Source organism: Pseudomonas sp. FW306-02-D09B (genome assembly GCF_058782685.1).
In genome coordinates this window covers 222,413-683,785 of the sequence record NZ_JBYSXY010000001.1, presented here as the reverse complement: position 1 = coordinate 683,785, position 461,373 = coordinate 222,413, and the positions used below count along the sequence as shown (strand labels likewise).

Annotated in this window: 390 protein-coding genes, 1 tRNA gene, 9 pseudogenes and 2 riboswitches (2 of these 402 only partly in view); of the genes and pseudogenes, 233 read left to right on the top strand and 167 right to left on the bottom strand. The window is 59.0% G+C overall.

Features of this window, described 5'->3' with window-relative positions:
- The 5 genes from AC3WK5_RS03120 to AC3WK5_RS03100 all read right to left on the bottom strand — a co-directional run.
- Window positions 1–365, bottom strand: the start of a protein-coding gene (locus AC3WK5_RS03120; RefSeq protein WP_103314698.1) for a substrate-binding domain-containing protein. 655 nt of this gene lie to the left of the window's left edge; 365 of the gene's 1,020 nt are visible here — the first part of the coding sequence; it begins with the start codon at window positions 363–365; its stop codon lies beyond the left edge, outside the window.
- A 390-nt stretch (window positions 366–755) separates the two neighbouring features.
- A complete protein-coding gene (locus tag AC3WK5_RS03115) occupies window positions 756–1,079 on the bottom strand; it encodes an isochorismate lyase (RefSeq protein WP_054597213.1) in 324 nt (107 codons plus the stop codon).
- 36 nt (window positions 1,080–1,115) lie between these two features.
- The gene (locus AC3WK5_RS03110; protein WP_103314537.1) at window positions 1,116–2,342 is read right to left on the bottom strand and encodes a histidine decarboxylase; all 1,227 of its coding nucleotides are present in this window, start codon (window positions 2,340–2,342) and stop codon (window positions 1,116–1,118) included.
- A gap of 27 nt (window positions 2,343–2,369) precedes the next feature.
- On the bottom strand, window positions 2,370–4,205 hold the full coding sequence (locus tag AC3WK5_RS03105) for a (2,3-dihydroxybenzoyl)adenylate synthase (protein WP_103314538.1): 1,836 nt from the start codon (window positions 4,203–4,205) through the stop codon (window positions 2,370–2,372).
- A gap of 26 nt (window positions 4,206–4,231) precedes the next feature.
- A complete protein-coding gene (locus AC3WK5_RS03100) occupies window positions 4,232–5,407 on the bottom strand; it encodes an isochorismate synthase (protein WP_103314539.1) in 1,176 nt (391 codons plus the stop codon).
- A 130-nt stretch (window positions 5,408–5,537) separates the two neighbouring features.
- On the opposite strand from AC3WK5_RS03100, the gene AC3WK5_RS03095 reads away from it, so the two are divergent.
- On the top strand, window positions 5,538–9,872 hold the full coding sequence (locus AC3WK5_RS03095) for an amino acid adenylation domain-containing protein (protein WP_256585093.1): 4,335 nt from the start codon (window positions 5,538–5,540) through the stop codon (window positions 9,870–9,872).
- Between the two features lie 47 nt (window positions 9,873–9,919).
- Window positions 9,920–11,284 (top strand): putative histamine N-monooxygenase, encoded by a 1,365-nt coding sequence (gene basC, locus AC3WK5_RS03090; protein ID WP_285377802.1) that lies wholly within the window; start codon window positions 9,920–9,922, stop codon window positions 11,282–11,284.
- Between the two features lie 58 nt (window positions 11,285–11,342).
- Here the strand turns inward: basC and AC3WK5_RS03085 are convergent, their stop codons facing one another.
- Complete coding sequence (locus AC3WK5_RS03085; RefSeq protein ID WP_103314542.1) at window positions 11,343–13,511, bottom strand: condensation domain-containing protein; 2,169 nt, start codon at window positions 13,509–13,511, stop codon at window positions 11,343–11,345.
- A gap of 228 nt (window positions 13,512–13,739) precedes the next feature.
- Between AC3WK5_RS03085 and AC3WK5_RS03080 the strand changes: the two genes are divergently transcribed.
- The 10 genes from AC3WK5_RS03080 to AC3WK5_RS03035 all read left to right on the top strand — a co-directional run bounded on the left by AC3WK5_RS03080 (window position 13,740) and on the right by AC3WK5_RS03035 (window position 26,847).
- The gene (locus AC3WK5_RS03080) at window positions 13,740–14,258 is read left to right on the top strand and encodes a sigma-70 family RNA polymerase sigma factor (protein ID WP_103314543.1); all 519 of its coding nucleotides are present in this window, start codon (window positions 13,740–13,742) and stop codon (window positions 14,256–14,258) included.
- 160 nt (window positions 14,259–14,418) lie between these two features.
- Window positions 14,419–16,209, top strand: coding sequence for an ABC transporter ATP-binding protein (locus AC3WK5_RS03075; RefSeq protein WP_103314544.1), 1,791 nt, complete (start codon window positions 14,419–14,421; stop codon window positions 16,207–16,209).
- Entirely contained in the window at window positions 16,203–17,972 is a 1,770-nt protein-coding gene (locus AC3WK5_RS03070; protein WP_103314545.1) for an ABC transporter ATP-binding protein, read from the top strand. The genes AC3WK5_RS03075 and AC3WK5_RS03070 overlap by 7 nt, the downstream gene beginning before the upstream one ends.
- Complete coding sequence (locus AC3WK5_RS03065; protein ID WP_103314546.1) at window positions 17,969–18,913, top strand: ABC transporter permease; 945 nt, start codon at window positions 17,969–17,971, stop codon at window positions 18,911–18,913. The genes AC3WK5_RS03070 and AC3WK5_RS03065 overlap by 4 nt, the downstream gene beginning before the upstream one ends.
- Complete coding sequence (locus AC3WK5_RS03060; protein WP_103314547.1) at window positions 18,910–19,860, top strand: iron chelate uptake ABC transporter family permease subunit; 951 nt, start codon at window positions 18,910–18,912, stop codon at window positions 19,858–19,860. Before AC3WK5_RS03065 ends, AC3WK5_RS03060 begins: the two co-directional genes overlap by 4 nt.
- Entirely contained in the window at window positions 19,857–20,639 is a 783-nt protein-coding gene (locus AC3WK5_RS03055) for an iron ABC transporter ATP-binding protein (protein WP_054597225.1), read from the top strand. Before AC3WK5_RS03060 ends, AC3WK5_RS03055 begins: the two co-directional genes overlap by 4 nt.
- Entirely contained in the window at window positions 20,636–21,619 is a 984-nt protein-coding gene (locus AC3WK5_RS03050) for a siderophore ABC transporter substrate-binding protein (RefSeq protein ID WP_103314548.1), read from the top strand. The genes AC3WK5_RS03055 and AC3WK5_RS03050 overlap by 4 nt, the downstream gene beginning before the upstream one ends.
- Before the next feature lie 192 nt (window positions 21,620–21,811).
- Window positions 21,812–24,118: a TonB-dependent receptor gene (locus tag AC3WK5_RS03045; RefSeq protein ID WP_237142922.1), complete on the top strand. Its 2,307-nt coding sequence runs from the start codon at window positions 21,812–21,814 to the stop codon at window positions 24,116–24,118.
- 631 nt (window positions 24,119–24,749) lie between these two features.
- Entirely contained in the window at window positions 24,750–25,376 is a 627-nt protein-coding gene (locus AC3WK5_RS03040) for a TetR/AcrR family transcriptional regulator (RefSeq protein ID WP_103314549.1), read from the top strand.
- Window positions 25,377–25,575: 199 nt separating this feature from the next.
- Window positions 25,576–26,847 (top strand): OmpP1/FadL family transporter, encoded by a 1,272-nt coding sequence (locus AC3WK5_RS03035; RefSeq protein WP_103314550.1) that lies wholly within the window; start codon window positions 25,576–25,578, stop codon window positions 26,845–26,847.
- A 111-nt stretch (window positions 26,848–26,958) separates the two neighbouring features.
- On the opposite strand, the gene AC3WK5_RS03030 is transcribed toward AC3WK5_RS03035, so the two are convergent.
- Both AC3WK5_RS03030 and AC3WK5_RS03025 read right to left on the bottom strand, forming a co-directional pair.
- A complete protein-coding gene (locus tag AC3WK5_RS03030) occupies window positions 26,959–27,744 on the bottom strand; it encodes an SDR family NAD(P)-dependent oxidoreductase (RefSeq protein WP_103314551.1) in 786 nt (261 codons plus the stop codon).
- A 140-nt stretch (window positions 27,745–27,884) separates the two neighbouring features.
- Complete coding sequence (locus AC3WK5_RS03025; RefSeq protein WP_103314552.1) at window positions 27,885–29,345, bottom strand: efflux transporter outer membrane subunit; 1,461 nt, start codon at window positions 29,343–29,345, stop codon at window positions 27,885–27,887.
- Between the two features lie 219 nt (window positions 29,346–29,564).
- Here AC3WK5_RS03025 and AC3WK5_RS03020 point away from each other — a divergent pair, with 219 nt between their 5' ends.
- From AC3WK5_RS03020 to fabF, 3 genes are read left to right on the top strand one after another with little or no spacing between them, the layout of a single operon-like run.
- Entirely contained in the window at window positions 29,565–30,674 is a 1,110-nt protein-coding gene (locus AC3WK5_RS03020; protein WP_103314553.1) for an efflux RND transporter periplasmic adaptor subunit, read from the top strand.
- On the top strand, window positions 30,671–33,820 hold the full coding sequence (locus tag AC3WK5_RS03015) for an efflux RND transporter permease subunit (protein WP_103314554.1): 3,150 nt from the start codon (window positions 30,671–30,673) through the stop codon (window positions 33,818–33,820). The genes AC3WK5_RS03020 and AC3WK5_RS03015 overlap by 4 nt, the downstream gene beginning before the upstream one ends.
- Window positions 33,821–33,878: 58 nt before the next feature.
- Window positions 33,879–35,171, top strand: coding sequence for a beta-ketoacyl-ACP synthase II (fabF, locus tag AC3WK5_RS03010; protein WP_103314555.1), 1,293 nt, complete (start codon window positions 33,879–33,881; stop codon window positions 35,169–35,171).
- Between the two features lie 216 nt (window positions 35,172–35,387).
- Here fabF and AC3WK5_RS03005 read toward each other — a convergent pair whose 3' ends face one another.
- Entirely contained in the window at window positions 35,388–36,302 is a 915-nt protein-coding gene (locus AC3WK5_RS03005) for a LysR family transcriptional regulator (protein WP_019690206.1), read from the bottom strand.
- A 267-nt stretch (window positions 36,303–36,569) separates the two neighbouring features.
- Here AC3WK5_RS03005 and AC3WK5_RS03000 point away from each other — a divergent pair, with 267 nt between their 5' ends.
- From AC3WK5_RS03000 to pgm, 4 genes are all read left to right on the top strand, one after another.
- Window positions 36,570–37,592 (top strand): zinc-dependent alcohol dehydrogenase family protein, encoded by a 1,023-nt coding sequence (locus tag AC3WK5_RS03000; RefSeq protein WP_054597238.1) that lies wholly within the window; start codon window positions 36,570–36,572, stop codon window positions 37,590–37,592.
- 598 nt (window positions 37,593–38,190) lie between these two features.
- A complete protein-coding gene (locus tag AC3WK5_RS02995) occupies window positions 38,191–39,666 on the top strand; it encodes a hypothetical protein (protein WP_103314556.1) in 1,476 nt (491 codons plus the stop codon).
- A gap of 55 nt (window positions 39,667–39,721) precedes the next feature.
- The gene (locus AC3WK5_RS02990; protein WP_103314699.1) at window positions 39,722–41,122 is read left to right on the top strand and encodes an aminotransferase-like domain-containing protein; all 1,401 of its coding nucleotides are present in this window, start codon (window positions 39,722–39,724) and stop codon (window positions 41,120–41,122) included.
- 125 nt (window positions 41,123–41,247) lie between these two features.
- The gene (pgm, locus tag AC3WK5_RS02985; protein WP_054597307.1) at window positions 41,248–42,894 is read left to right on the top strand and encodes a phosphoglucomutase (alpha-D-glucose-1,6-bisphosphate-dependent); all 1,647 of its coding nucleotides are present in this window, start codon (window positions 41,248–41,250) and stop codon (window positions 42,892–42,894) included.
- Between the two features lie 357 nt (window positions 42,895–43,251).
- On the opposite strand, the gene AC3WK5_RS02980 is transcribed toward pgm, so the two are convergent.
- The gene (locus AC3WK5_RS02980; protein WP_054597308.1) at window positions 43,252–43,947 is read right to left on the bottom strand and encodes a pirin family protein; all 696 of its coding nucleotides are present in this window, start codon (window positions 43,945–43,947) and stop codon (window positions 43,252–43,254) included.
- Window positions 43,948–44,223: 276 nt separating this feature from the next.
- On the opposite strand from AC3WK5_RS02980, the gene AC3WK5_RS02975 reads away from it, so the two are divergent.
- A complete protein-coding gene (locus tag AC3WK5_RS02975; protein ID WP_103314557.1) occupies window positions 44,224–46,698 on the top strand; it encodes a UvrD-helicase domain-containing protein in 2,475 nt (824 codons plus the stop codon).
- Between the two features lie 82 nt (window positions 46,699–46,780).
- Here AC3WK5_RS02975 and AC3WK5_RS02970 read toward each other — a convergent pair whose 3' ends face one another.
- Entirely contained in the window at window positions 46,781–47,053 is a 273-nt protein-coding gene (locus tag AC3WK5_RS02970; protein WP_054597310.1) for a DUF1652 domain-containing protein, read from the bottom strand.
- A gap of 198 nt (window positions 47,054–47,251) precedes the next feature.
- Here AC3WK5_RS02970 and AC3WK5_RS02965 point away from each other — a divergent pair, with 198 nt between their 5' ends.
- The 11 genes from AC3WK5_RS02965 to AC3WK5_RS02915 all read left to right on the top strand — a co-directional run bounded on the left by AC3WK5_RS02965 (window position 47,252) and on the right by AC3WK5_RS02915 (window position 65,524).
- Window positions 47,252–47,443: a hypothetical protein gene (locus tag AC3WK5_RS02965; RefSeq protein ID WP_103314558.1), complete on the top strand. Its 192-nt coding sequence runs from the start codon at window positions 47,252–47,254 to the stop codon at window positions 47,441–47,443.
- A 55-nt stretch (window positions 47,444–47,498) separates the two neighbouring features.
- A complete protein-coding gene (locus AC3WK5_RS02960) occupies window positions 47,499–47,957 on the top strand; it encodes an REP-associated tyrosine transposase (RefSeq protein WP_103314559.1) in 459 nt (152 codons plus the stop codon).
- Between the two features lie 732 nt (window positions 47,958–48,689).
- Window positions 48,690–50,114 carry a serralysin family metalloprotease gene (locus AC3WK5_RS02955; protein ID WP_103314560.1) on the top strand — a complete coding sequence of 475 codons (1,425 nt, stop codon included), beginning with the start codon at window positions 48,690–48,692 and terminating at the stop codon, window positions 50,112–50,114.
- 103 nt (window positions 50,115–50,217) lie between these two features.
- A complete protein-coding gene (locus AC3WK5_RS02950) occupies window positions 50,218–50,604 on the top strand; it encodes an AprI/Inh family metalloprotease inhibitor (RefSeq protein WP_103314561.1) in 387 nt (128 codons plus the stop codon).
- Window positions 50,605–50,819: 215 nt separating this feature from the next.
- The gene (locus tag AC3WK5_RS02945) at window positions 50,820–52,613 is read left to right on the top strand and encodes a type I secretion system permease/ATPase (protein WP_103314562.1); all 1,794 of its coding nucleotides are present in this window, start codon (window positions 50,820–50,822) and stop codon (window positions 52,611–52,613) included.
- Window positions 52,614–52,627: 14 nt separating this feature from the next.
- A complete protein-coding gene (locus AC3WK5_RS02940) occupies window positions 52,628–53,944 on the top strand; it encodes an HlyD family type I secretion periplasmic adaptor subunit (protein WP_103314701.1) in 1,317 nt (438 codons plus the stop codon).
- 2 nt (window positions 53,945–53,946) lie between these two features.
- Entirely contained in the window at window positions 53,947–55,311 is a 1,365-nt protein-coding gene (locus AC3WK5_RS02935; RefSeq protein WP_103314563.1) for a TolC family outer membrane protein, read from the top strand.
- Window positions 55,312–55,380: 69 nt separating this feature from the next.
- Window positions 55,381–58,347: an autotransporter serine peptidase EprS gene (eprS, locus tag AC3WK5_RS02930; RefSeq protein WP_103314564.1), complete on the top strand. Its 2,967-nt coding sequence runs from the start codon at window positions 55,381–55,383 to the stop codon at window positions 58,345–58,347.
- A 483-nt stretch (window positions 58,348–58,830) separates the two neighbouring features.
- Complete coding sequence (locus AC3WK5_RS02925) at window positions 58,831–61,839, top strand: autotransporter outer membrane beta-barrel domain-containing protein (RefSeq protein WP_256585103.1); 3,009 nt, start codon at window positions 58,831–58,833, stop codon at window positions 61,837–61,839.
- A 43-nt stretch (window positions 61,840–61,882) separates the two neighbouring features.
- The gene (locus AC3WK5_RS02920) at window positions 61,883–63,577 is read left to right on the top strand and encodes a polyurethane esterase (RefSeq protein WP_103314566.1); all 1,695 of its coding nucleotides are present in this window, start codon (window positions 61,883–61,885) and stop codon (window positions 63,575–63,577) included.
- Window positions 63,578–63,670: 93 nt separating this feature from the next.
- Complete coding sequence (locus AC3WK5_RS02915) at window positions 63,671–65,524, top strand: polyurethane esterase (RefSeq protein WP_103314567.1); 1,854 nt, start codon at window positions 63,671–63,673, stop codon at window positions 65,522–65,524.
- Window positions 65,525–65,701: 177 nt separating this feature from the next.
- Here AC3WK5_RS02915 and AC3WK5_RS02910 read toward each other — a convergent pair whose 3' ends face one another.
- Window positions 65,702–66,145: a hypothetical protein gene (locus AC3WK5_RS02910; protein WP_256585097.1), complete on the bottom strand. Its 444-nt coding sequence runs from the start codon at window positions 66,143–66,145 to the stop codon at window positions 65,702–65,704.
- Window positions 66,146–66,428: 283 nt separating this feature from the next.
- Between AC3WK5_RS02910 and AC3WK5_RS02905 the strand changes: the two genes are divergently transcribed.
- Window positions 66,429–66,815 (top strand): hypothetical protein, encoded by a 387-nt coding sequence (locus AC3WK5_RS02905; protein WP_103314568.1) that lies wholly within the window; start codon window positions 66,429–66,431, stop codon window positions 66,813–66,815.
- Window positions 66,816–66,824: 9 nt separating this feature from the next.
- On the opposite strand, the gene AC3WK5_RS02900 is transcribed toward AC3WK5_RS02905, so the two are convergent.
- Window positions 66,825–67,049, bottom strand: a complete 225-nt coding sequence (locus AC3WK5_RS02900) for a YgdI/YgdR family lipoprotein (RefSeq protein ID WP_103314569.1) — start codon at window positions 67,047–67,049, stop codon at window positions 66,825–66,827.
- 280 nt (window positions 67,050–67,329) lie between these two features.
- On the opposite strand from AC3WK5_RS02900, the gene AC3WK5_RS02895 reads away from it, so the two are divergent.
- Complete coding sequence (locus AC3WK5_RS02895; RefSeq protein ID WP_103314570.1) at window positions 67,330–68,982, top strand: VRR-NUC domain-containing protein; 1,653 nt, start codon at window positions 67,330–67,332, stop codon at window positions 68,980–68,982.
- Window positions 68,979–71,243, top strand: coding sequence for an ATP-dependent DNA helicase (locus tag AC3WK5_RS02890; protein WP_103314571.1), 2,265 nt, complete (start codon window positions 68,979–68,981; stop codon window positions 71,241–71,243). Before AC3WK5_RS02895 ends, AC3WK5_RS02890 begins: the two co-directional genes overlap by 4 nt.
- Before the next feature lie 15 nt (window positions 71,244–71,258).
- Here AC3WK5_RS02890 and AC3WK5_RS02885 read toward each other — a convergent pair whose 3' ends face one another.
- The 5 genes from AC3WK5_RS02885 to AC3WK5_RS02865 all read right to left on the bottom strand — a co-directional run bounded on the left by AC3WK5_RS02885 (window position 71,259) and on the right by AC3WK5_RS02865 (window position 76,601).
- Entirely contained in the window at window positions 71,259–72,056 is a 798-nt protein-coding gene (locus tag AC3WK5_RS02885) for a DJ-1/PfpI family protein (RefSeq protein ID WP_103314572.1), read from the bottom strand.
- A gap of 108 nt (window positions 72,057–72,164) precedes the next feature.
- The gene (locus tag AC3WK5_RS02880) at window positions 72,165–72,662 is read right to left on the bottom strand and encodes a GNAT family N-acetyltransferase (RefSeq protein ID WP_103314573.1); all 498 of its coding nucleotides are present in this window, start codon (window positions 72,660–72,662) and stop codon (window positions 72,165–72,167) included.
- A gap of 36 nt (window positions 72,663–72,698) precedes the next feature.
- Entirely contained in the window at window positions 72,699–74,009 is a 1,311-nt protein-coding gene (locus AC3WK5_RS02875) for an NAD(P)/FAD-dependent oxidoreductase (protein WP_103314574.1), read from the bottom strand.
- Window positions 74,006–75,094 carry a polyamine ABC transporter substrate-binding protein gene (locus tag AC3WK5_RS02870; RefSeq protein ID WP_103314575.1) on the bottom strand — a complete coding sequence of 363 codons (1,089 nt, stop codon included), beginning with the start codon at window positions 75,092–75,094 and terminating at the stop codon, window positions 74,006–74,008. Before AC3WK5_RS02870 ends, AC3WK5_RS02875 begins: the two co-directional genes overlap by 4 nt.
- Window positions 75,095–75,242: 148 nt before the next feature.
- Window positions 75,243–76,601, bottom strand: a complete 1,359-nt coding sequence (locus AC3WK5_RS02865; protein WP_103314576.1) for a glutamine synthetase family protein — start codon at window positions 76,599–76,601, stop codon at window positions 75,243–75,245.
- Window positions 76,602–76,774: 173 nt separating this feature from the next.
- Here AC3WK5_RS02865 and AC3WK5_RS02860 point away from each other — a divergent pair, with 173 nt between their 5' ends.
- Window positions 76,775–77,707: a helix-turn-helix domain-containing protein gene (locus AC3WK5_RS02860; RefSeq protein ID WP_103314577.1), complete on the top strand. Its 933-nt coding sequence runs from the start codon at window positions 76,775–76,777 to the stop codon at window positions 77,705–77,707.
- Here AC3WK5_RS02860 and AC3WK5_RS02855 read toward each other — a convergent pair.
- Together AC3WK5_RS02855 and AC3WK5_RS02850 are read right to left on the bottom strand one after the other, a co-directional pair.
- Window positions 77,704–78,300: a cupin domain-containing protein gene (locus AC3WK5_RS02855; RefSeq protein ID WP_054597331.1), complete on the bottom strand. Its 597-nt coding sequence runs from the start codon at window positions 78,298–78,300 to the stop codon at window positions 77,704–77,706. The two genes, AC3WK5_RS02860 and AC3WK5_RS02855, sit on opposite strands and share 4 nt — an antisense overlap.
- Before the next feature lie 87 nt (window positions 78,301–78,387).
- Window positions 78,388–80,349 (bottom strand): oxidoreductase, encoded by a 1,962-nt coding sequence (locus AC3WK5_RS02850; protein WP_054597332.1) that lies wholly within the window; start codon window positions 80,347–80,349, stop codon window positions 78,388–78,390.
- 217 nt (window positions 80,350–80,566) lie between these two features.
- Here AC3WK5_RS02850 and AC3WK5_RS02845 point away from each other — a divergent pair, with 217 nt between their 5' ends.
- The 15 genes from AC3WK5_RS02845 (at window position 80,567) to AC3WK5_RS02775 (ending at window position 99,157) form a co-directional block, all read left to right on the top strand.
- Entirely contained in the window at window positions 80,567–81,616 is a 1,050-nt protein-coding gene (locus AC3WK5_RS02845) for an ABC transporter substrate-binding protein (RefSeq protein ID WP_103314579.1), read from the top strand.
- Between the two features lie 141 nt (window positions 81,617–81,757).
- Window positions 81,758–82,405, top strand: a complete 648-nt coding sequence (locus AC3WK5_RS02840) for a TetR family transcriptional regulator C-terminal domain-containing protein (RefSeq protein ID WP_103314581.1) — start codon at window positions 81,758–81,760, stop codon at window positions 82,403–82,405.
- 93 nt (window positions 82,406–82,498) lie between these two features.
- Complete coding sequence (locus AC3WK5_RS02835; protein WP_103314583.1) at window positions 82,499–83,215, top strand: response regulator; 717 nt, start codon at window positions 82,499–82,501, stop codon at window positions 83,213–83,215.
- A gap of 5 nt (window positions 83,216–83,220) precedes the next feature.
- Entirely contained in the window at window positions 83,221–83,994 is a 774-nt protein-coding gene (locus AC3WK5_RS02830) for a substrate-binding periplasmic protein (protein WP_103314585.1), read from the top strand.
- A complete protein-coding gene (locus tag AC3WK5_RS02825) occupies window positions 83,991–86,252 on the top strand; it encodes an ATP-binding protein (RefSeq protein WP_103314586.1) in 2,262 nt (753 codons plus the stop codon). Before AC3WK5_RS02830 ends, AC3WK5_RS02825 begins: the two co-directional genes overlap by 4 nt.
- Window positions 86,253–86,461: 209 nt before the next feature.
- Window positions 86,462–87,874, top strand: coding sequence for an amino acid permease (locus tag AC3WK5_RS02820; protein WP_103314588.1), 1,413 nt, complete (start codon window positions 86,462–86,464; stop codon window positions 87,872–87,874).
- Window positions 87,875–88,227: 353 nt separating this feature from the next.
- On the top strand, window positions 88,228–89,019 hold the full coding sequence (locus tag AC3WK5_RS02815) for an enoyl-CoA hydratase/isomerase family protein (protein ID WP_103314590.1): 792 nt from the start codon (window positions 88,228–88,230) through the stop codon (window positions 89,017–89,019).
- A 45-nt stretch (window positions 89,020–89,064) separates the two neighbouring features.
- Complete coding sequence (locus tag AC3WK5_RS02810) at window positions 89,065–90,225, top strand: acyl-CoA dehydrogenase family protein (protein ID WP_103314592.1); 1,161 nt, start codon at window positions 89,065–89,067, stop codon at window positions 90,223–90,225.
- An 18-nt stretch (window positions 90,226–90,243) separates the two neighbouring features.
- On the top strand, window positions 90,244–92,343 hold the full coding sequence (locus tag AC3WK5_RS02805; RefSeq protein WP_103314593.1) for an acetate--CoA ligase family protein: 2,100 nt from the start codon (window positions 90,244–90,246) through the stop codon (window positions 92,341–92,343).
- A gap of 10 nt (window positions 92,344–92,353) precedes the next feature.
- Window positions 92,354–93,961, top strand: a complete 1,608-nt coding sequence (locus AC3WK5_RS02800; RefSeq protein WP_103314595.1) for a 5-guanidino-2-oxopentanoate decarboxylase — start codon at window positions 92,354–92,356, stop codon at window positions 93,959–93,961.
- Window positions 93,962–94,021: 60 nt separating this feature from the next.
- A complete protein-coding gene (locus AC3WK5_RS02795; RefSeq protein ID WP_103314597.1) occupies window positions 94,022–95,212 on the top strand; it encodes a pyridoxal phosphate-dependent aminotransferase in 1,191 nt (396 codons plus the stop codon).
- Window positions 95,205–96,620, top strand: a complete 1,416-nt coding sequence (locus tag AC3WK5_RS02790; RefSeq protein ID WP_103314599.1) for an aldehyde dehydrogenase family protein — start codon at window positions 95,205–95,207, stop codon at window positions 96,618–96,620. The genes AC3WK5_RS02795 and AC3WK5_RS02790 overlap by 8 nt, the downstream gene beginning before the upstream one ends.
- Before the next feature lie 69 nt (window positions 96,621–96,689).
- Window positions 96,690–97,412, top strand: a complete 723-nt coding sequence (locus AC3WK5_RS02785) for an NAD(P)H-dependent oxidoreductase (RefSeq protein WP_103314601.1) — start codon at window positions 96,690–96,692, stop codon at window positions 97,410–97,412.
- Between the two features lie 475 nt (window positions 97,413–97,887).
- Window positions 97,888–98,448, top strand: a complete 561-nt coding sequence (locus AC3WK5_RS02780) for a lipid-binding SYLF domain-containing protein (protein ID WP_103314603.1) — start codon at window positions 97,888–97,890, stop codon at window positions 98,446–98,448.
- Between the two features lie 247 nt (window positions 98,449–98,695).
- Window positions 98,696–99,157 (top strand): carboxypeptidase regulatory-like domain-containing protein, encoded by a 462-nt coding sequence (locus AC3WK5_RS02775; RefSeq protein WP_256585098.1) that lies wholly within the window; start codon window positions 98,696–98,698, stop codon window positions 99,155–99,157.
- Here AC3WK5_RS02775 and AC3WK5_RS02770 read toward each other — a convergent pair whose 3' ends face one another.
- Window positions 99,158–99,895 (bottom strand): Crp/Fnr family transcriptional regulator, encoded by a 738-nt coding sequence (locus AC3WK5_RS02770; RefSeq protein WP_103314605.1) that lies wholly within the window; start codon window positions 99,893–99,895, stop codon window positions 99,158–99,160. It abuts the gene before it with no gap.
- Window positions 99,896–100,114: 219 nt separating this feature from the next.
- Between AC3WK5_RS02770 and cls the strand changes: the two genes are divergently transcribed.
- Complete coding sequence (cls, locus tag AC3WK5_RS02765) at window positions 100,115–101,509, top strand: cardiolipin synthase (protein WP_103314607.1); 1,395 nt, start codon at window positions 100,115–100,117, stop codon at window positions 101,507–101,509.
- Window positions 101,510–101,599: 90 nt separating this feature from the next.
- Here the strand turns inward: cls and AC3WK5_RS02760 are convergent, their stop codons facing one another.
- The 3 genes from AC3WK5_RS02760 to AC3WK5_RS02750 are packed head-to-tail and all read right to left on the bottom strand — an operon-like array spanning window position 101,600 to window position 105,551.
- Window positions 101,600–102,760 (bottom strand): iron-containing alcohol dehydrogenase, encoded by a 1,161-nt coding sequence (locus tag AC3WK5_RS02760; protein WP_103314609.1) that lies wholly within the window; start codon window positions 102,758–102,760, stop codon window positions 101,600–101,602.
- Between the two features lie 3 nt (window positions 102,761–102,763).
- Entirely contained in the window at window positions 102,764–104,155 is a 1,392-nt protein-coding gene (locus AC3WK5_RS02755) for an aldehyde dehydrogenase family protein (protein WP_103314611.1), read from the bottom strand.
- A gap of 22 nt (window positions 104,156–104,177) precedes the next feature.
- Window positions 104,178–105,551, bottom strand: a complete 1,374-nt coding sequence (locus AC3WK5_RS02750; protein WP_103314613.1) for a glutamine synthetase family protein — start codon at window positions 105,549–105,551, stop codon at window positions 104,178–104,180.
- A 213-nt stretch (window positions 105,552–105,764) separates the two neighbouring features.
- Here AC3WK5_RS02750 and AC3WK5_RS02745 point away from each other — a divergent pair, with 213 nt between their 5' ends.
- The 16 genes from AC3WK5_RS02745 (at window position 105,765) to AC3WK5_RS02670 (ending at window position 123,953) form a co-directional block, all read left to right on the top strand.
- The gene (locus AC3WK5_RS02745) at window positions 105,765–106,082 is read left to right on the top strand and encodes a Rieske (2Fe-2S) protein (protein ID WP_103314615.1); all 318 of its coding nucleotides are present in this window, start codon (window positions 105,765–105,767) and stop codon (window positions 106,080–106,082) included.
- 89 nt (window positions 106,083–106,171) lie between these two features.
- Window positions 106,172–107,620 (top strand): Fe-S cluster assembly protein SufB, encoded by a 1,449-nt coding sequence (sufB, locus tag AC3WK5_RS02740; RefSeq protein ID WP_103314617.1) that lies wholly within the window; start codon window positions 106,172–106,174, stop codon window positions 107,618–107,620.
- Between the two features lie 16 nt (window positions 107,621–107,636).
- The gene (gene sufC / locus AC3WK5_RS02735) at window positions 107,637–108,401 is read left to right on the top strand and encodes a Fe-S cluster assembly ATPase SufC (protein ID WP_103314618.1); all 765 of its coding nucleotides are present in this window, start codon (window positions 107,637–107,639) and stop codon (window positions 108,399–108,401) included.
- A complete protein-coding gene (gene sufD, locus AC3WK5_RS02730) occupies window positions 108,398–109,708 on the top strand; it encodes a Fe-S cluster assembly protein SufD (RefSeq protein ID WP_103314620.1) in 1,311 nt (436 codons plus the stop codon). The genes sufC and sufD overlap by 4 nt, the downstream gene beginning before the upstream one ends.
- Complete coding sequence (locus AC3WK5_RS02725; protein WP_103314622.1) at window positions 109,705–110,979, top strand: cysteine desulfurase; 1,275 nt, start codon at window positions 109,705–109,707, stop codon at window positions 110,977–110,979. Before sufD ends, AC3WK5_RS02725 begins: the two co-directional genes overlap by 4 nt.
- Window positions 110,976–111,434 (top strand): Fe-S cluster assembly sulfur transfer protein SufU, encoded by a 459-nt coding sequence (gene sufU, locus AC3WK5_RS02720; RefSeq protein ID WP_103314624.1) that lies wholly within the window; start codon window positions 110,976–110,978, stop codon window positions 111,432–111,434. The genes AC3WK5_RS02725 and sufU overlap by 4 nt, the downstream gene beginning before the upstream one ends.
- A 6-nt stretch (window positions 111,435–111,440) precedes the next feature.
- The gene (sufT, locus tag AC3WK5_RS02715; RefSeq protein WP_177474723.1) at window positions 111,441–112,274 is read left to right on the top strand and encodes a putative Fe-S cluster assembly protein SufT; all 834 of its coding nucleotides are present in this window, start codon (window positions 111,441–111,443) and stop codon (window positions 112,272–112,274) included.
- A 24-nt stretch (window positions 112,275–112,298) separates the two neighbouring features.
- On the top strand, window positions 112,299–114,287 hold the full coding sequence (locus AC3WK5_RS02710; protein WP_103314626.1) for a thioredoxin domain-containing protein: 1,989 nt from the start codon (window positions 112,299–112,301) through the stop codon (window positions 114,285–114,287).
- 42 nt (window positions 114,288–114,329) lie between these two features.
- A complete protein-coding gene (locus AC3WK5_RS02705; protein WP_054597361.1) occupies window positions 114,330–114,677 on the top strand; it encodes a carboxymuconolactone decarboxylase family protein in 348 nt (115 codons plus the stop codon).
- 144 nt (window positions 114,678–114,821) lie between these two features.
- Window positions 114,822–117,887 carry a formate dehydrogenase-N subunit alpha gene (fdnG, locus tag AC3WK5_RS02700; protein WP_146039789.1) on the top strand — a complete coding sequence of 1,022 codons (3,066 nt, stop codon included), beginning with the start codon at window positions 114,822–114,824 and terminating at the stop codon, window positions 117,885–117,887.
- Window positions 117,887–118,837, top strand: a complete 951-nt coding sequence (gene fdxH, locus AC3WK5_RS02695) for a formate dehydrogenase subunit beta (protein ID WP_054597364.1) — start codon at window positions 117,887–117,889, stop codon at window positions 118,835–118,837. The genes fdnG and fdxH overlap by 1 nt, the downstream gene beginning before the upstream one ends.
- On the top strand, window positions 118,834–119,487 hold the full coding sequence (locus tag AC3WK5_RS02690) for a formate dehydrogenase subunit gamma (protein ID WP_103314632.1): 654 nt from the start codon (window positions 118,834–118,836) through the stop codon (window positions 119,485–119,487). Before fdxH ends, AC3WK5_RS02690 begins: the two co-directional genes overlap by 4 nt.
- A 4-nt stretch (window positions 119,488–119,491) precedes the next feature.
- A complete protein-coding gene (gene fdhE / locus AC3WK5_RS02685; protein WP_103314634.1) occupies window positions 119,492–120,418 on the top strand; it encodes a formate dehydrogenase accessory protein FdhE in 927 nt (308 codons plus the stop codon).
- A gap of 86 nt (window positions 120,419–120,504) precedes the next feature.
- On the top strand, window positions 120,505–121,935 hold the full coding sequence (gene selA, locus AC3WK5_RS02680; protein WP_103314636.1) for an L-seryl-tRNA(Sec) selenium transferase: 1,431 nt from the start codon (window positions 120,505–120,507) through the stop codon (window positions 121,933–121,935).
- Entirely contained in the window at window positions 121,932–123,851 is a 1,920-nt protein-coding gene (gene selB, locus AC3WK5_RS02675; RefSeq protein ID WP_103314638.1) for a selenocysteine-specific translation elongation factor, read from the top strand. The genes selA and selB overlap by 4 nt, the downstream gene beginning before the upstream one ends.
- A gap of 6 nt (window positions 123,852–123,857) precedes the next feature.
- A tRNA-Sec gene (locus AC3WK5_RS02670) sits at window positions 123,858–123,953 on the top strand.
- Between the two features lie 60 nt (window positions 123,954–124,013).
- Here AC3WK5_RS02670 and AC3WK5_RS02665 read toward each other — a convergent pair.
- On the bottom strand, window positions 124,014–125,033 hold the full coding sequence (locus tag AC3WK5_RS02665) for a magnesium transporter (protein WP_103314640.1): 1,020 nt from the start codon (window positions 125,031–125,033) through the stop codon (window positions 124,014–124,016).
- Between the two features lie 76 nt (window positions 125,034–125,109).
- Window positions 125,110–125,284, bottom strand: a riboswitch (M-box (ykoK) riboswitch).
- 374 nt (window positions 125,285–125,658) lie between these two features.
- Window positions 125,659–125,819, top strand: a riboswitch (yybP-ykoY riboswitch).
- An 18-nt stretch (window positions 125,820–125,837) separates the two neighbouring features.
- Between AC3WK5_RS02665 and AC3WK5_RS02660 the strand changes: the two genes are divergently transcribed.
- A complete protein-coding gene (locus AC3WK5_RS02660) occupies window positions 125,838–126,845 on the top strand; it encodes a sodium:calcium antiporter (protein WP_256585100.1) in 1,008 nt (335 codons plus the stop codon).
- Window positions 126,846–126,848: 3 nt separating this feature from the next.
- On the opposite strand, the gene AC3WK5_RS02655 is transcribed toward AC3WK5_RS02660, so the two are convergent.
- Window positions 126,849–127,772 carry a LysR family transcriptional regulator gene (locus tag AC3WK5_RS02655; RefSeq protein WP_103314641.1) on the bottom strand — a complete coding sequence of 308 codons (924 nt, stop codon included), beginning with the start codon at window positions 127,770–127,772 and terminating at the stop codon, window positions 126,849–126,851.
- 103 nt (window positions 127,773–127,875) lie between these two features.
- Between AC3WK5_RS02655 and AC3WK5_RS02650 the strand changes: the two genes are divergently transcribed.
- On the top strand, window positions 127,876–128,433 hold the full coding sequence (locus tag AC3WK5_RS02650) for an ester cyclase (RefSeq protein WP_103314644.1): 558 nt from the start codon (window positions 127,876–127,878) through the stop codon (window positions 128,431–128,433).
- Window positions 128,434–128,639: 206 nt separating this feature from the next.
- Here the strand turns inward: AC3WK5_RS02650 and AC3WK5_RS02645 are convergent, their stop codons facing one another.
- Complete coding sequence (locus AC3WK5_RS02645) at window positions 128,640–129,122, bottom strand: LysE family translocator (protein WP_256585101.1); 483 nt, start codon at window positions 129,120–129,122, stop codon at window positions 128,640–128,642.
- Between the two features lie 154 nt (window positions 129,123–129,276).
- Between AC3WK5_RS02645 and AC3WK5_RS02640 the strand changes: the two genes are divergently transcribed.
- Window positions 129,277–129,621 (top strand): cupin domain-containing protein, encoded by a 345-nt coding sequence (locus tag AC3WK5_RS02640; protein ID WP_103314646.1) that lies wholly within the window; start codon window positions 129,277–129,279, stop codon window positions 129,619–129,621.
- Window positions 129,622–129,668: 47 nt separating this feature from the next.
- On the opposite strand, the gene AC3WK5_RS02635 is transcribed toward AC3WK5_RS02640, so the two are convergent.
- Window positions 129,669–130,649, bottom strand: coding sequence for a site-specific integrase (locus tag AC3WK5_RS02635; RefSeq protein ID WP_103314648.1), 981 nt, complete (start codon window positions 130,647–130,649; stop codon window positions 129,669–129,671).
- Window positions 130,650–130,831: 182 nt separating this feature from the next.
- On the opposite strand from AC3WK5_RS02635, the gene AC3WK5_RS02630 reads away from it, so the two are divergent.
- The gene (locus AC3WK5_RS02630) at window positions 130,832–131,800 is read left to right on the top strand and encodes a DNA-binding protein (RefSeq protein WP_103314651.1); all 969 of its coding nucleotides are present in this window, start codon (window positions 130,832–130,834) and stop codon (window positions 131,798–131,800) included.
- 99 nt (window positions 131,801–131,899) lie between these two features.
- Here AC3WK5_RS02630 and AC3WK5_RS02625 read toward each other — a convergent pair.
- Window positions 131,900–132,264: pseudogene (locus tag AC3WK5_RS02625) on the bottom strand (NAD(P)(+) transhydrogenase (Re/Si-specific) subunit beta); the annotation flags it as partial.
- Between the two features lie 431 nt (window positions 132,265–132,695).
- Here AC3WK5_RS02625 and gbdR (AC3WK5_RS02620) point away from each other — a divergent pair.
- The 4 genes and pseudogenes from gbdR (AC3WK5_RS02620) to AC3WK5_RS02605 all read left to right on the top strand — a co-directional run bounded on the left by gbdR (AC3WK5_RS02620) (window position 132,696) and on the right by AC3WK5_RS02605 (window position 136,022).
- Window positions 132,696–133,799 carry a choline metabolism transcriptional regulator GbdR gene (gene gbdR, locus AC3WK5_RS02620; protein ID WP_103314652.1) on the top strand — a complete coding sequence of 368 codons (1,104 nt, stop codon included), beginning with the start codon at window positions 132,696–132,698 and terminating at the stop codon, window positions 133,797–133,799.
- Window positions 133,800–134,216: 417 nt separating this feature from the next.
- Window positions 134,217–135,320, top strand: coding sequence for a choline metabolism transcriptional regulator GbdR (gene gbdR, locus AC3WK5_RS02615; RefSeq protein ID WP_103314654.1), 1,104 nt, complete (start codon window positions 134,217–134,219; stop codon window positions 135,318–135,320).
- 311 nt (window positions 135,321–135,631) lie between these two features.
- Window positions 135,632–135,853: pseudogene (locus tag AC3WK5_RS02610) on the top strand (type IV pilus secretin PilQ); the annotation flags it as partial.
- Window positions 135,834–136,022, top strand: a complete 189-nt coding sequence (locus AC3WK5_RS02605; RefSeq protein WP_081013821.1) for a secretin GspD/PilQ domain-containing protein — start codon at window positions 135,834–135,836, stop codon at window positions 136,020–136,022. The pseudogene AC3WK5_RS02610 and the gene AC3WK5_RS02605, both read left to right, overlap by 20 nt.
- Before the next feature lie 364 nt (window positions 136,023–136,386).
- Here AC3WK5_RS02605 and AC3WK5_RS02600 read toward each other — a convergent pair whose 3' ends face one another.
- Together AC3WK5_RS02600 and AC3WK5_RS02595 are read right to left on the bottom strand one after the other, a co-directional pair.
- Complete coding sequence (locus AC3WK5_RS02600; protein ID WP_103314655.1) at window positions 136,387–137,103, bottom strand: DNA-binding protein; 717 nt, start codon at window positions 137,101–137,103, stop codon at window positions 136,387–136,389.
- 571 nt (window positions 137,104–137,674) lie between these two features.
- Window positions 137,675–138,835 (bottom strand): ATP-binding protein, encoded by a 1,161-nt coding sequence (locus tag AC3WK5_RS02595; RefSeq protein WP_103314657.1) that lies wholly within the window; start codon window positions 138,833–138,835, stop codon window positions 137,675–137,677.
- A gap of 589 nt (window positions 138,836–139,424) precedes the next feature.
- Between AC3WK5_RS02595 and AC3WK5_RS02590 the strand changes: the two genes are divergently transcribed.
- From AC3WK5_RS02590 to AC3WK5_RS02570, 5 genes are all read left to right on the top strand, one after another.
- Entirely contained in the window at window positions 139,425–140,258 is an 834-nt protein-coding gene (locus AC3WK5_RS02590; RefSeq protein ID WP_103314659.1) for a phytanoyl-CoA dioxygenase family protein, read from the top strand.
- 13 nt (window positions 140,259–140,271) lie between these two features.
- Window positions 140,272–140,688 carry a RidA family protein gene (locus AC3WK5_RS02585; protein WP_103314660.1) on the top strand — a complete coding sequence of 139 codons (417 nt, stop codon included), beginning with the start codon at window positions 140,272–140,274 and terminating at the stop codon, window positions 140,686–140,688.
- A 181-nt stretch (window positions 140,689–140,869) separates the two neighbouring features.
- On the top strand, window positions 140,870–141,535 hold the full coding sequence (locus AC3WK5_RS02580) for a TetR/AcrR family transcriptional regulator (protein ID WP_103314662.1): 666 nt from the start codon (window positions 140,870–140,872) through the stop codon (window positions 141,533–141,535).
- 252 nt (window positions 141,536–141,787) lie between these two features.
- Window positions 141,788–143,275, top strand: coding sequence for a flavin monoamine oxidase family protein (locus tag AC3WK5_RS02575; RefSeq protein ID WP_103314664.1), 1,488 nt, complete (start codon window positions 141,788–141,790; stop codon window positions 143,273–143,275).
- Window positions 143,275–143,952, top strand: a complete 678-nt coding sequence (locus AC3WK5_RS02570; RefSeq protein ID WP_103314666.1) for a c-type cytochrome — start codon at window positions 143,275–143,277, stop codon at window positions 143,950–143,952. The genes AC3WK5_RS02575 and AC3WK5_RS02570 overlap by 1 nt, the downstream gene beginning before the upstream one ends.
- 127 nt (window positions 143,953–144,079) lie before the next feature.
- Here the strand turns inward: AC3WK5_RS02570 and AC3WK5_RS02565 are convergent, their stop codons facing one another.
- The 12 genes from AC3WK5_RS02565 to AC3WK5_RS02510 form a co-directional block, all read right to left on the bottom strand.
- Window positions 144,080–144,742 carry a hypothetical protein gene (locus tag AC3WK5_RS02565; RefSeq protein ID WP_103314668.1) on the bottom strand — a complete coding sequence of 221 codons (663 nt, stop codon included), beginning with the start codon at window positions 144,740–144,742 and terminating at the stop codon, window positions 144,080–144,082.
- A gap of 39 nt (window positions 144,743–144,781) precedes the next feature.
- Window positions 144,782–145,438, bottom strand: coding sequence for a c-type cytochrome (locus tag AC3WK5_RS02560; RefSeq protein WP_103314670.1), 657 nt, complete (start codon window positions 145,436–145,438; stop codon window positions 144,782–144,784).
- A 9-nt stretch (window positions 145,439–145,447) separates the two neighbouring features.
- Entirely contained in the window at window positions 145,448–146,932 is a 1,485-nt protein-coding gene (locus AC3WK5_RS02555; RefSeq protein ID WP_103314672.1) for a flavin monoamine oxidase family protein, read from the bottom strand.
- Between the two features lie 210 nt (window positions 146,933–147,142).
- Window positions 147,143–148,522: an NAD(P)/FAD-dependent oxidoreductase gene (locus tag AC3WK5_RS02550; protein ID WP_103322101.1), complete on the bottom strand. Its 1,380-nt coding sequence runs from the start codon at window positions 148,520–148,522 to the stop codon at window positions 147,143–147,145.
- 11 nt (window positions 148,523–148,533) lie between these two features.
- A complete protein-coding gene (locus AC3WK5_RS02545; RefSeq protein WP_103322100.1) occupies window positions 148,534–149,772 on the bottom strand; it encodes a thiolase family protein in 1,239 nt (412 codons plus the stop codon).
- A 13-nt stretch (window positions 149,773–149,785) separates the two neighbouring features.
- Entirely contained in the window at window positions 149,786–151,345 is a 1,560-nt protein-coding gene (locus AC3WK5_RS02540) for an AMP-binding protein (protein ID WP_103318949.1), read from the bottom strand.
- A 10-nt stretch (window positions 151,346–151,355) separates the two neighbouring features.
- Window positions 151,356–152,489, bottom strand: a complete 1,134-nt coding sequence (locus tag AC3WK5_RS02535; protein ID WP_103318869.1) for a saccharopine dehydrogenase family protein — start codon at window positions 152,487–152,489, stop codon at window positions 151,356–151,358.
- A 55-nt stretch (window positions 152,490–152,544) separates the two neighbouring features.
- Complete coding sequence (locus AC3WK5_RS02530; RefSeq protein WP_103318871.1) at window positions 152,545–153,828, bottom strand: acyl-CoA dehydrogenase family protein; 1,284 nt, start codon at window positions 153,826–153,828, stop codon at window positions 152,545–152,547.
- A gap of 245 nt (window positions 153,829–154,073) precedes the next feature.
- Window positions 154,074–155,033 carry a WD40/YVTN/BNR-like repeat-containing protein gene (locus tag AC3WK5_RS02525; RefSeq protein WP_103318951.1) on the bottom strand — a complete coding sequence of 320 codons (960 nt, stop codon included), beginning with the start codon at window positions 155,031–155,033 and terminating at the stop codon, window positions 154,074–154,076.
- 10 nt (window positions 155,034–155,043) lie between these two features.
- Window positions 155,044–157,446 (bottom strand): efflux RND transporter permease subunit, encoded by a 2,403-nt coding sequence (locus tag AC3WK5_RS02520; RefSeq protein ID WP_103318872.1) that lies wholly within the window; start codon window positions 157,444–157,446, stop codon window positions 155,044–155,046.
- An 8-nt stretch (window positions 157,447–157,454) separates the two neighbouring features.
- Entirely contained in the window at window positions 157,455–159,101 is a 1,647-nt protein-coding gene (locus AC3WK5_RS02515) for a DUF1302 domain-containing protein (protein WP_350318947.1), read from the bottom strand.
- Between the two features lie 21 nt (window positions 159,102–159,122).
- Window positions 159,123–160,547 (bottom strand): DUF1329 domain-containing protein, encoded by a 1,425-nt coding sequence (locus AC3WK5_RS02510; protein WP_103318874.1) that lies wholly within the window; start codon window positions 160,545–160,547, stop codon window positions 159,123–159,125.
- A gap of 404 nt (window positions 160,548–160,951) precedes the next feature.
- Here AC3WK5_RS02510 and AC3WK5_RS02505 point away from each other — a divergent pair, with 404 nt between their 5' ends.
- Window positions 160,952–161,533 carry a TetR/AcrR family transcriptional regulator gene (locus AC3WK5_RS02505; protein WP_177474721.1) on the top strand — a complete coding sequence of 194 codons (582 nt, stop codon included), beginning with the start codon at window positions 160,952–160,954 and terminating at the stop codon, window positions 161,531–161,533.
- A 20-nt stretch (window positions 161,534–161,553) separates the two neighbouring features.
- Here the strand turns inward: AC3WK5_RS02505 and AC3WK5_RS02500 are convergent, their stop codons facing one another.
- Together AC3WK5_RS02500 and AC3WK5_RS02495 are read right to left on the bottom strand one after the other, a co-directional pair.
- A complete protein-coding gene (locus AC3WK5_RS02500) occupies window positions 161,554–162,336 on the bottom strand; it encodes an SDR family NAD(P)-dependent oxidoreductase (protein ID WP_103318878.1) in 783 nt (260 codons plus the stop codon).
- A 156-nt stretch (window positions 162,337–162,492) separates the two neighbouring features.
- A complete protein-coding gene (locus AC3WK5_RS02495) occupies window positions 162,493–164,604 on the bottom strand; it encodes a 3-hydroxyacyl-CoA dehydrogenase NAD-binding domain-containing protein (RefSeq protein ID WP_103318879.1) in 2,112 nt (703 codons plus the stop codon).
- Window positions 164,605–165,194: 590 nt separating this feature from the next.
- Between AC3WK5_RS02495 and AC3WK5_RS02490 the strand changes: the two genes are divergently transcribed.
- Window positions 165,195–165,761 (top strand): TetR/AcrR family transcriptional regulator, encoded by a 567-nt coding sequence (locus AC3WK5_RS02490; protein ID WP_103318883.1) that lies wholly within the window; start codon window positions 165,195–165,197, stop codon window positions 165,759–165,761.
- Between the two features lie 101 nt (window positions 165,762–165,862).
- Here the strand turns inward: AC3WK5_RS02490 and AC3WK5_RS02485 are convergent, their stop codons facing one another.
- The 3 genes from AC3WK5_RS02485 to AC3WK5_RS02475 are packed head-to-tail and all read right to left on the bottom strand — an operon-like array spanning window position 165,863 to window position 171,592.
- The gene (locus AC3WK5_RS02485) at window positions 165,863–167,272 is read right to left on the bottom strand and encodes an efflux transporter outer membrane subunit (protein ID WP_103318885.1); all 1,410 of its coding nucleotides are present in this window, start codon (window positions 167,270–167,272) and stop codon (window positions 165,863–165,865) included.
- Window positions 167,273–167,275: 3 nt separating this feature from the next.
- Window positions 167,276–170,407: a multidrug efflux RND transporter permease subunit gene (locus AC3WK5_RS02480; RefSeq protein WP_103318887.1), complete on the bottom strand. Its 3,132-nt coding sequence runs from the start codon at window positions 170,405–170,407 to the stop codon at window positions 167,276–167,278.
- A 27-nt stretch (window positions 170,408–170,434) separates the two neighbouring features.
- The gene (locus AC3WK5_RS02475; protein WP_103318889.1) at window positions 170,435–171,592 is read right to left on the bottom strand and encodes a MexC family multidrug efflux RND transporter periplasmic adaptor subunit; all 1,158 of its coding nucleotides are present in this window, start codon (window positions 171,590–171,592) and stop codon (window positions 170,435–170,437) included.
- Window positions 171,593–171,711: 119 nt separating this feature from the next.
- On the opposite strand from AC3WK5_RS02475, the gene AC3WK5_RS02470 reads away from it, so the two are divergent.
- Window positions 171,712–172,308: a TetR/AcrR family transcriptional regulator gene (locus AC3WK5_RS02470; RefSeq protein WP_103318891.1), complete on the top strand. Its 597-nt coding sequence runs from the start codon at window positions 171,712–171,714 to the stop codon at window positions 172,306–172,308.
- Between the two features lie 3 nt (window positions 172,309–172,311).
- On the opposite strand, the gene AC3WK5_RS02465 is transcribed toward AC3WK5_RS02470, so the two are convergent.
- On the bottom strand, window positions 172,312–172,458 hold the full coding sequence (locus AC3WK5_RS02465; RefSeq protein WP_177474719.1) for a hypothetical protein: 147 nt from the start codon (window positions 172,456–172,458) through the stop codon (window positions 172,312–172,314).
- Between the two features lie 167 nt (window positions 172,459–172,625).
- Between AC3WK5_RS02465 and AC3WK5_RS02460 the strand changes: the two genes are divergently transcribed.
- The 4 genes and pseudogenes from AC3WK5_RS02460 to AC3WK5_RS02445 form a co-directional block, all read left to right on the top strand.
- Entirely contained in the window at window positions 172,626–173,627 is a 1,002-nt protein-coding gene (locus AC3WK5_RS02460) for an AraC family transcriptional regulator (protein WP_103318893.1), read from the top strand.
- A 5-nt stretch (window positions 173,628–173,632) separates the two neighbouring features.
- On the top strand, window positions 173,633–174,685 hold the full coding sequence (locus AC3WK5_RS02455; protein ID WP_103318895.1) for an AraC family transcriptional regulator: 1,053 nt from the start codon (window positions 173,633–173,635) through the stop codon (window positions 174,683–174,685).
- Between the two features lie 359 nt (window positions 174,686–175,044).
- Complete coding sequence (locus AC3WK5_RS02450) at window positions 175,045–176,271, top strand: hypothetical protein (protein ID WP_146039829.1); 1,227 nt, start codon at window positions 175,045–175,047, stop codon at window positions 176,269–176,271.
- A 27-nt stretch (window positions 176,272–176,298) separates the two neighbouring features.
- Window positions 176,299–176,577, top strand: a pseudogene (locus AC3WK5_RS02445) (diguanylate cyclase); the annotation flags it as partial.
- Between the two features lie 78 nt (window positions 176,578–176,655).
- On the opposite strand, the gene AC3WK5_RS02440 reads toward AC3WK5_RS02445, so the two are convergent.
- From AC3WK5_RS02440 to AC3WK5_RS02425, 4 genes are all read right to left on the bottom strand, one after another.
- Entirely contained in the window at window positions 176,656–177,666 is a 1,011-nt protein-coding gene (locus AC3WK5_RS02440) for a S1C family serine protease (protein WP_103318899.1), read from the bottom strand.
- Window positions 177,667–177,678: 12 nt separating this feature from the next.
- Entirely contained in the window at window positions 177,679–179,325 is a 1,647-nt protein-coding gene (locus AC3WK5_RS02435) for an NlpC/P60 family protein (protein ID WP_103318901.1), read from the bottom strand.
- A 599-nt stretch (window positions 179,326–179,924) separates the two neighbouring features.
- On the bottom strand, window positions 179,925–181,388 hold the full coding sequence (locus AC3WK5_RS02430) for an ApeA N-terminal domain 1-containing protein (protein WP_103318905.1): 1,464 nt from the start codon (window positions 181,386–181,388) through the stop codon (window positions 179,925–179,927).
- Window positions 181,389–181,630: 242 nt separating this feature from the next.
- The gene (locus AC3WK5_RS02425) at window positions 181,631–182,509 is read right to left on the bottom strand and encodes a DNA-binding protein (protein ID WP_103318907.1); all 879 of its coding nucleotides are present in this window, start codon (window positions 182,507–182,509) and stop codon (window positions 181,631–181,633) included.
- Between the two features lie 78 nt (window positions 182,510–182,587).
- Between AC3WK5_RS02425 and AC3WK5_RS02420 the strand changes: the two genes are divergently transcribed.
- A complete protein-coding gene (locus AC3WK5_RS02420; protein ID WP_103318909.1) occupies window positions 182,588–183,724 on the top strand; it encodes a site-specific integrase in 1,137 nt (378 codons plus the stop codon).
- 323 nt (window positions 183,725–184,047) lie between these two features.
- Window positions 184,048–184,518, top strand: a complete 471-nt coding sequence (locus AC3WK5_RS02415; RefSeq protein WP_158248923.1) for an MbcA/ParS/Xre antitoxin family protein — start codon at window positions 184,048–184,050, stop codon at window positions 184,516–184,518.
- 136 nt (window positions 184,519–184,654) lie between these two features.
- Here the strand turns inward: AC3WK5_RS02415 and AC3WK5_RS02410 are convergent, their stop codons facing one another.
- The 5 genes and pseudogenes from AC3WK5_RS02410 to AC3WK5_RS02390 all read right to left on the bottom strand — a co-directional run bounded on the left by AC3WK5_RS02410 (window position 184,655) and on the right by AC3WK5_RS02390 (window position 190,472).
- On the bottom strand, window positions 184,655–186,010 hold the full coding sequence (locus AC3WK5_RS02410; protein WP_146039830.1) for a hypothetical protein: 1,356 nt from the start codon (window positions 186,008–186,010) through the stop codon (window positions 184,655–184,657).
- Window positions 186,011–186,012: 2 nt separating this feature from the next.
- A complete protein-coding gene (locus AC3WK5_RS02405; protein ID WP_103318913.1) occupies window positions 186,013–186,954 on the bottom strand; it encodes an ATP-binding protein in 942 nt (313 codons plus the stop codon).
- A 9-nt stretch (window positions 186,955–186,963) separates the two neighbouring features.
- Window positions 186,964–188,871, bottom strand: a complete 1,908-nt coding sequence (locus AC3WK5_RS02400; protein ID WP_103318915.1) for a hypothetical protein — start codon at window positions 188,869–188,871, stop codon at window positions 186,964–186,966.
- Window positions 188,861–189,508, bottom strand: a complete 648-nt coding sequence (locus AC3WK5_RS02395) for a hypothetical protein (protein WP_103318917.1) — start codon at window positions 189,506–189,508, stop codon at window positions 188,861–188,863. The genes AC3WK5_RS02400 and AC3WK5_RS02395 overlap by 11 nt, the downstream gene beginning before the upstream one ends.
- Before the next feature lie 713 nt (window positions 189,509–190,221).
- Window positions 190,222–190,472, bottom strand: a pseudogene (locus AC3WK5_RS02390) (DUF3223 domain-containing protein).
- 126 nt (window positions 190,473–190,598) lie between these two features.
- Here AC3WK5_RS02390 and AC3WK5_RS02385 point away from each other — a divergent pair.
- Both AC3WK5_RS02385 and AC3WK5_RS02380 read left to right on the top strand, forming a co-directional pair.
- Window positions 190,599–191,801: a M48 family metalloprotease gene (locus AC3WK5_RS02385; protein WP_103318921.1), complete on the top strand. Its 1,203-nt coding sequence runs from the start codon at window positions 190,599–190,601 to the stop codon at window positions 191,799–191,801.
- Entirely contained in the window at window positions 191,789–197,242 is a 5,454-nt protein-coding gene (locus tag AC3WK5_RS02380) for an AAA domain-containing protein (RefSeq protein WP_103318922.1), read from the top strand. Before AC3WK5_RS02385 ends, AC3WK5_RS02380 begins: the two co-directional genes overlap by 13 nt.
- Before the next feature lie 349 nt (window positions 197,243–197,591).
- On the opposite strand, the gene AC3WK5_RS02375 is transcribed toward AC3WK5_RS02380, so the two are convergent.
- From AC3WK5_RS02375 to AC3WK5_RS02350, 6 genes are all read right to left on the bottom strand, one after another.
- Entirely contained in the window at window positions 197,592–198,260 is a 669-nt protein-coding gene (locus AC3WK5_RS02375) for a dTMP kinase (RefSeq protein WP_103318925.1), read from the bottom strand.
- Between the two features lie 187 nt (window positions 198,261–198,447).
- Window positions 198,448–199,512 (bottom strand): 2,3-butanediol dehydrogenase, encoded by a 1,065-nt coding sequence (locus AC3WK5_RS02370; RefSeq protein WP_256585284.1) that lies wholly within the window; start codon window positions 199,510–199,512, stop codon window positions 198,448–198,450.
- 90 nt (window positions 199,513–199,602) lie between these two features.
- Window positions 199,603–200,715 carry an acetoin dehydrogenase dihydrolipoyllysine-residue acetyltransferase subunit gene (locus tag AC3WK5_RS02365; protein ID WP_103318929.1) on the bottom strand — a complete coding sequence of 371 codons (1,113 nt, stop codon included), beginning with the start codon at window positions 200,713–200,715 and terminating at the stop codon, window positions 199,603–199,605.
- On the bottom strand, window positions 200,712–201,731 hold the full coding sequence (locus AC3WK5_RS02360; RefSeq protein WP_054597393.1) for an alpha-ketoacid dehydrogenase subunit beta: 1,020 nt from the start codon (window positions 201,729–201,731) through the stop codon (window positions 200,712–200,714). Before AC3WK5_RS02360 ends, AC3WK5_RS02365 begins: the two co-directional genes overlap by 4 nt.
- A gap of 33 nt (window positions 201,732–201,764) precedes the next feature.
- A complete protein-coding gene (locus AC3WK5_RS02355) occupies window positions 201,765–202,742 on the bottom strand; it encodes a thiamine pyrophosphate-dependent dehydrogenase E1 component subunit alpha (protein WP_054597394.1) in 978 nt (325 codons plus the stop codon).
- Entirely contained in the window at window positions 202,720–203,820 is a 1,101-nt protein-coding gene (locus AC3WK5_RS02350) for an ATP-NAD kinase family protein (RefSeq protein WP_103318930.1), read from the bottom strand. Before AC3WK5_RS02350 ends, AC3WK5_RS02355 begins: the two co-directional genes overlap by 23 nt.
- Before the next feature lie 342 nt (window positions 203,821–204,162).
- Between AC3WK5_RS02350 and AC3WK5_RS02345 the strand changes: the two genes are divergently transcribed.
- Entirely contained in the window at window positions 204,163–206,055 is a 1,893-nt protein-coding gene (locus AC3WK5_RS02345) for a sigma-54-dependent Fis family transcriptional regulator (protein ID WP_103318932.1), read from the top strand.
- 176 nt (window positions 206,056–206,231) lie between these two features.
- Here AC3WK5_RS02345 and AC3WK5_RS02340 read toward each other — a convergent pair whose 3' ends face one another.
- Complete coding sequence (locus AC3WK5_RS02340; protein ID WP_103318934.1) at window positions 206,232–206,732, bottom strand: Lrp/AsnC family transcriptional regulator; 501 nt, start codon at window positions 206,730–206,732, stop codon at window positions 206,232–206,234.
- A gap of 119 nt (window positions 206,733–206,851) precedes the next feature.
- On the opposite strand from AC3WK5_RS02340, the gene AC3WK5_RS02335 reads away from it, so the two are divergent.
- The 3 genes from AC3WK5_RS02335 to AC3WK5_RS02325 all read left to right on the top strand — a co-directional run bounded on the left by AC3WK5_RS02335 (window position 206,852) and on the right by AC3WK5_RS02325 (window position 210,566).
- A complete protein-coding gene (locus AC3WK5_RS02335; RefSeq protein WP_103318936.1) occupies window positions 206,852–207,886 on the top strand; it encodes a histone deacetylase family protein in 1,035 nt (344 codons plus the stop codon).
- Window positions 207,887–207,936: 50 nt separating this feature from the next.
- Window positions 207,937–208,989: an ornithine cyclodeaminase gene (gene ocd, locus AC3WK5_RS02330; RefSeq protein WP_103318938.1), complete on the top strand. Its 1,053-nt coding sequence runs from the start codon at window positions 207,937–207,939 to the stop codon at window positions 208,987–208,989.
- A gap of 158 nt (window positions 208,990–209,147) precedes the next feature.
- On the top strand, window positions 209,148–210,566 hold the full coding sequence (locus AC3WK5_RS02325; protein WP_103318940.1) for an amino acid permease: 1,419 nt from the start codon (window positions 209,148–209,150) through the stop codon (window positions 210,564–210,566).
- Between the two features lie 110 nt (window positions 210,567–210,676).
- Here the strand turns inward: AC3WK5_RS02325 and AC3WK5_RS02320 are convergent, their stop codons facing one another.
- From AC3WK5_RS02320 to AC3WK5_RS02310, 3 genes and pseudogenes are all read right to left on the bottom strand, one after another.
- Window positions 210,677–211,450: an L-iditol 2-dehydrogenase gene (locus AC3WK5_RS02320; RefSeq protein ID WP_103318942.1), complete on the bottom strand. Its 774-nt coding sequence runs from the start codon at window positions 211,448–211,450 to the stop codon at window positions 210,677–210,679.
- 64 nt (window positions 211,451–211,514) lie between these two features.
- Window positions 211,515–211,717 (bottom strand): annotated as a pseudogene (locus AC3WK5_RS02315) (TOBE domain-containing protein); the annotation flags it as partial.
- A 111-nt stretch (window positions 211,718–211,828) separates the two neighbouring features.
- Window positions 211,829–213,136, bottom strand: a complete 1,308-nt coding sequence (locus AC3WK5_RS02310) for an ABC transporter substrate-binding protein (RefSeq protein WP_103318944.1) — start codon at window positions 213,134–213,136, stop codon at window positions 211,829–211,831.
- A gap of 291 nt (window positions 213,137–213,427) precedes the next feature.
- Between AC3WK5_RS02310 and AC3WK5_RS02305 the strand changes: the two genes are divergently transcribed.
- On the top strand, window positions 213,428–214,393 hold the full coding sequence (locus AC3WK5_RS02305; RefSeq protein ID WP_103318947.1) for a helix-turn-helix domain-containing protein: 966 nt from the start codon (window positions 213,428–213,430) through the stop codon (window positions 214,391–214,393).
- A 152-nt stretch (window positions 214,394–214,545) separates the two neighbouring features.
- Here the strand turns inward: AC3WK5_RS02305 and AC3WK5_RS02300 are convergent, their stop codons facing one another.
- Both AC3WK5_RS02300 and AC3WK5_RS02295 read right to left on the bottom strand, forming a co-directional pair.
- Window positions 214,546–214,815: a hypothetical protein gene (locus tag AC3WK5_RS02300; protein ID WP_103320486.1), complete on the bottom strand. Its 270-nt coding sequence runs from the start codon at window positions 214,813–214,815 to the stop codon at window positions 214,546–214,548.
- A gap of 357 nt (window positions 214,816–215,172) precedes the next feature.
- Window positions 215,173–215,841: an ATPase gene (locus AC3WK5_RS02295; protein ID WP_103320488.1), complete on the bottom strand. Its 669-nt coding sequence runs from the start codon at window positions 215,839–215,841 to the stop codon at window positions 215,173–215,175.
- A gap of 363 nt (window positions 215,842–216,204) precedes the next feature.
- Between AC3WK5_RS02295 and sorA the strand changes: the two genes are divergently transcribed.
- Together sorA and sorB are read left to right on the top strand one after the other, a co-directional pair.
- A complete protein-coding gene (sorA, locus tag AC3WK5_RS02290; RefSeq protein WP_103320490.1) occupies window positions 216,205–217,446 on the top strand; it encodes a SorA family sulfite dehydrogenase catalytic subunit in 1,242 nt (413 codons plus the stop codon).
- Between the two features lie 11 nt (window positions 217,447–217,457).
- Window positions 217,458–218,096: a SorB family sulfite dehydrogenase c-type cytochrome subunit gene (sorB, locus tag AC3WK5_RS02285; protein ID WP_103320492.1), complete on the top strand. Its 639-nt coding sequence runs from the start codon at window positions 217,458–217,460 to the stop codon at window positions 218,094–218,096.
- 68 nt (window positions 218,097–218,164) lie between these two features.
- Here sorB and AC3WK5_RS02280 read toward each other — a convergent pair whose 3' ends face one another.
- Window positions 218,165–218,797 (bottom strand): response regulator, encoded by a 633-nt coding sequence (locus AC3WK5_RS02280; protein WP_054597410.1) that lies wholly within the window; start codon window positions 218,795–218,797, stop codon window positions 218,165–218,167.
- Between the two features lie 33 nt (window positions 218,798–218,830).
- On the bottom strand, window positions 218,831–220,192 hold the full coding sequence (locus AC3WK5_RS02275; RefSeq protein WP_103320494.1) for a cache domain-containing protein: 1,362 nt from the start codon (window positions 220,190–220,192) through the stop codon (window positions 218,831–218,833).
- A 368-nt stretch (window positions 220,193–220,560) separates the two neighbouring features.
- Between AC3WK5_RS02275 and AC3WK5_RS02270 the strand changes: the two genes are divergently transcribed.
- The 3 genes from AC3WK5_RS02270 to AC3WK5_RS02260 all read left to right on the top strand — a co-directional run bounded on the left by AC3WK5_RS02270 (window position 220,561) and on the right by AC3WK5_RS02260 (window position 223,839).
- Window positions 220,561–222,618 (top strand): carbon starvation CstA family protein, encoded by a 2,058-nt coding sequence (locus AC3WK5_RS02270; RefSeq protein WP_285377698.1) that lies wholly within the window; start codon window positions 220,561–220,563, stop codon window positions 222,616–222,618.
- A 15-nt stretch (window positions 222,619–222,633) separates the two neighbouring features.
- The gene (locus AC3WK5_RS02265) at window positions 222,634–222,831 is read left to right on the top strand and encodes a YbdD/YjiX family protein (RefSeq protein ID WP_216742984.1); all 198 of its coding nucleotides are present in this window, start codon (window positions 222,634–222,636) and stop codon (window positions 222,829–222,831) included.
- Between the two features lie 189 nt (window positions 222,832–223,020).
- The gene (locus AC3WK5_RS02260) at window positions 223,021–223,839 is read left to right on the top strand and encodes a DeoR/GlpR family DNA-binding transcription regulator (protein WP_103318480.1); all 819 of its coding nucleotides are present in this window, start codon (window positions 223,021–223,023) and stop codon (window positions 223,837–223,839) included.
- Window positions 223,840–223,843: 4 nt separating this feature from the next.
- On the opposite strand, the gene otnI is transcribed toward AC3WK5_RS02260, so the two are convergent.
- The 8 genes from otnI to AC3WK5_RS02220 form a co-directional block, all read right to left on the bottom strand.
- Window positions 223,844–224,626, bottom strand: a complete 783-nt coding sequence (gene otnI, locus AC3WK5_RS02255) for a 2-oxo-tetronate isomerase (protein ID WP_103318482.1) — start codon at window positions 224,624–224,626, stop codon at window positions 223,844–223,846.
- Window positions 224,627–224,732: 106 nt separating this feature from the next.
- Window positions 224,733–226,193, bottom strand: coding sequence for a GntT/GntP/DsdX family permease (locus AC3WK5_RS02250; RefSeq protein ID WP_103318483.1), 1,461 nt, complete (start codon window positions 226,191–226,193; stop codon window positions 224,733–224,735).
- A gap of 191 nt (window positions 226,194–226,384) precedes the next feature.
- The gene (gene otnC, locus AC3WK5_RS02245) at window positions 226,385–227,023 is read right to left on the bottom strand and encodes a 3-oxo-tetronate 4-phosphate decarboxylase (protein ID WP_103318485.1); all 639 of its coding nucleotides are present in this window, start codon (window positions 227,021–227,023) and stop codon (window positions 226,385–226,387) included.
- Complete coding sequence (otnK, locus tag AC3WK5_RS02240; protein ID WP_103318487.1) at window positions 227,020–228,309, bottom strand: 3-oxo-tetronate kinase; 1,290 nt, start codon at window positions 228,307–228,309, stop codon at window positions 227,020–227,022. Before otnK ends, otnC begins: the two co-directional genes overlap by 4 nt.
- Before the next feature lie 10 nt (window positions 228,310–228,319).
- Window positions 228,320–229,237: an L-threonate dehydrogenase gene (ltnD, locus tag AC3WK5_RS02235; RefSeq protein WP_256585271.1), complete on the bottom strand. Its 918-nt coding sequence runs from the start codon at window positions 229,235–229,237 to the stop codon at window positions 228,320–228,322.
- Between the two features lie 14 nt (window positions 229,238–229,251).
- Entirely contained in the window at window positions 229,252–229,956 is a 705-nt protein-coding gene (locus tag AC3WK5_RS02230) for a FadR/GntR family transcriptional regulator (RefSeq protein ID WP_103318491.1), read from the bottom strand.
- A 165-nt stretch (window positions 229,957–230,121) separates the two neighbouring features.
- Window positions 230,122–231,741 carry a methyl-accepting chemotaxis protein gene (locus tag AC3WK5_RS02225; RefSeq protein WP_103318492.1) on the bottom strand — a complete coding sequence of 540 codons (1,620 nt, stop codon included), beginning with the start codon at window positions 231,739–231,741 and terminating at the stop codon, window positions 230,122–230,124.
- Window positions 231,742–231,836: 95 nt separating this feature from the next.
- A complete protein-coding gene (locus tag AC3WK5_RS02220; RefSeq protein ID WP_103318494.1) occupies window positions 231,837–232,277 on the bottom strand; it encodes a CBS domain-containing protein in 441 nt (146 codons plus the stop codon).
- Between the two features lie 501 nt (window positions 232,278–232,778).
- Between AC3WK5_RS02220 and AC3WK5_RS02215 the strand changes: the two genes are divergently transcribed.
- Complete coding sequence (locus AC3WK5_RS02215) at window positions 232,779–233,438, top strand: MliC family protein (protein ID WP_103318496.1); 660 nt, start codon at window positions 232,779–232,781, stop codon at window positions 233,436–233,438.
- A gap of 81 nt (window positions 233,439–233,519) precedes the next feature.
- Here AC3WK5_RS02215 and AC3WK5_RS02210 read toward each other — a convergent pair whose 3' ends face one another.
- The 4 genes from AC3WK5_RS02210 to AC3WK5_RS02195 form a co-directional block, all read right to left on the bottom strand.
- Window positions 233,520–235,130: a gamma-glutamyltransferase family protein gene (locus tag AC3WK5_RS02210; RefSeq protein ID WP_103318498.1), complete on the bottom strand. Its 1,611-nt coding sequence runs from the start codon at window positions 235,128–235,130 to the stop codon at window positions 233,520–233,522.
- A 145-nt stretch (window positions 235,131–235,275) separates the two neighbouring features.
- Entirely contained in the window at window positions 235,276–236,073 is a 798-nt protein-coding gene (locus tag AC3WK5_RS02205; protein WP_103318499.1) for a transglutaminase family protein, read from the bottom strand.
- Window positions 236,070–237,020, bottom strand: a complete 951-nt coding sequence (locus AC3WK5_RS02200; protein ID WP_054597419.1) for an alpha-E domain-containing protein — start codon at window positions 237,018–237,020, stop codon at window positions 236,070–236,072. Before AC3WK5_RS02200 ends, AC3WK5_RS02205 begins: the two co-directional genes overlap by 4 nt.
- A 3-nt stretch (window positions 237,021–237,023) precedes the next feature.
- Window positions 237,024–238,433, bottom strand: a complete 1,410-nt coding sequence (locus tag AC3WK5_RS02195) for a circularly permuted type 2 ATP-grasp protein (protein ID WP_054597420.1) — start codon at window positions 238,431–238,433, stop codon at window positions 237,024–237,026.
- Between the two features lie 789 nt (window positions 238,434–239,222).
- Between AC3WK5_RS02195 and AC3WK5_RS02190 the strand changes: the two genes are divergently transcribed.
- Window positions 239,223–240,137 carry a LysR family transcriptional regulator gene (locus AC3WK5_RS02190; protein WP_103318501.1) on the top strand — a complete coding sequence of 305 codons (915 nt, stop codon included), beginning with the start codon at window positions 239,223–239,225 and terminating at the stop codon, window positions 240,135–240,137.
- A 137-nt stretch (window positions 240,138–240,274) separates the two neighbouring features.
- Here AC3WK5_RS02190 and madM read toward each other — a convergent pair whose 3' ends face one another.
- The 9 genes from madM to mdcA form a co-directional block, all read right to left on the bottom strand.
- The gene (madM, locus tag AC3WK5_RS02185) at window positions 240,275–241,039 is read right to left on the bottom strand and encodes a malonate transporter subunit MadM (RefSeq protein ID WP_019690474.1); all 765 of its coding nucleotides are present in this window, start codon (window positions 241,037–241,039) and stop codon (window positions 240,275–240,277) included.
- A gap of 1 nt (window position 241,040) precedes the next feature.
- Entirely contained in the window at window positions 241,041–241,457 is a 417-nt protein-coding gene (madL, locus tag AC3WK5_RS02180) for a malonate transporter subunit MadL (protein WP_054597422.1), read from the bottom strand.
- A 64-nt stretch (window positions 241,458–241,521) separates the two neighbouring features.
- Window positions 241,522–242,442: a malonate decarboxylase subunit epsilon gene (mdcH, locus tag AC3WK5_RS02175; RefSeq protein WP_103318502.1), complete on the bottom strand. Its 921-nt coding sequence runs from the start codon at window positions 242,440–242,442 to the stop codon at window positions 241,522–241,524.
- The gene (locus AC3WK5_RS02170) at window positions 242,439–243,059 is read right to left on the bottom strand and encodes a malonate decarboxylase holo-ACP synthase (RefSeq protein WP_103318504.1); all 621 of its coding nucleotides are present in this window, start codon (window positions 243,057–243,059) and stop codon (window positions 242,439–242,441) included. Before AC3WK5_RS02170 ends, mdcH begins: the two co-directional genes overlap by 4 nt.
- Complete coding sequence (mdcE, locus tag AC3WK5_RS02165) at window positions 243,053–243,856, bottom strand: biotin-independent malonate decarboxylase subunit gamma (RefSeq protein WP_103318506.1); 804 nt, start codon at window positions 243,854–243,856, stop codon at window positions 243,053–243,055. The genes AC3WK5_RS02170 and mdcE overlap by 7 nt, the downstream gene beginning before the upstream one ends.
- Complete coding sequence (locus tag AC3WK5_RS02160) at window positions 243,853–244,704, bottom strand: biotin-independent malonate decarboxylase subunit beta (protein ID WP_103318507.1); 852 nt, start codon at window positions 244,702–244,704, stop codon at window positions 243,853–243,855. The genes mdcE and AC3WK5_RS02160 overlap by 4 nt, the downstream gene beginning before the upstream one ends.
- Window positions 244,697–244,996 carry a malonate decarboxylase subunit delta gene (locus AC3WK5_RS02155; RefSeq protein ID WP_103318509.1) on the bottom strand — a complete coding sequence of 100 codons (300 nt, stop codon included), beginning with the start codon at window positions 244,994–244,996 and terminating at the stop codon, window positions 244,697–244,699. The genes AC3WK5_RS02160 and AC3WK5_RS02155 overlap by 8 nt, the downstream gene beginning before the upstream one ends.
- Entirely contained in the window at window positions 244,996–245,871 is an 876-nt protein-coding gene (locus AC3WK5_RS02150) for a triphosphoribosyl-dephospho-CoA synthase (RefSeq protein WP_103318511.1), read from the bottom strand. The genes AC3WK5_RS02155 and AC3WK5_RS02150 overlap by 1 nt, the downstream gene beginning before the upstream one ends.
- A complete protein-coding gene (gene mdcA / locus AC3WK5_RS02145) occupies window positions 245,871–247,541 on the bottom strand; it encodes a malonate decarboxylase subunit alpha (protein WP_103318512.1) in 1,671 nt (556 codons plus the stop codon). The genes AC3WK5_RS02150 and mdcA overlap by 1 nt, the downstream gene beginning before the upstream one ends.
- Window positions 247,542–247,781: 240 nt before the next feature.
- On the opposite strand from mdcA, the gene AC3WK5_RS02140 reads away from it, so the two are divergent.
- Window positions 247,782–248,729, top strand: coding sequence for a Dyp-type peroxidase (locus tag AC3WK5_RS02140; protein WP_371919139.1), 948 nt, complete (start codon window positions 247,782–247,784; stop codon window positions 248,727–248,729).
- 64 nt (window positions 248,730–248,793) lie between these two features.
- On the opposite strand, the gene AC3WK5_RS02135 is transcribed toward AC3WK5_RS02140, so the two are convergent.
- The 4 genes from AC3WK5_RS02135 to AC3WK5_RS02120 all read right to left on the bottom strand — a co-directional run bounded on the left by AC3WK5_RS02135 (window position 248,794) and on the right by AC3WK5_RS02120 (window position 253,875).
- A complete protein-coding gene (locus AC3WK5_RS02135) occupies window positions 248,794–248,979 on the bottom strand; it encodes a DUF2474 domain-containing protein (protein WP_103318514.1) in 186 nt (61 codons plus the stop codon).
- The gene (cydB, locus tag AC3WK5_RS02130; RefSeq protein ID WP_103318515.1) at window positions 248,966–249,982 is read right to left on the bottom strand and encodes a cytochrome d ubiquinol oxidase subunit II; all 1,017 of its coding nucleotides are present in this window, start codon (window positions 249,980–249,982) and stop codon (window positions 248,966–248,968) included. Before cydB ends, AC3WK5_RS02135 begins: the two co-directional genes overlap by 14 nt.
- Window positions 249,983–249,997: 15 nt before the next feature.
- Window positions 249,998–251,419 (bottom strand): cytochrome ubiquinol oxidase subunit I, encoded by a 1,422-nt coding sequence (locus tag AC3WK5_RS02125; RefSeq protein WP_103318517.1) that lies wholly within the window; start codon window positions 251,417–251,419, stop codon window positions 249,998–250,000.
- Window positions 251,420–251,550: 131 nt separating this feature from the next.
- Window positions 251,551–253,875: an FdhF/YdeP family oxidoreductase gene (locus AC3WK5_RS02120; protein WP_103318519.1), complete on the bottom strand. Its 2,325-nt coding sequence runs from the start codon at window positions 253,873–253,875 to the stop codon at window positions 251,551–251,553.
- 437 nt (window positions 253,876–254,312) lie between these two features.
- On the opposite strand from AC3WK5_RS02120, the gene moaA reads away from it, so the two are divergent.
- From moaA to moaE, 5 genes are read left to right on the top strand one after another with little or no spacing between them, the layout of a single operon-like run.
- Window positions 254,313–255,311 carry a GTP 3',8-cyclase MoaA gene (moaA, locus tag AC3WK5_RS02115; protein WP_103318563.1) on the top strand — a complete coding sequence of 333 codons (999 nt, stop codon included), beginning with the start codon at window positions 254,313–254,315 and terminating at the stop codon, window positions 255,309–255,311.
- Window positions 255,312–255,355: 44 nt separating this feature from the next.
- The gene (locus AC3WK5_RS02110; protein ID WP_054597435.1) at window positions 255,356–256,255 is read left to right on the top strand and encodes a bestrophin family protein; all 900 of its coding nucleotides are present in this window, start codon (window positions 255,356–255,358) and stop codon (window positions 256,253–256,255) included.
- Between the two features lie 46 nt (window positions 256,256–256,301).
- On the top strand, window positions 256,302–256,808 hold the full coding sequence (gene moaC / locus AC3WK5_RS02105) for a cyclic pyranopterin monophosphate synthase MoaC (protein WP_103318521.1): 507 nt from the start codon (window positions 256,302–256,304) through the stop codon (window positions 256,806–256,808).
- The gene (locus AC3WK5_RS02100) at window positions 256,805–257,056 is read left to right on the top strand and encodes a MoaD/ThiS family protein (RefSeq protein WP_054597437.1); all 252 of its coding nucleotides are present in this window, start codon (window positions 256,805–256,807) and stop codon (window positions 257,054–257,056) included. The genes moaC and AC3WK5_RS02100 overlap by 4 nt, the downstream gene beginning before the upstream one ends.
- Window positions 257,057–257,059: 3 nt before the next feature.
- Window positions 257,060–257,524: a molybdopterin synthase catalytic subunit MoaE gene (gene moaE / locus AC3WK5_RS02095; protein WP_103318522.1), complete on the top strand. Its 465-nt coding sequence runs from the start codon at window positions 257,060–257,062 to the stop codon at window positions 257,522–257,524.
- 44 nt (window positions 257,525–257,568) lie between these two features.
- Here the strand turns inward: moaE and AC3WK5_RS02090 are convergent, their stop codons facing one another.
- The gene (locus tag AC3WK5_RS02090) at window positions 257,569–258,774 is read right to left on the bottom strand and encodes a molybdopterin molybdotransferase MoeA (RefSeq protein WP_103318524.1); all 1,206 of its coding nucleotides are present in this window, start codon (window positions 258,772–258,774) and stop codon (window positions 257,569–257,571) included.
- Window positions 258,771–259,310, bottom strand: coding sequence for a molybdenum cofactor biosynthesis protein B (gene moaB, locus AC3WK5_RS02085; protein ID WP_054597440.1), 540 nt, complete (start codon window positions 259,308–259,310; stop codon window positions 258,771–258,773). Before moaB ends, AC3WK5_RS02090 begins: the two co-directional genes overlap by 4 nt.
- 304 nt (window positions 259,311–259,614) lie before the next feature.
- Between moaB and AC3WK5_RS02080 the strand changes: the two genes are divergently transcribed.
- The 4 genes from AC3WK5_RS02080 to AC3WK5_RS02065 all read left to right on the top strand — a co-directional run bounded on the left by AC3WK5_RS02080 (window position 259,615) and on the right by AC3WK5_RS02065 (window position 262,290).
- A complete protein-coding gene (locus AC3WK5_RS02080; protein ID WP_103318526.1) occupies window positions 259,615–260,505 on the top strand; it encodes a LysR family transcriptional regulator in 891 nt (296 codons plus the stop codon).
- Window positions 260,506–260,821: 316 nt separating this feature from the next.
- Entirely contained in the window at window positions 260,822–261,484 is a 663-nt protein-coding gene (locus AC3WK5_RS02075) for a carbonic anhydrase (RefSeq protein WP_103318528.1), read from the top strand.
- Window positions 261,485–261,518: 34 nt separating this feature from the next.
- On the top strand, window positions 261,519–261,989 hold the full coding sequence (gene cynS / locus AC3WK5_RS02070; RefSeq protein ID WP_054597449.1) for a cyanase: 471 nt from the start codon (window positions 261,519–261,521) through the stop codon (window positions 261,987–261,989).
- A 109-nt stretch (window positions 261,990–262,098) separates the two neighbouring features.
- Window positions 262,099–262,290, top strand: a complete 192-nt coding sequence (locus AC3WK5_RS02065; RefSeq protein ID WP_054597450.1) for a hypothetical protein — start codon at window positions 262,099–262,101, stop codon at window positions 262,288–262,290.
- Window positions 262,291–262,360: 70 nt separating this feature from the next.
- Here AC3WK5_RS02065 and AC3WK5_RS02060 read toward each other — a convergent pair whose 3' ends face one another.
- The 6 genes from AC3WK5_RS02060 to AC3WK5_RS02035 form a co-directional block, all read right to left on the bottom strand.
- Window positions 262,361–262,714, bottom strand: a complete 354-nt coding sequence (locus tag AC3WK5_RS02060; RefSeq protein WP_019690486.1) for a DUF1428 domain-containing protein — start codon at window positions 262,712–262,714, stop codon at window positions 262,361–262,363.
- Window positions 262,715–262,824: 110 nt separating this feature from the next.
- Window positions 262,825–264,117 carry a sensor histidine kinase gene (locus AC3WK5_RS02055; RefSeq protein ID WP_103318565.1) on the bottom strand — a complete coding sequence of 431 codons (1,293 nt, stop codon included), beginning with the start codon at window positions 264,115–264,117 and terminating at the stop codon, window positions 262,825–262,827.
- Between the two features lie 26 nt (window positions 264,118–264,143).
- Entirely contained in the window at window positions 264,144–267,221 is a 3,078-nt protein-coding gene (locus tag AC3WK5_RS02050; RefSeq protein WP_103318530.1) for an efflux RND transporter permease subunit, read from the bottom strand.
- Window positions 267,218–268,411 (bottom strand): efflux RND transporter periplasmic adaptor subunit, encoded by a 1,194-nt coding sequence (locus tag AC3WK5_RS02045; protein ID WP_103318532.1) that lies wholly within the window; start codon window positions 268,409–268,411, stop codon window positions 267,218–267,220. Before AC3WK5_RS02045 ends, AC3WK5_RS02050 begins: the two co-directional genes overlap by 4 nt.
- Window positions 268,408–269,808 (bottom strand): efflux transporter outer membrane subunit, encoded by a 1,401-nt coding sequence (locus AC3WK5_RS02040; protein ID WP_256585268.1) that lies wholly within the window; start codon window positions 269,806–269,808, stop codon window positions 268,408–268,410. The genes AC3WK5_RS02045 and AC3WK5_RS02040 overlap by 4 nt, the downstream gene beginning before the upstream one ends.
- 104 nt (window positions 269,809–269,912) lie before the next feature.
- Window positions 269,913–270,602: a response regulator transcription factor gene (locus AC3WK5_RS02035; RefSeq protein ID WP_103318535.1), complete on the bottom strand. Its 690-nt coding sequence runs from the start codon at window positions 270,600–270,602 to the stop codon at window positions 269,913–269,915.
- A 120-nt stretch (window positions 270,603–270,722) separates the two neighbouring features.
- Here AC3WK5_RS02035 and AC3WK5_RS02030 point away from each other — a divergent pair, with 120 nt between their 5' ends.
- From AC3WK5_RS02030 to AC3WK5_RS01945, 18 genes are all read left to right on the top strand, one after another.
- Complete coding sequence (locus tag AC3WK5_RS02030; RefSeq protein WP_103318537.1) at window positions 270,723–271,415, top strand: response regulator transcription factor; 693 nt, start codon at window positions 270,723–270,725, stop codon at window positions 271,413–271,415.
- Window positions 271,393–272,766 carry a sensor histidine kinase gene (locus AC3WK5_RS02025; RefSeq protein WP_103318539.1) on the top strand — a complete coding sequence of 458 codons (1,374 nt, stop codon included), beginning with the start codon at window positions 271,393–271,395 and terminating at the stop codon, window positions 272,764–272,766. The genes AC3WK5_RS02030 and AC3WK5_RS02025 overlap by 23 nt, the downstream gene beginning before the upstream one ends.
- A gap of 296 nt (window positions 272,767–273,062) precedes the next feature.
- Window positions 273,063–273,743 carry a lipopolysaccharide core heptose(II)-phosphate phosphatase PmrG gene (gene pmrG / locus AC3WK5_RS02020; RefSeq protein ID WP_371919138.1) on the top strand — a complete coding sequence of 227 codons (681 nt, stop codon included), beginning with the start codon at window positions 273,063–273,065 and terminating at the stop codon, window positions 273,741–273,743.
- 529 nt (window positions 273,744–274,272) lie between these two features.
- Window positions 274,273–275,922 carry a lipid IV(A) 4-amino-4-deoxy-L-arabinosyltransferase gene (arnT, locus tag AC3WK5_RS02015; RefSeq protein WP_103318542.1) on the top strand — a complete coding sequence of 550 codons (1,650 nt, stop codon included), beginning with the start codon at window positions 274,273–274,275 and terminating at the stop codon, window positions 275,920–275,922.
- A 155-nt stretch (window positions 275,923–276,077) separates the two neighbouring features.
- The gene (locus AC3WK5_RS02010; protein WP_103318544.1) at window positions 276,078–277,613 is read left to right on the top strand and encodes an ArnT family glycosyltransferase; all 1,536 of its coding nucleotides are present in this window, start codon (window positions 276,078–276,080) and stop codon (window positions 277,611–277,613) included.
- Window positions 277,614–277,931: 318 nt separating this feature from the next.
- Window positions 277,932–278,948, top strand: a complete 1,017-nt coding sequence (locus tag AC3WK5_RS02005) for an iron ABC transporter substrate-binding protein (protein ID WP_054597461.1) — start codon at window positions 277,932–277,934, stop codon at window positions 278,946–278,948.
- Window positions 278,949–278,952: 4 nt separating this feature from the next.
- The gene (locus AC3WK5_RS02000) at window positions 278,953–280,566 is read left to right on the top strand and encodes an ABC transporter permease (protein WP_256585269.1); all 1,614 of its coding nucleotides are present in this window, start codon (window positions 278,953–278,955) and stop codon (window positions 280,564–280,566) included.
- On the top strand, window positions 280,563–281,669 hold the full coding sequence (locus AC3WK5_RS01995) for an ABC transporter ATP-binding protein (protein ID WP_103318546.1): 1,107 nt from the start codon (window positions 280,563–280,565) through the stop codon (window positions 281,667–281,669). The genes AC3WK5_RS02000 and AC3WK5_RS01995 overlap by 4 nt, the downstream gene beginning before the upstream one ends.
- A 466-nt stretch (window positions 281,670–282,135) precedes the next feature.
- The gene (gene arnB / locus AC3WK5_RS01990; RefSeq protein WP_019690500.1) at window positions 282,136–283,275 is read left to right on the top strand and encodes a UDP-4-amino-4-deoxy-L-arabinose aminotransferase; all 1,140 of its coding nucleotides are present in this window, start codon (window positions 282,136–282,138) and stop codon (window positions 283,273–283,275) included.
- A gap of 5 nt (window positions 283,276–283,280) precedes the next feature.
- The gene (gene arnC / locus AC3WK5_RS01985) at window positions 283,281–284,300 is read left to right on the top strand and encodes an undecaprenyl-phosphate 4-deoxy-4-formamido-L-arabinose transferase (protein WP_054597464.1); all 1,020 of its coding nucleotides are present in this window, start codon (window positions 283,281–283,283) and stop codon (window positions 284,298–284,300) included.
- Window positions 284,297–286,288 carry a bifunctional UDP-4-amino-4-deoxy-L-arabinose formyltransferase/UDP-glucuronic acid oxidase ArnA gene (arnA, locus tag AC3WK5_RS01980; RefSeq protein WP_054597465.1) on the top strand — a complete coding sequence of 664 codons (1,992 nt, stop codon included), beginning with the start codon at window positions 284,297–284,299 and terminating at the stop codon, window positions 286,286–286,288. Before arnC ends, arnA begins: the two co-directional genes overlap by 4 nt.
- Window positions 286,288–287,172, top strand: a complete 885-nt coding sequence (arnD, locus tag AC3WK5_RS01975; protein WP_054597466.1) for a 4-deoxy-4-formamido-L-arabinose-phosphoundecaprenol deformylase — start codon at window positions 286,288–286,290, stop codon at window positions 287,170–287,172. The genes arnA and arnD overlap by 1 nt, the downstream gene beginning before the upstream one ends.
- The gene (gene arnT / locus AC3WK5_RS01970) at window positions 287,169–288,818 is read left to right on the top strand and encodes a lipid IV(A) 4-amino-4-deoxy-L-arabinosyltransferase (protein WP_103318547.1); all 1,650 of its coding nucleotides are present in this window, start codon (window positions 287,169–287,171) and stop codon (window positions 288,816–288,818) included. Before arnD ends, arnT (AC3WK5_RS01970) begins: the two co-directional genes overlap by 4 nt.
- Window positions 288,815–289,159 carry a 4-amino-4-deoxy-L-arabinose-phosphoundecaprenol flippase subunit ArnE gene (gene arnE / locus AC3WK5_RS01965; RefSeq protein ID WP_019690505.1) on the top strand — a complete coding sequence of 115 codons (345 nt, stop codon included), beginning with the start codon at window positions 288,815–288,817 and terminating at the stop codon, window positions 289,157–289,159. The genes arnT (AC3WK5_RS01970) and arnE overlap by 4 nt, the downstream gene beginning before the upstream one ends.
- Window positions 289,156–289,569, top strand: a complete 414-nt coding sequence (gene arnF / locus AC3WK5_RS01960) for a 4-amino-4-deoxy-L-arabinose-phosphoundecaprenol flippase subunit ArnF (RefSeq protein WP_103318549.1) — start codon at window positions 289,156–289,158, stop codon at window positions 289,567–289,569. The genes arnE and arnF overlap by 4 nt, the downstream gene beginning before the upstream one ends.
- Window positions 289,566–290,939, top strand: a complete 1,374-nt coding sequence (locus AC3WK5_RS01955) for a UDP-glucose dehydrogenase family protein (RefSeq protein ID WP_054597468.1) — start codon at window positions 289,566–289,568, stop codon at window positions 290,937–290,939. Before arnF ends, AC3WK5_RS01955 begins: the two co-directional genes overlap by 4 nt.
- Window positions 290,940–290,953: 14 nt before the next feature.
- Entirely contained in the window at window positions 290,954–292,558 is a 1,605-nt protein-coding gene (locus AC3WK5_RS01950) for an ArnT family glycosyltransferase (protein WP_103318550.1), read from the top strand.
- Between the two features lie 42 nt (window positions 292,559–292,600).
- Complete coding sequence (locus AC3WK5_RS01945) at window positions 292,601–293,122, top strand: GNAT family N-acetyltransferase (protein ID WP_103318552.1); 522 nt, start codon at window positions 292,601–292,603, stop codon at window positions 293,120–293,122.
- Window positions 293,123–293,158: 36 nt separating this feature from the next.
- Here the strand turns inward: AC3WK5_RS01945 and AC3WK5_RS01940 are convergent, their stop codons facing one another.
- Window positions 293,159–293,698 (bottom strand): P-loop NTPase family protein, encoded by a 540-nt coding sequence (locus tag AC3WK5_RS01940; RefSeq protein ID WP_256585270.1) that lies wholly within the window; start codon window positions 293,696–293,698, stop codon window positions 293,159–293,161.
- 248 nt (window positions 293,699–293,946) lie between these two features.
- On the bottom strand, window positions 293,947–294,912 hold the full coding sequence (locus AC3WK5_RS01935; protein WP_103318556.1) for a LysR family transcriptional regulator: 966 nt from the start codon (window positions 294,910–294,912) through the stop codon (window positions 293,947–293,949).
- A 294-nt stretch (window positions 294,913–295,206) separates the two neighbouring features.
- Here AC3WK5_RS01935 and argH point away from each other — a divergent pair, with 294 nt between their 5' ends.
- From argH to AC3WK5_RS01890, 9 genes are all read left to right on the top strand, one after another.
- Window positions 295,207–296,634, top strand: a complete 1,428-nt coding sequence (gene argH / locus AC3WK5_RS01930; RefSeq protein WP_103318558.1) for an argininosuccinate lyase — start codon at window positions 295,207–295,209, stop codon at window positions 296,632–296,634.
- A 150-nt stretch (window positions 296,635–296,784) separates the two neighbouring features.
- Entirely contained in the window at window positions 296,785–297,660 is an 876-nt protein-coding gene (locus tag AC3WK5_RS01925; protein WP_103318560.1) for an amino acid ABC transporter permease, read from the top strand.
- A 10-nt stretch (window positions 297,661–297,670) separates the two neighbouring features.
- Window positions 297,671–298,435 carry an amino acid ABC transporter ATP-binding protein gene (locus tag AC3WK5_RS01920; RefSeq protein ID WP_054597474.1) on the top strand — a complete coding sequence of 255 codons (765 nt, stop codon included), beginning with the start codon at window positions 297,671–297,673 and terminating at the stop codon, window positions 298,433–298,435.
- Window positions 298,436–298,459: 24 nt separating this feature from the next.
- Window positions 298,460–299,284, top strand: a complete 825-nt coding sequence (locus AC3WK5_RS01915; RefSeq protein WP_054597475.1) for an ABC transporter substrate-binding protein — start codon at window positions 298,460–298,462, stop codon at window positions 299,282–299,284.
- 172 nt (window positions 299,285–299,456) lie between these two features.
- Complete coding sequence (locus AC3WK5_RS01910; protein WP_103316462.1) at window positions 299,457–300,305, top strand: polysaccharide deacetylase family protein; 849 nt, start codon at window positions 299,457–299,459, stop codon at window positions 300,303–300,305.
- On the top strand, window positions 300,298–301,185 hold the full coding sequence (locus AC3WK5_RS01905; protein WP_103316463.1) for a polysaccharide deacetylase family protein: 888 nt from the start codon (window positions 300,298–300,300) through the stop codon (window positions 301,183–301,185). The genes AC3WK5_RS01910 and AC3WK5_RS01905 overlap by 8 nt, the downstream gene beginning before the upstream one ends.
- Entirely contained in the window at window positions 301,182–302,531 is a 1,350-nt protein-coding gene (locus tag AC3WK5_RS01900; RefSeq protein WP_103316464.1) for an MmgE/PrpD family protein, read from the top strand. The genes AC3WK5_RS01905 and AC3WK5_RS01900 overlap by 4 nt, the downstream gene beginning before the upstream one ends.
- A gap of 135 nt (window positions 302,532–302,666) precedes the next feature.
- Window positions 302,667–303,866, top strand: coding sequence for an MFS transporter (locus AC3WK5_RS01895; protein WP_103316671.1), 1,200 nt, complete (start codon window positions 302,667–302,669; stop codon window positions 303,864–303,866).
- 133 nt (window positions 303,867–303,999) lie between these two features.
- Window positions 304,000–304,707: an HPP family protein gene (locus AC3WK5_RS01890; RefSeq protein ID WP_103316465.1), complete on the top strand. Its 708-nt coding sequence runs from the start codon at window positions 304,000–304,002 to the stop codon at window positions 304,705–304,707.
- 11 nt (window positions 304,708–304,718) lie between these two features.
- On the opposite strand, the gene astA is transcribed toward AC3WK5_RS01890, so the two are convergent.
- The 7 genes from astA to AC3WK5_RS01855 all read right to left on the bottom strand — a co-directional run bounded on the left by astA (window position 304,719) and on the right by AC3WK5_RS01855 (window position 310,618).
- Window positions 304,719–305,753, bottom strand: coding sequence for an arginine N-succinyltransferase (gene astA, locus AC3WK5_RS01885; RefSeq protein WP_103316466.1), 1,035 nt, complete (start codon window positions 305,751–305,753; stop codon window positions 304,719–304,721).
- The gene (gene ctlX / locus AC3WK5_RS01880) at window positions 305,753–306,688 is read right to left on the bottom strand and encodes a citrulline utilization hydrolase CtlX (protein ID WP_103316467.1); all 936 of its coding nucleotides are present in this window, start codon (window positions 306,686–306,688) and stop codon (window positions 305,753–305,755) included. The genes astA and ctlX overlap by 1 nt, the downstream gene beginning before the upstream one ends.
- A gap of 314 nt (window positions 306,689–307,002) precedes the next feature.
- On the bottom strand, window positions 307,003–307,479 hold the full coding sequence (locus tag AC3WK5_RS01875) for an Lrp/AsnC family transcriptional regulator (RefSeq protein WP_054597482.1): 477 nt from the start codon (window positions 307,477–307,479) through the stop codon (window positions 307,003–307,005).
- Between the two features lie 12 nt (window positions 307,480–307,491).
- Window positions 307,492–308,253 (bottom strand): ABC transporter ATP-binding protein, encoded by a 762-nt coding sequence (locus tag AC3WK5_RS01870; RefSeq protein ID WP_103316468.1) that lies wholly within the window; start codon window positions 308,251–308,253, stop codon window positions 307,492–307,494.
- A 76-nt stretch (window positions 308,254–308,329) separates the two neighbouring features.
- Window positions 308,330–309,040 carry an ABC transporter permease gene (locus tag AC3WK5_RS01865; protein WP_103316471.1) on the bottom strand — a complete coding sequence of 237 codons (711 nt, stop codon included), beginning with the start codon at window positions 309,038–309,040 and terminating at the stop codon, window positions 308,330–308,332.
- A complete protein-coding gene (locus AC3WK5_RS01860; RefSeq protein ID WP_103316473.1) occupies window positions 309,037–309,762 on the bottom strand; it encodes an ABC transporter permease in 726 nt (241 codons plus the stop codon). The genes AC3WK5_RS01865 and AC3WK5_RS01860 overlap by 4 nt, the downstream gene beginning before the upstream one ends.
- Window positions 309,763–309,838: 76 nt before the next feature.
- A complete protein-coding gene (locus AC3WK5_RS01855) occupies window positions 309,839–310,618 on the bottom strand; it encodes a transporter substrate-binding domain-containing protein (protein WP_054597486.1) in 780 nt (259 codons plus the stop codon).
- A 458-nt stretch (window positions 310,619–311,076) separates the two neighbouring features.
- Between AC3WK5_RS01855 and AC3WK5_RS01850 the strand changes: the two genes are divergently transcribed.
- Together AC3WK5_RS01850 and AC3WK5_RS01845 are read left to right on the top strand one after the other, a co-directional pair.
- Complete coding sequence (locus AC3WK5_RS01850) at window positions 311,077–312,183, top strand: enoyl-CoA hydratase/isomerase family protein (protein ID WP_103316475.1); 1,107 nt, start codon at window positions 311,077–311,079, stop codon at window positions 312,181–312,183.
- Between the two features lie 3 nt (window positions 312,184–312,186).
- A complete protein-coding gene (locus tag AC3WK5_RS01845) occupies window positions 312,187–313,338 on the top strand; it encodes an acyl-CoA dehydrogenase family protein (protein ID WP_103316477.1) in 1,152 nt (383 codons plus the stop codon).
- Window positions 313,339–313,463: 125 nt separating this feature from the next.
- Here the strand turns inward: AC3WK5_RS01845 and AC3WK5_RS01840 are convergent, their stop codons facing one another.
- The 6 genes from AC3WK5_RS01840 to AC3WK5_RS01815 all read right to left on the bottom strand — a co-directional run bounded on the left by AC3WK5_RS01840 (window position 313,464) and on the right by AC3WK5_RS01815 (window position 320,302).
- On the bottom strand, window positions 313,464–314,237 hold the full coding sequence (locus tag AC3WK5_RS01840) for an enoyl-CoA hydratase (protein ID WP_103316480.1): 774 nt from the start codon (window positions 314,235–314,237) through the stop codon (window positions 313,464–313,466).
- Between the two features lie 13 nt (window positions 314,238–314,250).
- Window positions 314,251–315,378: an acyl-CoA dehydrogenase gene (locus AC3WK5_RS01835; protein ID WP_103316482.1), complete on the bottom strand. Its 1,128-nt coding sequence runs from the start codon at window positions 315,376–315,378 to the stop codon at window positions 314,251–314,253.
- A gap of 9 nt (window positions 315,379–315,387) precedes the next feature.
- On the bottom strand, window positions 315,388–316,581 hold the full coding sequence (locus AC3WK5_RS01830; RefSeq protein WP_103316484.1) for an acetyl-CoA C-acyltransferase: 1,194 nt from the start codon (window positions 316,579–316,581) through the stop codon (window positions 315,388–315,390).
- 12 nt (window positions 316,582–316,593) lie between these two features.
- Complete coding sequence (locus AC3WK5_RS01825; RefSeq protein ID WP_103316485.1) at window positions 316,594–317,355, bottom strand: SDR family NAD(P)-dependent oxidoreductase; 762 nt, start codon at window positions 317,353–317,355, stop codon at window positions 316,594–316,596.
- Between the two features lie 16 nt (window positions 317,356–317,371).
- Window positions 317,372–319,036 (bottom strand): AMP-binding protein, encoded by a 1,665-nt coding sequence (locus AC3WK5_RS01820; protein WP_103316487.1) that lies wholly within the window; start codon window positions 319,034–319,036, stop codon window positions 317,372–317,374.
- Between the two features lie 249 nt (window positions 319,037–319,285).
- Complete coding sequence (locus AC3WK5_RS01815) at window positions 319,286–320,302, bottom strand: AraC family transcriptional regulator (protein ID WP_103316490.1); 1,017 nt, start codon at window positions 320,300–320,302, stop codon at window positions 319,286–319,288.
- A gap of 249 nt (window positions 320,303–320,551) precedes the next feature.
- Between AC3WK5_RS01815 and efeU the strand changes: the two genes are divergently transcribed.
- From efeU to AC3WK5_RS01790, 5 genes are all read left to right on the top strand, one after another.
- On the top strand, window positions 320,552–321,403 hold the full coding sequence (gene efeU / locus AC3WK5_RS01810; RefSeq protein ID WP_103316492.1) for an iron uptake transporter permease EfeU: 852 nt from the start codon (window positions 320,552–320,554) through the stop codon (window positions 321,401–321,403).
- 8 nt (window positions 321,404–321,411) lie between these two features.
- The gene (gene efeO, locus AC3WK5_RS01805) at window positions 321,412–322,611 is read left to right on the top strand and encodes an iron uptake system protein EfeO (RefSeq protein WP_103316494.1); all 1,200 of its coding nucleotides are present in this window, start codon (window positions 321,412–321,414) and stop codon (window positions 322,609–322,611) included.
- Between the two features lie 17 nt (window positions 322,612–322,628).
- On the top strand, window positions 322,629–323,927 hold the full coding sequence (gene efeB / locus AC3WK5_RS01800) for an iron uptake transporter deferrochelatase/peroxidase subunit (RefSeq protein WP_103316496.1): 1,299 nt from the start codon (window positions 322,629–322,631) through the stop codon (window positions 323,925–323,927).
- Between the two features lie 34 nt (window positions 323,928–323,961).
- A complete protein-coding gene (gene efeO / locus AC3WK5_RS01795; protein WP_054597499.1) occupies window positions 323,962–324,786 on the top strand; it encodes an iron uptake system protein EfeO in 825 nt (274 codons plus the stop codon).
- 266 nt (window positions 324,787–325,052) lie between these two features.
- Complete coding sequence (locus AC3WK5_RS01790; protein WP_103316498.1) at window positions 325,053–326,249, top strand: MFS transporter; 1,197 nt, start codon at window positions 325,053–325,055, stop codon at window positions 326,247–326,249.
- A gap of 11 nt (window positions 326,250–326,260) precedes the next feature.
- Here the strand turns inward: AC3WK5_RS01790 and AC3WK5_RS01785 are convergent, their stop codons facing one another.
- Together AC3WK5_RS01785 and AC3WK5_RS01780 are read right to left on the bottom strand one after the other, a co-directional pair.
- Window positions 326,261–327,307, bottom strand: a complete 1,047-nt coding sequence (locus AC3WK5_RS01785; protein WP_103316500.1) for an alpha/beta hydrolase family protein — start codon at window positions 327,305–327,307, stop codon at window positions 326,261–326,263.
- 262 nt (window positions 327,308–327,569) lie between these two features.
- Window positions 327,570–328,181, bottom strand: coding sequence for an FMN-dependent NADH-azoreductase (locus AC3WK5_RS01780; RefSeq protein WP_054597502.1), 612 nt, complete (start codon window positions 328,179–328,181; stop codon window positions 327,570–327,572).
- Between the two features lie 128 nt (window positions 328,182–328,309).
- Between AC3WK5_RS01780 and AC3WK5_RS01775 the strand changes: the two genes are divergently transcribed.
- Both AC3WK5_RS01775 and AC3WK5_RS01770 read left to right on the top strand, forming a co-directional pair.
- A complete protein-coding gene (locus AC3WK5_RS01775) occupies window positions 328,310–329,218 on the top strand; it encodes a LysR substrate-binding domain-containing protein (protein ID WP_103316502.1) in 909 nt (302 codons plus the stop codon).
- Complete coding sequence (locus tag AC3WK5_RS01770) at window positions 329,215–329,574, top strand: MmcQ/YjbR family DNA-binding protein (protein ID WP_103316504.1); 360 nt, start codon at window positions 329,215–329,217, stop codon at window positions 329,572–329,574. Before AC3WK5_RS01775 ends, AC3WK5_RS01770 begins: the two co-directional genes overlap by 4 nt.
- Here AC3WK5_RS01770 and AC3WK5_RS01765 read toward each other — a convergent pair.
- Both AC3WK5_RS01765 and AC3WK5_RS01760 read right to left on the bottom strand, forming a co-directional pair.
- Entirely contained in the window at window positions 329,571–329,975 is a 405-nt protein-coding gene (locus AC3WK5_RS01765; RefSeq protein ID WP_103316673.1) for a DUF1294 domain-containing protein, read from the bottom strand. The two genes, AC3WK5_RS01770 and AC3WK5_RS01765, sit on opposite strands and share 4 nt — an antisense overlap.
- Window positions 329,972–330,802: an undecaprenyl-diphosphate phosphatase gene (locus AC3WK5_RS01760; RefSeq protein ID WP_103316506.1), complete on the bottom strand. Its 831-nt coding sequence runs from the start codon at window positions 330,800–330,802 to the stop codon at window positions 329,972–329,974. The genes AC3WK5_RS01765 and AC3WK5_RS01760 overlap by 4 nt, the downstream gene beginning before the upstream one ends.
- 298 nt (window positions 330,803–331,100) lie before the next feature.
- On the opposite strand from AC3WK5_RS01760, the gene AC3WK5_RS01755 reads away from it, so the two are divergent.
- The 9 genes from AC3WK5_RS01755 to fapF all read left to right on the top strand — a co-directional run bounded on the left by AC3WK5_RS01755 (window position 331,101) and on the right by fapF (window position 339,503).
- Window positions 331,101–332,735, top strand: a complete 1,635-nt coding sequence (locus AC3WK5_RS01755) for a methyl-accepting chemotaxis protein (RefSeq protein WP_103316509.1) — start codon at window positions 331,101–331,103, stop codon at window positions 332,733–332,735.
- A gap of 218 nt (window positions 332,736–332,953) precedes the next feature.
- Window positions 332,954–333,517 (top strand): nicotinamide riboside transporter PnuC, encoded by a 564-nt coding sequence (pnuC, locus tag AC3WK5_RS01750; RefSeq protein ID WP_103316511.1) that lies wholly within the window; start codon window positions 332,954–332,956, stop codon window positions 333,515–333,517.
- Window positions 333,514–334,038, top strand: coding sequence for an AAA family ATPase (locus AC3WK5_RS01745; protein ID WP_103316513.1), 525 nt, complete (start codon window positions 333,514–333,516; stop codon window positions 334,036–334,038). The genes pnuC and AC3WK5_RS01745 overlap by 4 nt, the downstream gene beginning before the upstream one ends.
- A gap of 332 nt (window positions 334,039–334,370) precedes the next feature.
- A complete protein-coding gene (gene fapA, locus AC3WK5_RS01740) occupies window positions 334,371–334,811 on the top strand; it encodes a functional amyloid chaperone FapA (RefSeq protein ID WP_103316515.1) in 441 nt (146 codons plus the stop codon).
- Window positions 334,808–335,380 carry a fibril amyloid subunit FapB gene (fapB, locus tag AC3WK5_RS01735; protein WP_103316517.1) on the top strand — a complete coding sequence of 191 codons (573 nt, stop codon included), beginning with the start codon at window positions 334,808–334,810 and terminating at the stop codon, window positions 335,378–335,380. Before fapA ends, fapB begins: the two co-directional genes overlap by 4 nt.
- A 53-nt stretch (window positions 335,381–335,433) precedes the next feature.
- A complete protein-coding gene (gene fapC, locus AC3WK5_RS01730; protein ID WP_103316518.1) occupies window positions 335,434–336,657 on the top strand; it encodes an amyloid-like fimbrin subunit FapC in 1,224 nt (407 codons plus the stop codon).
- A gap of 70 nt (window positions 336,658–336,727) precedes the next feature.
- Window positions 336,728–337,408 (top strand): fibril amyloid maturation endopeptidase FapD, encoded by a 681-nt coding sequence (fapD, locus tag AC3WK5_RS01725; RefSeq protein ID WP_103316520.1) that lies wholly within the window; start codon window positions 336,728–336,730, stop codon window positions 337,406–337,408.
- 33 nt (window positions 337,409–337,441) lie between these two features.
- A complete protein-coding gene (gene fapE, locus AC3WK5_RS01720; RefSeq protein WP_103316522.1) occupies window positions 337,442–338,182 on the top strand; it encodes a fibril amyloid subunit FapE in 741 nt (246 codons plus the stop codon).
- A gap of 46 nt (window positions 338,183–338,228) precedes the next feature.
- Window positions 338,229–339,503 carry a fibril amyloid transporter FapF gene (gene fapF / locus AC3WK5_RS01715; protein WP_103316524.1) on the top strand — a complete coding sequence of 425 codons (1,275 nt, stop codon included), beginning with the start codon at window positions 338,229–338,231 and terminating at the stop codon, window positions 339,501–339,503.
- 65 nt (window positions 339,504–339,568) lie between these two features.
- On the opposite strand, the gene AC3WK5_RS01710 is transcribed toward fapF, so the two are convergent.
- Window positions 339,569–340,894: a sigma-54 dependent transcriptional regulator gene (locus tag AC3WK5_RS01710; protein ID WP_103316526.1), complete on the bottom strand. Its 1,326-nt coding sequence runs from the start codon at window positions 340,892–340,894 to the stop codon at window positions 339,569–339,571.
- A 344-nt stretch (window positions 340,895–341,238) separates the two neighbouring features.
- Between AC3WK5_RS01710 and AC3WK5_RS01705 the strand changes: the two genes are divergently transcribed.
- The 3 genes from AC3WK5_RS01705 to nhaB all read left to right on the top strand — a co-directional run bounded on the left by AC3WK5_RS01705 (window position 341,239) and on the right by nhaB (window position 344,696).
- On the top strand, window positions 341,239–341,505 hold the full coding sequence (locus AC3WK5_RS01705) for a hypothetical protein (RefSeq protein WP_054597516.1): 267 nt from the start codon (window positions 341,239–341,241) through the stop codon (window positions 341,503–341,505).
- A 281-nt stretch (window positions 341,506–341,786) separates the two neighbouring features.
- Window positions 341,787–343,076 carry an NHL repeat-containing protein gene (locus AC3WK5_RS01700; RefSeq protein ID WP_103316528.1) on the top strand — a complete coding sequence of 430 codons (1,290 nt, stop codon included), beginning with the start codon at window positions 341,787–341,789 and terminating at the stop codon, window positions 343,074–343,076.
- 117 nt (window positions 343,077–343,193) lie between these two features.
- Window positions 343,194–344,696: a sodium/proton antiporter NhaB gene (nhaB, locus tag AC3WK5_RS01695; RefSeq protein ID WP_103316530.1), complete on the top strand. Its 1,503-nt coding sequence runs from the start codon at window positions 343,194–343,196 to the stop codon at window positions 344,694–344,696.
- Window positions 344,697–344,823: 127 nt separating this feature from the next.
- On the opposite strand, the gene zwf is transcribed toward nhaB, so the two are convergent.
- The gene (gene zwf / locus AC3WK5_RS01690; protein ID WP_103316534.1) at window positions 344,824–346,338 is read right to left on the bottom strand and encodes a glucose-6-phosphate dehydrogenase; all 1,515 of its coding nucleotides are present in this window, start codon (window positions 346,336–346,338) and stop codon (window positions 344,824–344,826) included.
- The gene (gnd, locus tag AC3WK5_RS01685) at window positions 346,335–347,339 is read right to left on the bottom strand and encodes a phosphogluconate dehydrogenase (NAD(+)-dependent, decarboxylating) (protein ID WP_256583829.1); all 1,005 of its coding nucleotides are present in this window, start codon (window positions 347,337–347,339) and stop codon (window positions 346,335–346,337) included. Before gnd ends, zwf begins: the two co-directional genes overlap by 4 nt.
- Before the next feature lie 251 nt (window positions 347,340–347,590).
- On the opposite strand from gnd, the gene AC3WK5_RS01680 reads away from it, so the two are divergent.
- Window positions 347,591–347,758, top strand: coding sequence for a DUF6026 family protein (locus AC3WK5_RS01680; RefSeq protein WP_177474896.1), 168 nt, complete (start codon window positions 347,591–347,593; stop codon window positions 347,756–347,758).
- Window positions 347,759–347,931: 173 nt separating this feature from the next.
- Window positions 347,932–349,677, top strand: coding sequence for a phosphoethanolamine transferase CptA (locus AC3WK5_RS01675; RefSeq protein WP_103316536.1), 1,746 nt, complete (start codon window positions 347,932–347,934; stop codon window positions 349,675–349,677).
- 76 nt (window positions 349,678–349,753) lie between these two features.
- Here the strand turns inward: AC3WK5_RS01675 and AC3WK5_RS01670 are convergent, their stop codons facing one another.
- Window positions 349,754–350,245: a GNAT family N-acetyltransferase gene (locus tag AC3WK5_RS01670; protein WP_103316538.1), complete on the bottom strand. Its 492-nt coding sequence runs from the start codon at window positions 350,243–350,245 to the stop codon at window positions 349,754–349,756.
- A gap of 418 nt (window positions 350,246–350,663) precedes the next feature.
- Here AC3WK5_RS01670 and AC3WK5_RS01665 point away from each other — a divergent pair, with 418 nt between their 5' ends.
- The 13 genes from AC3WK5_RS01665 (at window position 350,664) to AC3WK5_RS01605 (ending at window position 366,969) form a co-directional block, all read left to right on the top strand.
- Window positions 350,664–351,788: a C45 family autoproteolytic acyltransferase/hydrolase gene (locus AC3WK5_RS01665; RefSeq protein ID WP_081013824.1), complete on the top strand. Its 1,125-nt coding sequence runs from the start codon at window positions 350,664–350,666 to the stop codon at window positions 351,786–351,788.
- 117 nt (window positions 351,789–351,905) lie between these two features.
- Entirely contained in the window at window positions 351,906–353,465 is a 1,560-nt protein-coding gene (locus AC3WK5_RS01660; RefSeq protein ID WP_103316539.1) for an ABC transporter substrate-binding protein, read from the top strand.
- Window positions 353,466–353,475: 10 nt separating this feature from the next.
- Window positions 353,476–354,417 carry an ABC transporter permease gene (locus AC3WK5_RS01655; RefSeq protein WP_103316541.1) on the top strand — a complete coding sequence of 314 codons (942 nt, stop codon included), beginning with the start codon at window positions 353,476–353,478 and terminating at the stop codon, window positions 354,415–354,417.
- Window positions 354,414–355,274 (top strand): ABC transporter permease, encoded by an 861-nt coding sequence (locus AC3WK5_RS01650; RefSeq protein ID WP_103316543.1) that lies wholly within the window; start codon window positions 354,414–354,416, stop codon window positions 355,272–355,274. The genes AC3WK5_RS01655 and AC3WK5_RS01650 overlap by 4 nt, the downstream gene beginning before the upstream one ends.
- A 2-nt stretch (window positions 355,275–355,276) precedes the next feature.
- Window positions 355,277–356,926: an ABC transporter ATP-binding protein gene (locus tag AC3WK5_RS01645; protein WP_103316545.1), complete on the top strand. Its 1,650-nt coding sequence runs from the start codon at window positions 355,277–355,279 to the stop codon at window positions 356,924–356,926.
- Between the two features lie 102 nt (window positions 356,927–357,028).
- On the top strand, window positions 357,029–358,303 hold the full coding sequence (locus AC3WK5_RS01640; protein ID WP_103316546.1) for an OprD family porin: 1,275 nt from the start codon (window positions 357,029–357,031) through the stop codon (window positions 358,301–358,303).
- A gap of 222 nt (window positions 358,304–358,525) precedes the next feature.
- Window positions 358,526–359,836 carry an ABC transporter substrate-binding protein gene (locus AC3WK5_RS01635; RefSeq protein WP_103316548.1) on the top strand — a complete coding sequence of 437 codons (1,311 nt, stop codon included), beginning with the start codon at window positions 358,526–358,528 and terminating at the stop codon, window positions 359,834–359,836.
- Between the two features lie 129 nt (window positions 359,837–359,965).
- Complete coding sequence (locus tag AC3WK5_RS01630; protein ID WP_103316550.1) at window positions 359,966–360,892, top strand: carbohydrate ABC transporter permease; 927 nt, start codon at window positions 359,966–359,968, stop codon at window positions 360,890–360,892.
- Window positions 360,893–360,902: 10 nt separating this feature from the next.
- Window positions 360,903–361,733, top strand: a complete 831-nt coding sequence (locus AC3WK5_RS01625; protein ID WP_054597530.1) for a carbohydrate ABC transporter permease — start codon at window positions 360,903–360,905, stop codon at window positions 361,731–361,733.
- A gap of 35 nt (window positions 361,734–361,768) precedes the next feature.
- On the top strand, window positions 361,769–362,872 hold the full coding sequence (locus tag AC3WK5_RS01620) for an ABC transporter ATP-binding protein (RefSeq protein ID WP_103316551.1): 1,104 nt from the start codon (window positions 361,769–361,771) through the stop codon (window positions 362,870–362,872).
- 15 nt (window positions 362,873–362,887) lie between these two features.
- The gene (locus AC3WK5_RS01615; RefSeq protein WP_103316553.1) at window positions 362,888–364,360 is read left to right on the top strand and encodes a mannitol dehydrogenase family protein; all 1,473 of its coding nucleotides are present in this window, start codon (window positions 362,888–362,890) and stop codon (window positions 364,358–364,360) included.
- A 157-nt stretch (window positions 364,361–364,517) separates the two neighbouring features.
- Entirely contained in the window at window positions 364,518–366,011 is a 1,494-nt protein-coding gene (xylB, locus tag AC3WK5_RS01610) for a xylulokinase (RefSeq protein WP_103316555.1), read from the top strand.
- Between the two features lie 13 nt (window positions 366,012–366,024).
- The gene (locus AC3WK5_RS01605; RefSeq protein WP_103316557.1) at window positions 366,025–366,969 is read left to right on the top strand and encodes a carbohydrate kinase family protein; all 945 of its coding nucleotides are present in this window, start codon (window positions 366,025–366,027) and stop codon (window positions 366,967–366,969) included.
- 137 nt (window positions 366,970–367,106) lie between these two features.
- On the opposite strand, the gene AC3WK5_RS01600 is transcribed toward AC3WK5_RS01605, so the two are convergent.
- Window positions 367,107–368,408, bottom strand: coding sequence for an OprD family porin (locus tag AC3WK5_RS01600; RefSeq protein WP_103316559.1), 1,302 nt, complete (start codon window positions 368,406–368,408; stop codon window positions 367,107–367,109).
- 357 nt (window positions 368,409–368,765) lie between these two features.
- On the opposite strand from AC3WK5_RS01600, the gene AC3WK5_RS01595 reads away from it, so the two are divergent.
- The 5 genes from AC3WK5_RS01595 (at window position 368,766) to AC3WK5_RS01575 (ending at window position 371,644) form a co-directional block, all read left to right on the top strand.
- Entirely contained in the window at window positions 368,766–369,443 is a 678-nt protein-coding gene (locus tag AC3WK5_RS01595; RefSeq protein ID WP_103316561.1) for a hypothetical protein, read from the top strand.
- 81 nt (window positions 369,444–369,524) lie between these two features.
- On the top strand, window positions 369,525–370,058 hold the full coding sequence (locus tag AC3WK5_RS01590) for a hypothetical protein (protein WP_103316564.1): 534 nt from the start codon (window positions 369,525–369,527) through the stop codon (window positions 370,056–370,058).
- A gap of 97 nt (window positions 370,059–370,155) precedes the next feature.
- Window positions 370,156–370,722, top strand: a complete 567-nt coding sequence (locus tag AC3WK5_RS01585; protein ID WP_103322139.1) for a hypothetical protein — start codon at window positions 370,156–370,158, stop codon at window positions 370,720–370,722.
- A 171-nt stretch (window positions 370,723–370,893) separates the two neighbouring features.
- Window positions 370,894–371,157 carry a DUF2790 domain-containing protein gene (locus tag AC3WK5_RS01580; RefSeq protein WP_054597539.1) on the top strand — a complete coding sequence of 88 codons (264 nt, stop codon included), beginning with the start codon at window positions 370,894–370,896 and terminating at the stop codon, window positions 371,155–371,157.
- Window positions 371,158–371,245: 88 nt separating this feature from the next.
- Window positions 371,246–371,644 (top strand): hypothetical protein, encoded by a 399-nt coding sequence (locus AC3WK5_RS01575; protein WP_103316569.1) that lies wholly within the window; start codon window positions 371,246–371,248, stop codon window positions 371,642–371,644.
- Here AC3WK5_RS01575 and AC3WK5_RS01570 read toward each other — a convergent pair.
- The gene (locus tag AC3WK5_RS01570) at window positions 371,641–371,913 is read right to left on the bottom strand and encodes a DUF1652 domain-containing protein (RefSeq protein WP_103316572.1); all 273 of its coding nucleotides are present in this window, start codon (window positions 371,911–371,913) and stop codon (window positions 371,641–371,643) included. The two genes, AC3WK5_RS01575 and AC3WK5_RS01570, sit on opposite strands and share 4 nt — an antisense overlap.
- Before the next feature lie 318 nt (window positions 371,914–372,231).
- On the opposite strand from AC3WK5_RS01570, the gene eco reads away from it, so the two are divergent.
- Together eco and AC3WK5_RS01560 are read left to right on the top strand one after the other, a co-directional pair.
- Window positions 372,232–372,711: a serine protease inhibitor ecotin gene (eco, locus tag AC3WK5_RS01565; RefSeq protein ID WP_103316575.1), complete on the top strand. Its 480-nt coding sequence runs from the start codon at window positions 372,232–372,234 to the stop codon at window positions 372,709–372,711.
- A gap of 14 nt (window positions 372,712–372,725) precedes the next feature.
- Window positions 372,726–373,031: an NIPSNAP family protein gene (locus tag AC3WK5_RS01560; RefSeq protein ID WP_103316577.1), complete on the top strand. Its 306-nt coding sequence runs from the start codon at window positions 372,726–372,728 to the stop codon at window positions 373,029–373,031.
- 33 nt (window positions 373,032–373,064) lie between these two features.
- Here AC3WK5_RS01560 and ilvA read toward each other — a convergent pair.
- A pseudogene (gene ilvA, locus AC3WK5_RS01555) lies at window positions 373,065–374,072 on the bottom strand (threonine ammonia-lyase, biosynthetic); the annotation flags it as partial.
- Between the two features lie 246 nt (window positions 374,073–374,318).
- On the opposite strand from ilvA, the gene AC3WK5_RS01550 reads away from it, so the two are divergent.
- Window positions 374,319–374,654: a DUF2834 domain-containing protein gene (locus AC3WK5_RS01550; RefSeq protein WP_103316581.1), complete on the top strand. Its 336-nt coding sequence runs from the start codon at window positions 374,319–374,321 to the stop codon at window positions 374,652–374,654.
- Between the two features lie 11 nt (window positions 374,655–374,665).
- Here the strand turns inward: AC3WK5_RS01550 and AC3WK5_RS01545 are convergent, their stop codons facing one another.
- Window positions 374,666–375,706, bottom strand: coding sequence for an asparaginase (locus AC3WK5_RS01545; RefSeq protein WP_103316583.1), 1,041 nt, complete (start codon window positions 375,704–375,706; stop codon window positions 374,666–374,668).
- 102 nt (window positions 375,707–375,808) lie between these two features.
- Entirely contained in the window at window positions 375,809–377,395 is a 1,587-nt protein-coding gene (locus tag AC3WK5_RS01540; RefSeq protein WP_103316585.1) for a RimK family ATP-grasp domain-containing protein, read from the bottom strand.
- Between the two features lie 92 nt (window positions 377,396–377,487).
- On the opposite strand from AC3WK5_RS01540, the pseudogene AC3WK5_RS01535 reads away from it, so the two are divergent.
- Window positions 377,488–377,931, top strand: a pseudogene (locus tag AC3WK5_RS01535) (GNAT family N-acetyltransferase); the annotation flags it as partial.
- A 35-nt stretch (window positions 377,932–377,966) separates the two neighbouring features.
- Here the strand turns inward: AC3WK5_RS01535 and AC3WK5_RS01530 are convergent.
- On the bottom strand, window positions 377,967–378,344 hold the full coding sequence (locus AC3WK5_RS01530; protein WP_103316588.1) for a hypothetical protein: 378 nt from the start codon (window positions 378,342–378,344) through the stop codon (window positions 377,967–377,969).
- Window positions 378,345–378,516: 172 nt separating this feature from the next.
- A complete protein-coding gene (gene lpxO / locus AC3WK5_RS01525) occupies window positions 378,517–379,416 on the bottom strand; it encodes a lipid A hydroxylase LpxO (protein ID WP_103316590.1) in 900 nt (299 codons plus the stop codon).
- Between the two features lie 606 nt (window positions 379,417–380,022).
- Between lpxO and AC3WK5_RS01520 the strand changes: the two genes are divergently transcribed.
- From AC3WK5_RS01520 to AC3WK5_RS01495, 6 genes are all read left to right on the top strand, one after another.
- Complete coding sequence (locus AC3WK5_RS01520) at window positions 380,023–381,453, top strand: GGDEF domain-containing protein (RefSeq protein WP_103316592.1); 1,431 nt, start codon at window positions 380,023–380,025, stop codon at window positions 381,451–381,453.
- A 308-nt stretch (window positions 381,454–381,761) separates the two neighbouring features.
- Entirely contained in the window at window positions 381,762–382,397 is a 636-nt protein-coding gene (locus tag AC3WK5_RS01515; protein ID WP_103316595.1) for a LysE family translocator, read from the top strand.
- Between the two features lie 86 nt (window positions 382,398–382,483).
- The gene (locus tag AC3WK5_RS01510) at window positions 382,484–382,861 is read left to right on the top strand and encodes a hypothetical protein (RefSeq protein WP_103316597.1); all 378 of its coding nucleotides are present in this window, start codon (window positions 382,484–382,486) and stop codon (window positions 382,859–382,861) included.
- Between the two features lie 223 nt (window positions 382,862–383,084).
- On the top strand, window positions 383,085–383,288 hold the full coding sequence (locus tag AC3WK5_RS01505) for a hypothetical protein (RefSeq protein WP_103316599.1): 204 nt from the start codon (window positions 383,085–383,087) through the stop codon (window positions 383,286–383,288).
- A gap of 534 nt (window positions 383,289–383,822) precedes the next feature.
- Complete coding sequence (locus AC3WK5_RS01500; protein WP_492574133.1) at window positions 383,823–384,074, top strand: hypothetical protein; 252 nt, start codon at window positions 383,823–383,825, stop codon at window positions 384,072–384,074.
- Between the two features lie 34 nt (window positions 384,075–384,108).
- The gene (locus tag AC3WK5_RS01495) at window positions 384,109–384,450 is read left to right on the top strand and encodes a hypothetical protein (RefSeq protein WP_256585187.1); all 342 of its coding nucleotides are present in this window, start codon (window positions 384,109–384,111) and stop codon (window positions 384,448–384,450) included.
- Between the two features lie 89 nt (window positions 384,451–384,539).
- Here AC3WK5_RS01495 and AC3WK5_RS01490 read toward each other — a convergent pair whose 3' ends face one another.
- Both AC3WK5_RS01490 and AC3WK5_RS01485 read right to left on the bottom strand, forming a co-directional pair.
- A complete protein-coding gene (locus tag AC3WK5_RS01490; RefSeq protein ID WP_054597555.1) occupies window positions 384,540–384,755 on the bottom strand; it encodes a hypothetical protein in 216 nt (71 codons plus the stop codon).
- Between the two features lie 153 nt (window positions 384,756–384,908).
- Window positions 384,909–385,529, bottom strand: coding sequence for an NAD(P)H-dependent oxidoreductase (locus tag AC3WK5_RS01485; protein ID WP_054597556.1), 621 nt, complete (start codon window positions 385,527–385,529; stop codon window positions 384,909–384,911).
- 92 nt (window positions 385,530–385,621) lie between these two features.
- Between AC3WK5_RS01485 and AC3WK5_RS01480 the strand changes: the two genes are divergently transcribed.
- Complete coding sequence (locus tag AC3WK5_RS01480) at window positions 385,622–386,269, top strand: TetR/AcrR family transcriptional regulator (RefSeq protein WP_103316602.1); 648 nt, start codon at window positions 385,622–385,624, stop codon at window positions 386,267–386,269.
- 82 nt (window positions 386,270–386,351) lie between these two features.
- Here the strand turns inward: AC3WK5_RS01480 and AC3WK5_RS01475 are convergent, their stop codons facing one another.
- Together AC3WK5_RS01475 and AC3WK5_RS01470 are read right to left on the bottom strand one after the other, a co-directional pair.
- Complete coding sequence (locus AC3WK5_RS01475) at window positions 386,352–386,444, bottom strand: DUF1737 domain-containing protein (RefSeq protein WP_256585192.1); 93 nt, start codon at window positions 386,442–386,444, stop codon at window positions 386,352–386,354.
- A gap of 35 nt (window positions 386,445–386,479) precedes the next feature.
- Window positions 386,480–386,659 (bottom strand): annotated as a pseudogene (locus AC3WK5_RS01470) (putative holin); the annotation flags it as partial.
- Window positions 386,660–386,904: 245 nt separating this feature from the next.
- On the opposite strand from AC3WK5_RS01470, the gene AC3WK5_RS01465 reads away from it, so the two are divergent.
- Window positions 386,905–387,234, top strand: coding sequence for a hypothetical protein (locus AC3WK5_RS01465; RefSeq protein WP_054597558.1), 330 nt, complete (start codon window positions 386,905–386,907; stop codon window positions 387,232–387,234).
- A 180-nt stretch (window positions 387,235–387,414) separates the two neighbouring features.
- On the opposite strand, the gene AC3WK5_RS01460 is transcribed toward AC3WK5_RS01465, so the two are convergent.
- Both AC3WK5_RS01460 and AC3WK5_RS01455 read right to left on the bottom strand, forming a co-directional pair.
- Window positions 387,415–387,774 (bottom strand): hypothetical protein, encoded by a 360-nt coding sequence (locus tag AC3WK5_RS01460; protein ID WP_054597559.1) that lies wholly within the window; start codon window positions 387,772–387,774, stop codon window positions 387,415–387,417.
- Window positions 387,775–387,933: 159 nt separating this feature from the next.
- Window positions 387,934–388,017, bottom strand: a complete 84-nt coding sequence (locus tag AC3WK5_RS01455; protein ID WP_256585557.1) for a YceK/YidQ family lipoprotein — start codon at window positions 388,015–388,017, stop codon at window positions 387,934–387,936.
- A 231-nt stretch (window positions 388,018–388,248) separates the two neighbouring features.
- On the opposite strand from AC3WK5_RS01455, the pseudogene AC3WK5_RS01450 reads away from it, so the two are divergent.
- Together AC3WK5_RS01450 and AC3WK5_RS01445 are read left to right on the top strand one after the other, a co-directional pair.
- A pseudogene (locus AC3WK5_RS01450) lies at window positions 388,249–389,082 on the top strand (tyrosine-type recombinase/integrase); the annotation flags it as partial.
- A gap of 27 nt (window positions 389,083–389,109) precedes the next feature.
- Entirely contained in the window at window positions 389,110–390,699 is a 1,590-nt protein-coding gene (locus AC3WK5_RS01445; protein WP_081013829.1) for an ABC-F family ATPase, read from the top strand.
- Window positions 390,700–390,770: 71 nt separating this feature from the next.
- On the opposite strand, the gene pssA is transcribed toward AC3WK5_RS01445, so the two are convergent.
- Window positions 390,771–392,114, bottom strand: a complete 1,344-nt coding sequence (gene pssA, locus AC3WK5_RS01440) for a CDP-diacylglycerol--serine O-phosphatidyltransferase (RefSeq protein WP_103316606.1) — start codon at window positions 392,112–392,114, stop codon at window positions 390,771–390,773.
- Between the two features lie 236 nt (window positions 392,115–392,350).
- Between pssA and AC3WK5_RS01435 the strand changes: the two genes are divergently transcribed.
- The 3 genes from AC3WK5_RS01435 to AC3WK5_RS01425 all read left to right on the top strand — a co-directional run bounded on the left by AC3WK5_RS01435 (window position 392,351) and on the right by AC3WK5_RS01425 (window position 394,360).
- Complete coding sequence (locus tag AC3WK5_RS01435; RefSeq protein ID WP_103316609.1) at window positions 392,351–392,914, top strand: TetR/AcrR family transcriptional regulator; 564 nt, start codon at window positions 392,351–392,353, stop codon at window positions 392,912–392,914.
- A 56-nt stretch (window positions 392,915–392,970) separates the two neighbouring features.
- Window positions 392,971–393,450, top strand: a complete 480-nt coding sequence (locus tag AC3WK5_RS01430) for a nuclear transport factor 2 family protein (protein WP_054597643.1) — start codon at window positions 392,971–392,973, stop codon at window positions 393,448–393,450.
- A 130-nt stretch (window positions 393,451–393,580) separates the two neighbouring features.
- Window positions 393,581–394,360: a TSUP family transporter gene (locus AC3WK5_RS01425; protein ID WP_103316612.1), complete on the top strand. Its 780-nt coding sequence runs from the start codon at window positions 393,581–393,583 to the stop codon at window positions 394,358–394,360.
- On the opposite strand, the gene nudC is transcribed toward AC3WK5_RS01425, so the two are convergent.
- Together nudC and AC3WK5_RS01415 are read right to left on the bottom strand one after the other, a co-directional pair.
- Window positions 394,328–395,158: an NAD(+) diphosphatase gene (gene nudC, locus AC3WK5_RS01420; protein WP_054597645.1), complete on the bottom strand. Its 831-nt coding sequence runs from the start codon at window positions 395,156–395,158 to the stop codon at window positions 394,328–394,330. The genes AC3WK5_RS01425 and nudC overlap by 33 nt on opposite strands.
- Before the next feature lie 6 nt (window positions 395,159–395,164).
- Window positions 395,165–395,977, bottom strand: coding sequence for a crotonase/enoyl-CoA hydratase family protein (locus tag AC3WK5_RS01415; protein ID WP_103316615.1), 813 nt, complete (start codon window positions 395,975–395,977; stop codon window positions 395,165–395,167).
- A gap of 220 nt (window positions 395,978–396,197) precedes the next feature.
- Between AC3WK5_RS01415 and AC3WK5_RS01410 the strand changes: the two genes are divergently transcribed.
- A complete protein-coding gene (locus AC3WK5_RS01410; RefSeq protein WP_103316617.1) occupies window positions 396,198–396,632 on the top strand; it encodes a YeeE/YedE family protein in 435 nt (144 codons plus the stop codon).
- A gap of 2 nt (window positions 396,633–396,634) precedes the next feature.
- On the top strand, window positions 396,635–397,048 hold the full coding sequence (locus AC3WK5_RS01405) for a DUF6691 family protein (RefSeq protein ID WP_103316619.1): 414 nt from the start codon (window positions 396,635–396,637) through the stop codon (window positions 397,046–397,048).
- A gap of 82 nt (window positions 397,049–397,130) precedes the next feature.
- Here AC3WK5_RS01405 and AC3WK5_RS01400 read toward each other — a convergent pair whose 3' ends face one another.
- Window positions 397,131–398,414, bottom strand: a complete 1,284-nt coding sequence (locus AC3WK5_RS01400; protein WP_103316622.1) for a Zn-dependent hydrolase — start codon at window positions 398,412–398,414, stop codon at window positions 397,131–397,133.
- A gap of 152 nt (window positions 398,415–398,566) precedes the next feature.
- A complete protein-coding gene (locus AC3WK5_RS01395; RefSeq protein WP_103316624.1) occupies window positions 398,567–400,054 on the bottom strand; it encodes an NCS1 family nucleobase:cation symporter-1 in 1,488 nt (495 codons plus the stop codon).
- 622 nt (window positions 400,055–400,676) lie between these two features.
- Here AC3WK5_RS01395 and hydA point away from each other — a divergent pair.
- The 3 genes from hydA to preA all read left to right on the top strand — a co-directional run bounded on the left by hydA (window position 400,677) and on the right by preA (window position 404,914).
- Entirely contained in the window at window positions 400,677–402,116 is a 1,440-nt protein-coding gene (hydA, locus tag AC3WK5_RS01390; RefSeq protein ID WP_103316627.1) for a dihydropyrimidinase, read from the top strand.
- A gap of 155 nt (window positions 402,117–402,271) precedes the next feature.
- Window positions 402,272–403,639 carry an NAD(P)-dependent oxidoreductase gene (locus tag AC3WK5_RS01385; RefSeq protein WP_103316677.1) on the top strand — a complete coding sequence of 456 codons (1,368 nt, stop codon included), beginning with the start codon at window positions 402,272–402,274 and terminating at the stop codon, window positions 403,637–403,639.
- Entirely contained in the window at window positions 403,640–404,914 is a 1,275-nt protein-coding gene (preA, locus tag AC3WK5_RS01380; protein ID WP_103316629.1) for an NAD-dependent dihydropyrimidine dehydrogenase subunit PreA, read from the top strand.
- 142 nt (window positions 404,915–405,056) lie between these two features.
- Here the strand turns inward: preA and AC3WK5_RS01375 are convergent, their stop codons facing one another.
- Complete coding sequence (locus tag AC3WK5_RS01375; RefSeq protein WP_103316632.1) at window positions 405,057–405,677, bottom strand: TetR/AcrR family transcriptional regulator; 621 nt, start codon at window positions 405,675–405,677, stop codon at window positions 405,057–405,059.
- Window positions 405,678–405,802: 125 nt separating this feature from the next.
- Between AC3WK5_RS01375 and copC the strand changes: the two genes are divergently transcribed.
- On the top strand, window positions 405,803–406,168 hold the full coding sequence (copC, locus tag AC3WK5_RS01370; protein WP_103316634.1) for a copper homeostasis periplasmic binding protein CopC: 366 nt from the start codon (window positions 405,803–405,805) through the stop codon (window positions 406,166–406,168).
- A gap of 3 nt (window positions 406,169–406,171) precedes the next feature.
- On the top strand, window positions 406,172–407,050 hold the full coding sequence (gene copD / locus AC3WK5_RS01365; RefSeq protein WP_103316636.1) for a copper homeostasis membrane protein CopD: 879 nt from the start codon (window positions 406,172–406,174) through the stop codon (window positions 407,048–407,050).
- Between the two features lie 30 nt (window positions 407,051–407,080).
- Here the strand turns inward: copD and AC3WK5_RS01360 are convergent, their stop codons facing one another.
- The 5 genes from AC3WK5_RS01360 to AC3WK5_RS01340 all read right to left on the bottom strand — a co-directional run bounded on the left by AC3WK5_RS01360 (window position 407,081) and on the right by AC3WK5_RS01340 (window position 412,407).
- Entirely contained in the window at window positions 407,081–408,232 is a 1,152-nt protein-coding gene (locus AC3WK5_RS01360; RefSeq protein WP_103316638.1) for an HlyD family secretion protein, read from the bottom strand.
- On the bottom strand, window positions 408,229–409,896 hold the full coding sequence (locus AC3WK5_RS01355) for an MFS transporter (RefSeq protein WP_103316639.1): 1,668 nt from the start codon (window positions 409,894–409,896) through the stop codon (window positions 408,229–408,231). The genes AC3WK5_RS01360 and AC3WK5_RS01355 overlap by 4 nt, the downstream gene beginning before the upstream one ends.
- Window positions 409,897–409,979: 83 nt before the next feature.
- Window positions 409,980–410,780: a sulfite exporter TauE/SafE family protein gene (locus tag AC3WK5_RS01350; RefSeq protein ID WP_103316641.1), complete on the bottom strand. Its 801-nt coding sequence runs from the start codon at window positions 410,778–410,780 to the stop codon at window positions 409,980–409,982.
- Window positions 410,781–410,789: 9 nt separating this feature from the next.
- Window positions 410,790–412,034, bottom strand: coding sequence for an NAD(P)/FAD-dependent oxidoreductase (locus AC3WK5_RS01345; protein ID WP_103316643.1), 1,245 nt, complete (start codon window positions 412,032–412,034; stop codon window positions 410,790–410,792).
- A gap of 37 nt (window positions 412,035–412,071) precedes the next feature.
- Entirely contained in the window at window positions 412,072–412,407 is a 336-nt protein-coding gene (locus tag AC3WK5_RS01340; RefSeq protein ID WP_054598349.1) for an ArsR/SmtB family transcription factor, read from the bottom strand.
- Window positions 412,408–412,510: 103 nt separating this feature from the next.
- Here AC3WK5_RS01340 and AC3WK5_RS01335 point away from each other — a divergent pair, with 103 nt between their 5' ends.
- The gene (locus tag AC3WK5_RS01335; RefSeq protein ID WP_103316646.1) at window positions 412,511–413,374 is read left to right on the top strand and encodes an MBL fold metallo-hydrolase; all 864 of its coding nucleotides are present in this window, start codon (window positions 412,511–412,513) and stop codon (window positions 413,372–413,374) included.
- Between the two features lie 195 nt (window positions 413,375–413,569).
- On the opposite strand, the gene bkdR is transcribed toward AC3WK5_RS01335, so the two are convergent.
- Window positions 413,570–414,058: a Bkd operon transcriptional regulator BkdR gene (gene bkdR, locus AC3WK5_RS01330; RefSeq protein WP_019690099.1), complete on the bottom strand. Its 489-nt coding sequence runs from the start codon at window positions 414,056–414,058 to the stop codon at window positions 413,570–413,572.
- A 187-nt stretch (window positions 414,059–414,245) separates the two neighbouring features.
- On the opposite strand from bkdR, the gene AC3WK5_RS01325 reads away from it, so the two are divergent.
- The 5 genes from AC3WK5_RS01325 to AC3WK5_RS01305 all read left to right on the top strand — a co-directional run bounded on the left by AC3WK5_RS01325 (window position 414,246) and on the right by AC3WK5_RS01305 (window position 420,547).
- Window positions 414,246–415,481, top strand: a complete 1,236-nt coding sequence (locus tag AC3WK5_RS01325; RefSeq protein ID WP_054597662.1) for a 3-methyl-2-oxobutanoate dehydrogenase (2-methylpropanoyl-transferring) subunit alpha — start codon at window positions 414,246–414,248, stop codon at window positions 415,479–415,481.
- Between the two features lies 1 nt (window position 415,482).
- Entirely contained in the window at window positions 415,483–416,541 is a 1,059-nt protein-coding gene (locus tag AC3WK5_RS01320; RefSeq protein WP_054597663.1) for an alpha-ketoacid dehydrogenase subunit beta, read from the top strand.
- Complete coding sequence (locus tag AC3WK5_RS01315) at window positions 416,542–417,819, top strand: dihydrolipoamide acetyltransferase family protein (protein WP_103316648.1); 1,278 nt, start codon at window positions 416,542–416,544, stop codon at window positions 417,817–417,819.
- Between the two features lie 6 nt (window positions 417,820–417,825).
- The gene (gene lpdA / locus AC3WK5_RS01310; RefSeq protein WP_054597665.1) at window positions 417,826–419,211 is read left to right on the top strand and encodes a dihydrolipoyl dehydrogenase; all 1,386 of its coding nucleotides are present in this window, start codon (window positions 417,826–417,828) and stop codon (window positions 419,209–419,211) included.
- Window positions 419,212–419,527: 316 nt separating this feature from the next.
- Window positions 419,528–420,547, top strand: a complete 1,020-nt coding sequence (locus AC3WK5_RS01305; RefSeq protein WP_054597666.1) for a branched-chain amino acid aminotransferase — start codon at window positions 419,528–419,530, stop codon at window positions 420,545–420,547.
- 56 nt (window positions 420,548–420,603) lie between these two features.
- Here AC3WK5_RS01305 and AC3WK5_RS01300 read toward each other — a convergent pair whose 3' ends face one another.
- The gene (locus AC3WK5_RS01300; protein ID WP_103316650.1) at window positions 420,604–421,497 is read right to left on the bottom strand and encodes a LysR substrate-binding domain-containing protein; all 894 of its coding nucleotides are present in this window, start codon (window positions 421,495–421,497) and stop codon (window positions 420,604–420,606) included.
- A gap of 105 nt (window positions 421,498–421,602) precedes the next feature.
- Here AC3WK5_RS01300 and AC3WK5_RS01295 point away from each other — a divergent pair, with 105 nt between their 5' ends.
- Window positions 421,603–422,211 carry a LysE family translocator gene (locus AC3WK5_RS01295; RefSeq protein ID WP_103316652.1) on the top strand — a complete coding sequence of 203 codons (609 nt, stop codon included), beginning with the start codon at window positions 421,603–421,605 and terminating at the stop codon, window positions 422,209–422,211.
- 14 nt (window positions 422,212–422,225) lie between these two features.
- Here the strand turns inward: AC3WK5_RS01295 and AC3WK5_RS01290 are convergent, their stop codons facing one another.
- The gene (locus AC3WK5_RS01290) at window positions 422,226–422,996 is read right to left on the bottom strand and encodes an ArsR/SmtB family transcription factor (protein WP_103316654.1); all 771 of its coding nucleotides are present in this window, start codon (window positions 422,994–422,996) and stop codon (window positions 422,226–422,228) included.
- Between the two features lie 81 nt (window positions 422,997–423,077).
- Here AC3WK5_RS01290 and AC3WK5_RS01285 point away from each other — a divergent pair, with 81 nt between their 5' ends.
- Window positions 423,078–424,205, top strand: a complete 1,128-nt coding sequence (locus AC3WK5_RS01285) for a cytochrome P450 (protein ID WP_103316655.1) — start codon at window positions 423,078–423,080, stop codon at window positions 424,203–424,205.
- Window positions 424,206–424,225: 20 nt separating this feature from the next.
- Here the strand turns inward: AC3WK5_RS01285 and dmeF are convergent, their stop codons facing one another.
- Window positions 424,226–425,170, bottom strand: coding sequence for a CDF family Co(II)/Ni(II) efflux transporter DmeF (gene dmeF, locus AC3WK5_RS01280; RefSeq protein ID WP_103316679.1), 945 nt, complete (start codon window positions 425,168–425,170; stop codon window positions 424,226–424,228).
- A gap of 14 nt (window positions 425,171–425,184) precedes the next feature.
- A complete protein-coding gene (locus tag AC3WK5_RS01275; protein WP_054598351.1) occupies window positions 425,185–425,460 on the bottom strand; it encodes a metal/formaldehyde-sensitive transcriptional repressor in 276 nt (91 codons plus the stop codon).
- A 54-nt stretch (window positions 425,461–425,514) separates the two neighbouring features.
- On the opposite strand from AC3WK5_RS01275, the gene AC3WK5_RS01270 reads away from it, so the two are divergent.
- On the top strand, window positions 425,515–426,966 hold the full coding sequence (locus AC3WK5_RS01270; protein ID WP_256585188.1) for an MFS transporter: 1,452 nt from the start codon (window positions 425,515–425,517) through the stop codon (window positions 426,964–426,966).
- A 182-nt stretch (window positions 426,967–427,148) separates the two neighbouring features.
- Here the strand turns inward: AC3WK5_RS01270 and AC3WK5_RS01265 are convergent, their stop codons facing one another.
- Window positions 427,149–427,487 (bottom strand): FKBP-type peptidyl-prolyl cis-trans isomerase, encoded by a 339-nt coding sequence (locus tag AC3WK5_RS01265; protein WP_054597673.1) that lies wholly within the window; start codon window positions 427,485–427,487, stop codon window positions 427,149–427,151.
- A gap of 100 nt (window positions 427,488–427,587) precedes the next feature.
- The gene (locus AC3WK5_RS01260; RefSeq protein WP_256585189.1) at window positions 427,588–427,896 is read right to left on the bottom strand and encodes an RcnB family protein; all 309 of its coding nucleotides are present in this window, start codon (window positions 427,894–427,896) and stop codon (window positions 427,588–427,590) included.
- A 241-nt stretch (window positions 427,897–428,137) separates the two neighbouring features.
- Here AC3WK5_RS01260 and AC3WK5_RS01255 point away from each other — a divergent pair, with 241 nt between their 5' ends.
- Complete coding sequence (locus tag AC3WK5_RS01255; RefSeq protein ID WP_103316659.1) at window positions 428,138–429,442, top strand: MFS transporter; 1,305 nt, start codon at window positions 428,138–428,140, stop codon at window positions 429,440–429,442.
- 25 nt (window positions 429,443–429,467) lie between these two features.
- Window positions 429,468–430,244, top strand: a complete 777-nt coding sequence (locus AC3WK5_RS01250; protein WP_103316660.1) for a substrate-binding domain-containing protein — start codon at window positions 429,468–429,470, stop codon at window positions 430,242–430,244.
- Window positions 430,245–430,258: 14 nt separating this feature from the next.
- Here AC3WK5_RS01250 and AC3WK5_RS01245 read toward each other — a convergent pair whose 3' ends face one another.
- On the bottom strand, window positions 430,259–431,176 hold the full coding sequence (locus tag AC3WK5_RS01245; RefSeq protein WP_103316663.1) for a LysR family transcriptional regulator: 918 nt from the start codon (window positions 431,174–431,176) through the stop codon (window positions 430,259–430,261).
- A 195-nt stretch (window positions 431,177–431,371) separates the two neighbouring features.
- Here AC3WK5_RS01245 and AC3WK5_RS01240 point away from each other — a divergent pair, with 195 nt between their 5' ends.
- Both AC3WK5_RS01240 and AC3WK5_RS01235 read left to right on the top strand, forming a co-directional pair.
- Window positions 431,372–433,180: a monovalent cation:proton antiporter-2 (CPA2) family protein gene (locus AC3WK5_RS01240; RefSeq protein WP_103316666.1), complete on the top strand. Its 1,809-nt coding sequence runs from the start codon at window positions 431,372–431,374 to the stop codon at window positions 433,178–433,180.
- Between the two features lie 79 nt (window positions 433,181–433,259).
- Window positions 433,260–434,363, top strand: coding sequence for a DNA alkylation repair protein (locus tag AC3WK5_RS01235; RefSeq protein WP_103316669.1), 1,104 nt, complete (start codon window positions 433,260–433,262; stop codon window positions 434,361–434,363).
- A 656-nt stretch (window positions 434,364–435,019) separates the two neighbouring features.
- Here AC3WK5_RS01235 and AC3WK5_RS01230 read toward each other — a convergent pair.
- A complete protein-coding gene (locus AC3WK5_RS01230) occupies window positions 435,020–435,913 on the bottom strand; it encodes a LysR family transcriptional regulator (RefSeq protein WP_103316446.1) in 894 nt (297 codons plus the stop codon).
- A 134-nt stretch (window positions 435,914–436,047) separates the two neighbouring features.
- On the opposite strand from AC3WK5_RS01230, the gene AC3WK5_RS01225 reads away from it, so the two are divergent.
- Together AC3WK5_RS01225 and AC3WK5_RS01220 are read left to right on the top strand one after the other, a co-directional pair.
- The gene (locus tag AC3WK5_RS01225) at window positions 436,048–437,700 is read left to right on the top strand and encodes a GMC family oxidoreductase (protein WP_103316447.1); all 1,653 of its coding nucleotides are present in this window, start codon (window positions 436,048–436,050) and stop codon (window positions 437,698–437,700) included.
- Between the two features lie 187 nt (window positions 437,701–437,887).
- Window positions 437,888–439,510 carry an MFS transporter gene (locus tag AC3WK5_RS01220; RefSeq protein WP_103316448.1) on the top strand — a complete coding sequence of 541 codons (1,623 nt, stop codon included), beginning with the start codon at window positions 437,888–437,890 and terminating at the stop codon, window positions 439,508–439,510.
- 88 nt (window positions 439,511–439,598) lie between these two features.
- On the opposite strand, the gene AC3WK5_RS01215 is transcribed toward AC3WK5_RS01220, so the two are convergent.
- Complete coding sequence (locus AC3WK5_RS01215) at window positions 439,599–441,032, bottom strand: serralysin family metalloprotease (protein ID WP_103316449.1); 1,434 nt, start codon at window positions 441,030–441,032, stop codon at window positions 439,599–439,601.
- A 248-nt stretch (window positions 441,033–441,280) separates the two neighbouring features.
- On the opposite strand from AC3WK5_RS01215, the gene AC3WK5_RS01210 reads away from it, so the two are divergent.
- From AC3WK5_RS01210 to AC3WK5_RS01170, 9 genes are all read left to right on the top strand, one after another.
- On the top strand, window positions 441,281–442,213 hold the full coding sequence (locus tag AC3WK5_RS01210; protein ID WP_103316450.1) for a hypothetical protein: 933 nt from the start codon (window positions 441,281–441,283) through the stop codon (window positions 442,211–442,213).
- 134 nt (window positions 442,214–442,347) lie between these two features.
- A complete protein-coding gene (locus tag AC3WK5_RS01205) occupies window positions 442,348–442,701 on the top strand; it encodes a hypothetical protein (RefSeq protein WP_103316461.1) in 354 nt (117 codons plus the stop codon).
- Window positions 442,702–443,096: 395 nt separating this feature from the next.
- A complete protein-coding gene (locus AC3WK5_RS01200; protein ID WP_103316451.1) occupies window positions 443,097–443,387 on the top strand; it encodes a hypothetical protein in 291 nt (96 codons plus the stop codon).
- A gap of 287 nt (window positions 443,388–443,674) precedes the next feature.
- Window positions 443,675–446,389, top strand: a complete 2,715-nt coding sequence (mgtA, locus tag AC3WK5_RS01195) for a magnesium-translocating P-type ATPase (RefSeq protein ID WP_103316452.1) — start codon at window positions 443,675–443,677, stop codon at window positions 446,387–446,389.
- Between the two features lie 113 nt (window positions 446,390–446,502).
- Entirely contained in the window at window positions 446,503–446,715 is a 213-nt protein-coding gene (locus AC3WK5_RS01190) for a hypothetical protein (RefSeq protein WP_103316453.1), read from the top strand.
- Window positions 446,716–446,743: 28 nt separating this feature from the next.
- Window positions 446,744–448,438, top strand: coding sequence for a Na/Pi cotransporter family protein (locus AC3WK5_RS01185; protein ID WP_103316454.1), 1,695 nt, complete (start codon window positions 446,744–446,746; stop codon window positions 448,436–448,438).
- Window positions 448,426–448,779 (top strand): DUF2493 domain-containing protein, encoded by a 354-nt coding sequence (locus AC3WK5_RS01180; RefSeq protein ID WP_103316455.1) that lies wholly within the window; start codon window positions 448,426–448,428, stop codon window positions 448,777–448,779. Before AC3WK5_RS01185 ends, AC3WK5_RS01180 begins: the two co-directional genes overlap by 13 nt.
- Before the next feature lie 96 nt (window positions 448,780–448,875).
- Entirely contained in the window at window positions 448,876–450,819 is a 1,944-nt protein-coding gene (locus AC3WK5_RS01175; protein ID WP_103316456.1) for a DNA topoisomerase III, read from the top strand.
- A 535-nt stretch (window positions 450,820–451,354) separates the two neighbouring features.
- Window positions 451,355–451,729, top strand: a complete 375-nt coding sequence (locus AC3WK5_RS01170; RefSeq protein ID WP_103322120.1) for a DUF6124 family protein — start codon at window positions 451,355–451,357, stop codon at window positions 451,727–451,729.
- 233 nt (window positions 451,730–451,962) lie between these two features.
- Here the strand turns inward: AC3WK5_RS01170 and glsB are convergent, their stop codons facing one another.
- Window positions 451,963–452,871, bottom strand: a complete 909-nt coding sequence (glsB, locus tag AC3WK5_RS01165; protein ID WP_103316357.1) for a glutaminase B — start codon at window positions 452,869–452,871, stop codon at window positions 451,963–451,965.
- Window positions 452,872–453,037: 166 nt separating this feature from the next.
- On the opposite strand from glsB, the gene AC3WK5_RS01160 reads away from it, so the two are divergent.
- Complete coding sequence (locus tag AC3WK5_RS01160) at window positions 453,038–453,901, top strand: NAD-dependent protein deacetylase (RefSeq protein WP_103316358.1); 864 nt, start codon at window positions 453,038–453,040, stop codon at window positions 453,899–453,901.
- Here the strand turns inward: AC3WK5_RS01160 and hcnC are convergent.
- Genes hcnC through hcnA form a run of 3 tightly spaced genes read right to left on the bottom strand, consistent with a single transcriptional unit; the run spans window position 453,879 to window position 456,851 of the window.
- The gene (hcnC, locus tag AC3WK5_RS01155; RefSeq protein WP_103316359.1) at window positions 453,879–455,138 is read right to left on the bottom strand and encodes a cyanide-forming glycine dehydrogenase subunit HcnC; all 1,260 of its coding nucleotides are present in this window, start codon (window positions 455,136–455,138) and stop codon (window positions 453,879–453,881) included. The genes AC3WK5_RS01160 and hcnC overlap by 23 nt on opposite strands.
- Window positions 455,131–456,540: a cyanide-forming glycine dehydrogenase subunit HcnB gene (gene hcnB / locus AC3WK5_RS01150; RefSeq protein ID WP_103316360.1), complete on the bottom strand. Its 1,410-nt coding sequence runs from the start codon at window positions 456,538–456,540 to the stop codon at window positions 455,131–455,133. The genes hcnC and hcnB overlap by 8 nt, the downstream gene beginning before the upstream one ends.
- The gene (gene hcnA, locus AC3WK5_RS01145) at window positions 456,537–456,851 is read right to left on the bottom strand and encodes a cyanide-forming glycine dehydrogenase subunit HcnA (RefSeq protein ID WP_103316457.1); all 315 of its coding nucleotides are present in this window, start codon (window positions 456,849–456,851) and stop codon (window positions 456,537–456,539) included. The genes hcnB and hcnA overlap by 4 nt, the downstream gene beginning before the upstream one ends.
- A 316-nt stretch (window positions 456,852–457,167) precedes the next feature.
- Between hcnA and AC3WK5_RS01140 the strand changes: the two genes are divergently transcribed.
- From AC3WK5_RS01140 to pncA, 3 genes are all read left to right on the top strand, one after another.
- Window positions 457,168–457,851, top strand: coding sequence for a response regulator transcription factor (locus AC3WK5_RS01140; protein WP_103316361.1), 684 nt, complete (start codon window positions 457,168–457,170; stop codon window positions 457,849–457,851).
- Window positions 457,829–459,223: a sensor histidine kinase gene (locus AC3WK5_RS01135; protein ID WP_103316362.1), complete on the top strand. Its 1,395-nt coding sequence runs from the start codon at window positions 457,829–457,831 to the stop codon at window positions 459,221–459,223. The genes AC3WK5_RS01140 and AC3WK5_RS01135 overlap by 23 nt, the downstream gene beginning before the upstream one ends.
- 139 nt (window positions 459,224–459,362) lie before the next feature.
- Complete coding sequence (gene pncA, locus AC3WK5_RS01130; RefSeq protein WP_054597696.1) at window positions 459,363–460,001, top strand: bifunctional nicotinamidase/pyrazinamidase; 639 nt, start codon at window positions 459,363–459,365, stop codon at window positions 459,999–460,001.
- Window positions 460,002–460,194: 193 nt separating this feature from the next.
- Here the strand turns inward: pncA and AC3WK5_RS01125 are convergent, their stop codons facing one another.
- A protein-coding gene (locus AC3WK5_RS01125) for an ATP-binding protein (RefSeq protein WP_103316363.1) crosses the window boundary here: on the bottom strand, window positions 460,195–461,373 show its 3' portion. Its footprint extends 123 nt past the window's final position; 1,179 of the gene's 1,302 nt are visible here — the last part of the coding sequence; the start codon falls outside the window, past its right edge — the gene reads right to left on this strand; the stop codon is at window positions 460,195–460,197.

Here is a 461,373-nt window from a genome sequence, read left to right as displayed (position 1 = left end):
CGTGCCCCAGCGTGCCAGCCGACCACCGGCACATCCCTGTTGGCGAAGAGGATCAGCGCCGCATTGTTCTCAAGGGCATCGGAACCGCACAGAATGAGGCCGTCGGGTTTCGCTGCCAGGGCATCGGAAAAGGCCTTGGCGCGCCCGGCCGATGACCCAGCGCCATCGAATATTTTCAGCGTCCAGCCCATCGCCTTGGCTGCCTCGCGAGCGCCCTGCGCGACACCGACAATTCCACCGTTACGCAAATCTTCTGCGACAAGGGCGATGCTCTTGCCCCGCAGGGCTTGCGGGCCGGATTCAGGGCCGCTCCAGCGAACGGCTTCGAGGGTGGCCCTGGAAACGATTTCCTGCGCTTGAATCACCGTAACCGTGGCGTTTTCGACACCCGCTGCAGTTGGCAGGTTCTGGCCGTATCCGGGAGTTGCCGTGAAAAGACAGAAAACCGCAATTGAAGTCATCCAGGGTAACCAAGGCCTGATCAGGCAGGTTCGATCACCGCATGTGATGCCGGGTCTGGAGCCGATGGCGCGATCATAGTCTGGCATGGCGTCCCTTTTTGCCGAGAGTGCAGCGTTCACTATCCGCAAGGATAGTCGGTTCTGCTGTCATCAGGTCTTTTGTGGGTAAAGCCTGTGAACTTTAGTCCTGAACATTCAGGAAAAGGGGCAGGGCGCCTCTCTCTGGCGCCCTTTCAGAACCATAAACTCGGAAACGTCTACACAGTAGACCTGGTCATACGCTCATCTATGGGCTTATGCGGTATTTCGGTCGGAATAGGTTTCTTGCCAGTGCAGAATCTGCTGTTGGATATTCCAATGAATAATGTGCTTGTAGAGTTTCTCGACGAAGGCCACTTCGAACCCGGCGGCGACTGCCCACTCGCGACGGTCTTCGAGCATCGCCGCGACCCGCTCTGGAGCGGGGATAGCCCGCTCATTGGCTTTGAATTGCGCAGCGGCTTTTACATAACCCAGGCGTAGTTTCAAGGACTCGAGGATCTGGCGATCATAAAAATCGATGCCTGCCCGAATATCATTGAGGTTTTCGCAGGCTTCAGGTGTTTTAAGTGGCGACATGGTGCTTGTCTCAAGGTGTGTTGAAAATAGCCAGTTTCAGATGACGTCGAATCGGGGGCACGTTTCCCTGATGGAGTTTGAAGGCCGTCGCTCATTCCCCCCTTGTTTGACATGCGCGCCCCCGAATTGCCAGGCATCCGTCTCAAGCTCGGTAATGACCTCATCGATCAATGCGTCGATCATTACGTTGTCATGATGATGGGGTGTCGTTATCAAGTGCGCTGTATCGCCAGATACCGCCAGGCAATATTTCTTCGCAATCCTCTGCGACGGACAAGGGAACACTACGGTGATGGAGTTCTCGTTGCGCCAGGCATCAATCCCCGCAGCCTGGAATCGATCCACTGCATACTGGGCTTTTTCCAGGCTGTGGTGGACACGCTGGCGCCAGTCAGCGAACGAGTGGCTGCGTAGCGCCGCCCACATCATCAAGGGTGTATGACCATTGCGCGAGCCGCTGATGGTCTTGTCATGGGCCAGGATGTAGTCCACTTCCACCGAGATGCGCGCAACGTCCTTGCGTTTGGCCACGACGATTCCGCAAGGAATGGGCGAACCGATCATCTTGTGGCCGGAGACGCAGATCGAGTCGATGCCATCGGCGAACGAGAAGGGCTGTGGGTGATCGACGAAAGGCAGGATCATCCCGCTCAGCGCTGCGTCTGCGTGCAGGTAGTAGTCATGACGGGCAATGCCCGCCTGCTGCAGACGCTGTTGAATGGTGGCGATATTGTCGACGGCTCCGCGCAGGGTGGTGCCGATGTTGGCGAAGATGATGGGGTGGCGTTCCTGGTCGGCGGTTATTTTTGCCATCAGGTCGTCGTAGTCGATTTCGCCATTGGCCAATGACTCGACTGCACGACATTTGATCCGTAGCAACTTGACGATCTTCGCAACGGAGTAATGGGTGTCTTTCGAGTAGTACAGGGTGCCATTCGGGAACAGTTCGCGACCCAGGTAGCAGCCAAACATGTTGCCTTCGGTCCCCCCGTTCGTGACGTAGCCCCAGCTGTCTTCGAGCGCGATGTTGAACAGCTCGGAGAAGTACGTCATGACGTCCTTCTCAAAGTCGAATGAGTTCAACAGGTAGTTGCTGTATTCGTTCCAATCCCCGCAGTTGTTGATCGAGAAGCGCAGGAAGCGATGCAGCTGGGAGTAATCGAAGTCCGCTGATTCGGGGTACCCGATATTGAAGTACTGATTCGTTACGCAGTGCTGCCAGAAGCGCTCAAGCCTGCTTTGGTCGGCGGTGGATAAAGTCATACCTAACTCCTTTTAGAGGCCGCCCGGTCAGGCGGCTTTTTGCTTCGTGTCTACCAGCGACCACCAACTGGCGAGCGTGGGCGAGGCCGCCAGCTCTTCGAAGCTCACAGCGATGCCGCGCTCTTTGAGCTCTGCAGCGAGCTTCATCACCCGCAAGGAATCGAGGCCGTAGAAAATCAGGTTTTCCTCCGGGTCCAGGTCTTCACAGTCCTCGACAAGTTGCAGTACGCGGGTGTGTAGCCAGGCGCGGGTGGTTTCCGCCGCCAGGAGTTGGCGTAGTTGTTTTTTGTCGATCTTGCCGACGGCCGTCAGGGGCATGGTCTCGATGAGCCGGATGCGATCGGGGAGTTTGTATTCGGCGATGCCGAGTTCCATCAAGTGGCGTCTCAAGGCCGGTGGTTTAAGAAGGGGGTTACGGGTGACGACGAAGGCGCAGCTCTTTTCCCCCAGTCGGTCGTCAGGCATGGCCACCAGACCGGCGTGGGTCACGTCCGGGTGGAGGACAATGAGGTTTTCGATTTCCTCCGAGGCGACTTTTTCGCCACCGCGGTTGATCTGATCCTTGACCCTGCCGACGACCCGCAAATCGCCTGTCGGTGTGAGCTCAACGAGGTCGCCGGAATAGTAGTAACCCTCATGGTCAAACGCCTGGGCATTCTGCTCGGGGCTTCGGTAATAGCCGCAGAACGTGTAAGGACCGCGAGTGGCGAGCATGCCAGGCTCGCCGTGTGGGACGGGGATGCCTTGTTCGTCAACGATTTTGATTTCGTCATCCGGGCAGATCGGACGGCCTTGAGTGGTGAAGATCTGTTCGTCAGAGTCGTCCAGGCGGGTGTAGTTGATCAGGCCCTCGGCCATGCCGAACACCTGCTGCAACTTGCAGCCGAGCACTTCGGGAACCTGGCGTGCCAGCGAGTCGGCGAAACAGGCGCCGCCGACCTGGAGGAATTCCAGCGATTGCAGTTGCTCTTTGTGCTCCGGCGCGGCCTGCAACCACAAGGCGACTGCACTTGGAACCAGGGCCACGGTATTCACTTCATGGCGCTGAATGATCGAAAAGCACGTCGACGGCTCCGGGCTCGGAGCCATGACGACAGTGCCGCCGGCATACAGGACGCCCAAGGCGCCGGGCGAGCTGAGCAAGAAGTTGTGCGCCGCAGGCAGGGCGCAGAGAAAGCGCGTTTGTGCAGTGAGCTCGCATACTTGCGCACTCGCCCGAGCGTTATAGTGATAGTCGTTATGGGTGCGCGGGATGAGTTTGGGGGTGCCTGTGCTGCCGCCCGACAGTTGGAATAGCGCCACTTCGCCCGGTTCGCTGGGGGAGAAGTCCACGGGGTGCTCACTTGGGGTTTTGATCCAGGCGGTAAGGTTGTTTTCGTCACGCGGTTCGCCCAGCAGCAGGGTGATTTCAGGGCTGGAACCCACTTCCTTGAGGTCTGTGATGTAGCTGTCGTCGCGAAAGACTTCATGCTCGCGAGAGGCGATCAGCAACCTTGGCGTGATTTGCTGGGCGTAGCTTTTGAGTTCCAGTTTTCGATGGCTGTAGAGCGCGTTGAGGGGCGCAATCCCGGCCTTGAGCAGCGCGAACAAGACAATGTAAAACTCTGCAATATTGGGCAATTGCACCAAGGCGGTGTCGCCTTTGCCAAGTCCGCTGGCCGCCAGGCGCGAAGCCAGGTTGGACGACAGCTGCTCCAGCTCGGCATAGCTGAAACGACGATCACCGCAAATGATCGCCGATGCGTGAGGTTGCGACTGGCTGCGTGCCTGGAGAATGTGTGTGAGTGGTTGGTCGATCCAGTAGCCTTTTTCCCGATAGCGCTGTGCTCTGTCGAGGGGCCAGTGATTGAATTCTATAGTCATGATTGTCACTACTGAAAAAGTTCGTATTAGTGGGCCAAACCGCATGCGCGCAGCATGGTGCCGAGTTTGGTCTGGACTTCTGTCCATTCGGAGTCGGGGCTCGAGGCTTCGACGATGCCGGCGCCAGCAAACAGGCGAACCCTGTTGCGCTTGACGGTGCCGCAGCGAATGGTCACCACCCACTCGCCATTGCCTTGGGCGTCGCACCAGCCAACCATGCCGGTGAACAGGCCACGCTCGAAGGGTTCGACAAAGCGGATCAGGCGCCGGGCGCGCTCGGTGGGGAAGCCACAGACGGCCGGGGTTGGATGCAGGCGACAGGCAAGCTGCAAGGCCGAGACGGTCGGATCCGCCAAGGTGCCTTCGATACGGGTGGAGAGATGCCAAAGTGCGGGCGTGCTGATGAGGGAAGGGCGCTGGGGCACATTCAGCTGGGTGCACAGCTCCCCCAGTTGAGTGGCGATGTCCTCGGTCACGAGGCGGTGCTCGTAGTGATCCTTTTCCGAGGCTGACAGCCAATCTGCGTTACGCCGATCCGCTTGTGGATCGCTCATGCGTTTGGCCGAGCCAGCCAGCGGGTTGGAGACGAAGTTCAGACCGTCCTTGTGAACGAGCAGTTCGGGGCTGACGCCGATCAGCGTAGCGCCGTCCGGCATAGGTACACGGAAGTGATAGCCGCTTTGATTCTGGGCCCGCAGATTATTCTGCATGGCACCCACATCCACGTCCTGCGCAAACACCAACTCACGTTGCACCGAGAGCACGGCCTTGCGCACGTCACTGTGGCGGAAGTTGACGATCGCGTGCTCTACCGCACGTTTGAAACCTTGCTCGTCCGGTATGTTTTTTTGCTCGATCAGTTCAGGCAGTGCTGCGACGCCTGTCAGTACGGTGGCGCTTCGTGCTCGCCACTCGGCGTGTTCGGGAATATAGAGGCAAGAGGCTTCAGCAGGATCGAAGGGGATGGCGCCGACGATTATCGGGTTGCTCTGACCGGCCTTGCGCGCCCGGTCGAGGGCTTGCATCACGGTTTTCTGGAACAGGCTATTGGCGTTTTCGCCGCCAATGGCAGGTGTTTCGATTCGCTGAAGCATCCCGGCGACTGTTAGTTCTCGATCGCCGGAGGTAAATGAAAAACTCTCTTTTTCATCAATAGCTTGCACCTCATCCGTGTCATTCGCTCTTAGGGTGCCCGATCTCATTGGGGGAAAGCCTCCGTGGCCTATGGGGAAAAATTAAGTCTTGAAATATAATCATTATCGTTTCTATTATGGGACGCTAATCATTTAGATTTGTCAATCACATGAGTGAGCCATGAGAGAGTTAACTTCAATGCAAGCCGCCTGTTGGATCGGGCGCGCTGCTCATGCGTCTTTAGGGAGAGTTTCGGCTCATCTTTATGCCGAGTTCGATGGTCGTTCCATTGACCTGGAACGGCTGCGCACGGCACTTGAACGGGTATGCCGGCTGCATCCCATGCTGCGGGTCCGGCTGAATGCGGATGGCCTGCAATCCATTGCTTCGATGGACCAGTCACCGCAGCTGGAAGTCGAAGATCTACGCTCGATGATCGAGTCGGAAGTAGCGAGGCATCTGCTCTGCAAGCGCGAGGAATGGACTCATCAGCAGCTTGATCTTGGTCATTGCCCGGGCGTCCGTTTCTCGGTCAGCCTGCTGGCGGACAATGAGTTCCGCTTGCACGTCGATACGGACATGATCGCCATCGACCCATCGAGTTTTCGTACGTTAATCGAAGACCTCGCACGGTTTTATGACGACCCCGACGGACCGGTTCCACACACGCCTTCTTTCTTCGATTGGTACGACAAGGCGCGTACCGACACCTCGCTCAAAGTCGCCCGGGAACGAGACCGCATTTGGTGGCGTGAGCGCCTGGCTGAAATCGCTCCTGCGCCCACATTGCCGTTTCTCGAGGTTCAGCCTGATCAAGCCCGCAGCCATCGATTAAGCACATGGCTTGGCCCCGATGAGCGTCAGGCACTGCAGCGTCTGGCCCGTGAGCGAAGAATGACCCTGTCGACCTTGATGATGGGGCTTTTCGCGGCGGTACTCGGGGCGCAGACAGGGGACCGGAAATTCCGCCTCAACGTGCCCTCGTTCTGGCGTCCGCCACTGGTGGATGACGTCGAGCGGGTAGTCGGTGATTTTGCCAATGTGCTGATTCTCGATGTGGATATCGAGTCGGCCCGCAGCCCCGCTGCCCTTTGCACGCAGATGGCGAAAAGAATGCTCGACTTGCTCGAACATAGCGCCTATTCCGGGGTGAATCTGATGCGCGATTTATCTCGTCATCATGGTTCGCCGCAACTGGCACCGGTGGTGTTTACCGCAGCGCTGGACATGCCGGGCGGCGATCTTCTCTCGGAGCGCGTCCGGCGGGTCTTCGGGCCGATGAACTGGGTGATCTCCCAAGGGCCCCAGGTTGCACTTGACGCGCAGATCGCATGCGCCGACGGCGGCATATTGATCAATTGGGACATTCGCCTTGATGCTCTGCCGCAAGCCTGGGTGTCGGATCTGTTCGATCGTTTCGTGGCGATCGTGCGTGAGGCGTCTGTCTGCTCCGCTGTCCTGGATCAACCGTTTTCTCAGCGCACACTGCCGCTGACCGCTCTTCAGCAGGCCTATCTGCTTGGACGCAGCCCGCAGATGCCGCTGGGCGGCGTGGCCATGCAGGAGTTTCGCGAGTACCGCGGCTCTTTGGATCCTGCTCTGCTGCGAAGCCGTTTGGCCGGGATGGTCCGGCGCCACGAAAGCCTGAGAACACGGATCGATGCGCAAAAGCTCGTGCAGTTTATCAGTGACGAGGTGCAGATAAACCTGCAGGAAATCGACCTCACGGCTCTGTCGCCAGACGATGCCCTTGGCTATGTTGAGGAGCGTCGTGAGGCTTATGCACATGCGCTGTTCGAACTGGATCGCTCGCCCTGGAATGTTACGGTTTTCCTGCTCCCGGAGGGTCATCTGAGGGTTTTTGTGCGCCTTGATGCATTGATTCTCGATGGGCGATCGATCGCAACCCTCATGGTTGAACTGTTCGACGGTGTGGTCGGCGAGGAGCCGTTCACCGAGGTTACGCCCGAGCCAGAAGACCTCGCCCGCCAACGCAAGGCGGATGCCGTTTATTGGAAAGCCAAACTCGCCAGCGTGAGCGGCGCTCCACGTTTGCCGTGGATCACCCCGCTGGACCAGGTGGGCGCTTCTCGCTATGAGCGACAGAGCCTGTTGGTGCCCAAAGCGGCGTTCAGCGCGTTCTGCAAACTGGGAGCGCGGCAACGGCTGTTCAAGAATTCCGCTCTGATGGCGCTGGTGCTGGAAGTGCTTTCCCACTGGGTCGATGAGGGGGGCGTATGTGTTGCGGTGCCTGTTGCTCCGCAAACGAGTGGTGCCTTCGCCAATCGCTCAAGCTTTATCGCGGTCAATTGGAGCACCGATCCAGACGGTTTTGCGCAGCGGGCTACCCAGCTGCAAGTCGATGTGCTGGAAGGTTTGCAACATCTGGCCTTTTCAGGGGTTGACCTTGCCCGGTTGCTGTTCGAATCCCACGGTCCAGGCCCCGTCCTGCCCGTGGTGATCACCAACGGTTTTTCCTGGCCGGTCTCGCCGGCGGACAGTCCCATGAGTCTGTGTGGCGGACTGACCCAGACACCTCAAGTGGGGATGGATATCCGCTTCTCGGCGAATGCTGAGGGTGCCTTGGTGTTCGACATCGACTATGCGCGCGAAGTGCTGGATCCGGCGGTGGTCAGCGATATCTTGAGTGCCTTCGAAAGGGCGATCGGTCAGATCACGGCAAACGGTGTTTTTGCCATTGATACCCCGGCGATTATCGACAGGCGCCACTACCGGCTGAATAGCCCGGTGACCGAGGCGTGCCACGCAGCGTTTCTTGGGCAGATCGCGAGCAATATCTTTGATCGTAGCAACGCCAGAATCGCCCTCATCAGCGGCGACCGGCAAATCAGTTATGCCGAGCTTGGCGACGGCGTATGCCGGGTGATCGCTGCATTGAAAGCGCGCGGACTTTCTCGGCACGATGTGGTTGCCATATGCCTGCCCCGTAGCCCGGAGCACACGATGGTGACGTTAGCCTGTGCACTGACGGGCTTGATCTGGGTCCCCATCGATGCTTCGGCACCTGAGGAGCGACGGCTTTTCCTGCTGGAAAACTGTCGACCTGATCTGGTGGTGATCACCCTGGGCGAGTCTGTTGAGCGTCCTTGCGCGACACCCGATGAGCTGCTGGCAGCGCAAGCCGAGGTTCCACCGGTGATGGAGGACCTGTCGTCAAGCGAAGCGCCGGCCTATTACCTCTATACCTCGGGCACCACCGGAAAGCCCAAATGCGTGGTACTGAGCAACCGAGCCACCGCCAATGTCATTGGTAGCACCCTTGAGCGCTGGGCCGTGACCGAGCGCGATGTGTTCATGTCCGTAACCCCGCTTCACCATGACATGTCGGTTTTCGACGTGTTGGGCTGCCTGACAGCGGGGGCGACGCTGGTACTTCCTGGCTATGGCGAGGAAAAGGATGCGGTGCGCTGGAATCAGTTGATTGCCCGGCATCAGGTGACGTTGTGGTGTTCGGTGCCCGCCATCCTGGAGATGCTTCTTTCTTGCCGCGCTGCTCATGACTTGAAGAGCCTGCGCCTGATTGCGCAGGGGGGGGACTACATCAAGCCCGCCGTGATCGCCGAGCTGCGCGCGCTGCTGCCGGACTCCCGGTTGATCTCCCTTGGGGGGCCGACGGAGACAACCATCTGGAGTATCTGGCACGAGATCACTGCCGATGACCAAGCGCTGATCCCCTACGGCAGGCCCTTGCCCGGTAACCGTTATTTCACCCTTGATTCACAGGGTGAGCATTGCCCGGCGGGCGTTGTCGGCCGAATTCACACGGCCGGGGTCAATCTCGCACTGGGCTACCTGGAAAACGGCGAGCTGACACAGAGCGAGTTCGTGACTGTCAACGATGAACATGGCCAGGCCGTTCGTGCGTTCCGCACCGGTGACTGTGGTCGCTACCGTCGCGATGGCACCTTGATCTTCGACAGTCGGGTCAACGGCTATGTGAAAGTTCGCGGTGTACGGGTGTCGCTCCCGGATATCGAGATCGAGTTGATCAATCACCCATCGGTCAGGCACGTGCTGGTCGTGGATTATGGCGAGCAGCGTCGAGGTGAGGTCTGCATCGGTGCGCTGTATGTCGGCCAGCAGGGTGCCGCGGAGCTGACGGCAACCGAGTTACGCAACTATGCCCGCCAACATCTGCCGCACTCCCATGTCCCCACACGGTTCTTGAGCGTGGGTGAGTTGCCGCTGTCGCAAAACGGCAAGCCTGATCGCCAGCGTGCCCGCAGCCTGCTCACTGCGCCGGCGAATGAAGTGGTCGAGCCTGCCGCCAGAATCATCTCGACCAAGAGAAACAAGGTGCTGGACCTCTACTTGAGTGTATTGGGCCGCCCGTTGGAAGACGGGGTCAATGACGCGGTGGATTTCATCAGCCTGGGGTTGCGTCCCCAGCATTTGAAAGCCATTTCGGCGCGGTTCCAGGAAGACTTTTCGGTGGTGCTTTCACCCGGGCAATTGCTGCGCTGCCGCAATGCACACGACGTCGAACGGCTGCTCATGGCTGAAGGTTCGTGAGTGCCTCTGAATAATAGTGAAATGAATGGAGAGGGGCACCACAGAGCGTGCTCCCTTCTATCCAAAAAGCAGTCCCTTTGGAGATGGATCGGATGACGGATATACCCACTGTAGATATTGCCGGTGTTGGCATTGGGCCCTTTAATCTCGGGCTGGCTGCATTACTGTCCAGGCACACGGGCGTGACGGGTATTTTCCTTGATCGCAAAGCGGAATTTCGCTGGCATGAAGGACTTCTCTTGCCAGGCACGACGCTTCAGGTTCCCTTCCTGGCGGACCTGGTGACGATGGCTGACCCCACGCATCCACTGAGTTATCTGAACTACCTGCATCAGCACGATCGCCTGTATCAGTTCTATTACTACGAGAACTTTCAGGTGCCGCGGCGCGAGTACGACCATTACTGCCGATGGGCGTCGCAGCAGTTGCCCGCCTGCCACTTCGGCGAAGACATCTGTGATGTGAGCTATGACGCGAGCGTTGACCGATTCCTGATTGAGAGCCAGTCCGTGTCCGGCTTCAAACGCCGTTACTACAGCCGGGACCTGGCGATTGGCGTCGGCACCGTGCCGCTGTTGCCGAAATGGGCCCAGCTCAAGAGCACGGCGCCGGTCATGCATTCGGCAGAGTTCGGCAAAAGGCAGGAGCAGTTGGCGCAGTGCCGACGGGTCACGGTGATTGGCTCCGGGCAGAGTGCGGCGGAGTGCGTGCTGGCATTGTTCAACGAGTTGACCCCCGAACGGATTGCGGCCGGAGCTTCGATTCGCTGGATCACGCGTTCGCCGGGCTTCCATCCCATGGAGTATTCAAAACTTGGGCAGGAGTGTTTTACCCCATCCTACATGGAGTACTTCCACAGTATTCCACGGGAACGTCGCCGAGACATCGTTGCGGGGCAGGGGTTGCTGTACAAGGGCATCAGTTTTTCGACCATTGCCCAGATCTACGACCTGATCTACGAGCGCTCGATTGGCGGCGCTGATACAGGTCTGACGTTGCTTTCCAACTGCGAGGTCGAGACTGTGGAGGATGTCGACGGCACGCTGCGAATTGCATACCGGCACCGCGAACTGGACCAGACCAGCACCCTTGAGGCCGATGCGATTGTTGCGGCGACGGGATACGGGCATGCCTGGCCGCAGTGGTTTGAAAGGCTCAAAGGCGTTGTGCTTGAAACCGATGAATTCGGCGACTGTATCGTCCAGGAAGATTTTACGGCGCGCCGCTGCGACGAAGGCACGGGCCGTATTTTTGTGCAGAACGCGGAGATCTTCCAGCACGGTGTGGGTTCGCCGGATCTCGGGGTAGCGGCCATTCGCAATGCGACAATTGCCAACCGGCTACTCGGTCGAACGCACTACCGCTTGCCCGAGCGCTCATCGTTCCAGCGCTACGGCATGCATGAAGCGTAGAGCTTGATGCGCAGGGTCTTGTTAACACTTTTAGCGTTACCAAGACCCTGATTGAGGGTTATGCGCGGATATGATTCAGGGCGATACCGGCTGCATCTGGCGTTGTGAAGCGTGCAAACACGTGATCGATCATTGCGCTGAGGTGTGCCATCTGTTCGGCGCTGTAACGCTCCGAACGGTAGGTGATCACCAGGCGCAGTGAGCGTTTGCCGTCGATCAGGTTTTCCAGGATCTCGAACTGAATACCGAACATCGACTGGTTCTTGTCCGGGTCAATCTGTCGGTAGCGGATCGCTCCTGCGTCTGGCGTGTTCAGGGTGCCGTTCAATGCGTTGTTGGCATGAATCTGGATATAGACGTCGAACAGCAGGCCGTCCTCAGCGGTCATGCCCAAGGCTTGTTGAATCGTCTCCATCGGCACATCGGCATAGGCCATGGAGTCATTGATCAGGTGGGTGACGTTTTCGATCAGAGTGCCCACTGTCTGCTGAGGATCGAACTGCACCCGGTGCGCGACCATGGTGGTGAAGTAACCGACCGTTTCGTAAAACCCGGGGTCGGTGCGCCCGGAAGCCGATGTGCCGATCACCAGATCCTGCAAGTCACCGAGTTTGTGCAGGGACAGCGCGATGGCCGTATAGACCACGCCGAACAGCGACGAGTTGTTCTGTCTGGCGAAGGCATACAGGTTATCGGTGAGGTCCTGGTCGGGTTTGATTTCGAACCATTGAGCCTTCGTCGAAGCGGCTTCGGCAGGCGCGCTCGCCTGATGATCAGGGGAGGGCAGTGTCAAACCGCGGGTTGCATCACGCAACAGGCTCGTCCAATAGTCGAGATGCTGCTGATTGACGCCGGTACTTTGTTCTTGCACGGCGAACTCGTGGAATGAGCGGGCAGGCGCTTCCCAGGTCGGCGCTTTGTCGGCGGCACGGGCGAGGTAGGCTTGGGCCAGTTCTTCCATCATGACGTTGAGCGACCATTCATCAATGGCCATGTGATGGATCAGCAAAGACAGGGTTTGGCGCTTGCGCTGCGAGTCGTAAATGAAGCGAACCCTGAGGGGCAGTTCGCGGGCCAGGTCGAACTGATAAGCGGCTTCGCTTTCCAGTGTTGCCCCTCGGCTCTCATGGCTGGGCCAGAACCATTTGTAGTGGGACAGTTGCGCGATCGGCACGATTTGCTGATACGCCTCAGCGTCCTGGAAGTGGAAGGTCGTACGCAGGCTGGCATGGCGGATGAGCAGGTCGCGGAAGGCTTGCTCGAACAGCGCTTCATCCACGTTGTCGAGGAAATCCAAGGCAAAGGGCAGGTTGAAAATTGTCCCGAACCCATAGGCGACATAAGCCCGCCCGAGGGAGGCCTGGGCCAGCGCGAAAGGCGCGCGCTGCACGTCCTGTGGCAGGCCATGCGCAGACGCTGCCGGGTTGTCATGCGCAATGACGTGGGCCCGTGATGCCAGGGCCTCGGCGGTAGGGGCGCTGAAAAAATCATTGAACTGGACTTCGATGCCGTGGCTGCTCAATAGCTTGCCAATGATGCGGGTGGCCAGCAGGGAGTGGCCGCCGAAATCAAAGAAGTCATCCGTAAGTTGCATGTCGGGCTCAGCCAGGGCGCCACGGAATTCACCAAGGATAATCGTCGCCACTTCACTGCTGTTGGCCGCTGGCCGGGCGTTGGGTGCGCTGGCTGCTGGCGCTGCATCCTTGCCATCGGCCTGACGGCGCAACCACGGGGTGTCGCTGGTCGAGTGTCCGACATAGGCGTTCAGGACCCCGCGATACAGGTCGATCTCCTGGCAGGTCTGGTCGAGGATCTGATGGATCACGAACGCCAGGATAACGTTCTGCCTGGTTTGAATCATCAGCGCCTTGAATGGCGGCTGGCTTTGCGCATCCCACGATGCCGCTTGCCGCGAGAGCAATTGCTCGGTGGCTTCGGCGTCGGAGTGTGAGCGAATGAGTTCGACACAGGATTTCCAGTCACTGGCGTGGACCTTGTCCACTTCGCCGTCGTCGTTGAATTGATAGCGTGCATTCAAATCAGGCAGTGCTTCGATGACGGCCTTGATCGCCAACTCGAGCCTTGAAAGATCGACATCAGCGTCGAGCCGCCAGGCGCAGAGGTGTTTGAGGATGCGTTCGGGGTATTGCTGCTGCAAGAGCCAGATATGTTCCTCGTGACCGTTGACAGATAGCTTCGGTAACGAATCTGGACTGAGTTCCATCATGGAAATTTCCCGCCTTATCAAACTGAACAGTAAGAAGTAGAGGTGGCACCGAGTGCCGACAGACCGATCCTCGGTCTGGTGTAACGCCCAGGCTCCGGGCGTCAAAGGAGTTGCAATGAGGTCGCATTGCAGGGGCTCTATGAACACCGTATGATGTTAAATAATAATCATACCTATTCGCATTAGTCAAAATCTGATCGCGAAGACCATCGTCTCAGGAGAGGTGTTGTGGACAACGGAGCGTTCGCGTCCCAGGAGCAATTTGAAAAGCTGTATGTCGATCACCACCGCTGGTTGTGCAGTTTGTTGCGTCGCAAGCTGGGCAATTCGGTGGATGCCGCGGATCTGGCCCATGACGTCTATCTCAATCTCATCAGGAAGGGCCGGGTTCCCTCGACCGAGAACTCACGCCGTCATCTGACTCAAATCGCCAAAGGCATGGTGATAGATCTGTATCGCCGCCGGCATCTTGAGGCCAGCCATCTGGAAGGGCTGATGCAGCAAGCCGAGCCTCAGGTGCCATCAGAAGAGGTTCGTGCGCTGGCATCCGAGGCCCTGTCACAGATCGATGTTGCCTTGCATAACAAGCCACTCAAGGCCCGCGAAGCGTTGCTGATGTGCAAGTTGCATGGCATGGGCCACCGGGATATCGCGGCCGAGTTGAAGGTGTCGGTGTCCTCCGTCGAGAAATACATCGCTGCGGGCCTTCGGGCCTGTCACCCATTTGCATCGGGGGCTGGCCTGTGACCGGTCGTTCGGTTCACGACGGCGAACGGATTAATCCGCATTTCGATTGAGGATTTTGCGTCGCCGTTCGGAATAAAGGTACGCAACGCGCAAAACGCTCGAACACAAAGGAAGTCAGGCATGCCTTCAGGCTGTCACCAGTGGTAATTCAGGAGAGCTCATGAGTGATAAAGACCAACCCGCCGCCGGCTCGGTATCCCGTGTACTGAAACCCGTACGCGGCCGGCTGATTGTCGCCGCGGTACTGGCCGCCATCGGGACCATGCTGACGATGGTGCCACTGGCCGGCATCGCCCATATCGCACAGCTCTCGATGGGGCAGGCCGAGGTCGCTACCGGCTGGGTCCAGATGCAGAGTCAGGTCTGGCGGGTTATCAGCGTCAGCCTGGTGTGCCTGTTCCTCGGCATGACGTTGATTTCGGTGGGCGAGATGGTTGCGCACCTGGCCGACAATCACATCACCGGCCATTTGCGTCTGGCGATTACTCGTCGACTGGCCAAGGTGCCGCTGGGTTGGTTTACCAGTCGGGCTTCGGGTGAAGTCAAACAGGCAATGCAGGATGACATCGGTACGCTGCACAGCCTGACTGCGCATTTCTTTACCACGCTGGGCCGTACCGTTGGTGCGATCCTCATCGCCATCCTGTACCTGTTTGCCATGGACTGGCGCATGGCGATTGTCTCCCTGCTGCCATTTCCGCTGTTTTTCCTGTTCTTCTCCAGGGCAACCAAGGCCAGTGGGGCGAACATGCAATCGTTCGGTGCCGGTATGGCGCGTATCAACAACGCAGTGGTTGAGTTCGTCAACGGCATTCCCGTGGTCAAGGCCTTCGGTGTCGAGGGCAAGGCCCATGGCAGTTACCGTGAGGCGGTGGATGCCTTCGCCGAAGCGTTCACCGACTTCACGCGGCCGCTGGTCAGTGCAATGGCCAACGCCCATGCCATGGTTACCCCGGTTGCGGTACTCGGGGTGGTGCTGGCCTTTGGCACTTTGTTGGTGAGCCTGGGCTGGATCACGCCGGTCGAGGTGTTGCCCTTCGCCTTGGTGGCGCCGGGCATCTGTGCGCCACTGCTGCTGTTGAGCTACATCACTCACGACCTGAACAATGCGACCGCCGCTGCCCAGCGTGTGCATGGGCTACTGGAAACGCCGGTGCTGGAAACCCTGGCGGGCGAATCCCAGCAGTTACCTGAAAATGCCGAAATTCGCGTCGAGCAACTCAGCTATAGCTACGACGGCCAGAGCCCGGTGCTCAAGGACATTGGCTTCACCCTCAAGCCCGGCACCGTGACCGCGATTGTCGGTGCTTCCGGCTCCGGCAAGTCGACATTGGCACGCCTGCTGCTGCGCTTCTTCGATCCGACTGAAGGGCGCATTACGCTGGGCGGCGTCGACATCAGGCAGATCGAGAGCGCGCAGTTGTACCGGCGCATCGGTTTTGTGTTGCAGGAAGTACGTCTTATCCATGCCAGCCTGCGCGACAACATTGCCTTGGGCAGGCCGTCGGCCAGCCAGCAGGAAATCGAAGACGCCGCGCGCACCGCGAATATTCACGAGCGCATCCTCGCCTTGCCGCGCGGTTATGACTCGGTGATCGGTGAGGATGTGCAACTCTCCGGCGGCGAGTTACAGCGCGTGAGTATCGCCCGCGCCGTGTTGCTGGACCCGCCGGTGCTGGTGCTTGATGAAGCCACGGCGGCAGCCGATGCCGAGAACGAGGTGAAGCTCCAGCAAGCGCTATCGCGATTCGCCCGGGGCCGCACCTTGATGGTGATCGCTCACCGGCTCGATACGGTGATGCACGCAGACCGGATCATTCTGATCGACAACGGTACGATTTGTGAGCAGGGACGTCATCACGAACTGCTCGCCCGCAAAGGCCGCTACGCCCGACTGTGGGCACTGGGCGGCTACGAACAGGCCAAGGAACAGGCGGTGCCGTCATGCTGAGAACCTTTATTCAACTGTTGGGTGACGATGCCCCGGTGCTGCGGCGCTATCTCTATATGACGCTGGTCTACGGCCTGCTCTGCGGGCTGACGATTGTCACCCTGGTGCCGATACTCACCAGCTTGCTGGGCAGTGAGACTCGCGCAGCAGGGCAATGGTTGATCGCGCTGGTGATCGGCATGGTGATTTGCTGGGCGCTACGACGCACAGTGGAGAAAGCCGGTATCCGTGTCGGCATCGCCGTTCTCCAGCGGGGCCGCCATCGGCTCGGCGACCATGTGGCGCGTTTGCCGGTGGGTTGGTTCACCGCGCAAAACACCGCGCGGCTAAACCATGTCGCGTCCCAGGGCATGATGGAAATGGCGCAGCTTCCCGCCCACGTTTTCACGCCGCTGATTACCGGCGTGATCACGCCGGTAGTGATCCTGATTGCACTGTTCGCCTTGCACTGGCAGATGGGCCTGATCGCACTGGTGACGCTGCCGATCCTGCTGGGTGTCTTTGTATTGACCGCCCGCTTGGGGCAGCGTGCCGACCAGGACTTCCAGCACAACGCTGCCCACACCAGCCAGCGCATGGTCGAGTTCGCCCAAGCGCAATCGGTGCTGCGGGCGTTCAATGGCGAGGACGGTGGTACCCGGTTTCTTGAACAGGCCATCGGGCGCCAGCAGCGCTCTGCAAGACAGCTGATTCACGTCTCGGCGATGTCGGTGGTGTTCAATGCCTGGGCTGTACAAGTGAGCTTCGCCGCCTTGCTGGTGGCCGCCACGCTATGGCTGGGTGAGCTGTTGGGCGCAAGCCTGGAGGCGGGATCGGTCATCGCGGTCATTGTTTCACTGCTGCTGGTTAGCCGCTTTATCGATCCGTTGCTGGAAGTGGCCGGCTATAGCGAGGTGTTGCGTGGTGCGCGTGGCCAGTTGGGAGCCGTGCGTGAGATCTTTGCGGTCAAGCCGTTGCCTGAACCGCAAACGCCACAGGCACCCGTCGATGGGTCCGTCGAACTGCGCAACGTGAGCTTTCGTTATGCCGAAGATCAGGCTGATGTATTACATGAGGTCAGCCTGCGTATCGAGCCGGGCAGCATGACCGCTCTGGTCGGCGCTTCCGGCTCGGGCAAGACCACGCTGGTGAGGCTGATCGCGCGTTTCTTCGACGTGACTCAAGGCTCTGTGATCGTCGGTGGTGTGGATGTGCGCCAGATGTCCGGCGAGCAACTGGCCGGCCAGATCAGCCAGATCTTCCAGGATGCTTACCTGTTCCAGGGCAGCATCGCCGACAACATTCGCATTGGCAAGCCCGATGCCAGTGATGCCCAGGTGATGGAAGCGGCACGACAAGCCGGTGTCGTGGAGATCATCGAACGACTGCCTCAAGGCCTGGATACACCCGTGGGCGAGGGCGGCGCCCGCCTGTCCGGCGGCGAACGCCAGCGGATTTCCATCGCCCGTGCGCTGATCAAGGATGCACCGATTCTGTTGGTCGATGAGGCCACTGCTGCGCTCGATGCCGAAAACCAGGCCGCTATTGCCGAGGCACTGGCACGCTTGCGTGGTACGCGTACGCTGATCGTCATCGCGCACCAGCTCTCGACGGTGGCCATGGCCGACCAGATCCTGGTGCTCGATAATGGCCAGATCAGCGAGCGAGGTTCCCACGCGCAATTGAGTGCCAAGCCAGGGCTCTACGCGCACTTTCTCGCTCAGCGCCGGGCCGCAAAGGGCTGGCGCATTGCCGGGGTGCTTGGCAGTGAGGACGATTCTTGAGTCGTGCAGCCTTACTGAGCCTGTTTGTTGTGCTCTGTTGCCTTTCGCTGATGGTGGGAGTCAAGCAGGTCTCCTGGACAGCACTTTTCACATTTTCCGAAGATGCCTGGCTGACACTGACCGCCAGCCGCCTTCCGCGTCTCGCGGCCCTGATACTTACCGGGGTAGGGCTGGCCGTCTGCGGCGTGATCCTGCAGCAGATTGTGCGTAACCGGTTCGTCGAGCCCGCCACGTCCGGCGGGCTGGATGCGGCAAAGCTGGGCATTCTGATTTCACTGACGGTAGCCCCCGCCGCGGGGACTGTCGGCAGGATGCTGTTTGCCCTGGTGTTCTGTTTTGCCGCGAGCCTGATTTATGTCGCGATCATCCGCCGTATCAAGTTCAAGAACACGGTGATGATTCCGGTCATAGGGCTGATGTATGGCAGCGTACTGAGCGCCGTCGCCGAGTTCTACGCCTACCGTCACAACATCTTGCAGAGCATGCAGGGCTGGATGCTCGGTGACTTCTCGAAAATCGTGCAGGGCAATTACGAGATCATCTATCTGATCCTGCCGATTGTCGTGCTCACCTACCTGTATGCGCACCGGTTTACCGTCCTGGGGATGGGTGAGGGCATGGCCAGCAGTCTGGGCTTGAACTACGCGGCCAATGCGGCGCTAGGTCTGATGCTCGTGGCGGTCACCGTTTCCGCCACGGTCATCACGGTGGGGGCGATCCCCTTTGTCGGACTGGTGATTCCCAACCTGGTGGCGCTGCACTACGGCGAAAACCTGGAGCGAACATTGCCCATCGTCGCCTTGTGTGGCGCGTCGTTGTTATTGGCCTGCGATATCCTCGGCCGCCTGCTGATCTACCCCTTCGAAGTGCCCATAGGCCTCACCGCCGGCAGTGTGGGCGGGCTGATATTTCTGGTGCTGCTGATCAGGAAGTACACATGAGGCGCGTGGCTACCCGTTATGGTCTCTGGCTGCTGGTTCTGGTGCTGGCGATCGCGTTCCTGTTGTTGGGAGCCGGCCTGGACTTTGACTACGTCATTCCCAAGCGACTGACCCGTTTGGCGGCGATGTGCATTGCCGGGGTGTGCATTGCCTATTCGTCGGTGATTTTCCAGACCATCGCCGGCAACCGAATACTGACGCCGGCGATCATGGGGTATGAGGCGATCTACCTGCTGTTCCAGGCACTGCTTATTCTGCTGCTGGGCACCCAGAGCCTGGTGTTGCTGGGGCGTGACGGTAACGTCCTGTTGTCGGTCCTGCTGATGCTCGGCTATTCATGGCTTATTCATCGGTGGCTGTTCCGTGACGGGAGCAACAACGTGTACCTGCTGCTCCTGTTGGGACTGGTACTGAGCATGGTGATGGGGACGTTTACCCAATTCATCCAGCTGAAGATCAGCCCCGGAGAATTCTCGATTTTCCAAGGGTTCAACTACGCCTCCTTCAACAAGGCGCAACCTGGGCAAGTGATCTATTCGGGCGTGCTGGTCGCGGCGGTGTGCTGCATCGCCCAACGAACCCTGCCGGTGCTCGATGTGCTTTCCCTGGGACGTGACCAGGCTATTTCCCTGGGGGTCGATTACCCGCGCAGCGTGCGACTTCAACTGGCACTTATCGCCATTTTGGTGGCGATCTCGACGAGCCTCGTCGGGCCGACGGCATTCATGGGCGTGTTCGTTGCGAACATCTCCTATGCGCTTGCCCGAACCGCTCGGCACCGGGTCACGTTGCCCATGAGTTGCGCCATCGCCATTGGCATTTTCATTGTCGCCCAATACCTGGTCGAGCAGATATTCAACTACAACACCTCCGTCAGCATTCTCATCAACCTGGTGTGTGGTGTGTATTTCCTTGCGCTGATGATTCGAACCCGAGGCACCTCATGATCGCCCTCAATCACGTTTACAAGGCCTATGGCACCCGGCACGTCCTGAGTGACGTCAGCGTCCGGTTTCCACCGGGGCAGGTCACGTCGCTGATCGGCCCAAACGGGGCGGGCAAGACCACGCTGCTGATGTTGATTGCTCGCCTGCTGGCGCCGACCCGGGGTGACGTGCTGATTGGCGGGCGGAGCATTCTGGATGTGCCCGTTCGCGACTATGCCAAGCGCGTGGCCACCTTGCGCCAGTCCCCGGATTTCAACCTGCGCCTGACCGTCGAGGAACTGGTCGCCTTCGGGCGCTTCCCCTACAGCCGTGGAGCGCTTACCGCCCAGGATCGCGAGGCAATCGATGAAGCCATCGAGTTCTTGTCTTTGCAGTCCCTGCGCCTCTCCTACATTGACGAGCTCAGCGGCGGACAACGGCAAATGGCCTTCCTGGCGATGACCATTGCCCAGCAAACGGATTACCTGTTGCTGGACGAGCCGCTCAACAACCTCGACATGAAGCATGGCGTACAGATCATGCGTGCCCTGCGTCGTTTGTGTGATGAGCAAGGCCGCACCGTGATCCTGGTGGTCCATGACATCAACTTCGCGGCCAACTATTCCGATCATATCGTTGCCATGAAAGGCGGGGGAATTCACCGCCACGGCCCGGTCGCGGAGGTGGTGACCGAGGCGCACCTGCGGGAACTTTTTGATCTGGATTTCGAAATCCTGCAGAGCGAACAAGGGTTTGTCTGCAACTACTTCAACCCATCACCTTCAAGGGAACTGATATGAGCACGGATCACGCGAACAAATTCTGTGGAGTGCTACTGGCAATGGCCGTAGCGGCCGGGCTGCAGGGATGTGACAAGCCGGCGGCAGAGGCCACGCCGCCAGTGAGTGCACAGGCGCACTACGAGCCGATCAAGATCGAGCACCCTCTGGGCACAACCGTGGTGACCAAACTGCCCGAGCGTGTAGTGGCCTTCGATATGAGCGAACTCGATACACTCGATCAATTGAAGGCACCGGTGGTGGGCATCGCCAAGGACTACGTCACCAGCTTTCTCGCCAAATACCGTGACGACTCGAATGTCATGGATGTAGGGGCGACTATTCAGCCCAATCTCGAGCGGTTGCATGCGCTCAAGCCCGACCTGATTCTGATCTCTCCGCTCCAGGCACAAAGCTATAAGGAACTCAGCCAGATCGCCCCGACCGTCTATGACGACGTGGACCTGACCAACAAACACGGCAATCTCATCGGCACAGCCAAGGAGCATTTGACCCTCCTGGGACGCATCCTCGGCAAAGAGGAACTGGCCCGCCAGAAAGTCGCGGAAATGGACGCCAAGGTGGAACAGACCCGCCGTGTCACTGACGGGCGTCCAGAGAAAGCGTTGATCGTGCTGCATAACAACGGCGCCTTCACCTCCTACGGCGTGAAGTCGCGCTACGGCTTTGTCTTCGACACCCTGGGCGTGAAACCGGCCAGCACTGATATCGAAGCCGGCTTGCATGGACAGCCGATTTCCAATGAGTTTATCCAGCAGGCCGATCCCGACATTCTCTATGTAATCGACCGAACCGCGGTGATGGAACATCGTCCGGCACTGGACATCAAGAGCCTGGATAACCCACTGCTGCGCAAGACCAAGGCCTGGAACAACGGCCGTGTCATCTTTGTCGATGCTCAGACCTGGTATCTGTGTACCGCTAGCGTGACCTGTCTCAATCGAATGGCTGACGAGGTGGTTCAGGGCTACAAGGGCTGATTCACGACGTGTATCTGCAGCACAAAGGGCTGGTCCTGTTCAGGTACCGGCCCTTTTTTGTGGCTTTCGAATGTTGCTTCGGTCATCGGGGGATCACCACTGAGCCAGCCCCTGGAGTGTTCTTGGTGTGGTATATGCAAATTATTATCATTTGGATTGAGGAATTGGCGTTCTGGTACGGAAACCTAATGAATGAACTTCAATTCTTCGCATCGAAAGGAATCCAGCATGTCGGAACACGGCCGCCCACACAGCGCCAATCCTGACTCATCGCAGGCTACGCAACGCGCTTTTTCGTTTACCTTGAATCGCACTTTCTCTGCCGTACACATGGCGCTATTGCTTGGGCTGACCGGGGGCGCGATGGCTGTGTCCGCTGCGCCTGCCTCTGAGCCGCAGTCTCCGACGGGCACTGGCGAAGGTAGCCTCGTCCTGTCTGAAACAACGGTGGAGGGCACTATGGGTGCGTCCGCCGACCTGCCTCCCGCCTATGCGGGAGGCCAGGTTGCTACTGGCAGTCGAGTCGGGCTGCTGGGCACCAAGGACTTTATGGAGACTCCGTTCAGCGCCATCAGCTACACCGATGACTTCGTGCGCAACCACCAGGCGAAGGACATCGGTTCGGTAATCGGCGCAACCGATCCATCGGTGAACGTCCCCTCCAAACGGGCCATCCTCGAAACCTTCTTCATTCGTGGTTTCAATACCAGCGCCAACGACATCACCTACAACGGCCTGATCGGCATGGCGCCAAACCTGCGCGGCGCGACCGAGCTGGCCGAACGCATCGAAGTGCTCAAGGGCCCGTCTGCGCTGCTGAACGGCATGCCGCCGGATGGCAGCGTCGCAGGCAGCATCAACATGGTGCCCAAGCGCGCTGGCGACGAACCGCTGACACGCCTGACGACCTCTTTTGAATCCAATGGTTTATACGGTGCACATGCCGATGTGGGGCGGCGCTTTGGCGAGCAGAATCAGTTTGGTATCCGCTACAACGGGGCGTACCGCGACGGCGACACCGCTGTGGACGATCAGAAACAAAACATGCAACTCAACGCGCTGGGCCTGGACTGGCGCGCCGAACGCATTCGCCTGTCGTTGGACGCCTACAAGCACCGTGAACATCTGGAGGGCACCAACTACTTCGGTATTTCCTCGATCAACCCCACAGTCACCAACGTACCCCGCGCGAAGAAGGGTGATTACGCGCTGGCACCTGACTGGGCATACACCACCAACGACACCGAAACCTTCTTGCTCAGAGGCGAGGTCGATTTGAATGACTCGCTCACCGCCTTTGCGGCCTATGGGCAGAGGGAGGGTGGCCGCAACTCCCTGATGACCCGCGACACGCTGATCAACAACGCCGGTGATATCAGTGTTCTGGCTTATCGTTCGGATGGGCAGGGCATCCAGAAATCGGGCGAGGCTGGCCTGAAGGGCAGATTCGACACCGGTCCCGTAGGCCACCAATGGTCGCTGGCGGCTACACAGTACAAGTCGGAGATGAGCTTCAAGGATAAACAGATAGCCAACTACGTCACCACCAACTACTACAACCTCGACTTTGGCAAAACACCGCCCTTGGATAATTTCGGTGCGGTCACCTCTAGGACCGAAGCCAAGCTGGGCAGTGTTGCTTTTCTCGATACCCTTTCGTTCCTTGATGATCGCATCCAATGGACGCTGGGCGTACGACGTCAGTCGGTGGAAAGCTCCAACCTGACCCCGGCGCGGGTCAAGACTTCTCACTACGACGAGAGCCGCGTTTCGCCGGCTACCGCGTTGTTGGTCAAGGTCACCGATGATGTATCGGTCTACGCGAACTACATCGAAGGGCTGTCTCAGGGGGGGACGGCCCCGACGACGGCAGCCAACCCGGGTGAAATCCTGAGCCCGATTCAGACCAAGCAGTATGAAGTGGGCGCCAAGCTTGACCTGGGTACGTTCGCCACCACGTTGGCCGTGTTCCAGATCGAAAAACCCAGCACCTTTACCGACCCGGTCACCCGTATTTTTGGCGTCAATGGTGAGCAGCGTAACCGCGGCGTGGAATGGAGCTTCTTCGGTGAGGCCCAACCAGATCTGCGTTTGATGGGCGGTGTTTCCTACACGCAGGCGGTGTTGACGAAGGCGCAGGTAGCGGCGAACGAAGGCAATCAGGTGACCGGCGTTCCGAAAATCATCGGCAAACTTGGGGTCGAGTACGATCTGGAGAGGGTCCCTGGGCTAACCCTGACGGCAGGCACGAACTACGTAGGCAGCCGCTACGTTACGGACGACCATCGGATGGAGTTGCCGTCCTACACCGTTTTCGATGTGGGCGGTCGGTACACCACCAAGGTCATGTCCAAACCTGTGACCTTACGGGCTAACGTAGAGAACCTCGCCAACCGGGCATATTGGCTCGGCTCCTACAGTGGCGGCGACGGCAGTGGCCTGTCCGGCGGCCTGGGCGCTCCACGCACCCTTCAGCTTTCAGCATCGGTTGATTTCTGACAGTCGGCTAGCCAAGAGGCGGGGGGAGAGTTCTACGACTTTCTTAGGTCTTGGCTGAACGACACGGCGCACCGTGATTTTCGCTGGATTTAACGATAAAGCCCCGATTGATCGGCAATGCTGTTCACTTAAGGAAGTCTGGAGGTCTGAGAAGTATCTGTGGCGAGGGAGCTTGCTCCCGCTGGGGCGCGAAGCGGCCCTGAATTGGGCCTGCTACGCAGTCCAGCGGGAGCAAGCTGGGCCGCCAAAGTGGAAAAAGGCGACTACGCAGATCTGAAGGGCTTCAACCCGGCATCTTTAGCCGAATTGGTTTGAGCCTTATAGGGGAGTGGTGAGTGTGATGCCACAAGGTTTTAGTCTGAAGGAATCAGAGGTCTAGCCTCGGATGCTGCGAGGTGGAGATCGTAATCTGCTGTTGAGTGCGCCATGACTGTTTCAATTGAGCGAACATGTCAAGGCCACTCAACATCCGCACAAACAGGACTGCGTTGCAGTGTGGCCCGGGCATTTACACGCAGGCTACACAGTGTCGCTAGGTAATGTAGCGTTAGATTCTTCATGGTCGATTTGTGACTATATATCTTGTCGGTCACAAGTTGTCAGTCCTCGATAGGATGAGTAAGCTGTTACCATGAATCAGCCATCAATATCTTCAGCTTCCCCCAGCCCCCGTGGCCCAGCCGATCACGACATTCGAGACCAGATTGTCGCGGCGGCCAACGAACACTTCAGTCAATACGGCTACGGCAAAACCACGGTTTCCGACCTGGCTAGGGCCATCGGATTTTCCAAGGCCTACATCTACAAATTTTTTGATTCCAAGCAGGCGATCGGTGAAGCCATCTGCGCAAATTGTCTGGCAGAAATCGTCGCGGCTGTGGGGCAGGCGATCAATATAGAAGACCTGTCGCCGACGGAGCGCTTTCGACGATTGGTCAAAACTGTGATCGCCACAGGTGTGAATCTGTTCTTTAACGACCGAAAACTCTATGACATTGCAGCATTCGCGGCGTCGGAAAGCTGGCCCAGTACGCAGGCTTATGACGCACAGATCAAACGCTTCGTGTTGCAAATCGTGCGGGAGGGGCGAGAGATCGGTGAGTTTGAACGCAAGACTCCCTTGGACGAAACAGTAGAAGCCATACATCTGGCTTTGCGGCCTTTCGTCAATCCTTTACTCCTGCAGTACAACCTCGATTATGTCGAGGAGGCGCCCACGCTCACCTCCAACCTCATTTTGCGTAGCCTCATGCCTTGACCTTCGGCTAACGGTTTTACGTCATGCCTGTGTAAGCGACACATCACCAAAACGGCTTTTCACTTTGCCCTTCTTCCAGTCGTCGAAGGGCATTTCATTTATTCGCATTGTGACCGTTGACTGAATTGGTCACATGAATAAGTATGGTGAGCCATTGCTTCTACTGCTTCATCTCAGTGATCCCCATAGAGTTCAAACAATGAAAAAAATAGTGCTCAAGAGCCCATTTGGCCTCGCTGTCGTGCTCGCATCTTCAAATGTGTTTGCAAGCGGTTTCGCTCTCAATGAACAAAGCGTCAGCGGGATGGGGACCGGGTTTGCCGGGCGCTCCTCATCCGCTGAAGATGCGAGCACGGTCTTCGGTAATCCGGCGGGCATGTCTCGATTGAAAAGAGAGCAGGTCAGCGTGGGCGCGGCGACTCTATTCGCGAAGACCGACATAAGCCAAACCCGCAGTACATTCGGAGGCCAGGAAGACGGCGACATGGTGCCAACCACCACAGTGCCTATGGGTTACTACGTCAAACCCATCGATGAGCATTGGGCGTTCGGTGTAGGTTTTTATGTACCTTTCGGTCTGATGACTGACTATGGCAGCGGTTTTGCCGGGCGTTACTACGCCAACAAAAGTGAGGTCACGACGCTTACGTTCCAGCCCACCATCAGCTATGCCTTTAACGACAAAGTTTCGATCGGGTTCGGTCCGACTATCAACCGCATCACCGGTGAGCTGTCCGGAATGGTGCCCAATCCACTGAGCCCAGGTCGCAATGACGGAAAACTCAAAAGCACGGGCGACGACATGGCCCTCGGTTTCAACGCCGGTATCCTGGTGCAGGCTACAGACCGAACCCGCCTGGGAATGACCTACCATTCCAAGGTCAGTTACCACTTGGACGCCAAGACCAAGGTCTCTGACGGCATCTTTAGCGTGTTGGGGGTCAGCGGCCGGAGTTATGACGCTTCGCTGGATGTGGATACCCCAGAGTCTGTGGACTTCTCGGTGACTCATCAGCTCAATAATGACTGGACTCTATATTTAGGGAGTACCTGGACACGCTGGAGTCGCTTTAAAGAATTAACCATCGAGAACACGGGTTTACCCCCTTTGTTGAGCGGCTCGCTGGGCACTATTACCGAAGAACAGAACTGGCATGATACGTGGGCTCACGCTATCGGCACGGCGTACAAATTGAACAGCCAATGGGTACTTCGCGCAGGCTTCTCGGTCGACCAGTCGCCCACCAACAACACCAACCGAGGACCACGTATTCCCACGGGCGACCGGAAGGTTATCAGCTTCGGTGCTGGCTGGACTCCGGCGGACAATGTCACGATCGATGTTGCTTATTCCTACCTTTGGGAGGAGAGCGTGCAGATCAACGACACCTCTGCGAACAGAGGTGCATACAGTGCCAAATTCAAGAACAGTGCGAGCGGGCTCGGTACGTCCGTTAGTTACCGCTTCTAATTAAGTGCTGTTACACGATAAATGTCCTGTCGGGAGCATGCGTTGCCTCCCGACCTTTAAGAACATATCTCGGGCCTTTCCCCTGAGGTAAAAGGCCTCTTTGTCGCCCCCTCAGACTCCCATCACCTGCGCCATAAGGCTCTGATGAAACCGACGAGGCGTGGCCCAAGTCAAGACAGTAATGGCCTTGTTGCCAAAACCCGGCACCACACTCATGCGTCCGGCTTGCAGTGCACGGATTCCTGCACGCACGACGGGTTGAGGCTGCATCATCACCATTTTTAAGGCCGGTGTGATCCGTTGCTTGGCGCTTTCTGCAAATCCGGTATCCGACATTCCTGGGCAAAGTGCGGTAACGACGACGCCGTCTTTTTTCAGTTCGCGATGAAGCGCATCAGAGAAGCGAAGAACATAGGCTTTCGCGGCAGAGTAAACGGCGAAATTCTTCACGCCCTGGAAGGACAGCAAGCTGGCGACCATCAGGATGTGCCCACGTTTGCGGGCTCGCATGTCGGCCGCGAAAAGGCGTGTCAGGGCTGTCAGGCTGGCGATATCCAAATCAATCATGGTCAGAGACTCATCCAGAGGTTGATCCAGGAAAGGCCCCTGCAATCCATGACCCGCATTGTTGATGAGCACATCGATCACTATATTGCGTTCGTTGAGTCGCTCATGCAGTTCGATGATCGCCGGGATCGAGGACAGGTCTACTTGTTCGACGATCACATCAACGCCGAAGCGTTCGCGCAACTGCGCCGATAGTGCTTCGAGCTTACTCAGTCTTCTTGCTACCAGAACGAGCGATTTTCCCTGTGCTGCATATTGCCGGGCAAACTCCTCGCCAAATCCGCTTGATGCTCCGGTGATGAGCACCCAGGAATTCTCGTTCGACTTCATTTCGCTGTACTCCGGTTGGTTTCTATTGAGCAATTGGCTACTGACCGCGTCAGTCGGTGAACGAACCCGCTCTCGGATTGGGTAGTAGCTGAAAGAGGAGGGGGAGGTGCGTGCATCAAGTGCTACGTCACCTGGTTAAATCATCGTGTCGCAACAGGCTGGGCTTCAGGAGGCTGCCAGCCACCACCGAGCGCCTTGAATGCCGCGACCGCCGCCCGTGCCGATTCCGTTCGTGCTTGTGCCCGAGCATCGGAAGCCTGCAGCATCGTCTCGTCGGCGTGCAGGACGTCGATCAGGCTGGCAGTGCCTTTCTCATAGGCAATGAACGACGATTGGCGAGCCTGTGTCAGAGACGCCTCTCCCCCGGTGAGGGTGGTTGCTTGAGCTTCCCGGTTCACCAGTGAGAAGAGCGCGTTCTCCACATCCTCGGTGGCGCGCAGCACAGACTGACGGTAAGCGGCCAGGGTTTCGGCTTCCTGTCCCTTGGCTTGGTCGATTTGGGCGTTTATGCGACCAAAATCGAAGAGCCTCCAGCGCAATCCCAATACGCCCGCCGACTGGCTGGCGCCGCCAGTAAAAAGGTTGCCTGCGGATACAGTCGTGGCACTGCCCAGCAATGCGCTAAGGGAGAATTTCGGGTAGTACTCGGCAATCGCCTCCCCGATGCGTGCGTTTGAGGCCGCAAGACGGCGCTCAGCCACAATGAGGTCTGGCCTGCGGCGCAGCAAATCGGCCGGCGTTCCCATCGCCTTTAATTGCGGCGCTACAGGAATGCTCCCCGCACTTGCCAGTTGTGTGCGGTGAGTGCCTGGCGGCGTGCCGAGCATGACATCCAGCGCATTCATGGCAGCATCCAGACCGGTCTGCAGGACCGGCACTGTCGCTTGGACCTGCGATAGCGCTCCCTCGGCCTGGCGAACCTGATAGTTGGCGGCGAGCCCCTTGCTGTAGAGCAATTGGACTTTCTCTAGTAGCTCCTGCTGTGTTTTGACTTGTCGGTTAGCAATGTCCAGCCGGGTCTGCAGTCCGCGGACAGTGATGTAGATATCAGCGGTCTGCGCGGCGATGGCCAATCGTGTGGCAGCGACGCCCGCCTGGGACGCCTGGTACTCGGCCAGAGCAGCCTCGCGTCCGCGGCGCAATCCGCCAAAGACATCTACCTCCCAGCTGGCATCGAGGTTGGCCTCGTAGGAACTTCCGTACCGATCATAGCCAGGCGTTGAGTTCAACACCTGGCCGAGCGGCGTCTCGATTGACTGGTAGGAGCGCGCGGCCTGTCCGCTGATGTTCCCCGAGGGCAGTAAAGCGGCATTTGCGGCGCCCAGTCCGGCCCGTGCCTGCGTGACTCGCGCCGACGCCTGCGCCAGATCCAGGTTCTGCTCAAGTGCCTTGGAGACGAAGTCGGCTAACAGTGGATCACCAAAGCCTTCCCACCAGGCGACAAGACCGGCCGGCGTCGCCCCAGGCCTCTGTTCGACGGAAGACTGCCCCAGGTAATGGTCCGAAAGTGGGGCGTCCGGACGGTGATAGTCCGGACCGACCGCGCAACCTGTCATCAAGCTGGCACTCACCAAGAGAGCAACGGGACGGAGGGTAGGCATTGAGGTTCCTTCAATTGAGGATGTTTGTGACCATATTACGTTACGGTCACTTTCTGTCAATCGACACTCTTTGGGCTAAGCTCAAGGTTGGTCATCAGCGTGCGGCGATACTAGTGCTGAGGTTAATGGGCTCGGTATTTCATAATGTGTGACCATTGACAGATATGGTCACCAGACTGAGAATGTGGCGCCTGTCCTATTTTTTAAGTAAGGGAACCTATGCGCCGGCTTCGACCTATCCCCATTGCCGCTTGCTTGTTGCCTCTCGTCCTGACGGCGTGTGGCGACTCATCCACCGTTGAAGATCCACGCACGCAGGCCCCTTTGGTGAGGTCTTCTGCGGTTCAGGCTTCGTCCGACGTCTCACGTTCTTTCACGGGTGTCGTGGCTGCCCGCGTTCAGGGCGATCTGGGTTTTCGGGTATCAGGCAAGGTGCTTGAGCGTCTGGTTGACACCGGTCAGACCGTTAAACGTGGGCAGCCACTCATGCGCCTTGACCCAATCGACCTGGGGTTGCAGGCGCGAGCACAGCAAGAGTCAGTCATAGCCGCTCGGGCCCGAGCCAAGCAGACTGCAGATGACGAGGCGCGATATCGCGACCTGGTCGCCGCAGGTGCTGTTTCTGCATCGGCCTATGACCAGATCAAAGCCGCAGCGGATACCGCAAAAGCACAGCTCAGCGCTGCTGAAGCGCAGGCTGACGTTGCCCGCAATGCTTCTGGTTATGCGGTGCTGTTTGCGGATTCCGACGGCGTAGTGGTGGAGACGCTCGCCGAGCCCGGACAAGTTGTCAGCCCGGGACAGCCCGTGGTTCGACTGGCGCGGGCAGGGCAACGCGAAGCCATCGTGCATCTGCCCGAGACGCTACGCCCCACAGCAGGATCCACTGCGCAGGCGACGCTTTATGGCAATACCACGGGTGCAGTTACAGCGAAGCTGAGGCTGCTTTCTGACTCGGCCGACCGTATGACGCGCACCTTCGAGGCGCGGTATGTGCTTGAGGGCGCACTGGCCAATGCACCGCTAGGTTCGACCGTCACACTTCGGATCGCTGAAAGCACCACGCTAGGGCAGGGACTGCAAGTACCGATCGCTGCCGTTTATGACCCAGGCCAAGGCACTGGCGTGTGGGTCATCGCCGGTACACCGGCGAAAGTGACTTGGCGATCTGTTCAGGTCCTGGGCTTGAGCGACGACGCAGCGCGAGTCGCAGGCGATCTCAAGGTCGGCGAGCAGATTGTAGCGTTAGGCGCGCATCTGCTGCGCGATGGTGAGGAGGTGAGACTGGCTCAACCGGGTGACGTCAAGGTTGCCGGGAGTCATCCATGAGCGAGGGGCGCTTCAATCTTTCCGCGATCGCCGTTCGTGAGCGCTCCATCACGGTGTTTCTGATCTTCCTGATCGCCGTTGCGGGCATCCTGTCGTTCTTCCAACTGGGGCGTGCGGAAGATCCTCCGTTTACGGTCAAGCAATTGACGGTCATTACCGCGTGGCCGGGCGCCACGGCGCAGGAGATGCAGGATCAGGTAGCAGAGCCACTTGAAAAACGCCTGCAAGAACTGAAATGGTACGACCGCACGGAAACTTACACCCGTCCAGGCCTCGCTTTCACGATGGTGTCACTGCGCGATAGCACGCCGCCCTCGCAAGTGCAGGAGGAGTTCTATCAGGCGCGTAAAAAGCTCGACGATGAGGCCAGGAAGCTGCCGGCGGGTGTCATCGGGCCAATGGTCAACGACGAGTTTTCGGACGTGACATTTGCACTGTTCGCCCTGAAAGCCAAAGGCGAACCGCAGCGATTGTTGGTGCGTGATGCAGAGTCGTTGCGCCAACAACTGTTGCATGTGCCGGGCGTGAAGAAGGTCAACATCATTGGGGAGCAACCCGAGCGCATCTTTGTTTCCTTTTCCCATGATCGGCTGGCCACCTTGGGCGTATCGCCTCAGGACATCTTTGCCGCGCTGAACAATCAGAACGTGCTCACGCCTGCCGGTTCGATCGAAAGCGACGGGCCACAAGTCTTCCTCCGGCTGGATGGCGCCTTCGACAAGGTGCAAAAGATTCGTGACACACCCATTGCGGTTCAGGGGCGGACGCTGAAGCTCTCGGACGTGGCGACGATCGAACGTGGTTATGAAGATCCGGCAACCTTTCTCGTGCGTAATAACGGTGAAGAGGCCTTGTTGCTGGGGATCGTGATGCGTGAGGGCTGGAACGGTCTTGACCTCGGCAAGGCGTTGGACGCGGAGACGGTCAAGATAAATGAAGGCATGCCTTTGGGCATGACGCTCTCCAAGGTCACCGATCAATCTGTAAATATCAGTTCGGCCGTCGGCGAGTTCATGGTCAAGTTTTTCGTCGCGCTGCTTGTGGTGATGCTCGTCTGCTTTCTCAGCATGGGCTGGCGTGTAGGCGTTGTGGTCGCTGCGGCTGTACCGTTGACGTTGGCGGTGGTGTTTGTGGTGATGGCGGCCACTGGAAAGAACTTTGACCGTATCACCCTCGGCTCGTTGATTCTGGCGCTCGGACTGCTGGTGGACGACGCCATCATTGCTATCGAAATGATGGTGGTGAAAATGGAGGAGGGCTACGACCGCATCAAAGCTTCCGCGTATGCCTGGAGTCATACAGCCGCACCGATGCTTTCCGGTACGCTGGTGACGGCTATCGGCTTTATGCCCAACGGCTTCGCGCAGTCGACAGCCGGCGAGTACACCAGCAACATGTTCTGGATCGTGGGCATTGCCCTGATTGCCTCCTGGGTGGTTGCGGTGGCCTTTACCCCGTACCTGGGTGTGAAGATGTTGCCGAACATCAAGAAGGTGGAGGGTGGTCATGCGGCCATCTACAACACCCGAAATTACAACCACTTCCGCCAGGTGTTGACGCGTGTCATCGCTCGCAAATGGCTGGTAGCCGGTACTGTTATCGCAATGTTTGGCGTGGCGATTCTCGGCATGAGCCTGGTCAAGAAACAGTTCTTCCCTACCTCGGACCGTCCAGAGGTATTGATTGAAGTGCAAATGCCTTATGGAACCTCCATTGAACAGACCAGTGCCACTACCGCCAAGATAGAGGCCTGGCTGCAAAAGCAGGATGAGGCAAAAATCGTCACCGCTTATATCGGGCAAGGCGCGCCGCGTTTCTATCTGGCGATGGCGCCGGAACTCCCCGATCCGTCTTTCGCGAAGATTGTGGTGCTGACGGACAGCCAGGAGGAGCGCGAGGCCCTCAAGTTCCGTCTCCGCGAGGCCGCTGCCGAGGGACTTGCCCCAGAAGCGCGTGTCAGGGTGACTCAGCTTGTGTTTGGTCCGTATTCGCCGTTCCCTGTTGCCTATCGGGTGATGGGGTCTGATCCGTCGAAATTGCGCGAGATCGCGGGCCAGGTACAGGACGTGATGCAAAAGAGCTCGATGATGAGAACCGTCAACACTGACTGGGGGCCACTGACGCCGACGCTGCATTTGGCTCTGGATCAGGATCGCTTGGAGGCGGTGGGGTTGACGTCAAACTCAGTCGCGCAGCAACTGCAGTTCCTGTTGGCCGGAGTACCGATCACCGCAGTTCGTGAGGACATTCGTTCGGTGCAGGTGGTTGGTCGCGCAGCGGGTGATATCCGGCTCGATCCCGCCAAGATAGAAGGTTTTACTCTGGTAGGCACGGCAGGTCAGCGGATCCCGCTGTCTCAGGTGGGAGAGGTCGATGTTCGTATGGAGGATCCAATCCTCCGACGTCGTGATCGCACGCCGACCATTACCGTGCGCGGTGACATTGCCGAAGGCCTGCAGCCACCGGACGTCTCGAGCGTGATCATGAAAGAGCTGCAGCCGGTCATCGACAAGCTGCCTGACGGGTTCCGGATCGAGCAGGCGGGTGCAATCGAGGAGTCGGGCAAAGCCGGTAAAGCGATGTTGCCGTTGTTCCCGATCATGATTGCCATGACGCTACTGATCATTATTCTGCAGGTACGTTCGATCTCGGCGATGATCATGGTGTTCCTCACCTCGCCACTGGGGTTGATTGGTGTGGTGCCGACACTGCTTATCTTCCAGCAGCCGTTTGGTATCAACGCTCTGGTAGGTCTAATCGCCCTTTCGGGCATTTTGATGCGCAATACGCTGATTCTGATTGGCCAAATCCATCACAACGCGCAAGAAGGGCTGGATCCGTTTCACGCGGTGGTCGAAGCCACGGTCCAACGTGCCCGCCCGGTACTGCTGACAGCGCTGGCGGCAATCCTGGCGTTCATTCCCCTGACACACTCCGTCTTCTGGGGGACGCTGGCCTACACGTTGATCGGAGGCACGTTCATCGGAACCATCATGACGCTGGTGTTCCTGCCAGCGATGTACTCCATCTGGTTCAAGATCCGTCCTGACAATACGGATCAACCTGAACCAGCGAAAAGGCAAGCAAGCCTAGTGGACAGGACGCCACCCCGTCCTCTCGCCACTCACCTCACCACAAAGCTTTAGCCGTACGCCATAGCTTGCTGTTTTTATTGGGTGTCGACTGAAAAATGAAGAGGGTTCAATGATTAATCTCGAAAGTCAGAAGCGAATCGTAGTCACGGGCGCCGGAATTGTCGGACCTCTGGGATGCGGAGTAGAAGAAGTCTGGAAGAGATTGCTGGCCGGACGTTCTGGCATCCGTAGCCTGCCCTACGATATTACTGAGGGTACGGGCGTTGCAGTAGGCGGCCAGGTGCCGTCTTTAGAAGATGATGCCATCGCTGGTTACGACCCGGAGTGCATTATCTCGGCCAAGGATCGCAAGAAGATGGATCGCTTCATCGAGTTTGCGCTTGTGGCCGCGCACGAAGCTCTGGAGCAGGCCGGCTGGCATCCGACGGATGTCGCAGACCAGGAGCGTACCGCTACGATCATTGCATCGGGCGTAGGTGGTTTTGGCGCGATTGCCGACGCTGTACGTACCACCGACGCGCGCGGCCCTCGCAGATTGTCGCCGTTCACTGCACCGTCATTTCTCGCCAATATGGCGGCCGGGCACGTTTCCATTCGGCATGGTTTCAAAGGGCCGCTCGGGGCGCCCATAACGGCCTGTGCTGCAGGGGTGCAGGCTATCGGCGATGCGGCCAGGCTCATCAGAAGTGGCGAGGCGGACATCGCCATATGCGGCGGTACCGAAGCAGCGATAGACCGTGTGACTCTGGGGTGTTTTGCTGCCGCCCGCGCACTATCCACTGGTTTTGCCCAGCGTCCGCAGGAGGCATCACGTCCCTTTGATCGCGATCGTGACGGCTTCGTTATGTCTGAGGGGGCCGGGTTGCTTGTAATCGAGTCGCTGGAGCATGCCCTCTCACGTGGAGCCAAACCCTTGGCGGAACTGGTCGGCTATGGCACCAGCGCCGATGCCTATCACCTGACGGCAGGTCCGGAAGATGGCAACGGCGCACGGCGCGCCATCGAGCAAGCACTGCGGCAGGCCGCTGTCAGTCCTGCGGACGTGCAGCATATCAACGCGCACGCGACCTCCACTCCGGTTGGCGATAAAGGGGAACTGGCGGCAATTCGCTCGTTGTTCGGGAGTGACTCGGGCGTGGCGATCACTTCGACCAAGTCCGCCACCGGGCATCTTCTGGGAGCGGCCGGTGGTATTGAAGCCATCTTCACCGTGCTGGCGCTTCGTGACCAGGTCGTGCCCCCCACGTTGAATCTGGTTCATCCCGATGAGGCGGCCGTCGGGCTCGATCTGGTCGGCCTGAAGTCCCGGAAGACGTTGATAAGGCACGCGCTCTCAAATGGGTTCGGGTTTGGTGGTGTTAACGCCAGCGTCCTGTTCCGCCGCTGGGAGCCTGAATTTTGAGTGTGGCGTCAACAGTCGGTTGTGAATTAAGAGGTGAGTGAGAGGGAAGGCATCGACGTCGGGTTGATGGGGCGACCCGGATAGACCAGCGAGACTTGCCCCAGTTATGCCCCCATACGCTCCGGAATCCAGTGGGATTGGACGGACGGCCCTAGACTGAAAAAAACCTATAACTTTATGTTTATAAAAGGTTTTTTTGAGCCTGGCGGGGGTTTGTTACAAACTATCAGGGTCCCCAAAAAACATCTGAATCCGCGACCTTAGCCAGCGCTCACCCGGATCGTTGTCCTGCGAGCCGCGCCAGGCCATGTGCAACTCGAAGGTTCGCGTCGGCAGCGGCGGGTCTTCGGCGCGTACGCCACCGGCGGCGGTCAGTGCATCGGCGGTGTAGTCCGGCACGGTGGCGAGAATATCGGTGCCGGCCAACAGCGTCCCCAAACCATTGAACTGCGGAACCGCGAGCACCACATGACGCTTGCGCCCGAGTTTCTCCAGTTCTTCATCGATGAAGCCGCTGAGGTCGCCAGCGAAGGACACCAGCGCATGGGGGCGAGCGCAGAAGTCGTCCAGGCTCAAGGCGCCGGGGACCGAGTCGGCGCGCAGCAGTTTCGGCATGCTGCGTCGTAGGACTTTGCGCTTGGCGTTGGCCGGCAAGTCTGTGGTGTAGCTGACGCCAATCGAGATTTCGCCCGATGCCAACAGGCTCGGCATCAATAGATAGTTGACGCGTCGCACCACCAGCACGATGCCGGGCGCCTCCGCACGCAAGCGCTTCAACAGCATCGGCAGCAGGGCGAACTCGACATCATCCGAGAGGCCGATGCGAAACACCGCGGTGCTGGTGGCCGGGTCGAATTCAGCGGCGCGACTGACAGCGGTCGAAATCGAATCGAGCGCCGGAGAGAGCAGGGCGAAGATTTCCACCGCCCGGGCCGAAGGCTCCATGCTGCGACCGGTACGCACAAACAGCGGGTCGTCGAACAGGCTGCGCAGGCGCGATAACGCCGCACTGATGGCCGGCTGGCCGAGAAACAGCTTTTCCGCCGCACGGGTCACGCTGCGTTCATGCATGAGGGTTTCGAACACGATCAACAGGTTCAGGTCGACACGACGCAGGTCATTACGATTCATCTGGAGTCCTGGCAGAGTCAGCAAACTTGACGAGAGCGGCCATATGAGAACAATGGCCGGCATGAATCTTACGGGGAAAGGCTGTTACTCTGCACCGAGTAATTCATTTTTCCCACAATGCTGGTTCGGTTTTCTACGTTGATTGACGTATTGCCGGGGCTGCGGAATCAATGACAGGCATGTCGACTATTAATAGCCACTGATGGTCTTGGTCAGAAAGCCCAGATAGAGTTCAGGGCATTAGAGGTTACTTTGACGAGGTTTGCGATGTCCCGCACGATCCGTTTTCACAAGTTTGGTCCTGCCGAGGTGCTCAAATGCGAAGAGCATGCGGCAGCTCTGCCAGCGCCGGGCGAAGTGCAGGTGCGTGTCGAAGCGATCGGCATCAGTTGGTATGACATCCTCTGGCGCCAGAACCTGGCGTCTTCCCATGCCCGGTTGCCATCGGGCCTTGGCCATGAAATGGCCGGCGTGGTCACCGCCGTCGGCGAAGGTGTCGATGATCTGGCCGTGGGTGACAAGGTCGCCAGCTTCCCGGCAGAAAGTCCCAATGACTATCCCGTCTACGGCGAGCAGATCGTGCTGCCGCGTTCGGCGCTGACGCGCTATCCGGATGTGCTCAGCCCGATCGAAGCCGCTGTGCATTACACGCCGCTGCTGGTTGCCTACTTTGCCTACGCCGATCTGGCACGGGTCAAGCCTGGCCAGTTTGCCCTGGTCACCGATGCGAGCCATTGTGCCGGCCCGTCCTTCGTGCAACTGGGCAAGGCCTTGGGTGTACGGGTCATTGCCGCGACCAAAACGGCCAGCGAGCGCGAATACCTGTTATCTCTGGGTGCCGAGAAGGTGATCGTCACTGAAGAGCAGGATCTGCTCATGCAGATCAACAAACTCACCGACAACCGCGGTGTCGACGTGGTATTCGACGGCCTCGGTGGTCCGCAGATGTCGATGCTCGGTGACGTGCTGGCGCCTCGTGGCAGCCTGGTGCTGTATGGCCTGCAAGGCGGCAACCAGACTCCGTTCCCGGCCTGTGCAGCGTTCCAGAAAAACATTCAGTTCTTCGTGCATTGCATCGGTAACTTCACCGGCAAACCGGAACTGGGGATCATTCAGGACCAGGTTGCACTGCAACGGGCCTTGCGCGATATCAACCAGTTGACGGCTGACCGTGTACTGCTGCCACTCAAGACCCGGGTCTTCCCGTTTAGCGAGTTTGTCCAGGCGCACCGTTACATGGATGAGTGTCCGTGTCACGAACGAGTGGCGCTTCAAGTAGAACCTGCATGACGCTTGCGCAAGAGTCCGTGTTGACGGACTCTTGCATTTTTGTTGTACGGGTAAACCTCTCATCCCCCTTTGTCATCTGCCGGTTCAGCAACTGAACTGGTTTTTGCTCCTGATCTGTATCTTCTAATCATCATATAAGCCCTGATAATTGAATGATTAATTTCATCTCAAGGAATGAGTCATGGCTGGGCATGTTTTTTTAATGGGTACTGCTTTGGGTGCTATGTATTCTGACCATTGCTCGCCTGCGCTTCGCGTTGAAGCGCGGCAAGTAAGCGGTTCGCTTGTTAGTTATGGAAGTATTGCCTTGCTCTGGTTTCCTTATTTCTCGTGCTCATTGTCTGTGGGACGTTGTCGGAAAAATCCTAGGCCGCCCATCCGGCCCGTCGGAGCGCTTGGCCTCGGGGGTTGTGGGCGATTGACTCGGTCGTGAATGCTATTTCTATAACAATCGTTTCAAATAGTTACCACAACCAAAGTGTTAGCATTTGAAAGCAGATACTCACGATAAGCCGTAATCAGCCATCACCGATCGCAGATCGTGCAAGCAAATGATTGTTTGTGCGATGCCGACTTTTTGAATATCAGGTAAATGACAATGAGCGCAACTCATGATCAAGCGATGAACTATGTCTATCAGCAAGTTTTGCAGCGGTTGCTGAGTTTCTTTTCTCGCGCGGAACGTACGGCATTGCAGTTGTTGATCCAGCGTCTGGTGGTGGCTGCCGGGGGAATGGAGAGAATCGGTACTTACAAGGTGCTGATGATGCACTCGGGAACGCGCGACAGTTGCTACACATTGGCATTCCTGCGTGCCGCGCAGTTGAGTATCGCGGGCAGAGCGCCAGCGACCTTCCAGTTGCGTGTCGCCACGCTACGGCTGGGCGGGACGACGCCGATGATCATGGAGAATATTCATAGCAGCTACGGCGCCCTGTTTGTCTATGACGATCCTCGGGTAGAGGTGGTGATGGTCGATAACCGCGAGGTGTTGCCCTTCAGCCATCTGACGCCGATGTCTGAGGCAGGTCGCGATTTGAATCGCACCAACATGCTGATGCTCGGCCATCTGCGAGGGGCTCACGGGGTGTTTGAAGCGTGTGACGACGGCTATCTGGCGACAGGCGAGTTCTACTTGCAGATGGCCCGATGGGAGGGCGGTGTCGATACGCTGATAAGCGGTGAAGCCGTGCGTCAGCAAAAGCGGTTTTTGACCGGCCTGATGCGCGAGGCACAAAAGGCCGGCCTGCCGACAATCACACATCCGGCCTTCAGTTATGAAGGATTGTTCTCAACGCTCGAACAATTGGGCGGCGATTGTTATCGCGAGCTTTATGCGGGCCATGAAACGGTCGAGTGGCGGCCACGCGAGAGCTTTGAGACGCGACGCGGCGCAGACTACATCGATATCCAGGACCTGGTGACCGGCAACATGGAGGAGCGCTGGCCATTACTGACCGATTTTCTCGGGCTGCAACCGGATGAAATTGACGTTCACCTGCGCGAAAACGAATTCGCCAGTCCTTTGCTCTCGGCCCATCTGCGGGGCTTGCAGGCCTGCTTCGTGAGCGGTCTGGCCTACGAAAACGGATTCAGCGAGTACATACAACGGGCGTTGTTGAAGATGCGTAAACGACGTCTGCCCGAGCGGCTTTGCGAGCAGGTGCTGGAGGTCTACGGCAGTCCACGCGCGATGGCTGAGCTTCGGACCCTGGCGTCGGCCGAGGCTCAGCAAGCACTGGGCCTCAATGAAACACAGCAGCTGTGCCTGCTGTTCGCCCCCTTTGTCGATGCCGGTGCCGGGCTTGAGCACTTTTTGCGCCGCTGCCATCCCGGCATGTTGGTGGCGATGCCCGAACTGCACAAGGCGATGCAGGGCAATGCCGCTCCTGAGCAAGTCATGCAATGGATGAACGACGTCAGCGGTTTGTCGGTCAGCCTGATCTGCAAGCTCTACGGCATGCGCTCGGTGTCCGGGATCGGGCTCGAGGCGGGTGATTCGGGCTTGAGTGCCGAAGGCGCGGGAGAGTTTCAGGTGGACGATGCGCTGAGTGAACGGTCAGCGAGACGTTGAAGGAGTCTGGTTTGACCGATTCAAACACTACCTGCACAGCGATTGGCCAGCGTTCATGAAGGGGCAAAGGGAAACCGATTTTGCCTACCAGGCCGTGTACCGATACCTGACCAGCCTGATTAATGAAATGGCGACTGAAACACCGATCAAGCTGCCTTCGTTGAGGCAACTGGCAGACCGGTTGAACGTGTCGATTTCAACTATCCAGTACGCCTATTCGCTGCTGGAGAAAGAAGGGCGAGTGTATTCGGTGGCAAAGTCCGGCTACTACGCGTTGCCGGTTTCCTTGAATACGTCGTTCAGCAGCGGCAACGACCTGCTTGAAACGGTCTATGTCAGCGCAAGGCGCCCGGGAATGCTGGTCCTGAGTATCGACGAGCCCGCGCTTTTGCAGTCGCTGGACAGTCCGCTGTTACTGCTGGAGCGGGAACTGGTACGCCAATATCCGCGCCAGCCGCAGCTTCACTCACAGCCGTGTGGCGAGCTGGAATTACGTACTGCGCTGGCGGCACGCTACACCACTTCACCGGCACGCTGCTGGCATGCCGATGATGTTTACATCGGTGCCGACTGGCGAGGTGTGCTGGAAATACTGATCGCAGTGCTCGAACTCAAGGATGCGACCGTGCTGGTCGAATCGCCCTGCGACTGGGCCATTTTGCGCTTGTTCCAGACCGCTGGCGTGCAGGTGATCGAGTTGCCGATAGACAGCAACGGCTGCCTTGACCTTGAGTTACTCGAGCATTTGCTCCGGACCGAGGCGGTTCGCCTGGTGGTGCTGTCGTCGGGCGTGAGCATGCCGCGCGGCAGCCTGATGCCGTCGGACAACCGGCAATCCACCGCCGAGCTGTTGGAACAACACGGCAGTTGGGTACTGGAAAACGACGTGTACGGCGAACTCGCTCATGAGCCGCATGAACGTCGTTTTCGCGATGTGCTCGATCCTGATCGACTGATCGTGTTTTCCACCTTCGAAAAGCTCATGGGGCCTGAGGCGCCTTACGGTTATCTGCTTTCACGGCATTTGAGCGTGGAGTTGCAGCGGCATTTTTTGCTGCGCGCGTTTCGCCTGTCGCCGATTCGTCAGAAAGCCATCGCACGCTTGTACAGCAGCGGCCGTATCGACCAGCATTTGCTAGTACTGCGCCGGCTGTTGAAAGAGCGTAAAAGCCGAATGATCCAAATGCTGCAGGACCGTTTGAGCGACTCGCTGGAATTTGTCGAGCCGGCGGGCGGGGCGACCATCTGGGCGCGTTCGTTACGGCCGGTCGATGTGCGGCGGGTCTTCCAGCGCATGCTCAAGCAACAGGTGGTGATTGCCCCCGGCGAACTGTTCAGCCTGCATGGGTTGTATTCGCAGAACGTCAGGCTCAGCCACACATTCAGTGGGCAGCATGACCTGGAGGCTGCATTGACGATGCTGGCAGATGCGTTGAGGCTTGAACTCATGGATTGACCGGGCGTCAATATACCCAGCTGATGTCTGGATAGATTTTGTCTGGATAGATATCGTCGCTCTCTGGTCAAACTGCCAGTAAACTGCGTCCCCATTCCTGAACCACTCTTTTTCAGAGGTTTTGCATGACACTCAGTCCTTTTGCGGGCAAACCGGCACCCGTAGAGTTGTTGGTCGACATCCCGCGACTGGTAACGGCCTATTACACCGGCCAGCCCGATGCCTCTGTTTCAACCCAGCGCGTTGCGTTTGGTACTTCAGGCCATCGTGGCAGCTCGTTCGAGCTGAGTTTCAACGAATGGCACGTTCTGGCCATCAGCCAGGCCATCTGCCTGTATCGCGAAGCGCAGGGCATCGACGGTCCGCTGTTTGTCGGCATCGACACTCATGCGCTATCGACGCCGGCCGGCGCCAGTGCGCTGGAAGTCCTCGCCGCCAATGGCGTGACCGTGATGATTGCCGAAGGCGACGAGTACACGCCGACGCCGGCTATTTCCCACGCAATTCTTTGCTACAACCGCGGCCGTACGTCGGGGCTGGCGGACGGCATCGTTATCACGCCGTCCCACAACCCACCGCAAAGCGGTGGTTACAAGTACAACCCCACCAACGGTGGTCCGGCCGATACCCACATCACCAAGTGGATCGAGGCCAAGGCCAACGAGTTGCTGGCCAACAAGCTTGCAGGTGTCAAACGCATCAGCTACGAGCAGGCACTCAAGGCCAGCACCACCCATCGTCACGACTACCTCAATACCTACGTCGCCGATCTGGTCAACGTGATCGACTTCGACGCCATCCGTGGCGCCAACCTGCGCCTGGGCGTGGATCCGCTGGGCGGAGCAGGGGTGCGCTACTGGTCGGCGATTGCCGAGCATTACCGCCTGAACCTTGAGGTGGTGAACACCCAGGTCGACCCAACGTTCCGTTTCATGTCCGTCGATTGGGATGGCCAGATTCGCATGGACCCATCGTCCAGCTACGCCATGCAAGGCCTGATCGGTCTGAAAGAGCGTTTCGACGTGGCGTTCGCCTGCGACCCGGACCACGACCGTCATGGCATCGTCACCCCGTCCGGCGGCTTGCTGGCGCCGAACAACTACCTGGCCGTGTCCATCGACTATCTGTTCCAGAACCGCCCGCAATGGCGCGCCGATGCGGCGGTGGGTAAAACCGTGGTCAGCAGTGGCTTGATCGACCGCGTTGCCAAGCGCCTGAACCGTCGCCTGTACGAAGTGCCGGTCGGTTTCAAATGGTTTGCCGATGGCCTGTTCGACGGCTCGCTGGGTTTTGGTGGCGAAGAAAGTGCCGGTGCCTCGTTCTTGCGTAAGGATGGCGGCGTCTGGAGCACCGACAAGGACGGCCTGATTCCAGCCTTGCTGGCGGCTGAAATGACCGCTCGCACAGGACGCGATCCAAGCCAGGCTTATCGCGCACTGACCGATGAACTGGGTGAGCCGTTCTCGGTACGTGTCGATGCCAAGGCCAACCCCGAGCAAAAAGCCTTGCTCGGCAAGCTGTCACCAGATCAGGTCAAATCGACACAACTGGCTGGCGAAGCGATCCAGAGCATTCTCAGCAAGGCGCCGGGTAACGACCAGGCGATCGGCGGGCTGAAAGTCATGACCGAAAATGGCTGGTTCGCAGCCCGTCCTTCGGGCACCGAGGACATCTACAAGATCTACGCCGAAAGCTTCATTGGCGACGATCACCTCAAGCAATTGGTCAGCGAAGCCCAGACACTGGTGGACAGCGCAATCAGCACGAAATAATAGAGAGCCTGTGGCGAGGGAGCTTGCTCCCGCTCGGCCGCGAAGCGGTCGTAATCCGGTAATCGTATTCCATCTGAATACTCGCGGTGGCTAATTTTAGGGTCGCTTCGCAACCCAACGGGAGCAAGCTCCCTCGCCACATTTACAGTGTCTCGTCCTGAAACAGGTGTAAACCTTATTCAGGACGAGACAATTTAAAGGTCCGCGTGTAGTCACGCTGACTGCGCCTTTTTCCTGTATTCATTACTCCCTCCTGAGAATGGGTCAGAAGGTGTAAACCTTATTCAGGACGAGACACAGCCGAAAAAAAGGGGTGACCTCAATGGTCACCCCTTTTTGCATCTGGCTTTCAGCGCATCAAGCCAAGTCCACCAACACGATTTCACTGTCCTCGATGGCGGTCACCCGCAGCACCTGCTCCTGCGCAACCGCTACACCGTCTCGAGCTTGTGCACGCAAGCCATTGACTTCAATGACTCCAGTGGCAGGCACCAGGTACGCCCGGCGACCGTTGTCCAGTCGATACTCGGCGGTTTCGCCAGCCTTCAGGTTCGCAGCCACCAACCTTGCATCAGCACGGATCCGCAGGCTTTGATCGTCGCCGGCCTTGCCGCTGGCCAGGGTCACGAAACCTTCGCGCTGACCTTGAGGAAACGGTTTGGCACCCCAGGACGGCGCCAGTCCGGTTTCATTCGGGATGATCCAGATCTGGAAAATCTTCGTTGCCGTCGATTCCAGATTGTATTCGCTGTGAGCAATCCCGGTGCCGGCGCTCATGACCTGTACATCACCGGCCTCGGTGCGGCCCTTGTTACCCAGGTTGTCTTCATGGCTAATCGCGCCTTCGCGAACGTAGGTGATGATTTCCATGTCCCGATGCGGGTGTTTCGGGAATCCGGTGCCCGGCGCAATCACATCGTCGTTCCATACTCGCAGGTTGCCCCAGTTCATGCGTTTGGGGTCATGGTACTCGGCGAACGAAAAGTGATGATGGGCATCCAACCAGCCATGGTGGGCGCCGCCCAGGGAATTGAAGGGTCTGAGTTCAAGCATGATCGTCTCCTGAAAAGGTTCGTCATGGGGCGGAACGCTTGAGCCGCAAAACGAGAACCGGTGGTTGATGGCAAGCATCATCTATCAGTTAACAATCGATAAAAAGCGTAAAAAATGCCTTAATCCAATCAGTTTATTAGATATTATTTAAAGGCTATATTCTACGTTCCAGCATTCACTTCATCGCTTAAACCAATGATGGATAAGCATTTGACTAGAACTCGCCGGCAAATGAAGACACCATAGCCTGCAACAGCCTCACACCCTGGAGTCAGCGTGCCGCGTCACAATCCCGATCTTCCTTCCGAGCTTTTGCCCCTGGCCGAGATGCCGTTGCTCAAACGCCTGGCCGCGCGTTTCTTTGGCCACGGCCTCAATCGCCTGCGCGCGCAGCACCGGGCGTCCTGGCTGCATGGCCAGGCTGACGGCTTTCGCAGCGGTCATAGCGCGGGCGTCGACTACGGCTACAAGGAAGGCAAGCTGGACGGAATAGAAGAAGGCCGTCAGGTGCTGCTGATTCGCGACAGCCGATCCACCGAGCACCCGGCGCCGCGCATTGATGAAAACCTGTTTGACGACTGGCGGCTGCCCCTGAGTGCCGAGATCAAGAAACGCATGAAGGCCGATGTCGCCCGCTTGTTGCCGGAGTCGGCGCAGCCGAGCGCCGCCCAGTGGAAGATGATCTTCAGCGACACCCCCTCGACCTCGGTGATTGCCGGGGCGGGTGCCGGTAAGTCGACAACCCTGGCGCTGCGCATTTTACTGCTGACCCATTACCTGGGGTTTGAACTCGATTCGTTGACTGTGGTGACCTTCACCCGGGAATCGCGCAAGGACTTCATTAACAAGTTGATCGGGCTGTTTGCCGTGTGGGGCCGAGCGCTCTCCCAGAAAGACGCCCGCGACCTGGTGCGAACCTTCCACTCACGCATTCTGCCGATGGTCCGTAGCCTGCCGGGATTCGAGCGGCTGCAGGCTTTCGAAAACCTTAATGGCCGTTCGCTGTTCGATGACGCAGAGGTCGACAGCAACCCGTTCGATCTGCGGATCAACGACACTCAGCGCCAACAGCTCAATGCCTGTTTTCACCAGCTGTTTATTCAAAATGAGCGCTTTCGCGAACTGATCACGCCGCTGTCCCGCCATGCCTTGCAGCTCAAGGAGCTGGAACGCGATCACCCGGATGTGCAAAAGCGCATGGCGGTGACCGAGTTGGCGGCCAAGCGCGATGAAGAACTCTGCGATGTCGTCGAAGATCTATGGATCCGTGCAGGCGCCTGGCCGATCAAGGGCATTGAGCCGAGCCGCCAGGCATTCGAGATCAACGGTTCGACCTTCCATTGTCACGGTTACATCCCGACCCTCGACGCTTGGGTCGTACTGGGCTTCGACCCCCGTGAAAACCCGCAAGTCAGCCGTCCCAACGCCAAACTGACGGTTCGCGCCGAATGGGCAGTCAAACGCACCCTGTTTCAAGCTTTCTGTCGTAAGCCTTTGATTTGGTTAGATAGCTACGAATCTTCAAAGCGCGTATTAGCCACACTGGCAGGGGATGCCAGTGCCGGACCGGGGTTCGATTACAAGGTCAAGGGCGAACTGGGTTCCGCGCCACTGCTCGATTGTTTTGTCGCGGCGGCCAGCTTTATCGAAAACCTCGGGCTGGATGTTCCGGCTGCCGTGGGCCAGATGAGTTTCGCCAAGGACGATCCGGACCGTTTGTTCTTTGAAGCGCTCAGCCTGTACTGGCGAGCCCTGGAGGATCACCTGCTGGATCAGTCGCCGCCGGTGATGACCTACAACCGGATGTTCGCCTTGTTCAGTGAGCATTCGCCAGAAAATCTCAAGCTGCTGAGCGATGAGTTGCTGCGACCGATGTCGCATTTGATGATCGATGAATTTCAGGACGTTTCCCCGCAAATCGTCTCCTGGATTCGCGCAACCCTGATGGAAATCCGCAGCCGTGGTCCGGCCATGCACATCGGGCGCGGGGCGCAACGTTCGTCGCTGCTGTGTGTCGGCGACGACTGGCAGTCGATCTATGGCTGGCGCGGCAGTTCGCCGAAGTACTTCATGGAGTTCAATAAGGAATTTCCGTCACCCGCTACCACGCGGGTAATGCTCAGCGAAAACTACCGCAGCCATCAGCACATCATCGACGCTGCCGAGCATATCGTGCGCGCCGCACCGGCGATTCCCGGCAAAAAAGCCAAGGCCAGTGGTGAGCCGGGGGAACTGTTGCCGGTCAACGTCCATGATCGGGATGATTCGGCCATGGCCAAGCGTCTGACAGAACACTATCGAAACGGTGATTCAATCTTGATGTTGTATCGAAGAAGTAGCGATAAATCATTGATTGAAGAGCATATTTCACCTGTAGTTAATGCTGATTCTAGCTTGCCATTCGAGGCTCGACGGCTCAAGCAGTTGACCTATCACAGTGCCAAGGGGCTTCAGGCAGACGCGGTGTTCCTGCTCGGCGATTGCCAGCACCTGACCAGTTCACCGTACAAGAATCAGGTCTATCGCATGGCCGGGCTGGGCAAGGACGGCGACGCGGAGCCTTATGACAGTGCACAGAAAGACGAGATTCTGCGGTTGGCTTACGTCGGCATCACCCGGGCAGTGACGCACTGCTATTGGTACGTCGATGGCCAGGACAATCAATCGATCAATATGCCCAAGGCATCCGACAGGATCGCGCAGGGCAAGCCTTTCTTCGCCGATCAGCGCGTTGGCAAGCAGTCAGCCTGAACTGGCAGGTGCAGAAACCTGGAATACCTTCGAACATGAAAAAGCCCACGCTGCGTGGGCTTTGATTCCAAAGGACTGTGGTTCAAGAAGCACTTTTCAGGGCAGGAGGAGCAAAGGCTTCAAGCTCATCCTCCACCGCTTCGATTATTCGCTCGACATCGGCGGCGTTCATCACGGTAGCGCAGGGAATTCCGGCAATGGCGATCATGGTCTCGCCACTGGCACGATCAAACAACCGGGCAATCATGCTGTCCGGGGCATCCATGCTCGCCTCGAATCCCATGGGATGAAAATACCAGCGCATCAGCTGGCAGGCGTTTGGAAACGTAACCTTGCTCAACGACACTCTATTCATGTGCTGCCCGCCTTGTTCATCGAGCGCGTCCGTTAGCCCGTGTTTAGGAGGGATGGGCCCTCATTGGCCCAACCGTTTGAATTTTAAAAATAGCACTCGTTGGTGAAAGGACCGTGAAATCTTTAAGGCCGTTTGGCGATTGAAGCGCTGTCATTGATCTGGATCATGTTTTGTAGGGCATCGGGCGGAGCGCCGCTGATGCTCGTTGCGTCAACCGGCATCGGTTTCAGCTATGACGTCTACGGCACCAAGGTGTATCCGAGCCCGGAAATGATCGACAAGCTGTTTGTCCATCCCGCTGAACATCGACCGGGTTCGTACACGGTTGGGGAACAAGATTTGGACGGGGAGTTGAGGGGTTACATCCGGTTGAGCTTTGCGCCAGCCTGAATGTCGTCAACGTTGTAAGTTCTGAGCCTCCTATGAATGGATGAAGGGGCAAGGAATGCCTGTTTCAACGAAGGCTGGGCGATTGCGCAAGGGACGGGTGTCGGAGGTTGGGCGGATTTATTTGCTGACTACAGTCGTCTATCAGCGCCGTGCGGTTTTTGCGGATTGGCGCTTGGGGCGGTTGGTCGTGGAGCAACTTAAGCTTGTTCAGGAAGATGGCTGGGCAGACTTCTTGACCTGGGTCGTGATGCCAGATCATTTTCATTGTGTGCTTGAACTGCGAGAAAAGACGTTGGCGCAAGTGATGTGTCGTATCAAGTCGCGCAGTAGTTTGGCGGTGAATCAGGCATTGGGGCGTAAAGGGCGTTTGTGGCAGAAGGGGTATCACGATCGCGCTGTTCGCAAGGGTGAAGACGTGAAAACCCTTGCACGATACGTCATTCAAAACCCGATTCGTGCCGGGTTGGTTGAGCGGGCGCATGATTATCCGTTATGGGATGCGTGCTGGCTCTAATACCGAGGCGCCTGGTTTACGACTGCTGCGCAGCCGAACGCGGCCTGCGGCCGCTGCTACAGGGGTATGTGCGCACCGCAGCTTTTGTAGCAGCTGACGCAGCCGGCGTTCGAGTCGGTCCGCGTTCGGGCGAAGCGCTCGCCAATGCGGGCGACTCGGTGAATCTGACGCACCGCAGCGTCTGGTTTTAACGACTGCTGCGCAGCCGAACGCGGCCTGCGGCCGCTGCTACAGGGTTGTGTACGCCGCAGCTTTTGTAGCAGCTGGCGCAGCCGGCGTTCGAGTCGGTCCGCGTTCGGGCGAAGCGCTCGCCAATACGGGCGACTCGGTGAATCTGACGCACCGCAGGGTATGGTTTTCGAATGTTTCGTAAACCCCGCAGTTGATGCACTTTTACTTGAGCATTTACGGCATGTTTTGTGTGCACCTAGAGGCACATAAAACTGCGACGTAGCAATCAAATACAACTGTACTGTTATTTAATATTTAAATAGATCATTGTCCGACAATCCATCAAGGGGATTGAACTACAAAGATTATTTCGACCCGCCGGTCATTGTTTTCGGGAGTTTTGTGGAGCAGTTCAATTTGACGTCAAAAAAGTAGTAGACGTTTGATTTCGAAATGTGTCAGCTTTCTTACGCCTTCATTGGGCGAGTGATAGGACGATCTCGCCAGAGATTGTCGCTGTCTGACAAAAACTGTTCCATTGCTAAACAAGGAAGTGTGTTTATGTCGAAAGTAAAAGTGAACGCTATTGACTCACTGGCCGCCACAAGTAGCGCCTGGTCGCAGATCGATAGTTTCAGCCATCAGTATGACCGTGGCGGCAATCTTACGGTCAATGGCAAACCCTCCTACTCGGTAGATCAAGCGGCGACTCAACTGTTGCGAGATGGCTATGCTTGGCACGATCTCAACGGCAGCGGCAAGATCGAACTCACCTACACGTTTCTGACGGCCCCGACGTCGAATTTCAGCGGCCTGGGTGTTACTGGTTTCAGTCAGTTCAGTGCCTTGCAGAAATCTCAGGCCGTGCTCGCCATGCAATCCTGGGGCGACGTTGCCAATGTCACCTTCACTGAAGCCGCCAAGGGCGGTGACGGTCACATGACTTTCGGCAACTACAGTGGCGGCCAGGAAGGTGCGGCCGCGTTTGCCTTCCTGCCTGGCAGCGAGCCTGGCTATGACGGCCAGTCGTGGTACCTGACCGGCAGTGGCTACAACGTCAACAAGACCCCGGGCGTGAACAACTACGGTCGTCAGACCCTGACTCACGAAATCGGCCACACCCTCGGTCTGTCTCACCCTGGCGACTACAACGCCGGCGAAGGCACTCCGTCTTACAACGACGCCGTCTATGGCCAGGACACGCGCGGCTACAGCCTCATGAGTTACTGGAGTGAAAGCAACACCAACCAGAACTTCAGCAAGGGCGGTGTCGAGGCTTATTCGTCCGGTCCGTTGATGGACGATATCGCTGCGGTGCAGAAGCTCTACGGCGCCAACATGAGCACCCGTACCGGTGACACCACCTATGGCTTCAACTCCAACGCCGGCCGCGATTTCTACAGCGCGACCTCGTCGTCGGACAAAGTCGTGTTCTCGGTGTGGGACGCGGGCGGCAAGGACACCCTGGATTTCTCCGGCTTTACCCAAAACCAGAAGATCAACCTCAATGAGGCCTCGTTCTCCGACGTTGGTGGCCTGGTAGGCAACGTTTCCATTGCCAAGGGTGTGATCATCGAGAACGCCATCGGCGGTTCGGGTAACGATCTGCTGATCGGTAACAGCGTGGCCAACGAGCTCAAGGGCGGTGCCGGCAACGACATCATCTACGGTGCCGGTGGCGCGGACAAACTCTGGGGTGGCAGCGGTTCCGACACCTTCGTGTTTGCAGCAAGCTCCGACTCCAAGCCGGGGGCGGCCGATCAGATCCTCGATTTCACCAGCGGTCTGGACAAAATCGACCTGAGTGCCATTACCAACGGCGCAGGCCTGCACTTCGTGAATTCGTTCACCGGTGCAGCGGGCGACGCGGTATTGAGCTCGATCTCCGGTGGCAGCAGCCTTGCCATCGACTTCTCCGGGCATGGCGTGGCTGATTTCCTGGTCACCACCATTGGCCAGGCAGCTACCACGGACATCGTGGCCTGAGTCGATGACTATGGGGGCAGCGCATCTGCGCTGCCCTTTGTCCTTGCCAGCGCCGCTGCAGTAGGCGAGCCTGCATAGGCTACAACCTGGAACGAAGCACCTTATGACCCATAACGCCTTTACCTACAGGGCAATGGCGTGGCTGATTGCCACGCTGATGATGTTTTCTGGAGATGTAGTCATGGCAAGCAGCCTGAGATTAGCGGACCCGTCAGAACTGGCCGGGCAATGGCAGGTTTACCTGACGGCACAGCCGCAGAACACCTGTTCACTGGAACTTGTGCAAAATCAAACATTGGCGGGCGATATTCAATGCCTCGCCGGTTGGCTGAGTGAAACACCTGTCGGTTGGTTCCCGGAACCCGACGGTATATCGCTGACCGGTAAAGAAGGTTCAAGAATTATTCATCTTGGCCGACAGCAGGAAGGGCGCTACGAAAGTACCAAACACTCTGATCCGCAGATTGTCCTGCAACGCGCTCCAGACTAAGAACACCAGGGTAAGTCGAGTCTTTTCCAGTCATGGAATAACGACTCCCTCACAGTTTTTTGCTGACCGGTAAATAACCTGAACTCTATATCGTCATGACATAGAGTTCGTTCGCTTGTCAGTTGCATTATTAAAAGCATGCCCCCGCCAGAGTGGGGGCAGTTTATTGGAACCGTGTCGAACTACCGCGCGGGCTATCAGCTCAGGGAAGATCAATGAGAATGGCGAAGACCACTCCCACTGCACCGCTATTGAAGGCGCTGGGCGACTATAAAAGTATTTTGATCAGCGTCGGTTGTTTCACCGCATTGATCAACGTACTGATGTTAGTGCCGTCGATTTACATGCTCCAGGTTTATGACCGGGTACTCTCCTCGCAGAATGAAACTACCCTGGCCATGCTGTCGCTGATGGTGGTGGGCTTTTTCGCGTTTATCGGTTTGCTGGAGACCGTGCGCAGCTTCATCGTGATTCGCATCGGCAGCCAACTGGAGCGACGTTTCAATCTGCGGGTCTATCAGGCCGCATTCGAGCGCAACCTGTTCAAGGGCGAGGGCAACGCCGGCCAATCGTTGGGCGATCTGACCCACATTCGCCAGTTCGTCACGGGACCTGCGCTGTTCGCGTTCTTCGATGCACCGTGGTTTCCGGTCTACCTGTTCGTGATTTATCTGTTCAACGTCTGGCTTGGGGTATTCGCTACCGTCGGCGCGGTGCTGTTGATCAGTCTGGCATTCCTCAATGAAGCGATCACCAAAAAGCCCTTGGGTGAAGCTGGCGGTTACTCGCAACGGTCCACGCAACTGGCCACCAGTCACCTGCACAACGCCGAGACCATCCAGGCGATGGGCATGCTTGGAGCGTTGCGCAAACGCTGGTTCCAGGTGCATTCACGTTTTCTCGGCTTGCAGAACCAGGCCAGCGATACCGGTGCGGTCATCAGCTCCTTGAGCAAGACCCTGCGTCTGTGCCTGCAATCACTGGTGCTGGGGCTGGGCGCCTTGCTGGTGATCAAGGGTGAGATGACCGCCGGGATGATGATCGCCGGTTCCATCCTGATGGGCCGGGTGCTGAGCCCGATTGATCAGTTGATTGCTGTCTGGAAGCAATGGAGCGGGGCGAAGCTGGCCTACCGACGGCTGGACGCTTTGCTGCAAGAGTTCCCTCCAAATGAAGACGCCATGGAGTTGCCCGCGCCCAAGGGCCAGGTGACCTTCGAACAGGTCAGCGCCGGCCCACCGGGCAAGCGCGCGGCGACCTTGCACATGGTGAATTTCAACCTTGGGGCCGGCGAGGTGCTGGGTGTGCTCGGTGCTTCCGGCTCCGGCAAGTCGACCCTGGCGCGGGTGCTGGTAGGTGTCTGGCCAACCCTGGCCGGCACTGTGCGGCTGGACGGTGCGGACATCCATCGCTGGAACCGCGACGACCTCGGTCCCTACATCGGCTATCTGCCACAGGACATCGAACTGTTCAGTGGCAGCGTCGCCGAAAACATCGCGCGCTTTCGCGAAGCCGACCCGCAGAAGGTGGTCGAGGCCGCGCAGCAGGCCGGTGTGCACGAGATGATCCTGCGCCTGCCACAGGGTTACGACACCGTGCTGGGCGAGGATGGCAGCGGTTTGTCCGGCGGCCAGAAACAGCGCGTGGCCCTGGCCCGAGCGCTGTATGGCAAGCCAAGCCTGGTGGTGCTCGATGAGCCGAATTCGAACCTCGACACCGTTGGCGAGGCTGCATTGGCCAGCGCCATCGCGCAGATGAAAGCCCAGGGCACCAGCGTGATTCTTGTGACCCACCGTTCCTCGGCGCTGGCCCAGGCCGACAAGTTACTGGTGCTCAACGAAGGCCGCCTGCAAGCCTTTGGACCGAGTCAGGAAGTGCTCAAGGCGCTGTCTGGCGCACAACAGTCTGGCGCACAACAGGAACAGCCACGGGAAAAAACCGTCGCAGCACCGGCCGGGCTCAGCATGAGCCGCCAGTATCAGGCCTCGACAAAGAGCAGCGGTGTATGAGCAAGGACAGCGGCATGACAATCGAACAAGGTTACGCACCGGAGCGCCCTGAACGCGGCGCCGGTTATTTTGCCCGCCTGGGCTGGATGCTCGCCGTGGTCGGCGCCGGCAGCTTTTTTCTCTGGGCCAGCCTGGCGCCCCTCGATCAGGGCATTCCGGTGCAGGGCACGGTGGTGGTGTCCGGCAAACGCAAGGCCGTGCAATCGATGAGTGGCGGGGTGCTCAGCCGGATTCTGGTGCGTGAAGGCGAGGCGGTGAAGCAAGGCCAGCCGTTGTTTCGCCTCGACCAGACTCAGGTCGAAGCCGATGTGCAATCCTTGCAAGCCCAGTACCGCATGGCCTGGGCCAGCCTGGCCCGTTGGCAGAGCGAGCGTGACAACCTCAAGCAGGTGAATTTCCCCGCCGAGCTGAGCAACGACCCCGACCCGCGTCTGGCGTTGGTGCTGGAAGGTCAGAGGCAACTGTTCAGCAGCCGCCGCGAAGCGTTTGATCGTGAGCAGGCAGGGATGCGCGCCAACATCGAAGGTGCCAACGCACAATTGGCCGGGATGCGCCGGGCGCGCACCGACCTGACCGCGCAGGCTGAATCCCTGCGCCAGCAACTGACCAACCTGCAACCCTTGGCGGACAACGGTTACATCCCGCGCAACCGGCTGATGGAATTCCAGCGTCAGCTCTCGCAGGTGCAACAGCAGCTGGCGCAGAACAGCGGCGAAAGCGGGCGAGTGGAGCAGGGCATTCTTGAAACACGCTTGAAGCTGCAACAGCACAGCGAGGAATACCAGAAAGAGGTACGCAGCCAGTTGGCGGACGCGCAGCTCAAGAGCCTGACCCTTGAGCAGCAACTGACCTCGGCCGGCTTTAATCTGCAACAGAGTGAAATCGTCGCGCCGGCCGACGGCATCGCCGTCAACCTCGGCGTGCACACCGAAGGCGCAGTGATTCGTCCGGGCGAAACCTTGCTGGAAATCGTGCCCCAAGGCACGCGTCTGGAGGTCGAGGGTCATTTGCCGGTGAACCTGATCGACAAGGTCGGTAGCCACTTGCCGGTGGACATCCTGTTCACTGCCTTCAACCAGAGCAAGACCCCACGTGTGCCGGGCGAAGTCAGCCTGATTTCCGCCGACCAGATGGTCGACGAGAAAACCGGCGTGCCGTACTACGTGCTGCGCAGCAGCGTCAGCGATGTCGCCATGGAGAAACTCAACGGTCTGGTGATCAAGCCGGGCATGCCGGCCGAGATGTTCGTGCGCACCGGCGAACGCTCACTCCTCAACTATCTGTTCAAACCTCTGCTCGACCGGGCAGGCTCCGCATTGACCGAGGAATAAGGATGTTCCGTCGTATGAGCAAGCATTCCATTCTCGGGACCGCTATTGCATTGCTGGTCTGCACCAACGTTTACGCCATGGGGCCCTTTGAAGTTTACGAACAGGCGCTGCGCAATGATCCGATCTTCCTCGGCGCGATCAAGGAACGCGACGCCGGCCTGGAAAACCGCACAATTGGTCGCGCGGGCCTACTGCCAAAACTCTCGTACAACTACAACAAGGGCCGCAACAACTCCAAGGCCACGTCCCTGGACGAACGCCGTCGCAACCAGACCGAAGACCGCAATTACAACAGCTACGGCTCGACGTTCACCTTGCAACAGCCGTTGTTCGACTACGAGGCATACGCGGCCTATCGCAAGGGCGTGGCGCAATCGCTGTTTGCCGATGAGAACTTTCGCGGCAAAAGCCAGGAACTGCTGGTCCGGGTGCTGACCTATTACACCCAGGCGCTGTTTGCCCAGGATCAGATCGATATCGCGCAAGCGAAGAAAAAAGCCTTCGAGCAACAGTTCCAGCAGAACGAACAGATGTTCCGTCAGGGCGAGGGCACCCGCACCGATATTCTCGAAGCGGAATCGCGTTACGAACTGGCCACCGCCGAAGAAATCGAGGCCCGCGACGAGCAAGACGCTTCCTTGCGTGAGCTGGGCGCGCTGATCGGTACGCGGGATATCGATATCAAGGACCTCGAGCCGTTGAGCGAGTCCTTTGAGTCGTTCTCCTTGCAACCGGCCAATTTCGACAGCTGGCATGAGCTCGCACTGAGCAACAACCCGAACCTCGCTTCCCAGCGTCAGGCGGTGGAAGTGGCGCGGTTCGAAGTGGAGCGCAATCGCGCCGGGCACCTGCCCAGGGTCAACGCCTACGCGACGGCACGCAAGAACGAGTCGGAAAGCGGCAACACCTACAACCAGCGTTACGACACCAACACCATCGGTATAGAGATCAGCGTGCCGTTGTATGCCGGCGGCGGGGTGTCGGCGTCGACGCGTCAGGCCAGTCGCTCGATGGAGCAGGCCGAATACGACCTGGACTCGAAAACCCGCGAAACCCTGATCGAGCTGCGTCGCCAGTTCAGCGCCTGCCTATCGGGGGTCAGCAAGTTGCGCGCCTATCAAAAGGCCCTGACCTCGGCCGAAGCGCTGGTGGTCTCGACCAAGCAAAGCATCCTCGGTGGCGAGCGGGTCAACCTTGATGCACTGAACGCCGAACAGCAGCTCTACACCACACGCCGCGACCTGGCCCAGGCCCGTTATGACTATTTAATGGCCTGGACCAAGTTGCATTACTACGCCGGCAACTTGCGCGAGGAGGACCTGGCCAAGGTCGATGAAGCCTTTGGCCCGCGTAAGACCACCCGATAAACGCCACACCGCTGCACCGCCCCGGGGTAGGGGACTACAAGTCTAATAACGCCAGGAAAGCGAGTATTTATGAACACGGACGTACGTCGTAATCGTGCCCAGCCGATCACCACCGGCTCATTGTTGTTGCTCGTTGCCGCACTGCCTGCAGCAGTTCATGCGGCTTATCTCGATCCGGGGCAAGTGGGGGATCCCGCCAGTTGGCGCACCGCTGAGTACCAGAGCGACTGGGGACTGGATCGCCTCAAGGCGAATGAAGCCTACGCCGCAGGATTCACCGGTAAAGGGGTGAAGATCGGCGCGCTGGACTCGGGTTTTGATCCGAACCATCCCGAAGCCGCACGCTTTCATGCGGTCACGGCCACCGGCAACGACCTCAACGGCACACCGTTCAGTGTCAGCGGCATTCACAACGCCAACAACGACTCCCACGGCACCCATGTCACCGGCACCATGGGCGCCGCGCGCGACGGTGTCGGCATGCACGGCGTGGCGTTCAACGCGGATGTGTACGTCGCCAACACCAATCAGAACGACAGCTTCCTGTTTGGCCCCGGCCCCGATCCGAAGTATTTCAAGGCGGCCTATGACGCCTTGGCCGATGCCGGCGTACGGGTGATCAACAACAGCTGGGGCAGCCAGCCCAAGGACGTCGACTACAAGACGATCGACAGTCTGCACGCCGCCTATGCCCAGCACTGGAACCGCAACACCTGGATCGATGCGGCCGCCGATGTCTCGCGGCGTGGCGTGATCAACGTGTTCAGCGCCGGCAACAGCGGGTACGCCAACGCCAGCGTGCGTGCGAGCCTGCCGTACTTCGAGCCGGACCTGGAAGGCCACTGGCTGGCGGTCTCGGGGCTGGATAAAAACAACCAGCAAAAATACAACCAGTGCGGGATCGCCAAGTACTGGTGCATCAGCACGCCGGGGGCGCAGATCTACAGCACCATCGTCGGTGGCGGTTATGCCAGTTACAACGGCACGTCGATGGCGGCACCCCATGCAACCGGGGCCTTGGCGCTGGTGATGGAACGCTATCCGTACATGAACAACCAGCAAGCCTTGCAGGTGTTGCTGACCACCGCGACCCAGCTTGACGGTTCGATCACCGACGCGCCGACCGCTCGGGTCGGTTGGGGCGTGCCCGACCTTGCGCGGGCGATGAGAGGGCCGGGGCAATTGCTCGGTCCATTCGACGCCAATCTTGCCGCCGGTCAGCGTGATGTGTGGAGCAATGACATCTCGGACAAAGCACTGATCCAGCGTCAGAGCGAAGATGCCGCCGAACACGGCGCCTGGCAACAGACCTTGAAAGACAAAGGTTGGGAAAACGGCATTGCGGCCAACGCCAGTCAGCAGGACCAGACCGATTACGCGGTGGGTACGGCGAGGGATGCGGCTGCCGCGACACGACTGTATGAAGGCAGCCTGATCAAATCCGGTGCGGGCCAGTTGATACTGGCCGGGAACAACAGCTATCGCGGTACGACCACGGTAAATGGCGGCCTGTTGACGGTCAACGGTTCGCTGAGCTCGGCGGTGACGGTCAATGACAGCGGCACCCTGGGTGGTTCCGGGCGAGTCGGTGGATTGATCGTCAACCGCGGCGCAACCGTCGCGCCGGGCAATTCGATCGGCACCTTGCAGGTCAGCGGTGATGTGACGCTGGCCCCCGGTTCGACCTATGCGGTGGAGCTGTCGCCGACCCGCAGCGACCGCATAGTTGCCAGCGGCACGGCGACCGTTACTGGTGCCACCGTCAGCCTTGCGCTGGAAAACAGCCCGACACTGTTAAGTGCCAGCCAGGTCGAAAGCCTGCTGGGTCACCAGTACAACATCCTGCAAGCGGCGGGCGGTATTCAGGGGCAATTCGGTGCGGTAGTGCCGAACTACCTGTTCATCGGCGGCAGTCTCGACTACTCGGCGACGGGCGTGGAGCTGGCGATTCAACGCAACGGCACTTCGTTTGCGAGTGTCGGGCAAACCCCGAACCAACGTTCCGTGGCCGCTGCCGCCGAGCAATTGGGCACCGGCAATCCGGTTTACGAAAGCCTCTTGCTCTCGCCGTCGGCAACGTCTGCGCAACAGGCGTTCCAGCAGTTGTCCGGGGAAATCTATCCGGCGCTCGACACCTTGCTGATCAACGACAGCCGTTACCTGCGTGATGTGGTGACCGAGCGTTTGCAGGCCGATCCGGCAACGGGTGGTAGCGGTTGGGTCAAGGCGCTGGGCGCCTGGGGCAAGACCGATACGCGCAATGACACAACGGGTTCGACCACCTCGATTGGCGGCTTGCTGGCTGGGGTCGACGGCTTGCTCGACGAAGACACTCGTCTGGGATTCGTCACTGGCTATAGCGACAGCTCGCTGAACCTGGACAGCGGCACCCATTCGCGGGCGCAGGTCGACAGCTACCACCTGGGCGCTTACGTCGGACGCGAACTGGGCGCGTGGCGTCTGAGTCTTGGCGGGTCTTACAGCTGGCACCGGGCAGACATCAAGCGCGACCTGCACTACGGCGAAGTCAGCGCCAGGCAGAAAGCCAAGGTCGATGCCAACACCACGCAAGTGTTCACCGAAGCTGCCTACCGGATGGACCGGCAGCCCGTGGCACTGGAGCCGTTCGCCAACCTCGCCTATGTGCACCTGGACACTGACGGCTTCACTGAAAAAGGTGATGCCGCAGCGTTGAAAAGTGGTCGCGACACGCGTGATGCGGTGCTCGGCACGTTGGGCGTGCGGGCGCTGAAAACCATCAACCTTTCCAGTCAGCAACAACTCGACCTGGCCGGCACCCTCGGCTGGCAGCACAACCTGAGCGCTACCCGGTCGGAAGACCATCTGGCCTTTACCAGTGGCGGCCCGACGTTCGCCGTCGAAAGCGCACCACTGGCCCGCGACGCGGCGCTGATCGGGGTTCAGGCAGGGCTGGCATTGGCCAAAGACGTCCGTTTGAACCTTGATTACAACGGCCGTCTGACCAGCGGCGAAAACAGCCACGGAGTAGGCCTGAGCCTGAATTGGCAGTTCTAAAGAACACCACAGCTTTTGTAGCAGCTGGCGCAGCCGGCGTTCGAGTGCGAAGCGCTCGCCGATGCGGACGGCTCGGTGAGCCTGATGCACCGCGGGGCATGGTTTTACGACTGCTTCGCAGCCGAACGCGGCCTACGGCCGCTGCTACAGGGTTGTGTACAGCGCAGCTTTTGTAGCAGCTGGCGCAGCCGGCGTTCGAGGGCGAAGCGCTCGCCGATGCGGACGACTCGGTGAGCCTGTTGCACCGCGGGGCATGGATTTACGACTGCTGCGCCCGAGCGCGGACCGAGCCGAACGCGGCCTGCGGCCGCTGCTACGGGGGAGCGTGGAACACAACAAGATGCGTGCGGATAAACACGAAGGGATTCAAGCAAGTCAACTAAGGAAGGTCGCTGGATGGAAGGTAAATCTCGCAACAACTGTCCTGTGCAAATCGGCATCAGCCGCAAGGCCAAAGCTCTCAATGGAGCCTTTATCGCTTATATGGCGGCGATCGGGGTCGCTCAGGCCGCGCCCTATGTGGAAAGCGCCAAGCTCGGCGATCCGAACAGCTGGCGCAGTCCCGAATTCAACGCCGAGTGGGGGCTGGGCGCGATCAACGCCCAGGATGCCTACGCGGCCGGGTACACTGGCAAAGGCGTCAAGCTGGGCATCTTCGATCAACCGGTCTACGCCAAACACCCGGAGTTTTCCGGTGTGGACAAAGTAGTGACGCTAGTCACCAGCGGTATCCGCGAATACACCGACCCCTACATTCCGGTCAAAGCCGGAGATGCCTTTCGGTATGACGGCACACCGACGGTAGGTTCCGACGGCAAGCTGGGGTCTCATGGCACCCATGTTGGCGGGATTGCCGCCGGCAGCCGCGATGGCAGCCCGATGCACGGCGTGGCGTTCAACGCGCAAATCATCAGCGCCGACAACGGCGACCCGGGACCTGAAGACGGGATCATTCTCGGCAACGATGGCGCGGTCTACAAAGCCGGCTGGGATGCTCTGCGAGAAAGCGGCGCACGGATCATCAACAACAGCTGGGGCATCGGCATCACCGATCGCTTCAAAAAGGGCGGCAAGGACCCGGCGTTCCCGCATTTCACCGTGCAGGACGGCCAGGCACAGTTCGATCAGATCCAGCCGCTGCTCAACACCAAACAGGGCGGTGCGTACCGGGGCGCCATCGACGCGGCGCGCAGCGGTATCGTGACCATCTTCGCCGCGGGTAACGACTACAACCTCAACAACCCGGACGCGATTGCCGGGCTGGGTTACTACGTGCCGGACATTGCCGCGAACTGGGTCACGGTCGCGGCGCTGCAAATGAATCCGGACACCACTAGTCCCAATCCCTACATCATCAGCACCTTCTCGTCGCGTTGCGGTTATACCGCAGGCTTTTGTGTGTCGGCACCGGGTACCAAGATCTACAGCGCAGTGATCGGCGGCACCAACGCCGATGACCTGACCGTGGGCTATGCAAACAAAAACGGCACCTCGATGGCCGCGCCACACGCTGCCGGCGCCACTGCCGTGTTGATGGAGCGTTTCCCGTACATGACCGGCGCGCAGGTCGCCACGGTGCTGAAAACCACCGCCACCGACATGGGCGCACCGGGCATCGATTCGTTGTACGGCTGGGGCATGATCAACCTGCGCAAGGGCATCGACGGTCCGGCCATGTTTGTCGCCGATGCCGACATTCCGCAGGAATTCCGAGTGGACGGGTCCTATGGCTCCGGCCAGTTTGTCGCCGACCTGCCAGGCATTGGTGCGGTTATCGATGCCGGCAAGCCAACGCAGCGGATCTGTAACGACATCAGTTGCGGGTTTGACGTCTGGCGCAACGATATTTCCGGCCACGGCGGCTTGACCAAGCAGGGCATCGGCACGCTGGTGATGACCGGCAGCAACACGTATGCCGGGCCAACATTGGTGAATCAGGGGCGGTTGGCGGTCAACGGTTCGTTGCTGTCGGCGGTCACGGTCAACGACAGCGGCATCCTCGGTGGCTCCGGGCAGGTCGGCGCATTGACCGCGAAAAGCGGCGGCACCGTCGCGCCGGGCAACTCGATCGGCACCTTGCATGTGGCCGGCGATGTGACCTTCGAGCCCGGCTCGACCTATGCCGTCGAGCTGTCGCCGACCAGCAGCGACAGCATCGTTGCCGGCGGTAAAGCCACGATCCAGGGCGCGACCGTGAGCCTGTCGCGGGAAAACAGTCCGACGCTGTTGAGCCCCGGCGACGTCCGCAGCCTGATCGGTCATCAATACAACATCCTGCAAGCGGCCGGCGGTATCCAGGGTCAGTTCGGTGCGGTGTTGCCGAACTACGCGTTTATCGGTGGCAGCCTCGATTACTCGGCGACCGGCGTGCAATTGGCGATCGAGCGCAATGGCAACGCCTTCGCCAGCGTCGGGCAAACCCCGAATCAACGCTCCGTGGCTGTCGCTGCCGAACTTCTGGGCGCGGGCAACGCCGTGTATGAAAGCCTGCTGTTGTCGCCGAACGCGGCGAGCGCGCAGCAAGCCTTCCAGCAATTGTCCGGAGAAATTCATCCGGCGATCGGCACCTTGCTGGTCAACGACTCGCGCTATCTGCGTGATGCCGTCGGTGAGCGCCTGCGCGATGGTGGTCTGTATAACGCCGCAACGCCGAACGGCGCCGAGAACAACGCCTGGGTCAAAGTGCTGGGCGCCTGGGGCAAGACTGACAGCGGCCACGACAACGCCAACTACACCAGCTCCATCGGCGGTCTGCTGGCCGGGGCCGACGGTTTGATTGCCGACCACACGCGCCTGGGTTTCGTCACCGGTTACAGCAACAGTTCGCTGAACATGGGCGATGGCACCCATTCTTCCGCCACGGTCGACAGCTACCACTTGGGCCTGTACGCCGGGCATGAAATGGATGCGCTGCGTCTGAGCGTCGGCGGTGCGTACAGCTGGCACCGCATCGATGCCAAACGCGACCTGCAGTTCGGCGATGTCAGTGCCAAGCAGAAATCCAAGCGCGATGCCCACACCACACAAGTGTTCACTGAGGCGGCTTATCGCCTGGACCTGCAGCCGTTGGCACTGGAGCCGTTCGCCAATCTGGCCTACGTGCACCTGGACAGTGACAGTTTCACCGAGAAGGGCGGTGCGGCGGCGCTCAAGGGCGGCGACGACAATCGTGACGCGGTGCTTTCCACACTGGGTCTGCGAGCGAGCAAACGCCTGGCACTCACCGAACATCAGCAATTCGACCTGTCCGGGACCCTCGGCTGGCAGCACAACCTGAGCAACATCCACTCCGAGGAAAACCTCGCGTTTGCCTCCGGCAGTACGCCGTTCGCTGTGCAGAGCGTTGCCATGGACCGCAATGCGGCGGTGGTCGGTGTTCGTGCAGGGCTGGCGTTGGCACGCGATGTCTCGCTGAACCTGGATTACAACGGACTGCTGGGCTCGCGGGACAAGACCCACGGCGTCGGTCTGACACTCGACTGGCAGTTCTGATTTGAAAAACCGCAACACGTACCAGCAATGAAGAGGCAAGAAAATGGGTGTTTTTGATTACAGGAAGTTCGGCAGCGAGGCCAGCAAGGCCTTGTACAGCGATGCGATTGCATTGACGCTGTATGCCTACACGCCGACTGGCAAGCCATTGGCTACCGGCTGGACGCCGGTCACCGCCGGGCAATTGGGCTATCAAGGCAAGGTCGGCGCCCAGGGCACGTTCTTTGGCGAGCAGGAAGGTTTTACCAGCGCCGAAGCCGAAGTACTGGCCAAGTACGACGCGGCAGGCAAGCTGATTTCCCTCGGCATCGCGTTCCGCGGGACCGGAGGCCTGGGTTACAGCGACACCTACGGCGACATGAAGAACAATCTTCTGGCCGCTATCGGCCCGAAGGATTATGCGAAGAACTACGCCAAAAGTGCCTTCGACACCTTGCTCAAGGACGTCGCCGCGTTCGCCAGTGCCAAGGGCCTGAATGCCAAGGACGTGCTGATCACCGGCCACAGCCTCGGTGGCCTGGGGGCCAACAGCGTGGCCGAATTGAGTGCCGACCACTGGGGCGGTTACTTCAAGGATGCCAACTACATGACCTTCGCCTCGCCGACGCAAAGCCCGGCGGGCACCCATGTATTGAACATCGGTTACGAAAACGACCCGGTGTTTCGTGTGCTCGACGGCACCACCTTCACCAGTTCATCGCTGTACAAGCACGACAAGGTTCAGGACTCGGCGACCAACAACATCGTCAATGTCAACGACCACTACGTCTCCACCCAGATGACCCCGTTCAGCATTGCCAACCCGCAACACTGGGCGGCCCACAGTTCCCTCGGTTATGCCGACGGCCTGAATCGGGTGATCGGCTCGAGCTTCTACGACCTCACCAGCAAGGACTCGACGATCCTCGTCTCGACCTTGTCGGAGTCGTTGCGCGCCAGCACCTGGATCGAAGACCTGGGCCGCAGTGGTGAAACGCACACCGGTAGCACCTTCATCATCGGCACCGACAGCAACGATTTGCTGCGCGGAGGCAAGGGCAATGACTTCCTTGAAGGCCGCGACGGTAATGACACCTTCAGGGACGCGGGTGGCTACAACATCCTGCTGGGCGGCAAAGGGCAGAACGTTTTCGACCTGCAACAGCCGCTGAAGAACTTCACCTTTGCCAACGATGGCGACGGCACGCTGTATGTGCGCGACAGCTACGGCGGCATCAGCATCACCCGCGACATCGGCGCGCTGGTCAGCAAGGAATCGGGGGCGATGTGGGGCCTGCTGAACAAGGACGTTACCTACAACGTTACCGCCAAAGGTTTGTTGGCCGGCACCGAGCTGACTCACTACAACCACTCGCTCAATGGCGATGCCTACGGCAATTCGCTGGTGGCGACCGCCGACGGTGACTGGCTGTTCGGGTTGTCGGGCAACGACGTGCTGCGCAGCGACAAGAGTCAGGTGACGTTCGTCGGCGGCGAGGGCAATGACGTCATGCATGCCTCCGGTGGCCACAACACTTTCCTGTTCAGCGGCGCGTTCGGCTTCGACACCGTCAATGGCTACCAGGGCAGCGACAAACTGGTGTTCATGGGCGTTCAAGGCGCAGGGCAGGGCTATGACTACAGCCAGCACGTTTCGCAATCGGGTAACGACACGCTGCTCAAGGTCGGCGACTACGCGGTGACGCTGGTGGGTGTTGGCCTGAATAACCTGTCGGGTGCGGAGATCATATTTGCTTAAACCACAGAAGCATTAAATGGAACGCCCTGCGCTGCAGGGCGTTCCAGCTGCGTGAGCTATCTCTAACAATTTCAACAAAAGAGAGGCAATACCATGGGTGTCTATGACTACAAAAACCACAACTCAGCCGAATCCAAAGCGCTGTTTTCCGATGCGCTGGCGATCACGCTGTATTCCTATCACAACCTCGACAATGGCTTTGCCACGGGCTATCAGCACAATGGTTTCGGCCTTGGGCTGCCGGCGACGCTGGTCACTGCGCTGATCGGCGGCACCGACTCGCAAGGGGTGATTCCCGGCGTTCCCTGGAATCCCGATTCGGAAAAAGCCGCGCTGGACGCCGTGCAAAAGGCCGGCTGGACCCCGATCACTGCCAGCCAGTTAGGCTATGGCGGCAAGGTCGATGTGCGGGGAACCTTCTTCGGCGAGAAAGCCGGTTACACCAGCGCTCAGGTCGAGATTCTCGGTAAGTACGACGCTCAAGGCCATCTCACCGAAATCGGCATCGCGTTTCGCGGCACCAGTGGCCCCCGTGAAATACAGATCAGCGACTCCATCGGCGATGTGATCAACGACCTGATGGCGGCGCTGGGCCCCAAGGATTACGCCAAGAACTACGTCGGTGAAGCCTTTGGTTCATTGCTCAAGAATGTCGCCGCATTTGCCACCGCCAATGGCCTGAGCGGCAAGGACGTACTGGTCAGCGGCCACAGCCTCGGCGGGTTGGCGGTCAATAGCCTGGCGGACCTGAGCGGCGATCACTGGAACGGCTTCTACAAGGATTCCAACTACATCGCCTACGCGTCACCGACCCAAAGCAACACCGACAAGGTGCTCAACATCGGTTACGAAAACGACCCGGTATTCCGTGCGCTGGACGGTTCAACGTTCAACCTGGCATCGGTCGGCGTACACGATGCGCATCAGGATTCGGCAACCAACAACATCGTCAGCTTCAACGACCATTACGCCTCAGCGGCGTGGAACGTACTGCCGTTTTCGATCCTCAATGTCCCGACCTGGATTTCCCATCTGCCCACCGGTTACGGCGATGGCATGACCCGGGTGCTGGAGTCGCAGTTCTACGACCTGACCAACAAGGACTCGACGATCATCGTCGCCAACCTGTCGGACCCGGCGCGCAGCAACACCTGGGTTCAGGACCTCAACCGCAACGCCGAGCCGCACAAGGGCAGCACCTTCATTATCGGCAGTAACGGCGACGACCTGATCCAGGGCGGCAAAGGCAACGACTACCTGGAGGGCGGCGATGGCAACGACACCTTCAGGGATGCCGGCGGCTACAACATCCTGTTGGGCGGCAAGGGCAGCAACACGCTGGACTTGCAGCAGTCGGTGAAAAACTTCGATTTTGCCAACGATGGCGCTGGCACCTTGTACGTGCGCGATGCGAACGGCGGGATTAGCATCACCCGCGATATCGGCAGCATCATCAGTAAAGAACCGGGTTTTCTCTGGGGTTTGCTCAAGGATGACGTGACCCATAGCGTCACCGACAAAGGCTTGCAGGTCGGCAATAACCTGACCCAGTACGCGTCATCGGTGAAGGGCGACGCGGGAGACAATGTCCTCACGGCGCATGCAGCTGGCGACTGGCTGTTTGGCCTGGACGGCAATGATCATCTGATCGGCGGCAAGGGCAATGACGTGTTTGTCGGCGGTGCCGGTAATGACCTGATGGAGTCGGGAGGCGGCAGCAACACCTTCCTGTTCAGTGGCCACTTCGGCAACGACCGGATCCTCGGCTACCAGAGCAGCGACAAGCTGGTCTTCCTCGGCGTCGAAGGCGTGGGGCAAAACTACGACGTACGTGACCACGCCAAAGCGGTTGGCGCCGATACCGTATTGAGCTTCGGTAATGACTCGGTGACGCTGGTCGGGGTTGGGCTCGATCACCTGGCCAGTTCAGGCGTGGTGATCGCCTGACGCCAAAAAGCCCGGCGCGAACCTCGGTTCGCGTCGCAATGCTGTTCACTTAAGCCGATGTTTCAGGCTCATCCGCAGTTGTGGCGAGGGAGCAAGCTCCCTCGCCACAGATACTTCTCAGGCCTCCAGACTTCCTTAAGTGAACAGCATTGCGGTTCGCGTCGGGCTTTTCAGCGTTTATTCATAGTGAATCACGATGCCCTTGAGCTTGCGTCTCTGCTCGGAATGGAGATCCCGGTCCAGCGGAAGCGCGACGCTGACGTAATCCGAAATGGGCAGGGTCATGTCGTAGATCACCACCACCGCATCGCCGCCGATTTTCGCCGCTTCTTCACGCAGTCTCTGCTCGAACTCGCTGACGGGCGGGGCCGGCTGCGTGCGTGTGTGCAGAATCACTTCACCCAACCGCGTGTACGGTCGTGTCGGCGCGGTACGCAGTATTTGCACCGAGTCCGGGGACGTCGCGGTTGTGTGCTGGGCCCCGGCGTATTCGGTGGTGTGTGCGTGGATACTGCTGCACGCACTGAGCCCGAAGACGGCAAGGGCCAGTGCCAGAACTTTGAAGCCGGGCAGGGGAAGCGCGAAGTCCTTATCGCTCAATGGGCGTTGTAGGGGCTGCACGCTGGTAATTCCTTCTGATTGAAAAAGGTGACCTGTCGCTACACGGCAGGCTCAAATACCGGACAAAAGCATTTCCCCGGGATCAGGAAAGCGCCCGTCGACTCTGAAAAGCATAGCCACAATGTTCCGGTGAGCCAGGCGTAAATCAGAATTTTGCGCGTGTGCCCCGGTATTTTTTTGCCATGGCACTAAACCACCGGGCAGGCCATGCGTTTCCAGAGGGCGCCACCTTCGAGCAGTACAGACACCAGGCGCGGTGAACCGAAACAGGAGATTGAACACAGTGAGTAACAGCAAGAGGCAGGCAGTCGTAGCGGCGCTGATGATGTTATCGGCGAGCGCGATAGCTGAGGAGTTGCCTCATAGTTCGATTTTGAACCGGTACGGCGTGACCGCCGATCAACTGCCGACACCCGCACAGGTTGAACAACCCGAGCCTGATCCCGAGAAAAGCCATTTCCAGATTCAGCCGGAACAACCCTGGGTGAAACTGAGCACGGGTAATGGTAAGCAACCGCCCGTGACCGGCAATATCAGCATCGACAACGCGAATGCCCGGGAATACGAGCGCTGCCAAATGATCAGGGGGCAATTGCTGCAACGCGGTGGGCAGGTCATTTCCTGTGATAACAGTATCCGGCGGCAAGACCCTGCATTTCAGATGCCCTAAGGCTTTCGATCATTTTCCGGTGCGGATGGTGGCGACATCGTCCGCCTTGACCTTGATCTTGGCGTCGGAAATGTCCTTGAACTCAATGAAACCGTCTGTGCCTTTGGTTTTCGGCATGTCCTGGGTCAAATATTGGGTGCCGTTCTGCAACGTCACCACCGTTGGCGACGCGCAACCGCCTAATGCCAGCAAGCCTACAATCGCCAAGGGCATGCTCAGAATGCGGATATTCATCAATAAACCTCGCTTACAAAATTCTTTTGATCGTCTCGACGCACAGGTGCGTCATTTCGATACCGACCGTTGTTGGTGTCACTCACTCCAGGAAAGTTCGGTTTATGACGGAAAAAGTCGAAAGCCGAATGATGACGATCAGTTAAGCCGTAACACGAGCCGGACATGGTGACCTTCATTACGCAAAACCGGCCGCCGATCTTTTTCCGTTTGCCAGCACCGGGCTCAGCTGATATCTGTACGCATAACCAGTATCTGCTCGCCATGGCGCTTTCTATTCGTGACAGTCAATCCGCTCGAAGATCCGTTCTATTACCTGAACAACTTCCAACAAGTGCTCGCCTGGCTTGAGCAGCGCTATGCCGATGTGCTGAGCCTGGAAGAGCAGCAATTTATCGTTGATTTTGGCCAGTTGCCGCGCGCCTCTCAGGCACTGCTGGTCAGGATGGTCATGCGCAAGGGCGAGCATTTTCGCCTCGGCAAGTTGCATTACGCCGAAATAGGCGAGATCGCCAGCGCGGCAGAACCCTTGCTGACCCTTGGCTGGGTTGACGAACAGGCGCCACTTTCGATTGAGCAACTGTTCGAGGTGCTACTCAAACCGGAAATCCTTCAGTGCTTCAGCACGGCAATGGAACAACCCAAAGCGAAGAAGTCCGAGTGGCTGGCCGCACTGAGCGAGCAGTTCACCGAGGCGCAGTCCTTCAAGAACTGGTGCCCGACGCTGGATGACCGGTTGTTGAGCCTGACCATCATGGATCTGTGCGATCGGCTGCGGCTGATGTTTTTCGGCAACCTGTATCAGGACTGGTCGGAGTTTGTCCTGGCCGATCTTGGGATCTTTACCTACGAGAAAGTCGAGTTTTGCGCCGAGTCCCGAGGCTTGCGCAGCCGCGACGACGTCGAGGCGTTTCTCTATCTGCACGATTGTCAGCTGCGTTTTGAAACCGGGGAGCCGCTGGAACAGGTCGTCGAACAGATCCAGGCAATGCAAACCGCCAACCCCTGGCTCGAGCGGCGACGCGCCAAGCTGCTGTTTCAGATCGGGCAACACTGCGAGCGCATTGCTGATTTCCCGGCAGCGCTGACGATCTACCGCGAATGTGCGTACCCCGGCGCCAGGTTGCGCTTGATCCGGGTACTGGAACGTTGCGCCGAGTTTCAATTGGCCCTGGAGTTGGCGACCCACGCCGAACACGCGCCGGAGAGCGCCGCCGAGCAACAGCAACTGTTGCGTGTGCTGCCCCGGTTGCGGCGCAAACTCGGCGGCCCGCCGGCGCCTCGGGTCAAGACGCGCGAGGTTGAGCGCCTGGACTTGAGTCTGTCGCGAATCGACCCGGCACTGTCAGTTGAGTTCTACGTCCAGGCTCATCTCGATGAACCCACGGCGCCAGTGCATTACGTCGAAAACAGCCTGATCAACTCGTTGTTCGGGCTGCTCTGCTGGCCGGCGATTTTCGCACCGTTGCCTGGCGCATTTTTTCACCCATTCCAGCGTGGGCCGGTGGACCTGCTCAGCGAGGATTTTCATTCCCGGCGTGCCGATCTGTTCCAGGCGTGCCTGGCAGAGCTGGACGATGGGCGTTATGCCGAGACCATCCGCCAGCGCTTTCGCGCCAAGTCGGGGGTGCAGTCACCCTTCGTGTTTTGGGGCGTGCTGACCGAGGAGCTGCTTGAGCAGGCGCTGGACTGTCTGCCGGCTGAACACCTCAGGCACTGGTTCCATCGACTGTTGCTGGACATCAAGGCCAATCGCGCCGGGATGCCGGACCTGATCCAGTTCTGGCCGCAACACAAGACCTACCGGATGATCGAAGTCAAAGGCCCGGGCGATCGCCTGCAAGACAACCAACTGCGCTGGCTGGAGTTCTGCCACCAGCACCAGATGCCTATCGCTGTCTGTTATGTGCAATGGGTGGAGCACGAGGCGTGAGCTACAGCGTAGCGGTACGTGCGTTGTGTGAGTTCACCGCCAAGGTCGGTGATCTCGACCTGCGCTTCACCCCGTCGCCGACTGCCCTGGAAGGCATCGTCGGTCACCGCACTGTCGCTTCGCGGCGTAGCGAGACCTATCAAAACGAAGTGGCCCTCGAAGGCGAATATCGGCAGTTGACGGTCAGGGGCAGGGCGGACGGTTATGACCCCGGCCAGAACCGCCTTGAGGAAATCAAAACCTACCGTGGCGAACTGGAGCGGATGCCGGCCAACCACCGCCAGTTGCATTGGGCCCAGGCGAAAATCTACGGCTGGTTGATGTGCCAGAAATTGCAGCTGGCCGAGATCAAGCTGGCGCTGGTGTATTTCGATATCGTCAGCGAAAAGGAAACCAGCCTGGTCGAAACCTGGAGCGCGTTTGAACTGGAACGTTTCTTCACGCAGCAGTGCGGGCTGTTCCTGCAGTGGGCCGAGCAGGAAATGGCCCATCGCGAAGCGCGCAATCAGGCCGCGCAGGTACTGGGCTTTGCGTACCCGGACTTCCGCCCGGGGCAACGTCACCTCGCCGAATCGGTGTTCAAGGCAGTCAGCACCGGTCGCTGCCTGATGGCCCAGGCTCCGACCGGCATCGGCAAGACGGTCGGCACGCTGTTCCCGATGCTCAAGGCGTTCGCGCCGCAGCAACTGGACAAGGTGTTCTTCCTCACCGCCAAGACTCCCGGACGCAAACTGGCGCTGGATGCGGCACAGGTGATCGTCGACAACAGCGACGGTTTACCGTTGCGAGTGCTTGAGATGATTGCGCGCGACAAAGCCTGCGAGCACCTGGACAAAGCCTGTCACGGCGAATCCTGTCCGTTGGCGAAAGGTTTTTACGATCGCCTGTCGGCGGCCCGTGAGGCGGCGAGCCGGGTGACCTTGCTCGACCAGGCGGCCCTGCGCGAGATCGCCCTTGAACATCAGGTATGTCCGTATTACCTGAGCCAGGAAATGGCCCGTTGGGCTGACGTGGTGGTTGCCGACTACAACTACTATTTCGACTTCAGTGCGTTGCTGTTCGGTTTGGCCCAGGCCAACCAGTGGAAAGTCGCCGTGCTGGTGGATGAGGCCCACAATCTGGTGGAGCGCGGTCGGCAGATGTACAGCGCCAGCCTTGATCAATTCGCCTTGAATACGCTGCGCAAAAGCGCTCCCGAGGTGCTGAAGAAGAGCTTGCAGCGGGTCAACCGTGAATGGAACGCGCTGCACAAAACACAGATAAGCCCTTATCAGGCTTATGCCAAGGCCCCGGAAAAACTGTTGCAAGCGCTGTCGCTCTGCACGACCGCCATTGGCGATTACCTCAACGATCACCCGCAAGGGTTGGACGCTGCTTTGCAGAGTTTCTATTTCGATGCGCTGCAATTCAGCCGGGTCGCCGAACTGTTCGATGAGCATTTCCTGTTCGACATCAGCAAGCGCGACCTCGGCAACACGCGCAGCCTTTCGCAGCTGTGCCTGCGCAATGTGGTGCCAGCCGGTTTCATCCGCCCGCGCCTGACGGCGGCGCGCAGCACGGTGATGTTTTCCGCGACCTTGAGCCCGCAGCGTTATTACGCCGACCTGCTCGGGTTGCCGGCTACCACGGTGTGGATCGACGTTGAGTCGCCGTTCAACGCCGAGCAACTCAAGGTGCAGATTGTCAGCCGGATCTCCACCCGATTCGTGCACCGGCAGGCCTCGCTTGCGCCGATTGTCGAGTTGATGGCCCGACAGTTCATTGAGCGTCCCGGCAATTACCTGGCGTTTTTCAGCAGCTTTGATTATCTGCAACAGGTGGCGCAGCTGTTTGCCGAGACTTGGCCGCAGATCAACCTGTGGTCACAGTCACGCGGCATGGACGAAGCCCGGCGTCAGGCATTTCTGGAGCAGTTCACACCCACCAGCCAGGGCATCGGTTTTGCGGTGTTGGGCGGGGCGTTCGGCGAAGGTATCGACTTGCCGGGCTCACGCTTGATCGGTGCGTTCATCGCGACGCTGGGGCTGGCGCAACTGAACCCGGTCAACGAGCAGCTGAAACAGCGCATGGCGGCGATCTTTGGTGCGGGTTACGACTACACCTACCTGTTTCCCGGTGTGCAAAAGGTGGTGCAAGCCGCCGGGCGGGTGATTCGTACCCAGCAGGATCAAGGCGTGGTGATGCTGATCGATGACCGCTTTGGCGAAAGCAAGGTCCAGCAGTTGTTGCCGCGCTGGTGGTCGGTCAGCGGGCGCGCGTGAGACGCGCCGCCGCCGTCAATGCATGCCGACTGTCCGGTCGGCCCGGCGCGAGTTCTGAACACTGCGTGCCTGGTGCACCATGCTGACCAGCTCCGCGGCAAAACGGTGGCAGTCGCCCGGCCAACGTGCGGTCAACAGGTTGCCGTCATGCACGATAAATCCGTATTGCGGGTTTTCTGTCGAATCACGTTGCGAGAATCTTGGCCCCGGCAAGAAGTCATGGACGCTGGCCAATGCCGCGGTGACTTCGGCCTGCACCGTTTGCGAATAGGTGCGGTAGTAGCGGCCGAGCCATGGTGCGGTGATCCACCAGGCGGGCAGCTCCATAGTGTTGGCCAGCAGCGCGGTCACCTTGCGCCCGTGCAGCACCGAAAGGACGTTATCGGTATCCCGCGTGCGGGCCAGCAGCAATACGCCATGGCAGACCGCCGCGACCGGTTTCTGTGCATCAAAGAAGTGCCGGACAATCCGCCGGGCGTCTTCGGATTCGAGCAAACTGCACATGCCCTTGGCGTGGCCGCCCGGGATCACCAGCCCCTCGTACTGCTCGGGGTCTACTTCGGCGTAGGCCATGGGTGATTTGAAACCTTCGTCGGCGGTCATGGCCGCGTAACACTGAAGATCTTCCTTGCGGGTCATCAGCAGCGAGTTCAGTGGCCCGAAACCGATGTCCACCAGTCGTGCGTCGGCGTAGGCCGGCAAGCCTTTTGGTGTCGCAAAGCACACCTCGATTCCGGCGTCATGCAACGCCTGCCAAGGCACGCTGCTTTCAGTGGGGTCGTAGTCAGCCTGAGGTAACAGGAAAAGCAGCATGCTCAAAGCCTCGAGTCGTCAGCGCTGGGGATCGTCTATTGCTCTGAGTCTGGACGCAGGGACTGGACTTCGCCAGCCGTTGCCTGCCGATTTGATGCAGTCAGCGGCTCAAGCCTCAGTGAACCGAAACTTGAACAGCGTGCACGGGTAGCCGTCGACGGGAAGCTGATGAAGAGTGAACTGACCCTGGGTCAGCTCGGGGATGATTTTTGACCAGAACGCCTGCGCCGGCTGATTGGCGTCGATATGAAAAATCTGCCACTGACCGGGAAGCTGCTGGAGCAGGGCAGACACCACAAACCTGCCGACGCCGCGCCCGCGATAGCGGCGGCTGACGAAGAGATAACCGATGTTGTACTGCACGTCGTCGAAACGAACTGCATCGTCAACCGTCACGAACCCGGCGATATCTCCGTCAACCTTGATCAGGAACGCTTGCGTCGCAGGCTTTCGCCAGTAGTCCAGCATGGGCTGAAGGGGGAAGAATCCATGGGCGCCAATCTTCAGCGGCAGCCACTCGCTGAAGTCATACAGATAGAACTGCATCAGGTTTTCGATGCAGTCCAGTTCATCCCGTTGTGCGCGGTGCAGTTCGATCGCGGCCATTGCCCGAAGCTCCAGACGATTCGATGACGATGGCGATTAACCTAGCACCTCACGCAAACGATGCCACAACATGCCCAGTGCCAGCAGCGGTGTACGCAATGCACGGCCACCCGGAAAGGTCATGTGCGGCACTGCGCTGAAGACGTCCAGGCCGTGGCTGTGTCCGGCATGAATCGCTTCGGCCAGCAATCGCGCGGTCCAGTGTGTGACGTTGAGGCCATGACCGGAATAGCCTTGGGCATAAAACACGTTCGGGTACTGCGACAACCGCCCGACCTGGGGGAAACGATTGGCGGTGATGCCGATCCTGCCGCCCCATTGATAGTCGATGCGCACATCGGTCAGCTGCGGGAACACCTTGAGCATTTTCGGGCGCATGTAGGCGGCGATGTCCGCTGGATCGCGCCCGGAATAATGGCAGGCGCCGCCGAACAGCAGGCGCCGGTCTGCTGATAATCGGTAATAGTCGAGTCCGACTTTCTGGTCGCACAGCGCCAGGTTCTGCGGGATCAATTCGGCGGCAGCCTGCGCTGACAATGGCTCGGTCGCGATGATGTAACTGCCCGCCGGCAGCACCTTGCCGCTGAGCCGTGGTTCCAGATCCTCCAGGTGCGCGTTGCAGCCCAGCACCAGACTCCCGGCGCGCACCGTGCCGCCTGCGCAGCGAACCTGCACGGTGCTGCCATGGATGATCTCCAGCGCCGGGCTTTGCTCGAAAACCCGCACCCCCAGCGACTCGGCGACCCGAGCCTCGCCGAGCACCAGGTTGAGCGGGTGCAGATGGCCGGAGCCCATGTCCACCAGTCCGCCTGCGTACACACCGGAGTTCACCACCTGGCGCATGTCCTCGGGCCTGACGAGCCGGGTTGCATGGGCATAACCCTGGGTGCTGAGGGTTTCTTGCTCCAGCTGAAACGCGGCAAACTGCGCGGGTGTATTGGCCAGTTCGCAGAAGCCCCAGCGCAGGTCGCAGTCGATGCCATGCTCGCGGATGCGATTGCCCACCACCTCGACCGATTCGATGCCAGCGCGCTCCAGATAGCGCACGCCTTCCTGGCCGACATAACGGGCAAAACCCGAAACGTCGTGGCCAATGCCGCGGATCAACTGCCCGCCATTGCGGCCGCTGGCACCCCAGCCGATCCGCCGCCCCTCCAGCAGAATCACCGAGAGTCCGCGCTGGGCCAGCTCAATCGCGGTGTTGACGCCGGTAAAGCCGCCGCCAATCACGCAGACGTCGGCTTGCAGATCCGACGTCAGCGTCGGGTGTTGCACCATCGCATTGGCCGAGGCGTTGTAATAGGAGCGGGCGTGTTCCGCCGACAGGTTTATAGCGATCTGATTCATTTGTTGGACTTCACTTTGCTCCAGGAGCGGGTCATCACGCGCATGATTTCCGCTGTCGGTGTGGTCGAGATGTACAGCTTGTCCAGCACCGCCTGGGAGGGGTAAACCTCTGGATTGTTCACCAGTTCCGCGTCCATGAACTGCTTGGCCGCAGGGTTGGGGTTGGCGTAACCGACGGTGGCGCTGACCTTGGCGATCACTTCCGGCTCGAGCAGGTAGTTGATGAATTCGTGGGCTTGTTTGGCGTTACCGGCGTCGGCGGGCACGGCCAGCAAGTCGAACCACAGGTTGCCGCCTTCCTTGGGAATCGCGTAGGCGATGTTCACGCCGTTCTTCGCTTCCTTGGCGCGGTTTGCCGCCTGGAACACGTCCCCCGAGTAGCCGAAGGCGATGCAGATATCGCCGTTGGCCAAGTCCGACACGTACTTGGAGGAGTGGAAGTAGGTGATGTATGGGCGGATGGTCAGCAGCTTGGCTTCGGCTTTCTTGTAGTCTTCGACATTCGAGCTGAGTGGGTCCATACCCATGTAGTTGAGCACCGCCGGGAATACTTCGTCGGGCGAATCCATCATCGACACGCCACACTGGCTGAGCTTTTTCAGGTTTTCCGGTTCAAACAGCACGGCCCAGGAGTCGATGTGATCGACACCCAGCACTTTTTTGACCTTGTCGACGTTGTAGCCGATGCCGTTGGTGCCCCACAGGTACGGTACCGAATGCGCGTTACCTGGGTCGTTCTTCTCCAGCAGTGCCAGCAATTTAGGGTCGAGGTTTTTCCAGTTCGGCAGCTGCGAGCGGTCCAGTTTGAGGAACGCGCCGGCTTTGACCTGACGCGCCAGGAAATGGTTGGAAGGCACCACCACGTCATACCCGGTACGCCCGGCGAGCAGTTTGCCTTCCAGGGTTTCATTGGAGTCGAATACGTCGTAGATGACCTTGATACCGGTTTTCGCCTGGAAGTCGGCGAGGGTGGTCGTACCGATATAGTCGGTCCAGTTGTACACACTGACGCTCGGCTGCGCTTGCACGCCGAGGCTGCAGAACAGCGCGAGCGCTGCGGGAACAACTGATTTCAATAGACGCATTTCGACACCCCTTTGAATGATTGTTTTCGATGTTCTGGATTTGTTAGTTCCGCCCTCCGGGCCAATGCCAGGCACAGCCCGCTCCCACAGGTTTCATGCCCTGACTGAGTGACATTGGCCTGTGGGCGGGACCGATCAGCGCTGCGGGTTAAACACTCAGCAACAGGAACTCGCGCTCCCAGGAACTGATCACCCGTTTGAAGTTTTCGTGCTCGGCGCGCTTGACCGCGACGTAGCCGCGGACGAACTTGGCCCCCAGGTAACGCTCGATGGTCGGGCAGTCTTCCATGTGCGCCAGTGCATCCTCGATGGTGATCGGCAGGCGCAGGTTGCGTCGCTCATAGGCGCGGCCCTGCACCGGGGCGCTCGGTTCGATGCGCTCGATCATGCCGAGGTATCCGCACAACAGGCTGGCAGCGATGGCCAGGTACGGGTTGGCATCGGCGCCCGGTAAACGGTTTTCCACGCGCATGGCCTCGGGACCGGAAGTCGGTACGCGCAACCCCACGGTGCGGTTTTCTTCACCCCACTCGACGTTCACCGGTGCCGAGGTGTCCGGCAGGAAGCGGCGGAACGAGTTGACGTTGGGTGCGAACATTGGCAGCAGTTTCGGAATGTACTTTTGCAGGCCGCCGATGTGGTGCAGGAACAGCTCGCTCATCTGCCCGTCGTCTGTGGCGAAGATCGGCTTGCCGGTGGCGATGTCGACCACGCTCTGGTGCAGGTGCATGGCGCTGCCCGGTTCGTCGCCGATCGGCTTGGCCATAAAGGTCGCGGTGACGTTATGCTTGAGCGCCGCTTCGCGCAGGGTGCGCTTGAACACAGTGATCTGGTCGGCCAGATCCAGCGCATCGCCGTGACGGAAGTTGATTTCCATCTGCGCCGGGCCGTCTTCGTGGATCAGCGTGTCGAGGTCCAGACCTTGCAGTTCGCACCAGTCGTAGACGTCTTCGAACAGCGGATCGAATTCGTTGGCCGCATCGATGGAAAACGATTGGCGACCGCTTTCGGCGCGGCCCGAACGACCCAATGGCGCCTTGAGCGGCAAGTCCGGATCTTCGCAGCGCTGGGTCAGGTAGAACTCCATTTCCGGCGCCACGATCGGCTGCCAGCCCTTGTCGGCATAGAGCTTGAGGACTTTCTTCAAAACGTTGCGCGGCGACAGTTCGATCGGATTGCCGAGCTTGTCGAAAGTGTCGTGAATCACGATGGCGGTCGGCTCGATGGCCCACGGCACCACGTAAATCGCTGAAGAATCCGGCCGACAAACCATGTCGATATCGGCAGGGTCGAGCAGGTCGTAGTAAATGTCGTCGTCGACAAAGTCCCCGGTTACCGTTTGCAACAGCACACTTTCCGGCAGGCGCATGCCTCGCTCATGCAGGAACTTGTTGGTGGGCGCTATCTTGCCGCGAGCGATACCGGTCAGGTCACTGACCACGCATTCGACTTCGGTAATCTTGTGTTCTTTCAGCCATGAGGACAGCTGATCGAAAGGGGCATTCATAAAGACCTCGTTGTTGGTTTTATCAGCGCCAGAGTCGGTCTCTGCATCTCGTACAAGTGGCGAGAGACTTTCCCTGTAGCGCGTTGACGACTATCTTGGTCGACGCGTTTCGTTCCATCTATCCACTTTAAGCAGAACCAAAACGCACCAAAAAAGTGCGCACAGGTCATTCCATGACAGAGTCAAACCCCTTGCACGTGCAGGCTTTCAACACCGCTGATGTCGCCGAACAGATCCGCGCGACGCCTGGGTGGGTGCAGCACTATCAGCAGATGTCGCCCGGGCATTTCGCAGGCCTGGTGCGTTATCTGGACCTGCAAGGCGTGGAGATTTACGAGGAGTGCATGAACACCCGCGTCGAGCAGAATTTCAGCGCGCCGCCGGGCTCGCTGGCGTTCTGTTTCGATCGCAGTGACAACGCGCTGTATGTGCTGAACGGCGAAAGTCGCAACATCTGGATCACGCCAGAGAACTATCAGGAAGTGGCCGTGGTGTTCGGCCCGGAATTCGTTCAGCGCAATGGATTGAATGTAGAGCGGCTGGAAGGCCTGTTCATGGCGCCGCTCAACTCGCAGCAGAACGCATTGTTCAGCCGCTGGCTGAGCGGCACCCTGACCCGGCTGTCGCACACCATCGATCCGCCAAGCAAGGACGCGCTGACTCAACAGCTGCTGGACGACTGCCTGTTTATTCTCGACAACGCCTGCGTGTGCCTGGACCAGGGCGCGTTGCAGCGCCGGACAGGGGAGCGAGCGATCATGAAACGGATCGGTGAATGGGCGGCGGATACGCCGGAAGAGAACCTCAATTTGCTGGAGCTTTCCCAGGTCGCCGAAGTCTCGCTGCGCCAGCTGCAACACGCATTCAAGACCTACACCGGCATGGCGCCGACGCAATGGCTGCGCCTGCGCCGGCTCAACAGCGCCCGTCGCGAATTGCTCAGCCGCACCGCGACCGACACCACGGTGGCCGAAGTGGCGATGAACTGGTCGTTCTGGCACCTTGGGCGGTTTTCCAGCAGCTACCGGGCGCTGTTCAAGGAATTACCGAGTGACACCTTGAAGCGCGCTTGCGCCACTCAGCCGAATGCGCGCCTGCGCCGTTAAAATGTCGGCGGGGTAATCACCCATATCACCACTGCATCGACGTCGCCGGGGTTGCCATAACGGTGGGGTTCCTGGCTGGAAAAACTGAAGCTGTCGCCTTCGTTGAGCTGGAAATGACGTTCTGCGACCCACAACTCGAAAGTGCCCGACAGCAGATAACCGGCTTCTTCGCCTTCGTGGCTGTAGCTGTGCTGGCTGTAGGTGCCTGGCGGGAAGCGTGAGTGGAGCATTTCCAGCTGACGGTTGGGTTGCGGGGTCAGCAGTTGGTCGACGATGCCGTCTTCGTAATGCACGCTCATGCGGCTGTTCTTGCGCACCACGTAACCGTGGTCTTCGGGCGCGGTGTTGGCTTCGCTGGCGAAGAACCACTGGATGGTCACGCCCAGGCTTCGGGCGATGTTGAACAGCGCGGGAATCGACGGGTAGGCGAGGTTGCGTTCGAGCTGGCTGATGTAGCCTGCCGTCAACTCACTCATGTGCGCCAGCTCCGCCAGGGTCATGCCCCGACGTTTGCGCAGGCCGCGAATCCGCGTGCCGAGAAAATGCGGTTCGGCGCTGCCGGTTGCGGGCTGTGTCGTGCTGTTGTTGCTCATGGTGAGTTCCGAACCGGGCTGATGAGCGCAATCGCTGTGGGAGCAAGCACGCTCCCACAGGTTTACGGACCCGGAGTATAAACAGCCTCAAAGCTCCCAGGCGACTTTCAAGCCTTCATAAATCGCTTCTTCCGCGGTGCGCGGGGCCAGACAGTCGCCGATCCGCCGAAACTCCACCAGACCTTGCAGCTCGAGACCCAAGGTGTCCACCGGCTGATGGCCCTGACACAGCACCAGCGTATCGACGTTTTCGAAGAGCATCGGTTCGCCACTGGCGGTGTGTTGCAAGTAGACGGTGTTGTCGTCGCAACCGTAAAGCCGCGCATAAGGCGTGATCGGGATGCCCAGCTTATGCAGTTCGCCGGCCAGTTGATCGCGCACGTACAGCGGCAGGTTTTCCCCGCAATGAGTGCCGTTGACCGCCAGTTGCACCTGATGCCCGGCGCGCACCAGGCGTTCGGCAATGCCGGGGCCGATCCAGTCGCAGCGCCAGTCGACCACCACCACTGAACGGCCAATCTGCACCTCATCGCGCAGCACCTGCCAGGCGTCCACCACCTGCAACTCACCGCCACGTTCGAACGCCGGCCAGTAGGGCTCGGCGCCGGTGGCGACGATCACCATGTCCGGCCGTTCGCGCGCAACCAACGCCCGGTCAACGCGGGTATTGCGCACCACGCGCACGCCGGCCAGTTCCATCTCGCGCTGGAGGTTGGTGCTGGCACCGCCGAACTCGCTGCGCCGTGGCAACAGTTGCGCCAGCAGCACTTGCCCACCGAGTTGCGAACTGGCCTCGTAGAGCGTCACCTCATGCCCGCGTTGTGCAGCCACCGCCGCGGCTTTCATTCCGGCCGGACCACCGCCGGCAATCATGATGCGTTTGCGCTGAGTGGTCGCTTGCCGCTGGCCGAACAGCAACTCGCGACCGGTTTCCGGGTGCTGGATACAGGAAATCGGCAGACCTTTGTGGAAATGCCCGATACATGCCTGATTGCAGGCGATGCAGGCCCGCACATCTTCGGCGCGCCCGGCGTCGGTCTTGTTGGGCATTTGTGGGTCGCAAATCAGCGCACGGGTCATGCCGCACACATCGGCCTGGCCACGCGCCAGAATCAGTTCGGCTTCCTGTGGCTGGTTAATGCGCCCGGTGACAAACAACGGAATGCTCAGGCTGGCCTTGAAGGTTCCGGCTTCCTTGGCCAGGTAGGCGGCTTCGATCGCCATCGGCGGCACGATATGCACCGCGCCACCCAACGACGCCGAGGTGCCGGCGACGATGTGCACGTAATCCAGCTGCGCTTGCAGCGATTGGACGGCTTGCAACGACTCGTCTTCAGTGAGCCCCTCCGGGTCGCGCTCATCGGCGGAAATGCGCAAGCCGATGATGAACTGCTCGTCGGTGTTGGCGCGCACGGCGGCGATCACTTCGCGCAAAAAGCGCAGGCGCTGTTGCAGGTCACCGTTGTAGTCGTCGGTGCGGCGGTTGACCCGTGGGTTGATGAATTGCGCCGGCAGGTAACCATGGCTGGCGACCACTTCGACACCGTCCAGCCCGGCCTGATACAGGCGCCTGGCAGCGGCACCATAACCGGCGACGATCTCGTCGATCATCGCCTGATCAAGCGCGCGCGGCATCACCCGAAAACGCTCGTTGGGTACTGCCGAAGGCGAATAGGCAACCGCCAGCAGGCCATCGCTGGACTCCATGATCTCGCGTCCCGGATGGAAGATCTGCGAGAGCACCACGGTGCCGTGGGCGTGGCAGCTTTGCGCAAGTTTCCGGTAGCCCTCGATACAGGCGTCGTCGGTCGCCATCAGCACATGCGAGGTGTAGCGCGCACTGTCATGCACACCGGCCACTTGCAACACGATCAACCCGACACCGCCTTCGGCGCGCGCCTTGTGATAGGCGATCAGTTGTTCGTTGACCAGGTTGTCGGTGGGCATCGAGGTGTCATGCCCGCTGGACATGATGCGGTTTTTCAGGCGTTTGCCACGAATCTGCAAGGGTTCGAACAGATGCGCAAAGGCTGGGGTCGAGGTCGGCATGGTACGGGTACTCCAGGCGGGCTGAAGCCGAAAGGCCGGGTTTTCGGCGTTGTTATTATTGCCCTATAGAAATTTACCGCCAGTAAAAAATCAACTTGTTTTTTTACTAATGCTTGCAGTAGCTTGTTTTGGCGCCCACTCCTGGGGCGAACCTCACCACAATAAAAAATGGGTCATGCCGGCATTGCCTGAGTGACACCTGCACGAGGAACCACTGATGAAATCGAACACGCTCAAGCACGGTTTTTATCCCTTGTTGTTGACCCTGGCCATTGGCCTTGGCAACGCTCAGGCAGCACCGGAGATGGTGGTGGTAGGTTACGGCGGAGCCGGACAAAAAGCCCAGGATGTGGCGTTCTTCCAACCCTTCAGCACGGCGGATCGGAGCACGCTGATCCAGAGCGAATACAACGGCGAAATGGCCCGGATCAAAGTGATGGTCGACACCGGTAACGTCGATTGGGACGTGGTGCAGATCGAAGGCCCGGACCTGATGCGCGGCTGCGACGAAGGCATGTACGAACGCCTGGACTGGAAGACGCTGGGACACGCCGAGCAGTTGATCCCCGAGGCTGCGCAGGAATGCGGTTCCGCGGCGCTGGTGTGGAGCGTGGCGATTGCCTACGACACCCAGAAGCTGGCGCAGGCCCCGACCTCATGGGCCGACTTCTGGGATGTGCAGAAATTTCCCGGCAAACGCGGGCTGCGCAAACGTGCGGTGTACAACCTGGAGTTCGCCTTGCTGGCGGACGGGGTGAAAGTCGAGGACGTGTACAAGGTGCTGAGCACCCCGCAAGGCGTCGACCGGGCGTTCGCCAAGCTCACTGAACTCAAGCCGCATATCCAGTGGTGGGAAGCCGGCGCGCAACCGGCGCAATGGTTGACCGCCGGCGATGTGGTGATGACCTCGACCTACAGCGGGCGCGTGGCTGCTGCCGCACAAAACGGTAGTCACCTCGGGCTGGTCTGGCCGGGGAGCCTGTACGGCATGGACTACTGGGCGATCATAAAGGGCTCCAGACACGTCGATCAGGCCAAGCGTTTTATCGCCTTCGCCAATCAGCCGGATGCCCAGGTCAAGTACGTCGAGCAGATTCCCTACGGTCCGACCAATACCCAGGCCGCAGCGCGACTGGACAGCAAACTCGCGCAATGGGTGCCCACCGCACCGCAGAATCTTGCGGGCGCGCTGTCGATGAACGTGGCGTTCTGGGTCGATCACGGCGAGGAACTTGAAGAGCGCTTCAACGCCTGGGCCAGCAAGTAATTGCAACGGGGTGACTAACCGAGCCGTGCGGGAAAACCCGGGATCTGACGCTGGAGACTTTTGTCGCTCTTGCTGTACAGTCGTTTAGCTCGCGGTCTTCCCGACCGTGGCCCCAACGATTGATCCAGGAGAATGTCGCGCATGAGTCAGGAAGCCCGTTTTTCCCGCATGGAGCCGGAGTTGCGCAAGGCCAATCTGATCGAGGCGACGCTGGTGTGCCTCAAGCGGCATGGCTTCCAGGGCGCATCAATCCGCAAGATTTCCGCCGAGGCCGGGGTTTCGGTCGGGCTGATCAGCCATCACTATTCGGGCAAGGACGAACTGGTGGCCGAAGCCTACATGTCGATCACCGGACGAGTCATGAGCCTGCTGCGCGAGGCCATGGAACAGGCTGCACCGAATGCCCGCGAGCGTTTGTCGGCGTTCTTCCGCGGCTCGTTTTCCGCCGAGATATTGGACCCGCAACTGCTGGACGCCTGGCTGGCGTTCTGGGGCGCGGTCAAGACCGCAGAGGCAATCAACCAGGCGCACGATCAATCCTATGGCGAGTACCGCGGCGTACTGCGCAAGGTGCTGATGGAGTTGGCGCAGGAGGAGGGCTGGGAACACTTCGACGCCGATCTTGCGGCCATCAGCCTCAGTGCCTTGCTCGACGGCTTGTGGCTGGAGTCGGGACTCAACCCGGGGACCTTTACCCCGGAGCAGGGCATGCAGATTTGCGAAGCCTGGGTCGACGGTTTACAGGCCGGTGGGCGCCAGCGTTTTTGCTTGCAGACGACTGACTGTTGATCGCCTGTTCAGCAATGGATACTCTCTGGCGCCGGTGCAGGAAAAAAACTCTAATAAGAAACACGCCTTCGGGCATACGCAGGACTCCAAGCGATGGCTCCTCGGGTACTGATCGTCGATGACGATCCGCTGATTCGCGAACTGCTGCACGCCTACCTGTCCCAGGAAGGTTATGAGGTGCATTGCGCCGCCACGGCGGAACTCGCCGAAACCTTTCTGGCGAGCCAGACGGTCGATCTGGTGATGCTCGATATTCGCTTGCCGGGCAAGGACGGCCTGACCCTGACCCGGGAGCTGCGGGTCCGTTCGGAAGTCGGGATCATTCTGATCACCGGGCGCAACGATGAAATCGACCGTATCGTCGGCCTTGAATGCGGCGCCGATGACTATGTGATCAAACCCCTTAATCCACGTGAACTGGTGTCCCGGGCAAAAAACCTGGTGCGCCGGGTTCGTCATGCCCAGACGCCGCAACCGATTGCAGCGATCCCTCGGCCGGTAAAGCAGTTCGCCGCCTGGGCGCTGGACACCGACCGCCGACGACTGATCGACCACGCCGGCAGCGAAACTATGCTGACCCATGGCGAGTACCAGTTGCTCAGCGTGTTCCTGCGCAACAGCGGCCACACCTTGAGCCGTGACCAATTGATGGACCAGATCCGCAACCGCGAGTGGGTGCCTAACGATCGTTCCATCGATGTGCTGGTCGGGCGCTTGCGGCGCAAGTTGAACGACGATCCGGCCGAGCCGCAATTGATCATCACCATCCACGGCGCCGGTTACCTGTTCACCGCCAGCGTCGCGGCCTGAGCCATATGTTGCGGCTGTTTTGGCTGATGTTGGCAATGGTGGCCAACAGCGCGATAGCGGCGGAAAAGGTTCGCTACTGCGATTATCCGGTGTACCCGCCAATCTCCTGGAGCGACGGCAAACAGGTCCGCGGCCTGGCCCCCAGCGTGGTGAAAAACCTTTTCGGGCAACTGGGCTACGAGGTCGAGATCGTCGTGCTGGGCAACTGGAAACGCTGCCTGCTGGACGCTGCCGAGGGCCGGGTCGACGTGGTGCTGGCCTACAGCACTGTGCAACGCGAGCAGAGCATGGTTTTTTCGACGGTGCCGGTGTTGCGCGAAGAGGTCGCGCTGTTCACCAATCGTCAGCATCCGGTGAAGTTCGAACGCCTGGAGGACTTGGCCAATTACCGTGGAGGGCTGTTGTTCGGTGAAAGCTACGGCGTGGATTTCGATCGCTTGGTCGGCCAACACCAGAACATCGAATGGGTGTCCGACAGTAGCCAGAACTTCGGCAAACTGATTCGCGGGCGCATCGACTTCATCACATCGGAACGGCGCACCGGGCAGTTGTACGTCGAAAACCTGCCAGGGGCGCAAGACATCGTGGCCTTGCCTAACGCCTTGAGCGTGGATTATCTGCGGGTTGCGGTGTCACGCCGTTCTCCGCTGGCCAGCCGCATGCCGGACATCGATGCGCAGTTGAAGCGCATGGTCGATGCCGGGGAAATCGACCGTTGGCTGAACGAAAGTGAAGTCACCTATCGCGACATGATCAACCTGCCGGCAGATGCGCAATGATCCGCGCACGGCCCGGCGGATTGTTGCGGCGCCTGCTGCTGTTCATTCTGTTGTTCAGCCTGTGCTTCACCGTACTGGCAAGCACCGTGCAACTGTATTTCGAGTACCGCCGCGAGATGCGTGACATCGACTCGCGCATGGAACTGATTCGCGCCGGTTACCTGGCCAGCCTGGAGCGCAGCCTCTGGGACCTGAACCAGGAACAGTTGAATGTGCAACTGCGCGGCCTGGTGGACTTTTCCGACGTGGCTCGGGTTCGTCTGACCAGCCCGGACTTCGATCTGCTGCAAGGCAACCAGGCCCCGATCGGACCGTTGCGCGTCGAGCGCTTTGAACTGGACTATCAACCGCCGGCAGGTCCCGTGCGGCATCTGGGGCAATTGGAAGTCAGCACTGATTTGGGCGCGGTGCATCAGCGGCTGTTCGCCACCGGTTTGACCAGTCTGTTGTGGATGAGCGTGTTTCTCTGCGGGCTGGCGGTGGCCCTGTCGGGACTGTTTTACCGTCTGGTCACGCGGCACCTGCAAGTCATGGCCGGGTTTGCCCGACGTATTGCCGCCGGTGACTGGCATGAGCCTTTGCACCTGGACAAGAGCCGTGGCGTCAACGAAGACGAAATCGACACGGTGGCCCATGCGCTGGACGATATGCGCCGGGCGATCCTCAGTGACATTGAGCGGCGCGAAACCGATCGCCTGGCGTTGCAGGATAACCGCGATGAACTGCTGAGAATGGTCGAGCGCCGTACCGCCAGCCTGATGCGTGCCAAGGACGAAGCCGAGGCGGCCAACCTCGCCAAGTCGCGGTTTCTGGCAACCATGAGCCACGAACTGCGTACACCGCTCAATGGCATCCTCGGCATGGCCGAGTTGCTGCGCGGTGCAAGTCTTGGCGAGCGCGACGGCAAACGTCTGGATGCGCTGTACAAGGCCGGCGAAGGGTTGCTGACGATTCTCAACGAAGTGCTGTATTTCGCCCGGTTGGAAGAGGGCGAAACCCACCCGGAACCGGTCGACTTCTCGATCCGGCACTTGCTCGATGAGGTGCTGACGCTGTTGGAACCGCGCGCGCTGAGCAACGACACGACACTGCACTGCCGGATCGATCCGCAGGTCGCCGACCGGCAGCACGGCGCCGAGCAGTTCTTGCGTCAGGTGTTGAGCAACCTGCTGGCCAACGCGATCAAGTTCACCGAAGGCGGGCGGGTCAGCGTCGAGGTGACGTTGCTGGCGCAAGATTCGGGGCAAACCGGCCAACGGCTGCGGCTGAGCGTGACCGACAACGGCATCGGCATTGCCCCGGCGATGCAGGCAAAGATTTTCGAACGCTTCACTCAGGCCAGCGAAGAAGTGGCGCAACGGTTTGGCGGTACCGGACTCGGCCTGGCCATCAGCAAACATTTGGTGGAGCAACTCGGCGGACGGATCGGTGTTCAGAGCGAGATAGGGCAGGGTAGCTGTTTCTGGTTCGAGCTGACGTTGCAACCGGCCACTGGCATGAGCAATGTGGTGTCGAGCAGCGCAGCGGGTCACGTGCTGAACGTTCTGGTGGTCGAGGACGTGGCGCTGAACCGCGAAGTGGTCAGCGGTTTGCTGCAACGCGACGGGCACCAGGTCTGGCTCGCCGAAGAGGCCGAGCAAGCACTGACGCAATGCGCGAGCCAGACCTTCGATTTGATCCTGCTCGACGTACACCTTCCGGGTATCAGCGGCGTCGAGTTGTGCAAACTGATCCGCAGCAGCGCCGGTCCGAACCGCCACAGCCGGATTTTCGCCCTGACTGCCAGTGTGCAACCAGCCCTGGTGCGCGGCTATCTGGATGCCGGCATGGACGGCATTCTCGCCAAACCCTTGAAGCTCGAAAACCTGCGGCAGGCGCTGGCCGGGCAGTCGCCAACTCCCGAGCCGCAACCCAATGACGAGGCAATGGATTGGCCACTGTTACAGACTCACCGGACCTTGCTCGGTGAGCAGAAGGTTCAGGGCTTGCTCGCGGTGTTACGCCATTCGATCACTCAGCATCAAGAGGCGTTAACGGAGGCCATCGAGGCCGACGATTGCACCGAAGTCGCCCACCTGGCGCATCGCTTGGCTGGCAGTAGCGACTCATTGGGCTTTCGCGCACTGGCCAATGTGCTGCGCTTGTTGGAAGGGGCGGCGCTGGTCAACGATGAGTCAGCGTTGCGGGCGTTGGCGCCGCAGGTGCATGAGCAATTGCAGCATTCGCAACAGACGCTGGCCGAGCTGTTGAACGCCTGACATACAAGATCGTTACGACTTTTTACATCTTTGATCTTTACGTTCAACGCAAACTTACACGGGTTTCCAATAATCGACACAACCGCCGTCAGCGCGGTCTTCGAAGCTTATTGGAGATAATAATAATGAACTGCCGTAAAGCTGATCCTTCCCAGCGCCATGACGTCCTGTCATCCGCCGCGCACCTCGCCGACTACTGAGGTGCCGACATGAGCGAAACTATCGAACGTAAAGGCATACACCTGACCCGCGCCCTGAAAAGCCGGCACATATTCATGCTCTCGCTGGGCGGCGTGATCGGCACCGGGCTGTTCATGGGCTCTGGCGTGACCATTAATCAGGGCGGTCCGGTGGGAGCTATTCTGGCCTACCTGATCGCCGGCTTCCTGATGTACCTGGTGATGGTCTGCCTCGGTGAATTGTCGGTACAGATGCCGGTGTCCGGTTCGTTCCAGACCCATGCCACCAAGTTCATCGGCCCGGCCACCGGGTTCATGATCGGCTGGGTGTACTGGATGAGCTGGGCGTCCACTGTCGGCCTGGAGTTCACCGCAGCCGGGATGTTGATGGTGCGCTGGTTCCCGACAGTGCCGATCTGGTACTGGTCGGCACTGTTCGTGGTCGTGCTGTTCGGCCTGAACGCTTTGGCGACCCGTGCTTTCGGTGAAGCGGAATACTGGTTCTCCGGGATCAAGGTTGCGGCGATTCTCGGTTTCATCGTAGTCGGCGTCCTGGTGATCTTCGGCGCGATCCCGCTGACCAGCGGCGCGCCGGCACCGATGATGAGCAACCTGATCGGCGACTCGTTGTTCCCCAACGGCTTGCCCGCAGTGTTCGCGGTGATGATGACTGTGGTCTACGCGTTCCAGGGTTGCGAAATCATGGGCGTGGCTGCCGGCGAAACCGATCAGCCGGAAAAAAGCATCCCGCGCGCCGTGCGCAACGTGGTGTTCCGCGTGCTGATTTTCTACGTGCTGGCGATCGTAGTGCTGTCAGCCATCGTGCCATGGCAGCAGGCTGGGTTGATGGAGAGCCCGTTCGTGCAGGTGTTCGACATGGTTGGTATTCCTTACGCTGCCGACTTGATGAACTTCGTGATCCTCACGGCAATTCTGTCGGTTGGTAACTCCGGCCTGTACGCTTCGACGCGGATTCTATGGGCCATGTCGAAGACCGGCATGGCGCCGAAGAGCCTGTCGCCGTTGAGCAAACGCGGCGTGCCATTGCGGGCGCTGAGTATCACCTTGTGCTTCGCGCTGGTGTCGCTGATGACCAGCTTCATCGCTGCCGACACACTGTTCATGGTGCTGATGGCGGTGAGTGGGATGTCCGGCACCGTGACCTGGATCGTTATCGCACTGGCGCAGTACAAGTTCCGCCGCGCTTATATCCGCGATGGCGGCAAGCTCAGCGACCTGAAATACCGTGCGCCGTGGTTCCCGCTGCTGCCAATCCTGTGCATCGCCTTGTGCTGCTCGCTGTTTGTGTTCCTGGCCATGGATGAGACCCAGCGTCCTTCGCTGTATTGGGGCTTTGGGTTCATGGCGCTGTGCTACGGCGCGTATTTCCTGATTCAGCGCAAACGCCAGGCGGTGTTGGCACCGAGCCTGCCGACCGTTTGATTCCTTTAATTAAGCACATTCCCTGTGGGAGCGGGCTTGCTCGCGAAGAGGTCCTGTCAGTCAACATTAATGGTGACTGACACTCCGCTTTCGCGAGCAAGCCCGCTCCCACAATGGTTTTTCGGCGGGTAGTCGATGCACGCTTATACCCTGTATCCAGTTGTTCAAAGTTGTAACAGCGCAATCTCCTCCAGATCCCCCCGCATAAAGAAACCCTTTAAATACAAAGTGATGAAGACGATTTTAGGCTGTTACAGCCAATCCCATCGCAGATTGCCGTCTTGCTGAACAGTCGTTTAGTATGGCCTCAAGTCGCATCACCTCATGCCAAACACAATAATTCGAGGACTCGCATGACTATTCAATCTTCTCTGCTCAGTCAGGTCGAAGCGGGCGTTGCCTGGATCACCCTCAATCGCACCGCTCAGCGCAATGCGCTGGACATTCCAACCCTGAAAAATCTTCACACCTTGCTCGATGGCTTCAATGCCGATCCGGCCGTTCGGGTCGTTGTATTGACCGGCAGCGGCCGCAGTTTCTGCGCCGGCGCCGACCTCGCCGAATGGGCTGAAGCCGAAGCCCGTGGCGCGCTGGAAAGTTACGGCTGGACCGAAACCGCCCACGCGCTGATGAGCCGGCTGTACAGCCTGGACAAGCCGACCATCGCAGCGATCAACGGCACCGCCGTCGGCGCCGGGATGGACCTGACGCTGTGCTGCGACCTGCGCATCGCCGGGCAATCGGCGCGGTTCAAGGCCGGCTACACCAGCATGGCGTATTCGCCGGACGCCGGTGCCAGCTGGCATCTGCCACGACTGATCGGCACCGAACAAGCCAAACGCCTGCTGTTTCTCGACGAATTGTGGGGCGCCGATCGCGCCTTGGCAGCGGGGCTGGTCAGCGAAGTCTGCGCTGACGAACAACTGCTCGGCGCTGCCAGTGAATTGGCCACGCGCCTGGCCAACGGCCCGACCTTCGCGTTCGCCCAGACCAAGAAACTCATGCGCGAAGGCGCCCAGCGCAGCCTGCCGGAGCAACTGCAAGCCGAACTGGCGGCGGGTTTGCTCTGCGGTCGTAGCGAAGACGGCGCCGAAGCGTTGCGCGCGGCGATGGAAAAGCGTCCGCCACAGTTTGTCGGCAAGTAGGCCCGCGCAGCTCATCTATTCAGTGAACGAACAACAGGTAACACCATGAATTTCCAACTGACCCAAGAACAAGAAATGTTGGTGGATGCGGTCCGCAGCTTTGTCGCCAAGGAATTGCTGCCCCACGAGGAAGCGGTCGATCGCGCCGACGAAGTCTCTCCGGAGCTGGCGGCACAGATTCGCGGCAAGGCCATCGCGGCGGGCTTCTATGCCTTCAACATGCCTGAAGAAGTCGGCGGTGGCGGCCTTGATTACCTGTCACAGGCGCTGATCGAACGGGAGCTGTCCAAGGTTTCCTGGGCGCTGCATGTGTTTGTCGCACGGCCGTCGAAAATCCTCATGGCCTGCACCGGCCAGCAGGTCGACGATTACCTGTTGCCGTGCATCCAGGGCGAGAAGATCGACTGCTTCGCGCTGACCGAACCGGGTGCCGGTTCCGATGCCAACGCGATCAAGACCCGCGCGGTGCGTGACGGTGATGACTTCGTGCTGAACGGCAGCAAGCACTTCATCAGCCACGCCGGGCACGCCGATTTCGCCATCGTTTTCGCGGTCACCGACACCTACGAACACAATGGCCGCAAGCGCAACGCCGTGACCTCGTTCCTGGTGGATCGCAATACCCCGGGCATGACCATTCGCCGTGGACCGAAGTGCGTGAGCAACCGCGGTTATCACACCTTTGAAATGTTCTTCGACGATTGCCGCGTACCGGCCTCCAAAGTACTCGGCGAAGTCGGCAAGGGTTGGGAAGTCGCCAACGCCTGGCTGACGGCCGGGCGGGTGATGGTCGCCGCCAACTGCGTGGGCCAGGCTCAGCGCGCACTAGACGTGTCATTGCAATGGGCGGCGGATCGCAAGCAATTTGGCCAGCCGATCGGCACCTATCAGGGTGTGTCGTTCAAGTTGGCCGACATGGCCACGCAGATCCGCGCGGCTGAACTGCTGACCTTGCACACGGCGTGGAAGATGGATCAAGGCACGATGACCGATGGCGAGGCCGGAATGGCCAAGCTGTTCGCCAGTGAAGTGCTCGGTCGGGCGGCCGATGAGGCGGTGCAGATTTTTGGTGGCATGGGCCTGATGGATGAAGGACCGGTGGAGCGGATCTGGCGTAACGCGCGGATCGAGCGGATCTGGGAGGGCACTTCGGAAATCCAGCGCCACATCATTTCCCGCGAACTGCTGCGGCCGCTGTTGCGCTGATCGCCCCGGAGAATACCCATGTCCCAGACGATTCGTGACAACCTCAAACGCCTGCTCGCGCCGCGCCATCTGGCGTTTGTCGGTGGCCGCAGCATGGCTCGGGCCCTTAAGCGTTGCGCTGAAGGTGGCTACCTTGGGCAACTGTGGCTGGTTAACCCGCAACATGAAAGCCTTGAAGGCGTGCCGTGTGTGCGCAGCATCGCCGAACTGCCGTGCGGCCCGGACGCGGTGTTCGTCGCGACCAACCGTGAATTGACCCTGACCTGCGTCGCCGAACTAGCTGCCAAAGGTGCGGGCGGGGTGATTTGCTATGCCTCGGGTTTTGCCGAGACCGGCGCCGAAGGTCAGGCATTGCAACAACAGTTGCTCAAGGTTGCTGGCAACATGGCTTTGCTCGGGCCGAACTGCTACGGCTTGCTCGATTATCTGCACAGTTCGGCGTTGTGGCCGGTGGCCCACGGCGGTAAACCGGTGGAGCAGGGCGTTGCGGTGCTGACCCAGAGCGGCAACTTCGCTTACAACCTGTCGATGAGCGACCGTTCGTTGCCGGTGGCCTACATGGCCTCGGTCGGCAATCAGGCGCAACTGGGTATTGCCGAGTTGATGGACGTGCTGCTCGACGAACCTCGGGTCACCGCCATTGGCTTGCACCTGGAAGGGTTGAAAAACGTTCCGGGTTTCGCCCGCGCGGCGCACAAGGCGCTGGAGAAGGGCATTCCGATCATCGCCTTGAAAACCGGCGTGTCGCAGATCGGCGCCGAACTGGCCCTCAGTCACACCAGCTCGCTGTCGGGCTCCGATGCGCTGTACGACAGCCTGTTTGCACGGCTTGGGGTGATTCGCGTCAGCGGTCCGGTGAGTTTCGTCGAAACCCTCAAGGCTGCGGCGTGCGGCAAGCTGCCGGCGGGCAACAGCCTGATTGCGCTGGCCTGTTCGGGCGGCGATGCCGGGCTGATTGCCGACTACGCCGAACGCAATGAGCTGAGCCTGCCTAAGCTTGATGAGCGTCAAACCGATGAGCTGGCGCAGGTGTTGCCGAGCTACGCCAACCTGGTCAATCCGCTGGATTTCACCACCGCAATCTGGGGTGACGGCGATGCCTTGAACCACATGCTCGACAGTGCCCTGCGCACTGAAGCCGATGCGGCGATGCTGGTGCTGGACTATCCGGCGGAGTTCACCGGCGAGCGCAAAGAGTGCGACTTGCTGCTTGAGCTGTACTGCCAGGCGTTGGTCCGTCACGGCAAGACCGGTTTCGTCACCTCGGCCTTTCCCGAACTGCTACCGACCAGTGCCCGCGAGCGGTTGCACGCTCAAGGCGTGGCGGCGTTGCAAGGTGTGGAAGATGGGCTGGAGGCGTGGGGCCGAATCGCCGGTTATCAGCGCAATCGCCAGGCGTTGCTGGCCCTTGGTGAATCGGCGCTGGTGCCGCTGTGTCCGCAGGCGCTGGACGGTGAAGGCCAGTTGCTCAATGAGTGGGACTCCAAACAGGCCCTACGTGCATTTGGTCTGCCGACTCCAAACGGCGTGTTAAGCATCCCGGACCAGGCGCTGAATGACGCCAATGCGCTGGGTTACCCGTTGGTGCTGAAGGCGCTCAGCGCGCAATTGCCGCACAAAACCGAAGCCGGTGCCGTGGCGCTCAACCTCAAGGATGGCGCGGCCCTGAGTGCCGCGCTGGAAAAGATGCGCGCGAGCATTGCCGATTACGCACCGAATGTGCCGTTCGATCGGGTGCTGCTGGAGCCCATGGCCACACCGCCATTGGCCGAACTGATTGTCGGCATCAAACGTGAAAACGACTTTGGCCTGGCCTTGGTGATCGGTGCTGGCGGAATTTTGGTGGAGTTGCTCAAGGACAGCCGCAGCCTGCTGCTGCCGACCACCGATGGTGCGATTCGCAGAGCGTTGTTGAGCCTGCGCAGTGCCGCGTTGCTGCAAGGCTTTCGCGGTCGTGAAGCGGCAGATCTGGACGCATTGGTGGCGGCGATTCGTGCCGTGGCCGATTACGCCTGCGAAAACGCCGGACAGTTGCTGGAACTCGATGTGAACCCATTGCTGGTCGGTGCCCACGGCACGACAGCGGTCGATGCGTTGATTCGCCTCGGCCACAAGTGAGGATATGAACATGCAAACCACAACTTTGACCGGCGGCCAGGCCCTGGTACGCCTGCTGGCCAACTACGGTGTCGACACCGTATTCGGGATTCCCGGGGTACACACCCTGGAGCTGTATCGCGGCCTGCCCGGCAGCGGCATTCGCCACGTGTTGACCCGCCACGAGCAAGGCGCCAGTTTCATGGCCGATGGTTATGCGCGGGTCAGCGGCAAACCCGGCGTGTGCTTCATCATCACCGGCCCCGGCGTGACCAACGCCGCGACCGGCATCGGCCAGGCTTATGCCGACTCGATTCCGATGCTGGTGATTTCCAGCGTCAACCACACTGCCAGCCTCGGCAAGGGTTGGGGTTGCCTGCACGAAACCCAGGACCAGCGCGCCATGACAGCGCCGATCACCGCATTCTCGGCGGTGGCGCTGAGCACCGAGGACCTGCCCGAGCTGATCGCCCGTGCCTACGCGGTATTCGACAGCGAACGGCCACGCCCGGTACATATTTCGGTGCCGTTGGACGTGTTGTCGGCGCAAGTGACCCGAGACTGGAGCCATGAAGTGGTGCGTCGCCCCGGACGCGGCGTGCCCGCAGCCACTGCGCTGGAGCAAGCCGTGGCCAAGCTGCAGACGGCCAAGCGACCGATGATCATTGCCGGTGGTGGCGCACTGAACGCTGCGCAGGAACTTCAGAGCCTCAGCACCCGGCTGGCGGCGCCGTTTTTCACCAGTGTCGCTGGCAAAGGCTTGTTGCCGCCGGATGCACCGCTCAATGCCGGCTCGACCTTGTGCGTAGAGCCGGGTTGGCAACTGATCGCCGAAGCCGACGTGGTGCTGGCAGTCGGCACCGAAATGGCCGACACCGATTTCTGGCGCGAGCGTCTGCCACTGAAGGCCGAACTGCTGCGCGTAGACATCGACCCGCGCAAGTTCAACGACTTTTATCCATGCGCGGTGGCGTTGCACGGCGATGCGCAACAAACCCTCGCAGCGTTGCTGGAACGTCTGTCGCCCGCCACGCGCGATGCCAGCGCGCCGATAGCGGCAGTCGCTGCTTTGCGAGAAGCGGTGCAGGCCGGCCACGGTCCGTTGCAGTCGATTCATCAGGCAATTCTAGAGCGTATCGCCGCCGAGCTGCCGGACAACGCGTTCATCAGCACCGACATGACCCAACTGGCTTACACCGGCAACTACGCCTTCAACAGCCTGGCGCCGCGCAGTTGGCTGCATCCGACCGGCTACGGCACCTTGGGCTATGGCTTGCCGGCGGGCATCGGTGCCAAGTTCGGTGCGCCGCAACGGCCGGGGCTGGTGCTGGTTGGCGACGGCGGTTTTCTCTACACCGCGCAGGAACTGGCGACTGCCGTCGAGGAGCTGGACAGCCCGCTGGTGGTGCTGCTGTGGAACAACGACGCGCTGGGGCAGATTCGCGACGACATGCTCGGGCTGGATATCGAGCCGATTGGCGTGCTGCCGCGCAACCCGGACTTCGCCGCCCTTGGCCGGGCCTTTGGTTGCAGCGTGAGCCAGCCGCAGAGTCTGGCTGAGCTGCAAACCGATTTGCGCCACGGCTTCAAACGCAACGGCGTGACCCTGATTGAACTCGAGCATGCGTGCGCGCGCTGACTTTCAAACACTGTTGCTTTCAAACACTGTTTCGGGGCTTTTTTAAAAGGGGATGGGGCCATGCGCTTTTCCGATCTGACTCAACGTATTGCCGGTGACGGCGCCGCCGCCTGGGACATTCATTACCGCGCACTGGCGCTGCAAGAACAGGGCGAAGACATTCTGCTGCTGTCAGTGGGCGACCCGGATTTCGATACGCCGGTGCCGATCGTGCAGGCGGCTATCGACAGCCTGTTGTCCGGTAACACTCACTACGCCGAAGTGCGTGGCAAACGCGCACTGCGTGAAAGCATCGCCAAGCGCCACCAGCAACGCAGCGGCCAACCGGTTTCGGCCGATCAGGTCACGGTGCTGGCCGGGGCGCAATGTGCGCTGTTCAGCGTCGCCCAGTGCGTGCTCAACCCAGGCGATGAAGTGATTGTCGCCGAACCGATGTACGTCACTTATGAAGCGGTGTTCGGTGCTTGCGGCGCTGTGGTAGTCCCGGTGCCAGTGCGTTCCGAGAACGGTTTTCGGGTACTACCTGAAGACGTTGCCGCCCGCATCACCCCGCGCACTCGGGCGCTGGCGCTGAACAGCCCGCACAACCCTTCGGGCGCGAGTTTGCCGCGCACCACCTGGCAGGCGCTGGCTGAACTGTGCATCGCCCATGATCTGTGGCTGATTTCCGATGAGGTCTACAGCGAGTTACTGTTCGAGGGCGAACACATCAGCCCGGCCAGTTTGCCGGGCATGGCCGAGCGCACCGCGACGCTCAACAGCCTGTCGAAATCCCACGCCATGACCGGCTGGCGCGTCGGCTGGGTGGTGGCGCCGCCATCCCTCGCGGCGCATCTGGAAAACCTTGCGCTGTGCATGCTTTACGGCTCGCCGGACTTCGTTCAGGACGCCGCCGTCGTGGCGCTGGAAAGCAACTTGCCGGAGCTGGCCGCCATGCGCGACGCCTATCGCCAGCGCCGTGATCTGGTCTGTGAATCCTTGGCTGGCTGCTCAGGTGTGCGCCCGTTGAAGCCGGATGGCGGGATGTTCGTGATGGTCGACATTCGCGAAACCGGGCTCAGCGCCCAGGCGTTCGCCGATCGTTTGCTCGACCGACATGGCGTGTCGGTGCTGGCCGGTGAAGCGTTCGGCCCGAGTGCCGCCGGGCATATTCGTTTGGGGTTGGTGGTGGGGGCGGAACCGTTGCGCGACGCCTGCCAGCGGATCGCCCGGTGTGCCAGTGAACTGATGGAGGCCCAAGTCCATGCATAACCACACCGCGCTGTTTATTGATGGCCGCTGGCAAACGCCGTCGGGGCAGGGCATCGCCGAGGTGATCAACCCGGCCACTGAGGAAGTGGCAGGTTCGGTGCCGTTGGGTGATGAGCGCGATGTCGAGAACGCCGTGGCCGCAGCACGTCGGGCTTTCAGTACTTGGTCGCGGACACCATCCAGCGTACGCGCCCACTACATCCGCGCCCTCGCCGAGCAGTTGCGCGCACGGGCCGACGAAATGGCGGCGGTCATTACCGCCGAGCTGGGGATGCCGGTGCAATGGTGCCGTTCGGTTCAGGTGGACGGGCCAATCATCGGGTTGGAGCAATACGTCGAACTCGCCGGCTTGATGGATGAAGTGCGCGAGGTCGGCAATTCGCTGGTCATTCGCGAACCGGTGGGCGTCTGCGCCTTCATCAATCCATGGAACTACCCGCTGCATCAACTGATCGGCAAGCTCGCACCAGCCCTGGCCGCCGGTTGCACTGTGGTGGTCAAGCCGAGTCAGGAAACCCCGCTGCACGCGTTTTTACTGGCGCAGATGATCGAGGCCATCGGCTTGCCGCCCGGGGTGTTCAACCTGGTCAGCGGGCCGGGTTCGAAGGTTGGTGAAGCACTGGCCAAACACCCGGACGTCGACATGGTGTCGTTCACCGGTTCCACCGGCGCCGGTGTGCGGGTGGCGCAAGCGGCGGCACCGTCGGTGAAACGCGTTTGCCTGGAGCTGGGCGGCAAGTCGCCGCTGCTGATTGCCGAGGACGCGGATCTGGCCGCCGCCGTGCGCTACGGCGTGCAGGACGTGATGATCAACTCCGGGCAGACCTGCACCGCGTTGACCCGCATGTTGCTGCCGGCCAGTCGTTACGCCGAGGCGGTGGAGCTGGCGCTGGCAGAAACCTTGAGTTTGCGCATGGGCGATCCGCTCGACCCGCACAGTTTTCTCGGCCCGATGTGTTCGGCGGCCCAACGGCGTACTGTGCGTGATTACATTCAGGTCGGTCAGCAGGAAGGCGCTCGGCTGGTGTGTGGCGGCGACACGACGCAAGCGTTCGAGCGTGGTTACTACGTCAGCCCGACGCTGTTCGCCGATGTCGACAACCGGATGCGCATCGCTCAGGAAGAAATCTTCGGCCCGGTGCTGTGCCTGATTCCTTACACCGATGACGCACAGGCGATTCAAATCGCCAACGACTCGCCGTTCGGTCTGTCTAGCGGTGTTTGGGCCGGCAGTCCTGACCGCGCCTTGCAACTCGCCCGGCAATTGCGTGCGGGCCAGTGTTTCTTGAATGGCGCAGCGTTCAACTATCAGGCACCGTTCGGTGGCTACAAACAGTCCGGTAACGGTCGCGAATGGGGGGAAGAAGGGCTCAACGAGTTCGTCGAAGTGAAGGCGATCCAGGTGTGATCTCGCGATGAGTCCACGTACCCTTTACTGCCTTCAAACACACAGCGTGCAAACGTCCAAGGAATTGCCATGAAAGTACTGATCGTCCACGCCCATCCAGAGCCGAAATCCTTTACCGCTGCGCTGCGTGACCAGGCTGTCGCGACCCTTGAAGCCCAAGGGCATGAGGTTCAGGTCAGTGACCTGTACGCGATGAACTGGAACCCGGTGGCAAGCAGCAATGACTTTTCCTCACGGGAGAACCCGGAGTATCTGGTCTATGCGCTGGAGCAACGTCTGGGCGTGAAGAGCCAGTCGCTGGCGGCGGATATCCAGTCGGAACTCGACAAACTGCTGTGGGCGGACTTGCTGATCCTCAACTTCCCGATTTTCTGGTTCTCTGCCCCGGCCATGCTCAAGGGCTGGATCGACCGGGTGCTGGTGTCCGGTGTCTGCTACGGCGGCAAGCGTTTTTACGATCAGGGCGGGTTGAGCGGCAAGAAGGCTCTGGTGAGCGTAACGTTGGGTGGTCGTGAGCATATGTTTGGTGACGACGCGATTCACGGCCCGCTGCAGGACATGCTGCGGCCGATCCTGCGCGGCACGCTGGCCTACGTCGGGTTTGAGGTGCTGGAACCGTTCGTGGCCTGGCATGTGCCATACATCAGCGATGAAGCGCGCCAGGCATTCCTGGAAGATTATCGCCTGCGCCTGGAGCACCTTGGCGATGAACAATCGCTGGAATTTCCGCGGCTGTCGCAGTTCGATGAACAGCTGTATCCACTGTATAAGCCGGCCGCTACCGAGGCTTAACCTGATCGTTCCCATGCTCTGCGTGGGAACGATCAATTTGTGTCAGTCCATTATCGCAAGGCCGCGTAGCCCTCGACTGACACAGATGAAGGCTGGCGTAACCGTCGTAGCAGCTGCCGAGCCTGCGAGGCTGCGTTCGAGGACTTAGTCCTCGCAAAGCCAACCGACGCGGTATGCGTGGAAGACCGAGATACCTGGATTTACGACTGCTTCGCCCGAGCGCGGACCGAGCCGAACGCAGCCTCGCAGGCTCGACAGCTGCTACGGGCTGCGTTGACCCTCCCACAGTTGTGGGGTGATGTTCGCCTCATCAACTCGCTACGCCACGATTGAACCGTTTCAGCAGCAGGCAGTGTGCGCCACCGAACAGACATTGCCCGGTCGCTACTTCAATCTGACGGAAAGCCGGGTGCGGCGAATCCTGATGATTATTGACTCGCCGCGTCGTGTATATCGCTGATATCGGAGTACGGCCATGACAAGCTCATTACGCTCACTTCTGTTTATCGCTCTCACCACCCTGTCGCTGGCTTCAACAGGTTTGCTCAATATGGCAAGCGCCGCAACGGCCCAGGATTTGGACCAGGATTCCCGGCATGCCTTGCAAATCCTCTACAAAACCAATCCGGTGGCCGAGACCATGTCGCGCACTGCCAAGGCGGTGCTGGTGTTCCCTAAAGTTATCAAGGCAGGCCTGGTATTTGGTGGCAGTTATGGTGAAGGGGTCATGTTCAAAGGCTCAAAAGTAGAAAATTACTACAACACCGTGACCGGCTCATGGGGCTTGCAGGCCGGTGCCCAAGCCTATGCTTATGCCGTGTTCCTGATGACTGACAAGGCCATCGACTATGTGCACAAAACCAAGGGTTGGGAAATTGGCGTAGGTCCGACCGTCGTTCTGGTTGACCAAGGGCTGGCGAAAAATCTGTCGAGCTCGACGTTGAAGGACGATGCCTATGCGTTTGTCTTTGACCAGGAAGGCCTGATGGCGGGCGTCAGCATTGAAGGCACCAAGATTTCGCTGATCAAGCGATAAGCCCTTGGTGATCGATCAACCGGGTTAGAGAGACTGCCCAGGCAGTCTCTCCCGGACTTCCATATTGGCAATTCGCCGTCGATTGCGTGGCTGCATCTGCATCCCCGTTCGTTAATGAGCATTTTTTTGCCATTAGCCTGTTCATCAAACAAACGGGTATCGGTGCTCTAGCGCACAGACCCCGTCCGGTCACAGCGCGCAATCTGGGTGTCAGGCAGAGGATTGCTGGCCTTTTACCGGAGAAAATATGAAAACCATCATGATGTTCAGTCATTCACTGGCGCTTTCTAGAATCGCATTAGCCCTGTTTCTGGGTTTGTCGCCCGTGGTGCCGTATGCCGCCACCGAAGAATCGGCCGACCTGTCGGTCGTACGGCTGAATCCGCAGGAACAGAACGGCATCCACTATGTATCAGGCGGTATCGGCCTGGATGAGTCAGAGGCCTTGCTCAAGACTCAGGGCTACAACCTTCACATAACCTTTTCAACAGGTAAGGAAAATCAGTACCAAAGCAATGTCGACGTGGTGATCCAAAGCGAAAAAGGTAACCCCCTGTTGTCGTTGAGTCAGGTCGGCCCGATCGTTTACGTCCAGTTACCGGCAAACAAATACCTGGTCATTGCCAGTTTCAATGGCCATGAAGAGCGCCACACCATTGCACTTGATGGTAAGTCCATCGGAACGCTGAACTTGCATTGGAATGAATAATCAGCGAGTCGGCTGAAATGGAACGTAAGGCAGCAGGCGCTCGGTTTCCTTTCTGACCACGGCATAGCACTCGCAGCTCAACTGCTCGAGTGCGGCCCTGTCCAGCACCGTGATGTGGCCACGGCTGTATTCGATGACCCCCATCCGTTGCAGCTTGCCGGCGGCATCGGTCACGCCTTCGCGGCGTACGCCGAGCATATTGGCGATCAATTCCTGGGTCATGGTCAGTTGATTGTCTTGCAGTCGATCGAGGGACACCAGCAGCCAGCGGCACAACTGTTGGTCAATGGAATGGTGCCGGTTGCACACCGCCGTCTGGGCGATCTGCGTGATCAATGCCTGGGTGTAGCGCAACATCAACTCGAGCATTTCCCCGTGGCGATCGAACTCGTCCTTGAGTCGCTGGCCAGGCAACCGGAAAGCATTTCCTGCACTCTGCACAATCGCCCGGCTTGGCGTGCTTTCGCCGCCCATGAAGACGGCGATGCCGATCAGGCCTTCATTGCCGACCACTGAAATTTCCGCCGATGCGCCGTTTTCCATCACGTACAGCAGGGACACGATGGAGTCAGTAGGGAAGTAGACGTGTCGCAGGGCTTCTCCTGATTCGAAGAGCACCTTGCCGAGTGGCAGGTCGATTAGTTCGAGGCTGGGCAACAAGCGTTCCAGCGCTTGCGGGGGAAGGGCCGCCAGAAGATGGTTGTGTTGTGGCTTGGGAGCATCAAGCATGTCAGCCATCGTCCGAAGTTGAGATTCCCGATATCTACAGATTAATCCATGGCGTGCTGTGTACATGACCGCGCTTAACCGTCTGTCGGTATTACTGCTCGCATTCGAACCCGCTGTCAGCGATAAAAAAGCCGCAGGGCTGCGGTGCAGAGTCTAGATTTAAGAGCGTTATCGCACCGAAACTGTGCACATTTACTGCGCATCCCTTCAGTTTCGGGCGGAGGCTGCATGAACCTGTTTTCAATGCGGATTTTGCTGCGAACTCTGACAGTGCTGAGCCTGGCACTGCTGGTGGCGTGTGGTTCGTTGCCCACCATCGTTCCCGATATGGCCTACACCAATCCGGCCTCTGTGAAGATCGACAGTACGCATGGACCGCTGTCAGCCGAACGCAGCAAGGCCGTTATTGACCGTTTGAAGGCCAATGGCGTCCAGACGAACATCTTCGACCTGCATATGGCGATCGAGGAGGCCATCGTCGGCAGCCCGCTGACGGACGGCAACACGGTCGAACTGTTACAGAACGGTCCGACTACCTACCAATCAATGATCTCTGCGATTGGCAGCGCGCGTGATCACATCAATATCGAGAGTTACATTTTTGACGACGATGAAGTCGGCGAGCGCTTTGCTGCAGCGCTGATTGCCAAACAGGCGGCTGGGGTGCAGGTCAATCTGATCCGGGACAGCGTTGGTACCCTCAGCACACCTTCGGCTTTTTTTACCCGCCTGACCGCCGCAGGCCTCAATGTGCTGGAATTCAATCCGGTCAATCCCGCGACCGCCAAGGCTGGGTGGCAAGTGAACCAGCGGGATCATCGTAAGCTACTGATCGTTGATGGCCGCGTTGCCTTCCTCGGCGGTATCAACGTGAGCAGTGTCCATTCAGGCAACTCGTTCAGCCTGAACTCCAAAGTCAGGCCCGGCGGCAAGTTGCCTTGGCGCGACACTGACCTGCGGGTTGAAGGGCCGGCCGTGGCCGAACTGCAAAAGCTGTTTATCGAGACGTGGCAAAAGCAGAAAGGCAAGCCGCTTGCGGCACGTCATTACTTCCCGCAAACCGAACGCAAAGGCCACGAGGTCGTACGTGCCATCGGCAGCTCGCCAGACGAACCCTACAGCCTGATCTACGCCACGCTGATTTCGGCGCTGCGCAGTGCGCAAACCGAAATCTGGCTGACTAACGCCTACTTCGTGCCCGATCCGCAGTTGCTGACGGAGCTCAAGAACGCAGTGGCACGCGGCGTCGATGTGAAGCTGCTGCTGCCCAGCAGCACTGATTCCTGGCTGGTATTCAACGCTGGCCGCAGGCACTACACCGAGCTGTTGGAGGCCGGCGTCAAGCTCTACGAACGCCGCGATGCCTTGCTGCACGTCAAAACTGCAGTGATCGATGGCGTCTGGTCCACGGTCGGCTCTACCAATCTTGATTGGCGGAGTTTTCTGCACAACCAGGAAGTCAACGTTGTGGTACTGGGCAGCGGATTCGGCGAGAAAATGCGCGCGGCGTTCCTTGCGGACCTGCTGAAGTCGAACGAAATTACGCTTGAGAAGTGGCAGCGTCGTTCCCTTGACGTAAGAGCCAAGGAGCAGTTTGCGCACCTCTGGGAGTACTGGCTGTGAGGCAACCCCTAGGACTTTGAGCCGAGCGAAATTCATGTGGGAGCGGGCTTGGTCCCACAGGTTCTGCACCTTAACTGACAGGCATTGGCCCTAGAGCCGGCCGTGATACGCCGCTTCGAAAATCTCCATCGCGCCATTGCGGGTCAAGGGCAGCGGGTTACCGCCGGCGCAGGGGTCGACAATCGCCATGTCGGCGATCAGCTCGGCCTGCCGATCATCCACTCCCAGCTCAAACAGCGTATGCGGCACGCCGATGTCCTTGCGCAACTTGAGGACGAAGGCCAGAAAACTGTCGAAGCCTGGGGTCGGCAGACGCAGATATGCCGCCAGGCGGGTGATGCGCTCCTCGATGGCTGGGCGATTGAATTTCAACACATAGGGCATGAACGTGGCGTTGGTCATGCCGTGATGGGTGTCGTACAGGGCGCCCACCGGATGCGCGAGCGCGTGCATCCCGCCCAAGCCTTTCTGGAAGGCAGTTGCACCCATCGCGGCGGCGGCGAGCATTTCCGCACGCGCCTCAAGGTCGGAGGGAGTGCGTACTGCCCGTACCAGCGCATTGGCTACCAGGCGCATGCCTTCTACCGCAATCCCTTCGGCCATGGGGTGAAAACCGGGGGCGCAGTACGACTCCAGGCAATGGGCAAAGGCATCCATCCCGGTGCCGGCAGTAACTTTTGCCGGCATGCCGACGGTGAGCGCCGGGTCGCTTATGACCACCCGCGGCATCATTTTCGGGTGGAAGATGATCCGTTTGGTGTGCGTGCGCTCGTCGATGATCACCGCCGCACGACCGACCTCGGAGCCCGTACCCGCGGTGGTCGGTACTGCAATGATCGGGGCGATGCTGCTTTCGTCGGCGCGGGTCCAGTAGTCGCCGATGTCTTCGAAATCCCACACCGGCCGGGTCTGGCCGCTCATGAAGGCGATCAGCTTGCCCATATCCAGCCCGCTGCCACCGCCAAAGGCGACCACGCCATCGTGCTTGCCGGCGCGCCAGGCGTCGAGCCCTCCCGCCAGGTTGGCCTCGACCGGATTCGGCTTGAGGTCGCAAAACAGCGCTACGCCGAGGCCGGCGGCGCGTAGGGATTCCAGCGCCGCAGTGGTGATCGGCGCGCGCGCCAGGCCACTGTCAGTGACCAGCAACGGTCGCTGGATACCTTGGCTGCGGCAGGTGTCGGCCAGCTCGGCGATACGGCCAACACCGAAGTGGATGCTCGTGGGGTAGTTCCAGTTCGCAGTCAGGCTCATGGCTTAGATCTCATGGCGCAAATGGAAGGATTTGGCTCGGGTCAGGTGTTCGTAACCGATGCGCGACAGCGTTACGCCGCGCCCGCTGTTTTTCACCCCGGTCCAGGCCAGCGCCGGGTCCAGGTAATCGCAGCGGTTCATGAAGACGCTGCCGGTGGCGATCTCGTCGCCGATGCGTTCGGCGGCGGCGAGGTCGGTGGTCCAGATGGAAGCGCTGAGCCCGAACTCACTGTCGTTCATCAAGGCGATGGCTTCGTCGTCACTGGCAACCGGCATGATGCCGACCACCGGACCAAAGCTTTCTTCGCGCATCACCGACATGTGATGGCTGACATCGACTAACACCTGCGGCGCGAGGTAGGCGCTGCCGGGCACGTCCGCTGGAAAAGCCTTTGGATCGATCAGTGCTTTTGCACCTTTTGCCAGCGCTTCGGCGATCTGCCCGCGCACGAACTCCGCAGCTCCCGGATTGACCAACGGGCCGAGGGTGGTGGCATCGTCCAGCGGGTTGCCCAGCACGTATTGGCGGGTCAGGGCGGCAAAGCGCTCGACAAATGCCGGGTAAATTGTTTGATCGACATAAATGCGTTCGACGGCGCAACAGCTTTGCCCGGAGTTGAAGAAGCTGCCGTCCACCAGGTTTTCCACGGCATGCTCAAGGTTGGCGTCTGCGCGGACGTAGGCCGGGTCTTTTCCGCCGAGCTCCAGCCCGATACCAAGGAAGAGCCCGGAGGCGGCGATTTCGATGGCTTTGCCGGCTTCGACCGAACCGGTGAAGTTCACTTGCTGCACCCGTCCCGAGGCAATGATCGCCGCGGTATAGGTGTGATTGAGCAGCAGGTTATGGAACAGCCCTTCGGGCAGGTTGGCGCGGCGAAAGGCCTCGGCGAAACGTTCGCCGACCAGCAGCGTTTGCGAGGCGTGTTTGAGGATGACGCTGTTGCCGGCCATCAGCGCCGGAATAATCGTATTCACCGCCGTCAGGTAGGGGTAATTCCACGGAGCGATAACCAGCACCGTACCCAGCGGTTCGCGTTTGATCTGGCGTCGAAACCCCGCGACAGGCGCAGGTTCGACCGCAGCCAAGGCTTCAGGTGCGATGGCGATCATATGGCGCGCACGCTCTTCGAAACCACGCAGCTCGCCGGCACCAAAGCGTACCGGGCGGCCCATTTGCCAGGCCAGTTCCGGGACTATTTCGTCTTTCATGGCCAACATCGCGTCCACGGCGGCGCTGCAAAAAGCGGCGCGTTCGCTCAGTGGCCGGCGCTTCCATAACGCCTGGGCGGCTGCAGCAGCCGTCAGAGCCTGCTCGATCTGCGCCGCATCGGCGCAGTGGCGTTCGGCGTAGACCCGGCCATCGACCGGGGAGATGAGTTGAATCATCGTCGTCATGGCTGCCTCAATAATCGATTGCTCAATAGCGCTCAAAGCCGCGCTGCAGTTCCCAGTCGGTTATCCGTCGGTCGTACTCTTTCTGCTCCCATTCGGCGGTGTGCACGTAGTGGTCGACCACTTCGTCACCGAACGCCTCGCGCAACATGCTCGAGGCCTTGAGCGCGGCGCAGGCTTCGCGCAGGGTCTTCGAAACTTCCGGCAAGTGTTCGTCGAGGTAGGCATCGCCTTCAAAGGGTGGCGCCAGGCTGAGCTGCTCGTCGATACCGGCCAGGCCTGCGGCGATCAACGCGGCGAAGGCCAGATAAGGGTTGAGGTCGGCGCCGCCGATGCGGCATTCGATACGGATGGATTTGCTGCCTTCGGCGCACAAACGAAAACCTGCGGTGCGATTGTCCCGGCTCCATATCGCCCGGGTCGGTGCGAAAGTGCCGGCCTGAAAGCGCTTGTACGAATTGATGTAAGGCGCAAGAAAACAAGTGATGTCGTTGGCGTATTTGAGCTGCCCGGCCACCCAGGCACGCATCAGCGTCGACATGCCAAACTCGGCCTTGGGGTCGAAAAACAGCGGCTTCTTGCCATTCTTGTCCCACAACGAGTTGTGGATATGGCTACTGGAACCGGCGGCGTCATAGCGCCACTTGGCCATGAACGTGATCGCCTTGCCCTGCAATTGCGCGATTTCTTTGCAGGCGTGCTTGATGATCACGTGCTGGTCGGCCATGGTCAGGGCATCGGCATAACGGACGTTGATTTCTTCCTGGCCCGGGCCCCATTCACCCTTGGAGTTTTCCACGGGAATGCCGGATGCCTGCAGATGCTTGCGAATCGCCCGCAGCACCGGCTCCTCGCGGGTGGTCTGGAGGATGTTGTAATCCTCGATGTAGTGGCCGGCAGTTTTCGGCTTGTGGTAATTGCGCTCGTGGATGGCCTCGTAACTCTCGTCAAACAGATAGAACTCCAGCTCAGAGGCAAACATGCCGCTGTAGCCGCGCTCACGGAGTCGCTCGATCTGCTTTTTCAGGATTGCCCGTGGGCTATGGGGCAAGTCCCGCCGGTGGTGGTGATCAAGCACGTCGCAGAGCACCAGCGCCGTGCATTCCAGCCACGGCACGCGGCGCAAGGTGGCCATGTCGGGTTTGAGCACGAAATCGCCATAGCCTTTGCTCCAGCTGGCGGCGGCGTAACCCGGCACCGGTTCCATGTCGATGTCATCAGCCAGCAGGTAATTGCAGCAGTGGGTTTCTTCATGGCCGCTGTCGATGAAAAACTCGACCTGGAATCGCTTGCCGACCAGTCGCCCCTGCATATCGACCATGCAGACCAGCACGGTATCGATATCGCCTGCGCTAGCGGCGAGTTTCAGTTCTTCGAAGCTGAGAAGGGGCTCGGTCATCACGTCAGTCCTGCGTGAATGGTTTGGGCCTGTCTGAAATAGCTGTTGCAGACGCTCTTCAGAAAAAACCAAAACCTGCAGGCGCGAGCATCGTGAGCAATGAGCTGCTGAAAGCTTAGCCTACTGCTGCCGGACGCAAGTCTCGGTGATTGGTTCCCGACGAGTCGGCAGCAGATCCAGCAGCTAAAATGACACTCAAGAGGGAGTGGCACTATGAGTGAGTTCGTCAAGGTCGCCTGCGTGGGGGATGTCGAACCGGGTAACGGCATAACCGTGAACCTTGGGGGCACGCCGGTCGCGCTGTTCAACGTCGATGGCCAGTACTTCGCCATCCACAACACCTGCCCGCACGAAGACGGTTCGCTGGGGGACGGAATCCTGTGCGACACCGTGGTGATTTGCCCGGTCCACGCCTACGAATTCGACGTGACCAGCGGCGAGTGCCTCACCGAACCGGCTTACCAGGTCGAACAGTTCGAGGTCCGGGTAGACGGAAACGACATCCTGTTACGGCAATCGTCGGATGTTTGAACGCCAGGGGCTAGCTCGGGTCGTAAGGAACAGGGAAGGAGTATAGTTAAACGATCACATCGTCCTGCCAACAGCAGGAGGCATCCGCGATGAGCACTGACAATTCGAGGATCCGCGAACTCAGCAACCGGGCCTACAAGTACGGCTTTGTCTCTGATTTTGAGAGCGACGCGGCCCCGCGCGGGCTCAACGAAGACCTCATTCGCCTGATCTCGACGAAGAAGAACGAGCCGCAGTGGCTGCTCGACTGGCGCCTGAAGGCCTATCGCCACTGGCTGACGATGCGCGAGCCCTCCTGGCAGAACGTCCATTACGCGCCCATCGACTACCAGGACATCATCTATTACTCGGCGCCGAAGCCGAAAACGCCAGGGCCCGGCAGTCTTGACGAGGTCGATCCCGAGCTGCGCGAGATGTTTGGCAAGCTTGGCATCTCGCTCGCTGAGCAGGAACGCCTGACCGGCGTTGCGGTGGATGCGGTGGTCGACTCGGTCTCGGTCGCGACTACCTTCAAGCACAAACTCGCCGAAGTCGGGGTGATCTTCTGCTCGTTCTCCGAAGCCGTGCAAAACCATCCAGAACTGGTGCGCAAGTACCTCGGTTCGGTGGTGCCCTACAGCGACAACTTCTTCGCCACATTGAACTCGGCGGTGTTTTCCGACGGTTCCTTCTGCTACGTGCCCAAGGGCGTGCGCTGCCCGATGGAGCTCTCGACCTATTTCCGCATTAACGCCGCGGACACCGGCCAGTTCGAACGCACGTTGATCATTGCAGAGGAGGGCGCCTACGTCAGCTACCTCGAGGGCTGCACCGCGCCGATGCGCGACAATAACCAGTTGCACGCGGCGGTGGTCGAGCTGGTTGCGCTGGATAACGCCCAGATCAAGTACGCCACGGTGCAGAATTGGTACCCCGGCGATGCCCAAGGACGCGGCGGCATCTTCAATTTCGTCACCAAACGTGGCAAGTGCGCAGGCGCACACTCGAAGATCTCCTGGACGCAGGTTGAAACCGGCTCCGCTATCACCTGGAAATACCCGGGAGTGATTCTCCAGGGCGATTATTCGGTCGGCGAGTTCTATTCAGTCGCCCTGACGGCCAATCACCAACAGGCGGACACCGGCACCAAGATGATCCACATCGGCCGGCATACGCGCAGCACCATTCTGTCCAAGGGAATATCCGCCGGTCATGGACAGAACACCTACCGCGGCCTGGTGAAGATCCAGAAAGCCGCGACCGGCGCTCGCAACCACACGCAGTGCGATTCGCTGCTATTGGGCAGCGAGTGTGGCGCGCATACGTTTCCTTATATCGACGTGAAAAACCCCAGCGCCCAGGTCGAGCATGAGGCCTCGACGTCGAAGATCAGCGACGAGCAGCTGTTTTACTGCCGGCAGCGCGGCATCAGCGCGGAGGATGCGGTGCCGATGATCGTCAACGGCTTCTGTCGCGAAGTGCTCAAGGAACTGCCGATGGAGTTCGCGGTAGAAGCCCAGAAACTGCTGGGTGTGAGCCTGGAGGGCTGCGTGGGCTAAGGCCCGGGGTGGGAGCATGCTCGAGATCAATGATCTGCACGCCAGCGTCGACGGCCGTGAAATCCTGCGGGGCATCACGCTGCGGGTGGAAGCGGGCGAAGTGCACGCGATCATGGGGCCAAACGGCTCCGGCAAGAGCACGCTGGCTCAGGTCCTCGCAGGCCTTGAAACTTATGAAGTCAGCGGCGAGGTGCTGTATGACGGTCAGGACCTGCTCGCCATGCCGCCGGAAGCGCGAGCGGTCGCCGGGATTTTCCTCGCGTTCCAGTACCCGGTGGAAATTCCCGGCGTCGGCAACCTCTACTTCCTGCGCACGGCCCTCAACGCCGTGCGCAAGCAGCGCGGGCTTGAAGAACTCGATGCGCTGGATTTTCTTGAGCTCGCCAAGGAGCGCATGGCACTGGTCGAGATGGACCAAAGCTTCATGAACCGCTCGCTCAACGTCGATTTCTCGGGCGGCGAGAAGAAGCGCAACGAGATTTTCCAGATGGCGATTCTTGAACCCCGGCTGGCAATCCTCGACGAGACCGACTCGGGCCTCGACATTGACGCGCTGCGGACAGTCGCAGCCGGCGTCAATGCGCTGCGCAGCAAGGATCGTGCGCTGCTGGTGATTACCCACTATCAACGATTGCTCGACTACATCGTCCCGGATCGCGTGCATGTCATGGCTAACGGGCGAATCGTGCAGTCCGGTGGCAAGGAATTGGCCGTCGAGCTGGAGAAACACGGCTATGCGAGCTATGAGCAGGATTCTGCAGCGCCCGGAGCCAGGCCATGAACAGCGCGGCGCTTCTCGCCAGGCTCGAGCCCCGGGCCGATGCCCGGCATCCTGTCTGGCTGCAGGCGTTACGCCTCGAGGCGTTCCAGCGGGTGGCCGAACTGGGCTTTCCCACGGCCAAGGACGAAGCCTGGAAGCACACGCGAGTCGCGTCCATCCTGGAGATCCCTTTCCAGCCTGCCGAACCGGGCGTGAGCCGGCACCCGTCTGCTACCAGTGTCGAGCGGCTGGCCGGCGATTATCGTGGCCCGCGGCTGGTCTTCGTCAATGGCTATTTCGCTACTGAACTCTCGGCACTCAAGGGGCTACCTCCAGGCACCCAAGTGACCCATTTCGCGCCGCTGCTGCGCGCCGACAGTGGGACGCTCGAAACCCTGTTTGCCCATGCGTTCGGCGTGCAATCGCAAGCCTTTACGGCGCTGAATACGGCGCTCGCCGAGGATGGGGCGTTGGTGCAGATACCCGCCCACACGACGCTCGAAGCACCGATCCATCTGGTGTTCCTCTCGGAGCCGGGCACTACGCCACGGGTGACACATCCGCGTGTTTTGGTGCGGGTGGGGGCGGGGAGCCGGGCGATTCTGGTGGAAAGCCACGTCGGCAGCGAGGGCGAGGTCTACCTGAGTAACGCTGTCAGCGAGGTGGTGCTCGACGCGGACGCTGTACTTGAACATTACACGCTGCAGAACCAGAGCACGGCGGCGTACCATGTCGCGCTGCTCAGCGTGCGCCAGGCTTCGGGCAGTCACTTCGCTTCGCACTCTTTTGCATTGGGCGCCACTCTGGCACGGCAAGAGCTGCGCGTGGTACTCGAAGGCCCCGGCGCAGAGGTCGCGCTGAACGGTCTGTACCTGCCGCGAGGCCAGCAACACCTGGACAATCAGACGACCATCGAGCATCGGGCCCCGCGGTGCACCAGCCGCGAGCGCTATAAAGGCGTGATCGATGATCATGGGCATGGAATCTTTGACGGACGGATCATCGTGCGTCCGGGAGCGATGAAGACCGATGCCAGCCAGACCAACAAGAATCTGTTGTTGTCGACGTCGGCCCAGGTCAACACCCAACCCCGGCTGGAAATCTTCGCCGATGACGTCAAGTGCGCTCACGGTGCCGCCGTCGGCCAACTCGATGAGCAGGCTATTTTCTACCTGCGCTCACGGGGTATTCCGCTGGCGGCGGCGCGGTCGCTGCTGACCTTTGCGTTCGTCAGCGAGATGCTCGAGCTCATTGAACTGGAGCCGTTGCGCGAGCATGTGCAGCGACTGGTCACCGCGCAGTTGCGCGGGCTGGAGGTGTCGGCATGAGCGACCTCGAAAACCGCCTTCAAGGGCTATCGAAACCGCTCCACCTTACGCCAGGCTACGACGTCGAACGTGTGCGCCAGGCGTTCCCGATCCTCGCGGAGACGATCTACGGCAAGCCGCTGATTTACCTCGACAGTGCCGCGACTAGCCAGAAGCCGCAGGCGGTCATCGATGCCATGTCGCACTTCTTTTCCAAGGAGAACGCCAACGTGCACCGCGGCGTGCATTACCTCTCGGTGCGCGCCACCGAGGAGTATGAGAAGGCTCGGGCCAAGGTCCAGGGTTTCCTCAATACCGAATCCGTCGAAGAGATCGTCTTCGTCCGCGGCACGACCGAAGCGGTCAATCTCGTGGCGCAAACCTATGGCAAGACTCAGCTCCGCGCAGGCGACGAGGTGCTGATCACGGCCATGGAGCACCATTCGAATATCGTGCCGTGGCAGATGCTCTGCGAGCAGACTGGCGCGCGGTTGCGGGTGGCGCCGATCAACGACGCTGGCGAACTGCTGCTCGATGAGCTGGAACGGCTGATCGGGCCCAGGACCCGACTGGTGGCGGTGACCCATGTCTCCAATGTGCTGGGCACCATCAACCCGATCCGGCGCATTGTCGAGCTCGCCCACGCGCGGGGCGTACGCGTGCTGGTCGACGGCGCCCAGGCAGCTCCGCACCTCAAGGTCGACGTACGAGCGTTGGGCTGCGATTTCTACGCCTTGTCTGGCCATAAAATGTACGGCCCCACCGGCATCGGCGTGCTCTACGGCCGTCACGAGCTGCTCGAAAGCATGCCGCCTTATCAGGGCGGCGGCGACATGATTCTCTCGGTCAGCTTCGAGAAAACCGTCTACAACAAACCGCCGTACAAGTTTGAAGCGGGGACCCCGAACATGGCCGGCGCTATCGGCCTTGGTGCGGCGATCGACTTTCTCGCTGAACTGGGGCCTGGGGCGATTGCGGCTCACGAGCAGGCCGTGCAGGCCTACGCCACCAAGGCGTTGGCGGCGTTGCCCGGCCTGCGGTTGATCGGTACGGCAGCAGAAAAGGTCGGTGTTCTTTCGTTTGTCCTCGACGGCATCCACCCGCACGACATCGGCACCATCCTTGACCGCGAAGGGATCGCGATTCGCACCGGGCACCACTGCGCACAGCCCTTGATGAACCGTTTCGGCGTGCCCGCCACGGCTCGCGCGTCGCTCGGCTGCTACAGCACCGAGCGTGATATCGATGCACTGGTGGCCGGGCTGGCCAAAGTTCAGGAGGTGTTCCGATGAGTGGCGACGAACTGCGCGACCTCTACCAGGACGTGATCATCGACCACGGTAAGCGGCCGCGTAACTTTCACCCGCTTGCGGACGCGACCTGTACGGCGGAGGGTTTCAATCCGCTGTGCGGCGATCAGCTGAAGATTTATCTCCGGCTGGCGAACGGGGTGATCGAGGACATCAGCTTTCAGGGCGTCGGCTGTGCCATTTCCCAGGCCTCGGCGTCCCTGATGACGCTGGCGGTGAAGGGCAAAAAACCGGAGGAGGCGCAGGCACTTTTTGCCCGGGTGCATACGTTGCTCACCGAAGGGCCAAACGCCCGGGTAACACCCGCAGAGCTCGGTAAACTCGCGGTGCTTTCAGGCGTTTGGGAGTTTCCGGTGCGGGTCAAGTGCGCCACTCTGGCCTGGCACACGCTGCGTAGCGCCCTCGAAGGCGGCGCCTCGCAGGTCACGACGGAGTAATCAGCCATGGCAGCCACATTATCAATCCCGCGTATTCACCTGCGCGAACCGGCACGCAAAGTCTTGCTCGATGCCCTGGCGGACGGGCATGTGCGCGGAGTGCGGCTCAGGATCGATGAGCATTTCGCGCATGAGTTTTTCTTCGAACGCGCTGCCGAAGGCGATATCACGGTTGAGGCAGACGGCATCAAGCTGTTGCTCGATCCCGCGAGCGCAGAGCGCGCGGATGGCTTGTCCGTCGATTTTACGTATGACCTGCATGGCGCCGGCTTCCATTTCGATAACCCGAATAAACCGGGCTACCTGCAACCGATCGAACTCACGCGCGATTGCGCAGTGACCCTGATTCCGGGCGGGGAGCGACTGCAACTGGGCCGTGGCGAGCGAGTGGTGGTAACCCAGGCGCTCGGTGGCAGCTTCACGGTGCAAATCTCCAGGGGCCGGCTGGCACGGATCGCCGCCGCTGACGCCGATGCGTTAGGGCGGGATGCTCAGCGGCAGGAGCAGCCCCAGACGAGCAGTGGTGGGTTCGACGTCCAGCAAGTGTTCGACATGCTGCGCACCGTCTACGACCCGGAGATCCCGGTCAATGTGGTCGATCTCGGGTTGATCTATCAGTGTGAAACCCGTTTGCTTGCCGATGGCGGCCAGCGAGTCGAGATCAAGATGTCCATGACCGCGCCCGGTTGCGGAATGGGCGACGTGCTTAAAGAAGAGGCGCTCACCAAGGTCCGGAGTATCCCTGGGGTCAGCGAGGTCGAAGTCGAGATCGTTTGGGACCCGCCATGGGATCAAAGCCGCATGTCCGAGGCGGCGCGTTTGCAGTTGGGGCTGTTCTGAGGAACCCGGCGTGAGGAGCCAGCCATGAGCAATCGACTCGCCAAAGAGACTTCGCCCTATCTGCGGCAGCACGCAGAGAACCCCGTCGATTGGTATCCGTGGAGCGAGGAAGCGTTCCGCCGCGCGCGCGACGAGGACAAGCCCATTCACCTGTCGCTGGGCTATGCCGCCTGCCACTGGTGTCATGTGATGGCCCACGAGTCGTTCGAGAACCCCGAGACCGCGCGCCTGATGAACGAGCGCTTCATCAATATAAAAGTCGACCGCCAGGAACGGCCTGACCTCGACGACATCTATCAACAAGTCGTGCAGATGATGGGGCAAGGCGGCGGCTGGCCGTTAACGGTGTTCCTGACTGCCGAGCGCGAGCCGTTCTTCGGCGGCACTTACTTCCCGCCAGACGACGGTTATGGTCGGCCGGGCTTCACTCAACTGCTGCTCGGTCTGAGTGAAGCCTGGCAGAACAACCGCGCGGCGCTGCAACAGAACGTCGAGCAGTTCCTTCAGGGTTACCGCAAGTTGGAGGCGTCAATGCTGGAGGGCGATACACCGCTGGAGCCAGACCAGCCGGCTGCCGCTGCCCGGTTGTTTGCCCGAAACACCGACCCGGTGAACGGCGGCCTGGGCAACGCGCCGAAATTTCCCAACCCGGCCTGCCATGATCTGGTCCTGCGTCTTTATCAGCGTCTGCACGAGCCGGATTTGCTGCATTCGGTAGAGTTGACCCTTGATCGCATGGCCGCCAGCGGGCTCTATGATCACCTCGGCGGCGGTTTTGCTCGCTATTGTGTGGATGAACACTGGGCCATTCCTCATTTCGAAAAGATGCTCTACGACAACGGTCAGCTCGTGAAGCTCTATGCCGATGCCTATCGCGAGACCGGCAAGCCTGCCTGGCGGCGTGTGTTCGAGGAAACCATCGACTACATCCTGCGTGACATGACTCACCCTGACGGCGGTTTCTACGCCAGTGAAGACGCTGACAGCGAGGGTGAAGAGGGCAAGTTCTACGTGTGGACACTCGCTCAAGTGCAGGCCGCGCTCGGCGAGCCGGATGCCGCGCTGGCCTGCCGGGCTTACGGCGTCACCGCCAACGGCAACTTCGAGCATGGCAGCACGGTGCTGCACCGCGCAGTCGCACTGGACGCGGTGCAGGAACTAGAGCTCAAGGGCCTGCGTGGCAGGTTATTGCTGGCGCGTGCCCAGCGTATTCGTCCGGGGCGCGACGAGAACATCCTCACCAGCTGGAACGCGTTAATGGTCCAGGGGCTCTGCGCGGCATACCAGGCGACCGGAACCACAACGTATCTGGACGCCGCGAGGCGCGCCGCCGATTTCATTCTGGACCGACTCTCGACGCCCGAAGGTGGCCTGTACCGGGCCTGGCGGGAGGGCACGGCGAAGGTTCCAGGCTTCCTCGAAGACTACGCCTTCCTTGCCAACGCCTTGATCGATCTCTACGAGTGCGACTTCGATAAACGTTATGTCGAACGCGCCACGCAACTGGTCGAGGTGATCCTCGCCAAGTTCTGGGAGGACGGACTTTACTTCACGCCCAGCGATGGCGAGCCGCTGGTGCACAGGCCTCGGGCACCGCACGACAGTGCCTGGCCGTCAGGAACTTCGGCCTGCGTGTTGGCTTTCCTGAGACTTTTTGAACTGACCGGCCGCGAGCTTTCCCACGAGCGTGCCGAGCAGGTCTTGGCGATGTACCGCGCCGCAGCCGCGCAGAATCCCTTCGGTTTCGCCCATCTGCTGGCGGCGCAGGACTGGATGCAACGTGGCCCGATCAGCATCGTCGTTGCCGGCGAGCGTTCCGCCGCCAGCACCTTGGTCGTGAAGCTGCAGCGCCGCTACCTGCCGGCACGCGTCCTGGCCTTTGCCGAGGATGTGCCCATCGGCGCGGGTCGGCATCCGCTCGCGGGGCAAACCAGCGCCTATGTCTGCCGAAACCGCACGTGCGAACCCCCGGTAACCAGCGCCGAGGAGCTTGTAGAGTGCTGCCTGAAGTGAAGAGCCGGAATTGAATCAAACCGTCAACGCGAGGAGACAACGATGGACAACAAGAACAGCCACAACCCGTACACGTACCAACGTCTCAAGCATCTATATCCTGATTACTTCAGTGCCTTGGAGGCCCTGGGTACAGCGGTGCATCATGCTGGGCCGCTGGAAGAGAAAACCGTCCAACTGATTCAGCTCGGTGCCGCGGCAGCAATCCGCTCGGAAGGCGCAGTGCACAGTCATACCCGACGGGCACTGGCAGCCGGGGCGACGACTGAGGAGATCCATCACGCACTGATCGCATTGACCAGCACGATCGGCTTCCCGACAGTCATTGCGGCGATGAGCTGGGTGGATGATGTGATCGGGAAAAGAGGCAATGACGCGCCGGAGCTCTGAGTACACCGCCGACGACCGGGTTCCATTACATCCCGTGCAATCTTGACTATAGTTTCAAGTGTCGGCGGCCGTCGTTCAGTCACCGTGTTCGTCCAAGATTTCCCGGGCACGTTCCGGGTAACTCCACCTGATCAGGAGCGCACGATGGACCTCAACCGTCGTCAGTTCTTCAAGGTCGCCGCTATCGGCCTTGGAGGCTCCAGCCTGGCCGCGCTGGGTATGGCACCCGCGCCAGCCTTCGCCGAGCAAGTCCGCCACTTCAAGCTGGCCCATACCCATGAAACCCGCAATACCTGCCCCTACTGTTCGGTGGGTTGCGGCTTGATCATGTACAGCCAGGGCGATGCGGCCAAGAACGTCAGCCAGAGCATCATCCACATCGAAGGGGATGCCGATCACCCGGTCAATCGCGGCACGCTGTGCCCCAAAGGCGCAGGCCTGCTGGACTTTGTCCATAGCCCCAGCCGGCTGCAATATCCGCAAGTACGCAAGCCGGGTAGCAAGGAGTGGACGCGGGTATCGTGGGATGAAGCGCTGGATCGCATCGCCGACCTGATGAAGGCCGACCGTGACGCCAACTTCATCGAGAAGAATGCCAAGGGCCAAACGGTCAACCGTTGGCTGACGACGGGTTTTCTCGCTGCCTCGGCGTCCTCCAACGAAGCCGGTTACATGACCCATAAGGTCGTTCGCAGTCTGGGCATGCTGGGGTTCGATAACCAGGCACGTGTCTGACATGGCCCGACGGTGGCAAGTCTTGCCCCAACGTATGGCCGAGGTGCGATGACCAACCACTGGACCGATATCGCCAACGCGAATCTGGTTCTGGTCATGGGCGGTAACGCCGCCGAAGCCCACCCCTGTGGTTTTAAATGGGTGACCGAAGCGAAAGCGCACAACCAGGCGCGATTGATCGTGGTCGACCCGCGTTTCACCCGTACCGCCTCGGTGGCCGACTATTACGCACCGATTCGTACCGGCACCGACATCGCCTTCATGGGCGGTCTGATCAACTATTTGCTCACTGAAAACAAGATCCAGCACGAGTACGTGCACGCCTATACGGACGTGGCGTTTATCGTCAAGGCCGACTTTGGTTTCGAGGACGGGCTGTTTACCGGCTACGACGCGACCAAGCGCACCTACAGCGACAAGTCGAGCTGGGGCTATGAAATCGGCGAGGACGGTTTTGCCAAAGTCGATCCATCCCTGATGCACCCGCGTTGTGTCTACCAGTTGATGAAGCAGCATTACAGCCGCTACACCCTGGAGCTGACCAGCCAGATCTGCGGCATGCCGCAAGATGCCCTGCAAAAGATCTGGGAAGAGATCGCCACCTGCTCGCAACCGGGCAAGACCATGACGATTCTCTACGCACTGGGCTGGACCCAGCATTCGACGGGCTCGCAGATGATTCGCAGCGCAGCCATGGTGCAGTTGCTGCTGGGCAACGTCGGCATGCCGGGCGGGGGCGTCAATGCCCTGCGGGGGCACTCCAACATCCAAGGCCTGACCGACCTTGGGTTGCTGTCGAACCTGCTGCCCGGCTACCTGACCTTGCCGGGCGATGCCGAACAGGACTACGACACCTACATTGCCAAGCGTGCGCTCAAGCCACTTCGGCCCGGACAGCTGTCTTATTGGCAGAACTACGGCAAGTTCCACGTCAGCCTGATGAAGGCCTGGTACGGCGCCAACGCTACTGCCGAGAACCACTGGGGCTACGACTGGCTGCCGAAGCTCGATATCCCCGGTTACGACATCCTCAAAGTGTTCGACATGATGTCCAGCGGGCAGGTCAACGGCTACGTCTGCCAGGGCTTCAATCCTATTGCCGCCTTACCTGACAAGAACCGGGTAATGGCCGCGCTGGCCAAACTCAAGTGGCTGGTGGTGATGGACCCGCTCGCCACCGAGACCTCGGAATTCTGGCGTAATGTCGGGCCTTACAACGATGTTGAAACGGCCGGCATCCAGACCGAAGTCATCCGCCTGCCCACCACCTGCTTCGCTGAAGAGGACGGCTCGCTGGTCAACAGCGGCCGTTGGCTGCAATGGCACTGGAAGGGCGCCAATGGCCCGGGACAAGCACGCACCGACATCAAGATCATGAGCGAGCTGTTCATCCGTTTGCGTCAGCGCTACCAGGCCAATGGCGGCGCCTTCGCCGAGCCGATTCTCAAGCTCAGTTGGCCCTACAAGGTGCCTGACGATCCGACACCGGAAGAGATTGCCAAGGAGTTCAATGGCTACGCGGTTGCCGATGTCACCGACGCTACGGGCGCGACGCTCAAGGCCGGGCAGCAGCTATCCGGTTTTGGCCAGCTCAAGGACGACGGCAGCACAGCGTCTGGCTGCTGGATTTTCTGCGGTAGCTGGACCGAGCAGGGCAACCAGATGGCCCGCCGCGACAACAGCGACCCTTTCGGGATGAAGCAGAATCTGGGATGGGCGTGGGCCTGGCCGATGAACCGGCGCATCCTCTACAACCGCGCCTCAGCCGATCCGAAAGGCCAACCCTGGGATCCGAAAAAGCGCCTGGTGTGGTGGAACGGCAAGTCCTGGGGCGGCACCGACGTGCCCGACTACAAGGCCGACGTACCGCCGGAAGCAGGCATGAACCCGTTCATCATGAACCCCGAAGGGGTGGCGCGTTTCTTCGCCCTCGACAAGATGAACGAAGGTCCCTTCCCGGAACATTACGAACCGTTCGAAACGCCTATCGGCATCAACCCGCTGCACCCCACCAACAAGAAGGCGACCAGCAACCCGGCTGGGCGCATCTTCGATTCGGTCTGGGAGTCGCTCGGGACGGCGAAGGATTTCCCCTATGCCGCCACGAGCTACCGGCTCACCGAGCACTTCCACTTCTGGACCAAGCATTGCCCGATCAATGCCATCACCCAGCCCGAGCAGTTCGTCGAGATTGGTGAAGCCCTGGCCAAGGAGAAGGGGATTGCCGCTGGCGACCGGGTAAGGGTCAGCTCCAAGCGCGGGCATATCGAAGCGGTGGCGGTAGTGACCAAGCGGATTCGTCCGCTGCAGGTCAACAACCAGACCGTGCACCATATCGGCATTCCGTTGCACTGGGGGTTCACCGGGGCAACCCGGCATGGCTACCTGACAAACACCCTGGTGCCGTTCCTCGGTGACGGCAATACACAGACCCCGGAATCCAAGTCGTTCCTGGTCAATGTGGAGAAAATCTGATGGCCAACCAAGACATCATTGCCCGTTCGGCCACCACCACCTTGCCGCCCTCGGTACGTCAACAGGAGGAAGTCGCCAAACTCATCGATACCACCAAGTGCATCGGTTGCAAGGCCTGCCAGGTCGCCTGTTCGGAATGGAATGAATTGCGCGACGAGGTCGGCCACAACCATGGAACCTACGACAACCCGCAGGATCTCAGCGCCGAGACCTGGACCCTGATGCGCTTCACCGAGCACGAAACCGATGCCGGCAACCTCGAATGGCTGATTCGCAAGGACGGCTGCATGCACTGCGCCGAACCTGGCTGCCTCGCGGCGTGCCCAAGTCCTGGGGCGATCATCAAGCACGCCAACGGCATTGTCGACTTCGATCAGGACCATTGCATCGGCTGCGGTTATTGCATCACTGGCTGCCCCTTCAACATTCCGCGCATTTCGCGCAAAGACCACAAGGCCTACAAGTGCACGCTGTGTTCGGACCGGGTGGCGGTCGGGCTGGAACCGGCGTGCGTCAAGACCTGCCCGACCGGGGCCATCGTGTTCGGCAGCAAGGAGGACATGAAGGAACACGCCGCCGAGCGCATCGTCGACCTCAAGTCACGGGGCTTCGACAACGCCGGCCTGTACGATCCCGCCGGCGTCGGCGGCACGCATGTGATGTACGTCCTGCACCACGCCGACCAGCCATCGCTGTACGCCGGCTTGCCGAACCAGCCGGTCATCAGCCCATTGGTCGGGCTGTGGAAAGGCGTGAGCAAACCACTGGCGTTGTTGGCCATGGGCGCTGCAGTGCTGGCGGGTTTCTTCCATTACGTGCGCATCGGCCCGCAGCGTGTCGAGGAAGACGAACACCCGCCCGGCAAGGATTCCAGCGTGCATGAAGTCGACCCGACGGTGCATGTCTATGACCCGAACACGCCAGGATCGCAGGAGGACAGGCGACCATGAAAGACAAAACGATCCTGCGCTACAACGCCAACGAACGCACCAATCACTGGCTGGTGGCGATTCTGTTTTTCATGGCGGCCCTGTCGGGTCTGGCACTGTTCCACCCGTCGCTGTTCTGGCTCAGCGAGTTGTTTGGCGGCGGGCCGTGGACGCGCATCCTGCACCCCTTCATGGGCGTGCTGATGTTCGTGTTGTTCCTGGGGCTGGTGATCAGCTTCTGGCGGGCCAATGTCTTTATTGCCAACGACCGCCTGTGGCTCAAACGGGTCAACCGGGTGATGCGCAATGAGGAGGAAGGCGTACCGCCCATCGGCAAATACAACCCCGGGCAGAAGCTGCTGTTCTGGACCTTGCTGGCCTGCATGCTGATATTGCTGCTGAGCGGTGTGGTGATCTGGCGGGCCTATTTCAGCCAGTACTTCGGCATCACCTCGATTCGCCTGGCGATGCTGTTGCATGCGCTGGCGGCTTTCGTGCTGGTGCTGAGCATTATCGTGCACATCTACGCCGGCCTCTGGATCAAGGGCTCGGTCAGCGCAATGCTGCATGGCGGGGTCAGCCGTGCCTGGGCGAAGAAACATCATGCGCTCTGGTACCGCGAGGTGACGCACGACGAGAACCCTGACAGCCAGATAAGCAAGAAAGGATGATGCCTTGAGCACGATACTCAAGCCCGGAGAAATCGAGGCGGCGGCGAGCACGCCGCCGTTCCTGCGCCTGCCGCCGCCCAACCTGTTCACCTTGCGTGCGATGCGCCTGGAGCGATTGGCCAATGGGCATCCGCTGGCCGATTTCCTGCGGCTGGTCGCCGACCTGTGTTACGTCCAGCAAAGCCTGTTGGACGAGCCACCGCTGGCCCTGGCCCCAGACCCTGAGCGTCTGTTGTTGTGCCAGGAGCACGGATTGCCACCGCTGGCTGCCGACAGTCTGGTGCGCGAAGACGGTTGGCTGCCGTACCTGGAAACCATGCTGCGGCGTTACCAGGCACCGCCGCGCTCGGCTGTGAAAAGTGCCGTGGCAACCTTGCACTCCGCTAGCGTCGGGCAGCGCAAGGTCTGGGCGATTGCCTTGCTCAACGGCCAGTATGCAGGGCTGCCAGCGGCGCTGGTGCCGTTTCTCGGTGCGGCCTTGCAGGCGGCATGGAGCCACTGGCTGCTCGGCATGCCGGTTAGTGAACTGAAGCCGTGCGCCAGCCTTGGCCAATGCCCGGCCTGCGGTTCGCCGGCCATGGCCGGGGTGATTCACCAGCGGGGAAAATACAACGGGTTGCGTTACCTGGTGTGTTCGCTGTGTGCCTGCGAATGGCATGTGGTGCGGGTCAAATGCGTCTACTGCGAACAAAGCAAAGGACTCAAATACGTCAGTTTCGAGGATGATCGGCATACGGCCAACCAGGCGCCACTGCGGGCTGAAATCTGCCCCGGCTGCAACAGTTACCTGAAACTGCTGTACCTGGAAAACGACGCTGACGCCGAAGCGCTGTCGGCGGACCTCGCCAGCTTGATGCTGGACATGCGCCTGGACCTGGACGGCTACCAGCGTCTGGCACCGAACCTGATGCTGGCGCCAGGGGGAGATTGATCTCAGCGGCTACACTCAGGTTTCCGGGACCGGAGCCTGTTTCATTCCACTCCCGCGACGGCCAACCGTTTCAGGGAGCCCCCTTGATGCCCGCAAAACTTGCCAGCGTCCCCGCGCGTTTACCTTCCATCGATAGCCTGTTGCGCAACGCCGCCTGCCAGCCGCTGGCTGAACGTTATGGCCGCGATGCCTTGCTCGCGACTCTGCGACAGTTGCTCGACGATGTGCGTGAACCGGTGCAACGGGGTCAGCTTGACGCCCTTGAGCTCACGGCTCAGGTATTGGCGGGGAGGGCCGGCGAACGCCTGGCAAATCAGTACCGCAGTCGGGTCCGGCGAGTGTTCAACCTCACCGGCACGGTACTGCATACCAACCTCGGTCGGGCACTGTTGCCGGAGGAAGCGATCGAGGCGGTGCAACAGGCTGCCCGTTATCCGCTGAATCTGGAATTCGACCTGGCAAGTGGCAAGCGCGGTGATCGTGATGATCTGATCGAAGGCCTGATACGCGAGCTGACCGGTGCCGAGGCGGTGACGGTGGTCAACAACAACGCAGCCGCCGTGTTGCTCGCACTCAACAGCCTGGGCGCGCGTAAAGAGGGGATCATCTCCCGTGGCGAGCTGATCGAAATCGGCGGGGCATTCCGCATCCCCGACATCATGGCGCGGGCCGGGGTCAGACTGCATGAAGTCGGCACCACCAACCGCACCCATCCCCGCGACTACGAAGCCGCCATCGGCCCACGCAGCGGCTTGTTGATGCGCGTCCACGCCAGCAATTACAGCATTCAAGGTTTTACTGCCCAGGTGCCGACCGCCGAACTGGCGCAACTGGCCCACCGGCACGGGCTGCCATTGCTGGAAGATCTGGGCAGCGGCAGTCTGCTGGACCTGACCCGCTGGGGCCTGCCCGCCGAACCGACAGTGCGCCAGGCGCTGGTTGACGGGGCCGATATCGTCACCTTCAGTGGTGACAAATTGCTTGGAGGTCCTCAGGCGGGATTGATCGTCGGTCGCAAGGAGCTGATCGCCCGTATCAAGAAGAACCCGCTCAAGCGGGCGTTGCGCGTAGACAAACTGACCCTGGCCGCCCTCGAAGCCGTGCTGGGTTTGTATCGCGACCCTGATCGATTGGCCGAACGCTTGCCCAGCCTGCGCCTGCTCACCCGCCCGCAAGCCGATATCCTTGCTCAGGCCGAACGCCTGTGTCCGCTGCTGGCAGGTGTGCTGGGCGACGGCTGGGCAGTAGCGGCGCTGCCGGCGTTGGGGATGATCGGCAGTGGCAGCCAACCGATTGCCCGCTTGCCAAGCGCCGCGTTGTGTCTGCGTCCGCACGTGTCCAAACGCTTGCGTGGTCGGCAACTGCATGGCCTGGAAGCGGCTTTTCGAGCCTTGCCCATTCCGGTGCTCGGTCGCATCGACGACGATGCGCTGTGGCTGGACTTGCGCCAACTCGACGACGAAGCGGTCTGGCTCGCTCAACTCGAGCTGCTGCAAGGAGTGGGGGAGGCAAGGTGATCGTCGGCACCGCTGGACACATTGACCACGGCAAAACGGCCTTGCTCAAAGCCCTGACAGGACAGGCCGGCGATCGCCACCGGGAAGAACGCGAACGCGGTATCACCATCGACCTGGGCTTCCTTTATGCGCCGCTGGAACCTGGGGCGGACATGACCGGTTTTATCGACGTGCCGGGGCATGAGCGCTTCATCCACAACATGCTCGCCGGCGCTCAGGGCATTGATCTGGTGTTGCTGGTAGTGGCCGCCGATGACGGGGTCATGCCCCAGACTCGCGAGCACTTGGCGATTGTCGAGCTGCTGGGGATCCCAAAGGCGCTAGTGGTGATCAGCAAAATCGACCGGGTCGAGCCGGCACAGGTGCAGTCGGTACACGCCCAGGTCGCCGCGTTGCTGGCGCCGGGGCCCTATTGCGGCGCGCCGCAGTTCGCCGTGTCGAGCCTGACCGGGGAGGGCGTTGAAGCCCTGCGCCAGGCATTGTTGGCCGCCCAGCATGAGGTCCGGCAGCGCAGCGCCAGCGGAGGATTCCGTCTGGCAATCGACCGCGCTTTCAGCGTCGCCGGCGCCGGTATTGTGGTCACCGGCACAGCGCTGGCTGGGCAGGTGAGGGTGGGCGACACACTCCTGCTGGGCCAGACAGGCAAGCCTGTGCGAGTGCGGAATTTGCATGCGCAGAATCATGTGGTCGTCGAGGCGTGGGCCGGGCAGCGGGTGGCGTTGAACCTGAGTGCCGAACGCCTTGCCCTGGAACAGATCCATCGCGGTGACTGGCTGCTGGCCGAGTGGCTGTTCGCACCCACGCAGCGCCTGGACATCGAGATGCAGTTGCTGACCAGCGAACCACGCGCCTTCGAACATTTCAGCCCGGTGCACGTGCATCTGGGCACTCAGGATGTCACCGCCCGGGTCGCCTTGCTGGAGGGCACACGCCTGGAACCGGGGGCGCGGATGTTCGCGCAGTTGTTACTGAACGCGCCGTTGCAGGCGGTGCATGGCGACCGTCTGGTCATGCGCGACCAGAGTGCGCGGCGCACCCTCGGCGGAGGACGGGTGCTCGATCCGTTTGCACCGGCCCGCCAACGTCGCGTTCCGGCCAGGCTGATGCAGTTGCAAGCGCTGGCCACTGGCGAAAGCCTGGAGCAAATACTGCCAGTGCTGCTGGCCAACAGTGAGGCGGGGCTTGACCCAGTGCGCCTGGAACGCCAGTTCAATCGCCTGCGCAGCACCTGGCATTTACCGGCAGATGTCCGTGTCATTGCCACACGCCAAGGTCCGTTAGTGTTCAACTCCGAACGCTGGGAGGCGCTGAAGGTTTCGTTGCTGGAACACCTGGCGCACTTTCATCAACTTGAACCGGATGAGCTGGGCCCGGACCGGGATCGCTTACGGCGGTTTTCGGCCATGTCGCTGGACCGACCAACCTTCATCAGTCTGCTCGACGAACTGCTGTCCAGCGGTGCCATTGCAGTCAGTGGACCCTGGCTGCACTTACCCGAACACCAGGTGCTACTGAGCGAAGCAGACGAGACCATGTGGCAGCAGTTGCAGCCATTGTTCGAGCAAGCGGGCTTCGATCCACCCTGGGTGCGCAACCTGGCCAGCGCCATCGGCCGTGACGAAGCGGCGGTGCGCTTGCTGCTGCGCAAAATGGCGAGATTAGGGCTGGTTCACCAGGTCGTCCGTGACTTGTTTTACCTCGACGCGTCGGTGCACCAACTGGCGGCTATGCTGTTGCAACTGGTCGACAACCATTCGTTGATTCAGGTGGCGGCGTTTCGCGACAGGGTAGGGATCGGTCGCAAGCGCTGCATCCAGATACTCGAGTTCTTCGACCGGATCGGCTTGACCCGCAGACTTGGCGACCAGCGTCTTATCCGTTCGGACAATGCCCTGGCACAGCGACCTGAGAGCTGACATCAAGGAAGGCAATCGCGTCCGGTGGCGCGGCCGGGCTTCAAACCCGGTTGGGGACGGCAGCCGTTCCCGGGCAGGTTCGACTCCTGCTGCCTTCCGCCATTTTTTTCAAAAACAAGACGGCCCCGGCATCTGGCGATTCGGGGCTGTCTGGTGAGTGGCTTAAGCCGGCAGGTCGGTCATCACCAGTTTGGCGATGTTGAAATAAATGACCAGGCCGGTACCGTCGATAAAGGTCGCGATGAAGGGAGCAGAAACCACGGCTGGATCAATGCGCAGTTTTCTTAACAGCATCGGGATGATCGATGAGACGACGGCGCTCCAGATAGTGATAGCGACCAGCGTCAGGCAGACCACCATGGCGATTTCCGATCCCACTCCCAGCATCCACGCCCGAATCCAGGCCACGACACCGATGGCCAGCGCGATCATGAAGGAAGTGGTCACTTCCTTGCGCAGCACCGTGCCGACATTGCGCAGGCTGACTTCGCCCAGGGCCATGGCCCGTACCAGCGTGGAGGTGATCTGGGTGCCGCTGTTGCCGCCAGTGCCGATCAGCAGGGGAATGAAGAAGGCCAGGGCGATGGCGGCTTCAAGCTGCTCTTCGAATACTTGCAAGATGGTGCTGGTGTAGGCCTCGGCGAGAAACAGCAGCAGTAGCCACGGCAAGCGCTTTTTCCACAAACTCCACGGGCTCGTGCTGAGGTAGGGCGTTTCCAGCGGCAGGCTGGCACCCTGGCGTTGAGCGTCGTCGGTGCCTTCGTCCTGAATCAGCGTCGCGATTTCTTTTTCATACAGCACGCCCAGTAGCCGGCCTTCGCTGACCACGGGAACGATGTCCACGCCTTTCTCGATCAGCTCGGGCGCGACATCGTGCCGGAGCTGATTCGGCGAAACCGAATAGCGGATGGGCAGCATCAGATCGCGAACGCAAAGGTCAGTGTTTTTCTCGGTGAGCAGTGTTTTCACCGACAGCTGGCCATGCAAAGCGCTGCGCGGGTCGGTGACAAAGATGTGGGCCGGAATATCATCGTCCGGCAGTTGCTTGAGCAGATGTTCCCTGGCCTGGATGACCGTCATGTTGCCGGTCACGGTAATGAGCAGAGGGCTCATGTAAGACACTACTGTGTCTTTCAGGCGGATGTCCTTGAAGGTGGAAGGGGTAGCGCTTGCCATTGACATTTGAGGTAGTCCCCATAGCTGTTTTGACCACAAACAGATCTCACACAGGGGCGTAAACCAGAGAAGAGAGTGCAGAAAGCGATCTCCACGTCTAGGTTTTGGCACTGTACAACGTATCCGGGCCATGCTGGCCGGAAGTCACTTGGGCTAAACCTTAATCCGATAGAGCCTGTCTTAACCTTGGGCGTCTCTCGACGTCGTCAGATCAGTGACCTGTGTTTGTACAGGAGCCTCGCCGAACGAGATACTGCAACATTAAATAAACCAGGGCGGTGCCGATCTGGAGTCGGGCAGCGCCGGTGTGAGTTTGCTGCTGTTTAATGACCTCCTGAATAACAATTGCCATTAAAGGGTACTTGATAACTCCCTGAAGGATTACTTCCGGAACAAGAATAAGAGGGATTGCTTTTGCTGTAACCCACTCGATCGATAGTGTTCAGCGTTCATTCAGAAAGTGATGCTGAAGGTCTTTCAAGACATAGCATGTTACAAATACTTGCACCAAACGTTTAAAGTGCCGCACGCTCTAGCTATATATGAGTTTGCAGCAAAATAATGAGGTTCAGAGTTTGAAAACTCGCAACTAAGCCGTTGACGCATTAGTACCTGGTCTTTAGGATCGCCGCTCCCTTGGGGAGTAGCCGCCTTCGTTTCCGGAAGGGGTCACGTCAACATACTTGGCTCGCAAGCCATGGCGTGACCGGTCATATGACTTGGCAAGACCATTGGTGAAGATACCTGTCTGTGGGTCGGACGCGGGTGTCTGAACCATTGGCTCTTGTGTCCGGCCCCTCAGGTTTCCTCATGCATTCTATGCCCATGACGTTTGCGTTGCTGTTGGGCTCCGCGGTTGTCATCTATCTGGCTTGTGAATACTTCGTTAATGGCATCGAGTGGGTCGGTCGCAAACTTGCGGTCGGGCAACAAGCCACGGGGTCCATTCTGGCGGCCTTTGGTACGGCATTACCGGAAAGCGTCATCACGTTTATTGCCGTTGTGTTTGGTGACACGCCAGAGCAGAAATCCCTCGGCGTCGGTGCTGCACTTGGCGGCCCTCTGGTTTTGGCGACGATCGCCTATGCGGTAGTCGGCGTGACGCTGCTGGTGTGTCGTCAGCGCCTGGCGAATACCGAGGCCATCCGTCAGGACTTCAAACGACTCAGCCGCGATCAAGGATGGTTCCTCGTAATCTTTGTGGCAAAGATTGCGCTCGGTCTTGTCGTGTTTGCCTACAAACCTTGGTTGGGTATTCTTTTCCTGGCGGCCTATGCGGCGTATTTCTGGAAGGAAATGCGCGGTGAGCAGGATGAAGAAGAGTATGAACTCGAGCCCCTGAAACTTGCGCCAGGCAAAGCGACTCCGTCGACCTCGGCGGCGGTGATTCAAACGCTTATTGCATTGGCGGTTATCTTTGCGGCCTCTCACTTCTTTGTCGGACAACTCGATGCCCTGGGCCCCATGCTGGGTATCCACCCTCAACTGCTGGCCCTGTTGCTCAGCCCGATTGCTACCGAACTACCTGAAACGCTGAATGCGATCATTTGGGTCCGCCAGGGTAAACACCGACTAGCCTTGGCCAACATCAGTGGCGCCATGATGATTCAGGCCACAGTGCCCACTGCATTCGGGCTGTTCTTTACGCCTTGGGCGCTGGACACGTCGCTGGTTCTGGCGGCGATCATCACCTTGATAGGTGTCGGCGTCATGTTCTTCGCTTTCCGAAAGGGCATCATCTCGCGCTGGCTATTGGCATCGATGGTGTTGCTGTACATCCTCTTTGCAGTCCTTTTGAAGGTTCTTGATCTGGCTTAGCTGTCAGCTCAAGTAGTCGTCCAGGTGGCTGGATTCTTCTGCAAAGCGCTCGACCAGAAAATCCAGAAGGGCACGTACGCGGGGCGCCATGTACCGGTTGCGTTGATACAGGGCATGTACCGGCGCCTCCGCAGTTCGCCACTCCGGCAACAGGATATTCAAGCGTCCTGCTCGCAGGTCCGGGCCAATATCCCACAGCGATTTCATTGCAATGCCGTAACCGTGAACTGCCCACTCTCGGGCGACCGCGCCGTCATTCGTCTCGCGAGCGTTTGCGAGCGGGACCGTATAGTTTTCAACTTTGCCATTGCGGGTGAAGCGCCAGTCGTTCGCCGGCCCAGCAACAGAGTTGAGGACAATACAGTCGAAACGCTCCAGATCCCGTGGGTGCTCGGGGGCGCCGTGCTTTGCCAGATACCGGGGCGACGCGCACAACACGCGCCGGTTGGGTGCCAGGGGCCGGGCAACGAAGGAACTGTCCGGCGGCACACCGAATCGGATGGCGAGATCGATATCGTCTTGCAGCAAATGCGACAGCGAATCCGACAGCACCAACGCGAACTTCACCTCGGGGTATTGGGTGTTGAACTGGTCAAGCCAGTTCTTCAGTACGTTGCGACCAAAATCCGAGGTCGCGGAAATTCGCACCTTCCCCCCCACGACACTTTTCCCGGCTTGTAGAAAGGCATGGCCATCGTCGAGTGCCTGGAGTGCCTGCTGACAATAGGCCAAATACGCCTGCCCCTCATCCGTCAAGCGCAGGTGGCGTGTCGTGCGCTCGAACAGACGCGTATGCAACACCGACTCGAGCTTGACCAGGCGCGCACTCGCGGCAGCGGGGGATAGTCCGAGTTTGCGACCAGCGGCCGACAAACCGCCCAGATTGGCTGCTTCGACAAACAGCCGGATGTCGCCCAGGTAGCCCATGATATTTCGATATTTTTTGAAAGTGATTCAAATAGTACGTCAATTATCAAATGAACTGGAACTGCTCAGAATGGCGACATCAATCAACGATTGGAGACTCCTGATGTCACTTTTCCCCGTTGCACGCCTGACCCACGCACGTTGCTGGTTGCTCTCTTCCCTGCTCGCCATCGCGGTAAGCCCCGTCTTCGCCGCGACCGATCCGCTCGTCCAGCCCCGCACGGTGATCGTCGACCATAGTCTTGCGAAGGCGCAGGCCGACGCGCAGATCCTGGCCGCACGCCGTTACGGCACGTTCTGGACCACCGGCGACGAAGCGCTCGCTCGCGCCGCCCTGGCACCCGACTTCAAGGATTCGACACTGCCGCCAGGTCGCCCCCAAGGCATTACCGGACCGATCGCGGCATCGAAAACCATGCACGCGGCGATTCCTGATATCCAGTGCGAAGTGGAACAGATGATGGTGGTCGGCGACCGGGTCATCGCGCATTTGCGTTTCACCGGTCACTTTACTGGCCAGTTCAAGGGCGTTCAGGGCACAGGGCAGACGATCGATTTCATCGCGGCGGACATCTACCGCGTCGTCGAGGGTCGTATCGCCGAGAACTGGCACCTCGAAGATAACCTGACCCTGCTGCAACAGCTCGGCATGGTGAAGTAAGGGGATCAGGAGATCGTTGCGCGTGGCCATGAAGCAGTCGGACACGCGCTCACTTGAACATCAATGCGACGGGTTGCGCCGGTACAAGGTCAGGCCCAGCGCGAGTAGAGCAAGCATTCCGGCACAGCTGCGGTTGATCCACTGCATGACCTTCGAGGAAAACCGGCGCATGGCGAGTCGTCCACCAAACGCGTACATGCTCATCATCACGCATCGACCAAGGCACTGGTTATGGCGAGGAGCACATACTGCTGGGCGATGGGCTCAGAGGGACGGATGAACTGCGGTAGAAAGGCCGCAAAGAACAGCAAACCCTTGGGATTGGACAAGCCAACCAGGAGCGCTCGCAGGAAGGCTGACCTCCCGGTTGCCGCACTCGGCGTGTACGCCTCGGAGAGCGCCCGTGTCGGCGCGTGCCAGAGTACCCATGCCAAATAGAGCAGATAGGCGGCGCCTACCCATTTCACCAGGATGAACAACTGCTCAGAGGCTTGAAGCAAGGCGCCCAGACCGCAGCCCACCGCACCAATCAATACAAGATCCGACAATGCCGCGCCTGCCATGCCGAAAGACGCCACCCGCATACCTTTAGAGGCGCCATTACTCAGCGCCAGGAGCATTGAGGGTCCCGGCGTCATCATGACCACGCTTACCGTAATGATGTAGAGGAAAAGGGTAGATGCATCCATCGTGTAAGAATCCAGTGTTCGTGCTGTTGGGTGAGGCGAATATAGCCAACGACATCAGCGAAGTTATGGCCCGAAGCGTTACGATGGGATACCCGGTTAACCTTTTGGGGGCCTACTTCCAGTTAGTCCCTGTCTGCACAGAGAGGAGAACACGATGAGCAACGAACAGGTTGCACCTGAAACGAAAGGCGTTGCGGTGAAGCTACTTGCCACGGTTGACCTTGGCCCAGAGATCGAGGGCATGGCAGGGCGTCAGCTTAGAATGCGTATGGTGACCATCGAGCCTGGAGGCGTCTTCGGGCCGGTTCACAACCATAAAGACCGACCGGGCACCGTCTACATTCTGCAAGGCACGATCACTGACCATCGAAATGGAGTCGCCACGGACTATGGGCCCGGAGTGGGCTGGCCCGAGGACAGGAACACCACGCACTGGCTTGAGAACAGAGGAACGATTGCGGCGGTGGAGATATCGGTCGATATTGTCAGGCAGGAGTGAGGTCAGCTGTTGAGCGATTATCAGGCAACCTGAATTAATGCCACTTCCTAGAGCTTTTCGGCGAGAACGCTGGAATGTTTTCGAGGCATTGGCGAAGGAGAGGGCGAATGCTCCATAGCCAATTCCCCAAATGAATCGGCCGTGTCGATATAGCGCATGGCCGATTTCATGTCCTTCCAGCCGACGTACGTCATCAGCGCTTTGACATCCCAGCCATTAGCGGTAGCCCAGGTCGCAAACCCTCGGCGCAATGAGTGGCTGGTGTACAGCTCGCCGGGCACGCCTGCTCGGCTAAACACTCGACGCAGCAAAGGGATCAGGCTGTTGGCATTCAGGCCATCCTCCGCCAGGTGTCCCCAACGATCGAGCTTTCTGAAGACCGGCCCTCGCGCAATGCCGGCGACGGTAATCCAGTTCACATAAGCCTGGACGGGGCAGAGCTTCTTCAAGGCCGGTGTACGAAAGGTCGTTCCCAAGTGCTGGCGATCGCCTTTGCTGTGCGGCAGATAGAAGGTGATGCCCACACCCGTTTGCGCCTGGGTGTGCTCCACCTGTATTCGCGATAACTCATCGCCGCGAAAACCCCGCCAGAACCCGATCAGCATCAACGCAATATCCCGCCGACTGCGCAACATCCCCGTCAGGTCGTGCCGCGCGGCGGCCTGTTCCGCCTCTCGCTCCAGCCACTGAACAGCGTGTTCCAGATGCTGCAGGAGCAGGGGCGTCGCTTGCTTTTCCTGGGCGGGATGCAAGGCCCGAATGCCCTTGATCATCTGCCGCACGGCCGGTGTCTTGGTCGGATCGGGAAAGCCCTGGGTGATATGCCACTGGGCGAGGGCGGCCAGACGCTGCTTGAGCGTGCTGACGGTGTGCTGGTCGGCGTATTCCGCCAGGTAGCGCACGATGCTGTCCCCAGTCGCGGGCAGGAACCCGCCCCAGGTCACTTCGAAGTGCTCCACTGCGGCGCGGTAGCTGCGCCGGGTGTTTTCCCGAGTACCAGCCTGCAGGTAGCGATCAACCTTGTTCATCTCGACCCATCCCCCCGCGAACGTACCTTTTCCGACCTTGGAAAAGATGATTTTTGCCTATCTGATGCGATAACGCTCAATTATTTTATCAGATGACTGCGGTTTTATAGGCCTTTACTTCACACGGAAATAGAACGTAAATACATGGTATGTAAAACAGTACGAAATCGTAGGAGCAAAAAATGGCCCGTGGCGGCGTAAACAAGGCAATCGTGCAGAAAGCACGCGAGGCGCTGCTGGCTCGCGGAGAGAATCCGAGCATTGATGCCGTACGGGTTGAGCTTGGAAATACCGGCTCGAAAACCACAATTCATCGTTATCTGAAGGAGCTGGATGAGGTTGATCAGCGCCGAAAAGCGCCTCAACAGGGGCTGAGTGACGAATTGAACGAGTTGGTGGCGCGGGTGGCGCAGCGCCTGGCAGAGGAGGGCAAGGAGCAGATTGAACAGGCACTGGCGGCTTCGCGGGCCGAGAAAAGCGAGTTACTCGAACAGCTTCAGGCCAGTCAAGATGCATTGCGACAACTCCAGCAGCAGTTCGATATCCAGTGCAGCGCCCTGGATACGGAGTCAGCTGAACTGCAGACCTGCCGTACGACATTACAGGCCGAACAAACCCGCAATGCCCGGCTGAGTCAGTCCAATCTGGATATTGAAGTGCGACTGAAAGAGAAAGACGAACAGATTCGTTCGCTGGAGGAGAAACACCTGCACGCACGTGATGCGCTAGAGCACTACCGTGGAGCGATCAAGGAGCAGCGCGAGCAGGAACAACGCCGCCATGAAGGGCAGTTGCAGCAGATCCAGATGGAGCTGCGTCACCTACAGCAAACTCTCATCATCAAACAGGATGAGCTGACTCAGTTGAATCGGGATAACGAGCGTTTATTAACAGAAGCTCGCCAGCAGCAGAAGGCGTATCTGGATCAGGAATTGGTCAAGGAGCGCCAGACGGGTGAAATAAACTCGCTCAAAACCCTGGTCGCGCAAGGCGAGGGTGGCAAACAGGTGTTGCTGGATCAGGTCAGCACTTTGCAGCACAACATTAATGAGCTGGCTGATGCTCTGGAGAAGAGATCACTAGAGGCGAACGAACTGGCAGAAGAGCTGGATGCTGCTCGAGCAACTATCGCAAAAAAAGTCGATGGCTAAGGTGCATCAAGCTTTCCCTATGGCCGCTATCGACCGATTCTGGATAGGTCGCACGACATTCTGCGAAAGCATAGCCCTCGCAGAATGTATGTGGGGAGCTTACTCGACGGCTTTAACCATGTCTTCGATGACCTTCTTGGCATCACCGAAGACCATCATGGTTTTGTCCAGGTAGAACAGTTCGTTGTCCAGGCCGGCATAGCCGCTGGCCATCGAGCGCTTGTTGACGATGATGGTCTTGGCTTTGAACGCTTCAAGAATCGGCATGCCGGCGATTGGCGATTTCGGGTCGTTCTTCGCTGCCGGGTTGACCACGTCGTTGGCGCCGAGCACCAGTACCACATCGGCCTGGCCGAACTCGGAGTTGATGTCTTCCATCTCGAATACCCTGGAACGATGATCACGGTGTCGGCGTTGGTCAGCAGGAAAGTGGCGTCGTCCGCCGAACCGGATTTCACCGGGCGGGCTGTAGGGGTGATGGTCGCATTCAAAGCATTTTTGCTCGTCAGTGCATTTGGGGGATCAGCAAGCGTTTTTTGCTCGGTTCGTGTTGGATCAGGAATGGGCAGATGTGTTGTTTGAAAACCGACCGCTGCGTGTCGGTGACAAACACGTTGTCGTTCCCGGGAGTCCTTTTCCTACAACTGCTACCGTAATGCCCACCGCCTATCAGCAGAGGCACTGACTCAGGTTTTTCCACTTTTAACCCAAGCCCTTGCGACCCTCCAAATAGAGACATCGCGGTGTCGTTTTTTGAATGTGTGGAAAGGTCCAGTTAACTTGGGTGTGACTCTTGCAGGCAATTACAAAAAGCCCACCCAGCTTTGGTTGAATGGGCAATAAAAAGAGCCTCTGCCTGAGGCCATTCACCTGCTTTGTGTTAGGAGATACCGCGATGACGACGTTCAACTCCGGAACTAAACCCCAGAACCATGCGCCTCAGTCCATCGGCTTTTTACTGTTGGACAATTTCACACTGATTTCTCTGGCTTCCGCCGTCGAACCCTTGCGTATGGCCAACCAATTGTCCGGTCGCGAGCTGTATCGCTGGACGACCCTAACCGCCGACGGAGGTCAGGTCTGGGCCAGCGACGGCTTGCAGATCACCCCTGACGCCGCCATGCACAAAGCCCCGACTCTGGACACTGTGATCGTCTGTGGTGGTATTGGCATTCAGCAGACGGTGACCCGCGCGCACGTATCATGGCTACAGAGTCAGGCGCGTCAGTCCAAACGCCTGGGCGCGGTGTGCACCGGCAGTTGGGCCCTCGCAGGTGCCGGTTTGCTCGACGGCTTCGATTGCAGCGTGCACTGGGAGTGCCTGGCAGCGATGCAGGAAGCTTTCCCGCGGGTGGTCATGAGCACGCGTCTGTTCACCCTGGACCGTAACCGTTTCACCAGTTCCGGCGGTACCGCGCCACTGGACATGATGCTGCATTTGATCAGCCGCGATCACGGCCGTGAGCTGTCGGCGGCAATTTCGGAAATGTTTGTCTATGAGCGCATCCGCAACGAGCAGGATCACCAGCGCGTGCCGCTCAAGCATATGCTTGGCACCAATCAGCCGAAGTTGCAGGAAATAGTGGCGCTGATGGACGCCAACCTAGAAGAGCCGATCGACCTCGGCGAACTGGCGGTGTACGTCTCCGTGTCGCGGCGTCAGCTGGAGCGGCTGTTCCAGAAATACCTGCACTGCTCGCCGTCACGCTACTACCTCAAGCTACGGCTGATCCGCGCCCGACAGTTGCTCAAGCAAACGCCAATGTCGATCATCGAAGTGGCCTCGGTGTGTGGCTTCGTGTCCACGCCACACTTCTCCAAGTGCTACCGCGAGTACTACGGCATTCCACCACGCGACGAGCGTGTAAGTTCCAACACCACGCAACAAGTGACGATGATGCCGATCCCGCAAGCGATGGTGCTGTCGCAGTTGTCCCGACCGCTGTCGGCGCTCAGCCAGGCCCGTAACGAATCAACCTTTGCCAGCGTCCGGATATAGATGTCAGGCATGCACTGGCCTCGCGCAAGTCAGTACGCTTCAAGGAAGTTTGGGTGCATGAGTTTGTCGGGCCTCACCTGGAAAGCGCGGCGCATAAGTTGCTGACCCGCGTTACCGGGTGCTTGAAGGCACCTGCACTGCAATCCGGCGAGGGATGGTAGTGCCTAATAGTACGGAATTGCTCACTGTTCATGAACAATGGTGCTAACTCAGCCTTTCCGCTTGTAACTATTTGCTCTTGCGACCTTCTATAATCAAAAAATGGTGGGGGTTAATTTCTAAAAGTCATTGGAGCTCAATTTGACTTTGGCATGACGCTTGCTCACGTCGTTGCCAGTAGCCCGCCATTTGCTGGACAGGTAATAAAAAGAGCCTGCGTCTGGGGCCGTAATCTGTCCTGTGTGAGGAGATACCTCAATGATGTCGCAAAACTCCGGGGCCCAACCCCAGAACCGCATCCCTCAATCCATCGGCTTTCTGTTGCTGGACAATTTCACGCTGATCTCCCTGGCCTCGGCGGTCGAGCCGCTACGCATGGCCAACCAACTATCGGGTCGTGAGCTGTATCGCTGGAGCACCCTCACCGCTGACGGCGGTCAGGTCTGGGCCAGTGACGGCCTGCAAATCACACCGGATGCGTCCATGCACAAAGCCCCGCCCATGGACACCGTGATTGTCTGCGGTGGCATCGGCATTCAACGCAGCGTAACCCGTGAACACGTGTCGTGGCTGCAAAGCCAGGCCCGTCAGTTGCGCCGCCTTGGCGCCGTCTGCACCGGTAGCTGGGCCCTGGCCTGCGCCGGTCTGCTGGACGGTTTCGATTGCAGCGTGCACTGGGAATGTCTGGCGTCGATGCAGGAAGCTTTCCCGCGGGTGGCGATGAGCACTCGCTTGTTCACCCTGGACCGTAACCGCTTCACCAGCTCCGGCGGCACCGCGCCACTGGACATGATGCTGCACCTGATTAGCCGCGACCACGGCCGCGAACTGTCGGCAGCGATTTCGGAAATGTTTGTCTACGAGCGCATCCGCAACGAACAGGATCACCAGCGCGTGCCGCTCAAGCACATGCTGGGCACCAATCAGCCGAAGTTGCAGGAAATTGTCGCGCTGATGGAAGCCAACCTTGAAGAGCCGATCGACCTCGATGAACTGGCGGTGTACGTCGCTGTTTCACGTCGTCAGCTGGAGCGGCTGTTCCAGAAATACCTGCACTGCTCGCCGTCGCGTTATTACCTGAAACTGCGTTTGGTGCGTGCGCGGCAGTTGCTCAAGCAGACACCCATGTCGATCATTGAAGTGGCGTCTATCTGTGGGTTCATATCTACGCCACACTTCTCCAAGTGCTACCGCGAATACTACGGCATTCCGCCACGCGACGAGCGCGTCGGCTCCAACACCGCGCAACAAGTGGCGTTGATTCCGTTGCCACAAGCCTTGGTACTGTCACCATTATCTAGAGCAATGTCGACGCTCAGCCAGGCCCGCAACGAATCAACCTTTGCCAGCGTCCGGGTATAGATTTATATCACGCAAAACTCTGGGGTATCGATTAGTACCCCAGAGCTTCCCTTGCATGCTGCTTCAGTTGCCTTACATAAAACAGAATTGACTCACCGACTGGTGTTAGCGCGAACCCGCGCGCATTTTTTCCCGCCACGGCTACCGCAATTACAAGAAAGTACAACCAACGGTAATTTCTCGATGTCAGGCTTTCAGCTATGGTACAGGAGGGCAGGGGCAAGGTAATTTCCAGCCCTCGTGTTTATACTTCCGACCGTCATCAAGCCAAGATAGTTAAAGGATCCTAAGTTCCTTATCAGCAATCAGCCGGTGAAGGATCAACGTCTACATCTTTTGAGGAGACTGCACTGTCGCTTGACGTGACGCCGATCGTTAACGGTAAAGGTGTGCTGCTCGATGTCATTCTTTCAAAGAATGAGCCTGATTATCCCTACACCACGAACGGCGTGCCGCCAATCAACACAACCTCGTTGACTTCCCGGTTTTTACTCCGTTCGGCCAGACCATTGTTTGGGGGGGATTTATTCTGACGTCGATACCACAGTCATTAAAAGTGTTCCGTTTTTGGGCAAGATTCCAGGCTTAAAATGGTTATTTACCAGCAGCTCGACGGTATCAAGCAGTACAGAGCTTGTGCTTTTGAGGCTGACCCTCGTTTTCCAAGGACTGAATATGATCCTGAGGGGCATCTGCGTTTAATCGCCGGCTTGCCTGGAAACAGGCATGGTCTGATCGATCTGTACAATGCCATTCCCACGGATCTGGCCAACCAGCTGAGGGAAACGTCAGAATCCGGTTGTGAGGGCTTTGATTTTCGCATCCGCGAAAACGCCGGTGAGAGACAGTGCCAGGCTTCAAATGTGACCACCCGAGCCTCCCACGTAAGAATGCGAATAGGCGCATAATGTATATTATGTTAAATCATGTGTCTGAGCGGAACTTTCCTCCTGTCGCTGGTACCCGAGTACCCGGAAGTAAACATCCAAATTTTTGGACACTAAATATCCAAATCTAGGTTTGCTACCCCATTTTGGATATTTCTTTCATTCAGTGATGCTCACGCCTATTTATCGCGCTTTGACGTTTTTGCAAGCTCCATCGACAGATCCATCACTCGCGCTTGGCTGTTCGCCAGGTCCTGCTCAAGCTTTGTGACTTTGAGTAAGTGCATCTGATTGTCCGCGCGTCTCTGTTGCAGAGTATGTTGCTCGAAATGCTCGATTTGTCTCTTAAGGTTATCGCTGATTTTCTCCAGCTTCACTGTGAGCTCCCGCAACTGTTTATTTTCAGATTCAGCTTTTGCTATGCGTGCGGTCAGATTATTGATCAGCTCTTGATCATTCCAAATCTTCTGGGTCGCTTGTTTGAGTTCAGTTCTAACCTCTACGCCGTGTTTAATCTCAACTTCTAATCTGCGCGAGACCCTGATTTTGTCTTTCACATTTGCAGCCCATCTAGATCGAAGCCTATCCTCGAGTTCCTGAATTTTTCGACGTTCCTCAGCTGTTACCGAGCTTGCCGCTTCAGCCATTTCGGCGTACATAGACCGGATCAACGCTCTGAGTCGCTCAGGAAATTGACTGAGGTATTCTTCTGGTGAAACATTAGATTTCTGTGTTAAAGGAATATCCTTGAGAAACCTTGAAATCGTTGATAACGAACCACTACCGATCTGCGCGCGTACGGCTCCGACAGTTACCTTAAGCCCTTGCTTTTTCAGCTCGGTGACTGCGTGTAAAACCCGGTCAGCGGTAACGTTTTTGATTTTGGGATCAGCCATGTGTTCACCCTGCCCTTGGAATTGAATCCATCTAGTCTGGATTACCAAACTCTAATCGTCATCAGATTCATCAAGCGTAAATGATCAGCTCACTCGGTCTGAGCTAAAAATCTGGCTGGGTGGGACAGAACGGTGATATCCAAGAGTGCCACGGAAAAACTCAGATTCAAGAAGATACGTTTGATTCGTTCGGACACGCCCCTTATCCCCTGCCCCAAGCTGATTCGTGGATGCAAAAATCGTTATCCCTCTGTGGAGCTTGGAGTGGAAGATCCTCGTACCCATCTTCAAACCGGCTATAGGGACGACATCCAACGGGCTTATCAGTCATCGTTCAGACCTCCTGCGCGGGTTTACTTTGATAGGTCAAACGGCCGTACACGAAACTCCGGTATTACGATTGAAGTGATCGTTTTTGCGGGATCTAGGCGCTACTTTCAAAGTACTTCAACACCAAAACAAATGGAACCACCGGAATGATGGTGAAAGCCTTGAACTTGCGGCGGAATTTGTCAAAGCGGCTCTACGTGGCAACTCACCAATTCCACGGCCACAACGATAATGATGAGGTTCACACTAGGTCATCCAACAGACCATCTTCGCGTAGAAGGTCTACTATCTCCTGCTCCTCGATCGTATAGACACCTCGAGAAGTTTTCCAAACCAGCTTCTTTTCCTGCAGTGCCATGAGCGCTAGCTGCACATCTGGCACTTCGACCTTCGGCTCGCTTGTGGCTATGCCAGCGTTCGCTATCGCTTTGGCATACAACTCCATAGTCGAAGATTCGAAGGGCGCGAATCCCTCACCCTTTGCACCCATCACACAAATGACGGCAGACTGGATCGGTGTGAGGCTATGAATCACCATCTTAAGATTCGCATTGAGCGCTTCCGCTTGCGCTCGGACAAGATCGGCAAAACGCACCAGGATGGCTTTAGGGCCGACGGTGAGATTGAAACGGATACCGTCTGCGGCTGCGCTGAGAATTTCGGGCCGATAACCACTCTCTTGAAACAACTGGAATACATCTGAATGGTCGAGATTATTTGGAAGGTCAAGCGCCTTGCAATACCAGTCAACAAAGTCTTCATCCAACATTGGGAGCTGCAGCATTGAGGCCCCAAAAAACGCCTCATCGCTGCTATTGCGAAGCATGGCAAGCTTGTTTTGGTTTGATCCGATGCAAACGATGCGAAGACCATAATGTTTGGAGCTGTTAAGTTCGTCCCTGGCCGCCTTTAGCGCAAAGAGCGCTGCGACGCCTTCGTCTGTCGTGATCGCATGTTGAGTTTCGTCGATTATCAGAACAATGAGTTTTTTCGCCTCATCGGACAGCGCTTCAAATGCCTTGGTGAGACCGATTTCTTTCCCGAGCCCAATTTTGTTCACGTTGAAATTCACGCGACCGACACTTACCGGTTCCAGCCCGGGAGCTATCGCCAATCGGCTCATGAGTTTCTCGTCACGTCCAATAGCTTCTCGGACAGTCTCGACGATGACAGCTCCTGGCTCTGTCGTCAGGTCCTTCCAAAGATCGGCATACAACACAATGGCTCCCGCCTCTTCCAAGGCAGGCCTCAAATCTTCGCGGGCGAAAGTGGACTTCCCGGTTCGGCGTGGCGCTGTCAGGAAGACACCTGACGCAGCAGCACTGCCCACTGCCACTTGCGTTATCAGCTTAGTAAGCCGTGCAGCCAGCGCCCGGCGGCGGTAAAAATTTTTCTGGGACATTGCTGGCCTTTGATGAGATCTATAGGGAATCAAAGAGTTTGAAGCCTAATTTGAGCGGGACTTTGTATCAGCGTCCAGCCGGCGTTGACGGTAGCTGTTCTGTCAGCGTTCAAAAACCATTATAGGTCTGGACCCGGTGTTGATAGTCCTATGTCAACTGACTCTACCTCTACGGTTCGATACAAAAGCAATATCCGATAACTGTCAGACCCGGATTCGGCCATGCGCTACATCGATACGGCCGATTCATTTGGGGAGTTTGCTATGGCGCACTCGTCCCCTCCTTCGCCAATTCCTCGAAAACGTTCCAACGTTCTCACCGAAAAGCTCTAGGAAGCTGCTATCTAGCTAGCCATTAACCAAAAAATGGCAACCCCACGATCGCCTAGGAGCGACTAGTTCAAAGAATCTCCCGGTCACCACCAAGCACGCAATTTACGATCACCGACACGCACTGCCGGCCCCAGCAATCCCCCAGCGATACGAGGCTATTTGAGTGCTTCAAAATTAACATAACGCCAGTTGTGTTAATTGAGGGTAATTGCTAGCATCCAGATCGCCAAGTGGCATTTTCGAGGAGAAAGCTCCCATGCAACTCTCTGTGCGAAAGGCGTTCCTGGAAGACGGGGCCGTCCTGATCAAAGGTTTTCTGAACAAAGATCAATTGGCTGAGTGTCGGGCGGCCTTCGACTGGGCTGTCGAGAATCACGGCCCCAATGCTTTCAGGATGTTTGACGGAACTGAACAACAGTCGCACGTCGACAATGCGAATCCGATCGCCAAGGCTCGCCTTGAGGAACTGGTGACTTCCCTGCCCTTCGGTGAGCTGTTTGCACAGCTCTGGGGCTCGGAGCATGTGTGGTACTTCGCCGAAGAAGTATTTCTCAAGGCTGGTGGACATGGGGCGCGAACGCTCTGGCATCAGGACACCTCCTATCTGCCTTGGGCCGGTACGCAGTGGGGAAATGCCTGGATCAGTTTCGAATCGGTGCCCAAGCAAAATGCACTAGAGATTATCCGAGGCTCGCACAAGGGGCCGCGTTACGACGGCACCACCTTTCTCGATCCAAAAGATCCGACTCAGCCTCTACACGGTGGAGACGCCTTGCCGCGTCTCCCTGACATCGAGGCCCGGCGCAAGGTGGACCCGAACGCCTACGAAATCCTGTCCTGGGCCACCGAACCCGGCGATATCGTCGTGCTTCACCCCGGATCGCTCCACGGCGGTGCCCCCGTTGATAAGGCATTCCCGGATCGCCATACCTTAGTCTTTCGTTTCTTTGGAGACGACGCGACCTTTCGACCGCTGCCAGAGCACAGTGCCGCCGGCTACCCGCAACAAGGCGTGCTGTTCAGCGAGGAGCTGTCGAACCTGAAAGCCGGAGATTCTTTCCGCCACCCAACGTTCCACCAATTAATATAAGAGGGGCAACGCCATGAGCACTCAAGACCTGCAGCGTCAATCCATCAACCCTGGTCACACCCAGGCCATCTACGACAACTTCCACTTTTCCCAGGCGACGCGTGTCGGGAACATGATCTGGGTGTCCGGCCAGGTCGGTATCGATGCGTCCATGACTCCTGCCGAAGGTATCCAGGCACAGTCCCATCTGGCTTTTCAGTCCTTGAGAACTATCCTTGAGGCCGCAGGGGCAAGCTTGGCCGATGTCGTCGAACTGATGACCTTCCACACGGACCTCCAGGGCGAAGTCCATGCGTTCGGGCAGGTCAAGGATGAGTACTTCCCCGAGCGCTACCCTGCATGGACTGCTGTTGGCATCTCGCAACTGGCCCTTCCCGGGCTACAGGTGGAAGTGCGAGCCGTCGCGGTGATCAATAGCGGTCGGGTCTGACAGAGAACGATTGATCACCACCCTGCCCCTGGCCTGCGCTTGGCAGCCAGGGGGCCTTGAAACCGGCAATTCAATTGCATGATCACGACATGCCAAGCCAAAATGACGGAGCAACGGTAGATTGGCGACTCTCATACAATCGCCATCGGCTCATCACTTCACAACGGAATCACTTTCTCCCATGCATGACGCCCAAGCTCCTTCTACGGATAGCCACCAAACGCCAAGTGACAGTGATTCCGGGCACGTTGCGCGCCGTGGACGTCCCGTAGGCAATCGTCTGGAAAAGCGCGGTGAATTGTTGACAGCCGCCATCGAGGTAATTGCCCAGGAAGGATATGCCGGAACCTCTCTACGCAAGGTCGCCAGCCATGCCGGGTGCACGACAGGCGCTGTGACCTACTACTTTGCCAACAAGGAAGAAATGATTACCGCTGCTGCACAGAGTCTATTCGACGAATTCGACAATCTGCTGGAGCCCAATCAGGAACAGGTCGATGTCAGGGCAATGATTGAGCAGTGGTTGAACCTGACTCAGGCCAATGACTCGGCCCGTTGGCTTGCTCTATTTCAAATGCTGGCCCATGCCCGGCACGAGCCGGTGTTCGCGGACGTCATCCAGAAGCGTTACTCCCGGTTCCGCCAGGATCTCGCAGTAATTCTGGCCAAGGGGCAAACTCAAGGCATTATCCGCAAGGACGTTCCTTCCGATTTGCTCGCCGACCAGCTCAGCGCGCTGAGCGACGGCTGGATGATGATGCTGCCGATCGAACCGGAACGATTTCAGCCAAAACGCAGAAAGGCGTTGATGGATGCCGTCATCACGCTGATCAGCCCTTCTCGATAAGTCATCAGGGGCGGCCAGCGGCGTAACCCGTTTCCGCCCTACCCTGTCTTCACACACTTATTCCCCTCAGTATTCAGGTTCGCTTCAACCGCGAAGCAAACCCTCCTGCACCAACAGTTCCCCTCCTGCTCAAGCCCGACATCAGCTTTTAACGCCCTCCTCTTCATTTCACTTTGCTGAATCCTGCTTCCGTTATATATTTAAATAACATCTGTAATTATAAATAAAAAAGCAACCTTGATGGAGGTGAAGATGGACTCGGATCTCGATGATCTGTCGGCGCAAGCACGCCAGCGACGATTGTTGTTACAAGCGATTGGAGGAGCAGCCCTCGTCGGGGGGCTGGGTATCAGCGGGCGCGTCATGGCCCAAGCCGGGTCTGCTCCGGACACCTCGATACTTGACGTGGTGATCATGGGGGCGGGGTTGTCTGGGCTTACATCAGCCAGGGATCTTCAAGCCGCCGGCTGCGAGTCGTTCGTTGTTCTTGAAGCCAGGGATCGCGTAGGCGGCCGTACCTACAACCATGAGCTTGGCACCGGCGTCATCTCTGAAGCCGGTGGCCAGTGGATTGGCCCTGGCCAAACGTCGATTGCGGATCTGGCAAGGCAGCTCGACGTCGCAACCTTTCCTACGTATTACAAGGGCAATGCGGTCTATCTGATCGGCGATGAAAAGGTTGAAGAGGACGTCAGCGATGGCCCGAATTCCAACACCGAAATCGTCACCAAACTGAATAAGCTGGCAAAAGGCGTTCCCAGCAGGGCCCCCTGGAAAGCAAAGGACGCTGTCGCCCTCGATAAGCTCTCGGTCGGCGAATGGCTTGCTGAACAAGGGATCAGCAATGCAGACAAGATCGGATTCAACATGTCCGTCAGCCTGACCTTCGGCACGACGCCTGCCGGTATGGGACTGTTGCACTACCTGTCGCTCATCAACTCCTCCGATTGCAGCCTCGAAAAACTCGAAGGAGTAAAAGGTGGCGCGCAAGAGTCGCGACTGGTTGGCGGCTCCCAGATCCTCAGTTTGAAGATGGCACAAGCCTTGGGGAACAAGGTCAGATTGGCATGCCCGGTACGCAAAATTGTCGGCTGGGATCGTGATGTCGTCGAGTTGCATACCGATCAAGGAGTCATCCGTGCGCGCCAAGTAATTGCGGCCTTGAGCCCGGCATTGTGCAACCAGATCACCTTCGAGCCGCCTCTCCCCACAGGACGTGCCGAGTTGCAGCGGCGGTGGCCAGCGCATGCCCCGATGCGCAAGACGGTGCATGTGTATGAACGGCCTTTCTGGAGGGACAAAGGCCTCAACGGCCAGATTGTGCAAGTAGACGGGCCATTGATCTGGGCCTACGACAACTCCCCGCCAGACGGCAGCCTAGGCGTTCTCAGCGGCTTCATCAGGACAGGGCAATTGCCCCATGACCCCAAAGCTGCGCAGGACATCTTGTCGGCTATCTACGCCAAAGCCGTTGGCGTGGAAGCACTGCACCCGATCCAGTTCCATGACCAGGACTGGGGCAAAATCGATCCCTGGACCCTTAGCTGCATTTCACCAATGCCCCCTGGCTTCTGGACCCAATGGGGTGAATACCTGAATCCGGCCGTCGGCCGCCTCATCTGGTCTGGTACCGAAACGGCGGATATCTGGGCCGGGGCCATGGATGGCGCGATCCGCGCCGGTCATCGAGCCGCCATGGAAGCGCTACAGGCGCTGGTTCAACCTGGGAGGAGTGCTTGATGAAGCGAGTCATCGTTATCGGAGCAATCGTCGCGGCAACGGCGTTGGCTGGATCGGCAGTAGTCTATGGTCCGAAGTTGCTGGCGGGTTATCGCTTCATGAATGCCGTGGATCAGCATGACGCCGAATACCAGGCCAATGGTGGTGCATGGCCACAGCGGCAGGACACTTGCACCCTTTGCCATGGTGCCAGAGGTCAGCCCGGAAATGCTCAGTACGCAGCCCTTGCAGGTCAGCCTGCGTCGTACATCGAAACCCAGTTACAGGCGTTCGCCGAAGGGCGTCGACACAGTGCGCAAATGAGTCCACTCGCAGCGAATCTGACGGACGAGCAAATCAAGTATCTGGCCAACTATTTCGCTCAGCAGAAACCGGGAGTGACTGAAGTCACGACGACTGATGAATCCCTTCAACAACACGGGCAACGCACAGTTGCAGCCAACGGTTGTGTGGCTTGCCATGGCGAGAAGCTGTCGGGCGGCCCGCTTGCTCCGCGCATCGCAGGCCAGGGGCAGTTGTATCTGACCGATCAGCTCATGGCCTTCAAACTTGGCCAACGTAAAGACCCGACCCAAGCGATGAATGCCCTGGCCGGTTCGTTGTCCGAAGACGATATCAGGGCTGTGGCGCATTATCTGGCCAATCTGACAGCTGCCGCGATTCCGGGTGGCCAGTAATCATTGTTACAAAGGTGGGCAAGGATGCTCGCGGCGTCATCCTCCTCTCAAATACGACAAAAGCCGCCAGAATGGCGGCTTAAGACTCAACCCTTATCGAGCGTGATTATTGCTACAAGCAGGCCCGTCAATGTGCCTGCAAAAGTGCCATCGAGCCCTTCGAGCGCTCCAGCGCGCAATAGGCGTAATACAAGTGCACCAACAGGTAGGCCCAGGTCGTCAGTGCGAGAACGTAGAAGTTCAGCAGCACGTTGGTATCGTCACCGGGGATTTTGTAGAAGTCGTAGATACACGCAATAGCCAGCGAGGCGAGCATTCCCAGCATCACGCCAATAGCATGGAAAGTCTCCCTGGCGCTGACCAGCCTGAGCGCAAAATAAACGAGATAAATGGAAAAACCGACCCACATCATTACGTAATAATACGGAAGGAGCGTGGCCAGAACGGTGGTCGAAATTAGAGCCAACGTCCCCACTATAGCACCCGCAAACATCATGACATCGTTACGAACTGACGGCTTATAGGTATGAGTAACAGCCATTAGTCCAAGGACAGTAATAATTGGAATGCCAAAGGCTCTTGAAAAGGCGTCGCAAAAATAGGAGATGAGATAAGCAAACTTTAAGCCCGTGATGAAGAAGACCAGGAAGTTTGTCGCCGAGAACGCCACCACAAACCACTCAAGAGCAAGTAAATAGTTTCGTTTTTTAAGAAACTTGACCCCATAAACAAGCCCAGACGCGAACAGCAAAAAGCAAGCAATACAGAGAACAGCATTTCGGAGATCCATAACAATAGCCTCGATGCATCTGACAGGAAGATTGATGAGTTACTTGTTTTCAGGAATAAGCTCGGCAAGGTAGGTGGCGATCGCTTTGCGCTCATCTGCCGACAGCGAAGCCGCTACCGCTTTCATTGCACCGGTTGGCTCGCGTCTCTCTCCGGTGGCAAAAGCGTTGAGCTGCGCCAAAAGGTAATCGTGCCCTTGTGCTGCCAAACGCGGAAACGAGTCGTGACCCATCAAGTTTTCGCCGTGACAGGCGACACAGCCCCGTGTCTGCACCAGCTGTTTGCCTGTTTCCCTCGAGCCCTCACCAGGAGAAGAAGAGGCGTTTTTGCTGACAGGTTGCGTGGCGTAGAAATTCACCAGCAGGTCGATTTCGTCGCCGCTCAGGGTCATCGCCAGTGGCCCCATATTGGGATAGATCCGTTGCCCACTGGCAAAACTGTGCAACTGCGTAGCAAGGTACGCGGCCGGCTGCCCTGCCAGGCTTGGATAACGCGAATTGAGCGAGTTGCCCTTGCTGCCATGGCAACCGGTGCAGGCATCGGTCAAATGCGGCCAGTTTCCGCGATCGGCTTGGTAAGCCTCGGTAGACGTGGTGATGTAGTTCTGCAAGCGATAGAGATCGAGAAGGTCTCGCCCGAAAATCACCAACAGCACAGCAACGACCGCAATGACTCCGAACGCTATGATTTTTTTCATCTGCGCCCCCTATACCCGACGCAAGGAATTGAGCACCTGCAAGGCGCTGTGGTGGCCGGCGCGAACGGCGCCATCCATGTATCCCGCCCAGATGTCGGCGGTCTCGGTACCAGACCAGAACAGATTCCCGCAGGGAGGGCGCAGAGCCTCACCATGCTTCGACCAGAAACCTGGTGGAATCGGAGAAACGCAAGTGATCGTCCAGGGATCGAATTGGGCCCAGTCATGATCGTGATAAGACACAGGGTTGAGCGCTTCCTCCCCCAGGGCCCGTGCATAAATTTGCGTTTGCACGTGCTTCGCCGCTTCGGGATCGGAAGGCGCCGCCGCGTTCAAAACGAACGCGTTGATCACACCGATTTCCCCATTCGGCGGCGAATTGTCGTAGGCCCAAATGACCGGGCCGCCGACCTGGATGATATGGCCGTTCAAGCCCTTGTCACGCCAGAAAGGTCGGGGGTAAACCATCGCTGTCTTGCGTGCCGGAGAGTGCGCAGGCCACGCGAGTTGCAGCGCTGCTCGACCTTCCGGCAATGGCGGGTCGAACTGCAAGCGTTGGCAGAGCGCGGGATGAATCGCCATGATGACCCGCCGGGCACGTATCTCGCCCTTATCCGTTTGCAGTCTGACGATGTCGCGGTTCCAATCGGCAATGTTGCGAACCGGACAGGACAAGCGAACTTTATCGCCCAACAGCTCCGCCATTTTGCTGCTGAGAATCTGCGACCCACCGACGATGCGTGTTCCCTGCGCGCTGTCCTTGATGGAGTCGAGCCTCATGTATTCACAACCGGCCGAGTTGATCATCGACAGAAAATGCAGAAAGCCCATCTTGGCAGGCGTAACGCCGCAGGTCAGGAGGAAGCTGGCGTTCCACCCTGCCCGGTCCTCAGGCTTGATGTTCTGCTGAGCCAGCCAGTCACCCGCCGAGAGTTTGTCCAATTCGGCGGCCCTGGGTGACTTCCACGGTGCACCGCACGGCACGTCCCGCGACAGCTCACTGAGCTTTGCCGAAACGGTTTCATCGGTGCCGAACGTGCCTTTCAAATCGACAGCAACACGTCCGTCACCTCCGAGGATGACCGTTTCGCCCTCGTAGAAACTGGGAAACGTACCCACCTCAAGTTCTCGGGCGAGATCCGCTACGGCCGTTTGTCCCGGGCCGATCCACTGCCCTCCGACTTCAGAAATGTACCCTGAGCCAAGGTCATGATTGAGTGTGCGCCCGCCTACGCGATCCCGCGCTTCGAGCACCAAGAGAGACTGGCAACCCGCCAGATGCAGGTCGCGGGCAGCCGTCAGACCGGCCAGGCCGGCACCAATGATCACGACATCCAGAACATCGTCCGAGCTGTCTTTCAAAAGCGCATCGGCGGCATTGGCCAGGCCGATGTTCAAACCAATCGATCCCACCGCCGCTGAAGCGCCGGCCAACTTGAGCAGTTGCCTGCGTTTTAAATCCGGGGGTGCGTCAGTGCTGGACTTAATGGCCATGCTCGATGCCTCACATAACGTTATTGTTGGATTAATCACTCATTGCAGAGCGTCGATGCGGCAGTAAAAGAGCGGTGGCAGAAACGCAAACATCCATTTTGACTTTCCGCAGACGAACGACTGCCCGGCCAGTAACTTCAAGGCCAGCGCCACCACTACAAATCAGAGTGTTGTTTTCCAGTGACTCTTCGTTCTTTGAACCATTAATCGCTAACGATAAGGCCGAGCCTCAATCTTCGAAGCCTTGCGATTGGTGTATTCGTCGAGGCTGTTTGCCACCCCCAGCGCCAGACTCACGGCGCACCATTGCAGCGGTTCTGGCAGTGTTTTCGGGGTTTTGTGACGCAGTGCAGCGAGCAACGGATGCTCGATACCGCCGATTCTTTCCGCCAGCAGATGCCCGATCAGCGACTGGGTGGCAATGCCGTGTCCGGAGCAGCCTGCGGTGTAGAGAATATTGTGGTGGGTTCCGGTTTCGCCCACCACCGGCAACGCGTCGTAGGCCATGCTGACGTAGCCGCTCCAGCACGATTGAATACCAATGCCGCGCAAAGTCGGGAAGCGTGCGCCCAGCGTCTTTTCCAGCTCGCGGTAAGCGACGTCGTCGGGAATGTTCGGGGTTTTGGAACCGTACACATAGCCAAGCCGTTTGGTGGTCAGCAGCAACGTATTGCGTGCCGTCAGACGATGGCTTTCCATGGTCCAGTGCGGTGTCATCAACCCTTCCCGCCCTGCCCATCCCAATGACGCCAACTGCTGCGCGGACAATGGCTCTGTTTCGACTGCCGACACCCGAAATGGAACAATCTTGTCGCGCAGAAGCCCGATTTGCGGCGTATAGGCATTGGTGGCCAGCACCAAATTCGGGGCTGTCGCACGACCGTGCGTGGTTTGGCAGGTGATCGTCGGCCCATCGGAATACGACACCAACTTCGTATTCTCATACAGTTTCACGCCTGCCTGGAGCGCCGCCCGCCGCAGTCCCATCACGTATTTGCCGGGGTCCAGCGTACCGCCATGGCGTTGCAGGCAGCCAAACAGAAATGCCGGTGGAATCCCCCGTGCGCGCATTTGAGCCTGATCCAGAAACTCGGTACGGGAGCCAAGTTCGTCACCCACTGCCATACTCTTGCGCAGCTTTTTCTCCTGAGAAGGATGGATGCCCGCCCTGATGATTCCGGAGGCGTTGTAGTCGCAGTCGATACCCAGTTCGCGCAATCGGCCTTCGACGTAGGCGACACTTTCGTCGTAGAACCTGACGATGCTTTTCGCCTTTTCGTGACCGACACGTTTCAAGAACAGCTCGAACTCAATGCCGATGCTGCCGCCCAGATAACCGGCATTGCGACCACTGGCACCGAAACCGGCAAATTCCTGTTCAAGGATGACTACCTTCGCACCCAGCGCCGTAAGCTCCAAGGCGGTAGACAGCCCGGCAAAACCGGCACCGATCACGATGACGTCCGCACCGACATCGCTTTCGAGCTCGGGCTGCAAATCAACCGGACTCTCGACCCAGCCACCCAATCGGCGGAAATGCCCGCCGGCAAAGTGGCTTTCCAGCTCTTGCGCTTGATAAGTCATGGACATGTGATGCGCTCCTATCGACTCAGGATGTGAATAGCGACCGCTGCTTCTTCAACACCCTGAAGCCCGCCACCGTTTTCTTGGATGGCATGCCGCGCGCCGTGTACCTGGCGTGCGCCAGCTTCCCCGCGCAATTGCGTGGTCAACTCGTACAACTGACCGATACCCGTTGCGCCGAGCGGATGCCCCTTGGACTCCAACCCGCCGGAGGTATTGATCGGTATCCGGCCGCCCAGGGTGAAATCGCCCCGCTCGGCGCAGATCCCGCCCTCCCCCAACGGCGCCAATCCGAGGTTTTCTGACTGGATGATTTCCCCCATTGCCGACGCGTCGTGCACCTCGGCCACATGCATATCCTGCGGACCAAGGCCAGCAATCTCATAGGCCTCACGCGCGGCCAGGAGGCTAACGTGCTTATGCGGTTCGTCCAGGCCCCGCAAGGTGAAGCTGCGGATCACGCTGGCGGCGATCCGCACACAACGTTTCGGATCGGCACCGATCCGCTTCAGGCCTGCTTCCGTGCAGAGAATCGCGGCCGCCGAGCCGTCGGACAACGGAGCGCACATTGGCAGGGTGATCGGATAGGTGATGGGCGGCGCCGCCAGCACTTCTTCAATGGTGAAAGTCTTGCGGAACTGCGAATAAGGGTTGTGCACCGAGTGTTGATGGTTCTTCGCGCAGACCGCCGCGATCTGGCGCTGAGTGGTGCCGTATGTCTTCATATGCCAGCGACACATGGCGGCATAGATGGCCATGAACTTGCTGTACGGACGATCAGACTCCGAACCTGGTGGAGGAACGATGCCCTCGCCCATTTTTACCAGCGTGGCGTAGTTCTCTTCGGCAGTGGAAACATCCCAGCCGGTTTCGAAGAGGGACAGCGCTCTCAATTTATCGGGCACATTCATCTTCTCGGCGCCGAGTGCCAATACCACATCGGTGGCACCTGCACGCAGGCTTTGTACTGCCAGATGAACGGCGGTACTCCCCGAGGCGCAAGCATTCTCGACATTGTAGATAGGCACGCCTTCAATACCGATCTTGCTGCAAATCACCTGTCCCGGAATGGAGAGCTGCCCTTGCAATTTACCGTTGGTGATGCCGGCGTAGAAAACGGCGCCGATATCGGAGCGCTGGGCACCGGCATCCGCCAGTGCCCCCTGCAATGCCTCCAGCGCCAGATCCTGAAGACTGCGCTCGAGGTGACGCCCGAACTCGGTCATGGCAATGCCGGCAATGTAGATAGGTTCCATCAGATAACTCCCCTCAAATTCGCCGAGTAACGCTTTGCCAGTAATGGGCACGCAGATCTTTCTTCAGCACTTTGCCGACAGGGCTGCGTGGCAATGCATCAATGAAATCCACGGTTTTCGGTGCCTTGACCGAGCCGAGCCGGGCCTTGCACAGCTCAATCAGTTCTTCGGCGCTGACGTTGTGCCCGGAACTCAACTCGACCACCGCCTTGACGCTCTCGCCCCACTGCTCATCTGGTACGCCGATCACCGCGCAGTCCTGCACTGCCGGATGGCCCCAGAGCACCTGCTCGACCTCGCTCGGATAAACGTTGAAGCCACCGGAGATGATCATGTCCTTCTTGCGGTCGGTGATGTGCAGGTAGCCGTGAACGTCAAGATGGCCGATGTCGCCGGTGTGCAGCCAACCGTCGATGATGGTTTCCGCAGTTTTTTCCGGGTCCTTGTAGTAGCCCTTCATTACCAAGTCGCCACGCACGCAGATTTCACCGGTTTCGCCTTGGGCGAGGATTTCTCCGTCATTGTTGAGAATCTCGACGCGCACCAGTGGGTTGGGCCGGCCGACCGAGGAAAGGCGCTCGTCAGGTGCCAGGCGGCCGCCCTGTAGATGTTCGCTGGGTGGCAGGTTGGAGATCGCGGCCGGTGCTTCGGTCTGGCCGTAACCGCCGGCCATCACTGGGCCAAACGTCTCGATGGCCAGCTTGAGCTTTTCCACCGACATCGGCGCTGCGCCGTAGAGGAAGTATTTCAGTGAACTGAAATCAACCTTCTGCGCCAGGTCGGGCACATCGAGCAGGCGATAGATCACCGTTGGCGGCAGAAAGATCTCGGTCACCTTGTACTTCGCAATCATCCCCAGCATCAGTGCCGGATCCGGCTTGGTGATCACGACCACGGTACCGCCGCGCGCGGTGCAAGGCACCGCGAGCATGCCGGCCGTGTGGGTCATTGGTGCGGCTGCTAGATTGACCGGCAGATGATCGCCCTCGTACGGGCAACTGATCATGAAGTGGGCGCAGAATGTCTGCAGGCTGCGATGGGTGTTCATCACCCCTTTCGGCAGACCCGTGGTGCCGCCGGTTGGCGAGATCGCCACCACATCGTCAAGTTGGTATTCGACCTTGGGCGGCGTACTCGGCTGCCCCTCGATCCAGGCCTTGAGCGAAGGTGCCTCGGGCAGGTGGTCGTCGATACAGATCCACAAGCGGATCTTCGGCAGGCTCTCGCGCAACGAGTCAATGATCGGTGCGAATTCCTTCTGGAAGAACAACACTTCGCAATCGAAAGCATCGAGTACGTAGCGGTTCTCTTCGGCACTGTTACGCGCGCCGACGGGAATCCAGCACAAGTTGGCGCGCCAGAGTCCCAGCGCGCAGGTCCAGGCCACGGCATCGTTGGCCGACCAGATCGCACCTTTGGTGCCCTTGGGCAAACCCTCGGCCAATAGCGCGTTGGCGATACGGCATGACAAGTGGCGAACTTCGGTAAAGGTGAATACCCGGTCGTCCTGGATATACGCCGCGCCGTGCGGATTGATCCGCCAGCCACGGTCGAAGAAATCAATAATCGCCATGTCGGTCACTTCACAGTTGGGTAACGGTTGCGCGAGCCAGGCCACGCTGTTCGAGGAAGCCCAGCAGGTAGCGATGGCCGAAGGCTTTCGACGCCGAGGCAAAACCGACCTTAGCGCTGTCGTTGTTCAACAGCTTGACCACGGCTGCCGCATGCAAGGCGCCGGTGGCGATGTAAGGGGTAATGCCGTGCACGGTGGCGCGCACCGCCGTCAGTTGACCGCGGCCGATTGCGAAGTCGACGGTGCGTTGCAAGGTGCTGCGCTCGCGCGGTGGCATGCTTGGGGTGGTCGACTGCACGAGGCTATTGATCACCGCGTCCTGCTGCTCTTTCGGCAGGTGCTTGTATTCGGCTTCCCACTTCTCACCTAGGCCGTGGACCATTTTCATCACCGGGTTGTCGTAGAAACCGACACAGGACATGCAACTGCGCACCCGGCCATCCTCCTCGTAGAACACCGGCAACGAAGTGCCGCCCCATGGCAGGCAGAACACCGATTCCAGAAGATCGGGACAGACCACGTTGAAGCTCGTATTCGGCGCATATGGCACCAGTTCCTTCTCCCACAGGTAGGCACCGGGGTAGCGTACGCCTTCGAAAATGGTGGCCGTTGAACCGACGGTCACACCGGCGGCACCGGTACGTGGCCCACGGGTCAGGGTTGCGGTTTCCAGCGAATCGACGCCCGGAGTTTCCAGGGCCAGCTCGGCGGCGATCTCGGCGTAGGTGTACATGTACGCGAGCGATGGCGACAGCAGCAGCCCAGCCTGGCGGTATAGCTCGCCAAACTGATCGCGCAAGGCACGAATGTGCGCTTGCTCACCGGCCGGATCCAGATAATGACAGCCGGCCTTCAATGCCGCTTCAACGGCGGTCAGGCCAAAATTGATGAATGGGCCGACCGTGTTGCAAACCACGCGCGCGCCTTTGAACACCGAAGTCAACGCTTCGACCTCGTGGGGGCACTCAATGATTTCGTAGGTCGCCGACTCCAGGCCGACAACGCGTTGCGCCATCATTTCCTGGGCACGGCCGGCGTTGCGCGCCACGGCGGTGAACGGGATGTGCTGGTCGATCAACCAGTCCATGATCAGCATGCCGGTGTAACCACTGGCGCCGTAGACAACCACAGGATATTTGGCCATCGGGATGTACCTCATTGTTGTTATTGGATGAGTGATGTCGGGTGAATTTTCAGGGTTAGTTGTTCGCCCAGCCTTCGGCGTAAAGCTGCTGGGCCAGCAGCCCCAGGCGCATAGTCAGAACACGGTTCTCCCCATCCTCGATCAGCGAAGACTGGGTGTCGCGCAACAACTTCTCGATCGGGTATTCGCGGGTGGTGCCGTTGCCACCGAACAGGCGGAAGGCTTCTTGCACAACGGCCATCGCCTCTTCGGTCACCGTGACCTTGGCGGCAGCTGTGGCGTAGGGATGGGTTTGCGGCGACAGACGCGCGAAGCTCAGCGAACGTCGGGCGACAGCGCGGGCGGCCTCGACACGGCGCAGCATTTCGCCCAGGCGCAGGCGGGTCATCTGGTGGTCGATCAACGGATGACCGCCCTGACGGCGTTCATGACAGTACTGCAGCGCCATTTCGAATGCTGCGCGCGCGACGCCGGTGAACACCTGGCTCATGTGCGTGCCGGCAAACGACCAGGAAGAGCTGACGGCGCCGTAGTAGGTATCACGCTCGGCGATTGCAAAGCGCCGGGGCACTCGCACGCTGTCGAAGTAGATTTCGCCTTGTGGCAGGGAACGCTGACCGATCTTGTCCAGCGGCTTGCCTTTAGATACGCCTTTGAGATCCAGCGGAATGATCACCGCAATACCATGCGGCCGACCGTTGGCATCGTAGAAACCGTCACCGTAATCGGCGCAGATCATACCCAGCGCGACCTGCGCGACGGCTCCGTTGGATACCCACGCCGAGCTTTGACCGTTGAGGATGATTTCATCGCCGACCACTTTGGCGGTCAGGTTGCCGATATTTCCAGGCTTTCCTGCCGGCCAGTCACGCGCCATATCGAAGATCTGGTTGTCGCTACCACGATCGGGTTGGGTGGCCATCCAGCAACCGATCCGGCCCTGGCAGAGCTCGGCCAATTCGGTATTGCCGGCGGCGACGGCCATTTGCAGCGGGAAGTCAGCACAGCCAAGGGAAATTGCCAGGCCGGCATCGCCCCAACCGAGTTCTTCGCCGATCAGTGATTCGATCCGTACCGCCATATCCGGTGGCAACTGTGCCAACAGCGCCGGATCAAGCCCCAACTTGGCGAACTCGCTGAACATCGAATAGTAAGGCGAGCCTGGGGCAATCACCTCTTCCGGTGTCATGCGGTCCAGCTCGCGACCCAATGGGCGCAACACCTCTTTGGCGAAGCGGTGGACGGAGGCCTGAATCGCAGCCTCCTCTTCTGTCAGCGGTGTTTCGAAGCCGGACAGTCCGGCAGCTGGCAGGGTAAGCGTCGATTTGAGCGAGATCATCAGAGTACCTCCATCGAGAATGGCAGGCCGTTGCGCTTTGCAACGTTCTGCGTCTTGTTATTTGCGATCGACTCTAACAAGCAAAATTATTTAACGCAACAACTGTTATGTTAATTATTTTGCGCGTGAAGACGCGCTTTCAGGCACGGGGGAACCGGCCGAAAATCAGCAGGAAGTTTTAGAAAATGACCAAGCCAAATGTCGGGAAGCGGGCATCGCGCTGGCCTCCCGACATCGCAGCGGCATCAGCGCTGAGGGACGACGCCTCGTCGTGAAAACAGAATCGGTGAGCCGTCACTGTTCAGCAGCGACGCCGTGAGCGAAACACCGTCGCCGCTGGGTTGCTCGTGAAAACTCTGTCCACCGTCGTCACTGCGCACAATCAAACCGTCGAGTCCCACCGCGATGACTTCTCGCCCGGAGACATCGATGGCTGTGACTGAACTTTTGCTTTGCAGCGGCACGCGCTGCCAGCTCGAGCCGTCTGCGGAACCATGCAGTAACGTGCCGCGTTGTCCGCCTACCAGCAGCGAGCCGTCGCTCAGGACAGCCCCCGTCCACAACGTGCCGCTGTAGCCGGTATCCAGGTAGCGCCAGTGCTTGCCCTGATCATCGGAGCGCAACAATTGGCCGCGCTCTGCGGTGGCATACAAGCGCCCTTTTGCATCGGCAAACAGTCCCATCAGATTCAGGTCGGCACGACTCGATCCGGGTGGCGCGTCGAGTTTCTGCTCGATCCAGGTCTGGCCACCATCGTCAGTGGTCAGCACCAATGACCACAGCCCCACTGCAACACCTTGCATGGCGTTGAAGAAATGCACGGCAAACAACGGCCGATCTTCTGCGCTGGACAGCCGCTGAACTTGCCAGACATCGCCGCCGTCGTTGCTGACCAGAATCGCGCCCCAGTGGCCGACCGCCCAGCCTTGCCTGGCGTCGACGAAGGAAACTCCCGTCAGGGGCGTAGACAGCGGCACGGAAGTCGCCTGATGAAAGTGTTGCCCGTGGTCATCCGACAGCAACACCATGCCGTGATCGCCGACTGCGACGACTCGCTCCTTGGCCCAAGTGGCACTCAACAAGATGGCGGCTGCAGCATTGCTTGCATGCGTTGCTGGTACTGCTTGCAACGGTGATGCCTGTAGCAAAGTCGGTGACAGAGTCGCTGCGAGCAGGATTGAGATAAGGGGAATAGGGTTTCGCATCATGTTCTCCTCAATGCACCAGCGCGCCGATCAGACGCACGGGGCGCCGGCGCGGAAATACCCGCTCGAGCCAGACGGCGAAGGCCGGCAGCACGGTCATGGCCATGACCATGTTGACCAGGAACATGAAGGCCAGCAGCTTGCCCATGTCGGCTTGGAACTTGAGATCGGAAAAAGCCCAGGTTGCCACTCCCACCGCCAGCGTGATCGCAGTGAAGATGGTCGCCACCCCTACTTCCAGCAGCGCATGCTCGACCGCCTTGGTGATCGGTTGTCCATGGGCTTGGTGCAGTTGCAGGCGGTTGTAGATGTAGAAGGCGTAATCCACTCCGATGCCGACGGCCAATACCATCACCGGCAAGGTCGCGATGGTCAGGCCGATCTGCAGCTCCTTCATGAACCAGTAGCCGATGAAGGTACCCAGGGTCAGGGGCAGGCAGCACACCAGGACCGCGCGCCAGTCGCGGTAGACGACAAACACCAGTAGAGCGATGGCTCCGTAGACGTAGAGCATCATCGGCAGTTCGCTCCTTTCCACCTCCTCGTTGATCGCGGCGATCACCCCGGCGTTGCCGGAAGCCAAGCGCACGCTCACGCCGGGTTGGGTGAACTCGGCACGGAACGCCTTGGCAGCGGCGATTACCCTATGGATGGTTGCTGCCTTGTGATCCGCCAGAAATAGATGCACGGCCGTCATGCTGCAATCGGGGCGCATCATTCCAGGCACGCGGGCCACCTCGGCGGCCATCGATGAGTAGTTGGTCGGGTCGATGGGCACCGCATTCATTTTCGGGTTGCCCTCGTTATAGCCCTCGTTGAACTGACGCATGCTGTTGGAAAACGAGGTGACCGAAACCACTCCGGGAACGCCTTGCATCGCCCAGACGAAACGGTCCTGGTATTGGCCGAGCGCGACGTCTTCACAGAGGTTGGTGGTTCCGTCAGACGGGGCCTCGAAGACCACACTGAGCCAGTCCAGACCGATGTCGTAATTGCTGGCGATGGCCACCGCATCGCGATTGAAGCGCGCCTCCTCGCGCAGCTCCGGTGCACCGGCCTGTAGGGAACCGACGACCCGGTCATGGCTCTGCCAGGCCGCCGTGACAAATATCAGCAATGCCATGCCAAGCACCCAGCGCACGTTGTGCCATTCGGTCAGTCGGGCAAAGCCGTGCAACCAACGGGCACGGCGCTGACGGGAGATTTCCTCGGCAGCGGCGTAACCGGCGTCCACCCGCAACATCGACGCCACCACCGGCAGCATCACCAGATTCGTCATGATCTTGAAAGCCACCCCTAGTGAAGCGGTGATGGCCAGTTCGCGCACCATCGGTATCGGGATCAGCAACAGGGTCACGAACGACACGAAGGCGGTCACCAGGGCGAGAGTGCCGGGGATCAGCAAGCCGCTGAAGCTGGCCCGTGCTGCACCCTCGACAGATTTGCCGCAAGCGATCTCGCGAATGATGAAATTGATCTGCTGGACGCCATGGGACACACCGATGGCAAACACCAGAAAAGGCACCAGCACCGCGAGCGGATCAAGCCCGTAGCCGAGCAAGCGCAGGGCACCGAACTGCCAGATCAACGACACCAGCGAACAGCCCACCGCCAGCAAAGTGAAACGCACTGAATGGCAGTACCAGTACACCGCAGCAGCCGTCAGCAGCAACGCCAGCAGGCAGAACTCCAGAACCGCCGAAGCGCCTTCGGCAATATCACCGATCTGTTTGGCGAAGCCGATGATCTGGATTTCGAAGTCACTGTCTTCAAACTGGCCACGAATCTTCTCCTCCAGCACCCGGTTGTACGCCACATAATCGAGGCGCTCGCCGCTGGCATCGAATTCGTTGAGATCCACGGTGATCATTGCACTACTCTGATCACGTGCGACCAGAGTACCGATGAAGCCCCCCTGAGCCGTCGAGTCGGCAATCATGGCAATGCTGGCATCATCGAGACTCTCGGGCGTCACCGTGCCCGGCACAAGTGGGTCAGCGCGAAAGCCCTCCTCGGTGATTTCGTTGACAAATGCATTGGGCGTCCATAACGAACGCACGCTGCTGCGCGAGACGTTGGGCAGGAAAATCAATGCCTGGGTCACATCGTAAAGACGCTTGAGCCCTGCCCTATTCCAGATCGTGCCCTTGCGAGCCTTGACCACAACCGTCAGGCGGTTCGCACCGAGCAGGTCATTGCGATAAGTCTCGAAGGTTTTGATGTACTCGTGGCCGATCGGCAGCTGCTTTTCGAACCCTGCCTCCATGCGCAGCTGCACCGCAAACCAGGCCATGCCCAAGGTGAAAACGGCCAGGCTCAACAGCGTCAGCAGGCGGTGAGTAAAAAGCCACTGCTCGATGCGCGGCAACGTCCCGCGCACCTTGGTTTCCGTCATTTTCAAGGAACTGTTCACGGCGCGCCTCACAGGGTTCGGGAAACCACAAGACCGACGTAGTCGCGATCGCGCAGCAATTGGTCGTAGGGAGTCTTGCCGCCCATGAACTTCGCGTAGTTGGCGGAAACCTGCCAACTCGCAGGGTTACGCACGAAATTCAGATACAGGTTCATGCTGCTGGCATCCTCGGTAAAGGTTGCAGCCAGATTTGGTGTCCGCCCGCCCAGTGATCGCGAATAGAAGATGCCTGGCGTGACCTGCCAACCAGGAATCAATGTCCCGTCATAGGTGAGACTGAAATCGACATTAATGCCCGATGAGGTTTTATCGCCCTTGGCCGTCGGCGGCGTCGCCGGATCCAGTTGCCAGTTGTTCAAACCAGCGGAGATCAATTCACCGTTGACGTTGTCATGCAGGCCGGGATATTTCACGACCACCAACTCGGACAGTAGAGTGCCCGTACTGGCACCTGTGAAGTCGAGCAGTGTCGGGGAGTTGGAGGGTGTGACGCTGTATATGCCAGTCAGGTGCCACTGGAATTTTTTCTCGTCCTTCCAGCATTTTCCGCCATTACTGGCACAGGCATCGATAACCGGGTTGAGTGGCACAGCATCCTTGGGACGGTAGGACAACTCCGTGCCAACAGCCCAGTCCCCCATCGGCATATTGGCGCTGATGCCGTAGAGCATACGGTCTTCCGGATATACCCACTTTTGCGCCAAAGCGAAGGTGTCCGGGTCCAGCACCTGCAGAGTCAGGGACGGCAGCTTTTCGTGATAGCGCATCACGTAAAGGCCGAGATTGAGATCGGTGCCATCCGGTTGCCAACGCAGCGAGACACCCCATTGGCCGCTATCGCGTGCATCCTTTTCGTCGGCCCCATAGGCCTTCATGCCTTTGCCTAGCGAGTTGGTAGTTGACCAGTAACTGCCCACAGGCGGTAATTCGCTCTTGTTCCATCCAAACTGCCAGTAGGCTTCAACGTTCACGCCGGATCCCAGACCCGAAGCGAGACTGAGCATCGGGGCGGGCAACACGGCTTCCTTGAGTTGCACACCAGGACGTGCGAGGGCCTGGTAGTCGTAAGCGTTGGTGTTGTTGATGCCACCCACCACGAACAGACTCTCACCCCAGTTAATCACCTGGTTACCCAGGCGAGCCCGAACGCGCTGATCACCGACATCGAAGCTCTTGCTGACCCACAGATCCAGCAGACGCGCCTTGAATTCGAGATCGTCCCGAGCGCTGCTGGTGAGGCCATCGCTCCCCACTCCCGCAGGTGTATTGGCTGATAACGCGCCGCTGGTGTCGGTCGCGGCGAAGTCACGGATCCAGCTGCCACGCGCCATGAAGGTGTAGTCCTCGGGGAACTTCAGAACCAGCTCATGCGTACCCTTTATGTAGTTGGTGAACAGATCACCCTTGTCGTAATTCAAGTCGCCCTGATCACCGATGCCGGCACTGGGCGAGAGGCACCCGTTGGGTGGGTTGTGCCCACTGGCGCCACTGGTGATCAGGTTGCAGTCCCGCGATTCGGTGCGCAGCCCCATGCCCACGGCGATGGTGGAATCGAACGATCCGTGGACGTTGTCGGCTTCAAAGGTGAACGCCATTGCAAAAGGAGTTGCACACGCGATGACAAGACCAGAGGTTTTACTGATTATTTTTTTCATGTCTGTTCCCGGAAGCCGCAGTTAGCGTTCGCTGGTGGCACGCAGATTGTCTGAGGTGTAGAAGTCGCGTTTCAGACGAGGGTTGTTGGCGCTATCGGTCAGCCAGCGATGGTCGTTCTTGCCGGTTCCAATGGAGGTCATGTCGTACAGGTAGCGACCATCAACGAGGTTGTATTGCGCCTGGGCTTCCATGTCGCAGGTGCCGGTCTCGTATACCGGGATCGTGTAACCCTCGCGGACTTTCCAGATTTGCCCTTGTTTGTCGTAGTCCACCGCCATCAGCGCGTTCCAACTGTCCTCGTCGATGTAGAACAGGCGCTTCGGCGCCTGATGGCGCATGCCTTGGCGGACGGTGGCCTCGACCACCCAGACGCGGTGCATTTCATAGCGGCGCGACTCGGGGGCGATGAAGTCGCGCTTGGCCACATCATCGATCTTCGCCGAGTTGTCGTAGGCGCCGAACGAGTTGTAGGGCACGAGCATTTCCTGCTTGCCGACCAGCTTCCAGTCGAAGCGATCCATCGGGCCGAAGAACACGTTGGACTCATCGATGGTGTATTGATTGTCCAGACCGATTTGCGGTGCGTCGTAGGAGTACGCCGGCATACGACGTACCCGGCGCTGGCCCGGGAAGTAATAGAACGTGGTGGCTTGCTCGCCAGCCTTGGTAGTCACCACCCCGGCCTGCCCGGCAAGGGCTGCGGGGTCGGAGTAGCTGAAGTAGGTCGCGACTTCGAGGCGATCGAATGAGGAAAACAGCGCGCTGCCCTTCACTCCCCATGGCGTGTACATGAACCAGTCGGTGGAGGTTCGTAGCCAGTCTTCACTGCCCTTGCGTGGCGAAATCCCGGAGACGGTTTTCGACATATCGAAGCCGACGCCGCGGTAGCGCATTTTCATGTTCCACATGACCTCGGCACCCGAGGTCGGAAACGGAAACGGAATGCCGGGCACGTAGGCTTCCTGCAGCGCCAGGCCGTCGCCGTCGAGCTTGGCGAAACCGACGTTCTTTTTGGTGTTTTCTGCAACGAAATCGGGTACGCCACAACTGCGACGCGTCGGGTACACATCCATCCGGTAACCCGGAATCTTTTTGAACATTTCCACCTGGCCAGGTGAAAGCTTGCTGGCGTATTTCGCGACGTTGCCCGAATCGATTCTGAACAGCGGTTTGTCGTCCTTGAACTTCCATTGCTGCCCGCGCACTTGGCCATGACTCCAGCCGGCACCCTGTGGGCCTGGTGGTGTCCAGGCCGGAATGACACCATCGGCGCTCGCCGCGACCTCGCCTCCCAGTGGGGTCAATTGGGTTCCGAGCAACGCAGGATCCTTTTCTGCCGCCTGCCCAGTACAGATAAAAGCCGATGCGGCGATGGCCGCGATCAGATGTCTGATCCCGACACCCGTAGAAACATCGGTGTCTGGGCGCTCAATCACTTTGTTCATTGGAGGATCCTCGTGGGCCTTGATCGGCAACGTGCCCGTTTTGAAAGCGGTAACACGGTGCCTGCGCTAACCTAATCAACTGACTTGATCAAATGACCAAGTCATTCGACCAAAGCAAGGCGAGTGCCAAGATTCGAGGTGTTGGAAATAGTCGTTTCTTATCAATCAATTGAGATGATATCGGGAGGGTTGGGCGCGAGATGCTCCCGCCAAAACGTATCCAAGTGTTTCGTCGGAACGCACCAAACCGGGAATTAACGAAACAAGCGTTACCATTAAGGTGCAACGGTCTCAGGACGTATGAGAGCCTCTGACGCTCTCTGTAGCGTTGCTGTAGCATCCGCTAGCGTTGACACCGCCCACAGCAGAGACGGGGCGTCAGAAATATTGGAGATTGCTGATCTATGGCCAGAATGGGCGCTGAATTACGCAGGCAGGATTTCGTCGAAGCGACGGTCAAGGTCATTGCCGAACACGGAGTCGCCAATGCAACCACCCGGCGCATCGCGTCGGCTGCCGGCTGCCCGTTGGCCTCGTTGCATTACGTGTTCCATACCAAAAACGACCTCTTCTACGCGGTCTACGAGTCTCTTTTCAACCTGCCCCATCAAGCCTTGGCGCACGTGCCTGCGGGGACTACAGCTGCTGAAACGGCCGCTGAAGTGCTTCGTCAACTGATTACGTGGTTTACCGAAAATCCTGAGGAAGCCAAGGCGCAAACCGAGCTTTTCTTCTGGGCCATGCGTAACGACCCCGGGATGGCGAGCAAGATATACGCAGTTGCCATAGAGGCGACTGAGCAAGCCTTGGAGCGCGCCATCGGTGCGGAGCTCGAAGCCCCCGTGCTGAAGGCTTCCAGTCGCTTGCTCATCCACTTGGTCGACGGTCTGACCATCGCATGGTTCGCCCATGGCGACCTGGAACGCCTAAAGGCAGAAACCGAGACGGCCTGCACTGCGCTGGCCCTGTTGGTGGCCAGTCACTGAGTCCTGGCCAGGCACGATCTTTACATGCTGCTGACCAGGTGTCCTCCATCCACCGCCAGGACGCTACCGGTCATGAACGCACCGGCATCGCTAGCAAGCAGCAGAAACGGCCCCTCCAGCTCGTGCAGCTCGCCCAATCGACGCATGGGAACCTGCTCGCGAATGTAGCTGTTGCCCTTGTCGCCCTCGAAAAAGGCATCATTCATCTCTGTCTTGAAGTAGCCTGGGGCTATGGCGTTGACACGGATCCTGTAGCGCGCGAGTTCCAGCGCCAGCGACTTGGTCAGTTGCACCACACCGGCCTTGGCGGCGCAGTAGTGGCTGTAACCGGTGCTGACGCGTACTCCGAGTATCGAAGCGATGTTGACGACGCTGCCGCCACGCCCGGCCTTGACCAACCGTTGCGCGGCGACCTGGGCAACGCGCCAGACACCGTCCAGGTTGGTCGACAGCATGGCGCGCCACTCCTCTTCGCTGATCTCCAGCGGACGCTGGCCGCTACCGATCCCGGCGTTGTTGAGTACCACGTCGACCACGCCAAAATGCGCCTCGGCGGCGTCGAAGGCCGCCTCGACGCTGGCACGATCGGTGACGTCGAGGGCGACCGATAGTGCCTGGCCACTTTCCCACTCGATGTCCTTGGCCACTTGCCTAAGCCGCTCGACACGCCGCGCAGCCAGTACCACGCGAGCACCGGCACGAGCGGCAACCCGCGCCAGGTGTGCACCGATGCCGCTGGAGGCGCCGGTGATCAGCACTGTTCGGTCGGCAAGGGAAAAATTCTGGGCGAAATCGTGACTCATCAATACACCTCGAAAAGAATGGCGGCACGTCTTCCGCTGACAATGCATAGCGTGTTTTACAGGCAGGTAGACCCTCTTCCTCCGGGGTCGGGCCAGGATGAGGTTGATGCGTGGTCACCCTCATGACTGGCCTTTCCCCGGAGAAAGAGGAATTTTTCAGATTAGTTCGATGCGGGTTCTGCCAGCAGCGACCAGACGTTCCAGCAGATCCGCCGGCCGGAACCACATCTCGCCGTATTCACCGAGCACGTGGCGATAGTGCCGGATGCCGGAAAGCACCTTGCCCAGTCCTAGCTGTTCGGCGTAGTGCATCGGACCGCCAAGATGGGCGGGAAAGCCGTAGCCGTTGATCCAGACCAGATCGATGTCGCTGGCGCGCAGGGCGATACCTTCGTCCAGCAACTGGATACCTTCGTTGATCAACATGAACAGACAGCGGTCATGGATTTCCTGATCTTCAATGGGTCGTCGGGGAACATCCAGCTCGTTGGCAAGGCGTTCCGCCAGCACGACGACCTCGTGGTCGTCCTTACGGTTGCGCCCTTCATAGAGGTAGAAACCTCGCCCGGTCTTCTGGCCGTATCGCCCCAGGGCATAGAGCTCCTCTGCGAGGCGGCAATAGCTTTCATCATGGGCAATGGCCGCGCGATTCGAGTCGCGTATCAGGAAACTCACGTCGATGCCGGCAAGGTCCAGCATGCTGAAGATTCCCATGTTCAGGTCTAGCGCGGTGAGCACTCCGTCCACCTGCGCCGGTGTGGCGCCCTCCAGCAGCAGACGATGGGCTTCTCGGGCATAAGGTTCGAGCATGCGATTGCCGATGAAACCAAAGCAGACACCGGAGATCACCGGCAGTTTGCCGATACGCTTGGCAATCCTCATGGTGGTAGCCAACACGTCTGGCGCGGTGGCCTTGCCGCGGACTACTTCTAGCAGGCGCATGACATTGGCCGGACTGAAGAAATGCAGGCCAATCACATCCTGCGGGCGGGAGACGGTTGCCGCAATGGCATCGACATCGAGTGACGAAGTGTTGGTAGCGAGGATGGCACCCGGTTTGCAAACCCTTTCGAGGTTGCGGAACACCTGCTGCTTGACCTCCATCTTTTCGAACACCGCCTCGATCACCAGGTCGGCGTCAGTAAGATCCTCGTAGTCGAGGGTGCCGAACAGCAGATCCATCCGTTGTTCCAGTTGTTCGGCGGTCATCTTTCCACGCCTGACGCTGATCTCGTAGTTCTTGCGGATTTGCATCAGGCCGTGATCCAGCGCATCACCCTTGAGTTCAAGCAAGGCTACAGGGATACCAGCGTTGGCGAAGTTCATGGCAATGCCACCACCCATGGTACCGGCTCCGACTATCGCAACCTTGTCGATCTTACGCAGCGTAATGTCGGCCTCGATGCCAGGAATGCGTCCGGCCTCGCGCTCAGCGAAGAACACATGGCGAAGCGCTTTCGACTGACGGGAAGCTTCGGCCTGCTTGAATAGTGTCAACTCTCGGGCCAGCCCCTCCTCCAGTGGCAGCAGGCAGGCGGCTTCCAGCGCAGAGAGCACCAGGCGCGGGGCCAGACGGCTATTCCAGCGAGGTTCATGTTCGGCACGATAGCGAGCGAGGAAATCGTCCGGCAAGTCCTCAGCCGGCTTCGGCCAGGCCTCTGCCGGCCGCGCTGGGGCGTAGCAGTCGATAAGCTCCCTGGCATAAGCGCGCGCCTCATCCAGCAACTGCTCGGCACTGGTGGCAATGCGGTCGAGGATTCCCAACATGCGAGCGCGTTCGGCGTCTATCTGTTCACCCGAAAGAATCAGATTCAGTGCCGATTCAGCGCCTATAAGCCTTGGCAGGCGCTGGGTCCCGCCAGCGCCGGGTAACAGGCCCAGGTTTATTTCCGACAAACCAACTCGAGTGCCCGGCTCACCCATCCGGTATCCACAGGCTAGGGCCAGCTCCAGGGCACCACCCAGCGCCAGCGTACCAATCGCAGCAATCAGCGGTTTGTGGATCTCGGTCAGGCGTACCAGCGTGCTAGGCAGGTCCGGCTCAGCAAAAAAGGCATCGGTGCCGAATTCCGTAATATCGGCGCCGACGCTAAACAGGCCATGCTCACCATAGAGAATAATGGCCTGCACGCTGATGTCAGCAGCAGCGCGTTCGCAGGCGTCGATGATGGCGGCGCGCAGAGATTGGCCGAGTGCGTTGATCGGCGGACAGTCCAGGCCGATCAGGGCCAAACCGTCTTCGAGACGGTAGTGGATCAGGTCGCACATTGGGGATCCTTAAGTTGCGTTAACAGGACTTCAAAAAAAGGGCTGATTGCCGGCGCAGAGCAAGCGCAAGTGCGCTCGTTGGCCTCTGGTCGTCAAAAATTTCTGAAGACTTCACCGATGCTGGCAACTGGATAATTCGACTGAGAGCTGGCGACGCGGCCCGAAACCGCTGAACCAAAGGCGCCAAATGAACCCAGTGAGTAGAAGGAATAGATGGAGTAAACGGCGAGAGACATAAACGCCATGGCCAGGCACGAAAAAAGGAATGGGCGCATCGAAAACCTCCGTCATTCGGCTGAAGCCGAATGCAGCGTCTTTTGTTATTGGGAGCTTCGATTCTGGGCACCGGCGGATGCAAAAGCTTGGCAGATCACGCCATAGATTGTGCAGATCATGACACTCAAGAGCGTCTGTATCCCTGCGACTGTGAGGTGTGACAGGTTAGAAACAAGGCCAACGTTTTGCTCATGAGTTCGGTGAGCGAATAATGTCTCAAATGAAGTATTTTCCTCCTGTTTTGTCGTTTTCGTTGAAGCAATGAGCTTTTCCGGCACAATGCTTGCCATTGAAATTTGATCCGAGACTTCCTGATGTCCCTGACTCCCCAAGACGAAAGACTCATCAAGGCGTTGGCTCTGGCCATCGTTGATCGCCCTCGGGCGACGCTCAAGGAACTGGCTGAAGCCGCTGGAGTGAGCAAGGCCACCCTGCACCGCTTCTGCGGCACCCGTGACAACTTGGTGCGGATGATGGAAAGCCACGGTGAGACGGTGCTGAACCAGATCACCACCACGACCGACCTGTTGCACGGCGAGCCGGTGCAGGCGCTACGTAGTCTGATCAATGAGCATTTGGCGCATCGTGAAATGCTGGTTTTCCTGCTCTTTCAATATCGCCCCGACACCTTCCCGGTAAATGGTGAGGGCGACCGTTGGCAATCTTATGCCGATGCCCTTGATGCATTCTTTCTGCGCGGCCAGCAATTGGGTGCCTTCCGCATCGATGTCACCGCAGCGGTCTTCACCGAACTGTTCCTGACCATGGTCTTCGGCATGGTCGATGCCGAGCGCCGTGGGCGCGCGGCCAGTGCCAACTCGGCCAATGTGCTGGAACAGATGTTCCTGCATGGCGCTGCCGGTGCAGCACGTCCCCAATAACCCCCACCCTGCTCTCCTGCAAAAAAAAACCCCGTGACCTATCGGTCTACGGGGCTAAAAAAAGGTTGGATGCGCCAACCCAAAGGAGCTCTTGCCAGGATTTATCTGACGCTTGCTTGCGGTGACCATCCCCCGCCCAGCGAACGGAACAGATCGACCAAGGCAATCTGCCGCTGAGTGCTGACCTCGATAAAGGCCGTCTCGTTGACGAAGCTGGTGCGCTGGGCATCGAGGTAACGCAGGTGACTGTCAATACCACCTTCATAGCGGGCCTTGGCCAGTTTCAGCGTCTCGCTGCTGGTATTGGCCAATGCGCGCCGAGCCGCCTCCTCCCGGCGCAAGGTGTCGGTAGCGGCCAGTGCATCGGCGACCTCGCGAAACGCCGTTTGAATCGTGCCCTCATACGCCGCCACGGCCGAGTCCTTGCGGGCTTCGGCCAGACTCAGCCCTGCGCTGTTGCGGCCGGCATCAAACAACGGCAGCGACAGGTTCGGCACAAAACTCCAGGACCGTGAGCCACCGTCGAACAAGCCGGACATTTGCGCGCTGGAAGTGCCGAAGCTCCCCGTAAGGCTGATGCGCGGAAAGAACGCCGCACGTGCAGCGCCAATGTCGGCATTGCGTGCCTGCAGACGATGCTCGGCGGCGAGAATGTCCGGTCGGCGTTCGATCAGCGTCGACGTGGTGTCAGGCGCGATGTCTTGAACCAGCATCGGCTCCTTCTGCAACCGTTCGGGAATCGACTTCGCCGCATCTTTGGTGCCGAGCAACAGAACCAGCGCGTTAAAAGCCTGTTGTTTCTGCCGCAGATTACTTTCCTGTTCTGCGCGCGATTGCTCCACCAGTCCCAGTGCTTCCTGGTAATCCAGCGCGGTCGCTGTACCGTTCGAGCGGCGCTGGCTGATCAGGACAAACGAGTACTCGCGGCTGATCAGGGTTTGTTGCGTCAGATCCAGGCGACGCTGGGCGCCATCGTGAACCAGATAAGCCTGGCTGACTTCGGCGATCAGTGCGATCTGCGCCGCGCGTGCGGCTTCTTCGGTGGCCAGGTACTCTTGCAATGCTGAGTCACTGAGGCTCTTCACCCGGCCGAACAGGTCCAGCTCGTATTCGGGCAGCGACAAACCGACCTGATAGCTGCTGGCAACCCCCGCCCGGCCGTCACTAGCCAGGTCCGCCGGCAAGCGCTGGCGATTACCCGCTGCGCTGGCATTCAACCCCGGTACCCGGTCGGCCCGCTGGATGCGGTATTGCGCCCGGGCTTGCTCGATATCCAGAAGCGTCTGGCGCAGTGAGCGGTTGTTGTCCAGAGCGATCACCACCAGGCGGCGCAAGTCGGGATCGACGATAAACGTCTGCCACACCAGTTGTTTGATCGGACTGCCGCGCTCGGCGGACTCACTCGTCCAGTTGTCTGCAACCGGCGCGACGGGCCGCTCATAAGTGGGCGCCAGCGAACAACCGCCCAGCAGCATGGCGATCACCAGCGTAGAAAAAGCTGAAATACGCATGAGTCACTCCTGAGTCAAAGCGGGTTGTTCAATGGGGGCCGGTTTACTGCGCAGCATCGACAGCACCCAGACAAAACAGATCGGTACGAACAGCACACCCAGCAAAGTCGCGCTGAGCATGCCGCCGATCACGCCAGTACCAATTGCACGCTGGCTCGCCGCGCCCGCACCGGTTGCCAACGCCAGCGGCACCACACCGAGAATGAAAGCCATGGAGGTCATGACAATCGGTCGGAAGCGCAGGCGTGCGGCCTCAATGGCTGCGTCGCGTAGGCTGTAACCCTTCTCCCAGAGCTCTTTGGCGAACTCGACGATGAGAATCGCGTTCTTCGCCGCCAGACCGATGATGGTGATCAGGCCAACCTTGAAGTACACGTCGTTGGGCAGCCCGACGACCATGACCGCAAGTACCGCACCAATCGCGCCGATTGGAACAATCAGCATCACCGTCAACGGAATCGCCCAGCTCTCGTAGAGCGCCACCAGCAACAGGAACACCACGAGGATGGCGAGCGCGAACAGTTGCGTCGCCTGGCCACTGGAGACCTTTTCCTGATAGGACAGGCCGGTCCATTCGTAGCTAAAACCCGCCGGCAACGCCGCGGCGATTCTCTCCATTTCTGCCATCGCCTGACCAGTACTGAAACCGGGTGCCGCATCACCAACGATACGGATCGTCGGATAGCCGTTATAGCGCACCACTTGCACCGGACCTTCCTCCCAGTGGGTGGTGACGAAGGCGCTGAGCGGCACCAGATCGCCCGCACTGTTGTGCACGTACAGTTTGAGTACGCTTTCCGGGGTCATCCGGTCGCCCTGCTCAGCCTGCACCACCACACGCTGCTGACGGCCGGCGTTGGTGAAGTCGTTGATCACCTCCGAACCGAATGCGGCTGACAATGCACTGCTGATCGACTCGAAACTCACACCCAGGGTGCGGGCCTTGTCACGGTCGATCACCACCCGCAATTGCGGCGACTCGGCCAGGCCTTCCATCATTGCGTAGAGGATTTTCGGGTTGCCATTGGCCTGCCCGAGCAACTGGTCGCGGGCTGCGATCAATGCTTCGCGGCCCAGGCCGGCGCGATCCTGCAGGCGAAGCGCAAAACCACCGGAGTTCCCCAGGCCATCAATCGGTGGCGGAGGCACCGCCATCACTGCGCCGTCGTTGGTCACGGCAAATTGCTCGTTCAGCGCCATGACTTCCGCCATGGCCGATTGATCTTCGCCACGCAGCGACCAATCCTTGAACACCGGGAATGCCAGCGCCGCGTTGTCGCCCATCCCGGAAAAGCTGAAGCCTGATACCAGAAAAGTCGACTTGACCGCCTCACGGGAGGCGAGATACCGCTCCAGTTGTTCACCGGTGGCTTCGGTACGAGTTCGGGTCGCGCCCGGCGGCAACTGGACGTCGACGATCATGTAGCCTTGGTCCTCCACGGGCACAAACGACTCCGGCAAGCGCAGATAGAAGTAACCGAGCATCGCGATAATGCCCACGTACACCAACATCATCCGGCCAGCACGCGACACCAGCCCGTTGTTCAGGATCGAGTAACGCTCGGTGAGCCGGGCAAAGCCACGGTTGAAGGCGCCGAAGAAACCGCGTTTCTCATGGTGTCCCTGAGGAATCGGCTTGAGCAGCGTGGCACACAGCGCCGGAGTGAACGTCAGCGCCAGGAAGCCCGAGAACAGAATCGATACCGCCAGCGACACCGAGAACTGTTGGTAGATCACACCCACCGAGCCGGACATGAACGCCAGTGGCATGAACACCGCCGACAGCACCAAGGTGATGCCGATGATCGCTCCCGATACTTGCCCCATCGCTTTGACTGTGGCGTCGACCGGAGACAGCCCCTCCTCGGCCATGATCCGTTCAACGTTCTCCACTACTACGATGGCGTCGTCCACCAGAATGCCGATCGCGAGCACCATGCCGAACATGGTCATCATGTTCACCGAGAAGCCCAGCAGGTACATCATCAGCAGCGTGCCCAGCAAACACACCGGCACCACAATCGACGGGATCAACGTGTAGCGGATGTTCTGCAAGAACAGGAACATCACTAGGAATACCAGCACCATCGCCTCGATCAAGGTATGGATCACCTTCTCGATAGCAACATCGACGAAACGCGAAGTGTCATAGGGTACGGAATATTCCACGTCGTCCGGGAAGTAGGCCGACAGTTCGGCCAGGCGTTCCTTGACTGCCGTCGCGGTCTGGATCGCGTTGGCGCCGGGGGACAACTGGATCGCCGCCGCCACCGCCGGTCTGCCGTTCAGACGCGAGTTGAAGTTGTAACTCTCCTGGCCGACTTCCACGCGAGCGACATCCGCCAGTTTGACCGTCGAGCCGTCCTCGTTGGCGCGCAGAACGATGCGTGCGAATTCTTCCGGATTATCCAGAGTACCTTTCACCGCCAGCGTGGCAGTCAGTTCCTGCTGGCTGCTAGTCGGCGTACTGCCGAAGCTGCCGGCCGGCACCTGCACGTTTTGCCCGCGGATGGCTGTACTCACGTCATCAATAGATAGCCCGTAACCCACCAGTTTCTGCGGGTCGATCCAGATGCGCATGGCTGCTTCAGAAGAGAAGAATTGCAGCTTGCCGACGCCGGGCACCCGGCGCAGTTCGTTGTTGATGTTGCGCGCGGCATAGTCACCCAGAGCGGTAGTATCGCTGTGCTGGGTGCCTTCCTTGTAGTTGAGCGCATAGATCAGCAGGAAACCGGCGCTGGTCTGTTCCACCTCCAGCCCTTGGGTGAGCACGGCTTGCGGCATGCGTGCTTCGGCCTTTTTCAGGCGGTTTTGCACGTCAACCTGGGCGAGCTGCGGATCAGTGCCGGGCTGGAACGTAACAGCAATCTCGGCGATGCCGTTGGAGTTGTTGGTCGACTCGAAATACAGCAGGTTCTTGGCACCATTGAGCGACTCCTCGATCACGCTGGTGACCGAGTCCACCAGCACTTTCGCAGAGGCACCGGGATAGGTCGCCGTCACCTTGATTTGCGGCGGGGCAACGTTGGGATACTGCGCCACCGGCAGCATCGGGATGACCAGCAGACCGGCCAGAGAGATGAACAACGCCATCACCCAGGCAAAGTTCGGACGCTTGATGAAAAACTGAGACATCGGAAAATCCTCGCGGCGACTGCGCCCTTACTGTTTCGACTCAGGCGACTGAGCCTGGGCGTGGGATTGGCCAGGCGCGACCTTGGCACCCGGTTGCAGACCGGCAAGGCCGCCGACAATCACTTGATCGCCCGCCTTCAATCCCTCACTGATCTGCCAGCGAGAACCCTGCATGGCACCGGTGACCACAATGCGTGACTCGACCCGGTTGTCTGCGCCGACCACCATCACCTGGGCGCCGCCATCGCTGCCGCGTTGCACCGATCGTTGCGGCACGAGAATGGCCTGGTTGTCAGTACCTTGTGGCGTGCGCACGCGCACGAACATTCCCGGCAATAAGACTCCGTCGGTATTGGCGAACTTGCCGCGCAACGACACTTGGCCGGTGCCGCGATCTACCGCAACGTCGGTAAACATTAGCGCGCCCTGGCGCTCGTAAGGTGTGCCCTCGACCCGAATCGACAGCGCTTTGTTGTCGTCGGCGGAGAGTTTTCCGCCCTTGAGCGATTCGCGCAGACGCAGCGCATCGGCAGCTGACTGGGTGAAATCGACATAGACCGGATCAAGTTGCTGAATCCGCGCCATCAACGTCGCATCACCCTGGCCAACCAAAGCCCCTTCGGTTACCAGCGCGCGGCCGACTCGGCCGGAAATCGGTGCAGTTACCGAGGCATAACCGAGGTTCAACCGGGCGCTTTGCAGATCGGCCTGGGCCGAACGGGTTGCCGCCTGAGCGCTTCGCAGGTCGGCCATGGCACTGTCAAAATCCTGTTGGCTGACCGCCTCGATCTTCACCAGCGGTTCATAGCGTTTGACCCGCGCCTGTGCCTCAAGCACAACGGACTGGGTGCGAGCCAACTCACCCTCGGCGCGCGATAAAGCCGCTTTGAGCGGTGCCGGGTCGATCTGGAACAGCAGGTCTCCGGCTTTGACGTCAGCGCCCTCTTCAAATCGCTTTTGCATCACGATGCCGGGCACCCGTGCACGCACTTCGGCGACCCGCATGGGTTCCACCCTACCCGGGAGCTCCGAAGTCAGCGCCAGAGGCTCAGTCTTCACCGCCACCACTTCTACCGGGCGCGCCACTTCGGCCACACCCGCTTGATCATTCGCCGGCCCACATCCGGCCAGCGCAATGGCTGCTGCCAGCGAGCCCGCCATCCCTACTGCACGCAAATTGCCCATAACTCACCCAAAGCTTGATTGAATTTGGTGCGAATGCTACTTTCGAAACCCTAATGAGTCAATATTGTCTCATATGAGAAATATGAGAACCTTGTATGAACATCGCTTGAGGCTTGGTGATGAACCCGATTTCCCATGAAGAACATCTGCTCAAGACGCTGACCGTGGCGGTCGTCAACCGGCCGCGGGCGACGATGAAGGAGTTGGCGCAATTGGCAGGCGTAAGCAAGGCGACCCTGCACCGCTTCTGCGGAACACGGGAAAATCTGGGGCAGCGACTGGAGGAATACGCCGAAGGTACGCTCAATCTGATTATCCGCAGCGCTGGTTTACAGCACCGGGAGCCGCTGGACGCGCTGCGTCGATTGATCCGGGAGCACCTGGCCCATCGAGAACTGCTGGCCTTTCTGATGGCGCAATACCGCCCTGACTTCCTCGACTTCGAACGGGGTGACACACGCTGGCAGTTTTACCTGGAGGCGCTGGATGGGTTCTTCCTGAGAGGTCAGCAAAAAGGGCTGTTTCGCATCGACATCACCGCGGCGATTTTTACCGAGCTGTTCATCACGCTGGTCTACGGCCTGGTGGATGCCGAACAGCGCGGACGTGCAGCCAACGCCGATTCGGCACGAACGCTTGAGCAGATGTTCCTGCATGGAGCGCTGTCTGGCGGCGAGTTCCGCGAGCGCTCATCTGTGCAGGAAAGAACGCTTTAGTCCTCAGAAATGCGTGAAGGCATCGCTGATGCTGGCAACCGGTGGGTGATTGGAATGATGAACAACAGTGTGATTAGCGGGCCGAGGCTGAAAATAAAGCGCACCCGAAATCAGCGCAACCACCAGGAAAGCGAACAGGAACCGATGCATCGAATACCTCCATCGTCCAGCCTTGGGCCGAACGCAGGTCTTTTGTTATTGGTGGTTCGAGTCTGGTCTCAGGACAAGGGTGAAAGCTTTGCAGATCGCGCCAGCGTTTTTGCAAATCGTGCCAGTGCTCCCTTGGCCGCAGGCTGTGCTTCATTCGGGGGATCGATATGATGTCCACTGTCCGTGGCACTGCTCTGCTGGGGTTCAAGGAGTTCGCTGTCAGTCAGGGCATCGATCCGGATTCGGCGCTGGCTGAGGTCGATCTGCCCGTAGACCCGCTGGATGCGCACCTTTCCGGCGCTCAGTTCAACGCCTTGGTCGAATTGTGTGCCGTGCGTTCGAACAATCCGCTGTTTGGCTTACAGTTCGGCTTACGCCAGGGCACGCAAAGTCTCGGCACCCTGCTGTACGCCATGCGCAGTACAGGCAACGTGGGCGAGGCGCTGAATTTACTGACACGTTATTTCCATATACATAGCGACGGAGCGCTAGTGCGCCTTGAACGTCAGGCTGGCAACGCCCTGCTCCTGTATGAAATCACCGATGGAGCGTTGGTCTCGGTGCGTCAGACGGTGGAGTTGGCGATGGGAATTGCCGCTTGTTTGCTCCGCGAACTGTTGGGGCACGCCTGGAGGCCGCGAGGTCTGATGTTGCGCCATTATGCCCCGGCAAACCGCAGTGCCTATCGCGCGTTGCTGGGTGTACCTCCGCGCTTTGACAGCCCCGTCAATGCCTGGGTGTTTGATGAGTCATTGCTGGCGATACCTCTGGGTTCGACGGATGTCAGGTGTCAGCAATTGGCCCAGCAACACATCGATGAGCTGGCGCGCGTGACGTTGCAAGAACTGCCGTCTTATGTGCAGAAACTGCTGCGCAACAGGCTTGCCATTGGCCCGGTCACGCTTCGCGAGATTGCCGAGCACATGATGATCAGCCCGCGCACCTTGCAACGCTATCTTCTGGCGCAAGGCACGGGATTTCAGGAACTGCTGGACAACACGCGACAGGCAATGGCTGCTCGTTACATCTGCGACTCGTCGATCAGCCTGACGCAGTTGGCTAGTCTGTTGGGTTACGCCGACCTGAGCGCATTCTCCCGTGCTTTCACTCGCTGGAATGGCATCAGCCCGCAAAAGTGGCAGCAGCGCATGCAGCAAACTCATCGGTAAATGACATGGTTTCCAATCCGTTCATTCGTGCACTCAGCCTGACGGGATTCGATCAATTCGCCCGCCGTCAGGGCCTGGACCCGAGCCAGATGCTGCGTAGAGCTTCTCTACCTGTGGCTTCGCTGCAGCGCCCGGAAGATATCCTGTCCTTCCAGCACTATTGCGGCTTGCTGGAGCTGTGCCAACAACGTTCGAATAACCCGTTGTTCGGCCTGGAATTTGGGCTCTATCAAGGGATCGACGTCTTCGGTGATATTTTTTTCCTGATTTACAACACCCGAACCATCGGTGATGCCTTGCTTGAGCTGCGCGCCAATTTCGCGTTCTACAACGGCGCGGCGCACATCGACCTGGAGGTTGTCGACGGCGCCGCGTTGCTTGGTTACCGGACCGATGAGGTGGCGATTGGCGGATTGCCTCAAGCAGAAGAACTGGCGTGTGGTGTCGGTATACAACTGATGCGGACCTTGGCCGGGGATCAATGGCAGCCCGAGGCGGTAATGCTCCGTCACGCGCCCCTTGCAGACGAGTTCGTCTATCGGCAGGCGCTGGGCATCACCCCGACCTTCTCTGCAGCGCACACCGGTCTGCTATTCGACGCTTGCGTGCTGGCGCAACCGCTGGATTGCGCCAGTGAAACCCTGCATCAACTCATCGCTCAACATCTGTCCGGTATGGAGCGCTTGTCGGCAGACGAGATGCCCGGCTACGTCAGGCAATTGCTGCGCAATCTGTTGCCCAGCGGACGTGCGACGATCGACAAAGTGGCCGACTGCATGGCGCTCAACCCTCGTACTTTGCAGCGTCGCCTGGAGCTAGAAAACACGTCCTTTCAGCAATTGCTGGATGAGACACGCCAGCAATTGGTGCGCAATTACCTGCAAGTCCCGTCGATGAGCCTGACGCAAGTGGCACAACTGTTGGGTTATGCGGATGTCAGCACTTTCTCGCGGGCGTTTCATCGCTGGTTTGGTGTGTCTGCACTGGAGTGGTGTAGACAGGCTGGGTTGCGCAGGCAGCCGTTGCTGCTTCAGAACCGATTGAAAGGTCGATCGTGAATGTTTTCCTGCGGACCTGCGATTTATCAGCCAGGGGTGATAGCCAGATATCGACAACAATCGAACTCTTCTACCGAGAGTCTGCTTTCGGCTGAGGGCTGCCCTTCGTGACAGGCTGCTACCAGCCAAAAGCTGCCGGTGGTAACGGGCAGAAAACGGCCAATAGCTGACGTTTAGAGCAGGGAAAATAAATCTCTCTCCTATTAGCATTGATCAGTTGGCCGCAGCGACCGCACTGGCACCGCGTGGCCCGCTCATCAAATTCCGGAAGTTGGGTTTAGATAGTCATCCACGGGCAAATTGCCATTATCTGAGCTATACACATCCTTCATGGACATCCCATCCGGAGGGATATATAAATGCATAACGCCGCGCCAATACGTCTGCTACCAGGCATCTGCGGATTTCGCCCAGAGTCGTCACGTGTTTCATTCTTTGTAGTTGCGCTGTCGCTAGCAGCGTCGTCCGGGCCAGCAAGTGCTTATGACATGAACCCTGTCGATGTTGATTGCTGGGGCTTAGAAACGCTCTGCCCCGCAACCAAATTGACGTCCAACATGAAGCAGCCCGTTCATGAGACCCTGACGCTGCTGGCTTACGACTATTACACGCATCCGGAATTGGCAGCGGGGGGCCGGGCAAAAACGTCAGCGGACAATCTGCGCAAAAGCGGAATTTTCAGAGATCTGGTTTTGGGCAGTGAGTGGAATGACGATCCCGACTCGCTACTCAGACAAAACATCGTGAAGGCCGTGCAGTGGAATGCACTCTTCAAAAACGCCCAGGAACAGGCGCGGTGTAAGAAGGATAGTGGCCAGGCTTTTTGCAAGAACGTTGCTATTACCGACACCCCCATGATGTTGTACCGTAGCCACTTCGGTGACTTCCAATTCCTCCACGCCATGGCCTCCCAACCATCTGAGTCTGCCCAGGAAACTAAAGACAAGATCATGGCGTGGGCGAAATTCACCTACACCCTTTCGATCTCCTCCAATGACTTCAGCAATGAGACCATCGACGGCCCCGTAATCTCATCGTTTTCCACAATTTCGGCCACGCTACTGAGGCAAGGTTGGACTGTGGGGGCATTGTTTGATCCGGTTCCAGGAGGGGAGTGGGAGAGTTCGTATAATCCGCTGAAGCTGGGTAGGTTTAAACCGTCCAGTGTTCCGAGGGCACAGGTTAAATATGCAGCACTGGTACAAGGGGCAAGCGTTAAACATATCGCCTTAGGTTCATTGTTACATATGGTTCAGGACTCCTATTCGGATGCCCATGTAGAACGAGAGGAAGGCTGTAATCCGCTAAGTAAACAGCGCTATGGAATAATCTCTTTCAGGGATTATGTGGCTCAATCGAGTGCTGATCACGGGCTCGCTGACGTTCGCCCTGATTGGTTAGACGCCGGGGATTTGGAGAAAAACAATCCGGTTTGGGCCTCGGCGCAACTTATCCAGTACTCATTCAAGAAAGTGGCGTGGGACAAGGGCGTAGAGCAGTTTCTCGACAAAGAGGTTTTCCCGCTGACGAACCCAAGCAATCCTTCCTCGACTGGTGATCGCAAATGCTATTTGGGCACCAGTTAGTGGTAGCACTCAAGCCAGTCGGGGAAACTGCTCAACTGGAAAAAGGCGAAAAAAGGGGACGGATTTACTTCTCTATACTGTGCACAAAAAATAGATATGTCCTCTTTTTCATCGGATCTGGTGGCGCGATATGGTGGTGAAGAGATGAGGGCCATCATGCCCAATATAGACAGCGAAAGGGCGCAGATTGTGGCACAGCTTAACCTCGACCGATTGAAGCAAGAGAACATTTCCCACGAAGCCAGTCGTCCATTGGGGCAAGTGAGTGTCAGCATAGGGATTGCCGCTGCCGCGGGTTCCCGACTGGGCCCGTATAACCAGCCTCGAAATGTTCCTGGCTGCCAATCCGACCATCGATTAGCTAGGTACTAGCCGTGCCGACGGTTATTGCAGGCAGAATTCGGACTGGGCAAGTTTGTAGATCGGGTTTTCGAGCCGCTGGAACTTGCAATAGTAAAGGTGCTCGCGCTTGCGGCCGTTCATGCTCGTGTACTGTCTGGATTGCAAATAGGTGAATTCGGATTTTGGGAATTGCGATTGTAGTTCGGTAAGAAATGCATTGCAGAACTCCGGGCTGCTGGATTTCTTTGTCTGCCACTCGCCCAGTTTTTCGACTGTCACATTCAGGTCATAACCCTCGATGCCGTGGATCTTCCTCCTGCATGCAGGGAAGGTAGCGCAACTGCCGTATGTGACGGATTGGGCACCGGCCTGGTCAAGGAACGGCTTGGCGTAGTAGATCGGGATAACGTACGAGACCAACTGGCTAGATTTTTTGTAGGCGACTGAGATGCCGATGACCGTGCCATTGCTGCCAAACACGGGGCCGCCACTGTTGCCCTCGTTCAGTGCCAGATTGGTTTGCCACCAAGGCTTGTAGACGCCATCGACCTCGGCCAATTCCGCTGTTTTCATACCGTTGGGTATCATCGCCAGCTCCCACCCGGCATACCCCAGAGCCATCAAGGGGGCTGCCATCGGCGTTGGCACGGCCGTGCCGATCGCAACGCTCTGCCAGCTCTCGCCATTGTCGCGCGGGGGTAATTGCAGCAAGGCGATATCGTTGGCCCTGTCACGCGCGACCACCGTGGCCCCCACGCTGCTGGCCCCCCTGCTGCCGACCTTGACATCGATCGTTTCAGATTCGACCGTGACATTTCCCACCGGGCGGATGACATGGTCGTTAGTGATGACCAGCCCCGATTCGGAGACGATGAAACCCGAGCCGCTGCTTTCACAATTGCCATCGCCATTGGCCAGGACGCAGGTGTAGTGGATGCGTGTCGTGGCGTCCCTGTTGCTCTCGAATAGGCAGCTGTCTTCCATGGCGTGCGCGCTACTCAGGGAAACGGCCGCCAACAGCAGCGCAGTCGCGAGTTGATTCATGCCGCCCATGCGTCGCTTCCTTCAGGGAGTGAGGTCCAGTCGCGAGAGAGGCTTGTAGCCCGCCCGCATCAACTCAGCTTCGCTGTACGACCGACGGCAAACGCCGCCGCAGGACGCATTGGCCGCTGATTCGATCACGGTATGGAAGCGTCCTTTCGGGCCGTTTGCGGTGCTTTCGAGAAGCCGAACATGTGACCCGGACTTGTTGACGATGTCGCCGGGCCGCAGGTCCTCCCAGAGCACCGCGGCGCTTACTTTGGCATCTAGCAGGCTACGTGTTGTGTAGTAGGCCCCTGTTTGCCAGGCGTAGGAGACCAAGCCTGAACAGTCCAGGCCCGTCGCGCCTGGATAGACGCAATTGGAATTGCGGCATGTACAGTCCGAGCCCGCCAGCCTGCCGTCATTGAGGTGCTGCTTGAAGGTATCGAGTGAACTGGCGTAACCGCCCCAGCGGTAGGGAATGGCCGTGACTTCCTTCTCCAGCAGCGCATCCAGCCGGCTGGGGCGGTGCCAGATATTGGCCGTGGGGTTACAGAGGTTGGGAACCCCGGCGCGGCTGTAATTATTGGCATGCATGACCCACTTCAGTTCCAGCGCCTCGCGCGCTTTTTTCAAAATGCTCTGGCGGCTGATCTGCTGCAGGGCGACCAAGCCGACGGCGCTGGTTCCGTTCAACTGCTCCAACTGCTTGAGTGTGTCCTGTTCCGAGGCGATCAGCGCCACATCGGTGGGCCGGGCAATGGCCACCGGCTTGGCGGTACCGACTTTGGAAAACACCATGGGCTCAATGGTGACTTTCCCATCCTTTGCGAATGAAAGGCTGACGACCACACCGTTAGTCAATCGCGCGAAGGGGCGGCGGATATTACACGCGTAGGCATCGGGCGGTATGTACGCCTCGGTGGTGGGCGTGCCTTGCGCATCGGTTGTGATCAGGCGCACGAAGCTCAGTTCTTCAGGCGCTTTCACGGTTTCCTGCGTCGCAATCAGGGCGCCGTCATTGGCGCTCGCCCAGAGCATGCGCACATCGACCAGGCGTCGCTGCGAGGAAACGCTCGCCTGCTTGAACCCTGTGGTGGACAGTGCATTGCTGCCCACTGCAAGCGTGGGCTTTTCCAGTTTGAAATCAAAGGACGCCGCGGCCACCTGGCCTGGGTCGTTGAGCGCTCCCAACAGCTTGCTGTCGATATCGATGGGCACCTGTTTGCCGGCGAGGTTCTCGAGCGTGAGCTGGCTGTCCGACAGCACCACGAAGCGGGGCGCGCCCGACTCGGGGTCGTAGCCGGTGGACGCGCGCGAGCTGACCTTGGCCGGCGCTGAAACCAGGGCCACGTCGCCCAGCGCGCCGGCCACCACATAGCCGGACGTCGTCGCGATCAAATCGACGGGGTCGAGCAAGTCGGAGGGCAGTTTGATTTCCGTGGCTACCTTTGTACCGACGATCAAGATCTTCTGGTTGACGCTGTCCAGAATGGCCAGTTGGCCATCGGGGCCAGGGGCGATGGTGGCCGGCCCCCTGCATTCTTCGTTGGGAATGCGCTCAACACCGACCTGGCCGACGCCATTACCTATTGGCAAGTCAAGCGGACCGGTGATTTGAGCTTGAGCGGCGGTGGATGGAAGTATGGTAGCTAGCAATACAACCCCGCAGCAAAACCTGGTGAGCATAGAGCCTCCCACTGGCTATAGCGTAAATGCCGTTTACTGCTGGCGCGTACTGTCAGTAGGCTAGCACTGCTTCCGTTTTCCTCAAGGTGAGATAGCGAAAAAAGGTCATGTAGTTCCGAGCGATGTTCGATTGCATGGTAATGATAAATGTACGGGTCAATGACAAGCGGCGACGGTCTCGCTCTCTAGATGGGTCATTGAATGCAATCACCTTCAGGAGCCCGACACTCATGCCCGAGTGCGTCAGTCATAACGCTGAAACTCCTAGGGTAATGCCGGCTGGCGCAAAGCGCGTTGAATGGTAAGTCCTATGATTGCAGTTTCTCAACCCAAGGCTTCGAATTGTCGAGGGAGGGAAGCCAGTGTCCACTTCTGGCCGATTCTGTTGAAAAAGTCGGCTTCGGTTTCCACGGCAGAAAAGTACGCGTCTGAGATTGAAATCTGAACTTTAAGCAGAAGGTTCAGGGCTCAGATTTGGCGTAGCGGCGTGCAAAAAAGGCATTTTCACCGCTCAATGCATGGGCAGTCTGGCCGGGTCGACTTTTTCAACACTATCGGCCGATTGCTGTCTATCGCGAAGGGCTGATATCGGCCATGACTTACCCATCCAGCGCCGAACCATCTCCCTTGCCCACCGACAGCAATCCAACCTCTCGGAACGCATATTTCGGGAGATACGCATTCGGTCCATTTTCCAAAAGGTTTGCCTTGATCAAGGCGGCATCCACACCGATTTCGTGTAACAACACAGCGTGATAAAGATACGCGAGAGCCTCGGATTTCTTCACGAGGTCGATCATGAATTCCCGGTAATCGCTCCCATCCCGCTGACCGCCGAAATGCGACATGTCGTTCCGACGGTCGGCGCAAGATTTGCAAAAGACTTCCATCCGCTTGCGCTCGAAGCCGAGTGGCAATGCGGAAAGGACGTCCATCAATCGTTCTTTCAACGACGGTTCGCCCGCGTGTTTCAGTTGACCTTCGAGCCATCGCTTGTCATTGCTGCCACTGATTTGATCCAGTATCCGCTGGATCTTGGCATCGAGCTTGGTTTCCTTCGCCTTGTCTTTGTTCTTCCGGCGGTGCAATGACTCAAGCCCCCAGATCAGATTCACAAATCGGTGCTCGACATACATCTTCATGCCGCGCCGGATGCCCAGATAGAGATAGAACCCCGGCCCGAACTCCTCCCGCTTACGGCGCAGCGCCGTCACGATCGAACCGAAGTTACTCTTCACCTGAATGTAATTGACCCAGCATTCGTCCCACGTTGGAGCCTTGGTTGATCGCTCGAACCCTTCGTAATAATAATGGCAGGCCATCTTTCCGATGATCAACCGCGGCCATTCCAACGAAAATGTCGTTCCGGTTAGCAGGATAAATAGCTCCTGCAACCGCGCATATTCCTCTTGCATTTCGAGCAGCGTGCGCGCCCGCTTCGGCTTGACCCGAAGGTTCACGCTTTCCACGAGATTGAGCTTGTCCGTGCGATGCACGAACTTTCCAGGCCACGGACCAGTGATGTCGTAACGCATCGTCAAAGTGCCGTCGTCCAACTCATGGATATCGGCCTTGGGCACCCGATGTTTGGCCGAGATACTTTGCCGGGTTCGTTTGACCTCGATATTTCCCAGCCGCAACCACTCTTCCAGGCCAGTTAGCTCGACGTCAAGCGCGCTAAATTGGAGCGGGCGTGTGGCCGGTGGAAACGATCTATCCGTCACAAGGCAATGCGAGGCGGCGAATCCCTCGTGTGAAATGCCGTTGGAGCGAAACTGCCCGCCACGTCGTCGCAGACCTAGCAACAAAACGTTTCGGCCACTAGCCTTGAGCTTTCCTTGGATGGCTTTCTCCAACGGGAATTGCTGTCCCTGCGCCCCGATGCCCGCCATCGGACCGCCTTCGCTGCTTGCGAAATAGCCATCCAGTTCAAGATATGCCGCACCGTTCTCTTCAATGGTCAGAGTGCCAACAACGCAACTGTCCGGGGCAAATTGATTCGCCGGCAGAGGATCATCGTGCCACCAGAACAATCCCCGCTCTTCGAGTATTTTTTTTGTCATGCGTATCCCCGAATGATGCCCGGAAAACGGGCAGGTATTTATTGCGAGCTTACGACGAGTTCTCTTCTTCCTTCATTTTTTCAGAAGTTACGAACGTCTGCTTCGCATCACGGTGAATGGCTCTTCTGGGTTTTGGAAGTGACCGAAAGCGAGGGGCAATCTTGCCCTGCCGGTTACAGCCCTTGGTCGGAGTGCACAACCTGCGACATATACTTGCGCCGTATCTGCCGCGGATGCTGACTTCACCCCTTGCGATCGGACACTGACGCCGCGGGTTTTCGGGATCTTGGCTTGCGCTTGGTCGCGGGAGCTTGCCGAAGCTGCGTCAGGTGCTGCTCCAGCGTATCGGCACGAGCCTGCTGCGCTGCGGCGCGTTGCTGGGTTTGGCTGAGCTCGGTCTGAATCGACTCCAGCCGCTGTTGCAGCTGCTCGACCTGCCGCCCGACCTCCTTGAGCTGCGCCGCGGTAGCTTTGCCCTCCTCGCGGGCACGGTCGACCTCGCGGTGCGCACGATCCTCGACCCCACGGACGTAGCTCTCCTGCGCCACGCGCTCCTGCTCGGCCTTGAGCCGCAACGCCTGCAGCTCCTGCTGTAACGCCTGGTTGTGCTGCTGGGCCTCGCTACGCTCGTGCAGCAACCCTTCGCGCTGCTGTTGCAGGTCTTCGATCTGTATCTGGCGCTGCGCCAACAGCAGTTCCAGGTCGGCCAGGCGCAACTCCGCCGCCTGGCGCCCCGCCACGGCGTCCGTCGCCTGCTGGCGAAACTGCGCGGCATCCTGGCGCGCCTGGTCCTCGACCGCCGCTATTCGTTCGCGCTCGGTATCCAGCACTTGACGCTGCTCAGCCAAGGCCTGTTCGGCGACGCCTTGCGCCAGGAGGATGGCTTGCTGCCACACCGCGACGAAGGCCTGCGACACCTCGCCGGGGAGTGTCGGCAAGCGGGTCTCGCCGCTCAGCCGTTCCGCCAGGCGTGCCCACCATTGATCGAGCAGTCCGCCAACCCGCGCCGGGCTGCCGCGTCCCAGTTCCAGACGCACCCGTTCGACCGTCGGCCGCTCACCGCGCGCCAGCACCGTATCCGCGGCGGCGAACACGTCGTTTTCCGGTACTCCTACTGCCATGGCGCAACTCCGGGTAAATTAGGTCTGATAATAGAATGTTATCCGACGTTATTTTTTAAACTCTGAAATTATAATACGTTGAACGTAATAGAAATTACAGATCAGTTGGCCTTGGTCGACGAAACCCCGCTGGACCCGCATTTCCTGGCGCTTAACGCGCAGGAAGCCGCGGCGGCGTTTATTGCCGCCGGTACCGCGGCCAATACCGTGCGCAGCTACCGCAGCGCCCTCGCCTACTGGTCGGCCTGGCTGCAACTGCGCTACGGCCAGGTACTGGGTGATACTGCGCTGCCGCCGGCCGTGGCGGTGCAGTTCGTCGTCGACCACCTGGCCCGTCCTCTGGCGGACGGCAACTGGGCGCACCTGCTGCCGCCGTCGGTCGACGCTGCGCTGGTGGCGGCGCGGGTCAAGGCCAAGCCCGGGCCATTGGCGTACAACACCGTCAGCCACCGTCTGGCGGTGCTCGGTAAATGGCACCGGCTCAACACCTGGGACAGCCCGACCGAAGCGCCGGCGTTGAAGACTCTGCTGCGCGAAGCGCGCAAGGCCCAGTCGCGCCAGGGAATAACCGTACGCAAGAAGACCGCGGTGGTGGTCGAGCCGTTGCAGGCGCTGCTCGCCACCTGTGCGGATGGCGTGCGCGGGGTGCGCGATCGCGCCCTGCTCCTGCTGGCCTGGAGTGGCGGCGGCCGGCGGCGGTCGGAAGTGGTCGGCCTACAGGTGGGCGATGTGCGCCAGCTGGATGCCGACACCTGGCTGTATGCCCTGGGGGCGACCAAGACCGACACCGGCGGCGTGCGCCGCGAGAAGCCACTGCGCGGGCCCGCAGCGCAGGCGCTGACCGCCTGGCGCGAGGTAGCGCCTGCTGACAGCGGCCCGCTGTTCCGCCGGCTGTATAAAGGCGGCAAAGTTGGCACCCAGGGCCTGTCGGCGGATCAAGTGGCGCGCATCGTTCAGCGCCGAGCGAAGATGGCGGGCTTGGAGGGAGATTGGGCAGCGCACAGCTTGAGGTCAGGCTTTGTCACCGAGGCCGGTCGCCAAGGCGTGCCACTCGGCGAAGTGATGGCTATGACCGAGCACCGTAGCGTCAGCACAGTGATGGGCTATTTCCAGGCGGGATCGCTGCTAGGCAGTCGGGCGAGCCAATTGCTGCCCACCGCCCAGGAAGATGATGGCGGGAATTCCGAGCTATTGGCGACTGGTGATTCGCATTAAACCCAATCCGTTCGCGACAGGGTTTGCCACGGCTTCGAGCCCGCGCACAACATCCATAGCACCTGCCTCCTCAATCAGCCCGCCATCTGCATCAAAGTCGGCCCAGCAGGCCGCGCCCTTAAAGCTGATTCTCAGTCATTGGCCTGGAGCGCGACTACCGGGTCCAGATTACAGTTGCCTTCCTGATGCATTCGATCTGTAATCGACGATACCCTGACAGCGCCCGGAAGCGGCGTAATGGTTCATTACCGCACGTCATAGCCCTGCCGCTTGGGTAACCCAGGGATGGGCAACTAGCAAGCACGCCGATGGAGGATCTGTGGATGACGACACTACGTCGTACTTGCGGCCGAGGGTTCATCACACCCTTGCGGCCCACGGCTTACCTGCTACACCCTGATCCCGATGAACTCAGCCCAGCACAGGTGTCCCACCAGGTTGCGCATGGCTTCGCTTTTGCGGATGTTCAGGCCCTATTGTCGGCCACCACCCAGTGCGGTGAACAACAGGTCTGGAGGCGAATACTCGGGCAGCCCCAGAGCCGACAACGGCCACGGCGCAGGCAGCGGCCTGCCTGGCTAACCCCACAGCAGAGCGCCATCGCCCTGCACTACGCCTGCGCCGTGGAACTTGCCAGCGAGGTCTTCGGTTCGCTGACACTTGCTGAAGCCTGGCTGGTTCGACCCTGCTTCTATTTTGGCGGAGAGTTACCGCTCGACATGTTGACCAACGCTGTGGGCTTTCAAGCCCTCAAGGTGTATTTGCAGCAAGTCGCCTATGGCGTTTATGCCTAGCCTGGTCGATGACTACAGCCCATGATCCACAAACTTGAGCATCTCAGCCGTACCAATGCCCAAACTCCTGGACGCCCGCTCTGGACTCAGAACAGTCCTGGGAATTCCTGTTGCGGCAAGCCCTAGGTCAGGGCAGCTATACAACAAGCTGCCTGGGTTTGGCGTTTCCATCAGCGTGGTTTCCTTGAGTAGCACACACGACCATTAAAGCGCCATCGGCGCCATTGCGAGACAGTAAATGTTGGCGCTGAGGATTACGGCAGTTGCAGCGAAACTTGTAAGACGACTTCCGCAGGAGCGTCACACCACGGTCATCTGGAAAATAAATCACTTCAGATCTACAAATTACAAAAAAATCTTGCCCTCCGGAAACATAATATTCCAAGCGTGCCAATATAGTCAGAAAAACCAGCACTGCTTCACGGTAGCTCCAACTTGTCAGCAAGGGAGCCGACTCCTTATTCTTTGAATCTTTGGGCGAGAAGTCATGAAAATCACTGCCTGGGGTCGGCCACATATTATAAGACGTTTTCAGGCATAGAAGAATAAATGCCACCGTTAGGGGACAGAACGGTCTTGTCCTAGGTTGGCCATCAGGATAGCCTGCTATTTCGCACCCCTCCTTGTAACACCTCATATGTTTGCCCAAAAACCTGACTTTCAAACGGTTCAATATTTCACGTTGCGAATGCAACCGCAGATAATCAGCCAAATGAAATGGGGAGTCAGCCCGGTACAAGCGGTCATGTAGATAGGTTCTGAACCTGCTGACGCAAGCAATCGGTGGCGAAAATTCTCGGTACCCTGACAGGCTTTCAGGGCTACGCATATCGAACAGCCGTTCACCTGGGCCCGAAAGCTCGGCACGCGCAAGACTTGACTGGTAATAGAGGCCGCTGTAACTGCTCTCCGCAGTGTAGAGGCCATAAATCTCCCGGTACCAGCGAGCTTGGGCACTACCAAAGTAATCTAGCGCAATCTGTAGCTTAGGTGAGCGGCGCATCCTTATCTCACGGCGAAGTCCGATGTCTTGGAAGCCGCATTTACTGCAAACCTCGAAAGAGCGAGGTATGCTCTGAGCAGCACTAAATCCCTTATAGAAATGTCGCCTACAGCCGTCGCAGGCCAAGCTCAACGCACGCTTATGTAAAGGGCACACGCGATGCAGGCAGATTGAATTAAATACGGAGTGATAGCCAAATCTTAGACATTCAACGCAGAAAGCTAGGACAGCTATTGGACTATCCAGGGCACTCACCGGCGCGTGCATCCAAGGCAAATGATCCGTCACCCTTGGCAGGACGTCGTCTAGGCTGCTTTCAATCTTACGGGTGATCAGCCATTGACTTCTGTCATCATTTACCATCCCTCCTCCGAGTCTTTTCGCTAGCTCGGGCAAAGAGATGAAGTTGCTATGTGACAACTTTAAATAAATCGAAAAAATCGATTCATATGGCATGGGCCCACATTCCGGATAATAGAGATTCTTCATTTCTAAGTCTTCACGTCGGTTACGTTCTTGCAAAACTCCTTAAAGTTGCTTTCGCGCACGGCCTCTTCAATCAAGTCTTGCGGCACACTTAGTGCGCCTGAATCTTCATCGCTCAATATCAAAAACAAATAGGCGATCACCAGAGCGACATGCTCCATGGGTAAGTTATTAACGTATTTTCCGGCGGCGAAGCGCGACATCTCACGCCAGACATCAGCAGCAATGCTGGTTAGTCTAAACCCCGCTGCATAAGCTTGTGGAAGCACGTTTCTAGTAAAGCTGTATCCGCAAAGTTTCTCTTCAGCACAGTCATCATAGAGTTTGAGTACCTCATTTAACTGGGCTATTGTGGTGACGCCATACAATGGCCGGATATCAGACAAAAACCTACCAATGATATGTCTGTCATCATTACGAAGAAAGTCCGCAACAACCATTTCGATGGACGGCATCGCAAATGAAATGACGGTCATGGTTATTTTGTCGGCGCGTAATTTATTGTAAATGTCCGCCAGCTGTTTGTAGTCAGCAATCGAAAGCCTTGAAAGCTCATCGATCAGGAGCACAATCTGCTTCGCATTACGTAACTCAGCTCTAGTCTTAAGACGCTCCAGCAACATCGACTGACGCTGGACAAAAGTCGTTCTCGCTTTGGGAAGAATACCTTCCTGATCGATGAGCTGGTGAACAATTGAGGAATAGCGGGGCGAATCAGCATCCTTATTTATCGCGGGTATCATGACAACGTACACATTCGGGAAACGCTTAGGAATCTCCTCAAGCAACGCTTCGCAGCACACGGTTTTGCCCACCCTTGGCTCGCCAGTATAAACCACGCCTGTCTTTCGCATTAGTACTTTGAAGCAGGCATTCTGAACCACGGCCAGCAAAGTTGGGGTATTCAATCTATATTCTCTACTTAGTATAGGATGAGAATGTTCCATGAGTGCCTCCTACTTGAGAATGTCCAGGTTTTTCCAGCGTTCGCTCACGGCCGGCTTCTGTAATTCGTCGTTCTCCGCAGAGTCTTTCATAGGTGCTTCAATAACCTGCCCCCTGCTCTCCACGCTGAGCCGCTGCAATTCACGGTTATTTGCGGGACTGGAGTTTGTTCTCATGTGCCTGCGCCAGGCGAGCAACGGGTTCTCGCCTTCCATGATTTCAAATTCGCGCTTATAAAGTGCTCGGTTCACTAAGCGCCTAGTCGTCACGCTGTGAACAATGTTGCGCCATGCTGCTTCAACCGTTAAGACGCCGAAGAAGATCCCGCTAGGCAGATAAGCTTCGACACTTCGATAATCGCTTGGCGTGATTCGGATCGTAAGTGTAGTGCCTATGAGACCTGCGGCATTTGCCAAGTCTGGGCTGGTATAAATGGCTTGGTCGAGCTTTATTCGGGGTCTGATACCCTTCTCCATATTTCCAGTCACCCGGGCTGTTCGAGAAGTGCTGCCCAGAGCGATACTGTTTAAATAAGCCTCGGAGGATGTGGTCAAGAGAGCGTGTCGATCATTACAATAGGCTAATAAAACTTCCAAAGGGCTATTTGCTTTGTTCAATCCGCCTTGGGGGATGCCATTATAATTAGCCGTGTAGACATCCATCACCTCTAGTGCATCATCAACATCGATTTGATAATAGATAGCCGCTTTCTCAGGCGATTCGGCGCGTCCGTTTTCAGGAGACGATCCGGTTGTGGATTCAATCTGGTGCATAACCCTCGAAGAAATCCGCTTGAATAGAGCCTCGACTTTAGATCTTCGTGCTGGTTGTTTCAGAGGCCCGAAATTTATACCAAACCCAATAGCATGCAGAGCTAGTTCATACACCTGGTTCGCATGGTGCTGCATCGCATTATCTAAACATACCGCCCCCCAGGTATGGTTTTTTAGTGCTGGGATAGAATAACCCGGCATACCTGCTGAGTCGGAGTACTCCAGATCAAATACATGTAGTATTTGCCGAGGTGTCCAGCAACCGGTGTAGGCCTCGCAGATCAAATCTACCAAATCTTGCGCTCTTATCTCACTGGAAAACACGAATTTTATAGCCAGTACAGCGTTGCTTCTCCTGCACACAGCTGCAATCATCCATATGCGGCTTATCACATCCTTAGTTTTGATCCGCCTGTCTCCGGTGATGTTCAAGACAAAGAATGCATCTACATGATACGAATCGATCTCGATAAGATCGAAGACATCATAGTTGTCAAAAAGCGGGGGGCATCCGGTACCAGCTCTGGAATGGGTCAAGGCAAGCCTGCCTCCTGTAGCAAGTGCGGCCCTTTCAAAATCGCTTTCCAAGATCTCATTTATGTATTTTCTTATTGTTCTACTCGCGCCACGTGGCTGATTGAGTGGCCACTCATTTGCAACCACTCCCTCGGCTTCGCAGATGTTACAAAAGACTGCGCACAGATGCTTTTTATCGTAGCGAGATCCGTGCCCAAACCTAAAGTCCTTGCGAAGCACTTCAGGCACAAATTTCTCAGCTATTTTTGGATATTTTCCAAGCGTATAACTGAGAGCACCGGAAAGCCCACCCTGTGCTTCAGTGTGTTTATTAGGTAGCGCTTTTCGCCTGACGTTTGAGCTCGTGCGGGAGTGCGGTACCAGACCCGCTTCGCCTAGAAACACCCCCTCAACCAGCATGACAGTATAACGCTTGAACATTCTGGTCAGTTCACTTTCACTTATGCCGGTATGCTCTCGAATGTCTCGTCCGGTATAGCCATCCAGCCTCATATCAATCGCTTTTTTTCGCCTGAGGAAAAGCTCCCGGTCCTCCTCATTCATGGCGGTGCTATCTACCTTTTTATACCCAATAAAAATAATCTTTTCCTTCGTAATTTTAGTGCTCATTAGACCTCCACCGAGTATCTTGGCTGAAAAAGCCAAGCTCGAAATCGACAGAGGTCACACGCTCCAAAAACAGGCGCGCAAAGGTCACTAAAACTAAATTTCGCTCAAACTCAGGCAATGCTGACAAAAAGCTGCGCAACGTCCCCGACCGGGTTCTCAAAATATAGTTAATCGCTTTTTCGCGGAGCGCCGCTGGGATATATAGATTCCTGCTTCCTGCGAGAAAACTTGCCAATTTCAGCAGTGGGAGTACATGATCTCGCCTGGGCGTCCAATCGTTGTCGTTGAACTCCCTATACTTATATCTGTAGTGGCTTGCCGCTATGACCTTTTCTGAAAAACACTCAGTGCACCCTTCCGCCTGCAAGTAGTGCAGTTCGTTATTCCCTTCCACAGGAACAACCTCGACGTGATAATTTAAAATCAATCCAGGATTCTGATCGAGCTCAATTACGCCGGATTTAAAGCTAAATGTTTTAACATAGGGAGAAAATTCTAGAAACAACAGCCAATGCGCCAATTGCCTGTCGGTCGAAAGCAACAAAACCTCATCGGCTTTGCAGCTGTAAACGGCCCAAAGGTTTCCAAAGTATTGTCCGCGCTTGGTAAAATATGACGTCCTGCTGCGTTTAGGCATAGCCACCCCCAATTATAGGTTGTGGATATGCTGATCCTTATCTCAATTCCTTATGATTGGGGCATTCCAAGAAAGTCCTTGACCATAACGATAGTCACCGTTTCTCTACAGTGCAAGGCGGCAGATAATCTCTAAAAGCTAATAGAGGTGATAAAAATAATAGTCTGCCTCTATTTAAATAATTACCTACTGTTATTTTTTTGCGATGACAGCTAGGAGAAAAATCAGCGTCAAAAAACTAGAATCCAGTTTAGCTAGATGGATTTAGCATTTGTTTTTTAAACTATTTTCTATTTAGGAGGATTTTGGAGATTTTCTTCCGGGTGCTACCCGTAAACCATAATTTGTCTGCATTGACCATACACCTTCCGAATCAAGCAGTTGCTAGTCATGTCTCCGGTACCTTCTCAGCTTCAGCTACCCGCCATCCCTGTATGCCCGGTTTGAAAACCATAAGGCTGCTTCCAGGGAACGCCATCTCAAATCTCAACCGTCCACTCCGACCATCGCTCCTGACTCCTAACTGACGCAGCGATGAGCGAACTCGGCATAATTGCTCCAGGCTGATTCAGGATTGATCCAAGTGCCTCTAAAACTGAACCGGTCTCTGTGATCATCCTTGACCGTCTACAATTTCCTCCCAAGAGTCAGCTGCACCAGACCAACTCCCCCACAGTTATGAGCGAGGGTGCCACCTGAGCAGCTCTGCGGCGCTAGGTGCTCTGGCTCAATCGTCTGTGGCAGCATAGCGGTAGGATTTTTCCATGGGGCGACTGGCTTACGCCAGTGATGCATCGTTCGTAGGAGAAGCTGTCTTTAGAGCCGTCATGACGCACCAGTCGCAACCCACGCCTGCCAGTTCGTTTCTCTCGATACGGAAGTGCTCAACGCCCACTCCGATCTTTCGCTCTGCGTCAGGGTGCAGGGCCAGCAACAGATGCAATTTTAGCTTATGTACTTTCACAAGTAATTTTCCTGCCCCCTAGGTATGCTCCGCGTTTATTGTCTATCACTGAACCGGGATTCCAGCCCCAAGCCTCTGCTGCCGAGTCGCAGCTTATGGAGCCGTATCCTCAAGGACGTTTGAACAATGAGTACCCCTGCGCTGGACATCAGCAGCCTGACGCCACTGCCTTACCACCAGCAGGTGGTCGATTACCTGAAAACCAGTGAACCCACCGTTTGGGGTTGGGCCTCGTCCCTGGGCGTTCAGCAGGAACATGCTCAGGATGTGCGGGCACAATTGCTGCGAGACACCTATCGCCTCAGTCCCGAGACTCACCCACAAGCCTATCAGGCCTGTGAAACGGCGTTGCAGCGCTTGCAGATCCAGGCACCCGCCACCCTGTACCAAGCCGGCGATGGCGCGATGAATGCGAGCCTTTATTACCTGGCCGGTGAGGTGCATGTGGTGTTTTACGGGCCGATTCTTGAGCGTCTCGACGCCCAGGAGTTACTGGCGCTGCTGGGGCATGAGCTGGCCCATTACCGTTTATGGTCGGAGCACGACGGTGACTATCTCACCGCCGAGCGAATTCTCAATCACGCGATGGCCGATGTGTACACACCGCCAAGCCTGGAGCAGACCGCACGCTTATATAGCTTGCACACCGAAATTTACGCCGACCGCGGCGCAGCCCTGGCGGCCAGTGGGCCAGAAGCGTCAATTACCTCGCTGGTCAAGGTGCACACTGGGATTGTCAGTGTCGATGCGGCCAGCTATCTGCAGCAGGCACGCGAGCTGGATGGCAAGGAGGCGCAACTGTCCCGGGGCGTGTCGCATCCGGAGACTTTTCTGCGTTCCCAAGCGGTGGACAACTGGTGGCGGCAGCTCCCGGATACGGATGCCTGGTTGCACCGCCGGTTGCGCGGGCCGTTGTCGCTCAATCGTCTGGATGTGACCGACCAGGTCGAGCTGACCGCCCTCACCCGCGGCTTTATCGCCAGCTTTATCGGCGTAGCGGTGTTGCAGTCGGAGATTGTGCTCAATCAGGTACGTGGTTTCTTTCCCGATTGGAAGGACAGTGAAACGCCGCTGGACCTTGGCACGCTGAATGCTGATCGTATCGACGCAAGTATCCACGAATACCTGCACTTCATCATGCTCGACCTGAGCCTGGTGGACCGTGATCTGCGTGATGAAGCATTGCTGCATGCCGCGCGCACCGCGAAAAAACTCGGCAGCGCCGACGACTTTATCAGCGTGCTCAAGCGCGATATCAAATTTCCCAAACGTGAGCTCGACCCGATCGTTCGCGCGCTCAAAGCGGAGGTCGACACATGGACCCAATAACCCAACCCGTCACGCTCACTCAATTGCTGCAGAGCCACGATGGCGTCGCCGTACCCATCGACGATGTGTTGTTCCTTGCATTGCCGCTGCTGCGTCAGGTTGCGCAACTGCATGAGTTGGGGCGTGTCGCTCAGCTCAGTTACCTCGACGTCCTCCAGGGGGCAGACCGAACTCTGCAATTGCGCAACCCCGAGGGCGTGCCGCCGCGCCTGGCTCTGGAGGCGATCAAGCAGGTGCAGCCCAATCCGGAGTCGGCGCTTAATATCGTCGGCAAGGTCCGCCTGACCCGGGATTCTGAAATTGGCGTGGCCATTACCAATCTACAAGTCCAGGAAGACCCGCACCAGCCCATCGATTACCCGGTGTTCCTGACGGACTTGCACAGTTGGGAGCATCGCCTCGGGCATCACGACGAAATCACCGATATTTTCCAACTCGGCCAGTTGCTGGCGTGCCTGGCCTGCGGGTTGGATTTTGCCGATATCAACGACCTCAAGACGTTTGCCCGGAACCGGCGCAACCTGTTCCAGCTCAATGGCCGGCTCAACCCGGTGCTGGCCAATCTGATCGTTGAGATGACTGAGCTTAACCGCCATGAGCGCGCCACAGATGTCAGCTCGCTGACGCGGCGCCTGGAGTCCTGGCGCGAGCAACCGGCCAGTCTGGATGTTGAGCGTATATTGGCCCAGGCCGAAGGCCCGGCTTCGCGGCGCACTGTGGTGCTGGAGCACCTGCGTAACCGGCTGTTCGACCTGTCGCGTCGAAATCGTCTGCTGTACTTTCGGCCGACCCAAGCCAACGTCAATCTCACTGTGGCCAGCGTACCGCTGGTGATGCGTATTGAAAGCATCCGCCCCGAAGCATTGTGCACCTGGCAGCCGACCTTCGGTGGTTTCTCTGAGCAGGTACTGAACGGCAAGCCCGTTGGTCTGCAACAATGGCTGCGGTTTGAAGACCAGACTTGGTTGCATGCGTCCCTGGAACGCATCATCCAGGAAACCCGCCGCGACCGCGCCGAGTTCGGCTTCAGCAACTTGCGCCTGGTGGTGGCCTTCATGCGCTGGCACAACCTCAAGGACACACCGGAAGAGCGCATCGTCACCCCGCTGCTGTGGCTGCCGGTGGAACTGAGCCGCAAAAAAGGTGTGCGTGACCAGTTCATGTTGCAGTGCGATGAAACCGAGGCAGAATTCAACCCGGTACTGCGTCATCAGTTGCGCCAGCTCTACGATATCCAGTTGCCGGAAACCGTCGACCTGCAAAAGACCTCTCTGGAAGACATCCACGCTGATATTGCGCGTCAGATCAAACTGACCGAGCCTGGCGTCGAGTTGCGCCTGCAAAGCAAACCGCAAATCGAACTGATCCACCAGAAGGCTGTGCAGCATCTGCACCACTTTCAGCGTCGCCGCGCCCGTCAGCGTTCGGCCATGCCCTTGGTGAAGCCGGATTTCAGCTACGACCGCGAAGATTACCGCCCGCTGGGCCTGCAACTGTTCCAACAAAAGGTACTGCCCAGCGAGTTGCCGCTGCGCCTTGCGGTAGGTGCCAAACCCTCGTTGCGCACCCAGCATCCGCAAATGGTCGCCAACAGCACCGAAAACAGCACCTTCGCCATGCCCGAGAATCACGGGCACCGCTACGCCTGGGACATCGACCTGACCCAGGTGACCCTGGCTAACTTCAACTATCGCAAGATGTCGCTGGTGCGCGACTACGCGCAGTTGATCGACGAGCCGGCCCAAAACGAAGCGTTTGACCGGATGTTCTCCATCGAGCCGCGGGAGGTCGAAGTCCAGTCCCCGGACCCGATCCCGCTGCCCGAACAATGGAACGTGGTGGCCGGCGACGCTACGCAGAATGCCGCCGTCAGCCTGGCCCGCACCGGACGCAATTTCATCATTCAGGGACCGCCGGGCACCGGCAAGTCCCAGACCATTACCAACCTGATCGCCGACTACGCCGGTCGGGGCCTGCGGGTACTGTTTGTCTGTGAAAAGCGCGCGGCGCTGGATGTGGTATTCCATCGCCTGCAACAAAGTGAACTGGGCGAGTTGTGCTGCCTGATCCACGATTCCCAGACAGACAAAAAGGCCTTCGTGGGCAACCTTCGCGAGTGTTATGAACGCTGGATTACCGGCGATGCCCAATCACCGCAGTTGCAAGCCCGGCGCTGCGCCACACTGGCCACCCTGGACCAACAGTTAGGCCTGATCGAGCGCTTTGAACAGGCCATGGCCGGGGTGCCGGAGCCCCTCGCCTGTTCGGTGCGTGAACTGGTCCGTCACCTGATCGAACTGCCGGCCGTTGCTGCAAAGCTGCCACCCGAAGCCTTGGAACGTTTGCCTGAATGGCGTCATTGGCAGGCACAAAGTGAGCTGACCGGCCGCTTGTATCAGACGATCAACGAACGTTTCGGGCTCGACAGTTTTGCGAGCCACCCTTTCAGCAACCTGGCCTCAAGTCTCATTACCCACGAACATGCCTATGGCCAGCTCAAGGCGTTCCTGGATGAGGCCAGCGGGCTGATGGACAGTGTCGAGGAGCTTCTGGAGTCATCCTCCAGCCTGCTGTCCGGGGACACTAGCCTGGCGGATGCGCGCGTGCTGACCCAGGCAGCCGAGCAACTGACCAGCGCCAACCTGGCATCGCACCTCGACCTGCTGGAACCGGGTTCACCGGGTTCCCTGGCGCTGCACGCCGAACAGTCGGCTTTGCAAACGCTGACCGTGCAAAAACACAACGCCGGTGAAACCACCCGCCATTGGCGCGACAAACTCTCGCCCCAGGACACCCAGGCCGCCCTGAATCTGGCGCAAAGCCTGGAAGGCTCGCTGCTGCGTTGGCTGCAACCGTCTTGGTGGCGGCTGCGTGGCGAACTGCAACGGCGCTATGACTTCAGCCAGCACGCGATCCGCCCCAGCTATCGCAGCATGCTCGACAACTTGGCCGGCGAACACCGCGCCACCGCCGAGCTGCAGGCCGAGCGTCAACGCCTGCAAGGTCGCTACGGCATCCCGGATATCGACCTGTTTGTGCAAAACCTGCAAGCCCTGCTCCAGCAACTGAGTGCATCACCGTTATTGCGCCAGTGGGTCGAAGGCTTGCGCGGCAACCCGGACGCCTTGCCCGGCGTGCGTCAGGAAGCCGGCCTGCGCCAGGCGGTTGCACGTCTGGCCGAACTGGTTGCGCAACACTGTGTGTTCGAACCGGCGCTGAGCCTGGGGGAGCTGGCCGAATACCTGCGCGACCTGCGCGAAGAACTCGACGAACTGCCCGACACCCTGCCCCTGCTCAATGAGCTGCACCAGGCCGATCCCGTCTGCCTGTTGGCCGTACAACAGCACGCCCTGGCGCAACGCACGCTAGACGGGTTGATTGCCCAAGAAAACCTGACCCGCCTGTATCGTGCCAACCCGCAACTGGCGCGCTTCGACGGCCCGGCTCTGAGCCTGGCAGCTCGTCAGGTCAGCCAGGCTGAAAGCAATCTGCTCAAGCACAACGCCCATGTGCTCAGCGCCACGCTGCACCAGCGCTTTCTGGAACATGTGAAGCAATCGGCGATGTCGGTGACTCAGCTAGACGCCCAGGCGCGGGAGTTCAAGAAAGCCTATGCCAAGGGCCGGCGCGAACTGGAGCATGAGCTGGGCAAGACCATGCGCTATCGCTCCATCCGCGAAATGGCAAGTGGCGACAGTGGTCGGGTGATCAACGACCTCAAGCCCATCTGGTTGATGAGCCCGTTGTCGGTGTCCGACACTCTGCCACTGACCCCGGACCTGTTCGACGTGGTGATTTTCGACGAAGCTAGCCAGATCCCCAGCGAAGAAGCCGTGCCGGCCTTGAGCCGTGCGCAGCAGGTGATTGTGGTGGGTGACGAGATGCAATTGCCACCGACCAACTTCTTCTCCAGCGCGGGCGATCAGAATGATAACGAACTGATTGCCATGGAAGACGGCGAACAGATTGCGATCAACCTCGATGCCGACAGCCTGCTGAGCCAGGCCGCGCGTAATTTGCCGGCGACCCTGCTGGCCTGGCACTACCGCAGCCGCCATGAAGCATTGATTAGCTTCTCCAACGCGGCATTCTACGAAGGGCGCCTGATCACCATTCCCGACCGTCGTATCGAGCGCCCTACCCCGGCCCATGCCGCCGCCCTGGACTCAACGGATGCCCAGGCAGTGACCCTGGGCGCCAACACGCTGCTCGACAGCCCGATCAGCTTTTTGAAGATGAGCGATGGCGTCTACCTCAGCCGCAGTAACTTGGCTGAAGCGCGGTATATCGCCAATTTGGTGCGTGAACTGTTGCAACGTGAGACCGGCCTGAGTCTGGGCATCGTGGCCTTCTCCGAAGCCCAGCAAGGCGCCATCGAACAGGCCCTGGAGGACTTGGCCACCAGCGACTCGGCCTTTGCCACACGCCTTGAACGCGAGTACGTGCGTGAAGACGCCGGGCAGTTCAATGGCCTGTTCGTCAAGAACCTGGAGAACGTTCAGGGTGATGAACGCGATGTGATCATCCTGAGCATCTGCTACGCCCCAGGACCGAACGGCAAGATGCTGATGAACTTCGGCCCGATCAACCAGCGCGGCGGAGAAAAACGCCTCAACGTGATCTTCAGCCGCGCGCGCAAGCGCATGGCGATCGTCTCCAGCATTGAGGCAGAGGCCATCACCAACACCCATAACGACGGTGCCTCTGCACTACGCGCTTTCCTACAGTTCGCCCAGGCCAGCGCCAGTGGGGATGCGCCGCGTTCCCAGGGTATCCTCGCCAACCTCAACCCAGGCGCCAAGCAATCCTTTGCCGTCAGCCTGCCCAAGGACAGCCTGCGCGGCGCCCTCGCCGCCGCGTTGCGCAAGCGCGGGCATATAGTGCACGAATATGTCGGACGTTCGCAGTTCCGCTGCGACCTGGCGATCAGTGACGCCAGCGGTGAACACTTCAGCCTCGGCGTGCTGTTGGACGGCGATATGGCGGCCGCGGCTAACGTGCGTGAGCGTTATATCTTCCGCCCGACCGTGCTGCGCAGTTTCGGCTGGAAGATCATTGACGTGCTCAGCCATGACTGGCTGCGGGACCCGGAAGAAGTGCTGAATCGTATCGAAGCGCTGCTACGGGGTGAAGAGGCACCCGCGCTGCCTGAGCCTGAACAGGAAGTGGAACCGGTTGAGGTCGAGCCGCCGCCAACCACTGAAGCGGCGACCACGATGCGCGAGTTCACCTTTGGTGAAGGTAACTCCAACAAGTTCTGGCGTATCGGCGTCATGGAGGCTGAGGTGATGGTGAACTTCGGTCGCATCGGCACCAAGGGCCAGACGTTGGTCAAGTCCCTCGACAGCCCCGAACGTGCATTGCGCGAAGTGGAAAAGCTGATCGCGGAGAAACTGCGCAAAGGGTATCAAGAGCTGGCGGGCCCAGTGACACAGGGCTGAGCTAAGCCGATGCCCCTCTGGCGCCAAGAACCCCTGCCAGTTGTTCAGCGCGTAACCCGACACCCCGAGAGGGATCGGGTAACGCGCTGCGGCTGTCCCGAAAAGGGGACGAATCTATATCGCCCACAAGTTAAGTCATGTGTCAGAGCGGAACTTCCTTTTGTGTCACCGGCGCCTGAAAAACAGACTTTGCCACTAATGAGCAGATTCCAAAGAAATCAATAGCATGCGCGCCCTACCTTCACGGTTCTTGAGGTTTGAGCTTGCTGCATCTCCGAGTTCACAGACGTAAAAACCAGAGATGCTACAGACTCGCTGATCCGGCTCGTCGCTTCAGATAACGCATCTTTCATAGACGCGAGAGATGCATCGCATCAAGACCGGCGCAGCGAACTTCGTCTGCGGGGCATCGAAGGACTCTATAGATCTCAGAAATCACCTGCATCGTTGCGTCTTCGATCGTTCCTTCATTACGGCATAAAGCCCAGCCGTGATCTGCAATCGCTCGCTCGAACGCCTTGGTACAAGCGACATGTTCTTCCAGCTTATGGATCACCGTACTGCTCAGCCCACGGCGTCGTGCCGCTGCCCTCGCCCATGAAATATCAGGGGTGGTGACAACCCCGATATGCAGGTCTGGCACTCGCACGTTTCGATCAATGTTCAACTGTAGAATCTCTGCAAACGGGATTATCCGGCGAAACGCGGCATCAGACGGGTACCAGCGATCAATCAGGATGATGCTGTCTGGTGGCTGTTTAGCCAATACGTGCTGGGAAATCCAGGTACGGCTATCAGCAAAGCGCTCACAAACCCGTAACTCTAATTCCCGGGTGGGATTTCTGACGAGTTTGTTCACGAGGGCCATTGTTTCACTTCGATAGGGATCGCTTTTTTTCTCGCAAAGTCGGATTACCTTTTTGTTGTCTGCCCTCAGTACTTTCGTGACGGCCTCCAACAGTGTGGTTTTGCCGGCTCCCTTGGGCCCATCTAGAGAAACAAACAGCGCACGATTCATTCTTCACATAACGATTGATTTACGGTTTTTCTTGCCCTGTTCGTTCGCTGTAATCGCTTGGCGCGATTACGCGAATCGAGTGGAGGGCCCTTATGAACAGATATTGATGAACACTCTAACCCGGTTCTGTCTAGCGGGCCTCAAAATCCAGGGTTACAGCTGCTTATGAACATCGGTCTCAGCCGCTTCAGACTCGAGCGGGCGACACGATGATTTTGACGTTGTGCTCCTTGTTATTGACCAGTTCCTCGAAGCCCTGCCCCACGATCTGCTCCAACTGAATCCGCCCAGTCACCAGCGGAGTGATGTTCAGCCGGCCATCAGCGATAAAAGCGATCACATCAGCGAACTCGCCGTTATAGGCCAGCGCACCCAGCACCTGTTTTTCGGTAGCTACCAACTCGAAAAAGTTGAACTCGCTGGGCTCCTCAAAGATCCCTACCAGTACGCATTTGCCGGCCTTGCGGATCAGATCGATCGCGAGCTTGGCGGTGTGTTTGTTGCCGATGCATTCGAAGCTGACATCTGCCCCGAGCCCACCCGTCAGGCGCCGTACCTCAGCCAAGGCATCGCATTCATTGGGATCAAACACATGGGTCGCCCCTACTTCCAGGGCCTTGGCCTTGCGCGCTCCAGACATTTCCAGAGTGATCACCTGAGCTGCACCGGCAGCCTTGGCGCACATGATGGTGCACAAGCCAATGGTGCCTGCACCAACGACTACAACGTTCTGCCCGAGCAGGCTCCCGGCTTTTTTCACCGCGTGCATGCCCACCGCCAGGGGCTCGATCAGTGCCCCGGCTTCAGCAGGAAAGTTCGCCGGCAACTTGTACAACAGGTTGGCCGGCACGTTGACCAGTTCGGCGAAGGCACCATTATTCATCAGCCCGGTGAACGCCAGGTTCTCGCAGATGTTGTACAGCCCGTGGGTACAGTAGTAGCAAGTGCCGCAATGTTGGCAGGCATCGGCCGCCACCGGTTCGCCGACGCTGAACCCCTGAACACCGGCACCGAGCTCGACGATTTCGCCACAAAACTCATGACCGAGAATGCACTGGCCCTTGATCCCGGTCAGCGGGTGTGGTGCGTCAACCGGTATGAACACCGGCCCAGCCACGTACTCATGCAGATCGGACCCACAAATGCCGCACCACTGCACGCGGATCTGCACCCAGCCGGCAGGTGGCGCTATTGGCAGCGGAACGTCTTCGACACGGATATCGTGGCGGCCGTGCCAGACAGCGGCACGCATACTGCGTTGCGGATTGATTGAAATGCTCATAGCGAAATCTCCTTGAAATAGTTACTCCTGGCACCCCGCGAGAGGTCGCCAGGAGGGGCGTCAATGCTGTTGCACAAAGTCCAGAATCAATCGATTGACTTGCTCGGCCGCTTCCATCTGCACCATGTGCGCCTGACCTGGCAGTACCTCGACCTGGGCCTTAAGCCCGGCGCTGTGGTTCGCCGGAATAATCGCGTCGTCACTGCCCCAGATCAGCAACACTGGTTGCTGGCCGTCCTGCACCACGCCGCGCAGATCGAGCTGTTGCGATCCGTCTTTGAACACGCCTGATACCAGCAGGCGCAGGGCCGCGCCCACTCCTTCCAGGCGCTTGTACTTGAGCATGTCTTCGAGCATCTGCCGGTTGACCAGCTCGGGATTGGAGAACAGTTTCACCAACTGTGGCTTGAGGGCATTGCGGTTGGCAGCCTCGACAAAACCTTCCAGGTAATCGCCGTTGATGCCCTCCCCCAGACCTGCGCTGCCGATCAAGATCAAGGACCGTACCCGCTGCGGTTCCAGACGCGCAATGTTCAGCGACACCGCTCCGCCCATGGAATGACCCACCAGATGCGCTGCGGGAATGTCCAGGTGATCAAACAGTGCCAGCACTATGCCGCTCAGCTCATCCAGGTCTCCGCGCTCAAGCTGCTTGGTAGACTCGCCATGGCCCGGCAGGTCCAGGGCAACCACCCGGCGCCCGGCGGCCAATGCTTCATGATTGAACATCCAGTTATTCAGGTCACCGCCAAAGCCGTGCACCAGCACCAACGGCACCCCGCCTTCGCCGCGCTCGAAGTAACGGATCAACCGCCCGTCCAGCTCGACTTTTTGCGGCTTCGGCCCGAGGTCCTCCTCGGCGTCGTCCCCGGGCACGAACGTGGCCTGAAACTGCTCGACGACTGCATCGATCTCGACCTCGCTGGCCTCGCCGTCGACCACGATGCCGAGCAACGCACCCACTGCGAGGGTTTCATCCTGGCGGGCGATCTGCCGACGAAGCACCCCGGAAAAAGGCGCCTCGACACTGCTGGAGATTTTGTCGGTTTCGACATCCAGCACTTCGTCACCCTTGGCGATGACCTGGCCTTCCTCCTTGAGCCAGACATCGACCCGGCCCTCGGTCATGGACAGGCCCCACTTGGGCATGGTCAAGGTATGGATCTGGCTCATGAACGCTTGCTCCACTCGATCAACTTGAGCACGGCGCTTTCGATCTTCGCCGCGTCGGGAATGTAGAGGTCTTCCAGGGCATCGGAGAACGGTACCGGCGTATGCGGAGCAGTCACCATCTCGATCGGCGCCTTGAGCGAGGCGAATGCTTTTTGCGCCACCAAAGCCGAAATATCAGTCGCCATGGAGCAACGCGGATTGGCTTCGTCGATGACTACCAGGCGTCCGGTCTTCTCCACACTTTCCAAAATACTGTCTTCGTCCAGCGGGCTGGTGGTGCGCAGGTCGATCACCTCGCAGTCGATGCCGCGCGCGGCCAAATTGCGCGCGGCGTCCATCGCGGTGTTGACCGTGCGGCCATAGGAGACCAGCGTCACATCCTTGCCGTCACGCAGGAAGTTGGCTTCGCCGAAGGGGATGGTATAGAGCTCTTCCGGTACTTCACCCTGCATGCTGTAGAGCATTTTGTGTTCACAGAAGATCACCGGATCGTTGTCGCGGATCGCCTGGATAAGCAAACCTTTGGCGTCATAAGGTGACGACGGGCAGACCACTTTCAGCCCTGGAATGTGGGTCCACAACGAGGTCAGCATTTGCGAGTGCTGGGCAGCGGCCCGCAACCCGGCACCGACCATCGTGCGGATCACCAGTGGCGTGGAGGCCTTGCCGCCGAACATGTAGCGAAACTTGGCCGCCTGATTGAGGATCTGGTCCAGGCAGCAACCGGCGAAGTCGACGAACATCAACTCACATACCGGGCGCACGCCACAGGTCGCGGCGCCCACTGCAGCACCGACATAGCCCAACTCCGACAATGGCGTGTCCAGCACTCGTCCAGGGAATTGGTGATAGAGGCCCTTGGTCACGCCCAGCACCCCGCCCCAGGCGTCGTTTTCACCGGGGGCACCGGCACCGCCGGCGACGTCCTCACCCATGATGAACACGCTGGGATCGCGGCGCATTTCCTGGGCCAGAGCTTCGTTGATTGCCTGCTGATAACTGATTTTTCTCGCCATGATGAAGGTCTCGATTCTTGTTATAGGGGGCGTTCAGGGATAGGAAACGTAGACGTCGGAGAGCAGATCGGCCGCGCTCGGCTTGGGGGCGGACTTGGCCTTGAGCACGGCGTTCTCGATCAGCAGCTCCACCTCACTGTCAATCTGGTCCAACTGGCTGGCCTGCGCCCGCCCGGCGCGGATGATGCGTTCGCGGAACTGCATCAAGCAGTCGTTGTGCTCGCGGAAATGCTTGACCTCGTCCGGCGCCCGATAAGTCTGGGCGTCGCCCTCAAAGTGACCGTAATAGCGAGTCAGCTTGACCTCGATCAGCGATGGCCCCTCCCCGGCCCTGGCCCGCTCCACTGCGGCACCGGCGGCTTCGTGAACGGCGAAGAAGTCGAAGCCGTCCACTGTGACCCCGGGCATGCCGAAACCGGCAGCGCGGTCGGCGATGTGATCGCAGGCCACCGACCAGTTGGAAGCCGTGGCTTCGGCGTAACCGTTGTTCTCGGCAATGAACAGGCACGGCAGATTCCACACCGAGGCCATGTTCATCGCTTCGAACACCGCCCCTTCGTTGGAGCCGCCATCACCAAAGAACACCACCGCAACACTGTCGGTTCCCTTGAGTTTGGCGGCCAGGGCCGCGCCCACGACCAGCGGCGCACCGGCCCCCACAATGCCATTGGCACCGAGCATGCCCTTCTCGAAATCGGCGATGTGCATGGAGCCACCCTTGCCTTGGCAGACCCCGGTTTTCTTGCCGTAGATCTCGGCCATCATCCCGTCCACATCGACGCCTTTGGCGATGCAGTGGCCGTGACCACGGTGGTTGGAGGCAATGCAATCGTCATCCCTCAAATGAGCCATGACCCCGGCGGCCGAGGCCTCTTCGCCGGCATACAGATGGACAAAACCGGGAATCTCACCGGTGGCGAATTCCACGTGCAGGCGCTCTTCAAAGACGCGGATGGTGCGCATCACCTGATAGGCATGCAGCAATTGATCAGCGGTTAGCTGTGTCGACATTTTTATTCTCCAGGGTGTCTTGAGATGGGAGGTTCAGAGGGTGCTGCGGGTGTTCACGGCCGATGGCCAGAAGTCGCTGTTGCGCTGCATAGTCCAGGACCGCATTGACATCGATGCTGAGCGGACCGCTGGAATCGAGGGTGACGGTGGGCCGGTCATGGGCGTTGAATTCAATCTCGCGCTCGCCATCCAGAGCGAGGGTTCCGCTGGCCAGGCACAGACTATGGGCGACACCGGGTTCAAGGCTTCCCGCAGCGAATACGCCGCAGCCTTGCAGCAGGCCGGGAGCCAGAGGCACCAGCAGCGCTTTCGGAGATTGCGCATCAAGGCGCATCCAGGCCCCACCCGGAGCCTGACGCGATACGGGAAACCACAAGCCGCAAAGGGCCGAGATGCCAATGGACTGAGGTTCGGCGAAGGTCACAAACACCTCGGCCAGATCGCCCCCGCGACTGATGGCCCTTGCGCCGACGAAGGGCAACGAGGACACCGCCACGTCCACCAGGGCCATCTCGCACAGGCCACGACTCGGCTCGCGCACCAGCAAGCGTTTATTGCGGCGCAAAGCGATCTCGTGCGGGATCCGCCCACTGACAAACAGCCCGCCGGCCAACCCGGCGCTGGTGGCTTCACGCAGTTCCGGAAAGGCGTTGTTGGTGCCGGTGGACAGGGTCAGCAGCGGAATGTCGCCGACTTCAGCGGCCACCGCCTTGTGAGTACCGTCGCCGCCCAGCACGGCGATCAGCGCAACGCCGCGTTCGGCCATCCAGCGTGCCGCGTGACGGGTATCCTCGACGCTTTGGCGCAGGGTCAGGTCGAGGAACTCAAGGACTGGCCAGTGACTGCTGCGAGCCTGGCGGCCGTGGCTGTTTTTCAGCACGGCGGCGGCGATGCCGGTCATGTCTGTGGGCATCAGCACCCGTTCGACACCCGTGGCGCCAAAGGCTGCCAGCAAGCGCTGGATCACCGAGACCTTGTCGGTGCTGGAAAATAACCCGGCGTTGGCGGTCAGGCGCCGCACGTCCCGGCCGGATGCCGGATTGGCAATGATACCTACGGTCAGCGGCGCACGACTCATGACGCCACCACGGGCAGAACAGGGAAAGGATTTCGGCAGGACATCGGGCACCTCTTTTTATTATTGGGTTGCCAGTCAGGCTGGTTGCCAGAGCTAGAGCAAGGCCGGTGCCAGGTCCGCAAAAAAACCTGCACAACCCCGTCGTAGAGCGGTCCGATGGGACCCCGGGGTGGCCGAAATCAAACCCGAATGAAACGCGTGATGTCAGGCTGTACGAGGTGGCGGCGAGACCGTGAGACATCGCGTCTCACCGCCAGCCCCGGTTGACCCGACGCTTGTCTGCGGCCAATGAACGGCGCTTAATAGCCGCACAACTAAAAGAAGATGGAACCGGAGGCCTGAATGCTTTCCGCACACTCAAAGGCGCATGTGGACTGCGTCAGCCGTGTTTTGAAGAATGCCGGGCACCTGCCGCAGCTGCCTGTGTCGGACTTGATTCTCGATTCCTGGCGTCGCTCCATGGAGCAACACCACCTGGATCCCGGCTCGCTACAAGGACCACGGATCCTCTCGCAGAACGTGCTGCAGGAATGCCGCGAGCGCTCCGAGTTATTCTTGCGCATCGCCAGTGAAGAAGTCGCCCGCCTCCACGGTCGGGTCCGCGATGCCGACTACTGCGTCCTGCTCACAGACGCTCAGGGCCAGACCATCGACTACCGCGTCGAAACCTCCATCCGCAATGACTGCCGCAAGGCCGGTCTTTATCTGGGCACTTGCTGGTCGGAAGGTGAGGAAGGTACGTGTGGCGTGGCAGCGGTACTGACCGCGCGAACGCCGGTCACTGTTCACAAGCGCGATCATTTTCGCGCCGCGTTTATCGGACTCACCTGCTCAGCGGCGCCGGTCTTCGACCCCAAGGGCGAACTGCTCGGGGTGCTCGACGTTTCGGCGGTGCGCTCACCCGATGACCGCCGCTCCCAACACTTGATCCGGCAGATGGTGGTGCAGAGCGCGCGTGAAATCGAACAGGCATTTTTCATGAGCAGCGCCCAGGGTTACTGGGTGCTGCGAGCCCACAGCAGCCCTGGCTACGTCGACAGCCAACCCGATTACTTGCTCGCCTGGGACAACGACGGCTGCTTGCAGGCGTTGAACCCGGCTGCGCGGCAATGGCTGTTGCACCGTTTTGGTCAACTGCCGGAACACATTGGCCAAGTGTTCGATCAGCAGTTGCTGCATCGGATCAGTGACGAGTCGCTATGCCTGTTGCACAGCCAGGGTGGCCACACGCAATTGCATGGTCGCCTCAGCGTGCCACGGCGGGTGAATCGCAACGCTTCGCGACTGGCACTGACACCCGCCGAACTCGACCCGCGACTGGAAGAAAGCCTGCGCCTTGCAGTGCGGGTTAAAGACCGCAACCTGCCGGTGCTGATCCAGGGCGAGACCGGCTCCGGCAAGGAAGTCTTCGCCCGTCAGTTGCACCAAGCCAGCCAGCGCCGCGAGCGGCCGTTCGTTGCGGTAAACTGCGCGGCGATCCCCGAGAACCTGATCGAAAGCGAATTATTTGGCTATGTCGCTGGCGCCTTTACCGGCGCCTCGAGCAAGGGCATGCAAGGTCTGCTGGAGCAGGCCGATGGCGGCACTCTGTTTCTCGATGAAATCGGCGACATGCCCCTGCCCTTGCAAACCCGGCTGCTGCGGGTTCTGGCCGAGGGTGAAGTGGCGCCTCTGGGAGCCTCACGGCGTAAAGCGATCGATCTTCAGGTCGTCTGCGCCAGCCACCGCGATCTGGAAGGACTGGTCGCCGCGGGCGAGTTTCGCGAAGACCTGTACTTTCGTTTGAATGGAGCGCGCTTCCAGTTGCCGCCGCTGCGCGAACGCAGTGACCGGCTGGCGCTGATCAACCGGATTCTCGATGAGGAATCGACGCTTTGCGCAGAACCTATGCACCTGGGAGGTGCAGCTCTGGAATGCCTGCTTGGCTACCGCTGGCCAGGTAACGTTCGCCAGTTACGGCACGTGCTGCGATATGCCTGTGCGGTGTGCGATTCAAACCTGATTCAGGTCAGCCATTTGCCCGAGCAACTGCAAGATCACCGACTTGATGGCCCAAGCTCTGGCGACACCATTGATTGCTGCGCAAGCCCGGAGCGCCAGGCACTGCTCGATGCCTTGGTGCGTCACCGCTGGAAACCCACCGCTGCTGCAAAGTCTTTGGGCATCTCCCGCGCAACCCTGTATCGGCGGGTGCATCAGCATGGCATCGACATGCCTGGCAGAAGCCAGGTCTAAAGCCTGGCTCCCCTGGCAAACCGCTGTAATGAACGCGTGTATCGACCCGTTCACAGAAATGCACTCGTCACTGAGGCGTCAGGGTGTGGCTAAAACCTTGGCATGAAACACACGTCCGGCACGTCTGCCGGCGCTACCTCGGCCCATGAGTTGCTCACCTGACGCCATCTGCCCGCTCAGTCCTTGAGCGATTTGGGTATCGCAATACGGCTACTGGTCTTAACCTCGCGCAAAGCCAGACTGGACTGAATGGATGCAATACCTACCTGACGCCGGAGCACGTGCTCGATAAAGTCGCTGTAACTATCAAGATCCTCTGCCAACACTTGCAACACGTAATCGGCATCTCCAGTGATCTTGTGACAAGACAACACCTCGGGCAATTGCGCAATCACCGCCTCGAAGGCGTCCGGAGCATGATCCGCATGGGTGGAAAAACGGATGTGCACGAACGCCAAAATGTCCAGCCCAAGCATGCGTCGATCAAGATTGGCCTGGTAGCCCTTGATTACGCCAGCCTCCTCCATTCTCTTACGCCTTCGCCAGCAAGGCGTCAGGCTTAACGACAGACGCTCACTGAGCTCGGCGTTGGAAATGCTCGCATCTTCCTGCAGCAACGTGAGTATCGCCAGGTCGGTCTCGTCGAGGCTGATGCGTTTGGATGATTTTTTCTGCATTACGCCATTCCTGAGTCAAAACGCCCGAATAATCTAGCAAACCACGAAAACAAAGCAAAGAAAGCGCGTCCCGGCCGGAACAGAATATTTGCACTGGCTCACATTAACGGATGCGCAGAATGTTTACAGTTTTCAGTGATTCCCATCGCTTGCACCACGGCACCGAATTGAAAGACGGTGTGCTCAAGCCGTCGTTCGAACAGCCCAGTCGGGCCGATACTGTCCATAACCGCGTCAAGCAGGTAGGCCTTGGCCAGATCGTCGAACCGCGACTATTTGACCGGTCGTGTTACGTCAACGCGCACAGCGAGCGCTACGTCAGTTTTCTGGAAAGCGCCTGGTCAGAATGGTGCGCGACCGGGCGCACCCACGATGCCCTGCCGCTGGTATGGCCAGTGCGCGACCTGTCCAACGAACAAGTCCCGACGTTCATCGACGGCAAGCTCGGTTTCTACGCCATGGACGCCGGCTCCCCGATTACCGCCACCACTTGGCAAGCGGTAAAAACCAGTGCAGACATAGCCCTCACCGGCCTGGCGCTGATCGACGAAGGCCACGACAGTGCCTTTGCCCTGTGCCGTCCGCCCGGCCATCACGCAGCGCGTGAATACATGGGCGGCTATTGCTATCTCAACAACGCCGCCATTGCTGCACAACAGGCCATTACCCAAGGTGCCAAACGTGTCGCGGTACTGGACGTTGACTTTCATCACGGCAACGGCACCCAAAACATTTTCTACGGGCGCAGTGACGTCATGTTTGTCTCGCTACACGGTGAGCCGACGGTGTCCTATCCGTACTACTCAGGCTTCAGCCATGAAGTCGGCACCGGCCACGGCGAAGGTTACAACCTGAACTATCCGCTGCCGAAGAACACCACCTGGGAAAGCTACCGCAATGCCCTGCTCCACGCCTGCAAGAAACTCCAGCAATTCGCCCCTGAAGTGCTGGTTATTTCACTCGGCGTCGACACGTTCAAGGACGACCCGATCAGCCACTTCCTGCTGGAAAGCGAAGACTTCATCGGCATTGGAGAACTGATAGCAGGCGTTGGCTGCCCCACCCTGTTCGTGATGGAAGGCGGCTACATGGTCGATGAAATCGGGATCAATGCAGTCAACGTACTGCATGGCTTCGAGAGCAGACGCGCCTGAGCCATCCCCTGCCCTACAGCATTTCAACTACTGAATCGGAAAATAAAAACATGACTCTCTTTATCGATGTCGATCATGCCGCACGCCTGTTCGCCAAGGTTGGTATCCGTCGGGCAATCCGCGAGATGGCCACATACATCGAAGCTGACTATTCACGCTGGGCGCAGTTTGATAAGTCGCCCCGCACCGCCAATCATTCCGCCGACGGTGTGATCGAGTTGATGCCCACCGACGATGGCCAACAGTACTCGTTCAAATACGTGAATGGTCACCCGGGCAATGGCCAAAGGGACTTGCTGACCGTCATGGCTTTCGGCGTTCTCGCCGATGTCCACAGTGGCTATCCAACGTTGCTCAGTGAATTGACGCTGACTACTGCCGTGCGCACCGCCGCGACATCCGCACTGATCGCGCAGTCCTTGGCACGCCCTGGTGCAAGCATCATGGCAATCATCGGCAACGGCGCTCAAAGCGAATTTCAAGCCCTCGCCTTCCACGAAATGCTATCGATCAGGGAAATCCGCATTTTCGATATTGATCGTGACGCGTCACTCAAGTTGAAGCACAACCTGTCGGCATTCCCGGGTATTGAAGTGATTCTGTCCAGCTCTGTACAGGAAGCGGTCAAGGGCGCGCACATTGTCACTACAGTCACCGCCGACAAGGCTTATGCAACGATTCTGACGCCCGAGATGATCGAACCCGGCATGCATATCAACGCTGTCGGTGGTGACTGCCCGGGAAAAACCGAACTGCACGCCGAGATCCTGCACAACGCCCGGATCATCGTTGAATTTGAACCGCAAACCCGGATTGAAGGCGACATTCAACAACTGGAAGCCGACTCGCCCGTCGTCGAGTTTTTCCGCATTGTGCTGGGCGAAGTTCCGGGGCGTGAGAATGATGCCCAAGTCACCGTGTTCGATTCGGTGGGTTTTGCTCTCGAAGATTTTTCGTCGCTGCGCTACCTGCACGACCTGGCGCGAGAGCACGGGATCGGCGAGCGCATCCATCTAGTGCCGACTCCCGCCAACATAAAAGACCTTTACCAACTGCTTGATCAGCAACCCGCTAAACCGGCGCGTCTGCGCACCGCCAACTGATAACCGTGGGTGATGCCTCCGAACAGCGTGCCAAGAGGCCACTCACCATCCTGTAAACCCCAAAACCACCACCGTCGGTAGCCGTCGCATCTCTAACAACAACGCTAGACACCCACTTTCTGCCAAAACTCAAAAACATAAAATCAAGAGGTTTTGTAATGAAATCAACTCCGTCCGAGCGGGTTGAACAACCCGCGCTGCAGCGCACGCTCAGCAATCGTCACATTCAGTTAATGGCCATGGGAGGAGCCATCGGTACAGGTCTGTTTATGGGTTCCGGAAAGATCATTGCCCTCTCCGGCACGTCGATCATCCTCATTTATATGATCATCGGGATGTTCGTCTACTTCGTCATGCGCGCCATGGGCGAACTGTTGCTCTCCAACTTGAAATTCAAAACCTTCGCGGATTTCGCCGGTGCCTACCTGGGCCCGCGAGCGGCATTTTTCCTCGGCTGGTCGTATTGGCTGAGCTGGAGCGTCGCGGTGGTGGGTGATGCCGTAGTGGTCGGCGGATTCTTTCAGTACTGGTTCCCCGATGTACCCGCCTGGATCCCGGCCATCGGTATGTTAATGACGCTGTTCGCCTTGAACGTACTGACCGTCAGGCTATTTGGTGAAGTGGAGTTCTGGTTCGCGATCATCAAAATCATTGCCGTCGTCACCCTGATTGGCGTTAGCCTGGTGATGATTGCCAGCTCCTTTGTATCACCCAGTGGCGTTACTGCATCCCTGAACCACCTGCTGGATAAACAGGCTGCCTTCCCCAACGGCCTGTTTGGTTTCTTTGCCGGATTCCAGATGGCAATTTTCTCCTTTGCCGGCACCGAGCTGATCGGTACTGCTGCCGCCGAAACTCGCTCCCCCGAGAAGACTCTGCCTAAAGCCATCAACTCGATTCCGCTAAGAATCATCCTGTTTTATGTGCTGGCACTGGCCTGCATTATTGCGGTGACTTCCTGGCAACAGGTTTCGCCCAACAAGAGCCCTTTCGTTGAACTGTTTCTGGTTGCAGGGTTTCCCGCAGCAGCAGGTATCGTCAACTTTGTGGTGCTGACGTCTGCCGGCTCATCGGCCAACAGTGGCGTATTTTCATCCAGTCGCATGCTGTTTGGGCTGGCCAGTCACGACAATGCTCCCGGGATTTTCCGGCGCTTGTCGGGTAATAGCGTTCCTCTGCTGAGCCTAGCGTTTACCACACTGTTGATGCTGGTGGGTGTACTACTGCTGTTCATCGTTCCGGAGGTCATGACAGCGTTTACCATCGTCTCTACCGTGTCGGCAATCCTGGTGATTTTCACTTGGTCGACCATCCTCGCGTCGTACATTGCCTATCGTAAAAACCGACCCGACCTGCACGCGCAATCAACCTACAAGATGCCTGGCGGCGTGCCCATGGCCTGGTTCTCTTTGGCGTTTCTAGGCTTTGTCCTCTGTTTGCTGGCATTAAGACCTGACACCCGTATTGCCTTGATGGTCATGCCTGGATGGTTCATATGGTTGGCCATTGCCTATCAGCTGACCCACACCTGGAAGCCCAAACTCGCTTCTGAATCGACAAGTCAGTACATGGGCTGAAAGGCCTTTTTTCAGGAAAAAAAAAGCGCCCCGAACCTATCGAGGCGCTTGTTGGGGCGTCGTGAAGAGGGCGTGCGATAGGCCCCGCCATCCTCCGTGAGCCCTACCATTCAACTCATCCAGTTGCCACCGTCGACATTGTACGTCTGAGCTACAACGTACTCGCTTTCAGATGACGCGAGAAAAATGGCCATTCCCGTCAGGTCTTCTGCGGTTCCCATTCGCCCAAAAGGCACCTCCTGCCCCACCAGCCTTTTCTTTTCACCCAATGGCCGATTCTCGTACTGGGCGAACATTGCATCGACGCCATCCCAGTGCTCACCGTCCACCACTCCCGGCGCGATGGCATTCACATTGATCCGGTGCTTGATCAAATCCAGAGCTGCCGATTGAGTAAGGCTGATAACGGCAGCCTTGGTTGCGCAATACACACCCACAAGCGCCTCCCCTCTCCGGCCTGCCTGGCTGGCCATGTTGATGATCTTGCCACCATGCCCCTGGCTGATCATCTGCCGGGCTGCTGCCTGCAGAGTGAAAAGCGTTCCAGCAACATTGATCGAAAACAGGCGCTCGTAACTCTCACGGGTGATGTCGACAATAGGCGCAAGATCGAACAATGCCGCGTTGTTGATCAAGATATCCAGCTTACCCGTCTGCGCTATCACGGCGGCAATGGCATCATCGATAGACGCCTGATGGGTAATATCCATCTCGACAGCGTAAGCATTTGGCCCCAGCTCGGTGGCCGTAGCCCGGGCGCGCTGAAGATTGATGTCAGCGATAGCGACTGTTGCCCCTTCGCTGATATAGGCCTGCGCAAAAGTACGTCCAATGCCTCGGGCGGATCCAGTCACCAGCGCGCTTTTACCTTCTAGTCGTTTCATTGATTGTTTATCCGTTTCTGAAAATTGGGTACGCCCAACCGAGGGCATTGGAGTGGCTTGGAGATCAGGCAGCGAGACGCGCTAACGGCCGTACAGCTTTTCCGTGCTCGTCGAACAAATGGCAATGCAGCACATCCAGCGCAACCCATCGCTGCTCTCCATAAGCGACATCACAGTCGCCATTGACTCGCACGGTAAGTGCTTCGCCGGACTGGCGACGACGTGACAGAAGGTGTCGCTACCCAGGCGTTCGGTGACATCAGTGGTGTGACAGCTCTTGTAGGAGCTGAGCTTGCTAGCGATGAACGATAATGAGGTTCAGCGGACAGACCGCATTGCGGCAATCGCGGGCAAGCCTTGCTCCTACAGAGGCAGTTATTATTTGGGATAACCGGCGCGCTTCATCTCGCGTTCGGTGGAGGTCTGCGCGGCAGCGAGTGCTTGATCAACCGACATCTGCCCAGTGAGAGCCGCCGAAAACAACTTCCCTACGGAAGTCCCTATCGCCTGGAACTCGGGAATGGTGACGTATTGGATGCCAACGTAAGGAACAGGCTTGATGGACGGGTGTGCAGGATCTGCGTGCTGCATCATCTGCAAGGTCACTTGCGCGAAAGGCGCGGCCTTCAAATAGGCCTCGTTGTAGGTGGACTGCCGGGTGCCGGGCGGCACATTGGCGATGCCATCTTTTTCAGCGACCAACTGAATGTATTCTTTGGACGTAGCCCAGGTGATAAAGGCTTTTGCGGTGTCCTTGTGTTTGGAGGTTGCCGGTATTGCCAGCGACCACGCATACAGCCATGACGAACCTTTGTCGGTGACCTCAGTCGGTGCAGGAGCAAAACCCACACTGTCGACGACCTTGCTCTGCTCTTTGTCGGTGGTGAACGAGCCCGCGACGCTGGCATCCACCCAGATCGCGCATTTACCACTGCTAAAGAGGGCCAGGGTTTCGTTGAAACCATTGCTCGACACGCCTGGCGGCCCGAATTTCTTGAGCGTATCAACGTAGAAGTGCGCAGCTGCAGTCCACTCGGGGCTGGACAGCTCCGGCTGCCACTTTTCATCGAACCAACGCGCACCAAAAGCGTTGGCCATGGTGCTGAGCAGTGCGATGTTCTCGCCCCACCCCGCCTTGCCGCGCAGGCACATGCCGTACAGGCCTTTATCCGGCTGGTGCAGCTTGGCTGCGAACTCGCCGAGCTGCGTCCAGGTCGGATGTTCCGGCATGCTCAAGCCGGCGTTCTTGAAAAGATCGGTGCGGTAATAAGTGACTGTGCTTTCGCCATAGAACGGCAATGCGTAGAGCGTGTTGTTAACTGATAAGCCTTGGCGGACTGAAGGAAAGATGTCTTCCAGGTCGTACTCCGGTGATAGCCCGGTGATTGGTTCGAGCCAGTTTTTGGTGCCCCACAACGGTGTTTCGTAGGTGCCAATGGTCAGCACATCGAATTGGCCACCTTGAGTGGCGATATCGGTGGTCAGGCGCTGGCGCAGAACGTTTTCTTCCAGCACCACCCAATTGAGCTTCACATCGGGATGCTGCTGTTCAAATAGTTTCGAGAGCCGTTGCATGCGGATCATGTCGCCATTGTTCACAGTGGCAATAGTCACTGTTTCGGCGGCTTGACTGACTAGGGTGAAGGACAGGCCAGCGGAAAGGAAAAGCGCTTTCGGAATGCTCATCGTGGTGCTCTCCGCTCCGCGCCTTGGACGACGGGAGCTCTTATTTTTGTTGTTGACCACCGCTGGGCAATTTTAGCTTTTCAGCAATGGGGGACGATTTGATTACAGCACCTTGAAATAGCCCCGACAAACGCGCGGAGGACGGCAAACTGATACTTTTTTAGCCCGACCAGTGAAACCTTCCGGGAATCAAAAAAGTATCACTGATACGCAATCCTGAACTAGCAAGCGCCTGCGCACAGGGCGTATGTTGTTCGCATACAAACAAGAAATAACCATCTGGGTTCAGCCATGACTGATAGCCGAACAGCGCTTTTCGAACAGCGCCCCGCCGAACTGGAAGTCATCCTTCCCGAGCCCGATCATTGCTTTCGCTGGTATGAGCACGACTACCCCTACTCCCTCGCTCGCTGGAACCACCATCCAGAATTCGAAATCCATCTGATTCGCCAAGGCAGCGGCAAGCTCGTAGCGGGTGATTACATCGGTGCATACGGCGCCGGTCACGTAGCGTTTATCGGCCCTGACCTGCCACATGACTGGATAGGCGATCTGAGGCCCGGCGAGTTCTTGAAGGGGCGCGACGTTGTGCTGCAATTCGATGGTGCAGCCATTCTGGCTTTGCGCAGCACGATGCCCGAGTTAGGCGCGCTCCAGCACCTTTTTGAACGTGCACGCCGTGGTTTGGAGTTCACCGGGGCAACCGCCGTACAGGCGGCTCGTTTGATGGAAGACATCGGCCCTGCGCAAGGGCTTGAACGGCTGATTCTTTTTCTGCAGTTGATCAACACGCTATTGAAAGCACCGACCCAGGACGCCCATACGCTGGCCAGCGCTTGCTACGCGCCAACCCTGGATGACCGAAGTTCTGAACGCATCCACAAGGCCTTTGACTACCTGTTGACTGAGCTCACTGGCGACATTCGCCTGTCGGTGATCGCTCAGCAATTGGAAATGAGCGAGCCTGGCTTTTCGCGCTTCTTCAAACGGGTAACCGGCCATGGCTTCATCGACCTGATGCGTAAACTCCGGGTACAGCGCGCATGCCGACTACTGTTGCAAACAGAGATGTCCGTGGCGGACATCTGTTTTGAAGTGGGCTATGAAAACATTTCCAACTTCAACAGACACTTCCGCATTGAAATGGAACAGACACCGAGTGAATATCGTCGCGGAACGGCGATGAACCTGTTCAATCGCAACGGTCTCCACGCCTCCCTGCCGCACACAAAAGCCCATTTGGCAGTTGATACCTGACCGATGTTTATTCCGGGGTAGGCACTGGTTGCAGCAGTGCTTTTCTGGCGTGAAAACTGAGGCCATAGGCCTGCCACTAGATGTGTCCGTGATCCTTGCAGTAGACGTCGGGTCGCGCATCCCATGCGCGACCCGACGGGGTTGAGACGTGCTTAGATCCGGATGATCTGGGTGATATGCGGCTTGCCGTTAATAGGCGCGTAAATTTCCACGACCGCTTGCCAGCTGTTTGGCGAACCAGGTTGCGTTGCTTTAGCCTGATAACGATAGTTGGTGCCGTTAACGACCTGGGTCGAAACCAGCTCGGCGGTGTAGTGCACACCCACGAGCCCGGCCAGGGCTTCATCGAATACTTCCTGATCCTTTGGAGTCAGTTCGTGGTAAGGAGTCCATCCGCCAACAAGATTTTCTTGAGCCGACATACGATATATCTCCATATATAAGTTCCTACTCGTCTGGCTTTTCGGAGTTCGCCCCGTTTATTTGATGGTTTCCGGAATCCATTGTGCTGCAACGCAGGCCGTCAAGTGGCAGGCATGCGCGAACGTATGGCCATGGAGGAAAAGGTAGTAGTCGCCAGCTTCAGATCCTTGTCCCTGATAGAAGCAGCCATCAATGAACGATGACTGCCAGACCTCCATGTCTTGTCAGCGTCGGCTCTGCTTGTCGTGCATGCCGCTGGATGGCTTTAAGCTATCAAACTTAAATGGAAAGTATGTCCGCATTTGACCGTGCGAGATGTAAGGCATTGGCTATTCGTAAATGCGTAATCGTGCTCATCAGTTATTTGCGAGCTGAGCCACTTCGCTGGACGACACAAGTGTCTTCAGTGACGCATCAAACTGCTTCAGCGCGTTCAATTGCATTTCGGTTTGCTTGTCGATCTGCGCGGCTATCTCTGGCGCCGCTTTGCCATGAACCCAGACCGAAGGCATTTGCTGTTCTCGCGAGCCTTCGGCCTTGCCGATGTACTGCAGGTTCGAGTCGTAGAACTTGGCCATGAATCGCGCTTCAACCTGGTTGTTGCGCTTGGACACCAGACGGCTGTATGTGTCCAGCATCACCACCACGTCCGGATGAGCATGCACCACCGCGTCGAGGTTGTCGTAGACGGTCACCGAGGCGAACTCTTTCTGTAGCGAACCCATGAGCCAGTTGATCGCGAGTTTCGGATCGGAGCTGTTGACGAACGCGTTACTGATACGCGAATCGAGCGCAGGGTTCTTCGCGCCGTTCAGCGCTACCGAATGGTACTGCTCCAGGTATTCGAGGGTGTTGAGGGTATTTTCGCTGTAGAGCACACCCACCGATTGAGTGTGCTGCAGGCCGATGGTGCTGTCGGCCATGGGTAGAAAATGGCAGGACTGTTCGGCCGCGTAGGTCGGTGCTGTGGCGGCAACACTGCCGGTCAAAACGGCGACAAGTGCCAGCAAGGTAGAGATTCTCATCGCGCAGTTCCTTCAGAAGCGGCTTCGGTATAGCGCCATCCTCCTCCTTTGCCGGAAAAACAGAACTTGCATTCCGTGATGATAACTATCGACTGAACGAATGGTGGAAAACCTATGAGCTACAGTTGTGGTGAGCGTGAGCAGGCTATACCTCACCTGTCGGTATCGTCTGTCATCAAATGCCAAGTCACTGACGCTCAATGAAAAGCAGTCGCTTTGCGCGTGACGATACTGGCTTGCTATTCGACGTCGATCAGTTAATTGAAATCCCATATACCCATGACGTCGGATGCCCTCCTCCCCGTTGGTGTATGTGGGGGTGCTGTCAGTTACATCTCAGTAAAAAAACAAAGTGAGAACAGCATGAAGTTCAGTCCTGTTGATAACGGCAACCCGAGTCGCCGACGCGTTCTACGCGATGCCTTCGCCCTGGCTTTGGCAGCTTCGCCATTGGCTAACCTTGCCAAGGCAGCTGACGAAACACCGGAAGAAGTGACCTTTGCTGCCGGTCCGCGGCCGCTGGTGCAATACCCGCAAAAACGTCCGTTGACCCTGGTGACCAGCCGCCCGCCGCACCTTGAGACGCCATTTCCCATCTTCAACGAAGGGCCCATCACGCCGAATGACGCGTTTTTTGTGCGTTACCATCTGGCCAATATTCCTACCAGCATCGATCCGGACAGTTACCGCCTGACGATCAAGGGTTCGGTCAACACACCGCTGTCGCTTTCCCTCGCAGAACTCAAGGCTCTGGCTGAACCGGTAGAAGTGGTAGCCGTCAATCAATGTTCGGGTAACAGCCGCGGCTTCTCGATGCCACGCGTGTTCGGCGCTCAGTTGGGCAATGGTTCAATGGGTAATGCCCGCTGGGTGGGAGTACCACTCAAGGCGGTCCTGGAAAAGGCCGGGGTGAAAGCCGACGCCAGGCAAGTGACATTCCGTGGGCTCGACAAGCCAGTGCTGCCGAGCACGCCGGAGTACATCAAGGCCCTGGACATCAGCCATGCCATGGACGGCGAGCCCATGATCGCCTGGTCGATGAACGGTGCCGACCTGCCATTCCTCAACGGTTACCCGATACGTCTGGTGGTGCCGGGCTATTTCGGTACGTACTGGGTCAAGCACCTGAGTGAGATCGAAGTCGTCGACCATACCTACGACGGTTTCTTCATGGCTAAAGGTTACCGCGTTCCAGACAACGATTGTTTCTGTGTCGCCCCCGGCACCACTGCCGCGCAAACGACGCCAATTTCCAGGTTGCCGGTACGCAGCTTTATCACCAGCGTCAAACACGGCGATGTGTTGCCCTTGAAAAAAAGCGTGCTGCTCAAAGGCATTGCGTTCGACGGTGGCGTTGGGGTCAACAAGGTGGAAGTGTCGATCGACGGCGGGAAAAGTTGGCGCGAAGCCAGGCTTGGGCAGGATCTTGGCCGTTTCTCCTTCCGTGAGTGGACGCTGCCGATCACCTTTACCAGCAAGGGCGCCACACAATTGATGGTGCGGGCCAGTAACCGTGCGGGCGAGACACAGCCGTTGCGAGCCGACTGGAACCCCGGTGGCTACCGCCGCCACGTTGTAGAAACCAGCCACGTGACCGTCGCCTGAGGGGGCCCCGCATGAAACGCATGACCACCTTGCTTTGCGCAGTTCAGGTTTGTTTGGCGACCATGGCTAACGCAGCGCCACTGTCGATCACCTTGCCGCCCGAAACGGCTGTGCTCAAACCCAATGCCCTGCCCGGCTACCCATTGGCTCAACAGAAGTGCTCCACCTGCCATTCTGCCGACTACATCAACTTCCAGCCTCCCGGCATGAGCCTGGCGCAGTGGACTGGAGAAGCGAGCAAGATGCAGCATGTATATGGTGCTCCGATCAGCGATCAGGATGTGAGCATCATCGGCGCTTATCTTGCGGTGACCTACGGCAGTGCCCATGCGAGCGATGCCGATGTACAGGCCGCCTCAAATCCATCGGCAGGCCAAACCCCGGCTGCGCCTTTAGCCAAAGTCGACGCCATGACCTTGCTGCAGAGCAACTCCTGTCTGAGCTGTCATGCGACCGATCATAAGGTTGTAGGCCCGGCCTATCACGATGTGGCTGCAAAGTATGCCAATGACCCGCAGGCACTGGCCAAGGTAACGTCCAGCATTCAGCAAGGCGGTACCGGCAAATGGGGGAATATCCCGATGCCGCCTTTCACGCAGTTAAGCCCGGACGATCTGCACACCCTGGCGACTTTTGTGCTGCGTCAATGAGCACACTTACGGCTCGGTGAGGTATCAGCGACTGATTAGCCTCACCAAACGATCGGGCCTGACAGGCTCTAATGCGAAATGATCCCGTGGTCCATCGCGTACTTGACCAAGGCCGCGGGCTTGTCGATGTTGAGTTTGCGACGGATGCTCAAACGATGGGTTTCCACCGTCCGAACGCTGATGTCCAGCTCGCGGGCCATTTCCTTGTTGTTCATTCCCAGAGCCATCTTGCACAGCACTTGACTCTCGCGCGGCGTCAGCTCGTTCTCGGTGTTCTTGTCGGCGATGAGCCTCTGTGCGATCTCTGCACTGTAAAACGTTCCACCGCTGGCAATCGCTTCAATGGCCGCAATGATTTCCCGTGAAGGTGCGTTCTTCAGCACATAGCCGCTGGCGCCAGAACGCACAGACTCACTCACATACTCATAGTTGTCGTACATGCTGAGTACCAGAATCTTGAGCAACGGATATTGCTTGCTCAACACCCGGGTCAGCTCAAGTCCGTTCATGTCCTTCAGACTGATGTCGACGAGTAACAGGTCCGGCTGACAGAGTCTCACCATCTCGATCGCTTCGGCTCCACTCTCGGCTTCCCCCACCACTTCCAGGGGAGACATGACCGCCAGCAGCGCCTTGATCCCGTCACGGACCAGGGAATGATCGTCGACCAGGGCGACGCGGATTGGGTAGGACAGGTTCATCAGGGGCATTCACTCTTGTTGTTATTGGCTGAGTCAGTGTTTCGGACCGGGCATTTTCATTGGCAGCAGAACCTCCAGGACACTTCTTCCCGGCGTCGATGCAAGCTCGAATCGCCCGCCAAAATGCTCGACCCGCTCGCGGATGTTCCGCAGCCCTATACCGGAGTGACGGCGTTCGACTTGAGCGACGTTGAAACCGACACCGTCATCGACCACCGTCAGCCGTAGGGACTCTTCGGACCCGTGCAGTGTAATGGATACGTTTTGGGCCCGGGCATGTCGTTCGATGTTGGTCAGGCCTTCTTGCACAATGCGAAACAACGAGACCGCTGCTCCGTCGACCAGATGGCACTCGAATTCGTTGTTGTTGTAGGTCACCACGAGTCCGCTACGTTGCTCGAACTCTGCGGCGAGTTGACCAATCGCCGCCGACAGACCCAGCGTGTCGAGCAGCGACGAGCGCAGGTTGTGTGAAAGGCTGCGAACCTCGCCAATCGCTTCTCCGAGGCGCTCCGTGGCCTCTCTTAAAATGCTCAAGCCCGTGTCCTGCCCACTCTCCAGCACATGGCTGGCCAGTTCGAACTGAAACTTGATGGACACCAGTACCTGGCTGATACCGTCGTGCAACTCACGGGAAACCCGTGATCGCTCTTCTTCTTGCAAACTGACGATACGCTGGGTCAACCGCTGGAGTTTTTTGTCGGCCAGACGATGTTCGCTGACGTTCAGCGTCATGCCGCTGGCAAAGACGAACAGCACTGCCACGAGGGCAACGATGGCAATGGCGAGCATCGTTTTACGGATGCCCTGAGCCACCTCGTCACGCGCCTGCTGTGTGGCGCGCTCAACGTCCTCGAGGTAGATGCCGGTACCGAGCATCCAGCCCCAACGATCCAGCATCACGACATAGGCGAGCTTGTCGGTCACTTGACCGGAAGAGGGTTTGTTCCAGGCGTAGCGTTGAAAGCCCTCTCCTGACTCCGCACTTTTCAGTAGCGCCTGGATCACCGGCAGACCGTGTGGATCTTTCATGTCCCACAGATATTTGCCCACCAGTTCCGACTGCCGCGAGTGCATCAGGCTACGGCCCTGGCGGTCGTAGACGAAGAAGTAGCCATTGATACCAAAGCTGAGCTTGCGCAGTTCTTCCAGTACTTGTTGCTGTGCGCGCGCGTCACCCTTGCCGTTGTCGTACAGCGGCGCGATCAGGCTTTGCGCCATTTCGACGTAGTTTTTCAGTTCTGCCCGCTTGCTGGCCAGAATGCTGTCTTCGATCAGTTGCGTCTGTTGATCACCCAGTTGGCGGTTCAGGGAAATCACCAGCGCGCAGATGACCGCAATCGCCAACACCAGCGGCAGAATCCCGAGCGCGACGATTTTATGTTTGAGCTGCATCTGTGCTCCTGACCGGACCGAGGGAAAACGAAGGCTCGGCATCATATGCCAAAGATACGCGTGTCCAGTAGCGGCGCTGGATGGAATGACCTGTGGCTCAGTTGAAATGCAGAACCTGTGGGAGCGGGCTTGCTCGCGAAGGCGGTCTATCAGACGACATCGATGTTGAATGACAGATTGCCTTCGCGAGCAAGCCCGCTCCCACAAGGAGATCGGTGTCGTCTACGTAGAACTACGCAGACGCTGCGTACGTAGTCGTGCGGATTTATTTGTGGACGGCATGCGTGGATATTGGGCCAGCTCCGCATAGCGGACACAATTATAAAAATTACCGCCGCAGTCCACTGGCTGTCGGCAGGAGACACGCAATGACCCGTCTGGCTAAACACCTCGCCTGGTTTGCCGTGGCTGTCCTGGGAGCTTTTGCGCTGAGTGTCGTGGCCCTGCGCCGTGGCGAAGCCATCAATGCCCTCTGGATCGTAGTCGCAGCAGTCGCTATCTATCTTGTCGCATACCGCTATTACAGCCTGTTTATCGCCAATAAGGTGATGCAGCTCGATCCCGGTCGAGCCACCCCCGCCGTCGTCAATAACGATGGTCTGGACTATGTACCCACCAACAAACACATTCTTTTCGGTCACCACTTTGCGGCCATTGCGGGCGCCGGGCCACTGGTCGGCCCGGTACTGGCGGCGCAAATGGGTTACCTGCCCGGCACGCTCTGGCTGATCGCCGGCGTGGTGCTGGCCGGTGCCGTTCAGGACTTCATGGTCCTGTTCATGTCGACCCGCCGCAACGGTCGCTCCCTGGGCGACATGGTCCGTGAAGAAATGGGCCGTGTCCCTGGCACCATCGCGCTGTTTGGCTGCTTCCTGATCATGATCATCATCCTCGCGGTGTTGGCGCTGATCGTGGTCAAGGCCCTGGCTGATAGCCCGTGGGGTATGTTCACAGTGATGGCGACCATCCCGATCGCGATGTTCATGGGCGTGTACATGCGCTACATCCGCCCGGGTCGCATCGGTGAAATCTCCATTGTCGGCGTGCTGCTGTTGCTCGGTTCGATCTGGTTGGGCGGGCAGATTGCCGCGGATCCGGTCTGGGCCAAAGCCTTTACCTTCACCGGAGTGCAGATCACCTGGATGTTGATCGGCTACGGTTTCGTTGCCGCGGTGCTGCCGGTCTGGCTGATCCTGGCGCCGCGTGACTACCTGTCGACCTTCCTCAAGATCGGTACCATCATGGCCCTGGCGATCGGCATCCTGATCACCATGCCCGTGCTGAAAATGCCAGCACTGACCCAGTTCATCGATGGCACCGGACCGGTGTGGAAAGGCGGGTTGTTCCCGTTCCTGTTCATCACCATTGCTTGTGGTGCCGTCTCGGGTTTCCATGCGCTGATCGCTTCCGGGACCACCCCGAAACTGTTGGCCAGTGAAGGTCATGCCCGTTACATCGGTTACGGCGGCATGCTGATGGAGTCCTTCGTGGCGATCATGGCGATGGTGGCGGCTTCGGTGATCGAACCGGGCGTGTACTTCGCGATGAACAGCCCGGCTGCGATCGTCGGCGGTGACGTGGTACAGGTGGCTCAGACTGTCAGCAGCTGGGGCTTTGCGATCACCCCGGACGCCCTGCAAGCAGTGGCCAGGGACATCGGTGAAACCACCGTGCTGGCCCGTGCCGGCGGTGCGCCGACCCTGGCGGTCGGTATCGCGCAGATCCTGCACAGCGTTCTGCCGGGTGAAAACACCATGGCGTTCTGGTACCACTTCGCGATCCTGTTCGAAGCGCTGTTCATCCTGACGGCGGTCGACGCCGGTACCCGTGCCGGACGTTTCATGCTGCAGGATTTGCTCGGTTCCTTCGTTCCGGCGCTTAAACGCACCGAGTCCTGGACCGCCAACCTGATCGCGACCGCCGGTTGCGTGGCAATGTGGGGTTATCTGCTGTACCAAGGCGTGATCGACCCGTTGGGCGGCATCAACACCTTGTGGCCGCTGTTCGGTATCTCCAACCAGATGCTGGCCGGTATTGCGCTGATGCTCGGCACGGTGGTGCTGATCAAAATGAAACGCCAACGCTACATCTGGGTGACCTTGCTGCCAGCCGCCTGGCTGCTGATCTGCACCACCACCGCAGGCTTCATCAAGCTGTTCGACGCCAACCCGGCGATCGGCTTCCTGTCGCTGGCCAAAAAATACAGCGATGCCCTGGCCAACGGTCAGATCCTCGCCCCGGCCAAGGACATCACGCAGATGCAGCACGTGATCTACAACGCCTACACCAACGCGACGCTGACGGCGCTGTTCCTGTTCGTGGTCTTCAGCATCCTGTTCTATGCGATCAAGGTCGGTATTTCCGCCTGGGGCAGCAAAGAACGCACGGATAAAGAATCGCCATTCCAGGCTATTCCAGAAGCGTAATCGAGGGTTGCAAGCATGTTCAATGACCTGAGTCGCCTCGGTAAATACCTCGGTCAGGCCGCGCGCCTGATGGTCGGCATGCCCGACTACGACACCTACGTCGAGCATATGCAAACCAAACACCCGGACAAACCGGTGATGAGCTACGAGGCGTTCTTCCGCGAACGCCAGGAGGCTCGTTACGGCAGCAAGGCTGGGCCGAAGTGCTGTTGACCCGCTGACGGCGGGTTACCCAATGTGATGTGGGAGCAGGTTTTTTGTGGGAGCGAGCCTGCTCGCTCCCACATTGACCTGCTCCCATTTTTCGTTAGTGATCCGCAACAACTCGTTCCTTGAACGCAGATTCGCTACTATGTTTGCCCCGCTTTACTTGTCTGCGGATTTCTTCGTTCTGGAGCCTGAATGCCTAGTCAAAAGGACATCGCCGCCGAAAGCGGCGCACCGATGATTCCTGAACAGCGCCGTGAATTGATGCTGCGACAGTTGCGCAAGCATCAGGTGCTGAGCGTTCATCAGTTGATGGAAATGTTCGAGTGCTCGCACATGACGGTGCGCCGCGACATTGCGTTGCTCGAGCAGGAAGGTCGTGCCTACTCGGTAACAGGCGGCGTTCGAATCGCCAGCCAGCTCCACAGTGAGCCCAGCCATCAGCTCAAAGCCGTGGTCGAGTTGCCGCAGAAGCAGGCGATGGCGAAACTCGCCGCCCGGCTGCTGCATGCCGATATGACGATTTACCTGGATGCGGGAACCAGTACCCTGGAGATCGTCCCGTACGTCAAGGCGCTTTCCGGCATGACCGTGGTGACCAACGACTTCGGTGTTGCCCAAGCCTTGATGGACGCGCCCCACGTCACGGTCATTCATACCGGCGGACAGCTGGATCATTCCAACCATTCCTGCGTAGGCGGTTTGGCAGTCGCCACCTTGCGCCAGGTGGTCACCGATATCGCCTTCATCTCCACCAGCTCCTGGGATTTGCGTCGCGGGCTCACCACGCCTTCGGCGCTGAAGGTGGAGGTCAAGCAAGTGGCGATGCAATCGGCCGCGCAAACGGTACTGGTGGCCAGCAGTTCGAAGTACGGCACTTTCAGCATGTACCGGATCGCCGGGCTCGAGCAGTTCGACATCATCCTCAGCGACGACGCACTGACCGCTGCGGCGGCCGATGGCATCCGCAAGCAAGGTGTTGAACTGCTGTTGCCCTCCGGGAGCAGCGCGTAGGGCCCTAACGCGCCTTCCAGTCGCGCAGCCATTGCAAGCCGGCTGAGGTGTCGCCGCGTGGCCGGTATTCGCACCCTACCCAACCGTCATAACCCAACTGGTCGATCAACGCGAACAGATAGGGATAGTTGACCTCTCCAATATCCGGCTCGTGCCGGTCCGGCACACCGGCAATCTGGATATGACCGATCCCTGCGAAGTCCCGGCGCAGCTTGCTGGCCAGGTCACCCTCGACGATCTGGCAGTGATAGCAGTCAAACTGGACCTTCAGGTTGCTGGCGCCCACTTCCTTGCAGATAGCCTGGGCCTGATCCTGTCGATTGAGGAAAAAGCCCGGCATGTCTCGGGTATTGATCGGTTCCAGCAACACCGTGACGCCAACCTTGGCCGCCTGGGCCGTGGCATAGGCGAGGTTTTCCAGGTAAACGCCGTGATGCCGGGCCCGGTCGCTCTCCGACGGCAACAGGCCGGCCATGACGTGGATCCGTGAATTGCCCAGCACGGCGGCATAGTCCAGGGCGCGATCGAAACCACTGCGAAATTCACTTTCCCGGCCAGGCAACGAGACGATGCCCCGCTCCCCCGCCGCCCAATCACCGGGTGGCGCATTGAACAGCGCCTGCACCAGACCGTTATCGCTCAGGCGCTGTTTGAGCTCCTGGGCGCTGTAGTCATAGGGAAACAAGTACTCCACCGCTTCGAAACCATCGGCAGCGGCAGCGGCGAAGCGATCCAGAAACGCATGTTCCGGGTAGAGCATGCTGAGGTTTGCAGCAAAACGAGGCATGGTAGCTCCTACAAATGGCTTTTTATGTAGGAGCACGGCTTGCCGGCGATGGCGTCCTTGAGATCGCCATCGCTAGCAAGCTCGGCTCCTACAGGTCGACAGTTCGTTAGACAAACGGCCAGATCAGCAAGGTAATACCGAAACCCAACGTACCGAGCAAGGTGGTCAGTACCGTCCAGGTGCGCAAGCCGTCGGCCACATTCAGCCCGGCCAGTTTGGTGAAGATCCAGTAACCGGCATCATTGATATGCGACATGGCCAACCCGCCACCGCCCATGGCCAGGCACAACAGGGCCATGTGGTTCGGGGTGAGGTTCAGGGTCGCGATCAGCGGACTGATAATGCCGGCGGTGGTCACCAGCGCCACCGTGGTCGAGCCCTGCACCGCACGCAATAGCATGGTCAGCAGAAAGCCCAGCGCGAGTACCGGCAGACCGGTGGTACGCAACATATCGGAGACCACGGCACCGATTCCGGTGTCCACCAGGACCTTGCCGAATACACCGCCGGCACCGGCAATCAGGATCACCATCGCGACACCGGGCAAGGCCGAGCCGATCACATCGGACACCTGAGTGCGACTCCAGCCCCGACGTGAGCCCAGCAACCAGGCACACAGCAAGGTATCGATCAGCAGCGCTACCAGCGGCGCGCCGAGCACGGTCATGATCCCACGCAGGATCGACTCGGCCGGCAGCAGCGAGGTGGCCAGGGTGCCCAGCAGAATCAGAATGATCGGCAACAGGATCAGGCTGACGATCAGGCCGAAACCTGGCGGCGGGGCCGGGGGCAATTTGGAGACGATACTGCTGACGGCCTCTTCCAGGCCCATGTGCGACACGGCCACGGCAGCTCGTTCAGCGCTCTTGCCGTTGCCATTGGACCAGGCGACCAGATCTTCATTGGTGACATGCGGGCCGTAGACTTCGGCACGAATGTCGTCGGTCATCGGGTACACGCGACGAGTCATGCGCCCGGCCACGCGGTAACCGACGTAGCACAGCAGCGCGGTCATCGGCAGACCGAACATCAGTACGCGACCGAGGTCGGCGCCCAACTGGCTGGCAGCGGCCACTGCGCCCGGGTGTGGCGGCAGGAAGGCGTGTACGGTCAACAAGGCCGCGCACATTGGCAGCGCGAACACCAACAGCGGCTTACGCGCACTGCGAGCAACGCTATAGGCCAGCGGCATCAGGATGATCACGCCAACTTCGAAGAACACCGGTACTCCGACCATGAAGCCGGCAATCGTCAGCGCCAGAGGCGTACGCCGGTTGCCGAAACGGGTGATCAGCGTCTTGGCCAGCGCCTCGGCACCGCCGGAGAGTTCGATGATCCGGCCAATCATCGCGCCCAGGGCAATGATGATTGCGATATGGCCCAGGGTCTTGCCCATGCCGCCTTCAATGGTGGCGACCAGTTCGGCCGGCTTCACCCCGGCCACCAGCGCCACCAGAATGCTCACCAGCATCAAGGCTACGAAGGGCTGGAATTTGTACTTGAGCACCAGGAACAGCAACAGCGCGATGCCCACCCCGGCGGTAATCATCAGGATCAACGGGCTCATTTCAGAAGCCCTCCACGCCGGGTGAACGAAGCGGTTCTGCCACTGGATCTGAAAATGCCGCAGTGAAGATAAGTCATGCCTGGATTTCCTGTTGTTATTGTTTTTTCAAGCAAGCCGGGACCGTCGAGAGTCGCGTGCGTCTCCCGGACAGGGCCTGCGTTATCAATCTGTCGTATTAGAAAATCAGCGTTCTACCAGTGCGCACCGAAGGTCTCTCGCAGCTCGTCCAGCGCTGCCTGATCGAGCGGTTCGGGCTTGGGGTTGCTCATCAGCCAGAGCCGTGCAGTTTCCTCGAGTTCTTCCAGGGCGTAGCTGGCCTTGGAAACCGAACTCTCCCAGACCACCGGGCCGAGCCGTTCAAGCATCACACCGCGAACGCTGTTGGCCAGCCGTGCGACCTGCTCGGCAACCTTCGGCGAGCCGGGTCGCTGATAGCCAATCAACGGGATATGTCCGACTTTCATCACCTGATACGGCGTCAGCGGCGGCAGGATGTCGTCTGGCTGCCAGACGCCCGCCAGGGTCAATGCCACCAAATGGGTGGAATGGGTGTGAACCACGCCGCCTACACTCGGGTTACGGTCGTAGACCTGGCGATGCAGCGCCAGGGTCTTGGAAGGTTTGTCACCGGACACCCACTCGCCAGCCAGATTGACCTTGGCAATCGTCGCGGGGTCGAGGCGCCCGAGGCAGACGTCAGTCGGCGTGATCAACCAGCCATCGTCCAGGCGCGCGCTGATATTGCCGGCGCTACCGACGGTATAACCGCGCTCGTAAAGGCTGCGGCCAACCTCACAGATCTCTTCGCGCAGGGTGTTTTCATTGCTCATTTTGCATCTCCGACCTGGGCCAACTGCTGCAAGGCTTTGCTAAAGAAGTCACGGCCACCGAAGTTGCCCGACTTGAGCGCCAATGCCAGAGGCTCATCCGTACTGCTGACCGTTGCCGGTACACCCGGATCGATCTGCGCACCGATCCGCAGCAGTTGCACGCCCAAGGCCTGAACCACGGCGCCCGAGGTTTCACCACCGGCAATCACGAAGCGCCGCACACCGCTCTGGCGCAGGCCCTGGGCAATTTCACCCAAGGCGTTTTCCACCAGACTGCCAGCCCGCTCGACACCCAATTGCTGTTGCACCACCTTGACCTCTTCCGGCGAACTGGTGGCATAGATCAATACGGTTTCCTTGTGATCACGGGCGAAGGCCAAGGCTCGCGCAACGATGGGCTCACCCGCGGCCAATGCCAGCGGATCGATCCGCAGAGCCGGCCGACCGGCTTCGAGCCAGGCGGCCACTTGGCCGTTAGTGGCCACCGAGGCGCTACCGGCCAACACCACTTCGCCACCAGAGACCGGCGTCAGTTTCGACGCATTGAGGTCGCGCAATTTTCCGGCGCGACGGAAGTTTTCCGGTAAGCCCAAGGCCAGCCCCGAACCTCCGGTCAACAACGGCAGGTCAGCGCAAGCCGTGCCCAGGGTGTACAAATCGCTGTCCGACAAGGCATCGGCGATCGCGATGCCGACACCTTGAGCGCGCAACTCAGCGATTCGCGCACGCACCTGTTCGGCCCCTTGGGCAATGGTGTCGTAGCGCAACAACCCGACATTCAGGCCTGTCTGCGATTGCAGAACCCGAACCAGGTTGGCATCGGTCATTGCCGTCAGCGGGTGGTGCTGCATGCCCGACTCGCTGAGCAGTTGATCCTGAACAAACAAGTGGCCACGAAAAATCGTCCGGCCATTCTCCGGGAACGCCGGGCATGCGAGGGTGAAGTCACTGCCCAGTGCCGCCAGCAGTGCTTCGCTGACCTGACCGATATTGCCGGCTGCCGTGGAGTCGAACGTCGAACAGTATTTGAAGAAGATCTGCTCGCAGCCTTGTTCACGTAGCCAGGCCAGGGCCGCGAGGGACTGTTCGATCGCTTCGGCGACCGGTGTGGTACGCGATTTCAGGGCAATGACGATCGCATCGGCGTCGATCCCGGCAGCGACTTCGCTGCTCGGGATACCGATGCTTTGTACGGTGCGCATGCCGCCACGCACCAGCATGTTGGCGAGGTCGGTGGCGCCGGTGAAATCGTCGGCGATGCAGCCCAGCAATGGACGTGTGCTCATGGTGTGTTCCTCAAACAGGCTCGGTCTTGGCAGTCGGCAACGTGATGCCCGGGAAAATCTTGATCACCGCCGAATCATCCTCGCGACCGAAACCTGCGCTGGAAGCCTGCATGAACATCTGGTGAGCCGTGGCCGACAGCGGCAGCGGGAATTTGCTGGCGCGCGCGGTATCCAGCACCAGGCCCAGGTCTTTGACAAAAATATCCACCGCGGACAACGGCGTGTAGTCGGCCTTGAGAATGTGCGGCACACGGTTTTCGAACATCCAGGAGTTACCGGCGCTATGCGTGATCACCTCGTAAAGCGCATCGGCATCGACCCCTTCACGCAACCCCAACGCCATGGCTTCGGCAGACGCTGCGATATGCACCCCGGCGAGGAGCTGGTTGATGATCTTGACCTTCGAGCCCAGGCCATGAACGTCACCGAGGCGGTAGACCTTGCCGGCCATGCCCGCAAGAATCGCCTCGGCCTTGGCGTAAGCATCCGCCGGACCCGAGGTCATCATGGTCATCTCGCCGGCAGCCGCCTTGGCCGCGCCACCGGAGATCGGTGCATCCAGATACAGCAGGCCTTTCTCGGCCAAGCGCTGGCCAAGATCGACGGCGTAGGTTGGGGCCACGGTGGCGCAGCCGATCACCAGGCTGCCAGGACGCAACGCCGCCACGGCACCGCCTTCGCCAAACAATACGGTCTCGGTCTGTTCGGCATTCACCACAACAGTAACGATCACATCGCACTCGCCAGCCATGTGCGCCGGGGATGCGCACGCGACCCCGCCCTCGCTGGCAAACTGTTCCGTCACCGCCGCCCGCACATCACAGGCATGCACATTAAAATCGCTGCGCAACAGCGAGCGGGCAATGCCCAGGCCCATCGCGCCCAGACCGACAACACCGACATTCTTGTTATTCATGGGGTACTCCAGGAGAAAACAGCGGCTTATTGCGCGCCAGCAAGGCGCAGACGGCGGGCCGCGTTGTAGATATGAGCGCGGGCGGCGTGGCCGGCGGCGAGCGGGTCGCCCAACCGAATGGCCGCGACGATCGCCTGGTGTTCTTCGTGGACCTGACGGGAGAAATCCGCCCTGCCCGCTTCATTGGTACGAGTGATGCGAGTCGCGGCCTCCAGGTACTGGCTGACGAATTCCAGGGTCTTGAGGAAGTAAGGATTGCCTGTGGCCTGAGCGATGGCCCGGTGAAACGCCACATCGGCGCGAACACCGTCCAGCCCTTCATTGACCTCTTCATCGATGCGCGCCAGCGCCTCGTCAATCAGCACCAGATCGGCTTCGCTGCGATTGAGCGCCGCCTCGGAGGCGATTTCCGCCTCGATGGCACGCCGCAACGCCAACAGGTGAAAGACACTGCCGGGCAGATGGGCTTCGGCGTAATCGATACGCAACGGACGGATATTGGCGTTGGCCGTGACGAAGATGCCGCGCCCTTGGCGCGGCTGCAGCACGCCTTCGTTCTTCAGACGGGAAATGGCTTCGCGGACCACGGTGCGACTGACACCAAATGCTTCTGAAAGCATGGCTTCGCTGGGCAGCTTGCTCCCGGTGCCGAAGACACCAGTCTCAATCTTCTCCAGCAGTTGCTGAGCGACGCTGTCGCTCAGCACGTGAGTGGGGACCTTGTCGAACATCGAGGCGATCCTGTTTTTGTCTTGTTATCAGGTTGTCATACAGGTTGGGCAGATAATCCTCCAATGAACAGAATATGTGAAGATGTTTTTTTAAAATAACATTTTTTAACATGCGGTTTAAAAGGCAGCTCCAGTGCATCGACCCGCTACCTGCCCCATGCCCGCCTAGATTTTGAAGCGCGCTACCGTCTGGTGCAGTGCTCCTGCCATCTGCGCCAATTCCAGACCGGCGGTGTGGGTATGCTGGGCACCCAGCAAGACCTGCCCGGACACGTTACGAATGCTTACCAGATTGCGATCCACCTCACGAGCGACCAATGCCTGCTCCTCCGTGGCGCTGGCGATCATCAAATTGCGCTCATTGATCTGCGAGATTGACCGGGTGATCGCTTCCAGTGCCTCACCGGAGCGTTGCGCGACTTCCAGGGTTGCCTGCACCAAGTAACCGCTGCTTTGCATGGCGGTCACCGCGTGCCCGGTATCGAGCCGAATGTTGCCAATCATCTGCTCGATTTCCTGGGTCGACACCTGAGTGCGATGGGCCAGTGCCCGCACCTCATCGGCGACCACCGCAAAACCACGTCCGGCATCGCCGGCACGGGCTGCTTCAATCGCAGCGTTGAGGGCCAGCAAATTGGTTTGCTCGGCAATGCTGCGAATCACCTCCAGCACCGTGCTGATGTCTTGTACGCGCCCGGCCAATTGCTGGATACGCTGTGAGGTATCCGTCATGCCATCAGCCAGCGTGCCTATTGAGGCCACTGTTTCCTGAACGTGTTCGCGGCCCCGCTGCGCGGTTTGCTCGGACACCCGGGACGCCTCGCTGGTACTGACGGCATTGCGTGCGACCTCATCGACGGCCGCGGTCATTTGATTGATCGCCGCCGCAGCCTGCTCGATCTCCAGGCCCTGCAACTGCAAACTGTCACGGGTCTGGCTGCTGACCGCACTCAGCTCTTCGGACGAACTGGCCACCTGATCGACCGACGCCGCGATGTGTTTAACCATCGCGTTCAGGCTTTGCTGCATCTGGTGCATGTTCATCATCACGCTACCGTCGGCATTGGCCTTCACTGGCACTTGAGTCGTCAGATCTCCCTGCGCAATTTGACTCAGTGCCCGCGCAGCAACATCGGGTTCTCCCCCCAAGGGCCGGGTAACGCTGCGCGTCACAATGACCGCCGCGGCGATGACCGAGGCCAGGCAAAAAACCAGCAACCCCAGCATGTTCAGGCGCGCATCGCTGTACAGGGCCTGCGCCGACCTTTCACGATCGGCGAAGATCTGCCCCTGCTGTGCCATCAGCACGTCCAGGCTTTTATAAACCTGCTGTTCGGCGGGGATCACTTGCTGTTTCAACTGCGCCATCGCAGCATCAAAGGCACCTTGCCTGATCAACGCCTGCACCTGGGTGAATGCGGCGACATAAGCTTCGCGATTCCTTTTCAGGGCCCTATACGCAGTCTTGCCTTCTGGCAGGTCGAACAACGGCTCAAGCGCTTCAAGTGCCTGGCTGATGCGCTTTTTGGTGGCATCGATGGCCTGTTGCGCTTGCTGATTGTCTTTGTCGATCAGCAGGTCCCGGGTGTTCCTGGCGTTGTCCCGAACACCTGTGGCAATGACCATGATCGGATCGATTTTCGGCCAGTCCTGTTTGACGATCACCATCGCCTGGTCCTTCAGCGTTGCCAGATCGTGCAACGCATAGAACGCCAGGCCTGTCAGTACCAACGGCGCGATTGCAAAGCCGATGACGATACGTTGAGCCGTGCTTAACTTGGCCAAATCAAATGCTCCCTGATGAGTACCTGCCCGACGGACAGCGCACTTGAAAACTTCATGTACCAAGAAGCCTTGAATCCAGCTCGCCCATGGTCGCTTTAATGTCCGCGAATGTAGTGTTCCAGTTGCCGTATCAGGTCGGCCTGCTCGGCGATCGCTTCTTTGACCAGATCACCAATCGACAACAGGCCAATCAACTGGTCGCCTTCCAGCACCGGTAAATGGCGCAAATGGCTGTCGGTCATGACCTCCATGCAACGCTCGATGCTCTGCTGACTGTCTGCCGTCACCACGGGCGCGCTCATGATGTCCCTGACCGGCGTACCGACCGAAGAGCGCCCCTGCAGAACGACCTTGCGCGCATAGTCGCGTTCGCTGATAACGCCGACCACCTGCCCCGCCTCTATGACGGGTAGCGCGCCGACGTTCTTTTCGGCCATCAGCTTCAGCGCTTCAAGGACCATCTGGTCTGGCGCGATGCTATGTACTTGCTGGTTTTGCACGACCTTCAGCTTCAGCAATTGTGCGGCTGTTTTCATACGGACCTCCGACGTCAATCACGCTTAAAAAAGCAAAAAAAAACGCCTGAAACCTTTCGGTTCCAGGCGCCTTTGCCTGTTCTTGTACGGTGTTAAAACCAGACGTCCATGCCTGATGCAGCGACGTTGCCCATGACCTGTTCGGCCAATCGATCATCGTTGACCGAGGGGGCTGTCCACTGGAGTCCGTTCCGGATGGACCTGATACGAGCCTTGCAGCCTTTGTGCCAGTCAGCAGCAGGAAGCTTCATCCTGTGTGCGAACCCAGGCTCCTGAGCGATAGAGGGAGGCGAAAGTTCATTGCACTGTCTCCCGCTGGTGCAAATCGTTACGCATAGCGCTTTATAAAAGTGCATCCAGGCGGTCGACCCGGTACCGCCTAGCGGTGTGGCAAGTTTTGAGCACTGCCTTACACTGCGATACACCCACTGCGACTGTTCAACGGATCGACAGGTCCCACGGCGATCCGTGGCATCACCTCATGATCCGGGTGAAACCAACATGAAAACGGTCACCACCCTTTTCACCTGTCTGCTCGCTGCCAGCGTGTGTGCGGCGACAAGCACCTGTGTGAACGCGGCCCCTCCTTCGCCAATCTTCAAGACCAGTTTCGACTGCGCCCAGGCTAGGGCATCCATCGAAAAGCTGATCTGTCGCGATCCGCAACTGGTACAGATGGATATCGAACTGACGCGTCTCTATCGCCTGGCGCTCACGGATGAGCATTCAGTACCGCCTCCAGACACCGTCATGATCGACCAGCAGTTCTGGATCAAGTCCCGTAATCAGTGCGCCTCCGCGCCTGCACCCAAGGCGTGCACGATCCGAAGTTATGCCGAACGCGCGCACCAGTTGCGCCAAGGCTCGGCAATTGTGAGAACCAAGGATCCAGACCGGCTCACCGAAGGCCCCCTGGCTATTCGTTGTACGGGGTTTAACACGCTGATTACCGCCACCTTCTTCAGCACGCAACCGGGTGTCGTGTACCTGAAATGGGCGAATACTTCGATCACCCTGAGCCAGGTGCCGAGTGACTCGGGAACCCAATACACGGGCAAGGATTTCCAGGGCAACTACAGCTTCTGGCAAAACGACAACGTGGTCCTTTTCCAAAAACCAGGCTCCGCCGAAATGAGCTGTACGGCCGAGCCGGCCAGCTGATTGCTCTGGCGCAACGGGCGTTTAGTTTCCGTTTGGAGACCGGCAGGCGAGGATGCAGCACCCTCGCCACTCACCTGTCCCTCAAAAAACAGCGATATGCGAGTCCGTTCGCGGCTCGGTTCCGCCACATAACACGCCCGTTTCAGGATCGCGCAGGATGATTTGTCCACGCCCATAACGGGTCCGGTCGCAGGCCACTTGCACTTGATGCCCCCGGCGCGCCAACGCTGCAGCCATGTCCCGCGAAGCGTCCTGCTCGATGCCGACCTGCAGCCCTCCCAGCCACTGCCAACGCGGTGCATCCAGCGCCGCTTGCGGGTTGAGGCCAAAATCCACCAGGTTCATCACCATCTGCACGTGCCCTTGGGGCTGCATGTAGCCGCCCATCACGCCAAAGGGGCCCATCGCCACACCGTCCTTGCTGAGAAACCCCGGGATAATGGTGTGGAAGGTTTTCTTGCCGGGCGCCAGGCAGTTCGAGTGCGCCGGATCAAGGCTGAACTCTTCACCGCGGTTTTGCAGGGCGATGCCGCTGTCAGGCAATACCACGCCGGAGCCAAAGCCGTGGTAGTTGCTCTGGATGAACGAAACCATGTTGCCTTCGGCATCGGCGGTGGCCAGGTACACCGTGCCGCTGGCGTGAGGATCACCCGGTTGTGGGGCCATCGCCTGCTCACCGATCTGTGCCCGACGATGGGCAACATAGTTTTCGCTGAGTAAATCCTCCACCGCGACCCGCATGTGCTGCGGGTCAGTGATGTAATGCAGGCCGTCGCTGTAAGCGAGTTTCATGGCCTCAAGCTGACGGTGCCAGGTCTGCTGACTGTCGCGGTGATCGAAGTCGAAACCCTCGAGAATCTTCAAGGCCATCAATACCACGAGGCCCTGGCCGCTCGGCGGAATCTCCCAGACGTCGTAGCCTCGATAATTGACCTTGATCGGCTCGACCCATTGGGCGCGGTAACCTTGTAAATCACTGGCGCGCAAATACCCGCCGGTCGCCCTGGAATGGGCGTCCAACCGTTGCGCCAGCGCCCCACGATAAAAGCTTTCGCAACCTGTGGCCGCGAGTTCCGTCAAGGTCCGCGCCTGGGCCGGGTTGTAAAACATCTCGCCGGCGCGGGGTGCTCCTCCGTCAATCAAAAAGGTTTCGAACCAGCTATCGAGCACTTCGTTGCGGCTCGGGGTGAAGTTCTCCAACGCGGTTTGCCATTGAAGAGCAACCACTGGCGAAACCGGAAAGCCGTCGCCTGCCAAACTGATAGCTGGCTGCAACACATCGGCAAAGGGCAGACGACCGAACCGTTTGGACAGCTCAGCCCAGGCCGACGGGCAGCCTGGAACTGTCACGGGTGTCCATCCATGCAATGGCATTTTTTTGTGGCCGGCGGCTCTCACCGCTTCAATGCTCAGGGCTTGCGGGGCGCCGCCATTGGCGCTCAAGCCATGCAGTTTGTTCTGACTCCAGACCAATGCAAAGGCGTCGCCACCGATACCGCAACCGGTCGGCTCGACCACGGTCAACGCTGCTGCGGTGGCAATCGCGGCGTCAATCGCGTTGCCACCACGCCGCATGATCTCGATACCGGCTTCGGCAGCCAACGGCTGCGAGGCCGCGACCATGCCGCGTTTTGCGAAAACACTTTGGCGCTGTGAGGCGTAGGGATACTCATGGGCAGAAAATTTGAACATGGCAGGTCTCACACATTAGGGATGCTCGGGCTCACAGCACCCGACCAAGAAAGGCGCGGGCGTGGCTGGCCGAAGATCTGAATGATGAGCGGCCATACCGTCATGGAGACGGTATAGCCGGTTATGGTGACGGTGTGAGTGAGTTTTACTGGTGCTGAACCTGCAACTGGGACGACACCTGGACCCGCGCGAGCATGTGCTCGGCCCCTCCCCCGCGACGCATGCCGCGCACCGGGCAAGCGTCAAGGTACTCGAGGCCCACCGCCAGTTTCAGATGGCGCTCGGGTCGCGCCAATCGGTTGGTGACGTCGAAGCTGTACCAACCATCGTCGAGCCAGGCTTCGGCCCAGGCATGGCTGGCCAAATGGCTTTCATCTTCTGTGCACAGATAACCGGAGACGTAGCGCGCAGGAATGCCCAGGCTGCGAGCGCAGGCCAGGAAAGCATGGGTATGGTCCTGGCAGACCCCGACGCCGGCGGCAAAGGCTTCGGCTGCGGTGGTGTCCACCGCTGTAGCGCCCGGGCTGTAGACCATGTGTTCGGCGAGGCCATTCATCAGGTCAATCAACGCCCCGCGATCACGCCGCGTGCCGCACCGCTGTATGGCAAAGGCATTGAGGGCGTCGTCAGCCTTGGTCAGATGGCTGGTGCGCAAGAACGGCAACGGCGACTGACTGTCGTGCTCCACCTCCAGCATCTGGTCGATTTCCACCTGACCATAAGCGGTCAGCACGAGGGCGCCGTGGGGCTCATCCATCGTCAATACGTGCAGGATGTTGCCGTAAGGGTCGAGCTGGCTACGGACCAGGCGCGGCAGTTCCAGGTGCCATTCCAGAATGTGCTGGCGCTCGGTGTTCTTGGGCGTCAAACGCAGGAACTGGATGCTGGTGCAGACTTCGTCGGTGTAGCTGTAGGTGGTGTCGTGGCGTATGGACAGTTTCATACGACCTCCAGATAGGATTCGTGGACGGTCTGGCCGAGATGGCGAACCTGGGAGATGAAATCAGTCAGCCAGAGGTGCAGACCGAAACCGAGAATCTCGTCGATCCCGGTGTAGCGCAGCCGCGCATTCAATTCGGCGGCCAACCGCTGGGCCGCCCGCCCGTTACTGCCCGGCAGGCTGGCGAGGATCTGATCCAGTTCCTCGATGCAGGCGTGCAGCGAACGTGGAACGGCGGCGCGCAATAGCAGCATCTCGGAGACCTGCTCGGCGTTCGGTGCATTGCGGTAGAGCTCGTTGAACGCCTCGAAAGACGACAAGGCGCGCAGCAAGGCGCTCCATTGGTAGTAGCCGCGGGCCGAGTTGTCGCTCACCTCCTCCGACTCCTCGCCGTACATTTCGTAGCGCGCATCCAGCAGGCGCAGGGTGTTGTCGGCGCGTTCGAGGAAGGTGCCCAGTCGAATGAAGCAGTAGGCATCGTTGCGCATGATGGTGCCGGAGGTTGCCCCGCGGAACAGGTGCGAACGCTCCTTGACCCATTCGCAGAAATGGCTGATGCCATAACGACCCAGGCCATTGCGGGCGATGTTGCGCATCTCCAGCCAGGTGGCGTTGATGTTCTCCCACATGTCGGCGGTGATTCGTCCACGTACCGCGTGGGCATTGGCCCGCGCCGCCTGCAGGCAGCAATAGATACTGCCGGGGTTGGTTTCATCCAGCGCAAAAAAATGCAGCATGCGTTCGGTGTTGAGTTCGCCGTAGCGCTGGTTGTAGTCGTCCAGCGTGCCGGCGGCCAACAGCGACATCGACAGCTCGGCATGGCCATCGGTGCGCCCCGCCTGGGGCATCAGCGACAGCGAGTAACTGACTTCGAGCATGCGCGCCAGGTTTTCGGCGCGCTCCAGATAACGGGACATCCAGTAGAGGTCCGAAGCGGTTCTTGAAAGCATGTCTTAGTCCTCCACTACCCAAGTGTCTTTGGTGCCGCCGCCCTGGGACGAGTTCACCACCAGCGAGCCTTCGCGCAATGCCACGCGGGTCAGGCCGCCGGGCACCAGGCGGGTTTCACGGCCCGACAGCACAAACGGGCGCAGGTCGATGTGGCGTGGGGCGATGCCGCTTTCGACAAAGGTCGGACACGTGGACAGGCACAGCGTCGGCTGGGCGATATACGCTTCGGGACGTGCCTTGAGACGCGCGCGGAAGTCCTCGATTTCCGCCGCTGTGGCCGCCGGGCCGACCAGCATCCCGTAGCCACCGGAACCCTGGGTCTCCTTGACCACCAGTTCGGGAAGATTGGCCAGCACGTGGGACAGCTCTTCCGGTTTGCGACACTGCCAGGTCGGTACGTTCTTGAGGATCGGTTCCTCGGCGAGGTAGAAGCGGATCATGTCACCGACATACGGGTAGATCGACTTGTCATCCGCCACGCCGGTGCCTATGGCATTGGCGAGGATCACGTTCCCTGCGCGATAAACCGTCACCAGCCCGGGCACGCCCAGCATGGAGTCCGGATTGAAAGACAGCGGGTCGAGAAACGCATCGTCGAGGCGCCGATAAATCACATCCACCTGTTTCGGGCCGGCGGTGGTGCGCATGTAGACATGATCGTCGCGAACGAACAGATCGGCGCCTTCAACCAGTTCCACACCCATTTCACGGGCCAGGAACGCGTGTTCGAAGTAAGCGCTGTTGAAGCGGCCCGGGGTCAGTACCACGGTCGTCGGGTTGTCCAGGGGGCTGGAGCTCTTGAGGGTGTCCAGCAGAAGGTTCGGGTAGTGGTCGATGGGCGCCACACGCTGGGCGGCGAAGAGTTCGGGAAACAGGCGCATCATCATCTTGCGGTCTTCGAGCATGTAGCTGACGCCGCTGGGCGTGCGCAGATTGTCTTCGAGTACGTAGTAACTGCCGTCGCCATCGCGCACCAGATCGACCCCGGAGATGTGCGCATAGATACCGCGGTGCAAATTCAGGCCCTGCATGGCGACCTGATAACCCTCGTTGGCCAACACCTGTTCGGCCGGAATAATGCCCTCCTTGAGAATCCGTTGCCCGTGATAGATATCGGCCAGGAACATGTTCAAGGCCTGGACCCGCTGAATGCAGCCACGCTCGACCATCTGCCATTCGCTGGCCTTGATGCTGCGTGGAATGATGTCGAACGGAATCAACCGCTCGGTGCCCTGCTCGTCCCCATATAACGTGAAGGTGATACCGGCTCGATGGAACAGCAGGTCGGCTTCGCGACGACGCTGATCCAGCAGCTCCAGGGGCGTGTCCGCCAACCAGCGCGCAAACTCCTGGTAATGTGGCCGGCAGCCACCACTCGCATCATACATTTCATTAAAAAAAGCTCGGGACATACCCCACTCCTTGCCGCGATACAGCCGGCATTTTTTTATAACTTTGTCATTCCAATAGATGAAGCCTTACGTTGTTTTAGTGAGTACTGTTTCTGTAAAGCACCTCAGTGTGCACCGTGAACTTCCTGTCCCTTTATGAAGCTGGAAGCTCACGATTCCGACAGCGTCTTGACGCATTCTGGCGTCAGAGATCTGGCCGTTTCCGGATTAGCTTACTGGCGCTCCTACTTGTAACGCCCCCAGTTTCCTTTTTTCGCAAAAACCACACTTCCGGTGGTTTGAAAGTGCTTTTGCAAGGGCTGTGCCCATGCAACGCCAGGGCCGCTAAAAATCGGAAAAAGCCCCAACAATGATATTGAGGCGACATTTACGTTCATTTTTACGGTGTTTTTCTCGTAACACGCTGAAACGTTTATTGCACTTATCGTTTGCACAACTCTGGCGCGAACAAAATCGGTGCATTGGGTAAATAAGTTGACTTTATTGCCCTGTAAACGGGAAATTTTTACCCACTCTTTTTTATGAGCTTTGTAATACCAAACCTTCAGACCCGTACATCAAATTTCATCCTTGCACCATTAATGCGCACACAAACGCACTCCATGACTGCGCACGGAATTAAAGTGCCTGCTGATGACGCACAAAAGCACTCATCACGTTATTCGGTTGAATGAGCGCTTCAAGTCGCAGGTTACGACGGTCAACACCGACCTGACAGGAACGCAACCGCACATCGGACAACACAACAGCGCATGGGCATAATCAACGGACTGAAAAAGAGTGATGGCCATGCTGATCGACGAAGAACTGACCCTGAAAAAGCTGGAAGTGTTCCTGGCGTTCATGCGCACCGGCAACCTGGCCCGTGCGGCGGCCGAACTGCAGACCAGCAACGTCAGCGTGCACCGGGCCATTCACTCGCTGGAAAGCGCACTGCGCTGCCCGCTGTTCAAGCATGAAGGGCGTAACCTGACGCCGCTGGAAAGCGCCTATGTACTCGAAGAGCGGGCACAGAAGCTGATTCAGGATGTGCTCGAAAGCGTGCGCCTGACCCGCGAAGCCGCGGGATTCTCGGCCGAACGCTTCAAGCTCGGCTCGCTGTATTCGCTGACGGTCAAGACTGTGCCGCAACTGATCATGGGCCTGAAGATCCGCCGCAGCGAACTCAACATCGACCTGATCCTCGGTTCGAACATCGACCTGCTGTACAAGCTCAAGAACATGGAAGTCGACGCGATCCTGGTGTCCCTGGACGACAGCGTCAACGACCCGGACTGCGAGCAGATCCCGTTGTTTTCCGACGACATCTTTCTTGCCACTCCAGCCGACTCACCGTTTGCGCAACGTGCTGAAGTCGACCTCGCCGAGGTGCGCAACGAAACCTTCATTACCCTGACCCAGGGCTTCGCCACGCACCAGGACGGGATTCGGGTCTTCAAGCAGGCAGGGTTCGAGCCAAAGGTGGCGATGCAGGTCAACGATATTTTCACCCTGCTGAGCATGGTCAGCTCCGGGGTCGGTTATGCGCTGCTGCCAGGGCGGATTGCGGCGGTGTACGAGAACCGGGTGAAGCTGATCCCGTTGCAGGAACGCTATCGGTTGCAGCAGCGCATTGGGGTGGTGTTCCTGAAGGCCAAGGAACGCGACCCGAACCTGCTGGCGTTGTTGGCGGAGTGTCGGATGTATGCCAATCGACAGGCCTGAAACCGAGGCGAGCCCATCGCGGGCAAGCCTTGCTCCTACGGGTCATATGTCGCGCCAAAATCCTGCGGCTTACGCAAAACCAGTAGGAGCAAGGCTTGCCCGCGATGACGGCATCACAGGCGAGTCAAATCCTCAACCTAGCCGACAATCCCGCGAACGATGAAGTACAGCAACGACGGCCCCAGCAGGCAGCCCAGCCCGGTATGAAAGGTCGCCGTCAGCGCGCCATACGGCACCAACCGCCGATCCGTCGCCGCCAGGCCAGCCGTCACACCGCTGACAGTGCCGGCCAACCCACCGAAGACCATCGCCGAGCGCGGGTTATCAAGTCCCATCCAGCGCGCCGCCATCGGTGTGCCGACCATCACCAGAATCGCCTTGATCAAGCCGGTGGCAATCGATAGCGCGACCACGTCGGAACTGGCGCCAATCGCCGCGCCCGTCACCGGGCCAACGATGTAGGTCACCGCACCGGCGCCAATGGTGGTCATGCTCACCGCATCGCGATAGCCGAACATCCAGGCGATGCTCGCCCCGACAATAAACGGCAGCACGGTACCCAGCAGCAGCGCGAGCGCGCCGATCAGCCCGGCCTTGCGTGCTTCGGTGGCCTGAACTTCGAAGGCCGTGGCGACGATCGCAAAGTCCCGCAGCATGGCGCCTCCCATCAGGCCGATGCCGGAAAACACCGCGACGTCCGCCAGGCCTTTCTGCCCACCGGTGAGCGTGCCGCCGACCCAGGCCAGCACCAGGCCGATGACGATGGCAATCGCCGAGCCATGAATCCGTCCGAACGTCAGGCGTTTGGAGAGCACGACGGAGATCCACATGATCACCCCGACGAATGCGAACGCGGTGACCAGATCGTTATGTTTCAGACCCGCTTCCATGAGGTTCCACATATCAGCGACCTCCTGCTGGAGCTGTGATCGAGACACTGTCGACCGGCTCGTCCGGCAACGGTTCGCCTTTGTGGGTCCGGCTGATCAGGGCGATAGTGCAACCACAGATCACCACTGAACCGATGGCCGCCAACACCGCCACCGGGCCGCCGTGCAAGGCGGCGACAACGTTCTGTTGTGCAGCCATGGCCACCACCACCGGAATGTACATGGCGCCCCAGAAGCCGACACCCAACTCGCAATCCTTGGTCATGCCGCCGCGTTTGTGCATCCACAGCTTCGCGAAAATCAGCAGGATCATCGCGATACCAACCCCGCCGACATTGGACTTGACGCCCAGCAGCACGCCGAGCATGTCACCCATGATCACCCCTGCCAGCGTACAGATCGCCAGCAGCGCCACACCGTAAATAATCATTGTTGTTATCCTCAAAGTGCATCGTCGAAGTTATTGTTTTTGTCCTTCGCAGCGTGAGCGGTGTCTAGGGTTGGCGACTTCCCTCCTCACGCAGCAGCGCTTGCAACGTGTCCAGGCGAGCACCATCGAAGGCGATGACCGTGCCTTGTTCAAACACCCGTCGGGCCAATCCTGTCAGCACCGCACCGGGCGGCAGTTCGATGTGCAACCGCACGCCACGCTCGTAGGCGCTTTGTACGGTGCCGCGCCAGTCCACCACCCGGCACATATTGAACGCCAGATCCTCGCGCAACGCCTCGACCGAACGGATCGGCCGGGCGCGGCTGCCACTCAGGTAGCCGATTGTCGGTAGCTTCAATGGCACTTTGGCAAACGCCTCGGCCAGTACCTGCGCGGGCTCATCGAGCAGCGGGCAATGCGACGGCACGCTGACCGACAGCCGTTTAGCCAATCCTGCGCCACAGCCTTTGGCCAATTCAGCGACAGCGTTCATCGCCGCATCACTGCCGGCAATCACCAGCTGGTTATCGGCATTGATGTTGGCCAGGTAAACCGGCGTCTCGCTGCTGTGAACCTGCGCCAGCAAGCCTTCCACGGTCGCAAGGTCCAGACCGATGATCGCGGTCATGCCGTAGCCCTGCGGCCAGGCCTGTTGCATCAACTCACCCCGCAGGCTGACCAGATGCAGCGCATCGCTGAAACGCAATGCCCCCGCCACCACCGCCGCCGGGTACGCGCCGATGGACAGCCCGGCCACGTAATCCGCGGTACATCCCTGCTGCAACAAGCTGCGCGCCGCCGCGGTTCCCGCGATCAGCAGACACAGCTGAACCGCACGGGTCGATTTCAGTGCCTGGGCAGAATCGAGTAGCAGAACATCCTCCCCCAACACCTCGCTCGCCTCGATCACAGTCGCCTCGGGCAAACGATGGAGCATGCCCGGCCGCTGCGCGCCCTGGCCGGGAAACACCAACAGGCTGCTCACGCCGTTTGCTCCTGTGGATACCAAGGGTCGGTCACCAGCCGTGCTTCGTGGGCATTTTTGAGCAGCACCCGCTGTGCCGGACCGGCCCATTCGCGCAAGGCAACCGCGCCCAGTGGCGTTTGCAATTGCATATCCACCGGGCACGCAGCGGCGTCCAGCCACGTCAGCAGTTCCCGAGCCTGAACCCGATCCAACGGTTGCGGCGTACGCAGGATCAAGTCGAGATCGCTGCGCTCATGCAAGGCCGTCACACCACAGGCCAATTCAAACCCGGCGCTGCCACTGACGCCCCAGACCCAACCGCAGGCATCGAGCATCGGTCGCAATTGCACCAGGGCCTGCAAGGCCGGCAGATCGCGATCACCCTCGACATGGCAAAGATCTTCCGGTCGAATCCGCTGCCGGATCGCCTCGACCGCCATCCACGTGGCATAACGTTGCTCGCGCAACGGTCCACGCACACCCACCGCAATCTGATCTTCGGCACTCAAGGCGCGTCGAACCACGACCGGCTGACCTTTGCGTGTCACCTCGATAACCCATTGCGGCGCGTCCGCTGGCAACTGCTCCAGGGTCAGTCCCCAGAGCAGGTCATGGGCCAGAAACCCGTTCACCATTGCTCACGCAACAGTTGGCGAACCTTGCTTGACGCCGCACGATTGGTCGCCCCCAGACGCGAGCTCAAATCAGCCCCGGTGCTTTCAACGTCGCCAATGGCCTGGCGCAAGCAGTCGCTGACCCGCGCCAGATCGCTCGCGGTCGGCTGCTCGACCTGCTCCACCGTCAGGGTTTCCCAGAGCAGACCAAGGCTGGCATAGCTGTCGATGTCATAGGCCATCGGCGGCACGCTGGCAGCCAGCACTTCGAGTTCTTCAACACTGCGCAGGGTGACCCGCGCAGCCGAGACCTTGCCCATGGCGTGAACCATTACCCCTGGGTCACGCAAGGCAATCAGCCGGTTGGCCTGATAACCGTGGGCCAGAAACGCCCCGGACATCGCCTTGCCCACCAGCAAACCGATCACCGCATGCCCGGCCAGTCGTGCACGGGCATAACTGTCCGCAGCAGCGGCCAGCGCCTGATGGATGCCCAAGGCTTCTTCGCGACGACCGTAGGCCTGGCTCGGCACATCGACGATGGCGATCAATGCGCGTTTTTGCGGTTTGGCGCGATCGGCTTCAATGACTTCATCCACCGCTTTGGCCAGACCCCAGCCCTCCAACAAACCGACCTCGCCGTGACGGGCGCGGACAAAGCGGTTCTGCGGATCGGCCACCACCGCGATAAGCCGCACGGGCTGCTCGCCCAGCACGCCGTCGGCGACTTTCAACGAAGCGGGCAATCCGTCAACGACGGTGGAGCCGGCACTCAAGGCTTGAAACCAGTGCAAACCTCTCAGGGAATAACCGCTCATGAGTGCTCTCCTTGGTACAGATCGCGAACCGTCGCCGGCTCGATTTGTGGCACCGCGTCCAGACGCGCGAGGCGTTGCAGGAACTGATCCGCCTGGCGACTGCGCTGTTCAGCGGGTAACCCCTGCTGCAACAACTCGCTGACCTGTTGCTGAATCTGCGCCACGTCATCGGCGACATACCGATCCACCAGCCCACTGGCAAACCGTTGCTCGCCGCCGGTCAGGCTCCAGATGAACGGACGGTCGCGCGAGTCGTATTCCTCGATCCCGGCTTCCTGTTCGATCACCTGCGGACCATTAAGGCCAAGTCGCGCTTCCTGAGTGACCAGCAGATAACTGCACAACCCGGCGGCAATCGACATGCCGCCAAAACAACCGACGCTGCCGGCCACCACACCGATCACCGGCTGGTACTGGCGCAGATCGACAATCGCCGCGTGAATATCGGCAATCGCTGCCAGCCCGAGGTTGGCTTCCTGCAAACGCACGCCACCGGTTTCCAGCAACAACACGGCGCGGGTGGCGATGCCCTTGCGGTTGTCCTCGGCTGCCAGTTCCAGCGCGCCGGCAATTTTCGCCCCGCCGACTTCACCCAGGCTGCCGCCCTGAAAGGCGCCTTCGATGGCGGCGATCACCACCGGCAAACCGCCAATGCTGCCCTTGGCGATGACCACACCGTCATCGGCTTGCGGCACCACGCCCTGACGCGACAGCCATGGCGACATGACGCGCTGGAACGGGTCGAGCAATTCACGGAAGGTCCCGGCGTCGAGCAAGGCCTTGGCGCGTTGCCGGGCACCGAGTTCGACGAAGCTGTGTTTGTTGAGCAGCGCTGCGCTGTCACTCATGGCCAATCTCCTCGAAGCCCTGTTCCAGACGCAAGCGCACCACACCTGGGGTGGCCCCGAAATCATGAATATCGATGGTCATCGCTGGCGGTGTCTGGCCGTCGAACATCCGTGCGAACACATGCTGCCAGCGCTGTTGGCTGCCATTGACCGAGGTCTGCACCTGGATCGTCAGCGTGCCGGCCTGTCCCGGTTCGAGCAGTACTTCGAGATCGCCCGAGCCGACACAGCCGACCAGCGCCCTGCCCCGCGCCGGCTGCCCGGCGGGGAATTCAAAGGATAAGGTTTCCATCAGAAAGCTCCCTGGATGACGCCGTCGCAGGATGAGATGCGGTCGATAAACAGGCAGGCTGCGAGCAAATCCGCAGCGCCGCCCGGCGAGGCATTCAACGCGATTAATTGTTGGTCCAGCTCATGCAACCGGCGCCGACCCGCCAGGCTGGCGCTGCCGCCCGCCTCCAGCACCGAGCGAGCGCCGAGTTGCATGGTTTGCAGCCCCTGCTCGCCTGCGCGGTAAAGCACGCAGGTATCGGCGAGCGTGCTCATGATCGCCAGCAAGGCATCGAGCCGGGCGTTCTGTTCGCCGCTGCCATTGGCGCGGCTACGTTGGAGTTGCGGCAAGCCGAATTGCATCACGGCCGGAAAGCCTAGTTGTGCCTCTTCCCGAGCGCCTCGCGCCCCGTAACGTTGTGCTACTTGAGCGCCGTGGCTGAACGGCCGTGGCGCATGGCGATCCTCGAGTAAGGCCAGACGTGCGGCGCGCACAGTGACCGCGCTGGCGCCACTGGATTCAGGCTCCAGCGCAGCGGCTGCGACCAACAGGCCCAAAGCCCAGATCGCTCCGCGATGGGTGTTCACGCCATCGGTGGTGGCCAGCATCGTTTGTTCACCGTCGCGACCGATTTGCCCGAGGGCCTCGCGCAGCGGCAGACCGACTTCGCCAAACGCGACGGCAGCTGCAGCCATGTCCTTAAAGGCCGGCCACAGCGACAGTGCCGAAGCGTGCATCAGCCCCAGGTGTAAATCGCTGTGGGCACCGCTGCCGCGACGATCGACCAGCGCCGGTTTGGGCGACAGGTCGGCTTCGTCGATCAGCGCGTCTACCGCAAGGTCCGCCAGCCGTTCGGCCAGGGTCAGGCGCTTGGGTTGCAGATTAAGTGCGTGCATTACCAGCTCCTGAATTTGGCGGGCGGGTTGTACAGGCCACCCGACCACTCCACCAGATCGGCGACGCTTTTCGCCGCCAGCAGTTCACGGGTGGCGTCGGTGCGGCGGATGCCGAGGTCTTCGGGCAAGGCGATCAGGCCCTCGCGGCGCATCCGCGCAGTGTCTTTGGGGTTATGGCGCAGGCCGATGGCGGTGACCCCGGCCACGGCCGCGATCATTGCCTGGCGTTCTTCCAGGGAGCGCGCTTTGTACAAATAGGCGATGCCTTCTTCGGTAAGCAGGTGAGTGACGTCGTCGCCGTAGATCATGATCGGCGCCAGCGGCATGCCGCTTTTCTTCGCCACTTCAACTGCATCGAGGGTTTCAACGAAGGTCGGTTTACCGCCCTCCTGGAAGGTCTCGACCATTTGCACCACCAGCTTCTTGCCACGTTCGAGCATCGCTTCGAGGGCGTCGTCGTGGCGCATGTCGAGCCAGGCCGGAGTGCCGTGGCGGCGACCACGCGGGTCGTGGCCCATGTTCGGCGCGCCGCCGAAACCGGCCAGGCGTCCACGGGTCACGGTGGAGGAATGACCGTCGCCGTCCACCTGCAAGGTTGCGCCGATAAACAGGTCCACCGCGTACTGCCCGGCCAGTTGGCAGAACATCCGATTGGAACGCAGGGATCCGTCGCGACCAGTGAAAAACACGTCCGGGCGCGCGGCGATGTAGTTCTCCATCCCCAGTTCGGTGCCGAAGCAATGCACGCTTTCGACCCAGCCACTTTCGATGGCCGGAATCAGCGTCGGGTGCGGGTTAAGGGTCCAGTTGCGGCAGATCTTGCCTTTGAGTCCGAGCGATTCGCCGTAGGTCGGCAAGATCAATTCGATGGCGGCAGTGTTGAAACCGATACCGTGGTTGAGCGACTGAACGTTGTGTTTTTCATAGATCCCGCGGATCGCCATCATCGCCATCAGCACATGCACGGGTTTGATGTGCCGAGGGTCGCGGGTGAACAACGGTTCGATGTAGAACGGTTTGTCGGCCACCACCACGAAATCCACCCAGGACGCGGGAATGTCCACGCGGGGCAACTCGCTGACGTCGTCCACCAACTGGTTGACCTGGACGATCACAATGCCGTCGCTGAAGGCCGCCGGCTCAATCAGCGCCGGAGTGTCCTCGGTGCTCGGCCCAGTGTAGATATTGCCGGCACGGTCGGCCATGAAACCGGCCGAGAGCACCACGTTGGGAATCAGGTCCACTACCAGTCGGGCGTAGAGTTCGATGTAAGTGTGGATCGCGCCGATTTCCAGCAGACCATCTTCAAGCAACTGGCTGATGCGCAGACTTTGGGTGCCGGCAAAGGAGAAATCGAGCTTGCGCGCGATGCCTCGTTCGAACAGATCCAGATGCTCGGAGCGGCCGACGCTGGGCATGATCATGTGCAGGTCATGCAGCTTGGCCGGATCGGCCTTGGCCAGGGAACGGGAAAGAAAGTCCGCCTGCTTCTGGTTGTTGCCCTCCAGCACCACGCGGTCGCCAGGCAGAATCAATGCCTCCAGCGCCGCAACTATCTTGTCGGTGGGCAACACCACGCCATCGGCGAGACCCCGCACCTGCTCCAGGCGACGCTGTTTTTCACTGCGCCGCCGCGTCCAGCGCGAGTCGGGGGATATTGTTGTTGTCATGCTCACTCCACGGGTTCGCTTTCGTGGAGTTACCTTAGGAGTTAACGGAGGGCGGTATCAATCAAGATGAGCGGCGAACCGTTACGCTCAGGGTAACGTTTTCCATGAAAGCCACGAAGAGTGAGGTACGCCGCATGGACTGCTCGTCCACGTCGATTGCTGTTTTGAAACCATTACCTGCTACTGTCTTTCACTCCCGCTGCGCCGCATGTGGAATTATCAATGACAAAACTGATGCCAATGGATAATCAAACGCCTGATCCTCAATCCGTCTGTAGTCCCATTACCAGCAGCGCGATTTTCATCGTCGCCACACTAGCGCCTGGCAGTGAGTCGGCCGCTAAAGTGCGGGCCTGGTGCGCAGATGTCGCGGCCCTCACGCGATCGGTCGGTAAACGTGTTCCCTCAGGCAATTTATCGTGTGTCTGCGGCATCGGTTCCAATGCCTGGGATACCTTGTTCGGCAGCCCGCGTCCCGCCTCTTTGCATCCATTCCGCGAGTTCGGTGTAGAGGGACGTCGAGCCGTCGCAACGCCCGGCGACGTTTTGCTGCACATTCGTGCGGATCAGATGGACCTCTGCTTCGAATTGGCGACGCAATTGCTTTCATCGCTTGGCGATGCAGTCTCGGTCGTTGATGAAGTTCAGGGTTTCCGTTATTTCGACATGCGCAGCATGGTCGGTTTTGTCGACGGCACCGAAAACCCGGTCGGTCGCCATGCTATCGACTTCACGATCATTGGTGACGAAGACCCGTCCTATAGCGGTGGCAGCTATGTGCTGGTACAGAAATACCTGCACAAGATGAGCGCGTGGAACGAGTTATCCGTCGAGGCTCAGGAGCGCATTATCGGACGCAAAAAACTCTCCGATATCGAACTCGATGATTCGGTCAAACCGAGCTGTTCGCACAGTTCCTTGACGACCATCACCAAGGACGGACAAGAAGTAAAAATCCTGCGCGATAACATGCCGTTCGGCCGGCCAGGCGCGGGAGAGTTCGGGACTTACTTCATCGGCTATGCGCGTTCGCCAGAACCGATCGAGCAGATGCTCGAGAACATGTTTGTCGGCAGACCCGCGGGCAACTATGACCGGTTGCTCGATTTCAGCACTGCGGTCACCGGAGGCTTGTTCTTCGTTCCGTCAGCAGACCTGCTCGAAGAGCTTGCTGATCGCGAGCCTTAGGCCATTGGTAAAAAAAGCCCGGCGCGAAAGATCGCGCCGGGCCTTTATCGTATGAAACCAGTCATCAATGAGTGGTCATTCCGGCCATATGCATCATCAGCCGGAACAAGCTCGCCACTGCCCCCAGTGCAATCACACTGCCGAACCAGATAGCGATCAACCAAAGAACCCGTCGATACCAAGGGGAGGATTGGTTTTGCGTGACCAACTCTTCACTCGTCAGAGCGCTTTTGCTGTCAATGGTAGCCATCGCCGATCCTCACTTTTCCGCGGAACACGTAGTAGCTCCAGCAGGTGTACATCAGGATGATTGGCAGAATGAACAACGTGCCGATCAAGATGAACAGCTGGCTTGAAGGCGGCGATGCGGCCTCCCACAAGCTGATGGAGGGCGGTACGATATTCGGCCAGATACTGAATGCCAGACCGATATAACCCAGGAATACCAGCACCAACGTCAACACAAATGGCCAGTGAGAGTGATAGTGGCGCAACGACCTGAGCAACCCGAATAGCGCCAGCACCCCAAGGATCAACAACCCGCCAAAGACTACGGTATGCGCGTGCGTGAACCAGCGAGTCGCAATCTCCGGATGCAGCATCGGTGTCCAGACACAGAGCACCGCCACGACCGCCGTAAGGGTGAACGCCAGCGGCCGAGTGTAGTGACGCATGCGTGATTCAAGCATGCCTTCGGTCTTGACCAGCAACCAGGTACTGCCCAGCAGCGCGTAGGCGACGATCAACCCGAAACCGCAGAACAGTGGAAACGCTGACAGCCAGTCCAGGGTGCCGCCTGCAAACTGACGATTGACCACCGGAATTCCAGCGATATACGCGCCAATCACGATGCCTTGGCAAAACGTCGCCAGGAGTGAGCCACCGATAAAGGCCATGTCCCAGATGTGACGTTTTTCAGGACTGGCCTTGAAGCGGAATTCAAACGCCACGCCACGAAATATCAACCCGGCCAGCATGAAAATCAGTGGCAGATACAACGCCTCCAGAATCACCGAGTAAGCCAACGGAAACGCACCGTAAAGTGCCGCCCCGCCGAGTATCAGCCAGGTTTCGTTACCGTCCCAGACCGGCGCGACGGTGTTCATCATCACATCGCGCTCCTGCCTGTCCGGGATCAGCGGGAACAGGATGCCCAACCCCAGATCGAAGCCGTCCATGATCACGTACATCATCACCCCGAAAGCAATGATGACGCCCCAGATCAACGACAGATCTATACCTTGAATACCCATGATCTATCCCCTTGCTCAGTTGACGTGATCGCCGGACGCGAACGTCTCGGAGATGGCGGACAGGGGGCGGCGTGGCGTGCGCTCCTGGTCCAGACCGCCTTGAGGCGGATGCTCGTGATGTGGCTGCGGGCCTTTGCGTACCAGCTTCATCATGTAGCCGATGCCCACCGCGAACACCGAGAAGTAGATCAACACAAACAACGCCAGCGAAACGCTGAGCTGCGTGACCGTGTGGTTGGAAGCCGCATCGGCGGTTCGCAGAAGCCCGTAGACGACCCACGGCTGCCGACCGACTTCGGTAGTGATCCAGCCCGCCAACATCGCGATAAGACCGGTCGGCCCCATGAACAACACCAGGCGCAGGAACAGGCGGTTGCGGTACAGCGCTTCATTACGACGTAAAACAAGACCCAGCAAACCGGTGAGGATCATCAACATTCCAAGCCCGGCCATAATCCGAAAGCTGAAGAAGATGATGGTCGCGTTAGGACGGTCCTCTTTTGGGAAACTCTTGAGCGCGGGGATCTGTTTATCCAGGCTGTGAGTCAGGATGAGGCTGCCCAGGTAAGGGATTTCCAGCGCATAACGGGTCTTCTCGGCGTTCATGTCCGGGATACCGAACAACACCAACGGCGTCGGTTCGTTACCGACGTTTTCCCAGTGCCCTTCCATGGCGGCAATTTTCGCCGGTTGATGTTCCAGGGTATTCAGACCATGGGCATCACCGACCACCGCCTGGATCGGCGCCACGATCAACGCCATCCACAACGCCATCGAGAGCATCTTGCGCACTTGCGGCGTGTCATTCTTGCGCAGCAAATGCCAGGCTGCGGAAGAGCCGACAAAGAACGCCGTAGCCACAAACGCAGCGATGGCCATATGCGCCAGTCGGAAAGGGAACGACGGATTGAAGACGATGGCCAGCCAGTCCATCGGCATGATCCGCCCATCCACGATCGAGAACCCCTGTGGCGTCTGCATCCAGCTGTTGGAGGCCAGAATCCAGAAGGTCGAGATCAACGTACCGATGGCGACCATCACCGTGGCAAAGAAGTGCAGCCCTCGCCCTACCCGGTTCCAGCCGAACAACATCACCCCAAGGAAGCCGGCCTCGAGGAAAAACGCCGTCAACACCTCATACGTCAGCAATGGCCCGGTAATACTCCCGGCGAAGTCAGAGAACCGGCTCCAGTTGGTGCCGAACTCGTAGGCCATGACCAACCCGGAGACCACCCCCATACCGAAGTTGACGGCAAAGATTTTTGACCAGAAGTGATACAGGTCCTTGTAAACCGAGTTGTTGCTTTTCAGCCAGAGCCCTTCGAGGACCGCCAGGAAACTGGCAAGCCCGATGGTGATGGCGGGAAATATGATGTGAAACGAGACCGTAAACGCGAATTGAATTCGCGCTAGGTCGAGCGCTCCCGGATTTAACATGACGATACCCTCATAGTGGCCCGATGCACGTGCACACAGAGCCCGGCCGCAATGAGCCTCATGGCTCGCAGCGAACAGATTTCCAATGATCTGGTGAGGCCGGGGTGGTAATCACGCCACCCCGGCCAGACTCAAGCGCCGAAGGACTGGATCAGGTTGCTGGCCTGTGCCTGTTCAAGGCGAATCGCGATGAACTTCGAGGTCGGCGTGAACGTCCGGTCGCCGTAGCTTTCCAGCGGCACCAGCGGGTTGGTTTCCGGGTAATAGGCGGCGGCCTGACCAGGCGGAATGTCGTAGGCGATCAAGGTAAAACCGCTCACTCGACGCTCACGACCATCGCCCCACAGCGAGATCATGTCGACCTTTTGCCCCGGCTCGTAACCCAGCTTGCGAATGTCCTGCTCGTTGACGAACAGCACATCGCGCATGCCGTAGACGCCACGATAACGATCATCCAGCCCGTACAAGGTGGTGTTGTACTGATCGTGGGAGCGCATGGTTTGCAGGATCAGATCCGGCTTCACGTCCAGGTTGCGCACGCCTTCGCTGACCAGATGCTCCGGTAATTCGCTGGGGGCAAACTGCGCTTTGCCAGTAGAAGTATTCCAGATGCGGTTGGCGGCATCGTTACCCAGGTGAAAGCCACCAGGGTGCAGCAGTTTTTTATTGAAATCCTCGAAGCCGGGAATGGTGTCGGCAATCAGGTCACGGATGCGACTGTAATCGGCGACCGTCCAGAGCCAGTCAATCGGGTGCTTACCCAGGGTTGCGTTGGCAATCCCGGCAATGATCGCCGGCTCCGAACGCATCAGTGGTGATTTGGGTTTCAGCTGGCCGTGGGAAATGTGCACCATGCTGAAGGTGTCTTCCACCGTCACGCCTTGCGGACCTTCCTCTTGAATGTCGATATCGGTGCGCCCCAGGCACGGCAAGATCAAGGCCTCACGGCCGGTGACCAGATGGCTGCGATTGAGCTTTGTCGCAATGTGCACCGTGAGGTCACACTTGCGCAGTGCGTCATGAGTGCGCGGGCTGTCGGGAGTTGCCTGAGCAAAGTTGCCGCCCAGGCCGATGAAGACTTTCGAGCGCCCGTCTTCCATCGCCGCAATCGCCATCACCGTGTTATGCCCGTGTCGGCGCGGTGCCTTGAAGGCAAAGCGTGCTTCCAGCGCATCAATAAACTCAGGTGGTGCCAGTTCGTTGATGCCCATGGTGCGGTCGCCCTGCACGTTACTGTGCCCGCGTACCGGCGACAGCCCTGCACCCGGGCGACCGATATTGCCACGCAACAACTGCACGTTGATGATCTCCTGCACGGTCACCACCGAGTGCGTGTGCTGGGTCACCCCCATCGCCCAACACATGATGACCCGCTTGGCTTTGCGGTACATGTGGGCCGCCAGTTCGATGTCCGCCAGCGACAGGCCGGACTGCTCGACGATGTGTTCCCAGGTCGTGGCGTCAACTTCGGCCAGGTAGGTTTCCAGGCCCGAAGTATGCTCGGCGATGAACGCGCGGTCGAACACTGCCTCGCTGTTGTTCGCCAGCGCTTCACGCTCCCACTGCAACAAAAACTTGGCGATGCCGCGCATCGCTGCCATGTCACCGCCCAATGCCGGACGAAAGTACGCAGACGAGGTCGGTTCGGAGCCGTTGGTGAGCATTTCCAGTGGATGCTGCGGGTGCTGGAAGCGTTCCAGCCCACGCTCTTTCAGGGGGTTGAAGCAGACCACCTGCGCGCCCCGCTTCACCGCTTCGCGCAGAGGCTCAAGCATCCGTGGGTGATTGGTGCCAGGGTTCTGGCCGATGACGAAAATCGCGTCGGCTTCCTCCAGGTCATCGAACGTCACCGTGCCTTTGCCCACGCCGACGCTGTCATCCATGCCCAGGCCGCTCGCCTCATGGCACATGTTCGAACAGTCAGGGAAGTTGTTGGTGCCGTAGGCGCGAACGAATAGCTGATAGAGGTAAGCCGCTTCGTTGCTGGCCCGACCGGAGGTGTAGAACTCGGCCTGATCCGGCGACGTCAGCCCTTTCAGGTGTTTGGCGATCAAGGCAAATGCATCGTCCCAGCTGGTTTCGACGTAACGATCAGCAGAGGCGTCATAGCGCATGGGGTGAGTCAGGCGCCCCTGGTATTCAAGCCAATAGTCACTTTGCGCCGCCAGCGACGACACCGTGTATTTGTTGAAAAACGCAGGGTTGACCAGGCGGCCGGTGGCTTCCCAGTTGACCGCCTTGGCGCCGTTCTCGCAGAACTTGACCATGCCATTTTCCGGCGACTCGCCCCAGGCACAGCCCGGGCAGTCGAAGCCGCCGTTCTGGTTGGTCTTGAGCATGGCTCGAATGTTCTTGAACGCGTTTTCACTGCCCAGCCAGTTTTTGGTCACAGCAATCAGCGCGCCCCAGCCAGCGGCCGCCCCCTTATACGGTTTATAACGTTCAACTTCGCTCATGATACTTCTCCAAGACGTGCACGCAGGCGTCAACCTGATGTCAAGTCGTTGTTAATTGCTGTTGTTGTGCGCCTATAAAAATGCGGATTTATTTAGCGGTAGGTTATTCGCAGTTAATCACTTCAAGGGCCCGATTCAGGGGTACGAACCCAGACTATTCCGCGTACTACATGCCTGTCTAATCGTTAATAATGACCAGATCATCGAAATGATCTATCAACAATATAATCACGACAAATCAACGAGTTAAATATTTAAAGTAACATGAACAGGAGCCACTTCTCTCTCGATAGACCCCATTGATCAATCAGTTGTTAATAGTGATTAGACGACGACTTTAAATGACCTTAGTCTTGCCTCAACAAGGCCCTATATAGCAGTGGCTTTCCAAAACCAGCGCCATGCTCGATAGACCTGGAGCGCTGATGGAGGTTGAGATGTCAGATCGAATGTTGATGGATAGTTTTTCCCGGCGGGTCGACTATCTCAGAATGTCTGTGACCGACCGTTGCGATTTCCGCTGTGTCTATTGCATGGCCGAGGACATGGAGTTTTTGCCGCGACAACAAGTATTGACCCTGGAAGAGATCTATCAGTTAGCTGAAAGTTTTGTGGCACTGGGCACCCGAAAAATCCGCCTGACCGGTGGCGAACCGCTGATTCGCCCTGGCGTTGTAGATCTCTGTAAACGGATTGCCGCGCTGCCGGGGCTGCGTGAACTGTGCATGACCACAAACGGTTCACAGTTGGGCAAGCTCGCGGCACCGTTATTCGATGCGGGGCTCAAGCGCCTCAATATCAGCCTCGACAGCCTGGACGCCAAGCGCTTCCGCGAACTGACCCGCACGGGTGATCTGGCTACCGTCATCGGCGGAATTGACGCAGCGAATGCGGCAGGTTTTCAACATACCAAACTCAACTGCGTCGTCATGAAAGGCCGCAATGATCACGAGATAAATGATCTCGTAGGCTTTGCGATTGATCGTGGACTGGATATTTCCTTCATTGAAGAGATGCCGCTGGGCGTTATCAGCGAGCACAGCCGCGCAGGCGCGTTCTTTTCAAGCGCGCAGGTGCGCGAGCGTATTGCCGAACGCTACACCCTTATCGAATCCGCGGAATCGACCCAAGGCCCTTCGCGTTATTGGCGCCTGGTCCAGGCACCGGATATTCGCCTGGGGTTCATCTCGCCCCACAGCCACAACTTTTGCGCTACCTGCAATCGTGTTCGGCTGACCGTCGAGGGCCGGCTCTTGCTGTGTCTGGGCAATGAGCATTCCGTCGACCTGAAGGAAGTACTTCGTCGCTTTCCAGGAGAGCCGGAGCGCCTGGAGAGGGCAATCATCGAGTCGATGAAGATCAAGCCGTACCGACACAACTTTGAACTCAATGATGAGGTGCAAGTTGTCCGTTTCATGAACATGACCGGCGGATAGCCTGCCCCGTTTTCAGATCATTACTCTCTAGAAGGCTGTCCCCCATGATCGTTAGAGCCAAACCTAATCTGATCAATGTCCTGATTTCACTCAAAGGCTCGATTGCCAAGCGTATCGCGCTGCGCAGCCTTCTGGTGACTCTTCTGGCCTCTGCTATTGTCCTGGTCGAGACACTCCATCCCGCGTACTTCTCGAAGGTCAATGCCACCCCCTTCACGCTGCTGGGGTTATCACTTTCAATCTTCATGAATTTTCGCAACAACGCCTGCTACGACCGCTGGTATGAAGCGCGCAAAGCGCTCGGTGCGATGGTGATGGATGTACGCTCGATGATCAGGGAAACCCAGGTCATCAAGGACAAACAGCAACGCAGCAAGGTATTGCTCGACCTCTGCGGGTTTGCCCATGCGCTTAACGCCAAGCTTCGCAAAGAAGACGAACTCAGTGCCGCGAGTACCTGGCTCAGCAGGTTGCCCTCAGCCAACACCCCGAACATCCCTGAACGGATCCTGCGCCACGTCGGCCAACAGTGCTCGACGCTCGCCGAATCCGGTGAGATCAACGAATGGCGTTACACGCTGATGGCCAATCACCTGACCAATCTGACCACCACGCAAACGACCTGTGAGCGAATCAAGAGCACCCCACTCCCGTTCCCTTACACACTCCTGCTGCACAGGACCATTTACATATTTTGCATCTTGCTGCCCTTCGCGATGGCCGAGCCACTGGGTTGGCTAACGCCGGTGTTCACCGCGATTGTGAGTTATACGTTTTTTGGGCTGGATGCCATTGGCGACGAATTGGAAGACCCCTTTGGTCGAGATGAAAACGACCTTCCAACCAATGCCATCGTGCGCACCATCGAGCGTGAAGTGCTTGACGCCTTGGGTGCGACAGAACTCCCTCCGCTGCTTCAGCCAGTGGATTTCGTGCTGGACTGATTCGCACCCACTACCCATCAAGCACCCGCTGGGGTGAAGGATAAACATGAACGACTTCAATCAGCCCGATTCAAGGGTGCTGACTCATCTGGATGCCGAGGGCCGGGCCAACATGGTCGATGTTAGCGAGAAATATCCGACAAACCGTGAAGCTCAAGCGCAGGCCTGGATACGGATGCAACCCGCCACGTTGAAACTTATCCAGCAAAACGGGCACCCCAAAGGCGACGTGTTTGCGGTCGCTCGTATCGCCGGGATCATGGCGGCGAAGAAAACCCATGAACTCATTCCACTGTGTCACCCACTGATGCTCAGCGCCATTCACATCGAACTGCAGGCCGTTGAGCCCGATCGCGTCAGAATTGTGAGCACCTGCCGACTTAACGGCAGAACAGGCGTCGAGCTGGAAGCGCTCACGGCGGCGAGCGTGGCGGCACTGACGATCTACGACATGTGCAAAGCCGTCGACCGAGGGATGATCATCGAGAACATCCAGCTGCTCAGAAAACACGGCGGAAAATCCGGTAACTTTGAAGCGAGTGTCGCTCAATGATTCTTATCAACTACTTTGCGCGTTATCGAGAACAACTCGGCATTGGCGGAGAAAAAATCGCGCTGACCGCGTCATTGCAGAGCATTGACGATGTCAGAAAACTGCTGATCGCCAGAGGCGAGGTGTGGGAGCAAGTCCTCGGTGAAACCAGCCTCATGTGCGCGCTGAACCAGGAGTTATGTACGCTCGACGCCGCCATCGAAGACTTCGATGAGATCGCCTTCTTCCCTCAAGTGACGGGGGGTTGAGCGATGACTGTTCAGGTCCAGACCGAGATATTCAACCTGAATGAACTGAACAGCCGTTTGCACGCCGAAGACCCTGGCGTTGGTGCCGTGGCCACCTTCGTCGGCTATGTCCGGGATATCAATCAGGGGGAGAAGGTCAGCAGCCTGTTTCTCGAACATTATCCAGGAATGACCGAGCAATCATTGCAACGCATCGTCGACCAGGCCAATGACAGGTGGCCTCTTCAGCGAGTGAACATCGTTCACCGCGTGGGTCTTTTGAACGTCGGTGATCCCATCGTGTTTGTCGGCGTTGCCAGCGAGCATCGACAGGCGGCCTTTGATGCCTGCGCTTTTTTAATGGACTACCTGAAAACACGAGCGCCCTTCTGGAAGCGTGAAGAAACCGGCTCCGGTGACCGTTGGGTATGCGGCAGAGAGAGTGATCAGCTGGCAGCCCGTCGCTGGGAAGGTGGCGATGGGCGCTAGCGGCAGGAGCCCCCTCAAATAATTGAGGGGGGTGGATAGATCGATTAGAACAAGTCGCAGAACGGAATAAACCGCGCCGTGTCACCGGCCTGCAGCGTGCAACCCTCTGGAATCTCGACCAGTCCATCAGCCCAGGATGCGCCGAGCAACACGCCTGAACTCTGATTCGGATAGAGGATGGCGCGCCCCGCCTCCAGCCTGGCTCTGAGGTATTCCCTGCGGCCTCCGGCTTTTGGCCAATCAAAACCGACGCTCATCGGGAAGCTCAAGGGCGTGACGTCTTCGACGCCCTGGATACGCAACAGATAGGCGCGGGCCAACAGTCCAAATGTCACCAGCGCCGATGTCGGGTTTCCTGGCAGGCCAATGACCGGCACAGTGCCAAAGTGTCCTACTGTCAGTGGTTTCCCCGGCTTGATCGACAGCTTCCAGAACAGTGGTTTACCGCATTCACGCAGCACCTGCCCGAGACAATCGGCGTCACCTGCGGAGACGCCACCAGTGGTGAGAATCACGTCCGCTGCGTGTTGCAACTGTTCGAGTTTAAGCCGCGTCTGCTGTGGCCTATCGGGGAGAATGCCGGCATCGATGACCTCACAACCCAGTGCACTTAACCAGTGGCTCAACAAGGTGCGATTGCTGTTGTAAATACAGCCAGGCTTCAAAGGCGTGCCCGGTTCGGCCAGTTCATCGCCTGTGGAGAGCAGTGCAACCCGTGGGCGCCGTACGACATGCACATGCGTACATCCCTGTGCCGCGGCGATAGCCAACTCGAAAGGCCCCAGTCGTTTGCCCGCACGAAGCAAAACCTGCCCGACACGGTTCTCCTGGCCCTGCGGTCGAATATTCTGGCCTGCTGTCAGCGACTGTTTGAAACGCACCCGTCCATCCTCCAAAAGCTCGACGTTCTCCTGCATCTCGACACTGTTGGCACCCTCCGGTACCGGCGCTCCGGTAAAGATTCGGGCACAGGTTCCCGGTAGCAACGCTTCGGGGGCCTGACCGGCAAGAATTCGTTGTGACACGGCTAACGGCTGCCCGCTCCAGTCGTCGACATTCAAGGCATAACCATCCATGGCACTGTTCGGCCAAGGCGGAAGATCGAGAGTTGCCACCAGGTCACTGGCCAACACCCGTTGCCGTGCATCACTCAGCGGTACCGACTCGCTATCATGAAGACGTTGCGCTTCGGCCATCACCAGCAATCTGTCGATGGCCTCCTCCACAGGCATCAGTTGTGACGGGCTCATCCCCGTGTCCCGCAGGCTTGTACAGGCTTGAGGTGCGGCACGAAATTGCACGGCCTGTGACGTGCATCCAGCTGCTCGGCAAGAATGCCTTCCCACGCAGTTCGACAGGCGCCGGTCGAACCTGGCAGGCAGCACACCAGAGTGCCGTTGGCCAGCCCGGCCAAGGCCCGGCTCTGAACCGTGGAGGTGCCGATATCGAGGATGGAAATCGCCCGAAACAGCTCACCAAAGCCATCAATCTGTTTATCCAGCAAACAGGCCACCGCCTCAGGTGTGCTGTCGCGACCGGTAAACCCGGTCCCCCCGGTAATCAGCACGACCTGAATATGTTCATCGGCAATCCAGGTGGCTACCTGCGCGCGGATTTTATACAGGTCATCCTTGAGCAAGTTACGCTCACTCAGGGTGTGTCCCGCTTCCAGTAATCTACTGACCAGCAATTGCCCAGAAGTATCATTGGCATATTCACGGGTATCACTGACGGTCAGCACAGCCATATTCAACGGTACAAATAACGCATCCGACTTAACGCTCATGTCATTCTCCGGCAGGCAATAATGAAAGCAATTGCCAGAGGCTAATTCGCTAAAACAGTCACTGTCTAATCACTCTGGCCAACCGGTTTATCGAGCGCCTCTATCGATAGCTTTCTCACCCGCAACGATTAGTAGTTTTAACTAAATTCGCTCGTGATAGAGCTAACCAATCGGTCGGTCAATACGTGTGATTGGACTGACAAGCAGGACAGTGAGATCGTTTGCTGACCCAACTATCGGTGTTTTTAATCAGGATACTTACCTGCTTTACTGACATCACATTCATCCCTCGACAGGTGCCATTGTGGACATCAAGCAACTCAAATTCCTGATCGCCCTGGAACAGACTCGACACTTCGGGCAGGCCGCTGCGCGCTGCCACATTACTCAGCCGACGCTGTCCATGCGCTTGCGCAATCTTGAGGATGAACTGGGCCTGGAACTGGTCACTCGGGGCCAGCGCTTTGAAGGTTTCACCCAGGCCGGTGAGCGTGTGCTTGCATGGGCGCGAACACTGCTCGCCGCGCATGACGGGCTGTTCGCCGAAGCCGCCGCGTGTCGCGGTCAGTTAGTCGGCAATTTGCGCCTGGGCCTGGTGCCTCTCAGCGGCTTTAATCCGATCAGCTATGTTCAGGAGCTTTCCCGTACATTCCCGGAACTCAAGTTCAGTCTGTCATCGATGAGCTCGGACCAGATCATCGAAGGGATCGGTAACAACCAACTGGATCTGGGCATCTGTTATCTCGATCACGTGAATCCCAACTATCTGGATTTTTTCGAAATCGGAGAAACCCGCGTCGGCTTGCTGTACGACACGCGCCACTTCAATTTCGAAGGAACGGAAATGAGCTGGGAAGACGCTGCCGATCTGCCATTGGGGATGATCAGCAATGGCATGCATTATCGAAAATCCATTGATCTGAGTTTTCGCAGCCGTGGGCTGGCCCCACAGCCAATACTCGAAACCGATTCGACGTATCAGTTGTTCCAGGCGATTCACGACGGCTTTTGCTGCTCGATCATGCCGCTGGGCAGTGGCCTGGAAAACCCGATTGAGAACCTGGCCTTTATCAACCTTCCCGATGCAAGTGTTCTCGCGCCCCTGGGTCTGGTGATGCGCAAAACCGAACCTCGCTCGGCCATCGCCGAGAAATGTTTTGCTGAAGCCCTGAAGCTGTTTGCTGCAAAGATCTGATTCGAGGGGTTGGTACGCAGGTCAGCTTGTCAGCGCCCACTGCATTGACCGTGCAGTGGGCGGTCAAGCACCAGCACTTCATTCGCCAACGCGATGCCTTGCCCGCTTTCAACCACCGACAATGCGTGGTCGTTGGATTGCCCATGCCTACGAACAGGCGAGCCGCTGGTTCGAACGCTACCCTTCGCCGCTATTAAAATAAGCAAATCCTTCCAACTATAGGACCAGCCTATAAAAACTATAAGTCATCGATCTTGGACGCTATAGCTGTGCGCGTTCATTCTTTCAGCCAACCACAACGGCAAGGTACTTCACCATGAAAGAGTTGATCGATGGCTTCCTCAAGTTTCAGCGTGAAGCGTTTCCACAGCGCTCCAGCCTGTTCAAGCACCTGGCCTCTACCCAGTCGCCTAAAACACTGTTCATTGCCTGCTCCGACAGTCGTGTCGTGCCGGAGTTGCTGACTCAGCAAGAACCCGGCGAACTGTTCGTGATTCGCAATGCCGGCAACATCGTGCCGTCCTACGGGCCCGAGCCTGGCGGTGTCTCCGCCGCGGTCGAGTACGCCGTTGCCGTACTGGGCGTCACCGATGTAGTGATCTGCGGGCACTCCGATTGCGGTGCGATGACCGCCATTGCCCAGTGCAAATGCCTGGACCACTTGCCCGCCGTCGCCAATTGGTTGCGCTATTCCGAAGGCGCCAAGGTGATCAATGCCGGCCGTCCTCACAGCAGTGACGAAGCGCGCCTGACATCACTGGTCAAAGAGAACGTCATTGCTCAACTGGCCAATCTGCAGACTCATCCCAGTGTTCGCCTGGCCCAGGAGCAAGGCGCGTTGAATCTGCACGGCTGGGTCTACGACATCGAAAGTGGCGGCATCGACGCGCTCGACGGTGTCTCCCGGCAATTTGTATCGATTGCCGATTTTCCTGACACCTGCGCCATGCCTGCCCGGGCTGCCGCCAACGTCGCTTGAACCACACACCCCATCAATCCGCAGGAGAAGCACCATGCAACAGTCCCATGCTTATCAAGACCCAACGCTGGCCCTGACCGGCAAAATCCTCGAAGCCAAGGCCCGCAAGGACCTGTCCTGGGAAAACCTGACCGAAGGCACCGGCCTGAGCCTGCTCTACGTCACGGCGGCCCTGCTCGGCCAACACCCACTGCCGGAAGCGGCTGCCAAAGTGGTGGTCCAGCACCTGGGCCTGGACAACGACGCCGTCGCCCAATTGCAGACCATCCCGCTTCGCGGCTCGCTTGCCAGCGGCGTGCCGACCGACCCGACCATCTATCGCTTCTACGAGATGATCCAGGTCTACGGTACCGCCCTGAAGTCGATTGTTCACGAGCAGTTCGGTGACGGCATTATCAGCGCCATCAACTTCAAGATGGACATCAAGAAGGTCGAAGATCCCGAAGGTGGCTCCCGTGCGGTGATCACCCTGGACGGAAAATTCCTGCCTTACAAACCGTTTTAAGCTGACGAACGTGGGCCGGCATTAATCTGCCGGCCCACTCGAAATGCATTTCTGGCACCTCCAGACATCCACGTTATAGTTGAAAGGACCCAAACCACGTGGAGGGGCTATGCGCCAGATTGTCAGCAAGGAACCCTGGTGGGCTGAACCGCCGAAGCCTGGGCAAGATGAGTCCGAACTGGAGTGGGGTTGGCTGGTCACCTACAACGAGGGCGAGCCGCGTTTCGAGTTCGTGAAAGAGCGGCCAACGGAGAACGAAATCCGTAATCGCAAGAGTTGCCGTATCACCCTTCCGGAATAACCGGCGCGCCATCCGGGGCGGGCCTGCATCCTTTTCAGACCCGCCTGACACCCGGATGACACGACATTCCTCAGACGTTTACGATCATCTCGAAACCGCCGAAGATCAACCGTTGCCCATCGAAAGGCATTGAGTTGTCCAGGGATTGAAGCCTGGGATCTTCCATGAATTTCTGCATGCCGGTGTCGCGCGTTTGGCGGTCCGGCCAGATGATCCACGAAAACACCACGGTCTCGTCTTCCTTGAGTTTTACCGCCATCGGGAACGAGGTCAGTTTGCCTTGAGGCACATCGTCGCCCCAGCATTCGGTCACGCTCAGTGCGCCGTTTTCCTTGAAAATACCTGCCATGAACTCGGCGTGCTGCTTGAATTTATCGCGGTTGGCGGTGGGTACGGCGGCAACAAAGCCATCGACATAGGACATGATCACTCTCCTCTTTGAAATGCGTCATCGATTTACCGGTTAGTCGATCTGCAAGCGTGCAAATCGACCGGCCTGTCAGGCGAACCGACCAACGGACATTTCCGCGCTGGCTAGAGCAGGAGTTGCTTCTGACGCTCTGCCAGGTCCACGGCGAAATGACAGCCGTGGGGTTCGCGGGTGGTGAGTTCCACTCGCCAGTTCTGGTTGGTGCAGATCCGCTGAACCAGCGACAGCCCCAATCCCAGCCCTTCGCCCCGGTGTTCGTCGCCCCTGACAAAGGGCTGGAACATCGCATGGCGTTTTTCTTCCGGAATGCCGATACCGCTGTCTTCCACGCTGAAGCCATGATCTCGCAGGGTCAGGCGAATGAAGCCATGATCAGTATAGTGCCAGGCGTTGCGCAGCAAGTTGCCCATCACCGATTGCAGGAACGTCAGGTTGTAGTAGCTGTTTGAGGTCTGCTCGTCGAGGTAGATGAACTCCAGGCCTTTTTCCCGGATCAGCCTGCCCCAAATCTCCGCCAACGCATCGGCGACCTCTTTCAAGGAGGCGTTGCCACCGTTAGCGGAGTCGTTGTCCCGGTCACGCGCCAGCATCAGGAACGTGTCGACCAGCTGTCGCATTTCATCGCTGGCCCTGGCAATACGGCTGACTTGGGCCATCGAGCGCTGATCCAAGGCACGATTGCTCAACAACAGCTCACATGAACTGGCGAGCACCATTAACGGCGTTCGCAATTCGTGGCTGACATCGCTGGTGAAGAGTTTTTCCCGGCCCAGCGCCTCGCGCAGTCGGCCCAGGGTTTGATCAAAGGACATCGCCAGCTCGCCGACCTCGTCGACGGCATACTCCGGCGCCAGCGGTGGCGCGAGTTCCAGTAGCTGATCGCGGTGACGCACCTGACGCGCCAAACGGACCACCGGGGCCATGACGCGTCGCGCCAGCAGCCAGCCCAACAGAATCGCCAGCAGGATGCTCAACACGAACCCGACAATCACCACCGCGTACAGCACGCGTTCGCGTTGTTCATGGCTTCGCTGATCTTTCAGCAGGACGTATTGGCGACCTTCAACCACCTTCACCATGGCGTAGTAGTCCTCACCGCCAAAGACGATTTCCTGAAACCCCGGCTGCAGCGCCTTGAGCTGTTCGTCCGGGGTCATTTCACCCAGTCCGCCCTCAAAGAAAAACAGCTCGTCTTTTTCCGGTCGATGGGTCCAGTCATCGGTGTTGTCCATCAGCAGCAGGCGTTGCAGTCCACCGCTCAGGCTGGTGGTGGTGAGCTTTCTTTCAACGATATGCACGGTCGCGACAATGCCAACCGCAAAGACCCCTGCGACAAACGCAGTCATCAGTGCGAAAACAATCACAATCCTCTTTGTCAGGCTTTGTTTGGAATCCATGTCTTTCCAGTGTTTGAATGCCGACGTCACACCTTGATGTCCTGCGCGACGAGTTTTTGGCTGCGACGCCGACGCTCAAACCAAAGGTAGACGACCGGGGTGGTGTACAACGTCAGGATCTGCGAGACCGCCAGGCCGCCGACAATAGCAATGCCCAATGGCTGGCGAAGCTCCGAGCCGGCACCGTGGCCGAACGCCAATGGCACCGCGCCGAGCAGTGCCGCCAGCGAGGTCATCAGGATCGGCCGCAAGCGCAACAGGCACCCTTCGCGCACGGCGTCTCTGGCAGACAAGCCACGCTGCTGGGCCGACAGCGTGAAGTCAACGATCATGATCGCGTTCTTCTTGACGATGCCGATCAGCAAAATAATGCCGATCATCCCAAGGACCGACAGGTCCTGTCCACAGAGCATCAATGCCAGCAGTGCACCGAACCCGGCGGACGGCAGGGTCGAAATGATCGTCAACGGGTGAATCGCGTTCTCGTAGAGCACGCCCAGCACGATGTAGACGGTCAGGATCGCCGCCAGAATCAGCCAGGGTTGTGATTTCAGCGAGTCCTGGAACGCCTGGGCGGTGCCCTGAAAACTGCCGACCACAGAGTCGGGCATCGCCACCGCCAAAGACGCCTGATTGATCGCACTGACCGCATCGCTCAGGGCTTGGCCGGGCGCCAGGTCAAACGACAGGGTGATGGCCGGAAATACCCCTTGGTGGTTGATGATGATCGGCACCTGCTCGGTCTTGATGCTCGCCAACAGATTCAATGGCACCAGGGTTCCGGAGCTGGCCCGCACGTATAAGTGTTCCAGCGTGCTAGTGGACGTCTGCCAGTGCGGGTCCAGCTCGAGAACTACATGGTTCTGGTCGAGTTGGGTGAACATCGTCGCGACCTGACGCTGCCCGAAGGCGTCGTACAGCACGTCGTCGATGGCCTGCACCGTCACGCCCAGACGCGCCGCCGTGGCACGGTCGATCACCAGGGTTGCCTGAGCAATGGCCTGTTGCTGGTCAGAGGTCACGTGTTGCAGTTGCGGCAAGCGCTTGAGTTTTTCCAGCAGCACCCCGCTCCAGTGATCCAGCTCTGCGCTGTCCGGGTCCTGAAGGGTGTACTGGTACTGGGTTTTACTGGCGCGGCCACCGATCTGGATGTCCTGGTTAGCCTGCAAGTAGACCTTGACCCCGGACAGCTGATCGAGCGCTGGTTGCAAACGACTGATCACCTTTTGGGCACTGTCGGTGCGCTCGCCGAACGGCTTGAGGTTGATCATCACCTTGCCCTGGCTGACCGTCGGGTTCGGGCCGATCCAGAAATACACCTTGGCCACCGCCGGGTCATGACCGACGACTTCAGCGACACGGTTGACCTGTTCACGCATGGCCATCGGCGAAATATCGGCAGCGGCTTCGGCAACGCCCTGGATCAGGCCGTTGTCCTGCTGCGGGAAGAAGCCCTTGGGAATGCTCACGTACAACACTGCGGTCGCCAATAGCGTGGCCAATGCCACGCCGAGGGTCAGACGCTGATGGTCGAGCACCCAGTCGAGGCTGCGGCGATAGCCATTGTGCAAGCCAGTGAACGCCCGCTCGCAAGCCTGGGCGAAACGCCCCTCCTCGCTCTCGACATGCGGTTTGAGCAGCCAGGCACACAGCATCGGGGTGATCGTCAGCGAGACGATGCAGGACATGATGATCGCCACGCTGACCGTGACCGCGAACTCGCGCATCAAGCGCCCGACGATCCCTGACATCAACAGGATCGGCAAGAACACCGCGATCAACGACACCGTCATCGAGACAATGGTGAACGCCACTTCGCGCAAACCATCGACCGCCGATTGCAGGCGCGACTTGCCCATCTCCAAATGGCGCACGATGTTTTCCATCACCACGATGGCATCGTCCACCACGAAGCCGACGGCAATGGCCAGGCCCATGATCGACAGATTGTCGAGGCTGTAGCCGAGCAAATACATCACGCCGAAGGTCGACACCAGCGACAGCGGAATGGTCAGGCTGGGGATCAGCGTGGCGGTGGCCTTGCGCAGGAACACGAAGATCACCACGACCACCAGGGCAATCGACAACAGCAAGGTGAATTGCATGTCGTTGACCGAGGCTTCGATGGTCTGGGTACGATCGCCGACCACCTGAACCTGCACGTCGCGAGGCAACGACGCGGTCAGTTCGGGCAACTTCGCCTTGATCGTGGCGATGGTCGACAGCAGGTTGAAACCCGGTTGTTTGTGAATGTCGACGATCACTGTCGGCTCGCCGCCCAACTGCGCGGCTTGCTGGGTATCTTCGGCACCGGCGATTACCCGACCAAGGTCACCGAGCTTGATCGGCATGCCGTTTTTATAGGCAATCACTTGATCCCGATAATGCTGTGGGTCGAGCATCTGGTCGGTCGCGCCGAGCGTGACGGAACGGGTCTGCCCGTCAAGGGTGCCCTTGGGCTGATCGACGGTACTGACGCCGATCACGCTGCGCACGTCTTCCAGGCTCAGGCCGCGTGCGGCCAGCGCATCCGGGTCGATCTGAATCCGCACCGCCGGTTTTTGCTCACCGTGGAAATCCACCAGGCCGACGCCGGGCATCTGCGACAAACGCTGGGCAATGTAGTTGTCCGCGTAACGATCGAGTTCCGGCAGTGTGCGCGTCGGTGAGGTCACGGCCAGTGACAACACCGTCCCTTCCGCCGGGTTGACCTTGTTGAAGGTCGGCGTACTGGTCATGGTCTTCGGCAGGTTCGGGGTCGCGGTGTTGATCGCGGTCTGCACATCCTGCGCAGCGCCGTCGATGTTCCGTGACAGGTCGAACTGCAACACCACCTGAGTCTTGCCGGCCGCGCTCGAGGAGGTCATCGAGGTGACTTGCGGAACCGCGGCAAAGGCTCTTTCCAGTGGCGTCGCAACCGATGAAGCCATGGTCTCGGCGCTGGCCCCGGAGAGTTTGGCGGTGACCTGAATGGTCGGAAAATCCACCGTAGGCAAAGGCGCCACTGGCAACTGGAAGTACGCGAAAGCGCCCAGCAACATCACCCCAAGCGCCAACAGGCTCAGGCCCACGCGTCGTTGAATCAGTCTGGCGAGCCCTTTCATCGTGCGTTCTCCACCGGCGTGGCAGCCGCCAGCGCAGCGGCTTCGTCAGCCTTGATCGGTGCGACTTTGACGCCCGGTGCTATGCGTGACTGGCCTTGCACGACGACCGTTTCGCCAGCGGCCAACCCTTGACGAATCCACTGCTTGCCATCGACCACGGCGGCCGCATCGACCTGACGTGGTTGCACCCGTTGATCGACGCCGACTACATAGACGAAGTTGCCCTGACGGCCAAACTGCACGGCGTTGGCCGGCACCACCGTGACGTCCTGGTGGGTGCTGACCAGCAAGCGTGCGCTGACCAATTCGCCAGGCCACAACTGGTTGGTGCTGTTGTCGAACTCAGCCTTCAACTGGATCTGACCACTGGCGGCAGCGACCTGGCTGTCAATGAAGCTCAGACGGCCGCGAGCGATTTCCTGATGACCGTCGCGGGTCATGGCGACCACTTGCAAGGCACCCTTGGCGTTTTCTTCAAGAATCTGCGGGAGTTCGTCCTGGGACACGGCGAACGCCACCGAGATCGGGTTCATCTGGGTAATCGTCACCAAGCCCGTGGCTTCCGCACCGTGGGCGATAGCGCCGACGTCCAGCAAGCGCTGGCCGGTACGCCCGGTCAGCGGCGCCTTGACCTGCGTGAATTCCAGTTGCAGGCGCGCGTTATCCAATGCTGCCTGATCGGCCTGCACCGTGGCCTGTTGCGCGGCCAGTTCGGCGCGATAGGTGTCGACATCCTGGGTCGGCCCGGCCTTGGCGGCCGCCAGTTTGCTGGCCCGGTCCAGGCTCACCCGCAGGTTCGACAGTTGCGCCTGATCCTTGGCCACCAGCGCTTGCGCCTGAGCCACCTGAGCCTGGTAAACCCGTGGATCGATCACCGCCAGCAGGCTGCCGGCGTTCACGGTCTGGCCTTCCTTGAACAGGACTTTCTGCAACTCGCCATCCACCCGGACCCGCACATTGACGCTATTGAGCGGCTGGACATTGCCAATCGCACTGAGCCAGATCGGCAGGTCCTGCTGGCTGACGTGCGTCAGTTGCACCGGCACGGCGGCTGCCTCGGTTTTGGCCGGTGCCGCGTGAGCCCGCTTGACCCACTGAAATCCACCTGCACCTGCGCCCAACAGGAGAATCAGTAGCGCCCAGGAGAGTGCTCGATGGCGAGGGTTCGCAACGCGTTGCTTAGCATTCATGGGTGTGACGCCTGAGAAGGAGAAAGGGAAGCGATGGCGTCGGGGGTGAAATCACCGCCCAGCGCCCGGAACAAACCGACGGCGGCCTGCAGGTGTTGCAGGCGCACCTGCAGCAGCGTGTCTTCGGCCTGATACTGGGTGCGCTCGACAATCAGCAGGGTCTGAAAGTCGGTGGAACCGAGTCGATAACGCACCTGCGCTAACCTCGCGGCCTCGCGGGCGGAGTCCACTGCGGCCTGATTCAAGGCAAAGCTTTTATCCAGTTCGCGGGTGGCGCTCAGTTGGGTTTCGACGTCTTGCAGCGCCTCGATCACTGACTCGCGGTAGCTGGCGGTCAGTTCCTGCACGTGGGCCTGATCAACGTGCAATTGACCCGTGAGCTGGCCGCCGGTGAACACCGGTTGGGCCAAGGTGCCGACGACGCTCCAGATGTTGCCGCCGGCAATGGTGTCGATACCGCCAATCAGGTCCAGCGACAGATTCGGCAAGAACGCCGCACGGGCGACCCCGACATCGAAGTTGGCCGAAACCAGTCGCGCTTCGGCTGCTTGCACATCGGGCCGCTGACGCAGCAGGCCGATGGGCAGTCCAGCGGACGGACGTGGCATCTGCAAACCGTCAAGACCGGAGCTTTTCAGGTGGAAACCTTGCGGCGTCTCGCCCACCAGTACCGCCAATTGGTAGAGCGCCAGATCGCGTTGCTGACGCAAAGGAGGCATCGCCGCCTGGAAGGTTTGCAGGGCGTTGCGTTGCTGCGCCACTTCAAGATTGGACACGGCGCCCTGGCTGGCCTGGACTTCGACCAGATCGAGTACCTGCTTGGCGTCATCGGCAATCGACTGGGCCAGGCGCAGCCGTTCTTCCAGCGACAAGACCTGGAAGTAGCTGTCGGCGATGCTTGCCCCCAGGCTCATGCGCAGGGTTTGTGCGTCAAACACGCTGGCATTGGCCAACGCGTCGGCTGAGTCGGCGGCAGCCCGCTGTTTGCCCCAGAAGTCCAGCTCGTATGACGCTTGGGCGAACACGCTGCTTTTCTTGGTGGTGCCGTAATTGTTCTGGCGTTGGACATTGCCGCCCAGTGCCAGGGTCGGATATTGCCCGGCGCCGACGACCTGAGCCGAAGCGCGTGCCTCTTCGATGCGGCTGACCGCGGCTTTAAGGGTGTAATTGGCCGAGAGGCCGCGGGTGATCAGGTCATTCAATTCAGCGCTGTGGAATTCGCTCCACCACTGCCCTCCCCGTGCCGCGGTCGTTTGCCCGGCGCCATTCCAGTTTGTCGCCAGCGGCAACTCCGGTTGATGGTAGGCGGGCACCATCGAGCAGCCACCGAGCATCAATACGCCCAGCAGCACCGATATTGATAAAAAGTTACGCCTCGGTGAGGTTGCAACTGACATTGGCACGCGATCTCCGGCTGAAACGTTTGTGGAGCCTGTCCACGAATCAGCCGAAGATAGCCAACAGCGCCTTGCAGAGCGTTCGCCTGCAGGTAAACTTTTATTTAATCGGGCTCGCGACGGCCCTGAAAGCTGTAACCCGCGCCCGGAATGGTCTTGATCAGCGAGTACTCGAAACCTTCGTCGAGTTTGCGCCGCAGACGATGGATATGTTTGTCGATGACATTGTCGTTGGGGTCGAAGGTGTAATCCCAGGCGCTGTCGAGCAGCATGTCGCGGGTGACCACCTGACCGCTGTGGCGCATGAGTTTTTCCAGCAGCAACGCCTCACGCTGTTGCAAGACAATGCTACGGCCTTGGCGCACCGCCGTACGGGTCGCGCAGTCGAGTTCGAGTTCGCCGACTTGCAGCTTGCGCCCTGCTGCGCTCGGTTGATCGGCGCCGCGAAGCAAGGCGTCGAGGCGCGCCAGCACCTCGGCGAATGCGTAGGGTTTTGCCAGGTAATCGTCGCAACCGGCTTGCAGGCCTTCGACCTTTTGCGCAGTGGTCGACTGAGCGCTGAGCATCAACACCGGAATACGCGAACCGCGACTGCGTATCGCCCTTACCAGCGCAATGCCGTCGAGCCCCGGCAGGCGCCGGTCGACAATCAACGCGTCATGAATCCCTTCCAGGGCCATGGCCAGGCCATCATTGCCGTCTTCGGCGACATCCACCACGTGCCCGCTTTCCGTCAGCCCACGCAACAGGTAGGTAGCGGTCTGGGCATCGTCTTCAACGACTAGAATGCGCAAGGAGCTTTCTCTCTTAACAGGAACCTAAACTTTTATTTATCCGGCGGCGACGTTGGCGCTTGCCTGGATTTGACACACTATGCCATCTCTCCACTCGTTCAAGTGACCGGTTCAACTCCCATGACCCATGTTCTGGTCGTCGAAGACGACAGCTCCACCGCCAGCGAAATTGAAGCAGCCCTGCAGGACCACGGGTTTACCGTCACATGCGTGAACAATGGCCGCGACGGTTTGCTCAAGGCCCTCAGCGAGTCCTTTGATCTGATCGTGCTCGACCGGATGCTGCCGGGCGGCATCGATGGGCTGGGCGTATTGACCGCCTTGCGAGCGGCGAGCGTGAGCACGCCGGTGTTGATCCTCAGTGCCCTGAGCGCGCTGGATGAGCGTGTTCGAGGTTTGCGCGCCGGTGGCGATGACTACCTGACCAAGCCTTTCGAATTCATCGAGCTGACCGCACGGCTGGACGCCTTGAGCCGTCGCCGTGCCGAACCCGCCACCCGCGAACCGGACAATCAGCTGCGCGTCGGCAACCTGCACGTCGACCTGTTACGCCGCAGTGTGCGCCGTGGCGATCGAACCATCGACCTGGTTCCGCGTGAATACGCGTTGCTGGAACACCTGATGCGCAACGCCGAACAAGTGGTCACGCGCACCATGTTGTTTGAAGCCGTGTGGAATTACAGCTACGACGAGCGCACCAATGTCATTGAGGTGCATATCGGCCGCCTGCGTCGCAAGATCGACGCTGAAGGTGAACCGCAGATGATCCACACCATTCGGGGGGCCGGCTATGTTCTCCGTTCACCTGAGTGAGATTCCGCGCACCATCAGTTTTCGCACAGGCCTGATGTTCCTCGGGTTGTTCGGCTGCTCGTTTCTGGCGCTATTTGGCTACATCTATTGGCAAACCGCGTTTTACCTGAAGACCGAGGCCGACACTGCGCTCTATCGTCAGGTAGAGAATCGCAGTCAGCAAACCCCGCAACTGCGGGAAGAGGAAATCCGCAAACACGCCATTTCGGACACGGAAGGTCGCCTGCCCCACAGTTTGTTCGATGAAAACGGCCAGTACATTGTCGGCGCCATTCATCAACTGCCAGCGTTCAAAAAATATGATCGCCCCGCCGAGTTCGACTGGCAAAAAACCAATGATCGCTCCCGTCCGGTGCGGTTTATCGTTCATAAACTGGAAGACGGCAAAACCTTGCTGGTCGCCCAGGACATGCATGATATCGGCGAGTTCGACGAACTTTTGGTTCATGCGCTGGTTTCCGGTGGGGTCCTGCTGCTGCTGGTCGGCCTGTTAGGGGCGATCGGCCTCGGCTACTCGGCGCGGCGCCGTCTCGACAAGTTGAGCGACTCGATCAAAGGCATCATCGAGGGCGACTTGAGCAGCCGCTTGCCTACCCTGGGCAACAACGATGACATCGACCGCCTCGCCAACGTCGTCAACAGCATGCTCGATGAACTGGAACGCTTGATGAGCGAAGTCAAGGGCGTCTGCGACGACATCGCCCACGACCTGCGCACGCCCCTGACTCGGCTGATTGCCGGCCTTGAGCGCGCGCAACGGCGGGGTCTGCGCGAGGACGAATACGCCGCCAGCATTGATTCGGCCCTGACCGAGGCCAAGGGCCTGCTGCTGACGTTCCGTGCCTTGCTGCGCATTTCCGAAATTGAGGACAGCGCACGACGCAGCCACTTTGCGCCGGTCGATCTGAACCTGATTGGCGCCGATGCCACCGAACTCTACGAACCGCTGGCCGAGGAGCGCGGCATCAGCCTGGCGTTCCATGCCGGCGCGCAGCCAACGCTGATCGCTGGCGATGCGCAACTGCTGTTCGATGCCTGCTGCAACCTGCTGGATAACGCGATCAAGTTCTCACCCGACCATAGCAGCGTCAGTCTCAGCGTCATCAGCGACGCAACGGGCGTCGGTATTCGGGTAGTCGATAACGGTCCGGGAATTGCGGAAGACGAGCGCGAGGCGGTATTTCGCCGGCTCTACCGTTCAGAACTGAGCCGTCACACACCCGGCAACGGGTTGGGCTTGAGCATGGTGTCGGCCGTGGCGCGGTTGCACGACATGAAGCTTGCAGTCTACGACGCGGCCCCGGGTTGCCGAATCGATCTGCTGGGAAAACAGACTCACGAAACAGCTTGAAACAATCGGTCTCGGGCGGCTCTTGCCGCCTTCCCGACGACCTCGCGCGAGGTCTTGGCGCAGGCGTCTTTGGTCGATGGCAATGCAATTAAAATCAAACAATTAGCTGTCGTTAAGGATGGGTTAAGCGTTCCAGCGAAATTTTCACATTCGTTTCACTTATCCCCCACTTGCCCGCCTCTACATTGATCATCACAAATCGACCTTCAATGCTCGCGTTTTCCGTGAACTGTCTATCCTGACTGCTTGAACGGAATCGACATTCTTCGTCTCAATACGACTTACAGGTGAAAGGCGTGGTTAATACTGTATTACCCAAGGACTCGCCTAAACGAGCGGTCAAAAAACGGTTTCTGAAGGTCACGCTAGTGGCGTCGGCAGTGATAGTGGCCGCTCTGGTCACGGGGTTCACCTTGTGGCCCCGGTCTCCAGCGATGCTGGCGGAAAGTGATCACATGGCAACGGCTGGCGTATTCCAACACTGGCAGGCAGGCGATGTGGTGGTGCTGGTTCGACATGCCGAACGCTGCGATCAGTCGAAAAACCCGTGCCTGGGCCCGGCCGATGGCATTACCCAGGTAGGCAGCGCGGCATCGACGGACGTCGGCAAGGGGTTCAACGCCCTGGGCATGGACCATGCGGATGTGTTCAGCAGCCCGGCGACCCGCACGATGCAAACCGCGCAGTATATGTTTGGCAAAGAGGCGTCGAATCAGGAATGGCTGGCCCAATGTGGCAAGACCATGCGTGACGATGTGGTCGCACACAAAACGGCACATCGCAACCTGGTCCTGGTCACGCACAGCGGCTGTATCAGCGACTTCGAGAAACAAACCGGCTTCAAGCATGCTCCCACCAGTCAGTACACCAGTTCCCTGTTCGTTTCGGTGACGGCTGACGGGCAGCTGAAAGTGCTCGGCATTGTGAGTTCCGGGGACTGGCCAGCCGTGCTTGATAAGCGATTCGCCAGCAAATAATACGGTTTGCCAGGACACGCCAGCGCTGTTAACGAACTCAAAAAATAAAGCCATTACGGCAGTTCGCCAGCGCTCGCGTACATTCGAAACAAATTGAATAACTTTATTTTTTTCAGCGAGTTACTGAAAATCCGGGGATTTCACGCTTGAATGCCTGTTTGGGGGAAATCCTCAATGGAAGACTCGACGCTCCACTTGTAGCATGCGGTGCCCGCTCACAACGGCTCACCCACCTACACCCGTCCAGTCCGCTGCCAGGAGGCCCAGGAATGTCATGCGTCGACTTTATCCTTTTGCCGAGTAATGCGACCGGCTCGCCACAGCGATGCCTGCGTCCCTGCACGCGTCTTTGTTGAAGAAGAGCGGCGCAGCATCGAACGTCGTAACCAAAACACCAAAAACCGAGCAACGTCTTCCGGTATCAAGGCCGTCCCATGAAGCGAAAAATAATACTCGTCACGTATCACTTTACTGATTGCTCACGCAGCAATCCGAACCGCCGAATGAAGTCGCAGGGAGCACGAGTCAAATGATCAAGCGCTGGGCTCTACCCTGCCTGTTATTGGCCTTCGGTCTGTTCTACCTGTTGCCGATGGTCGGCCACGGGCTATGGATTCCTGACGAACCCCGTTACGCGCAGATCAGCCAGGAGATGTTGCTGAGCGGTGACTGGGTGTCCCCGCACTTCATGGGCTTTCGCTACTTCGAGAAACCCATTGCCGGTTACTGGATGATAGCCATCGGTCAGGCGATCTTCGGCGAGAACCTGTTTGGCGTGCGCATTGCCTCGGCAGTCACCACTGGGCTGAGTGTGTGGCTGGCGTATCTGATCGCCCGTCGCCTGTGGAACGATCCGCGCAAAAGTTTCGCTGCCGCCCTGCTCTACATGAGCTTCGGCCTGATCGCCGGCCAGGCGGGCTACTCCAACCTCGATCCGCAGTTCACCTTCTGGGTCAACCTGAGCCTGGTTGCCCTGTGGTTTGCCCTGGATAACAAAACCCCACGCAGTAAACTCGGGGCCTGGGCGCTGCTCGGCTTCGCCTGTGGCATGGGTTTCCTGACCAAGGGCTTCCTTGCCTGGCTGTTGCCGGTGTTGATCGCACTGCCTTACATGATCTGGCAGAAGCGCTTTGGCGAACTGCTGCGCTATGGCCTCGTTGCGATGGTCGTCGCCATCATCGTCAGCCTGCCATGGGTACTGGCGATCAATAGTCACGAACCGGATTTCTGGCGGTTCTTCTTCTGGCACGAGCACATTCGCCGGTTCGCCGCCGACGATGCCCAGCACACCCGGCCGTGGTGGTTCTTCCTGCCAATCATGGTGGTTTCGAGCCTTCCGTGGGCAGCCCTGTTGCCCTCGACACTGGTTCAGGCCTGGAAAAACAAGACTCAGAACACCACCGGCTTCCTGTTGCTGTGGATGCTCCTGCCGCTGGTATTTTTCAGCCTGAGCAAAGGCAAGCTGCCGACCTACATTATGCCGTGCCTGCTGCCGCTGGCCTTGCTGATGGCCAGCACCCTGATCGATCTGGTGAGCGAGGCCCGTGGCCGGGCGATTCGTATCAACGGCCTGATCAACGTAACAATCGCGACGATTGCCCTGATTGTCCTGATCTATCTGCAGATCACCCGGCCGATCTTCGAAAACACCGAAATGTTCGCTATGTCGCTAGGCTTCATCGTGTTGGCCGGCTGGATCATCGCCAACGCCTTGCAAGCACTCCGGCCGCTGGTCTATTGGGCCGCTCCGGCGCTGGGTATCTGGCTACTGATCGCCTTGCTGCCAGCAGCCATGCCCGGCGTCATCGTCAACAGCAAAATGCCTGACCAGTTCATCGCCGAACATGTTCAGGAATTGAGCGAAACCACTTCGCTGCTGAGTAACGATCTGGGCGCGGCCTCGGCATTGTCCTGGCGCCTGAAACGCCCGCAAGTCGACCTGTACAACACCGTCGGTGAGCTGCAGTACGGCGCCGCCTATCCTGAGGCAGAACACCGCAAAGTCGACATGAACAATGTCCAGCAGTGGATGACCGAAGCCCGTAAAAAGGGCTCGGTGGGTGTGGTCATGCGGGTGAAAAATGCCCTGGAAGAGCAGGAAGTCTTGCTGCTGCCAATCGACGGCAAGCACTACAAACGGGGCGAACTGGAGATCCTGATTTTCCCGAAACTGCCCTGACGATTCCTGATGCGCCGGTTTACCGGGTGACGATCTACAGATCGTCACCCGGCAAGTAGATGATCTGCATTTTCTGACCCCGGCGCGCAGGTCGCGGCGTTCAAAGGCACGGAGCAATCCTGCAGCTGGCGGTCGAGACCTAAGGGAAACACCACATGAAGTCGCGGGAAACGGAAACACGCGCGCTGCTGATCCTGCTTGGGGTTTCAGCGCTACTCCTGTTATTGGGACTGGGCACACGGGAACTTTGGGGCCCGGAAACCCGTTGGGCGAATATCACGCTGCAGATGCTGCAAAGCGGTAACTACTTCGACCCGTACCTCATGGGCGGCTCCTATTACGACAAACCACTGCCCTCCTACTGGTTGATTACCGCCACCACCTGGTTTACAGGCGGACTGGGCCACTGGTCCTTGCGTCTGTCTTCGGTGATTGCCGCCTGGCTGAGTGTCTGGCTGGTCTACTTGATCGGCGAGCAACTGTTTCGCAAAGGCACCGGCCTGATCGCTGGCTGGATGCTCGCAACCACCTTCTATTTCGTCTTTTGGGCCCGAGTCGCGACGGCTGACATTCTGACCGTCTGCGGTGTGCTGGCAGCAATCTGGTGGTATTGGCGCGGCCCGGACGACACGCGACTCGGGCGCTACTGCGTGTTCTTCCTGCTGCTGTCCGTAACCTCGCTGTTCAAAGGCCTGATCGGCTTTATCCTGCCCGGCCTGGTGCTGTTGCCGCATCTGCTGCAGGAGGGCCGCTGGAAACGTCACCTCAACCTGCGCCTGTGCGTCGCCCTGCTGGTTGCCGGCCTGGTCTACGCAGTGCCGTTCGTGTTGTCGAATATCTACGGCGCACCCACCTCCGCCCAGAGCGGTCTGGGGCTGGTCTTCCGGGAAAACGTGGTGCGGTTTTTCCAGCCGTTCGACCACATCGGGCCCATTTACACCTACCTGATCTACTTGCCGGTTTATACCCTGCCATGGGCACCGTACTGGGTGCTTGGGCTGTGGGTCGCGGCCCGTAACTGGCGCACACTCGAACCCAATGCCCGCTGGTTGATCTGGGGTTTGGGCTTGTTGTTCCTGTTCTTCACCGCCAGTGGTAGCCGACGCAGTTACTACGTTTTGCCGCTGGTACCATTTGCCCAACTGTTGGCGGCCTGGTGGGTCACCCGGCACATGGAAGAACGGCGCGCTGCCGGCAAAGCCGAAGGACGCGGCCTGAAAATCGGCTTTGGCGTCACCACGGCCCTGCTATTGCTGATCCTCGGGATTATCGTGCCCTGGAGCAACACCGGTGGCGGCGTCGTGCAGTTCGGCAAGGACGTCAAGGCCCAGGCCAGCCTGATTGCGCCATGGAATCAATGGCGGATGGTGATGGTCGATGTCGACAACAAAGTCCCGATGTACCTGCAAAACGACGGAGCGCCTTTCTACTACGTTCCCGATAACAAGGACTTCCCTCGCGAAGGCACCACCGCACAGTTCATGGCATGGCTGGAAAAAACCAGCGGCCAGCAGTGGAACCCGCAGCGCACCATCATTGTCGCGCACTACAAACGTGGCGATACGCTGCCGCTGAACTACCTGAGCGTCGACCACCAGGCTGTCGTCACGCAGCCAGACAACGGTGAACGGCTGCTGCATCCGCGCTCGGATGCCAGCGTCGCCTTCATCCCCAACGCCCCCGCCCAATGAAAAATGATCGAGAGGCCCATAGGGTCTCTCGATCCTTCCCTGCACGGCTCACGTGAAATCAGTGAGCCCGTCGACGATAGTGTTTGAATTCAAACCACTCTGTCCTTCAAACTCCCTCCTTAGCGCCTCAATCTAAATACAAACGACATTGATTAACGACTTGCTTGACGTTTTTTTCACATATCCCGCACTACATTGCCGCCACCAAAATCTATGCGAATGATTCGCATTGTTCTGGGCGAGCTGCAGGGATTGCGGGAATCGAACAACAGGCTTGCCCATCTGATTCTTTATAAAACTGCAGGAGCTGCTAACAAAATGAATCATCGTCGCCCTTCCTTTCTGAAAATCGCGCTGCTCGCCACCGCCCTTATGGGTGCTGGCCATGTCTTTGCTGCGCCAAGCAGCGACGGCATCGTGGTCTACAACGCGCAGCATGAGACCCTGACCAAGGCCTGGGTCGAAGGTTTTACCCATGAAACAGGGATCAAGGTCACGCTGCGCAACGGCGATGACAGCGAGATGGGCAATCAGCTGGTGCAAGAAGGTGCGGCCTCCCCGGCAGACGTATTCCTGACCGAGAACTCCCCAGCCATGGTGCTGGTGGATAACGCCGGGCTGTTTACCCCTGTTGCGCCGTCGACCCTGGAGCAAATCGGTTCGGCCTATCGCCCGGCCCATGGCAAATGGGTGGGCATCGCCGCTCGCTCGACCGTGTTTGTCTACAACAAAGCCAAGCTGGCCGAAGCCGATCTGCCAAAGTCTCTGATGGACCTGGCTTCCCCAAGCTGGAAAGGTCGTTGGGCCGGTTCGCCTGCCGGCGCCGATTTCCAGGCCATCGTCGCTGCCGTACTGGAGCTCAAGGGCGAAGCCGCCACCCTGGAATGGTTGAAAGGCATGAAAGCCAACGCGACCGCCTACCGTGGCAACAGCGCTGTGCTCAAGGCAGTGAACGCCGGTCAGATTGAAGGCGGCGTGATCTACCACTACTACAGCTTCGTCGATCAGAGCAAAACCGGCGAAAACAGCAAGAACACTTCGCTACACTATTTCAAGCACAAAGATCCGGGCGCGTTTGTCAGCCTCTCCGGTGGCGCTGTCCTGGCGTCCAGTAAACACCAAGAAGAAGCTCAGGCGTTCCTGAAGTGGATCACCGGCAAAGAAGGCCAGGCCATTCTGAAAAACGGTAACTCGTTTGAATACGCCGTAGGCCAGAAAGCCGAGTCGAACCCGAAACTGGTGCCGCTGGCGCAACTTGACGCGCCTGTGGTCGATGCCTCCAGACTCAACAGCAAAAAAGTTGTCGAGCTGATGACTCAGGCGGGGTTGTTGTAATCCGATGTCCAAGCCAGTCGCGCTGCCAGAAGCTAGTAAAGTCGTCGATCTGACGACTCTGGCCAACCCTCGTCAACACCCTCGCCGCGTCTCCGGGAGGCGCAGCGGCTCGTGGGTGGTGGCCATATCCATTCTGGTGTCGTTGCTGGCCCTGCTGCCGTTGGCGTTTGTCATCGGCATTTCCATCAAGACCGGCTGGGCGACGATTGCCGAGCTGGTCTTCAGGCCCCGAGTGGCCGAACTTTTGATCAACACCGTGTTGCTGGTGGTGATCACGATTCCCCTGTGTATCGCGCTTGGCGTGGCACTCGCCTGGTTGACCGAACGCACCGATTTGCCGGGCCGCCGCCTCTGGTCGGTGCTGGCAACGGCACCGATTGCGGTGCCGGCCTTTGTCCACAGTTATGCCTGGGTCAGCCTGGTGCCACCGATTCACGGGTTGTTTGCCGGGGTGCTGGTTTCGGTTATCGCCTACTTCCCGTTCCTCTATCTGCCAGTCGCCGCCACCTTGCGGCGCCTTGATCCGGCCATCGAGGATGTGTCCGAATCGCTGGGCCTGAAGCCCTGGGCGGTGTTTTTCCGGGTCGTGCTGCCGCAACTGCGCCTGGCCATCTGTGGCGGCGCCTTGCTGGTCGGCCTGCACTTGCTGGCCGAATACGGCCTGTACGCGATGATTCGCTTCGACACCTTCACCACGGCGATCTTCGACCAGTTCCAGTCGAGCTTCAACGGCCCGGCGGCGAACATGCTGGCCGGGGTGCTGGCGCTGTGCTGCCTGCTGATGCTGACCGCCGAGTCCGCGTCCCGAGGTCACGCCCGTTACGCACGAGTCGGTTCCGGCAGTGCGCGCCTGCAACGCACTCAGCGGCTGACACGCAACACCAAAGCCGCAGCATTGTTGCTGCCAATCGTCACCAGCGTGCTGGCCCTCGGTGTGCCTCTGATTACCCTGGCCCAATGGTTGATTGCCGGTGGCGCGGACGTCTGGCGCATGGCGGAAATACTTCCGGCATTGAAGCAGACCCTCGTTCTGGCCAGTGTCGGCGCGCTCATCACCACCTGCGCAGCCGTTCCGGTGGCCTGGTTGTCGATACGCTCGCCGGGGCGCCTGCATCGCATCCTGGAAAGCTGCAACTACATCACCAGTTCATTGCCGGGAATCGTCGTGGCGCTGGCCCTGGTGACCGTCACCATCAGCTTTGCCCGGCCGATTTACCAGACCACCATCACGGTACTGCTGGCGTACCTGCTGATGTTCTTGCCACGCGCGCTGGTCAGTTTGCGCGCCGGTATTGCCCAGGCACCGGTAGAACTGGAAAATATCGCCCGCAGCCTGGGCCGCTCGCCGAGCCAGGCGCTATGGCTGATTACCATGCGCCTGGCCGCACCAGGGGCCGCCGCCGGCGCAGCGCTGGTGTTTCTGGCGATCACCAATGAACTGACCGCAACCCTGCTGCTCTCGCCAAGTGGCACCCGCACCCTGGCCACCGGTTTTTGGGCCATGACCAGCGAAATTGACTACGCCGCAGCGGCCCCTTATGCGCTGATCATGATTTTGCTGTCGCTTCCGTTGACCGCACTTCTCTATCATCAATCCAAACGCACGGCAGGCCGATGAACGCTCTCGAACTGAACTCCATCTACAAAACCTTCGGCGCCCTGCCTGCCTTGGACAACGTCAGCCTGTCGGTGCCAGCGGGCAGTCGCACGGCCATCGTCGGCCCTTCCGGCTCGGGCAAGACCACCCTGCTGCGGATGATTGCCGGGTTCGAGTTTCCCGATTCCGGCAGCATCACGCTCAACGGCGAGACACTGGTCGATGGTTCGACCGAAGTCCCCGCGCATCAGCGCATGATTGGTTATGTGCCACAGGACGGTGCGCTGTTTCCACACATGACGGTTGCCGGCAACATTGCCTTTGGACTGTCGGGTGATGCCGCGTTGAAGCAAGCACGCGTCGCCGAGCTGATGGACATGGTGTCGCTGGATGCACGCATGAGCCAGCGCTGGCCACACGAGCTTTCCGGTGGTCAACAACAACGGGTAGCCCTGGCCCGCGCCTTGGCGCAACGACCTCGGCTGATGCTGCTGGACGAACCCTTCTCGGCACTGGACACCGGCCTGCGGGCGTCCATGCGCAAAATGGTTGCCAAACTTCTGTCAGACACCGGCGTGACCACCATCCTGGTGACTCACGATCAGTCTGAAGCGTTGTCATTTGCCGATCAGCTGGCCGTGATGCGTCAGGGCCGTCTGGTACAAACCGGGCAACCGATGGATCTGTACCTGCATCCTCGCGATGAAGAAACCGCGCTGTTCCTCGGGGACGCCGTGGTCATGCCGGCGCGGGTCGAAAATGGTTACGCGATCTGCGACCTGGGACGGGTTCATGTCAGCAGTACCTCGCCAAACGGTGCAGCGCAGATCATGTTGCGGCCCGAGCAGTTGCAGATTTCCAGTCAGCCCGCCGATCTGGAACAGGTGGATGGCTGCATCGGGGTGGTGACCGATCGCGACTTTGGCGGCAATACCTGCACCTTGACGGTGGAACTGAAGCAACCCTCACTTGCTACGGATGGACAGTCAGCAAGCCGCTCGTTACTGGTTCGCAGTTCCGGGGTGCACGCACCGGCTGCTGGCAGCCTGGTACACATTTCAACTCTCGGCAGCGCGCACGTGTTGACTGAGCCTGCTCGCCGCCAGGCGGTCGCGACGCCATAGCTTGCAGCTTGCAGCTTGACGCGAACTCAGGGTGAAGTAGTCTTGGCAAGCTATTTACTATCTTTTTAGCGATGTGCGGGCCAATTGCCGACTTTCCTTGCAGCGCCTGAAAAATGGCAACAGCTGTCAGAAAGGACTGTAAGTGTTGAAAAACCCTGAACATTTGCTGTAAAGGTTACAGTTAAACATTCTCGACACCGGTTTTTCATGTCCCTTTCACATTTTCGAGATTACCCTCTGCGCATCCGGAGCGATGCCTTTGGGCCACTCAAACTGCGGAGCGACAAAATAAAAGTCAATTAGTGCACTTTTTCCAGAAGATTGGTTAACTGATTGATATACTTTTTGTTTTTTCGTCTACGCTGTCACCGACTTCGCCTCGAGGCACCGCTTCGAGCTGATTCGCAAGTTGTGCTCCGACTTGCCGCCTTAAAGGGCTGTTGACATATCCAAACCCGAGGTCCACATGAATCAGGCTTTTCTCCCCTTCTCTCGCCCAAGCATCGGTGATGAAGAAATTGCCGCTGTTGAGCAGGTGTTGCGCTCTGGCTGGATCACCACCGGGCCGAAGAACCAGGAGCTGGAGGAGCAATTCGCACAGTACACAGGCTGCCAGCACGCCGTCGCACTGTCTTCTGCAACCGGCGGCATGCACATCACGCTACTGGCGCTGGGTATCGGCCCTGGCGATGAAGTGATCACGCCTTCGCAGACCTGGGTCTCGACCGCCAACATGATCTGCCTGTTGGGCGCTACCCCGGTATTTGTCGACGTCGACCGTGACACCCTGATGACCGATGTCCAGGCCATCGAAGCCGCCATTACCCCGCGCACCAAAGCCATCATCCCGGTGCACTACGCCGGCGCCGCGTTCGATCTCGACCCGCTCTATGCGCTGGCAGACAAACACGGCATCGCCGTCATCGAAGACGCCGCCCATGCTGCCGGTACCCGTTACCGTGGCCGCGCCATTGGCGCCCAGGGCACCGCGATCTTCTCGTTCCACGCGATCAAGAACATGACCTGCGCCGAAGGCGCAATGTTCGTCAGCGACAATCAGGCGCTGGCCGATCGAGTGCGCATGCTCAAGTTCCATGGCCTCGGCGTAGACGCCTACGATCGCCTGACCCACGGCCGTAAACCTCAGGCCATGGTCATCGAGCCTGGCTTCAAGTACAACCTGGCCGACATCAACGCAGCCATTGCACTGGTGCAGCTACAGCGCCTCGACGAGATCAACGCCAAACGCACCGCATTGGCGCAGACCTACCTGCAACGCCTCGAAGGCCTGCCGGTACAACCGCTGAGTGTACCGACCTACCCGCAACAACACGCCTGGCACCTGTTTATACTGCGCATTGACGCCGAGCGTTGCGGGATGGATCGCGAGGCGTTCATGAAGGCCCTGCAAGAACAGAATATCGGTACGGGTATTCACTTTGTGGCCACCCACCTGCACACTTACTACCGTCAGCGATTCCCGGGCATTCATCTGCCCAATACCGAATGGAACTCGGCACGACTGTGCTCGATCCCGCTGTTCCCCGACATGACTACCGACGATGTCGAACGCGTCGTTGGCGCCATTGAAAACATTCTGGACTGAAGCCTTTGAAGCCATATCCAATTAACTGCGTGTCGATCGTTATCCCGGTCTACAACGAAGAAGAAAGCTTGCCTGAATTGCTGCGCCGGACCGAAGCGGCCTGTCAGCTACTCAAACACGAGTACGAAATCGTCCTGGTCGATGACGGCAGCCGTGACAATTCGGCGCAAATTCTCGAAGAAGCCGCCGAGCGCGAAGGCAGCCAGGTCGTTGCGGTCATTCTCAATCGCAACTACGGCCAGCACGCGGCAATCATGGCCGGTTTCGAGCATTGCAAAGGCGATGTGGTCATTACCCTCGACGCCGACCTGCAGAACCCGCCGGAAGAAATCCCCCGTCTGGTGGAACAGGCCGAGCTGGGCTACGACGTGGTTGCCACCGTGCGCAACAATCGCCAGGACTCGGCCCTGCGCCGCTGGCCGTCGAAACTGATCAACCTGGCCGTGCAACGCTCCACCGGTGTCGCCATGAGCGATTACGGCTGCATGCTGCGCGCCTACCGCCGCACCATCGTCGACGCCATGCTGGCCTGCCGTGAACGCAGCACCTTCATCCCGATCCTGGCCAACAGCTTCGCCCGCCACACCACCGAGATTCTGGTGCAGCACGCCGAGCGCGAGCATGGCGAGTCGAAGTACAGCCCGATGCGCCTGATCAGTCTGATGTTCGATCTGCTGACCTGCATGACCACTACCCCGCTGCGACTGCTGAGCATCATCGGTTTCAGTCTGGCGGCGCTGGGCATGTTGTTTGCCTTCCTGCTGATTTTCCTGCGCCTGATCTTCGGCGCCAGCTGGGCAGGAGGTGGCACCTTCGTACTGTTCGCCGTGCTCTTTGTGTTCACTGGCGGCCAATTCATCGGCATGGGCCTTCTGGGTGAATACCTGGGCCGCATGTACAGCGATGTCCGCGCCCGTCCGCGGTTCTTTATCGAAAAAATCCTACGTAACAAACCCGCTAGTCCTGCTCCCGTTGCCACTGTCGACGGTCTGCCTTCCACCACTACTGATCAGGTTTCGCCATGAGTTCAAAAGCTGTTGTTTTCGCCTATCACGACATTGGCTGTGCAGGTATCGAAGCACTGCTCAACGCAGGTTTCGAGATTGCTGCCGTGTTCACCCACGCCGACGATCCGAAGGAAAACACCTTCTACGGCTCGGTCGCTCAACTGTGCGCCCGCAAAGGCATTCCTGTGCATGCACCGGAAGACGTCAACCACCCACTGTGGATCGAGCGCATTGCCAAGCTGAACCCGGACTACCTGTTCTCGTTCTACTACCGCAACCTGTTGGGCGAGCAACTGCTGGCTACCGCCCGCAAAGGCGCGTTCAACCTACACGGCTCGTTGCTGCCAACCTACCGCGGTCGCGCTCCAGCGAACTGGGTACTGGTCAACGGTGAAACCGAAACCGGCGTAACCCTGCACCGCATGGTCAAGCGTGCCGACGCTGGCGCAATCATTGCCCAGCAACGCGTCGCGATCGAGCGTGCCGACACCGCACTGACCCTGCACGGCAAGCTGCGCGAAGCTGCTTCGAACCTGCTGCGTGACACCCTGCCATTGCTGGCTCAGGGCAAAATCACCGAAACCGCCCAGGACGAATCCAAAGCCTCTGTTTACGGTCGTCGTACCGCGGCAGACGGCAAGCTGGTCTGGAAGAAGCCGGCTGAAGAGCTGTTCAACCTGGTTCGCGCCGTGACCCAACCTTACCCGGGTGCTTTCTGCGCCGTGGGCGAGCACAAACTGATTGTCTGGAGCGCTGAAGTCGTCAAGGGCAACGAAGGTCTGGCACCAGGCCGTGTGATCAGCGTTGATCCGCTGCGTATCGCTTGCGGCGAAGACTCGCTGGTTGTCACTTCCGGTCAGCGTAACGAAAACGGTCTGTACCTGAGCGGCCCGCAACTGGCCAATGAGCTGGGTCTGGTCGACGGTTCCGTACTGCGTGGCGCTGAATCGGGCCGTGCCCCGCGTCGTACCCGCGTACTGATCCTCGGCGTCAACGGCTTCATCGGCAACCACCTGTCCGAGCGCCTGCTGCGTGACGACAAGTACGACGTCTATGGTCTGGACATCGGTTCCGACGCTATCGAGCGTCTGCGCAGCCATCCAAACTTCCACTTCGTCGAAGGCGATATCAGCATTCACTCCGAGTGGATCGAATATCACATCAAGAAGTGCGACGTGGTTCTGCCGCTGGTGGCCATCGCCACTCCAATCGAATACACCCGCAACCCACTGCGCGTATTCGAACTGGACTTCGAAGAGAACCTGAAACTGGTTCGCTACTGCGTGAAGTACAACAAGCGCGTGATCTTCCCGTCGACTTCCGAAGTCTACGGCATGTGCCAGGACAAGAACTTCGACGAAGACACCTCGAACCTGATCGTTGGTCCGATCAACAAGCAACGCTGGATCTACTCGGTCTCCAAGCAACTGCTGGACCGCGTAATCTGGGCCTACGGCGCCAAAGGCCTGAACTTCACCCTGTTCCGTCCGTTCAACTGGATGGGCCCACGTCTGGACCGTCTGGACTCGGCACGTATCGGTAGCTCCCGCGCCATCACCCAGCTGATCCTGAACCTGGTGGAAGGCACCCCGATCCGTCTGTTCGACGGCGGCGAGCAGAAGCGCTGCTTCACTGACATCGCCGACGGCATCGAAGCCCTGGCGCGTATCGTTGATAACGAAAACGATTCGTGCAACGGCCAGGTCATCAACATCGGTAACCCGGACAACGAAGCCAGCATCCGTCAGTTGGGCGAAGAGCTGCTGCGTCAGTTCGAAGCTCACCCACTGCGCGCCAACTTCCCTCCGTTCGCCGGTTTCCGCGACGTAGAGAGCAAGGCCTTCTACGGCGCTGGCTACCAGGACGTGGAACACCGCAAGCCAAGCATCGAAAACGCCAAGCGCCTGCTGAACTGGGAGCCAACCGTTGAGATGAGCGAAACCATCGGTAACACGCTGGACTTCTTCCTGCGCGAAGCCATGCTCGAAATCGCGGACAAGCGCTGATGCAGGCAGGTCTTCGGATCGATGTCGACACCTACCGAGGTACCCGTGAGGGGGTACCCCGGTTGTTGGAGATGCTCGATGAAGCACAAGTCAAGGCGACGTTTTTTTTCAGCGTTGGTCCGGACAACATGGGGCGCCATTTATGGCGCCTCATCCGTCCGCAGTTCCTCTGGAAAATGCTCCGCTCCAATGCCGCAGGTCTGTACGGCTGGGACATCTTGCTGGCCGGCACCGCCTGGCCAGGCAAGCCCATCGGCCGTGACCTGGGGCACCTGATGCGCCAGACCCTCGCGGCTGGCCATGAAGTGGGTTTGCACGCCTGGGATCACCACGGCTGGCAAGCCAACGCAGGGCGCTGGAGCGATGCCGAGCTGATCGAGCAGATTCGCCGGGGCGTCGACACCCTCAGCGATATTATCGGGCAGCGCGTGGACTGTTCGGCGGCCGCCGGTTGGCGTGCCGATGAGCGGGTCATCGAGGCCAAGCAGCATTTTGGCTTCCGTTACAACAGCGACTGTCGCGGACAAAGCCTGTTCCAGCCTCGGCTGGCAGACGGCAGCCTCGGCACGCCACAAATTCCGGTCGACTTGCCAACCTTCGATGAAGTGGTGGGTCCCGTCGTAGCAGCCAATGAGTTCAACTCATACATTCTTGACCGATTCAGCCCCTCGAAGCTGAACGTATATACGATACATGCGGAGGTAGAAGGGATTCTGATGGCAAACGATTTCCGTCAACTGCTGGTTGATGCGCGTCAGCGTGACATCCAGTTCCAGCCGCTGGGTAACCTCTTGCCCGCCCAACCGACAACCCTGCCTCAGGGGCGCGTAATACGTGGCGCCCTCGAAGGCCGAGAAGGATGGTTGGGAGTGCAAGGCGCATGACCAAACGCTGGGCTTTGCCGTTACTGCTTATCGCTTTCGGTCTGGTCTATCTGTTGCCGCTGGGCACGCATGGTCTGTGGATTCCGGATGAAACCCGTTACGCCCAGGTCAGTCAGGAAATGCTCCTGAGTGGCAACTGGGTGTCGCCGCATTTCATGGGCCTGCGTTATTTCGAGAAACCGATTGCCGGTTACTGGATGATCGCCATCGGCCAGGCCGTGTTCGGCGAGAACCTGTTCGGGGTGCGCATTGCGTCGGCACTCGCGACTGGTTTGAGCATCGTGCTGACCTACCTGATCGCACGCAGGCTCTGGAACGATCCGCGTAAAAGCATCGCCAGCGCATTGCTCTACATGAGCTTTGCCGTAGTCGCGGGTCAAGGCGGCTATTCCAACCTCGACCCGCAATTCACGTTCTGGGTCGACCTGAGCCTGGTAGCCTTGTGGTTCGCACTGGACAGCAGCAGCCGCAATGCGCGGCTGGTGAGTTGGGCAACCCTGGGGCTGGCCTGCGGCATGGGCTTCCTGACCAAGGGTTTCCTCGCCTGGTTGCTGCCGGTATTGATCGCCCTGCCCTACATGATCTGGCAAAAACGCTGGCGTGAACTGTTGGCGTACGGCCCGATGGCTATCGTGGTCGCGATTGTCGTCAGCCTGCCGTGGGTCCTGGCCGTGCATGCGCAGGAACCCGACTACTGGCGTTTCTTCTTCTGGCATGAACACATTCGCCGCTTTGCCGGTGACGACGCGCAGCACGCAGCGCCGTGGTGGTTCTACCTGCCGATGCTGGTAGCGTTCAGCCTGCCGTGGGCGGCATTCCTGCCGTCGGCGCTCAAGCAAGCGTGGCAAACCAGACGTCAGGCCAGCACCGGCTTCCTGCTGCTGTGGCTGGTCCTGCCGTTGGCGTTTTTCAGCCTGAGCAAAGGCAAGTTGCCAACCTACATCCTGCCGTGCCTGTTGCCCCTGGCGCTGTTGATGGGGAACACACTGATTGACCGACTGAACCTGGGGCAAAGCCGGCTGTTCAAGGTCAACGGCCTGCTGAACCTGGTCATCGGCCTGACCACCTTGCTGGCGATGGTTTACCTGCAACTGAAAAAACCCGTGTATGTCGATGAAATGCACAGCCTGGTGCTGGTGTTCATCGTGCTCATGGGCTGGATCCTGTCCAACCTGTTGCTGGTGGTTCGACCGTTGAGCGCATGGGCTGCGCCGGCAATCGGCAGCTGGCTGCTGATCGCCATCCTGCCGGCCGCACTGCCGCACTCGGTGGTCTACAACAAGATGCCCGACCAGTTTGTCCTCCAGCACATTGACGAACTCAGCCAGACCAAAAGCCTGCTGAGCAATGACCTGGGAGCTGCCTCCGCGGTGGCCTGGCGTCTGCAACGCCCTGAAGTGGCGTTGTACAACACCATCGGCGAAGTGAAATATGGCCTCGACTACCCGGATGCCGCGGCACGTCGGGTCGATACCGACCACGTGCAACAGTGGATGAGCGAAGCCCGCAAGACCGGCCCGGTGGGTGTCGTCATGCGCGTCAAGGGTGACGATGAAGTCCACGAACTCGACCTGCTGCCCAAGGATGGCAAGCGTTACGAGCAAGGCAACATGGTCATTCTGATCATTCCACAGAGCGCGCCATGACCCTGATTTTGCTGTTGTCCGCCTGTCTGCTGACCTGCATGGGCCAGATCGCCCAGAAATACGCCGTGGAAAGCTGGCGCGGCAAGGACTCCGGATGGAGCGAAAAACTGCTCTCGCCGTGGTTGTGGCTGGCGCTGGCATGCCTGGGCTTTGGCCTGCTGGTATGGCTGCTGGTGTTGCAGCGCCTGGAAGTCGGTATCGCCTACCCGATGCTCAGCCTCAACTTTGTGCTGATCACCCTGGCCGCCCACTTCGTCTTCCACGAAACCATTGATCGCCGTCACTGGATCGGTGTTGCGCTGATCATCGCCGGCGTCGTTCTGCTCGGGAGGCACGCATGAGCCTTCGTCGTGGCATCAGCTTTGCCATGGGCAGCGTCGCGCTGGTCAGTGCCGCCCAGTTGGGCATGCGCTGGAGCATGAGCCATTTGCCACTGCCCGATCAGTGGCAGCAGGCCCTGAGCAACGGCAGCATCGACCTGCTCGCGATCGGCGTGGTACTGGCGTCGATCTGCGCTTACGCCCTGTCCATGCTGTGCTGGCTCGCCGCTCTGCGCGATCTACCGCTGGGCCGGGCCTACTCGCTGTTGAGTATCAGCTATGCACTGGTGTATCTATTGGCCGCCAGCCTGCCGCTGTTCAACGAAAATTTCAGTCTTTCCAAAACACTCGGGGTGGCCTTGGTCATCCTCGGTGTCATCACTATCAACTCTCGAACTGCTCGCGCCACAGAAGTCAGGAATGCCTCATGAAAATCAGTGTAATTGGTAGCGGTTATGTCGGTCTGGTGCAGGCGACTGTCCTGGCTGAAGTCGGTCATGATGTCGTCTGCATGGACGTCGATCAGAACAAGATCAAAATGCTGCAGAAAGGCCACGTCACTATCTTTGAACCAGGGCTGGAGAGCATGGTCAAGGAGAACCTGGAGAGCGGGCGCCTGCACTTCACCAGCGACGAGAAAATGGCCATCGAGCACGGTCAGGTCCTGTTCATCGCTGTCGGCACACCGTCTGACGAGGACGGCTCGGCCGACCTGAAATATGTCTTGTCCGTGGGTGATGCAGTTGCACGCCATCGCGTCGAGCCGCTGATCCTCGTGGAAAAGTCCACTGTTCCTGTCGGCACCGGCGACACCCTGCGCGCACACATTGAAGGCGTGCTGAAAAAAGCCGGGCGCACCCTGGAATTCGATATCGTCTCCAACCCGGAATTCCTCAAGGAAGGCTCGGCCGTCAGCGACTGCCGCCGCCCTGACCGCATCGTCATCGGTTGCGAGCGCGAAGAAGTCCGTGAAGTGATGCGCGACCTCTACGCCCCCTTCAACCGCAACCATGACCGCATCATGTTCATGGATCTGCGCAGCGCCGAGCTGACCAAGTACGCAGCCAACTGCATGCTCGCGACCAAAATCAGCTTTATCAACCAGATCGCCGAACTGGCCGAACACCTGGGTGCGGATATCGAAGCCGTACGCATGGGCATCGGTGCAGACCAGCGCATCGGCTACCACTTCATCTACCCTGGCTGCGGCTATGGCGGTTCGTGTTTCCCGAAAGATATGCGCGCATTGATCCACAGCGCCCAGGAAGCCAATTGCTCCAGCGACCTGCTGGAAGCGGTCGAGGCCATCAACCAGCGGCAGAAACACAAGCTGTTCGAACGCATCAATGCGTTCTACAAAGGCGAGCTGAAAGGCAAGACCTTCGCGCTCTGGGGCCTGGCATTCAAACCCAACACCGACGACATGCGCGATGCGCCAAGCCGCGTGCTGATGGAATCGTTGTGGGCTGCCGGCGCACACGTACGTGCATTCGACCCTGAAGCCATGCAGGAAACCCAACGCCTGTACCCGGATCAACCGAACCTGTCGCTGATGGGCACGCCGGAATCCGCACTGGTTGGCGCAGACGCGTTGATCGTGTGCACCGAATGGCAACAGTTCAAGGCGCCGGACTTCAAGTTGATCGAAGAGCGTCTCAAAGCTCCGGTGATCTTCGACGGTCGCAACCTGTACGACGCCGAACGCCTGGCACGTAAAGGCTTCAAGTACTTCCCGATGGGTCGTGGCGAGTCGCGCAACCTGCCAATCCCTCAGCAACAGTGGCCAGCTTCGTCCGTCTAAGCCCAGGAGGCCGCGTGCACGCATATCCATCGACAGGGATCCGTCAACAATCGTTAGGTCTGGGGCTACTGGCGCTGCTGCTGTTCTGCGCCGGGGTCTACCAGCAATCGGCGATCGGATTCGACACGCGGTTTGTACTGTTTGCCCAGGAAATGCTGCGCCATGGGCCGGGATTCTTCCCGACCACCTATGGCCAGCCTTACGCTGATTACTGGGCCACCTCGACGTTTTTTACCTGGCTGCTTTCGCTGCCCTTTGGCCAGGTAAACGCGTTGACGGCCTGGTTACCCAGCGCCATTGCCTCAGCGACGATCGTCACGCTGATGTACCGGTTGGTAGCGCCCTACTCCAGAACCTGGGCGCTGATCAGCATTGCCTTGATGATGCTGAGCAATACCTTCATCACCGAAACCCGCGCCGTGTCCCTCGACCAGATGGTCGCGGCCGTGACCTTCGCCGTGTTCTATCTGGGCTATGCCGCTGACCACTTTCAGGCACCGCGACGACTGCCGCTGATACTCGCGTTGCTGGTGCTCGGTTTTGCCATTCGCGGGCCTATCGGCCTGGTGGTGCCTACCGGCGTCTTGTGCAGTTATTACCTGCTCAATGGCCAGTGGCGGCGGATGATCACGATCGGCTTGCTGGCAGCTTTGCTGCTGGCAGCCGGTATTGGTTTGTTGCTGTGGCTGGCCAACGCCAGTGGCGGTCCGACCTTCGTGCAAGACGTGATCCGCATGCAGTTCATGGGGCGCATGGATGGCCGCGAAGGCGCGAGCGGTCCGCTGTTTTACTTCAGCAGCTCGCTGGGCAACTATGCGCTGGCGTATCCCTTGGCGGTAGTGGTGCTGGCCGCGGTGTTGCTGTTCGGCCGCAAGGATCGCGGACCGGCGTTGCGCCTGCTGACCTTGTGCACCGCTGCCGGGCTGGTCGTGATGATTGGCCTGTCGATTCCGATGGCAAAAAAAGCCCGCTACATGCTGCCGATGCTGCCGATGGCGGCGATCATTGCGGCGTATCCGTTCCAGGCGCAGGGCCGGGTGTTCCAGTGGTTGCGCGGCCTGATGCAGGGCCTGTGGCTGCTGATTCCTGGTCTGCTGATCGTCGGGCTGCTGGTCGCCAAGCGACGCTTCCCGGAACATCTCACCTCGGTGACGGCGGTGATGACGATTCTCGGTGTGTTGCAGGTGATCGCACTGGGGCTGTTGTTCAAGCCACGCGTGCGTACAGTGGGCCTGGCGTTCACCGCAGTGCTGGCATTGTGGTCGACCTACATTCTGGTGTTCGAGCCCGCAGAGCGCAGGCTCTTCGACACCCGTACGTTCAGTCGTGCAGCCTTTGAGCTGATCCAGAAAGACCCGGCGCCTGTGGTCTTGCACGCCATGGGCAAAGACGCCAAGGCGATCAAGTTCATGGTCAACGTCGAGCATGATCTGTTCCCGGTCTTCACTCATTCAGTGCAAGAACTGGAAAACCTGAAAGGTCCTGCCTGGCTGGTGATGGAAAAGAGTGACTACGAGGCCCTGAAAGGCTCTCGGTTGGCAACATTGCAACCGGTGCTGAACGGGAACTTCGACAAGGACGATTACGTCCTGCTGCATCTGGTACCCGTGCAGCCCTGAACGGGTTGCACATCGTCAGGGCGCTTGCTTAAGCTTGCGCCCATGACTCCTTCCCTCCGCCGTGCCCAATTCGACGATGCCAGCGCACTGCCCGCCGTAGAGCGTTCAGCTGCCACCCTCTTCCGTATTGACCCTGAGCTTGCCTGGCTTGCCGACGCCCCCGTGACCAGTGTCGAACAGCACCAGCATGACATCGGTTGCGCGCAGGTCTGGGTTGCCGAGGCGACCAATCAATCTATCGTGGGTTTCCTCAGCGCCCATACCGTCGATACCGAACTGCATATCCAGGAGGTCTCCGTCAGCAGCAGTTTTCAGGGCCAGGGTCTGGGACGCAGGTTGTTGCAGACCGCCCTTGAGCACGCACGCCGTAGCGGGTTGACCGCACTGACGCTGACGACCTTTCGCACACTGCCGTGGAACGAGCCGTTTTATCAACGGTTCGGCTTTGAATCCCTTGCATCTTCCGATCTCGATCACCGCTTGCAGGCAGTGCTTGAAGCAGAAACTACCCATGGATTGCCGGGCGCCCGACGGTGTGCGATGCGCTATTGCATCAAACCGTAAAGGGTACGCTTGGGTCGCGGGTCTTCTGAGAGTTCATCAATTCGGGATCGCAGCAATTACTACTGCGAGCAACGACTCAATCGGCAACTCTCCGCTTACCCTAACGGAGGGTAAGGTCAACTGCTTGAGCCACTGTTCATGCCGTGGTCGGCTGCGGCCAGCTTGAGCACCGCTCTCATATCCTTCGGCCCACGCGAGGAACGCCAGGTGATTCGCATGCATGTCCCCTCCAGGAAGAATACGTTGACCATAGCGCTGTGATTCACGCGCCTTTAGACGCTCTACTCGAAGCAGTGTCGGAGTATCAACGAAGACGACCAAATTGGAAGATTGAATCACTTCGTCTCCCCAGCCATCTAATGAGCCGGAGAGAACCCATTGACCATCAGCCAGACTACGGTTGAGTAGGTCAACTCTCTCTGCGGGAGGTCGTGATCGCTCGAAGGGTGGTTCTGTCGGGTACCAATAGTAGTCATCGACATCAAAGTGAGGCACTTGAAGCTTTGCTGCCAGTGCAGCCCCCAGAGTACTCACTCCGGCCCCAGATGCACCGCTTATGTAAATCCGCTTGTTCACTTCATGGGGCTCCTTTCTAGCGGGACATAATATGCGGTAATCCGATAGCGTGGGATTGCTTAACCTCATCAGGTTGAAAGGCTAAAACAGACGTGCTGTTTTAATTGTCCACCGATCACTTGCAAAAGTAATCGGCGCTCCCGCACGGACGTTATAAACGCCAAACCCTGCGACAACTCCGCCACTCTATCAGCGGCTACCGAGCAGACAGACATTCGCGCTCAATGCCCACAGTGAATGACCTGACATCAAACGGTCGCCTTCAGATCCACCCCCAACGCTTGGGCAAACGCCTTGACCAACGGACTGCGCACCGTGTTGTGCCGCAGGATCAAATTGAACGGTGTATTGAAGCTGATCAGGTCCGGCCGCAGGGCTCTGAACGTGCCTTGTGCAACCAGAGTCGCGGCATAGTGCTGTGGCAGAAAACCCAGGAAGCGCCCGGTTTTGATCAGCATGGCGACCGCTTCGACCTGTGACGCCGAGGCGGAAAAACTGTCGTATCGGGCAAAGGTCAGCTTGTCGCGGTGGATGGCGTAGCGATGGTTGATGAACTCGTGTTGCTTGAGCACATCTTCGCCCATCTGCTCATTCGGAACGCTGAACAACGGGTGCCCCACCGCGCAGTAGGCCTCTGATCTTTCTTCATACAACGTGAAGTAATCGAACTCTTCTCTTTTCTGATAAACCGGCACTATTCCGGCGACCAACCGCCCTTCTACAACACCTCTTTCCACTTCATCCAACTGCGAGGCCTGAAGTTGAAAGCGCACCTTCGGCGACTCTTCATTTATTCGTTTCAATGCAGCAACTAACGGAGAGTTTTCATCGGTAATCGTATTGTCGATCACCCCTACTCCCAAGTCGCCAATCAATTCATTTTGAGCGCAACTAAGCTTGTCTCGAAAGTTGTCGACCGAGGCAAATAAGTCAATCGACGCCTGATAGACCAGGCGCCCTTCTTCGGTCAGATTAAATCCCTCTCGACCCCGAGTACACAGGCGCATGCCAATGCGAATCTCAAGGTCGGAGATCTGTTTGCTGATGGCTGCCAGCCCGACATTCAGCTCGTTTTGAGCCGCACTAAAACCTCCTGCCTCGACCACTGCCTTGAACACTTTGAGCAGTTTGAAGTCCAGCCCGCTCAGGGCCAAAGGCGCTCGATGGGCCGTTTTCAACGGCGGGTTTCCAGAATTGGAAAGTGGGGTTTCCATAATGCTTATTTACCTCTGGCGCCCGATTCAACAGTCTGTGTCCAACAACAAAAACAACGCTGGCTAATAATAATGAACACAGAAAACCAGGCTTGGCAACTCCCAATAATTCCCCCCGATCAGCGCCAACTCGCTGATTCGAAACTATTAAAAGCTGACACTTCGATCAGCTCTCGCCACTTGCAACTGCCCTCTTGAAAACTGCATGAGCCGAACCACGCCCGGACGATCCCGGCGAGTGTTCAAGGCTCTGCGTAACGACATCAGTTCGTGTTACCGACGAGGAAAACAACAATGACTCAAGCAACCGATCGTTTGTGGGGGGCGCGTTTCAAAAGCGGTCCATCCGAAGCCCTGGCAGCCCTGTCCCGCTGCCCTGAGCGGTACTTCCGCCTCACCCCTTACGACCTGGCCGGTTCCAAGGCCCATGCCGGGGAACTGCACCGCGCCGGTTTGCTCGATGCACAGGAAACCCAAACCATGCTCGATGCGCTGGAGCGTATCGGTGAAGACTTCCGTGCTGGCCTTGTCAGCCCGACGCTGGATGACGAAGACGTCCACACCTTCATCGAGCGCCTGCTGACTGAACGCCTTGGGGCGCTGGGTGGCAAGCTGCGCGCCGGACGCTCGCGCAACGATCAGACCGCCAACGATCTGCGGCTGTTTCTGCGTGATCACGCTCGCACCCTGACCACCGAAGTGCTGGCCCTGCAACAGGCGCTGGTCGAGCAGGCCGAGCTGCACATCGACAGCATTTGCCCGGGTTTCACTCACCTGCAACAGGCGCAACCGATCGTGTTTGCCCATCACTTGCTGGCCCACGCCCAGTCGATGCTGCGCGATGTGCAACGTCTGGTGGATTGGGACGTGCGCACTTCCCTGTCGCCATTGGGCGCAGCGGCCATGGCCGGTTCGGCTATCGCCCGTCAGCCGCAGCAATCAGCGAAGGAAATGGGCTACAGCGGTGTCTGCGAAAACTCCATCGACGCCGTGGCCAGCCGTGACCACGTCGCCGAGTTCCTGTTCGTTGCGAGCATGCTCGGCGTCAACATCTCGCGTCTGGCCGAAGAGTTTTGCCTGTGGTCTTCGCGGCAATTTCGCTGGGTTGCGCTGGACGATGCCTACGCCACCGGCAGTTCGATCATGCCGCAGAAGAAAAACCCGGACATCGCTGAACTGGCGCGGGGCAAGGCCGGCCGTTTGATCGGCAACCTGACCGGTCTGCTGTCGACCCTCAAATCCCTGCCGCTGTCTTACAACCGCGATTTGAGCGAAGACAAGAACGGTGTGCTCGACAGCGTCGACACCCTGCTGCTGGTGCTGCCAGCCATGGCCGGGATGGTTGCGACCATGAAGGTCAACGTCGAAGAGATGCGTCGCCAGGCACCGCTGGGCTTCACTCTCGCCACCGAGGTTGCCGACTGGCTGGCGGTACGCGGCGTGCCGTTCAAGGAGGCCCACGAAATCACCGGAGCGCTGGTTCAGGCCTGTGAGAAACACGATATCGAACTGTGGGAAGCCTCACCGGCGCTGCTGGCCGAGATCGATGTGCGCCTGACCCCCGAAGTTCGCGACAGCCTGACCCTGGAAGCCGCCATCGCTGCTCGCAGTGGTTGGGGTGGTACTGCACCGCAACAGGTCCGTGAACAGATCGGCCGCTTGAAAATCGCCCTCGCCGCACAGCAGCAATGGGCCGAAAACTATCAAGGCTTCCGCCTCTGAATAAAGCACAACCCCCTGTAGGAGCAAAGCTTGCTCGCGATGGCGGCGGGTCAGATGGCATCAGTGTTGACTGACACACCGCCATCGCGAGCAAGCTTTGCTCCTACAGGGATTGTGTTGATCTGAAACACCCGTGTTCGGAGAACCGAAATGAACCAGACTCAGGCAGAGCTCCTCGCGGAGCGCAAAAAAGCCGAAAACCAGTTCGACATCACTCAGTACGAGCATGTACCTCGGCGCTATTACGGGCGGATCTTCTTCGCCACGCTGATCGTCGTCGCCATCGTCGGCCTGGTCAGGGCCTTCGCCGAGGGCAAGATCGAGTGGTCGTACATCGGCCAGTTCCTGACCTCCCAGGCGATTCTGTTCGGCTTGCTCAACACCATTATCATGGCCGTGCTGGCGATGGCGCTGGGGATTGTCTTCGGGGTGATCACCGCCGTGATGCGCATGTCGGCGAACCCGATCCTGCGCTATGTCGCGGTGACGTACACCTGGCTGTTTCGTGGTACGCCGCTGATTCTGCAACTGCTGTTGTGGTTCAACCTGGCGTTGATATTTCCCACCATCGGCATTCCGGGGCTGTTCGAACTCGATACCGTCAGCCTGATGACGCCCTTCGTCGCCGCACTGCTGGGCCTGAGCATCAACCAGGGCGCCTACACCGCTGAAGTGGTGCGCGCCGGCCTGCTCTCGGTGGACACCGGTCAGTACGAAGCGGCCAAGTCGATCGGTATGCCGCGCCTGCAAGCGCTGCGCCGGATCATCCTGCCGCAGGCCATGCGCATCATCATTCCACCGGTCGGCAACGAGTTCATCGGCATGGTCAAGATGACCTCCCTGGCCAGCGTGATCCAGTACTCGGAACTGCTCTACAACGCCCAGAACATCTACTACGCCAACGCCCGGGTCATGGAATTACTGATCGTCGCGGGTATCTGGTACCTGGCCGCCGTCACCGTTCTGTCCTTTGGTCAAAGCCGTCTGGAGCGTCGTTTCGCTCGCGGCGCCGGCAAGCGTTCTTGAGGAATCCGACATGAGAAGCATCGTCAAGGCCGTGAGCCTGAACAAATATTACGACCAGTACCACGCGCTCAAGGACATCAATATCGAAGTCGAGCAAGGCGAAGTGCTGTGCATCATCGGCCCGTCCGGCTCCGGTAAGAGCACCCTGCTGCGCTGCGTCAATCAGCTGGAAAAGATCGACAAGGGCGGCCTCTGGGTCGACGGCGAACTGGTGGGCTACCGCGTCGTCGGCAACAAACTGCATGAGCTCAACGAGTCGCAGATCGCCCGGCAGCGGCTGGCCACCGGCATGGTGTTCCAGCGTTTCAACCTGTTTCCGCACATGACTGTGCTGCAAAACATCGTCGAAGGCCCATGTCAGGTGCTCAAGCGCTCGCCCAAGGAAGCGCACGAAGAAGCCCTGGAACTGCTGGCCCGCGTCGGCCTGGCCGACAAGCGCAACAGCTACCCGATCGAACTCTCCGGTGGTCAGCAACAACGGGTAGCCATTGCCCGGGCGCTGGCCATGCGGCCCAAGCTGATGCTGTTCGATGAACCCACTTCGGCACTCGACCCGGAACTGGTCGGTGAGGTGCTGTCGGTGATGCGCGATTTGGCGCAGACCGGCATGACCATGATCGTCGTCACCCATGAACTGGGCTTCGCCCGCGAGGTTTCCAATCGCATGGTGTTCATGGATGGCGGGCAGATCGTGGAGGCAGGAAGCCCCGAAGAAATACTAATAAGTCCACAAAACCCGCGCACCCAAAGCTTCATTTCTGCCGTTCGCACCTAACGACAACTCAAAAAGAGAACGACCATGAAAAACCTCCTTATCCCTGCAGTAGTGGCTGGCCTGATGGCCTCTTCGATGACCTGGGCAGCTGATTTGCCCGCGAGCATCAAGGCCAAGGGCGAAATCGTCGTAGCGATCATGCCCAACTATCCGCCGATGGATTTCAAGGACCCGGCCACCAACACCCTCACCGGCCTGGACTACGACCTGGGCAATGCCTTGGCCGAGCGTCTGGGTGTGAAGATCAAATGGCAGGAAACCGGCTTCGAGCAAATGATCAACGCCCTGACCACCGACCGTGTGGACGTGGTGCTGTCGGGCATGACCGATACCGCCGAGCGCCAGCAGAGCGTGACCTTCGTTGACTACTTCACCAGCGGGCCGCAGTTCTACACCCTGCAAAAAAACAAGGACACCAACGAAATTGCCGACCTGTGCGGCAAGAAAGTCGGGACCAGCCGACGTACCACTTTCCCGGCGGAAATCGCTGAGTGGAGCAAGGCCAACTGCGAAGCGAAGGGTAAACCGGCGATCAACGTGATCGGCACCGAAGGCTCCGCCGACGCCCGTGCGCAGCTGCGCCAGAGCCGCATCGATGCGGCCATGCAGGGCAGCGAAACCCTGTCGTATCTGAAGACCCAGGAAAAAGACACCTACAAGACCGTGGGGGCGCCGATCTCGGTGCAGTTCAGCGGTTTGGGCGTCAGCAAGAAAAAACCTGAGTTGAGCGAGGCGGTGAAAGTCGCGCTGCAAAGCATGATTGATGACGGCAGCTATCAGGCGATCTTGAAGAAGTGGGATCTGGAGTTGGGCGCTATTAAGACCGTGACCATCAACGCCGGGAAATGAGTGAATCCGCGGTTTGCCTGACACGCCGCGGTTTCTGATCTCATTGTGGGAGCGGGCTTGCTCGCGAAAGCGGTGTGTCATCCAACATCAATGTTGACTGACAGGGCCTCTTCGCGAGCAAGCCCGCTCCCACAGGTCTCGCGTTATAGCCATAAATGTACGGAGCGCCACGATGTCCTCCTCGCCCCAACCGACCTGGCCCGACGGCCACACCGCCTGCCTGGCCCTGGCCTTCGATCTCGACGGCCCCACCGGCGATGCAATGCTCAACGGTTCGATCTGGCACAAGCCCGAGTACTTCGGTTTTGGCGGTTACGGGCCGTATCGGGCTTTGCCACGGATACTCGACCTGCTCGATGAGTTCCGCATCCCGACCACCTTCTTCGTCCCGGCCTGGGTCGTGGAAAACTGGCCGAAACAGTGCCAGTCGATCATCGAGCGCGGGCATGAAGTGGCTTACCACGGTTACAAACACGAGTCCTTTTATGCGCTGACGCTGGAGCAGCAAAAGGACGTCATGAATAAATGCCGCGAGGTGTTCTGGCAGCATTTGAACATCCGCGCAGAAGGCTTTCGCACCCCATCCGGCGACTGGCAGGCCGAGACGCCGGCCATGCTGGTGGAAGCCGGCGTCACTTATTCCAGCAGCATGCGCGGCGATGACCGGCCGTACCTGGTGAACGTGCCGGGCTTTGATACCCCGTTGGTGGAAATCCCCGGCCGCTGGGAAATGGACGATTACGCCTCCATCGCCTACACCCGCGCGCCGGACTTTCCCTCGGGGCTGGACCGTACCGCCAGCTATGAGCTGACCCTCGACAATTGGTGCCGCGAATTCGACGGCGCGATGAATGAAGGACTGTGCCTGACCACCCTCTTCCACCCGAAGATCACCGGTAAACCGGGGCGCATTCTGCTGCTGGAGAAACTTTTCGAACACATGCGCCAGCGTGATGACGTGTGGTTCGCCACCTGCCGCGATGTCGCCCACTGGTGGCTCAAGGAGCATCAACATGGCTGATTCGACGACCTGGCCCAAAGGCTACCGGTGCGCCGTAGTGTTGACCGTCGACTACAACGACGTACACGGCATCCTGACCCAGGCCCCGGAAGTCGCCGGCCGCGACAAGACCCTGTCGGTGTGGCGCTACGGTACCCAGCGCGGGGTCGAACGCTTGCTCGCACTGTTCAAGGAGTTGGGGGTTGCCAGCAGTTGGTGCATACCGGGCATCGTTGCCGAAGAAAACCCGGACCATGTCCGTTCGATCCAGGCCGCCGGTCATGAAATTGCCTGCGCCGGTTATCGTCATCAGAACTACGACACCCTGAGCCTCGCAGAGCAGACGGTTGCCCTTGAGCACGGCTGCCGAGCTATCGCGGCCATTACCGGTCAGCGCCCAGCGGGCTTCCGGATTCCCGCCGGCAACTGGGCACCGGGGTTTACCGAAGCGTTGCGCGAGCAAGGCATTCGCTGGTCGTCGTGCTGGCGTGGCGATGACCTGCCGTTCGCCCACCCGACGGCGCCTGAGGTGATCGAACTGCCAATGCACTATGAACTGGAAGACGAACCCTACTTCGCGTTCAACCTGAGCCCGGCAGTCCCACCCGCGCAATCGCGGATTGCTTCCTACAGCCATACCTTGGGCAATCTGCAAATGGACTTTGCCGGGTTTTATCGCTTTGGCCTGTGCTACGTGTTGCGCCTGCACCCGGAGATTATCGCGACCCCGGGACGCATCGGTGTCCTGCGCGAGTTGCTGCTGGGTATCCAGCAACACGATGACGTGTGGATCGCCACGGCTGGCGACGTCGCCCAGTGGTGGGCCGAGCGTGCTGTGCCGATGGACGAGGAGCATCCAGCCGCGGTGTATGAGCGGCATTATCGAGCGTACTTGCCATGAGCGAACCATTGCAGCGTCTGGCGCATTTGTGCGTCGATACCCGTTTCGAAGACTTGCCGCCGGCATTGGTGGCACAAGCCAAGCGACACATTCTTGATACGGTCGGCGCGACCCTGGCCGGGGCCGCCAGTGAAATTGCCGTCACCGTCCGGCAAACCTTTGCCAATGAAACAGGCCCAACCCTGGTCTGGGGCACTGCGCAGTATGTCGGCGCCGCGCAGGCAGCGATGCTCAATGGCATTGCCGCCCATGCGCTGGAACTGGACGATACCGGCGGCTGCGATCACTCCGGCGCGGTGGTGCTGCCGGCAGTGATGGCGGCGGTCAGCCTGAGGTCTACTCCGGTAAACGGCCGCGAGCTGATTACCGCCGTAGTGATCGGCTACGAGATCGGTCGTCGGGTGCTTGAGGCCTGTGGCGGTTACTCGGCGCACAACGGCGCCGGTTGGCATTCGACCGCCACCTGCGGGGTGTTCGGCGCGGCGACGGCCAGTGCGCGAATACTCGGTCTTGATCCGGCACAAACCCTCGCCGCACTAGGCATTGCCGGCAGTTTCAGCGGCGGCCTCTGGGCGTTTATCCATGATGGTTCACAAAGCAAAAAACTCCACAGCGGCCGCGCCGCCGAAGGTGGCTTGCTGGCGGCGCGGTTTGCCGAGCAAGGGATCAGCGGGCCAACCAAGTTGTTCGATGACGTCTGGGGCGGCTTTCTCAAGACCCTCGCGGCGGAACACGCGCAACCCGAGGCGCTGGACGCAGACCTTGGCGTGGTGTGGAAACTCGCCCGCTGCTCGATCAAGCCCTATGCCTCATGCCGTGGCACACATTCGGCCATCGATGCCTTGGGTTTGTTGATGGAGCAATTGCAGATCGACGCCGATCAATTGGAAGACGTTCAGGTGTCACTGTGTGGTTTTCTCAACGAGATGTGCGGCGGGCGCGATATCGGCAGTTTGGCCGCCGCGCAAATGAGCCTGCCATATGCCCTCGCTGCTCGATTGGTCCATGGTCATTGCCGGCTTGAGGCCTATGACGACGAACAACGCAGTACGTCAGAAATTGCGCATTGGATGTCGCGCATTCACCTTGTCGTGGATCCGCAACTGTCAGAGGATGGCGAGCCGGTCGTGAGCATTCGCAGCCGCGATGGTCGCACGGCGAGCCTGTGTGTCGAGGTGCCGTTGGGCGCGCCGGGGAATCCGTTGAGTGATGCAGCGCTGGAGGAGAAATTCCTCAGCCTGGCGACGCAGGTGCTGCCGGTGGAACAGGCGACCGGGTTGCTGGAACGGTTGTGGCAACTGGAAAAACTGCAATCGGTTTGGGAACTGGATCGGTGGCTGGCATGAGCCCTGGTTTGTCAGGACCGGCCTCTTCGCGAGCAAGCCCGCTCCCACATTGGAATGCGTTCCCCTGTGGGAGCGGGCTTGCTCGCGAATGGCGTCGCCGCATTGTTAATTCTGAATAAGGACATTCGTACCACCGTGGCCACTTACTCGCTCGTTATTCGCCGCCTGATGATCTGCTCGCTGACCATCGTCGTCAGCCGCGCCATCACCAGCCCGTTGCTGACACTGTTCCTCAGCAACAAGCTGGGCCTGAACCAACAGGACGTTGGCCTGCTGTTGGGCATCGCGGTGTTCATCGCCACCCTGCTCGCGCTGTATGGCGGTTACATCATCGACCGCCTGGAGAAACGCCGGTTGCTGATTCTGGCGATGCTCTCCAGCGCCGTCGGTTTTGTCCTGCTGACCTTCGCCCACAACCTTTACCTGACCACGCTGACGCTGGTGATTACCGAAACCGCTTCGGCGCTGTTTCTGATCGGCTCCAAAGCGATCCTCAGTGAAAACCTGCCGATGGGCCAGCGGGCCAAGGCGTTTTCGCTGCGCTACACCCTGACCAACATCGGCTACGCCACCGGCCCGATGCTGGGGGTGGTGATTGCCGGGGTGCAGCCATTGGCACCGTTCCTGATTGCCGGTGGCATCGCTTTTTTCAGTACCTTCCTGATGAGAGGGATTCCCGGATCGGCCAAGGAAGCGGCTGTTGGCCAGCCACAGAGCTTTCTGAAAACCCTGGTGACCCTGAAGAACGACCGCACACTGATCATGTTCACCTGCGGCTGCCTGCTCAGCACCGTGGTGCACGGGCGTTTCACCCTGTACCTGTCGCAATACCTGCTGGTGACGCAAAACGAGCATATCGCCCTGCAAACCATGGCCGCGATCCTCGCCTGCAACGCGATCAGCGTGATTCTCCTGCAGTACCAGATCGGCCGTTTCCTTAAACGCGAACAGCTGCGTTACTGGATTGTTATCGGCAGCAGCCTGTTCATCTTCGGGTTGATCGGCTTCAGCTTCGCGCAGAACCTGGTGCAGTGGTGCCTGGCGATGTTTGTCTTCACCCTCGGCGAAATGATCATCTACCCGGCAGAGTTCCTGTTCGTCGATACCCTGGCCCCGGAAGAACTGCGCGGCAGCTACTACGGCGCGCAGAACCTGGCGGCACTGGGCGGTGCGGCGAGCCCGGTGATTTGCGGCTTTTTGCTGACCCACACGGCACCGGCGACGATGTTTTATGCCCTCAGCGCACTGACCGCCATGGGCGGATTGCTGTGTTTCCTGAGTGGTCGGCGCGTCGCCACACTTCAAAATAAATGCACTGAAAGCTCATTAATATGAATTTGTCAGGGGTGAGATAGATCGGCACACTGTGCCGGTTCCTCCCCCAAATGTTGGAACGTTTAAAGGGCTTTCTGGTGATCCAGACAAGCCCTTCTTTTTGTCCGTTCTTTGCCACTGGATCGTTTTCGTTATGCTCGCTCGCTGGATTCCCGCTGCCGTCAACACCCGCCCCTCTGAATGGAGCCGTGCCGCCATCGGCATGTCGCTGGGCACGCTGCTGAGCGTCTGGCTCTGTGGCCAGGTGTTCGGCATGGATGTGGCCTTGCACTTGATCGGGCCGTTGGGCGCTTCGGCGGTGTTGCTGTTCGCCGTGTCTTCCGGCGCACTGGCGCAGCCGTGGTCGATTCTCGGCGGCTATTTGTGTGCAGCGGTGGTGTCGCTGCTGGTGGCCCATGTGCTTGGGCGCACACTGGGCAGTGCCTGCCTGGCGGCTGGCATGGCGCTGATTCTGATGTGCTGGCTGCGTTGCCTGCACCCGCCAGCGGGTGCGTTGGCGTTGCTGCTGGTGGTGGCGGACCCGGCGACCATCGCGATGGAATGGCGCGAACTCGGGCCGGTGATGCTCGCCGCGACGTGCATGCTGCTCAGCGCCCTTTTCTATAACAACCTGACGCGGATCCGTTACCCCAAGGGCCACAGTGAACCGGTCGCCACGGTGCCCGCAGATCATCCGCCCACAGACGCGCTGGCGATTACCGCCGAAGACCTCAAGCTGGCCCTGGCCGACATGCAGGAGTTCTTCGACGTCACGCCCGAGGACCTTGAGCAGTTGATCCACGCCAGCGAGCTGCATGCCAAACGCCGCAGTATCAGTGAAGTGTTTGGCACTCGGCCTTAGCCACTAAACCATTAGGCAGCCGACTGCTGTCGCGCCGGCACGGCCAGGCTGACGGCGCGCACCGAAGCACCGGCCGTCAAGCCCAGTGCCTTGGCGGTGTGGGCATCGACAATCAAGGTCCCGGCGGCGACCCGCGCTGGCGCGGCGGTGATCCGGCAATCGGCGAACTGGCGGTTGTGAATCAGATACACCGCCGCCTGCTCTCCCGGCGTGCCGATGCTCAGTTGCAATACCTGGCTGTCACGCACCGCGCGAATGTCGCCGGTGGCGCACTCGATCAACGGACCGCCGTCAAAGATGTCGATGTAATCCTTGTGCTCGAACCCTTCCGCCTTGAGCATCCCCAGCGCCGGTTCGGTGTTGGGATGAACCCGGCCGATCGTCGCCCGCGCAGCCTCGGGCAGCAGGCAGGTTGGCAGCGGGAACTTCGGCATCAGTTCGGCAATGAAGGTCTTGTTGCCCAACCCGGTGAGGTAGTCGGCGTCGGCAAAATCCATCTTGAAAAAGTGCCGACCCAGCCCTTCCCAGAACGGCGAGACGCCGTCTTCGTCCGAGTAACCGCGCATCTCGGCGATCACTTTGTCGCCAAAGTACTGGCGAAATTCCGCGAGAAACAGAAACCGCGCCTTGGACAGCAAACGACCATTCAAACCGCTGCGATGACCGGCATGCAGGAACAACGAGCACAACTCCGATTGCCCGGTCATGTCATTGCCGAGAAACAGCGTCGGTAATTGCTGATTGATCCCGAGATTTTTCGACGCGGCGACAAACAACCCCATCCGGTAGTTGTACCAAGGCTCGCGCAGCCCGACCGCGCCAGCCAGGGCGCAGATACCGACGGCCTCGCCGTTGTCGGCCTCCAGCACAAACAGGTAATCGGCATCAGCCCGTTCGGCTTCACCGGCGAAGGTTTTTTCAGCCCATTCCAGGCGCTGACGCAATCGCCCGGCATCGGCCGGCAAGGTGGTCAAACCGGCGCCGGCGCTATGGGCCAGTGCCAGCAATGCCGGCAGGTCATTCATTGTTGCAGGACGGACGATCATCAATGCTGCTCCTGTGGGCTCACGCGTTTAGGCAGATAGACTTCCGCGAGCATGCAGCGCGCGCTGCCGCCGCCAATCCGCTCGATGGTGTCGATGTTTACGGGTAGAGGTTTGGCGTACGCTTCGACCATCCGGCGCTGGTCGGCATGCAGCGACCGCCAGGCCGTGCGCGACATCACCAGCAACGGCTCGCCAGCGGCGTTGTGCACTTCAAGCATGTTGCCGGCGAACGACTCCAGTTGATCGAAGCTCAGGCTCAAGACTTGCTTGCCGCTGCGTTCCAGGCGTGAGCGCAGTGCATTGCGTTCGTCCAGGTCGCTGACTGACTCCAGGCAGACCACCGCCAGTTGCGTGCCGACGCTCATCATTACGTTGGTGTGATAGATCGGCACTCCGTGACGGTCCACTGCGTTAAACGCGCAGAGCTCATAGCCGAGGTGTTCAACCACCTGATCCAACGCCTTCGCGTGGGTGCGGGTCGAATACCCGGCGTAACAGATGCGCTGCTCCCGATCGAGGACCATGCTGCCGGTTCCTTCAAGGAACACTTCCTGCTGCTCAAGGTCGGAGAGGTCGAGCAATTGCTCGACACGGTAAGCATCGCGCAGCCAGTCGAGTACGCCTTTGTCGCGCTCCAGGCGCCGGTTGTGGCCCTGCATCGGGTACAGCACGAGCGTGCCGTCGGGATGGCTGCTCCACCAATTGTTCGGAAAGATCGAGTCCGGGGTGTGCGGGGCTTCGCTGTCGTTGTGCACCATGACTTCAACGCCGTGCTCGCGCAGGGCGGCGACATAGCCGTCGAACTCTTGCAGGGCCTTGAGTTGTACGTCTTCGGCTGCAGCCGCCGGACGCTGGAAACGGTTGTTGGCGGCCGTGTCCTGGTTGAAGGAGAAACGTGTCGGGCGAATCATCAAAACGGTATTGGTGGTTTGCATGGGCACAGAATCAATGAGGGTTGAGAGGTGCTCATTGTCTGATTCGGCGCCGGAAAAACCCGGCTGATAAGGAGGGAGTTGGTGCTGGAAATGGCTGAAAACGGGGTGGCTTGCAGCCGATTTGGCGGGCGTGATAAATCGTCTGAAATCACCGATTACCGTAGCAGCTGGCGCAGCCTGCGTTCGGCTGCGAAGCAGTCGTAAATGCTGACGACTCGGTGAGTCTGAAACACCGCAGAGCATGGTTTTACGACCGCTGCGCAGCCGAACGCAGGCTGCGCCAGCTGCTACGGAACTGCGGCGCTGGGCCCGTTCTAGGTGGAGGTTTTGACCATCGCCAGCTCGGGGTGGCTGACCAGTTTGTCGATGTGCAGGTCCGGGTCGTCGAACCAGACTTCGGTCAGTACCCGGTAGTGCTCCATGTCGCGACAGCGCATCCGCAGGCTGTAGTCGAAGGCGCCGCTGATCAATTGGCACTCCAGCACTTGCGGACAGGCGCGGACTTTGGCTTCGAAGGCTTTCTGCGCGGCGCGCCCGCTCTGGTTCGAGAGTGCCACCAGCACCAGCAACGACAGACCGGGGGTCAGTTTTTTCTCGTCGAGAATCGCCCCGTAGCCACGTATGACGCCAAGCTGTTCGAGCTTGCGCACCCGCTCAAGGCATGGCCTTGGCGTCAGGTGCACGCGCTCGGAAAGCTTCTGATAGGTGATGCGCCCTTCGTGGCGCAGCACCTCAATGATTGCCTGATCAATACGATCAAGCACGATCGACATATCGCGGATGTCCGCCATGTACGCCTTGCCTCACTTCAAACGGCCCGATAAAAATTGCTGTAAACGCTCGCTTTTCGGCTGGTCGAGAATCGTTGCATCGCCCTGCTCCTCGACCCGGCCTTGATGCAGGAACAGCACCTGGCTGGACACCTGCCGGGCAAAGCCCATTTCGTGGGTCACCATCAACATGGTCCGGCCTTCTTCAGCCAACGCCTGAATCACCTTCAATACTTCACCCACCAGTTCCGGGTCGAGGGCCGAAGTCGGCTCATCGAACAACAGAATCTGTGGTTCCACCGCCAATGCCCGGGCAATCGCTACCCGTTGTTGTTGGCCGCCGGACAGGAAGGCCGGGTACTGCTCGGCCACGCGTTGCGGCAAACCAACCTTGTCCAGATACGCCCGAGCGCTGACTTCAGCGTCCTTGCGACTGACGCCCAGGACTTTGCACGGCGCCAGCATGATGTTCTCCAAAACCGTCAGATGACTCCACAGGTTGAAGTGCTGAAACACCATCGCCAGCCGCGTGCGCAAGCGCTGCAACTGTGCCGGGTTGGCAACCCGCATGCCTCCGGGCGCCGGGCGGGTGACAATCCGCTCGCCGTCCAGCTCGATGGCTCCTTCATCCGCCCGTTCAAGGAAGTTGATACACCGCAGCATAGTGCTTTTGCCGGAGCCACTGGCGCCAATCATGCTCACCACATCACCGGCGCGGGCATTCAACGAGACGCCCTTGAGCACTTCGTTGTCACCAAAGCGTTTATACAGATTTTCAACGGTCAGTTTGTACATGCAACACTCCTGGAGCGCTGCCGTTGGCGACAGCGTTCTGGACAGAAAGAGAGAGGAAAAAAGCCGGCTCCGGTTCTCAGTGAGCCGGCCCGAGGAAATTCAGCCAGCGCTTCTCTGCGAGACGAAACGCGCCGACCAGGCCAAATGACAGCGCGAGGTACAGCAGCCCGGCGATACCGAAGGCCTGGAAAGTCATGAAGGTCGCTGCATTGGCGTCCCGGGCAACCTTGAGGATGTCCGGAATGGTCGCGGTGAACGCCACCGACGTGGCGTGCAGCATCAGGATCACTTCGTTGCTGTAGTAAGGCAGCGCCCGACGCAACGCCGAGGGCAGAATCAACTTCACATACAAACGCCAGCCACTCAGGCCATAGGCATGGGCGGCTTCGATTTCACCGTAGGGAATGCTGCGGATCGCCCCGGCGAAGATCTCGACGGTGTAGGCGCAAGTGTTGAGGGTGAACGCCAGCAAGGTGCAGTTCATCGCATCGCGAAAGAACGCTTCCAGCAGCGGCTGCGAGCGGACCACCGCGATGCCGTAGATCCCGCTGTAGCAAATCAGCAACTGGATATACAACGGCGTGCCACGAAATACATAGGTAAACAATTGCACCGGCCAGCGCAAAAGCCCCCAGCGCGACGTGCGCAGGATGGCCAGCGGCAGCGACAGGCAGAAGCCGAGCACGATGCTCACCACCAGCAGCCATAAGGTCATGGCCAAACCGGTGAAGTTGTAGCCGTCACTGAACAGGAAAGGTTTCCAGTATTCGGAGATCAATTCGATCATCGCGTCATCCCTCGCACGCCCTGGTTGTAGCGCCGTTCAAGCACGCGCAAGACATAGTTCGAACCGCTGGTGATCAGCAGGTACAGCGCTGCCGCCAGCAACAGAAAATCCAGCATGTTGAAGGTGCTTTTGCCGGCCTCCTGCGCGACCTTGACCAGGTCCGACAAGCCGATGATCGACACCAACGCCGTAGCCTTGAGCAGCACCAGCCAGTTGTTGCCCAGACTCGGCAAGGCAAAGCGCATCATCTGCGGGAACACCACGCAGTAAAACCGCTGCCAACGGCTCAGGCCAAACGACGCGCCAGCCTCCTGTTGCCCCCGAGGGACACTGAGGATCGCGCCACGAAAGGTCTCGGTGAAATACGCGCCATAGATAAAGCCCAGGGTCACGATACCGGCCACGAACGGGTCGATTTCCATGTACGGCCATTGCATGAACTCGGTCAGGCTGCTCAACCAGCCTTGCAGGCTGTAGAAGATCAGCAACATCAACACCAGGTCCGGTACACCGCGAATCAGCGTGGTGTAAAAGGTTGCCGGCAGGTTCAGCAGCCGCAGCGGCGAGAGCTTGGCCGCCGCACCGAGCAAGCCCAGCAGCATGCTGACCAACAGCGACAGCGCCGAGAGTTTCAGGGTTACCCAGGTGCCGTGCAGCAACAGTGGGCCATAGCCTTGCAGGGCCGAGAGATCCAGGCCCAGAGCATTGAGGAAGGTATTCACGCAAGTCACCTGTCTTGAAGCACCACAGCGAGGCTGTTGGGTCGTGAACCACGGCCCAACGCTTCAGGTGCGCTGATCAGTTGTTGTAGAGGTCCAGATCGCCGAAGTATTTCTTCTGGATCTGCGCGTAGATGCCCTTCTCGTGCAGGGCCTTGATGGCGGTATTGAGCATGCCTTTGAGCTCGTCGTTGTCCTTGCGCACACCGATGGCGATATCCGCCGGCACCAGCGGATCACTGATGCCTTGGCTGTTCTTGAATGGGGCGCCTTGTGGCGACTCAAGGAAGCTCATCTGCGCTTGCAGCTTGTCCTGAATCGAGGCGTCGAGGCGGCCGTAAACCAGATCGGCGTAGACCTGATCCTGGTTCTGATAGGCGCGCAGTTTCACCCCGCCCGGTGCCAGTTTGGCCCTGGCGTAGGTTTCCTGAATGGTGCCTTGCATGAAACCAATGGTCTTGCCCTTGAGCGACTCGGCGGTGGGCTCAAGCCCGGAATCCTTGCGGGTGACGATGGCGGTCGGGCCGGCATACAGACGGTCGGTAAAATCGATCTGTTTCTTGCGGGCGTCGGTGACGGTCATCGACGACTCGATGGCGTCGAACTTGCCGGCCTTGAGCGCAGGAATCAGCCCGTCGAAGTCATTGCTGACCCACACACACTTGAGCTTCAGTTCGGCGCAGATCGCATTGCCCAGGTCCACGCCAAAGCCTTGCACGCCACCGTCGGCGGTGGTCGACTCAAACGGCGGGTAGCTTGGGTTGGTGCCGAAGCGCAGTTCGGTCCACTCTTTGGCGCTAGCGCCGGCCGAGCAGAACAGCATCGCGAGTACAGGCAACGTCAGCCATTGGGTTTTCATCTTCATAAGTCCCGATTTGATTGGAATTATCGCGACCGGGCACGAATGCCTGGGCGCCTTTATGGGCAGGAACAGAGAGTCGATGCGGCGTCTGCCGCAGCAGCGTTCTTATTGTTTGTGTTCGGTGCACCGCCAAAGGCCGGCCACACCCCACCCTGAAACCCTTGGCGCAGACGGCTTCGAATGGAAGGCCAGAATGCCAACAGACGATTGTGTCGAGGTGTCGAAAGGGCCGTCGCAGACAGCTCGCTTGTGCTGATGTCGGCATTTTCACAGCCGATCCTGTCGTGAATGCCCTATCAGGGCGTTTATGCGATGAATCAGCGTGCAGGCATTACAAAAATGCAGACCGGACCTGCATCTATCACGGTTGTACATCGCAAATTTGCACTGTTACGATCCGGCATCGTTCGCGCGCGAACACTTCTATAAAGAACAATAAAAGCAGGGAGTTAGTGATGACTGCTCAGGTTTCATCCCAGGCGATCCACGGCATTGATGCCAGCGCCAACGACGTGCTGGCCGAGGTCCGCAACCACATTGGCCACCTGACCCTCAATCGCCCCGCCGGCCTCAACGCCATTACCCTGGACATGGTCCGCAGCCTGCACCGACAACTCGATGCCTGGTCGAAAGACCCGCATATCCACGCCGTGGTGTTGCGCGGGGCTGGCGAAAAGGCCTTCTGCGCCGGCGGCGATATCCGTTCGCTGTACGACAGTTTCAAAAGCGGCGGCACCCTGCATGAAGACTTTTTCGTCGAGGAATACGCCCTCGACCTGGCGATCCACCATTACCGCAAACCGGTACTGGCGTTGATGGACGGTTTCGTCCTCGGCGGCGGCATGGGCCTGGTGCAAGGCGCAGACCTGCGGGTAGTCACCGAACGCAGCCGCCTGGCAATGCCGGAAGTGGCCATCGGTTACTTCCCGGACGTTGGCGGCAGCTACTTCCTGCCACGGATTCCCGGCGAACTGGGTATCTACCTCGGCGTCAGCGGCGTGCAGATCCGCGCCGCCGATGCGCTGTATTGCGGGTTGGCCGATTGGTACCTCGAAAGCCAGAAACTCACCGAGCTGGATCAACGCCTCGACAGCCTCGAGTGGCATGACACCCCGCTCAAGGACCTGCAAGGTCTGCTGGCGAAACTCGCGCTACAGCAACTGCCCGATGCACCGTTGCAGGCACTGCGGCCAACGATCGACCACTTCTTCGCCCTGCCGGACGTACCGAGCATCGTTGAGCAACTGCGCAGCGTCACGATGGCCGACAGCCACGACTGGGCAATGACCACTGCCGATTTACTCGACAGTCGTTCACCGCTGGCCATGGGTGTAACGTTAGAGATGCTGCGTCGCGGCCGTCAGCTGAGCCTGGAAAACTGCTTCGCCCTCGAACTGCACCTCGATCGCCAGTGGTTCGAACGCGGTGACCTGATCGAAGGCGTCCGCGCCTTGCTGATCGACAAAGACAAGAGCCCACGCTGGAACCCTCCGACCGTACAGGCGCTGGACGCCAAACACGTTGCGAGCTTCTTCAGCGGTTTTGACCAGAGCGGGAACTGAGCCATGCACGATATCGAATTGACCGAAGAACAAGTGATGATCCGCGACATGGCCCGGGATTTTGCCCGCGGCGAAATCGCCCCTCACGCCCAGGCCTGGGAAAAAGCCGGCTGGATCGATGATGCGCTGGTGGCCAAGATGGGCGAGCTGGGTTTGCTCGGCATGGTGGTTCCCGAGGAATGGGGTGGCACTTACGTCGACTACGTGGCCTACGCGCTGGCGGTGGAAGAGATTTCTGCCGGCGACGGCGCCACCGGAGCCCTGATGAGCATCCACAATTCGGTGGGCTGCGGGCCGGTTCTCAACTATGGCACTGAAGAACAGAAACAGACCTGGCTGGCGGACCTGGCCAGCGGTCAGGCCATCGGCTGCTTCTGCCTGACCGAGCCGCAGGCCGGTTCCGAGGCGCATAACCTGCGCACCCGCGCCGAACTGCGCGACGGCCAGTGGGTGATCAATGGCGCCAAGCAGTTTGTCAGCAACGGTCGACGAGCAAAACTGGCGATTGTGTTTGCGGTGACCGATCCGGAGCTGGGCAAGAAAGGCTTGTCGGCGTTCCTGGTGCCAACCGACACGCCGGGTTTTATCGTCGACCGCAGCGAACACAAGATGGGTATCCGCGCTTCCGACACCTGCGCAGTGACACTGAACAATTGCACGATCCCCGAAGCCAATCTGCTGGGTGAGCGCGGCAAGGGTTTGGCGATTGCCCTGTCCAATCTCGAAGGCGGTCGCATCGGCATCGCCGCGCAGGCGCTGGGTATCGCCCGTGCAGCTTTCGAAGCAGCGCTGGCCTACGCCCGTGACCGGGTGCAGTTCGACAAGCCGATCATCGAGCACCAAAGCGTCGCCAACATGCTCGCCGACATGCACACCCGGCTGAATGCCGCGCGCTTGCTGATCCTGCATGCCGCCCGGTTGCGCAGCGCCGGCAAGCCATGCCTGTCGGAAGCCTCGCAGGCCAAGCTTTTTGCCTCGGAGATGGCTGAGAAAGTCTGCTCGTCCGCGATACAGATTCACGGCGGCTACGGCTATCTGGAAGATTATCCGGTGGAACGCTACTACCGCGATGCGCGGATCACGCAAATTTACGAAGGCTCGAGCGAGATTCAGCGGATGGTGATCGCGCGGGAGCTCAAGAACTACCTGGTGTGACGCTTTAAAAGCTTCGCGAGCAAGCCCGCTCCCACATTAGTCCTGCGGTGTACACGGTATTTGTGAACACCCTGGATTAATGTGGGAGCGGGCTTGCTCGCGAAAGCGCCCGCGAGGGTACTGCATTACTTACCTTGGAACTGCGCCTCACGCTTGGCGATAAACGCTGCCATGCCTTCTTTCTGATCCTGTGTGGCAAACGCCGCATGGAACACCCGGCGTTCAAAGCGCACGCCTTCGGACAGGCTGACTTCAAAGGCGCGGTTGACGCTTTCCTTGACCATCATCGCAATCGGCAAGGACTTCTTGGCAATCAACGCGGCAACCTTCAGCGCTTCATCCAGCAACTCATCCACCGGCACGATGCGCGCAACGATGCCGCAGCGTTCCGCTTCCACCGCATCGATCAGGCGGCCGCTGAGGCACATTTCCATGGCTTTGGCCTTGCCCACGGCGCGAGTCAGGCGCTGGGTGCCGCCCATGCCCGGCAACACGCCGAGGTTGATTTCCGGCTGGCCGAATTTGGCGTTGTCGCCGGCCAGAATGAAGTCGCACATCAGCGCCAGCTCACAGCCACCACCCAACGCAAAACCGGCGACCGCAGCAATGATCGGTTTGCGTCGGTTGGCCACCCGGTCACTGTCGCTGAACAGGTCGTCAAGGTAGATCTGCGGGTAGGTCAGCTCGGCCATTTCCTTGATGTCGGCACCGGCGGCAAAGGCCTTTTTCGAGCCGGTCAGCACGATGCAGCCGATTTCCGGATTGGCTTCCAGACCATCCAGTGCGTGGTTCAACTCACTGACGATCTGCGCGTTCAAGGCGTTCAGGGCTTGTGGGCGGTTGAGGGTGATCAGACCGACGCGCCCCTGAACTTCCAACAAAATCGTTTCGTAGCTCATGCAACGTTCCTTCTCAAAGATTGCGCGAAATGACCATGCGCTGAATATCGCTGGTGCCTTCATAGATCTGACAAACCCGCACGTCGCGGTAGATCCGCTCCAGCGGGAAGTCACTCAGGTAACCGTAACCACCGAGGGTTTGCAAGGCCGTCGAGCAGACCTTTTCGGCCATTTCCGAGGCGAACAGCTTGGCCATCGAGGCTTCCACCAGCGCCGGTTTGCCGCTGTCACGCAGGGCGGCGGCGTAATGCACCATTTGCCGGGCGACAGCGATTTGCGTGGCCATGTCAGCCAAACGGAAGGCAACCGCCTGATGCTCGATGATCGGCTTGCCGAAACTCTCGCGCTCGCGGGCGTAATCGCGGGCGGCTTCGAACGCGGCGCGGGCCATGCCGACCGACTGCGAAGCAATCCCGACACGTCCGCCTTCAAGGTTGGCCAGGGCGATTTTGTAGCCTTCGCCCTCCTCGCCCAGACGATTGGCCACCGGCACCTTCACGTCCTCAAAGAGGATTTGGCAGGTGTCCGAGGCGTGCTGGCCGAGCTTGTCTTCAACCCGCGCAACCTTGTAGCCCGGTGAATCGGTGGGCACGATAAAGGCGCTGATCCCGCGTTTGCCGGCGCTCGGGTCGGTGACCGCGAAGACAATCACCACCCCGGCATTTTGCCCCGAGGTAATGAACTGCTTGCAGCCGTTGAGCACGTAGTGATCGCCGTTCAGGCGGGCGCGGGTTTTCAGGCTGCTGGCGTCGGAACCGGCCTGCGGCTCGGTCAGCGCGAACGCCCCGAGCATGGCGCCACTGGCCAACGGTTTGAGGAAGCGCTCTTTCTGATCGTCGTTGCCGAACTTGAGGATCGGCACGCAACCCACCGAGTTGTGCACGCTCATGATGGTCGAGCAGGCACCATCGCCAGCGGCGATTTCTTCCAGGGCCATGGCGTACGCCAGGTAACCGGTGTCGCAACCGCCCCACTGCTCCGGCACCAACATGCCGAAGAAGCCCAGTTCGGCCATCTCGCCGATGGCTTCCTTGGGAAAGCGGTGCTCGCGATCCCACTCGGCGGCGAACGGCTTGAGCCGTTCCTGGGCAAATTGCCGGGCCGCGTCGCTGATTTGTAATTGTTCGTCAGTCGGTAGCATGTTGATTCCTTAGTACAGGCATTCAACGGCCATGGCCGTGGCTTCACCGCCGCCGATGCAGATCGCTGCGACGCCGCGTTTCAGGCCTTTCTGGCGCAAGGCCGAGAGCAAGGTCACAAGTATCCGCGCACCCGAAGCGCCGATCGGGTGACCCAGCGCACAGGCGCCACCGTGGACGTTGACCTTGCTGTGGGGGATTTCCAGCTTGGTCATCGTCACCAGGCTGACCACCGCGAAGGCTTCGTTGACTTCGAACAGTTCGACCTCATCCAGCGACCAGCCGGTTTTCTTCAGCAGTTTCTTGATCGCGCCCACCGGTGCCACCGGGAACAGCCCCGGCGTATCAGCGAAAGCTGCGTGACCATGGATCACTGCCAGCGGTTTCAGGCCACGTTTTTCAGCTTCTGAACGACGCATCAGCAGCAACGCCGCCGCGCCATCGGAAATCGAACTGGAGTTGGCCGCCGTCACAGTGCCGCCGTCACGGAACGCCGGTTTCAGGCTGGCGATCTTGTCCAGTTTGGCTTTCGGTGGTTGTTCGTCATCGGTGATGAGTTTCTGCTCTTTACCGACCATGACCTGCAACGGGACGATTTCGGCGTTGAAGCTGCCGTCCTTGATTGCCTGTTGTGCGCGGGTGGTCGAAGCAATTGCGAACTCATCTTGCGCTTCACGCGTGAAGCCATTGGCCTCGGCGCAGTCCTCAGCGAAGGTGCCCATCAGGCGGCCCTTGTCGTAGGCATCTTCCAGACCGTCGAGGAACATGTGGTCAAGTACTTTGCCGTGGCCCATGCGGTAGCCGCTACGCGCACGATCCAACAAGTAAGGTGCGTTGGACATGCTTTCCATCCCGCCAGCAACCACCACGTCGGCACTGCCAGCCAACAGCATGTCGTGGGCCAGGATGGCGGCTTCCATGCCCGAACCGCACATTTTGTTCAGGGTGGTGCAACGGGTCGACTTGTCCAACCCTGCACCCAGCGCTGCTTGACGAGCAGGAGCCTGGCCGAGGCCGGCGGACAGCACGCAACCAAACAGCACTTCTTCTACCGCGTCGGCGGCCACACCGGCACGCTCAACGGCGGCGCGGATCGCGGCAGCGCCCAGTTGTGGCGCGCTGAGGCTTTTCAGTTCACCTTGAAAACCACCCATCGGGGTGCGGACGGCGCTGACGATAACGATTGGATCGTGGGACATTGTCATGACAAATACTCCTTATTTGGCGGCCATACGCAAGGCACCGTCGAGACGGATCACCTCGCCGTTGAGCATGCTGTTTTCTATGATATGCCTGACCAGCGCGGCGTACTCAACCGGTTTACCAAGGCGTGGCGGGAACGGCACGCCAGCGGCCAGCGAGTCGCGCACTTCCTGGGTCATGCCGGCCATCATCGGCGTTTCGAAGATGCCTGGGGCGATGGTCATCACCCGGATGCCGTAGCGCGCCAGTTCACGGGCGGCAGGCAAGGTCAGGCTGGCAATCGCGCCTTTGGAGGCCGCGTAGGCGGCCTGGCCGATCTGGCCGTCGAAGGCCGCCACCGAGGCGGTGTTGATGATCACTCCGCGCTCGCCGTCTTCATTGGCTTCGGTTTCGGCAATCGCCGCAGCTGCCAGGCGCAGCATGTTGAAGCTACCGATCAGGTTGACGTTGATCACCTGGCTGAAACTGGCCAACGCGTGCGGGCCGTTCTTGCCGAGGATTTTCTCGCCGCGGACCACACCGGCACAGTTGACCAGCCCGTGCAGACCACCAAAGGCTGCGACCGCTGCCTGCACCGCTGCTTCTGCCGCCACTTCCTGACTGATGTCCGCGACGACGCAATGCGCGCCGAGCCGTTTTGCCTGAGCCGCGACGGCTTCGGCATTCAGGTCCACCAGCATGACTTTGGCACCGGCACCCACCAGCATTTCAGCCGTGGCCGCGCCCAGGCCCGACGCACCGCCGGTGACGAGAAAAACCTTGTTTTCGATCTGCATCATTGTTTCCTTGGATTCAAGCTGAAACGTTCTTCGCCGTGGCCTCTTGAGCTTTGGCGATTTCCTGGTTGCGCAAGATAAAGCGCTGCAATTTGCCGCTTGGGGTTTTCGGCAATTCGCTGACAAATTCGATTTCACGCGGGTATGAGTGCGCCGCCAATCGCTTGCGCACATGCTGGCGCAGTTCTTCGGCCAGTTCAGGTGAAGCACGGTATTGCGCGCTGAGCACGACGAAGGCTTTCACCAGTTCGGTGCGTTCCGGATCCGGTTTGCCGATCACCGCTGCTTCAACCACGGCGGGGTGTTCGATCAACGCACTCTCCACGTCGAACGGACCGACCCGGTAGCCGGAGGTGGTGATCACGTCGTCGCTGCGGCCGACGAAGCTGATGCTGCCATCCGGGTTCAGTTCGACGGTATCGCCACTCAGGTAATAGTTGCCGACGAAAGCCTTGGTCGGCGCACCTTCGTAACCGGCAAACCAGCACATCGGCGATTGCGTGCGATCGATGGCAAGAATCCCCGGCTGACCGACCGACAGTTCGTTATAGGCCTCATCCAGCACCACGATCCTGTGACCCGGCGAGGCAAACCCTGCCGCGCCGACGTGGACCGGATGCTCAAGGCCATGGTGGTTGCACAGCACCATGCCAAGTTCGGTCTGGCCGTAATGGTCGTGGATCACCACGCCGAGATTGTCGGCGAACCAGCGGATCACTTCCGGGTTCAACGGTTCGCCAGCGCTGCTGACAATCCGCAGTTTGCCTTTGATCGAGCGGGCGAACTCATCGCCGCCGGCGATCAGCAAGCGGTACGCGGTCGGTGAACCGGTGAGGTTGGTGATGCCGTATTTGTTGATCACCCGGCAGGTGCTTTCAAGGGTGAACGGGCCATCGTAAAAGGTGATCGGATGGCCCATGGACAGCGGTCCGGTCACACCAAAGTAGATGCCATAAGCCCAACCCGGATCGGCGACGTTCCAGAACGCATCTTCAGGGCGAAGGTCCACCGCGTCGCGGGTGTAACTCTGGAACGCGACAATGGCCTTGAGCGGCACCGAAAGGGCTTTCGACGGGCCGGTGGTGCCTGAGGTGAACATCAGCAGGAACGGGTCTTCGCCGTCCAGCAGCACGGGTTCACATTGAGCGGAATAGTTGGGCAGTTCAGCCCAGAAACTGAAATCGCCACGGACGATGCCCTGGCCTTTCGGGCCGCCGACGGTGACGATGGTCGGGCAGTCGGCAACGTCATTGAGCTTTGGACGATTGACCGCGTCGCTCACCACCACCGCGGCGCCGGAACTGTTGAGGCGGTGTTCGATGGCTTTCGGGCCGAAGGCGGTAAACAACGGCTGGTAGACCGCGCCGATGCGCCAGGTGGCGAACACCACAATCAGCAATTCAACGTTGCGTGGCAACAGGCCGGCGACCTTGTCGCCCTTCTTCACGCCCTGAGCCAGCAGGAAATTGGCAAAGCGCGCGGCTTTGTCCTGCAGGTCGCTGAAGGTGAACGTGGCGCTGGCACCGTCGCGACCCTCCCAGAACAAGGCAATGCGCCCGGGTATCGCATGGCGGTCGCAGCATTCAACGCAGGCGTTGAGTGCGGTCAACGAGCCGCTGAGCGCAGCATCGACGGTGTGCTGATAGTTGAACTGTGAAGTCGCAGACAGGTAATCGCGCATTGCCAGAATCCCTCTGTATTTTTATTAGGTTGGGGGAACCGTAAAAATCCAGGAAATACTCGCTCCGCGGGCGGCGCGGGACAATGGTCAAAGCTTTCAAGTTGCGTGACTGGTTTGGCCAAGGTTCAAGAGATGTGTAGCCAGTGATGACCTCTTCGCGAGCAAGCCCGCTCCCACATTTGAAATGCATTTCCCTGTGGGAGCGGGCTTGCTCGCGAAAGCGCCAGACCGATCAATACAAGGTCTGGGTCAATGGGCTTCGTTGAGAATCAAACTGCGGTAATGCCCCGGATTGGACCCCGACCACTTGCGAAACGCCTTGTAGAACGAACTGGCATCGGCAAACCCGAGCCGTGTGGCGATCTCGGCGAAGCTGATCGAAGGTTCTGCCAGCCAGACAATCGCCAGCTCCTTGCGCACGCTGTCCTTCAAGCCTTGATAGGTTTGCCCTTCTTCTGCCAAGCGTCGACGTAGCGTCGAAGCGGACATGCACAGGCGTTGCGCCAGGCTGTCGGTTTCCGGCCACTGCTCGGCAGGCAGATGCCGCAAATCGTGTTTGATCCGGCTGGCGAGGCTTTGCGGATCGCGATATTTGACCAGGATATTGGCCGGCGCATGGGCCAAAAAGCGCTTGAGCTCGTCGCTGCTGCGCTTGATTGGCAGATCCAGGCAATCCGCCGAGAAAATCATCCGTGTACGCGGTCGGTCGAAGCGCAGGTTCTCGGAGAACATCACCTTATAGTCATCGCAGAAGTCCGGTTCCGCGCAGCGCAGTTCGATGGCCAGAATCGGTATCCGCCGCCCCGCCAGCCAGCAGGCAACACCATGGACGATCATCCAGTAGGTGAAATAAGTGAAGGCGCGACGCGGTTCCTGGTCGTCTTCGAGCAGGACGATTTCTGCCAGGCTTTGCTGATGAACCAGCTGCGCCGGCATGCGCTCCAGCATCAACGACAGAAACCCCAGCCCGGCCGTCAACCCCGCGGCCAACGTCGGCTGGGCCATGGCGCAACGACAGAGAAATTCCAGGCTACCGGATTTCAACCTGCGCGGGTCCATGCCAAAGAACTCATCGTCCATGCGCCGCGCCAACAGTCGCCACAACCGTGCGTAGGCCGTGGCCGGAACACGCGCACCCGCCACGCTGAGCAAGCGCGGTTCAATCCCGACCTTGAGCAAGACTTCAGTGCTGACAGCACTCGACTCGCAGCTTTGCAGCAATGCTTCGCGCACCAAATGAATGGAGATGGTGTCTTTTTCCGACATTGAACGTGGTGAACCCTGTTTTTTGTTTGTCGGCCATCTTAGCGCAGGCACAGGATCCGTAGGAGCAAGGCTTGCCCGCGAAATTGGCTATGAGGTTCATCAGGTACAGCGCGTTATCGTTTTTCGCGGGCAAGCCTCGCTCCTACTCTTGTTCAGCTGCCGTTCAGGCAAATGACAATCACCTCTATTTAGTAATGAGTATCATTATGTTACAAATTAGCATCCACTCCTTAGCTGACGCGGTGCTGAATGCTGGTTCCCTTTCTGATCATGCTGCGCGAAGGCGTTGAAGCGGCGTTAATCGTCGGCATCATTGCCAGTTATCTCAAGCAAACCGGACGCGGCCAATGGATGCCCGCCATGTGGATCGGGGTCTTCCTCGCCGTCGCGCTGGCCCTGCTGGTGGGCGGTGGCCTGGAACTGGTCAGCGCTGAATTCCCGCAAAAACAACAGGAACTCTTCGAGGGCGTCATCGGCCTGATCGCCGTCGCGGTTTTGAGCTCGATGGTGTTCTGGATGCGCAAGGTCGCGCGCTCGATCAAGCATTCGCTGCACGTTTCCCTCGACCATGCGCTGGCGGGCTCCAGACACCAGGTCACCGCGCTGATCGCCATGGTGTTTTTCGCGGTTGCCCGTGAGGGCCTGGAAACCGTGTTCTTCCTGCTCGCGGTATTCCAGCAAAGCGAAGGCCCGGGGGCGCCGATCGGTGCCCTGCTCGGCCTGCTGCTGTCGATGGTCATCGGTTTCCTTATCTACAGCGGCAGCATGCGCCTGAACCTGTCGGCGTTCTTCCGCTGGACCGGGCTGTTCATCCTGGTGGTGGCGGCCGGCATTCTCGCAAGCTCAGTGCGCGCACTGCATGAAGCCGGGCTGTGGAATCACCTGCAAACCGTGCTCTTCGATTTCAGCGCAACCCTGCCGATGGATGGCCCGTTGGGTTCGGTGCTGGCCGGCATGTTCGGTTATCAGGATGCTCCGACCGTCAGCACCCTCGGCGTCTACCTGATTTATCTGCTGGTCGCGCTGGTGATGTTCTTCCTCCCGACTGGCGCGCCGGCCAAACCGGCCACCACGCCACCCTCTTCCGTCTCCAGCCATTAAGGGCATTCATGTCAAACCAGGCCCCTCTTCAGACCTCGCCTCCCCGCGCCCTGCGCTGGGCGGTGGCCGGTTCGGTGATCGTGATGATCGCCGCCGGCGGGTTGTTCTACTACGCCTCGCAAATGGCCGCGGCCAAGCGTCAGACAAATCATGACGAGATCACCGTCACGATTAATCCGCACAGTTGCGAGCCGAATGCGCTGACCGTTCCAGCGGGCCGCAGCAGTTTTCGCATCGTCAACCACTCGGATCGCGCCGTTGAATGGGAGATTCTCGACGGTGTGCTGGTGCTTGAGGAACGCGAAAACATCGCCCCCGGCCTGAGCCAGGTGATCACCGCCAACCTGCTGCCGGGTGATTATGCGATTACCTGCGGCTTGCTCAGCAATCCGCGCGGCACGCTGCACGTCACGCCCACCGCCGCATCGGATGCTGCGGCCCAGGCACGGCCGTCGATGGTGGCGTTTATCGGCCCGTTGTCGGAGTTTCGGGTTTACCTGAGCAGTCAGGGCAGCGCACTGATCAACGCTGTCAGCGCGTTGCAACAGGCAATCGACGCCGGTGACTTGAGTCAGGCCCAGGCGCTGTACGTGCCGGCCCGCGTTGCCTATCAACGCATCGCCCCGGCGGCTCAACGCTTGGCGGAGCTGGACAAGGTCATCAATGCTCGAGCCGATTACTTTGAAAAGCGCGAACAGGATCCGGACTTCATCGGCTTCCACCGCCTCGAGTACGCGCTGTTCCAGCAACGAACAGTCGACGGTCTGACACCGGTCGCCCAGCGTCTGGTCGCCGATGTCACCGAACTCAAGCAGCAATTGCTGGCCCAGTCGCTGCCACCAGAACAGCTGGTCAGCATCGTCGCCCGCAACCTCCGCAACATGGCCGATGTACGCGCCAGCAGCGGTGAAGAAGAACGTTACAGCCACATCGACCTCAACGGATTCGCCGCCAACCTTGACGTCACCCGCAAAGTGGTCGATCTGCTGCGTCCGTTACTGACCAAACCTGCCGCCGCGTTACTGACTCGATTGGACACGGCGACTCACGCTCTCGATGCCGAGCTCAACGGCTTGCGCGTGAAAGACGGCTACAGCAGTTACGACAGTGTTGGCGCCGATCAGCGCACCCGAATCGCCGACAAGGCCAAGGTTCTGGCCGATGCACTCGATGGAATCGATCCCGCCCTTGGCCTCTCCGGCCTATAAGCAGAAGACCTATTCAGATGAACGATTTAGACCAGTTTAATGCCCAGCGTCGCCGCGTACTGTTGGGCATGGGCGCCGCCGGTGTCGCATTGGCGGGCAGCACGTTGAGTTGCCCGGCCATGGCCGCCAGCCCGGCGCAAGTCACTGAAGCACCGAACAGCGACAAAACCCAGGATCGCCATGACTTCCACGGTCAGCACCAGACCGGCATCGTCACCCCACGCCCGGCGTGCGGCATGCTGGTGTCGTTCGACGTATTGGCCACCAACCGCGAAGACCTCGAACGGCTGTTTCGCACGCTGAACCAGCGCATTGCATTCCTGATGACCGGCGGCCCGGTGGCTCAGGTCGACCCGAAGTTCCCACCCGTGGACTCAGGAATTCTTGGCCCGGTGGTGACGCCCGACAACCTGACCATCACCGTCTCGGTGGGTGAATCGCTGTTCGACGAGCGCTTCGGCCTGGCCAGCGCCAAGCCCAAGCGATTGATCCGCATGGTCGGCTTCCCCAACGATGCGCTGCAACCCGAACTCTGCCACGGCGACTTGAGCCTGCAGTTCTGCGCCAACACTGCCGACACCAACATTCACGCCTTGCGCGACATCGTGAAAAACCTGCCGGACCTGCTGTTGGTGCGCTGGAAACAGGAAGGCAGCGTACCGCCGCAAGCACCGGCAAAGCCTGGAACACCTGCGCAAAGTGCGCGCAACTTCCTCGGTTTTCGTGACGGCTCGGCCAACCCCGATTCCAACGACAAGAAAACCATGGAGCAGATTGTCTGGGTGCAACCAGGCAGCGATGAGCCGGCCTGGGCAGCCAATGGCAGCTATCAGGCGGTGCGGATTATCCGCAACCTCGTCGAGCGTTGGGATCGCACGCCACTGCAAGAACAGGAAAGCATTCTCGGCCGGGTCAAAAGTACCGGCGCGCCCATCGGCGGTAGCCATGAAAGCCAGGTGCCCGACTATGCCAAAGACCCTCACGGCAAACTGACCAAAATGGACGCGCACATCCGCCTGGCCAACCCGCGCACTGCCGCGACCCAGGCCAACCTGATCCTGCGTCGGCCGTTCAATTATTCCAACGGCGTGAGCAAAAACGGTCAGCTGGAAATGGGCTTGCTGTTCATCTGCTACCAGGCCGACCTGCACAACGGCTTCATCACCGTGCAAACCCGACTCAACGGTGAACCTCTGGAGGAATACCTCAAGCCCATCGGCGGCGGCTATTTCTTCACCTTGCCGGGCGTAACCGGTGACAAGGATTTCATCGGTCGTTCACTGCTCGATGCCACTCAACCGAAAACCACGGCTTAACCCCCTGAACACAACAAACCCACGGAAAAGTCCCATGAAGAAGTCGCCTCTCGCTTTGCTGATCGCCCTTGGCTTGCTCCACGCTCCACTGTCGGCTTTCGCCACCACAGCGCCGCTGGATCTGGTGGGGCCGATCTCGGATTACAAAATCTACGTCACCGAGCAGCTCGACGGGTTTGCCAGCCACACCCAGCAATTCACCGACGCGGTGAAGAAAGGTGACCTGGCCACCGCTCAAAAACTCTATGCGCCCACCCGTGTTTACTACGAGTCGATCGAGCCGATTGCCGAGCTGTTCAGTGACCTCGATGCGTCCATCGACTCGCGCGTCAACGACCACGAAAAAGGTGTCAAGGCTGAAGACTTCACCGGTTTCCACCGCATCGAATACAGCCTGTTCTCCGAGAAAAGCACCGAGGGCCTTGGTGATCTTGCCGATGGTTTGAACAAAGACGTCAAGGACCTGCAAACCCGCGTTGCCGGCCTGACCTTCCCGCCGGAAAAAGTCGTGGGCGGCGCCGCTACATTGCTCGAAGAAGTCGCTGCCACCAAGATCTCCGGCGAAGAAGACCGCTACAGCCACACCGACCTGTATGACTTCCAGGGCAACATCGACGGCGCGAAAAAAATAGTCGACCTGTTCCGTCCGCAACTCGAGAAACAGGACAAGGCCTTCGTCGCCAAAGTCGACAAGAACTTCGCCAGCGTGAACACGATTCTGGCCAAGTACAAAACCGCTGGCGGCGGTTTCGAAACCTACGACAAGGTCAAGGAAAACGACCGCAAGGCGCTGGTCGGCCCGGTCAATACCCTGGCGGAAGACCTGTCGACCCTGCGTGGAAAACTGGGCCTGAACTAAGGCCGCGCAATCTATGTGGCGAGGGGGCTTGCCCCCGCTCGGCTGCGCAGCAGTCGTATATCCGTTGAACGCGGTATTTCTGATCGACCGCGATCGCAGATTCAGGGCCGCTTCACGACCCGACGGGGGCAAGCCCCCTCGCCACAGTCACCCTACAGTCTGAAAAGTCACGCAGTTGACCTCCATAAACCGTTAGCCTGCTTCCTTTTATTTCAGGCTCGCGCCATGATGCAGCTCTCTAACCGCCCGCCCGCGAACGAGCGCTCATGTCCGTGCAACAAACGCCTCCCGCCAGTTCCACGGCGATCACCCTGCAGATCGTCTCCATCGTTTTTTATACCTTTGTCGCGTTTCTCTGCATCGGTCTGCCGATTGCGGTGTTACCGGGCTATGTCCATGAGCAACTGGGGTTCAGCGCTGTCATTGCCGGCCTGACCATCGGCTCGCAGTACCTGGCCACCCTGCTCAGCCGGCCCATGGCGGGCCGTATGTCTGACAACATCGGCACCAAACGGGCGATTGTCTACGGGTTACTGGGGATCATGCTCAGTGGCGTGCTGACGCTGCTGTCGACCTTGTTGCAGAGTCTGCCGTTGCTGAGCCTGATGATTCTGATCGGCGGTCGATTGTTATTGGGGATTGCCCAAGGTCTGATCGGCGTCGGCACCATCAGCTGGTGCATGGGTCAGGTGGGGGCCGAACACACCGCCCGCTCGATTTCCTGGAACGGCATTGCCTCCTATGGCGCGATTGCGATTGGTGCGCCACTGGGTGTGGTGATGGTCGGTCAGTTGGGGTTCGTCAGCCTTGGGATTGCGCTCTCGGTGCTGGCGCTGGCGGCGTTGCTGCTGATTCGTAACAAACCCTCAGTGCCGGTCATTCGCGGTGAGCGGATGCCGTTTTGGGCGGTGTTCGGGCGCGTCGCACCCTTTGGCGCCAGCCTGAGTCTGGCTTCGATTGGCTACGGGACGCTCACCACCTTTATTACCCTGTTTTACATCAGTCGCGGCTGGACCGGAGCGGCCTGGTGCCTGACGGTCTTTGGCATCTGTTTCATCCTCTCGCGCCTGCTGTTTATCTCCAGCATCAACCGCTTTGGCGGGTTCAACTCGGCCATCGCCTGCATGAGCATCGAAACCCTGGGGCTGGGCCTGCTCTGGTTGGCCCCGTCGACGGCCGTGGCGTTGATGGGGGCGGGGCTGACCGGGTTCGGTTTGTCGCTGGTTTATCCGGCATTGGGTGTCGAGGCCATCAAGCAAGTGCCAAGCAGCAGCCGTGGCGCCGGCTTGAGTGCCTATGCGGTGTTTTTCGATCTGGCGCTGGCGATCGCCGGGCCGTTGATGGGCGCGGTGGCGTTGAACCTGGGGTACGCGTGGATTTTCTTCTGCGCGGCGCTGTTGTCGATCACCGGACTGGGGCTGACCCTGCTGCTGAAACGGCGCTCAGCACTCAACCCGCCCTAAGACCCTGGCGTCTACGGCAACGTCTGGTCAGCCGTCTGCATTCCCGCCCCGCTTGGCTTGCTCAGGGTTTGAGCAAAGAATCGCCCCGCTTCGGAGATCAGGTTACGGTGAATGTCCTCGCGGTCAACGCCCTCAGCATCGGTGCACAAGGCCGGCATCGCCGCGAGTTGCTCCTGCGTACACGGTGCCATGAACACAAAATGCCCGGCCCCCGCCAGCAGTTTGAAATCCGGAGCAACGGGTAGCTTGCGAGCGAGCGCCGCAGCGTTTTTATCGAGGGCGACCAGTTTGTCGCCATCTCCGCTATAGAGCAGCACCGGCACATGCACACCGGCCAAGGTATGACGGCCGAACTTCAGGCTCAATGGCGCCATCAGTAACAGCGCGTGAACCCGTGGGTCAGCGACTGGTTGCAAATCATCGCGGTCGACAATCAGTTCACCATTGGTGCTGCAGGCGTCTCCGTCGTCGGGGCGTTCTTTACAGTAAAGGCGTAAACGATTCAGGTCCGGCGTGGCGCCCGAAAGAATCAACGCCGTTTCGCCACCGGCCGAATAACCGATCACTCCGACCTCGTCGGGATTGACGAACGGCGACAGCATCGGATCAGCCAAGGTTGCGGTGATGGCTTCGGAAATCTGGATCGGCCGGCCATAAAGGTTGCTTAACGTACCGAGGCGGCTGTGGTCCTTGGAGTTGTCACCGGGATGAATCACCGCCACCACCACAAAGCCTTTGCGGGCCAGCGATGTGGCAAGGTCATGCAACGCCAGTGGGGTGCCGATGTTGCCGTGTGAGAGCATCAACATCGGAAAGCGGCCAATCGCGACCCTTGCGTCTTCGGTCGCCTGGACCTGATAACCCTCGAGTTTGCTTGAATGCTCGATACCGGTCGACGGGTAAAAGGCGATGGCCCGCATGGGTCGTGAATCCAGCGGATCGAGAAACGTCAGCTCATGGTAGCCAACGCTCCAATGAGGGTGTGGCGCAGGCGCGGCTTGCACTGAATTCAGGCTGCTGAGCAGGCAAATCAGTAACATTGCACAAAGACGCATCATGGGATGCCCCACCTTGTTACCCGATTGGAATACCCGTTTTCCGCCAATCCCTTGGATTAAAGCCTTGCACCGACAATTGCCGCTTTCAAGGTCTATGCAGAACGGGGCCGATAACCCGAGACTGCATAACCTGGGCCAACAACTAAAACGACAGCGCTTTTGATGCAGATACGGAAAGACTCCGTACCCCGATCGTTTTACGACGATCAGAATACAGAGTCTAGTGGGTATTGCCTGAGCTTTTTAACTCTTTACGCAAGCCTTACGCGGCAGCGAACAATTGCTCGCTGATGTGCGCCTGAGCATCGCTCATGGCTTTGTTGCGAACGTCGTCACCGTAAGCCAGGCCATGGGCGCGGACGAACTCGATGTCGGTGATACCCATGAAGCCCAGCATGACTTTTAAATACTCTTCGTGACCTACGCCAGTCGCCTGACCCAGGTGCATACCGCCAGAAGTCGACACCACCACGACTTTCTTGTTACCGCACAGGCCTTCAGGGCCGGCTTCGGTGTAGCGGAAAGTCTGGCCGGCAACGGCAATGCGGTCGATCCAGGCTTTGAGCTGGGTCGGGATGGTGAAGTTGTACATCGGCGCTGCGATCACGACGGCATCGGCAGCGAGGAATTCGGCCAGGGTCGAAGCGCTCAGTTCAGCTTCGTGCTGTTGTGCGGCGTTGCGCAGCTCGGCGGTGGTACCGGCAGCGACCAGCGTCGCGGCAGAGAAATGGCTGATGGCATCGCTGGCCAGGTCGCGGTAAGTCACCACGGCAGCAGGCTCGGCGGTTTTCCAGGCCTGGACGACACTGTGGCTCAGCTGACGGGAAGCAGAGTTGTCACCAAGGATGCTCGAATCAATGTGCAAGAGTTTCATGTGGGATCTCCAAGTGAGGATCGCCACCGGGCGATCTGATGGAGACAATCCTACAGATGAAACCAATAGCTGATTAGTCAGCAACAATGCGATAGTTTGTCCCACTGATAGGACAGTCGAGTGAAACCATGCAAGACCTCAATGACCTTTACTACTTCGCCAAAGTCGTCGAAGCCGGCGGTTTCGCCGCTGCCGGGCGCGTGTTGGGCATCCCCAAGTCGCGGTTGTCGCGGCGTATCGCCGAACTTGAAGAGCGTCTGGGTGCCCGCCTTCTCCAGCGCACCACCCGCCAACTTAAGCTGACCGCTGTCGGCGAGCGCTATTTGCGCCATTGCCAGGCAATGCTGCTGGAGGCCGAAATGGCTGACGAGGCCGTCGCCAGCATGTCCAGCGAACCCCGAGGGCGCTTGCGGGTTTCCTGCCCCGTTGGGCTGGCTCATGAGTTTTTGCCATCGGTCATCAGCACGTTTCTGGAACGCTTCCCCCAAGTGCAATTGGAGATGCAGTTGCTCAATCGCCGGGTCGACCTGGTGACCGAAGGCATCGATGTCGCCTTGAGGGTGCGAGAACTGGGTGATGAAGACCCGCTGCTGGTCACCCGGCGTTTGCGCCAGGCGCAAATGGTGATGATCGCCAGCCCGGCCTTTATACGCGAGCATCCCATCAACAGCCCGGAAGACCTGAAGCAGGTTCCAGTACTCGGTGCTCTGGAAGCTGATCGCATGGTGCACGTACGCATGCTCGACGCTCACGGCAAGAGCTATGACCTGACGCTGGAAGCACGGCTCGGGATCGATGATTTCATTGTGCGCAAAGCCTGCGTGCTTGCGGGTCTTGGTTTCACCCTGCTGCCGATGATGTACTGCGAAGAAGAACTGGAAAACGGCTCGCTGGTGCAGTTGTTACCCGAGTGGTCACTGCCTGGCGGTTGGCTGCTGGCAGTCTACCCTCATCGGCGCGGTTTGCTGCCGGCGGTGCGTGCCTGGATTGACCATTTGACCGAATCATTCAAAGCCTGCGGGGATCGACTGTTATGAAGGCCAAGCCGATGACTGAAGAAGACGTGGCGCGTTTTTGCCTGGCACTGCCCGGGGCGCAAGAGGATTACAAATGGGGCGGTGTACGGGTGTTTTCAGTGGCTGGAAACAAGATGTTTGCCCTGCAAAACCTGCGGGGTGAGTCATTGGCGTTCAAGGTCGATAAAGAGCTGTTTCTGGGGCACGTCGATCGCCCGGGCATCGGGCCTGCGCCCTATCTGGCAAGGGCGCAGTGGATCATCATGCAAACGCCCTACCCGCTTGGCGCCGATGAGCTGCAAGGCTTGCTGCAACGTTCTCACCAACTGGTGGTGAGCAAGTTGCCCAAGCGCGTGCAGGTCGGGTTATTGATTTAGAAGAGCCTGAAGAGGCCGGCGCCAAGAAACAACTGGTCGATCCAGAACACCTCGTGCAACAGCACGATGATCCAGAACACCAGTTGATAAGACACTTTGCGGGTCTTGTGCCGAAACACTTGCTGGGCGAGCAAAGCGCCTGGCCAGCCACCGGCCAGTTCGATTGCATGCAGCACCTTTTCCGGTGTACGCCAGCTGTCGGCCCGGGCCTTGCGCTTGTCGCTCCAGTACAGCAAGAACGCCAGCAGGCTGACAATCCCATAGGCCGCGAGCGGAATCAGCGAAATCCCGCGCCACCACATAAGCATCGAGCCAAATGCCGGCAAAGCGCACAGCGCCAGGAACACCAGGCCTTTGAGGCGCGGGTTTTGAATCCCGCGCCCATTGCGTGGCTCAATCATGATGTAGCCGCCGCCCAGTCGACCCAACCGAACTGCCAGGTTGCCAGGATCAACAAGCCGAACACGATCCGGTACCAGGCAAACGCAGCGTAGCTGTGGCTGGCGATGAACTTGAGCAAGCCCTTGACCGCGATCATCGCGAATATAAACGCAGTGACGAAGCCGATGGCGAACACCGGGAAGTCAGCCGCCTGAAACAGGTCGCGATACTTGTAGCCGGAGTACACCGCGGCGCCGACCATGGTCGGCATGGCCAGGAAGAACGAAAACTCGGTGGCGGTTTTCCGCGACAGGCCAAACAACAAGCCGCCGATGATCGTCGAACCGGAGCGCGAAGTGCCGGGAATCATTGCCAGGCACTGGGCAAAACCGACCTTCAGGGCATCTTTCCAGGTGATCTCGTCGACAGTTTCGGCGTGCACGCTGTGCTCGCGACGCTCAGCCCACAACATGATGACCCCGCCCACCACCAGCGCCGTCGCCACGGTGATCGGGTTGAACAGGTATTTGTGGATCATATTGGCGAAGATCACCCCCAGCACCACGGCCGGCATGAAAGCGATCAACAGGTTGACGGTAAACCGTTGAGCATTGCGCTGCGTTGGCAACCCGGTCACCACGTCGAGGATCTTACGGCGAAACTCCCAGACCACGGCCAGGATCGCGCCGAGCTGGATGATGATGTTGAATGCCTTCTCGCGTTCGCCACCGAAGTTGAGCAAATCCGCGACGATAATCTGGTGCCCGGTACTGGAAATGGGCAAAAACTCTGTCAGTCCTTCTACAACGCCAAGAATCAAAGCCTGAACGGTGGTCCAAAAATCCATTAATCCCCCAATGAAACGATGCCTCCAAGGCATGCCTCGCTAATAAAATTCAAGCGTCCACTGCGATCAGCGTCACCAAATGACAACACGCACGATCTTCACGCGAAACCGTAAAAATCCCATGAAAAATCAGCGTAACTTCAGGTTTTTGCTGACGCGGCCGAAATCCTATCAGACATGCCTGAATTACGCTGCGCCGTAATTGGACTTGAGTAGGGTTGGCTCAACAGCAAAAGCGTGCCTGAATGCTGGCGGTCGTTTATGACAAGAACAAGAAAAAACCAGGAGTAATACGGTTATGAATAGCTTGCGCAGTGTGTCGATCAGCCGCCGTCTGTGGCTCATCCTGATTGTGGCTGTGCTGATGCTGTTGACGTTGGGTGTGCTGATGCTCAAGCAGATCCACGATGACCTTTATCAGGCCAAGGCCCAGAAAACCCAGCATGTGGTGCAGACGGCCAGCGGCATTCTGGCCTACTACCACGACCTGGAAACCGCCGGCACCCTGACCCGCGAAGCGGCGCAGAAACAGGCATTGAGCGTGGTGCGCGGATTGCGCTACGACCAGAACGACTACTTCTGGATCAACGACCTGACACCCGTGATGGTCATGCACCCGACCAATCCGAAACTCGAAGGCCAGAACCTTTCCACGATCAAGGATCCGGACGGCTTCGCGTTGTTCAACGAGATGGCGGCCATCGCCAAGGCCAAAGGCGCCGGCATGGTTGACTATCGCTGGCCGAAACCGGGTGCCAGTACACCGGTCCAGAAGACCTCCTACGTGAAACTCTTCGAGCCTTGGGGCTGGGTCATTGGTTCGGGTGTGTACATCGATGACATGCAGGCCGAGTTTTACGCACAAATGTGGCAGACATCGCTTGTCGGGCTTGCCATTGCAGTCCTTATGGCACTGCTGGTGATCCTGATTGCGCGCAGTATCGTGCGCCCACTCCAGGAAACCGTGAACGCCATGGCCAATATCGCCAGCGGTGAAAGCGATCTGACCCGTAGCCTTGATACCCATGGTCAGGACGAAGTGACCGAATTGGCGCAGCATTTCAACGCCTTCACGGAAAAACTGCGTCGGGTCATCACTCAGTTGCAACTGTCCGCCAGTGCCCTGGGGCAGTCATCCAGCGACTTGGGCAACGATGCGGCCCAGGCCCAGGCGCGCAGCCAGCAACAGTCCCAACAAATGGAACTGGTGGCGACCGCCATCAATGAAGTGACCTATGGCGTGCAGGACGTGGCCAGAAATGCCGAACACGCCGCCAGCGAAATGCGCGATGCGCAAGCGCAGGCACAACAGGGGCAAGTAAACATCGATGGGAGCTTGCAGCAGATCGATCAACTGTCGGGCACCATCGATCAAGCCGTTGAGGTGATCCGCACCCTGGCCACCGAAAGCACACAGATCGGCAGCGTGCTCGAAGTGATCCGTTCGATCGCCGAACAGACCAATCTGCTGGCGCTCAATGCGGCCATTGAAGCGGCCCGTGCCGGTGAGCAGGGACGGGGCTTCGCCGTGGTGGCCGATGAAGTCCGGCTGCTGGCACAGCGCACACAAAAGTCCACGGCTGAAATCCAGTCGATGATCGAGCGCTTGCAGAGCCATTCCGAGGCGGCAGTCAAAGTGATCGGCGACAGCAGCCGCGCCTCGCAACTGACCATTGAACAGGCCGGGTTGGCGGGTGCCAGCCTGAGCGCGATCGGCCAGGCCCTGAATAATCTCAACGGTCTGAACGCCTCGATTGCCAGTGCAACCCTGCAACAGGCGCATGTGGTCGAGGATATCAACCAGAACGTCACCCAGGCCGCTGGTTTGTCCCACAGCACCGCCTTGGCTGCTGAGCAGTCGAGCGTCGCAAGCGTGCATTTGAAAGAACTCAGTGAGCAGTTGAATGGCCTGCTCAAGCAGTTTCGGGTGTAGACGAACCTTGCGGTGAAACACTGCCCATGTGGGAGCGTGGCTTGCCCGCGAAGAACGATAACGCGCAATGCCTGAAAAACTGCGGTGTTCGCTTCGCGGGCAAGCCACGCTCCCACAGGGTCCGCGTCTTAACTGACCGGCTTCGGGCAAGCCCCCCTCGCCACAATCCCCACCTGCGTTACAATCGGCGCCCTTTTCAACTTCACCAAGGATCCGCCATGTCCGGGCTTGAACTGTTTGCCGCCGCACTCGGCGTGATTGCCGTCTGGTTAACGGTCAAACAGAACCCTTGGTGCTGGCCGATCGGACTGGTCATGGTGCTGCTCTATAGCTGGATCTTCTTCGAGGTAAAGCTGTATTCGGACATGCTGCTGCAGGTGATTTACGCCGGCTTGCAGCTCTATGGCTGGTGGCAATGGACCCGTGCCGGCGAAGCGCAACATGGACGGCAAGTCACGCAACTGGATGGACGCTCGATGTGGGCAGGCTTGGCCGTCGGTGCTGTCGGCAGCTTGCTGCTGGGCGCGGCCATGGCTCATTGGACCGATGCCGCGCAGCCTTGGCTGGACGCAGCATTGACCGGTTTCAGTCTGGTGGCGCAATTGTGGATGGCGCAAAAACGCCTGCAATGCTGGCCGCTGTGGATTGCCGTCGATGTGATTTTTGTCGGGCTGTTTATCTATAAGGGCCTGTACCTGACAGCTGCGCTCTATGGCCTGTTTACGCTGATCGCCGTACAAGGCTGGCGCGAATGGCAGGCCGATCCGGCGTTGCGCGCATGAAGGTCCTGGTACTCACCGGCCCGGAGTCCAGTGGCAAAAGCTGGTTATCGGCAGAGCTTCAACGCCACTTTGGTGGGTTGCTGGTGAGCGAATACGTACGTTACTTCATCGAACAGAACCCGCGTGATACCTGCCTTGCCGATATCCCGCAGATTGCCCGTGGTCAAATGGCCTGGGAAGACAGCGCCCGGGCCCAGCGCCCCGCACTGCTGATTCTCGATACTCACTTGCTGAGCAATGTGCTGTGGAGCCAAACCCTGTTTGGCGAATGCCCCGCCTGGATCGAAGACGCTTTGCTGGCCAGGCAGTACGACCTGCACCTGCTGCTGTCTCCCGAATCGGTTGACTGGATGGATGATGGCCAGCGCTGCCAACCGGATCTGAACCAGCGCCTGGCGTTCTTCAACGCGACAAAAGCCTGGCTGGAACAACACCAGCAAAGACTGCAGGTCATCAACGGCGATTGGGCCGAGCGCCGTCGTCAGGCCTTTGCTGCAGTGGAGCAATTGCTAACGCCGTGAAAGCACCTGTATTTGAGGGGCCATGTGTCCATTCCTGAAACACTCCAGTGCAGCGCAACAGCCCTATCAACGGCCTTCATCCTCTTGTCATGCTGACTGTTAAGTCATTGGTACACTCGCCCGCGAACACTTGATTTAGAGCATTTCGACCGATGGGGCCGGCTCGCAACAGCGAGCACCGTCTCACGGTTGATACAGCTCAAACATCCCCCTGCCTGCCCTACCCCATAACGTATTGAATTAAATCAATAAATAAAAAGCGGCACAGCTTCTGCTCTCTCCTTCACAACGCTGACCAGAGCCAGCGCAAAAAAAGAAGAGGGAGTGCCGACGTGGAGACAATTGATAAAGGCTTTATCCACCTCTTGCTGATCGGATGTGCGTTCAGCTCTGTCATGAGTCTGCCTGTCCAGGCCGCCGATGGGATCATTGTCATCCAGCGGGAAGTCCAAACGCGTAACGCGACTCGCCGCCCCATGGTTCCCGACCCTAGCCCCCTGACCGTCAATGCCAACCCGTCCAAACAAGTCATCAGTGCAACCAATGAACTGACGGACAGTGACATTTCCGGCATCAGCAGCGGCGCAAGTATCGCCGGCACGATCACTCAAGCCACCGGCACGCTGAACGGCAACATCAACGGTCAGTCACAGCTGCCCGGCTTGTCCGCAGGACATTCCGCAGGCTCCGGCAACGGTGTTGCCAACAGGATCAACGGCACCATCCAGCAAGGCCTGGGCAGTCTGAATGTTATCGGGGGGACAATGAAATGAATCGCACTCTGCTGATTCTGGCCATGTTTTGCAGTGCGTCGACCTTTGCCCAACCGCCTGTCATCGATACGGCCACCATCGACAACTCAGGCAGTCAGTACCAGGGCAACTTCTCGGTCAACCAGGCTGCCGGCGATCAGCAACAACAGGCCAACGCCCGAGCCATCGCCATTAACACCGACGCCAGCGCCACCACGCAAATTCGCCAACGGTTGCGTACTCAGGTCGACCCCAGGATCGATGCCCAGTCAGCCATTAAAGGCAACGCCTTCAGTAACGGCAATGGCGTACTGGGGGTCAACCAGAGTTCGGGCGCCAGCAACCAGCAAGCCAACGCCCTGCGGATAAGCATCAGTGCTACGCCGCAAAGTATCGACGACAGCGTCCTCAAGCAACAGAACGTGGCGCTGCTCAATAGCTCCGATTCAACGGATCCTACTCCTGGCCATCGCCAGGTCGCTATCAGCGACCAGGCCTTCACCGGTAGCCGTGGGGTGATCCAGTTGAATCAGAGCGCCGGGGTGGGAAACCGAACGGCCAACACCCTGAGCGTACGGGTCGCGGATTGACCCAAAAGGTAAGAAACAACACTTAACCTAAAAATAAAGTTTGGAGAATCAGCATGAAACCTTCAATGGCACTCAAGCCTCTGGTTTTCGCAATCGCTGCGGTAATGGCTATTGCTGTACAAGCTGGCCAGCGTGATGACGAGCATCATCATCGTCATCACGTAAATCCAAAAGACACCACCAATGCTGGCGCCACCGCCAACGCTACGGATAAACAAACCAGCACTAACAACTACATCAGCAATGAAGGGACTAAAAACACTGCCAACATGACCAACTCGGCCACGGGCGCGTCCGGTAACGTGGGCGTCAACGTTGCAGCAGGCGACGGCAACCAACAAGACAACGCTGCCGCCATTGCCAGCGGCGATGGCTCGTTTGTCTTTGGGTCTGTGGTGGCAACCGCCAAGGTTACGCAAACCCAAAACAACAACGAGGTCTACAACCAATCCACCAACAACAGCGCCAATATGAGTGGTTCGGCTAACGGCGGCAGCGGCAACATGGGTATCAACATGGCTGCTGGCGACCTTAACCAACAGAAAAACACCATGGCGATCGCTGTGTCTGGCGGCAAGCACGCTACTGCAACCGCGAGTGCCGATCAGTCAGGCCCAGGCCTGAGGGTGGATAACGACGCCGATCGGACGTTCCGCGTGGATACGCTGTCGCGTACCGTCTCAGCCAGCGGTCATCAGTCTTTCCAAGAGGCTTCCAAATCGCACTCTGCTTCGGACTATGCCAAGTACTCTGCTTCGGCCTTTACTTCGGACTTCGATGCGAAATTTGCTTCGAAATCTGCCAGCGCCTCTGCTTCTCACGCAGATGTGAAAGCTAATCTGGATGCGAACGTGGATGTGGACCTTAGCGCTACCAGGAATGACGGTCGCCATCACAGCAGCCGCAGTGCGACTTTCGACGCAGATATCGACGCATCGCTCGCCGCATCGATCGACAAATCGAACAGCAAATCGAGCAGCAAATCGAGCAGCGTATCGATCGACGCATCGGGCAGCGAAGCGCGCGCAGCAGTTGGCGCTCAATCGAAAGACAAATCTCAAAGTTTCAGCGAGTCCAGTTCTTTCGACTTGAGCAACACCGTGTCCTGGCAAGTGCTGACCCCAACTGGCTGGGCAAACCCTGTGACCAACACTGCCAACCTGAACGGTTCGGTGAATGGTGGCAGTGGCAACCTCGGCGTCAACGTGGCGGCCGGTGTTGGCAACCAGCAAAGCAACTCGCTGTCCATTGCATCCGGTTGCAGAACCTGCCTGTAAACCTAGCTCCAGAGTCTGGAGAGCCCCCTTCGGGGGGCTTTTTTTCACTCTTGCACGAGGGCTTCCGATCATGCGCACTTTCGCCCTGGCGTTCCTGGTTTTTCTGGCTGGCCTGAGCGAAGCGGGACAAATGCCGCTTTCAGTCTTGCCAGGCGGAGCGGTCATTTTCAAACCGGTCCAGAGCATGCGTGAGCGCAAATTTGCCGATCTGGTCCAACAGAAAACCGACTTCAGCTGCGGTGCAGCTTCCCTGGCGACCATATTGCGCCAGGCCTATTGGCTGGACGTAACTGAGGCACAAATCATCGAAGGCATGCTGGCTCACTCCGACCAGAATCTGGTCCGCGTCCAGGGCTTCTCCATGCTCGACATGAAGCGTTACGTGGAAAGTATCGGCATGCGGGCCCGTGGTTATCGGGTAACGCCGGAAACGCTGACCAGCGTCGCCATTCCGGTGATCGTGCTCATGGACATCCGCGGCTACAAGCACTTCGTGGTCATGCAAAAAGCGGAGAAAGACTGGGTGTATATCGGTGATCCGGTACTCGGTCACAGACGCTTCAAGTTCGACGACTTTGTCAAAGGCTGGAACGGCATCATCTTCGCCGTCATAGGCCAGGGCTACGACAAGACCAACGTCTTGCGCGATCCACCTTTGCCACTGACCGCCAAGAACCGTATCAACACCTTCAGCCCGGTGCGGGACACAGAATTGATGGATTTCGGATTCATCCAGAGCGACTTTTTCTAATGACAAGGGAGCACGAAGCTCCGGGAGTATCCAATGAAGACTCCATACTGGCTGGCCGTCGTTTGCCTGGCCGCCAGCCTGCCAACACAAGCACTCACGTTCAAACCGATTGAACTGAAGGATCAGGAGTTGGCAACCCTTCGCGGCCGGTATGTCATGCCGGGCCGGATCATCAGTTTCGGGATTGTCATGACCAGCACTTGGCAAAACGCCAGTGGTGAAGTGATCGGGGCAACCTCCTCGATGCAGATTCAGGAATCGACCATCAAGCCACAGTTCTATGTGTCGATGATCGACAAGAAAGGTGATGGTTCCCCGGTCTCCCAGGGTTCCGGCAATGTCAGCGGCGGTGGCGGCCTCAGCACCTCACAGGGTGTAACTCAGGTCGTGCGCGCCGCCGGCGACTACAACAGCGCCTACAACAATGTCGACATCAACGTCAAAGAAGCCAACCAGGCACCACAAATGGATACCCAGGGCCAGCCATTGGCCGCCGGCACGACCCTGTCCGCATCCAACGGTGCCGGGACCTTCAGTATGTCGTCAAGTAACACTGGCGTGCAGTTGAGCATCCAGGCTAACAACAATCAGGGCAATACCGTGCAACGCCTTGCCCAGGGAGGCCTGATGCAGAACGCGACCTTGCTCGGCGGAAGAAACCAGGTGAACAACCTGACGTCCCTCAATGTTGTCCTGCGCAATAACCTGCCGACCGTCGGGGCGCTGGACTGCAATCTGGACCAACTAAAAGGCCTACGCACTCTCGGATACTGATCTACGCTGAGTCTCATTGAATGTAGTCAGAAGGGACGACAAACCCATGCACAGATCTTTGACGTTCAGAGCTGTCGTTTGTTTGAGTACCTTGGTCCCGGCCACTTTGCTGCAAGCAGCACCGGACCCCCAGGTAGAAGCCTTAAAACAAGAACTCATGGAGCTGAAACAGCGTTACCAAGAACAACAAAACGCGCTGATGGTACTTGAGCAGCGCGTTAAACAAGTCGAAGAAACACCAGCAACACCTGCTCCCAAGCGCCTGACCCGCTCCCCTGCCGAGAAGACCGCAGGCGCCAAGACCGTGGCTACGGGTGCCCCGGGGACCAGTTCGTATGGGCAGTCGCTCAAGGACGACTCGGGACCGGCGCAAAGCGTGTCCAACCTGTATGACGAAGCCAGCGGTTTCTTCGGTGGTGGCAAGTTCAGTTTCGAAACGGGCATGACTTATACCCACTACGATACCCGTGCATTGGTGCTCAATGGCTTTCTGGCCCTTGACTCGATTTTTCTTGGCAACATCAACATTGACCGCATCAAGGCCGACAACTGGACCCTGGACCTGACAGGCCGCTACAACGTAGCGCAACGTTGGCAGTTCGACATCAACGTCCCGGTCGTCTATCGAGAATCGACATACTCTTCTGGTGGTGCAGGAGGCGCAGCCCCAGTCTCATCCGACGCCACCGTCAAGCGCGATCCGACCATAGGCGATGTCAACTTTGGTGTTGCCTACAAGTTCCTGGATGAATCGGAAAACCTGCCCGACGCGGTCGCCACTCTGCGAATCAAGGCGCCGACCGGCAAAAATCCGTACGGAATCAAGCTGATCAAGGACCCGGGCAACGACAATTTGTCGGTACCTCAGTCACTCCCTACCGGCAACGGTGTCTGGTCGATTACCCCGGGTATCTCACTGGTCAAGACCTTCGACCCTGCCGTGCTCTTCGGCAGCCTGTCCTATACCTACAACATGCAGGACTCCTTCAGCGATATCAGCCCCACTGTAAATTCCACGGTCCCGGGAGACGTGAAACTCGGCGATTCCTGGCAGATCGGCGCCGGCATTGCGTTTGCCTTGAACGAGAAAATGAGTATGTCGTTTTCGTTTTCCGACCAATTCGCCCGCAAAAGCAAAGTCAAACCAAGCGGCCAGGACTGGCAATCAATCCCGGACAGCGATTACAACGCTGCCAACTTCAACATCGGCCTGACCATGGCGGCAACCGACAAACTGACGATAGTGCCCAACCTCGCCATCGGCTTGACCCAGGACGCACCGGCCTTCTCCTTCAGCCTGAAATTCCCGTACTACTTCTAAACGCCACACAAGGAAAAGGCCCGCTGCGACGTCAATCGCAGCGGGCCTTTTCGTTTCTCCGCGCCCTAGCGGATCTGGTGCTTGTGCAGCAATCGGTAAAAAGTCGGCCGGGACACGCCCAGTACTCGAGCGGCCACACTGAGGTTGTCACTGTGGCGGTTCAATACGTCGCACAATGCCTGGCGTTCGGCGCGGGTCTTGTAGTCTTCCAGAGTGCCCATTGGCGCGGTAATCACCTGTTGGCCAATCAACCCCAGGTCCCGTGCCTCGATCTGTCGGCCTTCAGCCAGCACCAACCCTCGACGCACCCGGTTCGCCAGCTCACGGACATTGCCCGGCCAATCGTGCTTGCCCATGGCAATCAGTGCGTCTTCGCTGAAGCTGCGCGGCCTACGTCCGGTTTCCTGGCTGTAAAAGTGGGAAAAATGGTTGGCCAGCAGCGCCAGGTCACCGTGACGCTCGCGTAGCGGCACAGTGACCACCTGCAGGACGTTGAGCCGGTAGTACAAATCCTCGCGAAAACACTTGGCCTCGATCGCAGCTTCCAGGTCCACGTGAGTGGCTGCCAAGACCCGGACATCCACGGGAATCGGTTGACTGCCGCCGACCCGTTCGATGTGTTTCTCCTGCAGGAAACGCAACAGGTTAGCTTGCAGTTCAAGGGGCAGATCACCTATTTCATCCAGAAACAGGGTGCCACCATTGGCGGCTTCAATGCGTCCGACTTTACGTTGGTGTGCACCGGTAAAAGCGCCCTTTTCGTGACCAAACAGCTCGGATTGAATCAGATGCTCGGGAATCGCCCCGCAATTGATCGCGACAAACGGTTTACTGTGGCGTTGCGACTGACGGTGCAAGGTTCTGGCGACCAGCTCTTTACCGGTACCACTTTCCCCTCGAATCAACACCGGAGACTCGGTAGGCGCCAATTTGCTCAGCAATTTGCGCAGTTCGCGGATCGGCCGGCTGTCGCCCAGCAGTTCATGCTCGGGCTGGTGGACGTGAATCGTGCCCTGGCCGCGCAAACGCGCCATGCCAAACGCACGCCCAAGGGTCACTTGAACCCTGGAGACGTCAAACGGCAAGGTATGGAAATCGAAAAACCATTCGCAGACAAAATCGCCGGCATTCTGCAACCGCAGGACTTCCTGGTTGAGAACAGCGATCCATTCAGTACCGCTACGGCTGATCAGTTCCTTGACGGCTTCAGGACGCTCAAAATGAACAGGTTTAAGGCGCAGCAGGCCGACATCACAGGAACGATGGGAAGCGTTCTCCAGGGTACAACTGTCGACATCCCAGCCGATCGTACGCAGGCCGGGTAATAAGCGATGGCAGTCGTCACACGGATCAACCACTAGCAAACGTCGCAATGCGGGCGTTTCGATCATGACTGTTCCTTGGCGCCAAAAATTAGAAAATTTATTAGAAACAGTCGTTTGGCGTCCTTGAATGTAACGTTAGCAAGATCTTGACGCGGCCTTGTATCGTTTAATAATAAGGTCAACGTTGTTTACGTTATAAAACGTGCCCGTATTAGCGACCTGACACGTTTGAACCTTTCATCCAGCTTTCAATGCGCCCCTTGCCGCTGCCTTTATAAAAGAAAGTTGAAAATTCTTTTGAATGTGTGTGACCCGCCCCCCCATTGCGCGCATCAGTACAAGTAACCAGCCGAACGGTAAGCCCAACCGACGGCACATCACTTGATTGGGCACAGACGAGAGAAGACCCCATGAACGCCCCGCTCCGTATCAACGAAGCTCTTTTGATTGCCGACCGCGCATTTACCCCCTTCCAATGCGTGGCCTGGGCTCCACAGGACGGCACCGGCGAACTCAGCCTGACCGTCATCGACCGCACCAGCACCCCTATCGGCCGCAAACAGATCCCCAGCAGCACCTATACCGACCCGGCCCAACTTGCATCCTTGCTGGAACAAGTTCGCGCCGAATTGAGCGAGGAAGGTTATCAGTTGCAATCCTGGACAATGCCGCAGTAAACAAAAAGTGCGGATCACTGCGCCGTGATCCGCACTTTTTTATCGATACCTCTCAAGATACCCCCTCCTCTTCGACCCTCTCGGTTAACGCTTTATTGCGATAGACGGTCGTATAAACCAGACCAACTTGTCAGCGGTTCGCAAAGACATTGTTCTGGCACAGAACGACGCTCCGTTTGTGATTTCAGACCGTTGTGCATTGCATCAATCAGGGATTGAATATTTCCTTCAAGGTCTTCCTCCGAGGTTCTGGATCTGGTCGACTCGCAAGGAGATGCGACATGCCCATCCATAACGCTTTTGCCTTCGCGGCCCCTCTCGGCACAGCGGGACAACTCGACTCAAGTTTTGCATCATCCGGCAAGGCCTGGGTGCAGTTCGCGGGCAGTCTTTCAAGTATGGCCAACGATGTGGCGGTCGATTCAATGGGCCGCTTGCTGGTCGCGGCCAAGGTCGGAACCTGGGACGGTTACGGTTATGGGCTGGCCCGACTACTTGAGGATGGCTCAGCGGATCGGAGCTTCGGCATGGAGGGCAGCATTACCGGACAGTTCGCAAGCGACTTCGAAGCCACAGGAGGCAAGGTTCGAGAACTGCCCGATGGAAAAATCCTGTTATCCGGCCTGCATTACGAAAGCCCCCACCGCACACTCCCGGCACTGGCAATGTTTGACTCGCAGGGACACCCGGTTCTGCAATTTGGCGACCGGGGGGTACAGATCGTGCGTTTGCCCGGTGATTTGTCCAGAGGCCTGCGTGACGACTGGTTACCACCGGGAGTCTCGGGCGCCGAAGCCTGCGACTTTCGGGTACTGGCCGACGGCCGAATCCTGCTGTTGGCCAACCATCACTACAAATTCGCGGATCACGTCGGCATCCTGATACGGCTCAATCCGGACGGGACACTGGACGAGACATTCAACGGCCACGGATTTGTCATGGTCAGGCACCTGCTGATGAATACCTGGCTGAACAGCCTCCTGTTGCAGGCAGATGGTCGGATTGTGGTCGCCGGATCGATCAACCTGCCGCAGGAAGGTTTGCTGGCACGCTTCGACAGCACCGGCCGGCTGGACGAAGACTTCGCTGAAGACGGTTTTCTAAGCTTCAAGGTCCAGGGGCGCAGTGCCCAGGTGAGTCAGGTGATCGAGCAACCGGATGGGCGCCTGCAGTGTTTCGGTAGCAGCCGCGACCCGATGCAATGCCTGTCGCTGACCGTGCGCAATAATGGTCGGCCGGATACTCATTGCAATAGCGGTCACGCGCGACTCACTGAAATAGGTAACAGCGGCTGCCAATGGACAGCCGCCCAGGTTCTCGCCGATGGCCGTGTGCTCAGCGTCGGAGCAACCATTGGCGGCATTGCAGCGGATTTTCTTTTGGCGCGGCATCTCCCGGACGGACACCTGGATCGCCATTTTGCCAATGGCCAAGGGTGGGTTCGTACTCGCCTGGGGCGCAGCCTGGACACCGCAACCTCGCTGGCCGTGCAGGCTGACGAGCGAATTGTGGTCAGCGGCTACTCGCTGGACGGCCACTACCGGGCGGTAGTGGCGCGCTATCTGGGGTAGTGCTGTGTCGTTGTTGCGCTGCAGGTGCGCTGTCACCTATTGATAATGAAACTCAAGAGCTTGATCTTCCGGGACTGTTACGGCAAGTTGCGCGCTTCTTGATAGAAGGAGCAACTGATGTCCGGCTCAATGGCCCAGGCGTTTACACACAATTTCCTCGGGCATTCACCGCGCTGGTACAAGGCAAGCATTCTCGCCTTCCTGATTTTCAACCCGCTGCTGCTGTGGACGGCAGGTCCGGTAGCGGCTGGCTGGTTGCTGGTGGCTGAGTTCATTTTCACCCTGGCCATGGCACTCAAATGCTACCCGCTGATGCCGGGCGGCCTGTTGATGGTCGAAGCGCTGCTGTTGCGCATGACCACACCTGAAGCGCTGTATGACGAGCTGCTGCATAACTTTCCGGTGATCCTGCTGCTGATGTTCATGGTGGCGGGCATTTACTTCATGAAAGACCTGCTGCTGTTTCTGTTTTCGCGGCTATTGCTCGGGGTTCGCTCCAAGGCACTGCTGGGGCTGATGTTCTGTTTTCTGTCGGCGTTTCTGTCGGCGTTTCTCGACGCCTTGACGGTGACCGCCGTGATCATCAGCGCGGCCGTAGGGTTTTACTCGGTCTATCACCGTGTGGCATCGGGCAACGATCCACGGCAGGACAGCGAATTCAGCGATGATCAGAACCTGCCGGTCCTGCATCACGAAGACCTTGAACAATTCCGTTCATTCCTGCGCAGTCTGTTGATGCACGGCGCAGTGGGCACCGCGCTCGGGGGTGTCTGCACCTTGGTGGGTGAGCCACAGAACCTGCTGATCGGCCATGAAATGGGTTGGCACTTTGCAGACTTCTTCCTGAAGGTCGCTCCGGTCTCGCTGCCAGTACTGGTCGCGGGCCTGGTGACCTGTGTGTTGCTGGAGAAACTGCGCTGGTTTGGTTATGGCACCTTGCTGCCAGACAACGTTCGCGCGGTGCTGGCCAACTATGCGGCACAGGACAACGCCGAGCGCACCGCCCGCCAACGCGCTGCACTGTTGGTACAAGGCGCGGCCGCGCTGATTCTGATTGCCGGGTTGGCGTTTCACATTGCCGAGGTCGGGCTGATCGGCTTGATGGTGATCGTCTTGATCACGGCGTTCACCGGCATTACCGAAGAGCACCGGATCGGCAATGCCTTCAAGGATGCGATGCCGTTTACCGCCTTGCTGGTGGTGTTCTTCGCCGTTGTGGCAGTGATTCACGATCAGCAACTGTTTACGCCGTTGATCCAGTGGGTGCTGTCCCTGCCGGCAGATCAGCAACCGGGCATGTTGTTTATCGCCAACGGCGTGTTGTCGGCCATCAGCGATAACGTGTTCGTGGCGACGATCTACATCACCGAGGTGAAACAGGCATTCATCTCCGGCCATATGAGCCGCGAGCATTTCGAAACGCTGGCGATTGCCATCAATACCGGCACCAACCTGCCCAGCGTGGCAACACCCAATGGTCAGGCAGCGTTCCTGTTTCTGCTGACCTCGGCAATTGCCCCACTGATTCGGCTGTCTTACGGGCGCATGGTCTGGATGGCGTTGCCGTACACCGTGGTGATGGGCGTGCTGGGCTGGTATGCGGTGAGCTACTGGTTGTAACACTGGTCAATGTGGGAGCGGGCTTGCTCGCGAAAGCGGTGTGTCATTCAACAATGATCTTGAATGATATGACCTCTTCGCGAGCAAGCCCGCTCCCACAGGGGGTTTGTATGAAGTATTGCCTGACTCAGCCGAGGCTGTGCCAGACACGACCGTCTCGAGTCAGTAACTCATCAGCCGCATCCGGGCCATTTTCACCGGCCGCATAGGTTTGCACACTGGCGTCTTCTTTCCAGGCATCGAGGAACGGCTGAACCGCACGCCAGCCATTTTCGATGTTGTCAGCGCGCTGAAACAGCGTTTGATCACCGGTCAGGCAATCGTAGATCAAGGTTTCATACCCAGTGGACGGCTGCATCTCGAAGTAATCCTTGTAGGCAAAGCCCAGCTCGATGTTAGCCATGTTCAGTGCCGGCCCGGGACGCTTGGCCAGCAGGTCGAACCACATCCCTTCGTTCGGCTGAATCTGGATCCTGAGGTAAGTCGGTTGCAGCTCATCGACTTCGGTGTCGCGAAACTGCGCGTAGGGCGCAGGCTTGAAGCAGATGGCGATTTCGGTGTCGCGTACGCTCATGCGCTTGCCGGTGCGCAAGTAGAACGGCACGCCGACCCAACGCCAGTTGTCGATCATCACCTTGAGCGCAACGAAGGTTTCCGTCGTGCTGTCTGGCGCGACATTGGGTTCTTCGCAGTAACCGGCCAACGGCTTGCCGGCGATTTCACCGGCAACATACTGACCGCGTACCGAGTTGGCTCGCGCCTCTTCGGTGGACCAGGGACGAATCGCCCCAACCACCTTGGCTTTTTCACCACGCACCGCATCGGCACCGAAGGCCGCCGGCGGTTCCATCGCAACCATCGCCAGCAGCTGGAACAGGTGATTGGGCACCATGTCCCGTAGAGCGCCCGTGTGCTCATAAAAACTGCCACGGGTTTCGACGCCAACGGTTTCTGCCGCGGTGATTTGTACGTGGTCGATGTAATGGTTGTTCCAGAACGCTTCGAACAGGCTGTTGGAGAACCGGCTGACCAAAATGTTCTGCACGGTCTCCTTGCCCAGGTAATGGTCGATCCGGTAAATCTGTTTCTCCGTCATGACCTTGAGCAAGCATGCGTTCAAGGCTTCGGCGGTGTGCAGATCGGAACCGAAGGGTTTTTCGACCACGACCCGGCGGAAGGCGTTGTCGCCCTCTTCCAGCAGCCCGGACGAGCCCAGACGACGCACCACTTCACTGAAAAAGCGCGGCGCGGTGGCCAGATAGAACACCGCGTTGCCGGTACCACTCTCGGCGATTTTTGCGCCGAGCGCCTGATAGGTGCTGTCGTCGAGAAAATCGCCCTGGACATAGCTGATGCCCTTGGCCAGCTTGGCCCAGAGCACCGGGTCCAGAGAGTCATGGCCGACCTTGTTGGCCGCCTCGGCGCGAATGAAGTCTTCAAGCTTTTTGGCGAAGTCCGCGTCGCTGATCGCATTGTGGTCGACACCGATGATCCGCAATCCATCGCCAAGCAAACCGTCACGACTGAGGTTGTACAGCGCCGGCATCAGCAAGCGCTTCACCAGGTCGCCGTGAGCACCGAACAGGAACAGCGTGGTGGGTGGTGCGGGGTGTGCCTTGGATTTCTTGCGGATCGAAGTCATTTTTTTGGCGTCTCGACATGGCCGCCAAAGCCGAAGCGCATGGCCGACAGCAGCTTGTCGCCATAGGTGCTTTGCTGGCGCGAACGGAAACGGGCAAACAACGAGTTGGACAAAACCGGCACCGGAACCGACTGTTCCATGGCCGCTTCGATGGTCCAGCGACCTTCGCCGCTGTCAGCCACGGCGCCGGAGTAGCCATCGAGTTTCGGATCGCTGGCCAAGGCATCGGCCGTCAGGTCCAGCAACCAGGACGAGACGACGCTGCCACGACGCCAGACTTCGGCAATATCGGCCACATTCAGATCAAAGCGCTGATCTTCCGGCAGGTTTTCCGAGGCTTTGGTCTTGAGGATGTCGAAACCCTCGGCAAATGCCTGCATCATCCCGTATTCGATGCCATTGTGAATCATCTTCACAAAGTGCCCGGAACCAGCAGGGCCGGCATGAATGTAGCCGCGTTCGGCACGATCATCTTCAGCCACCCGGTCCTTGGTCCGCGGGATATCACCCAGGCCCGGCGCCAATGCGTCGAACAGCGGGTCGAGGCGATCAACCACGTCAGCGTCACCGCCGATCATCATGCAGTAACCGCGCTCCAGCCCCCAAACTCCGCCGGAGGTGCCGACATCGATGTACTTCAGGCCCTTTTCCGACAAGGTTTTCGCCCGACGGATATCGTCCTTATAGAAGGTGTTGCCGCCATCGATGATCACATCGCCGGCGTCCAGCAACTGGCTCAGGGTGTCGATGGTTTCTTCGGTTGGCGCGCCTGCTGGCAGCATGACCCAGACCGCTCGGGGTTTATCCAGTGCCGCGACCAGTGCCGGCAAGTCCGCAACGCCAGTGGCGCCCTCTTCACTCAGGGTCTCAACAAACGCGGTGTTACGGTCATAGACCACAGTGGTGTGCCCATTGAGCATCAGGCGCCGCGCAATGTTGCCGCCCATGCGGCCCAGTCCGATAATCCCCAGTTGCATGTGCTGATGCTCCTTACTACAAATAAAGGTGTGCCAAAGGTTATAGCGCAATGAGCCTGATTAAGGTTAGTCCAGAGCGCTGCAACATAGTTTCCGGACGATTTGCCCGAGCTATAGGGATAACGTCCAAAACGTTGGCGAAGACACAGGGACCGCAAAAAATAAAAAAGTTCCATAAATAACAAAAAGAAACCAGAATCGGCGCCGACAGTGGTTCGAGCCCGGCTCCAGAGCAGCCCACCCACAGATGTGACACGCCATTTGCGAGGTGAGCAATGGGCACCGTAGTAAACGCACTGCCTCCACAGACCCTTTACGTCACTATTCGTCGTGACGAATTGCGCCAGCTCAAAGCCGAACGCGAACAACTGCTCGACCAGGTCGCGCAATTGCGCCTGTTGCTTGCCCAGGCACAACTGCCTGCACAGCCGGTAACGCGCTGAAACCGGGCAATAGCCACGACGCAAGCTGTCAGTTAGCTGAACGACACTCACAATTTTTTCACATCTGCCTGATGATAATTCATCGGTTATAGCCGCTCACTTTGTGAGCGGTGCAATTGTTGGTGTCTGGAAATGCTCCAGTATCCGCAGTAATTAATCGGATGGAGCGCTGAATGGCGATGTTTAAACGCAGCAATACGTCTGCGAAAGGTTTCGATTGGGCAGGACTTGGCTGGCTTTTCCTGTTCTTCTGGTATTTCTCCGGCATCACCCAACTCCTCATCCTCTTGTCTGACACCGCGGGTTTCGCCGGTTTCCGCCAAGCCTTCATCATGAGCGCCATCTGGCTGGCACCGATGCTGCTGTTCCCGGCGCGTACGCGCTTGCTGGCGGCAGTGATCGGTGTCGTGCTCTGGGCCTGCTCGATGGCGAGCCTGGGTTACTTCTTTATCTATCAGCAGGAATTCTCGCAAAGCGTCATCTTCATCATGTTCGAATCGAACGTGTCGGAAGCTGGCGAATACATGACTCAGTATTTCGCCTGGTGGATGGTCCTGGCCTTCCTGGCGCATACCGCCGTTGCAGTATTGCTGTGGACGCGTCTGCGCCCGGTTTACCTCTCTCGTGGCAAAGCCCTGCTGACCGCGACTGCCATTCTGGTCGCCATTATCGGTTATCCGCTGATCAAGCAGACGGCCCGTACCGGCAGCTTCGCCAGCGGCCTCGAAAAATTCGAAACCCGAGTCGAGCCAGCGGTGCCGTGGCAGATGATGGTTGCCTATCGTCGCTACCGTGAAACGCTCGGCAGCATGCAAGGCATGCTCGACAACGCCAGTCAGATCCCGCCGCTGCACAACTTCAAGGATGCAATGGCAAACCAGCCGGCGACCCTGGTGCTGGTGATTGGCGAATCGACCAACCGTCAGCGCATGAGCCTGTATGGCTACCCGCGTGAAACCACGCCGGAACTCGACAAGCTCAAGGATCAACTGGCGGTTTTCGACAACGTCGTTACCCCGCGCCCTTACACCATCGAGGCGCTGCAACAGGTTCTGACCTTCGCCGACGAAGAAAATCCGGACCTGTACCTGAAGACGCCATCCCTGGTCAGCGTGATGAAACAGGCGGGTTACAAGACTTTCTGGATCACCAACCAGCAGACCATGACCAAGCGCAACACCATGCTCACGACGTTCTCCGAGCAGGCTGATGAACAGGTCTACCTGAACAACAACCGCAACCAGAACGCCCGCCAGTACGATGGCGATGTATTGGAACCATTCTCCAAGGCCCTGGCCGACAGCGCTCCGCGCAAGCTCATCGTCGTGCACTTGCTCGGCACGCACATGAGTTACCAGTACCGTTATCCGCCGACGTTCGACAAATTCAACGATCGTCAGGGTGTACCGGCAGGCATCAGCGATGATCAGTTGCCGACCTACAACAGCTACGACAATGCGGTTTTGTACAACGACTTCGTGGTGTCGAGCCTGATCAAGGACTACGCCAAGACCGATCCAAACGGCTTCCTGCTGTACCTCTCCGACCACGGTGAAGACGTTTTCGACTCCGCAGGTCACACCACACTGGGGCGTAACGAAGCCAAACCGACTGCGCCGATGTACACAATTCCATTCATCGCCTGGGCTTCGCCAAAATGGCGAGAAGCCCACGACTGGAGCTTTGCCGCGGACCTGCAACGGCCTTACAGCAGTTCGCAGCTGATCCACACCTGGGCAGACCTTGCAGGCTTGAGTTTCGATGAACTGGACCGCAGCAAGAGCCTGGTCAGCGACAGCTTCAAACCGCGCCCGCTGTTGATCGGCAACCCTTATGAGCGTGAACAGAAAGCGCTGATCGACTTCAGCCTGATGAAACCCAAGGCTGCCGCTGTCAGCGCCTCAACCATCAAGCCGTAATCTCTTCGGGGGCTGGTTCCAGCCCCCGCTTTCTGCGCAGCATTGATGTGCACGCCCCCAGAGGCGCCCTTCTTGTTTAAAGCGGCTTGATCCAGAACAGCATCTGGCCATGAGCGGGATCGAACATCCCCGCCGAAAACCCGAACTTGCTATAGGAACCCTGTGCGACGGCATTGCCTTCCAGCACTTCCAGAGTGATTTTGCAGCAGCCACGCTGACGGGCAATATCCTCGACCTTTTGCAGCATTTTCTGGCTCAGGCCCAGCCCGCGAAATTTTCCGACCACCATGACATCATGGACATTGACCAGTGGACGGCAAGCAAAGGTCGAGAAACCTTCGAAGCAATTCACCAGCCCGGCAGGCTCCCCGTGAACGAACGCCAGGACACTGAACGCATGGGGTCGCTTGGCCAGCTCGCCGGGCAACTGCTGCAAGACATCGGCCGATAACGGCGTGCCACCGCCCATCGGGTCTTCAGCGTAGTGATTCAGAACCAGACTGATCGCTTCGGCGTGTATCGGATTGGTGTAGCTGGCCTGGAGTACCAGGATTTCTGCGGATTCCATTTCCATCCTCGATCAAACAATGAGTGTGCATCCCTGCGCGCATCGTCTTCCTGCGCCTGGGTCAGACGACATTAGCGTGACTGGAACGCTTCGGACAACCGCCAAATCATCACAGCCCGGTGTTTTTAGCGCAATGCGCTATAGGGCAACGTCCTTCGTCACTCACATGCACAAAAAGCAGGACCTTTCCGATTTTTACGAAAGCTAAATACACAGAATATAAACAACACAGCCGGCGACACGTTTTAAACATCGCTACACCACTGATAAACAGGGCCTTTGCGCACACAACGCACTCAATAGCCCGCTGTAGGATTCCTACAACAAGGTTTTATCGGTCACCCAAAAGCATTGACAGTCCGTTTATATCCGGCAACTCTTGTACCCAACGCAAACAAAAAACATGAGATCGCCAACTATGAACCACTCCCCTTTCCCTCTCGTCGAGATCAGCGGCACCCCCTTCGACCGCGGCCTCCAATATGGTCAAGCGGTCAGTCAGCGCATTCACAAAAGCATCGAGATCTACTCTGTCCAGCTGCTGAAGATGGGCTACACCTGGGCCGACATCCGTGGCTTTGCCAATGAGTTCGTGCCCAGCATCGAAGCATTCGAGCCGGAGTACGCTCAGGAAATGCGCGGTATCGCCGAGGGTGCAGGCTGCGATTTCGAAGCTATCGTGCTGATCAACGCCCGCACCGAGATCATCCAGCTGGGCCGACGCAAGGCTCGCCTGCCAGATCCGGATGGCTGCACTGGCGCGGTGATTCTGCCGACGGCATCGGCCGCCAACGAAGTGATTCACGGACAAAACTGGGACTGGCGCGCGGAATGTGCCGAGAGCGCCATTGTGCTGAAAGTCCTGCGCGAAGACGGCCCGGATGTACTGACCTTCACCGAAGCCGGCGGCCTGGCCCGCAACGGCTTGAACTCGATCGGCACCGCAATCACCGCCAACTACCTGGAGTCCGAACGCGACTACACCCAGGTCGGCGTGCCACTGCCATTCATTCGACGCAAGGCGCTGGAGGCCGCGCATTTTGCGCTGTCGATCAAGGTGGTCGCCACCACCGCCAAATCCACCTCCAACAACATGATGCTCAGTCACGCTGGCGGCTATGCGATCAACTTTGAATGCGCCCCGGATGAAGTCTTCCCGATTCAGGCCGAACAGGGGTTGCTCGTACACGCCAACCATTGGCAGAGCCCGGTGGCATTGGGCAAGTTGCGTGAAGCCGGCTTGAACAGCGTTCCCGAAAGCCTCTATCGCGACGTGCGTGTGCGGCAAATCCTCAGCGAAACGCCCGGGCAATTGACCGCCGAGCACCTGAAAAAAGCCTTCTTCGATGACTTCGGCACGCCGTGGGCGGTGTGTCGCCCGCCGCTTTCCAACATGGCCGGAAACCTGTCGGCTACCGTGGCCATGGTGGTGATGCGCCCGGCCAAGGGCTTGATGGAAGTCGCACCGCTGCCGGCCGTGAACCGCGAATTCACCGCCTATTCGCTGGCCATGGAGGGCGACATCAACCGCTACCTCAAGTAACTCACGCGACACCCTGCCCTGCGGGCGGCACGACAAGAACAATGACAATAAACAACTAACGGTTTGCGACGCTTGCCGGCTCTCACCGTCGCAAACCGCCCATGGAGAATCACTCCCGTGCATACATTCACTCGTATCGCCCTGACGCTAGGGTTCAGCAGTCTCGCTCTTGGCAGTCTCAACGCCACCGCCAGCACCTTGCGTGTAGCCCTCAACGCGGATATTCGCAGCACCGATCCCGGCGTCAATCGCGACGAAAACACCGACGCGGTGATCCTGCACATTGTCGAAGGCCTGGTGGCTTACCGCGAAGACGCCTCGGTCGGCATGCTGCTGGCCAGCAAGGTCGAGGTGTCGGCCGATGGCCTCGAGTACCGCTTCACCCTGCGTGACGGGGTGAAGTTTCATGACGGCGCCGCCCTCACGTCCGCCGACGTGCTGTGGACCTGGAAACGCTATCTCGACCCGCAAACCCAATGGCGCTGTCTCGCAGACTTCGATGGCCGCGGGGTGGCAAAAGTCGCCGACATCAGCGCGCCGGATCCATTGACCGTGGTCTTCACGCTGGACAAACCCAATGGCCTGTTCCTCGCACAAATGGCACGTTCCGATTGCGGCGGCACCGGCATCCTGCACCCGTCCTCTGTCGATGCGAACGGCAAGTGGCAAGCGCCGATCGGTACCGGGCCGTTCAAGCTTGCCGAATGGAAACCGGGGCAATATGTCGATCTGCAACGCTTTGCCGACTACAGCGCCCGCCCGGAGACAGGCACCGACGGTTATACCGGCAACAAGCAGGCGTTTATCGATAACCTGCGCTTCATGGTCATCCCCGATGCGGCAGCCGCCAAAGCCGCGTTGCAATCGAAAGGGGTCGACGTGCTGCCCGATGTCACGGTGATGGATGCCCACGAACTCGGCGCCTTGCCAGGCATCAAGACCTCCAGCAGTGCCAACATGTCGCTCAACGCCCTGCTGTTCCAAACCCGCGATCCACTGCTCAAGGACGTGCGTATTCGGCGTGCCATCGCGCTGTCGCTGGACAGCGAACAAATGGTCCAGGCACTCACCGAAGGCACGTCCCACGCCAACAACTCGGTGGTGCCAGACACCAGCCCCTACCACAAGAACGTTCAGAAGCTGGGCTACAAAGCCAACATCGAAGAAGCCAAGCGTCTGCTCAAGGAAGCCGGTTACAACGGCCAGCCGCTGAAAATCATCACCAACAAACGCTACCAGAGCGTGTTCGACATGGCGGTACTGAGCCAGGCCATGGCCCAGGCAGCCGGGTTGAACATCGATATCGAAACCCTCGAATGGGGCACGCAACTGGAGCGCTACCAGAGCGGTGCGTACCAGATCATGGCGTTCTCCTATTCGGCGCGTTTTGACGCGGCGCTGAACTTCGAGTCGGTGATGGGCGACAAAAACCAGCAACCCCGCAAGGTCTGGGACAACCCCCAGGCGCAGGGCTGGATGCTTGAGTCCATGCGCGAAATCGTACCGGTCAAACGTCAGGCACTGTTCGATCAGTTGCACCGACAGATGCTCGCCGATGTGCCGATGGTGGTGATGTACAACGGCAGCACCGTCGGTGCCTTTCAGGATCGGGTCGAAGGTTACCGCTCCTGGCCCATCGCCAAACCGCGCCTGTGGGGCGTGAAACTGGCCGAATAGGAGATCGATCATGTTGCGATTTATCGCTCAACGCCTGGCACTGTCGGTGCCGACCTTGCTGCTGATTTCCGTGGTGGTGTTCGCGCTGATCCGCTTCATCCCCGGCGACCCGGCGCTGCTGATGCTCGGCGATATGGCCGACCCGCAAAGCCTGGCGAGCACCCGCGCAGCATTGGGGCTGGATCACTCGATTGGCGTGCAGTTCGCGTATTGGTTGCAGTCGGTGCTCAGTGGCGACCTCGGCGTGTCGATCACCAGCAAACAACCGGTGCTCGAACTGATCCTCGACCGCTTCTCGGTCAGCGCCAGCATCGTGCTGGTGGCGGTGCTGCTGGCGGCGTTGATTGCCGTTCCAGCAGGCCTGTTCGCGGCCTGGAAACAGGACGGCGCGCTGGACCTCGGGCTGGTCACCGGTGCAACCCTGTTGCTGTCGATTCCCAGCTTCTGGCTCGGTTTGCTGTTGCTCTACGCGTTCGGGATCAAGCTCAACTGGCTGCCCGTGGTCGGTTATGTACCGTTCGCCCAGAATCCCGGTGAAGCCGTGACCTATCTGGTGCTGCCGATTGTCACCCTGACGCTGGTGGAATTGGGCGCCATTACCCGGATGGCCCGGGCCAGCACCATCGAGGTGCTACGGCTGGAATACATCGCCCACGCCAGAGCCAAGGGTTTATCGGAACGCGCGGTGCTGTGGCGTCACGCACTGCCGAATGCCTTCGCGCCAACCTGGACCTTGATCGGCCTGATCCTCGGCAATTTGCTGGGCGGCATCGCAGTGCTGGAAACAGTGTTCACCCTGCCCGGCATCGGTCGCTTGATGGTCGACGCTATCTACGCTCGCGACTACCCCGTACTGCAAGGCTGCCTGCTACTGATCACTTTCATCTACGTGGCGGTCAACCTGCTGGTCGACCTGCTCTATCCACTCTTCGACCCAAGGGTGAAATTATGACCGTCTCCCGGCTTTCCGTGAGCGCTACACCGGCGCGTCGCCCACTGCGCTGGCCACCGGCGAATGCCTTGATTGGCGGCACCTTGCTGGCTCTGCTGATCAGCATGGCCCTGCTTGGTGTGTTCTGGACACCTTACGACCCGCTGAAAATCGATCTATTGTCGCGCCTCAAGGCACCCTCGGCGCTGCATTGGCTAGGCACCGACGAGTTTGGCCGTGACGTGCTCAGCCGCTTGATCATCGGTGCACGCACCAGTTTGTGGATCAGCTTGCTGACCGTGTGCCTGGCGCTGTTTTTCGGCAGTGTGATCGGCATGCTCGCCGGTTACCTGCGGGGCTGGACCGATCGAGTTCTGATGATGATCAACGATGCATTGCTGGCGTTCCCTGGCATCCTGATGGCGCTGGGCTTGATGGCGATCATCGGGGCCAGCCAGTACGGCATTGTTTTGGCCTTGAGCATCGCCTATACGCCGTCGGTGGTTCGGGTGGTGCGCGCCAGTGTGCTGTCGCTGCGTGAACGCGAGTTCATCGAAGCCTCACGGGTGATCGGCAATTCGGAGCTCTACACGCTGTACCGCCACGTCGCCCCCAACTGTGTTGCGCCGCTCTGCGTACTCGCCACCAGCATGTTCGGCTGGACGCTGCTGTCGGAAAGTGCCTTGAGCTTCCTCGGCCTGGGTGTTCCGCCACCCGCAGCGACCTGGGGCAACATGCTCGCCGCCAGCCGCCCGTACATTGCCAACGCCTCCTGGCTCGGCCTGTTCCCGGGGTTGTTCATCGCCCTGGCGCTGGTCGCCATCAACCTGTTCGGCGACGCCCTGCGCGACCGCCTCGACCCTCGAATGAGCCGTTGATCATGCCCAGTCCAAAACTGTTGCTTGAAGTCGACCATCTGCTGATCCGCGCTGGCGCCGAAGGCCCGTTGGCGGTCAACGACCTGAGTTTTACCGTCGCGCCGGGCGAGATTGTCGCGCTGGTGGGCGAATCCGGGAGCGGCAAGACCATGGCCGCACGCGCAGCGATTGGCCTGCTGCCACCGCCGATGGAAGTGTGTGGCGGTGCGATCCGCTTCGAAGGCCAGGACCTCCATCAGCTGAGTTGTGCGCAATTGCGTGATATCCGCGGTGCTCGAATCGGCATGGTGTTCCAGGAACCGATGGTTTCGCTCAACCCGGCCATCCGCATTGGCGAGCAAATGGCCGAAGGTCTGCGCCTGCACACCGACCTGAACAAGGCACAGATTCGCCAACGCTGCGTGGACATGCTGACGCGCATCGGCATCACCGACCCCGAGCGCTGCCTGAGCGCCTATCCCCATGAGTTCTCCGGCGGCATGCGTCAGCGGATCATGCTCGCCTCGGTGATGCTGCTGCGCCCGGCGTTGCTGATTGCTGACGAACCCACCACCGCCCTCGATTGCCTGGCGCAACTGGACGTGATCGAGCTGATGCTGGAGCTGACCCGCGAGCAAGGCACTGCGATCCTGTTCATCAGCCACGACCTGTCGCTGGTGGCGCGTTACGCCCACAAGGTGGTGGTCATGCGCCACGGTCAGGCCGTGGAGCAAGGTTCGATCAATCACATTCTGCTGGCCCCGCAACACGCCTACACCCGCCAATTGCTCGAAGCGCTGCCCAAGCGCGGCGAACTGGCCGCGTTGCCAGCGACCGACAAACCGCTGGTGGAAATTACCGGTGTCAGCATCGAGCATCCGGGGCATGCACGGTTCTGGGGTAAATCTCAGCCCAAGCGCGCCGTGCACAGTGCCAACCTGAGCATCGCCCCCGGTGAAACCCTGGCGTTGGTCGGCGGCAGTGGCTCGGGTAAAACCACACTGGGCCGCGCACTGGTGGGACTGGTCAAACCCTGTGCCGGCGAGATTCGCTTCAAGGGCGTCGATATCCTCAAGGCCGGTCAGCGTGATCATCGGCTGCAATGCCAGATGATCTTTCAAGACCCCTACTCGTCCCTCGATCCGCGGATGCGCATTGGCGAAACACTCGCCGAACCGTTGCGCCATCTGCCGGAGCTGAGCGAGGAGCAAAAACGTCAGCGTGTCGCCACCACGCTGGTGGATATCGGTTTGTCGGAAGCGTTCATGCAGCGCTTTCCCCATCAACTGTCGGGCGGTCAACGCCAGCGAGTGGCCATTGGTCGAGCGCTGGTACGGCACCCGCAACTGGTGATCGCCGACGAACCGATTTCGGCGCTGGACATGACCATCCAGAAGCAAATCCTTGAACTGTTCGAGCGCTTGCAGGCGCAGTACGGTTTTGCCTGCCTGTTCATTTCCCATGACCTGGCGGCCGTCGAACGCATCGCCCATCGGGTGGCGGTCATGCACCAGGGCCATATCGTGGAAATCGGCAGCCGCGAAGCGGTCTTCGATAATCCCTTGCACCCCTACACCCGCCAATTACTGGCAGCCGCAAGCCCATTGGAACAATTGGCAAGCGGCGGTTACCGGCTGCGACCAAAACCCGAAAACCTGCAGCCCACACCTTAATCATCACTGACTTTGCCTCGGACGCCTTCAGACACCACTGAATGCGTCCATGGCGAAGCCATGCCCGAAAAACAACAACGAGCCCTCACAGGAGCCAACACCATGAACGCCAGACTCATGCAGCACTTGACCTTGATCGGCGGCACCAGCCTGCTGCCGATGGCCGCCGAAGCGGAATTCCTCAAGGACAGCAAGGCCACGCTGGACTTGAAAAACTACTACTTCAACCGCGACTACCGCGAAGGTAATGGCCAGTCCAAGCGTGATGAATGGGCCCAGGGATTTCTGCTGAACCTGCAATCGGGCTACACCGAAGGTACAGTCGGCTTTGGCCTGGATGCACTCGGCATGCTCGGGCTGAAGCTCGATTCCAGCCCGGATCGCTCCGGCAGCGGTTTGTTATCCCGAGAAAGCACAGCCGAACCGGGCAAACCGAGTTACGCCAGACGTGCCCACGACAGCTATTCCAAGGTAGGCCTGACCGCCAAGGCCCGCGTTGCCAAGAGCGAGCTGCGTGTCGGCCATTTGCTGCCCGACTTGCCGCTGCTGCAACCGAACACCAGCCGCGTCCTGCCGCAGAGCTTCGAAGGCGCCCTGCTCAGCTCGAGCGACATCAAGGGCCTGACCTTACGCGGCGGGCAGATCGATCAGGTCAAACAGCGGGAATCGACCCACTACGAAAAGATGGGGCTGACCAGCCAGAACGGCGCTTACAAGAGCTCGGCAAAAAGCGATGAATTCCGTTTCGGCGGCGCTGATTACCGGTTCAACCCTACGCTGACAGGCAGTTATTACTACGCGCAGCTTGAGGACATTTATCAGCAGCACTATGTCGGTCTCAAGCACAGCCTGGCGCTGGGCGGCGGTACGCTGAAGAGCGATATTCGCTATTTCAGTGCTGACGCTGCCGGTGCAGGCTTGGCCGGCACCGTCGACAACCGCGCATTGAGCACGCGCTTCATGTATGCGATTGCCGGACACTCCATCGGTGGCGGCTTCCAGCAGCAGTACGGTGAAACACCGTTTGCGTATGTCGACGGCAGCAACACTTACCTGTTCACCGAATACCAACTGAGCAACTTCTCGCAAACCAGGGAACGCGCGTGGCACGCCCGCTACGATTTTGACTTTGCTACGGTGGGCATTCCGGGGCTGCTGTTCTCCACACGCTACGCCAAGGGCGATCAGGCGCAGATCAAAAAATTTGTCGGCGAAGGCCAGGAGTGGGAACGAGACATCGACCTGGGCTACACCATCCAGAGCGGACCGCTGAAGAACGTCAGCGCCCGCTGGCGCAACGGTATGAGCAAAAGCAACTACCAACGCGACACCAACGAAAACCGCTTGGTCCTCAGTTACAGTGTCAAACTGTGGTAAGACGACATTAAAGAAAGTCGCAGGCTGCGCCATCTCCAACAAAGAGCTGGCGTAGCCTGCGATCTTTCCAGGTGCAAAATAGTATCAGTGCAAGTGCTACCAATGATTTGTCATCGCGTGTGTTGAGGGCTGTAATCAGCCTCAGATTCTTCCTACCTCCGGAAGACACAAAAACAATAACTGTCCTTCTGCTGCCCCCAGGGCTCAGAAGAGGAGTGCGCGATGAAACCCACTGTAAAAGCTCTGCTTGCCTGCACCTGCATGACCCTCAGCAGCGTCAGCCTTGGCGCACAAACCCTGACCATTGCCACCGTCAACAATAGCGACATGATCCGCATGCAAAAGCTCTCGAAAACCTTCGAGGCCGAGCACCCGGAGATAAAGCTCAATTGGGTGGTACTGGAAGAAAACGTCCTGCGTCAGCGCCTGACCACCGACATCGCCACCCAGGGCGGCCAGTTCGATGTGTTGACCATCGGCATGTACGAAGCTGCACTGTGGGGCGCCAAGGGCTGGCTGGAACCGATGAAGGATCTCCCCGCCGGTTACGCGCTCGACGACGTCTTCCCTTCCGTGCGTGAAGGTCTGTCGGTCAAGGGCACGCTCTACGCCCTGCCGTTCTATGCCGAAAGCTCCATGACCTATTACCGCACCGACCTGTTCAAGAATGCAGGCCTGGCGATGCCCGAGCATCCGACCTGGGAGCAGATCGGCGAATTCGCTGGCAAACTCAACAAACCCGACCAGGAACAGTACGGTATCTGCCTGCGCGGCAAGGCCGGCTGGGGCGAGAACATGGCGCTGATCACCACTATCGCCAATGCCTACGGCGCACGCTGGTTTGATGAGAAGTGGCAGCCGGAATTCAGCGGTCCCGAGTGGAAGAACGCGCTGAGCTTCTACGCCGACACCATGAAAAAATCCGGCCCACCGGGTGCTTCCAGTAACGGTTTCAACGAGAACCTCGCGCTGTTCAACAGCGGCAAGTGTGCGATCTGGGTCGACGCCAGCGTTGCCGGTTCGTTCGTCACCGACAAGACTCAAAGCAAAGTCAGCGACCACGTTGGCTTCACCTACGCGCCCCATCAAGTGACCGACAAAGGCTCGGCCTGGTTGTACTCCTGGGCACTGGCGATCCCCACCAGCTCCAAAGCCAAGGACGCGGCAAAAACCTTCAGCGCCTGGGCCACCTCCAAAGAGTACGGCGCACTGGTGGCCGAGAAGGACGGCATCGCCAACGTGCCGCCTGGCACTCGCGCCTCGACCTACAGTGAGGCCTACATGAATGCCGCGCCGTTCGCCAAGGTCACGCTGGAATCGCTGAAGGTTGCCGATCCGGGAAAACCGACCCTCAAGCCGGTGCCCTACATCGGCATCCAGTTGGTGACCATTCCTGAGTTCCAGGCCGTTGGTACCCAGGTCGGCAAGCTGTTCTCTGCCGCGCTGATCGGCCAGACCACCGTCGACCAGGCCCTGGCGGCCGCCCAGCAAACCACCGAACGTGAAATGAAGCGCGCGGGTTATCCCAAATAATAACTGCCTCTGTAGGAGCAAGGCTTGCCCGCGATTGCCGCAATGCGGTCTGTCAGATGAACCTCATTATCGTTCATCGCTAGCAAGCTCAGCTCCTACAAGAGCTGTCACCAATCGGTTGTGATCGCCATGAATACCTCGACTCTCAAAGCACAAATGGACATTCCGGCGCCGCTGCGTAAAAGCCGGCTGGCCAACCCGGGCTGGTTTCTGGTCAGCCCTTCGGTGGCGCTGTTGCTGCTGTGGATGATCGTGCCGCTGGGCATGACCCTGTACTTTTCGCTGATCCGCTACAACCTGCTGTACCCCGGCGACAACGCGTTCGTCGGGCTGGAGAACTTCAGCTACTTCCTGACCGATTCGGGCTTCCTGCCGGGCGCCACCAATACCTTGTTGCTGGTCGGCAGCGTGCTGCTGATCAGCGTGGTGTTCGGCGTCTTGATCAGTGCCTTGCTGGAGGCCAGTGAGTTCCTCGGTCGCGGCATTGTGCGGGTGATGCTGATCTCGCCGTTCTTCATCATGCCCACCGTCGGCGCGCTGATCTGGAAGAACCTGATTTTCCATCCAGTCTCGGGGATTCTCGCGGCCGTGTGGAAACTCTTCGGCGCGCAACCGGTGGACTGGCTCGCGCACTACCCGCTGCTGTCGATCATCATCATTGTCTCGTGGCAATGGCTGCCCTTCGCGATCCTGATCCTGATGACCGCCATGCAGTCGCTCGACCAGGAACAGAAAGAAGCCGCGCGCCTGGATGGTGCCGGCCCCATCGCGATCTTCTGGCACCTGACCCTGCCGCACCTGGCACGGCCGATTGCCGTGGTGGTGATGATCGAAACCATCTTCCTGCTCTCGGTGTTTGCCGAAATCTTCACCACCACCAACGGTGGCCCCGGCTACGCCTCGACCAACCTCGCCTACCTGATCTACAACCAGGCGCTGGTGCAGTTCGACGTCGGCATGGCCTCGGCCGGTGGCTTGATCGCGGTGGTGATTGCCAACATTGCGGCGATCATCCTGGTGCGGATGATCGGCAAAAACCTGACAGATAAAGCCTGAGGCCTGCGCCATGACTCTTCAACAAACCCGCCGCCTGCAAAGCCTGTTGCTCGGTACCCTGGCCTGGGCCATCGCGATCCTGATTTTCTTCCCGATCTTCTGGATGGTGCTGACCAGTTTCAAAACCGAAATCGACGCGTTCGCCACGCCGCCGCAGTTCATCTTCACGCCAACTTTAGAGAACTACCTGCACGTCAACGAGCGCAGCGGCTACTTCAGCTTCGCCTGGAACTCGGTGGTGATTTCGTTCAGCGCGACGGCCCTGTGCCTGCTGATCGCAGTGCCGGCGGCGTACTCGATGGCGTTCTACGAAACCCAGCGCACCAAGGGCACGCTGCTGTGGATGCTCTCGACCAAGATGCTGCCGCCAGTCGGCGTGCTGATGCCGATCTACCTGCTGGCCAAGAGTTTCGGCCTGCTCGATACGCGGATCGCGCTGATCATCATCTACACGTTGATCAACCTGCCGATTGTGGTCTGGATGATTTACACCTACTTCAAGGACATTCCCAAGGACATCCTCGAAGCCGCGCGCCTGGATGGCGCGACGCTGTGGCAGGAAATGGTCCGGGTGCTGCTGCCGATCGCCAAGGGCGGACTGGCATCGACCGTGTTGCTGTCGTTGATCCTGTGCTGGAACGAGGCGTTCTGGTCGCTGAACCTGACCTCGTCGAAAGCCGCGCCGCTGACCGCGTTGATCGCCTCGTACTCCAGTCCCGAAGGGTTGTTCTGGGCCAAGTTGTCGGCGGTCTCGACGCTGGCCTGCGCACCGATCCTGATCTTCGGCTGGATCAGTCAAAAGCAGCTTGTGCGCGGTCTGTCGTTCGGCGCCGTGAAATAACGCCCCTTTCGAATCATTAAAAGCGGAGGCCCGTCATGGCCCACCTGAAAATCAAAAATCTGCAAAAAGGTTTCGAAGGCTTTTCCATCATCAAAGGCATCGACCTTGAAGTGAACGACCGCGAGTTCGTGGTCTTCGTCGGCCCGTCCGGCTGCGGCAAATCGACCCTGCTGCGGCTGATCGCCGGTCTGGAAGAAGTCACTGCCGGCACCATCGAACTGGACGGACGCGACATCACCGAAGTCAGCCCGGCCAAGCGTGACCTGGCGATGGTGTTCCAGACCTATGCCTTGTATCCGCACATGAGCGTGCGCAAGAACATGTCCTTCGCCCTCGACCTGGCCGGAGTGAACAAGGCCGAGGTAGAGAAAAAGGTCAACGAAGCGGCACGGATTCTCGAGCTCGGGCCGATGCTCGAACGCAAGCCGAAACAGCTCTCCGGTGGCCAGCGCCAACGAGTCGCTATCGGCCGCGCCATCGTGCGAAACCCCAAGATCTTCCTGTTCGATGAACCACTCTCCAACCTCGACGCGGCCTTGCGGGTACAGATGCGCCTGGAGTTGGCACGACTGCATAAAGAACTGCAGGCAACGATGATCTACGTGACCCACGACCAGGTCGAAGCCATGACCCTGGCTGACAAAGTCGTGGTGCTCAATGGTGGCCGGATCGAACAGGTCGGCTCGCCGCTGGAGCTCTATCACCAACCGGCCAACCTGTTTGTCGCAGGCTTTCTCGGCACCCCGAAAATGGGCTTTCTCAAGGGCAAAGTCACCCGTGTCGAACGCCAGAACTGCGAAGTGCTACTGGACGCCGGCACTCGCATCACATTGCCACTGAGCGGTCCCAACCTGAGCATTGGCGGCGCGGTGACGCTGGGTATTCGCCCGGAACATCTGGAACTGGCGCAACCCGGCGACTGCACCTTGCAAGTCACCGCCGACGTCAGCGAACGCCTGGGCAGCGACACCTTCTGCCACGTTCTGACCGCCTCCGGTGAAGCGCTGACCATGCGCATTCGCGGCGATCTGGCGAGCCGTTATGGCGAACAACTGAGCCTGCACCTGGACGCCGAACACTGCCACTTATTCGATGCCAACGGGATGGCGGTGGCCAGACCGCTGCGCGCCGCTGCCTGATTGCCGAGACCCGACATGAAACTGAACAAGCCCAACCTTACCCTCCTGGCACCTGAAGTGGCTCTGCCCGCCTACGCCCTGAGTGCGACTCGCCAAGGTATCGCACACATCGGCGTCGGCGGTTTCCATCGCGCCCATCAGGCCTATTACACCGACGCCTTGATGAACACTGGAGAAGGCCTGGACTGGAGCATCTGCGGCATCGGCCTGCGTGCCGAAGATCGCCGCGCCCGGGATGACCTGGCCAGCCAGGATTACCTGTTCACGCTGTTTGAGCTGGGCGACAGCGGCGACACCGAAGTACGGGTCATCGGTGCCATCAGCGACATGCTGCTGGCCGAAGACGACACCCAGGCGCTGATCGATAAACTCGCCAGCCCGGACATTCGCATCGTCTCGCTGACCATCACCGAGGGGGGTTATTGCATTGACGACAGCACGGGTGAGTTCATGGCCCAGCTGCCACAGATCCAGCATGACCTGGCGCATCCGAACGCACCGAAAACCGTGTTCGGTTTCCTCTGTGCGGCCCTGGCCAAACGCCGCGCCACCGGCATTCCAGCGTTCACCCTGATGTCCTGCGATAACCTGCCGCACAACGGCGCGGTCACCCGTAAGGCACTGCTGGCCTTCGCCGCCCTGCGCGACGCCGATCTGCGGGACTGGATTGGCGCAAACGTCAGCTTCCCCAACGCCATGGTCGACCGCATCACACCGATGACCAGCTCGGCTCACCGCTTGCACCTGCACGACGAACACGGCATCGACGATCTATGGCCAGTGGTCTGCGAACCTTTCGTGCAATGGGTACTGGAAGACAACTTCGTCAACGGTCGTCCGGCCTGGGAAAAAGTCGGTGTGCAGTTCACCGACGACGTCACGCCTTACGAAGAGATGAAAATCAAACTGCTCAACGGCAGCCACCTGGCCCTGACCTACCTGGGCTTTCTCAAGGGCTATCGCTTCGTCCACGAAACCATGAACGATCCGTTGTTCGTGCGTTACATGCGCGCCTATATGGACCTCGACGTAACGCCGCAATTGGCGCCGGTGCCGGGCATCGACCTGACGCAGTACAAGAACACCCTGGTCGAGCGTTTCTCCAATCAGGCGATTGCCGATCAACTGGCGCGGGTTTGCTCCGACGGCTCATCGAAGTTTCCGAAATTCACCGTACCAACCATCAACCGCTTGATTGCCGATGGTCGCGAGACCAAGCGTGCGGCATTGGTAGTGGCCGCGTGGGCGATTTATTTGAAGGGCGTGGATGAGAATGGCGATACCTACCCGATTCCCGACCCACGGGCAGAGTTCTGTCAGGCGCTGGTGGCCGATGATGCGTTGATCACTCAGCGGATGCTGGAGGTTGAGGAGATCTTTGGCACGGCGATCCCCCAATCCGAGGAGTTTGTTGCAGCGTTCGAGTGGTGCTGTAACAGCTTGCGTGAGGTTGGGGTGACGCGGACGCTTGAGCGGGTGTTGGCGTAAGCACGGTGGTGAACCTGCTGCCGTCTTCGCGAGCAAGCCCGCTCCCACAGTAGATCTTCAGTGAACACAGGTTGAGTGCTCGCCAACGATTAATGTGGGAGCGGGCTTGCTCGCGAATGGGTTCACCGAGATCGACCTGACACACCAAGGATCTTCCATGGCAAACCAAAAACTCTTCCTCGGCATCGACTGCGGCACCCAAGGCACCAAAGCGCTGATCCTCGATTCGCACAGCGGTAAAGTCCTCGGTCAGGGCGCTGCGGTCCACAGCCTGATCAGCGCGGCCAATGGCCGTCGTGAACAAGACCCGGCCCAATGGCTGGAGGCCTTGACCCACGCCACTCGCCAGGCCTTACTCGCCGCCAACATCAGCGGCCGGGAGATTCTCGGCATCGGCGTCTCAGGCCAGCAACATGGCCTGGTCCTGCTCGATGAACAAGGTCAGGTCCTGCGCCCGGCCAAGCTCTGGTGCGACACTGAAACCACCGCAGAAAACCAGCGATTGCTGACTCATCTGGGCGGTGAAAGCGGCTCGTTGGAACGTCTCGGCGTGGCCATCGCACCGGGCTATACCGTGTCCAAACTGTTGTGGACCGAAGAGCAGCATCCGCAAATTTTCGCCCGCATCGCTCACATTCTGTTGCCCCACGACTACCTCAACTATTGGCTGACCGGGCGCTGCTGCAGCGAGTTCGGCGATGCTTCGGGTACCGGCTACTTCAATGTGCGAAGCCGCCAATGGGACGCAGAGCTACTGGCCGACATCGACCCCAGTGGCCGCTTGCAAGCGGCGCTGCCCGAACTGCTGGAGGCGCATCAGGCGGTCGGCACGATTTTGCCAAACATCGCCGAACGCTTGGGCATCAACCCAAAGGCGCTGGTCGCCAGCGGTGGCGGCGACAACATGATGGGCGCCCTCGGCACCGGCAATATCCAGCCGGGTGCAATCACCATGAGCCTGGGCTCTTCGGGCACCGTGTATGCCTACGCCGAACAGCCCAACGTCAGCCTGGACGCGTCAGTCGCAACGTTCTGCTCCTCCAGTGGCGGCTGGCTGCCGTTGATTTGCACAATGAACCTGACCAACGCGACCAGCGCGATGCGTGAGCTGTTCGATCTCGACCTCTCACAATTCAATGCCCGGGTCGAGCAGTCACCGATTGGCGCCGATGGCGTGAGCATGTTGCCGTTCCTCAACGGCGAGCGCGTCCCCGCCCTACCCCATGCCACCGGCAGCCTGCTGGGGCTGAACATGAGCAACCTGACCCAGGCCAACCTCTGCCGCGCGGTGGTTGAAGGCACCACTTTCGGTTTGCGTTATGGTCTGGACCTATTGCGTCACAACGGATTGCAGAGCCGCAGCATTCGCCTCACCGGTGGCGGCTCGAAAAGCCCGGTGTGGCGGCAGATAGTCGCGGACATCATGGACACCCCGGTGGTGTGCACCGAACACAGCGAGGCGGCAGCCCTCGGTGCAGCGATTCAGGCCGCGTGGTGCGAATCGGCAGTCGGCACCCAACAAAGTCTGTTGGCGTTGTGCGAGCGCTGTGTCAGCCTCGACCCCAACAGCGAAACCCAACCCGTCGCGGCGAATGTAGCGGCCTACCAACAGGCCTATGAGCGCTATCGCCAACAGGTCGAAACCCTTTAAAGAGTGAACAACTATGTATCTGGTGTGTGGAGAAGCACTGTTCGATTTCTTCAGCGAAAACGCGGCCAGCGGTCAGGCCTCGACCGTGAACTACAAGGCAATTGCCGGTGGATCACCGTTCAACGTGGCGGTCGGCTTACGTCGACTGGGGGTGGACTCGGCGCTGTTCGCCGGGCTGTCCACCGACTACCTCGGCCGTCGCTTGCAGCAGGTGTTAGCTGATGAAGGGGTACGTGCTGATTACTTGCTGGACTTCGACGCGCCAACCACCCTGGCGATGGTCGCGGTCGGGGCCAACGGCTCGCCACATTACAGCTTTCGCGGTGAAGGCTGCGCTGATCGCCAGCTCACTCTTGCCCATCTGCCGGAGTTGAGTGATGAGGTGCGCGGTCTGCATATCGGCTCGTTCTCGCTGGTGGTGCAACCGATTGCCGACACACTGCTGGCGCTGGTACGCCGGGAAAGCGGCAAACGCCTGATCAGCCTCGACCCGAATGTGCGACTCAATCCCGAGCCGGACATCGAATTGTGGCGCTCGCGGATTGCCGAGTTGATGAAATACGCCGACCTGATCAAGGTCAGCGAGGAAGACTTGAGCCTGCTGTATCCGGGTCGCGAGCCGCAGAGCGTGATCGACGGCTGGCTTGAGCATCGTTGCCAATTAGTGTTCCTGACCCGTGGCGGCCAGGGTGCGACGGTGTTCAGCCGTCGTCATGGCAGTTGGTCCGCGCCGGCAAGCAAGGTGGTGATTGCCGACACCGTTGGTGCCGGTGACACTTTCCAGGCTGCATTGATCACCTGGCTGACCGAGCAACAGCTCGATTCAGTAGACGGCTTGCAGCGCTTGAGCCGCGAACAGATCGACGCGATGCTCAGGTTCGCCATCAGCGCAGCCGCCCTGACGTGCAGCAAGACCGGGCCGGATTTGCCGTACCGGCATCAGTTGGAAATGCGCTGAATGTGAGGGCCTCTTCGCGAGCAAGCCCGCTCCCACATTAGATTGTCGGTGGACACAAAATGTGTGAGCACCTCAGATCAAGTGTGGGAGCGGGCTTGCTCGCGAAAGCGGTCTATTTCAAACCGCAAGGCTCACGGTCACAACACCGAAAAGTTGTAACTCACAATCAACCGGGTCTCATCCACATCCCGGGCGAACTTCTCGTAGTTGCTCCGATACGTCGCGTTGCGCAGCCGCAGGCTCAGATCCTTGAACGTCCCGCTCTGCACTACATACTTGAGCTCGCTGTCGCGCTCCCACTCCTTGCCTTCCTGCTCGCTGCCCGGCACCTTGATGTGATCGCCATTCACATAGCGGGTCAGGAAGCTCAAGCCATTGAGGCCGACGGCCTTGAAGTCGTAGTCGTAGCGCAGCTGCCAGGAGCGTTCCTGGGCCGCAGCGAAGTCGTTGACCTGCACATAGTTGACCAGATACGGGTTACTGCCATCCAGGTACGGCATCGAGTTATCACCGATCATTCGCTGCCAGCCGGCGCTTAGCGTGTGACCGCCAAGGGTGTAGCCGAGCATGCCACTCAAGGCACGGTTCTCGATGGAGCCGGCGCGAGCGGCGCCGCTGTCGGCACTGTCGAATACGCGCAGGTCAGCCTTCAACAGGCCCGAGCCTAATGGCTGATTGGCCAGCAAACCGACAAAGTGCTGACGGTAGATATCTTCCAGTTCGGCGTAATGATACTGAGCGGTCAGGCGCTCGTTGATCTTGTAATCGATGCCATACATATCGAAGTGATCGGCCGTGACGTTGCAGGCGTAACGCTTGTTCTTGCAGTGCACGCGGATGTCCTGGGCGTCGGTGGAATCCCGAGCGGTGTATTTGTCCAGGCGAGCGGCCGTGAAGGTCAGGTCCTTGAATTCTTTCGATGTGAGCATCGCACCGTTGAACATCGTCGGCAGCAGACGGCCATCGTTGTACTTGAGCAGTGGCAAGTCAGGCAACTGCGCACCGTACTTCAGAACGCTTTGCGAGACGCGGACTTTGGCCGTCAAACCCAGCTTGGCGTATTGGTCTTTCGAGCCTCGCGGGTTCTCCCCGGTGGACGGCAACAAGCCGCTGTTGCTGCTGTCGGGGCTGGAATCGAGCTTGAGGCCAAGCATGCCCAACGCATCGACGCCGAACCCTACGGTGCCTTCGGTGTAGCCCGATTGCAGATTGAGAATGAAACCCTGGGCCGACTCGTCACGCTTCGACGCACCCTGCTCGTTCGAGGTATGACCATCACGAAAATCGCGGTTGAAATACACCGTGCGCGATTCGACTTTGACGCTGCTGTCTTCGATAAAACCGCTGGCCTGGGACTGCGCGGTAAAACCTGCGCACAGCAGCAAAGCGCCGAAGCCCAGAACCGGGCACGGTGTGATGAGGGGAAACGGGGGACGCATGAAAAAAAGCTCCAACAGCGCATCTTTGCGACAGGACAATCAGCCAACACAAATAGCGTTCATCCAGCGAAAAGGTTCGCCGTGATGAAGTGAAAAGTTACGGGGGTGATTGCCAATAGTGGCAGATGGCTGCTAGCTGATACAGACGACTTTAGTCTGAAAATGACTGCCAATTACTGCCCGCCGACAAGTTACCGACAGCGCTTGATGAACACGTACTCATCGTTTTTTCGGTGACAAGACCAGACTAGCCACGACCCTAGAGGCGCATTCTGTCCGACTGGTTACGTATGCCGGGAGCAGCGTAAACACGTAAACTCCCGCCCTCATCAGGAAACGGACTTCGGATTCAACGTCATGGAATTGCAATTCAGTATTACCCCCGAGCATACCGAGATCAGGATCGGCAAACTGCTGGAGCACGAGATGCTCAAGCATGATCAACAGCAGGCCCGACTGCTGGGCTATGTCGCACGCTTTCAGGACCGCCTGCTCGCCCCGCTGCTGTTTCTCCTGGGCCTGGTCGGCGGCATGCTGGCAATCTATTTCCCTGTGCGCGAGTTCAGCACTCAGAAGTTCATCTCCATGGCGCTGTTCGGGGTGATCTTCTTGGTGTTCTGGCGGGTCTACTCCGGTCGCCTGCTAAGCCATTTACGTGAACGTATCGCCGACAACCGTGCCAAGCCGCGCGCGCCTTTTCGTAGCGCGAACCAGCGTCTCATAGCAATGAAATTGCGCATTTCCCTCAAGGCAGCTGAAGGTGGTTATCGCCTGCAATTCGACGACCAGGGCTTCACCCTGATCAATACCAGGGGCAAAGGCGCCATAAGTAGGCTTGCCTGGGGGCAGATTGTGCATCTCAAAGTTACGCCCGACTTCTACTCCGTTGCCTGCGCCAAACTGTATCGTGAGGACAAGGCCTATCACATCCCCAGGCATAGCGATGTGATGGACGCGGATTCGTATCAGCAAGGTTTGCAGCTGTTTTTGAGCCGAGTGCCCGTCTCGGCCAAGGAGTCATGCGTCGCGCCCTGAGCCTCTTCTGAACAGCGTGACCCTTTTTGTGTCCCTCTCCCTTTAACCCGCCTCAGCGCAGATATTCAGGAACATGGTCAAATGAGAAAAATTTGGCTGTATACAATAGCTCTGCTGGTGGGCGGCCCTGCTTACGCAGAACCCATCAAGGCGATCCTCAACTGTCCATTCTCCGATGGAACGCATGCATCGCTGTTGGCCACATCGACTTTGGAAGGTCAGAAGCTGTTTTTGAAAGTCGACGGGAATATCCAGAGTGCATTTTCCGATATGCCGAACGCTGATTTTGTCGGACAGATTGTCATGGCCAAGTGTGTTGCCTCCGGCTTGATATTCGCACTCAACTACGGAACCCCATACTCCAAGGGAGTCCTCTTACGAAAGAATCCAATAAGTCACACTACCGAACGGATTGATTTTTCTGAAAAAGCGCTTCCTCGCTGGCTCTATGTCGGGCGTGAACAGATGCGACTCGTCATTCCAAACAGTGGACATGAAGTCGCCGCAAAGTTTCTGATCTACGATTTCGTCAATGCAAAGGGACAGCCGGAAGAAGTCGAAGGCGTTGATACTCTTCCAGACAAACTCGGGTTTAAGGTTCTACGCTTGAAATGAGCAAACGTTTGGCATTGACACTTCCATCGCTGCTCCATGCCGGGCAGTTAGCCGCATTAATACTCTTTACCCCGACTCAATACGGCTCATACGGCATATGATTCAAATGAGACAAATTTCGCTTGGCATCTCGCTTGCCCTATTCTGTGCTCATATTTTTGCTGCACCACCACAGATAATATCTGTCGTCAGCTGTGAGTTGGCAGGCCCCAGGAATACGGTCGAACTGTTACGTGGCTCACCCATTGTTGACTCCTACATCTACAACATCCGCCACACTCAAATAAACCGACTTATCTTTGGCACCCAGGATGCCTCTCGAGGTACCTCTGTTCAGTGGCAGTGCGCATCCAATCAATCGAATATAAACGTACTGGTGGTCTCTGGTGAATTCACGTCGAACTATCTCCAGGGCGCTCTTTTTTACTACGACCCGAAAACAGGGCAAATAGAGCGTGTCGATTTCGCCGAAAGAAATCGCCCGCGCTGGGTGCAAATGTCCGAACAGGGGGCTCGCGTGATTTTCGAGAACACGGGTAATGAGAGCTCCCACAAGTATTTGGTCTACGGAAAAGGTGACACGTATCTGGAGCTTGATGAGTTACCACCAGCATCTGATGAAAATGGAGGCCCCCTGATCGAACTGCATGGTCCTCAACCGTAAGCCGATCAACCCACTACGTCCGTTAGAAACCCCACCGAGCTTAACCCCCGGTTAATCCTGCGGTCTAAAATTAACTGGACCGCGTTCGCGCAGAATCTTCTGACGCCCTGCGCGGCAGGGCCGACATCGTCAGGTGTCGCGCTGACTTCACGTCTGCACCGGAGACTTCTCATGAACATGCGTATTTTTCTGGTGGCCTCTGCCCTCGCCTGCACCGGGTTTACCGGGCTGGCGCTGGCCGACTCCGCACCTTCCCAGCCTGTGCCGTATCACTACGGAATGTCGCTGCACGTCAAGAAAGTGGTTTCGATGACCGAGCCCACAACGCAAGACTGCAAGGTGGTGACGGCGGAGATGAAGTTCATCGACGACGTGGGTAAACAGGAATACATCAGCTATCGCAAGCTGTCGGATGCCTGCAGCTATCAGAACTGAGTCATGGCGCTGCGCAACGCCAGGCATTTGGTGATGGGCGAGGCCAAAGGTTATGCTTTGGCCTCCCTTACTGCCGCAAGGATTCGCCATGCAGTTTTCGTTTCGCACACTGTCGATGTTTACCGCAGGTCTGTGTTTTGCGCTGGCGCTGGTCTGGGGCTTTATACCCGAGGTGATGCTGTCGATCTGGAGTATCGGATACTCGGACGCGACAGGGTTGGTGGCCAGACGCAGTGCGATGTTGTTTGTGGCGCTGGGCGTGATGTTTTATCAGGCTCGCAACGCGCCGCCGTCCGTTTCGCGTAGCGCGCTGAGCAGCGGTCTCGTGGTGGGGGTTTTCGGGCTGGCCACACTGGGTGTCGGCGAATGGCTCAACGGCCACGCCGGCCCGGGTATCTTGCTGGCGGTGGCGGTGGAGATTGCGCTGGGCCTGGCATTTCTCCAGACCCGGCGTGCGCCCGTCGAACTCGCAGAAATCGTGGATTAATGCGCGCGGACCTTTGACGCGAGCACATGGCTGCCGGGGGTGTGATCCTCCAGGTCGTGGCGCAATTCAGCGATCAAATCGTTGATTTCACGACAGCCGTTAAGAGCGTTCGCGTCGATGCCGGTCACCAGCAGATCCAGTTGGTCCCTCCGGTGGTTGTCGTAGACCTTGACGGTCATCGACAGGTCCGGTGACAAGGTGCATTGGCACCGTTTAGGCAAAAAGCTGTGTTCAATGATATTGCGAAGTTCCAAGGCAGAAAGAAACATTACACCCCTCCCTTTTTGTAGGACCATCGATCAATCGCCGGGTTAACCGCCGTCAGTCTTGCCCATCCTTATCTCGCGGTTTTTCCTGGCGTGTTTTTCATGCACTGGAATGAAGCATAAGGTATGCCCGGGAATTCGCACGACGGGCCGTCGGTAAATCAGCTATTTGCGACGAACCGCCAAGTGACCTCGTGCAAAACGTATGATTGCCACTAATCATCTCTCACGTTGCCAACTTCGCCGTCGTGATTTGCATTGAGCGACCTGCACAGTAAGAATGCTCGCATTCACCGACTCAACCAAGAGCAAGGAGGCATCATGCGCTCATCAACTCTCACCGCCGCGGCGGTGCTGCTGTCCGGTCTGTCCACTCTGGCCAGCGCTGCGAAACTCGAAGACGTTGCCCCCTATCCCAAGGCTGAAACCGGTTTTACCCGCCAAGTGATTCACCTCGCGCCGCAGACTCGGGAAGACAGCTACCAGGTCGAAATCCTCGCCGGGAAAACCCTGGCTGTCGATTGCAACCACCAGCGTCTGGGTGGCACGCTGGAGGAGAAAAACCTCGAAGGTTGGGGTTATCCGTTCTATCGACTGGAGAAAGTCATCGGCCCGATGAGCACCCTGATGGCGTGCCCGGATGGCAAGAACAAGCAGGACTTCGTGCCGGTCGTCGGTGAGGGTTTCCGGCTGCGTTACAACAGCAAGCTGCCGATTGTGGTCTACGTGCCGAAAGACGTCGAAGTGCGCTACCGGATCTGGTCGGCGTCGGACAAGGTCGAGAAAGCCCGTCAAGAATAAACGGAGCACACACGATGATTACCTGCCACGTCAAATATGTGATCGACCCTTACCAGCTCGCCGAGTTTGAAGCCTACGCCAAGGCCTGGCTTGGTGTTGTCGAACGCCTGGGCGGTATGCACCACGGGTACTTCCTACCGTCCGAAGGCGCGAGCAATATCGCTTACTGCCTGTTCAGCTTTCCTTCTCTAGCCGACTACGAAAGCTATCGGCATATTGCCCTGACCGACACCGAAAGCACCGCATTGGTGGCGCAGGTGGTGGAGAAGAAATTCATCCTCAGTTACGAGCGGACGTTTCTGCGTCCGCTGCTCGCCTGAATCCCTTTCAGCGACTTACACCGGGACGCCGCACAATGCGGCGCGCTCGGCCACATGCCGCAAGCTATCAAAATTGATATTGGCCCCTGAGTCGATCGCCACCAGTGTCTGCCCCCGGACACCGGTTTGTGCCACGTACTTCTTGATTCCGGCCACGGCCAGCGCGCCGGATGGCTCGGTGATCGAGCGGGTATCGTCGTAGATATTCTTGATCGCCGCGCACAGTTCGTCGTTGCTGACCGTGAGTACTTCATCGACATGATGGCGGCAGATTTCAAAGCCATACTCACCGATCTGTGCGACGGCTACACCATCGGCGAAGGTGCCCACTTTTGGCAGCACCACTCGCTCTCCCGCGAGCATTGCTGCTTGCAAGCATGCGGAGTGTTCCGACTCGACGCCGACGATACGGATCTCCGGCCGCAGGTATTTGACGTACGCGGTGATGCCGGCGATCAAACCGCCGCCGCCCACCGGGACGAAGATTGCGTCCAATGGGCCTTGATGCTGACGCAGGATTTCCATGGCCACCGTGCCCTGTCCGGCGATCACGTCCGGATCGTCGAAGGGCGAAACAAAGGTCCGGCCGGTTTGCCGGGCCAGGTTCAATGCGTACTCCAGGGCGAACGGAAAGCTCTCGCCATGCAACACCGCATTCGCGCCACGACTGCGCACACCAATCACTTTCAGCTCCGGCGTTGACGTGGGCATGACGATGCTCGCCTCGATCCCCAACTCCCGCGCCGCCAGTGCCACGCCTTGGGCGTGATTGCCAGCCGAGGCGGTAATCACCCCGCGAGCCTTTTGCTCGGCACTCAGTTGGGCCAGTTTGTTGTAGGCGCCACGAATCTTGAAGGAAAAGGTCGGTTGCAGGTCTTCACGCTTGAGCAGGATCTGGTTGCCCAGCACCTCGGATAACGCCGGGGCCACCTGCAAAGGCGTGCGCACTGCCAGTTCATAAACCGGTGCGGCGAGGATTTTTTTCACGTAACGCTCAAGCAGGGCCTGCTTGGCGGTTGCAGTGTCGGTGTTGGTGTCCATCAACGTCTCCTGGCTTTGTTCACGGCCCCGGAGACAGAAAATGAAAACCCGCCTCTAGGGCGGGTTGGGTGCAGTCGTCAGCTAGCCCGCCAAATAAGGAATGGCGGTAATAATGCTTGGCTGGCAGCGCGATACGGTGGAAGTCATGGCTCGAAATTAGCTGCGCGCGAAAGGCAAGTCAATGGCCAGTTTTCTGTCGAATGCGATAGTCTTCGAAAACCGTTCATTGTCCCAAGGAAGGAAAGCATGAAGTCTGTCGCACTCCCGTTGATCGCCCTTCTCGCCTTTGCTGGCTATACCGTTTCAGTGATGCTCCAGGCCGAGCAGTCACTCATCGATTTCGGCATCAGCCTGATGTCCCGCCCCGATACTGCCCAAGTGGTGATCGACCTTTATCTGCTAGCCACCCTGGCAGGCATCTGGATGTACAAGGATGCCCGGAGCCGTGGCCGTTCAGTGTTGTCAGTGCTGCCGTACCTGCTGATTACCGCAGTATTCGTTTCCGTCGGGCCACTGCTGTATTTGGTGGTGCGCGGGCTTCGCAGCCGAAAAACCAGTGCTGTTTTCGGGCAGCAAGCGTGAGCAGAAGAGCGCTAAATGGGCGGCAGTGAAAACGTCAGCTCGATACGCCCGGTCTGTACCTTCACCGTGTTGAGCATTGGCGGGTGATGCCAGGCACTGAGTTGGGCACGTTGCGCGGCCGTACCGATGTTCAGTTGCGTCAACACGTCACAGACCACCGCATAGAGGACGGTCTGATTTCCGTCCTCGACTTTTACTGCAATCCCCCGCGCCTGCTGGTCGGTCACACCGCGTATACCGATTGCATAGCTCGCGTCGGCACCGACCTTGCCCACCAGTTGACCGTTGAAGGCCTTCATCAGTGCTGTACAGAAACGGCCCTTCCCGGCGACCAGCTCAGGGTATGTGGTCATGGCTCGGTAAATTCGCGCCAACTCAGCTTCACGTGGCGACCGGGCACTTTCACCGGTATCGGCAGCACTGGCTATTTTAGCAAAGAGCAACGCCAGCCGATCCAGCGCGAAGGCCGGCGTCGGCAGGTTGCAGCCGTCGTTAGCCCACTGAATGGCGTCACCTGAAACCTCACAAACCTCAGCCACCGTCTGCATCACCCGCTGCTGAAGCGGATGAGCTGGAAGGTGATAACCCTCCAGCGTTGCACCCAGCGCTTTGGCGGCCGCCAACATGCCAGCGTGTTTACCTGAACAATTGCTGCACACCGGACCGGGGACAAAATCGCTTTTGATCCAGGCCCGATAGACCTCATCCGATATCGGTGGATGACCGCCGCAGCGCATGTCTGCTTCACTGGCGCCGGCCTTGGCCAGCATTCCCAGCGCTCGCTGGATATGCCGTGTTTCGCTGCTATGGGAGCCACACATCAAGGCCAGGTCAGCATCGTCCAGACCGAATTGTTCGAGTGCACCAGTTTCCATGACCGCCAACGCTTGCGCAGGTTTGGCGGCGGACCGGGCCAATGTCATGCGCGATGGATCACCAAAACCGCTGAGCAAGCGGCCTTGGGCATCGACGACCGCGACATGCGCGATGTGAGTGTTTTCAATGCTATTACCGCGGTAGACGATCGCGGCAATCGCCTGTTCCCTGTTCATCCGGCATTCCTGCTGATTGCTTGAAAACCCTGCGCGGATGACTCCGCACTAATGCAGGGGAGCGTAGTTCAGCTTAAGGATGTTGTTGGCATGAACGACTGTTCACCAGACTTGCCCACGACGCTTGAGTTCGAGTCTGCGGACAAACTCCTCGAGTACCAGTGAATACAGGTCGTCCTGCAGGTAAGCATCTTCGATACCGGCGTCGATGTTCGGGTTGTCGTTGACCTCGATCACCACCACTTTGTCGCCGGACTGCTTGAGGTCGACGCCGTACAGACCGTCGCCGATGAGGTTGGCGGTTTTCACTGCAAGGTCCACCACGGCCTTGGGCGCCTCATGAACCGCCAGGGTACGGCACTCGCCGTTGATGTCCTGGCCCTTGGCTTTGTGGTTATAAATCTGCCAGTGGCCTTTGGACATGAAGTACTGGCAGGCGAAGATCGGTTTGCGGTTGAGCACGCCAATGCGCCAGTCATACTCGGTGTAGAAGAACTCCTGAGCCAGCAGCAACACCGAGTGCTCGAACAACTCAGCCGTGGCTTCGAGCAAGGCTTGCTGACTTTCGACCTTGATCACCCCTCGCGAGAAGCAGCCATCAGGAATTTTCAGCACCAATGGAAAACCGAGTCGCTCGCCTACCCGCTCAAAATCTTCCGGTCGCTCCTTGTAGAGAATTTCCGTGGCCGGCATGCCCAGTTGATGGCTGTTGAGCAAGTCAGTCAGGTAGACCTTGTTGGTACAGCGCAGAATTGATGCCGGGTCGTCCATCACCACCAAGCCTTCACTTTCGGCCTTTTTCGCAAATCGGTAGGTATGGTTATCGACGCTGGTGGTCTCGCGGATCAGCAACCCGTCATATTCGGCAATACGCGCGTAGTCCTTGCGCTCGATCAACTCGACATCGATGCCCAGGCCCTTGCCCACCCGAACGAAATTCTCCAACGCTCTGGCATTGGATGGCGGCAGCGCTTCCTGCGGATCGTGGAGGATTGCCAGGTCATAACGGGCCAGCCGGCGTGAACGCGGCATGCGCCAGATCTTGCGACTGAAGTTGTCCAGAGCGTTGGCGAAGTGATCTTCCTGATCTTCTCGCAACTTATGTAACGCACCAAACTTGACACCTTCGATGTGCCAGCCGTTACGTCGGCGAAACTCTACCAGCAAGATTGGACAGGGGAACACTTCAAACAACTGACGCGCCAAATCCTGTAACGGTTCAATATTGGTCTTGCCGAAATACAGCGTCAGGGTAAATCCTTCAGTGTCGCTGTAAAGGTGATTATTGAGCGCCTTATCCAAGGCTTTATCCAAATCGTCCAGCGACAGGCCATAAAGAGACTTGCGAGTGAGTTCGCTGATGGTTCGCACCGAAGGAATCACCTTGTGCCCACGAGCCTCAGCCAGCAATGAGCAGTAATAACCGTGTCCCAGGTACTTGTAACTGCGGCACAGATTGATTACCTGTACCCGCTTGCCCTGCTCGCTGCCACGGGATTGCTCGAGATACTCCTGGGCACTGACGATGTCTTCACTGGGAAAGTAAGACGCCCAGTCTTCCTTGCGTTCGACAATAATAACCAACTGACTGGAGGTTCTGGCAGCCTCTGATAAATAAGTTGCTTTAGTTATTGCTGTCGGTAAACGTTGCTCCGATACTTCACGCCAATGACCTTGTAGCGCTGACATAGTGATTGATCCGTTGGAGAACAAGACCTTTCCTATTAAGCACGAAGTTTTTCGAAAGTCTCGTTCCGTTACGCAACTTTTACGGTGGTCATATGAATCTTGTCTTCCGCCTTGCAGTACCGGCTGACCTGGCAGCACTCCTGGAACTTGAGCAGCAATGTTTCACCAGCGACCGGCTTAACCGCCGTAATTTTCAGTGGATGATCAACCGGGCTCACGGGCAGTTGATCATCGCCGAGTGTGCGGATCAATTGCTCGGATACGCCTTGGTGCTGTTTCACCGCCGCACTTCGCTGGCGCGGCTGTACTCGATTGCCACCTCGGTTCAGGCCCGCGGTACGGGTCTGGGCAAACAGCTGTTGGAGCGAATCGAGGCTTGTGCGCTGGAGCATGACTGCACCTGTCTGCGACTGGAGGTGCGTATCGACAACCCGGTAGCGATTGCGCTGTATGAACGTAACGGCTACCGGCGTTTTGCGTTGATTCGCGGCTACTACGAGGACCATGCCGATGCCTTGCGGCTAGAAAAAAGTATTCGCTCAGCCAGCGCCTGCAATACGCTCAATGCAGCTCAATAACTGCTGGTGTCGGAATCTCGGGGGGCTGGCTTGGGCGGGACATACGGTTTGACCGCTCCCGGCGCAGTACCGCTGCGCGGATAGCCATTGCCAATCCCGCCGTTTTCGAGGGTCGGTGGGCGGGGAACCGGCATGGTGTTCGGCCCGCGAATAACCGGTGCGCTGGGCTGGGTGCCCTGCATGCTGTTGGGATTTACCCGGCGAATCGGGCTGTTGTAGGGGTTATCGGAGTTGTCAGGGAGATTCTGGGCCAGCAGGGCCGGATGCTCCACCGTGGCAGCCAGCATGCCAATGTCTGCGCCGGCCTGGGTCAGAGTGCCAAGCAAGCCACTCAACGCCAACGCACTGGTACCGAGCACAAACCTGTTCATGGTGGAGTTCCTCCAGTACATGCAGATAGGGTCTTCGATAACACGCTACGCGCAGGATTCATCCCTGTGAAGATAATACTCCAGCGCAGATGTCACACCGTTTGAGCGTATTGCAGACTCGCCGGAAACCTCAACGCCGCGCCAGCAAAGGTTGCTGGCGCAATGGTCGTGCTCAGATCAATACAATAATGGCCAGCAAACCACCGAAAATCGCCCACTTTTCCAGGTAGTAACGCGTCCGGTTGCGCTTTTTCAGTTCTTTACCGCGCAGACGGATCTTGTAGATCTTGCCGAAAAACCGGTTCAAGCCACCGGTTTTATCGCCAGCGTCATTTGGCGCGCCAGCAGCGGACATCACATTACGGCTGAACCAGCGATTGAACGCTGTGGCCCAGCGGTATTTCAGCGGGCGCTCGATGTCGCAGAACAGGATGATGCGGTTTTGCTGGGTGGTGTTCTCGGCATAGTGAATGTAAGTCTCGTCGAACATCACCGCCTCACCATCACGCCAGTGGTAGCGCTCGCCGTCGACGTCGATGTAGCAACCCTCATCGTTCGGCGTGTCCAGACCCAGGTGGTAACGGTACGAGCCGGCATACGGGTCACGGTGACGGACCAGTTTCGAACCCGGTGGCAATTCGGCGAACATCGCCGCCTTGATCGAGCCAATGCTTTGCACCAGCTCCGTGGTACGCGGGCAGAGCTTGGTGGCCGATGGGTGGCTGTCGCCATACCACTTCAGATAGAAGCGCTTCCAGCCGGTTTTGAAGAACGAGTTGAAGCCCACATCGTCGTATTGGTCCGAGCGTTTGATCTCCCCTGCCCTGAGCAGATTTTGGCCTTCGGCGCGAATTTCCTGCCAATTGGCCTGCAAGGGGCTCAGGTCCGGGAAGTCGGCCGGATTCAGATAAGGCTTGTTGGGGATTTTCGAAAACAGGTACAGGAAGCAGTTGACCGGCGCCAGAAAGGTCGAATGATCACTCAACTGGCGACTCAGTTTGTGCCGGATGCGACCACGTAGATGCACATACGCAATGGATAAAACGTAGAGGGAGACAATGATGAGTTTCACGGGAATTCGTCACAGTTCAGAAGAGTACATGCCGCGCGCCACAAACCTGATTTGAACGCAGCGTCCGAGATCCAACGATCAAGCGAATCGGTCAAGCACGGGAGTCTGAGCAGAAAGCTAGCTCATGGCCACCGGGGCGTATTTTAGTCATACTTTGTAATCAAAGGTTAACCTACATTTGTGAAAAACTGTGGAGGCGTTGTGCCAGAAACGCGCCTGCTCAGCTCAGCGAGACGCAAGACATCATTGAGAGCTGCGACGATCGTCTCAATAGACGTATGCCTGCTGGCTCAAATCATACGCAGACTGAAAATCCCTCCCTCGGTGTCCTGCCGACCGAACGAAAGCCCCTCTGTCGCCTCAAGATTTCCTACCGCTGCGTCGCGACCTCCACAAAGGGGTTCGCGATAGCAAATTCAGACCGCTCCTTCTGCAGCCCTGTCATTACTCGACTAGGCTATTAATCGCCACAGGAGCCAAAGCCATGGAAGACCGGAGTCCGATCAATTTCGCGCTCCATAATCTAAATCCAACGCAGCGTGTATGCGGCTACGGAGCTACTACCGGTCCGGTGCTGGCAAAATATATTGAAAATTGGAGGGAGCCATGAGCAATAGCGTCGCCACCGGCGAGCCACCTGAAGCCGTCCGTCTCATCATCAAGATTTATGCCTGCCTGCTGCTCGCAGGGTTTGCGTTCATTCCGGCCTACCTGATTAGCTACTTGTACTTCTTTCAGGACCCCACCCTTCTATTCGAGAACCACGCGTTCCATATCATTGCGATCACGGCAGCCACCCTGGAAGGCTTGTTTGTGACTTACGTGACGTGGCGCTGCTATCAGTCATCGGGAGAGCCGCTGCTGCGATGGATGACGCTTGGTTTTCTCGGTTTTGTACTGATCTATGCATTGCATGGTGCGTTCACCGGGCTCGCACACCACAATATCTGGCTCTTCCTGCTTTATGGACCGGCCTCTCGACTGGTCATGTCGATACTGCTGCTGGTCGGAATGCTCTCGTACCACCGCCCACCTGATGCTGCGGACCGCCGAATGCAGCCCCGCCGGTGGTTGACCTGGATAGGACTGTTCCTGCTGGTTGACCTGGTAGTGGCGTTCGTCGCGAACTCGTCAATCGCCGGCGAACTTGCGGTGCGCCTTTCGCTGGAAGGTGGCGCCCTGGTTCTATCCACATTGAACGTGGCAATGCTCCTGTTGCGCCGTATCCGTTCGCAGCTGATGGTGATTTTTGTCATCTCGGTCACGGCGTTCGCGTTGTCATCTCTTGCATTCATCCTTGGACGTCCCTGGAACCACATGTGGTGGCTCGCCCATGCGATCTTCGCCGCTGGATTCTTCCTGTTGAGCTATGGGGTCGTACAAGCGTTCCTCACCACGCGGTCCTTCTCGACAATTTACACCCAGGAGGAGCTGATGGTGCGTCTTGCCGAGGCTATGGAGTACACCGAAAACGCCCTGGTGGAGCTCCAGCGCACCAATCAGGAACTCGGACACCTTGCGGCGACCGATCCACTGACAGGCGCTGATAATCGGCGTCGGTTCATAGAGCGGGTCGAAGCCGAAATTGGCCGGACCAACCGTGGCGGTGAGCCGTTCTCCGTGTTGGCACTTGATCTGGACAATTTCAAGTCCATCAATGATCGCTTCGGGCATCAGGTTGGCGATGACATCCTGAAAGAGTTCGTGCAGAAATGCCTCGATTCGATCCGACCGTATGACGGTGTAGCCCGAGTGGGTGGGGAAGAATTCATGATACTGCTACCTCATACCTCACTAGAGGCCGCGCATGTCATCGCCGAGCGTCTGCGAACCAGCGTTGCAGATACTTCTTTTAATAGCGGCTTCCAGCGGCTGACCATGGTCACCGTGAGCATCGGCATATCGCAATCTGGCCGCGACGGCGACACCATCGAGGCCATTCTGCACGTAGCTGATCAACGCCTGTATCACGCGAAACACCAAGGCCGTAATCGTGTGGTCACTGCCATCAAGACCAGCCTCCAACCGCTGCCCTGAACACCATAAGGATCATCACGAGCCTATTCGCTCTCTCGTAAATAACAGCCAGGTGCCTATAAGGCACCTTGGCTGTTATTAATGGAGCAAGCCATTACTCACGTTGAACTTGCAACGTATCCCAGGGAGTAGATACCGGGTGCTGCGACCGCTGTATGACGTTTTGCAAGTCAATCTGTGTCTAACACTCTCCCGTTGACCGCCCTACTATCGTTCGCTCCAGGTGCAAACCTCAGCGGTGGCGAAAACCGCTCGTATTGATTTAACGGAGCTTTCGATTCGCTATCTCATCCATTAGGAGTTACGCGATGCCCGAACTGTCCAACCTGCTCGCCTACGGTCTGATCTCACTCGGCATGGTGCTGACTCCCGGCCCGAACATGATCTATCTCATCTCGCGGTCGATCTGCCAGGGACGAATGGCCGGACTGGTTTCTTTGGGCGGAGTGGCATTGGGTTTCGTCGTTTATATGTTTTGCGCCGCATTGGGTATCACGGCCCTGGTCATGGCAGTTCCCTATGCGTATGACGCCCTGCGACTCGGCGGCGCGCTCTATCTGCTCTACCTGGCCTGGCAGGCGGTCAAGCCCGGCGGCCGTTCCCCGTTCCAGGTGCGAGACCTGCCCAAGGATGGCCCGCGCAAGCTGTTCATGATGGGCTTTGTCACCAACCTGCTGAATCCAAAAGTTGCGGTCATGTATTTGTCGCTGCTACCTCAGTTCATCGACCCCACCGACCACGGCAGCGTGCTGACGCAATCGATCGTGCTTGGCTTTACGCAGATCGTCATTAGCGTGAGCGTCAACGCGCTGATTGCCGTCATGGCTGGCTCCATCGCAACATTTCTCGCAGGCAGGCCCGTGTGGCAGATCGTGCAACGCTGGCTGATGGGGACGGTCCTCGCGGGTTTGGCCGTACGCATGATCGTCGAAGGGCGGCGCTAACCCCAATCGGCTAGCAGTAGCCCGTCGCTTATAGCTCGCCGATTTCGATACGATGGTGATACCAATGACCATCAGCGGACGATGCCGTGCCGGGATTATCTTTTGCCATCCGCGCTCTGTTTGCGGGCTGCCTCCTCGTTGCAACAGCCAATCACCTGCATGCAGGCCTTACGCATGGGCTGCTCTGGGACTACGGATATGGTGACAGTACTCCATGGGCCAGTCGTTTGTTCTGGGGAGCGCTCACGTTTTTAGATCCTCTGGCCGCACTTTTGCTCTTCACAAACCCCCGACCAGGCGTCGTTTTCACAGCTGCAATCATCGTTGTGGACGTGATCCATAACACGTTCTATGTGGCGCTAAACCGACAATGGCTGGAGACGTTCTATATTTCGCAGACAGTGTTTTTGCTGGCAGTACTACTTCTGGCACCTGTTGCCTGGAAAAGTATCAAGCAGCACTGAAGCCACGAGCGATAGAGAATGCCTCCGGTACGAATCCCCAGTAACCTCCCGCCAATCACGGACAGTAGCCTCCTGCCCCTAGGCAACGGATTCCCCCATTCCTTTGCCTGCCGGCCCAGGGACCAGGATTTCACCCATATCGGCGCGGACAGGATCCTGGAGGTCAAGTCTGGTTTGCGTCCTGAGCGACCAGCACCTGATCACGGGTTTGAGGACTACAGCAATGCAAAAAAAACAGCAGGAAAATAAAGCAGCGGCGACCGCAGCTGAAATTGAGCGCTCTATCCTGGCGCTGAACAAAATGGCTGAACGCCTGTGGGGGGATGGTCGGGAAGCTGAGGCGAAAGCTCTTCTCGATGCCTTGAATGCGTTAAATCGGGCGCTGGATCGGATCAGGATTGGTGAGAGCCGTAAGACACTCCATTGAGCCCCTGTAAAGGCTGGATAGCGATTCCATCACCTCAAAAGGATATAGCGTTCGCCCTGCGCATATGACCTTGCCATCCATGGACCGGTAAAGAGTCATATGGCCGGGCGAACAGCTGAAACGATACACCAACTGATCTGGACCTTCAAAGCATCAAATATGGCCAGCCAGTGAACGGTTGACCCACGCAAATGACTGTCAACCTAAATAATGTAAGTGTCGTTGTATGCGATGTCTGCCTGGGGCATTCTTCGCGATGCAAATTTACATGGACGGTAGCATTTGATGCGCTCTTCACCCATGGACGTGCTTATCCCCTGCGCCTGCACGCTCGATACACTGCGTCGAAATCGCCAGGCAGGCATTGCTGGCCTGCCGTCCCATGCGCGAAAACCACTGAGCACTGTTCAACCCTATGGATAAGTGATGGCGCTTTCCCGACGCGCCCATCGACCACTATTACCCCATTTGAAACCTTGAAAAGGAACTTCCCATGAGTGGCAAACCGGCTGCCCGCGTGACAGCCCCCACCAATTGCCCGCTTCCCGGAAGCTCTCCGTTAAAGCAATAGGATTATCCGACTTTACACCAGGAACACAGGATGTGATTGCACTTGAACTGCTGCGCAACGTGAATGCAATCGAACCGTTAATCAGTGGAGACTTAAAAGTTGCAGTGGAAAAAGTCTCAAAAAATGGGAAGCCTTACCCATGGGCCCAGGCTTGGCGAATCGGCCAGTCAAAGAAAAACCATCGGGCCAACCATATACTGAGTACGGTGAAGTAGAAAAAATCTATAAAAACTTTGGCGGTACCGTTAAATGAAGCTGCAAACATTCCTCATCAGCCTTTTTTGCTGCACCAGTTTTTTTGCCAACGCAACGGACGCCCCTATAAAAGAGGGAATGTCCTTTCTAAATGCCAGAAAAGTATTAATTCAAAATGGCTGGAAGCCGAACCCAACCTATACAGGTGAGTCTGGCGTCGAAAACACCATCATGAGAAAAGGTTTCAAAGAGATCGAATCCTGCACGGAGGGCATCCGGTACTGCAGCTTCAACTACATCAAGAATGGAACCTGCCTTGGTGTGGGAACTGTCGGCGAAAAGATTAAAGAAATGAAGATTTACTCCTGGAACTTTAAATGTCCGGAGAAGGATTGAGGGCTGGCGCTAAGTCCTCGCCACAAAGCTTAGACCAGCCAGGAATACACCTCCCACCCCTCTGTCGCATCCGCTCACGGAGGGCGATATCAGGCCAGCTTCATCAGCGCTCCAGAGACATTATCTCTGGCTTGCCGCAACTCGCTCGCATCCTGATTCAGGCGATGGACCACGCCCAGCAGCCGCTGGCGCAGCACTTCGTCACCAAGCTGATCAATGGCCCGCATGACATCAAGTGCTGCGGCCTCGTTATTGGCTGCTGCAGCGTCCAGTGTTTTACGCAGGTTTCGTGCTGATCGGTTCACTTCAGTAGCCCTCATGAATCAGGCCAGCACTCTATAACAGCAATGTTTCTTTTTAATTTCAGTCGTTTAGCTTTGGATGAGCGGCACCTGACTGGAAATGCCCCAATGGCCGGAATCATTGGGTCGTCGCCAGCGGTCCAGAACACTACATGTTCATACTACCCCGGCCATTTTGCATCGCTGAGATGTAGTAAATAGATCGCGGCCCAGGGCCCGCGCGACGTCCAGATGAACAGTCGGATCCTGCGTTTCCGATTCGAGCAGGAGCTCGGAGGTCACGACACATGCGCCGCAATAGTCAAAGATCCCATGGTCAATCTGCGTCTTCATCGCGTTGGCATAACCGTGCCGTTCATAGGTTCCCCCGTCTGCGCCACCAATACCGACAAGATGAACTCGTAGGTGGCGAAGCTTCTTCACCAGCTTCGCATCAGAACTGAAGTCGAACGCCCAACCATTGGCGAACACACGATCGATCCATCCCTTGAGTAGTGCCGGCATAGACCACCAATAAACGGGATACACCAACACAAGGGTATCGGCGCGATCGATTCTCGCCTGCTCGGCAGCAACATCGGCCGGCGGTGGCCCTTCCCTGTGATGTACAGCGAGATCAGCCGCGGAGAACCGCGGATCGAAACCTTCCTCGGAGAGGTCCGCGATTTCGAAAGAGTTGCCTGCGTCAGCCAAGGATAGGCCCTCGGCGACATGCGCAGCGATGCTGTGACTGAGCGACCTTGGATCATGATGAGCAACAACGATAAGCGCGTGCATGTCGAAAACTCCTGCTACTGATTGAGGGCAAAAGGCGAAGCTTATATACTTTTAGTAAGTTACTATCTTTAAGTTACTTTTGGTATATAGCCATGTCAAGCGCCGAAAATAGAGAGCAGGTCTCCAGCACGCAGCCACGTCGTCGCCTGTCTAGAGAGGAGAGACAGCGTCAGCTTTTGGATGTCGCATGGCAATTGGTTCGAGAAGAAGGCACGGAAGCACTGACGCTTGGACGGCTTGCCGAGCAGGCCGGCGTTACAAAACCCGTCGTTTACGACCATTTCGGCACAAGGCCTGGACTGCTCGCGGCGCTCTATCAGGAGTTCGATGCACGCCAGACAACGCTTATGGACTCCGCGCTCCAAGCGAGTGAATCTACGTTAGTGAGCAGGGCTGCTGTCATCGCATCGTCTTACGTCGACTGCGTGCTTCTCCAGGGCAATGAGATACCTGGCGTCATAGCGGCGCTGGCCAGTTCACCGGAGCTCGAAAAGATCAAGCGTGATTACGAAGTGATCTTCATGAATAAGTGCCGGATCGCCCTAGCCCCTTTTGCCAGGGCAGGAGATATTGCGCCTGCAGGTCTTCGGGCAATGCTTGGCGCGGCCGAGGCTCTATCCCATGCCGCTGCGACCGGAGAAATCACGCCCGCGCAAGCGCAGGACGAACTCTTCGAAATGATCATCGCAATGGTTGATCGAAGCGCGCGCGGCAAGGCTGATCACGTCGCCGATGCGTAGCGATGTCGGCCCCACAGGAACACATCCCAGAAACAACAAAGCCCAGCACTAAACTGGGCTTTTTCACATCAGGAACGACGCCTTACTTGCTCTGGCTCCAGATCACGGCCTGGGCCACGACAATGTGCGAGCCGTTGAATGTTGCAGCTGGAGAACCATAAAGTTGATAGCCCAGCGCGAGCCCACTATCCCGGCGAAGACAACAACGCAGAGTGAACCATACAGGAAGCCGCTGAAGTCTGCGGTCTTGGTCCAGGCTCTGCCCAGCAGCTCAGCGGCACCGAAGCCACCACCAATCCAGCCAACCACCAGGTAACCCAAGCGGCGTAGCGATGTCATGTCCTTGGCGAACACGACGTAAAAGAAAGCCCCAGCGAAAGCCCCGACCAATACGGCCAGGTCAATCTGGGGGGAATGCAACGCCAGCGCCAACGCCGCTAAGTACGCCAGCTAATGCCAGGGCGCCGGTACTCGGCTCGGCCATAGGTGTTACTCCAGAAATGAAAAAAACCAGCGAATACTGAGGCCCTGAATAGGTGCGAATTTGCAGCGCACGAGGTATAACACCGGCCGAATATTCATCGAAAAAAACGAAATACGTGGATCGAAATATGAAGGGAAGTAGAGCTTTCTCAATGTTAATCGCAGCAACCTTTCTCTTCTTGCAGGGATGCGAAAATAAAGAGGAACACATATTCCAACTGACTCGATGTGGTTTAGCTGCCGGTTTGGACGTCCATTCCGATCCATCTGTGGTAACCCGATCTGCCGAAGCAGTGGGGCTGTACGGGCGAGAGCACGGAATCAAAATGAGTTTTGAAGAGATGACCGTTATCACAGACAAGATAACAAAAGAAATAATGGGTGCCCCTGAATCCCCAGTGCAAGAGTGGGATGATCGAGCAAAAAAAATCGCAGAGTCCGATTTTTGTAAAAAGTACCTAAGCAGTTTGTATTCGAAATAGCTGCGCGGTCTTCCCGCTGCCTGCCAAAGCCCTTCACTGCGCCGATCCCCGATCCAGTCTCGCACCAACCGTAAGCGTTGGTGTGCGGGGTGCGCGAACAGCCGTGCTGGCTGCGGTGTAAATTTTAGGCAATAAAAAAAACCGGCGCAGTAACCAGGTTTCTCTTAAAGGCAGGACCATCTACTCGCGTTTTCTTGCCGCGATCTGCCAAATTTTCAACGACATCAAAGCCATTAATGCGCCAACCGTGCCAGCGAATATACCAATCTGAAGATATACCGAGGGGCCGAACTCGCACATGTTCGTTGGGGTAGCAAAACGAATAATGCAAGGTTCAGGAAACAACATTAGCCAAGCATGCGGTAGACAAGTTATGCAAAAAAAACCGATAACAAAAAGCCCGCACAGCCACCAACCGGAAATGTTTTTGAGCTTTCTGTGGAGGATGCTCAAAGTAATGACCAAGGCAAACGACAAAAGCCCAGGCACAAGAAACGCGTCGAAAAATAATCGATGAAGCTGTTGGGTTGGCGTATCCATGTCACCTCAGCAAAAAAACCAGCACTAGCGCTCTGAGCCTCGGCCATGAGGAGCGCCGGACCTCATACAGTGCGCCGATTCAAACCACCCGGGCACAGGGCTGTACGCCGCATATTGTAGATACCCGACATTTTCTTGCAGGTAGCGATTGGCAGGCAGTTACAAACACGCAGGAAGCGATAGCGTGTCCGCCACCAACGTAAAGGGTAAGTCGAGAATAATGAACGGCCCAACTAAAGGCATCATCTCTTTGAACTCAAGCTCCGTTCCGTTAAAGCAGGCAATGGACCCGTGAGAATTTGCAACAAGCCAAGCGCAGCCGCTCAACTGTGAAAGGCTGAATATCAAAATGAGCTTCCGTAGCACGCAATTTCCTTATTACTTTTCCGTTGTGTTTCCCATAGACGCCATCGCGAAGAGTTAGTCACCCCCTCCCTGAATCTACCCGCATGCACTCCCCTCCGCGCCCAACGGCAACACGCGCGTGCGTGGTTGAGCGGGAGGGAGATCGAGGAAGGAACGCATCTAAATTACAAGAGTGAGTTGAACCTGTACTGGATGCCGTACTTGGCGCTGACTCGCCTGAGTACGATCAGCACCGTGATGCTGCGGAAAATCATCGGAGAGATAAACTGGTCATCACCTGACGTAAAACTCAACTCAATGGTGCGGCTCAGTACGATTCTGGATGATGCCGTTCGGGAGGAGCTCATCGCGAAGAATCCCGCAGAACTTTTGGACACGCCGAAGCGCAAGAAGGGGGAGCCTGATCCATTCACCCTGGATGAGGCTAACCAGATAATCGCTCAGCTATACGACACAGCCCATTGGCCGAGCACGATCTACGCTGCATTTTTCGAATTCGCTTTCTTCACCGACATGCGCCCGCAGGAGATCATTGCTCTACGCTGGGAATCCGTGGGGCGGGTATTGCACGCTCTGGAGTTCGCCGCTCAATACGCGGAGCGCCGGAAAGCTGGGAGTAGTTCAATCAAGCAGTTCCCCTACGTTTTCCCGCCCTCAAAGATGAGTCAGTACATCCGTCAGACCTCAGACCTGCACAAACAATGGGGGCCAACACTGAAGAAGCTGGCGACGCGTTATCGGCCGCCGTACAACTGCCGTCACACTTATGCGACAATATGCACAATGTCTGGCATGAACCCCGCCTTTATAGCTCAACAGCTTGGACACAGCGTCCAGATGCTGCTCTCGACTTATGCGCGCTGGCTGAACTCTAGCGGCGACTGGGGAGAGATGGAAAAACTCCAAAATGCCCCAGGAATGGCCCAAGCGTCAGATGCGTAGCTCGCAACCCATTGATAGGTAAAGTAATTGATCTCCACAGCAAATATCACGATGCAGTTCGGCGCCAAGCCGTTGTTCGAAAACGTTTCGGTCAAATTTGGTGCGGGTAACCGCTATGGCCTGATCGGCGCCAACGGTTGCGGCAAGTCGACCTTCATGAAAATCCTCGGTGGCGACCTTGATCCGTCCGGCGGTCAGGTCATGCTCGAGCCGAACGTACGTCTGGGTAAGTTGCGCCAGGACCAGTTCGCCTACGAAGAATTCAGCGTTATCGACACCGTGATCATGGGTCACGAAGAGCTGTGGAAGGTCAAGGCCGAGCGCGACCGCATCTACTCGCTGCCGGAAATGACCGAAGAGGACGGCATGGCCGTCGCCGAGCTTGAAACCGAATTCGCCGAGATGGACGGTTACACCGCCGAATCGCGCGCCGGTGAACTGCTGCTGGGCCTGGGTATCGGCATCGAGCAACATTTCGGCCCGATGAGCGAAGTTTCGCCAGGCTGGAAACTCCGCGTTCTGCTGGCTCAGGCACTGTTCTCCGATCCGGAAGTGCTGCTGCTCGACGAACCGACCAACCACCTGGACATCAACACCATCCGCTGGCTGGAAAACATTCTGACCCAGCGCAGCAGCCTGATGATCATCATCTCCCACGATAGACACTTCCTGAACAGTGTCTGCACCCACATGGCTGACCTGGACTACGGCGAGCTGCGCCTGTTCCCGGGCAACTATGACGAGTACATGACCGTGGCGACCCAGTCCCGCGAGCAGTTGCTCTCGGACAACGCCAAGAAGAAAGCGCAAATCTCGGAACTGCAATCGTTCGTCAGCCGCTTCTCGGCCAACGCCTCGAAAGCCAAGCAGGCTACTTCCCGCGCCAAGCAGATCGACAAGATCCAGCTGGCCGAGGTCAAGCCTTCGAGCCGCGTCAGCCCGTTCATCCGTTTCGAACAGAACAAGAAACTCCATCGCCAGGCGGTCATCGTCGAGCGCATGGCCAAGGGCTTCGATGGCAAGACCCTGTTCAAGGACTTCAGCTTCAACGTTGAAGCAGGCGAACGCGTGGCGATCATCGGCCCGAACGGTATCGGTAAAACCACCCTGCTGCGCACCCTGGTCAATGAATTGAGCCCGGATGCCGGTAGTGTGAAATGGACCGACGCCGCAGAAATCGGCTACTACGCACAGGACCACGCTTCGGATTTCGAAGATGAATCCAACCTGTTCGACTGGATGGGTCGCTGGACTCAAGGTGGCGAGCAACTGGTCCGTGGCACCCTGGGCCGGATGCTGTTCTCCAACGACGAGATCCTCAAGTCGGTCAAGGTCATCTCCGGTGGTGAGCAAGGTCGCATGCTGTTCGGCAAGCTGATCCTGCAAAAGCCGAACGTGCTGGTGATGGACGAACCGACCAACCACTTGGACATGGAATCCATCGAAGCGCTGAACCTGGCGCTGGAAAACTACCCGGGCACGCTGATCTTCGTCAGCCACGACCGCGAGTTCGTATCGTCGCTGGCCACTCGTATCATCGAGCTGAGCCCAAGCGGCGTGATCGACTTCAGCGGCACCTACGATGACTACCTGCGTAGCCAGGGCGTAGTGTTCTAAGCAGCCTTAAGCTTCAAGCTGCGAGCGTCAAACAAAGCCCCGTCCATGTGACGGGGCTTTTGTGTTTTTGGCTAGAGGATGCGGTAGAGCAAGCGCTCAATCCGTACCCGGCTGACCCGACGCAGAAACTTGCTCACTGCCGGCGGGTATTCAAGCAAGGTTTCCAGCTGCTGATAGCGCTCGATGCAGCGGGTGTTGTGGAAAATTTCCGCCAGCTCACTGCGACGGGGTTCCTGCAACTCACCTTTCGGGTCGTCGATCAGCAAAGCGTTTTCCAGGTCCAGGCGGAAGGCACGCGGGTTGAGGTTGTTGCCGGTCAACAAGGTGTAGCGTTCGTCGACCCACATGCCTTTGAGGTGATAGGTGTTGTCACCGTCGCGCCACAGATGCAGGTTCAACTGACCGCTGTCGATCACCCGCTGATGCCGCTTGGCGAAGCGTCGCAGGCTGATTTCATAGAGGTACGGTAACGCGGCAATAACCTTGAACGGCTCGCTCGGCGGAATGTAGAAGTCGTTGGCAGTCTTGTCGCCGACAATGATGTCGATCTTCACCCCGCGTGCCAGCGCCCGATTGATTTCACGGGTCACCGGCAACGGCAGGTTGAAATACGGTGTGCAAATAGTCAGCTGATGCTGGGCGCTTGCAATCAACTCACAGATCACCCGGCTCAACGGGTTGTTTTTACCGACCCCAAGCAACGGGCTGACTGTCAGACCACCCTTGTCCAGCGTACCCGCCGTGGTGTCATACACCGCGTGCTTGAGTCGACTGCGCAGGTCACCGATGTCGCTACGCAGACTGCGGGTGGTTGGCAGGTTTGGCACGTCAAGACGATGCACGGCTTTAGAGGCGATCAACCCGTGCTGCACCAGGTGCTGCATGGAATCGGCCAATGCCCGGTTGCGCAGCACGTGATATCGGTCGTAACGGTATTTGTCGAATTTGTGCAGATAGACGTTATTCAGGCTGGCGCCGCTGTAGATCACGCAGTCATCGATCACGAAGCCTTTAAGGTGCAACACACCGAACAGTTCCCGGGTTTGCACCGGCACGCCATACACCGGCACTTCGCTGGCGTGTTCGCGAGTCTGCTGCTGATACCACGCCGAATTGCCCGGTTGTTTGCCGGCACCGATCAAACCGCGCTGCGCCCGTAACCAGTCAACCACCACCACCACGTCCAGTTCCGGGCGCGCAGCTTTGGCGGCGTGCAAGGCATCGAGGATTTCCTGTCCCGCTTCGTCGTGCTGCAGGTAAAGCGCGACGATGTAGATGCGCCGTGTCGCCTGGGCAATTTTCTCCAGCAGGCAACGACGGAACTCGGCAGCACCAGAAAGAATGGAGACCGCATCGGCGGTCAGCGGAAAACTGCGCAGCTTGGGCAGTAGAGAGCGTTTGAAAAGCGACGGCATAGGGCTCGCAAAAGGTCGAATCCGAAGAACGCACGAGCTTACACCATGTGTGGCGAGGGGGCTTGCCCCCGTGGACTGCATAGCCGCCGAAAATACCAAAAATCTGGTTTTCCATTTGCCGCTTCCAGTATTTTTCAGGCCCGTTTCGCGGTCCAACGGGGGCAAGCCCCCTCGCCACAATAAAATTATTGAATAGCGAGTTGACCAAGAAGAATGATCGTTCTACTCTTTGCCACATGAATGAAATCACTAGCAACGACACACGCGACATCATCCTGGATGTCACCGAAAAGTTGATCTATAAAAGTGGTATTGCTGCCACGGGCATGGATCTCCTGGTGAAAACCGCCGGTGTCTCCAGAAAAAGTATTTACCGCTACTTTGCCAACAAGGAGGAACTGACTGTCGCGGCCTTGCAGCGGCGCGATGTTCGCTGGATGAACTGGTTCAAAAACGAAGTGAACAAGGCCCCGACCTCGGCCGAGCGACTTCTCAACCTGTTCACCGTGCTCAAGGGCTGGTTCGCCAGCGAAGGCTTTCGCGGCTGTGCCTTTATCAACACCAGCGGCGAAACCGGCGATCCGCAAGACCCGGTGCGCCTGGTGGCGAAGGAACACAAACAGAAACTGCTCGACTACGTGCGCGAGCTCTGTACCGAACATGGCGTACACGACCCGGAAGCGCTGGCCAAACAGTTGCTGATCCTGATCGATGGCGCCATTACCGTTGCACTTGTCATGGGCGATCACAGTGCTGCCGATAATGCGCAATGCATGGCGCGGAAGTTATTGGACCTGTAACTGTTCAAGCAAGAACAACTGGCTGTTTTGACACTCACTTTCCCTGGAGACTTTAAATGTCATCTAATGCCGAAGTTCGTCCGCCACTTCCACCCTTCACGCGTGAGTCAGCCATTGAAAAGATTCGCCTGGCCGAAGACGGCTGGAACTCCCGTGACCCACAACGAGTATCCCTGGCCTACACCCTGGACACCAAATGGCGTAACCGCGCCGAGTTCGCCAACAACCGGGAGGAAGCCAAGGCTTTTCTGACCCGCAAGTGGGCCAAGGAACTGGATTACCGGCTGATCAAGGAACTCTGGGCTTTCACCGGTAACCGTATCGCTGTGCGTTACGCCTATGAATGGCACGACGATTCGGGCAACTGGTATCGCTCGTATGGCAATGAAAACTGGGAGTTCGATGAGCAGGGGTTGATGTCCAACCGTTACGCCTGCATCAACGACATGCCAATCAAGGAAAGCGAGCGCAAGTTCCACTGGCCGCTGGGCCGGCGCCCGGATGATCATCCGGGCCTGTCTGACCTGGGCTTGTAACCCGGTTGTTGATCGTTCCCATGCTGCGTGGGAACGATCATGCCGGGTATTAGGGCGGTCGCAGGGGGCGGCGGTTATGGGTAAGATGGCGCCCCGCCTTGCCCTCTGCCCCGCCGAATAAGTCGACCTCATGCCTTTCGAACTCAGCGTAGACCTCACCACTCTGGCCATTTTGGCCATCGTCGCGTTCATTGCCGGTTTCATCGATGCGATTGCCGGCGGTGGCGGTCTGCTGACCACCCCGGCGTTGCTCACTGCCGGTTTGCCGCCGCACCTGGTGCTGGGCACCAACAAACTCAGCTCAACCTTCGGCTCGGCCACCGCCAGTTTCACCTTTTACCGACGCAAGCTATTCCACCCGCGGCAGTGGGTACACGCGATTATCGGAACCCTGGTCGGCGCACTGACCGGCGCAACCGTCGCGCACTACCTGCCGGCTGAATGGTTGAACAAGATGCTCCCGGTGATCGTCTTCGCCTGTGGCGTGTATCTGCTGTTTGGCGGCACGCCGAAAGCGCCACTGGACAGCGACGCGCCGATCAAGAAGAAGTGGCAGTCGAGCCAGGGTTTCAGCCTCGGTTTCTACGACGGCGTGGCCGGTCCCGGCACTGGCGCCTTCTGGACCGTGAGCAGCCTGCTGCTCTACCCCATCGACCTGGTCAAGGCCAGTGGCGTGGCACGCAGCATGAACTTCGTCAGCAACATCGCGGCGCTGTCGGTGTTCGTCTTTTCCGGGCAAGTGGACTGGATCATCGGCCTGAGCATGGGCCTGTCGGTAATGGTCGGCGCGTTCTTTGGGGCACGCACCGCCATCAGCGGTGGGGCGAAGTTCATTCGCCCGGTATTCATCACCGTGGTGCTGGGCTTGACCGTGCGTCTAGCCTGGCAACACTGGTTCAGCATGGCCTAAGCGTCGCGCCACATAAATGTCGATCAGGTAGCGGGCAATCGAGCGCCCTGCCGGCAACGGCGGCAGCGCATGAATGTTGAACCACTGGGCGTCTTCGATCTCGTCAGCTTGCGGCACAATCTCGCCACTGGCGTATTCGGCATGAAACCCAAGCATCATCGAATGCGGGAACGGCCAGCACTGGCTACCCAGGTACTGGATGTTCCTGACCTCGATCTGCACCTCTTCGCGTACTTCACGAATCAGGCAATCCTCGGCCGACTCACCCGGCTCGGCAAAACCCGCCAGGGTGCTGTAAACACCAGGAACAAAGCGCGGCGAGCGCGCCAGCAGGATTTCGTCACCGCGGGTGATCAACACGATCATGCTCGGTGAAATCCGCGGATAAAAGCGCAAATCACAGGGTTCGCAGTACATCGCCCGCTCGCGCGGAATCTGCGTCATGCGCTGGCCACAGTTGCCGCAAAACCGGTGCTCGCGCGCCCAGGTGCCGACTTGCGCGGCATACCCCAACACTTTGTAGACCGTGTGATCGCCATCAAGCATGAACGCCCGCAGGCCTTTCCAGTTGCAGCCCGGCACTTCGCTGTGAGCCTTGAGCTCGAGCAAATACACCGGCTCACCGTCGAGATGACCGATGCCGTGCTCGGCGAGAATCGACAGGTCCTGTCGTTTCAGCCATTCCCGCGGAAACAGCGCGCCATTATCGTCGAACAAAAAACCTTCAGGGCTGCGGGCCACGGCCCAGCCGCCGGGTAAGTCGGTGTCGAGTACTGCAGTGGTCCAGCGTGAAGTCATGTGTGCTCAGTCCAGAAATTCGGGTTTCTGCTTGCTCATCGACGCCGCCATGGCGACCCGCAGGTCTGTGGATTGCAGCATCGCGGCGTTCCACGTAGCAACGTATTCCAGGCCATCGTTGATGCTGTGATCGCGCATGTAGCTGATCATCTCTTTGGTCCCGGCAATCGCAATCGGCGATTTGGCAGCAATTTCACGGGCAATGCCCATCACCCCATCCAGCAGGCTGGTCGTGTCCGGATAAACCCGGTTGACCAAGCCGATGCTGCGCGCCTCTTCTGCGCCGAAGGTGCGACCAGTGTATGCCAGTTCGCGCAGCATGCCGTCACCGATGATCCGCGGCAAGCGTTGCAAGGTGCCGACATCGGCGGCCATGCCCATGTCGATTTCCTTGATCGAAAATTGCGCGTCTTCGGCCGCATAGCGCATGTCACAGGCAGAAATCAGATCGATGGCGCCACCCAGGCAATAGCCCTGAATCGCTGCCAGCACCGGTTTACGGCAGTTGTCGACAGCGTTGAACGACGCTTGCAACGCCAGAATTTTACGCCGCAACAGGCGCGCATTGCGACCCGCATCCTTGCCCATTTCATTGGCCACCGAAGCCAGCATCATCAGGTCGATACCCGAAGAAAAATGCTTGCCGGCGCCGCTGATCACCACTGCGCGGACTTCATCGGTGTCGTCGATCCACTGGAAGATCTCGATGATTTCAGTCCAGAACACCGCATTCATCGCGTTGATCTTTTCCGGACGGTTGATCTGCACATGGGCGATGTTGTCGCTCAGTTCGACGCGAAAGGCTTGGTATTCGGACATGGCAGTGATCCTTGCTGACGCTGAAAATAAGCTCAGAACTATAACAAGCCATCGCGCGAGGCTGTAGGCAGTGCATCGGCCAAAAACGGGACTGGACGTCCACAGACATTGCAGGTGTCTACACCCGGTTGGTTGCTTCCCCTTGGTCCGCACAAACGGACCTATGCTCAAGGTAAAAAGAGTGGTTTAGTGCCGCCCGTTACCCATCCGGAGAGTTGTCATGACGTTCGATTCGCTTCACTTCACCCCATGGTCCGCGTTGGCTGGAGGCGCGCTGATCGGTCTCGCCGCCGGTTTGTGGGTGGTCGCCAGCGGTCGTATCGCAGGCATCAGCGGGTTGCTGGGCAGCCTGCTGGGCCCCAGAGATTCGGCCTCGGGAGAAAAAGCCCTGTTCCTCCTCGGATTGCTGGCGGCACCTGTGTTGTGGATGCTGTTTTGGGGACCGCCAGGTATCGAGTTCAAGACCGGCGCCCTGGGCCTGATCGTGGCAGGGCTGCTGGTGGGCATCGGCACCCGCTATGGCGCAGGTTGCACCAGTGGTCATGGCGTGTGCGGTGTTTCACGGCTTTCTCCGCGCTCGATCATCGCCACGCTGTGCTTCATGTTCACCGGTTTTACGACGGTGTTCGTCTTGCGCCATCTGCTGGGAAATTGAACATGAAAAAACTGACTGCGTTTGTTGCCGGCTTGTTGTTCGGCATCGGCCTGTTACTGTCGGGCATGACCAACCCGGCCAAAGTGCTGGGGTTTCTGGACATCGCCGGACTTTGGGACCCTTCCTTGGCCCTGGTCATGATCGGCGCCATTGCCGCGGCGTGGGTGCCGTTTCACTGGGCCATGAAACAGAAAACATCGCTGCTGGGCTTACCCATGCAACTGCCGGTAAGCCGTGAACTGGATCGGCGCCTGATCGGTGGCAGTCTGCTGTTCGGCGTCGGCTGGGGCATTGCCGGTATGTGCCCGGGCCCGGCACTGGTGCTGCTGCCCACCGGACACTGGCAGGCCTGGGTATTTGTGATTGCCATGCTGGCGGGCATGCTCATTTTCAACGTCCTGCAGACCCGTCGTTGAACACATCAAACGCGTAGGTCAGGGTTTCCGGATCTGAGGGTGTGACGTGCACTGCTGTAGTCCAACAGTGCACGTCGGTCTTTCAGGCCGCCAGTTCACCACTGGCAATCGCCGCCGAAGCCGCCAGCATCGCCCGCAACAACACCGCACAACCGGCCGCCAGGTCATCCGGTGTGGCGTTTTCGATTTCGTTGTGGCTGATGCCGCCCTCGCACGGCACGAAGATCATCCCGGCTGGCCCCAGCTCGGCGAGGAAGATCGCGTCATGCCCCGCCCCGCTGACGATGTCCATGTGCGACAGCCCAAGACCTTGCGCAGCGCCACGTACTGCCTCGACGCAGCCCTTGTCGAAATACAGCGGCGGGAAGTCGGCAGTTGGCGTCAGTTCGTAAGTCAGGCCGTGCTCATCGCAGGTGCTGTCGATCACCTGCCGCACTTCCGCGATCATCGAGTCCAGCCGCGCCGGTTCAAGATGACGGAAATCCAGGGTCATGCGCACTTCGCCGGGGATGACGTTACGCGAGCCCGGATAGGCTTGCAGACAACCGACGGTGCCACAAGCGTGAGGTTGATGACCAAGCGCGGTACGGTTCACGGCGGCGACGATTGCGGCGGCGCCGACCAAGGCATCCTTGCGCAAATGCATCGGCGTTGGCCCGGCGTGAGCCTCGACGCCGCGCAGTTTCAGGTCGAACCACTTCTGTCCCAACGCGCCCATTACCACGCCAATGGTCTTGCGTTCGTCTTCCAGAATCGGGCCTTGCTCGATGTGCGCCTCAAAGTAGGCACCGACTGCGTGGCCACTGACCTTGCGCGAACCGGCATAGCCGATGGCGTTCAGCGCCTCACCCACGGTCACGCCGCTGGCGTCGGTCTTGGCCAGGGTTTCCTCGAGGGTGAATTTTTCGGCAAACACCCCGGAGCCCATCATGCACGGGGCGAAACGCGAGCCCTCTTCGTTGGTCCAGACCACCACTTCCAGTGGCGCCTCGGTTTCCACGCCCAGGTCGTTGAGGGTGCGCAGCACTTCGACCCCGGCCAGTACGCCAAAACAGCCGTCGAACTTACCGCCGGTGGGTTGGGTGTCGATGTGGCTGCCGGTCATCACCGGTGGCAGTTGCGGATTGCGCCCGGCGCGGCGGGCGAAGATGTTGCCGACGGCGTCGATGCTCACCGTGCAGCCCGCCTCCTCGCACCACCTGACAAAAATGTCGCGGGCCTGACGATCGAGGTCGGTCAGGGCCAGGCGACAGACGCCGCCCTTGACCGTGGCACCGAGTTTGGCCAGCTCCATGAGCGACTGCCAGAGGCGGTCGCGATTGATGTGCTGATGGCTGGACTGCAGAACGTCTACGGCAGCGTTCATGGTGATCTCCTTCAGACTATTTTTTATGGGTTTCTTCAGGCATTTCCTTGGTGCTTTTGAGGCCGTCTTCGCGAGCAAGCCCGCTCCCACATGGGTTTTGTGAACACTGCAGATCCACTGTGGGAGCGGGCTTGCTCGCGAAGCTTTTCACCTCACACCGAGGTTTTGGCAACGGCCGGGTCAGTGCTGCGCATCATGCACAACCCGTAATACATCAGCCCGCCAAGCGCCGAGCCGGTGAACCAGCCGTAGCTGTAGAACCAGCTGAAGGCATCGCTGCCCAGCGACAGCAAGGTCAGCACCACCGGCACGCCGAAGGCGATGAAACCGTTCCAGTTCCACGCCGGGTACACGTCATCGCGGTACAGGCCAGCCAGGTCCAGTTGTTGTTTCTTGATCAGGAAATAGTCCACCACCATGATCCCGGCAATCGGTCCGAGCAGGCTCGAATAACCGAGCAACCAGTTGGAATAGACCGTTTCCAGACTGACATTGGAGACGATCAGCCCAAGCTTTTTCAGCAGTTCGTGGCCCATCAGTGCCAGCCCTACCAGGCCGGTCAACATCACCGCTTTAGTGCGGTTGATGAGTTTAGGCGCAAGGTTCTGGAAGTCGTTGGTCGGCGAAACGATGTTGGCGGCCGTGTTGGTCGACAGCGTCGCAATAATGATCAGCGCCATGGCGAACGCCACCCACACCGGGCTCTGGATATGCCCGATCAGGCTGACCGGATCGGAGACGGTCACACCCACCAGTTTCGCCGACGCGGCAGTCATCACCACCCCGAGCGAGGCGAACAGGAACATGGTCAGCGGCAAACCGAAAATCTGTCCGAGGATCTGGTCTTTCTGGCTTTTGGCGTAACGGCTGAAGTCCGGGATGTTCAGCGACAAGGTCGCCCAGAACCCGACCATCGCGGTCAGCCCGGCCAGGAAGTAACCGGTCACGCTGGCGCCTTCAGGACGTTTCGGCGGCTGGGCCAGCAACTCGGTCAGCGACACATTCGGCATGGCCCAGACCAGCAGCCCCAGCCCCACCGCCACCAACAGCGGTGCCGAGAGCGTTTCCAGCCATTTGATCGACTCGGCACCGCGCAGCACCACCCACAGGTTCAGCGTCCAGAACATCATGAAGCCGATCACTTCGCCGGTGCCCCCGAGGGATTTCCAGCCCTCGAAAACCGAGCCGAGAAACAGGTGAATCGCCAGCCCGCCAAACATCGTCTGGATGCCGAACCAGCCGCAGGCCACCAGCGCGCGAATCAGGCATGGCACGTTGGAACCGATCACCCCGAACGAGGAACGCAGCAACACCGGAAACGGAATCCCGTACTTGGTGCCCGCAAAGGCGTTGAGGGTCAGTGGAATCAGCACAATGAGGTTGGCCAGCAGAATCGCCAGCAGCGCCTCGCCAACGCTCAGGCCAAAGTACGCGGTAAGCACCCCGCCAAGGGTGTAGGTCGGCACGCACACCGACATGCCGATCCACAACGCGGTGATGTGCCATTTGTTCCAGGTTCGTTCGTGCACCTTGGTCGGCGCAATGTCGTGGTTGTACCGGGGACTGTCGAGGACGTCGCTGCCGGCGTCCAGTTCGTACAACCCTTCGCGCTCGGTGACGTGCGATCTGTTCTGTTGCATGGCCGCTCCACTGTTTTTTTGATTATTTTGCTCATCGGGCTGGCCTGCGGTTAAACCACGAGCCGGACGATGGCCGGAGAACTTACGACTTTTACCGACCGGCCAAGGTGTCAGCGGCAGCAATCAATAAGCATGCCGGAGGCTTTGCTGACGACCTTTGCGCGTCGATAAAATCCATGTAAACAACTGATGTTCATCAGTTTTATTCAAACAACAATCAAGCCCGCGAAGGCTTGCCTGGGCACTCAGGCAAAATGCCAGGCAAGTTGTCCGAGTCGTCAGGACTCAATCTGGTGCGTTACATTTATTTTGTATTTTTTCTGTCAGCCACAGGCGCACCTCAAATAGCTGATTTCACATAGGAAATCTTGACCATATTTCGATCCTGTCAAGTGCGTCAAAATGGTGAGACGCCTCACCATTTTGGTGATTTGTACATTTAATTGTTAATTATCAATAAGTTAATACGGTTATAAGCTTATAAAAAATATTCTTGCCCAATCCGATATCTCCAGCTAGCGTTTATTCCTGACAGCGCTGACAGGAATACAACTTCCTTAGCCTGCTACATATAAAACACTTAGAACCGGCATAAGCCAGTCAAGCCTGCGAGGAACTCGGAATGTCTCTGTTGATCCGTGGCGCCACCGTTATTACCCATGATGAAAGTTATCGCGCCGATGTCTTGTGCGCCGACGGCGTGATCAAAGCCATCGGCAACAACCTCGATACTCCCGCCGGCTGCAAAGTGCTCGACGGCAGCGGCCAATACCTGATGCCCGGCGGCATCGACCCGCACACGCACATGCAATTGCCCTTCATGGGCACCGTGGCCAGCGAAGACTTCTTCAGCGGCACGGCGGCGGGTCTGGCGGGTGGCACCACGTCGATCATCGACTTCGTGATTCCCAATCCGCAGCAATCGCTGCTGGAAGCTTTCCATCAGTGGCGTGGCTGGGCTGAAAAATCAGCCTCCGACTATGGCTTTCACGTCGCCATCACCTGGTGGAGCGAACAGGTTCGCGAAGAAATGGCCGAGCTGGTGAGCCACCATGGAGTCAACAGCTTCAAGCATTTCATGGCGTATAAAAACGCGATCATGGCCGCCGACGACACGCTGGTCGCCAGTTTCGAGCGCTGTCTGGAACTCGGTGCCGTGCCAACCGTGCACGCGGAAAACGGCGAGCTGGTCTATCACCTGCAACGCAAGCTGATGGCCCAGGGCATCACCGGCCCTGAAGCGCACCCGCTGTCGCGGCCGTCCCAGGTTGAAGGTGAAGCCGCGAGCCGGGCGATCCGTATTGCAGAAACGCTTGGCACGCCGCTGTACCTGGTCCACGTCTCGACCAAGGAAGCGCTGGATGAAATCACCTACGCCCGCAGCAAAGGCCAACCGGTCTACGGCGAAGTGCTGGCCGGGCATCTGCTGCTGGATGACAGCGTCTACCAGCACCCGGACTGGCAAACCGCCGCCGGTTACGTGATGAGCCCGCCCTTCCGTCCGCGCGGCCACCAGGAAGCACTTTGGCACGGCCTGCAATCGGGCAACCTGCACACCACCGCCACCGATCACTGCTGTTTCTGTGCCGAACAGAAAGCCGCGGGGCGTGACGACTTCAGCAAAATTCCCAACGGTACGGCCGGCATCGAAGATCGCATGGCGGTGCTGTGGGATGAAGGGGTCAACACCGGGCGCCTGTCGATGCAGGATTTCGTTGCGCTGACCTCCACCAACACCGCGAAAATCTTCAACCTCTACCCGCGCAAAGGCTCGATCCGCGTCGGCGCCGATGCCGACCTGGTGCTCTGGGACCCGCAAGGTACGCGGACCATTTCTGCCAAGACCCATCACCAAAACGTCGACTTCAACATCTTTGAAGGCAAGACCGTGCGCGGCGTGCCCAGCCACACCATCAGTCAGGGTCGACTGGTATGGGCAGACGGCGACCTGCGTGCCGAACGCGGTGCCGGGCGCTACATCGAACGCCCGGCGTACCCGGCGGTATTCGACCTGTTGAGCAAGCGCGCTGAGTTGCACAAGCCGACTGCTGTAAAACGCTGAGATCGAGGCCTTCGGCCTTCGCGAGCAAGCCCGCTCCCACATTTGAAATGCATTTCCCTGTGGGAGCGGGCTTGCTCGCGAAGGGGCCGGCACAGGCAACACAAAAAACAATGCCCATCAGAGGCAGTACCTCAAATAACCGTGAGGCCAACACCGTGATCAAGACTCTGAGCCACTTGCCCCATCCTGCCGAGGATGCGGCCACCCTCGCCGGCCATTTCACCGATCTGGCGCCGCCGCTCAACGACCGTCAGGCACATCTGGAAGCCTCGCGCTGCCTGTATTGCTATGACGCGCCCTGCGTCAACGCGTGCCCGAGCGACATCGATATCCCGTCGTTCATTCGCAACATCCATCAAGAGAACGTCCAGGGCGCTGCGCAAACCATCCTCTCGGCGAACATCCTGGGCGGCAGTTGCGCCCGGGTCTGTCCGACAGAAATCCTTTGCCAGCACGCCTGCGTACGCAACAACGCCGAGGAATGCGCGCCGGTACTGATCGGCCTGTTGCAGCGCTACGCCATCGACAACGCGCACTTCAGCGAACACCCATTCCAACGGGCAGCGGCCACCGGCAAACGGATTGCCGTGGTCGGTGCCGGGCCTGCCGGTTTGTCGTGCGCGCACCGCAGCGCCATGCATGGCCACGAGGTGGTAATTTTCGAGGCGCGGGAAAAGGCCGGCGGACTCAACGAATACGGGATCGCAAAATACAAACTGGTGGATGACTTTGCCCAGCATGAGCTGGATTTCCTGCTGGAAATCGGCGGCATCGAAATCCGCCACGGGCAAAAACTCGGTGAGAACCTGAGCCTCAGCGAACTGCATCAGCAGTTCGACGCGGTATTCCTCGGCCTTGGCCTGGCCGCCAGCAAACAGCTGGGGTTGGCTGACGAAGACGCCCCAGGGCTGTTGGCCGCTACCGATTACATTCGCGAACTGCGCCAGGCCGATGACCTGAGCCAATTGCCGCTGGCCGATCATTGCATCGTCCTCGGCGCCGGCAACACGGCAATCGACATGGCCGTGCAAATGGCCCGCCTCGGTGCCCGCGACGTGAATCTGGTGTACCGCCGTGGTCTTGAGGACATGGGCGCAACCGCTCATGAGCAGGACATCGCCAAGGCCAATCAGGTACGGCTGATGACCTGGGCACAACCGCAGGACGTCTTGCTCAACGATAAAGGCCAGGTGCGCGGCATGCGTTTCGCCCGTACACGTATGGAAAATGGTCGGCTGATCAGCACCGGGGACACCTTCGAGCTGGCCGCCGATGCGATCTTCAAAGCCATCGGCCAAAAATTCGACGACAGCGCGCTGAGCGATCCGCTGGCCCGCGAACTGAAACGCCAGGGCGACCGAATTCAGGTGGATGAACAGATGCGTACCAGCATTCCCGGCGTCTATGCCGGCGGCGATTGCACCAGCCTCGATCAGGACCTCACCGTACAGGCCGTGCAGCACGGCAAACTCGCGGCGCAAGCAATCCATGCCCAACTCATGCTCAACGTGGAGGCTGCGTAAATGGCCGATCTTTCGATTGTCTTCGCCGGTATCAAAGCCCCCAACCCGTTCTGGCTGGCCTCCGCGCCGCCCACCGACAAGGCCTACAACGTGGTCCGTGCGTTCGAGGCCGGCTGGGGTGGCGTGGTCTGGAAAACCCTGGGTGAAGACCCGGCGGCGGTCAACGTCTCGTCGCGTTACTCCGCGCATTTTGGCGCCAACCGTGAAGTCATCGGCATCAACAACATTGAGCTGATCACTGACCGCTCGCTGGAAATCAATCTGCGGGAAATCACCCAAGTCAAAAAAGACTGGCCGGATCGCGCCTTGATCGTTTCGCTGATGGTGCCTTGCGTTGAGGAGTCCTGGAAAAACATCCTGCCGCTGGTAGAAGCCACGGGCGCCGATGGTATCGAGCTGAACTTCGGCTGCCCCCACGGCATGCCGGAACGTGGCATGGGCGCAGCAGTGGGCCAGGTGCCGGAATACGTCGAGCAAGTCACCCGCTGGTGCAAGACCTATTGCTCGCTGCCGGTGATCGTCAAGCTCACGCCGAACATCACCGACATCCGCGTCGCCGCCCGAGCGGCCCACCGTGGCGGCGCCGACGCGGTGTCGCTGATCAACACCATCAACTCGATCACCAGCATCGACCTGGATCGCATGGTTGCGCATCCGATGGTTGGCAGCCAAAGCACCCACGGCGGTTACTGCGGTTCGGCGGTCAAACCGATTGCATTGAACATGGTCGCCGAAATCGCCCGCGACCCGCAGACCCAAGGCCTGCCCATTTGTGGCATCGGCGGCATTGGCAGTTGGCGTGACGCAGCCGAATTCATGGCGCTGGGCAGTGGCGCGGTGCAGGTGTGCACGGCGGCGATGCTGCATGGTTTTCGGATCGTCGAGGAGATGAAGGACGGATTGTCCCGCTGGATGGACAGCCAAGGCTACTCAAGCGTGCAGGATTTTTCCGGGCGTGCGGTGGGCAATACCACGGACTGGAAATACCTGGACATCAACTATCAGGTGATCGCCAAGATCGACCAGCAGGCCTGCATTGGTTGCGGCCGTTGCCACATCGCCTGCGAAGACACTTCGCACCAGGCCATCGCCAGCCTGAAACAAGCGGATGGCACCCACAAATATGAAGTGATCGATGACGAGTGCGTGGGCTGCAACCTGTGCCAGATCACTTGCCCGGTGCAGGACTGCATCGCGATGGTGCCGGTCGATAACGGGAAACCGTTTCTGGACTGGGACCATGATCCGAGGAATCCCTATCACGTCACCGGTTGAGATCTGCGTCACCTGAGCTGACGCCTTCGCGAGCAAGCCCGCTCCCACATTAAATCAGCCGTGTACATGATATGTGTGTACAACGCGGTCCAATGTGGGAGCGGGCTTGCTCGCGAAGAGGCCATCAGCCACACAACAAATCTCACGGCTCCAACCCGATCCCCCGCAGAATCACGCTGGTCACCGTCTGCACCGCACGCTCGAACTGCATGTCCGACAGCGGTTGATGGTCGTTGAGGATATTGATCTGATGATCGAAGTCGGCGTAATGCTGGGTCGAGGCCCAAATCATGTACAGCAGGCTTGAAGGCTCCACCGGCAGGATGCGTTTGTCCTCCACCCATTGGCGAATTTTCGCTTCCTTCATCTTGGCCCAGTCGTACAGGCTGACGTCCAGCGCCTCACCCAATGTCGGCGCACCGTGGATGATTTCATTGGCCCAGACTTTCGAGCCGTAAGGCCGGCTGCGGGAATGGTTCATCTTGGCGCGGATGTAACTGCTGAGCACCACCCGCGGGTCATCGAACATCTCGAAGCACAGCGCGTCCTGCTTCCAGACTTCCAGCAAATCGAACAGCACCGCGCTGTACAGCTCAGCCTTGGTGCTGAAGTAGTAATGCAGATTGGAGCGCGGCAGTTGCACTTCTTTAGCGATGTCGGCCATCGCGGTGCTGCCAAAACCTTTCTCGGCGAAGACCTTCTCGGCGGCCAGGAGGATTTTCTCGACGTTACTGCGACGGATCTCGATCTTGTGATTGCCCATAAGGGCTCCCTGACAGCGGTATGGGTCAAGACTAGCATTCGCCACCTGCGAAACGAAACGTCGTACAGGGTGCGAGGCATAGGTAAACTGTCGCATCTTCCAATCTGCCTGATAGGTGCTGACCGATGTTGCTGAAAAAAGCCCTGACTGTGACTGCCCTCCTCGGCTCGCTGTTTGCCGCCTCCTCGGTGTTTGCTCACGCCCACCTGAAAAGCTCGACGCCGGCCGCCGACAGCAGCGTTGCCGCACCTGCCGAATTGCGCCTGGTGTTCTCCGAAGGGGTTGAGGCCAGTTTCACCAAAATCGATATCAGCAAGGATGGCGTGGCCGTTGCCGTGAAAAGCATCGCCACCGAAAACGCCGATAAAAAGACCTTGGTCGTCATCCCCGCCGCCCCTCTGAGCGCCGGTAACTACAAGGTCGAATGGCATGCAGTGTCGGTCGACACCCATAAAAGCGCAGGCAACTACAGCTTCAAGGTGAGTCAGTAATCGATGTCGAGCGCGCTGGTCCTGTGCCGCTTCCTGCATTTCATCGTCGTGCTGATGCTGTTTGGGGCCTGTCTGTTCAGGCCCCTGCTGTTGCGCCATGAACCGCTGACCCAAGCGCTCGCGACACTCGATCAACGCCTCGCCGGGCTGAGTCGGCTGCTCGCCGGGTTCGCCTTGTTCACCGGAGTTTGCTGGCTGCTGTTGATCACCGCCAGCATGGCCGGCTCGCTGTCGGCGGCGTTTGATTGGTCAACCGTGCAGTTGGTGTTGAGCAACACCTTCTTCGGGCAGGTCTGGCGTTGGCATCTGCTGTTCAACGGGCTGCTGGTGGTCTGCCTGCTGAGCCCGCTGAGCAACTCGTTTGCGCTGCGTATGCTCCTGAGCAGCCTGCTGCTGATGACCCTCGCCCCGGTCGGTCATGGCGCGATGCTCGATGGCCTGAGTGGCCAGTTGCTGATCCTCAATCAAGTGATTCACCTGACCTGCGTCGGTGCCTGGCTGGGCGGGTTAATGCTGCTGATGATGATTCTGCGGCGACCGACGACCCACGCTGTCGGGCCGATACTGCAACGCTTCAGCGGGATTGGTTATGGGGTGGTGGCGGGTTTGCTGGTGACCGGCCTGATCAACGTCCGGGTGTTGACCGGGGCCTTCTGGCCGACACCGCTGTTGTCCGGGTTCGCGCTGATTCTGTTGATCAAGGTGCTGTTGGTCAGCGCCATGCTTGGCCTGGCGCTGTTCAATCGCTTGAAAATCAAACACTGCGAACAACGCCTCTCGGCGCTGCGCACCAGCGTGATGCTGGAGTGGTTGCTGGGGATAGCGGCCGTGGCGTCGGTGTCCCTGTTGGGTACATTGCCGCCGATGGTGGCCGGTAACTGATCGTTCCCGCATGGGAACGATCATCGGCACCTACGGATTGCCAGCGACGGCATTGCCTTGCCCGGACGTATCGATACTCACCACCACCGACATGCCGGGCCGCAGGCGTTCGCTTTGCGCCTGGTTCGCGTCAACGGTGATGCGCACCGGCACGCGTTGGGCGATTTTGACGAAGTTGCCGGTGGCGTTGTCGGCCTGCAACAGGCTGAACTCGGAACCGGTGGCCGGTGAAATACGCTGCACCCGACCGTGAAATTTCTGGTGATTCAAGGCATCGACGGTGAAGGTAACCGGCTGGCCGATGTGGATGTTGTTCATCTGGGTTTCTTTCATGTTGGCGATCACCCACAACTGGCTCGGCACCAAGGCCATCAACTGCGCGCCGGAGTTGACGTAGGCACCAAGACGCACGCCGATCTGCCCGAGCTGGCCGTCCTGCGGGGCGACCACGCGAGTATTGGACAGATCGATCCGCGCCAGCTCAACCGCCGCTTCGGCACTGGCCACCGCCGCCTCCAGCGAACCTCGATTGACGATCACCGTTTGCAGGTCCTGCCGGGCAATTTCCAGACTGGCCTGGGCCTGCGCCACCGCAGCGATGGTTTGCGCATTAGCGGCACGGGTCACGTCCAGCTCGCGCTTGGAGACCGAGCCGTCGCTGATCAACGCCTCATTACGCCGCAAGTCCGCCGCACTTTTTTGCGCCTGGGCCTGGCTGTCGGTCAGCGCCGCCTGACGCAGCTTGATGGTCGCCTCGGCGCTGTTGCGTTGCTGCACCGCATTGGCCAGCGCAGCTTTCTGCACCGCCAGTTGTGCCAGCGACTGATCCAGACGTTGCTTGTAGATCCGGTCATCCAGCCGCACCAGCAGGTCACCGGTCTTGACGAACTGGAAGTCCTGCACCGGCACCTCAAACACGTAGCCACTGAGCTGCGGGCCGATGATCGTCACCTGGCCGCGAACCAGCGCATTTTCAGTGCTTTCGATGGCGCTGCCGAACGGCGGCAACTGCCAGGCATACAGCACGATCAGCACCCCGACGATGGCAATGGCAGCAAAGCCCAGCGACGAAATAATCCGCACCGGCAGCGAACGCGGCTCGGTGCCAGAAGTTTTAGGCGGTGCCACGCCCTCAGGAGTCGAGGCGATGGCGTTGGTGGTTGTGGTGATCGGGTCGGTCATGAAGAAGAGGCACCGCTGGAAGGAACGGAAGTCGGACTGGCCGGCGCGGGAGCGACAGCCTTGGTCGTGCTCAGCAGCCACAGGCTGCGAATGAAGATCCAGAGCATGGTCAGCATCGCGATCACCGCGATCAGCATGAACACATCGTTATAGGCCATGACATTCGCCTCCCGAGTCGCAGCCGCAGCCAGGCTACGAATGCCCTGAGTGGTGCGGGCCGACGGGTCGGCGATACTCGATACATAACTCGCGCTGCTGCCTTGCACACGGCTGGCCACTTGCGGGTCGAGCAGGGTCAGGCGCTCGACGATATGGCTGGAATGGAATTTTTCCCGGGCGATCTGGAACGTCCCCAACAACGCAGCACCAATCAAGCCACCGAGGTTCTGACAGATCCCGAACAGCACGGAAAAACTCACCAGATTGCGCGGATTGGTCAACACGTTGCGGGTGCCGAGCACCATGGTCGGGCCGAGGAAAAACGTCCCGCCAAAGGCCAGTAGAAACTGGCTGAGGTACATGTTCTCCGGGCGTGTCAGGTTGGTCGAGAAACTGTCCATCACGGAGCCTGTGGCCATCAGCGCCAGAGAAATGATCAACGGCATCAACAGGTGCGAGGGATTGATCGTCAGCGCGCTGGTGGCAAGGCCAGCGACGCTGCCCACTAGCATCACCACGTAAAGGCTGTGCATCTGCTGGCTGCCCAGGTTCAGGGTTTGCAGCAAACCCACGGCCCCGGTGGACTGTTCGGTGAGTACCATACGGATGAGGATCACCGCCAATGCCAGGCGAATCATCACCCCGCTGCCCAACCAGCGGGTCATCAGCATCGGGTTGCTGCGGTTATGTTCGATGGCCAGGCCGGCCATGATCAACACGATCGAGCCGGCCGATGCGACGCCGATCCACGGTGCTTCAAGCCACCAATCGATACGGCCCAACGACAACACCGCACAGAGCAGCGCCACTCCACCCGCCAGCAAGGCGAAGGTCAGGAAATCGAGTTTTTCGAACGTTTTGAAGCGGTCACCCGGCGGCAACTTGAGCATGAACACACAGCCCAGTGAGGTCAGCGCCATGCCCAGTTCAAACAGATAGAGCCCGCGCCATTCAGCGATCTGCAACAGGTCTTCGGAGAACAGCCGGGCCAATGGCAACGCCAGTTGCGAGGTGCCCAGGCCGAGCACCAACGCCTTCATGCGCCACTTCGCCGGGAAAGCCTGCACCATGTAATACAGGCCCAGCGAACTCAGCGCCGCACCGACCATACCGTGGGCGGCGCGCACCGCAATCGCCGAACTCAGGTCGTTGACGAACAAATGGCCGAAGGTCACCAGCGCATACAACACCAGGAACACTTCAGTGAACGCCCGCAGGCCGAACTGCTGACGAAACTTCACCAGCAGCAGGTTCATCGAGACGTTGGTCATCACGTAAGCTGCCGGCAGCCAGGCCATCTCGGCGGTCGTCGCCCCCAGCGCCCCTTGCAGGTAAGGCAAATTGGCGACCACCAACGCGTTGCCCAAACCACCGGTCAACGCCACCAGCAACCCGACCAACGCATAAGCCAAGCGCTTTGGCGTGGGGTGCAAAGGGGTCGAGGGGGAGCCGGGCAAGCTTGGCCGTTCGTGAGGCTGCCAGTTGCGCGGGGCGTAGTGATCCATTGCGTGGCCTTGTCATCGGTATAGCAGGCAGTAAACCTGAGCCAGAGATTTCTTGCCAGTTCGCTACACCGCAACCACCGATTTCAGGCCTTGAGCAGCATGTAGCCGGCCACCATCAGGCACACACTGGCAAACCCCACTTGAAGTGCCCGGGCCGGAACCCGGGCGCACAGTCGTCGCCCCACGACCATCCCGGCGATGCTCGCGGCGATAAAAGCCGCGCCCTGGGCATCGATGGTCACCCCGGCATGAAAGGCGCCGATCACTCCGGTTGCCGAGATCAGACTGATCACCATCAACGAGGTGGCGATGATGCCGCGCATCTGTACGTCGGTCAGTTGCTTGAATGCCGGCACGATCAGGAAACCGCCACCGACCCCGAGCAAGCCTGAAACCACGCCGGTCACCGCCCCCAATGCAGCCAGGGTTGCGGTGCATTTGGCGGTCCAGGAAAAGCGCCCGGTCTGTTGATCGAGCATGCAGTTTTTCTGGCCCCAGCTGGCGTGGCCGTGATCGCTCGGCCCCGCTTGCGGCTTTTCTCGCCGCAGCATCCGCCAGGCGATCATGATCATCAGCAGACTGAACAGGATCATCAGGACTTTTTCCGGCAACTGATGGGCGAAGTAGATGCCCACCGGCGAGAACACCGCCCCCAGCAACGCGATCAACAACGCCGCACGGTAGCGCACCAATCCATGGCGCAAGCCGTCGATGGCACCGACCGCCGCGGCACTGCCCACCGCAAACAACGCCACCGGCGCCGCCTGGGTCATGCTCCAGCCCAGCCCGAGCACCAGGGCCGGAACTGCAAGAATCCCCCCACCGGCCCCGGTCAGCCCCAGGATCAGACCCATCACCACACCAAACAATGTCGCCAGCAGCATAGGGTTTTCTCAATCGACCTTGGACACACGAGTCAGCCACTCACGACCTTTGAGCATGCCGTTCCAGTAAAACCACGGCAGCAGCGTCGCCTTGAGAAACCATGCCGAACGCCGCGCCACAGTCGGCTCGAGGGGAAAAGTCGGCAGCAGCTTACCGGCATAGCCGAACTCGGCGAGTATCACCTTGCCCTTCTCCACCGTCAGCGGGCAGGAGCCATAACCGTCGTACTTCAGCGGCAAGGGTTGCTGTTTGCGCAAGGCCAGCACGTTCTCCGCGACCACGACGATTTGCTTGCGCACTGCGGCAGCCGTCTTGGCGTTGCTGGTGGAGCAGACATCGCCAAGTGCGAACACGTCCGGATAACGCACATGCTGCAAACTGTGGACGTCCACTTCGCACCAGCCTGCGGCATCGGCAAGCGAACTCTGACGGATGAAGTCCGGCGACACCTGCGGTGGCACCACATGCAACAGATCGAATTTTTTCGCTTGCAGCGTGACCGCTCCGGCGGCGTCCCTGACCTCAAACCAGGCGGTTTGCGCCGGCCCGTCGACCTTCACCAGGTTGGAGTTGAATGCCAGCCGGGCACGGTATTTCTCGATGTACTTCATCAGCGGCGCAACGAAGGTCGCCACGCCGAACAACGCGGCGCCGGCCAGGTTGAACTCGACGTCGACATGCTTCAGCACACCCTGTCGGAGCCAGTGATCACACGACAGGTACAACGCCTTTTGCGGCGCCCCGGCGCATTTGATCGGCACCGCCGGCTGGGTAAAGATTGCCTTGCCGCCGCGCAGACCTTTGACCAGTTGCCAGGTGTAGGCCGCATGCCGGTAGCTGTAGTTGGACGTGACACCGTGCTGCCCAAGGGCTTCTTGCAGACCTTCGATTTTCTCCCAGGCCAGTCGCAAGCCTGGGCAGACGATAAGGTTCTGATAAGAGACGCTGCGCCCGTCATCAAGCGTCAGCAGACGGTTTTCGGGGTCGACGCTGCTGACCGCAGCCTGCACCCATTGGGCCTGTCGCGGCATCACCGCAGCCATTGGCCGTACGGTGTTCTTGAGCTCATGGGCGCCACCGCCGACCAACGTCCAGGCGGGCTGGTAATAGTGCTGGGCGCTGGGTTCGATGACGGTGATGTTCAAGTGCGGATCGCGCTTGAGCAGGCTGGCGGCAAAGCCGATACCCGCAGTACCGCCGCCTATCACCACGATGTCGGCACTGATGGTCTGGCCCCAGTGTTGGTCCTTCATAAGTTATTGCCTCTACAAGGGGGCTGCCCGAAAAGGCTCACGCCCAGCTTTTTAGCACCGCGCCGCAATACAGGCCCGAGAGTGTTTTCATCACCTGAATCACTTCGTGGCTGGCCAGGCCGTAGAAAATGTACTTGCCTTCACGTCGGGTGCCCACCAGGCCTTCATCGCGCAAAATGCCCAACTGCTGGGACAACGTCGGCTGACGCACGCCGGTCATGGTTTCCAATTCGCCGACGTTGCGCTCGCCCTGGGTCAACTGGCAGAGGATCAGCAGGCGGTCCTCATTGGCCAATGCCTTGAGCAGCGCGCAGGCCTTGGAGGCCGAGGCACGCAATTGCGCCACTTCACCTTCGCTTAGACTGGATTGCATTTGCAGATAACCTTGGTCGTCACTTAAGCTGCGGACATTATGTTTAAACATAAAGTGTTGCAAGCCTTTGTGTCTTTCTGCCACCCAGCCAGGACCCGCCGCCATGCCAGCGTTGATCCAAGCCTTCCTTGACGACGCATCAAAGACCTACACCTATGTGATCTATGAACACGACGGCGGCCCGTGCGCCATTGTCGACTCAGTGCTCGATTACCACCCGGCGTCCGGTCGAACCGCCACCACACAGGCTGACCGGGTGATTGCTTTCGTCCTCGAGCACCAGTTGCAAACCCAATGGCTGCTGGAAACCCACGCCCATGCCGATCACCTGTCCGCCGCGCCTTACCTGCGCCGCGAGTTGGGCGGCAAGATCGCCATCGGCCAGGCCATCAGTCAGGTGCAGGACGTCTTCAAGAGCCTGTTCAACCTTGAGCCGGCATTCCGCAGCGACGGTTCGCAGTTCGACCATCTGTTTGCGCCGGACGAGGAATTTTCCATCGGCAACCTCAAGGCCAAGGCGCTGCATGTTCCCGGTCACACTCCGGCAGACATGGCCTACCTGATCGACGATGAACTGATTCTGGTGGGTGACACGCTGTTCATGCCCGACGTCGGCACCGCCCGCTGCGACTTCCCTGGCGGCAACGCCAATCAACTGTTCGCCTCGATACACAGGTTGCTGGCCTTCCCCGCCGACACCCGTCTCTATGTCTGCCACGATTACCCGCCAGCCGGCCGCACTTCCCAGTGCATGACCACCGTTGGCGAGCAACGCAAAAACAATATTCATGTGCATGACGGCATCGACGAAACGGCGTTCGTCGACATGCGCACCCGGCGCGATGCGGGCTTGTGCATGCCGACGCTGATACTGCCGGCGATTCAGGTGAATGTGCGGGCCGGCAACCTGCCGCCGGCGGAAGACAACGGCGTGGTCTACCTGAAGATCCCCATCAACCAGTTCTGACCCCAACACATTGCGACCCCACACTTTATCTCGTAGCAGCTGCCGAGCTCCGCGAGGCTGCGTTCGGCGGCGCAGCCGTCGCGAAACCTGCCACCGCGTTCTTTCAGGCAGACCGTATCAGCCGGATTACGACGGCTGCGCCGCCGAACGCAGCCTCGCAGAGCTCGACAGCTGCTACGGGTATGTGGGGAGATCTCAGTTGGCCAGGGTCAAGCCATTGGCCGGCAGCGGCAATGCGGTTTTGTAGCGCACCTGCTTCAGCGCAAAGCTTGAGCGGATGTTGGCGACGCCCGGGACTTTGGTCAGAAAGTCCATCATGAAGCGTTCCAGCGACTGAATGGTCGGCACCAGTACGCGAATCAGATAGTCCGGGTCGCCGGCCATCAGGTAACACTCCATCACCTCCGGACGGTTGGCGATCGCGGCCTCGAATTGCGCCAGCGCCTCTTCCACCTGTTTCTCCAGGCTGACGTGGATGAACACGTTGACGTGCAGCCCCAGCAGGTCGGCATCCAGCAGCGTGACCTGCTCGCGAATCAGCCCTAATTCTTCCATGGCCTTGACCCGATTGAAGCACGGTGTCGGTGACAGATTCACCGAGCGTGCGAGGTCGGCGTTGGTGATGCGGGCGTTCTCCTGAAGGCTGTTGAGAATGCCGATATCGGTACGGTCCAGTTTGCGCATGAGACAAAACAACCTGTTTTTTATGTTTATGCAGATTTTTTATCCTCAAATGGCTTCAACTGCAACGAAACAGAGATAAATATTCTTCTTGCCCCGGCCTATGATTGTTGTAGGACAAGATTTCTTCTACCCGAAGGATGACGGTCAGCTCACTACAAGAAATTCACAAGATCGAGCGTAGAAAGCCATGAATCAAGCGTACGAACCCCTGCGCCTGCACGTTCCCGAACCCTCGGGCCGCCCCGGCTGCAAAACCGACTTCTCCTACCTGCGCCTGACCGATGCCGGTACGGTGCGCAAACCCCCAATCGACGTAGAACCTGCCGACACCGCTGATCTGGCCAAGGGCCTGATTCGCGTGCTCGACGATCAGGGCAATGCCCTCGGTCCGTGGGCAGAAGGCGTGCCTGTGGAGATTCTGCGCAAAGGCATGCGCGCCATGCTCAAGACGCGGATTTTCGACAACCGCATGGTGGTCGCCCAACGTCAGAAAAAAATGTCGTTCTACATGCAGAGCCTTGGCGAAGAAGCCATCGGCAGCGCCCAGGCCCTGGCCCTGAACATCGACGACATGTGCTTCCCCACCTACCGTCAGCAAAGCATTCTGATGGCTCGCGAAGTGCCGCTGGTAGACCTGATCTGCCAACTGCTGTCCAACGAGCGCGATCCGCTCAAGGGCCGTCAGTTGCCGATCATGTACTCCGTTAAAGACGCCGGCTTCTTCACCATTTCCGGCAACCTCGCCACCCAGTTCGTACAAGGCGTGGGCTGGGGCATGGCGTCGGCGATCAAGGGCGACACCAAAATCGCCTCGGCCTGGATCGGCGACGGCGCCACCGCAGAATCCGACTTTCACACCGCCCTCACCTTCGCTCACGTTTACCGTGCGCCAGTGATCCTCAACGTGGTCAACAACCAGTGGGCGATCTCGACGTTCCAGGCGATTGCCGGGGGTGAAGCCACCACGTTCGCCGGTCGCGGCGTCGGCTGCGGCATCGCCTCCCTGCGGGTCGATGGCAACGATTTTGTCGCGGTGTACGCCGCCTCTGCCTGGGCCGCCGAACGCGCCCGCCGCAACCTTGGCCCGACCATGATCGAATGGGTCACCTACCGCGCCGGCCCGCACTCGACGTCCGATGATCCTTCCAAGTACCGCCCTGCCGACGACTGGAGTCACTTCCCGTTGGGCGACCCGATTGCGCGCCTCAAGCAGCATCTGGTGAAAATCGGTCAGTGGTCCGAAGAGGAACACGTGGCCCTCAGCGCTGAACTGGAAGCCGAAATCATCGCCGCGCAAAAAGAAGCCGAACAGTACGGCACCCTGGCCGGTGGCCAGATTCCGAGCGCTGCGACCATGTTCGAAGACGTCTATAAAGAGATGCCGGAGCACTTGAAGCGCCAGCGTCAAGAGTTGGGGATCTGACATGAACGATCACAACAATAATATCGAGCTGGAAACCGCCATGACCACAACCACCATGACCATGATCCAGGCCCTGCGCTCGGCCATGGACGTGATGCTCGAGCGTGACGACAACGTCGTGGTGTTCGGCCAGGACGTGGGTTACTTCGGCGGCGTGTTCCGTTGCACCGAAGGCCTGCAGAGCAAATACGGCACCTCGCGGGTGTTCGATGCGCCGATCTCCGAAAGCGGCATCGTCGGCGTTGCAGTTGGCATGGGCGCCTACGGATTACGGCCAGTGGCCGAGATCCAGTTCGCCGATTACGTCTACCCGGCCTCGGACCAGATCATTTCCGAAGCGGCACGCCTGCGCTATCGCTCGGCCGGCGAGTTCACCGCCCCGATGACCTTGCGTATGCCTTGCGGCGGCGGCATCTACGGCGGCCAGACCCACAGCCAGAGTATCGAGGCGATGTTCACTCAGGTCTGCGGCTTGCGCACAGTGATGCCGTCCAACCCTTACGACGCCAAAGGCCTGTTGATCGCCTCCATCGAGAACGATGACCCGGTGATCTTCCTTGAGCCAAAGCGCCTGTACAACGGCCCGTTCGACGGCCATCACGACCGCCCGGTAACCCCGTGGTCGAAACACCCTGCCGCGCAAGTGCCGGACGGCTACTACACCGTTCCGCTGGACCTCGCCGCCATCACCCGTCCAGGCAAGGACGTGACCATCCTGACCTACGGCACCACCGTGTACGTCTCGCAAGTGGCCGCTGAAGAAACCGGCATCGACGCCGAAGTCATCGACCTGCGCAGCCTGTGGCCGCTGGACCTGGAAACCATCGTCAAATCGGTGAAGAAAACCGGCCGTTGCGTGGTCGTCCACGAAGCCACCCGCACCTGCGGCTTTGGCGCCGAACTGGTCGCGCTGGTTCAGGAACATTGCTTCCACCACCTGGAAGCGCCAATCGAGCGTGTGACCGGTTGGGATACTCCCTACCCGCATGCGCAAGAGTGGGCGTATTTCCCAGGTCCGTCCCGTGTGGGCGCGGCGTTGAAACGGGTCATGGAGGTCTGAATGGGCACGCACGTTATTAAAATGCCGGACATTGGCGAAGGCATTGCAGAAGTTGAACTGTCGGTGTGGCACGTCAAGGTCGGCGACATGGTCGTCGAAGATCAGGTGCTGGCCGATGTGATGACCGACAAGGCGATGGTCGACATTCCTTCCCCGGTGCATGGCAAGGTGATCTCCCTCGGCGGTGAGCCAGGTGAAGTCATGGCCGTCGGCAGCATTCTGATCAGTATCGAAGTGGAAGGTGAAGGCAACGTCAAAGCGTCGTCTCAGCCAGCGCCGGCTGCACCAGCACCGAAGCCTGCGCCAGTCGCCGCACCGAAAGTCGAAGCCGCGATTGAAAGCAAATCCGCCGTCCCGGCTCGCCCAGTTGCGCCGCAAGGCCCGATGGTCGCTCGCGAAGCCGATGAGCGTCCGCTGGCCTCCCCGGCCGTACGCAAACACGCGCTGGATGCAGGCATTCAATTGCGTCTGGTCCGTGGCACCGGCCCTGCCGGGCGGATTCTTCACGAAGACCTTGAGGCTTATCTGGCGCAAGGTCAGTCGAATGCATCGAACACAGTTGCCGCTTACGCCGAACGCAACGACGAACAGCAGATCCCGGTGATCGGCATGCGTCGCAAGATCGCCCAGCGCATGCAGGATGCGACTCAGCGTGCGGCGCACTTCAGTTACGTCGAAGAAATCGACGTGACAGCGGTGGAAGAACTGCGTGCGCATCTGAATGAAAAGCACGGCGCAACTCGCGGCAAGCTGACGTTGCTGCCGTTCCTGGTTCGCGCCATGGTCGTCGCCCTGCGCGACTTCCCGCAGATCAACGCCCGTTACGACGACGAAGCCCAGGTCATCACCCGCCTCGGTGCGGTGCATGTCGGCGTTGCAACCCAAAGCGACATTGGCTTGATGGTGCCGGTGGTGCGTCACGCCGAGGCTCGCAGCCTGTGGGACAGCGCCGCGGAAATCTCCCGCCTGGCCACGGCTGCGCGCAATGGCAAAGCCAGCCGCGATGAACTGTCCGGCTCGACCATCACCCTGACCAGCCTCGGCGCCTTGGGCGGCATCGTCAGCACCCCGGTGCTGAACCTGCCCGAAGTGGCGATCGTCGGCGTCAACAAGATCGTCGAACGGCCGATGGTGATCAAAGGCCAGATCGTGATTCGCAAGATGATGAACCTCTCCAGCTCCTTCGATCACCGGGTGGTCGATGGCATGGACGCGGCGCAATTCATCCAGGCCATTCGTGGCTTGCTCGAACAACCCGCAACCCTGTTTGTGGAGTAGTAAGGCATGCAACAGACTCTGAACACCACGCTGCTGATTATCGGCGGCGGCCCTGGCGGTTATGTGGCGGCGATCCGCGCAGGTCAGCTGGGCATCAGCACCATTCTGGTCGAAGGCCAGGCGCTCGGCGGCACCTGCCTGAACATCGGCTGCATTCCGTCGAAAGCGCTGATCCATGTGGCCGAGCAGTTCCATCAGACTCAGCATCACAGCCAGCATTCGGCCCTCGGGATCAACGTCTCGGCACCGACCCTGGACATTGGTAAAAGCGTCGAATGGAAGGACGGCATCGTTGATCGCCTGACCACCGGCGTCGCGGCGCTGCTGAAAAAGCACAAGGTCCAGGTCATTCAAGGCTGGGCCAAGGTCATCGACGGTAAAACCGTCGAGGTTGGCGACACCCGTATCCAGTGCGAGCACCTGCTGCTGGCCACCGGTTCGAAAAGCGTCAACCTGCCGATGCTGCCAATTGGCGGGCCGATCATCTCTTCCACCGAAGCCCTGGCGCCGAAAAGCGTGCCAAAACGGCTGATCGTGGTGGGTGGCGGCTACATCGGGCTTGAGTTGGGCATTGCCTACCGCAAGCTCGGCGCCGAGGTCAGCGTGGTCGAGGCGCAGGATCGGATTCTGCCAGCCTACGATGCCGAACTGACCCAGCCGGTCAACGAAGCGCTCAAGCAACTCGGCGTAAAGCTTTACTTGAAGCACAGCGTCGAAGGCTTTGATTCACAAGCCAATACCTTGCAAGTGCGCGACCCGAACGGTGAAATCCTGAACCTGGCCACCGATCAGGTGCTGGTGGCGGTTGGGCGTAAACCCAACACCCAGGGCTGGAACCTTGAAGCATTGAACCTGGACATGAACGGCTCGGCGATCAAGATCGACAACCGCTGCGCGACCAGCATGCGCAACGTCTGGGCCATCGGCGATCTGAGCGGCGAGCCGATGCTCGCTCACCGCGCCATGGCGCAGGGTGAAATGGTCGCCGAGCTGATCTCGGGCAAACACCGCGAGTTCAATCCCACCGCCATCGCCGCCGTGTGCTTTACCGACCCGGAACTGGTGGTAGTCGGTAAAACCCCGGATGAAGCCAAGGCCGCTGGCCTGGATTGCATCGTGTCGAACTTCCCGTTCGCCGCCAACGGCCGGGCGATGACCCTGGAGTCGAAAAGCGGCTTCGTACGGGTGGTCGCACGGCGTGACAATCATCTGATTGTCGGTTGGCAAGCGGTGGGGGTCGGGGTCTCCGAGTTGTCGACGGCATTTGGCCAGTCCCTGGAAATGGGCGCACGCCTGGAAGACATCGCCGGCACCATCCACGCGCATCCAACACTCGGCGAGGCAGTGCAGGAAGCGGCGTTGCGTGCCTTGGGCCACGCGTTGCATCTGTAACCGCTCAACTGTGGCGAGGGAGCTTGCTCCCGCTGGGCTGCGAAGCGGCCCCAATCGCGTCACTGCGATCTGCCTGATACACCGCAGTGTCCGGTTTTACCAGTGCTGCGCACTGGAACGGGAGCAAGCTCCCTCGCCACAGGGTTTCGAATAATGAAGGATCGGCGGCAAGTTTCGTGAGCGGGCTAAGAAATCTGCCAATCACCCGATAGTCCGGGCTGCGATTTAGGCCTGGAATGAAGTATTGTTGTCCCCATCCAGAAAAACGTCAGAAGCCTTGAACCATTCAGGCGATTGTTAAGTGATAGAGGGTGTCATGGGTAACGAAAGCATCAATTGGGACAAGCTGGGTTTTGACTACATCAAGACAGACAAGCGCTATTTGTCGCACTGGCGCGATGGCGCCTGGGACAAAGGCACCCTGACCTCCGATAACGTGCTGCACATCAGCGAAGGCTCCACTGCCCTTCACTATGGCCAGCAATGCTTCGAAGGCCTGAAGGCCTACCGCTGCAAGGATGGTTCGATCAACCTGTTCCGCCCGGACCAGAACGCCGCACGCATGCAGCGCAGCTGCGCTCGCCTGCTGATGCCGCAGGTCGACACCGAACAATTCGTCGAGGCCTGCAAGGCCGTGGTGCGTGCCAACGAGCGTTTCATTCCGCCGTATGGCACTGGCGGCGCGCTGTACCTGCGTCCGTTCGTGATCGGCGTAGGTGACAACATCGGCGTGCGTACCGCTCCCGAGTTCATCTTCTCGATCTTCTGCATCCCGGTCGGCGCCTATTTCAAGGGCGGCCTGACCCCGCACAACTTCCTGATCTCCAGCTACGACCGCGCCGCGCCACAAGGCACCGGCGCGGCCAAGGTCGGTGGCAACTACGCCGCCAGCCTGATGCCTGGCTCCCAGGCCAAGAAGGCGCACTTCGCCGACTGCATCTACCTGGACCCGATGACCCACACGAAGATCGAAGAAGTCGGCTCTGCGAACTTCTTTGGTATCACCCAGGACAACAAATTCGTCACGCCGAAATCCCCTTCGGTATTGCCGGGCATCACCCGCCTGTCGTTGATCGAGCTGGCAAAATCGCGTCTGGGCATGGAAGTCGTTGAAGGCGACGTGTTCATCGACAAGATCAGCGACTTCAAGGAAGCCGGCGCCTGCGGTACTGCTGCGGTGATCACGCCAATCGGCGGCATCGAGTACAACGGCAAGCTGCACGTGTTCCACAGCGAAACCGAAGTTGGCCCGGTCACCCAGAAGCTCTACAAAGAGCTGACCGGTGTGCAGACCGGCGACATCGAAGCGCCAGAGGGCTGGATCGTCAAGGTCTGATCCAGCGCTTGCGGCACTGAAAAGCCCACCCATCGCTCACGCGGTGGGTGGGCTTTTTATTGGTTGCCATCTACATCGAGCCTGGCAAACAACCACTCCAGAAACACTTGAGTCTGCTCTGTCACGTCCGGCGCAACACCGTAGTAGTAACGCGGCAGCGGCATGCGCAGTTCGGGCAATGGGCAAATCAGCCGGCCGCTCGGCAGGTCATCGCCCAGCAACGAGGCCGGACACAAGGCTATGCCCTGTCCGTCCACTGCTGCCTGAAGCACCGGCTGCATGTGATCGAACTGCAGCGTCGTCTGAGTCGCTGACTGAGTTTCGCCGAACAGCAGCGCCCAGTTGTGCCAGTCCTCGCGGCGGGTCTTGGCGGTCAGCAAGGTATGTCGGCTGAGGGCGTTCAAGTCGTCGAGCGGCAGACGCTTGATCAGCGAAGGCGCTGCGACCAGCAGCAATTCGTCTTCAAACAGTACCTGAGCGTGAATGTCCGGCGCCCAGCCTTCGCGGCCCCGTCGAATAACGACGTCGAACCTGTCTCGTGCGTGATCGGGCGCCAGCGTGGACGTGACCACCTCGGGTTTGATCTCCGGGTGCAGCGCCATGAACTCCGCCAGCCTGGGTGTCAGCCAGCGCTGGGCAAAGGTCGGACGGACGTTGATCTTCACGGTACGCAACGAAGCGTGTTGTTTGAGTGCCGCGGCGGCGTTGGCAATCTGTGACAGGCCCGCGCTGACCTGTTCATAGAAGCTCTGTCCAGCCGGGGTCAGTACCGATTGCCGGATGCGCCGTTCGAACAGCAGCACGCCCAGGTGTTCCTCAAGCCGTTTGATGTGACGGCTGACGGCACTGTGGCTGACATGCAGTTCCTCGGCCGCGAGGCTGAAGCTCTGATGACGAGCAGCGGCCGCAAAAGCGCGAACCGCATTCAAGGGAGGGAGTTGATTAATCATGCGTCTAATTTAGTCACATATGCCGTGCAATTAAAGCGTTTGTCACGCCTTCATCGTCACGCCAATCTGCGGGCATGCTGTCGATGCCACCTGATGGAGTGAGAGATGAATAGCTACGGAGTGTTTTTACTGTTCGCCACCCTGACCATTCTGAGTCCCGGGCCGGGTGTGGTGCTAACGCTGACCAACTCCCTGCGCCATGGCTGGACCGGCGCGCTGCCGGGTATCCTGGGCATCGCCCTCGGGGCATTTGTCGTCGCCGGGATCAGTGCGACCAGCGTGGGCCTGATACTCGCGACCTCCGCGAGCGCGTTCACCGTGCTGAAATATGCCGGTGCCGCGTACCTCTTGTACCTGGGTTACAAAAGCTGGCGCACTGATCGTTTCATCCCTGAGCGTGAAGTGAACTCGTCGGGTCCTGGGTATCGCTTCGTCGAAGCAGCATCGCTGCAGCTGTTGAACCCAAAAGCGGTGTTCTTCTTTCTCGCGGTGTTCCCGCAGTTCATCGATACCTCGACGCACTACTACAGCCAGTTTTTTACCCTGGTCAGCTCCTACAGCGTGCTGGTGATCCTGATCCACGGCAGCTATGCCCTGCTCGCCAACGCAGCCAAAGGCTGGCTGTCGAGTCAAAAAGGTTCCTGGCTGGCGGCGAAGGTGTCAGGCGCCACCTTCGCCAGCTTCGGCGTGCTGATGGCCTCGGCCAGCCGATAGCGAATACCGGCCGGTTACGGCGAAGGACTGACAACCGCGCGACTGCCTGACTCAGTGGCACTCCGCAGGTTCACCTTCGCCAGCGCCGGCAGTTCAATCGCGAGTCTGGCCGTGATCTCTTTACGTCCGGTCGCCGTCAACGCCAGCGCTCGACTGTCCAGATCCTGTGTCAGCCATTTGCGTTTGATCGCCGTTTGCAGCAACGCCGCGCCCAGTGAGCCGCCAAGATGCGGCCGGCGCATGCTCCAGTCGAGACAAGGGCAGGCAAAGCGTCGACGCAGACTGCCCAAGGACTTCACGTCGATGCCCAACCCTTCGAAAAACCGCTCACCGGTTTCACTCAACCCGTACTCCTGATCACTCTGCTCCGGCATTGCCAACCAACCCGCTTCCAGCATCCGGTCATGCAGCAGCACGGCCAAGGTGCCGGCCATATGGTCGTAGCAGGTGCGAGCAAATTGCAGGCGATCCGGGGTTCGGGGAGTAAAGGTTGGCGCGGCGTTTTGGCCGATCACCATCAGCGCTTCCAGGGCCTGGGCGACCCGTTGGTCCGCCAGGCTGTAATAACGATGACGGCCCTGAACATGCAGCCGCACCAAGGCAAGTTCCTTGAGTTTCGCCAGATGGGCGCTGGCGGTGGAAGCGCTGACGTCGGCGATCACGGCCAGTTCAGTACTGGTGCGCGCGTGGCCGTCCATCAGCGAGCAAAGGATTTTCGTTCGGGCCGGCTCGGCAATGGCTGCTGCCACTTGCGAGACGCCGATGTCGTGCTGCTCTACGTTCATATTTCGCTCCCTGACGAATCGTCGCCCTGTCCGACTGGAGATAGTAGCAACACTTTCCACCGACGAATAAGGCAGCGCTTCATGGACCCAATCATCGCCGCGACACATACCGACCCCTACCCTTATTACGCCAGCCTGCGCGCCGACGGCGGACTTTCATTTCATCAAGGACTGAGTCTGTGGGTGGCCAGCAGCGCCCAGGCCGTTGCCGCCGTGCTGGCTCATCCTGACTGCAAGGTCCGACCGGCCCACGAACCAGTGCCCAACGCCATTGCACACGGCGCGGCTGGCAAGGTGTTTGGTCACTTGATGCGAATGAACGATGGCGAACGCCAGCGCTGCCCGAGGTCGGCCATACAGCCGGGACTTGAAGTGATCGACACCGACGAGGTCAGCGCACTGGTGCGCGCCCGGTTGATCAGCCCATCTGCTGACGGACTGCACAAGGCCATGTTCATGGGCCCGGTATGCGTGGTCGCTGCGTTGCTCGGCTTTACGCCAGCCGAAGGTCGAACCCTCAGCAATCTGACGGCTGATTTCGTCGCGTGCCTGTCGCCGCTGAGCAACCCGGTTCAACTGGACACGGCCCATGCGGCGGCGGAACAGTTGAACGGTTACTTCATAGAACGCCTCAGCGCGCAAGATCACCAAAGCCTTCTATTTGAAGGGATTCGTCAACGCCTGGCAAACCCCGACACCCTGCGCGCCAACCTGATTGGCCTGCTTTCCCAGACCTATGAGGCCACCGCCGGGTTGATCGGCAACGCGGTGCTGGCATTGATCCGTAATCCGCAGCTCAAGGCTGAAATGCAGCGCGACCCGGCGCGGGTCAAAGATCTGTTGGCGGAAGTCCAGCGCCATGACCCTTCGGTGCAGAACACCCGTCGCTTCGTCAGCGCGCCTTGTGAAATCGACGGCGTGAGTCTCAAACCCGGCGATGTCATCCTGGTACTGCTGGCCTCGGCCAACCGCGACCCACAGCTCAATGACAACCCGGACGCCTTGCTCCTCGACCGCCCAACCCGCCGCAGCTTCACCTTCGGCGCCGGCCACCACCAGTGCCCCGGCCAGGCACTGGCCTTGAACATCGCCAGCGCCACGCTCAGCGAAATCCTGACGCACAACGATTTGCTGGATCAGCTTGCCTGGGAGTACCGCCCGTCACTGAACGGGCGTATTCCAGTGTTTCGCGAGCGGTGGGAGGTTTAGTGATGATTGCCAGCGACTGCTCAAGCGTTGCGATATTCAACCGTCAGGTGTGACAGCTCATGGACCGGGGCCAGCCGTTCGCGGATGGCATCGGCCGTGACGGCTGCCGAGGTCACGACGCTGACAATCGCTGCCCGGGCCTGCGGGCCTACGCGCCAGACATGCAGGTCGGTGATGCTGACATCGCCTGTCGACTCCAGCAGCTCACGAACTTCGGCGGCAACGTGTTCATCGGTCGTGTCCAGCAGCACTGCGGCGCTGTCTCGCATCAAGCCATAGGCCCAATTGGCGATGACGACTGCGCCGACGATACCCATCACCGGGTCCAGCCAGACCCAACCCAGATAACGACCAGCCAACAACGCAGCGATTGCCAGCACGGAGGTCATCGCATCGGCCAGCACATGAACATAGGCCGAACGCAGATTGTTGTCGTGATGATGGCCATGATCATGACCGTGACCGTGACCGTGACCGTGACCGTGACCGTGGTCATGATGCGCAGAGTTGCCGGCCAGTAAAAGCGCGCTGACGATGTTCACGGCCAGGCCCACTACGGCGATCAGTGTTGCCTCGGTGAAAGCCACGGTAGTCGGTTGAAACAGCCGCATGATGGACTCTGCGGCAATGACGATCGAGACCAGCCCCAGCACCATGGCCGAGGCGAAGCCCGCCAGATCCCCTACTTTGCCCGTACCAAAACTGTAGCGCGCATTACCGGCGTTTCGTCTGGCAAACCCGTAGGCAATTGCGGTAATGCCCAGCGCACCGACGTGGGTGGCCATATGGAAACCATCCGCCAACAGCGCCATGGAACCGGTGATGTAACCGGCAATGATCTCGCCAACCATCATGACGAACGTCAGCGCAACGACCCACAACGTGCGTCTGGCATTCTCATCGTGGGTGGCCCCCAGGAACATGTGATCGTGGGAATAACGTGAAACCTGAGGTGTACTGCTCATGGGTTGCATGACCTTCAATTTGAATAACGACGAATGGCTTGCAGCAACTCTTCAAGGCCTTCGGCGCGTTCTTGATCGCTGAGCTCGGGGCTGGCCACGTGTTCACGGGCGTGGGCTTCGATGAACTGGTCCATCAGACCGTTGACCGCGCCACGGATTGCCGCGACCAGATGCAGGGTCTTGGCGCAGTCGGCTTCCGACTCCAATGCCCGCTCGACGGCTTGAACCTGGCCGGCGATACGACGAACCCGCTTCAGCAGATCGTCCTTGTGTTCGTGAATGTGCGACATACCCATACCCCCTATACCTATCTACGGAAAGAATAGTCGTCGATCACGTCAATATTGGCAACCCTGCATTCACCCAATGGTCATGGGATATGCCGCGGAACAGCGCTAGAACAAGTTGAGTTTGTTTCAGGGGCCGCGTCGACCTGTACTCTTGAACGTTCCTGCTTGCGCAGTCGCCCTATCCCGATCAAAGGAATGTCAATGAGTGCAAATTTTTCAGGCATTACGTGGGGCTTTCCCGGCATCGACCGGCGTCTGCTGAAAGTGCAATTCAGTTTTTTGCTGATGGTTCTGGGAGGACGGTGCAATCAACTGGCGGTGGCCTGGTGGACCTTGCAGGAAACAGGCTCTGCGCTCTATTTCGCCAACATGATTGCCTGCTCCATCGCGGCAGAGGTGTTAGCCAAACCCGTGCTGGGATGGCTGGGGGACAAGTACAACAAAATCCTGATAATCAAGCTGGCCTCATGCATCAGCCTGCTGACAGCGCTGTTGATGGTGGTGCTGTCCGCCACGGGGTCGTTCAACCCCTGGACGGTGGGCGCGCTGATGATGATCAGCAGTGCGATCATCGGCGTGCGTGACCCTCTCCAGGCGTCGATCATTCCTTTGTTTGCAGACGACGATAAAGTCTCCCTGGCCTTTCGGACCAAAAGCGTGATGTCGTCCTTTTCCATTCTGCTGGGGCCGGTGTTGGCCAGCGGGCTGATTTACAGGTTCGGTATCACCTTCGCCTTTGCCGCCGACTTTTTTGCGATTCTCATCGCCGGGACGTTGATCGCGACCATCCCGAGCCACATCGGTGCCACTGGCCAAGACGAAAAAGCCCCGGGTGCCAGCGGCTTCAGCATGATCTATTCCGGCTTCAAAGTGGTTTACGGAGTGAAAGTCGAGTTTTACCTGGCCATCATTGCAATGCTGATCAACTTTGCCCTGTTTCCGTTCTTCACCATCCTGATCCCTCTGTACGTAAAGGACGTCATCCAGTACCCGGTCACTTACATCGGTCTTCTGGATTCGTGCTTCGGGCTGGGCATTCTGGCGGGCAGTTACAAGATCATCGGCTGGTTATCCGACCGGGTCCCCCGTGACATGTGTGTGTCCGCAGGTTTTGCATTACTGGGGGGCAATCTGGTGGCAGTCGGCACCGTTTCATCTTCGTTCATCGTGCCCGTGGCCTTCTTCTGCGGCGGCGTCGGCCTGATGTTGATCAACATCCCCACCTCCGCTGTGAGGCTGCTGGCGACGCCAAAGCTCCATCGCAACCGGATTTTTGCCACGGTTTCATTTCTGTCTGCGGCGGCTAGCCCCTTGGGCAGTTTCGCGATGAATACCCTGATCGCCTATCTGGGGGTTGCACTGACAATCACGCTGCTGGGCGTCATGGTGCTGCTGTTGTCTCTGCTGGTCTTTCTGGTACCCGACTTCAAAACGTTCATGCGTTCCCAGGATACGCAGCTCAATGATGCCTATCTGGACAAATACCCCGAAGCGTTTGCGCACTGACGTGCTTCGCCATGCCTCTGCCTCTTACAAACGGAGTTGCCTTTCACTATGCCGGACTTCAAGGGCCGATCTGAAATCCGCTCTACCCCGAACGCCGCTACCGACCGTTGCGTGCGCGGTTGCTCACCGAGTTTCTCAGCGAGCGAATCAGCCAGTTGCCGGGGTTCGAGGCATAACAGCAGTCAGTCGTCGCGGGTCAGCACTTCGAGTAATTCAATCTCGAAAACCAGGTTGGAATTGGGCGGGATGGCGCCCATCGAGCGCTCGCCATATGCCAAGTGCGCCGGAACCAGCAACTTGCGCTTGCCGCCGACCTTCATGCCCATCAAGCCCTGATCCCAGCCCTTGATTACACGGCCAGTGCCGATCACGCACTGAAAGGGTTTACCGCGCTCCCAGGAAGAATCGAACGGCGTACCGTCCTCCAGAAAACCGCGGTACTGAGTAGTAATCAAGGCGCCTTTAACGGCGGCTTTGCCATCGCCCAGTTCAAGGTCGATGACCTGCAATTCTTCGTTCATTACTGTTCTCTCGTTCGCGATGACCCTAAACACGGTCCGCGTTTTCTCAGATTTCGCCTTGCAGGGCAATGCCGTTGAAGACGCTGGTGTGGGCGGCGGTTCAACGCTCTATCGGCATGACCGCCAGAATCTGCCCGTTGGTGGTCTGCACCAGCATGTACTTGTCGTTGATTTGCACCCACTGGCTCTGACTTTGCGGGGTATTCAAGCCGCGTCTTTTCCAGTCGACCAGGGCTTTTTCGCTGCGGGTGTAAACGTCCGGCGCCTGGTCGCCGACGTGCAGGTTGCGGGCATTGATTGGCGCCGACTGGACGATGGTTTGCAGGGTATCGGCGGCCATGACCGTCGGGCAGACAACCGCAAGACTCACAAGCACCGCCATGGCAGCCAGACTTCTTTGACGCAACATCGGTATTCCTCCAGTGAATGGGTGACACCCGCTCTAGGACCGCGATTGCGGCCGGTCATTCGAAACGCTCACACCTCACTGTAGCGATGATTCTGCGATTGATCTCACCGCAGTGATAATCCATACGCATCAATGGATGTTAAATATGCACTTATCATATCGATCGACCTGCCCCAGTATCCGGCCTTAATAATATCCATGCGCCACGTTGCGCATGTCATAAAAGCGCGGGAGACACAACATGCAGGCTACAACCCATCCGCCAGCGACATCCGCTCGCAGCAAGGCCAGTGCAATTTTCCGGGTCACCTCGGGCAACTTCCTGGAACAGTTCGACTTCTTCCTCTTCGGTTTCTACGCCACCTATATTGCGGCGGCGTTCTTCCCTGCCAGCAGCGAATTCGCCTCGCTGATGATGACCTTCGCAGTGTTTGGCGCAGGTTTTCTGATGCGTCCTTTGGGCGCGGTGATTCTCGGTGCCTACATCGATGATGTCGGCCGCCGCAAAGGGTTGATCGTCACCCTGTCGATCATGGCCAGCGGCACGATTCTGATTGTGCTGGTGCCCGGCTACGAGACCATCGGTCTGTTCGCTCCGGCGCTGGTGTTGATCGGCCGTCTGCTTCAGGGCTTCTCCGCCGGTGCGGAGCTGGGCGGCGTGTCGGTGTACCTGGCGGAAATCGCCACGCCGGGCCGCAAGGGCTTTTTCACCAGTTGGCAGTCGGCCAGCCAGCAAGTGGCGATCGTCGTTGCTGCGGCGCTGGGCTATGCGCTGAACCAATGGATGCCGGCGACAGTGGTTGCCGACTGGGGCTGGCGCATTCCGTTTTTCGTCGGTTGCATGATCGTGCCGTTTATTTTCCTGCTGCGGCGCAGCCTTGAAGAAACCGCAGAGTTCACCGCCCGCCGCCACCGCCCAAGCATGCGTCAGGTGTTCGGCACCTTGCTACAAAACTGGCAGATCGTGATCGCCGGGATGCTGATGGTGGCGCTGACCACCACCGCGTTTTACCTGATCACCGTGTACGCGCCGACCTTTGGCAAAACCGTGCTGCACCTGAGCACTTCCGATGCGCTACTGGTGACCTTGCTGGTCGGCGTGTCGAACTTCTGCTGGCTACCACTGGGTGGCGCACTGTCGGACCGCATCGGTCGGCGCCCGGTGCTGGTGGCGATGACCCTGCTGACCTTGGCCACGGCCTACCCGGCATTGACGTATCTGGTCCAGGCACCGAGCTTCATCAACATGCTGTTGGTGCTGCTGTGGTTGTCGTTCATCTACGGTTTGTACAACGGCGCCATGGTTGCAGCGCTGACCGAAATCATGCCGGTGGAAGTCCGCGTGGCCGGTTTCTCCCTGGCCTACAGCCTGGCGACCGCAGTATTCGGCGGCTTCACCCCAGCGATTTCGACCTTCCTGATTCAGTACTCCGGCGACAAAGCCGCCCCCGGTTACTGGATGAGTTTTGCCGCGCTGTGTGCGTTGTGCGCAACGCTGTACCTGTACCGGCGCTCGACCGGTCGTTTACAAGTCGCCGTGCAATAAGCCAACCCCAGACAGAGAGGTATCGATGAAAAAATTACTGAACCTTGCGGCGCTGACCCTGATCGGCGCCCTGGGCCTGAGCAGCGTTGCCCAGGCTGAAGAGCTGCACGTGATGACCTCCGGTGGCTTCACGGCCGCCTATAAAGTGCTCGGTCCGAAGTTCGCCGCCGCCACCGGCAACACGCTCGATACGGCGCTTGGCCCGTCGATGGGCAAGGCGCCTGAAGCGATCCCCAACCGGTTGGCCCGTGGCGAGCACGCCGATGTGGTGATCATGGTCGGCTACGCCCTGGATGAGTTGATCAAGCAAGGCAAGGTCTTGCCCGGATCGCGAGTTGAACTGGCCGATTCGAGGATTGGTCTGGTGGTGCGCGAGGGCGCGACGAAGCCGGACATCGGCTCGGTCGAGGCGCTGAAGGCGACATTGCTCAATGCCAAATCCGTGGCCTATTCCGACAGCGCCAGCGGCGTGTACATCCAGGATCAGCTGTTCAAGCGCCTGGGGATCGAGCCGCAGCTCAAAGCCAAATCGACCATGGTGCCGAAAATTCCGGTGGCTTCGGTGGTTGCCACGGGCGACTACCAATTGGGCTTTCAACAGGTCAGTGAATTGCTCCCGGTGCCCGGCGTGACCTTCGTCGGCAAGATTCCGGAATCCGTGCAGTCAGTGACACGCTTCGCCGCCGGCATTCCGGTTGGCGCGCAACATCCGGTGCAAGCCAAGGCCTTGCTCGACTACCTCGCCTCCCCGGCCGCCCAGCCAGAGGTCGTGGCGACCGGCCTGGACTCGGTCAGCCGTTAAGCCTGATACCGGCCTCAGCCAATCCAGGCTGAGGCCGGTTTGACCTTCATTTCAATAATCAGCCGTTCCAGCTCCAGCGCCGCCGGCGTCAGCGTCCGCCCCCGACGCTTGAGCAGGCCGACGCTGCGCATCACTTGCGGATCCGTCAGCGGTACGTGAGTCAGAATCGGGTGGTCACTGCCGGGCATCGCCATCAACGGCACCGCAGCAATACCCAGCCCGGCTTCAACCAGACCGATCATAGTGGTGACATGTCGGGTTTCGCAGATGCTCTGACGCGCCGGCACAATCCCGCTCAACGCCTGATCCAGCAGAAAGCGATTGCCCGACGTCTTGTCGAGGGAGATGTAATCCTGCTGGTACAGCTCGCTCCAGCTCACGCTTGCGCGGTTGGCCAAGGCGTGATCGCGTCGGCAAGCGACCACATAACGTTCCTGCACCAGCGGTTCGAACTCGACGTCGGCCTCCAGCGTGCCCATGAAACTCAAGCCGAAATCCGCCTCGCCATTGACCACTGCGCTCAGCACGTCATGGGCGCTGGAGTCGAGCACCTTGACCTTGATTCGTGGAAATCGCTGATGGTATTGGGCGACCACCCGCGGCATGAAGTAATAGGCCGCCGACGGCACGCAGGCCACAGTGACGTAGCCCAAACGGGTCGACGCCACATCGCTGATCCCCAGCAACGCCACATCCAGGTCATCCAGCAACCGGTCGACACTCGGCGCAAACGCGCGCCCTGCCTGGGTCAGGCTAACGCGGCGAGTGGTGCGCTCGAACAGTTTGACGCCCAGTGCGTCTTCGAGCTTTTCAATCCGTCGACTCAGCGCCGGCTGGGAGATGCGCACCGCGTCGGCGGCCTTGCGAAAGCTGCCCTGCTCGACCACGGCGCGAAAAGCCTGCAAGTCATTCAGGTCGAAGTTGATGGCCATGAAGCGCACTCAGCGGCAAACGAATTGATCAGCTTATCCTATGAATGTAACAAACTGATGCAAAATGTAACGCGAAAATCCGCAATAGACGGCACTCATGACTGACTGATGCCGGCCCAGCCTTTATCCTTGTCGCCTTTCCAACCCATGATTGTCCGCAATTTTTGTCGTTCGACGTTTTCCCAGGAGTAAGCCATGCCCCATGAAGGCAACCTGTTGCAAGCCGCTGTCGTCTTTCTATTCGCGGCGGTGCTCACCGTGCCTTTGGCCAAACGCCTGCAACTGGGCGCGGTGTTGGGCTATCTGCTGGCCGGCGTCATCATTGGGCCGTCGGTGCTGGGGTTGATCGGCAACCCGCAAAGTGTCAGCCATATTTCCGAGCTCGGCGTGGTGTTGCTGCTGTTCATCATTGGTCTTGAGCTGTCTCCGCGACGGTTATGGGTGATGCGCAAAGCGGTGTTTGGCGTCGGTCTGGCGCAAGTGCTGCTGACCGGTTCGGTGATCGGCGTGCTGGCGTTCTACGTGTTCGGCCAGGCGCTCAATAGCGCGATCGTGCTCGGCCTGGGATTGGCGTTGTCGTCCACCGCCTTCGGCCTGCAAAGCCTGGCTGAACGCAAGGAACTGACCAGCCCGCACGGGCGGCTGGCGTTTGCAATACTGCTGTTTCAGGACATCGCCGCGATCCCACTGATCGCCATGGTGCCGCTGCTCGCCGGCGGTGATCACACCACGTCCGCCGCTGACGATTTGAACCATGTCCTGCGGGTGCTCGGCAGCATCGCAGTGGTGGTGATCGGCGGGCGTTACCTGTTGCGTCCGGTGTTTCGTGTGGTCGCCAAAACCGGCCTGCCGGAAGTCTCGACCGCCACCGCGCTGCTGGTGGTGATCGGCACTGCCTGGTTGATGGACCTGGTCGGCGTGTCGATGGCGCTCGGCGCATTCCTCGCCGGCCTGCTGCTGGCGGACTCGGAATACCGCCATGAACTGGAAGCACAAATCGAACCGTTCAAGGGCCTGCTGCTGGGGCTGTTTTTCATCAGCGTCGGCATGGGCGCCAACATCAGCCTGCTGTTCAGCGCCCCGATAACGGTGCTGGGCCTGACCCTGCTGTTGATCATGCTCAAGCTGCCGATGCTGTTTGTCGTCGGGCGGCTGGCCGGAGGTTTGAACCGACTGAGTGCGTTGCGCCTGGGCATCGTGCTGGCGGCGGGTGGTGAATTTGCGTTCGTGGTGTTCAAGATCGGCCGCGACCAAGGCCTGTTCGACCCACGGATGTACGACCTTCAGGTGCTGACCATCACCCTGTCGATGGCCGTGACCCCGCTGTTGCTACTGATGTGCGGCCGACTGGTGAAATCGAAAGTCCAGCCCGTCGCCGTGCCGCCGCACCTGCGTGAAATCGACACCGACGCCCCGCGCGTAGTCATCGCCGGCCTGGGCCGTATGGGCCAGATCGTTGCGCGGATTCTGCGGGCACAAAAAATTCAGTTCGTCGCCCTCGATACCTCGGTGGAAACCATTGAGCTGTCGCGCAGTTTTGGCGGCGTACCGGTGTTCTATGGCGATCCGATGCGCCCCGAAATACTCCACGCGGCCAAGGTCGGGCAGGCGGAATACTTTGTGATTGCCACCGATGACCCGGACACCAACATCAAGACCGCCGAACTGGTGCGCAAGCTCTACCCGCACATGAAAATCATCGCCCGTGCGCGTAACCGTCAGCATGTGCACCGCCTGGTCGACCTCGGCGCCGAGGCGATCCGCGAAACCTATTATTCAAGCCTGGAAATGAGTCGCCGGACCCTGATCGGTCTTGGCCTGAGCCAGACCCAGGCCGACGCCCGCATCGAGCGTTTCAAGCATCACGACGAACAAGTGCTCGAAGCCCAGCACGCGATCTACGACGATGCCGCGAAAGTCATGCAAAGCGCCCAGGAAGCCCGAGCCGAACTGGCGCGGTTGTTCGAGGCGGATCGGATTGAGGAAGAGACGGTCAAACCTTGAAGCCAAAAAAGATCGCGTTCCCCGTGGGAACCGCCGCAGGCCGCGATCTTTTGCTCTGAAATGTTGAAAGGAATCCACGATGAGTAGCACCGACCAGTCTTCCCCCGCCCTGAAGGAAATCTTCAACGCCGAGCGCTTGCAACACATCGCCAGCGAAATGCACGCGGTGTACCCGGCGTTCAACGCCAAGGCGTTCCTGAAACTCGCCAATGAAGGCCTGGCCGAGTTGTCGGTGATGCAGCGCATGGCGCGGGTCGGTGAGTGCCTGCATGCAGTGTTGCCGCTGAGCTATGAGCAGACACTGGAAATCCTGCGCCCGCTCGCACCACGTTTGAACAGCGGCTTCGTCAGCATGTTCCTGCCTCAGTACGTCGCCGCTTATGGTGCCCACGCGTTCGAGCTGTCGATGGACGCGCTCAAGTACTTCACCACGTTCGGTTCCTCGGAGTTCGCGATCCGGCATTTCCTGCGCAGCGACTTCGAACGCTCACTGGCACTGATGCACGACTGGTCACTGGACGACAACGAACACGTCCGCCGCCTGGCCAGCGAAGGCAGTCGCCCGCGCCTGCCATGGTCATTTCGTTTGGAACCGGTGCAAGCCGACCCGACGCTGGCAGCAGCAATCCTCGACAACCTCAAGGCCGACAGCAGCCTTTACGTACGCAAGTCGGTGGCCAATCACCTCAATGACATCACCAAAGACCACCCCGAGTGGGTGCTGAACCTGATCGAAGGCTGGTCGCTGGAAGACCCGCGCACCGCGTGGATCGCCAAACACGCCCTGCGCAGCCTGATCAAACAGGGCAACCAACGGGCACTGGCGATCATCGGCGCTGGCGGTAAACCCGAGGTCCAGATCCATAACCTCAAGATTGAACCGGCGGTGATCAGTCTCGGCGAGACCGTAAAGCTCTCGTTCGACCTTCATTCAACCGCCAGTGACAACCAGCGACTGGTGGTCGATTACGCCATCGACTACGTCAAAGCCTCAGGCGCTACCTCAGCGAAAGTCTTCAAACTCAAGGGCCTCACCCTGCCCGCACACGCCCGCCAAACCCTCAGCCGCACCCAGCAGATCCGCGAGCTGACCACCCGCAAACATTACGCAGGCACGCATGCGGTACACATCATGGTCAATGGCGAGCGACTGGGAAGCACCGCGTTCGAAATTACCCCGTAATCCCGGAGCAGGCACGCGCCTAGCCCTAGCCAGCGATGGGGTCGGTAAAATCACTACCGCCAGCAAGCCGCGCTCCCGCAGTTTTGATTGGTGTACATCTGCGGGAGATGGGTAGGCTGTCAGGCTGCCATCGCAGGCAAGCCAGCTCCCACACTTTTGATTGGTGTACATCCGCAAAAGATAGGCCGGCTGCCAGGTCGTCATCGCGGGCAAGCCCGGCTCCCACAAAAAAGGCAAAAAGGCAAAGCAGCGCATACCGTCGCCTTCACCACTCAACAGGCCGAGCGTTAGCTCGCCTGCCGCTGTTGATCTTGATCCACCAGCCCCTTCGGGAGGCCGAGTGGAGGTGTTCATCAGGAGGTTGGCGCGTAGCGCCGTACGGCGTAGCCGGACACATCGAGAGGAGGTCGTCGCGAAGCAGACCGTAGGCGATGCCTCCTGATGAATACCGTAGCGAGGGAACGCCGAGCCTAAGCGAGGTGCCGTACGCTTGGGGCGAGCGTTTTTTTGCTTACTTTTTTTTAGGCGCTTGTAAAAAAAGTGAGTCGCCGTAAGGGCGAAACCCTAAGTGGCCGTTACCGCAGAAATGGATATGTACACCTGCGAGAGATAGGCCGGCTATCAGGCCGCCTGGACCAAAAGATCGCAGCCTACGCTTAAGAGCCGGGCCCAAGCAGCAGCGCCTGCTCGCGATCACACAACCCCACCACATAATCCCACAACACCCGCAACCGCACCGACTTGTGCAACTCACGCCGGGTACTGATCCAATAACTACGCTGAATACTTTCAGCCGGTAACAGCGGCACCAGCTCCGGATCATGGCTAGCCATGTAACACGGCAACACCGCAATCCCCAACCCCGAGCGCGCCGCCTGCTGCTGAGCAATCACACTGGTGCTGTGAAACACCACCTGAGGACTGCGGCAAAAACTGTTGAGAAACATCAATTCCTGACTGAACAACAGATCGTCGACGTAACCGATCCAGGCATGCCGCGCCAGGTCCTCGCGACTGCGCAACGGCGGCGAACGGTCGAGGTAAGCCTGACTGGCGTAAAGCGCCAAACGGTAATCAGTGAGCTTGCGAGTGACCAGCATGTCAGCCGCCGGGCGCTCCAGATGAATACTGATCTCGGCTTCGCGATTGAGGATACTGACGAAACGCGGCACCGCCACCAACTCCACTTCCAACCCCGGATAGCGATCAAACAAACCCTGCATGCGACTGGCGAGAAACATGATCCCCAAGCCTTCGGTCACCCCGACGCGAATCTTGCCCAGCGGCGCACTGGACTGGGTGATCTCCTCCTGCGCCAGCAAGGCGACATTCTCCATGGCTTCAGCATGTTTGAGCAGCGCTTCGCCAGCCGGGGTCAGTTGGTAACCCTGGGCTTGCTGGACAAACAGCGCGGTGCCGAGGCTCGCTTCAATCGCCTCGATGTGTCGCGCCACCGTAGCGTGGGTGGTTTTCAAACGCCGGGCGGCGGTCAGCAAGCGGCCGCTGCGTTGCAATTCGAGAAAAAACCGCAAGTCATTCCAGTCGAACATCAGCCTTCCTTGCATGCGTGGGAGTTGATCACTGTTTAAAAACGCACAGCAGCTGAGCAAAAACTAACATTCTTTTGCCGAAAACTAACAACTAGGATGGATCCCAATAAGAACAACACGCTGCGAGGTCATGGATGCAACCTGCCGTTGATGCATACGATTACATCGTGGTCGGCGCCGGACCGGCCGGCTGCCTGCTGGCCAATCGACTCTCCGCCAACCCGCAGCACCGGGTGTTGCTGCTTGAAGCCGGCGGGCGCGATAACTACCCGTGGATTCACATACCCGTCGGTTACCTGTACTGCATCGGCAACCCGCGCACCGACTGGTGCTTCAAGACCGAGGCGCAAACCGGCCTGCAAGGCCGCAGCCTGAGCTACCCGCGCGGCAAGGTGCTGGGCGGCAGCTCATCGATCAACGGCATGATCTACATGCGCGGCCAGGCCGGCGATTACGACCGCTGGGCCGCCGAAGGCAACCCCGGCTGGAGCTGGAACGACGTACTGCCACTGTTCAAACAGAGCGAAAACCATTTTGCCGGTGACTCGGCATTTCACGGCGCCGCCGGTGAATGGCGCGTCGAGCGCCAACGGCTGTCGTGGCCGATTCTCGACGCCTTCCGCAGCGCCGCCGAACAAAGCGGCATCGCCAGCGTCGATGACTTCAACCAGGGTGACAACGAAGGCTGCGGCTACTTCCAGGTGAATCAGAAAGCCGGGGTGCGCTGGAATGCCGCCAAAGCCTTTCTCAAACCGGTTCGCCATCGGCCTAACCTCACCGTCCTGACCGGTGTCGACGTCGACCGCGTGCTGCTGGAAAACGGCCGGGCATCCAAGGTCAGCGCCCGCTGGCAAGGCCAGGTAAACATCTTTGCTGCCCGCAGGGAGATCATCCTCAGCGCCGGTTCAGTCGGTTCGCCGAGCATCCTGCAACGTTCCGGCATCGGCCCGGGCGACCTGCTCAAACGCCTGGGTATCGGCGTCGTCCACGAACTCAATGGCGTGGGTCGCAACCTGCAGGATCACTTGCAGTTGCGGCTGATCTATAAGCTGGAAAATGCCCGGACCCTGAACCAGATCGCCGGCAGCCTGCGGGGTAAAATCGGCATGGGCCTGCGCTATCTGTACGACCGCAGTGGCCCGCTGTCGATGGCCCCCAGTCAACTCGGCGCCTTCGCCCGCTCCGGACCGGAACAAACCTCGGCGAACCTCGAATACCACGTCCAACCGCTGTCGCTCGAACGCTTTGGCGAACCCTTGCATGCGTTCCCGGCGTTTACCGCGTCGGTCTGCGACCTGCGCCCACAAAGCCGAGGCCGCGTCGAGATTCGCTCGGCCGACCCGCAACAGCCGCCGCTGATTCAACCCAATTACCTGAGCCATCCCGAAGACCTGCGCGTGGCCGCCGAGGCCATTCGCCTGACCCGGCGCATCGTTGCCGCACCGGCCTTGCAGCCGTTCAACCCGATCGAATACCTGCCGGGCGCGGCCTTGCAAAGCGAAGAACAACTGCACGAAGCCGCCGCGCGCATCGGCACGACGATTTTCCACCCGGTTGGCACCTGCCGCATGGGCAACGATGCCGACGCCGTGGTCGATGCCCAGTTGCGGGTCCACGGCATCCCCGGCCTGCGCATCGCCGATGCGTCGATCATGCCGTACATCACCTCGGGCAATACCTGCTCACCGACACTGATGATCGCCGAAAAAGCGGCGCAACTGATTCTCGCCGCATCGACCTGGAACGCTACCGCGGAAATAGAACGGGTCACCGAGCCGCACCTGTAGGAGCCGAGCTTGCTCGCGATGAACGATGACGCGGATCACCGGATACACCGCGTCGCCTGCATCGCCTGCATCGCGAGCAAGCTCGGCTCCTACGCGGACCGTGCAATACCAGCAGGAGCAGCACCAGCCCATACGGCCGGCGCTGACAGTGGAACAACAATAAATAAACACTGTGAGGGATACCGACATGTCAGAACAGGCTCAAGCCATCGCCGCAACGCTCAGCGCCGGCACCAGCAAGGAAACCCGGACAGTCATCTTCGCCTCGTCCCTCGGGACGGTGTTCGAGTGGTATGACTTCTTCCTCTACGGCGCCCTCGCGGCGGTGATCAGCAAACAGTTTTTCGCCGGGGTCAACGACACCACCGCCTTCATCTTCGCGCTGATGGCCTTTGCTGCCGGTTTCATCGTGCGGCCGTTCGGTGCTCTGGTGTTCGGTCGACTGGGGGACATGATCGGGCGCAAATACACCTTCCTCGCCACGATCATCCTGATGGGCCTGGCAACCTTCTCCGTCGGCCTGCTGCCGACCTACGCCAGTATCGGCATTGCCGCACCGATCATTCTGGTGGTGCTGCGCATGCTTCAGGGCCTGGCACTCGGCGGCGAGTACGGCGGTGCCGCGACCTACGTGGCAGAACACGCGCCCGTCGGCAAACGCGGTTTCCACACCAGCTGGATTCAGTCCACCGCGACCCTCGGTTTGCTGCTCTCGCTGCTGGTGGTGCTTGGCTGCCGCTACTTCACCGGTGATCAGTTCGAAGTCTGGGGCTGGCGCATTCCGTTCCTGCTGTCGATCGTGCTGCTGGGCATTTCGACCTGGATTCGCCTGAGCCTGCACGAGTCGCCGGCGTTCTTGAAAATGAAAGAAGAAGGCAAGTCCTGCAAAGCACCGATCCGCGAATCCTTCGGTAACTGGGAAAACCTCAAAGTCGTGCTGATTGCATTGTTCAGCATCAACGCCGGGCAAGCGGTGACCTTCTATGCGGCACAGTTCTATGTGCTGTTCTTCCTCACCCAGTTCCTGAAAATGGACCCGGCACTGGCCAACACCTTGCTGATTGTCAGCGTGGTGATCGGTGCACCGTTCTTCATTTTCTTCGGCTGGCTGTCGGACCGGGTCGGGCGCAAACCGATCCTGATGATCGGCCTGTTGCTGGCCACCGTGCTGTACTTCCCGATCTTCAAAACCCTGGCCCATTACGCCAACCCGGCCATCGACCGCGCCAGTCAACAAGCGCCGATCAGCGTGCTGGCCGATCCGGCCACCTGCACCTTCCAGTTCGACCCGGTCGGCAAGGCGCGCTTTGACAGTCCCTGCGACAAGGTCAAAACCTTCCTGGTCAAACAAGGCCTGCCTTACAGCAGCAAAGCCGCCGCCGCTGGCAGCGCGGTGCAGGTCAGCGTTGGCGATGTCACTATCGATGGTTACGACGAAGCCGCCCTGCGCGGTGCCGTGACCCTGGCCGGCTACCCGCAACAGGCGGACACCCAGCAGATCAACAAACCGATGATCGTCGTGCTGATCGTCGCGCTGATCATCATTTCGGCGATGTGCTACGGGCCACTGGCGGCGCTGATGGTCGAACTGTTCCCGACGCGTATCCGCTACACCTCGATGTCCCTGCCGTATCACATCGGTAACGGCTGGTTTGGTGGTTTCCTGCCGACCGTATCGTTCGCGCTGGTGGTCTACACCGGGGATATTTTCTACGGGCTGTGGTACCCGATACTGATCACCGGGGTGAGCCTTGTGGTGGGTATGCTCTGCTTGCGCGAAACCAAGGACGTGGACCTGGAGAAAAACTGACGGCATAAAAAAAGTCCGCCCATGTTGGCCCTGGGCGGACTTTCATTTCACTGCACGGAACCGCATCGGCGGTTCCTGTCAGCAGAGTTTAGGCGACAATATCAGTGGTTGCCGCCTGACCGACCGTTCCCACGGCAAAATCTACCGCACCGTGGCCGGTGAGATCGATATACAAACTGGTCTGGTTGGTCTGTGCGAAGTACGTCAGGATCGCGTCGCCGGCATGGCCGGTGAAGCCACTGACGAAGTTCAGCGTGGCGGCGCCAGACGCGAACTGCGCGATGCCCGACAGGTCGATCTTGTCCTCACCGCTGGTGAAATCCATGATCCAGTCCGGCGCGGTCACGGTCGAATCGGATGCCGCGCCGAACACGAAGGTGTCCGCCCCTGCCCCGCCCCACAAGCTATCGCCGCCACCGCCGCCGTAGAGGATGTCGTTGCCGGCACCGCCTTCGAGCAGGTTGGCCACCGCGTTGCCGATCAGCAGGTCATTGCCCGAACCACCGATAGCGTTTTCCAGGGTTACGCCGTGGGCGATGGACACGTTGCCGACCAGGCCGCCAACGTCAGAGAACGAGCCTTGGTTGAGGTTGATCTTCTGGTTCTGGCTGAAGCCCGAGAAGTCCAGGGTGTCGTTGCCGCCACCGTCCCACACCGAGAACACCACTTTCGATTCAGCCGACGTGGCGCTGTAGAAATCGCGACCGGCGTTGGAGTTGAAGCCATAGACCGTATCATCGGCACGGGTCTCGAGGTTGGCGCCGTAGAGTTTTTGTACCGCGACAATGTCATCCATCAGCGGGGCTGACGCATACGCGCCGCTGCCATCCTTGCTGAAATCCTGACCGGTGTTGCTCTCGCTCCAGTAGCTCATCAGGCTGTAGCCGCGCGTGTCCTGAGCGTAGGTCACGTCGTTATAGGTCGGGTTGCCGCTACCCGCGTTATAGACGCCCGGATGGGACAGGCCCAGGCTGTGACCGATTTCGTGGGTCAGGGTCTGACGCCCGTAGTTGTTGGTGCCCGGCGTCTCGTTGACCCGGTACTGATCGTTGATCAGGTACCAGGACTGACCATCGTAGCTACCGCCCGAAGGCAAATAGGCGAACGCCGCGCCGCCGGTGCTGACATCGTAGTTACCAAAGCTCAGGTGCCCGTCACCGCCTGTGGCCCCTTCCTTGAAGGTGACATTGGCTACGTCCGACCACGATTGCAGGGAGAGTTTCGCCTGGGCTTTCTGCAGATCGCTGAACTCGCTGAAATGACCCAGCTTGGTGTTGTAGTTCGCCGGCGCCGACGTCATGAAGCTGAAGCTCAATTCGACTTTGCCATTGCCGTCCGTGTCGTGCCAGGACAGGTTTTTACGCAGAATCTGATCAGCTGCCTGATCCGCGGTAAACGACGGTTTGCCGTTAATCAGCTCAGCGCCACCGCGATCATACAAATGGCTGAAGGCATCGACCTGACTGTAGGCCGAACTGACCTGCCCTGAAGAAATGAGCGCTTTTGCTTTGGCCTGTGACATCACTTACGTCCTTGTTTCAAATAGTCGGTTCCGATAGACCACGGCGACCCCTTCGCGAGATCGTCCTATCACTCGCCCTGTTGAAGGCGTAACGAAACTGACACAGTTTGAAGCGGCAGGCCTATTGAATTTTTAGATAGCAGCCAAGACGCCGTTCAGGCAGGGCCCGTTGACTTGTCAGGCAGGAATAACCCGCTAACCTTCGCTGCAGACTCGCACGGTAGCACTGCAAGACAGGGAGACTTTTCATGCGAATGTGGCACGGGGTCGTCACCAAGCTGGCAAAAAAAGGCAAAGGAGCGGTCGTCAAAAACCGCAAGGGAAGTGAAGAGGTGCTTATCCCTTTTACCAAGGGCGCATTCATCGAAATCGATCTTGATAGCAATACTTACCATAGCGATTCGGAAAACACCCCTTGGGCGACAGAGCCCGAGCAAGCCTACGTAAAAATCGGCACTGAAGTGCAACTGCTCTCCAACTCCGATACCTTCCCGACCCGTGCCGATCAAGTCGAAAGCGCAAATTTTCGGGACGCCATTGATGTTATCAAAGGTGGCGAAATGTATTCGCTCGCCAAGGGCGGCGTCATCATCATTCACCACGATTTCAAAAAAGAAATGAGCAGAGGCGATTCCGGCGGGGCTTTCGCTGAAGCGGTTGAAGCCTGGTACAAAACGGAGCTATTCAAACCTGTATTCAAGGTCGACGCAGGCCAAACCTATGCCAAAACGATTACGCAGCTTGAGCAAATCAGCCTCCTTTGCGTAGACAATGTTTTCGTCGACACCATCCTTATCGCAACCCATGGCAGCGCCGGACAACTTTGGCTAGGCGCAGCGGAAAGCGATGAACTGAGTAATGTAATTGCGGTCCAGGACAAGGGGAGGAACTTCGCTTGCGCTTTGACTTTCGGTACCAAGCTGCAGCAGTTGTTTGGCAAGAGGCTCGCTATCGCAATCTATGCCTGCAATTTTGTCGGCAACCAGGATGGTCATGAGCTAGCGATCCAGATACGCAATTCTGCGGCTGCGCGAGCTCTGTATGCCGGTATGGGCGACGTCGAATTACACGCCACCAAGGCTGCGCGGTCCACGGTCGAATGCTCGCAAGCGTTGGTGATTTACAAGTCAGACCGTATCGAACAATACGGCGGCAAACTGATTCCCGTCTTCGATATATGAACAGCGACTACGGATCGAATTTTGCTGTTTCGTCCTGACTGACGGTACGCCCCTTCATCGCCAGCTGATTGACGTCTGCCCCCTGCAAGCGCGAGATATCAGGTTCAGCAATGTTCGAACAAGGGGAGTTCAACATGGTCAATGTCACCGTTTTGGCAGGAGATTTTCTACAAGGCGATAGCGAATACCGTGAAGGGGCGTTGCAGTTGAAAACCCTTTTCAACCCTAACCAGGAAATCAAAGTGCGGCCCTCGGCATTCAAAACCCTGGAAGTGGCAACCGAGGACAGCGTGACCAACAAGGATGCGATCGGCTACAGCATCGCCGGCGCCATGCTGCTCGGCCCCATCGGGGCAATCGCCGGCTACCTGATGGCGGGCAAGGAGACCGAAATCACGTTCATCGCCACGCTCAAGGATGGCCGCAAGCTGTTGGCGGCAACGGACAGCGATACTTACCGGGATATTTCCCGGCACATGAGTCATTGAGTTTTACACAGCAATCCTTTGTGCTCATGACATGGCGACTGAATGTCATGAGCACTTCGCGCCTTAATATCGATCACTATCGACTGCAATTATTCTGACCGTCCCTTCTGCACTGTCCTTATCTGTCTGATTCCTTAACAACGTGGATTTAAGGTTGACGTCAGCGGCCTGCCTGAGTACATTGCCCGGGCCGGTAACTCAGGCCTTTTTTCAACTCACAAAAGAATCCAATGGACACAGTATCTAGACGCTGTCTGGCTGATGCGTTTTCGCAGAGCTGGGCACTTAACCCAGAAAATGACGGGACTCGACTCCTCGGTCGGGTGAGCTGCGCTAGGGCTTGACGCTCCATCGTAACTTGCCTCTCCGGCGTCAGTCCGGTTGCGAGGCATGTTATGAACTTCAAATCTACTGTAATGCCAGGTGTACGCGCCTTCGCCTCGACGATGCGCGTAAAGCCTTGCCGTGAGCGCCCTGTGGCGACTCGTTCGCCGTTTTCCTCCCCTTCTTCGCGCACTCAGGCTCACCTGCGTGCCACTTGGCGCGTCTGCCCGTCGACCGGCCAACTTCAGCAACGCTGGAGCCTCGACGAAAGCCAGGAACCACCGAGTTGGTGCTTTGCGCACCTCCTGCAGCAGGCCAGCGTATGGCTCGGCCTGCACCTCGGGGCACGCACTTTCAGTTGATCTGAAAGTACTTCCAAGGGTGTATAACCAGCGTTTTCCTTAATAAGGAATTCGGCAACTTCCTATTGCCTATTTAACACACAGACTTCATGAGGTTCGTTATGGACGAGGCCAGTAGTAGGTTCGCTGCATGCCGTTTTTTATTGGGTGTGCAGCGAACGTTAAACACTAAAAAACACAATAACTTTAATCGACCGCTTACTTGCGACTCGACCTACATTCGCTCGCCTTTAATTAGCTGAGTTTGCAGTGTGTCGTGCCGCAAGACTGCGGCAGGAGCACACGCAATGACCCTTGTAAAAGATCCGAAAAAGCACGTCCGGGGCGCCACGAACGACGACACCAAGCTGTCGATGCGCGCCGCCCGTGAGGCACAAAACGGCCTCGCGGTCACCCTCGCCAACGTCAAGACTTCCGCCGACGGCCTGACCGAGCTCGATGCCGAAAGCCGCCTGCAACGCGAAGGTTTCAACGAAGTGGCCCATGACAAGCCACCTCACGCCATCGTCCAGTTTCTCCAGGCCCTCAACAATCCGTTCATCTATGTGCTGCTGGCGCTGGCTGGCATCAGCTTCGTGACCGATTACTGGCTCCCGCTCCAGGCAGGCGAAGAAGTCGACCTCACCAAAGTCATCATTATCATGACCATGGTGTCGCTCAGCAGCCTGCTGCGGTTCTGGCAGGAACACCGCTCGGCCAAGTCGGCTGAAGCACTCAAGGCCATGGTCCGCACCACCGCCACCGTGCTGCGTCGCGAGCAAATGGGCATGAAGCCCAAACTGCGCGAAGTGCCGATGCGTGAACTGGTGGCCGGCGACGTCATTCAGCTGTCGGCCGGTGACATGATCCCGGCTGACATTCGCCTGATCGAATCCCGTGACCTGTTCATCAGCCAGGCGGTGCTGACCGGCGAAGCCTTGCCGGTGGAGAAATACGACACCCTGGGCAACGTTGCACAGAAGTCCGCCTCAGCAACAGCCGCCGACCAGTCAAACCTGCTGGACCTGCCGAACATCTGCTTCATGGGCACCAACGTGGTCAGCGGCACCGCCCGAGCGGTGGTGGTCGCGACTGGTCCACGCACCTACTTTGGATCGCTGGCCAAAGCCATCGTCGGCTCACGGGTGCAGACCGCCTTCGACCGTGGGGTGAACAGCGTCAGCTGGCTGCTGATTCGCTTCATGCTGGTCATGGTGCCGATCGTCTTCCTGCTCAACGGTTTTTCCAAAGGCGATTGGGCTGATGCGCTGATGTTCGCCCTGGCCGTCGCGGTCGGCCTGACCCCGGAAATGCTGCCGATGATCGTCAGCGCCAACCTCGCCAAAGGCGCGATGGCGATGGCTAAACGCAAAGTCGTGGTCAAGCGCCTCAACGCCATCCAGAACTTCGGCTCGATGGACGTGCTCTGCACCGACAAGACCGGCACCCTGACCCAGGACAAAATCATCCTCGAGCACCACGTCGACATCAATGGCCGGCGCGACGACTCGATCCTTGAACTGGCGTGGCTCAACAGTCATCACCAGAGCGGTCTGCGTAACCTGATGGACCAGGCGGTGGTGCAATTCGCCGAGCGCAACCCGACGTTCAAGATCCCGTTCGCCTACAGCAAGATCGATGAGCTGCCGTTCGACTTCATTCGTCGACGCCTGTCGATCATCGTCAAGGACAGCCGCGACGATCATCTGCTGGTCTGCAAGGGCGCAGTCGAGGAGATGCTGAGCATTTCCAGCCACATCCATGAAAACGGTGTGGTGGTTGCGCTGGATGAGCAGCGTCGCAAAGCGCTGCTGGCGATGGCCAACGAGTACAACGAAGACGGTTTCCGGGTGCTGGTGGTGGCGACTCGCGAGATCCCGAAAGCCCAGAGCAAAAACCAGTACAAAACCAGTGACGAACGCGAGCTGGTAATTCGCGGCTTCCTGACCTTCCTCGATCCGCCGAAGGAAACCGCTGGCCCGGCGATTGCCGCGCTGCGGGACATGGGCGTGACCGTCAAGGTGCTGACCGGCGACAACGCCGTGGTCACCAGCAAGATCTGCCGCGAAGTCGGCCTGGAGCCTGGCACCCCGCTGCTCGGCCAAGACATCGAGAAGATGGACGAGTCGACCCTCAAGTTGCGGGTTGAAGAACGCACGGTGTTTGCCAAGCTCACGCCACTGCAGAAATCCCGGGTACTGAAGGCGCTGCAGTCGAACGGTCACACCGTCGGCTTCCTCGGCGACGGCATCAACGACGCCCCTGCCCTGCGCGACGCCGATGTCGGTATTTCGGTCGACAGCGGCACCGATATTGCCAAGGAATCGGCGGATATCATCCTGCTGGAAAAGAGCCTGATGGTGCTCGAAGAAGGTGTGATCAAAGGTCGCGAGACTTTCGGCAACATCATGAAGTACCTGAACATGACCGCCAGTTCGAACTTCGGCAACGTCTTTTCGGTGTTGGTGGCCAGTGCCTTCATCCCGTTCCTGCCGATGCTGGCGATCCACCTGCTGCTGCAAAACCTGATGTACGACATCTCCCAGCTGGCGCTGCCGTGGGACAAGATGGACAAGGAATACCTGCGCAAGCCGCGCAAGTGGGACGCCAAGAACATCGGGCGCTTCATGCTGTGGATCGGGCCGACCTCGTCGATCTTCGACATCACCACCTTCGCCCTGATGTGGTACGTGTTCTCGGCCAACAGTGTGGAAATGCAGACGCTGTTCCAGTCCGGCTGGTTCATCGAAGGCTTGCTGTCGCAGACGCTGGTGGTGCACATGCTGCGGACCCAGAAGATCCCGTTCTTCCAGAGCACCGCGGCGTTGCCGGTGATCCTGATGACCGGGCTGGTGATGGTGCTGGGCATCTACATCCCGTTCTCGCCACTCGGCACCCTGGTCGGTCTGCAACCGCTGCCATGGCAGTACTTCCCATGGCTGGTGGGCACTCTGCTCAGCTACTGCGTGTTCGCCCAGTTGATGAAGACCTTCTACATCCGCCGCTTCAAGCAATGGTTCTAAGGGCCTGACCCAGGCGCGGCTGGCGAGTGATCACCAGTTACACCCTTACTCAAAGACAATGTCATGGGCTGCTTCGGCGCCCATGACGCGGTGAGTTTTCAGGGAGCACATATATGAAACCTGTCGCACAACGAAACCTTCACGCGCTGGCCAAACGGGCACTGGTGTCGCTGCTGGTGACCAGCCTGACCCGAATCGCAACACTGCTCACCTGCGCCAGCGTCAGGCTGTATGCCAGAGGCTGGTTGAGCGGCATTGAAATCAGATTCCTGCTGGGGTTCTCCAGTGCCATACATCGCACCGCTCTGCGGCTCGCGGTCCGCTAGAAAATGAAATAGCAAAGGGAGAGTCCTCATGTCGGGAACTACTCTATTGATCAACCTCGCCGGCTCCATCGCACTGATGCTCTGGGGCACCCATATGATTTCTTCGGCGCTGTTGCGCGGCTTCGGCACGCAACTGCGTCACTGGCTGGGACAAAATCTTAACAACCGCTGGATGGCCCTGCTGTCGGGCATCGGTATCACTGGGGTTTTACAAAGCAGCACCGCCGTCAGCCTGATGGCGACTTCCTTCACTGCCGCCGGAGCCCTGGGCCTTGCACCAGCGTTGGCGGTGATGCTCGGGGCCAATATCGGCTCGACGCTGGTGGTGCAGCTGCTCAGTTTCGATATTTCGATCGTCACCCCTGTCGTCCTGCTGGCCGGGTTCATCGTCTTCCGCCTGCGCGATGACTCACGCTACGAGAGCGTCGGTTGCGCACTGATCGGCCTGGGCTTGATGCTGCTGGCGCTGCGCATGCTCGGGTCGACGCTGGGAGAGGTCGAAGGCACGCCGATCTTCCATGCGCTCATGCACAGCCTCGATGGTGACATGATCATTGCCTTGCTGGTGGCGATGCTGCTGACCTGGATCTGCCATTCCAGCGTCGCGGTGGTGTTGCTGATCGCCTCGCTCGCCGCCACTGGTCTGCTTTCGCCGGTGACCAGCATGGCGCTGGTGCTCGGGGTGAACATCGGTGGCGCCCTGCCCTCGGTGCTCAACGCCAGTTCCGCCGTCGCCCGGCGCTTGCCGGTCGGCAACCTGCTGGTGCGGGTCATCGGGGCGCTGGTGTGCTTGCCGTTTGTACCGATGCTGGCTCAGAGCAGCCCGATTGCAGAGCTGACACCCGCACTACTGGTGGTTAGCCTGCACACCAGCTTCAACCTGGTGCTGGCGCTGGTGTTCATCGGCCTGACAGAACCGCTGGCGAAACTGCTGACGCACCTGCTGCCGTCACCTGCGCGGGACGTCGATCCCGGCATGCCGCTCTATCTGGATGAAGCCGGCCTCGCGGTGGCGAACATCGGTCTGTCCAACGCGGCGCGTGAAGCCCTGCGGCTGGCCGACATGCTCTCGATTATGCTCAACCGCGTGCTGCAACTGTTCCAGACCTCTGACCAGCGCAACGTCGATGAGGTACGGCAGATCGACCAGTCCCTGGACCTGCTGAGCGCAGCGATTCGTGCCTATCTGGCGGACATCGGCCAGGAAGGCATCAGCGACAGCGATGCCGATCGCTCGCAGGAAATCCTGATGTTCGTGATCAACCTCGAGCACGCCGCCGACATTCTTTCCACCAGCCTTGCGCAGTTGGCCGCGCGTCGACTGCGGCGCGGTGAAAACTTTTCGGCCTTCGAACTGGGCACGCTCTATCCGCTGCACAACGAACTGCTGGAAAGCCTGAGCCTGGCGATTACCGTGTTTCTTCGCGAAGACCTTGCAACCGCCCACTATCTGGTCAACCGCAAAGAGTCGGTCAGAAGACTCGAAGCTGCGGCCAGCCGGGCACACTTTCGCGCCCTGCGCGAAGACAAAAGCGCCTGGGCCGAGTCCGGTGACATCTTTCAACGGCTGCTGCGCGACTACCGACGCGTGCATCACCACATCGCGGCGCTGGCCTACCCGGTACTCGAACGCGCCGGGGAACGCGATATCGAGAGCAATGACCTGACAGATAGTCATCCGCAACCGTCTGCCGACAAGGATCAACTGCCATGCGCGTCCTGATCTGTGCCGGGCGCTATTACGCTGACACCCGTACCTGCCGCCGGGTACTGGAAGCCTTCCAGTGCCTGCATGAAGTGCGCGTGCTGATCCACGGCGGCAATCAGTTTCTGGGCGGAGACATCGAAAACTGGGCCCGGGAACTGGGCGCGAACATCGTGCGCTACCCCGCCAACTGGCAACTGCACGGCAAGCTGGCGGAGCGCCTGCGCAACAGCTTCATGCTACAAGACAGCCGACCCGACTTCGTCATTGCGCTACCCGGTGGGGAGGACACCGAAGAGCTGATCGCGCAGGCCCGGGCGGCCGGTATTCAAACGTTGCAGATGAACGAAAGGGTTTAACCCGCCTTAACTGTACATCCATACAGATAAAGGTTGATCCACGCCGCTGTACCCCGCATGCTGTGCACCTTCAAACCCTGATGACTGATGGTGGTTATGCGGCTGTTTCTCTGTGAAAAACCTTCCCAGGCCAAAGACATTGCCGCCGTGCTCGGTGCTAGCCGGCGCGGCGACGGCTGCTGGTTGGGAACGGACGTCACAGTGACCTGGTGCATCGGCCACCTGCTGGAAACCGCGCCGCCGGATGCCTACGACGCCCGCTATAAACGCTGGGTCCTGGAAGACCTGCCGATCATTCCCGAGAAGTGGAAGATGCTGGTCAAACCCAAGACCGCCAGCCAGTTCAAAGCGGTCAAACGGCTACTCGGCGAAGCGGATGAACTGGTGATCGCCACCGACGCCGACCGTGAGGGCGAGATGATTGCCCGTGAGTTGGTGGAGCATTGCCGCTATCGCGGGCCGATCAAGCGCCTGTGGCTGTCGGCGCTGGACGATGCCTCGATTCGCAAGGCCCTGGCGGCACTCAAACCCGGCGCCGAAACCTTCAGCCTCTATCACTCGGCACTCGGGCGCTCGCGTGCCGACTGGCTGATCGGCATGAACATGAGCCGCCTGTTCACCCTGCTCGGGCGTCAGTCCGGCTATCAAGGCGTGCTGCCGGTGGGCCGGGTGCAAACTCCGACTTTGCGTCTGGTGGTCGATCGCGACCGCAGCATTGCTGACTTCGTGCCCGTGCCGTATTGGGCCATCGACGTACAACTGCTGCATGACAACATCCCGTTCACCGCCCAATGGCGCGCCGCACCGGAGGTCTGCGACGAGCATGACCGCTGCCTGAATCAGGCGCTGGCTCAGGAAGCGGCCATGGCCATCCGCAACGCCGCCAGTGCGCAGCTGGTCAAGCTGCGCACCGAGCGGGTCCGCGAAGCCGCACCGCTGCCGTTCGACCTTGGCACGCTGCAAGAAATCTGCTCGAAAAAACTCGGCCTCGGTGCCCAGGAAACCCTGGATGTGGCCCAGGCGTTGTACGAAACCCACAAGGTCATCACCTACCCGCGCAGTGACTGCGGCTACCTGCCGTTGAGTCAGCACAGCGAAGCACCGGGTATTCTCGCCGCCCTTGGGCGGGCCGACCCCAGCCTTGGCGAGTTGCTCAAGCACCTTGAGCCACAACGCCGGTCGCGGGCCTGGAACGATGCCAAGGTCAGCGCCCACCACGGGATCATCCCCACGGCGGCGGCGAAAAACCTCGAACGCCTGACCGGCAAGCACCGTGCGGTCTACACCTTGATCCGGGCGCGGTATCTGGCGCAGTTCCTGCCCAATCACGAATACGACCGCACCCAGGCTGACTTCAACTGCGCCGGGCAAGCCTTGCGTGCGGTGGGCAAACTGATCGTCGAGCCAGGCTGGAAGCGCGCACTGCCCGAAGCGTTGGCCCCGGCCAAAGGACGGGAAGCCCCGGCGCCGCAGACGCTGCCGGCACTGGCTGAAGGACGGGATTACGCCGTCGCCAACGTGACACTGAAGGACCTCTGGACCCAGCCACCCAAGCCGTTTACCGAAGGTGACCTGATCAAGGCGATGAAGAACGTCGCCAAACTGGTGGAAGATCCGCTGCTCAAGCAAAAGCTCAAGGACACCACCGGCATCGGCACCGAGGCGACCCGCGCCGGGATCATTCAGGGATTGTTGGATCGAGGTTATCTGATCAAGAACGGCAAGGCCCTGGCCGCCACACCACCGGCTTTCAGCCTGATCGACGCCGTGCCCCGGGCCATCGCCGACCCCGGAACCACCGCGATCTGGGAACAAGCCCTGGACATGGTGCAGAGCGGCGAGATGAGCCTTGAGGAATTCGTCGCCAAACAAGCCGCCTGGATGAGCAAACAGGTCGGTCGCTGCACCGGCCTGCGCCTGACCATCAGCGGCCCGGCAAGCCCGGCCGGCAAAGGGGCCGCGCCCTGGAAGAACAAACGCAAGACCACCAAGCGTAAAACCGCGCCCGCCACCAAACGCAAAGCAAAACCCACCTTGTAGGAGCACGGCTTGCCGGCGATGGCGATCTCACGGGCCCCATCGCTGGCAAGCCATGCTCCTACGACGGCGGGCGGTCGCTATCGGACGCAGTCCTCGCCACTCCGGCGTACGCGGTTTTCCTGAACGAACGTGTTGCTTGATTTTACGACTGCTTCGCAGCCGAACGCAGCCTCGCGGGCTCGACAGCTGCTACGGGTGTTTAAGCTTGCCTACGCAGTGCCCATCGGAGGCTACAACGCCTTGCGTCACGGCCTACACCTACGCCAGAATCCGCCGGCTTGTGCGCTTTGGTCCTCGCCTCTATTGTTTCCGTGTCACTGCCCATCAGTGATCGGGTTTAGTAGCCCGCGTTAACTTTCCAACGGCTGCATGAGCGTCATCCAGTCAGGGCTTCCCTGCACTTGATGGTAGCTGTGCGCATGGCGCCCTCGGGCGCGCCGGTTTTGGCGGGTTACCCGGTCTACTAACTTGCGCACAGCTGCCACCCTTCGTTTAGTAGCGCAATGGTTGCAGCCCTACTTATGGATGACCCCCAATGTTCAAACCTACGCCGAACCCTCCCGAAACCGATCCGGTTTCCCCCTACGCCTCCCTCAATTCAAAAGAACTCCACGCCGCCGCGCACCGTGCGCTCGATCACTACCTGGTGCTGCCCGAAACCAAGACATTGCTAGCCGACCGCCGTCCCGGCTGCATTTTTGTCATCGCCCCGGATGTCGACAGCGAAACCCTGCTGGCCCACGCCTGCGAGACCCTCGCCTCAGCCAATGTCATGGCCAGCGATCTGGCGTTCGACCTCGAAGGCCCCAAACGCAATACCGCGCTGGCGATTCAACAGATGATTTCCCTGGCCGAGTTGGCGGTGAATCGAGCACTGGATCACCTCGACCCACCGGACTCACCGCAGTAGCACGCCAAGTGTTAGGGGGCGTCAGGTAGACCGCGTTATCGTTCATCGCGGGCAAGCCTTGCTCCTACAGGGTTGAGTCGTACCATAAGGGTGCGATCACCCACAATCCGTAGGAGCAAAGCTTGCTCGCGATGGACACGCTGCGGTCATTCAGATACACCGCGGTGAGGCCATCGCGAGCAAGCTTTGCTCCTACGGGGGTGGTGGGTGGGCGATTTATTGGTTTTCGGGTTTTAAAACACCGACCAGCCAATGCGCTGGCTCAGCAATTCCAGTGCCGCCATGCCGGCCAGCGAGTTACCTGCCGGGTTCAGTTCCGGTGACCAGACGCACACGGTAAAGCGCCCCGGCACCACGGCCACGATGCCACCGCCTACGCCACTCTTGCCCGGTAGACCGACGCGATAGGCAAAGTTGCCGGCTTCGTCATACAGACCGCTGGTGGCCATGATCGAGTTGACCTGTTGGGTCTGGCGCGCGGTGAGGATCTGTTCGCCGCTGTGCTTGCAGAACCCGTCATTGGCCAGGAAACAAAAGGCCCGAGCCAGATCGACACAGCTCATGCGCAGCGCACAATGGCTGAAGTAGCTGCGCAGCACCGATTCAACATCGTTATGAAAGTTGCCGAACGACTGCATCAGGTACGCCATGGCTGCGTTGCGCGCGCGGTGCTGGTACTCCGACTCGGCGACTTTGCTGTCGACCATCACTTGCGGATTGCCGGACAACCGCCGCACAAAATCGCGCATCGACAGCGCCGGCGCGGCAAAGCGTGACTGGTTGATGTCGCAGATCACCAACGCCCCGGCATTGATGAACGGATTGCGCGGTCGACCGCGTTCGAACTCCAGCTGCACCAGCGAGTTGAACGGCTGACCGGAAGGCTCGTGACCGAGTCGCTCCCAGATCGCCTCGCCGGAATGCTCGATGGCCTGCACCAGGCTGAAGACCTTGGAAATGCTCTGCACCGAAAACGGCGTGTGCGCATCGCCAGCGCAATACAGCTCGCCATCATTGCCATACACCGCAATACCCAACTGATCGGCCGGCACACTGCCCAGCGCAGGAATGTAATTAGCCACCTTGCCCTGTCCGATCAGGGGGCGAACCGTATCAAGAATTTCGTTCAACAATGCTTGCATGCCGGGTTCCGAATTCACGCCCCGTACCACCGCGGGGACACAGACGCTAGACGCCACAAACGCACGTCAGAGCACAGTTTTTCGCTCAACTGCCAACCCCTCGCAGTAGACCGGATAACGACTATCCTGCATCGTGTCGTGAAACCCGGCAACCGGAGCGCTGACCATGTTCGACAGCCCCATCCACGAACAGCTTGACCACCTGCAGAACCTGATGGCCGAGCAGCCGTTGCTGGTGCTCACGGGCGCCGGTATCAGCACGGCGTCGGGCATTCCCGATTACCGCGACACCGATGGGGTGCGGCGCGGTCGGCAGCCGATGATGTATCAGGAGTTCCTGAAAACCCCCGAGTCACGCCAGCGTTACTGGGCACGGGCGATGCTCGGTTGGCCACGGGTTCGACAAGCGCGGCCCAATACCGCCCACGAAGCCTTGGCCACGTTGCAAGCGCAGCGACAGATTGCCGGGCTGATCACCCAGAATGTCGACACCTTGCACGATCAGGCTGGCAGCCCGGACGTGATTGAGCTGCATGGCAGCTTGCACCGGGTGTTGTGCCTGGATTGCGGACAACGCAGTGACCGGGACTCGATCCAGCGCCTCATGGAAGCGCAAAACCCCTATCTGGCGGGTGTCGATGCGATTCAGGCACCCGATGGTGACACCCTGCTCGACCCGGCCTTCGAGTCGCACTTTCAAGTCCCCCGCTGCCCAAACTGCGAAGGTGAGCGAATGAAACCGGACGTGGTGTTTTTCGGTGAAAACGTCGCGCACGCCACCGCCGCCAAGGCCATGGCCGCTGCCGAACAGGCAGCGGGTTTGCTGGTGGTGGGGTCATCGTTGATGGCGTTTTCGGCGTTTCGCCTGTGTCGGGTGATCGCCGACCGCGGCAAACCGTTGATTGCGATCAACCTGGGCAAGACTCGCGCCGATGAGTTGCTGGACATGAAAATCGAGGCGTCCTGCGAACAGCTATTGCCGCTGCTCGCAGAACGCCTGAGCCAATTCAGGCCATTTCTGCCTGTTTGACCGCGACCGCTTGCTTCACCTCAAACCGATCTGCCAGGAACGGTGTGATGTCCAGCGGCAACGCTTCGTTGTTCACCAGTTTGTCGAGCAACACGCCAGTGATCGCCGAGGTCAGGATGCCGGTGCGGAAATGCCCGCAGGCATTGAGATAGCCCTGAACCCCTTTCATCGGCCCGAGAATCGGCAGTTCATCCGGTGAGCCCGGCCGCAACCCCGCCCAGCAGCGCTTGAGATTGATGTGTTCAAGCTCTGGAATGCAGCGGATCGCGCCTTGCACCAACCCATAGATTTCCGGGTAGGTGGTGGTCACGTCGAAGCCTTTGTCTTCGGTGGTGCTACCGATCAGAATCTCGCCGTTGTCCTTCTGCGCCAGATAGCAATCACTGGTGGTCAGGCAACCGCGCAAGATCTTCGGCATGCGCTCGGTCAGCAAGATCTGACCCTTGACCGGATTCACCGGAATGCGGATGCCAGTAGCCCACTCACTCAAGTCAGCCGCCCAGGCGCCGGCGGCGTTGATCAAGGTGTCGCAACGGAACTTGCCGGCTTCGGCAGTCTGCACCCCGACCACCCGCGAACCCTGGCGCAACACCTCAGTGACGTTGGTGTTGAAATACAGGTCGACGCCATTCTGCCGGGCACCTTCGGTGTAGGCGTCCGCCAGGCGGAACGGGCTGACCTGATGGTCGCAGAGAAACTCCAGCGCCCCGCGTGCTTCATGGCTGACGCTCGGTTCGGCCTCGCGCAGCGCGGCCTGGTCAAGCCAGCGCACCTGATCGGCCAGGTGTGGAATGCAGGCGACGATGTGCTCGGCGTACAAGCGGTCCTCATCGTCGTAGATCACGAACTTCAACCCGGTTTTTTCGAACTTGAAATCCATGCCGTGCTTTTCCTGCAACTCGCGGTGCAGGTCCGGGTACAGCGCATTCGATTGCAGGGCAAACTCAAAGAACGAATCCGGCAGGATGTGCGGCGTGCTGGAGTCGACCGCCACCGCCGCGCCTTGGGCTTCGCGCTTGCGGTTGGCCGACATCATGCGAAAGAAAATGACCCCGCAGCCCAGCCCCACCGACTCGCCAATCGCCCACAGGCCGCCGGCCGACGCGCGAGTCGCGTTGCCGGGGCGCTTGGCGTCGATCAGCGCGACTTTCAGATTCTTGCGTTTCGACAGTTGATAGGCGCAAGAAGCCCCGATCACACCGCCACCGGCAATTACCACATCGTAGAACTTACTCATGATTCAACGCATCCGTGCCGAGGTTCTGGAAAGCCGAAAAAGGAATCGGCTCGATGGGAAAACGCGGGCGCAACCAGCCCACATCCTGGCGCCCGGTGGCTTCACGCAAGCGGTCGCTGCAATAACCGACGCACATCCGCCCCTGACAATCGCCCATGCTCACCCGTGTGCGCATTTTCAGGCTGGCCATGTCTTGAACGCCCTGGGACAGCGCACGATCGATGTCGGCCCGGGTGGCGTTTTCACAACGGCAGATCAGCGTATCGGCAGCCGGCAATGCGGTCTGCCCGGCACCGCGTTCGGTGTAGCGATCCACCGCCGCGCGAAAACGCAGGATGGACTTGAGTTTCGCCAGATAGCGCTCGCGCAAGTGCAGCGCCTTTTCGGTGCTCAGCACATCGCGCTGCACAAGGATCGACAGCGCAGCGATTCGACCGCTGAGCATCGCGGCTTCGCCACCGCGAATCCCGCCCATATCTCCGGCCAGGTGAACGTGCGGTTCGCTGCTTTGCTGCCAGATATTGGCCGTGGCGCGCAGATAACCGTCATCGCTGAAGCCATGTTCCAGGCCCATTTGCTGACTGAGCTGGGTACGCGGAATAAAGCCATAGCCCACCGCCAGGGTCTGCGCCGGCACCTGTTCGGCGCGACTCAGGTCTGGCTGCCAGTTGCTGGAATACGGTGCGACCGTCACGCTGCGTAACTCGCCCTCGCCTTGCGCCTCGACCACGCCCCAACCGTAGCGCATTGAGATTCGGTGCAGTTTCAGATAGGCGAGCATGCTCAGCCCGTCGAGGAACAATTGGGGTTTGTTCAGCAGGGCCAGGCTTTCCTTGGCGATCTTGCCGAACGCGCAGGCCTCGAACACTCCGGCGACCTTCACTCCGCTGGCATGCAATTGACAGGCAACCAACGGCAACAACGGACCGGTACCGGCGATCACCACCGGGCTTTGCGGCTTGACCACGCCACTCTTGATTTGCAGTTGCAGACCGCCCAGCAGTATCACTCCCGGCAATGTCCAGCCAGGGAACGGTACGCTACGCTCATGGCATCCGGCGGCGAGCAACAATTGTGGGTAGGTGATTTCCTGCACACGCTCGTCAGCGTCCAGCATGACCAGCGCTCGAGTCCCTTCTGCACCGACAACCCGCGTGTTCAAACACACATCGATCAGTGCACAACGGTCCTGAAAGTCGCCATGCAGTTTGGCCAGGGATTCGGCGTAACGCGGTCCCAGATAGTCCAGTTGCACGCCGTCGCGCAACGGCCCGCGATACACCACGCCGCCCAGCCGCGAAGCTTCTTCGAGCAAGGTGCAGTGCACGCCGTGTCTGGCCAGTTCAATGGCCGCCGCCATACCCGCCGGGCCACCGCCGACGATGACCGGATGCAGGCTCATAGTGCCTCCTGCTCGGCAATGCGGTTGACCGCCGTTTCGACCCGCATGCCCGGCTGCACCAGCGTCTGGCAGGCGCGGCGTTTGTGCCGACCGTTGATTTTCACCAGGCAGCATTGGCACACGCCCATGCCGCAATAGGCCCCGCTGATCTGATCGTGATCGTTACGTGCGACCTGACGCACGCCGAGGGCTTGAATGACCGTCAACACGGTTTCGCCGATCGCGGCGCTGACCGGCTGGCCATTGAGTTCGATGGTCATATCTGCCCGCATGAGCGGCTGGATATCAAAGGTACGGTCTAGGCGTTGCATGGCATGTTTCATCCGTGAAAAGTCATTAAGGGGTGTCAGCATCCTGCTGCAGTCGTGCAATGACGCAACATTGCTGCGCCAAGACAATGTAGCTGACGGTGCTACAAGGCCCTGAAACCTTTACGTTACGTGATATGCCAAAGCAAAATATTGATCCAGGCCAGTGAACCGTACCGCGCCTCCTTCTGTCACAGGCGATGAAAAGTCGTGTCTGTTTGAAGTCCATCTACCCTGCATGAAAGTTTTTTTAGAACCTTCGCCGGCATTTCTTGGCACACTGCCACTCGTGCATTTCACTTATTCTCAGGCAAGCCCCATGACCCGAATCCTGACCATTGAAGACGACGCCGTCACTGCACGGGAGATCGTTGCCGAACTGAGCAGCCACGGCCTGCAGGTGGACTGGGTCGCCAATGGTCGAGAAGGCCTGGCGCGGGCGGTCAGCGGTGACTACGACCTGATCACCCTTGACCGCATGCTGCCGGAGCTCGATGGCCTGGCGATTGTCACCACCTTGCGAACCATGGGCGTGTCGACGCCGATTCTGATGATCAGCGCCCTGTCCGACGTCGACGAACGTGTTCGCGGTCTGCGCGCCGGCGGTGACGATTACCTGACCAAACCCTTTGCCACCGACGAAATGGCCGCCCGCGTCGAAGTCCTGCTGCGACGCCAGAACACCGTCAAGGACTACACAACGACGCTGCGCGTGGCTGACCTGGAGCTCAACCTGATCAGCCGCGAAGCCAGCCGCGGCGGACAGTTGCTGAGCCTGCTGCCGACCGAATACAAACTGCTGGAGTTTCTGTTGCGCAATACCGGGCAGATCCTCACGCGGATGATGATTTTCGAAGAGGTCTGGGGCTATCACTTCGACCCCGGCACCAATCTGATCGATGTGCACATCGGACGTCTGCGCAAAAAAATCGACCTGCCGGGCCAACTGCCGCTGATACGGACTGTGCGAGGCTCGGGTTATGTCATTGCTGAACCCGTCTAAAGGCTGGCGCTCCTCCAGCAGCCGCTTGCTGGCGCTCTACAGTTCGCTGTTCGTGGTCTGGAGCGGCCTGCTCATGGGGGTGATGTATTACGAGGTTTCCAGCTACCTGGAGAACCTTGCCAAACATTCGCTGATGCAGCGCCAGCACCTGTTTTCACGCTTCCACGGTGATCAGCTGGATGAGGCGCTGATTGCCAGCATCACCTTCGACCAACGCGGTATCGACGCCTACGGGCTGTTCGACGAACAGCATCGGCCGCTGCACGGGCTGATTCGCAGGATCCCCGCTGGCCTGCCACTGGACGGCAAGATCCATTCACTGGGCGACTGCGCCGATCCGGATGACGCCAGCCTGCCGTCCGACAGTTGCGACGCGGTGGCGACCCACACGCTGGATGGCCGCTGGCTGGTCCTGGTGCGTGACAACGGTTCGTTGTTTGCGGTCACACGGATCATCCTGCATGCGCTGTTCTGGGGAGTCTCGCTGACCATCATCCCCGGCATCGCCGGTTGGCATTTGTTGCGCCGTCGACCGTTACAACGGATTCGCGCCTTGCAGGCGAGCGCCGAAGCCATCGTTGCCGGCAACCTCAACCACCGGTTGCCGCTGTCCAGCCGCCGCGATGAGCTGGACATGCTTGCGGCCATCGTCAACGCCATGCTCGAACGCATCGAGCGCCTGGTGAACGAGGTCAAGGGGGTTTGCGACAACATCGCCCACGACCTGCGCACCCCGCTCACCCGGCTACGCGCGCAGCTTTACCGCATTCAACAGCAGGCCGTCGAAGGTTCTGCCGAGGCGTTGCAGCTGGATCAGGTGATCGCCGAGACCGACACCCTGATGGCGCGCTTTCGCGGATTGCTGCGAATCTCCGAGCTGGAGGATCAACAACGGCGTTCGGGCTTTGTGTTGTTCGATCCGTTGCCGTTGCTGCAGGAACTGTATGATTTTTACCTGCCGCTGGCCGAAGAAGGTCAGCTGACATTAAGCCTGCAAACGCCACAAACCTTGCCAGCGCTGACCGGCGACCGGGCGTTATTGTTTGAAGCCCTGTCGAACTTGCTGAGCAACTCGATCAAGTTCACCCCGGTGGGCGGTCAGGTCATCGTGCGGGCAATCGACAATGCCGGCAGCACACGTATTGAAGTACTCGACTCCGGCCCCGGCATCCCGGCGGACAAACGCACGGCGGTGTTCCAACGGTTCTATCGCGTCGACGACAACGCCAAGAACGGTGGTTTCGGCCTCGGCTTATCGATTGTCGCAGCCATCGTGAACCTGCACGGGTTCGCCCTGGACGTCGGCAGCAGCGAACTCGGCGGCGCCCGCCTGACACTCGATTGCCGCCAGCGTTTACTACCCGCCGACTAATAGCGCTCCCACACTCCTCTCGTAGCAGCTGGCGTAGCCTGCTGCTACGAGGGGGATGCTGTTCAAGAGTCGTTCAACGTTTGAAGAGCCTGAACCTGGCGCTATGCTTGCGTTTCCACTTCCAGGGAGGTAACCGGTCATGACGTCCACATCCGCTCAATCACACTGCGCCTTATTAGTCATCGATGTACAAAACGACTTCACTCCCGGCGGCCGACTGGCGGTACCCGAGGGCGACCGGATCATTCCCTTGATCAATCGCCTTGCCGGTCAGTTCACCCAGGTGATCATTGCCCAGGACTGGCATCCGGCCGGGCACGCCTCGTTCGCGTCCAGCCATCCCGGACGCCAACCCTATGATGTGATTGAACTGCCTTACGGCGCCCAGACCCTGTGGCCTGAACATTGTGTGCAAGCCACCACTGGCGCCGAACTGCATGCCGAACTGAACCTGCCCCACGCCCAGTTGATCATCCGCAAAGGCTGTAACCCGGACATCGACAGCTATTCGGCGTTTCTGGAAGCAGACCGCACCACCCCCACCGGCTTGGCCGGGTACCTGAGGGAGCGCGGGATCGATACGGTGTTCATGGTCGGACTTGCGCTGGATTTCTGCGTGATGTTCTCGGCACTGGACGCCCGCGCAGCCGGGTTCAATGCCACGGTGGTGCTGGATGCGTGCCGGGCAATCGACCTGAACGGCTCGCTGGCTTCGGCCATGGAACGGATGGACCAGGCTGGGGTGGGGTTGATCACGGCGGCTGAAGTATCCGTTTGAACCCCGACCTTGTGGTGAGGGGGCTTGCCCCCGTCGGCCGGTCCGCGTTCGGGCGAAGCAGTCGTAAATCCCGCGAACGCGGTGTGCGTGATGCAATGCGATTGCAGGTTTTGGGGTCGCTTCGCGGCCCAACGGGGGCAAGCCCCCTCGCCACGAGGTCAGCGCTGGTTCAAGGTTCAGTTGGGCGGCAGGTTCAGGTCGGGGTCGGCAGCCACAACCGGAACCGCGCCCCACCCAGCGGCGAGGTTTCGGCCGTCAGTGTGCCGGCCTGGGCCTCCAGGGCCCGACGGCTGATCGCCAGCCCCAGGCCAAACCCGCCCGTGGCGCGGTCGCGGCTGCGGTCCAGGCGGTAGAAAGGTTCGAAGATTCGCTCGCGTTCGTCTTCCGGAATGCCGATGCCGTCATCGTCGACGCAGATTTCGCAGCCTTTTGCGCAGACCTGCACGCCGATCTGAATGCGTTTTTCGCAGTAGCGCATGGCGTTGCGCAGCAGGTTCTGGATCGCTCGGGCGGTCAGGCGCGGGTCAAGGCTGAAGCGTTCGAGCTGGCCGTGCAGCAAGACGTCGATGACGATGTCCGGCGACTCCAGTTCTTCATCGACGCTACCCAGAATACTGTCGATAAACTCATCCAGCGACACGTCCACCTGCTCCGGCACCCGTGCCGGATTCTGCAGGCGGCTGTAGGAAAGCAATTCCAGCACCAGCTCATCCAGTTCACGAATGTGTGCAACCAGGCCCTGCAAACGCTCGCGGCTGGCGGCCGGCAAGTCGTCGGACAAGGCCAGTGCCAGGCCAAAGTCCAGTCGGGTCAACGGCGTGCGCAATTCGTGGGACACCGCGTTGAGCAAATCACGTTGCTGGTTCAGGAGATTTTCAATATCGCCGGCCATGGTGTCGAAAACGTTGGCCAGGCTGCCAATGTTCGAGCTCGGCGGGATCTGTGTGCGCTCGCTCAAGTGGCCCTTGCCAAAGCGCTCGGCGGTAATTTTCAGACGTTCCAGATCGCGCCAGTGCGGCCGCAGCCAGATCAACAGACACGCCAGCAGCGCGCCGCCGATCAATACGTTGATGCTCCAGTACAACAAATTGACGTCCAGCGGATCCGGCGGCACCACCAGTTTCACCGACAGTTGCTGATCCAGCGGAGACACCGCCAGCGTGCGCCAGCCCCAGTCGCCCATGCGGATAACGTTTTCACCGCGCTCCAGACGCTCACGTTCGTAGGGGGTGAAATCCGCGTCGTCATTGCGCACCAGTGCCACGTGCAACGGGCTGAAGTCCTGGTCCAGCTGCGCGGCCAGATGGGTCCATTGCTCGGTCGGCACTCCGTGAAACTGTTGGGTGATCAGCTTCTGCAAGCCTCGGGAGTG

Bases quoted from the DNA above. Each gene is read 5' to 3' on its own strand.
- AC3WK5_RS03115 (WP_054597213.1), bottom strand. From the start codon at position 1,079: ATGTCGCCACTTAAAACACCTGAAGCCTGCGAAAACCTCAATGATATT.
- AC3WK5_RS03110 (WP_103314537.1), bottom strand. From the start codon at position 2,342: ATGACTTTATCCACCGCCGACCAAAGCAGGCTTGAGCGCTTCTGGCAG.
- AC3WK5_RS03105 (WP_103314538.1), bottom strand. From the start codon at position 4,205: ATGACTATAGAATTCAATCACTGGCCCCTCGACAGAGCACAGCGCTAT.
- AC3WK5_RS03100 (WP_103314539.1), bottom strand. From the start codon at position 5,407: ATGAGATCGGGCACCCTAAGAGCGAATGACACGGATGAGGTGCAAGCT.
- AC3WK5_RS03095 (WP_256585093.1), top strand. From the start codon at position 5,538: ATGCAAGCCGCCTGTTGGATCGGGCGCGCTGCTCATGCGTCTTTAGGG.
- AC3WK5_RS03085 (WP_103314542.1), bottom strand. From the start codon at position 13,511: ATGATGGAACTCAGTCCAGATTCGTTACCGAAGCTATCTGTCAACGGT.
- AC3WK5_RS03075 (WP_103314544.1), top strand. From the start codon at position 14,419: ATGAGTGATAAAGACCAACCCGCCGCCGGCTCGGTATCCCGTGTACTG.
- AC3WK5_RS03070 (WP_103314545.1), top strand. From the start codon at position 16,203: ATGCTGAGAACCTTTATTCAACTGTTGGGTGACGATGCCCCGGTGCTG.
- AC3WK5_RS03060 (WP_103314547.1), top strand. From the start codon at position 18,910: ATGAGGCGCGTGGCTACCCGTTATGGTCTCTGGCTGCTGGTTCTGGTG.
- AC3WK5_RS03055 (WP_054597225.1), top strand. From the start codon at position 19,857: ATGATCGCCCTCAATCACGTTTACAAGGCCTATGGCACCCGGCACGTC.
- AC3WK5_RS03050 (WP_103314548.1), top strand. From the start codon at position 20,636: ATGAGCACGGATCACGCGAACAAATTCTGTGGAGTGCTACTGGCAATG.
- AC3WK5_RS03045 (WP_237142922.1), top strand. From the start codon at position 21,812: ATGAACTTCAATTCTTCGCATCGAAAGGAATCCAGCATGTCGGAACAC.
- AC3WK5_RS03040 (WP_103314549.1), top strand. From the start codon at position 24,750: ATGAATCAGCCATCAATATCTTCAGCTTCCCCCAGCCCCCGTGGCCCA.
- AC3WK5_RS03035 (WP_103314550.1), top strand. From the start codon at position 25,576: ATGAAAAAAATAGTGCTCAAGAGCCCATTTGGCCTCGCTGTCGTGCTC.
- AC3WK5_RS03030 (WP_103314551.1), bottom strand. From the start codon at position 27,744: ATGAAGTCGAACGAGAATTCCTGGGTGCTCATCACCGGAGCATCAAGC.
- AC3WK5_RS03025 (WP_103314552.1), bottom strand. From the start codon at position 29,345: ATGCCTACCCTCCGTCCCGTTGCTCTCTTGGTGAGTGCCAGCTTGATG.
- AC3WK5_RS03020 (WP_103314553.1), top strand. From the start codon at position 29,565: ATGCGCCGGCTTCGACCTATCCCCATTGCCGCTTGCTTGTTGCCTCTC.
- AC3WK5_RS03015 (WP_103314554.1), top strand. From the start codon at position 30,671: ATGAGCGAGGGGCGCTTCAATCTTTCCGCGATCGCCGTTCGTGAGCGC.
- fabF (WP_103314555.1), top strand. From the start codon at position 33,879: ATGATTAATCTCGAAAGTCAGAAGCGAATCGTAGTCACGGGCGCCGGA.
- AC3WK5_RS03005 (WP_019690206.1), bottom strand. From the start codon at position 36,302: ATGAATCGTAATGACCTGCGTCGTGTCGACCTGAACCTGTTGATCGTG.
- AC3WK5_RS03000 (WP_054597238.1), top strand. From the start codon at position 36,570: ATGTCCCGCACGATCCGTTTTCACAAGTTTGGTCCTGCCGAGGTGCTC.
- AC3WK5_RS02995 (WP_103314556.1), top strand. From the start codon at position 38,191: ATGAGCGCAACTCATGATCAAGCGATGAACTATGTCTATCAGCAAGTT.
- AC3WK5_RS02990 (WP_103314699.1), top strand. From the start codon at position 39,722: ATGAAGGGGCAAAGGGAAACCGATTTTGCCTACCAGGCCGTGTACCGA.
- pgm (WP_054597307.1), top strand. From the start codon at position 41,248: ATGACACTCAGTCCTTTTGCGGGCAAACCGGCACCCGTAGAGTTGTTG.
- AC3WK5_RS02980 (WP_054597308.1), bottom strand. From the start codon at position 43,947: ATGCTTGAACTCAGACCCTTCAATTCCCTGGGCGGCGCCCACCATGGC.
- AC3WK5_RS02970 (WP_054597310.1), bottom strand. From the start codon at position 47,053: ATGAATAGAGTGTCGTTGAGCAAGGTTACGTTTCCAAACGCCTGCCAG.
- AC3WK5_RS02965 (WP_103314558.1), top strand. From the start codon at position 47,252: ATGCTCGTTGCGTCAACCGGCATCGGTTTCAGCTATGACGTCTACGGC.
- AC3WK5_RS02960 (WP_103314559.1), top strand. From the start codon at position 47,499: ATGCCTGTTTCAACGAAGGCTGGGCGATTGCGCAAGGGACGGGTGTCG.
- AC3WK5_RS02955 (WP_103314560.1), top strand. From the start codon at position 48,690: ATGTCGAAAGTAAAAGTGAACGCTATTGACTCACTGGCCGCCACAAGT.
- AC3WK5_RS02950 (WP_103314561.1), top strand. From the start codon at position 50,218: ATGACCCATAACGCCTTTACCTACAGGGCAATGGCGTGGCTGATTGCC.
- AC3WK5_RS02945 (WP_103314562.1), top strand. From the start codon at position 50,820: ATGAGAATGGCGAAGACCACTCCCACTGCACCGCTATTGAAGGCGCTG.
- AC3WK5_RS02940 (WP_103314701.1), top strand. From the start codon at position 52,628: ATGACAATCGAACAAGGTTACGCACCGGAGCGCCCTGAACGCGGCGCC.
- AC3WK5_RS02935 (WP_103314563.1), top strand. From the start codon at position 53,947: ATGTTCCGTCGTATGAGCAAGCATTCCATTCTCGGGACCGCTATTGCA.
- eprS (WP_103314564.1), top strand. From the start codon at position 55,381: ATGAACACGGACGTACGTCGTAATCGTGCCCAGCCGATCACCACCGGC.
- AC3WK5_RS02925 (WP_256585103.1), top strand. From the start codon at position 58,831: ATGGCGGCGATCGGGGTCGCTCAGGCCGCGCCCTATGTGGAAAGCGCC.
- AC3WK5_RS02920 (WP_103314566.1), top strand. From the start codon at position 61,883: ATGGGTGTTTTTGATTACAGGAAGTTCGGCAGCGAGGCCAGCAAGGCC.
- AC3WK5_RS02915 (WP_103314567.1), top strand. From the start codon at position 63,671: ATGGGTGTCTATGACTACAAAAACCACAACTCAGCCGAATCCAAAGCG.
- AC3WK5_RS02900 (WP_103314569.1), bottom strand. From the start codon at position 67,049: ATGAATATCCGCATTCTGAGCATGCCCTTGGCGATTGTAGGCTTGCTG.
- AC3WK5_RS02885 (WP_103314572.1), bottom strand. From the start codon at position 72,056: ATGCTGCTTTTCCTGTTACCTCAGGCTGACTACGACCCCACTGAAAGC.
- AC3WK5_RS02880 (WP_103314573.1), bottom strand. From the start codon at position 72,662: ATGGCCGCGATCGAACTGCACCGCGCACAACGGGATGAACTGGACTGC.
- AC3WK5_RS02875 (WP_103314574.1), bottom strand. From the start codon at position 74,009: ATGAATCAGATCGCTATAAACCTGTCGGCGGAACACGCCCGCTCCTAT.
- AC3WK5_RS02870 (WP_103314575.1), bottom strand. From the start codon at position 75,094: ATGCGTCTATTGAAATCAGTTGTTCCCGCAGCGCTCGCGCTGTTCTGC.
- AC3WK5_RS02865 (WP_103314576.1), bottom strand. From the start codon at position 76,601: ATGAATGCCCCTTTCGATCAGCTGTCCTCATGGCTGAAAGAACACAAG.
- AC3WK5_RS02860 (WP_103314577.1), top strand. From the start codon at position 76,775: ATGACAGAGTCAAACCCCTTGCACGTGCAGGCTTTCAACACCGCTGAT.
- AC3WK5_RS02855 (WP_054597331.1), bottom strand. From the start codon at position 78,300: ATGAGCAACAACAGCACGACACAGCCCGCAACCGGCAGCGCCGAACCG.
- AC3WK5_RS02850 (WP_054597332.1), bottom strand. From the start codon at position 80,349: ATGCCGACCTCGACCCCAGCCTTTGCGCATCTGTTCGAACCCTTGCAG.
- AC3WK5_RS02845 (WP_103314579.1), top strand. From the start codon at position 80,567: ATGAAATCGAACACGCTCAAGCACGGTTTTTATCCCTTGTTGTTGACC.
- AC3WK5_RS02840 (WP_103314581.1), top strand. From the start codon at position 81,758: ATGAGTCAGGAAGCCCGTTTTTCCCGCATGGAGCCGGAGTTGCGCAAG.
- AC3WK5_RS02835 (WP_103314583.1), top strand. From the start codon at position 82,499: ATGGCTCCTCGGGTACTGATCGTCGATGACGATCCGCTGATTCGCGAA.
- AC3WK5_RS02830 (WP_103314585.1), top strand. From the start codon at position 83,221: ATGTTGCGGCTGTTTTGGCTGATGTTGGCAATGGTGGCCAACAGCGCG.
- AC3WK5_RS02825 (WP_103314586.1), top strand. From the start codon at position 83,991: ATGATCCGCGCACGGCCCGGCGGATTGTTGCGGCGCCTGCTGCTGTTC.
- AC3WK5_RS02820 (WP_103314588.1), top strand. From the start codon at position 86,462: ATGAGCGAAACTATCGAACGTAAAGGCATACACCTGACCCGCGCCCTG.
- AC3WK5_RS02815 (WP_103314590.1), top strand. From the start codon at position 88,228: ATGACTATTCAATCTTCTCTGCTCAGTCAGGTCGAAGCGGGCGTTGCC.
- AC3WK5_RS02810 (WP_103314592.1), top strand. From the start codon at position 89,065: ATGAATTTCCAACTGACCCAAGAACAAGAAATGTTGGTGGATGCGGTC.
- AC3WK5_RS02805 (WP_103314593.1), top strand. From the start codon at position 90,244: ATGTCCCAGACGATTCGTGACAACCTCAAACGCCTGCTCGCGCCGCGC.
- AC3WK5_RS02800 (WP_103314595.1), top strand. From the start codon at position 92,354: ATGCAAACCACAACTTTGACCGGCGGCCAGGCCCTGGTACGCCTGCTG.
- AC3WK5_RS02795 (WP_103314597.1), top strand. From the start codon at position 94,022: ATGCGCTTTTCCGATCTGACTCAACGTATTGCCGGTGACGGCGCCGCC.
- AC3WK5_RS02790 (WP_103314599.1), top strand. From the start codon at position 95,205: ATGCATAACCACACCGCGCTGTTTATTGATGGCCGCTGGCAAACGCCG.
- AC3WK5_RS02785 (WP_103314601.1), top strand. From the start codon at position 96,690: ATGAAAGTACTGATCGTCCACGCCCATCCAGAGCCGAAATCCTTTACC.
- AC3WK5_RS02780 (WP_103314603.1), top strand. From the start codon at position 97,888: ATGACAAGCTCATTACGCTCACTTCTGTTTATCGCTCTCACCACCCTG.
- AC3WK5_RS02775 (WP_256585098.1), top strand. From the start codon at position 98,696: ATGAAAACCATCATGATGTTCAGTCATTCACTGGCGCTTTCTAGAATC.
- AC3WK5_RS02770 (WP_103314605.1), bottom strand. From the start codon at position 99,895: ATGGCTGACATGCTTGATGCTCCCAAGCCACAACACAACCATCTTCTG.
- cls (WP_103314607.1), top strand. From the start codon at position 100,115: ATGAACCTGTTTTCAATGCGGATTTTGCTGCGAACTCTGACAGTGCTG.
- AC3WK5_RS02760 (WP_103314609.1), bottom strand. From the start codon at position 102,760: ATGAGCCTGACTGCGAACTGGAACTACCCCACGAGCATCCACTTCGGT.
- AC3WK5_RS02755 (WP_103314611.1), bottom strand. From the start codon at position 104,155: ATGACGACGATGATTCAACTCATCTCCCCGGTCGATGGCCGGGTCTAC.
- AC3WK5_RS02750 (WP_103314613.1), bottom strand. From the start codon at position 105,551: ATGACCGAGCCCCTTCTCAGCTTCGAAGAACTGAAACTCGCCGCTAGC.
- AC3WK5_RS02745 (WP_103314615.1), top strand. From the start codon at position 105,765: ATGAGTGAGTTCGTCAAGGTCGCCTGCGTGGGGGATGTCGAACCGGGT.
- sufB (WP_103314617.1), top strand. From the start codon at position 106,172: ATGAGCACTGACAATTCGAGGATCCGCGAACTCAGCAACCGGGCCTAC.
- sufC (WP_103314618.1), top strand. From the start codon at position 107,637: ATGCTCGAGATCAATGATCTGCACGCCAGCGTCGACGGCCGTGAAATC.
- sufD (WP_103314620.1), top strand. From the start codon at position 108,398: ATGAACAGCGCGGCGCTTCTCGCCAGGCTCGAGCCCCGGGCCGATGCC.
- AC3WK5_RS02725 (WP_103314622.1), top strand. From the start codon at position 109,705: ATGAGCGACCTCGAAAACCGCCTTCAAGGGCTATCGAAACCGCTCCAC.
- sufU (WP_103314624.1), top strand. From the start codon at position 110,976: ATGAGTGGCGACGAACTGCGCGACCTCTACCAGGACGTGATCATCGAC.
- sufT (WP_177474723.1), top strand. From the start codon at position 111,441: ATGGCAGCCACATTATCAATCCCGCGTATTCACCTGCGCGAACCGGCA.
- AC3WK5_RS02710 (WP_103314626.1), top strand. From the start codon at position 112,299: ATGAGCAATCGACTCGCCAAAGAGACTTCGCCCTATCTGCGGCAGCAC.
- AC3WK5_RS02705 (WP_054597361.1), top strand. From the start codon at position 114,330: ATGGACAACAAGAACAGCCACAACCCGTACACGTACCAACGTCTCAAG.
- fdxH (WP_054597364.1), top strand. From the start codon at position 117,887: ATGGCCAACCAAGACATCATTGCCCGTTCGGCCACCACCACCTTGCCG.
- AC3WK5_RS02690 (WP_103314632.1), top strand. From the start codon at position 118,834: ATGAAAGACAAAACGATCCTGCGCTACAACGCCAACGAACGCACCAAT.
- selA (WP_103314636.1), top strand. From the start codon at position 120,505: ATGCCCGCAAAACTTGCCAGCGTCCCCGCGCGTTTACCTTCCATCGAT.
- AC3WK5_RS02665 (WP_103314640.1), bottom strand. From the start codon at position 125,033: ATGTCAATGGCAAGCGCTACCCCTTCCACCTTCAAGGACATCCGCCTG.
- AC3WK5_RS02660 (WP_256585100.1), top strand. From the start codon at position 125,838: ATGCATTCTATGCCCATGACGTTTGCGTTGCTGTTGGGCTCCGCGGTT.
- AC3WK5_RS02655 (WP_103314641.1), bottom strand. From the start codon at position 127,772: ATGGGCTACCTGGGCGACATCCGGCTGTTTGTCGAAGCAGCCAATCTG.
- AC3WK5_RS02650 (WP_103314644.1), top strand. From the start codon at position 127,876: ATGTCACTTTTCCCCGTTGCACGCCTGACCCACGCACGTTGCTGGTTG.
- AC3WK5_RS02645 (WP_256585101.1), bottom strand. From the start codon at position 129,122: ATGGATGCATCTACCCTTTTCCTCTACATCATTACGGTAAGCGTGGTC.
- AC3WK5_RS02640 (WP_103314646.1), top strand. From the start codon at position 129,277: ATGAGCAACGAACAGGTTGCACCTGAAACGAAAGGCGTTGCGGTGAAG.
- AC3WK5_RS02635 (WP_103314648.1), bottom strand. From the start codon at position 130,649: ATGAACAAGGTTGATCGCTACCTGCAGGCTGGTACTCGGGAAAACACC.
- AC3WK5_RS02630 (WP_103314651.1), top strand. From the start codon at position 130,832: ATGGCCCGTGGCGGCGTAAACAAGGCAATCGTGCAGAAAGCACGCGAG.
- gbdR (WP_103314652.1), top strand. From the start codon at position 132,696: ATGACGACGTTCAACTCCGGAACTAAACCCCAGAACCATGCGCCTCAG.
- gbdR (WP_103314654.1), top strand. From the start codon at position 134,217: ATGATGTCGCAAAACTCCGGGGCCCAACCCCAGAACCGCATCCCTCAA.
- AC3WK5_RS02600 (WP_103314655.1), bottom strand. From the start codon at position 137,103: ATGGCTGATCCCAAAATCAAAAACGTTACCGCTGACCGGGTTTTACAC.
- AC3WK5_RS02595 (WP_103314657.1), bottom strand. From the start codon at position 138,835: ATGTCCCAGAAAAATTTTTACCGCCGCCGGGCGCTGGCTGCACGGCTT.
- AC3WK5_RS02590 (WP_103314659.1), top strand. From the start codon at position 139,425: ATGCAACTCTCTGTGCGAAAGGCGTTCCTGGAAGACGGGGCCGTCCTG.
- AC3WK5_RS02585 (WP_103314660.1), top strand. From the start codon at position 140,272: ATGAGCACTCAAGACCTGCAGCGTCAATCCATCAACCCTGGTCACACC.
- AC3WK5_RS02580 (WP_103314662.1), top strand. From the start codon at position 140,870: ATGCATGACGCCCAAGCTCCTTCTACGGATAGCCACCAAACGCCAAGT.
- AC3WK5_RS02575 (WP_103314664.1), top strand. From the start codon at position 141,788: ATGGACTCGGATCTCGATGATCTGTCGGCGCAAGCACGCCAGCGACGA.
- AC3WK5_RS02570 (WP_103314666.1), top strand. From the start codon at position 143,275: ATGAAGCGAGTCATCGTTATCGGAGCAATCGTCGCGGCAACGGCGTTG.
- AC3WK5_RS02565 (WP_103314668.1), bottom strand. From the start codon at position 144,742: ATGGATCTCCGAAATGCTGTTCTCTGTATTGCTTGCTTTTTGCTGTTC.
- AC3WK5_RS02560 (WP_103314670.1), bottom strand. From the start codon at position 145,438: ATGAAAAAAATCATAGCGTTCGGAGTCATTGCGGTCGTTGCTGTGCTG.
- AC3WK5_RS02555 (WP_103314672.1), bottom strand. From the start codon at position 146,932: ATGGCCATTAAGTCCAGCACTGACGCACCCCCGGATTTAAAACGCAGG.
- AC3WK5_RS02550 (WP_103322101.1), bottom strand. From the start codon at position 148,522: ATGTCCATGACTTATCAAGCGCAAGAGCTGGAAAGCCACTTTGCCGGC.
- AC3WK5_RS02545 (WP_103322100.1), bottom strand. From the start codon at position 149,772: ATGGAACCTATCTACATTGCCGGCATTGCCATGACCGAGTTCGGGCGT.
- AC3WK5_RS02540 (WP_103318949.1), bottom strand. From the start codon at position 151,345: ATGGCGATTATTGATTTCTTCGACCGTGGCTGGCGGATCAATCCGCAC.
- AC3WK5_RS02535 (WP_103318869.1), bottom strand. From the start codon at position 152,489: ATGGCCAAATATCCTGTGGTTGTCTACGGCGCCAGTGGTTACACCGGC.
- AC3WK5_RS02530 (WP_103318871.1), bottom strand. From the start codon at position 153,828: ATGATCTCGCTCAAATCGACGCTTACCCTGCCAGCTGCCGGACTGTCC.
- AC3WK5_RS02525 (WP_103318951.1), bottom strand. From the start codon at position 155,033: ATGCGAAACCCTATTCCCCTTATCTCAATCCTGCTCGCAGCGACTCTG.
- AC3WK5_RS02515 (WP_350318947.1), bottom strand. From the start codon at position 159,101: ATGAAAAAAATAATCAGTAAAACCTCTGGTCTTGTCATCGCGTGTGCA.
- AC3WK5_RS02510 (WP_103318874.1), bottom strand. From the start codon at position 160,547: ATGAACAAAGTGATTGAGCGCCCAGACACCGATGTTTCTACGGGTGTC.
- AC3WK5_RS02505 (WP_177474721.1), top strand. From the start codon at position 160,952: ATGGCCAGAATGGGCGCTGAATTACGCAGGCAGGATTTCGTCGAAGCG.
- AC3WK5_RS02500 (WP_103318878.1), bottom strand. From the start codon at position 162,336: ATGAGTCACGATTTCGCCCAGAATTTTTCCCTTGCCGACCGAACAGTG.
- AC3WK5_RS02495 (WP_103318879.1), bottom strand. From the start codon at position 164,604: ATGTGCGACCTGATCCACTACCGTCTCGAAGACGGTTTGGCCCTGATC.
- AC3WK5_RS02490 (WP_103318883.1), top strand. From the start codon at position 165,195: ATGTCCCTGACTCCCCAAGACGAAAGACTCATCAAGGCGTTGGCTCTG.
- AC3WK5_RS02485 (WP_103318885.1), bottom strand. From the start codon at position 167,272: ATGCGTATTTCAGCTTTTTCTACGCTGGTGATCGCCATGCTGCTGGGC.
- AC3WK5_RS02480 (WP_103318887.1), bottom strand. From the start codon at position 170,407: ATGTCTCAGTTTTTCATCAAGCGTCCGAACTTTGCCTGGGTGATGGCG.
- AC3WK5_RS02475 (WP_103318889.1), bottom strand. From the start codon at position 171,592: ATGGGCAATTTGCGTGCAGTAGGGATGGCGGGCTCGCTGGCAGCAGCC.
- AC3WK5_RS02470 (WP_103318891.1), top strand. From the start codon at position 171,712: ATGAACCCGATTTCCCATGAAGAACATCTGCTCAAGACGCTGACCGTG.
- AC3WK5_RS02465 (WP_177474719.1), bottom strand. From the start codon at position 172,458: ATGCATCGGTTCCTGTTCGCTTTCCTGGTGGTTGCGCTGATTTCGGGT.
- AC3WK5_RS02460 (WP_103318893.1), top strand. From the start codon at position 172,626: ATGATGTCCACTGTCCGTGGCACTGCTCTGCTGGGGTTCAAGGAGTTC.
- AC3WK5_RS02455 (WP_103318895.1), top strand. From the start codon at position 173,633: ATGGTTTCCAATCCGTTCATTCGTGCACTCAGCCTGACGGGATTCGAT.
- AC3WK5_RS02450 (WP_146039829.1), top strand. From the start codon at position 175,045: ATGCATAACGCCGCGCCAATACGTCTGCTACCAGGCATCTGCGGATTT.
- AC3WK5_RS02440 (WP_103318899.1), bottom strand. From the start codon at position 177,666: ATGGGCGGCATGAATCAACTCGCGACTGCGCTGCTGTTGGCGGCCGTT.
- AC3WK5_RS02435 (WP_103318901.1), bottom strand. From the start codon at position 179,325: ATGCTCACCAGGTTTTGCTGCGGGGTTGTATTGCTAGCTACCATACTT.
- AC3WK5_RS02430 (WP_103318905.1), bottom strand. From the start codon at position 181,388: ATGACAAAAAAAATACTCGAAGAGCGGGGATTGTTCTGGTGGCACGAT.
- AC3WK5_RS02425 (WP_103318907.1), bottom strand. From the start codon at position 182,509: ATGGCAGTAGGAGTACCGGAAAACGACGTGTTCGCCGCCGCGGATACG.
- AC3WK5_RS02415 (WP_158248923.1), top strand. From the start codon at position 184,048: ATGACGACACTACGTCGTACTTGCGGCCGAGGGTTCATCACACCCTTG.
- AC3WK5_RS02410 (WP_146039830.1), bottom strand. From the start codon at position 186,010: ATGAAGAATCTCTATTATCCGGAATGTGGGCCCATGCCATATGAATCG.
- AC3WK5_RS02405 (WP_103318913.1), bottom strand. From the start codon at position 186,954: ATGGAACATTCTCATCCTATACTAAGTAGAGAATATAGATTGAATACC.
- AC3WK5_RS02400 (WP_103318915.1), bottom strand. From the start codon at position 188,871: ATGAGCACTAAAATTACGAAGGAAAAGATTATTTTTATTGGGTATAAA.
- AC3WK5_RS02395 (WP_103318917.1), bottom strand. From the start codon at position 189,508: ATGCCTAAACGCAGCAGGACGTCATATTTTACCAAGCGCGGACAATAC.
- AC3WK5_RS02385 (WP_103318921.1), top strand. From the start codon at position 190,599: ATGAGTACCCCTGCGCTGGACATCAGCAGCCTGACGCCACTGCCTTAC.
- AC3WK5_RS02380 (WP_103318922.1), top strand. From the start codon at position 191,789: ATGGACCCAATAACCCAACCCGTCACGCTCACTCAATTGCTGCAGAGC.
- AC3WK5_RS02375 (WP_103318925.1), bottom strand. From the start codon at position 198,260: ATGAATCGTGCGCTGTTTGTTTCTCTAGATGGGCCCAAGGGAGCCGGC.
- AC3WK5_RS02370 (WP_256585284.1), bottom strand. From the start codon at position 199,512: ATGCGTGCCGCTGTCTGGCACGGCCGCCACGATATCCGTGTCGAAGAC.
- AC3WK5_RS02365 (WP_103318929.1), bottom strand. From the start codon at position 200,715: ATGAGCCAGATCCATACCTTGACCATGCCCAAGTGGGGCCTGTCCATG.
- AC3WK5_RS02360 (WP_054597393.1), bottom strand. From the start codon at position 201,731: ATGGCGAGAAAAATCAGTTATCAGCAGGCAATCAACGAAGCTCTGGCC.
- AC3WK5_RS02355 (WP_054597394.1), bottom strand. From the start codon at position 202,742: ATGTCGACACAGCTAACCGCTGATCAATTGCTGCATGCCTATCAGGTG.
- AC3WK5_RS02350 (WP_103318930.1), bottom strand. From the start codon at position 203,820: ATGAGTCGTGCGCCGCTGACCGTAGGTATCATTGCCAATCCGGCATCC.
- AC3WK5_RS02345 (WP_103318932.1), top strand. From the start codon at position 204,163: ATGCTTTCCGCACACTCAAAGGCGCATGTGGACTGCGTCAGCCGTGTT.
- AC3WK5_RS02340 (WP_103318934.1), bottom strand. From the start codon at position 206,732: ATGCAGAAAAAATCATCCAAACGCATCAGCCTCGACGAGACCGACCTG.
- AC3WK5_RS02335 (WP_103318936.1), top strand. From the start codon at position 206,852: ATGTTTACAGTTTTCAGTGATTCCCATCGCTTGCACCACGGCACCGAA.
- ocd (WP_103318938.1), top strand. From the start codon at position 207,937: ATGACTCTCTTTATCGATGTCGATCATGCCGCACGCCTGTTCGCCAAG.
- AC3WK5_RS02325 (WP_103318940.1), top strand. From the start codon at position 209,148: ATGAAATCAACTCCGTCCGAGCGGGTTGAACAACCCGCGCTGCAGCGC.
- AC3WK5_RS02320 (WP_103318942.1), bottom strand. From the start codon at position 211,450: ATGAAACGACTAGAAGGTAAAAGCGCGCTGGTGACTGGATCCGCCCGA.
- AC3WK5_RS02310 (WP_103318944.1), bottom strand. From the start codon at position 213,136: ATGAGCATTCCGAAAGCGCTTTTCCTTTCCGCTGGCCTGTCCTTCACC.
- AC3WK5_RS02305 (WP_103318947.1), top strand. From the start codon at position 213,428: ATGACTGATAGCCGAACAGCGCTTTTCGAACAGCGCCCCGCCGAACTG.
- AC3WK5_RS02300 (WP_103320486.1), bottom strand. From the start codon at position 214,815: ATGTCGGCTCAAGAAAATCTTGTTGGCGGATGGACTCCTTACCACGAA.
- AC3WK5_RS02295 (WP_103320488.1), bottom strand. From the start codon at position 215,841: ATGAGAATCTCTACCTTGCTGGCACTTGTCGCCGTTTTGACCGGCAGT.
- sorA (WP_103320490.1), top strand. From the start codon at position 216,205: ATGAAGTTCAGTCCTGTTGATAACGGCAACCCGAGTCGCCGACGCGTT.
- sorB (WP_103320492.1), top strand. From the start codon at position 217,458: ATGAAACGCATGACCACCTTGCTTTGCGCAGTTCAGGTTTGTTTGGCG.
- AC3WK5_RS02280 (WP_054597410.1), bottom strand. From the start codon at position 218,797: ATGAACCTGTCCTACCCAATCCGCGTCGCCCTGGTCGACGATCATTCC.
- AC3WK5_RS02275 (WP_103320494.1), bottom strand. From the start codon at position 220,192: ATGCAGCTCAAACATAAAATCGTCGCGCTCGGGATTCTGCCGCTGGTG.
- AC3WK5_RS02270 (WP_285377698.1), top strand. From the start codon at position 220,561: ATGACCCGTCTGGCTAAACACCTCGCCTGGTTTGCCGTGGCTGTCCTG.
- AC3WK5_RS02265 (WP_216742984.1), top strand. From the start codon at position 222,634: ATGTTCAATGACCTGAGTCGCCTCGGTAAATACCTCGGTCAGGCCGCG.
- AC3WK5_RS02260 (WP_103318480.1), top strand. From the start codon at position 223,021: ATGCCTAGTCAAAAGGACATCGCCGCCGAAAGCGGCGCACCGATGATT.
- otnI (WP_103318482.1), bottom strand. From the start codon at position 224,626: ATGCCTCGTTTTGCTGCAAACCTCAGCATGCTCTACCCGGAACATGCG.
- AC3WK5_RS02250 (WP_103318483.1), bottom strand. From the start codon at position 226,193: ATGAGCCCGTTGATCCTGATGATTACCGCCGGGGTGGGCATCGCGCTG.
- otnC (WP_103318485.1), bottom strand. From the start codon at position 227,023: ATGAGCAATGAAAACACCCTGCGCGAAGAGATCTGTGAGGTTGGCCGC.
- otnK (WP_103318487.1), bottom strand. From the start codon at position 228,309: ATGAGCACACGTCCATTGCTGGGCTGCATCGCCGACGATTTCACCGGC.
- AC3WK5_RS02230 (WP_103318491.1), bottom strand. From the start codon at position 229,956: ATGTTCGACAAGGTCCCCACTCACGTGCTGAGCGACAGCGTCGCTCAG.
- AC3WK5_RS02220 (WP_103318494.1), bottom strand. From the start codon at position 232,277: ATGAAAACAGCCGCACAATTGCTGAAGCTGAAGGTCGTGCAAAACCAG.
- AC3WK5_RS02215 (WP_103318496.1), top strand. From the start codon at position 232,779: ATGAAAACGGTCACCACCCTTTTCACCTGTCTGCTCGCTGCCAGCGTG.
- AC3WK5_RS02210 (WP_103318498.1), bottom strand. From the start codon at position 235,130: ATGTTCAAATTTTCTGCCCATGAGTATCCCTACGCCTCACAGCGCCAA.
- AC3WK5_RS02205 (WP_103318499.1), bottom strand. From the start codon at position 236,073: ATGAAACTGTCCATACGCCACGACACCACCTACAGCTACACCGACGAA.
- AC3WK5_RS02200 (WP_054597419.1), bottom strand. From the start codon at position 237,020: ATGCTTTCAAGAACCGCTTCGGACCTCTACTGGATGTCCCGTTATCTG.
- AC3WK5_RS02195 (WP_054597420.1), bottom strand. From the start codon at position 238,433: ATGTCCCGAGCTTTTTTTAATGAAATGTATGATGCGAGTGGTGGCTGC.
- AC3WK5_RS02190 (WP_103318501.1), top strand. From the start codon at position 239,223: ATGCTGATCGACGAAGAACTGACCCTGAAAAAGCTGGAAGTGTTCCTG.
- madM (WP_019690474.1), bottom strand. From the start codon at position 241,039: ATGTGGAACCTCATGGAAGCGGGTCTGAAACATAACGATCTGGTCACC.
- madL (WP_054597422.1), bottom strand. From the start codon at position 241,457: ATGATTATTTACGGTGTGGCGCTGCTGGCGATCTGTACGCTGGCAGGG.
- AC3WK5_RS02170 (WP_103318504.1), bottom strand. From the start codon at position 243,059: ATGGTGAACGGGTTTCTGGCCCATGACCTGCTCTGGGGACTGACCCTG.
- mdcE (WP_103318506.1), bottom strand. From the start codon at position 243,856: ATGAGCGGTTATTCCCTGAGAGGTTTGCACTGGTTTCAAGCCTTGAGT.
- AC3WK5_RS02160 (WP_103318507.1), bottom strand. From the start codon at position 244,704: ATGAGTGACAGCGCAGCGCTGCTCAACAAACACAGCTTCGTCGAACTC.
- AC3WK5_RS02155 (WP_103318509.1), bottom strand. From the start codon at position 244,996: ATGGAAACCTTATCCTTTGAATTCCCCGCCGGGCAGCCGGCGCGGGGC.
- AC3WK5_RS02150 (WP_103318511.1), bottom strand. From the start codon at position 245,871: ATGCACGCACTTAATCTGCAACCCAAGCGCCTGACCCTGGCCGAACGG.
- mdcA (WP_103318512.1), bottom strand. From the start codon at position 247,541: ATGACAACAACAATATCCCCCGACTCGCGCTGGACGCGGCGGCGCAGT.
- AC3WK5_RS02140 (WP_371919139.1), top strand. From the start codon at position 247,782: ATGGATAATCAAACGCCTGATCCTCAATCCGTCTGTAGTCCCATTACC.
- AC3WK5_RS02135 (WP_103318514.1), bottom strand. From the start codon at position 248,979: ATGGCTACCATTGACAGCAAAAGCGCTCTGACGAGTGAAGAGTTGGTC.
- cydB (WP_103318515.1), bottom strand. From the start codon at position 249,982: ATGGGTATTCAAGGTATAGATCTGTCGTTGATCTGGGGCGTCATCATT.
- AC3WK5_RS02125 (WP_103318517.1), bottom strand. From the start codon at position 251,419: ATGTTAAATCCGGGAGCGCTCGACCTAGCGCGAATTCAATTCGCGTTT.
- AC3WK5_RS02120 (WP_103318519.1), bottom strand. From the start codon at position 253,875: ATGAGCGAAGTTGAACGTTATAAACCGTATAAGGGGGCGGCCGCTGGC.
- moaA (WP_103318563.1), top strand. From the start codon at position 254,313: ATGTCAGATCGAATGTTGATGGATAGTTTTTCCCGGCGGGTCGACTAT.
- AC3WK5_RS02110 (WP_054597435.1), top strand. From the start codon at position 255,356: ATGATCGTTAGAGCCAAACCTAATCTGATCAATGTCCTGATTTCACTC.
- moaC (WP_103318521.1), top strand. From the start codon at position 256,302: ATGAACGACTTCAATCAGCCCGATTCAAGGGTGCTGACTCATCTGGAT.
- AC3WK5_RS02100 (WP_054597437.1), top strand. From the start codon at position 256,805: ATGATTCTTATCAACTACTTTGCGCGTTATCGAGAACAACTCGGCATT.
- moaE (WP_103318522.1), top strand. From the start codon at position 257,060: ATGACTGTTCAGGTCCAGACCGAGATATTCAACCTGAATGAACTGAAC.
- AC3WK5_RS02090 (WP_103318524.1), bottom strand. From the start codon at position 258,774: ATGAGCCCGTCACAACTGATGCCTGTGGAGGAGGCCATCGACAGATTG.
- moaB (WP_054597440.1), bottom strand. From the start codon at position 259,310: ATGAGCGTTAAGTCGGATGCGTTATTTGTACCGTTGAATATGGCTGTG.
- AC3WK5_RS02075 (WP_103318528.1), top strand. From the start codon at position 260,822: ATGAAAGAGTTGATCGATGGCTTCCTCAAGTTTCAGCGTGAAGCGTTT.
- cynS (WP_054597449.1), top strand. From the start codon at position 261,519: ATGCAACAGTCCCATGCTTATCAAGACCCAACGCTGGCCCTGACCGGC.
- AC3WK5_RS02065 (WP_054597450.1), top strand. From the start codon at position 262,099: ATGCGCCAGATTGTCAGCAAGGAACCCTGGTGGGCTGAACCGCCGAAG.
- AC3WK5_RS02060 (WP_019690486.1), bottom strand. From the start codon at position 262,714: ATGTCCTATGTCGATGGCTTTGTTGCCGCCGTACCCACCGCCAACCGC.
- AC3WK5_RS02055 (WP_103318565.1), bottom strand. From the start codon at position 264,117: ATGGATTCCAAACAAAGCCTGACAAAGAGGATTGTGATTGTTTTCGCA.
- AC3WK5_RS02050 (WP_103318530.1), bottom strand. From the start codon at position 267,221: ATGAAAGGGCTCGCCAGACTGATTCAACGACGCGTGGGCCTGAGCCTG.
- AC3WK5_RS02045 (WP_103318532.1), bottom strand. From the start codon at position 268,411: ATGAATGCTAAGCAACGCGTTGCGAACCCTCGCCATCGAGCACTCTCC.
- AC3WK5_RS02040 (WP_256585268.1), bottom strand. From the start codon at position 269,808: ATGTCAGTTGCAACCTCACCGAGGCGTAACTTTTTATCAATATCGGTG.
- AC3WK5_RS02030 (WP_103318537.1), top strand. From the start codon at position 270,723: ATGACCCATGTTCTGGTCGTCGAAGACGACAGCTCCACCGCCAGCGAA.
- AC3WK5_RS02025 (WP_103318539.1), top strand. From the start codon at position 271,393: ATGTTCTCCGTTCACCTGAGTGAGATTCCGCGCACCATCAGTTTTCGC.
- arnT (WP_103318542.1), top strand. From the start codon at position 274,273: ATGATCAAGCGCTGGGCTCTACCCTGCCTGTTATTGGCCTTCGGTCTG.
- AC3WK5_RS02010 (WP_103318544.1), top strand. From the start codon at position 276,078: ATGAAGTCGCGGGAAACGGAAACACGCGCGCTGCTGATCCTGCTTGGG.
- AC3WK5_RS02005 (WP_054597461.1), top strand. From the start codon at position 277,932: ATGAATCATCGTCGCCCTTCCTTTCTGAAAATCGCGCTGCTCGCCACC.
- AC3WK5_RS02000 (WP_256585269.1), top strand. From the start codon at position 278,953: ATGTCCAAGCCAGTCGCGCTGCCAGAAGCTAGTAAAGTCGTCGATCTG.
- AC3WK5_RS01995 (WP_103318546.1), top strand. From the start codon at position 280,563: ATGAACGCTCTCGAACTGAACTCCATCTACAAAACCTTCGGCGCCCTG.
- arnB (WP_019690500.1), top strand. From the start codon at position 282,136: ATGAATCAGGCTTTTCTCCCCTTCTCTCGCCCAAGCATCGGTGATGAA.
- arnA (WP_054597465.1), top strand. From the start codon at position 284,297: ATGAGTTCAAAAGCTGTTGTTTTCGCCTATCACGACATTGGCTGTGCA.
- arnD (WP_054597466.1), top strand. From the start codon at position 286,288: ATGCAGGCAGGTCTTCGGATCGATGTCGACACCTACCGAGGTACCCGT.
- arnT (WP_103318547.1), top strand. From the start codon at position 287,169: ATGACCAAACGCTGGGCTTTGCCGTTACTGCTTATCGCTTTCGGTCTG.
- arnE (WP_019690505.1), top strand. From the start codon at position 288,815: ATGACCCTGATTTTGCTGTTGTCCGCCTGTCTGCTGACCTGCATGGGC.
- arnF (WP_103318549.1), top strand. From the start codon at position 289,156: ATGAGCCTTCGTCGTGGCATCAGCTTTGCCATGGGCAGCGTCGCGCTG.
- AC3WK5_RS01955 (WP_054597468.1), top strand. From the start codon at position 289,566: ATGAAAATCAGTGTAATTGGTAGCGGTTATGTCGGTCTGGTGCAGGCG.
- AC3WK5_RS01945 (WP_103318552.1), top strand. From the start codon at position 292,601: ATGACTCCTTCCCTCCGCCGTGCCCAATTCGACGATGCCAGCGCACTG.
- AC3WK5_RS01935 (WP_103318556.1), bottom strand. From the start codon at position 294,912: ATGGAAACCCCACTTTCCAATTCTGGAAACCCGCCGTTGAAAACGGCC.
- argH (WP_103318558.1), top strand. From the start codon at position 295,207: ATGACTCAAGCAACCGATCGTTTGTGGGGGGCGCGTTTCAAAAGCGGT.
- AC3WK5_RS01925 (WP_103318560.1), top strand. From the start codon at position 296,785: ATGAACCAGACTCAGGCAGAGCTCCTCGCGGAGCGCAAAAAAGCCGAA.
- AC3WK5_RS01920 (WP_054597474.1), top strand. From the start codon at position 297,671: ATGAGAAGCATCGTCAAGGCCGTGAGCCTGAACAAATATTACGACCAG.
- AC3WK5_RS01915 (WP_054597475.1), top strand. From the start codon at position 298,460: ATGAAAAACCTCCTTATCCCTGCAGTAGTGGCTGGCCTGATGGCCTCT.
- AC3WK5_RS01910 (WP_103316462.1), top strand. From the start codon at position 299,457: ATGTCCTCCTCGCCCCAACCGACCTGGCCCGACGGCCACACCGCCTGC.
- AC3WK5_RS01905 (WP_103316463.1), top strand. From the start codon at position 300,298: ATGGCTGATTCGACGACCTGGCCCAAAGGCTACCGGTGCGCCGTAGTG.
- AC3WK5_RS01900 (WP_103316464.1), top strand. From the start codon at position 301,182: ATGAGCGAACCATTGCAGCGTCTGGCGCATTTGTGCGTCGATACCCGT.
- AC3WK5_RS01890 (WP_103316465.1), top strand. From the start codon at position 304,000: ATGCTCGCTCGCTGGATTCCCGCTGCCGTCAACACCCGCCCCTCTGAA.
- astA (WP_103316466.1), bottom strand. From the start codon at position 305,753: ATGATCGTCCGTCCTGCAACAATGAATGACCTGCCGGCATTGCTGGCA.
- ctlX (WP_103316467.1), bottom strand. From the start codon at position 306,688: ATGCAAACCACCAATACCGTTTTGATGATTCGCCCGACACGTTTCTCC.
- AC3WK5_RS01875 (WP_054597482.1), bottom strand. From the start codon at position 307,479: ATGGCGGACATCCGCGATATGTCGATCGTGCTTGATCGTATTGATCAG.
- AC3WK5_RS01870 (WP_103316468.1), bottom strand. From the start codon at position 308,253: ATGTACAAACTGACCGTTGAAAATCTGTATAAACGCTTTGGTGACAAC.
- AC3WK5_RS01865 (WP_103316471.1), bottom strand. From the start codon at position 309,040: ATGATCGAATTGATCTCCGAATACTGGAAACCTTTCCTGTTCAGTGAC.
- AC3WK5_RS01855 (WP_054597486.1), bottom strand. From the start codon at position 310,618: ATGAAAACCCAATGGCTGACGTTGCCTGTACTCGCGATGCTGTTCTGC.
- AC3WK5_RS01850 (WP_103316475.1), top strand. From the start codon at position 311,077: ATGACTGCTCAGGTTTCATCCCAGGCGATCCACGGCATTGATGCCAGC.
- AC3WK5_RS01845 (WP_103316477.1), top strand. From the start codon at position 312,187: ATGCACGATATCGAATTGACCGAAGAACAAGTGATGATCCGCGACATG.
- AC3WK5_RS01840 (WP_103316480.1), bottom strand. From the start codon at position 314,237: ATGAGCTACGAAACGATTTTGTTGGAAGTTCAGGGGCGCGTCGGTCTG.
- AC3WK5_RS01835 (WP_103316482.1), bottom strand. From the start codon at position 315,378: ATGCTACCGACTGACGAACAATTACAAATCAGCGACGCGGCCCGGCAA.
- AC3WK5_RS01830 (WP_103316484.1), bottom strand. From the start codon at position 316,581: ATGACAATGTCCCACGATCCAATCGTTATCGTCAGCGCCGTCCGCACC.
- AC3WK5_RS01825 (WP_103316485.1), bottom strand. From the start codon at position 317,355: ATGCAGATCGAAAACAAGGTTTTTCTCGTCACCGGCGGTGCGTCGGGC.
- AC3WK5_RS01820 (WP_103316487.1), bottom strand. From the start codon at position 319,036: ATGCGCGATTACCTGTCTGCGACTTCACAGTTCAACTATCAGCACACC.
- AC3WK5_RS01815 (WP_103316490.1), bottom strand. From the start codon at position 320,302: ATGTCGGAAAAAGACACCATCTCCATTCATTTGGTGCGCGAAGCATTG.
- efeU (WP_103316492.1), top strand. From the start codon at position 320,552: ATGCTGGTTCCCTTTCTGATCATGCTGCGCGAAGGCGTTGAAGCGGCG.
- efeO (WP_103316494.1), top strand. From the start codon at position 321,412: ATGTCAAACCAGGCCCCTCTTCAGACCTCGCCTCCCCGCGCCCTGCGC.
- efeB (WP_103316496.1), top strand. From the start codon at position 322,629: ATGAACGATTTAGACCAGTTTAATGCCCAGCGTCGCCGCGTACTGTTG.
- efeO (WP_054597499.1), top strand. From the start codon at position 323,962: ATGAAGAAGTCGCCTCTCGCTTTGCTGATCGCCCTTGGCTTGCTCCAC.
- AC3WK5_RS01790 (WP_103316498.1), top strand. From the start codon at position 325,053: ATGTCCGTGCAACAAACGCCTCCCGCCAGTTCCACGGCGATCACCCTG.
- AC3WK5_RS01785 (WP_103316500.1), bottom strand. From the start codon at position 327,307: ATGATGCGTCTTTGTGCAATGTTACTGATTTGCCTGCTCAGCAGCCTG.
- AC3WK5_RS01780 (WP_054597502.1), bottom strand. From the start codon at position 328,181: ATGAAACTCTTGCACATTGATTCGAGCATCCTTGGTGACAACTCTGCT.
- AC3WK5_RS01775 (WP_103316502.1), top strand. From the start codon at position 328,310: ATGCAAGACCTCAATGACCTTTACTACTTCGCCAAAGTCGTCGAAGCC.
- AC3WK5_RS01770 (WP_103316504.1), top strand. From the start codon at position 329,215: ATGAAGGCCAAGCCGATGACTGAAGAAGACGTGGCGCGTTTTTGCCTG.
- AC3WK5_RS01765 (WP_103316673.1), bottom strand. From the start codon at position 329,975: ATGATTGAGCCACGCAATGGGCGCGGGATTCAAAACCCGCGCCTCAAA.
- AC3WK5_RS01760 (WP_103316506.1), bottom strand. From the start codon at position 330,802: ATGGATTTTTGGACCACCGTTCAGGCTTTGATTCTTGGCGTTGTAGAA.
- AC3WK5_RS01755 (WP_103316509.1), top strand. From the start codon at position 331,101: ATGAATAGCTTGCGCAGTGTGTCGATCAGCCGCCGTCTGTGGCTCATC.
- pnuC (WP_103316511.1), top strand. From the start codon at position 332,954: ATGTCCGGGCTTGAACTGTTTGCCGCCGCACTCGGCGTGATTGCCGTC.
- AC3WK5_RS01745 (WP_103316513.1), top strand. From the start codon at position 333,514: ATGAAGGTCCTGGTACTCACCGGCCCGGAGTCCAGTGGCAAAAGCTGG.
- fapB (WP_103316517.1), top strand. From the start codon at position 334,808: ATGAATCGCACTCTGCTGATTCTGGCCATGTTTTGCAGTGCGTCGACC.
- fapC (WP_103316518.1), top strand. From the start codon at position 335,434: ATGAAACCTTCAATGGCACTCAAGCCTCTGGTTTTCGCAATCGCTGCG.
- fapD (WP_103316520.1), top strand. From the start codon at position 336,728: ATGCGCACTTTCGCCCTGGCGTTCCTGGTTTTTCTGGCTGGCCTGAGC.
- fapE (WP_103316522.1), top strand. From the start codon at position 337,442: ATGAAGACTCCATACTGGCTGGCCGTCGTTTGCCTGGCCGCCAGCCTG.
- fapF (WP_103316524.1), top strand. From the start codon at position 338,229: ATGCACAGATCTTTGACGTTCAGAGCTGTCGTTTGTTTGAGTACCTTG.
- AC3WK5_RS01710 (WP_103316526.1), bottom strand. From the start codon at position 340,894: ATGATCGAAACGCCCGCATTGCGACGTTTGCTAGTGGTTGATCCGTGT.
- AC3WK5_RS01705 (WP_054597516.1), top strand. From the start codon at position 341,239: ATGAACGCCCCGCTCCGTATCAACGAAGCTCTTTTGATTGCCGACCGC.
- AC3WK5_RS01700 (WP_103316528.1), top strand. From the start codon at position 341,787: ATGCCCATCCATAACGCTTTTGCCTTCGCGGCCCCTCTCGGCACAGCG.
- nhaB (WP_103316530.1), top strand. From the start codon at position 343,194: ATGTCCGGCTCAATGGCCCAGGCGTTTACACACAATTTCCTCGGGCAT.
- zwf (WP_103316534.1), bottom strand. From the start codon at position 346,338: ATGACTTCGATCCGCAAGAAATCCAAGGCACACCCCGCACCACCCACC.
- AC3WK5_RS01680 (WP_177474896.1), top strand. From the start codon at position 347,591: ATGGGCACCGTAGTAAACGCACTGCCTCCACAGACCCTTTACGTCACT.
- AC3WK5_RS01675 (WP_103316536.1), top strand. From the start codon at position 347,932: ATGGCGATGTTTAAACGCAGCAATACGTCTGCGAAAGGTTTCGATTGG.
- AC3WK5_RS01670 (WP_103316538.1), bottom strand. From the start codon at position 350,245: ATGGAATCCGCAGAAATCCTGGTACTCCAGGCCAGCTACACCAATCCG.
- AC3WK5_RS01665 (WP_081013824.1), top strand. From the start codon at position 350,664: ATGAACCACTCCCCTTTCCCTCTCGTCGAGATCAGCGGCACCCCCTTC.
- AC3WK5_RS01655 (WP_103316541.1), top strand. From the start codon at position 353,476: ATGTTGCGATTTATCGCTCAACGCCTGGCACTGTCGGTGCCGACCTTG.
- AC3WK5_RS01650 (WP_103316543.1), top strand. From the start codon at position 354,414: ATGACCGTCTCCCGGCTTTCCGTGAGCGCTACACCGGCGCGTCGCCCA.
- AC3WK5_RS01645 (WP_103316545.1), top strand. From the start codon at position 355,277: ATGCCCAGTCCAAAACTGTTGCTTGAAGTCGACCATCTGCTGATCCGC.
- AC3WK5_RS01640 (WP_103316546.1), top strand. From the start codon at position 357,029: ATGAACGCCAGACTCATGCAGCACTTGACCTTGATCGGCGGCACCAGC.
- AC3WK5_RS01635 (WP_103316548.1), top strand. From the start codon at position 358,526: ATGAAACCCACTGTAAAAGCTCTGCTTGCCTGCACCTGCATGACCCTC.
- AC3WK5_RS01630 (WP_103316550.1), top strand. From the start codon at position 359,966: ATGAATACCTCGACTCTCAAAGCACAAATGGACATTCCGGCGCCGCTG.
- AC3WK5_RS01625 (WP_054597530.1), top strand. From the start codon at position 360,903: ATGACTCTTCAACAAACCCGCCGCCTGCAAAGCCTGTTGCTCGGTACC.
- AC3WK5_RS01620 (WP_103316551.1), top strand. From the start codon at position 361,769: ATGGCCCACCTGAAAATCAAAAATCTGCAAAAAGGTTTCGAAGGCTTT.
- AC3WK5_RS01615 (WP_103316553.1), top strand. From the start codon at position 362,888: ATGAAACTGAACAAGCCCAACCTTACCCTCCTGGCACCTGAAGTGGCT.
- xylB (WP_103316555.1), top strand. From the start codon at position 364,518: ATGGCAAACCAAAAACTCTTCCTCGGCATCGACTGCGGCACCCAAGGC.
- AC3WK5_RS01605 (WP_103316557.1), top strand. From the start codon at position 366,025: ATGTATCTGGTGTGTGGAGAAGCACTGTTCGATTTCTTCAGCGAAAAC.
- AC3WK5_RS01600 (WP_103316559.1), bottom strand. From the start codon at position 368,408: ATGCGTCCCCCGTTTCCCCTCATCACACCGTGCCCGGTTCTGGGCTTC.
- AC3WK5_RS01595 (WP_103316561.1), top strand. From the start codon at position 368,766: ATGGAATTGCAATTCAGTATTACCCCCGAGCATACCGAGATCAGGATC.
- AC3WK5_RS01590 (WP_103316564.1), top strand. From the start codon at position 369,525: ATGAGAAAAATTTGGCTGTATACAATAGCTCTGCTGGTGGGCGGCCCT.
- AC3WK5_RS01585 (WP_103322139.1), top strand. From the start codon at position 370,156: ATGATTCAAATGAGACAAATTTCGCTTGGCATCTCGCTTGCCCTATTC.
- AC3WK5_RS01580 (WP_054597539.1), top strand. From the start codon at position 370,894: ATGAACATGCGTATTTTTCTGGTGGCCTCTGCCCTCGCCTGCACCGGG.
- AC3WK5_RS01575 (WP_103316569.1), top strand. From the start codon at position 371,246: ATGCAGTTTTCGTTTCGCACACTGTCGATGTTTACCGCAGGTCTGTGT.
- AC3WK5_RS01570 (WP_103316572.1), bottom strand. From the start codon at position 371,913: ATGTTTCTTTCTGCCTTGGAACTTCGCAATATCATTGAACACAGCTTT.
- eco (WP_103316575.1), top strand. From the start codon at position 372,232: ATGCGCTCATCAACTCTCACCGCCGCGGCGGTGCTGCTGTCCGGTCTG.
- AC3WK5_RS01560 (WP_103316577.1), top strand. From the start codon at position 372,726: ATGATTACCTGCCACGTCAAATATGTGATCGACCCTTACCAGCTCGCC.
- AC3WK5_RS01550 (WP_103316581.1), top strand. From the start codon at position 374,319: ATGAAGTCTGTCGCACTCCCGTTGATCGCCCTTCTCGCCTTTGCTGGC.
- AC3WK5_RS01545 (WP_103316583.1), bottom strand. From the start codon at position 375,706: ATGAACAGGGAACAGGCGATTGCCGCGATCGTCTACCGCGGTAATAGC.
- AC3WK5_RS01540 (WP_103316585.1), bottom strand. From the start codon at position 377,395: ATGTCAGCGCTACAAGGTCATTGGCGTGAAGTATCGGAGCAACGTTTA.
- AC3WK5_RS01530 (WP_103316588.1), bottom strand. From the start codon at position 378,344: ATGAACAGGTTTGTGCTCGGTACCAGTGCGTTGGCGTTGAGTGGCTTG.
- AC3WK5_RS01520 (WP_103316592.1), top strand. From the start codon at position 380,023: ATGAGCAATAGCGTCGCCACCGGCGAGCCACCTGAAGCCGTCCGTCTC.
- AC3WK5_RS01515 (WP_103316595.1), top strand. From the start codon at position 381,762: ATGCCCGAACTGTCCAACCTGCTCGCCTACGGTCTGATCTCACTCGGC.
- AC3WK5_RS01505 (WP_103316599.1), top strand. From the start codon at position 383,085: ATGCAAAAAAAACAGCAGGAAAATAAAGCAGCGGCGACCGCAGCTGAA.
- AC3WK5_RS01495 (WP_256585187.1), top strand. From the start codon at position 384,109: ATGAAGCTGCAAACATTCCTCATCAGCCTTTTTTGCTGCACCAGTTTT.
- AC3WK5_RS01485 (WP_054597556.1), bottom strand. From the start codon at position 385,529: ATGCACGCGCTTATCGTTGTTGCTCATCATGATCCAAGGTCGCTCAGT.
- AC3WK5_RS01480 (WP_103316602.1), top strand. From the start codon at position 385,622: ATGTCAAGCGCCGAAAATAGAGAGCAGGTCTCCAGCACGCAGCCACGT.
- AC3WK5_RS01465 (WP_054597558.1), top strand. From the start codon at position 386,905: ATGTTAATCGCAGCAACCTTTCTCTTCTTGCAGGGATGCGAAAATAAA.
- AC3WK5_RS01460 (WP_054597559.1), bottom strand. From the start codon at position 387,774: ATGGATACGCCAACCCAACAGCTTCATCGATTATTTTTCGACGCGTTT.
- AC3WK5_RS01455 (WP_256585557.1), bottom strand. From the start codon at position 388,017: ATGCCTTTAGTTGGGCCGTTCATTATTCTCGACTTACCCTTTACGTTG.
- pssA (WP_103316606.1), bottom strand. From the start codon at position 392,114: ATGCCGTCGCTTTTCAAACGCTCTCTACTGCCCAAGCTGCGCAGTTTT.
- AC3WK5_RS01435 (WP_103316609.1), top strand. From the start codon at position 392,351: ATGAATGAAATCACTAGCAACGACACACGCGACATCATCCTGGATGTC.
- AC3WK5_RS01430 (WP_054597643.1), top strand. From the start codon at position 392,971: ATGTCATCTAATGCCGAAGTTCGTCCGCCACTTCCACCCTTCACGCGT.
- AC3WK5_RS01425 (WP_103316612.1), top strand. From the start codon at position 393,581: ATGCCTTTCGAACTCAGCGTAGACCTCACCACTCTGGCCATTTTGGCC.
- nudC (WP_054597645.1), bottom strand. From the start codon at position 395,158: ATGACTTCACGCTGGACCACTGCAGTACTCGACACCGACTTACCCGGC.
- AC3WK5_RS01415 (WP_103316615.1), bottom strand. From the start codon at position 395,977: ATGTCCGAATACCAAGCCTTTCGCGTCGAACTGAGCGACAACATCGCC.
- AC3WK5_RS01410 (WP_103316617.1), top strand. From the start codon at position 396,198: ATGACGTTCGATTCGCTTCACTTCACCCCATGGTCCGCGTTGGCTGGA.
- AC3WK5_RS01405 (WP_103316619.1), top strand. From the start codon at position 396,635: ATGAAAAAACTGACTGCGTTTGTTGCCGGCTTGTTGTTCGGCATCGGC.
- AC3WK5_RS01400 (WP_103316622.1), bottom strand. From the start codon at position 398,414: ATGAACGCTGCCGTAGACGTTCTGCAGTCCAGCCATCAGCACATCAAT.
- AC3WK5_RS01395 (WP_103316624.1), bottom strand. From the start codon at position 400,054: ATGCAACAGAACAGATCGCACGTCACCGAGCGCGAAGGGTTGTACGAA.
- hydA (WP_103316627.1), top strand. From the start codon at position 400,677: ATGTCTCTGTTGATCCGTGGCGCCACCGTTATTACCCATGATGAAAGT.
- preA (WP_103316629.1), top strand. From the start codon at position 403,640: ATGGCCGATCTTTCGATTGTCTTCGCCGGTATCAAAGCCCCCAACCCG.
- AC3WK5_RS01375 (WP_103316632.1), bottom strand. From the start codon at position 405,677: ATGGGCAATCACAAGATCGAGATCCGTCGCAGTAACGTCGAGAAAATC.
- copC (WP_103316634.1), top strand. From the start codon at position 405,803: ATGTTGCTGAAAAAAGCCCTGACTGTGACTGCCCTCCTCGGCTCGCTG.
- copD (WP_103316636.1), top strand. From the start codon at position 406,172: ATGTCGAGCGCGCTGGTCCTGTGCCGCTTCCTGCATTTCATCGTCGTG.
- AC3WK5_RS01360 (WP_103316638.1), bottom strand. From the start codon at position 408,232: ATGACCGACCCGATCACCACAACCACCAACGCCATCGCCTCGACTCCT.
- AC3WK5_RS01355 (WP_103316639.1), bottom strand. From the start codon at position 409,896: ATGGATCACTACGCCCCGCGCAACTGGCAGCCTCACGAACGGCCAAGC.
- AC3WK5_RS01350 (WP_103316641.1), bottom strand. From the start codon at position 410,780: ATGCTGCTGGCGACATTGTTTGGTGTGGTGATGGGTCTGATCCTGGGG.
- AC3WK5_RS01345 (WP_103316643.1), bottom strand. From the start codon at position 412,034: ATGAAGGACCAACACTGGGGCCAGACCATCAGTGCCGACATCGTGGTG.
- AC3WK5_RS01340 (WP_054598349.1), bottom strand. From the start codon at position 412,407: ATGCAATCCAGTCTAAGCGAAGGTGAAGTGGCGCAATTGCGTGCCTCG.
- AC3WK5_RS01335 (WP_103316646.1), top strand. From the start codon at position 412,511: ATGCCAGCGTTGATCCAAGCCTTCCTTGACGACGCATCAAAGACCTAC.
- bkdR (WP_019690099.1), bottom strand. From the start codon at position 414,058: ATGCGCAAACTGGACCGTACCGATATCGGCATTCTCAACAGCCTTCAG.
- AC3WK5_RS01325 (WP_054597662.1), top strand. From the start codon at position 414,246: ATGAATCAAGCGTACGAACCCCTGCGCCTGCACGTTCCCGAACCCTCG.
- AC3WK5_RS01320 (WP_054597663.1), top strand. From the start codon at position 415,483: ATGAACGATCACAACAATAATATCGAGCTGGAAACCGCCATGACCACA.
- AC3WK5_RS01315 (WP_103316648.1), top strand. From the start codon at position 416,542: ATGGGCACGCACGTTATTAAAATGCCGGACATTGGCGAAGGCATTGCA.
- lpdA (WP_054597665.1), top strand. From the start codon at position 417,826: ATGCAACAGACTCTGAACACCACGCTGCTGATTATCGGCGGCGGCCCT.
- AC3WK5_RS01305 (WP_054597666.1), top strand. From the start codon at position 419,528: ATGGGTAACGAAAGCATCAATTGGGACAAGCTGGGTTTTGACTACATC.
- AC3WK5_RS01300 (WP_103316650.1), bottom strand. From the start codon at position 421,497: ATGATTAATCAACTCCCTCCCTTGAATGCGGTTCGCGCTTTTGCGGCC.
- AC3WK5_RS01295 (WP_103316652.1), top strand. From the start codon at position 421,603: ATGAATAGCTACGGAGTGTTTTTACTGTTCGCCACCCTGACCATTCTG.
- AC3WK5_RS01290 (WP_103316654.1), bottom strand. From the start codon at position 422,996: ATGAACGTAGAGCAGCACGACATCGGCGTCTCGCAAGTGGCAGCAGCC.
- AC3WK5_RS01285 (WP_103316655.1), top strand. From the start codon at position 423,078: ATGGACCCAATCATCGCCGCGACACATACCGACCCCTACCCTTATTAC.
- dmeF (WP_103316679.1), bottom strand. From the start codon at position 425,170: ATGAGCAGTACACCTCAGGTTTCACGTTATTCCCACGATCACATGTTC.
- AC3WK5_RS01275 (WP_054598351.1), bottom strand. From the start codon at position 425,460: ATGTCGCACATTCACGAACACAAGGACGATCTGCTGAAGCGGGTTCGT.
- AC3WK5_RS01265 (WP_054597673.1), bottom strand. From the start codon at position 427,487: ATGAACGAAGAATTGCAGGTCATCGACCTTGAACTGGGCGATGGCAAA.
- AC3WK5_RS01260 (WP_256585189.1), bottom strand. From the start codon at position 427,896: ATGTTGCGTCAAAGAAGTCTGGCTGCCATGGCGGTGCTTGTGAGTCTT.
- AC3WK5_RS01255 (WP_103316659.1), top strand. From the start codon at position 428,138: ATGCAGGCTACAACCCATCCGCCAGCGACATCCGCTCGCAGCAAGGCC.
- AC3WK5_RS01250 (WP_103316660.1), top strand. From the start codon at position 429,468: ATGAAAAAATTACTGAACCTTGCGGCGCTGACCCTGATCGGCGCCCTG.
- AC3WK5_RS01245 (WP_103316663.1), bottom strand. From the start codon at position 431,176: ATGGCCATCAACTTCGACCTGAATGACTTGCAGGCTTTTCGCGCCGTG.
- AC3WK5_RS01240 (WP_103316666.1), top strand. From the start codon at position 431,372: ATGCCCCATGAAGGCAACCTGTTGCAAGCCGCTGTCGTCTTTCTATTC.
- AC3WK5_RS01235 (WP_103316669.1), top strand. From the start codon at position 433,260: ATGAGTAGCACCGACCAGTCTTCCCCCGCCCTGAAGGAAATCTTCAAC.
- AC3WK5_RS01230 (WP_103316446.1), bottom strand. From the start codon at position 435,913: ATGTTCGACTGGAATGACTTGCGGTTTTTTCTCGAATTGCAACGCAGC.
- AC3WK5_RS01225 (WP_103316447.1), top strand. From the start codon at position 436,048: ATGCAACCTGCCGTTGATGCATACGATTACATCGTGGTCGGCGCCGGA.
- AC3WK5_RS01220 (WP_103316448.1), top strand. From the start codon at position 437,888: ATGTCAGAACAGGCTCAAGCCATCGCCGCAACGCTCAGCGCCGGCACC.
- AC3WK5_RS01215 (WP_103316449.1), bottom strand. From the start codon at position 441,032: ATGTCACAGGCCAAAGCAAAAGCGCTCATTTCTTCAGGGCAGGTCAGT.
- AC3WK5_RS01210 (WP_103316450.1), top strand. From the start codon at position 441,281: ATGCGAATGTGGCACGGGGTCGTCACCAAGCTGGCAAAAAAAGGCAAA.
- AC3WK5_RS01205 (WP_103316461.1), top strand. From the start codon at position 442,348: ATGGTCAATGTCACCGTTTTGGCAGGAGATTTTCTACAAGGCGATAGC.
- AC3WK5_RS01200 (WP_103316451.1), top strand. From the start codon at position 443,097: ATGAACTTCAAATCTACTGTAATGCCAGGTGTACGCGCCTTCGCCTCG.
- mgtA (WP_103316452.1), top strand. From the start codon at position 443,675: ATGACCCTTGTAAAAGATCCGAAAAAGCACGTCCGGGGCGCCACGAAC.
- AC3WK5_RS01190 (WP_103316453.1), top strand. From the start codon at position 446,503: ATGAAACCTGTCGCACAACGAAACCTTCACGCGCTGGCCAAACGGGCA.
- AC3WK5_RS01185 (WP_103316454.1), top strand. From the start codon at position 446,744: ATGTCGGGAACTACTCTATTGATCAACCTCGCCGGCTCCATCGCACTG.
- AC3WK5_RS01180 (WP_103316455.1), top strand. From the start codon at position 448,426: ATGCGCGTCCTGATCTGTGCCGGGCGCTATTACGCTGACACCCGTACC.
- AC3WK5_RS01175 (WP_103316456.1), top strand. From the start codon at position 448,876: ATGCGGCTGTTTCTCTGTGAAAAACCTTCCCAGGCCAAAGACATTGCC.
- AC3WK5_RS01170 (WP_103322120.1), top strand. From the start codon at position 451,355: ATGTTCAAACCTACGCCGAACCCTCCCGAAACCGATCCGGTTTCCCCC.
- glsB (WP_103316357.1), bottom strand. From the start codon at position 452,871: ATGCAAGCATTGTTGAACGAAATTCTTGATACGGTTCGCCCCCTGATC.
- AC3WK5_RS01160 (WP_103316358.1), top strand. From the start codon at position 453,038: ATGTTCGACAGCCCCATCCACGAACAGCTTGACCACCTGCAGAACCTG.
- hcnC (WP_103316359.1), bottom strand. From the start codon at position 455,138: ATGAGTAAGTTCTACGATGTGGTAATTGCCGGTGGCGGTGTGATCGGG.
- hcnB (WP_103316360.1), bottom strand. From the start codon at position 456,540: ATGAGCCTGCATCCGGTCATCGTCGGCGGTGGCCCGGCGGGTATGGCG.
- hcnA (WP_103316457.1), bottom strand. From the start codon at position 456,851: ATGCAACGCCTAGACCGTACCTTTGATATCCAGCCGCTCATGCGGGCA.
- AC3WK5_RS01140 (WP_103316361.1), top strand. From the start codon at position 457,168: ATGACCCGAATCCTGACCATTGAAGACGACGCCGTCACTGCACGGGAG.
- AC3WK5_RS01135 (WP_103316362.1), top strand. From the start codon at position 457,829: ATGTCATTGCTGAACCCGTCTAAAGGCTGGCGCTCCTCCAGCAGCCGC.
- pncA (WP_054597696.1), top strand. From the start codon at position 459,363: ATGACGTCCACATCCGCTCAATCACACTGCGCCTTATTAGTCATCGAT.